Source organism: Sagittula stellata E-37 (assembly GCF_039724765.1).
Classification (GTDB): Bacteria; Pseudomonadota; Alphaproteobacteria; order Rhodobacterales; family Rhodobacteraceae; genus Sagittula; species Sagittula stellata.
This window is the reverse complement of the sequence record NZ_CP155729.1, coordinates 3,222,931-3,670,279: the sequence shown is the minus strand read 5'-3', so window position 1 is coordinate 3,670,279 and position 447,349 is coordinate 3,222,931. Positions and strand designations below refer to the sequence as shown.

Below are 447,349 nucleotides of genomic sequence, written 5' to 3'. Positions count from 1 at the left end.
CTTTCAGCACCTCGGTCTTGGCGGCTTCGATCTCGTCGACGGAAAAGGGAATTTCGAAGTCGAGGCAGGAGGCCGAAAAATGCAGGCGTTCCGAATGCTTGCGCGACAGGAAGATCTTGCCACCATAGGCCCTTTCTCCTTCGAACACGGAGGAGGCATAGTGCAGTCCATGGGTCAGGACGTGCACCTGCGCCGAACGCCAGTCAACAAGCTTGCCGTCCAGCCAGATCTTGCCATCGCGGTCATCATAGGCACTCTCGGCCATCGCGTCTCTCCTCTTTGTTGCGGCGCTTTTCCGATTATTGCGTGGAATCGGTTCGCGCCGGATATAAAGTTGCGCCAAACTGGCAACTCGCTACCAATTCGATCTTGGAATGTCAACAAGGCTGACTTAAAATGGCGGTCTCAACAGGAGGCATCCGATGTCAGACGGGCGGACAGCGCAGGGCGAGACGCTGCTGTTTCTTACAGACGAGCAGTTGCGGCAGGGCGCGGAAGCGATGTTCTTCGCGTACCGCGGGTTCACGGCGGACCCGGACCGTATCCTGGCTGGGCTGAGCTACGGGCGCGCGCATCATCGGGCGCTCCACTTCATACACGGCGCACCGGGCACCACGGTGAACAACCTTCTGAACATCCTCGGCGTGACCAAGCAATCGCTGAACCGCGTGCTTCGTACGCTGGTCGAAGACGGTCTCGTGGAAAGCCGGGTCGGACGGACGGACAAGCGCGAGCGGCACCTCTACCTTACCGAAGAAGGCAGTCGGCTGGAGCGTGAACTGTCCGACGTGCAGCGTGCCCGGATGCGCTCAGCCTTTCGCGATGCTGGACCTGAGGCGGTCGCCGGGTTTCGCCGGGTGCTCGAAGCGATGATGGACCCGGAGATGCGGCTCCAGTATCAAAAGCTCAGGGAGGGTCGCGGATGAGTGAGAACGACGCCCATCTGCTGATCGTGGACGACGATGAGCGGATACGGGGGCTGCTGCAGAAGTTCCTTGTTCGGAACGGTTTTCTGGTAAGTGCCGCGCGCGATGCGGCCCATGCGCGGCGGTTGTTGCTGGGTCTGGATTTCGACATGATCGTGCTGGACGTGATGATGCCGGGCGAGGATGGCGTCAGCCTGACGCGCGGCATTCGCGAGACCTCGACGGTGCCGATCCTGCTGTTGACGGCCCGTTCAGAGACGGAGGATCGGATTGCCGGGCTAGAAGCCGGGGCGGACGACTACCTTGCCAAGCCGTTCGAGCCGAAGGAGCTGCTGCTCAGGATCAACGCGATCCTGCGGCGCATGCCGGAACCCGCCGCTCAGGAAACCGCTCCGAAGCTCATGACGCTTGGCGCGGTCCGCTACGACATCGAGCGCGGTGAAATGTGGCGTGGCGAAGAGATCGTGCGCCTGACCGCGACCGAAGCGCAGCTCATGCGTATCTTTTCCGCCAAGCCGGGTGAGGCGCTGAGCCGCACAAGGCTTGTCGAGGAACTGGGCCGTGACAAGGGGCAGGCACAAGAGCGCGCGGTGGACGTGCAGATCACCCGTTTGCGGCGCAAGCTGGAAAGCGATCCGAAGCAGCCGCGCTATCTGCAGACGGTGCGCGGCGCCGGATACATGCTTGCACCTGACTAACGCACGGCTACGCTTCTCAGGTGAATTCGAGGGAGAGCGTCATGACGACCGCACTGATAACCCATGCCGATTGCCTTGAGCATGTGACACCGGATGGCCATCCGGAACGCGTGGCCCGGCTGGAACATGTCCTGCACGCGTTGCAGGCGCTCGACCTGCACCGCGTTACGGCGCGCGAAGCTACGGACGAGGAACTCCGCCGGGTGCATCCACAACGCTACATAGACCGGATCGTCGCGGCCGAACCCGGGCAGGGTATTGCCCAGCTGGATGCCGACACGTGGATGTCGAGGGGGTCCGTCCGGGCCGCACGGCTTGCGGCGGGGGCCGGGATCCAGGCTGTCGACATGGTCATGGGAGGCGAGGCGCAGAACGTCTTCTGCGCAACCCGCCCGCCGGGCCACCACGCGGAGACGGAAACGCCCATGGGCTTCTGTCTGTTCGGCACGGCGGCGCTTGCGGCGAAACATGCTCTGGATGTGCACGGGCTGGAACGGGTTGCGGTGGTCGATTTCGACGTGCACCACGGCAACGGCACGCAGGACCTGTTGTGGAACGAGGCGCGCAGCCTGTTCATCACCTCGCAGCAGATGCCGCTCTGGCCCGGTACGGGACGCCCCGAAGAACGCGGCGCGCACGACAACGTCATGAACCTGCCGTTGCCGCCCGAAAGCGGCGGCGCGGAAATGCGCGCCCGGTACGAGAACGATGCCTTTCCACGCCTTCGGGACTTTGCGCCGGAGTTGCTGATCATCTCGGCCGGGTTCGACGCGCACCAGGACGACCCGCTCGCCAACCTCAACTGGACCGTGGACGACTTCCGCTGGGTGACGCGTGCGCTGTGCGACATCGCGGCAGAGACGGCCGGCGGGCGCGTGGTCTCGACTTTGGAAGGCGGGTATGATCTTGCGGGCCTGAGTGCGTCGGCGAAGGCGCATGTCGAAGTCCTGATGGAGGCGGGTTCATGAGCGACCAACCTGTGAACGAGATGAGCTTTGAGCAGGCCATGGCAGAGCTGGAGCGTGTCGTGGGCGCACTGGAGCGTGGCGACGTGGCTTTGGAAGACTCGATCAAGCTGTATGAACGCGGCGCGGAATTGCGCAAGCGCTGCGACCAGAAGCTGAAGGAAGCCGAGGAAAAGGTCGCGGCGATCACGCTCGACGGCGACGGCAATCCCGTGGGGACGAAGCCGGTCGAGGGTCTCTGATGACGGACGCCGCCGGACAGGAGCGGACAGGGGACATTGCGCCGCTCGGGTTCGAGGCGGCGCTTGCCCGCGCCGCAGAGCTGGCGAACGGCCAGATTTCCTACGCCTTGTCGGGTGTGCCCGGGCCGGTGGCCGCGGCGATGCGCTATGCGGTCGAGGGCGGCAAGGCTCTGCGGGCCTTCATGGTGATCGAGGGCGCGCGACTGTTCGACATCGACCGGCAGCACGCGGCGCCTGCGGCGGGGGCCATCGAGGCATTGCACGCCTACAGTCTGGTTCACGACGATCTGCCGTGCATGGACGATGACGATATGCGGCGCGGAAAGCCGACCGTGCACCGCAAGTGGGACGAAACCACGGCGGTACTGGCCGGCGATGCGCTGCAGGCCCTGGCCTTCCAGTTGGTGACGCACACGGCCTGTCCTGCGGACCGCCGCCTGGAACTTGTCGCGGGGCTTGCTACGGCGGCGGGGTTGCGGGGCATGGTCGGCGGTCAAGCGCGCGATATCGCCGCCGAGAGCGCACAGACCCCGCTGACGCTGGAAGAGATCACCGCCCTTCAGGCCGGCAAGACCGGCGCGCTGATCTCATGGTCCTGCGGGGCGGGCGCCGTGATGGCGGGGCAAAGCACCGGCCCCCTGCGACGCTACGGTGACTGCCTTGGCCTCGCGTTCCAGATCTGGGACGACGTGCTGGACGTGGAAGGCGATGCCGCCACGGTCGGCAAGGCAGTGGGCAAGGACGCCGATCGCGGAAAGGCGACCTTCGTCAGCCTGCTCGGGATGGAGGGCGCGAAGGCGCGGGCTCAGGAACTCGTGCACGAAGCCTGCACTTCCCTCGACCTATACGGAGACGCGGCAGACGCCTTGCGGGACGCCGCCCGCTTCGTTATCTCGCGGCGGAACTGACGCACGCCGTCCTTTGCCCGGGCCTTGACGCCCAAGTGCCCTACATGGACGTTGAGCCAAGAGAGGACCCAGTCCGCACCATGCCCGATACCACGTCCGACACCCGTCCGAACCGCCCCGAGACGCCCTTGCTCGACCGGGTTCATAACCCTGCCGACCTCAAGCAGTTCTCCGACGCGGAGTTGAAGCGCGTGGCGCAGGAGTTGCGGGAAGAGACGATCTCTACCGTGTCGGAAACCGGCGGTCACCTCGGCGCCGGTCTGGGTGTGATCGAGCTGACCGTGGCGCTGCATTCGGTCTTTGACGCACCGCGCGACAAGATCATCTGGGATGTGTCGCACCAGTGTTACCCGCACAAGATCCTGACCGGGCGGCGCGACCGCATCCGGACCCTTCGGCAGAAGGACGGTCTGTCGGGGTTCACCAAGCGTTCGGAGTCGCCCTACGATCCGTTCGGGGCGGCGCATTCGTCCACTTCGATTTCCGCCGCGCTGGGATTTGCCGTCGCGCGTGATCTGGGGGGGGCGTGCGACACCGGTCACGGTGACGCCATTGCGGTGATTGGGGACGGTGCAATGAGCGCCGGTATGGCCTTTGAGGCGCTGAACAACGCCGGCCACCTGAAGAAACGCTTGATCGTCATCCTGAACGACAACGAGATGAGCATAGCGCCGCCGACCGGCGCGTTGTCCTCCTACCTGACCCGGCTGTATGCCGAGGCGCCGTTTCACGACCTGAAGGCCGCCGCGAAAGGCGCGGTATCGCTGCTGCCGGAACCGTTCCGCGAAGGCGCCAAACGCGCCAAGGAAATGCTGAAAGGGATGGCGGTCGGGGGCACACTGTTCGAGGAACTGGGGTTTTCCTACCTCGGCCCGATTGACGGGCACGATCTTGACCAGTTGCTGCCCGTGCTGCGCACGGTGAAGGCGCGGGCGACGGGGCCGATCCTGATCCACGCGCTGACCCGCAAGGGCAAGGGCTACAGCCACGCGGAGCATGCCGCCGACAAAGGCCATGCCCGGGCGAAGTTCGACGTTGTCACGGGGGAGCAGAAGAAGTCGCCGTCGAACGCGCCGTCCTACACCAAGGTATTCGCCGAGGCGCTCATGCAGGAGGCGGCGGAAGACAGTCGTATCTGCGCGGTGACAGCCGCGATGCCGGATGGCACCGGGTTGGATCTGTTTGCGGAGCGTTATCCGTCGCGGTGCTTCGACGTGGGTATCGCCGAGCAGCACGGCGTGACGTTTAGCGCGGGTCTTGCCGCAGGGGGCATGCGCCCGTTCTGCGCGATGTACTCCACCTTCCTGCAACGCGGCTACGACCAGGTCGTGCACGACGTGGCCATCCAGCGGCTGCCTGTGCGCTTTGCCATCGACCGGGCGGGCCTCGTCGGTGCGGACGGTGCGACGCATGCCGGGTCCTACGACGTCGCCTACCTGTCGAACCTGCCCGGGTTCGTGGTCATGGCCGCCGCCGACGAAGCCGAACTGAAGCACATGGTCGCCACCGCAGCCGCGCATGACGAAGGCCCCATCGCCTTCCGTTATCCGCGTGGCGAGGGCGAAGGCGTCGAGATGCCGGTGCGTGGCGTGCCGTTACAGATCGGTGTGGGCCGGGTGATGCGCGAAGGCACGCGGGTCGCCATCCTGTCCTTCGGGACGCGCCTTGGCGAGAGCATCAAAGCGGCAGAGGCGCTGGAGGCCCGAGGCGTGTCGGTTACCGTGGCGGATGCACGTTTCGCCAAGCCGCTCGACCGTGATCTGGTGCTGCGGCTCGCGCGCGAACACGAGGCTCTGATCACCGTCGAAGAAGGGGCGGTGGGTGGCTTCGGGTCACATGTGGCGCAGCTTCTGGCCGAGGAAGGTGTCTTTGATCGCGGCCTGAAGTACCGCAGCATGGTTCTGCCCGACATCTTCATCGACCAGGCAAGCCCGCGCGACATGTACGCTGTGGCGCAACTGAACGCAGAGGACATCGAGGCGAAGGTGCTGTCCGCGCTGGGGGTCGAACGGCTGGACAAGCGGGCCTGAAGGCTGGGCGGCGCACAGCCCCGCCCTACATCGCATCACGCCAAATTGGGCCGGACACGCGCAGGTCGGGCTGTCGCGCTTAGACGATCCCCGCCCAGACCGACAGCAGGATCATGTAAAGCAGGCCGGTCTGGATGTATCCTGCGAGGGTATAGGCACCGTCGCGGACCATCAGCCCATACATGATCATGGCCACCGCGCCGGCGCTGAAGCTGGTGAAAAAGGGCAACAGTTCAAGCGGCGGCCAGCTGAGTGCCATGATCGAGCATGTCAGGTAGGCCACAAAGCGGGCGGGGCCGCTGACGAGAATTCGCAGCCTGTTGTGGCTGTGGCGGTCCATCCAACCTGCCGGTTTGCGCAGCCAGTCAATCCCCTTTTGCAGACGCGCAGCGGATACGGCACGTCTGCGCAGCACGCCCGGGAGCCACAGGTGTTTGCGTCCGAACATGGCCTGAAGCGTGATCAGCAGCACGGTCAGCCCGCCGATTGTGGGCGTCCCCGGAATGCCGGAAATCGGCGATACGAGAATGACGGCAGGCACAAGGATCACGGCCGAGAAAGACCGCCCGCCGATCTTGTCCAGCACATTCTCGACGGACACGCGCTCCTGCCCTTCGTCGGGGCTGATGGCGTCGAGCAGGGCGTTGAGGTTTTCCGGTGCCGGACGTTCCTGAGGCGTCATTGGCCGGAGCCGTTCTGCAGCTCTTCAGCGGCGAGCACGGCACGCAGACCCGACTTGTAGTCGGGGTAGCGCAGGGTGACACCCAGTTCTTCACGGATGCGGCGGTTCGAAACGCGCTTGTTGTCGGCGTAGAAGCTGCGGGCCATAGGCGACATGTCGGCGTCCTCGAATGCCACTTCGGGAGGCGGCGGCACGTCAAGCAGTTCGGCGGCGAAGGCGATGACGTCCTGCGGCGGCGCCGGCTCGTCGTCGCAAACGTTGTAAGCCGCGCCCGGGTTGGGGCGCGCGATGGAGGCACGCAGCACCTGCGAGATGTCCTCGCCATGAATGCGCGAGAATATCTGGTCGTCCTTGATGATGCGGCGGGCTGTGCCGTTTCGCAGCTTCTCGAACGGGCCTCGACCGGGGCCGTAGATGCCCGCGAGGCGGAAACTGTGGACCGGCAGGCCGGGAATGGCGCGCCATGCGGCCTCGGCCTCGATCCGGGCGCGAGCGCGGCGCGAATGCCCGTCGAGCGGCGAAGTCTCGTCGACCCAGGCGCCGTCGGCGTTGCCGTACACGCCGGTCGTGGAGAGGTAACCGACCCACGCCAGTCCACCGGCCCGATCCGCCAGTTCCGGGCCGATCAGCCGCAATGCCGGATCGCCTTCCGCGTCCGGGGCGGCGCTCATCAGCACGTGCGTGGCCTCTGACAAGGCCCGCGCCACGGAGTCGTGCGTCCACAGGATCGCCTCCACGCCGGTCGCTTCCAGTGGACCGAGCTTGTTTGCGGATCGGGTGGTTCCGATGACGCGCCATCCTTCGGCCAGAAGGTCCGCTGCCAGAAAGCGCGCCGAGAAGCCATGGCCGAGGGATAGAAGGGTCTTTGTCATGAGGCATAGGTGGCGTCGGCAATGGAATTTGGCAAGTATTTCAATAATCCCTTTTCCCAACGTGTCTTGTCGTGTGCATTCGGGTCGAGGACATTAAAGGAGGCTTGTCCCGCATCCTCAGAAATCGAACGGTGCGGAGGGACGCTTGTCGAAGGTCCAGAAGGCCATTGCTGTACGCGCACCTGCCAGATCGGGCGAGGCGGCTTATGAAAGCGACGGCCACATATCGGAGGAGAACTTGATCACCCGGCCAGCCGCTTCGGAGCGAGGGCGCCGTGCTGGCGAGGGTCCAGGCTTGGGGGGCCGATGTGCCTCTTTGTTTTGCTGTTGGAACATCCGGTCCGCCCGCCATTGGCAAGGCTTCGCCGATGCTTTCAGGAGGGACTCGCTTGGCGCGTGCCTCTCGCCGTAAGAGATCTCCGTTCACGGAGAGACTCATGCTGCCACGCCTTACGTTGATCCTCATGCTGGCCCTTACTGCGGCCTGTTCCGCGCCGAAGCCGGAGCCCGTCGAAAAGCCCGTCGATGCGCTGCCGCTTTTCCCAAACGAAACGCCCGAATTGCGCGACGCCATTAACAAGTGGTCCGATCACTACGGGCTGCCTCGCCCGTTGGTGCATCGCCTCGCCGTCCGGGAAAGCACGCACAACCCGAAAGCCCGGAACGGCCCATACTGGGGACTCTTCCAGATCCTGCCTGCCACCGCACGCACCATGGGATTCCGCGGGTCTGCCCCCGATCTTCTCGATGCGGAGACCAACCTTCAGTATGCGCTGAAGTACCTCAAGGGCGCGTATATGGTGGCCGATGGCGACTGGGACGACTCGATTATGTGGTATGCCAAGGGCTACTACTACGAAGCCAAGCGCAAAGGCATATTGGTCGAAACCGGGTTGCGGTCGAACTGAAACGGCAAAGCGTCCGTCGCGTCGGTAGGTGATTTTGGCCGGAAGAGCTGCGCAATTGCGGGGTGCGTGCGTTCCGCGTTAGACTCTTGCCATGGCACAGGATCTGGAAGCGGCCTACGGGCTGGATACACCCGACGACAACATCGCGCTCTACCGAGACTGGGCGCAAACCTACGATGCCGCGTTTGCCGAAGACATGGACTACGTCCTGCCGATGCACGTCGCCCAAGCCTATCGCGACGGCGGCGGGACCGGACCCGTGATCGACCTCGGCGCGGGCACGGGGCTGTGTGGCGCGGCGCTGCGGACGCTGGGGATCGCTCCGGTCACGGCGACGGACCTGTCCCAGGAGATGCTGAGCGTTGCCGAAGGCAAGGGCATTTACGACCGGATCTTTACAGGTAACTTGCTGGAGCGCCTGCCGGTCGACGACGGCGCCTTCGCCGGTGCGGTGAGTTCCGGCACCTTTACCCATGGGCATGTCGGGCCAGAGGCGCTTCCCGAGGTCTTGCGCGTGATCCGGCCCGGCAGCATCGCCGTCCTATCCGTCAATGCCGCGCATTGGGTCGACAAGGGCTACGACGCGGCCATTTCGGCACTGGCCGGCACAGCCGAGGCGTCGTGGACAGAAGTGCCGATCTATGGCGCTTCGGCCAAAGGGGAACATGCGAAGGACCTCAGCCGCATCCTGACCCTCAAGCGCATACCGGTGTAGGGCGGGGCTATGCGCCGCCGCCCCGTCGGTCGGGCGCGGACCCACGGTCAAGCCGCGTAGTCTGACCCTTCGATATCCAGAATCGCCTTCAGTTCGGCGAGATGGCGGATGTCCTGTTCCGGGTACGTCTCGATCTCGTGGGCCGTCTTCTCGGCGACCTCGTCCGAAAGGAAGTCCAGTTCCACGCCGGTCTGAAGCGCCGTGATGTAGGTTTGTGCGGCGCGCTCGAAGTAGTAGAGACGGTTCCATGTCTCGGCCACCGTGTCGCCGATTACCATGACGCCGTGATTGCCCATCACCAGCGTCTTCACCTTCGGATCCTGCAAGAGTTGCGCGCAACGTTCGCCTTCCTCCTCGAAGGCCAGCCCGCCATAGGAATCGTCGATGGCGACGCGGTTGAAGAACATCGCACAGGTCTGATCCAGCGGGGGAAGGCGCTTGTCCTTCAGGCAGGCGAGGACGGTCGCATGGACCGAGTGCACATGCATAGCGCAGCGGGCATGCGGGCAATGGCGGTGCAGCGCTCCGTGCAGGCCCCAGGCCGTCGGATCGGGGGCGCCGGGGCGGTCCAGCGTGGCAGGGTCGTTCGCGTCCACCAACAGCAGGTCCGAGGCGCGTACGCGCGAGAAATGCATCTGGTTCGGGTTCATCAGGAACTTCGATCCGTCGTCGTTCACGGCAAGCGAGAAGTGGTTGGCCACGGCCTCATGCATGTTGAGGCGGACCGTCCATCGAAAGGCCGCGGCCAGATCGACGCGCTCCTGCCAGTGGTCAAGGTTCGGTCGGGTTTGTGGTGCGTTCATCTGAGCCTCCTTTGGTCCGCGTATTGCACGTGGTGCGGCCTCCGAAGTCAATCCGACAGCAGGTGCATCAGCAGGCATTCGCTGCGGCGCAGACCGCGCACATCCGGTGAGCCCGAAAGGTCGCGCGGCGCCTCGGCCAAGGCGATGACCCTGGGGTGAATGTAGGCAGAACGCGCGATGGCGGGCGTGTTATGAAGGCGGTCGGACGCCGCCTCCGCCATCGCCTTGATCGTGGGCTTGTCTGCCTGCTCGGCGGCTTCAAGCGCGGCGACCGTGCCGTTCCAGGTGCGGAACGTCTTGGCGGTCAGGCCCTCGGTGCCGGTGATGTCCTCCAGCCAGGCGTTGACCTCGCCCGAGCTGACGGCGTGCCGCGCACCATCGTCGTCGATCCATTTGACGAGTTCGGGGCCGGGCAGGTCGCCCATGCGGGTCAGGATGCGGTTTAGCGTCCGGTCCTGCAACGACTTGTCGACGCGCTTGCCGCCTTTCGCGGCGAAGCGGAAGCGCAACCCGTCGCCGTCGAGTGCGACGTGGCGCCGTTTCAGTGTGGTGGCACCATAGGTCTTGTTCTCGCGCGCATAATCGGCTGTGCCGATCCGCAAAGAGGCGCGGTCCAGCAACGCCAGTATCGCGGCGAGGGCAAAGGCGTGATCGCCGACCTCGCTCTGCCGCAGCGTCCGTCTTATGCGCCGTCTGAGACCGGGCAGCATCTCTCCGAAACTGTGCAGATGGTCGTACTTCCGGGCATCGCGCCAGGTTCGCCAGTCCGGGTGGTAGCGATACTGCTTGCGGCTGCGGGCATCGCGCCCGGTCGCCTGAAGGTGCCCGTCGGGCAACGGGCAGATCCAGACGTCTTCGTAGGCGGGCGGCACCGCCAGGGCCTTGATCCGCGCGCGCTCCGTCCGGTCATCGATCCGGGTGCCGTCCGGTGCAATGTAAGAAAAGCCACGTCCGCATCTCAGTCGGCTGATGCCGGGGCGCGAGTCGGGATAATACGTGAGGGACACCGTGGCGAGCATGTTCCGAGAACCCGCGAAGGACCCCGCCGGTTCCCGTCAGTCCAGCGGACGTGATGGCACCCAGGCGTAACCGTCCGGGCAAAGCAGATAGGCTTCGCGCAGGCCATGCGGCTTGTCGGTCGGCGGTTGCAGCACGTGGAAGCCGTGCGCACCGGCGCGGGCCGTGGCCTGGTCCGGGTCGGTTTCGAACAGGCGCAGTTCCAGACCGGCCCCGCGCGGCGGCTGCTCGGGGACGAGCGACAGCAGGGGGTTGGCGTGGTAGGTGCCGTCGGAATGAAGCTGGAACACCTGCGGTCCGTAGAGGAGGATGGCGAAATCGTCGCTGACCCGATGCGCTGTCATGCCGAAGACCGCAGACAGACGCTCCGCCTCGTCCCGAACGTCGCGCACGAGCAGGTTGACGCCAAAACCGCGCAAGGTTCGACCGAAATCTTCCGGCTTGACGGTCTCCAGGTCCATTCCGTCGATCATGTCAGTCCTCCTGACCTTTTCGGCAGGTTGCACCCGCTGCGACAAGCTGTCAACGTTCCGGGCAAGAGAGTAAGGAACACGCGATGCAAGACACCATGGAGCCGTTGAATGAACTGACCCCGGACCTGCCGGAGCCGGAACTATTCGACGACGCGCGCGCCGCAGTGGACAGGCTTTGCGAACTTTACGACGCGTCCGCGGGCTTTCTTCGGGATGGCTTCCTGCAGGCGATGGTCGAAGGGCATCCCGGGCGGCGGCTTCGCGCCTTCTATCCCGAGGTCCGTTTCACCACGGCCAGCTTCGCCAAGGTCGACAGCCGCCTGTCGTTCGGTCACGTGGCGACGCCGGGGACCTTTGCCACGACGGTGACGCGGCCCTACATGTTCCGCCACTACCTGCGGCAGCAGATCGGTCTGCTGCTGGCGAACCACGGGGTGAAAGTGCAGATCGGTGCCTCCGACGTGCCGATGCCGGTGCATTTCGCCGTTGCCAACTACCCGGACGTGACCGTCCCGCAGGAAGGTGCCGCGGATTTTGTCCTGCGGGACGTGTTCGACGTGCCGGATCTCACGACGACGAACGACGACATCGTCAACGGCGTGGCCGTGACCCAGCCGGGAGAGGCCGCGCCGCTGGCGCCCTTCACGGCACAGCGCGTCGACTACTCGCTGGCTCGGCTTGCGCATTACACGGCGACAGACCCCGCTCACTTCCAGAACCACGTCCTCTTCACCAACTACCAGTTCTACGTGTCGGAATTCGAAGCGTACGCCCGCGCGATGCTGGCCGACGAGGCATCGGGCTACACCAGCTTCGTGAGCACCGACAACACCGAGATATCTGACCCCTCGGAACAGATTGCTGTGCCCCTGCGGATGCCGCAGATGCCGACGTATCACCTCAAGCGTCCCGACGGGTCCGGTATCACGCTGGTCAACATCGGCATCGGACCGTCGAACGCCAAGACGGCGACGGACCACATCGCGGTGCTGCGGCCCCATGCCTGGCTGATGGTCGGGCATTGCGCAGGGCTCCGGAATTCGCAGTCTCTGGGGGATTTCGTTCTGGCACACGGCTACCTGCGCGAGGACAAGGTCCTGGACGACGACCTGCCGATATGGGTGCCGATCCCTGCGCTGGCCGAGATCCAGGTGGCCCTGGAAGACGCGGTCGCGGCCGAAACGCAGCTTTCTGGGTATGACCTGAAGCGGATCATGCGCACAGGGACGGTGGCGACCGTCGATAATCGCAACTGGGAACTGCGCGAACACACAGGCCCGGTCCAGCGCCTTTCGCAGTCGCGGGCAGTGGCCTTGGATATGGAATCCGCGACGATCGCGGCCAACGGATTTCGCTTTCGCGTGCCTTACGGGACGCTGCTGTGCGTGTCCGACAAGCCGCTACACGGCGAGCTGAAATTGCCGGGCATGGCCTCCGATTTCTACAAGACGCAGGTGGCACGCCACCTGAGAATCGGAATAAGAGCCATGGAATCACTGCGCGACATGCCGCTGGAACGCATACACAGCCGCAAACTGCGCAGCTTTGAAGAGACTGCATTCCTCTGAAGCGTCAGTTGACCTGAGGGAAACAGGCACAAAATGCACAATATTGGTTGGGTGTAAGCCACGAATTATTGTGTTTCCCGCCCATATCCGGTTTTAATGCCGCGCAGAGGCCCAAGGGAGTTTGGGCAGTGATAAAGCGCTCATGCAGGTAGGCGGTGGCGCATCAGAAGGAGACCATGAAATGGCGAAGCCGATGACAAAGACCCAGCTTGTGGCTGCACTGGCAGAGAAGATGGACGCGGACAAGAAGACCGCGAACGCTGCTCTGGACAGCCTTGTGGAAATCATTACTTCCGAAGTGGCTGACGGCGGTGCCGTGACCCTTCCCGGCGTTGGCAAGATCTACTGCCGTGAGCGTCCGGAACGCATGGTGCGGAACCCCGCCACCGGCGAGCAGTTCAAGAAGGAAGCCGACAAGCAGGTCAAGATGACCATTGCGAAGGCTCTGAAGGACAGCGTAAACGCCTGATCGCTGCAGAGGCTGATCCGGCCGCAGGGCGGAAGCTTTTGGTCGTGCAGCGCTCGATCGGGGCCAACGCCCCCACAGATATAAAGAGGGTCGTCCATGCTGGCGGCCCTTTGTCGTTTGAGGGGCTCAATAGCCGCCGATGGCCGGACGCTCCTTCCATTCGTACTTGTCACCGGCACTCTCCGGAGGGGCGAGGTCCAGCATCGACGCGCGTTCATAGACAACCTGCGTCGGCACGTTCAGCACGTCTGCCACAGCCTGCGCGCGCCCTTCGTACCATAGATTGCGGAACGCTTCGTCCGGCATCAGCAGGATGTAGGCGAAGCGGCGCGCCTCCATCTGCGCCGCGAGTTCCTTGGGCCGGTGAAGCGCCTGCACCCCGCACCCGGGGTGCTTTTCGCGGGTGATCGGAACGTGCAGGATCCAGTGGCCGATCCCGATGGCGGCTGCGACGCGGTCATTCTTCGGGCGCCCGTTCTTCGGAAGCCAGATCACCGCACGCTTGTGCAGCGGCACGTCCAGCATCATTTCGTGCGGCGGGCTGGAGTACTCGATGTCGACGTTCAACGCCCGGCACAGCCCGTCAAGCGGCCCCTCTTTCAGGCAGACCCCCGGGTGATTGGCCAGAAGGTCGCTTATTGTCGCCTCGATCTCTTCCTGGGAGACGTTCGAGGCGATGGGTTCCACATAGGGATAGTCTGGGTAACGGGCCGGCATGCGAACGCTCCATATTGGTGGATTTGTCCAGTCATGCCACGAAACAGGTTGACCGTTTCTCAACCCTCGCTACGCATCAAGCCGGAATATGTCTGCAATACACAGCAAAACCCGGCTGTCCGGCGGATTAGACCTCGGACAGGCGGGCTTTCTGGCGGCCATCGCCGTCGAAGTTCCCGTGCGAGAGCCAGCGGTCGAAGCGTGCCTTCAGCGCTGGCCACTCGGCGTCGATGATCGAGAACCACGCCGTGTCGCGGTTGCGGGCCTTGTAGATCGTCGCCTGTCGAAACGTGCCTTCGTATGTAAAGCCCAGCCGCTCTGCCGCACGCATCGACGGCGCGTTCAGCGCATCGCATTTCCACTCGTAGCGCCGGTATCCAAGAGTGTCGAAGGCGTGACGCATGAGCAGGACCATCGCTTCGGTCGCCAGGGCCGTGCGTTGCAAGCGGGGTGCAAAGTGGATGAAGCCGACCTCTGCGGACCCCACGGAAGGGTCGATCCTGAGAAGCGAGCAAAAGCCCGACGCCACGCCATCCGCATCCTCTACGGTGTAGAATTGTGGATCGGCCGAACCCTGCGCTGTGCGGCACCAGCGGGCGGCGGCCTCTTCTGTGTCCCATGCGTCGATGGGCAGATAGGTCCAGCCGGTGCCAGCCGTGTCCGCCGCAAAGGCGGCGTACAGCCCAGACGCGTGTTCCTCGCGCAGCGGTACAAGACGCCCGAACCGCCCGTCCAGCGCAACGTGCGGCGGACGGGGGCGCGGGAAATGTGGGGCCACGGACACGCCTATGGGCTGCCCGTGGTCATTGGTCGGGGTCACGCGAAGATACGCCCGAGCGCACCGTCGACGGCAGAGACGATCTCGTCGATGTCGTCCTTCGTCGCGATGAGTGCGGGCGAGAAGCACAGCGTGTTGTTGCGCCCCGGGACGGACCGGTTGGTCGCGCCGATGATGACGCCCTGCGCCATGCAGTCCGCAACCACAGCTTGCACCTGCGCCTCGGGCACGACGTCCTTCGACTGGCGGTCGGTCACCAGTTCGGCGCCAAGGAACAACCCCTTGCCGCGCACGTCGCCGATGACCTTGTGCCGGTCGGCCAGCGCGTTGAGCTGGTCGAGCATGTAGGCGCCCATGTCCGTTGTGTTCTCCAGCAGCCCCTCTTCCTCGATGATCGCCATGTTCTCGATGGCGGCCGCCGGACCTGCCGTGCAGCCCCCGAAGGTGGAGATATCGCGGAAGTAGTTCATCGGGTCGGTGGCATCGTCCTTGAACATCTCGAAGACGCGCTCGGACGTGACCATGCAGGCGATGGCCGCATACCCGGAAGCGACGCCCTTGGCCATGGTCACGAAGTCGGGCTCGATGCCGTAGTGCTGGTAGCCGAACCAGGTGCCGGTCCGGCCCACGCCGCAGACCACTTCGTCGATGTGCAGCAACACATCGTACTTGCGGCAGATCTCCTGCACCTTCTGCCAGTAGCCCTCCGGCGGTGCGATCACGCCGCCGCCTGCGGTCACCGGCTCAAGGCAGAGCCCACCCACAGTGTCCGGCCCCTCGGCGAGGATGACCTTTTCGATCTGCTCCGCGGCCCACTCGCCGTAGTTCTCGACCGGCGCGCCGTCCTGCTCGTGCTTGCGGTATTCGAGACAATGCGGGACGCGGACGAACCCGGGAGTGAAGGGGCCGTATTGCGCGTTGCGCTCGTCCTGACCGCCCGCCGACAGGCAACCGATGGTCGTGCCGTGATAATCGCGGTCGCGGTACAGGATCTTGTGCTTCTTGCCGCCATGACGCTTGTGCGCGATCTGGCGGATCATCTTGAAGGCCTTCTCGTTCGCCTCCGAGCCCGAGTTCGTGTAGTAGACGCGGGTCATCCCCGGCATCTTCTCGATCAGCTTTTCGGCAAAGAGCGCGCCGGGCACCGATCCGGCAGAGCCCGCAAAGTAGTTCAGCCGCATGAGCTGGTCGTAGACCGCCTTTGCAATCCGCTCGCGGCCGTAGCCCACGTTGACCGTCCAGACACCGCCGGACACGGCGTCGAGGTGTTCCTTGCCCGCCTGGTTCCAGACGCGCATGCCCTTGCCCTCGATGATGATATTCGGGTCCTTCGTCTCGAAGGGCTTGTGCTGCACAAGGTGGTGCCAGACGTGGGCCTTGTCTGCATCCACCACGTGGGAAAGATCGTTCTGGGAGTAGGTGCCGTCCATCATCGTGAGAGACTCCTTAAGAGGCGGGATTTGATCCAGTTGGCCGTAATTTTGAGCGGCTTATAGGGCCAGTTGAGGCGCTCATATGGTGCCAGTTTGTCGCTTGCCGGTTGCGCACGGAATCGATTTCTCATGAATCTCAGGTGGTTGCCAGAATAATTCGAGGCCGGTCAGGGTGCGCAGAACCTATGGGGTACAAGGTCTGTCCGAAAAATCGTTGATCGGCTGCCTGTTTGCTGGTCGGATCGGACGCGGCGTCCGAAGCGAGGCGTCCGCGGGCCGGACCCGCGTAAAGCCCCCGCAAGGACGGGGACAACACGGGAGATGTATCGATGAAAAAGACCCTTCTGGGCGCCGTGGCCGGTATGGCCGTCATGGCAGGGATGGCGCAGGCCGAAGAAATCACCGTTGGCTACTTCCTCGAATGGCCAATGCCCTTCCAGTACGCGAAGGCCGAAGGCATGTACGAAGAGGCGATGGGCGTGGACGTCAACTGGGTCAGCTTCGACACAGGGACCGCGATGAGCGCCGCGATGGCTTCCGGTGACGTGAACCTGTCCGTCAGCCAGGGCGTGCCGCCCTTCGTGGTTGCGGTTTCCGCAGGTCAGGATCTGCAGATCCTAGACGTCGCGGTGTCCTATGCCGACAACGACAACTGCGTCGTGGCCGAGGCGCTGGAGATCGACAAGGACTCTGCCGGGGAGCTTGCTGGCAAGAAGGTCGCCGTCCCGCTGGGCACCGCTGCGCATTACGGTTTCTTGAAGCAGATGAACCACTTCGGCGTGGATATCTCTTCCATGGAAGTGGTCGACATGGCACCGCCGGACGGTGCCGCCGCCATCGCGCAGGGCTCGGTCGATATGGCCTGCGGCTGGGGCGGTTCGCTGCGCCGCATGAAAGAGCACGGCAATGTCCTGCTGACCGGCGCCGAGAAGGAAGATCTGGGCATCCTGGTGTTCGACGTGACCTCCGGCCCGGCTGGCTGGGTGGCCGAAAACTCCGACATCGTATCGCAATTCCTTGCCGTGACCGCAGAGGCGAACGCCATGTGGGCGGACGAAGCCAATCATGAGAAGATGCTGCCGGTCATCGCCAAGGACGCGGGGATGGACGAAGAAGCCACCATGGCGACCATCTCGACCTTCGTCTTCCCGACGGTCGAGGACCAGCTGACCGAAAAGTGGCTGGGCGGCGGCGCGCAGGAGTTCATGAAGGGGGTGGCCGACGTCTTCGTCGAGGCGGGATCCATCGATTCCGCACTCGACAGCTACGCTGGCAACGTAAACACCGGTCCGCTCGAAGCGGCGAACGGCATGTAAGACCTGCGCCGCGGCAGTGGCCCTGCCGCGGCGCCATCGGGCCGGGTTCGGTGGTTCGCCGTATGACTGTGCCCGCGACCCGATCCGTCGGGCCAGAACTCCGCACTCAGAAAAGGAGGTGGCATGAGCGGTCTCGCCATCGAAAACCTTTCCATGCGCTTCGATCTGCCGAACGGAAGTTCGGTGCAGGCGCTGAAAGACGTGTCGCTTACCCTTGCCCCTGGCGAACTCATGAGCGTCCTTGGCCCCTCGGGCTGCGGAAAGACCACGCTTCTGAACATCGTCGCGGGTTTCCTTGCGCCGACCGAAGGGCAGATCGTGATGAACGGGCACCGGGTGCGTGGCCCGGACCGCGAACGCGGAATGGTGTTTCAGCAGGGTGCGCTTTTCGAGTGGATGAACGTGCGGGAAAACGTGTCCTTCGGCCCCCGCATGGCAGGCAAACGTGAACGCGACTGGGCCCAGACCGTCGATCACCTTTTGGAGGTCGTGGGCCTTAAGGACTTCAAGGAAAAGGCAGTTTACGAATTGTCGGGCGGGATGCAGCAGCGTGTGGCCCTGGCCCGCTGCCTCGCGAACGAACCGGACGTGATCCTGATGGACGAACCCTTGGGCGCTCTGGACGCGCTGACGCGCGAGAAGATGCAAGGTCTGGTTCTGAAACTCTGGAAGGAGACGGGCAAGACCATCATCCTCATCACCCACTCGGTCGAGGAGGCGCTGCTGCTGGGGGAGCGGCTGCTGGTCATGGCGCCGCGCCCGGGTCGCATCCACACGGAATACCGTCTGCCCTTCGCCGACATGGGCGTCAACGCGGACCTGCGAGAGGTGAAGAAGCACCCCGACTTCGGCCAGAAACGCGAGGAGATCCTCGGGATGATCTGGGACATGGAAGAGGAAATCATGGGACGATCGGAGACGGCGGAATGAGCGTTCTCAGAGCAGGGGTGCACGTGATGCAGCAAGACAGGGGAGAAGCGTCATGATCGTCTTCCTCATCTACGCCATCGTCTTTGTCGTGTCTTTCGTGCTGGTGAAGTTCATCGTGCGCAAGACGACGACCGACTACACCTCTCTCAAGACGGTGACGTTCGGCGACGAAAGCGCCGTGGTGCCGAACCGCATCGCCAGCGTGATCTCGATCCTTGTGATCTTCCTGTTGTGGGCGGCTTTCACCGGTTCAAAGCTTGTGCCGGGCTTCCTGCACGCTCCGGGTCCCTTCATCGGCGACGCGACCTTTACCTACACCGCAACGGCCGACGGTGTCGAACCGGACGACGCCACGGTGACGGTCCGGGTGTTCGAGGTCGGTACGGATGCAGACGCGCCGGAGGTCGATCCCGGTGAGGGCTGGGCGAAGAACGACAGCGACAGCGTGGGCGCCTGGCGCTCCGGCCTGATCCGGGTCGACCGCAACGACGAGATGGACCGCGACGCAGGCCACACCGTGATCGCGGTGAACGGCGAACCCATCGAGCCGGGCGGCTCCGTCATGACCGAGTTCGGGCGGGTGGGTATGTCGCCCAAGGGCACGCTGAACTTCGAACCGGCGAAGGGCTGGCAGATGGAGCCGATCTGGCTGCCGCCGCCCGAAGCCGTCCTGGCCCGCCTCGGCGAAATCGCCTCTGACGGCTATCGCGACTCGACCCTGTGGGAACACCTCGGTTATTCGTTGTTCCGCGTGATCCTCGGCTTCTTCTTCGGAGCGCTGGTGGGCATTCCGCTGGGCTACGCAATGGGTCTCTCGGACTGGTTTCGCGGCTGGTTCGATCCGATCGTGGAATTCATGCGCCCCGTGCCGCCGCTGGCTCTGATCCCGCTGGTCATCATCTGGGCAGGCATCGGCGAGCTGGGAAAGATCATCCTTTTGTTCCTGGCCGCGCTCTGGATCATGGCCATCGCCGCACGGGCCGGGGTGTCCGGCGTGGCGATTTCCAAGGTCCACGCCGCCTATTCGCTTGGCGCGTCCAAGTGGCAGATCATGCGGCACGTCATCGTACCGAACTCCCTGCCGGAGATATTCACCGGCGCGCGGGTGGCGATGGGGGTCTGCTGGGGCACCGTCGTCGCGGCCGAGCTTGTCGCGGCAGAGAAGGGGGCCGGGATGATGATCATGGTCGCCTCGAAGTTCCAGCTGACCGACATCGTCATCATGGGGATCATCCTGATCGGCATCATCGGCTTCGGGATCGACATCCTGATGCGATGGGCCGAACGGGTGCTGGTGCCTTGGAAGGGCCGGGTCTGAACCTGCACCTGTAGGACCCGGAACGCACGAGTGGACTGCCGGTGTGACCGGCGGTCCTTTTTGTTGGGGGAGCACACCAATCCGGTGCATTCGAACGGCCCAACCGTGTGGGCCATTTCAGGGGCACCGACAGTCGGCGTTCCGAAATCGCGCCGGCCCCGCAGGACCCGCGCGTTCGGCGGTTCCGCGGATCAGTTACTCTCTGACGTGTCCGTTTCGGCGTCCTGCTCCGCAGGCGTCTCCGTCGTCGAGGGGGCTGCCTCCGAGCTCATCCCGTCGAGCATCGTCATGAGCTGCAGCACCTGCTGGTCCAGCCACACGCGCCCCTTGTTGACCGTGGCCACGTAGGCGTCCAGCGCAGGCGCGACCTGCGGCACGGACATGGAGATCTTGGTGGCGTTGGCGTAGGTGCCGATGGCCAGCGCGGCAAGAACGATCACCAGCAGGAAGCCCTTGCCGAAACCGCCCGACTTCGGATCGGTCGCGGTCGCGTTGCGCTCGGCGGAGTCGATGACGCGCGGCTCGGAAGTGGAGCGCAGCGTCTGGTTGATTTCGTCCACGTCCGGGAGGAGGTCGCGCCGCGAACTCGCTGCCGCAGCCGCGACCGCTTCTGCCGTTGCCCGGCCTTCGTCCTGGTCGGGGGGGGCGGTTTCGGGGACAACGGGCGGGGCCGGGCGCCTGGTGGACTGCGGTGCCGTGGCCTCGTCCCCGCGGATGCGGGACATGCGTTCGCGCGCCTGCCTCGACCGGCGCGCTCGTTCGTCCTCATCCGGCTCTCCCAGACCGAGGTCCGGTTGCGTCTCCAGCGATTCCGCCGTGCGCCTGCGGGCTTCGTAGTCGCGTTCCTCGCGGAAGATCTCGGCCACTTCCGGATCGAGTCCGCGCGGCTTTGCCTCATCCGTGGACGGTAAAGGTTCGGGCTCCGTCTCGACCCCGTCTTCCTCGTCGTCCACTTGCGCGACCGGCGCGGCGGCGCGGCGAGAGAGGTGGGGCCGTTCGGCGGGGGGGATGGAAGATATCGCCTCTGCCGGCTCGTCCTCCGGCGTCCATTCTTCGTCCGGCACGGGCTGGTTCAGATCCTCGGCCAGATCCGCATCCATATCCGGGTGACGCTGGAACCACGTGTGGCCGCAGTTGGAACACTGAACGTCGCGACCGCCCTCGGGGATGACCTCCGCAGGGACGTCGTATTGCGCTCCGCAATTCGGGCAAATCAGCCGCATGCTGCTCCGATCCTGTCTCTCATCGCCCCTTCGCGGGCGTTGCATTAACCATAGGTGCGATGACACAAGGGGAAAAGTCCATTTCTGGCCTATGAGCCGCGTTGCACAACCGGGCTTGCACTGGCACAACAGGGTCAACAAAAGGGTGAGGGCACACGACCCGTGATCGAGCTGGAAAACGCGGCCTATTCCTATAGCGGGGAGGCGCTGCTTACCGACATTTCGCTGAAGCTGGCGCCGGGAACCTTCCACTTCCTCACCGGCCCTTCCGGCGCGGGCAAGACGACGTTTCTGAAGCTGTGCTACGGCGCGCTGAAGCCAACGGCGGGGACAGTCCACATTTTCAGCGAAGACGTGACGCAGATGGATCGCAACGCCGTTGCCTACATGCGTCGGCGCATCGGTGTGGTCCACCAGGATTGCCAGTTCCTCGACCATCTTCCGGTGGCGGAAAACGTGGCCCTTCCTCTGACCGTCTCCGGCCAAGCGGACCCGAGCCAGGCCGACAACCTTCATGAACTCATGAGCTGGGTCGGACTGACCGGCAAATTCGACGCCCTGCCGCCAGAGCTGTCCGGCGGGGAGCGTCAGCGTGCGGCGCTTGCCCGCGCGCTGATCCTCAGCCCGGACGTGATCCTTGCCGATGAACCCACAGGCAACGTCGACTGGGAAATGTCGCAAAGGCTTCTGCGGCTGCTGATCGAGCTGAACAAGATGGGCAAGACAGTGATGATCGCCACCCACGACCTCGCCCTGATCCGCGCCGCGAAGGCGCACGTGCAGGCCCGGGTCCTGCGCATTCAGAACCGGTCTCTGCAGACCGCGGGGGCGGACCTGTGATCGCGCGGCTCGCCAGCATCCGCGGCCTCGTGAAAGGCGATCGAGGTGCGGACCGGGTCGTGCCGCCCTCCGGATTCACCGTGCGCCTGACGCTGCTGACGTCTATCGCGATGGCCTTCCTGACCATCTTTGCGCTGGCGTTGTCACTGGCCGCCGGACGGCTCGCCACGAGCTGGGGGGACGAACTGGCGCGCGCCTCGACCGTGCGCATCTCTGCCCCCGAAGGGCAGATGGCCGAACAGGTGGCGGCGGTGCTGACGGTGCTGGAGCAAACGCCGGGCGTTGCCTCTGCCCGCGCCCTGAGTGCCGACGAACAGCGCGCGCTGCTTGAGCCATGGTTTGGTCCGGGGCTGCCGGTCGAACAGCTTCCGGTGCCCCAGCTCGTCGAGGTTCTTGAGACCGGCGACGGCTACGATTCAGACGGGCTGCGCCTGCGGCTGCAGGCCGAGGCACCCGGCGCGGTGCTGGACGAACACAGCCGCTGGCGCAAACCGCTGGTGGCGGCGGCCTCGCGGCTGCGTCTGCTGGGCTGGACCTCGATCCTGCTGATCGGCGCGGCCACCGGGGCAATGGTCACGCTGGCCGCCCACGCTGCACTGGCCGCCAATGCGCAGGTCATCGCCGTCCTTCGGCTGGTCGGCGCCACAGACCGATACATCGCGCAGGCATTCGTCCGGCGCTTTACCCTGCGGACGTTGACCGGTGCCGCCGCCGGCACCGTTCTTGGGATGCTGGCGCTTGTTTTGATGCCCGCAGCCGGTGATGTGGAGGGGCTCTTGACGGGGCTGCGCTTCGAGGGCTTCCAATGGCTCTGGCCGCTGTTCGTGCCGCCGCTGGCCGCACTGGTGGCCTATATCGCGACCGACCTTGCGGCACGGCGTGTACTGGGGGAACTGGCGTGATCCAGTGGGTACGTTCGGCGATATTCGTCTTCCAGCTTTACTTTGCCATGCTCGTCCTCGGGATCGTCTTCCTGCCTTGGGCGCTGTTCTCCAGCCGCGGTGCCCGGATGGCGTGCAAGTCCTTCTGTGCCTGGACCCGCTTTACCGCACGCTGGATGGTTGGCCTGCGGACCGAGGTTCGGGGACCGGTTCCGCAGGGCGAAGTCCTGATCGCCGCCAAGCACCAATCCTTCCTCGACATCATTCTGATCTTCGGCGCCGTACCTGCCGGCAAGTTCATCATGAAGCAGGAACTGCTCTACACGCCCATTATCGGGCAGTATGCCTACCGCATCGGCTGTGTGCCCGTCTCGCGCGGAAAACGCGGGGCTGCCATCGCCCGGATGCTGTCGGACGTGGAGAAGGGGGCGGCCGATCCCGGACAGCTCATCATCTATCCGCAGGGCACTCGCGTCGCTCCGGGCGTAAAGCAGGGCTACAAGGTTGGTGCGGCGCTGCTCTATGAACAGACCGGCCAGCCCTGTGTTCCGGCGGCGACCAACGTCGGTTTGTTCTGGCCGCGCAAGGGCATCCTGCGCAAGCCGGGACTGGCCGTCGTCGAGTTCCTTCCGACCATAGATCCGGGCCTTGGCCGAGAGACTTTTCTGATCCGGCTGGAGACGGAGGTCGAGGCGGCTTCGAACGCTCTGATGCGCGAGGCCGGTTTCGACCCCAAGGAGTAAGCCAATGAAGCCCATAGCGACCGTCCCGGACCTTGAGGCGCTTTATCCCGAAGCGGTCCCGGCCGCGCTGGTCAAGGTTTCGCCAAGCCTGACGCCGCTCTATCGCCGCTGGGTAGAGGCAGCACGGTTCTGTATCCTTTCCACGGTCGGGCCGGACGGTGTGCATGGTTCGCCGCGCGGCGACGATGGCCCGGTGATCCGGGTGGATGGCGCCGAGCGTCTGCTGATGCCCGACTGGCGCGGCAACAACCGGCTCGATTGCCTGCGGGATATCGTGTCCGACGGGCGCTGTGCCCTTCTGTTCATGATCCCCGGCACCCACACTACGGTCCGCGTAAATGGCCGCGCATTCCTGACCGACGACCAGGATCTGCGGCAGAGCTTTGCCAAGGGCGACCGGCTGCCCGCCACGGTCATCGTGGTCGACGTGACAGAGGTCTACACGCAATGCGCCAAGGCACTGATGCGCTCGGGGCTCTGGCCGCGTGACCCGCAACTCGACCTGCCGACGGTGGGCGAGATCCTCGCCGACATGTCGCAGGGCGCGCAGGGCGGTGCGGACTACGACCGCGCCTATCCGGACTACGCAAAGACCCGTCTTTGGTGAAACGGGGTGGGCCAAGCGGGCCTGACCCGGACACTGACCACGTAATGCGGCCCTGATCGGCAGGCGTGCCTTCGATGGTGCCGCCGCCGATCCGTTGCTGGATGCCTCGGCAACCCGGCATCGAGCGGTATCGCATGAACCCATGCCAGGTGAAACAACAAGGGGCGCGGTCCGGACCGCGCCCCTTTCCATCCGTTTTCGACTCCGGCTACGCAGGGCAGATGGCGTCGGTCAACACCCTCAGGAGTGGATAGCGCCGTCGCCGCAGGCCAGCGCCGCCTCGCGCACCGCTTCGGAGAAGGTCGGGTGCGCGTGGCATGTCAGGGCGATGTCCTCAGCGCTGGCGCCGAATTCCATACCGACGCAGATCTCGTGGATCAGGTCGCCCGCGGCGGGGCCGATGATGTGGCAGCCGAGGATGCGGTCCGTTTCCTTGTCGGCCAGCAGCTTCACGAAGCCGTCGCCCTGGAACACGGCCTTCGCCCGGCCGTTGCCCATGAAAGAAAACTTGCCGACCTTGTAGTCCTTGCCAGCCTCTTTCAGTTGCGCCTCGGTGGCGCCGACCATGGCGACCTCGGGGGCGGTGTAGATCACCGAGGGGATCACGCCGTAGTTCACGTGCCCATGTTTCCCGGCGATCACCTCCGCGCAGGCCATACCCTCGTCCTCGGCCTTGTGGGCCAGCATGGGGCCCTCGATCACGTCGCCGATGGCGTAGATTCCGTCGACAGACGTCTTCCAGTGGTCGTTGACCGCAATCTGACCGCGCTTGGTCATCTCGATTCCCAGCGCGTCCAGTCCCAGGCCCCCGGTGAAGGGTTTGCGGCCGGTCGCGACCAGTACCACATCCGCGTCAACGGAATGTTCGCTATCGTCCTTGCGCAGCTTGTAGGTGACCTTGGCCTTGGTCTTTGTGGCTTCCACCTTGGACACGGCGGCGCCCATCGTGAACTCAAGGCCCTGCTTCGACAGCAGTTTCTGGAACTGCTTCTGGACCTCGGCATCCATGCCCGGGGTGATGTGATCGAGGAACTCGATGACCTGCACCTCGGAGCCGAGACGCTTGTAGACAGAGCCCATTTCCAGCCCGATCACGCCCGCACCGATCACGACCATCTTTTTTGGCACCTTGGGCAGGGCCAGGGCGCCGGTCGAGTCCACGACCACACCGCCCTCGTTGTCCACGGTCACGTCCGCGCCCGGCACGCTGGCCACTTCGGAGCCCGACGCGATGATGATGTTCTTGGCGTCATAGGTCTCGTCGCCGACCTTGACCTTGCCTTTTTCCGGGATCGAGGCCCAGCCCTTCAGCCAGTCGATCTTGTTCTTCTTGAACAGGAATTCGATGCCCTTGGTGTTCTGTCCGATAACGTCGTCCTTGTAGGCCAGCATCTGCTTCCAGTCGACGGAGGGGCTTTTACCCTTCAGGCCCATCTTGGCGAAGTTGTGCTCGGCCTCGTGCAACTGGTGCGAGGCATGCAGCAATGCCTTCGACGGGATGCAGCCCACGTTCAGGCAGGTGCCGCCCAGCGTCTCGCGGCCTTCCACGCAGGCGGTTTTGAGGCCGAGCTGCGCGCAACGGATGGCGGCAACGTAGCCGCCGGGACCGGCACCGATGACGATGACGTCGTATTGGGACATGTCGTTTTCCTTCTGTCTGAGGGGGAGGAGGCAGTGCCCCCGCTCCGGCGGAGCCCCCCGGGAGTCGTTCAGCCCGAAACTGGGCCGGGTGTGCGGGGCCGATCGGTCACAGGAGGCACCAGATCAGCATGAAGACGGTGGCGAGAAACCCCGCGAACCAGATCAGCGAGCGCCAGGGCGCCCAACCGAAGAGATACGCGGGCACGTAAAGAACCCGCGCTACGAGATAGACCAGAGCCGCGGCTGCTGTGAACTCGTCTCCGATATCAGAGTACGTAACCACCATGACAGCGATGGAGAAGAGGATCAGCCCTTCGAAATGGTTGTTGAGCGCACGCTGCGCGCGGCCCGCCAGACCGGTCAACTGGCGCGGCTCGTCCCGTGGCGAAGCGGCATAGCGCGTACCGACCTGCATCTGCGCTGCCACGGAGTAGATCGCGAACTGCACGGCCTGCAACAGAGCCGCGAGCGTCAGGATTGTAAGCTCCGGGGTCATACGAAAGCCGCGACGATCATGATCAGCGTGGACAGCAATCCCGCCATGAAGAGGTAGGACCGCCAGGGCACCCATCCGAGGGCGTAGGCCGGAAGATAGAGCGCACGTGCCGCCACGAAGACCCATGCGAAAAGCGCCGTAACCCAGCTGTTCGAATCGGTGAACTGCACGAGCACGACGGCGATTACGAACGGGGCGATGTTCTCTGTATGGTTGCCCAACGCGCGTTTCAGTCGCTCGGTCTCGACAGACAGATCCATGGACCCGTCCCGTGGGGAAAGATTGCCTTCCCGGCCAACGTCCTTCTCGAAGGATTTCTGCGACCAGACGACGGCCGCCAGATGTACCAGCACGGTCGCGGCAAGGGCTGCCAGTTCGGGGGTCATTTAGTGTCTCCTTTCGCTGTGCCAGCAGGTCTTGCGTGGTTTGCAGCGACGTCGTGGAATGTGGGCGCCGCAATAGACAATGGTATGTCGGAACGGATCATGCCGGGCGCATCTCTTTGGTCCAGGCCGCGCGGTTCTCTGCCGTCAGGACCTTTGCCCGCTGTGCGGCGAAGGCATCGGCGCAGGCCAGTTCCAGCTGGGCGAAATCTGGATCCCGGCGCCACTCCGCCAGACGTGACCGTACACCGGGAAGATATTGCAGCATCTCCGGTGCGTCGACGTCGTTGCGGTTGGCCTGCCGGTGCCAGCGAGAGTTCAGGTGGTATTTCGCATCGCCTCTCTTGCCTTGCCCGTCGCCACGGTCGTTCTTCAGCAGGAACACATCTTCGGACCGCACCGCGTAGTGATAGACTTGGGCAGAGGTCGCGCGGGCTGCAACCTCGTGCGGCCGGAAGCGCGCCGACTTCTTCTGATAAAGGGAGGCATTGGACAGCAGCGCGCCGTCCGGCGTCATCACTTTCGGGTCGGGGATTTGCGGCTCCAGCGGGTTGTGGTCGGTGGCGCGGGCAAAACTCGCGACGCGGAAGAGGCACTTGAATTTGGTGATACCCGGTACTGGCTCAGCTTCCGCACGGGTGTTCCTCTCCAGCACGAGGTCGCCAGGCGTCCACTTCGTCACGCCGCTGTCGCCGAAGGTGCGCCACGGCAGGGGCACCACGTCCGCGCCATGCGTCCGTTCAATAAGATCAGCCAAATCCCCTTCGGCCAGGCAAAGGAATTCGTCGGCGTCGATGTGCAGTATGTGGGTGACGCCCGCCTCCCGCGCCCAGGCCAGGACCAGATCCATCGCGGCATCCTGCGGCGGACGGCCAGCCGGATCGTGATCGATGTGGTCGACCATGCCCCGACTGGCGAGATGGGCCAACAGCGCATCGGTGCCGTCGCTGCAGCCGTTGGTCGCCACCACGATCCGGTCGAAGCCCAGGCCCGCATGGTACGCCAGCCATTCCGGCACGAAGATGCCTTCGTTTCTCATGCAGGACACAAGCGCGATGCGGGCCGGGGGCGTCACGTCAAACGGTCTCCAGCATGTGCGAGGCAGAGGGCGGATGGCCAAGCCCGGCTTCCTTCGAAAGCCACGCCTTTGCCTTGTCGGCGTCGTTGACCGAGAACAGCGCCCAGTGCCTGCCCGTGCCTTCGCGCCACATTTGCAGCAGTGTCAGGCCCACCTGACCGCGCGCCTCCGCGTCCGCGTCGAAAGCGGACGGATCGAAGCTGTCGAACCTGAGAAGAAGTTGGTGTGTCATGCGGCCTCCAGTGCCTTGGCGATCCGCCGGGCGCGGTCGTCGAAGGTGAGGCCGCGCGCCGAGGGATGTATGGTTTCGATATGGTCGATACCGAACCAACGTAGGACGGAGGCCGCGTCCGTCCCGAGCGCGATGGGCTTTCGGTCCATCAGTTCGTGCTGGCCGACCGCCTCGAACGACGCGCGCCTGTCCTTGGCCGGGATAACGGACGACCGCTTCGCCGTCAGCAGGCCGAAGACGGGGGTGATGTAGATGTCTGCGCGCACAAGGCCAGCGAGGACCAGAACCTTGTCGATGACACGGTTGTAGTGGTTGCCGGGCAGGTAGCCCTGTTTCGTCAGGATGGCCCGGTTGGCATTGGCCGAAGGCGCGTCGAGCCAGTCCTTGGAGATCAGCATCGGCCCTGTGAGATTTCCGGAAGTCATCTGAATGGGCGAGACGTATTCGCCGTCGAAACCTTCCTCTGCGAATGTCTTGTACCCGGGCAGGGCGAAAGCGCGGCGGCGGCGGATGGCGTCAGGTACCGTAGAAAGCATTTTCTATTGGGCTTTCCAAAAAGTCCCATCATCAAATGCGATCGCCGTAACTTCGGTCTCGATTGATCCTGTTCCATTAGCCTCGAAGATCTTCAACTTATCGTAGGGTTGGTCGCCGATAAACTGATTGTCCTCCCAATAATAGAAGGCCGACGCCTTCGATGTAGCACCCGGTGAGATACGCTCGCTGCTTTCACCGGAAAAATTGAAAAGAGCATCGCCAAATGCAGACCGGAAAGTCGTAGAAAAGCGGTAGCCCACTACGGTTTTGTCGGTAGTGTTCGTTACGATAGGCATAAAGCGCACCGTGTTTTGATTGTAGTTTCCAGCATTATGCGTGAACAAAGGCTCGCCGATCTCGAGCGGCGCTCTGCTAGCAGCCTCCAAAACAATTTCGGAGAACGTTCCATCTTCGTTTAATTCAAACTGCCGTCCATCAGTCGCCGTGATGACCTCAGCATTTGCTGAAGTACACAGAAGAAATAGCGCAGCTAGCCAGCGGAACGGCATTTCATTCTCCTCTTCGAAAGAAAAGAGTCTGACGAGAAGACTCGCCAGACCCTTTAACTGTTACAGGTCCATCAGCAGGCGGCGGGGGTCTTCCAGTGCCTCTTTCACGCGGACGAGGAATGTCACTGCGCCCTTGCCGTCGACGATGCGGTGGTCGTAGCTCAGCGCCAGATACATCATCGGGCGGATCTTGATCTCGCCGTTGATGACCATCGGGCGGTCCTGGATCTTGTGCATGCCGAGGATGCCGGACTGCGGGGGGTTCAGGATCGGCGAGGACATGAGCGAGCCATAGACGCCACCGTTGGAGATGGTGAAGGTGCCGCCCTGCATCTCTGCCATGGACAGCTTGCCGTCACGGGCGCGCTTGCCCTTCTCGTTGATCGCCTTCTCGATTTCCGCGAAAGACATGCTGTCGGCGTCGCGGATCACCGGAACCACCAGACCCTGCGGCGTGCCCGCCGCGATGCCCATGTGCACGAAGTTCTTGTAGACGATGTCGGTGCCGTCGATCTCTGCGTTGACTTCGGGCACTTCTTTCAGCGCGTGGCAGCAGGCCTTCGTGAAGAAGGACATGAAGCCCAGACGAACGCCGTGCTTCTTCTCGAAAAGGTCCTTGTACTCGGACCGCAGCGCCATGACCTCGGTCATGTCCACTTCGTTGTAGGTGGTCAGGATCGCGGCGGTGTTCTGCGCGTCCTTCAGGCGGCGTGCGATGGTCTGGCGCAGGCGGGTCATCTTCACCCGCTCTTCGCGTGCCTCATCTTGGGCCGCGACGGGCGCACGCGGTGCAGAGGCCGGAGCGGATGTCGCAGGGGAAGCGTTCGCGGCAGCCACGGCTGCGGCCACATCTGCCTTCGTCGCGCGACCGTCCTTGCCGGTGCCCTTGACCTGATCGCGGGAAACACCTGCTTCGGCCATGGCCTTTTCGGCTGCCGGGCCGTCCTTGATGTCCTTGCCCGGCCCGCCATCGCCCGCGGGCGGTGTGGAGTACTGCGTGTCCTTCGGTGCGGTCTCTGCTTTCGGCGCGGCGGAAACACCCTCGCCGGAGGCGATCACCGCAAGCTTGGCGTTGGCTTCGACGGTTTCGCCTTCCTGGGCGACGATCTCCGTCAGTGTGCCGGAGGCCGGAGCGGGCACCTCGACCGAGACCTTGTCGGTTTCCAGTTCGCAGAGCATCTCGTCTTGTGTGACGCTGTCGCCGACCTTCTTGAACCAGGTGGATACGGTCGCTTCGGTCACGGATTCGCCCAGAGTGGGCACCACGACGTCGACGCTGTCGCCGCCACCGGAGGCGCTGCCCCGGCTTGTCTCGGCATCATTTTCGCGGGGTTTCGTCTCTTCGGGGCCGGCGCTGCCAGATTCGGCGATGTTGGCCAGAAGGGCATCGACGCCCACTGTATCGCCTTCCTTTGCCACGATGTCCGACAGGGTGCCGGCAACGGGCGAGGGCACTTCGACCGTTACCTTGTCGGTTTCCAGTTCACACAGCATTTCGTCCACGGCAACGCTGTCGCCTGGCTTCTTGAACCAGGTGGCCACGGTGGCCTCGGTCACCGATTCCCCAAGGGTGGGGACGCGTACTTCGGTCATGTTTTAACTTCCTTTTTCAATACCCCTGAGCCTTGCGGCCGTAGGTTCATTCGATCGTCAGCGCTTCGTCGACAAGCGCGGCTTGCTGTGCCTTGTGGGTGGAGGCCAGGCCCGTCGCGGGCGAGGCCGAAGTGGCGCGGCCCACGTAGCGCGGGCGCGGATGCTCGGCCTTGATGCGGCCAAGGACCCATTCGATGTTCGGCTCGATGAAGGACCAGGCGCCCTGGTTCTTCGGCTCTTCCTGACACCAGATCATCTCGGCCTGCTTGAAACGTTCCAGCTCCTTGACGAGGCTGATCGCCGGGAACGGGTAGAACTGTTCGACCCGCAGCAGGTAGACGTCATCCAGACCGCGGGCGTCGCGTTCTTCGAGGAGGTCGAAGTAGACCTTGCCCGAGCACATGACGACGCGCTTGATCTTGTCGTCCGCCACCAGCTTGGTTTCCGAATGCCCGGTTTCCGAGTCGTCCCAGAGGACGCGGTGGAAGGACGAGCCTGTGGTGAACATCTCCATCTCCGAGACGCACAGCTTGTGGCGCAGAAGCGACTTCGGCGTCATCAGCATCAGAGGCTTCCGGTAGGACCGGTGCAGCTGGCGACGCAGGATGTGGAAATAGTTCGCGGGCGTGGAGCAGTTCGCGACGATCCAGTTGTCCTGTCCGCAGAGCTGCAGGAAACGCTCAAGGCGGGCGGATGAGTGTTCCGGCCCCTGGCCTTCGAAGCCGTGCGGCATCAAGCAGACGAGGCCGGACATCCGAAGCCACTTCGATTCACCGCTTGAGATGAACTGGTCGAACATGATCTGCGCGCCGTTGGCGAAGTCGCCGAACTGCGCTTCCCACAGGGTCAGGGCGTTCGGTTCAGCCATGGAGTAGCCGTACTCGAAGCCCAGCACCGCGTATTCGGACAGCGCGGAGTCGATCACTTCGTACCGGGCCTGGCCTTCGCGGATGTTGTTCAGCGGGTAATAGCGCTCTTCCGTCTCCTGGTTGACGAACGCGGAGTGGCGCTGGCTGAACGTGCCACGTGTGGAGTCCTGGCCGGCCAGACGGACGGGATACCCTTCGAGCTGGAGCGAACCGAAGGCCAAGGCCTCTGCCGTCGCCCAGTCGAAACCCTGTCCCGTCTTGAACATCTGTGCCCGTGCGTCGACCAGTCGGCCCACGGTCTTGTGCAGCGGGAAACCGTCCGGAACGGTCGTCAGGGCAGAGCCGATCTTCTGGAAGGTCTCTTCCTTGATCGCCGTCTTGCCGCGCTGGTACTTGCCCTCTTTCTGCTTGTCGAGGTGCGACCAGCGACCGTCCAGCCAGTCGGCCTTGTTGGGCTTGTAGACTTTGCCTGCCTCGAACTCCTCGTTCAGCTTGGCCTGGAACGCGGCTTTCATGTCCTCGATCTCGCCCTCGGGGATCAGACCGTCCTTGACCAGCCGTTCCGTGTACAGCGTCAGCGTCGTCTTCTGCTTCTTGATCTTGTTGTACATCACCGGGTTGGTGAACATGGGCTCGTCGCCCTCGTTGTGACCGAAGCGGCGATAGCAGAAGATGTCGATGACCACGTCCTTGCCGAACTTCTGGCGGAACTCGGTCGCGACCTTCGCGGCGTGCACGACGGCCTCCGGGTCGTCGCCGTTGACGTGGAAGATTGGTGCCTCGACCACCAGCGCGTTGTCGGTCGGGTAGGGGGACGAGCGCGAGAAATGCGGCGCGGTGGTGAAGCCGATCTGGTTGTTGACGATGATGTGCATCGTGCCGCCGGTGCGGTGACCGCGCAGGCCCGACAGGGCGAAACATTCCGCCACGACGCCCTGACCGGCAAAGGCCGCGTCGCCGTGCAACAGGATCGGCATGACCTGCGTCCGGTTCACGTCGCCGAACTGGTCCTGCTTGGCGCGGACCTTGCCCAGAACGACCGGGTTCACGGCTTCCAGGTGCGATGGGTTCGCCGTCAGGGACAGGTGCACGGTGTTGCCGTCGAACTCGCGGTCGGAGGACGCGCCGAGGTGGTACTTCACGTCGCCCGAACCGTCCACGTCTTCCGGCTTGAAGCTGCCGCCCTGGAACTCGTTGAAGATCGCCTTGTAGGGCTTGTTCATCACGTTCGCGAGCACCGACAGGCGGCCACGGTGCGGCATCCCGATGACGATTTCCTTCAGTCCGAGGTTGCCGCCGCGCTTGATGATCTGTTCCATCGCCGGGATCAGGGATTCGCCGCCGTCGAGACCGAACCGCTTCGTGCCCATGTACTTGACGTGTAGGAACTTTTCGAAGCCCTCGGCCTCCACCATCTTGTTGAGGATCGCCTTGCGCCCCTCACGCGTGAAGTGGATCTCCTTGCCGTAGCCCTCGATCCGTTCCTTCAGCCACGAGGATTGCTCCGGGTCCGAGATGTGCATGTACTGCAGTGCGAAGGTGCCGCAATAGGTGCGTTTCACGATAGACACGATTTCGCGCAGGGAGGCGATCTGCAGCCCCAGAACGTTGTCGATGAAGATCGGGCGGTCCATGTCGCTTTCGGTAAAGCCGTAGGACTTCGGGTCGAGCTCCGGGTGATTGGACGTGTCGCGCAGACCCAGCGGGTCGAGGTCGGCGGCGAGGTGGCCGCGGATGCGGTAGGCCCGGATCAGCATCAGCGCGCGGATCGAATCCAGAACGGCGCGCTGGATCGCCTCGTTCGAGACGGAAACGCCCTGCTCATTCGCCTTCGCGGCAATCTTTTTGGCGGCGCCCTTCGCCTCTGCCGGGACGGCGGGCATCGGCCATTCGCCGGTCAGGGCCGCTGTAAGGTCGTCTTCCGGCGCGGGCGGCCAGTCGGAGCGCGCCCAGGAAGGGCCTTCCGCCTCGCGCCGGACAGAGGTTTCATCGTCGCCCAACTGTTTGAAAAACGCCGCCCAGGCATCGTCAACCGCGCTCGGATTGGCGGCATAGCGGGCGTACATCTGTTCCAGGTACTCCGCGTTGTGCCCCTGCATGAAGCTGGAGGCGCGGAAAAGGTCGTTCGGGCTTTGGTCGGTCATTGGGGCACCTCTTGTGGGTTGGGACCGTATTCGTTGGGACCGGGTTTCACCGAGGGAGGCAAGGCCCTCGACAGGATTGTGACCGGGAGAGAGGAGGGGCGCATCCTCATTCCTCCCCACGGGCAAGCGTTGTTCGATAGGTCAGCACCGCATGCGTGACCGACTGGTCGGCGGGCGACAGACGCAGGGTCAGGCTGCGCAAGGCATCGCGGGTTTCACCGTCCGGAGAGGTCACGGCGTCCCTTGCCTGCCAGTGGCGCGTCAGGGCGTTCTCGTAAACCGGCATGACCTCGAAGCGACGCGCAAGGCCGTCGACTAGGTCTTCGCTGGGACCCTGCAGGACAAGCGTGCAGGACAGCATCGACTCGCCCTCTGCCTGCTCGGCGTAGAGGGCGGAGGTCAACGCACCGACGGTGGTGTGCCGCATGATCCGGGCCTGCGGTGCCGCGGGATCCGTGGCGAGGATGGCACGCTGCCAGCGCAGCCGGTGACCTGCCAGAACCGCCTTCGGATCGGCATCGCCCTGCTGGTTGGTGAGGAAATCGATCCGGGTTGCGAAATCGGCCAGAAGCTCCACCAACGCTTCGCGGTCTTCGTCCTGCGCCTCTCGCCAGTCGCTGCCGAAATCGACCTGCGACAGCGGCGTGGCAACGGGCGAGGCGCAGGTCGCGTTCTGGAACTGGACCAGCATGGCGGCGGTGTCGTCCTCCTGCGCGGAGGCCGGCAGCGATACGCACCACAGGGCCGCTGTCAGGGCCGCCGTGCAACGAGACATGGAAAGTGACCTGTTGATCATGCCACGCCCTCCTGCATCTGGCGGCCAGCGGACTGTTGCAGGAACAACGCGTCGTAGCAGGCCTGCAGTTCCGCCCATGCGCGGGTGAGGTATCCCTGCGGATCTTCTGCCATTGCCGCGTCCTTGGCGTCCTCCTCCTGGATCATGATCGGGCGGAAAGCGAGTCTTCCGGGATCGTCGCGTCGGACAAGGCCTCTCTGGAAACGTTGCAACCCATTGAATACCGTATCGAATTCTTCGCGGAAGTCGCGTTCCAACGCAATGCCCTCTTCCTCTGCGGAGAACAGGGCCTGATGCAGAGCGACCGATTTCGCGACACAGCGAAGCCGCGCCTGCATGCCTTCGGAGACGGGGCCGCGCGGCACGAGTTCGTCCCACAGAATGAAAGCCCCGACCACGCCGACGAACGCGATGATGATGCGCAGTCCGACCCTTCTCTTCGGTTGTTCGGGCGACATCATCGCACGGCTCCCCGAGGGAAATGGTCGGGCGACCGGTTGGATTGCGAAGCGACGGTCGGGCGAAGGCGCGCCAGGACACGCGCATCCATCTGCCCGGTCAGTGGGGCGGGTTGCGATGTCGTGAATGCGTACAGGCCGCACACTGGCGGTGCGGTCCGTACGGAACAGGCTCCTTGATGTGCCATGCTATCCATCGCTCCCGCCTTTCCCCGGGGCTCGTTCTTGGGGTGTGGCCCGGGCGATCCGTGGTGTCGCACGCGGCCTGTCTTAAGGTCGGGAAGTGAAGAGCGCGGAAACGGTCGCATTCGTCCTCCACCGTCCGGGTGGGCCGGGTGTCCCTTGCGGGCCACCCGATCCGGTCAGCCATTCTTGATGGCTTCGAGCACGGCCTCGCCGAGCGTGGCGGGGCTGTCCGCCACGACGATGCCGGCGGCCTTCATCGCTTCGATCTTGTCATCGGCACCACCTTTGCCGCCGGCGACAATGGCGCCCGCGTGGCCCATGCGGCGCCCCGGAGGTGCGGTGCGGCCCGCGATGAAACCGGCGGTCGGCTTCCAGCGGCCCTTTTTCTTTTCGGAGGCGAGGAACGCAGCCGCGTCCTCTTCCGCCGATCCGCCGATTTCACCGATCATGATGATCGCCTCGGTTTCGTCGTCCGCCAGGAACCATTCCAGCACGTCGATGTGCTCAGTGCCTTTGATGGGATCGCCGCCGATGCCGACGCAGGTCGACTGGCCGAGGCCGACGTCGGTGGTCTGCTTCACGGCCTCGTAGGTCAGCGTGCCGGAGCGGGACACGACGCCCACTTTGCCGCGCTTGTGGATGTGACCGGGCATGATGCCGATCTTGCAGGCGTCGGGCGTGATGACGCCGGGGCAGTTCGGGCCGATCAGCGTCGATTTGGAGTTCTCCAGCGCGCGCTTGACCTTCATCATATCGAGCACCGGGATGCCCTCGGTGATGCAGACGATCAGTTCCATCTCAGCGTCGATCGCTTCGAGGATTGAGTCGGCAGCGAACGGCGGCGGCACGTAGATCACCGATGCGTTTGCCTCGGTCTTGGCTTTGGCTTCGTGCACGCTGTCGAAGACGGGAAGGTCGAGGTGGGTCTGACCGCCTTTGCCGGGCGTCACGCCGCCGACCATCTTGGTGCCGTAGGCAATGGCCTGTTCCGAGTGGAAAGTGCCCTGCGAGCCGGTGAAGCCCTGGCAAATGACTTTGGTGTTTTCGTCGATGAGAACGGCCATGATGTACGCTTTCTTCGTGGAGTGAATTACGGGGTTTCGGGGGCCCGGGCGCCAGTGCCTCGGGCCGGACATGCAAACGGGACCGCGCGGGCGTGTGCCTGCGGGTCCCATCTCGGGGTGATGTTTGCCGTGTCAGTGGCGCCGGACGCTCGGACGTTTACCGCCGCGCGCGACCGGATGCTTCGTCCAGCAGGCGTGTCAGCAGCAAAGCCGTGCCGCCCAGAACGAGCGAACGACCGATCTGGTCGGTGACATTGGTGGGTGCGAAGGCCTTCACCGTGTCGCGGGCCTTGCGCGCGTTGATATGCCGGCGCTTGGATGTGGTTTGGTCCGTAAACGGCGTCGGGTTCGGCACATGGCCGATGCGCGGCTTGACCTTCAGCAGAACGGCACCGATCCCGATCAGCGCGCCGCCAAACACCAACGGCGTCCAGCGGTCCGTGTTCTTCGCCGCTGGCGTGGTGATCCGCTTCAGGGCCGCGCGACCCGGCAGGTCGCCATGACGTAAGATCTTGTTCATCCGAGTTCCCTCCATTGAAGAGACAACCCTGAAAACCCGTTCCAGGTTCCGCGGCGGAAGCAATGCCGTCACGACCGCCAGAGCGGTCGCGGCGTCTTGCTGCGGACATGTGGAAGGGGAGGGTCATGTATCGTCCCTGTGCAAGGAAGGGAGACGGCCGGCATTCCCTGAGGTCCGCCGGCGGTCAGGTCAGCCCTTGACGGCTTTCACGATCTTCTCGGCGCCGTCTTTGAGGTCGTCGGCGGCGATCACGTTCAGGCCGGAGTTCGCAATGATCTCTTTGCCTTTCTCGACGTTCGTGCCTTCGAGACGGACGACAAGCGGGACTTGCAGGCCAACCTCCTTCACTGCGGCGATGACGCCTTCGGCAATGATGTCACAGCGCATGATACCGCCGAAGATGTTGACGAGGATGCCTTTGACGTTCTTGTCCGAGGTGATGATCTTGAACGCCTCGGTCACCTTCTCCTTGGTCGCGCCGCCGCCCACATCGAGGAAGTTGGCAGGCTCGGCCCCATAAAGCTTGATGATGTCCATGGTCGCCATGGCAAGGCCCGCGCCGTTCACCATGCAGCCGATCTCGCCGTCGAGGGCGATGTAGTTCAGGTCGTACTTCGACGCCTGCAGTTCCTTGGAATCTTCCTCGGTCTCGTCACGCAGCTCGGCCACTTCGGCCTGGCGGTACAAAGCGTTGCCGTCGAAGCCCAGCTTGGCGTCCAGCACCTTGAGCGTGCCGTCTTTCAGGACGATCAGCGGGTTGATTTCGAGCATCTCCATGTCCTTCTCGACGAAGGCCTTGTAGAGGATGCCCATCAGCTTCACGCAATGCTTCTGGCCGGCCTTGTCGAGACCGAGCGCAAAGGCGATGCGGCGGCCGTGGAACGGCTGGTAGCCGGTGGCCGGATCGACGGAGAAGGACAGGATCTTTTCCGGGGTGCTCGCGGCCACTTCCTCGATGTCCATGCCACCCTCGGTGGAGCACACGAAGGAGATGCGGGAAGTCTGGCGGTCCACCAGCAGCGCAAGATACAGCTCGCGCTCGATGTCGGAGCCGTCCTCGATGTAGATGCGGTTCACCTGCTTGCCGGCCGGGCCGGTCTGGTGGGTGACGAGCGTCTTGCCCAGCATCTTCTTGGCTTCTTCCGCCGCTTCTTCCACGCTCTTGGCGAGGCGCACGCCGCCCTTCTCGCCCGCGTCGGCCTCCTTGAAGGAGCCCTTGCCGCGGCCGCCCGCGTGGATCTGCGCCTTGACCACCCAGAGCGGGCCATCGAGTGCACCTGCCGCGGTCTTTGCTTCTTCGGCTCTCAGGACGACGCGTCCGTCCGACACCGGAGCCCCGTAGCTGCGCAGAAGTGCCTTGGCCTGATATTCGTGGATATTCATGGGTACGTGATCCCCGTGCTTGCTGCGATTTGCATCGGGTATAGGCACGCATTGCGGGTGGGGTTAAACAAAAAATGCCAATGAACGTGAAAAAGGGGTTACTTTCCGACATCTGTGATCACAGCCCGGAAAAGTGTGATCACAAGCATTGGCGGTGTTAGCGTTTGTCAAGGAATCAAGCGCTATCTTGTCCCAAAGGCGTCGGCGGCCTAGGCTGAGAGCGATTTATGGGGAGCGTGCAGGAGAATGGCTTCGGCATTTTGTCGATCAGCGGTGATTGCAATGGCACTGGGCATTTTGCCTGTGCAGGAGGCGCTGGCAGATTGGGGCGCGCTTGGTGAAGGCGACGGTATCGGGCAAGGCGCGCGGGGTTGCACGACCATCGGCGGAGCCCAAGCCTGCCTCATCCTCAGGTGCGACGCGGGCGATCTGGGATGGGCGATGACCCTGCCAGACATGCCGGACGACGGGCAGCTGGGCGTCTCTCTTGCGATCGGCGGGACGACCTACACCCTCGACATGGATATCTCCGGTATGATTGCCGCGTCTGACTTCAATGCCGACCGTGACGATGCTCTGGTCGAGGCGCTCGGGCGTGGCGTTCTGGCGACCGTCGGATTGGACAGGGGCCGTATCGCGTCTTTCCCTCTGCCTCTGAAAGGGTCGTCGAGGGCGCTGGTGCGGGTGCAAGACGCGTGCCGGAAAAGCGGGGAAGACAAGGCTGGGACCGAGCGTCCCGTTCCGGGGCAGACTTCCGACCGCTTCGTGCCGATGTTCGGAGGGAAGGGGTCTGCCGACGACGTGTCGCGGGCGGCCGTCCTACTTGCCGACCAGCTGGAGGTCATCGGACCCGATGGCATCTTGTCCATAACGCGTCTGCCGGTGAGCGAGGGTGTCGCTCTCCTGGCTATCGAGACCGGCCCGTCAGAGATGTATGGCGCGTCCGGAACATCCGTGAGCCTGGCCATCGTCGAGGATGGAGCGGCGTGGCAGATCGCGCAGCATGTCGGGACAGTGATCTGGGCGGATAGCGCAAATCGGACCGAGGGGTGGCCGGATCTGTGGATGCAACCGGTCGGCGGGGTGGACATGCCATTTGGCGTTTGGCGGTGGACCGGAGAGGGCTATGCGAAAGTGACGAGCGTCGACCCCTGACACGAAAATGCCGGCCCCTTGCAGGGACCGGCATCAAATGACGTGTTGCGTCTGGCCCGTCAGGCCAGCGTGCTGTCGATGCCCTTGCACGCTTCGACGAGGCCCTGAACGGCCTTGACGGAGGTGTCGAACATCTCCTGCTCTTCCTTGTTGAGCTTGATGTTCACCACCTTCTCGATGCCGCCGGCGCCGATCACGGTGGGCACACCCACGTACATGTCCTTGACGCCCAGGTCGCCGTCGCAGTGGGCCGCGCAGGGCAGGACGCGCTTCTGGTCCTTGAGGTAGGCTTCTGCCATCTCGATGGCGGAGGTCGCCGGTGCATAGTAGGCCGAGCCGGTCTTCAGCAGGCCGACAATCTCGGCGCCGCCGTCACGGGTCCGCTGGACGATCGCGTCCATCTTTTCCTTCGTGGTCCAGCCCATCTCGATCAGGTCAGGCAGCGGGATACCTGCGACGGTCGAGTAACGTAGGGAGGGCACCATCGTGTCGCCGTGGCCGCCCAGGACGAACGCGGTCACGTCCTTCATGGACACACCGAATTCCAGCGACAGGAAATGGCGGAAGCGGGCGGAGTCGAGCACGCCTGCCATGCCGCAGACCTTGTTCGCGGGCAGGCCGGAAAACTTCTGCAGAGCCCAGACCATCGCGTCGAGCGGGTTGGTGATGCAGATCACGAAAGCGTCCGGCGCGTTGTCGCGGATGCCTTCGCCGACGGATTTCATGACCTTCAGGTTGATACCCAGCAGGTCGTCGCGCGACATGCCCGGCTTGCGCGGCACACCGGCGGTCACGATGCAGACGTCTGCGCCGGCGATGTCGGCGTAGTCCTGCGTGCCCTTCAGCTTGGCGTCGAAACCCTCGGACGGCCCGGATTCGGCGATGTCGAGGGACTTGCCCTCGGGGATGCCTTCGGCGATGTCGAAGAGGACGACGTCGCCGAGTTCCTTCATTGCAGCAAGGTGGGCAAGTGTGCCACCGATCTGTCCCGCGCCGATCAGGGCGATCTTGGGTCTGGCCATGGATTTGATCTCCGGTCCTGCTAGAATTTGCCAGTTGCCTACGCCGCTTACTGACGCAACGCAAGAGCGCGGCACCGCAGCGAAGCGCCGTTAGGGCTATCATACCCGGGACGGCTGCGTTAAAGCCCGGTTTGCGCGGCGTTTTAGAGGAGAGTGGCGTGGAACTGGTCAATTGGACCGTCATCGCTTTCTGCCTTCCCGCGGTCGTCTTCGCAGGCATTTCCAAGGGCGGCTTCGGGTCCGGGGTCGCTTTCGCGAGCAGTTCGATTCTGGCGCTAGTGCTGCCACCGGAGGTGGCGGTAGGGCTGATGTTGCCGCTGTTGATGATGATGGATGTCACCAGCCTCTGGGCCTACTGGAAGAAGTGGGACTGGGAGGTGGCGAAGATTCTGCTGGTCGGGTCGATCCCGGGCACGATCCTCGGGGCGCTGTTCTGGGCCTGGGCCGACCCTGACGCGATCAGATTCCTGATCGGGAGCGTGGCCCTGTTGTTCGTGGGCTGGCAGGCGGCCCGGTCCACAGGTCTCATCAGGCTGGGAATGCGCTTTGGACCCAAGACCGGCGTGACGTCGGGAGTGGTTCTCGGTTTCACGAGCTTTGTCAGCCACGCCGGCGGACCGGCGGCTGCCGTCTACATGTTGGGGCAAGGGATTTCGAAGACGTCCTACCAGGCCACAACCGTGCTGGTTTTCTGGGCCGTGAACCTCTTCAAGTCTTTCTTCTACGCCTTCATGGGCATTTTCACGCACGAAACTCTGATGCTGGATCTGATCCTCGTGCCCTTTGCGATACTCGGGACGTGGATAGGCATTCGGGCGCATCACATGTTGCCAGAGCGGGTTTTCTTCGGGATCACGTATGTCGCGCTGACGCTGACCGGGGCAAAGCTTATCTGGGACGCGCTGACCTGAGATCCACGATACGGGCACGACTGTTCAGGATCGTGCCCGGTTCACTTCATGCATCGTCTCCTTTGGGCGGGAGAACTTCGGCCAGTTCCTCGAACGCCTGGCCGGACGCCACCAGGCAGGTGATGCCGTTGGACATGGTGACAGTGATCGTCCAGGATCCGCTTTCGACCGAGGCGAAAACCTCCATCACGGCGTTGTTGGAGCCAAGACCCATGCTTTGGCGCGTTTCACCGTATTTGTCTGCGAGCCGCTCCACCACTTTCTCGCGCGGGGCGCAGTGCTGAAGCTGTTGCGCCTCTACGAGAGATGCTGCGCCCAGAATGAAACCTGCGGAGAGCAGACCCAATTTCATCGTTATCATCGTCTTGACCTTTCGGCTCTTGCGCTCCGTCAGACGGAGAACGCTGTGTGAGTCCTCTCGGTTCCCGGGCGCCGACCCTGTCTGGAAGCGCCCCTCGATCATTCGTCGTCGTATTGGAACGACCTGCGAACATCCTCTGCCTTGACCGGCTTAAATCCGGTTAATGCGGCGCGCGCTGGATCAAATGCGAACCAATTGCCTGAAAACCGCGCCTCACAACGCACCGCATTCTGCAATGCAGCGAGTTTTCTCTTGAACTTTCCGGCAAAAAATGTGCATCCCAACGCAATAAAGTTGCGCAAGGAGACTCAGATGGACATGGCGACCCGACCTTTCCGGTCCGTTCTATACATTCCCGCCTCCAAGGAGCGCGCGCTCGAGAAGGCGCGTTCGATGCCGGTCGATGCCATCATCTTCGACCTCGAGGACGCCGTCGCACCGGAGGAAAAGCCCGCCGCCCGTGCCACTCTCGCCGATGCGCTGAAGACGTCCTACGGCCAGCGCACCCGGATTGTGCGGATCAACGCGCTCGACACGGAATGGGGGCTGGATGACGCGAAGGCGGCGACCGCGATGAACTGTGACGCAATCCTCCTGCCCAAGGTGGAGACCCCCGCGCAGCTCGACCGGTTGGCGGAGATCACCGACAAGCCGCTCTGGGCAATGATGGAGACGCCCATGGGCATGCTTAATGCCAGGGACATCGGCGCGCATCCCCGTCTGCAGGGCATGGTCATGGGCACCAACGACCTTGCAAAGGAACTTAACGCGCGCTTCCGCGCGGACCGCCTGCCGATGATCACCGGTCTGGGGCTCTGTGTGCTGGCGGCGAAGGCGTTCGGGAAGGTCGTAGTCGATGGCGTCTACAATGCCTTCAAGGACGACGACGGACTGAAGGCCGAATGCGCACAGGGCCGTGACATGGGTATGGACGGCAAGACGCTGATCCACCCCGCACAGGTCGACATCACCAATGCCGCCTTCGCGCCAGACGAGAAGGAGATCGACCTCGCCCGCCGCCAGATCGAGGCCTTCGAAGACGCGAAAGCCCAGGGGCAAGGCGTCGCGGTGGTGGATGGCAAGATCGTAGAGAACCTGCACGTCGAGACCGCGAAGAAGACCCTCGCCAAGGCGCAGGCCATTGCTGCGCTCGCTGGATAAGGGCAGGGTGCGCACCGACCAGGACGAGGAACTTAACCATGCTTCTGCTGATTCTGGGTGTTGCGCTCTGGTGGGCCGCGCACCTCTTCAAACGCATCGCACCGGGCGTACGAGAGCCCATGGGCAACAAGGGCAAGGGGGTTGTCGCGCTCGCGCTCGTCGCCTCCATTCTTCTCATGATCTTCGGCTACCGTATGGCCGACGGTGCATTCTTTTGGGGGCGTCACCCGGCGACGGTCGGGATCAACAACCTCATCATGCTCTTTGCTCTGTACCTGACGTCGCCGGGACCGAAAAAGGGTGCACTGTTCTACAAATTGCGCCACCCGATGCTCCTGGGGTTCCTTCTCTGGACTCTGGCGCACCTGCTGGTGAACGGTGACGTTCCGTCCTTCGTCCTGTTCGGCGGTCTGGGCCTCTGGGCCGTCGTGGAGATGATCGTCATCAACCGTGCCGAACCCGGTTGGGTCGCTCCGTCCAAAGGCAGCATCGCGAAGGACGCCATGTTTATGGCGATCTCTCTCGTGCTGCTCGTTGTGATCGGCTATGTCCATGGGCTGATCGGCCCACCTGCATTCGGGTAACCTCATGAAACTTTACCGCTTCTTGTCCGAGGACGATACCTCGGCCTTCTGCCACAAGGTCACGGCCGCGCTGAATGCCGGCTGGGAGCTTTACGGCACGCCGACCTATGCCTTCGACGCGGCCAACGGGGTCATGCGCTGTGGCCAGGCGGTCGTGAAGGAGGTGGACGGCACCTATGCCCCCGACATCAAGTTGGGAGCGTACTGATGCAGAAGACCAATCCCGGACGCTTCTTCGAGGACTACAAAGTCGGGCAGGTCATAGACCACGCAGTGCCACGCACCGTGTCGGGAGGTGAGCGTGCACTGTATCACGCGCTCTACCCGATGCGCCACGCGCTTTATTCCTCGGACGAGTTCTCAAGGTCTTGCGGTCTGCCGGGTGGGCCGCTGGACGATCTTGCTGCGTTTCATATCGTCTTCGGCAAGACGGTGCCGGACGTGTCGCTGAATGCCGTCGCAAACCTCGGCTATGCCGAAGGGCGTTGGCTTAAGCCGGTTTGGCCGGGCGACACGCTCCGCGCGTCGTCGGAAGTGATCGGTCTGAAGCAGAACTCGAATGGCCGTACGGGTGTGGTCTACGTCCACTCCAAAGGCTTCAATCAACGCGACGAATGCGTGATGGAGTACAAGCGTTGGGTCATGCTGCGAAAGCGCGACCTTGACGCGCCCGCACCGGATGCCGTCTTGCCGGACCTGAAATCGGTGCTGGATCCGGCGGACCTTGTGATCCCCGAAGGGTTGGACTTCACGAATTACGACGACACGCTGGCAGGCGAACCGCATCGCCTTGGCGATTACGAAATCGGCGAGAAGATCGACCATGTCGACGGTGTGACGATCGAGGAAGCCGAGCACATGATGGCGACGCGCCTGTGGCAGAACACGTCGAAGGTGCATTTCGACGTCACCGCCCGGCCGGACCAGCGCCTGATCTACGGCGGCCATGTCATCTCCATGGCGCGGGCGTTGTCGTTCAACGGTCTTGCCAACGCGCAGATGATTGTCGGGCTGAACGGCGGCGCGCATGCCAATCCCTGCCTGGCCGGGAACACCGTCAAGGCATGGTCGGAGGTGCTGGACAAGGCAGAGACCTCCGCGCCCGGTGTCGGCGCGATCCGTCTCAGGCTGGTGGCGACAAAAGGGGGCCGTCCGTTCGAGCTGAAGGGGCCGGATGGGAAATACCTTCCGGATGTGCTGCTTGATCTCGACTATTGGGCATTGATGCCGGTCTGACGACACCGGGCCCATGGCCGGTTCCGTTTGGTCGAGGTTGTTGGCGCATGGCCACTACCTCGCCGTGAGATGGCCGAAGTAAGTCGCCGTACCTAATGGCGTTGCGCGACTGCACTGGGGTGATCCGACGCCCTTTCCCGACCGAATCTCTCATGATCGCGACATGTGTAACGGCGCCGCCGCACTGCGGCGCCGTTACCGCCAAAGTGTGATCACGGCCCTGCAAGCCGTGATCACAAATCGGAAAAATCCGCCTATTTGTGCCAAAAAACCGCAGCTAGCAGCGCGCAGCCCACGTGACAGCGCAGCAAAAGCCACTAAAACGGGGGCAACGGAATTCAACGCAAGGACATGACCATGGCCGACGTGAACCGGGGCAACCGCCCGCTTTCGCCCTTCATGATCGGGCAATACTACCGCCCGCAGATGACATCCATCTCGTCGATCATGGTGCGCATTACCGGCATCGCCTCACTCGGCACCGCAGCTCTGCTGGTTCTATGGCTGCTCTGCGCCGCCACATCGCCCGACGCTTACGCCGTGGTGAACGGCATCCTGACCAGTTTCATCGGAGACGTCCTGATGCTGCTGGCAAGCTGGGCTATCTGGTATCACATGCTGGGCCGTCTACGCCACGTGATCTGGGACCTTGGATACATGGTCGAGATCGAGCCGTCCGAAATGATGGGCTGGATCATGTTCATCGGTGCCAGCGTCATGGCGATCTTTACCGCAATCGTGGTCTGAGGAGGAACGGTCATGCAATATCTCACGGATCGCAAGCGCGCTCAGGGCCTCGGGTCGGGACGCACCGGGACCCAGTTCCACAAGCGAATGCTGGTGACCTCCATGGCTCTGGTCGTGCTGGTGCCGCTGTTCGTCTTCAGCTTCGGCTCGGGCTTCGGTGGAAGCTACGAGGACGTACAGGCGTTTTTTGCCCGTCCGTTCCCGGCAATCATTACGGCCCTGATGCTGGTGGTTGGCGTGATCCACTTCAACGGCGAAGCGCAGGAAGCGATCGAGGATTACGTACACGGCACCACCGGCAAACTGCTCGCGGTCGCGGTGACGGCGTTCTCCTACGTGCTGATCGCGGCGGGGCTGTTCGCGCTGGTCAGACTGGCGCTCTAACGACTTTTCGGGCGGAGCGACGGCCCCACGCCGGTCTGGACGCGCGCCAAAGACACGAGGCTGACACATGGCTGCATACGAATACGAGACGCACGATTACGACGTCGTTGTTGTGGGTGCCGGCGGCGCCGGACTGCGCGCCACGCTGGGCATGGCAGAGCAGGGACTCAAGACCGCCTGCGTGACCAAGGTCTTCCCGACCCGGTCGCACACCGTCGCCGCGCAGGGTGGCATCGCCGCGTCGTTGTCCAACATGGGACCCGACAACTGGCAGTGGCACATGTACGACACGGTAAAGGGGTCCGACTGGCTGGGCGACACCGACGCCATGGAATACCTCGCCCGCGAGGCACCGAAGGCCGTTTACGAGCTTGAGCACTACGGCGTCCCGTTCTCGCGGACCGAAGAAGGCAAGATCTACCAGCGCCCCTTCGGCGGTCATACCACCGAGTTCGGTGAAGGCCCGCCGGTGCAGCGCACCTGTGCCGCCGCCGACCGGACCGGCCACGCGATCCTGCACACGCTGTACGGCCAGTCTTTGAAAGAAAGCGCCGAGTTCTACGTCGAGTACTTTGCCATCGATCTCCTGATGGAAGACGGCGTTTGCAAGGGTGTGCTGACCTGGAAACTGGACGATGGCACCTTCCATGTCTTCAACGCCAAGATGGTTGTGCTCGCCACCGGCGGCTATGGCCGTGCTTATTTTTCGGCGACTTCGGCGCACACATGCACCGGCGACGGCGGGGGCATGGTGGCGCGTGCGGGCCTTGCCTTGCAGGACATGGAATTCGTTCAGTTTCACCCCACCGGCATCTACGGTTCCGGCTGCCTCATCACCGAAGGCGCGCGCGGCGAGGGCGGCTATCTGACCAACTCCGAAGGCGAACGCTTCATGGAGCGGTACGCACCGACCTACAAGGACCTCGCGCCGCGTGATTACGTGTCCCGCTCGATGACGATGGAGATCCGCGAGGGCAGGGGCGTTGGCAAGGACGGCGACCACATCCACCTGAACCTCAGCCACTTGCCGGCAGAAGCGCTGGCCGAACGTCTTCCGGGCATCTCCGAGTCCGCGAAGATCTTTGCCGGTGTCGATGTCACGAAAGAGCCGATCCCGGTTCTGCCGACAGTGCACTATAACATGGGCGGCATTCCGACCAACTACTGGGGCGAAGTGCTGAACCCGACCGAAGACAACCCGACCGCCGTGGTCCCAGGCCTGATGGCCGTGGGCGAGGCAGGGTGTGCCTCGGTGCACGGCGCCAACCGTCTCGGCTCCAACTCGCTGATCGACCTCGTGGTGTTCGGGCGTGCGGCGGCGATCCGTGCCGGCAAGGTGGTCGACCGTGACTCTGCCATCCCTACCGCGCCCAAAGCCCAGATCGACAAGGCGTTCGACCGGTTCGACGGCCTGCGGTACGCGCAGGGCGGCACGCCGACCGCCGAACTGCGCCTGGAGATGCAGAAGACCATGCAGGCCGACGCCGCTGTGTTCCGCACATCGAAGACGCTTGAGGACGGCGTCGAGAAGATGACGGCCATTGCCGGCAAGATCGACGACCTGCGTGTGACCGACACGTCGCTGATCTGGAACTCCGACCTGATGGAAACGCTGGAACTGACGAACCTCATGCCCAACGCTCTGGCGACGATCGTCGGGGCCGAGGCCCGCAAGGAATCGCGTGGTGCCCATGCGCATGAGGACTTTACCGAGCGTGACGACGACAAGTGGCGCGTGCACACCGTGGCGCGTGTCTCTGGAAACGCCGTCGATCTGTCCTATCGTCCTGTGATTGTTGATCCGCTGACCACCGAAGACGAGGGTGGGATCAGCCTCAAGACTATCGCACCAAAGGCGAGGACATTCTGATGCGACACCTGGCAATCTTCACCGCAGCTTTCACCGCCCTCGCGGCACCCGCATTGGCCAACGGCTACGGGCAAGGAAGCGCTGTTCAGGATTGCCAGGCCTACGCGAACGGCGTGGGGTTCTCCGGGGCAAAAAGCGGATATGCAGCCGAATATCAGGCCGCTTACGATGCCTGCCTTTCGCGTTACAGTGGTGGCTACGCCGGTTATATCCCGTCGCCGCACCGCAACCGCGCACGGATCGCCGGCACCTGCCCGCCGGGCGCTCCAAAAATGTATCGGGGAACGCTCTATTGCCTGAATTGATGCTCAAGGCCGTCGCAGGGCTTTCGCTGGGCCTGGTGCTTGGCGCGTGCACGCCGCAGGCGCAGGACGCCGTGGCGCGTGAAGCCGCACGGTCGACCGTTTCCCGCGTGGTCGTGAACCGTTTTCCCGGGGTGCCGGTGCAACCGGCCATCGACTGCGTGATCGACAACGCCGATGCACCCCAGATCTACGCGCTGGCGGCGGACACCGTCGGCGGCCCGACCGAAAGCTCGGTCCAGATCGTTACCCAGATCGTCTCGAAACCCGAGACCGTTACCTGCCTGGCGACCGAAGGCCTGCCAGCCCTGCTTCGATAAGGAGAGAGAGATGGTTCAATTCACGCTCCCCAAGAACTCCAGAATCCGCACCGGCAAGACCTGGCCGAAGCCGGAAGGGGCGACCAACGTCCGGGCGTTCAAGATCTACCGCTGGAACCCCGACGACGGAGAGAACCCGCGCGTCGACACCTATTTCCTGAACATGGATGAATGCGGTCCGATGGTTCTGGACGCGCTCATCAAGATCAAGAACGAGGTCGACCCGACGCTGACCTTCCGCCGCTCGTGCCGCGAGGGGATCTGCGGGTCCTGCGCCATGAACATCGACGGCATCAACACGCTGGCCTGCATCTACGGTCTCGACGAGATCGACGGCGATGAGGTCAAGATCTACCCGCTGCCGCACATGCCGGTGGTCAAGGACCTGATCCCTGACCTGACGCACTTCTATGCCCAGCATGCTTCCATCATGCCTTGGCTGGAGACCAAGACCAACCGCCCGGCCAAAGAGTGGAGGCAGTCCATCGAGGATCGCAAGAAGCTCGACGGCCTCTATGAATGCGTGATGTGTGCGTCCTGCTCCACGTCCTGCCCGTCTTATTGGTGGAACGGCGACAAGTACCTTGGCCCCGCAGCGCTTCTGCATGCCTATCGCTGGATCATCGATTCCCGGGATGAAGCCACGGGCGAACGCCTTGATCAGCTGGAAGACCCTTTCAAGCTGTACCGCTGCCACACAATCATGAACTGCACGAAAACCTGCCCGAAGGGTCTGAACCCTGCGAAGGCCATTGCAGAGATCAAGAAGATGATGCTGGAACGCGCCGTCTGATGACCGAGGATCCGCGCGCCTACAACAGTCCGGAGGAGCTGGCAGAGCTGCTTCGGGCGATGGCCGCGCGGATGCATTACCTGAACAGGGTGGCCTTGGGTGAGAGCAGGTTCGCATGGTGGTATGCCGAACTTCTTCGCTCTGCGGCCCAAATGGCGGTTCTCCTGAAAGACAAGGAAACACAGCAAAGATTTGGGGATGGCTGGCAGGAGGGCTCTGGTGAGGATCCTCGGGCGGCTTTTTTGGCGCTTCTCGACAAGGAGCTGTCGAAACGGTGACGCACGTTGACTTGAGTCATGACCTGTGCCGCCGAAGATGTTATACTGGTCCAACAATCTGGAAGGGAGAGTTTCGATGGACGTGATCCGCGACGGCCTCTCCGGGGGCCATCAAGACAACACGCAAGACAAGCAGACCGACGCCCGCCAAAGCATGGTGCGCGACGGCAACGTCGTGCGCCTTAGACCCGAGTCGAGAAGGGTCCCTCACCCGGGGCCGGCGCGCTTCGACGACTGTCCGAAATCGGCGATGCGGTTTGCGTTGGGTCGTGACTAGAAATCCGGCCTGACGTCACAAGACCATGAGGGTGCCCTTGCGGCACCCTTTTTCGTTCCCGATCAAGGCCATGCCCTCTGTGCATGGCGTGTTTGACCAAAAGGGGGATGTCGCTGCAGTGCAGCAGGCGTATCTGGGGCCACGGGAGGAACCACGACAAGAAAGGTCATTCCCATGGCGAACGTCCGCCCCCTGAAAGAGCAGCAACCCACAAAGGCCCAGGCCGCGCTGGCCGCCCTCGATGAGGCATGGTCCTACTACATGCCCGAAAAGCGCCTTGTCGCGTTGACCCCGGAATACGAAGACCTGCCGCTGGCAAGCTGACATGACATATTCGGCCAGGCGTCACGCGCGGACCTAATCTCGGCGCGTGGCGTAAAGGGCCGATACACCTCTGCGTTGAATTTTTCAGCGTTTCGTGGCATGATTGCCTCACCTATTTTCAGGGAGGCATTTTCAATGACGATGACACGCAGACGGGCCTTGTCGCTCGGATCCGCAGGGCTGTTCGCAACAACCGTACCCTTCGCCACATGGATAAACGGCGCGCGCGCCCAGTACATGCGGACGCGCTACGACGCCGCGTCTCCCGAGGGCAAGGAGATGCTTGGCATTTACGCGAATGCCGTGGGCCAGATGAAGACGCGGGATCCCTCCGACCCGACGTCCTGGCAATTTCAGTTCTTCACGCATTGGATGGACGAGCAGAAGGCTGCGGCGATCGACCGGATCTATGGACCGGATGCCTCGCCCGAGAAGATGGCGGCAGAGGCGATGTGGAACACCTGCCGGGGTCACATCACTTGGGCAAGCCAGTCCGATTTCTTCGTGCCGTGGCACAGGATGTACGTGCTCTACCTCGAAAAGATCGTGCGGCAGGTGTCCGGCGAGGATGATTTCACGCTGCCCTACTGGAACTACTCCGACCCTGCGAGCCTTGCCATTCCTGAGGAGTTTCGCGATCCGGCATCCCCGTTGTTCGTCGCCGACCGCAACCCGGGGATCAACGATGGCACCGCGGTGATGAATGGCTTGTCGACAGCCTTCATGTCGCGCACTGCGTACCTTGGCCAGATCGGGTTCAACCGGACACTGGACAATAATCCACATGGCGCCGTGCACGTCATGGTGGGCACGACCACGAACATGGGCAACGTGCCGACCGCTGCAAACGACCCGGTGTTCTGGGTGCATCACGCGCAGATTGACCGTTGCTGGGCCAGTTGGAACGCGGCAGGCGGAGCGAACCCGACCGATGCTACGTGGACCGATCAGGCGTTCCAGTTCTACGATCCCGTCGAGAACCAGCTTGTTTCGGTGGCGTCCGGCAGCGTCACGACGACAGAGGAATTGGGCTATACCTACCAGGACCTTGTCCCCGAGCCTGCGCCTTTGACCGCCATGGTGGAGCGCGACAAGCTGACCGAAACTGCGCCCATTGTGCTGGCCGCAGCAGAGGACGTGCCGTTGACCGCAAGCGTCGACACCGGACCAGTCAAGTTGGGGGCGGACCCTGTCACTGCACGTGTCGCCGCGCCAGAGCAGAGCCTTGCGCTCGGAGGTCCGTCCGACAAGCGTCTCTATCTGGTCATCGGGGCACTCGCGACAGAGGTGCAGCCGGGTGTCGTCTACGACGTATACCTTGGCGGACCGGACGTGGCTCGGGAGCAGCGGGACGAGTGGCTGGTGGGCCAGATCCATTTCTTCAACGCCACTGCCTCGATAGAGGAGGCGGAGAAGACCGACGCCGTCTTTGCCTTCGATGTGACCGACCATATGGCGGTCCTGACGTCGGAGGCCAACGATGGGCTGCCCACACCGCAGGTCACCTTCGCCCCGGCGGGCGCGCCTGCCGAAAATGCGGAGCCACTGGTCGGAGACATTCGGTTCGTAGAGGAATAGACTCGGCGCACACATGGGGCGGGCCAATGTGTTGACCTGCCCCCCCCCGGGCTTCCACACGTGGGCGTTCCGGGATAGGGCAAGGCATGCTCATCCCGATCCTGCTTGTCGTCGCGTTTGTCCTGCTGCTGATCTTCAACCGACCCGAGACACGTCTTTGTCGTTGGCGTGAGTTCCGCAGCAACGACGACGTGCGGTGGACATGCGTGCATTGTGGCGCCACGGTAAGCCTGCCGCGGGGAGAACGCCCACGCGAATGCTATCGCCGGGAACACAGCCAATGACCAGTCCAGAGACCGAAAACGACGAGCCGACAGAGCTTTCCTTCGTCTGTCCGCCGGACCTCGCGGGCCATATCCCGTTCCCGACGCCTGCCGCGCAACATGTCCCCGACTGGTTCCGCAAGCTGCCGATGGAGCTGGACATGCCGGGTGCCGAGGGGCAGCCGTGGAAAACCATGAGCGCCTGCTTGCCCGTGCATGACGCCTTCGCCTTGGGGTGGGTGCTTCCCACGCCGTTCGACCTGGGGGTGGGGCGCGACGAGGAAGGACAATTGATCTTCCAGTGGCCCGAAAACGTGCCGTTCGCCCCGGTCGAATTGATGAACCCTGCGCAAATTGGCGCGGACAGTCCCCCGTTTCAGGATGCTCTGCCGCTGAAGTTCGTCAATCCGTGGCGGGTCAAGTTGCCGCCGGGGTGGTCAGCTGCCTTTCTGCATCCGCTGAACCATTTCGAACTGCCCTTCCGTATCTTCGATGCGGTGGTCGACTGCGACGTGTTGCAAAAACCCGTGGACATCCCGTTCCGATGGATCGCTGCTGAAGAGCAGGTTCTTCTGCCAGCCGGAACGCCGATGGTTCAGGTGGTCCCATTCGAGCGCCGGCTTACGCCACCACATGCAGACATCCGCGCCGAGACGCCGGAAGAGACGGCAGAACGCGAAGCAGCCGCCCGCACAAAACCTGGCGAGCCGTCCGACTACGCACGAAAGTGGCGCAGGCGCCACGAAACCGAAGGGACATGATGAACACGCCCATTGATGCAGAGGATCGCCGCGCCGTCCCGCCAGTCATCTGTTATCCGACAGAGACGCTGCCACACCCCGACCTTGCGCTCTATCGAAAGGCTTTGGGATCCGCCCAGGTGACGCATCGTGTCACCGCTCCCCCGCGTGACGCTTGCACCTTCGAGGTGCCCGCCGGCCATTTCTTCCGCATCACCTGCACCGAAGCCCCGCAGGTCGGCGACCTGAACCTGTGGAACGCCAACGATCTGTCGGAACGCTTCTTCTCTGGCAAGACGCGGGCGCTGCATGGAACGCACGTCTCGACGGGTGACCGGCTCTGGTCTGCGCTGCCTCACCTGCGGCCGATGGCGACCATCGTCGAGGACACATTGGACTGGTACGGCATCGACAGCTTTGGCGGATCGGTCCATGACGTGATCGGCACGCGGTGCGATCCCTACACCCATGCGCTGCTGTCCGGCGGCGCATATCACCATTGCTGCCATTCCAATCTGACTCGCGCTTTGGCCAACGCCCGTAATTTGGACCTGATTGAAGCTGAACGGCATGTGCATGACGTCCTGAACGTCTTCATGTGTACGGGGTTCACCCACGATACCGGACAGTATTTCATGAAGGCCTCCCCTGTGCGCCCCGGGGATTTTCTGACCTTCTTCGCAGAAATCGACTTGCTTGGCGCGCTCAGCGCTTGTCCTGGAGGGGATTGCGGATCGGAGCACAGTTCGGACACGGCACGCTGTGCGCCTCTGGGGGTCGAGATCCTGTCGCCTGACGAAACCAGTCTTAACGGATGGGCTGCGCCTGCGCCAAACGGATATGATCGCAGCCACGGGCGGTGACACCCACCCGGTTCTAAAAATGTCCCGGGTGGGTTCTCTGTTCAGGAAAACGCGGCTTCCAGCGCGATTTCGACCATGTCGCCAAAACTGCGCTCTCGATCCTCGGAGGGCAACGCTTCATGGGTCAGAAGGTGATCGGACACAGTCAGAACCGCCAAAGCCCGCACACCGTGTCGGGCCGCAAGCGTGTAGAGCTCTGCCGCTTCCATTTCGACACCGAGTATGCCGTGACGGACCATCTGCTCATTCAGATCCGGCCGTTCGTCGTAGAAAACATCCGAAGAATAGATCCCGCCGACATGCACGCCACAATCTTTGCCGCGTGCAGCGGTAACGGCTTTTTCCAGTAGGCCGAAATCCGCGCAAGGTGCGAAATTCAATTCTCGAAAGATGCCGCGCGACGGCGTCGAAAGAGTGGACGCCGTCATCGCGACGATCACATCTCGGATTTTGACGCTATTCTGCATCGCCCCGCAGGAACCGATGCGGATCAGAGTCTTCGCCCCATAGTCTCGAATCAATTCGTTCGCGTAGATCGAAAGGCTGGGCATTCCCATGCCCGAGCCTTGTATCGTAACGCGCTGACCCTTCCACGTGCCAGTGTACCCTAGCATGCCGCGTACGCGATTCACGCACTTGGCATTTTCAAGAAAGGTCTGCGCGGCCCATTCGGCGCGAAGCGGATCGCCGGGCATCAAGACCGTTTCCGCGATCTCGCCCGGCGCTGCTCCGATGTGGATTGTCATCGTAAAATGCCTGGTTGCGTGAACGTCAAAGCGCCATGTCTTCCAAAGACTTGCCTTCATCCAGCGCTTCGATCAGCCAGTTCGGCTTGCGCCCGCGGCCCGTCCAGGTCTGCGAAGGATCTGCGGGGTTCGCGTATTTCGGAGCGCTTTTGGAGCCTTTCGGCCCGGCAGTCATCACATCTTCAAGCGAGAAGCCGTATTCCTTTGCAGCCTGTTCGGCGGCGCGCTTGGCCTCCGCCATGCGGCGTGCATCAACGGTCCTCAGCGCCTTTTGCGCGTCGGCAACCAATTTTTGTAACTCGTCACGGGAAAGAGACTCAAGATCAACATTCATAGCCAAGTCCTTTATCCGTTGGCAGTAGGTAACTCGCAGCTCTTAATTCTAGTGCGAAGGAACTGCAAGGCGAGCATAGGTTATGCAGGGTAAATCAGGCGTCAACAAGTAAGGAGTTTCGCATTTAGGTTGATCGGTAGAAATTCGCTGGTAGACACAATTTCGGCATTCGTTTTTTTGATTTGCCGCCATTTAGCGTCATTTCCCAGTGAGCATGTTGTGTGAATTCAAATCCGTTCCTGGCTGCATCTGAAATGAAGAACGGCCAAGCACGAGGCTTGGCCGTCCGCGATTTCGGTGTGGTTCACTCCGCCGCGACCGACTGCGGGTCCACCAGGGTCACGATGTCTTTCATGATCGTGTTGAGTGCGAAATCCTTCGGCGTATAGACGCGGGCAACCCCCATCGCCTTGAGACGGACGGCATCCTCTTCGGGAATGATGCCGCCGATGATCACGGGCAATTCGCCAAGACCGGCGGCTCTCAGGCGGTGCATTACGTCCTCCACGAGCGGGATATGCGACCCCGAAAGGATCGACAGGCCGACGACGTGGGCGCCCTGTTGTGCTGCTGTAACGATCTGTTCAGGGGTCAGGCGAATGCCTTCGTAGTCGATCTCCATTCCGCAGTCGCGCGCCCGAAAAGCGATCTGCTCGGCGCCGTTAGAATGACCATCGAGGCCGGGCTTGCCGACAAGGAAGCGCATCCGGCGGCCCAGGCGATCCGAGACCGCGTCCACCATCGCGCGCAAGTCGTCCAGGCCTTCGGTCTTGTTGGACACGGCACGCGAGACGCCGGTCGGGCCGCGGAACTCTCCGTGGACAGCCCGCATTTCGCCCGCCCATTCACCGGTGGTCACGCCGGCCTTCGCACATTCGATCGAGGCCGGGACGACGTTCTCACCCTTCTGCGCCGCAGTCCTGAGCTCGGACAGTGCGGCCTTCACGGCCTCCGCATCCCGTCCGTCGCGCCATTCCGCAAGGCGCGCCTTCTGGTCTTCCTCCACCGCGGGATCGACGGTCATGATGCCACCGTCCTCACCCATCAATGGCGACGGCTCTGTCTGCTGCCAGCGGTTCACGCCGACGACAATCGTTTCTTCGCGCTCGATCCGGTTTAGGCGCTCGGCGTTTGAATCGACAAGGCGCCCCTTCATGTACTCGATCGCACTGATCGCACCGCCCATCGAATCGATGTTTGCAAGTTCCGCCCGGGCACCTTCCTTCAATGCCTCGACCTTCGCATCCACCGCCGGGTTGCCGTCGAACAGGTCGCCGTACTCCAGCAGATCGGTTTCATACGCGAGGATCTGCTGCATTCGCATGGACCACTGTTGGTCCCAGGGGCGCGGCAGCCCGAGCGCCTCGTTCCATGCGGGCAATTGGACGGCGCGCGCGCGGGCGCGTTTAGACAGCGTTACCGCCAGCATCTCGATCAGGATGCGATAAACGTTGTTCTCTGGCTGCTGCTCCGTCAGCCCGAGGGAGTTCACCTGCACGCCGTAGCGGAAGCGGCGCATCTTGGGATCCTCGACGCCGTACCGCTCCTGCAGAATCTCGTCCCACAGGTCGACAAAGGCGCGCATCTTGCACATCTCGGTGACAAAGCGGATGCCGGCGTTCACGAAGAACGAGATCCGCCCGCAGACGCCCGGAAAATCCTCGGGTGCGATCCTGCCTTTCAGTTCGTCCAGGACCGCGATGGCCGTCGCCAGGGCGAAGGACAGTTCCTGCTCTGGCGTCGCGCCCGCTTCCTGCAGGTGGTAGGAGCAGACGTTCATCGGGTTCCACTTCGGGACATGCTTGTAGCAGTATTCAGCCACGTCGCCGATCATCTTGAGCGACGGCTTTGGCGGACAGATGTAGGTGCCGCGCGAGAGATACTCCTTGATGAGATCGTTCTGGACGGTCCCCTGAAGCTTTGAGACATCGGCCCCCTGTTCCTCTGCCACCGCGATATACAGTGCAAGAAGCCAAGGCGCCGTCGCATTGATCGTCATGGAAGTGTTCATTTGTTCCAGCGGGATGTCCCGGAACAGCATGCGCATGTCGCCGAGGTGGCAGACCGGAACGCCGACCTTGCCCACTTCGCCTCGGGACAGGATGTGATCGCTGTCGTAGCCGGTCTGGGTAGGCAGGTCGAAAGCCACCGAAAGACCGGTCTGCCCCTTCGCGAGGTTGGAGCGATAAAGCGCATTCGACGCCTCGGCGGTGGAGTGTCCGGCATATGTGCGGATCAGCCAGGGACGGTCGGCTTGGGGAGCGGGCGCGCTCATAGGGGTGTCGCTTTTGGCGGTCTCGGTCATCGGGGCCTCCTTCGTGGGCGCTGCCGCGGCGCGGGTCCTGCGCAAGCCGTGGCGTGAGACTGGTGGGCAATCTTGTTACGTTTGCATTCTGTATTGCGAAATAATATGTCGCTGTCAATTCGCCGCGTTGCGGCACTGCTGGCGCGGAAAGTGTGCGCTCAAGCGCGATCCGCGTCCACTGTTCGACGTCTCTCTGAGAATTTGGAGGAGCGCACTGCTCAGGCTTTCGCCTGTTGGGTACGGGACAGCACGCTCCCAGTGTTTTCTGCGGTGGCAATAGAAGTTTCTGCGTCCGCTGGGTTATAAAATTTCAAAACTATGTCGAATGAAGTTGCAATGTTGCGCATCGGCTCGTATCCAGTGGTCCAACGCCGCGATTCTGCGCTGCAGAGCCGGTATCCGTTAACGACCGAGGACCTAGAACAGGAGGCCCCCATGGCACTGGATCAGCAGACTGGCATCGCTCAGTACGACGCGCCGGAAAAAGACCTCTACGAGATCGGCGAAATGCCCCCGATGGGCTACGTCCCTAAGAAGATGTACGCGTGGAACATCCGTCGCGAGCGTCATGGGGATCCCGACAAGTCATTCCAGGTCGAAGTCGTGGACACCTGGGACATCGACAGCCACGAGGTTCTGGTGCTCGTCATGGCGGCGGGCGTGAACTACAACGGCGTCTGGGCCGGGAAGGGCGTTCCGATCAGCCCGTTCGATGTTCACAAGCAGGACTACCACATCGCGGGATCCGACGCCTCGGGCATCGTTTGGAAAGTCGGCGACAAGGTGAAGAACTGGAAGGTGGGCGACGAGGTCGTGATCCACTGCAACCAGGACGATGGCGACGACGAGGAATGCAACGGCGGCGACCCGATGTTCTCTCCGTCCCAGCGGATCTGGGGCTACGAGACCGGCGACGGCTCCTTTGCGCAGTTCACTCGGGTGCAGGCCCAGCAGCTCATGCCGCGGCCCAAGCACCTGACATGGGAAGAGGCCGCCTGCTACACGCTGACTCTGGCAACCGCCTATCGGATGCTGTTCGGCCACCATCCTCATGAGCTAAAGCCCGGCCAGAACGTTCTGGTTTGGGGCGCGTCGGGCGGCCTGGGCTCTTACGCGATCCAGCTTGCCAACACGGCGGGCGCCAATGCGATCGGCGTGATCTCGGACGAAAGCAAGCGTCAGTTCGTGATGGACCAGGGCGCGAAGGGCGTGATCAACCGCAAGGATTTCAACTGCTGGGGCCAGCTTCCGACGGTCAATTCGCCGGAATACAACGAATGGCTTAAGGAAGCCCGCAAGTTCGGTAAGGCGATCTGGGAAATCACCGGCAAGGGCGTCAGCGTGGATATGGTCTTCGAGCATCCGGGCGAAGCGACTTTCCCGGTGTCGACGCTGGTGGTGAAGAAGGGTGGCATCGTGGTGATCTGCGCCGGCACCTCCGGTTTCAACTGCACCTTCGACGTGCGCTACATGTGGATGCACCAGAAGCGCTTGCAGGGATCGCATTTCGCAAACCTGAAGCAGGCGGCCTCTGCCAACCGCCTGATGATCGAGCGCCGCCTCGACCCCTGCATGTCCGAAGTCTTTCCGTGGGACGAGATCCCGGCCGCGCACATGAAAATGATGCGCAACGAGCACAAGCCCGGCAACATGGCCGTTCTCGTGCAGGCGCCGAAGACCGGTCTGCGGACGATCGAGGATTGCCTCGACGCGCGAAAGTAGGCGCGACCATCCAAAACCTAGGGGTCCAGGAGACTCCGGGGGCAAGCTGAAACGCCCGCGAATCGGTCACGGTTCGCGGGCGTTCTTCTGTCTGTCGGTCAGACAAAGCAATTACAGCGCCTTGCCGAACCGTGCCCTCGCTATTTCTGGGGAGGAAATTTCCGTGAATACCCGGAGGCTTGGGTACATGGTAGAGTTGTCTTAATTGATCGTTAACCATCACAGGGTGAGGCTTGCCATGGGACATGACTGGATTTTGGACGTACTGACCGACCTGAAAACCTTTGCGCGCGCCAACGGCATGCCGTCGCTGGCGGCGCAACTGGACGACGCGTCCTTCGTCGCGCAGGCGGAAATGACGTCACTTGCCGAGGGTAAGGGACTTGGGCTTTCTGCGAAACGCGCCGCGTCTGGACGGGTTGATCGAACGTTTGGAGTCCGCTGACGGACTGGAAGATCTCCAGCTTCTGATCGAAGAACTGAGGGACGAATATGGTGTCGATCATATCGTCTATCACTGGGTCAACAGCGCCGGAGAACAATATGGCTGCGGCACCTACGATCTCGAATGGGTCAATCACTACATAGAGAAAGGCTATCTGAGGATCGATCCGGTCATTCAGGGATGTTACCAGCGTTTTCACCCGGTGAACTGGAAACGCCTCGACTGGTCTTCTAAATCCGCACGGGCTTTTCTCGAAGACGCGATTGGCCACGGCATCGGCAACCAGGGATATTCCATCCCGATCCGTGGCCCCAACGGCCAGTTCGCGCTGTTCACCATGTCCCACAGCTGCAACGACGATGAATGGGAGGCGTTCACCATCAGCAACCGCCGCGACCTGATCCTCGTCGCGCATTCCTTCAATTCCAAAGCTCTGGAGTTCGAGCCGGGCCGCACACCCGAACCCGCGCAGCCCCTAAGCCCAAGAGAGATCGAGGCGATGACCTTGCTGGCCATCGGCTACAGTCGGGCGCAGGCCGCCGACACGCTCTCTATCTCGGAACACACGCTGAGGGTCTATGTCGAAAGCGCCCGCCACAAACTCGGGGCGATGAACACAACTCACGCGGTCGCCCAGGCCCTCAGCCGGGGCGTGATCGTGATCTGAAGAATGGGGCATTGCGTCTCCTTCGCGCCCGTGCACCTGCGCAAGGATATCGTCCGGGTGGCTGAATCATCGGTTAATTCCGCGCGCGCCGGCGCCTAAACCCATTAACCACGCGAGCGGCAGGCTCGGTCCATCAACGCTTTCTGCGAAGGATGGACGCATGATCCGCTACATTTACGGCAACGACCTGCACAAGTTTCCCAAACTCGCCCGCACAATGTTCCTCGACCGCGCCGACCAGTTCAAGACGCGCCTTGGCTGGGCCGTCGACGTCGACGAACGCGGTTTCGAGCGCGACGCATACGACGACGAGAATCCGCTTTACGTGATCTGGGAGAACAAGGACGGGTCGCACGGCGGTTCGATGCGGCTTCTGCCGACCGTGGGCGGGACAATGGTCAACGACCACTTCATTCACCTGACGGATGGCGTCCGCATCGAAAGCCCGCTGATCTGGGAATGCACCCGTTTCTGTCTTTCGAAGGCCGCCGGACCGGGCGTTGCGGCGGCCCTGATGCTGGCCGGTGGAGAGGTCATGCAGGAATTCGGCATCCAGCATTACGTGGGCGTGTTCGATGCGCGCATGGTACGCATCTACAATCGGATCGGATCGTCGCCGGACATCCTCGGCCAGGAAGGGGAAGGGCGCGCCATGATTGCCGTGGGCCTGTGGGAATTCACCCCGGAGGCACAGGCGAATGTCTCGCGCAGCGCAGGCATTTCGCCCGATCTTTCAAAGCGTTGGTTCGAGCTGTCCTTTGGCGAGATCATCGACGAGGCGGGCCTCGTCGCCGCCTGATCCTGCCGTGTTCGACGGTGGCGCGCGTACCCTTCCGGGTGCGCGCGTTTTCGCATCTGGCGGCTGGCGGACACGCCAAGTAGGGTGCGCGCCATGAATGATGCCAGCCCAATCGTATATTCCCCCGATCAGGCAGAGGCGCACGACCGCGTCAGCGACCTGTTGCGTGCGGCGGGCGTCGACCTCGACAACGGTCTGTGCCTGCCTGCCAAGGAAAGCGACGCCCGGGTCATGGCTTTGATGGGCAAGGCGGGGTCCGGCAAGACGCTGCTTTTGTCGGAACTGGTGAAGGCACTGGACGCCGTTGGGGTCGAGACGGTTTCCGGCGACTACGAAAGCCGCCGGTCGCGCGAATCGCGCACGCTGGCCGTGCTGGCACCGACGAACAAGGCGGCCTCCGTCCTCAGGATGCGGGGCGTGCCCGCCACGACCATCCACCGCATCATCTACACGCCGGTCTACGATCCGGAGTACGAGAAGGTCGCGGAATGGTTGATGGGCAACGGCGATCCCCCGGAAATCGAAGAGCTCCCGGAAGAAGCGCTGGCCCGCGCGCAGGCCTCGTACGAGGTGCACAAGTCGATTCCGGCGGCCTTGGCGGCGGCGGGCCTGCGCGGGTCCGACTTCATCACCGGGTGGAAACGCCGGGAAGAGCCGCTGGACATCGGATTCGTCGACGAAGCTTCGATGCTCGACGAAAAGCAGTTCGAGGACCTGCAGGAGATCTTTCCCAACCTCGTGTTGTTCGGCGATCCCGCGCAGCTCGCCCCGGTGGGGCAGTCCGGAAAGATGGTCTTCGACGGGTTGAAGGACAGCCAGAAGCTGGAGCTGCACCGCATCCACCGGCAGGAGGCCGACAACCCGATCCTCGACCTGGCGCATGCGCTGGCGGATCCGGCCATCGGTTTCGAGGATTTCGAACGGATGGTCGAAGACGCGGCCCGGCGCGACGAACGTGTGGTCTTTGCCCAGCGGGTCGAGGTCGACCTTATGGCGCGCTCCCCGGTGCTGGTCTGGCGCAACGCCACGCGCATCCGACTGATCAACGCTTTCCGGCATGTGCATGGTGCCCCGGAGACCGCCCTTCTGCCCGGAGAGCCGCTGGTCTGCGACGGGATCGAACTGCCCCTGAAGCACCGCAAGAAGCGGCTCGATCTCGAAGCGCGCGGGCTCATCAAGGGTGCGCAGGTGATTTACCTGGGCCCCGGCCGGAAGCCCGGTTTCTCCAAGCTGCATGTCGTGGGCGCGTTGGAGCCGCAGGTCTCGGCGGCCTCGATCGTCAAGATCGAGAAGCCGGACGAGGAAGAACCCTTCATCCCGTACGCCGCCAGCATGGGCGCGACGTTCCTGCACGGTGCCGCCGTGACGATCCACAAGGCGCAGGGCAGCCAGTGGGAGAACGTGCAGGTCTTTGCGCCCGACCTTTATGCCGCGGCCCGGATGGGGCGGGTGGAGGCGGGGCAGCCGCTGTGGAAACGGCTGGCCTACGTTGCGATTACGCGCGCGCAGTCACGGCTGTTCTGGGTCGTGCGCAACCGGCTGGCAAAGCCGTCCGACGGCCTCAGGATCGACGATCTCGGAGGTACGCCCGCGCCCCTGACGCTCGAAGCGCAGGATCCGGCTGCCGGTGCCTGACCGGAAGGCGCCCAGCACCCACTCGGTGATTGGTATTTGCGCGGTGTGGCAGTGGATAGTTTACCTAGCGTAAATGCGACTTGGTAACGAGTTATTAACTACTGTGAATGAAGAGTTGTCCTGTGGCGATAGCAGGAGATTCTCTGGAAAATGTCGTCTTTCGCGGCGTACAGGACAAGAGCGACTGGAAAACGAAGGCGCTGGTACTCGGTGCCGACGCGCATCGTGTTGACCGTCCGGATCGCCGGGATGGCGTTGGCGACGTCAATGCTGGCGTTCGGGCTGCTCGACCGGATGTTCCACTTTCTCGACGGTCTGTATCCTGCTGGGTCGGTGCAACACACGAGCGCTCTGACCTACGTCGCCATTGCCCTGGCCATCGTCGCCTCCTCGTTGCAGCGGCCGTTGCGGCACACCGGCCGCTCCGAAGCGCTGATATGGGCGGTTATCATTCTGATCTGCCTGACCGGTCTGGTTCTGCTCGGCCCGACCGATGCGGAGTTGTGGAACGGGTCGACCTGGAACAACGCCGCCAGTCTGCTTCTGCTGAGCACGGGGCAATTGTTGCGCCGAACACGGCCGACGGCTGGGCTGGTCTGCACTTTGCTGGCGTTGTTTACCCCGGCGGTGGCGCTGAACGGCTTCACGCACGGCGATCCGGCCTTTTTCGGAAGCATGGCGCTGCCCACGGCCATCGCTTTGCTGGCTCTTGCCGTGGTCAACGCGACCCGTTTTGCGCGACACAGATCAATACGCCTGATGCTGGTCGACAACCCTGCGGGCCAACTTGTCCGGCAGCAAATCGTAATCTGGACGTTGCTGGCGGTGTTCTTGCCGCTCGTTGCGCGGCTTCTGCCGCTGGTGAACCTGTCACACGACACAATTTTTCCGACCCTTTACACCGCGCAGATGGGCCTGATCCTGCTGGGCATCATGCATTTCGGAATCCGGTTCGTCAGTCTTCTAGACAATGCCAGGCGGCTGGAACGGGCTCTCGTCCGGGATGTGGAGACGGATTCCCTGACCGGTGCCGCCACGAGACGCGCGGCCCGGGCGTGGTTCGAGGACCGTATCTGGCGCTCGCATGTCGCTGTCATCCTGGTCGACCTCGACCACTTCAAGAACGTTAACGACACCTATGGCCACGCGGTGGGCGATGCGGTGCTCCAGACGGCGGCGCGCGCCATGCAGGAAGAGATGCGCATGACCGATATGGTCACGCGCTGGGGCGGCGAGGAATTCGCCGTCATGTTCCCGCTCAACAATCCGGTGGCCCTGCGCGCCCGTGCAGAGGTCCTGCGTGTCCGGATCGCCGAAGCCACCCGAAGCACCGATGGCCTGCCCGTGGTGACCGCTTCGCTGGGCTGCACCATCGTAGAAAAGGGCGTCGGACGGTCCCTCATCGAGGCGGTGTCCGTTGCCGACCACGCGATGTACCGTGCCAAGGAGCAGGGTCGCAACCGCGTGGTGCTTTGTGATGGGCTGGAGCCGCAGCCAGGACCGACAGGGCATGAACCACAGCTATCGGACGTGACGTTGGCCCGGCTCAGGACAGCTTGACGATCTGCTTGCCGGTGTTGCCGCCCTTCAGCATCGCCATGAAGGCCGCCGGCGCATTCTCCAGCCCCTCGGCAACGTCTTCCAGCCAGGTGATCTGGTCCGCTGCAACCTTCGGCGTGACCTCGCGCAGGAAGTCCGGGAAGCCGTCCCAGTGGTCGAAGATGATCAGGCCGTTCACCGAAAGCCGCTTTGTCAGGATGCTGCGCCAGACCGTCGGCAGCCCGTCGGCGATGTCATCCGAGCCGCTGTACCAGGCAATCGTGCCGCAAAGCGGGATACGGCCGTGCACGTTCATCAGAGGCAGAACCGCCTCAAGCACCTTGCCGCCGACGTTTTCCCAGTAGATGTCGATGCCGTCCGGTGCGGCCTCTTCCAGCGCCTTGCGCAGCGATGCGGCGTCATGGGCGCGGTGGTCGATAGCCGCGTCGAAGCCGAACGTCTCCGTCGCGATCCGGCACTTCTCGGGGCCTCCTGCGATGGCCACGGTTCTCAGACCCTGCGATTTTGCCAGCTGTCCTACCATGGCACCCACCGGTCCCGTCGCGGCGGCCACGACCAGCGTCTCACCCGCTTTGGGGCGGCCGTATTTCTTCAGTCCGGTCCAAGCTGTGAACCCCGGCATGCCCAGCACGCCAAGCGCCGTGGAGGGCGGCAGGTCGCTGTCCAGCTTGCGCGCCTCATTGCCCTTGAGCACCGCGTGGCTGGCCCAGCCGGTCATGCCGGTCACGAGATCGCCTTCAGCAAAACCGTCCGCCTTCGAGGATATGACACGGCCAACGCCTTGTCCGGTCATGGTGTCGCCAACGCTCAGCGAGGGGGCGTAACTTTTTACCGGCGCCATGCGGCCCCGCATGTAGGGATCAAGCGACAGCAGCGTGACCTCCACGAGGATCTCGCCCTCTGCCGGTTCCGGCATCGCGCCCCGCTCCAAAGAGAAATCTTCTGCCACCGGGTCGCCCTCCGGATGGCGGGCCATCGCGATACGGGTCATCTGTGAAGGCATGTCTGGCTCCTGTTCCAATTTGTCTTCCGGACGCTTGTGGAAAGCTGTTGCGCCCGGGCCGTCATGTTGCGCAGTCTAGGCCCAAGGAAGCGGACGGCAAGGGAGGGCCAGATGCAAGGCATGATGATGCAGATGCCGTTGAGGGTCATCGAGATCCTGGATTATGCGGCGGCGGCGCACCCGGGAGGAGAAATCGTTTCAGTCCGGACCGAGGGGGATCTGCATCGCCAGAGCTACCGCGACACCTATGCCCGCGTGGCGCAGCTGGCGCATGGGCTGAAAGACCTCGGCGTCGGCGAAGGGGATCGGGTGGCCACGCTCGCGTGGAACGGCTACCGGCATTTCGAGCTGTATTACGCCGTCTCCGGCATGGGCGCGGTCTGCCACACGATCAACCCGCGCCTGTCCGCCGAGCAGATGCTCTACATCATCAAGCACGCCGGCGACCGCGTTCTGTGCCTGGACCTGACCTTCGTGCCGCTGGTTGAGGCGTTGGCCGATCACCTGCCGGAGGGGCTGGTGCTGGTGGTCATGACGGACCGATCGCACATGCCCGACTCTGATATGGGGTTCCTGTGTTACGAGGATCTGCTGGACGAACAGGCGACCACATTCGACTGGCCGCTGATGGACGAAAATGCAGCTGCGGCGCTGTGCTACACCTCCGGCACCACGGGCAACCCGAAGGGCGCGCTCTATTCCCATCGCTCGACCGTGCTTCATGCGATGTTCATCGCGATCACCCTGCCGAAATCGTTGCGGGAAGGTGGTCGCATCCTCCCCGTCGTGCCGATGTTCCACGTCAATTCCTGGGGGTTGCCTTATGCCGCGCCGATGGTGGGCGCCTCGCTGATCATGCCGGGGCCGAAGCTGGACGGCCCGTCGCTGTTCGAACTTATGGAAAGCGAAGGGGTCACCGCCTCGTGGGGTGTGCCGACGGTCTGGCTGGGGCTGCGGGCGGAAGTCGAAAAACGCGGCACCGTGCCGTCGAAACTGGATCAGCTTGTGATCGGCGGCTCTGCCGCGCCGCGGGCGATGATCGAGTTCTTCGAGGATCGTGGCCTGGACGTCTGCCACGCATGGGGCATGACGGAGATGAGCCCGGTCGGAACCCATGGCCAATTGTCCGAGCCGATGAAGGACCTGCCGCACGATACACGCATGAGGCTGAAGTCGAAGCAGGGCCGCCGGGTGTTCGGGGTCGAGCTGAAGCTGAACGACGAAGACGGCAATCGGCTCCCGCACGACGGCAAGGCCGTGGGTGAGCTCTATGTGCGCGGGAACGCGATCATTTCCGGATATTTCGACAACGCCGAGGCGACCTCACAGGCGTTCGATCGCGAAGGCTGGTTCGGCACCGGCGACGTGGCCAGCATAGACGGCGCGGGGTTCCTGCATATCCAGGACCGGTCGAAGGATCTCATCAAGTCCGGCGGCGAGTGGATTTCCTCGATCGATCTCGAAAACATCGCGATGGCCCATCCCAAGGTTGCGAACTGCGCGGTGATCGCCATCAAGCATCCGAAATGGGAGGAGCGCCCGCTTCTGGTCGTCGTGCCGAAGGACGACGGCCCACGCCTTGAAGAGATTCACGCCATGATGCAGGAACACGTCGCGAAATGGCAGTTGCCGGACGCAATGGAATTCGTCGAGGACCTGCCGCTGACCGCCACCGGGAAAGTGTCGAAGATGACGCTACGTAAATGCTTCGAAGGATACGAGTTGCCGGATGCTGGCTGACGACCTGAGGACGATGGCACCGCGCGAAAGCGATTGGTTCACGCTGGACGCGCGACGTGTGAAAGCGTTCGCCGATGCGACCGATGACTGGCAGGACATTCACCTAGATGCGGAGTTCGCCTCGAAGACCCCGTTCGGGGGCACCATCGCCCATGGCTTCCTGACGCTGTCGATGCTGTCGGCCATGTCCTACCAGGTGACGAAGGGGCTGACCGGATTTTCCTCCAGCGTGAACTACGGTTTCGACCGGGTCAGGTTCGTCTCTCCGGTCAGGGTCGGGCGGCGGGTCCGGGGGCGGTTCTCCGTGGCGGGTGTCGACGAGGGCGAAAGCTGGCTGGACGTACATTGGGACGTCGAGGTCGAGAAGGAAGGCGAGACACGCCCGGCGCTTGTGGCCAACTGGATAACGCGGTTTTACTTGGCCGAGGGTTAACGGCGCGCGCGCCCCTTCGCCGGGCGCCCGCCGCGCCGCCGTTCAGAGACAGGGAGAGAGACATGGATCTTGGCATGACGGAGCGGGTGAAACCGCTTGTCGAAAAGGTGCGCCGAATGATCGAGGACGAGATCGCGCCGCTCGACCGGGAGTTTCACGCCGAGGTCGGTAAACACCCGGAGGGCCGGTTCCACCACACCGCCCGCCAGCTTGAAATCCTGGACGGTTTGAAGGCCAAGGCGCGGGAGCGCGGCTTGTGGAACTTCTGGCTGACGGACTCGGATCGCGGCTACGGCCTGACGACGGTTGAATACGCCTATCTCGCCGAGGAGATGGGCAAGGTGGGCATCGCCGCAGAGGTCTTCAACTGCAACGCGCCCGACACCGGCAACATGGAGGTCCTCGAACGCTACGGCGAAGACTGGATGAAGGATCGCTGGCTTGCGCCTTTGCTCGCAGGAGAAATCCGCTCCGCCTACGTGATGACGGAACCGGACGTCGCCTCGTCCGACGCGGCGCAATTGGCGTTTTCGGCCCGCAGGGACGGGGCCGATTACGTTCTGAACGGCGAAAAGTGGTGGATCAGCGGTGCGGGCGACCCGCGCTGCGGGCTGTATATCCTCATGGCGTGTACTGATCCGGACGCGGCCAAGCACCAGCGCCACACGATGTTCGTGATGGACCCGGACATGCCGGGGATCGAAGTGCTGCGGCCCATGCAGGTCTTCGGGGCGGACGACGCGCCGCACGGCCACATGCACCTCCGTTTCACAGACGTGCGCGTCCCGGCGAAGAACATCGTGCTGGGGGAAGCGCGCGGCTTCGAGGTGGCGCAGGGCCGGCTTGGCCCCGGGCGTATCCACCATTGCATGCGCGCCATCGGGCAGGCGGAAAAGGCGCTGGAAATGATGTGCCGGCGCGGTCTGGCGCGCGAGGCCTTCGGCAAGAAGGTCGCGGAACTTGGGGCAAATTTCGACATCATCGCCAACGCCCGGATGGAGATCGAGATGGCGCGCCTCCTGTGCCTGAAGGCCGCTTGGATGATGGACACCGCAGGGGTGCGGGCGGCGCAGCCTTGGATTTCCCAGATCAAGGTCGTGGCGCCGCTCATGGCGGGCAAGGTGATCGACGAGGCGATGCAGATGCACGGCGCGGCAGGGATCAGCCAGGATTTCGACCTTGCGCACATGTGGACCCATGTCCGGACCCTGCGGTTCGCCGACGGCCCGGACGCGGTGCACAGGCGGCAGGTGGCGCGGGCCGAGCTGAAGAAGTACCGCAATGACTGATCTTCCTATGGTTGTGACTGGGCAGTGCGGGTTGGCCGGATGACGGAAGAGGAACTTGCCCGCGTGGCGCGGTGGATGGCCGACCATGTGCCCGACTTTGCGCCGCCGCTTCGGGCCGAGAAATTCGCGGTGGGGCAATCCAACCCGACCTATCGGCTGACCTCGCCCACCGGGGACTACGTCCTGCGCCGAAAGCCGCCGGGCCAGTTGCTGAAATCGGCCCATGCGGTGGACCGGGAACACCGTGTGCAACGGGCGTTGCGGGACACGCCGGTCCCGGTCCCGAGAATGTATGCGCTGTGCGAAGACGAAGCGGTTCTGGGCGTTGCCTTCTACGTCATGGACCACGTGGACGGGCGCAACATCGTCGACCCCTCCATGCCGAATGAGACGCCGGAAATGCGCGGTGCCATCGTGAGGGAGATGGGCCGCGTGCTCGCGGCCATTCACGCGGTGAAGCCGGAGGCGGTGGGCCTTGGGGATTTTGGCCCGCAGGGCAACTACTTCGCCCGTCAACTGGGGCGCTGGGCGAAGCAGTACGAAGCGACGAAGACAGAGGCGCAGCCGGACATGGACCGGCTCGTGACCTGGCTGGAGAGCGCCTTGCCGGAGGACGACGGCCAGCGGACGCTGGTCCACGGGGATTACCGCATCGACAACCTGCTTTTCGCGCGGGACCGGGCGGACTGCGTGGCGGTCCTCGACTGGGAGCTGTCGACGCTGGGCCATCCCTTTGCCGATCTCGCCGGGGTGATCCTGCAATGGCAATTGCCACCGGGCGCGGAGGGACGGGGCCTCAGGGGCATCGACCGGGCGGCGGCGGGACTGCCGACGGACGAGGGCTTCATCGCCGGCTATTGCGCCGGGCGCGGCATCGCGGTGCCGGGCGACTTCGGCTTCTACGTGGCCTTCTGCGCGTTCCGCATGGCGGCGATCCTCCAGGGCGTGAAGAAACGGGCGCTTGACGGCAACGCCGCGAACCCGGAAAAGGGTTTGAAACTGGGTGCTTACGTTCCCGAATTCGCAAGACTTGGATGGGACGCACGGCATGCCTATGGATGACGACCTTCGAGAGGGCCCCTATGCCTTCGCAACGCTGCTGGGGATGGAGATGGCGGACTGGCGGCAGGACTATGCCCGGTTCGAACTTCCCCTGACGGACAAGCTGATGAACCGGCACGGCAACCCGCATGGCGGGGTCTATGCCTCTCTGCTGGACACGATCATGGGGTATGCCGGGTGCTGGACCGGCGACAGGGACCATCGTCAGATGTGCCTGACGCTCAACCTGAACGTGCAGTTCATCTCGCGTCCGAACGGGAAAATGCTGATCGGAGAAGGGTTCAGGACCGGCGGTGGAAAGAGCACGTTCTTTGCCGAAGGGGCGCTGACAGACGAGACCGGAGAGATCGTCGCGAAAGGCACAGGGGTCTTCCGCTATCGCCGGTCGGGCTGAGTCGGACGGCCTGTGTTGACGCGGCGCGCGGTGTGGTGAACGGCGCGCGCGCAGGGCAGATCTTGTGGTTGCCGTGCCTTGCGAAGCTAGTGGTTAACGGCGGATCGGGGGCGTTTACGAAATTTTATGGGGTGAACCGGCCGGTTGAGGGGGGCGAACCGGCCGGTTGTTAACCTTTTGGCCCATGCCGATCAGTACAGCCGTTGCACCGCGGATTTTCCCGTTAACCGGTAAGCTGGGGCAGGGGTGGCCAACCCGGCCCGCCGGGCCGGAACGCCCACCCTACGGCATGGCCCTTTTACCAGAGCGTCGCGAAGATATCCGGGGCCAAGGTCCAGTCGGAGAAGAGGGCCACGTGCGGCAGCGTTTCGGGCGGGGCATTGCGGTAGCCTTCGGTGAAGAGCACGAAGGGCACGCCTGCCGCCTGCGCCGTCTCGCAATCGGTTTCGCTGTCGCCGACGTAGAGCGTCTGCGCCGCACCGTCGAGCGCCGCGATCAGCATGGCCGGATCGGGCTTGCGCGTGGGCAGGCTGTCGCCGCCGATGACAAGGTCGAAGAACGGCGCAAGGCCGGTGTCGCGGATCGCGGTCTCGGTCGCCGCGAAAGGCTTGTTGGTGCAGAGGGTCAGCCGGTGCCCCGCCGACCGGAGCGTTTCCAGCGCCTCCGGCACGCCGGGGTAGAGGCTGGCGGGATCGCTGGGGGTGGTCACGTAGTGGTGCATCGTCCGGTCGTAAAGCGCCTTGTGGCGGTCCGGCGAGGCGCCGACATGGGCCAGCACCCGCTCCAGCAGCACCGGCAGGCCGCGCCCGACGAAGCCGGGCGTCTCTTCGACCGTAATCGTCGGCAGGCCCAGTTCGGACAACGCCTCGGCCACGGCAGCGTGGATGTGGGGCACGCTGTCCATGAGCGTGCCGTCGAGGTCGAAGGCGATGGTCTTCACGCGGCGGCCGCCCCGGCGACAGAGGCGCGGATGGCGCGGATGTTCTCGCCGTAGGGCGCGGGATTGTCGACCGAGCCGCCCTTGAACACCGCCGACCCGGCGACCAGCACGTCGGCGCCCGCCTCGACCACCAGAGGTGCGGTTTCCGGCGTCACGCCGCCGTCGATCTCGATGTGGACCGGACGGTCGCCGATCATCGCGCGCAGGGCGCGGACCTTGCCGGTCATGTCGATGAACTTCTGCCCGCCGAAGCCGGGGTTCACCGTCATCACGCAGACCAGGTCGGCGAGGTCGAGCAGGTGTTCGACCGCCTGTGCCGGGGTGCCCGGGTTGAGCGCGACGCCTGCCTTCATGCCCGCCGCGCGGATCGCCTGAAGGGTGCGGTGGGTGTGGGGGCCGGCCTCGACGTGGGCGGTCAGGATGTCTGCACCCGCCTCGGCGTAGGCGTCGATATAGGGATCGACCGGGGCGATCATCAGGTGCACGTCCATGACGGTCTTGACGTGCTTGCGGAACGCCTTGACCGCCGGGGGACCGAAGGTGAGGTTCGGGACGAAATGGCCGTCCATCACGTCGACGTGGATCCAGTCGGCGCCCTGCGCCTCAATCGCCTGGATCTCGCGCCCGAAGTCGGCGAAATCGGCGGAAAGGATGGAGGGGGCGATCTTCACGCTGCGGTCGAAGGGCATCTGGCGTTCCTGTGCAGGGGGGATGTGCGCGGTTCCGGAGGGTTTTGGACGGGGGGCGGGGCCGGGTCAATAGCCGGCGCTGCGGTCGACCACGTGCAGGAGCGGAGCCCCGGATTCCGCGCGGGCGATGTTGCGCGCGATGACGCGGGCGGCGCTGTCGGGCCGGGTGGTGGAGGCGATGTGCGGCGTCACGGTGACGTGCGGATGCGCCCAGAAGGGATGGTCGCGGGGCAGCGGCTCGGTCCGGAAGACGTCGAGTGTGGCATGGGCGATCCGGCCCGCGTCCAGCGCGGCAAGGAGCGCGTCGTCGTCGATCAGCGGCCCGCGCCCCGGGTTGAGGATCACCGCGCCCTGCGGCAGGCGCGCCAGCCGGTCGGCGTTCAGCAGGTCGGTGGTGGCGGGTGTGTCGGGCAGCAGCAGGACGAGGATCTGCGCGCTGGAGAGCGCCGCATCCAGGCCGTCGTCGCCGTGGCTGGTCAGGACGCCGTCGAGATCCTTGGGCGTGCGGCTCCAGCCGGTGACGGGGAAGCCCAGCGCGGCGAGCTGTGCCGCGCAGGCCTGCCCGAGGGCGCCGAAGCCCAGGATGGTGACGGGCCGGTCCTTCGAGAGCGGCGGCGGCGTGGTGTCCCAGGTGCGGTCGGGGTTCACGATGTGCGCGTCCATCCCGAGGTGGTGCCGCAGCACGTGGCCGGTGACCCATTCGACCATGCCCTGCGTCAGGCCCTCTTCGTCGACCATGCGCGCCAGCGGCACCTTGAGCGTGGGGTTGCCCACGACCTGTTCGACCCCGGCCCACAGGTTCAGCACGGCTTTCAGGCGGGTGAAGGGCGTGAAGTCCTGCACCGAGGCGTTGGGCGCGTAGACGATATAGTCGACGGTGTCCGGGGCGAGATCGGTGGCGAGCGTACAGTCGAGGCCCTCGGCTTCGAGGGCGGCGCGCAGGAGATGTTCGTAGTCCTCCCACTTCTCGGAGCGGGCGGCGAAGAGGATGTTCGGCATGGATGACCTTTCGGAGGCGGGCGCGAACCCGGTTCGGTCAAGGTGAAGCAGGAAGCGGCGCCGGGGGCAACCCTAGGCACCTCAGCGCGGACGGTGGACGTGCGCGCTCTGGACCAGGCCGAAGGCGATCATCAGCACCAGCATCGCCGATCCGCCGTAAGAGACGAGCGGCAGGGGAACGCCCACGACCGGCGCGAGGCCCATGACCATCGACATGTTGACGGCGAAGAACAGGAAGAAGGTCATGCCGATCCCGAGGATCATCAGCGAGGAAAAGCGGTCGCGGTTCTGCAGGGCGGCGACGATGCAGAAGAACAGGATCAGTGCATAAAGAACGAGCAGGGAGATGCCGCCGACAAAGCCGAATTCCTCGGCCAGCGTGTTGAAGATGAAGTCGGTGTGCTTCTCCGGCAGGAAGTTCAGGCGGCTCTGCGTGCCCTGCATGAAGCCGCGCCCGGTCCAGCCGCCGGAGCCCATGGCGATCTTGGCCTGGGTGATGTGGTAGCCGGCCCCCAGCGGGTCGGAGGACGGGTCGAGGAAGGTGTCGATCCGCCGGAACTGGTAGTCCTTGAGCAACTGCCAGTCGGTGCCGCGGCTTTGAAACACCGCCCAGACGGCGCCGACACCGGCGGACAGCACGGTGGCGAAGTAGAGCCAGTGCACACCGGCGAGGAACATCATCAACGCCCCCGCGATCATCAGGAGCAGTGCCGTGCCGAGGTCGGGCTGGGTCAGCACCAGCGCTGTGGGCGCAAGGATGATGAAGATCGGGATCAGCACCCAGAGCGGCCGCGAGGTCTTCGACAGTGGCAGCCAGTCGTAGTAGGCGGCCAGCAGGACGACCATCGCGACCTTCATCAGCTCGGACGGCTGGAGGCGCATGAAGCCCAGGTCGATCCAGCGTTGCGCACCCATGCCGATGGCGCCGAAGAACTCGACCAGCAGCAGGAGGAAGAAGGCCAGCGCGTAGACGACCAGCGCCATGTTGCGCCAGAACCAGATGGGCACCATCGCCACGACGAACATGGCAGTAAGACCAAGAAGATAGCGCTTTGCCTGCGGTTCTGCCCAGGGACTCCAGGAACCGCCGGCGACGGAATAGAGCATCAGGAAACCGACACCTGCCACGGTCGACAGCAGGATCACGAGCGGCCAGTTCAGGTGCAGGATCTTGCGCCAGCCGCTGGGGACCGTTTTGACGTTGTATTCGAGATAGGTCACGCGCCGCGCCCTCCGGCAGCGAAGGCGGCGCAAAGCCCCGCCCTACGGGGTGTCGCGCCTGCGGCAGACCTGGCGACGACTTCAGGGGCCTGCGCCGTGTGCGAGGAGCTTGGCGTGGGGTGGGACCCGGTGGCGGTGCACCGGGCGGCATCGGTCAGGGTTCCGCAACGTGGCAGGTCCTGCGCGGCGGTGCTCCCGGTGGACAGGCCCCAATTGGACAGGCGCCGTGTAGATGGGCGCCGTGTAGATGGGCGCCGTGCGGATGGGCGCCCCGTTGCGAGCGGGCCTTGCGCGCCCGAAGGGCGCGCCGGTCGCCGCGCGTCAGCGCGGCGAAACACCTCGCCCGGAGCGGCGGTCGGCCATGTCCTGCAAACGGCGGTCATGCGCGGCTCGGCTCCTCGCTCTTGCGCGCGCGGCGTTGGGAGGAGAGCTTTTCCTGCTGGGTCTTGATGCGGCCGCGGTCCTTTGCCGGGTAGGCGTCTAGCGGCGGGTCCTCTCCGTAGAGCGCCTGGAGCGTCACGTCGCGGGCGATGGGCGCGGCGGTGCGCGAGCCGCCGACGCCGTGTTCCACCACCACCGAGACCGCGATCCGTGGATTGTCGAACGGAGCGAAGTTCACGAAGAGCGCGTGGTCGCGGTCCTCCCACGGGTCGGCCTCGGAGGTGATGCGCGACACGACCTGTGCGGTCCCGGTCTTGCCAGCCAGCCGCATGTTGTCGGCGATGATACGCGACGAATAGGCCGAACCGCGCCGGTTGTTGGATACGGCGAACATGCCGCGCTGCACCTGAAGCAGGTGGTTCGGGTTCAGCCCGAGGTCCGTCCCGCCGCGCCACGGCGTCTCGACCCCGTCGATGCTGCGCACGAGCCGGGGGGTGACCGACCGGCCGGTCGCCACGCGCGCGGCCATGACCGCCAGTTGCAGCGGCGACGTCAGCACGAAGCCCTGGCCGATCGCGGCGTTCACCGAATCGCCGATGACCCACTCCGCGCCGCGTTCGCGCACCTTCCACGCCTTGTCCGGCACGAGCCCGGAGGTCACGGCGGACATGGGAATGTCATGCGCCACGCCCAGCCCCAGACGGCGCGCCATGGCGGCGATGCGTTCGATCCCGACCTTCAGCGAGAGGTCGTAGTAGAACACGTCGCAGCTTTCGCGGAGCGATTGTTCGAGGTTCATGTGGCCGTGACCGCGGCGTTTCCAGCAGCGGAACGAGCGGGCGCCGACCTCGTAGTGGCCCGGGCAGTAGACCGTGTCGTCGGGCGCCAGCAGGCCCGCGTCCAGCGCGGCGAGCGCCGTGACCATCTTGAAGGTCGAACCGGGCGGATAGGCGTCCTGCACCGTCTTCGACGCCAGCGGCCTGTGGTCGTTGGTGTTCAGCGCGTCGAAATCGGTGTGCGAGATGCCGCGCACGAAGAGGTTCGGGTTGTAGGACGGGGCAGAGGCTATGGCCAGCACGTCGCCCTTTTCCAGATCGAGCACGACGACGGAGGCGCTTTCCTCGCCCAGGCGGGCCTGGATGTAGTCCTGCAGGTCGGTGTCCACGGTCAACTGGATGTCGGAGCCGCTTTCGCCTTCGCGCCGGTCGAGTTCGCGCATGACGCGGCCGACGGCGTTGACCTCCACCCGCTTGGCGCCAGCGGTGCCGCGCAGGTCCTGTTCGTGCCGGGTCTCGACACCGACCTTGCCGACCTGGAACCGCGGGATGCGCAGCAGCGGCGGCGGGTCCTCGTAGCGGGCCAGGTCGCGTTCGGAGACCGGGCCGACGTAGCCCGCGACATGGGCGAACAGCTCTTTCTGGGGATAGACGCGGGACAGGCCGACCTCTGTCGTGACGCCGGGCAGGGCGGGGGCGTTGACCGCCACGCGCGAGATGTCTTCCCAACTGACCCGCTCGGCGATGGTGACGGGGATGAAGGGCGGCGTGCGCTCCATCTCGGCCAGCGCGCGGTTGAGGTCGTTCTCGTCGAGTTCGACAAGCTGGCCCAGATGGGAGATCACGGTGGCGACGTCGCCCGCGTCCTCCCGCGTGAGGGTGATGCGGTAGGTCGGTTCGTTGTCGGCGATGACCACGCCGTTGCGGTCGAAGATCCGGCCGCGCGACGGCGGAATCAGCCGGATATTGATCCGGTTCTCTTCGGCCAGAAGGCGGAATTCGTCGGCCTGGTCGACCTGCATGTGGTGCATCCGCAGGCCGAGCGTGCTGACGAATCCAAGCTGCAGGCCGCCCAGAACGAGCCCGCGACGCGTGATGCGGCGGGCGGATTCGGCAGTTTCTTTCGGGCTTCGTCTCATAGGGTGCGTCCGGTGTGATCGAATTCGCCGGGGGCGGTGCGTCGGACGCCGAAGGCGAGGTAGGACACCGCGGCGACCAGCGGGTAGGCGAGGACTGTCATACCATATTGCATCAGGGTGAGCGAAAGCATACCCGGCGAAATGATCAAGATCGCGAGAGTAAGCCTGTAAAGGACGGTGATGGCCAGCAGCGTGGCGGCGGCAGCGGCCCATTCGGTGGCAAAGGTGTTCTCGCGCAGTTGCCGGGCGCGGTTCTTGAGGAATTCCGAAGCCAGCAGCATCAGCAGCGCCCAGAGGCCGGGGGGCCGCTGGAACACGAGATCGGCCAGCAGCATCACCCCCGCGATCGAAAGCGCGGGCACGTAGTCCGGGCGGCGCAGGCACCATGCGAAGGTCAGCGCGGTCAGGAAGTCCGGACCGGCGATTCGCTGCGGCAGCATCTGCAGCGGCAGGAGGTGCACGAAGATCAGGAGCAGCGCCAGCGCGGGGTAGAGCGCGCGCATGGTCCAGAGGCGGGTCGGGCTGTGTTTCTCGGCCATGTCAGCCGCCTTGCCGTGCGTCTTCGTCCGCCGCCGGTGCGCCGTCCTCAGCCGGGCTTTCTGCCGGGTCGGGTCCTGCGTCGGGCAGGTCCTCGGGCAGGATCAGGCCAGAGGGGGCGGACACCCGGCGCGCGCCGTGGTCGCGCAGCACGCGCAGGAACTCGAGGCGTTCGTAGTCCGCCGACAGACGCACGCGGAGGCGGCCGCCCGGGTCCTGCGCCACCTGTCCGATGAGCAGGCCGGGGGGGAAGACTTCGCCATCGCCGGAGGTCACGATCCGGTCGCCGGGGCGCACCAGGTCGGGGTTTTCGAGAAAGTCGATGGGCGGGGCAGCGGTGTTGTCGCCGGTGATCAGCGCGCGCTGGCCCGAGGGCTGGATCTCGGCCGGGATGCGGCTGGTGGCGTCCGTCAGCAGGATCACGCGCGAGGTGTTGCGCCCGACGCCGGAGATGCGCCCGACCACGCCGATGCCGTCCATGGTCGCCCAGCCGTCTACGATGCCATCGCGGGAGCCGACGTTGATCAGCACCGACTGCCGGAAGGGCGAGCCGCTGTCGGCCAGCACCACGGCGGTGATGTAGGTCAGGCGCGGGTCGAGGCGGACGTTGTTGAGGTCGCGCAGGCGGGCGTTCTCCTGTTCGAGCTGGAGCGCGGCCTCTTTCCACGCGGTCATCTGGCGAAGTTCGCGGCGCAGTTCCTCGTTCTGGTCGGAAAGGCGCTGGTAGCTCTGGAAGTCGCGCACCAGGCGGATGGTGCCGGTGACGGGGGCCATGGCCCAGTCCATGTTCGGCACCACGCGGTCGATGACCTGCGCGCGAAAGCGTTCGACGCGCGGGCTGTCGATCCGCCAGACAAGGAAGATGCCCGACAAAAGGAGGACGAGGATGATCAGCAGCAGCCGTTTGAGCGGTGCCGTGAAGTCGTCCGAGGATGTACGGTCACTGGCCATGTCTCAGAGTACCGAAGGCCGGAGGCGTGTCGCAAGGCATGAGCAGCGCACGATTTTTCCCGGGAAAAATCGCGGCCCCCACGGATCAGCTGTCGTAGTCGATGGCGTGGCGGAGCTGTTTTTCGTACTCCAGCGCCTTGCCGGTGCCGAGCGCCACGCAGTTCAGGGATTCGTCGGCGATCGACACGGCGAGGCCGGTCTGTTCGCGCAGCGCGAGGTCGAGGTCGCCCAGAAGCGCACCGCCCCCCGTCAGCATCACGCCACGGTCGACGATGTCGGCGGCAAGGTCCGGCGGCGTCGCTTCGAGCGCGGTCATCACCGCCTCGCAGATCGCCTGCACGGGTTCCGAAAGCGCCTCGGCCACCTGGGCCTGGGAAATCTCGGTTTCCTTCGGCACGCCGTTCAGCAGGTCGCGGCCACGGATCTGCATGCTGCTGCCGCGCCCGTCGTCGGGCATGCGCGCCGTGCCGATGGAGGTCTTGATCCGCTCGGCGGTGGATTCGCCGACGAGCAGGTTCTGCTGGCGGCGCAGGTAGTTGATGATCGCCTCGTCCATGCGGTCGCCGCCGACGCGCACCGAACGGGCGTAGACGATGTCGCCCAGGCTGAGGACGGCCACTTCGGTTGTGCCGCCGCCGATGTCGACGACCATGTTGCCGGTGGGATCGGTGATCGGCATGCCCGCGCCGATGGCCGCCGCGATGGGTTCGGCGATCAGGCCCGCCTTGCGCGCGCCCGCGCTCAGAACCGACTGGCGGATGGCGCGCTTTTCAACGGGCGTGGCACCGTGCGGCACGCAGACGATGATCTTCGGCTTCGAGAAGGTCGAGCGGCGGTGCACCTTGCGGATGAACTCCTTGATCATCGCCTCGGCCGTGTCGAAGTCGGCGATGACGCCTTCGCGCATCGGGCGGATCGCCTCGATGGAGCCGGGCGTGCGGCCCAGCATCAGCTTGGCGTCCTCGCCCACGGCGAGAACCTTCTTCACGCCGTCCTTGATATGATAGGCGACGACGGAGGGTTCCGACAGGACGACACCCTTCCCCTTGACGTAAACCAGCGTATTCGCGGTTCCGAGGTCGATGGCCATGTCCGAAGAAAACATGCCAAGGAGCCGATCCATGCCAAACATTCCTACTGCCTCGCTGCCCTCAGGCTTTGCATAACTGCGTGTCATTGCTCGATGGGTCCGCGACTCCGACTGGTGACGCGAACGTCGCCCTTATAGGCGCGGTGCAGCATGGGCGAAAGGGGGCCTCCGGCGTGAATCAGCGGGGAATCGCCGCAAGAGGGGCGCGGCGGTGGATAAGCCCGGCGCGATGCCGGCGTTGACACAAGCCGGTCCGCGCCGTTTCATTCGCGTTGTATTTCAGCAGCGAGGGATTTGGGATGATGCACATTTTTTGGGCGGTTTTGGCCGCGCTTTTCATGGCGCAGGGGGCGGCGGCGGACAGTTGTTGGGATCACAACGGATCGGTCATGCGCCTGACAGCGGCGGGGGCGCAGCGCACGTTCCTTTACGAGCGTCCGCGCACGGGCGTCGCGCGGGCCGGGGTCGGGACGGGAACATGGCTGTTTTCAGGGACAAAGACCGGCGATTGGTACAGTGGAACGGCGCGGGTCTTTTCCAGCCAGTGCGCGCCGCTTGAGTACCGCGTGGAAGGGCCGGTGCTGCAGAACCCGCTGCGGGTCGAGATGCGGGGCAGCCGCCAGATCCACGACAACTGCGTGCCGACCGGGCGCTGGACGGAGGACGTGCTGGTCTTTTCCTACCTCTACGGCTGCTAGTCCGGACCGCAGGCGGCGCGAAACGCGGGCGGCGTGTCGCTGTCTGCGCAGCCTGTCGGTTTTGCGCATCGACATGTCGGGTGGGCCGCGCGCCGGTTGCATGATCCGATAAAAAGGCGGGAAAGAATCCTTGCCCCGGACAGTGGAGTGCGCCCCCGATGAAGACCAATGTCAAAGCCCTAGTCGTCGGCGGTGGTGCCGTCGGCACCTCCATCGCCTACCACCTCGCCAAGGCGGGCTGGGACGATGTGATGCTGCTGGAGCGCGACGAGCTGACCTCCGGCTCTACCTGGCACGCCGCCGGTCTGCTGCCGTATTTCAACATGTCGTACGCCACGACCCACATCCACGACTACTCGATCAAGTTCTACAAGACGCTGGAAGAAGAGACCGGCCTCGACGCGGGGTTCTTCGTGGTCGGCAACCTGCGCATGGCGCAGACCGATGCCCGCATGGACGAATACATGGTCTATGCGACCACCGCCGAAACCTGCGGTGTGCCGTTCGAGTGGATGACCCCGGACGAGATCAAGGCACGCTGGCCGCTGATCAACACCGAGGATCTGAAAGGCGCGATCTACCACCCGACAGACGGCTACATCAACCCGGCGGACGTGACGATGGCGATGGCCAAGGGAGCCCGCCAGCGTGGTGTCACGATCGAGCGCAAGTGGCAGGTCGACGGCTACGAGTGGACCGGGTCCGAGTGGAAGGTGACCGTCACCAAGATGGTGGAGAAAGGCGGCAACCTCGTGCCTTCCGAGGAACAGCAGGTGATCACCGCCGAGCACGTTGTGACCGCGACCGGCAACCACGCGCAAAAGACCGCGCGTCTGCTGGGCATCAAGACACCGGCGATCCCGGTCGAACACCAGTTCATCGTGACGGAGCCCGACCCGGCGCTGGTGGAATGGCGCAAGACCAACGAGCAGCACCCGGTCATCCGTGACGCCGACGCCAAGTGGTACGTCCGCGAGGAGCGCGGCGGCTGGATCCTCGGCCCCTACGAGCTGAACGCGCCGGCGCGCTTCGAATACGGCGTGCCGGATTCGTTCCGCGCCGATCTCTTCCCGCTCGACCTCGAACGGATCGAGGAAGAGTACATGTCGATGATCCACCGCATCCCGTCGTCCGAGACGGTCGGTCTGAAAGACGATTTCAACGGCCCGATCTGCTACACGCCGGACGGCAACCCGCTGATCGGCCCGGCGCCGGGCCTGCGCAACATGTGGCTGGCCGAGGGCTTCTCGTTCGGGATCACCGCCGCCGGTGGCGCGGGCTACTACCTTGCCCAGATGATGGTCGAGGGAGAGGCCGAAATCGACATGGCCTCGCTCGACCCCAAGCGGTTCGGGTCCTGGCAGACCACCGAATGGTCGGTGAAGAAGAACGAGGAAGCCTACGAGCACGTCTACATCCTGCACCACCCGGACGAGGAGCGCCCGGCGGCGCGTCCGCTGCGCACCGGCCCGGCCTATGACCGGCAGAAGGCGCTCGGCGCGCAGTTCGGCTGCGTGAACGGCTTCGAGCGTCCGAACTACTACGGCCCACTGGATGCCGCTGACAACTTCGACCACGACGCGCGCAGCTTCCGGCGCGGCGGCTGGTGGCAATATGCGGTCGAGGAGGCCAGGGCGATCCGCGAGGGTGTCGGCCTGATTGACGCGACCGCCTTTGCCAAGCACACCGTGACCGGCGCGGGCGCGACCGAGTTCCTCGACCGCTTCACCTGCAACAAGCTGCCGAAGATCGGGCGCATCAACCTGACCTACGCGCTGACTTCGAAGGGCACGACCCGGACGGAGTACACCATCGTTCGCAACGGCGAGAACAATTACTATCTCGTGTCGGCGGGCGCGTGGCAGGCCTATGACCACGACTACCTCGTGAAGGCGGCAGAAGACTTCATGGCGGAAACCGGCAAGCTGGTGATCGTGCAGGACGTGACGACGCAATGGGGCGTCTTTGCTATCGCCGGACCGAAGACCCGCGATGTGCTGGGCCAGCTCATCCGCGACGCGGAGCCGGGTACCGCGCTGTCGAACAAGCGCTTCCCGTGGCTCTCCGCGCGGCAGATCGAGCTGGGCATGTGCCCGGTCAACGCGATCCGCGTGGCCTACACCGGCGAACTCGGCTGGGAGCTGCATCACCCGATCGAGATGCAGAACTACCTCTGGGACCTGCTGATGAAGGCGGGCGAGGCGCATGGCATCAAGCCGGTCGGCGCGCGCGCGCAGAATTGGCTGCGGCAGGAGAAGTCCTACCGCGCCTTCGGCAACGAACTGGGCCGCGACGCGACCCCTGCCGAGGCCGACCTGCCGCGCTTCATAGACCTGTCGAAGGACTTCTTCGGCAAGGCCGAGATGGAGGCGAAGGGCATCCGTTCGAAGTGCGTGACGCTGCTGGTCGACGGCCCGGCGGACGCCGATCCCTGGGGCCGCGAGGCGCTTTACACGCCGGACGGCGACCGGGTGGGGCGCCTGACCTCGGGCGGCTATTCCGTGGCCTTCGGCAAGTCCATCGGCATGGGCTACGTGAAGCCGGCGTTGGCTGTGGAGGGCACGAAGCTTAAGGTCAGGATGTTCGACCAGCTCTGGGATGCGGAGATCACGTGCGACAGCCCCTACGATCCGAAGAACGAGACGATCCGCAAGGACGTCTGACCTTTACTCCACGTGCCGGGCGGGTCCTTCGCCCGGCGCTGATCCTGTTGCTGGCCGTCGCCCTCCTGGCGGCGGCCTTTTCCACGCGGAACCCGGCGACACGCGCCGCCGAGGACTACGCCCGCCAGATCGCCACCGCCAGCGCGGGCACCTACCTGACGCTCAGGACGCTGAACGCCTTCCTGTCGACGGCACAGGAACTGGAGGTCGGCGGAAGCTTTGTCGTGCAGGGCAGCGCGCAGCCGCTGAAGTGGCTGGAGCCGGTGGACGACACGGTCGAGCGCATCGCGCAGGTGGTGTTCTTCGTCATGGTGGCGACCGGTGCGCTGGCGGTCGCGCTGGCGCCGGCCTCGGGCGTGGGCTGGGCGGTGCTGGCGGGCGCGGCGCTTCTGGCGCTGGTCACGGCAGGACGCGGCAGGGGCGGCCACGTGGCGCGGCGCATGGGGCTATACGGTGCCTTCCTCGCCGTGGCGCTGCCGGGGGCGTTCCTGCTGTCGGCGCTTCTGGCGGACCGGATGACCGCCCAGGTCTGGGCGCGGCACAGCGCCATCGTCGACGAGATCACCGCGCAGGTCGACCCGGCGGTGGCGGTGCCTGTCGAGGGAAGCGGTGTCATGGGGGCGCTGCAGGGCGCGCGGATGGAGTTCGAGCGCTATTCGACCATGGCGGGCGCGCTTTACGAGCGGTCGGATGCGCTGGTGCAAAGCCTGATCGCGCTGCTGGCGGTGTTCCTGTTCAAGATGCTGGTTCTGCCGCTCATGATCCTCGCAGGTGCCTGGATCGGTCTGAGGGCGCTCGACGGGCGGTGACTTGCCATTCCGGGCGGGTCGGTTAGGTGTCTGGGATCATCAAGGCGAAGGGAGGCCGCAGCATGGCATTCAGGGTTTACCTGTCGGGCGAGATCCACACCGACTGGCGCGACCGCATCCGCGACGGCGCGGCGGGACTGGGCATCGACTTCGACGGCCCGGTGACGGATCACGGCAACAGCGACGACTGCGGGGTGGCGATCCTCGGGGCGGAGGACGACAAGTTCTGGCACGACCACAAGGGCGCCAAGCTGAACGCGATCCGCACACGCAAGGGCATCGCGGAGGCCGACGTGGTCGTCGTGCGCTTCGGCGACAAGTACAAGCAGTGGAACGCGGCCTTCGATGCGGGCTATGCCGCCGCGCTGGGCAAGTCTCTGATCATCCTGCAACCGGAAGAGCATGACCACGCCCTGAAGGAGGTCGACGCCGCAGCGCTGGCCGTGGCGCGGACGCCGGAACAGGTGGTGCAGCTTCTCGCCTACGTCATCACCGGCACACTGCCGGGCTGAGGAAGGAGGGCGGCGCGAAGCCCCGCCCTACCTGAGGACGCGACGGATGCGGTGTGAGTGCACGGACCGGTGTGACCGGTTGCGTGGGCTCCCGCGTGCGTTGGCCGTGCCCGGGCCCCGGGCCACGCATCGGCCAGATCGGGTCGGTGCACGTCCCTGTCCACGCGGCGCGGCGCCCCGCGGCGCGGGGCTGTGCGCCGCGCGCCTGCGAGCGTTAGTCGCGCGCCGGGATATTCACGCCGTGTTGCACCGCCGGGCGCTCGTAGAACCGCTTGACGTAGGCCACGCAGTTGGGATGGTCGTCCCAGCCCACCACGTCGCGCGCGCCGTAAAATTCGAGCGCGTTGAGCCACGGGCAGAGCGCGATGTCCGCCACGGAATACGGCCCGGCGATCCAGTCTCGACCGTCCAGCGCGCCTTCGACAACGCTCAGCAGCCGCCGCGCCTCGTTCACATACCGGGTGCGGGGAAGCGGGTCCTTCACGTCCTTGCCCGCGAACTTCCAGAAGAAACCGAGCTGCCCCAACATCGGTCCGACGCCGCCCATCTGGAACATCAGCCATTGCGTGATCTTGTGCCGCTCGGTCGCGGTCTCGCCCAGCAGCATTCCGGCCTTCTCGCCGAGATAGAGCAGGATGGCCCCGGATTCGAACAGCTCCAGCGGCGCGCCGTCCGGGCCGTTCGGGTCGATTATCGCGGGGATCTTGTTGTTGGGGTTGAGCGACAGGAACTCAGGGCTTTTGACGTCCTTGTCCGACAGGGTGATCTTGTGGGCCTCGTAGGGCAGCCCGGTCTCCTCGAGCATGATCGACGCCTTGACCCCGTTGGGCGTCGGGAAGGCATAGAGCTGGATGCGGTCGGGGTGCGCGGCGGGCCAGCGGCGCGAGATCGGATGGTCGGCAAGAGCGGTCATGATGCGTGTCCTCGTTAAGGAAGATGTCCTGGCCGACCCTAGTCCGGCATTTCCCGCTTTCCCAGCCGATCCGGCATGACATAATCCTGTTTGTGCAAAAACACCCCGCAGGACATGTGGCCAAGCATGCCGGCGCTCTTACGGAATGGGAAAATGATTAAGGAATTCAAGGATTTCATCGCCAAGGGCAATGTCATGGACATGGCCGTGGGCATCATCATCGGCGCGGCGTTCACCGCGATCGTGCAGTCGCTGGTGGGCGACATCATCAATCCGATCATCGCCTTGTTCACCGGCGGCATCGACTTTTCGGGCTGGTTCTATGCGCTCGACGGCAACGAATACGCGTCGCTCTCGGCGGCGACAGAGGCGGGCGCGCCGGTCTTTGCCATCGGCAAGTTCATCATGGCGGTGATCAACTTCTTCATCATCGCCTTCGTGGTCTTCATGCTGGTGAAGATGGTCAACCGCGCGAAGGCCGCCGCGATCCGTGAGCGTGAGGAAGGCCAGCCAGCCGAAGCCACGCCGTCCGGCCCAACGGAACTGGACGTGCTGCTCGAGATCCGCGACACGCTGAAGACACGCTGACCACGTGACGGCAGACCGGTCCCGTCCGGGGGCGGTGCACTTGCGCCAAGGGGCGGGATTTGCGATCCCGTCCGTGTCAGGTGCCTCCGTCCTCGGGGGAGAATCGGGAAGCCGGGGCAGAACCGGCGCGGGCCCGCCGCTGTGACGGGGACGGGGCGGACACATGGCCACTGGGCGTCAGTCAGGCGCTCGGGAAGGCGTCCGTTCCGGATGATCCGAAGCCAGAAGACCGGCCTGACGGCATGGCGGCCCCGCCTGGACAGCGGGGGCGCGCAGGCCTTTGGGAGGTGACCCCATGACAGGACCGGTGAACCGCCGATCCCCGGCGCCCGTTGCGGCGCGCGCGTTTTCGGACGAGGAGCGGCGGGCGCTCTACGACGTGATTGCCCACAGACGGGACGTGCGGAACGAATTCCTGCCCGATCCGGTGGACGAAGACGTGCTGCGGCGCATCCTGGAGGCGGCGCATGCCGCGCCATCGGTCGGGCTCTCGCAACCCTGGGATTTCATTCTGCTGCGCGATCCCCTGCGCCGGGCGCAAGTGCGGGCCGCATTCGCCCGCGCCAACGACGAGGCGCAGGCGATGTTCCCGCCGGACAAGCGGTCGGCCTATGCCGCGCTGAAGCTGGAAGGGATCGAGAAGGCCCCCCTGAACATCTGCGTCACCTGTGACCGGTCGCGCGGCGGACCGGTCGTGCTGGGGCGCACGCATCAGCCGGAGACGGATCTCTATTCGACGGTCTGCGCCGTCCAGAACCTCTGGCTGGCGGCGCGGGCCGAAGGCGTCGGCGTCGGTTGGGTCAGCATCCTCGACGAGGCCGACCTGCGCCCGATCCTCCGCCTGCCCGAGCACGTCCGCGTGGTCGCCTACCTCTGCGTCGGCCACGTCAGGGAGCTGTTCGACGGCCCCGAACTCGCAGCGCGCGGCTGGGCGCGGGCGCGCACGCTCGATGCGCATGTCCGCGAGGAGGGCTGGTAAGGCCAGCGCCCGGGCCGCCGTCAGCACGACGCATCCGACCGCCGATATTCAGGTCGCAACCTTCAAAGAACCCGCTGCCGGCTTCTTTGCTTCCAAAATACTCCGGAGGGGTTCGGGGAGGCAGAGCCTCCCCGACCGGTCGCCGTGCGCAGCACGGCGAAACCGCTCAGGCCGCCAGCGCGGCCGCCGGCGTGATCGCGGCAAGCCCAAGCGCCTCGCCCACCGCGGCGTAGGTCAGCTTGCCCGCATGCACGTTCAGCCCGGCCAGAAGGTGCGGATCGTCGGCGCAGGCTTTCTTCCAGCCCTTGTCGGCCAACGCCAGCATGAACGGCATGGTCGCGTTGCCCAGGGCGATGGTCGATGTGCGCGCCACGGCGCCCGGCATGTTCGCCACGCAGTAGTGCACGATGCCGTCGACTTCGTAGATCGGGTCCTGATGGGTTGTGGCCTTCGAGGTCTCGAAGCAGCCGCCCTGGTCGATGGCCACGTCGACGATCACGGCGCCGGGCTTCATCGTCGACAGTTGCGCGCGGCTGACCAGCTTCGGCGCGGCGGCGCCGGGGATCAGCACGGCGCCGATGACCATGTCGGCCTCGGCCACCATCTCGGCGGTGTTCCCGGCAGAGGCGTAGCGGGTCTTGAAGACCGAACCGAAGACGTCGTCGAGGTAACGCATCCGCGACAGGGAGCGGTCGAGCACGGTGACCTCGGCGCCCATGCCCGCGGCGACGCGGGCCGCGTGGGTGCCGACGACGCCGCCGCCGATCACCGCGACCTTCGCGGGGCCGACCCCCGGCACGCCGCCCATCAGCACGCCGCGGCCGCCGTTGGCCTTCTGCAGCGACCAGGCGCCGACCTGCGGGGCGAGACGGCCCGCGACCTCGGACATCGGCGCCAGAAGGGGCAGGCCGCCACGGTCGTCGGTCACGGTTTCATAGGCGATGCAGGTCGCGCCGGAGGCGATCAGGTCGTGGGTCTGCTCCGGATCGGGCGCGAGGTGGAGATAGGTGAACAGCACCTGGCCCTCGCGCAACATGGCGCGTTCGGGGGCCTGGGGTTCCTTCACCTTGACGATCATGTCGGCGGAGGCAAAGACCTCGGCGGCGGTGTCGGCCAGCGCGGCGCCCGCGGCGGTATAGTCTTCGTCGGTGAAACCGGCGCCGAGGCCTGCGCCTTTCTGGACGATGACCGAATGGCCATGCGCCACCGCTTCGTGTGCGGCGTTGGGCGTCAGGCCCACGCGGAATTCCTGGGGTTTGACTTCTGTCGGGCAGCCGATCTTCATGACGCGATCCTTTGAGCCTGGGTCCTGTTGGGGTGCGGCAATCTACCATGAACGGCTTGCAAAAGGGTCCGAGACTGGGGCACCTTTGCGCACCGCCGCGCACGATTGTTCGACGGTTTGCAGGCACCGCGGGAGGAATCTTCGAATATGGCGCTAGACGAGACGGATCGGCGACTGCTCAGGGTGCTTCAGCGCAAGGGCCGCATGTCGAACGCGGACCTCAGCGAACAGGTCAACCTGTCCCCCTCGGCCTGTCACCGGCGGGTGCAGCGGCTTGAGGCGGACGGCTACATCCGCGACTACGTGGCGCTTCTGGATGCGCGCAAGCTGTCGCTGCCGACCACCGTCTTCGTGGAGATCACCCTGCAGGCGCAGGCCGACGAGGTGCTGGAGGCTTTCGAGACCGCCGTGTCCCGCGTTCCGGCGGTGCTGGAGTGTCACCTGATGGCGGGCACGGCGGATTACATCCTGAAGGTCGTGGCCGAGGACACGGAGGATTACGCCCGCATCCACCGGCAGTATCTGACCCGCCTGCCGGGCGTCGCGCAGATGCAGTCGTCCTTTGCGCTGAAGACGGTATTCAAGACCACGGCGCTGCCGGTCTGAGCCGGGGCTGTCGATCGGCCCGACCGGGCCGGTTGGCCGCGTATGCCATGCGGATGACCTCTCTGCGGGCGCCTGGCGTGGATGTGGGGAGGGGGCGCTGCCCCCGTCTCCCTGCGGGAGACCCCCCGAGGTATTTTGACCAAGATGAAGGGCAGCAGAGGGCTGACGGGTGCCGGTCGCGGTGCGCAAGGCGGTCCCGTGTGGCGGGAAGCCGGGCGCTTTCTCGGGTCAGTCCTGCTTGGGGCGGTCGTCGTAGTCGCCCGAGAGGATGCGTTGCGCGTCGCCCTCGGGGTCCTCGTACTGGTTCGAACGGATCGTGAAGACGAAGAATAGGAGCCCCATGCCGCCCAGCACGAGGGAGATCGGGATCAGGTAGGTGAGAACGTTCATCGGTCGTGTGCCTTTCGTGCGGGTCGGGGCGTGTCAGCGCAGGCGCAGGGCGTTCAGCGAGACGGTGACGGAACTAGCGGACATGGCCAGCGCGGCGATCAGCGGCGAGCAGAGGCCCGCCACCGCGAGGGGCACCGCGATGAGGTTGTACCACGTGGCGATCGTGAAGTTTTCGCGGATGCGCTTCACAGCTTTGCGGGCGGTGGTCGCGGCCTCCGGCAGGGGCGCGAGGCTTTGTCCCAGAAGCACGATATCGGAGGCCACGCGCGCCGCGTCGAGCGCGGAGGCCGGCGAGATCGAGACATGCGCGGCGGTGAGCGCCGCGGTGTCGTTCAGCCCGTCGCCGACCATCAGGACCTTTGCACCGTTCTTCGAGAGCGTCTCGATCCGGGCAGCCTTGTCCTGCGGCAGGGCCTCGGCCATCCACTGGGCGATGTCCAGCCGCCGGGCCAGGGATTCGACCGCCGCCGCGGTGTCGCCGGACAACAGCACGACCGTCATGCCGGCCTGCCGGAAGGCGGCCACGGCCTCGGCGGCGCCGTCGCGCATGCGGTCGGTGAAGAGCAGGGCTTGCGGGGGGGCGTCGCCGATCCGGAGCCAGGCGGCGGTCTGGTCGGTGGCGGTGCCGCCGATCCAGGCGGCGCGACCGAGGCGCACCTCGCGCCCCTGCCATGTGGCGCTTGTGCCGTAGCCCGGGCTCTCGGTCAAGCCGGTCACTTGCGCGGGGGCGATGCCCGCGGCCCGTGCCGCCGAGGTGAGCGCACGGGAGAGCGGATGGGCGGAGCCCTCGGCCAGCGCGTGGGCGATGGCGAGGTCGGCGGTGGTGAAGGCGTCGAGGTTCACCGGCTCGGGCGTGCCCGCGGTCAACGTGCCGGTCTTGTCGAAGACGACGGTGTCGACCTGCGCCAGCCGTTCCAGCGCTGTGGCGTCCTTGATGAGCAGGCCCTTGCGGAACAGCCGTCCGGAGGCGGCTGTGGTCACGGCGGGCACGGCCAGACCCAGCGCACAGGGGCAGGTGATGATCAGCACGGCGGCGGCAATGTTGAGCGCGGTGCGCAGGTCACCGCTGTAGAGCAGCCAGCCGAGGAAGCTGAGCGCGGAGAGGATGTGCACGCCCGGAGCGTAGAGTCTGGCCGCGCGGTCGGCCAGCGAGGTATAGCGCGAACGGCCTGACTCCGCGATGGCGACGAGGTCGGCCATGCGCGCGAGCGAGGTGTCGCGGCCCACCGCGCTGGCGCGGATGGTCAGCGGGCCGGTCAGGTTGACCTCGCCCGCGCTGACGGCGGTGCCCGGCGTGCCCAGCACCGGCAGGGTTTCCCCGGTCAGCAGCGAGCGGTCGCGTTCCGACGTGCCCTCCACGATCTCGCCGTCGACGGGCATGCGGCCGCCGGGGCGCACGCGGATCAGATCGCCGATACGGAGGTCCGCGACGCTCACCTGTTCCTCGCCCGTATCGGTCACGCGCCAGGCGCGGGGCACTTCGAGGGCGGCGAGTTCCTCGGCCGCGGAGCGCGCGACAGAGCGGGTGCGGTGGTCGAGGTAGCGACCGGTCAGCAGGAAGAAGGTCAGCGCGATGGCCGCGTCGAAATAGGCGTGTTCGCCGGAAAGCGACGTTTCCCAGAGCGAGGTCACGACCGCCAGCAGGATGGCGAGGCTGATCGGCACGTCCATGTTGAGCGTTCGCGCGGCCAGCGCCCGCCAGGCATTGACGAAGAACGGCTGGGCGGAGAAAGCCACCGCCGGCAGCACGATCAGCGCGGAGATCCAGTGGAAGAGATCGCGGGTTTCGCCCGCCGCGCCGGACCAGACGGCCACCGACAGCAGCATGACGTTCATCGCGGCGAAGCCCGCCACGGCAAGGCGCATCAGCAGGTCGCGGCCCGCGCGGTCGGTCGCGGTGGCCGACAAGGCGGCGGTGTCGAGTTCATGCGCCTCGTAGCCTGCCGCCTCGACCAGCGGGATCACGTCTTCGGCGGTGAGCGCCGTGTCGCCCGACAGGCTCACGCGCTTCATGGTCAGGTTGACGCGGGCGCTGTGCACACGCGGGTCGGCGTTCAGCGCGCGTTCCACCTTAGACATGCAGGCGGCGCAGTGGATCGTCGGCAGCGAAAGGACGATATGCGCGTCTTTCGGGACCTCCATGTCCGCCAGCGACTGGGCCGCCGGTGCGGCGACGCAGGCGGGACAGGCAGAGGCGGGCGGGCGCATGGTGGCGGTCATGACGGAAGGCTTTCGCGGCTCAGGGCTGATACATTTCGAGGCGTTGTTCAAAGGCCGTGCCGTCCATCGCGGTGGCCTTGATCCAGAGATCCCAGTTGCCCTTCTCCAGTTCCTCGTGCGCGACATATGCGGTGCCGTCCCAGCGGAACTGCGGCACGCGGTCGGCCTTCTGGTGGGTCGGGCGGCCGAGGATCACGTCCATCTTGGCAGCCTGCACCGGGAGGCCCTTGTCGTCGACGATCTTCAGCACCAGCAGCCCGTCGGCGTGGCTGGCGGAGATATCCCAGCCGAGCGCCTGCTGCGCGGCGCGGCGGACGTCGAAGGTTTGCGAGGCGATGTAGGAGTGCTCCGTCTCAAGCCCGGGGAAGGTGCGCACCGCGTTGACGGCCAACGCTATGTTCACGGCGATGATGATCCCGAAGGCTGCGGCGAAGCCTGCCAGCACGTGCCAGCCGGTGAGGCGGAATTCCTTGCGGACGTCGGCCATCAGTTGGCCCTCCCGTTGAAGATGGTGTCTTTGTGGGCGCGGTCGCCGTTGGTCAGGTCCTCGACCCAGAAACGGAACTCCGTGCGTTCGGAGTCGGCCGGAGCGGACCCCTTGGGCGCCACGACGAAGACCTTTAGCAGGTAGGTTTCGTTCGCCGGGACGGTCACCGTCTCGTAGGGGCTGCCCTCAAGCTGGATGCGCAGGAAATCGCTGCCGTTCAGGGTGATCCGGAAGGGCCGATCCTCGCCATGCTTGTTCAACAGCCGGATGTCGTAGGTGTTGCGCACCGAGCCGTCCGAGAGCACCACGAAGGTCGGGTTGCGGACCGGGGCGACGGTCATCTCGATATCGGGCCGGACGAACAGGGCGAAGACCAAGCCGATGCCGACGAGGCTCCAGAGCGCGGTGTACATCATCGTGCGGACCCGGAAGACGTGCTGCCAGATCGGGCGCGGGGTGTTGCCCGCACGCTCGCGCGGCTCGTCCGACAGGGCGAGGTAGTCGATCAGGCCGCGCGGCTTGCCGATCTTGGCCATCACGTCGTCGCAGGCGTCGATGCAGAGCGCGCAGGTGATGCACTCCATCTGCTGGCCGTCGCGGATGTCGATGCCCATGGGGCAGACGTTCACGCAGGCGTTGCAGTCGATGCAGTCGCCGAGGGTGTCGCGGGCCTTGCCCTTGCCCCGTGGTTCGCCGCGCCAGTCGCGGTAAGCGACGGTCAGCGTGTCCTCGTCCATCATGGCGGCCTGGATGCGCGGCCACGGGCAGGCATAGATGCAGATCTGTTCGCGGGCGAAGCCGCCGAAGAAGAAGGTGGTCAGCGTCAGGATCAGCATCGTCGTGTAGGCGACGGGGTGGGCGTTCAGCGTCACGAGGTCGCGCAGCAATGTCGGCGCATCGGCAAAGTAGAAGACCCACGCGCCGCCGGTGGCCAGCCCGATCAGCAGCCACAGCGTCCACTTCGTGACCCTGAGACGCGCCTTGTGGAAGTCGAGCTTCTTCTGGCGGTGCAGGCGGAGGCGGTTGTTGCGGTCCCCTTCCACCCAGCGTTCGACGAGGATGAAGAGGTCCGTCCAGACGGTCTGCGGGCAGGCGTAGCCGCACCAGACCCGCCCCAGCGCGGACGTGAAGAGGAAAAGCCCGAGGCCCGCCATGATGAGCAGGCCCGCGACGAAGTAGAATTCATGCGGCCAGATCTCGATCCAGAAGAAGAAGAAGCGGCGGCCCGAGAGGTCGATCAACACGGCCTGGTCGGGCAATTGCGGCCCGCGGTCCCAGCGAATCCATGGCGTCACGTAGTAGATCCCAAGCGTGACGATCATGATGATCCACTTGAGATTGCGGAAATTGCCGCTGACGCGGCGCGGGAAGATCGGTTCGCGGCCTGCGTACAGGGAAGTCGGTTGGGTGTCGGACACGGGGGAATCGCTCCGTTAAAGGCCTGTTTGAGTGGTCTTTTCACAGACCGCCCCGCTGGCCTCCTTGACCTGCATCAATTTCTGAATCTGTGATCTAGCTTTTCTCGGCATTGCGCTGCAGCCAGCGCAGGAATGCCTTGAGCGGCGGCCTTGGAACGCCGGGCCGGGTGACGATCCAGTAGCCCTTGGACCGCGTGTCCTCGAACAGCAGGCGCAGGCGTCCGGCGGCGATGTCGGGTTCGGCGAAGACCCGGGCGAGGATCGCCACGCCCTGACCCTGCCGTGCCGCTTCCAGCATCATGTTGCCGGGCAGGGAGGTGAAGCCCAGGCCGCTGTCGCGCTCGATCCCGAACTGGGCGAACCAGCTTGTGGCTTCGTTGGTGCCGTATTCCTGCAGCCAGTGCAGGTGCGAGAGGTCGGCGGGGCTTTCGATGGGCCGGTCGCCCACCAGCCCCGGCGCGGCCACGACCACGATGGGAGAGCGTACGAAAAGCTCTGACTGGAGGCCGGGCCATGATCCGTTGCCGTAGCGCAGCGCCATGTCGATGCCGCCCGGTTCCAGCCCGCGCACGTCCGCGGAGGGGTCGATCATCAGGTTGATCTCCGGATGTTCGGCGCGGAAGCTGGCCAGCCGCGGCAAGAGCCAGCCGGAGGCGAAGGTCGGCGTGGTCGAGATCAGCAGCGGGCGGTCGGCGTCGGCGCCGGTCAGCGCCTCAAGCGTGGTGGCGATCTGGCCAAAGCTTTCGCGCAGGGTGCGCGCCAGCGTGTCGCCGTCTGCGGTGAGGGCCATCTTGCGGCCCGTGCGGTCAAGCAGGGCCAGGCCCAGATGCGCCTCAAGCGCGCGAAGCTGCTGGCTGATGGCCGCGTGGCTGACGTTGAGCGTGTCCCCTGCGGCGCTGACAGAGCCGGTCTCGGCATAGGCGGCGAAGGCACGTAGCGCGGCGAGGGAGGGCAGGCGGGACCAATGCATATTTAAGATAGGCTTACATGAGGAATATATTCGTGGCTCGCATGGATCGATGGAGAGCGTCAAGTATTGTGTATCGAAACGGCGCACACAGGAGACGCGACATGTTCAATATTCTTGCACGCACAGCAATGCTGGCCACCCTTCAGGGCGCGCGGCCGGCAGCCCGGTCCCGGGACCGGCACGAACCCTTGCCGAAACTGCGGTGGACCGAGGAGGATCTGCCCTTCCGCCACCACGCAGGCACACGGAGGGGATACGATGATTGATCCCGTCGCCTACCTCGCCCGCTGGGCGGCGCCCCGAGACGGGCGCATCCGCTCGGCCCGCACGCTGCCCAAAGGGCATGCGCCGGGGCTGCTGTTCTGGTGAATGCGCGCCAACCGCAGGGGCTGCCCGGTGTTGGCATGATCGGGAAAGAAAAGGGCGCCGGTGTCCCAGGAAACGCGCGAACAGGACAGGACACCAGCGCCATACATCCGGCCTTGCCGCCGGGTGTTTCGCGTTCGGGGGGAGGGCCCCGAAGCTTATGTATCCATCATACCTGCGCCGCAGTGCAGAGCCTTGACCTGAGTCAAATCGTGATGCTCTGCTTGCGCGTTTTCGCATGTTTTTTCTGCACCTCGCGCCAGAGTTCGTCCGGCAGGGCGACCCCGGCGATGCTGCCGTTGCTGGTCACCTGATTCCGGCCGTTGTTCTTCGACGCATAAAGCGCGATGTCCGCGCATTTCACCCAGGCGTCCTGGCTGGTGATGTCGGGGTCGAGCTCGGCCACGCCGAAGCTGGCGGTTACGCTGGGCATGTCCGATGCGAGATCGGGCGCCTCTGCCAGCCGCTGCCGCATCTGTTCCGCCATGATCGCCGCGCTGTCGGCGCAGCTTCCCGGAAGGATCACGGCGAATTCCTCTCCTCCCACGCGGTAGAGACGCCGGTTGGCGCCGATCACCGTTTCGAGGCTGCGGGCGACGTTCGTCAGCACGCGGTCGCCCATGTCGTGGCCGTAGGCATCGTTGATCGACTTGAAGTGGTCGACGTCGATCAGGATCAGGCTGGCCTGCGCGTCGTTGCGCCGCACGGTCCGGAAGACGTTTTCGATGTCGTGGCGGAACTGGCGGCTGCTGCCCGCGCCGGTCAGCCAGTCCTGGGTGGCCGCGCGTTCCAGCGCGGCGATCTGGCGTTCCTGGGCCAGTTGCTGCGCGGCAAAGCGCGCGAAGTCCGAGATCAACTGCCGCTCGGCGCTGGTGAAGCCGGCGCGGGACAGGGGGTTCAGGAAGCTGAGCGTGCCGATCCGTTCGCCGCCCACCACCAGCGGCACGCCGATATAGGTCCTGAGCCCGATGTCCGGCAGGAGGGGGTGCTTCTGCGCCATTTCGGTGCTGTGCGTTTCGAACGGAACGTCGCCCGCCAGGGCGATCCGGCAATCGCTTTCCTCCAGCGGGAAGAGCGTTCCAATCGGGATCGGCGCAAGCGTCGATTTCGCCTTGTGAACCAGCAGGTTGGAATCGCGGACCAGCCCCACCAGCCCCACCGGCATGTGCAGGAATTCGCACGCCAGCGAGATCATGGCGTCGACCTTTTCGCCCGGACTGGTGGCCTGGTCGGTGGCGGCGTCGAACAGCTTGTCCTTGACCCGGACGAGCCTGTTGGTGGCGGTGTAGTCCTCGAAGATGCGGATATGGCCGAGGATCGCGCCCTCGGTGGAGAGGAAGGACCAGCCGGATGTCTCCGCCTCGATCAGGGAACCGTCCCTGCGTAGGTAGTTGGTGATGATGCGGTGATCCGCGCTGATCATGCGCGGGCCGGACAGCGGGTGCGTCACGCCGAAGTCTTCCTGTTCGGCATAGATGCGGTCCAGCGTGCCGCCGATCAGTTCGGCGCGGCGGTAGCCTGTGAGGCGTTCGAAGGGGCGGTTGCACCACTGCACCCGGCCGGCTGAATCGGTGAAAACTACGGCGTCGTGGCAGACCTGAAACACCGCCTGCACAAGGTCCGTTCCGGGCGGCCGTTCCATCGGCACGGGCATGTTCATGGGTTTCATCGACACGACTCTATGTGACTGCAAGAACAGATATCCGTCAGGTCGATTGACATTTGGTAAATCAAACCGGGCAAATTTTTTCTAAACCGGGAATGGAAACACCCTCCGCCACGGGGACGGAGGGTGCGGTTTTTTCGCTTGCGCGGCAGTCGCTTACTCGGAGGCTTCGCCGCCCCCGAGGCCGTGCACGTAGGTTGCGACGGCGCGGATCTCTGCCTCCGACAGGCGCGGTCCCCAAGCCGGCATCTGGCCGTAGCGGGCGTTCGTGACCGTCTCGTGCAACGAGTCGTAATCGCCGCCGTACAGCCAGATCGCGTCGCTCAGGTTAGGCGCGCCTTGGGTGCGGTCGCCGGTGGCATCCTCGCCGTGGCAGGAGGAGCAGTTGTCCATGAACACCGTCTCGCCCTCGGTGACGAGGCTGGGGTCGCGCGGATCGCCGGACAGCGACATGACGTAGTTGACCACGGCGTCGATGCTGTCGTTTTCCAGCAGCTCGTCACGGCCGAAGGCGGGCATCTGCGACTGACGCAGCCAGTCCTCGTCCGTGGGCTGGCGGATGCCGGTGGCGATCGTGGTGTGGATGTCCTCGATCGAACCGCCCCAGAGCCAGTCGTCGTCGATCAGGCTGGGGTAGCCGTTGGGCTCGGACCCGCCATCGGCGCCCGACCCGTGGCACTGCGAGCACCACGACCGGAAGACCGCCGCGCCGGCGTTGCGGGCATAGGTCTGAAGCTCCGGATCGGTGGAGATGGAGGCCAAATCCACGCTGGCCAGCTTGTCGTTGATCGGGCCGTTCATCTCCTCGACGCGGGCGATCTCCTCGGCGACCTGGCCGCGTGTGGTGAAGCCCAGCAAACCTGCCGTCGACCCGGTGATCCCGGGCCAGGCGGGATAGGCGATGGTGTAGCCCACGCCCCAGATGATGCAGGCGTAGAAGGTGTACAGCCACCACTTCGGCAGCGGCTTGTTATACTCCTCGATCCCGTCCCAGGAATGGCCGGTCGTCTCGTAGTCGTGTCCCGGCTTGATGTTCTTTTTCTCGTCGCTCATCGCGTGAGCCTCCTTATGTCTCGGACCGGTCCGCCGGGGCGGGCCTGTCGTCATGCCGGAAGGGGATGCTGGCGGCGTCGTCCTGCTCGCGCCGGGCGCCCGGGCGCAGGACCCAGATCACCACGCCCACGAAGAAGGCGGTCATGGCCAGCAGTCCCCAGCTGTCTGCGAAGCTGCGGAGGAGGGAATAGGTTTCCATGTCCATGTCTCCTTAACGGTGTGCGTCGGGGGTGAAGGTCGAGAAATCGACCAGCGTGCCCAGCATCTGCAGGTAGGCGATCAGCGCGTCGGCCTCGGAAATGCCCGGCTGGCCGTCGAAGTTGCGGATGTTGATGGACTCGCCGTAGCGTTCGAGCAGGCCGTCGTAGTCGCCGTCCGGGTCGATCTGCGCCATGAAGTCGCTTTCCGCGTTCTCGATCATCTCGTCCGTGTAGGGCACGCCGATCAGCTTGTTCGTCTTCATGATGTCGCCGATGTCGGCAGCGGCCAGCATGCCCGACGCGAGGCCGGCGTTCTCGTCCAGCATGCGCTTTTCGAGGTAGCCGTACTTGGGCATGACCGACACGGGCACCACCGACTGCGGGTTGCGCAGGTGGTCGACGTGCCACTCGTCAGAGTAGCGGTCGCCGACGCGCGCGAGGTCCGGGCCGGTGCGCTTGGAGCCCCACTGGAAGGGGTGGTCGTACCGGCTTTCGGCGGCAAGGCTGTAGTGGCCGTAGCGTTCCACCTCGTCGCGCATCGGGCGGATCATCTGGCTGTGGCAGACGTAGCAACCTTCGCGCAGGTAGACCTCCCGGCCCGCCAGTTCCAGCGGGGTGTAGGGACGCATGCCTTCCACGTCCTCGATGGTGTTTTCGAGGTAGAAGAGCGGCACGATCTGCACCAGCCCCCCGATGGTCACCACGAGGAAGGCGAAGACTGCCAGCAGGGTGACGTTTTTCTCGAGGATGGCGTGTTTCTTGAGAATGCTCATGTCCGGTCCTCCTTATTCGGCCGGAGTCGCATGAGCGGCGGCGGCACTTGCCTCGACGGCAGGCGCGCGACGCGCGGTCATGTACAGGTTGTAACACATGATGAGAGCCCCCGCGAGGTAGAGCAGACCGCCGGTTGCACGGACCACGTACATCGGGAATTTGGCGGCCACGGTGTCGGCGAAGGAGTTCACGAGGAAGCCGTTGGCATCCACTTCGCGCCACATCAGGCCTTCCATGATGCCGGTGACCCACATGGAGGCGGCGTAGAAGACGATGCCGATGGTGGCGAGCCAGAAGTGCCAGGACACCATGGAGAGCGAATACAGACGCTCGCGGTTCCAGAGTTTCGGCACCAGGTAGTAGAGCGCGCCGAAGGTGATCATGCCGTTCCAGCCAAGCGCGCCGGAGTGGACGTGACCGATGGTCCAGTCGGTGTAGTGGCTCAGCGAGTTGACAGCGCGGATCGACATCATCGGGCCTTCGAAGGTCGACATGCCGTAGAAGCCCACGGAGATCACCATCATCCGGATGACCGGGTCGGTGCGCAGCTTGTCCCATGCGCCGGACAGCGTCATCAGGCCGTTGATCATGCCACCCCAGGAGGGCATCCACAGGATGATCGAGAACACCATGCCAAGGGTCGAGGCCCAGTCAGGCAGCGCGGTGTAGTGCAGGTGGTGCGGACCGGCCCAGATGTAGATGAAGATCAGCGCCCAGAAGTGGATGATCGACAGCTTGTAGGAGAACACCGGGCGCTCGGCCTGTTTCGGGATGAAGTAGTACATCATGCCCAGGAAGCCCGCGGTCAGGAAGAAGCCCACGGCGTTGTGGCCGTACCACCACTGCACCATGGCGTCCTGCACGCCGGAGAAGACCTGCACCGACTTCGACCCGAAGATCGAGACCGGGATCGCGAGGTTGTTGAACACGTGCAGCATGGCGACGGTGATGATGAACGACAGGAAGAACCAGTTGGCCACGTAGATGTGGGGTTCCTTCCGCTTCACGATGGTGCCGACGAAGACGGCGAGATAGGCAAGCCAGACAACGGTCAGCAGCCAGTCGATGTACCACTCGGGTTCGGCGTATTCCTTGCCGTGGGTGGAGCCGAGGACGTAACCGGTCGCGGCCAGCACGATGAAGAGCTGGTAGCCCCAGAAGACGAACCACGCGAGGTTGCCGCCCCAGAGCCGTGCGGCCGAGGTGCGCTGTACCACGTAGAACGATGTTGCCAGCAGCGCGTTGCCGCCAAAGGCAAAGATCACGGCCGAGGTGTGCAGCGGACGCAGGCGTCCGAAGTTCATGTATCCCTGCGCCCAGTCGAAGTTGAGCACGGGGAAGGCGAGCTGGGTGGCGATGAACGTCCCGGCGAGAAAGCCGACAACGCCCCAGAGGGCGGTCGCTACCACACCGTAACGGATCACGCTGTCGAAGTATTGGGTTGTATCGATGGGCTTGGCCGGCTCGTCCGTGTTCCGCAGAACCCAGACAAACATACCCGCTGCAATCGCCATCACGAGGAGCGCGTGCACCAGGTAAGCCACATCACGTGCAAAGTTGGCCCCGATCGCGGCGAAGACCGCGATCAGCCCAAGCACGATGAGCTTGAGGTAGTTCGTCATGTTTCGTCCCTTCGTCTGACCCATACGATTCGAGTGACCGCTTGGGCGGTTATTAGACTGGGTCCCTCATGGCGTTTGGCGGAAAAGCGGACCTTGATCTGCATCAATGGATCGGCTGCCCGAGGTTGACCCGGGTCAAAGTGTGGCAATTCTCCGGCGTTTAGAGTGGGGCCATACTCGGACAGGAGACCTATCATGGCTTACAAGACTTTGCTGACCGTCATCACCGACGCGGATCTGGTGGACAGCACCATTGCCGCTGCGGCTGACCTTGCGTCCGCAGTGGACGCGCATCTGGATGTGCTTTGCCTCGGCGTGGACCGCACGCAGACCGGATATTACTACGCTGGCGCCAACGCGATGGTGCTGCAGGAAACCCTGACCCGCGCCACCGCAGAGGGCGAAAGCCTTGCCGCTGCCGCACGTGCTGCGCTTGGCAAGACCGACGTCCGCTGGGCGGTCGATCATGGCGTGGCGCAACTGGCCGACCTTGGCCGGATCGTCGCGGCACGGGCGCGGTTCTCGGACCTTGCCGTGATGCCCAAGCCTTATGGCGAAGGCTGCGGGATCGAGCTGGAGCCCATGGTGGAAGGCGCGCTTTTCGACGGGCAGGTGCCGGTCCTCGTCGCCCCGGGTGGCGCCGTCGCGATGCAGGCAAAGCCCAAGCGGATCGCGATTGCATGGAATGAAAGCAGCGAGGCCCTGCGCGCCGTACGCTACGCCATGCCGATGCTGCAACAGGCCGAGACGGTGCATGTCGTCGTGATCGATCCGCCGAAGCACGGGCCCAACCGCTCCGACCCGGGCGGTATGCTGTCGCAGTACCTTGCGCGCCACGGTGTGAAGCTGGAAATCGACGTGCTGTCCAAGACCATGCCGCGCGTGTCCGACGTGCTGCTGCGCCATTGCGCCGACGTGGATGCCGATCTTGTGGTGATGGGGGCCTACGGCCACTCCCGCTTCCGCGAGGCGATTCTGGGCGGGGCGACCCGCAGCATGCTGGAACAGGCGGCGCTGCCGGTGTTCATGGCGCATTGAGCGGGGACGACCGCTTCAGGTCATCCCTTCCATCATGGCGCGCAGGGCGGCCGGGTCCATATCCAGTTCCCGGTCGAGTGCGTCATGCTCTGCCCGCCAGATCGACACCGCTTCCTTCAGGAGCGCATGGCCGTCCGGCGTCAGAGACACGCGGCGATTGCGCCGGTCCTTGTGGTCCGGCGCGGTCTGCACCAGCCCGCGGCGTTGCAGCACCTTGAGCGCGGCCGTCAGTGTCGTGCGGTCCATGGCAAGGAAATCCGCCACGTCGGTCATGCGCGGCGGCTCGGGCCGGTTCAGCGACATCAGCAGGGAATACTGACCATTCGACAGCCCCACGGGCTTCAGCGCCGCATCGAAGCGGCGCGCCAGCGTACGGGCGGCACGCTGCGTCCTGAAACAGAGGCAGCGGTCGCGCACCTCCAGTGTCGTTGCGTAGGGAAGCTGGTAATCCGGCTGTTTCATGTTGATATCAACTTAATGCCCTCTAGGCTGGCCCGTGTCAACAGGAGGGAATCGCATGTCTTACGTCTGGGGATTTCTTGTCGCCGTTCCGGAGGAGAACAAGGCGGCCTACATCGAAAGCGCCGGGAAAAGCTGGCCTTTGTTCCGCGACTACGGTGCCACGGCGCATTGGGAGTGCTGGGAAGAGGACGTCCCGGAAGGGGAGGTGACCTCTTTCCCGATGGCCGTGAAGCGGGAACCGGGCGAGAAGGTCGTGTTCTCCTGGGTCGTCTTCCCGGACAAAGCGACAGCGACACGCTGCCATGAAAGCTTTGGCAACGACCGGCGCTGGGATGACCTGTCCATGCCCTTCGACGGCAAGCGCATGGTCTACGGGTACTTCGATCAGGTGTTTGCCCAAACGGCCTGAAGTCGGTCCCGTCATGCGTCGGGCGGCACGATCCGCCCTGAGCTGACGGGAACGGCACTGCCGCGCACGAGGATGCGGCTGGGCGCCCCGTTCTCGGTGTGAACAGTCAGGACGATTTCCGACGGGCGCCCCATTTCGACACCCTGGTGCAGGATAAACCGGGCGGTGTCCGCCTCGATCGCACCGCTGGCGGCCAGTTGCGCGGCCAAAAGCGCAGAAGCCGATCCGGTCGCCGGGTCCTCCGGGATGCCCGCTGCCGGCGAAAACACCCGCGCGCGGAAATCGCAGACGGTTCCGGGGGTGTAGACATAGGCGGAATCGACGCCGGCCAGGTCCATGACCGTCGACCATGCCGGTTCCAGCGGACGGGCAGAGGCCAGCGCGTCCATGTCGCTGACCGGCACGTAAAGAAACGTCGGACCACCCTGCCAGATTCCGGGACGATGCGCGCCGAAACCGATTTGCTGCGGCGCGAGCCCAAGCGCCTCGCCAAGAAGCGCGTTGTCCGGAACGGTGCCCGCGTCCGGCGCGAAGGGCAGGACGGGCGCCTGGAATTCGGCCCAGGCCGTGCTTTCGTCGCGCCAGACGTCGACGGGAACCAGACCTGCGACCTCCTCCAGCATGATCCGCGTCTGGAACGGGCCTGCGGGCGCGTCCTTCAGGGCCAGGTGCAGCGCGCAGCCTACGGTCGGGTGTCCTGCAAAGGGGATCTCTGCGGTTGGGAAGAAGATGCGCACCTTCGCGGTGTGGGCCGGGTCCTCGGGCGCCATGACGAAGATCGTCTCGGACAGGTTGAACTCACGCGTGATGGTCTGCATCTGCGCCGTGCTCAGACCGCCGGCGCCCTCGACGATGGCCAGCGGGTTGCCCGCGAAACGTTCGGTCGTGAAGACGTCGCAGGTGGAAAACGTCAGCGTGTCAGGCAAGCATGCCTCCGTCCGCATCGTCGCCGGCTTCCTGCATCAGCCGGTCCATGTCCGGAATGGTCACGTGCCGCTTGCCTTCCAGCGTGATGACGCCGTCCTTCTTCAGGGCCGACATCTGGCGGCTGACGGTTTCAAGGGTCAGGCCGAGATAGTCGGCCATGGCCTCGCGAGTCAGCGGCAGGTCGAAGACAATGGGGGCGTCGCTGCCACGCATGTTCAGCGTCGCATCGCGCCGGGCGATGATCGACAGCAGCGAGGCGATCTTTTCCCGCGCGGTCTTGCGGCCCAGCACGAGCATCCACTCGCGCGCCGCGTCGAGTTCGTCCAGCGTCATTTCGAGCAACCGCTGCGCGATGTGCGGCGTGCGCATCATCATGTTTTCGAACGGCGTCTTGCGGAAGCAGCACATCACGAGATCGGTGGTCGCGACAATGTCGTAGGCAGCATTGTCCCGGCCCGGGCGGCCGACGAAATCGGAGGGCAGCAACAGGCCGACCATCTGCGTGCGGCCGTCTTCCATGGTCTGCGTCAGCGACGCGATGCCGGACACCACGGAGCCCACGAAATCCATCTTGTCGCCCGACCAGATCACCATCTGGCCAGCCTCGAACTTGCGGTAATACTTGATTTCTTCCAGCCGTTCGAGCTCGTCCGACTCGCAGCGGGCGCAGACTGCGCGATGTCGGATCGGACAGTCGTCACACTGCTGATGAACCGTCAGACTTCTCTCGTTCAGCATGGCGTGATCGCCCCTCTTGATCTGCGTCAATGTAGCACTCTCTAACAGGGTCTAACCCTACGCGTATGGCGATGCGAACACAACTCACGCGGCTGGGTCTCTTTGACGCCAAAGTACCGCGATACACCTCATATCCGACCGCCCCGCACTTTGCCGGGGACGTCGGGCCGGACCGATTTGCCGAGTGGATCGGCGCTCTGCCAGAAGGCGGGAACATATCGTTGTATCTGCATGTTCCCTTCTGTCGCAGGCTTTGCTGGTTCTGTGCCTGCCGCACGCAAGGCACGGCGACGGCCAAACCGGTCGACGCGTATGTAGAGACGCTGAAGGCCGAGTTGAAGCTTCTTCGGCGGGCTCTACCTGCGGGCGTCAAACTGTCGCGTCTGCACTGGGGCGGGGGGACGCCGACGCTGCTGGCGCCCGACATGATGTCCCGGCTGATCGACGCGATTCGCGAGACGGCGGATTTTGCCGACCACGCCGAGTTCTCGGTCGAGATCGACCCGAACGAGATCGACGCGGCACGGCTCGACGTTCTGGCAGCAGGCGGGATGAACCGCGCTTCGATCGGGGTGCAGGACTTCGATCCGCAGATTCAGGAAGCGATCGGACGGCCGCAGGGCTACGATGTGACCCGTCACGCGGTCGAGATGATCCGCGAGCGCGGCGTGGCCAGCCTGAACACCGACATCCTGTTCGGTCTGCCGCACCAGACCCGTGCGCGGATCACGGAGACGGTCCAGAAGCTTCTGAGCTTCGCGCCGGATCGCGTGGCGCTGTACGGCTATGCCCATGTGCCGTGGATGGCGAAGCGCCAGCAGATGATCCCGTCGGACATGTTGCCGACCCCGCAAGAACGGCTCGACCTGTTCGAGACGGCGCGGCGGCTGTTCGTCTGGGACGGCTACGCCGAGATCGGCATCGACCATTTCGCGGCACCGGGGGATGGTCTGGCCATCGCGCAGAAGACCGGCAAGCTGCGGCGCAACTTCCAGGGCTACACCGACGACACCTCCGAGGTGCTGATCGGGCTGGGGGCGTCGTCGATTTCGCGCTTTCCGCAGGGCTACGCCCAGAACGCGCCGTCGACCTCGGCCTATACCGCGGCGATCCGCGACGGGCGTTTCTCGACGTCGCGCGGCCATACGTTCAAGGGCGAGGACAAGTTGCGGGGCCGGCTGATCGAAGCGCTGATGTGCGACTTCCGCATCGATGCGAACGAGATCGTCGCGGATTACGGCGTTTCGCGTGAGTGGCTGTTCCGCATCTTCCGCGATACGAACGCCGCCTTCGACAACCTTTTGGAGGTCACGGAGGACGGGCTTTACCTGCCGGAGAAGACGCGCCCGCTGACCCGGATGATCGCCCGTGCCTTCGATGCGTACGACCTGAGCAAGGCCGGACACAGCTCGGCGATCTGATCCGTCCTGAACAGGCGTTCAGGTCGCGCGGCCTTCGGGGTCTTCCGCTTCGAGGGCGGCCAGCCAGCGGGTGAAGATCCGGTCGAGCGCCGCGCGGTCGTCGGCGCCCAGATGCGCCAGCAGCCGGTGCTGGTTGGCCACGTGGTCGCCGACCGCTGCGTCGATTACGGTGTGGCCCTTCTCTGTCAGCCGGATCACCGTGCCGCGTCCGTCCGCGGGATCGGGTGTGCGTTCCACGAGCCCCTGCGCCGCCAGCCGGTCGAGCCGGTTGGTCATCGTCCCCGACGTGACCATCGTCGAGGCCAGAAGCGCCTTGGGCGTCAGCGCATGCGGGGGTCCGGACCGGCGCAGCGTGGCCAGTACATCGAAACCCGCCGCGTTCAGACCGTGCCTGGCGAAAACCTCTTCATGAGACTGCCTGAGCTGCCGGGCCAGGCGCGACATCCGTCCGATCGTCACCATCGGCCCGACGTCCAGGTCGGGACGCTCGGTGTTCCATTGCTGTCTGATGCGGTCGACGTGATCCATGGCCGGAGGGGTGGCGGAATTTTATCTTGACGTCAAGTGATCGCCGTGTACCTTGACGTCAAGATACATACCTCGACATCAAGATAAAAGGTGATGCATGTCTTCCCGCCTCAACGACCTTGCGCTGACCGCGCTGGCCCCGATCATCTGGGGGTCGTCCTACATCGTCTCGACAGAGTTCCTGCCCGGATGGCCGCCGCTTGTGGTGGGCCTGCTCCGCGCTTTGCCGGCGGGGCTTGTCCTGTTGGCCATCACCCGGCGCTTGCCGTCGCGCGACTGGCTGGGTCGCGTCGCACTTCTGGGGGCGCTGAACTTCACTGTGTTCTGGGGCGCGCTCTTCATCGCGGCCTACCGGCTGCCCGGGGGCGTGGCCGCCACGCTCGGGGCCTTGCAACCGCTTTTCGTGACGGTCCTCGCCAGCCTGCTGCTGGGCGCGCCGCTCCGGCTGGCGGCGGTGCTGGCGGCGCTCGCAGGGGCAGGGGGCGTCGGCCTGCTGATCCTCGGGCCGGGGGCCGAGCTCGATCCCGTGGGCGTTGTCGCGGCGCTGGTCGGCGCGCTCAGCATGGCGACGGGCATGGTCCTGACGCTCAAGTGGACCCCGCCGGTGGACCGGCTGACCTTTGTCGCGTGGCAACTGACAGCGGGGGGCGTATTGCTGATCCCGGTGGCGCTGATCGTCGGCGGCGACGTGCCTGCGGTCGACCTCAAGGCGGTGGCGGGGCTTGTCTGGCTGGGGCTGATCGGTGGCGCGCTGACCTACGTGATCTTTTTCCGCGGCATGTCGATCCTCGGGGCACCGGTGGCCTCGGGGCTGGGCTTCCTCAGCCCGCTCAGCGCGGTGACGCTGGGGTGGGTCATTCTCGGCCAGGCGCTGAACGCGCGCCAGTTGATCGGCGCGGGCGTCGTGCTTCTTTCGGTCTGGGCGGTGCAGAAGGTGAACCGCCGGCCTGCACCGACGCCGCAGGCAGAGCCTCAGCCTCAGGCGGTGTCGAGCGCGGCGGCAAGAAGCGTCCGGGTGTAATCGGTCTGCGGGTTGGCAAAGACATCTTCCGCCGATCCGCTTTCCACCACGTCGCCCTGCTTCATCACGATGACCTTGTGGCTCATGGCGCGTACGACCTTCAGGTCGTGGCTGATGAACAGGTAGGCGAGGTTGTACTTCTGCTGCAGGTCGCGCAGCAGGTTCACGATCTGCACCTGCACGGTCATGTCCAGCGCCGAGGTCGGCTCGTCCAGCACGACCAGCCTGGGCCGCAGGACCATGGCCCGCGCAATGGCGATGCGCTGCCGCTGCCCGCCCGAGAACTCGTGCGGGTAGCGGTGCATCATCATCGGGTCCAGCCCGACTTCCGACATGACCTTTGCCACCTCGGAGCGGAAGGTGCGGCGGTCTCCCTTGGCATGGACCTCCAGCCCTTCCGAGATGATCTGTTCGCAGGTCATCCGGGGACTGAGCGAGCCGTAGGGGTCCTGGAAGACGATCTGCATTTCGGAGCGCAGCCGCCTGAGTTCCTTCGTCGACCAGGCGCGCACGTCCTCGCCGCGGTAGGTGATCTCGCCCTGAGACTTGATCAGCCGCATGATGGCCAGGGCGAGCGTCGTCTTGCCGGAGCCGCTTTCGCCGACGATCCCGACGGTTTCCCCGGCACGCACGGCCACGGTCGCTTCGTTCACGGCCTTCACGTAGCCCACGGTCCGTTTCATCAGCCCGCGCTGGATGGGGAACCAGATGCGCAGGGCGTCGGTGCTGGCGATCTCCTCGGCATCCGGCTTGACCGGGTTGGGGACGCCGGTGCTTTCGGCGGAGAGGAGTTTCTGTGTGTAGGGGTGCTGCGGGTTGCCGAAGATCTCGGAAGTGACGCCCTGTTCGACGATCTCCCCGTCCTTCATCACGCAGACCCGGTCGGCGATGCGGCGCACGATTCCGAGGTCATGGGTGATGAACAGGAGGCTCATGTCCTCCTCCGACTTCAGGTCGGCCAGCAGGTCGAGGATCTGGGCCTGGATCGTGACGTCGAGTGCCGTGGTCGGTTCGTCGGCGATCAGAAGGTCGGGCCCGTTGGCAAGAGCCATGGCGATCATGACCCGCTGCCGCTGCCCGCCGGAAAGCTGGTGCGGGTAAGCCTGAAGCCGTGTTTCGGGGTCGCGGATACCGACCTTAGTAAGCAGTTCGAGGATACGCTTGCGCGCCGCGTCGCCGGTCAGCCCCTGGTGCAGTTCGAGGCTTTCGCGGATCTGCTTTTCCAGCGTGTGCAGCGGGTTGAGCGAGGTCATCGGCTCCTGGAAGATGAAGCTGATGTCGTTGCCGCGCACCTGCCTCAGCCTCTCGTCGGACGCGCCGACCATCTCCTTGCCGTCGTAGAGGACCGAGCCTTCGACCACCGCGGATTCGCCGTGCAGCGACACGGTGGAGAGGGCGGTGACAGATTTGCCGGACCCGGATTCACCGACGAGCGCCACGGTCTCGCCTTTGGCGATCTGGAAAGAGACGCCCTTGACCGCTTCGACGATCTTGCCGTCCTGGCGAAAGGACACCTTCAGGTCGCGGACCTTCAGCAGTTCACTCATTGAAACGTCTTCCTCGGGTCAAAGGCATCGCGCACGCCTTCGAAGATGAAGACGAGGAGCGAGAGCATCACGGCGAAGACCGCGAATGCGGTGAACCCCAACCAGGGGGCCTGCAGGTTCTGCTTGGCCTGCAGCGTCAGCTCGCCCAGCGAGGGCGCGGCGGCGGGCAGGCCGAAGCCGAGGAAATCGAGCCCGGCCAGCGACGAGATCGTGCCGGTCACGAGGAACGGCAGGAAGGTCACCGTCGCCACCATGGCGTTGGGCAGCATGTGCCGGAACATGATCGTCTTGTTCGACACCCCCAGCGCCTTGGCCGCGCGGACGTATTCGAGGTTGCGGGCGCGCAGGAATTCCGCCCGGACAACGCCCACGAGCGCGGTCCAGCTGAAGGCGATCATCAGGAAGATCAACAGGCTGTAGCTTCTCCCGAAGATCGCGAACATGATGATGATGACGTACAGCATCGGGATCGCGCCCCAGATCTCGATCACCCGCTGGAACACGAGGTCGAGCCAGCCGCCGAAATACCCCTGCAACGCGCCCGCGAAGATGCCGATGACGGAGGAGATGGCGGTCACGATCAGGGTGAAGAAGATTGATAGACGGAAGCCGTAGATCACCCGGGCGAAGACGTCGCGCTTCGCATCGTCTGTCCCCAGAAGGTTGTTGCCGCGCTTGTCCGGGGGCAGGAGGCCGAAGTGCCGTTCCTCGTCGTCGCCTTCCCAAAACCCGATCACGTCGGGCGGCAGGGGCGCCGCGCCGGAGCGTTCCACCGGCGTGTCATAGGTGTAGGGAATGAGCGGCCAGAGCGTCCATCCCTTGTGGAAATCCGGATCGTCTATGGTGCCCGCCTCGGCTTCGGCGATCAGCCCCTCGGGGTCGTCGAAACAGGCGTCTAGCCCGCCGGTGGCGATCAGGCACTGCACCTCGGGGTCGCGGTAGGCTGCTTCGGTCCTGAAGTCGCCGCCGAAGTCCGTCTCGGCGTAGAAGTTGAAGATCGGCATGTAGTAGCTGCCGCGGTAGTTCACGAGGATCGGTTTTTCGTTCGCGATGAACTCCGCAAACAGCGACAGGCCGAACAGCACCGCGAAGATCCACAGCGACCAGTAAGCGCGGCGGTTGCGGGTGAAGTTGCGCCAGCGGCGGCGGTTGAGGTTCGACAGCGCGAAGCGGCCGCGCTTTTCTTCCGGGATCTCGTAGCCGAGATCCGTCATCTGTTCCGCCGTGGCCGAAGCCTGCGCCTGTGCGTCGAGCTGATGAGTCATCTCAGCCCTCCCGGCTCTCGAAGTCGATGCGGGGGTCGATCACGACGTACATGAGGTCGGAAAGAATGTTCACCAGAAGACCCATCAGGCCGAAGAAGTAGAGCGTTCCGAAGATGACCGGGTAATCGCGGGCCACCGCCGCCTCGAACCCGAGCCGCCCGAGCCCGTCAAGCGAGAAGATCGTCTCGATGATGAGCGAAGAGCCGAAGAACACGCCTATGAAGACCGCCGGAAGGCCCGCGATCACGATCAGCATGGCGTTGCGGAAGACGTGCCCGTAGAGGACCTTTCTCTCGGAAACGCCCTTGGCTCTGGCGGTCATCACGTACTGCTTCTTGATCTCGTCGAGGAAGCTGTTCTTGGTCAAAAGCGTCAGCGTGGCGAAGCCGGAAATGGTGGAGGCGAGGACCGGCAGCGTGATGTGCCAGAAGTAGTCGACGATCTTGCCGAAGAGGCTGAAGTTCTCGAACCCGTCGGAGGTCAGCCCCCTGAGCGGGAAGATCTGCCAGTAGGAGCCGCCGGCGAAGAGCACCAGCAAAAGGATCGCGAACAGGAAGCCCGGAATGGCGTAGGCCACGATGATGAGCGCGGAGGTGTAGGTGTCGAAGCTGGTGCCGTCCTTGATCGCCTTGCGGATGCCGAGAGGGATCGACACGAGGTAGGCGATCAGCGTCGACCATAGACCCAGCGATATCGACACTGGCATCTTTTCCAGCACCAGATCCCAGACGGAGATGGAGCGGAAGTAACTCTCGCCGAAGTCGAAGCGCATGTAGTTCCACATCATGTCCAGGAAGCGTTCGAGCGGCGGCTTGTCGAAGCCGAATTCCCGCTCAAGCTCTTCGATGAACTCCTTGGGCAACCCGCGGGCGCCGACGTAGTCGCTGTCGGAGCCGAAGGTTTCCTCGGCCATGTCCTGACTGCCGCCGGAGAACCCGGCTGTCACGTCGCCCTGGCCCTGCATCTTGGCAAGGACCTGTTCGACCGGGCCGCCGGGCACGAATTGCACCAGCACGAAGTTGAAGATCATGATCCCCAGAAGGGTGGGGATGATGAGCAGGAAGCGTCGAAGGATGTATGCGGCCATTGCGGATTACTTCAGAACCCCGCTGGACTGCAGAGCCTGGTGCTTTTCCTTGTCCATCCACCAGAAGTCCAGCACGCCAAGCGCATAGGGCGGCAGGTCCTCGGGGTGCTCGAACATGTCGTAGTAGGCAACCCAGTATTCCGGAACGAAGCCGCCGGCCACCTGGATGCGCTCGTACCTGAGCGCGCGGTCCAATGCCATAAGCGCCGCGATCTCGTCCTCGCGGGTCTTGGTGTCGAGCGCCGCCTCGATGATCGCGTCCACCAGCGGGCTGCGCAGCGCCGCGGGGTTGTACGAGGACACGACCGCGGTTTCCGACCCGAAAAGCTGTTTCAGACCGGTGCCTGCCGCAGCGAACGTCAGGATCCGGGTGTGGATCATGTCGTAATCCTTGTCGAGGAACCGCTGCTGGCCCTGCGCGCTGTCCACGGTATCGGCGGTCGCGGCAATGCCCCAGTCGTTCAGGGTGCGCACGTAGGTCTGGATTCCCGATTTGCGGGTGTCATCCCAGCTCGACAGGACGAGGAAGTTCAGCGCCATCTGCTGGCCGGCTTCGTTGACCATCTTGCCGTCGGCGTTGACCGTCCAGCCTTCCTGTTCCAGCAGGCGCAGGCCGGTACGCTTGTTGCGCCGGTCGATCGGGTCGCGGGCCTCGGACGTGTGCGGCATCACCGCTTCTTCGGTCATCATCTCCGGCGGAACGAGCTCGCCCAGACTTTCCAGCAGCTCCTTCTCCTTGCCTTCCGGCAGACCCCTGGCTTCCCATTCCTGACCTTCGACAAAGGACTTGCGCTGGGTTGTCAGGCTGTACTGGAGCGACTCGCGCTCCCACTCGAAGTTGTAGGCGAGCGACAGGGCGTGCCGGATGTTGCGGTTGTCCAGCGGCTCGCGCGTGGTGTTGAAGATGATGCCGGAGTTGTTCGGCGCCGACTGGTCGGGGATCTCGTCCTTGACGACGTCGCCGCGCTGGATCGCGGGAAAGTCGTAGCCCGTGGCCCAGAGCTTGGTGGAACCTTCGGTGCGGAAGTTGGTGATCCCGGCCTTGAAGGCCTCGAACTCGGCCGTGTCGTCGGCGAAGTATTCGAACCTGACGCGGTCGAAGTTGTGGCGCCCGACGTTGGCCGGGTGGTCCCAGCCCCAGTAGTTCGGGTTGCGCTCGTAGACGACGTAGCGGTTGAATTCGTAATCGGCGACCTGGTAGGGGCCGGACGCCATCGGCGACAGCACGGAAGGTTCATCCAGCTTCTCGCCGGTTTCCTTGTACCATTCCTCGGAGAAGATTGGCGTGCCGCCGACCTGGCTGATGAGCGACCGGCGGGAGATGCCGTCGACGAAGGTGTATTTCAGCGTCAGGTCGTCGATGACCTCGACACCTGAAATCCGTTCCTTGACGCTGCGGGCGTAGGACCGGATGCCCTGTTCGATGAACAGGTTGTGGGTAAAGGCCGCATCCTGTGCGCGGACTGGGGCGCCGTTGCGGAAGGTCACGTCGTCCCGCATGTGGAAGATGACCCAGGTCTGGTCCTCGGGGTATTCCACCTCACGCGCGACGAGGCAGTAGGAGTCGGTGATGGTATCCGCCGGCAGGCCGCCGCCCCAGGGCATCTCACCGAACATGGATTCCGCCACGACGCCGGCGTTGGTCTCCGGATTGCCGCGCCAGGCCCAGCGGTTGAAGCCGTCGAAGGTGCCGCGCGCGCCGATGACGATCTCGCCGCCCTTCGGAGCGTCCGGATTGACATAAGCGAAGTGCGGGTAGTCCGCCGGGTATTTCAGATCGCCGTAGAACGAATAGCCGTGCGCCTTGATGGTTTCGGCCATCGCGTGGGATTCGGCCCACCCGGTGCGGGGCAAAAGCGGGGCGGCCGCGGTGGCACCGATGAGCCCGAGGGCGCTGCGGCGATCGACGTGGAACGGCGGTCTTCTGGTCATCCGTGGTCTCCCTTGGCGGTCCGGCGGGGCGTTCGGACACCGACGCCTCCATGTCTCGTCAATTATGGTTAAATTTAAGCTAAGGGTTCCGCCTGACCACATTCAAGTCGAGATTGGGCGGGCGGTGGGCCGCTTTGACGCCCTTGTGATCGGGACGTGTGCGCTGCATGGGGTCGCCGGACGCAAAAGGAAAAGGGCCGTCCCCGCGCGGGGGACGGCCCTAGCCAATTCCGGTGTATCGGTTCGAAGCGGATCAGCCGCTCACGGATTGCAGGAAGGCGATCACTGCTGCGCGGTCTTCCGGTTTCGACAGGCCGTTGAAGGACATCGTGGTGCCCGGCGCCGCGGCCTTGGGGCTTTCAAGGAACGTGTTCAGGTGCTCCGGCGTCCATGCGTCGCCGACCTGATTCAGGTTGCCGGAGTAGTTGAACCCGCCAACCGAGCCGATGGGACGCCCAACGACACCGTCGAGGTGCGGGCCGGTCGCGTTCGAACCGTCGATCTTGTGGCAGGCGCGGCACTTGCCAAAGACCTTCTCGCCGTCGCCCACGTCGGCAGACGCCAGAAGCTCCTCGAACGGCACTTCGGGTTCCGCTTCGGCAGGTTCGCTGCTGCCCGCTTCAATCAAGTAGGCCGACGCGTGTTCCTCACCGTGACCGCCGCCGCCGACGTGGTAGAGGGTTTCCGCGCCCCACTTGCTCATCAAATAGACCAGCAGAGCGCCACAGACGCCGCCCACGACCTTGGTAACTGTCATCGTATCCATGAGGTGCCCTGTTCGAATTGTGTATCCGTCGGGCGGGTGTCTACGGCTTCCAATTGGCTTAGGCAAGCGATAGAAGCCGCGACCAATCGCCCGCCCACCGGGCAAGCGCAGGTTTTTGACCGGGGAGGGAGCCTCATGCCGCAACGTATCGCATTCCAGGGGGAAATGGGGGCCTATTCGCATCAGGCCTGCGTCGAAGCCCGTCCCGGGGCCGATGTCCTGCCGTGCAACACCTTCGAGGACGTGATTTCCGCCGTGCGCGACGGCAGCGCGGACCTTGCGATGCTGCCGGTCGAGAACACAACCTACGGCCGCGTCGCGGATATCCATCGCCTGCTGCCGGAATCGGGGCTGAGAATCGTGGACGAGGCGTTTGTCCGCGTTCACATCTCGCTGATGGCGCAGCCCGGCGTCGAGATCGATGAACTGGAAGTGGTGCGGGCGCACCTCGTGCTGCTGCCGCAGGCCGAGAGTTTCCTGAAGAAATACGGCATCCGGGGCGAGGCATGGCCCGACAGCGCCGGTGCCGCGGCCGAGATCGCGCGCACCGGCTCGCGGACTGTGGGTGCGCTGGCTTCGGATCTCGCGGCAGAGATCAACGGGCTGCACATCCTGGCCCGCCATATCGAGGACCACGCCCACAACACCACGCGTTTCCTGCTGATGTCGCCGGAGCCCGACACCACCGTGCGGGGCGATCACGGCATGATCACCACCTTCGTCTTTCAGGTGCGCAACATTCCCGCCGCGCTTTACAAAGCGATGGGCGGCTTTGCGACCAACGGCGTGAACATGACCAAGCTGGAAAGCTATATGGTTGGCGGGTCGTTTACGGCGACGCAGTTCTACGCCGACATCGAAGGCCACCCCGAAGATCCGCCGGTGGCGCGCGCACTGGAAGAGCTGGCCTACTTCACGTCGATGCTGGAGATTCTCGGCGTCTACCCGCGCGATCCGCGACGCGATTGAGGGCTCCGGCGGGCCCTTTCAGGCGACCTGAGACACCACGCGGTGGATCAGCTCGCGCAGCCAGACGTGGTGGGCGGAGCGGTGGTTGCGTTCCGTCCAGACGACCTCGATTGTGATCCCGGTCCGGACGGGGCAGTCGGCGACATGCACCGCCTCGCCCAGAACCTTGGCCAGCCTGCGGGGGACGGTTGCGACGAGGTCCGAGGCGACGACCAGTTCCGCGATCCCAGCCGGGCTTGGCACCCGCAGCCCGACGCGCAGGGTGTGGCCCATGTCCTTCAGATCGTGCAGGTAGCGCGAGGTCCAGCGCCCCCCGTAGGTCACAAGCACGTGGTTCAGCCCGAGGTAGGTCTGCAGGTCCAGCGGAGCACCGGCGGCGGGGTGGCCCGCATCCATCAGGCAGATGTAGTCCTCGCGGTAGAGACGCCGGCTATAGAACGCCGGGGTTTCGCGCTGGAAGGGACCGATCAGCATCTCGGCTTCGTTGCGCAGCAGCCTTTCGTGCCCGATGTCGGAGGCGTCGACGATTTCCAGTTCGAGGCCCGGAGCCTCGGCGCGGACGGCGCGCACGATGTGCGGCACCCACAGAACGCGTTCGTAGTAGTTGCAGGCGATGGTGATCTTGCGTTTGACCGTGCCGGGATCGAATTGCGACGGGACGGTCAGCCGGCGGAAGTCGCCGATCAGCCGGTTGGCCTCCTGCACGATCTCGTCGCATCGCGGGGTCGGCAGGATTGTCCGTCCCTGACGCACGAACAGCGGATCCTGGAAAATGCCCCGCAGCTTCTCGACCGTGTAGCTGACCGCCGACTGGTTCACGCCCAGCTCTTCTGCCGCCTTGGTGAAGGAGCGCAGATCGTGCACCCGCGCCAGCAGGGTCAGCGTCCGGAAGTCCACGCCCATCGGATCGGTCACGGCTTTCTCCATCAAATCCACTGATGCCATGAATAGAATTGATCTTATTGCCAGATCAATCCACCTTTGAGACTGTGGCCGCTAATGTCTGGCTTGGAGGAGGTAAGACATGACCACTGCCCCCGTGGAGGAGCGGGTGACGCTGGACGATCTGACCCGCGATCCCTATCCCATCTATCGCCGCATGCGTGCGGAGACGCCGATCGTCGATGTGCCCGCCGCGCGGCGCATCTTCCTGACCAAGGCCGCCCACACCCGCATGGTGAAGGATAACGCGGAGCTCTACAGTTCCAACGATCCGAAAACGCCGATGGAGCGTGCCTTCCAGGCGCACACGCTGATGCGCAAGGACGGGGACGAGCACCGCCGCGAACGCATGGCCATGCAGAAGGCGTTTTCGCCCAAGGTCATCAAGACCGACTGGGCGGCGCTTTATGCGAAGATCGTCTCCGACTACCTCGACCGGCTGCCGCGTGGCGAGACGGTGGACCTGTTCAAGGACCTCTGTGGCCCGGTCGCGGCGCGCATCCTCGCCCATATTCTCGGGCTGGACGAGGCGAGCGATGCCGACATGCAGCGCTGGTCGCAGACGCTGATCGACGGCGCGGGCAACTTCGGTTTCCGGGACGAGCCCTTTGCTAAGTCCGACACGGCCAATGCCGAGATGAACGCCTACTTCGATTCGATCACGGCACGTCACGTGGCGGAGCCGAACAACTCTGCACTGTCGATCATGCTGAACGCCAAGGACCCAATCCCGCAAAGCCAGATCTACGCCAACGTCAAGATCGCCATCGGCGGCGGCATCAACGAGCCGCGCGATGCGCTGGCGACGATCCTCTACGGCCTGCTGACCAACCCCGACCAGCTTGAGGAGGTGCGGCGCACCGAGGCATGGACCGACGCCTTCGAGGAAGGCGTGCGCTGGGTCGCGCCGATCCAGGCGTCGTCACGCAGGGTGATGCAGGCGCACCAGATCGATGGCATCGACATTCCCGAGGGCGTCACTCTGATGACGATCCAGGCTTCGGCCAACCACGACGAGGACGTCTTCGAGGACGGGCACCTGTACAACGTGTTCCGGGCCAAGGCGCAGCATCAGGCCTTTGGCAACGGGCCGCACCATTGCTCGGGCGCGCAGGTCGCCCGCAAGACTGTCGGAGAAATCATGCTGCCGATGATCTTCGAGCGCTTCCCGAACATGACGCTGAACAGCGCCGAGGATGTTGTCTGGAGCGGCTTCGGCTTCCGGGGGCCGCTCAACCTTCCGGTCACACTGAACTGAGGACTGATATGGTCAGCATCATTTTCGTCCACGCGGACGGCACGAAAAAGCAGGTCGAAGCCGCGCCCGGCACCTCCGTCATGCAGGCGGCGCGCGACAACGGCATAGACGAGATTATCGCCGAATGCGGCGGCTCCATGTCCTGCGCCACCTGCCACTGCTATGTCGACGAGGCCTGGACCGACCGCACCGGCGAACGCAGCGACACCGAGGAAGACATGTTGGACTTTGGCGAAGCCGAGGTGCGGCCGACATCGCGTTTGTCGTGCCAGATCGAGGTATCGGAGGCGCTTGACGGACTCATCATCCATCTGCCGGAAGAGCAGGGATAAATCACGGACCGGGGAACAGGACGGCCACTCAGGGAGGACCCAATGAAGACGTTGAAGACACTGTTTGCAGGCACGGCGTGCGCGCTGGCCATGACACAGGGCGCCTCGGCGCAGGAGGTGCAACTGAACCTGCACCAGATGCTGCCGCCGCAGGCCTCCGTGCCGCAGGAAATCCTGCTGCCGTGGATCGAAAAGGTGGAGGCCGATTCCGATGGCCGCATCAAGATCGACCATTACCCGTCCATGCAACTCGGCGGCGTGCCGCCGGAGCTTTACGATCAGGCCGTCGACGGTCTGGCGGACATCATCTGGACGGTGGTCGGCTACACGCCCGGCCGTTTCCCGTCGACCGAGGTGTTCGAACTGCCCTTCATGGTCGAGGACGCCCGCGCCGCGTCCTGCGCGTACTGGAAGATGTACGAAAACGACATGGCCGACGGAGAGTTCGCGGATGTGAAGATGCTTGGCACCTGGGTTCACGGGCCGGGGATGTTCCACACCAATGACCCTGTGCAGACGCCCGAGGACCTCGTCGGGATGAAGATTCGCGGCGGGTCCCGTCTGGTGAACCAGCTGCTTGAGGCCGCGGGAGCCGAACCTGTCGGGATGCCGGTGCCGGCTGTGTCCGAGGGCCTGTCCAAGGGCGTGATCGACGGTACGACCATTCCATGGGAAGTGACGTCGGCCCTGAAGGTTCCGGAACTGGTGAGCAATCACACGGAATTCGAGGGCCCGGCGCTCTACACGCTGACGTTCGTTCTGGCGATGAACAAGGACGTCTACGACTCCATGCCCGAAGACCTGCAGAAGGTCATCGACGACAACTCCGGCTTGAACTTTTCGGTCTTCGCCGGCGGGACGCAGTCGGATGCCGATGCCCCGGCGCGGCAGGTCGCGGTTGATCTTGGCAACAACATCATCACCGTGGCGGAAGACCAGACCGGTCCGTGGCGCGATCTCGTGCAGCCGATATACGACTCCTGGATCGCCGATCTGGACAGCAAAGGCATGGACGGTCAGGCGCTGATCGACGAAGCGAAGTCGCTGATGGAAGGTGAGTGCAAGGGCGCGACCGGCGCGCTCTGATGTCCTGACCGGAAGGAACTTGGGGCGGGGACGATGTCCTCGCCCTTCTTCGTTGGTCGCGCCATGTGTCAGATCAGCAAGCCTGCGGCCCCTTCGTGACGCAGGAGCCAGACTTTCGTTTCGACCCCTCCGCTGGCGGAGAAGCCGCCAAGACCGTTCGTCGCCAGCACTCGGTGGCATGGCACGATGACGGGCAGGGGATTGCCACCGCACCCCCGGCCAGCGGCCTGTGCGGAGACGCCAAGCGCTTTGGCCATTTCCCCGTAGGTGATCGTTTCGCCAAACGGGATCGCGGCCATGAGGGCGCAGGCCTCGGACTGGAAGGGGCTTCGGTCTACGAACCATGGCAAGTCAAACCGCGTAAGCCGCCCTGCGAAATACGCTTCGAGCTGCGAAGCGGCTTCGCGCAGGAGAGGCGTGGCCTCTGCCGCGTCTGATGGTCCGTCGCACCAGCCGCAGGACACCATCACCCCCTCCGCTTCGACCAGCCTGAACGGGCCTGTGGGTGTCGCGACTGTCAGTTGCGCCATGTCGGCTCCCTCTGTTCCATTGCCTCCGCCGACAGTGTCGTCGTCGCGCGGCACCACCGCAAGCCATCGGCTTTCCCCCGGCATCACTTGACGCTATGAAACTGGGAACACGCGGGGGACGATCATGAGCAAACCTGAACTGGCACGGATAGAATCCTCGGCGCCCCGGCGCATGATCGGGGTGGGGGCGATGCTGCTGCTTGGGGGGCTTCTGCTCTATATCGCCTTTGCCCAGCCGCCCGAAGCCATGCTGTGGCGGGTGTTCCTTCTGGTGCTCGGCGGCCTGACGCTCTGGTTTTCCTCGCGGATGTGGGTGTCGACCGGCCATGCACTGATCCTGACCGACGACGCGCTGACCGACAGCGATGGCACGATCGTCGCTCGGCTCGACCAGATCGCGCGCGTCGATCGTTCGATGTTCGCGGCAAAACCGTCGAACGGCTTCCTGCTGATCCTCAAGGAGCCTGCGCCGCGCGCTTGGCGTCCCGGTCTGTGGTGGCGGCTGGGCCGTCGCGTCGCGGTGGGGGGTGTCACTGCCGGGTCCGCCACGAAGCCGGTTGCCGACATGATCTCGGTCAAGCTTGCATCCAAGGACTGAGGAAAAGCGAAAGGGCCACGCCCGATGGCGCGGCCTTGTTTTCTTTTCATGCCTGGGGGTTATGCCCCTGAGAGCCAATCCCAGAAGCTCCACCCGCCGCCGCCGCCGCCGCCACCAGAGCCCGAAGACCCGCCGGACGATCCGCCGCCAGAGTTGCCGCCGCCAGAGTTGTTGTTGCTGTTGCCCGAGTTGTTGTTGCCGCCGCCAGCGCTGGCCGATCCTTCCCACACGACCTGCGAGGTGTAGCGCGGGCTCGTGAAGCTGTAGGTCGCGATCTCGAACGGATCCAGGCCCACCTTGAACACCGGTGCGTAGTTGTCCCAAGTCTCAACCAGGATAAGCTGTTCGTTGTCGATCGCGGGCGGCAGGCGGTCGAAGTAGTCGGTCAGATCGGCCTGCTTCAGCCGGCTGCGTGTACCGTAGGCGTCCGACCAGACCAGATCCCAGTCGTTGTGTCTGGCGTCGTATTGCACCACCGATGCGCGGAAGTCCGTGTCCTCCGAGGTCGAGTGGATCAGAGCGCTCAACAGGTTGCGGGTGTTCCGGATGTAGGTCTCGTCCAGCGGATCGGTCTCGCGCGAGATCATGTCGCCGATGACGTAGTTGGCCTTCTGGTTGATGCTCTGCTGGTGGAAGGCATCGAAGTAGACCCAGCCGACCCCAAACAGCCACAACAGGGCGGGCAGGAGAATGATCGACTCGACGTTGGCATACCCGGTGTCGTCGCGGGTGAAACGTCTCAGCGGGGCGGGGAGTATGGAACGGAACATGTGCATCACTCCTCAGCTGGGTTCGTTCACGAATGCGTTCATGGCGACAAGACCAACGTAGCCGGCGTCATCTTTCGGCAGGGCCGCGTTCAAGGAACTGATGAGGGTCAGGGGCTTGAACTTGTAGCAGGCGCGCAGGAACATCATCTCTCCGCCCTTGCCGTTCTGGAAGTTGCGCTGCGGCGTGACGGGCAGAGAGTTGTCGTAGCAATCGACGCCTTCCGGCGGATCGGTCCAGTCGCGGATGTCCAGCACCACCATTTCCAGATGCAGCGTCTCCAGACAGCTGGGCAGGATCTGGGCCCGGTTGCAGATCGCCTCTTTCATCTGGGCGTGCGTGTTGGGGCCGGTCCCCAGCTTCACGTCGCGCACGGTCTGGTCGAGCGCACGTTCGAGCACCGTGCTGCGGACAGTGATCGTGCCGAGTTCGACAGACGAAATGATGAGAAGCAGAAAGATCGGCATCCACAATGCGATGGGCACGACCATCGAACCGTCGTCTTCGGCGCGAAACCGGCGCAGGAAAGAGAGCTGGGGGCGAAACATGGGCTTGGCCTCGGTTGTAGTACGGGTGCGGGTCGCCTTTGGGGCATCCTGCGGCGGGGGGCTTTCAGTCTTCGGCCGGCGGGGGCACCGGCCCTGGGGTCATTCGGTCAGGCGCAGTTCGACAACCACGTCGGAGATCGAGCGGAATGTATCGACAAGCTGGTTGCTGGACACGTTGTAGTAATGCGACGCCGACGACGCGCAGTTGCGCATGGCGTTCAGTCCGGCCTGCGGTGCCTCCACGCCGATGGTGAAAATGGTCACATCCTGCTGCTTCGCCTTGGCGCAGATCGTCGCGAGGTTGGTGTTGGCCTGTGACGCGTCCACGGTGGTTTCCCACGAGTAATACGCGTTGTAGTAGTCGTTGTAGCTGGCGCGGCCGTCCATATAGGCCTGCCAGTACCAGGCGTTCGCGTAATAGGTGGTCTTCACGTTTCCGAAGAGCTCCTGCCATGTGAGGCGGACCGGCGGATAGTTGGAGCAGTCGTCATTGGCGCCGGCAATGCCGTCACCGTCCAGGTCGAGCGTGCCGTAATCCATCCCGAGGACGTTTTCGATCAGCGTTTCCTGTCCGGCGTTGTGGCCGGCGCCCTTGTAGCTGGAGCATTTGGCCTTCGTCGTTTCGGAGTCGCCGTCCACCACCGCCACACCGTTCACCATCTGCGCGGCCGTCCTGGTCACCCAGCTGTAGGGGCCATTGCGATAATTGTTGCGGCTGGCGTGCGGCCAATAGAACACGTCGTTCGAGTCGCCGTAGTTGTCCTTGACCCGGATCGAGTAGCGGTCGTCGCCCTTGCCGGGCGTGCCGTGATCGTCGACCCAGACGTCCGACAGGGCGTTCGGGTTCAGCATCCAGGGCTTCAGGTTGTACTCTTGCGTGTTCTCGCCGTCGGTCATGACGACGACGAACTTCATCGTCTGCGTCCCGTAGTCGGAGGGGCGATAGCGGGCGGAAGACGGCACCAGACCGTCGGCCTGCATGTCGCCGATCACCGGGCGCGCGGCAGGGTCCAGCAGTGCAAGACCCCACTTCATGCCGAGATCGATGGCGGTATTGCCCTGCGCCTCGAAGCTGTCGATCACGTCCGAAAGGTAATCGGCATCGGAGCTATGCGGCACGATCGCGAGGTTGTTGCCCTCGGCGCACCAGGGGGCTGTCAGGTCGGGAGAGTTGCCGCTGTAGTCGTAGGGGTCGAAGTGGGCGAGCTGTTCCAGACCAGCGTTCGGGTCGATGGACAGAGAGTTGTAGTCAGACGATTCGAAGATCGCGCAGGAGGAATAGTTCTGCCACCGGTCGAGGTTGAACCGTTCCGACAGGTCGTCGCCCAGGTTTACAGTCGCGTTGTAGGGTATCAGCGAGACGGTCACGCGACTGTTGTCGCCGCCTTCGCCCAGCACGGCATCCACGAAAGCCTTTGCGGCCTCCTTCAGGTCCCTGATCTTCTGGCCCTGCATGGACCCGGACACGTCCAGAACAAGCGAGATTTCCAGCGGGGCCGTAGCGTTCTCGGCAGTTGCGGCACCATAAACGTCGAGTTGGTCGACGCCGATCAGGCCAAGGAAGTGGGAGTTGATGGAGCCGTTGCCCTCGGCCCGGACACGTTTTGCCCCGAGGGAGTCGCCGGTCTGAACGTCGCCCAGCGTGTCCTCCAGCTTCATCGCGCGGAAGTAGTCTTCGACCACGGTCTGTGGATCGCGGGTGTTGCTGAGGTTGGCGGCAGCGAGAACCGCGCGGTCCAGCGTGTTCTGGACCTGGCTGCGTTTCAGTTCGGCGTGCATCATGTCGATGCCGATGCCGCCGAAAACCATCATCACGAGGGAGCCAGCCAAAGCGACATAAGACATGCTTCCGGACGTGTCTGCCCAGAAACGGCCCAGCCAGCCTCCTGTCACGGAATGCGACATGACGGGCTTGGGCGTGTTCCTGTATCTCTTCGTCTGCATCGCGGGCACCTTGGCAAGACGGCCCTGGGGCCGTTGGGAATAGAACCTGTCTGTCCTCTCGGATGCCGCGTTTATGCCGTTCCAAGATGGCTAAATTTGGGCCAATTAAAACGCTATTATCTATACTTTTAAGGGGTTTCTCGGACAAAGCCGTCCCGTCGATGCCGTTGTTTCGGAATGCGCGACGATCAGATGTATTGTATCGTAAAGGTTGTCTATTGATCGCGTAAAAAGTGTGCAAGCGTGGGTCTTGCGGATGCAGTCCGGAAAGTTGTCGGCATTGCGATCCCGCTCTGTCTGCCCAATATGAGCGCAAAGGACCAATCCGGGGGAGGCGGCATGGCACCTGAACCGACATTCCGTGAGTCAGTCGATCTCATGTATAACCGCGCCGTGGCGCTGATGGACCTGCCGCCGGGACTCGAGGAGAAGATCCGCGTCTGCAACGCCACGTACACCGTGCGCTTCGGTGTCAGGTTGCGCGGCAAGATCGAGACGTTCACCGGTTACCGCTCGGTCCATTCGGAACACATGGAGCCGGTCAAGGGCGGCATCCGTTTCGCGCCCGCCGTCCACCAGGACGAAGTGGAGGCGCTCGCCGCCCTGATGACCTTCAAATGCGCGCTGGTGGAGGCGCCGTTCGGCGGCTCGAAAGGCGGGTTGCGGATCGACCCGCGCCGGTACGACGCCGAAGAACTGGAAAAGATCACCCGCCGTTTCGCCTACGAGCTGATCAAGCGCGACCTCATCAATCCCTCGCAGAACGTGCCGGCGCCGGACATGGGCACTTCCGAGCGAGAGATGGCCTGGATTGCGGATCAATACGCACGGATGCACACAACGGACATCGATGCACAGGCCTGTGTGACGGGCAAGCCGCTCTCGGCGGGTGGGATCGAGGGCCGGGTGGAAGCGACCGGACGCGGGGTCCAGTACGCCCTGCGCGAGTTTTTCCGCCATCCCGAAGACCTGGCTGCAGCCGGGCTGTCGGGCCGTCTGGCAGGCAAGCGCGTCATCGTGCAGGGCCTCGGCAACGTCGGTTACCACGCCGCCAAGTTCCTCAGGGAGGAGGACGACGCTCTCATCATCGGCATCGTGGAGCACGACGGCGCGCTCTATGATCCCGAAGGTCTGAACGTCGACGCGGTCCACGAATGGATCTGCCGTCACGGCGGTGTCAGCGGTTACCCCGAGGCGAACGCCATCGCCGACGGCGACAAGGTGCTGGAAGAGGACTGCGACATCCTCATACCCGCTGCTGTCGAGGGTGTCATCAACACGGGCAATGCGGACCGTATCCGGGCGCGGCTTGTCATCGAGGCGGCCAACGGGCCTGTCACCGCCGGTGCCGACGACATCCTGCGCCGGCGCGGCGTGATCATCATTCCCGACCTCTATGCCAACGCGGGCGGTGTCACCGTGTCCTATTTCGAATGGGTCAAGAACCTCTCGCACATCCGCTTCGGCCGCATGCAGAGACGGCAGGAAGAAGCGCGCCACGCCCTGATCCTGGACGAACTCGATCGCCTGGACTCGGCCATGGGCTCCACATGGTCCCTGTCGCCGCTGTTTCGCGAAAAGTACCTTCGGGGGGCCGACGAACTGGAACTGGTGCGCTCCGGTCTGGATGACACGATGCGCGTGGCCTACCAGTCCATGCAGGAGGTCTGGCACACGCGCGATGACGTGACCGATCTGCGTACCGCGGCCTATATCACCGCTATCGACCGGGTCGCGCGGAGCTACGCGGCGAAGGGGATCTGATCGGGGCCGGAGAGGTGCGCGGGTTCTGCGCCGTCATCTCTTGCAGGGGCTGGGCAGGTGGGCCACGCCGGTCGTCCCTTGCTTTGTCGGAGCGGCTAGACGGCTTTCTGCTCTGCTGACCTGCTGCCCTGCGTGATTGGGAGGGCCGTTCGGATCGTGGCTGGTGGACGGGTCCCCGCGATCATTATTCTTCTGCGTTGATCGGGGCGTGATGACGTTTCTTTCCGCGTGCCGACGCTTGCGCCGCAGCCCGTCGGCACTGTGCCATTGCGCGCGTCCGAAGGGACAGTGATCGCGGGCCTTCTTCTAAAATGCGCGGTGAAGTCCGCTTCGGTGCCCCAATCGTGACCGGAGCATTGACCGAATCTTACCCGAGAAAGGGGGCACAACCCGCCACGGCGCAGGCCCTGGCAGACGGACAGGAGACCCCGGGCATGAAAAGGCTCACCCACTTCATCGCCGACCTCGCTGGGGACGAGGAAGGCACCATGACCATCTTCTCGACTTTCATGCTGGTCCTCATACTGGTCATCACCGGGGCGTCGGTCGACATCATGTACCAGGAGGCGATACGGGCGCGGCTGCAGGCGACGCTCGACCGTGCGGTGCTGGCCGCCGCCGATCTCGACCAGCAGCAGGACCCGGTCGCTGTGGTGAACGACTACGTGACCAAGGCCGGGCTGGTCGAGCACCTGACCGATGTCATCGCCACGCCCGGTCTGTACGACCGGACGGTGGCCGCGGACGCAGGCCTGACCCTCGACACCTATTTCCTGCGGATGTCCGGGTGGCAGACGCTGCCGGTCATTGCGGCCTCGACAGCGGAGGAACGTATTGCCAACGTCGAGATTTCGCTGGTCATGGATATTTCCGGCTCGATGCGCTGGAACAACCGGATCACCAATGCGCGCAACGCCGCCAAGGACTTCGTGACCAAGGTCCTGACCGAGGACAGCGCAGGCGTCACCACCCTCAACCTGATCCCGTTTGCTGGGCAGGTAAATCCGGGCGACGTCATGTTCGACTACTTCCGCGGTGTGCGTCCAAAGATCCAGCAGGGCAACAACGGCTGGGGCAACGGCGATCAGGATGCACCGGGGGGGTCGCTTTGCACGAACAACGCCGAGAACGCCGATGAGGGGGCAATCGACCCGTCTTGCACCGATGGCACCGACACCGCGGCCACCGACACCGGCGGCTTCTTTTCGCCCTGGCCCCAGCCCATCGCCAACATCGTGGTCTATTTCGACACCAACGGTGACGACATCTACAACCGCGCCCACAAGATCATCAACTTTCCGGACGGTTCCACGCGGGACATCGACGATATCTATCAGGGCGCCGTGGCCTTCCTGATCGACCGCGACCCGCTGCTGTTCCACCCGGACCAGTTCCTTGGCATCTCGGTCAAGGGCGGTCAGGAGAAGAACCGTTACTTTCAGGTGAAGGGCGACGGCAACGGTCCGTTCAGCGACATCGGCCCGACCAAGAACAACGGAAAGATCCCGGGCGACGTTATCGACTTTGCTTTCATCGACTACGACGCATGGGCGGCCTACTACGTCGCGCCCGTGGCCCCGGTCGAGGCGGTCAACGTCAACATGCCGTCGTCCTGCGTGGAAATCTACGACACGGAGTTCACCAACACCGATCTTCCGCAGTCCGACGATTACGTACCGCACTTCATGTTCTGGCCCTACGTCCGCGAGGTGATGGACTGGGGCTGGTGCCCGGGAGAAGACACGGCGATCCAGTATTATTCCGACGACGCCGCCACGCTGTCTGCCTTCATCGACAACATGAGGATGCATGACGGCACGGGTATCCAGTACGGACTGAAATACGCCCTTGCGCTGCTTGACCCCGCGACCGGAAGCGCGGTGACGGAACTCATTTCCGCCGGACTTGTCGACAGCCGCTTCCTCGGGCGTCCCATCGCCTGGGAGGACGAGGAGACCGAGAAGTTCATCGTCGTGATGAGCGACGGCGCTGTGACCGACCAGTATCGCCCTGTCGATCCCTTTGCTCCACTCAACGGCGAAACGGAGCTTCAGACCCAGGGCAGTGGCAGCTATACGACCTTTTCGACGCGGGGCAACAACCTCGACAATCTGCACACCCAGTGCCAGCTTGCCCGCGACCTAGGTGTCACCGTCTTTGCCGTCGCGTTCGAGACGACAGACGCGGATGCGGATGAGCTTCGCCTGTGCGCCTCGTCCGACAGTCACTTCTTCCACGTCCAGGGCACGGAGATCATCGACGCCTTCGACACCATTGCGCGCCAGATCAACAATCTGAGGCTGATCCAATGAACTCGGAAACCCGGATATCCCGCCTTGGCCGGTTTGCTGGCCGCTTCTGCCGCGAAGAGAACGGCAACTCCACTCTGGAATTCGCCTTCTACTTCTCGATCTTCTTCCTCGTCCTCGCCGCCGGGGTAGAGATCGCCTACATGAACCTTCGTCATGCGATGCTTGAGCGCAGCGTGGACCGGGTGGTCCGCGAAATCCGCCTCTCGACAGGGGAGATACCGACCTACGAACAAGTGCGTCTGAGCATCTGTGATCAAGCGGTCATAGTGGACGATTGCCAGAACAACCTGATGCTCGAAATGGTCGAGGTCGACCCGCGCAACGTCACGATGATGGAGCCGAATCCGGACTGCCGCAATGCCCAGGAGGAGCCGCGCCCGGTGCGCAACTTCGTGCATGGCAAGGACAACGATCTGATGCTCATGCGGGCCTGCCTGAAATACAAACCCATGATGCCGAGCACCGGCTTCGGCAAGGAACTCAATCTGGATACCGAAGGCTACGCGCAGATGATCGTCACCGCCGCCTTCGTGCAGGAACCGAGGTGACCGCCATGAGAACGCCGATGCTCCACAAACTGCGTCGTTTTGCAGGCGACGAGACTGGCAATGTCACCATCGAGACACTGATCTGGCTGCCTCTTCTTCTGACGGTTCTTGCCAGCATGTTCTCTCTGCACGACGCCTTCCGTCAGAAGAGCCTCAACACAAAGGCGGCCTACACGATCTCCGACGCGATTTCACGCGAGACGTCGGCCATCGACGCGGCCTACCTCGACGGCATGCTCGACCTGCTGGAGTTCCTGACGTCGTCCGAAGGACCGTATTCGCTGCGCGTGACGCAGGTGCGCTACGACGCGAACCAGGGCGCTTACATCCGTGACTGGTCGCAGACCCGTGGCTTGTTCAGCGACCTGCGCACCGAAGATCTCGTCAGCCTCACCGACCGTCTGCCGACGTTGCTGCACAACGAACGGGTCATCATGGTCGAGACCGAAACGCAATATGTCCCGCCGTTCGAGTTGCCGGCCCTGAACGAAGCCGACCTGTTCTACACCTATGGTTTCACCCGGCCGCGTTTCGCGCCCCAGATCATCTGGTCGGACAGCTGATCGCGAGCAACGGGGCGCAGGATTTGCCGCCCGCCCGGCCCATCCCAAGCGCTCGTGCCATCATCATCGGCGGTTGAGGTGACGGACACGGCGCCACGATGCGCAAGACGCGCGGGGACGCCGAACTGCTGACCCGCATGAAGGTGCGCCGGAAATGTCGGTTGCGAGACATCGAAAACGCGTGGTTTCCGTTCGACTTTGAGTCGGCGTTCGACCGTGATCTCTCATATTCCGCCTCCTTCGCGGCGCAGGGGAACCTGCCGAAAGTCGAACCCGTGATGGAACCCGGGATGGCCTTCATGCCAATGAGCGGCACCGCGCGGGTGTTTAGGTTCAGGACCCATTGATTTGGTTGAGCGAGCGTGATTCACCGTTCGAAAACGAGCGGTGAACATGTCTGATCTCTACTGGTTGAGCGATGCGCAGATGGCGCGTCTGGAGCCTTACTTCCCCAAGTCGCACGGCAAGCCCCGGGTTGATGACCGGCGCGTTCTGAGCGGTATTATCTTTATCAATCGCAATGGATTGCGGTGGCGAGATGCGCCAAGGGAATACGGCCCGCACAAGACACTCTACAACCGCTGGAAGCGGTGGAGCGATAGAGGCGTCTTCGCCCGGATCATGGCCGGGCTGGCGGGCGAGCATGGTGAGGAGACGACCGTGATGATCGACGCAACTCATCTGAAGGCCCATCGCACGGCGTCCAGCCTGGGCGTGAAAAAGGGGGGCGTGGACGGCTGATTGGCCGGACGAAGGGAGGCATGAACACGAAGTTGCACGCCGTCTGCGACAGCCATGGCCGGCCCATCGACCTGTTCCTGACTGCCGGCCCCGTCAGCGACTACATCGGGGCGCGTGCGCTGGTCGGCGGGCTGCCAGACGTGAAATGGCTGCTCGGAGATCGCGGCTACGATGCCGACTGGTTCAGAGAAGCCTTGCAAGACAAGAAGATACGCCCTTGCATCCCGGGCCGGACGAAACGGAAGACGCCCGTCCCGTACGACAAGCGCAGGTACAAGCGTCGCAACCGGATCGAGATCATGTTCGGCAGGCTCAAGGATTGGAGACGGGTGGCGACCCGTTATGACCGATGCCCAAAGACCTTCTTCTCAGCGATCGCACTCGCTGCGACCGTGATCTTCTGGCTTTGAGAGAGAACGAGTCCTGACCCTAGGTCCTGAGGCGGCGTCACGGACAGGGCGCCTGACGGTTCCACCTTCGATGCTCGGGACTTCAGCGGATTCGCGTGCGCCAGCAGGCCCACGGTTTTCAAGTCGATGGCACGGATCCTTTGGCACGAAATCGCCGACGTCATGGCAGACGTTGCCGCCCGCGGGGAGGCGGGCTAGAACCACTCCAAACTGCCTGCGGAGACGCCTGACATGCGCCAAGCGCTTTTTGCCCTCATCATCGCCATCGGTGCCACGCCCGTCGTGGCGCAGGGCGATCTCGAAAAATGTGCGCAGACCGAAGCCTGGTTCAAACTGGCCGTGGACAGCCGCGTCAGTGGCCGTTCCAAGGCCGACGTGCGCACCGCCCTGCGCGCCGAGATGGAGCGCAAGGCTGCCGATCAGCTTGCCGACTTCGTGTTCACGCTGCCCCCGAACATGCTGACCCCGGCGGTCGGTCAGGCGGCACGCGAACAGTGCGAGCGGATGGACCGTTAAGGCCCGACACCGCGTCTGGTCGCATCTGCCCTGACCGCTCTTGGCACCTTGATAATCGCCCCGCCGCCGGAGGATACTGCCTCCCATGAGTCTGCCGACCGGTTTCCTCGATGAAATCCGCAACCGTCTGAGCCTTGCCGATGTGGTGGGGCGCAAGGTGTTGTGGGATAAGCGCAAGTCGCAACCCGGCAAGGGCGACCTCTGGGCGCCTTGTCCCTTTCACCATGAAAAGACGGCTTCTTTCCACGTCGACGACCGGAAGGGGTATTATTATTGCTTCGGCTGCCACGAGAAGGGAGACGCCATCTCGTTCGTGCAGAAGACGGAGAATGTCGGCTTCATGGAGGCGATCGAAATTCTCGCCACCGAAGCCGGGATGGAGATGCCGGCCCGTGACCCGCAGGCCAAGCAGAAGGCCGACCGCCGGACGATCCTTGGCGAGGTCATGGAGCAGGCGGTCCAGTTTTTCCGTTTCCAGTTGAAGACGCAGGCGGCGACGGATGCCCGGGCATACCTCGCGAAGCGCGGGCTCGACGCCGGTACGCAGGAGCGGTTCGAGATCGGTTTCGCGCCCGCGGGCTGGGATAACCTGCGTCTGGCGCTGACCGGCAAGGGCGTCTCTGTCGAGCACCTCGTGGCCTGCGGCCTGTCGAAGACCTCGGACAAGGGACGCGAGCCCTACGATGTCTTCCGCAACCGCATCATGTTCCCGATCCGTGATGCCCGGGGGCGGTGTATCGCCTTCGGTGGCCGGGCGATGGACCCGGACGACAACGCCAAATACCTGAACTCGCCCGAGACGGAGCTCTTCGACAAGTCCCGCAACCTTTACAATCTGCGCGCCGCACGCGAGGCCACCGGCAGGGGGCAGCCGCTGGTCGTGGCGGAAGGCTATATGGACGTGATCGCGCTTAGCGAGGCCGGGTTCAAGGGCGCGGTTGCACCTCTGGGCACGGCGGTTACCGAGAACCAGCTTCATGCTATGTGGCGGCTGTCGCCTGAACCGATCATCGCCCTCGACGGGGACAAGGCCGGGCTGCGTGCCGCGTATCGGGTGATCGACCTTGCGCTGCCCTTGCTGGAAGCGGGGAAAGGTCTGCGGTTCGCGCTTATGCCCGATGGCAAGGACCCGGACGACCTTATCCGCTCGGACGGGCCGGACGCGGTGCAGACCTGTCTGGATGCGGCGTTGCCGATGGTCGATCTGCTTTGGCAGCAAGAGACGGAAGGGCGCAGTTTTGACAGTCCGGAGCGCCGGGCCGCGCTGGACAAGGTGCTGCGCGAGCGGGTTCAGCGGGTCAAGGACCCCTCCCTGCGACGCCACTACGGGGAAGCGGTGCGGGAGCTGCTGGACAAGCTGTACAACCGAGCCGGCGTGCAACCGGCGGAGCCGTGGAACGGTGGCAACGGCGGAGGATTTTCTGGCGGTTTCTCTGGTGGTTTCGCCGGCGGGTTTTCCGGCAAGGGGAAAGGCGCCAGAGGCCGCCGCAAGTGGAATGCGCCCGAGCCGCCGAGCCCGACCGCCAAGGCCTCCATGCTGGTCGCCCGGGGCGAGGATGCCGAAGTCGTCATGCGGCAGGAGATCGTTCTGGCCATTCTCTATCATCATCCTACCCTTATCGAGGCGTTCGACGGACAGTTGGAAAAGCTGACCCCGCGCGACCCCGACCTGGCCGCACTTCGGGACGTGCTGCTCGATATGGCCGACCGTCCGGAACGCCTTGCCGACGCGGCCATGGAAAGGATCGGGGCGGGGTGGCTTGAAACCCTGCTCGCCGCGCGCCATATCGCGGTGGTTCCATGTATCCGTTCCCAAGGTGCAAAGGACCTCGCGCGGATGACTGTCGCCGAGGAGCTGGCGAAGCTTGAGGCGTACCATGGCTGGCAGGCCGAACTGAGAGAGGCGGAGGAGGACCTCGACGATCTGGCCGACGAAGCCCTGACATGGCGTCTGGCCGAGGCAGCACGGGCGCGTTCGGCGATCGGGCGGCTGAAAGACGATAACGAAGTGGACTTCGAAATCGGGCCGAACGGCGCCCATATCGACCGGGAAGAAAAGAGCGCCCTTGATTCGCTTCTCGCAACGATTCGATTCGATAAAGGGCGTGGATGACGTCACTTCGGTGAGAAAAAGGTAAAGAAATAAGGGTAGACGGGTTCCCGAATCACTCAAAGACGCTATTGAGTCGGTCAATCAGTGATTCGTCCTCCCCTTCGATCAGGAGAGCCGCATGGCAGCCAAGGACAACGAAGACGCCAAGTCCGAAGACCAGGAAGAAGAGATCAGCCTCGACATGTCGCAGGCTGCGGTCAAGAAGATGATCGCCGAAGCGCGCGAGCGTGGCTACATCACCTACGACCAGCTCAACCAGGTTCTTCCGCCGGATCAGGTGTCCTCGGACCAGATCGAGGACGTCATGTCGATGCTCTCGGAAATGGGCATCCAGGTGACCGAGGATGACGAGGAGTCCGAGGAAGAGGATGCCAACAAGGGCTCGACCGATCTGGTCGAGACCAAACGCGGCGGCGAGGTCGCGCTTGGCTCTGGCACCACCGAGAAGCTGGACCGCACGGACGACCCGGTGCGCATGTACTTGCGCGAGATGGGCAGCGTCGAACTTCTGTCCCGCGAAGGCGAGATCGCCATCGCGAAGCGGATCGAAGCTGGCCGGAACACGATGATCCTCGGGCTGTGCGAAAGCCCACTGACGTTCCAAGCGATCACAATCTGGCACGAGGAACTTCTGTCGGAAGACATCCTTCTGCGCGACGTCATCGACCTTGAGACCACGTTCTCCGGCCAGATGGGCGAGGACGGTGAGCTTGATGAGCCGGTCGTCGATGCGTCGGTGGAGACGTCCAATGGCGAGGCCGGCACACAGAAAAAGTCTGACGAGCCGGAATACGACGCCGACGGTAACCCGATCAGCCGCGATGACGATGAGGACGACGACGAGCAGGCCAACATGTCGCTGGCCGCGATGGAAACCGCGCTCAAGCCGCGTGTCCTTGAAACACTCGACCGTATCGCACGTGACTACGAGCAACTGGCCGAGATGCAGGACAGCCGGATTTCGGCGACCCTGAACGAGGACGGCTCCTTCGACTCCGACGACGAGGCGACCTACCAGAAGCTGCGCGGCGAAATTGTCGAACTGGTGAACGGCCTTCACCTGCACAACAACCGTATTGAAGCGCTGATCGACCAGCTCTACGGCATCAACAAGCGGATCATGTCCATCGACTCCGCCATGGTGAAGCTGGCCGATCAGGCCCGTATCAACCGTCGTGAGTTCGTGGACGAGTATCGCGGCCACGAGCTCGATCCGAATTGGCTGGAGCGCATGGCCGAAAAGTCCGGTCGCGGCTGGCAGATGTTCATCGAGCGCTCTGCGGACAAAGTTGAGGAGCTGCGCTCCGACATGGCGCAGGTCGGCCAATACGTCGGTCTGGATATCTCCGAATTCCGTCGCATCGTGAACCAGGTGCAGAAGGGCGAAAAGGAAGCGCGTCAGGCCAAGAAGGAAATGGTCGAGGCAAACCTGCGTCTCGTCATCTCGATTGCCAAGAAATACACGAACCGTGGCCTGCAATTCCTTGATCTCATTCAGGAAGGCAACATCGGCCTGATGAAGGCCGTGGACAAGTTCGAGTACCGGCGCGGCTACAAGTTCTCGACCTACGCCACGTGGTGGATCCGTCAGGCGATCACCCGGTCCATCGCGGATCAGGCGCGCACGATCCGTATCCCGGTGCACATGATCGAGACGATCAACAAGCTGGTCCGGACCGGTCGCCAGATGCTCCACGAGATCGGCCGCGAGCCGACACCGGAGGAACTGGCCGAGAAGCTCCAGATGCCTCTGGAGAAAGTCCGCAAGGTGATGAAGATCGCCAAGGAGCCGATCTCTCTCGAAACGCCCATCGGCGACGAGGAAGACAGCCAGCTTGGCGATTTCATCGAGGACAAGAACGCGATCCTGCCGTTGGATTCCGCCATTCAGGAGAACCTGAAGGAAACCACGACGCGGGTGCTGTCTTCGCTCACTCCGCGTGAGGAACGGGTTCTGCGGATGCGCTTCGGCATCGGCATGAACACCGACCACACGCTCGAAGAAGTGGGCCAGCAGTTCAGCGTGACCCGCGAACGTATCCGCCAGATCGAGGCGAAGGCACTGCGCAAGCTCAAGCACCCGTCGCGGTCGCGCAAGCTGCGTTCCTTCCTCGATCAGTAAGGCGCGGACATGTCCATCTGGAAGAAACTCTTCGGCGGCGGCGCGGCTCCTCAGCCCGCTGCCGAAGCCATTGAATACGAAGGCTTTCGGATCATTCCGCAACCGATGTCGGAAGACGGCGGTTTCCGCATCTGCGCGATCATCGAGGCGGAGGTCGATGGCGACACGCGTACCCATCGCCTGATCCGTGCGGACGTGATCCGCGACGCTGACGAGGCCCGCGAAGCCTCTGTCGCCAAGGCGAAGCAGATGATCGACCAGCAGGGCGCCGGGATCTTTTCCTGACTCTTCGTCCCGCGCTGGCAACCGCAGTGTCTTGCCGAATTCCCGCGTCTGAGGCGAGCCACCTGGCAACGAAAAACGCGTCCGCTGTGGGGCGCGCCGTTTCTTTTGGGCAAGTCGAACCGGATCAACCGGTCGGCATGACAAAGACCTCCTGGACACAGGCGCGCGGATCGGCCTCCAGCGCGAACATAGCGGCGTCTGCAATATCTTCAGGCTTCAGCTTGTCGGGCTTCGCTTCGTCGAAGAAAGGCGTGTCCACCATGCCCGGCGCGATTACGGTGCAGCGACCGCCCCATTCGCGCATCTCCTCGGCAAGATTACCGCCGTAGCCGTGCACGAACCACTTCGACGCGCCGTAGACGGAGCCCTTGATGTGACGACGCCCGGCAGCCGATCCGGTCAGAAGGAGGTGACCCTTGCTGGACTTCAACGCCGGCATCGCCGCCTTGGCCGTCCACAGGAACCCCAGCACGTTCAGGTGTACCAGTGCTTCCCACTCGTCTGGATCGCCCTTCTCTGTCCCCGCCGCGGAGAGCCCTGTGCCCGCGTTGGCAAAGGCCGCGTTCAACCCCCCGAACCGGTCGACTGTTTTCCCGACGGCTGCGCGCTGTTCTTCGAGCGAAGTCGCATCGCCGACGAGGGGCAGGGCGGCATCGCCAAGCTCTTCTGCCAGCGCAGTGAGCTTGTCCTCTGACCGGGCGAAAAGGCCGACGGACCAGCCGCGCGATACCGCAGTCCGGGCGGTCGCAGCCCCGATCCCGGAAGAGGCGCCGGTAATGAAGAGTGTCTTGGTCATGTCATGTGTCCTTTCGTCGTTCGACAGGTCAACGCCTGCGGCACCGCAGGTTTCCATAGGATGCGTCGTAAAAAGCGTGCCATTCTTCGCTTCGAATACAAACCTTTAGCGCTGCGGGAACCATTTTCGACGTCTCCTCGTTACCAACACGAAGGAGAGCAAAGAGATGAACAAGCTGCCAGTTTACCTGTTCGCCCTGTCCGCAACTGCCACGGCCGCCTTTGCCGCGACCGAGTTTCTTGCGCCCGTCGAACCGGAAGTGATCGAGATCGAAGTGTCCCCCAACGAACTCGCCCGCTGCCAAGAGACGCTCGCGCAAGTCGCACAGATGCCCATCGTGTCGGACAGCGGTCGCCCGCTTCCGGCGTCCTCAGCCGATGGTCTTCCAAGCGTGGCCTGCGTGGTCCGTGACATCTGATATCCCCTTCACGGGCGCGCCACCTTCCGGCGCGCCCGTTTTGCGTTCTTTGGGAAGATTGAATTCCGATGCGGCACTCGCCGGAATTCCGGGTGTATTGAGGTTTAGCTGACCATCAAGCCCCTCCGCCGGACGAGGACACGTCCCGTGGTGGCTTTCGCAACCGAAGTCGCATCTGCTGGCCATTTGGACCGAGCGAACGGCAAGGCGTTCTGGCATCCTGGCCGTTGCAGAAGCTACACGGGAATGCGACGAAGGTCATTCCGATCCCTCGTGACCGCAGAGATTTTCCGTGCAGACGACCTTTACGATTTCCACAACCGGCTCCGGCCTTTACGAATTCACGCGCGACGTGACACGTTGGGTCGGGCACGGTGGCGATGGGCTGCTGACGCTGTTTGTGCGGCACACCTCAGCGTCCCTGCTGATCCAGGAAAACGCCGACCCTGAGGTTCAGACCGACCTGCGTGCCTTCTTTGACCGCCTCGTCCCGCCCAGCACGCACCCTTCAATGGCTTACTTGACCCACACATACGAAGGCCCCGACGACATGCCGGCGCATATCAAGGCGGCCCTGATGCCCGTATCCCTCACGATCCCCGTCACGCGGGGGCGGCTGGCGCTCGGAACATGGCAGGGCATTTACCTTTTCGAGCACAGGTCGGCACCACACCGGCGTGAAGTGGCGGCACACTTGTCCTGACGAAACGGCGCGCACCGGTCCTGTCACGAATTCGCGGTGGTTCGACGACTTGATGAAGAAAGCCGCATCGCATCTCTGAAAGGGCTTTGCTAGGTTAACGCCCTGATCCGCTTCGAAACCTGTCACGCCATGCCACGCTCAAGACGCCTCTTTCTTGCCCTCGCGGCCGTCGCCGCCATAGGTCTTGCCGGTGCGGTCATCGGTTTGCCGGAAATCATCGCGCGCCGGGCCGAACAGGTTGCGCAGACCTGTCTCGGTCTTGCGAACCGCGAGACACGCTGTCGTTTCATCGGAGGGCCGCTGGAGATGCAAGGCCAACCGGTGTTCCTGGAAGGATTCAATCAGGCGTTCCTGCCGACGGGAGTGGAAATCGACTTCATCGACGCAAGCGGTGAAACCTGGACGGCGCCCCGTCGGACGCTGACCGATGGCGCCACCATTCCGCCGATCTTCGCCCCGTTCATTGGCGACAGGCAAAGCCGTGAATACCTCATGGCCGCCGCCCTGCACGATGCCTATTGCGGCGTCGGCAACGATGACCTCCCCACGTGGCGCACACGCCGGTGGGAGGATGTACACCGCATGTTCTACGAAGCGCTACTGGTCAACGGTACGCCGCCACACAAGGCAAAATTGATGTTTGCTGCTGTCTATCTCGGCGGGCCGCGCTGGGACGATCCCGTGCGGGATCTGTCCGGTGTCACCGACGAAGCGCTGCGGCAGGAACTGGACTGGTGTTTGCAATGGATCGAGCTGAAGGATCCGCCTGTAGAGCGTATCGCCGCGTGGATGACCGAGCGTGAGGCCGCGTTGAAGGCGGGCACCAATGTCAGGCCAGCGGTTCTGGATGCGCAGATCGACGAGTGACACACGCGCGTTGCGTAAACACAGCACCATCTGGGGGGGCGATTATTTCTCTACCCAAAACTTGGGCGCCGTCCTATAGTGGCTGTGGATAATTGGGGACCAACCCCATGACCGAGGCAGGAACATTGAGAAACGAGGGGACAGGCCGATGCGCTGCCCGTTTTGCGGAAATATCGACACCCAAGTGAAGGACTCCCGGCCGGCCGAAGACCACGTGTCGATCCGCCGCCGTCGCTTCTGTCCCGCCTGTGGCGGGCGTTTCACCACCTACGAGCGCGTGCAGCTGCGTGACCTCGTGGTCATCAAGACAAACGGACGGCGCGAGGATTTCGACCGCGACAAGCTGGAACGTTCGATCCGGATTGCCCTTCAGAAACGCCCGATCGAGCCGGAGCGGATCGATCAGATGATCTCCGGCATCGTTCGGCGGCTTGAAAGCATGGGCGAAACGGACATCCCCTCGAAGATGATCGGGGAGATCGTGATGGAGACCCTGGCGCGTATCGACACCGTCGCCTATGTCCGGTTTGCCAGCGTTTACAAGAATTTCCAGGCGGCAGGTGACTTCGACAAATTCGTCTCGGAGCTGCGGCCGGATCCGAACACGCAGCCACCGTCCAAGTGACCGCCTCCGACGCGCGCTTCATGGCCCAAGCGCTTGCCTTGGGTCGTCGCGGCATGGGGCAGACTTGGCCCAACCCGGCCGTGGGCTGCCTGATCGTGCGCAAGGGCCGTGTCGTCGGGCGGGGCTGGACCCAGCCCTCGGGCCGTCCGCATGCCGAGACGCAGGCGCTGGCCATGGCCGGGGACGCCGCTCGCGGGGCCACCGTCTACGTCACGCTCGAACCCTGCGCGCATCACGGGAAGACTCCGCCCTGCACGGACGCGCTGATTGCGGCAGGTGTCGCGCGGGTTGTCGCGCCCATTGCTGACAGCGACCCAAGGGTCGCGGGACAAGGTTTTGAAAAGCTGCGCCAAAATGGCATCGACGTGCGCACCGGAGTCCTGGCCCAGGATGCGATGCAAGACCATGCCGGGTTCTTTCTGCGGGTGGAGCAGGGGCGCCCCTGGCTGACCCTGAAACTGGCAATGAGTGTCGATGGGCGTATCGCAACGGCGACCGGCGAAAGCCAGTGGATCACCGGACCGGAAGCCCGCCACGCGGTGCATGCCTTGCGCGCCACCCATGACGCCGTTTTGGTCGGCGGCGGGACGGCCCGCGCCGACAATCCGCGGCTCACGGTTCGCGGGTATGACCGCAGCCGCCCGCCGGTGCGCATCGTGGCGTCCCGCCATCTCGACCTGCCGTTGCTCAGCGATCTGGCGCGGACGGCCAAGGATGTCCCCGTCTGGCTTTGTCATGGCGCCGACGCGCGCGGCGATCTGGTGACGGCCTGGGAGGGGATCGGGGCCCGTCTTATGACTGTTCCGCTGGCGGGCGGACGCTTGGACGCCGCGGCGCTATTGAAGGTTTTGGGGCAGGAGGGGCTGACCCGGGTCTTCTGCGAGGGCGGCGGCCAGTTGGCCGCATCGCTTCTGGCGCAGGACCTCGTGGACGAACTTCATGTATTGACAGCGGGCCTTGCGCTGGGGGCCGAAGGGCACCCCGGTATAGGCGCCTTGGGTGTCGACAGGCTGGGCGAAGCGCCCCGTTTCACACTTGTGGATGTTTGCCGGAGAGGCATGGACATCCAGCACGTGTGGAGACGGGGTTCCGCGACGTAAAATCGCTTTCGCCCAGATGCTTATCTGACCAAAAGACATGTCCGACCGGCCGATCTTTTCTGTGGATAAGTCTGAAAGTAACTATTTCTCAGGGGGATGGATCAATTCCCTGCCAATGAAGCTTAACGTCGCCAGAGCCATGTGTGGCTTGCGAGCGCCCCCTGCAGTTTCGAAAGGCCGCGATTGAAAGCGCCGGGGTTCGGGATCGGGCCGTATTTCAACCGGTGAATGACCGTTTCGACGCTGCAAGCTTCACGCATGTGCGGGTCGTGGTAGCGGGGGTAGTCGATCAACACGGCGTGGACAAGCGCCTCCAGCGACGGGCGCGGCCCCTGCAGACGCCGGGGCGGTATCGGTCCCATGTCCCGGGTCAGGCCCCAGCCGGCGTAGAAAGGCACCCCCAGTGTCACCACTTTGAGACCGCGGAGCAGCGCCTCGAAACCGGTCTGAGATGTCATCGTCCAGACCTCGTCCACGGCATCGAGGACCTGGGCGATGTCGGCGCCGTCCAGACGGGCATCTGCCCATTGCATGGGGGCCTCGACAGCCCCCTTGCGCAGTCCCGCTTCCACGTCGGGATGCGGCTTCCAGAGAATGATGGCCGTCGGGTTCGCCTCTCGCGCGCGACGCAACAGTTCGGTGTTCGACTGGACCATCGGGCTGCCACGCAGGATAGACGCGTCGTCCTCCACCTGTCCGGGAACCAGTATGCGGTGTCCTTTCGGAAGATCGGGCAATCCGCCCGAAAGGTTGTATTTGGACAACCCACCCGAAATCATGGACTGCATAAGTCTGTGGACACGTTCGCCTTGATCGGTGCGCAGACCTTCCGCACGTCTTTGTATCATCTTTTCAAGAGCGGACGGCGTTTCGGGGTCGAAGTGGATTCCGTCCGGATCGAGTACGAGGGACAAAGGGGGCACCAAGGTCGCGCCCAGCCCGCGCGATCTGAGGAACCCGTCCTCAAGATGAACACCGCGCCCGCCACCGGCATTGGCCCAGATCATCAGGCGGCGTCCGGTCTGCTGCGAAAGCTCCACAGCCTTGTCCACATCATCTTCGAACTGCAGGCGTTTCTCCTTGCCGAAGAATTTCTGCAACAGCCCTCTTTTCCACAGCCGTGCACGCGACACGATCCAGCCGTGACGATCTTCCTGCCATGCCCGCGTACGCGCCTCAAGACAGCCGATCACGTCCTCCAGTTGGCAGAGGCGGTCGCGGTGTGGGTCGTACCAGGTGGGGTAAAGGATCATCGCGCCTGCGAACAACTGAGTGCACGTCAGGCTGCGTCCGCGGCGAGGAAAAACAGACTCGTCTTCGGTAAGCCCCCATCCGGCGTAGAAGGGTTGCCCGAAGACGCGCGGCTTGTGGCCCGCGACAATCGCTTCGAAGCCCATCTGGGACGACAGCGTGTAGACGCGGATCGCCCCTTCAAGCAGGACCCAGGGGCTGGCGTTGCCGTCGTACAGCGTGATGGGGCCGCCTGCGTCCTCGGACCGGAAATGGCCGTCGCGCAGACCCTCCGCCGTTTCCGGGTGGGTCTTTACGACGATCCGTGCGCCGGGATTTTCTTCCCGTGCGACGAACAGCATTTCCAGAAACCGTGACCTGTCGCCGCCGGAGGCCTGCACGGAAGCGTCGCCAACCGTTTGATCCACAACCAGAACATATCCGGGGGCAGGGGCCGCGGCCTCCGGGTCCGATGCGCTGTATTTCGTCAGACGCCGCTCTTGCAGCCGGGCCATGGCGCCCCGCGCGCGTTCCAGAAGCGCATGGTCGTCAAACGGGTCCGTCGCCAGCAGCTTTTCCAGATCGGACGGCGCACGACCATCGAAATGCACGCCGCTTCGGTCGATCAACAGGCCGAAGGGCGGTTCGCCGCGTCGGCCGGGGTGAAGGGAGCGGAGGAAGGCGTCCTCGATCCGGATCAGTCCAGCACCCGACCGGTCGGCCATGCGTTCGCCGCGCCATGCGTAGGGCGATTGACCCCAGACCCCGACAAGATCGTCCGGCCCGGGAAAGCCCAGCGACACCCGGTATCCCGCAAGATCGAGGATGCGGCGCACCTGTCTTTGCCGCAGGAATCCTGCAGCATAAACAAAAAGCCGCCGGGAAGTTTCCTCCCCGGCGCAACCCTGTCCCTCGGGTAAGTTCAAGTCAGCCCCCGCTTCCACTCAGCGTATCCGAAATAGAAGTGATCGTTGCAACCGAGCTGAGCGATCCCGTCAGTGATGCGATGGTCTTGTCCCATTGCACGTACGGCGCTTCGGTCACGTAGAGCGTATCCTGGTCGCGGATGACGAAGTCGCGCGCCATGAACATGCCATTCGGCTCGGTCAGGTCCAGCACGTACACCATGCGTTGCGCACCGATCAGATCGGTCCGGCCCAGTACCTGGTTGGCGATTTCCGCCGGTTCGTTGCGGAAGACGAAGACGCCTGTCGGGTCGGCGGTTGCGGAGATCAGGCCGCCGACGGTGGCGATTGCCTCGACGGCCGATATGCTCTGCGCCTCGAAAGGGACGCGGGCCTGCGTGCCGGTCGCGCCAAGCGCGGTGAAGGCACGGGTGTCCTCTTCGACGAGGATGCGGTCTCCGCCGCGCAGGGCGATGTCGAAGTCGGGGTTCTTGTAGAGGTCCTGGAACCAGATCGTTTCGGTCCGGTCGCCTCGAATGATCTTGATCTGCGCGATCTCGGGTTCGATCGTGACACCACCGGCGCGCGCGATCATCGAGGACAGAGTGCGCGTCGGACGCTCGATCGCATACACGCCCTGACCGCTGATGGCCCCAAGAAGGCTGACGGTGGACCCGTCACCCGCCAACCGGCGGACTTGCACCTGCGGGTCGGGGGTCTGGTCTTCGAGTTTTGACGTGATGATCTGCCGGATGCGTTCGGGCGTGTTGCCGGCAGCGCGGATGCGCCCGGCATAGGGAATGAAGATGAAACCGGAGCCGTCGACCTGCACCTCTTCCAGGGTTGCCGGACCGCCGCCGCCACCAGCGCCACCACCCGCCCCAAGCAGGGGATCGTCAACGTTTTCCCAGATCGTCAGGCCAAGAGTGTCCCCGGGCTGGATCGTGTCCGAACCGACAACGGCGGCATTGCGGAAACCGTCCGAGAAGCCGAGTGCCGGAACCACGGCCGTTGCCCGCGTCACCCGGTCGTTCACGGCGACAATGAAAGCGTCACCCTCTCGCTGAACCGAGCCTGCAAAGATTTCGCGTTTGTTCGGGCCAACGCGCGGAAGGCCGCAAGATGCCAGAATCGACACCGCGGCCAGCATGGCGACGCTCCTCGCCCACCGGGAGGGGGTAGTTTTCACTGCTCGGTCTCCTCGACCTGATGTCTGCCTCGGTTTTTTCAGGATGTCCTTGATGGCACCCCATTAATCCACAGGCTAACGGGTCATGGTCGATAAATCCAGCATTCCGGACGGGTCGGGTCAGTGCACGACACGCAACTGTTGCCTTGGGGCCGCGGTTCCGCGTTCGAATGAGTCGTAGGGGTCGTCCCCGGCCAGCATCATGTCGACCACCTGTCGCAGCAGTTGTCGCCGACCCCGGGCAGAGTAGAAGCCGCCGGGAAGCTGCGAGGTTTCAAGCAGATATCGCCGGTAGTCCTTGTAGGCCTTGTTGTCGGGCCGGGGCGGCAACGCGAAAAATTCGGTGAGTGGCTGGGTGGAGACGAACTCCGGCTTGGCATAGACGGCATCGCCGAAAACCTTGAGCGGAATACCGCGCCAAAGCACCTGCTGCGCAGCGGTGGAGTTCACCGTGACAGCGGTGCGCGCGTCGTTCAGAAGCTGTGCCAGCTTGCCGCCACGGACATAGTGGACACGGTCGCTGACTCCGTGACGCTTCGCCGCCTCTCGGATCGCTTTCCGGACGCCCGCCCGATCGTCTTCCAGCGGATGCGCCTTGAACACGAGGTGATGGTGACCTGGCGACCCGGTCGCGAACCCCTCGATCACCATCCCCAGGAAATCGGGCATCGTGGTGAAGGGGGAGTGTTTCTGGAAGCTGGAGTCGTGTTCCAGCTGCATCAGGCAAAGGTGGTAGGGGAACCCGCCCAGTCGGATGCGCTGAGTTGCGATGACGCGGTCCGCCCAGCTGAGTGGCATGAGCGTCAGGCGCCGCAGATACAGCAGGAATTCCTGAAAGACGGACAGCGACCGGTGCGGCTGGAAATTGCGGAAATCACCGTTCCTGAACATCACGAACCAGTGGTAGAGCGCTCCGTAGAAGATGTGCTGGCGCATGTCGCCCCAATGGGCCGGGGGCAGGGGGGCCTCCATGTCGGACTTGGCCAGTGCGCGCCGCATGTCGGCCACCGTCATGTCCATCAACCTCGAATGCCCGTTGGAGCCGCCACGCTCATAGGTCACCCAGTAAGGGCGCATGTAGCCCTCCTCGAAGACGTGCACGGCGATGCCGCGGCGCCGCGCTTCTTCCACCGCTTCGGCATGGACGCGGCGCACATCGCCATAGAGCACAAGATCGGTGACCCGCTTTTCGTGCAGAAGGTCGATCAGCCAGGCACGCCACTGGTCCTGCGTGCCGCGAAAGGGCAAGAAGGTCCTGGGATGAAACCAGAAGGCGCGGTCCCCGGCGTTGAAACCCACACGCCAGACCTTGGCGCCGGTCTTGCGCAGCATCTGGCCCAGGCGATGGAAGAAAGGCCCGTGCGGTCCCTGAAGGAACAGAAAAACCCTCTGGTCGCCGCTGCCTTTGCTGATCTTAGCCCTATCGCCCATGCGTGCCCTTCGGTCGCCCCGGTCGCATGTCAACCGACCTTGTGGAGACCTTCCGTATATGTGATGCCTTTGTTGCCAAACTATTCAAAGAGTTCGGCGAAAATAAGGCTTTGTAAACTCACTTATCCGGCGGAGGCAGCATGTTCACGGGGATCATCACGGATGTTGGGGAAGTGCGCGCGCTCGAGCGCCGCGGCGATCTGCGCGCACGCATTGGCACCAGCTACGAAACCGCCTCCATCGACATGGGCGCCTCGATTGCGTGCAACGGCGTCTGCCTGACCGTGATCGGATTGGGAGCGGACTGGTTCGAGGTCGACATCAGCGCCGAGACGCTGTCGAAGACGAACATCGGCGGCAACGACGGCTGGACCGAGGGCAGCAAGATCAACCTCGAACGGGCGCTGAAGGTTGGAGACGAACTGGGCGGTCACATCGTCTCGGGACACGTGGACGGTGTGGCGACCGTGATCGGGATGGCGGATGAGGGCGACAGCACCCGCGTTACCTTTGACGCGCCCACGGAACTGGCCCGCTTCATTGCGCCGAAGGGCTCCGTGGCGCTGAACGGCACGTCGCTGACGGTGAACGAAGTCGACGACACGACCTTCGGGATCAATTTCATTCCGCACACCAAGGAGGTCACGACCTGGGGGCTGACCGCCGTCGGCGACCGCATCAACCTGGAGATTGACACGCTTGCCCGCTACGTGGCGCGGCTCAGGGACTTTGACTGATGCCCGAAGGCCGTGGTCCCGCCGAAGCGTTCACTCGGCGGGATGGAACCCCACGATAAGCTGGCGCAAGCCGAATGCCGCCCCGGCAAAGATCGATGCAAAGGTGACCGGCGCCGAGAAGGCAAGCACGGAGAAGGCCGAAAGGCCCTGTCCGATGGAGCACCCCAGCGCAATCACCGCACCGCCACCCATCAGCGCGGCTCCAAAGATCTGGCGGCGCAGTTCCCGCGGATCCTCGCAGGCTTCCCAGCGAAAGTGGCCCTTGATCAGCGATCCGATGAAGGCACCGGCCCATACCCCCGCGACAGATCCCACGGCAAATGACAGCGGCCTTGCGGAGCCGATCATCCACCACAGGATCGAGTCGCCCAAGGGGGCCGCAAAGCTGTGCGAGACGACGGGAAGTCCTTCGAACCCGCGATGCGCCACCCAAGACGTTCCGGCCCAGGCCAGGACGATGGCCAGCCCGACTGCCGCTGCCCAGAGCACACGGGACGCCTTTTCCCAGACCGCGCCCGCCGCGCCGGAGCCGATCATGATCAGTGCACCGATTGTCATGCCGATCACGGGAACCGAAAAGCCGGACATGGCGGCAAGCTGGTGTGCTATGCCCGGCGGCACCTCTGTGGTGACGGGCTCCTGCGGGAAGAGTATGTCGCGCAGCGGTGCCAGCGGTCCGGACAGCACGACGAAGGTGCTGACCCCCATGACCAGCACGATGACGAAACTGCGGAGGTCGCCGCCACCCAGCCGGGCGATGGCCCCGTAGCCACAATTGCCCGACAGGGCCATGCCGTAACCGAACACAAGGCCGCCCACGACGGAGGCAAGCGGCATCCAGCGGATCGACAGGTAATATGTTTCTGCATCGACCAGTAGGCCCGACCCCATCAGCGCAAAGCTGCCCATGATCGCAAGGCCGATGGCGATACCCCACATGCGCAACCGGACGGTGGATCCGCCGTATAGTGCGTCTTCGATGGCTCCGAGCGTGCAGAACCGGCCAAGCCGGGATGCGAGACCCAGCAGAATGCCGCTGCCAAGGCCGATCAGAGCGACCAACTGGTGCTCGCCCACAAGTTCCAACATGCCAAGGCCCTCCTCCTGACCTGACGTGATCTTTAGACTATGCGTACACGCCTGCGCCTTCGCAAGAAAATGCCACGCGGCGGTGCGGCATCGGTCAGGGCGTCATTCGGCGTCGTCGCCGCAGAACAGCTCGTAGACCGTTTCCAGCATCTTGCGCGGCTTGTCGTCCGCCAGCCGGTAGTAGATTGCCTTGCCGTCGCGGCGTGGCACCACGAGCCCCTCAAGGCGGAGCCGCGACAGTTGCTGGCTGACGGCCGCCTGCCGCGCAGACAGCAGCTCTTCCAGTTCCGTCACCGATTTTTCGCCAGAGACGAGGTGACACAGGATCATCAGCCGGCCTTCGTGACTGATGGCTTTCAGAAAAGCGGACGCGGCATTTGCCTTCTCGACGATCGCGTCGAGTTCGCTGTCACTCAGATCGTCTCGTAATACAGGTAGTCCCATGCCTGTTCCTGACTCTTTCTGGTCAATTGGAAGGTTGTTTGAACTCTGTGTGCGACTCAAGGAGCCGCGCAAGCACTGGCCAGAAGAAATCCTGCCCCACGTAGCCTTCGAGCCGCGCAATCTCGGCCCCGTCCTCGGTAAGGATGAAGGTCGGCGTGAAGTTGACGCGTCTCTCGTAGGTGATGCCGTCCGGAGGTCCCTCGCGAAGGTCGGCCCGCACCAATGGCGCGAATTGTCCTTCCGCCGTATTGGGATAGGCCGGAGCGATCTCATCGTTCCAGGCAGCGCAGTATGCGCAGCCCGCCTGTTCGACCATCACGAGCGTGTAGTCGGCTGCAAACGCGGCGCCGCCCGAAAGCGGCACGGCGACGCAGGCTGCCATGAAAAGGTGACGAAAGGACATGATGCACCGATTGACGAATTCGTTACGAACAACGTAATCTGAATATGTGAATTTTTCAAGGAAAGGTGTGGGTCTTGTTCGATATCAGCTTTGCCGGTGCTGCGCTTGCCGGTCTTTTGAGCTTTTTTACCCCCTGCATCCTTCCGATGGTCCCCTTCTACCTCTGTTACATGGCGGGGATCAGCATGGCGGAGCTGCGAGACGATGCAGGCATTCCGCCGGGCGCGCAGAAGCGTCTGATCGTGTCAGCCGTTTTCTTTGCGGCAGGTGTCACCACCATCTTCGTACTGCTGGGCATGGGGGCGACCGCGGTCGGCCAGGCCTTTGCAGACTGGAAGCAGCCGTTGTCCTACGTCGCGGCCGCGATCCTGTTCGTTTTCGGCCTGCATTTCCTGGGTGTGATCCGCATTGGGCTGCTCTACCGTGAGGCGAGAGTGGACAGCAAGGCAGAGCCCACGACGCTGATGGGGGCCTACGTCATGGGGCTGGCCTTCGGGTTTGGCTGGACTCCCTGCGTCGGGCCGGCGCTGGCCTCGATCCTGATGATCGCTTCGGGGATGGGCGACATCTGGCGCGGCGGTCTCCTGCTGCTGGTCTACGGCATCGGCATGACCGCGCCTTTCGTGATCGCGGCGCTGTTCTCAGGTCCGTTCCTGAAGTGGACCGCGCGCCACCGCAGCAAACTTCAATATGTCGAGAAGGTGATGGGTGTCATGCTGATCCTGTTTGCCATTCTCATCGCGACCGATACGGTGAACCTGATCGCTCAGTGGATGATTGAGACATTCCCGAGCTGGACGTCGCTGAGCTGAACCTTGTGTCGAATGCGCCTGATGCGGGCCTCGACCCGCGGGCGCGCTGTCTGGGAGGACGTGAAATGAAAGCTTGGATCGGTGCGGTGCTGGGTATCGCGCTGGCTCTGCCGGCGCTGGCGCAGGAGATGGGCGACGACGGGCTGCACAAGCAGCCGTGGATGCGCGACACCTTCAAGGACCTGCGAGAAGACCTGGCCGAGGCCAACGACGAGGGCAAGCGTCTTGTGATCTTCTTCGAGCAGCGCGGCTGCATCTATTGCAAGAAGATGCACGAGGAGGTGTTCTCGGACCCTGAGGTTTCCGAGTTCATCGACGAGAACTACTTCGTCGTTCAGATGAATCTGCATGGCGATACGGAGGTGACCGACCTGGACGGGGACGCACTCCCCGAGAAGCAGATGGCGCGGAAGTGGCGCGTGCTGTTCACGCCGAACATCATTTTCCTGCCGGAAGAGGTGTCCGAAGGTCAGTCCGCCATCGACGCCGCCGTGGCGGTCATGCCAGGGGCCTTCAGCAAGGGTACGTCTCTCGATATGTTCACCTGGGTGGCAGAGAAGCGCTACGAGATGGAGGACGAGACCGGCGAGGATTTCCAGCGCTACCATGCACGGCGGATACAGGAGCGCTCGGACGGCAGGACCGACTGAAGTCGGGGTTTGCCGCCGCGCATCGACCGGGCGAATCGTTGGCGTCTTTCGGCAACTTTCTTTCGTCGTGTCGATGCGCGGCGCCGCACCAACCGACATCCGGGTGGCGCTTCGGTTGAGGAATGCGCGTCAGTTGGTGCCCGGGGCCGTTTGGACTTTGACCGACCGGAATGCGTGAAGGCCCGGACCTTGCGGCCTGACAGGCCCAGAAAGCCGAGATTTGTCAGTGAATTGTGCCCTTGCCAATTGGCGCGTCGTGACTGTCAAGGACTTCATTAATTCATAAGTGTGAATTTGTTGTTGCGTGGTGAGGTGCCGGTGGCCTACGGTATACATCAGCCAATACGAGGTAGAGCCCTTGTACGGGCTCGAAAGCCTAGGGAGGGAACATGAGGCTTACAGCAATCACGGCAGCCGCGGTGCTGGTGGCGGGGACCGCTTTCGCGGATTCCGTGGCCCCCGACAGCGTGACCTACGACGAATACGGTGCCGTGGAGGCATCCCTGACCGGAGCGCCGGGTGACGCGGCGAAGGGCCGGGACCTGATGATCAACCGTGGCAAGGGCAACTGTATCGCCTGCCACGAGGTGACGGCCCTCGAAGATGCGCCGTTCCATGGCGAAGTCGGACCGGCGCTGAACGGCGTTGGCGGCTACCGCACCGAAGCGGAGCTGCGCGGCATCGTCGCAAACCCGAAAATGACCTTTGAAGGCACGGTCATGCCGGCCTTCTACAAGACCAGTGGCTTCACCCGTCCGGGTGACGGTTACACCGGTAAGGCCGCGCAGGGCGAGATCGAACCGATCCTCTCGGCGCAGGAAATCGAGGACGTGGTCGCCTTCCTGATGACGCTTCAGGACAGCTGACTTCGAGTATAGGAGAAATCACATGGACTTCACGCGACGTGAAACCCTGGCGCTGAGCGCCGGTGCCGCCGCGGCAGCCCTGCTGCCGGTCAGCGCCTTTGCTCAGGCCGCCGCCGACGCCGAGATGGTCGGCTCCGCGGAAGAATTCCTTGCCGGCGCCACCGCCGCCGAGGGCGATCTGAGCCTGACCGCACCCGAGATTGCCGAGAACGGCAACACCGTTCCGGTCTCCATCGACGCGCCTGGCGCTGTCGAGGTGCGCGTCTTTGCCATGGGCAACCCGACCCCGGGTGTCGCCGCCTTCCGCTTCGGCCCGCTGGCCGGGTCGCGCGCCGCGTCGACCCGCATCCGCCTGGCCGGCACGCAGGACGTGACGGCAATCGCCAAGATGGAAGACGGTTCCTTCCAGACGGCCTCGAAGACCGTGAAGGTCACCATCGGCGGCTGCGGCGGCTAACCCTTTTTTCAGGAGACAGACAAATGGCTGACGGTGTTAAACCCCGCGTCAAAGTCCCGAGCAGCGCCTCCGAAGGTGAAGTCATCACCATCAAGACGCTGATTTCGCACCCGATGGAATCGGGCCAGCGCAAGGACGGCGACGGCAATCCGATCCCGCGCTCGATCATCTGGCGCTTCACCTGTGACTTCGGAGACCAGAACGTGATCGACGTTGTCCTGGCACCGGCGATCTCGACCAACCCCTACTTCGAATTCGAAGCGACCGTTCCGGCGGCGGGCGAGTTCAAGTTCACCTGGTACGATGACGACGGCTCCGTCTACGAAGAGTCCAAGAAGATCGCCATCGGCTGATCCACGTCCCTGCCCGGTGACACGTCACGGGGCAGGGGTGTCAACAGGGAGGGAACATGATGAAATTCAAGGCAATGACGGCCGTGGCCGCACTGCTGATCGCTCCGGCGGCCTTCGCGGGCGGTGCGGATGACGATACCCTCACCATCAACGGTGAGCTCGAGATGACGACCAAGGCGCCAGCCCCGGAGCATCTCGACGGGATCTTCGACGAGGTGATCTCGGGCTGGCACTTCCGGTCGGACGAAACCCAGCAACTTGAAACCGACGATTTCGACAACCCGGGCATGATCTTTGTCGATCAGGCCATGGACGAGTGGAACACCGCAGAAGGCTCCGAAGGCAAGTCCTGCGCGGATTGCCATGGCGATCCGGCGGAGAGCATGGCGATGGTCGCGGCAACCTATCCGAAGTTCAACGAGGAAGCGGGCGAACTGCGCACCATCCAGATGCAGGTGAACGACTGCCGGGTGAACCGCATGGGCGCCGATGCCTGGAAGTACGATTCAGGCAATGCCGTCTCCATGGAGGCGCTGATCACCTCCGTCGGTCGGGGGACACCGGTGCAGGTCGCCATCGACGGTCCGGCCGCCGAGTACTGGGAGAAGGGCAAGGAGCTCTACTATACCCGGACCGGCATCCTGGACCTGTCCTGCGCGTCCTGCCACGAGCAGAACTACGGCAACTACATCCGTGCCGACCATCTGAGCCAGGGCCAGGTCAACGGCTTTCCGACGTACCGTCTGAAGAACGCCAAGCTGAACGGCATTCACAGCCGCTTCAAGGGGTGCGTCCGCGACACGCGCGCCGAAACCTACAGCACCGGCTCGCCGGAGTTCGTGGCACTGGAGCTTTACGTCAAATCGCGCGGCAACGGTCTTTCCGTCGAAGGACCCGCCGTCCGCAACTGATGATCAGGACCCCGCGCGTCTTTCGGCGCGCGGGGTTTCCCGTAAACAATCCATTCACACATGCGCATGTGTGTCATGAGAGAAAGACCCTTCCCCATGATCTCAAGACGCGATTTCCTGCAAGTGTCCATGGCGGCCTCGGCGCTGGTCGGGGCTTCGGGCTTTGGCAACTGGTCACGGCTCGCCGCACAGCAGAGCCTCACCCAGGATCAACTTCTGCAATTCGACACTTTCGGCAACGTCAGCCTGATTCACGTCACCGACATCCATGCGCAGCTAAAGCCGATCTACTTCCGCGAACCCTCCATCAACATCGGTGTTGGTCCGAACCGGGGCGAGGTGCCCCATGTCACCGGCGCCGACTTCCGCAAGCTCTACGGCATCGACGACGGCTCTCCCTCCCATTACGCGCTGTCGTCCGGTGACTTCTCTGCCCTGGCGCAGGCTTACGGCAAGGTCGGCGGTCTCGACCGCGTGGCCACGGTAGTGAATGCGATCCGCGCGGCGCGTCCGGATGCGCTGCTGCTGGACGGCGGCGACACCTGGCACGGCTCCTACACCTGCTACCAGACCGAGGGGCAGGACATGGTCAACGTCATGAACGGGCTGAAACCCGATGCCATGACGTTCCACTGGGAATTCACGCTGGGATCGGGGCGAGTGCAGGAGCTGGTGGAAAGCCTGCCCTTCGCGGCGCTCGGCCAGAACATCTTCGACGCGGAATGGGACGAACCGCTGCCGGACCTCTTCCCGCCGTACAAGTTCTTTGAACGGGGTGGGGTGAAGATCGCCGTGATCGGCCAGGCCTTTCCCTACATGCCCATCGCGAACCCGCGCTGGATGTTCCCGGAGTTCTCCTTCGGCATCCGCGACGAAAACATGCAGGCAATGGTCGACGAGGTCCGCGCGCAGGGCGCGGAACTTGTGGTCTGCCTGTCGCACAACGGCTTTGACGTCGACAAGAAAATGGCATCTGTCGTGACCGGCATCGACGTGATCCTGTCCGGCCACACCCACGACGCGCTGCCGGAACCGGTGCTCGTGGGCGAGACTATCATCATTGCCTCCGGCTCAAACGGCAAGTTCGTCTCCCGCGTCGATCTCGACGTGCGCGACGGTCGGATGATGGGTTTCCGTCACAAGCTGATCCCGATCTTCTCGGACGTGATCGAACCCGATGCCGATATGACCGCCCTGATCGACGAACAGCGCGCCCCCTTCAAGGCAGAGCTGGAAGAGGTTATCGGCACCACCGACGAACTTCTCTACCGCCGCGGCAACTTCAACGGCACCTGGGACGATCTGATCTGCAACGCCCTGATTTCCGAGCGCGAGGCCGATATCGCCATGTCGCCGGGTGTCCGCTGGGGGCCGTCGCTGATCCCCGGCGACAATATCACGCGCGAGGATATCTGGAACGTCACGTCGATGACCTACGGAGAAGCGTACCGTTCCGAGATGACCGGTGAATTCATCAAGGTCATCCTTGAAGACGTGGCCGACAACATCTTCAATCCGGACCCGTATTACCAGCAAGGTGGCGACATGGTGCGGATCGGTGGCATGGCTTACCGGATCGACATCACGAAACCGCAGGGCGAGCGCATCTCCGAGATGATGCTTCTGAAGACCGGCGAAGCCATCGATCCGGCGAAGACCTACATCGTCGCAGGCTGGGCCTCCGTGAACGAGGGCACCGAGGGGCCGCAGATCTGGGACGTGGTGGAAAGCCACATTAAGAAGCAGGGCACCATCAAGCTCGATCCGAACAACAGCGTCGAGGTCATCGGCGCCTGAAACCCCATCGGCGGGCTTGCGTGCCCGCCGATTTTCCTAACAATTCATTCACATAGATGAATGACATGATCCGTAAGGAGTATGCCATGAGCAAGGAAAAAACCGCGCCGTCGCGCCGGCAGTTCCTGACCAGCGCTGCAGCGCTGGGGGCAGGGGCCGTGGTCGCAACGGCTGCAAAGGCGGCGGACCCCGATCCGTTGATCACCGAAGTGCAGGACTGGGCGACCGGCCTGGGTGACGGCGTCGATGCCACGCCTTACGGCCTGCCGATCAAGTTCGAGGACGATGTCATCCGCCGCAACGTGGAGTGGCTGACCGCCGACACCATCTCTTCGATCAATTTCACGCCGATCCACGCGCTGGACGGCACGATCACACCGGCGGGCTGCGCTTTCGAGCGTCACCACTCCGGCGCGATCGAACTGGCGAAAGACGACTATCGCCTGATGATCAACGGCCTCGTCGACAAGCCGCTGGTCTTCACCTACGACGATCTCGAACGCTTCCCGCGCGAAAACCACGTCTATTTCTGCGAATGCGCGGCCAACACCGGCATGGAATGGGCCGGCGCGCAGTTGAACGGCGCGCAGTTCACCCATGGCATGATCCACAACATGGAATATTCCGGCGTGCCGCTGCGCACCCTGCTGGCCGAGGCCGGCCTGGATGCGGCGGGCGATTTCAAGGACAAGTGGGTCTACGTCGAGGGCGCGGATGCCTCGTCCAACGGCCGCTCCATCCCGATGGAAAAGGCAATGGACGACGTGCTGGTGGCCTTCAAGGCCAATGGCGAAGCGCTGCGCAAGGAGCACGGCTACCCGGCCCGTCTGGTCGTTCCCGGCTGGGAAGGCAACATGTGGGTCAAGTGGCTCCGCCGGATCGAGGTCATGGACGCCCCCGTCCAAAGCCGCGAGGAAACCTCCAAGTACACCGACACGCTGGCGGACGGCACGTCGCGCAAGTGGACGTGGGTGATGGACGCCAAATCCGTGGTGACCTCGCCGAGCCCGCAGGCGCCGATCAAGCACGGGCACGGTCCGGTGGTCATCACAGGCATGGCATGGTCCGGCCACGGCAAGATCGCCCGCGTCGACGTTTCGAAGGATGGCGGCATGACGTGGGAAACCGCGCGACTGGCCAATCCCGGCGACGACAAGGCGTTGGTGCGGTTCTACCTCGACACGGCTTGGGAGGGGGAGGAGTGGCTGCTCCAGTCCCGCGCCATCGACGAGACGGGCTATGTGCAGCCGACCAAGGCACAACTGCGCGCTGTGCGCGGGCTGAACTCGATCTATCACAACAACTGTATCCAGACCTGGCACGTGAAAGCCAATGGGGAGGCGGAAAATGTCGAAGTCTCTTAAACTCTATGGCGGAACCGCTTTCGGTCTCGTGGTTATGCTGACCGCGGCCTACAATTTTGCCGACCGCAACGTTGCGCCGCAACCGAAGAATCCCCCGATGCTGGCGGCGCTGCCCGCCCCGATCCCCGAGCCGGAGGCACCGGTCCAGCAGGCCGAGGCTGCCCCGGCCGAAACTGGCTCGGCCAAAGAGGCGCCGGCCGAGGGTTTGCTTGTCGCCAGCGCACAGGCGGACGAGGCGAGCATGGGCACCCGTTTCGGTTTGGGCCGCGAGGCTTTGCCGGAGGAGGTCGCGGCATGGAACGTGGACGTGCATCCGGACGGCTCCGATCTGCCTGACGGCTCGGGCACGGCTGCCGAAGGCGAGCCTCTCTTCGAGGACAACTGCGCGGTCTGCCACGGCTCCTTCGCGGAAGGTGTCGGCAACTGGCCCAAGCTGGCCGGCGGTGACGGCACTTTGGCCGATGACGACCCGCTGAAGACGGTCGGCTCCTACTGGCCGTACCTGTCGACCGTTTGGGATTACGTCCACCGGTCCATGCCCTTCGGCAACGCTCAGTCTCTGTCGGAGGACGAGGTCTATGCCATCGTGGCGTACATCCTCTATTCAAACGACATTATCGACGACGAGTTCGAACTGTCGCGCGAGACCTGGGGTGAGGTCGAGATGCCCAACGCCGACGGTTTCATCGTCGATGACCGGGCAGAGACGGAGTACAGCCAGTGGCGGACCGAACCCTGCATGGAAAACTGCAAGGACGTTCCGGTGAAGATCACCATGCGCGCCACGGTTCTGGACGTGACCCCCGATCAGGGCGACGACGACACGCCGGAGGAGATGAATAATTCCAACGCCGCCGCGACCGCCCAGCCGGAGGCTGACGCCGCCGTGACGGAGGAGGTCGTGACCGAAGAAGCCGAGGCACCCGCCAGCGAAGAGGCGGTGGTCGAGGAAGTCGCAGCAGAAGGGGACGCTTCGGCGGAGGACGCCGCGCTCGATCCTGAATTGGTCGCCACTGGAGAACGCGTCTTCAAGAAATGTCAGGCCTGCCATCAGGTTGGCGACGGTGCCAAGAACAAGACCGGCCCGATCCTGAACGGCGTTGTCGGCCGTGATATCGCGTCGGTCGACGGATTCAATTACTCCGGCGCTATGGAGGGCATGGACGGGGTCTGGGACAGCGAAGCGCTTCACGCCTTCCTCGCCAAGCCCCGTGATTACGTGAAGGGCACCAAGATGGCCTTCGCGGGGCTCCGTAAGCCAGAGGAAATCGACGCGGTGATCGAGTACCTCAAGGCGCATCCCTGAGGCGTAGCAGGCCAGAGCGGGCCGACGCGCATAATGATTTTGGCGGCTGGCCCCGAATGCAGGGGCCAGCCGTTGTTCTAACTGGTCCTTGGGACATCTCGGGTTCGGAAACGCCGGCACCCCCATTGTTTTCTGTATATCCACATGATGCGCACCGGTTCGACAGGCGCCCGACCTGACCGGGGTCATGCGCGCGATGTGTCTTGCCCGCTTGTCCAAACTCACTGAAGGGCCGGTCCGTACCATCGGCTGCCCAGGCCAGCCAACAGCCAGCTGGCAGGATGTGCCGTGTCATGGTGTCCTGAGCCGCGCTACGCCGGATGCAGCCCCTTGACCTTCGGATCGCAGGGGCGCCATCGGCGGCCATGCCACACGATCACGCGCACCACGACCATGACCACGGGCACGGCCACCATCATCACATCTCACCGGAGCAACTGACCGGGGATCGCCGCATGGCGGCGGCCGTCGGGGTCAACGTGCTTCTGACCTTCGCGCAGATCGTCGGGGGCCTCGTCTCGGGATCGTTGGCGATGATAGCCGATGCGCTGCACAACTTCTCTGACGCGGCCAGTCTGTTGATCGCGGTCTGGGCGCGCAAGGTTGCCCGCCGCCCCGCCGACGACGATATGACCTTCGGCTATGGCCGGGCAGAGGTCGTGGCCGCGCTTGTCAACCTGACGACGCTGATCGTCATCGGCCTTTACCTCGTGTACGAGGCCGTCCTGCGGTTCTTCAGCCCGGAGCCGGTGACCGGTTGGCTGGTTGTCGTCATCGCCAGTGTGGCGCTTGTGGTGGATCTTGTGACAGCTTGGCTGACCTACAAAATGGCGCAGGACAGCGTGAACATCCGGGCCGCCTTCCTTCACAACCTCGCCGACGCGCTGGGGTCGGTGGCGGTGATCCTTGCCGGTACGCTGATCCTGCTGTTCGGCTGGACCTGGGTGGACCCGCTGGTGACGCTGGGCATCGCCGCATACATCCTGTGGCTGGCTGCCAGCGAAATCGGCAGCGTCATCCGAATCCTGATGATGGGCACGCCGCCCCGCATGGCGCCCGAGGACGTGCTGAAAAGCGCCGAGGGAATTGTCGGCGTGACAGAGGTCCACGGTGCGCACCTCTGGCAGATCGACGAGAAGCAGACGGCGCTGATGGCGCATGTGGTCATCGAAAGCGGCGCCTGGTCCCGGGCGGACGCCATCAAGGCGCAGGTCAAGGACGTGCTGCGCCGGGACCACGGGCTTGTCCATGTCACGCTGGAAATGGAATGTGCGGCGCATGTCTGTGTGGAGCCGCGCAGGATCGGCACGTAAAACCGGCGGCTTAGAAGGGATCCCGGTTCCCGTCCCGGGAGTCGCCCGGTGGCTGTCAGACTCGCGGAAATGTGTGCGAAGTTAATGACCGTGTGGCGGTATCGGACGGGTCATGCGTCTTTGCGCCCGATGCAGGAGTTTCGGGCACGGCACCCGGCGCATCTGGCTCGAACCATGAAGTTGCAAATGGCCTGTGCTGTTTCGGCAAGGCGCGCGAAACATTCTCGCGGGTGAATTGTCCGTACCGATTGATGGGGCCGGTTGCGACACGGCGTCTCGTACTTGGGGCCGCGGTCGATGTTTCCATCCCCGGCCAGGCCCAGGAACCGCCCGCGACACGAAGTCCGTCGGCGCGGCAAGTGCCGCCTCACGCGAGGCATGGAACGGGCAATCTGTTCCCTGCCGGAGGAGCGGGGGATGGGCAGCCCGCCTCAAGCGTGAAGGCACATATGCCCGCCGCCACTTGCAGCCCCTCTACCCCGATACTAAGACTCAGGTAACACCTCGACGATACGACACTCAAATGACGCAGCAGCAGGCAGGCCCGAGATGAGAGATCCAGTTGAAACCTACATGAACCTCGTTCCCATGGTTGTCGAACAGACCAGCCGCGGCGAACGTGCCTATGACATCTTTTCGCGCCTGCTGAAGGAACGCATCGTTTTCCTGAACGGCCCGGTGCACGACGGCATGTCGTCGCTGGTGGTGGCGCAGCTTCTTCACCTTGAGGCAGAGAACCCTTCGAAAGAGATTTCGATGTACATCAACTCGCCGGGCGGTGTGGTGACCTCCGGCCTGTCGATCTACGACACGATGCAGTACATCAAGCCGAAGGTTTCCACGCTGGTGGTCGGCCAGGCCGCGTCCATGGGATCGCTCCTGCTCACCGCCGGTGCCGCGGGCATGCGCTTCTCGCTGCCGAACTCGCGCATCATGGTGCACCAGCCCTCCGGCGGATATCAGGGGCAGGCGACGGACATCATGATCCATGCCGAGGAAACGATAAAGCTGAAGCGCCGCCTCAATGAAATCTACGTGAGGCACACCGGCCAGACCTACGAAGCGGTCGAGGCCGCGCTGGAGCGCGACAACTTCATGGACGCCGAAAAGGCCAAGGAATGGGGCCTCATTGACGAGATCGTGACGTCCCGCGTGCCAGAAGGCGAAGAAACAGACAGTTGAACTGCATGGCCCCACCGCCGTTAGGCATGGGGCGAATTTTCGGATTGTCGCGCCGGGAGGGGTGGCCTAAGCTGTCCGGACATTGACGCAAGACGCATGTCCGGGCCGCATTCGGCGACCCTCCGCGGACGATGAAGACCGGGAAACCCGGGAAAGGTTCAGAGCATGGCGACGAATACAGGTGGTGACAGCAAGAACACGCTCTACTGCAGCTTTTGCGGGAAGAGCCAGCACGAGGTGCGCAAACTGATCGCAGGTCCCACCGTCTTCATCTGCGATGAATGTGTCGAACTTTGCATGGATATCATCCGGGAAGAGACAAAGGGCGCCGGCCTCAAGTCGGCAGATGGCGTTCCGACCCCCCGCGAGATCTGTGAAGTGCTGGACGACTACGTGATCGGCCAGATGAAGGCGAAGCGCGTTCTGTCGGTTGCGGTGCACAACCACTACAAGCGCCTCAACCACTCGCAAAAGTCCTCCGACATCGAACTGGCGAAGTCGAACATCCTGCTGATCGGGCCCACGGGCTGCGGCAAGACATTGCTGGCGCAGACGCTGGCGCGCATTCTCGATGTGCCGTTCACCATGGCCGATGCGACCACGCTGACCGAAGCCGGTTATGTGGGCGAGGATGTGGAAAATATCATTCTCAAGCTGCTCCAGGCGTCTGAGTACAACGTGGAGCGGGCGCAGCGCGGCATCGTCTACATCGACGAGGTCGACAAGATCACCCGCAAGTCGGAGAACCCCTCGATCACCCGCGACGTGTCGGGGGAGGGCGTTCAGCAGGCGCTGCTCAAGCTGATGGAGGGCACAGTCGCTTCCGTGCCGCCGCAGGGCGGGCGCAAGCATCCGCAGCAGGAATTCCTCCAGGTGGACACCACCAACATCCTGTTTATCTGCGGCGGTGCCTTCGCCGGACTGGACCGGATCATCGCGCAGCGCGGCAAAGGCTCTGCCATGGGCTTCGGTGCCGATGTGCGGGACAACGACGATCGCGGTGTCGGCGAAATCTTCCGGGATCTCGAACCGGAGGATTTGCTGAAGTTTGGCCTGATCCCGGAATTCGTCGGCCGTCTGCCCGTCGTTGCGACGCTGGAAGACCTGGACGAAGACGCACTGGTGACCATTCTGACGCAGCCGAAGAACGCGCTCGTCAAACAATACCAGCGCCTGTTCGAGATGGAGGACACCGACCTGACCTTCACCGACGATGCGCTGTCTGCCATCGCCAAGAAGGCGATCCAGCGCAAGACCGGCGCAAGGGGGCTGAGGTCCATCCTCGAAGGCATCCTGCTGGACACGATGTTCGAACTGCCGGGCATGGATGAAGTGACCGAGGTCGTCGTGAACGAGGAAGCGGTCAACTCTGACGCCAAGCCGCTGATGATCTACGCCGACCAGAAGAAGGAAGGCACCTCCGCGGGCTGAGGTCCCCGAAGGTATTCGTATTAGAAAAGGGCGGGGGTTTTCCCCGCCCTCTTTCGCGGAAACAACACTTTTCTTGGAGAACAAAGTGACCATCAGACGCATTCATTCCGGCGGGCCGTTCGAAGCGAAGATCGGCTACTGTCGGGCCGTTGTTGCCGGGGGCTTCGTTCATGTCGCCGGGACTGTGGGGCAGGGCGACACCGTCGCCGACCAATGCCGCGCGGCACTGGACGTGATCGGCAAGGCGCTTCAGGAAGCAGGGTCGGGCTTCGACAAGGCTGTGCGCGTCAACTACTACCTGCCCGACGCGGCGGAGTTCGAACCCTGCTGGCCGATCCTGGCGGAAGTGTTCGGTGACAACCCGCCCGCGGCGACAATGATCGAATGCAAGCTGATCGACCCGAAGTACCGGATCGAGATCGAGCTCACCGCGCTTGCCTGACAGGCTTCAGCCTGCGATCTGCAGGGCCTCGTTTGCCAGTTGGTAGTCGGGGCCAAGCAACGCCTGCAGCTCGTCCTCTGGCGGTTGGGCCCAGGCGCTGCCGGTGCCGATGAATCCGCCGGTGACAAGGTCTTTCTGGATCGCCGCAAAGTCGGGTTCTCCGATATGCAGACGTTTGCGCGGCGTGTCCGCGCGGGCCCAGGTGCGGCGCAGACGCTCGATCCAGAGCGGCTTGACCCCCGTGAAACCCTCGATATGGGTCGAAATATGCTGCGTCGCCTTTGATTTTCGCCGCAGTATCATCGCCACCTGCGCATCCGCGCGCCCCGCAAAGGCATAAAGGTGCAGCGAAGATCCTTCCGCCGCGATGACCTGCCTTGCGGCCCGATAGTGCGCGATCTGGACCTCAAGGCTATGCTCTTGCGGGTGGAAGATCGTGTAGCCTTCTGCCTCCAGAAGGGTCTCCAGCGCGGTTTCTCCCAGAAGGGCGCCGCGCTGCGGCCCCAGCCGCGACCGGCTGATGTAGAGCTTTTCCGGACCCTCGGGCTTCACGTCAGAGGCGAAACGTGCCGCCATGGCCGCGCGAAACTCCGGCGTGCCCTTGCTGATCTCCCCAAGGCCAAACCCTTGACCGGGGACCACCAGTTCGTCCGGCCTGGCGGGACTGCGCGCTTCGCGGATGGCAAGCGACGTGCCCATAAGGTCGAAGAACGCCCGATGGAAGCCGGGCGCCGGATCGTCGTTGCCGGGATTTTTCGGCACGAACAGGATGCCGTCGAAGTCCGACTGGTCCATCCCCTCAAGCGCCCAGAGGCGGGTGACGCTCTCGGTGATGAAATGCGGGAAGTAGCGCCACAAAACGCCGCCCCACAACCATTTTCCGGGCAGGCGCTCGATCTCGGCATCGGGCATTGCAGGCGGCACGGTCAGCAGCCGTTGGCCCCGCCATAGACCGGCATGTTGCACCGGCAGCCCTTCGCGCGTCAGCACACCGGTTTCCTGCACGTGGCTGCGGGTGGCGGGCGGTACGACCACCGGCCTCTCCAGCGTCACGGTTTCCCGTGACCAGCCTTCGTTCGGTTTTGGCGGCGACAGGCGTACCTTGCGGATGCAGGTCCAGACGAAGCGGGTCGATTTCTCCTCGACTTTCGCGAAACCGGCGGCGCGCAGCGCGTCCTTGCACTCTTTCGTGCCCTTGGTGCCGTAAAGGCCGGGATGAAACTCGATCACCACGGCGCGGATCCCGTCGAGATTGGCGTGGTTCAGGAAATCCAGCTCCCCGCCCTCGATATCCATGATCAGCACGGAGGGCCTGAACTCCTCCCGGATCTTGTCGAACGCAACTGTCGCCACCTCCACGGGGCGCGTCTGGCGCCCCTCGCGGTCGATCAGCGATGACCCGAGAAAGGAGCTGCGGACATGGAACGTCATGCTCTCCGGCCGGTCGGGCGCGGCGATCACAAGCTGATTGCGGACCTCGATCCGGTCCTCCAGCCCGTTCAGGGCATAGAGCTTCTCGATATGTGGCAGCAGGCTCGGGTTCGCCTCGAACGAGAGCACAGCATCGGGCTTGGCGTTCAGTGCGGTGACGGCCCCCACAACGCCAAGGCCGGCCCCCATTTCCAGCACACGGTCGCCCGCGCGCACTACGGCCAGAGCGCCGGCGATCTCCTCGCCTTCGTAGCGCGCCTCTTCCATCCGCTTGATGCGCGTTTCGGTCAGGAAAGGCGACGGGGGCACTTTGACGCCCTTGCAGACGGCCGCGTGGGTCATTTCGGTCATGGCTGCTCGTTTTACATGCAACGTATGCGGTTTTCTTTCGCCGAAGTGTGCCACGGCGACGCCGCGACACCAGCGATTTTTGGCAAAAGGATGAAGACTGGGGCCATCTGCGTCACCCGGGGCACTGGACCTCGGCCCCGTGTTTGGCCATACAAGCGGTTGAAACGTCGAAGGAGTCGTCCATGGGCATTCTCAACACCCTTCTGCGCGCGGTCACCTGGTGGAACGGCGCAACCCTGAACACCCTGATGTACACGGCGCGCAAGGGCACGAAGGTCGGCGAGGACGAGCAAGGCAATGCCTTCTACACCAATGCCGACGGCAAGCGCTGGGTGATCTTCAACGGTGAGGCGGAGGCAACCCGCGTGTCGCCCGACTGGCACGGCTGGCTGCACTACACTTTCGACGATCTGCCGAGTGAAAAACCGCTGCCGCACAAGGCGTGGGAGAAGTCCCACATCGAGAACCTGACCGGCACAGCGCTGGCCTATGCGCCTCCGGGGTCCATCCGCCAGGCGCATCCTGCCGAACGCAAGGACTACGAGGCCTGGAGCCCGGAATGAGCCATTCGGCCGGCGAAGTCACGCTGGGCGCGGCGGTACTGGCCGGCGCGCTGGCCTTCGGCGTCTACACGATCCAGAGCACGGGCTTTTCGCTTGGCGGTACGGGCTACGACCTCACCGCTTCCTTCCGCTCCATCGAAGGCGTGACTGTCGGCACCGACGTCCGGCTGGCCGGGGTGAAAGTCGGCAGCGTCACTGACATCGTGCTCAATCCGCAGACCTACCGTGCCGATACGGTGGTGACCGTCGAGGAGGGTATCCAGATCCCCGACGACAGCGCGATCATCATCGCGTCCGAGGGGCTTCTCGGCGGCAACTACGTTGAAATTTCGCCGGGCGGGTCGCCGTTCTTCTTCGCTGCGGGGGACGAGATCCTCGACACTCAGGGGTCGGTCAGCCTGCTGTCGCTGCTCCTGAAATACGTCGGTGGAGGAAGCGACGAATGACGATCCGGAAGGCATTTCAGGTGGCTGTGCTGGCGGCCCTGTGCCTTGGCGGCGCGGCGCAGGCACAGGAAGAGGTCAACAGCGGCACTGGTGCCGTGCTGCGTGGCCTCGACAAGCTCAACGCCAAGGTGGCCGACTTTACGCTGAGCAATGGCGAGAACCACGTCATGGGTCTTCTTGAGGTCGTTCTGCGCGAATGCCGTTACCCGGTTGGCGACCCCACAGGTAACGCCTACGCCTTCCTTACCATCCGCGAGGCCGGCGTCGCCCAGCCGGTGTTCGAAGGGTGGATGGTGGCATCGTCGCCGGCGCTCTATCCGCTCGATCACCCGCGCTACGATGTGTGGGTGTTGCGCTGCACGACGGAGTGAAGGGGGAGGGGCGATTGCCCCTTTGCCCAGACATCACGAAACCGAACTCTCTTCCCGGTTGGCCGCATTGCGCGCCACCACCTCCGCGCCGCTGGAAGCCAACGGTGCGCGCCGAAGGTCGGCGTCCACTGTCAGCGCGCGGGCCAGCAGGTGACGGTAATCGGAGCGTGTGATCTCCGACGCGCCGAGCGTCGCAAGGTGGGGTGTCAGGAACTGCGTGTCGAACAGGGTGTAGCCCGTCCGTCCCAGGAGGTCGGTCAGCCATGCCAGAGCGATCTTTGACGCATCGGTGATCCGCGAGAACATGCTTTCCCCGCAAAAGGCACCGCCGACCGAAACGCCGTAGACGCCGCCAACCAGCGCTTCATCCGCCCAGACCTCCAGCGAATGGGCGTGGCCCATGTCGAACAGCGCTTCGTACAGCAGTCGGATTTCGTCGTTGATCCAGGTTTCCGCACGGTCTGCGCAGCCGTCGATCACGCCGCCGAAATCTGTGTTGAGAGTCACCGAATAGTCGTCGCGCTTCAACCGCTTGGCCAGGCTGCGCGAGATGTGGAACTGCTTGATCGGCAAGACACCCCGACGACGCGGGTCGACCCAGAAGATCTCCGGATCGTCGTGGCGTTCGGCCATCGGGAAGATGCCGGAACGGTAGGCGTGCAACAGAAGGTCCGGAGTGACGGTCATGATCCGCGGAAAAGCGACGAGTGCTGTCAGGCAACGGTAGCGGATCGGCGAAGGCGCAGCAAACGGGTGCTGCCGTCGTCGCGCGCAGAGTGCCCGCCAAGGAAAAGGCCGCCCTCGGGGCGGCCCTTCGCGTCAGGCGGTCACTTGAGGCCGCCAGCCTCCAGCCATTTTTCCAGCCAGTGGATGTTGTAGTCGCCGGTGTGGATGTCCTTTTCCCGCAGCAGCGCGTGGAACAGCGGCACCGTGGTATCGACACCGTCGACGATCAATTCGCCCAACGCGCGGTTCAGCCGGGCCAGCGCCTCGGGCCGGTCGCGCCCGTGGACGATCAACTTGCCGATCAGGCTGTCGTAGTAAGGCGGTATGCGATAGCCGTCGTAAAGCGCGGAATCCATACGGACGCCAAGCCCGCCGGGCGCGTGGAAGTGCGAGATCGTGCCGGGCGACGGCCGGAATTCCGGCAACTTCTCGGCGTTGATCCGGACCTCGATCGCGTGGCCGTTGATCTTCAGGTCATCCTGCGTGAACGACAGCTTCTCACCGGCGGCGACGCGGATCTGCTCGCGCACGAGGTCGACGCCAAAGATCGCCTCCGTCACCGGGTGCTCCACCTGCAGACGCGTGTTCATCTCGATGAAGTAGAATTCGCCGTCCTCGTAGAGGAACTCGATGGTGCCCGCGCCGCGATACCCCATTTCCGAAATCGCGTCGGCGCAGATCTTGCCGATCCTGGCGCGTTCTTCGGCGGTGATGCAGGGGCCGGGCGCCTCTTCGAAGACCTTCTGGTGACGGCGCTGCAGCGAACAGTCGCGCTCGCCCAGATGCACACCGCCACCCTGGCCGTCGCCGAACACCTGGATCTCGATGTGGCGCGGCCTCTGGAGGTACTTCTCGATGTAGACCTCGTCGTTGCCGAAGGCGGCTTTCGCCTCCGCCCGCGCGGTCTGGTAGGCGCGCTCCATCTGCGTCTCGTCAGCCGCGACCTTCATGCCGCGACCGCCGCCGCCGGCGGTGGCCTTGATGATGACGGGATACCCGAACTCCGCCCCGATCTTCCTGGCGTCGTCGACCGTGGGCACGCCGCCCGCCGAACCGGGCACACAGGGAATCCCCAGTGCCTTGGCGGTATCCTTGGCGGTGATCTTGTCGCCCATCATCGAGATGTGCTGTGCGGAGGGGCCGATGAAGGTCAGGTCGTGGTCTTCGACGATCTGAACGAAGCGGGCGTTTTCTGACAGGAAGCCGTAGCCCGGGTGGATCGCCGTTGCACCCGTCACTTCGCAGGCCGAAATGATGGCCGGGATCGAAAGGTAGCTGTCGGGCGAGGGCGCGGGACCGATGCAGATGGTTTCATCCGCCATCCGGACGTGCATCGCGTCGGCGTCGGCGGTGGAATGCACCGCGACCGACGGAATGCCCATCTCGCGGCAGGCCCGGATGACGCGGAGCGCAATCTCGCCGCGGTTGGCGATGAGGATCTTGTCGAACATGCTGTTCCTCTTGGGTTTATTCGAGGATGACCAGCGGGGCGCCGTATTCCACGGGTGCGCCGTCCTCGACGAGGATGCGCTTGACGGTGCCGGCGCGGGGGGCCGGGATGTGGTTCATGGTCTTCATCGCTTCGACGATCAGAAGCGTGTCGCCTTCCTTGACTTGCGCGCCCACCGAAATGAAAGACGGCGCGCCCGGTTCGGGCTGCATGTAAACGGTGCCGACCATGGGAGAGGTCACCGCGCCGGGATGGGCCGCCGGGTCCTCCGGCAGTTCCGCTGCCGCGGCGGGGGCCGCGGGTGCTGCTGCGGCGGCTGGTGCAGGGGCTGCGACAGGCGCCGGGGCCGCGTAGGTCGCTGCCGGGGCCGCGCGCGATACTCGCACATTCAGGCTGTCGTCTTCGCCGTACTCCCGTTTGACTTCCAGCTCGGTGAGGTCGTTTTCCTGAAGGACCTCCGCCAGGGCCTTGATGAAGGCCACGTCTGTCTCGTGGGTGTTCTTGCTCATGCCGTCCTCGTGCCGTGCTCTTGCCGCTGCCAATGCCGATGGCGCCCGCGCGCGTGTTCCGCGCAGCCTGAGTGCGCTTATAGGTGAGGTTTGCGGCAGTGAAAAGCGACGCTGGCGCAGATTGCGCGGCTCGGCGCTTAATGCTTGGATCGGCGGCAGGGAGGATCGGGCATGAACATAGCGGAATGGCTGACGCGCGCCGCCGCCGGGGACCCCAGACGCGGGGCGCTTTATGACGGCACGACCTGCGTTTCGGACTATGGCAGCTTCGAGCGGGCCGTGGCTCTGCTGGCCGGCGGTCTGTCGGCGCGTGGTGTTGGGCCAGGCGACCGCGTGGCGATATTCATGAAGAACATGCCGCAATACCTTGTTGCGCTCTTCGCCATATGGCGCGCCGGTGCCGTGGCGGTGCCGATCAACGCCAAGCTTCACGCGCGTGAGGCCGCCTGGATCGTCGGGAACTCCGGTACGTGCCTTGCGCTGGCCTCGCCGCCATTGGCCGGGCCGCTCTCCGAAGTGACCGAAATCCCGGTTGTGGCGACCGGATCGCAGGAGTGGGACGCGCTGTCTGCCGTGCCTTTGCCGACGGTCAGCCGCGCGCCGGACGACCTCGCGTGGCTGTTCTATACCTCCGGCACGACCGGTCGTCCCAAGGGCGTGATGATCACCCACCGGATGCTGGCGACCATGTCGCTGACCTATCAGGCCGACCTCGAACGGGTGGAGCCTGAAGACGCGACGATTTATGCCGCGCCGCTCAGCCACGGGGCCGGTCTTTACAGCGTGATGCACGTCCGCGCTGGTGCGCGTCACGTCTTCCCAGTGTCGGGCAGCTTCGATCCCGGCGAAACTCTTGATCTGGCGGCGCATTTCGGACGTGCGCACATGTTCATGGCGCCGACGATGGTGCAGCGCCTGACCCGCCACGCCCGCGACGCGAACCGCGGTGGAGAGGGCCTCAGGACGATCGTTTACGCCGGCGGGCCGATGTATCTTTCCGATATCCTTGAGGCGACCGATACCTTCGGGCCCGTCTTCGCTCAGATCTACGGTCAGGGCGAATGCCCCATGGGCATCACCGCCCTGACCAAGGCAGAGGTCGGCGACCGGAGGCACCCGAACTGGCGCGCGCGGCTGGGGTCGGTCGGGCGGGCGCAATCCGCGGTCGAGGTTCGAATCGACGGCGCCGGCTCTCCCGGCGAGATCAGCGAGATTCTCGTGCGCGGCGACGTGGTGATGCCGGGCTACTGGCGGAACCCGGAGGCCACCGTAAAGACACTGAGGGACGGGTGGCTGTGCACCGGCGATCTGGGCAGCATGGACGCGGACGGCTACGTCACGCTGAAGGATCGCTCGAAGGACCTGATCATTTCGGGAGGCACCAACATCTATCCGCGAGAGGTCGAGGAAACCTTGTTGGAACACGAAGACGTTCTGGAAGTCGCCGTTCTGGGCCGGCCACATCCGGAATGGGGAGAGGATGTGGTGGCCTTTGTGGTCAGCCGAAGTGTGCTGGACGTGGCCGCGCTGGACGCACATTGCCTTGATCGCATCGCGCGGTTCAAACGTCCCAAGGCCTATTTCCCGGTCGAGGAACTGCCGAAGAACAATTACGGAAAGGTGCTGAAGACCTCCTTGCGCGACATGCTGGCGACATTGCCATAACCGGCCTCTGCCTGGCTGGGCCTTACTTCTTTGACCTCGACATCGCGCGGCGCGGGTCTGGCTGGCGGCTCGGGCATTTCGGGCAACATGAGTTCCGTTTCCTCCCCCGCGTCGGGTTCGCGGTTCGGGAATGGTAGGATCGCGTGCTCGGACGCAGTGGCCTTCGCTGCTTCGGGCGCGGGGGCAGGGGCGCCGATGGCGGATACAGCCTCCTCCGAAGAGTCTTCCGTCGTCTCGTCCGGCTGACCCGCCGCGTGTTCGGTGGCCTGATCGTTCAGCATCTGGCTGATCTTGATCTGCATGATCGACGGCGGTGCGTTATGGTTGCGCGGATCGGGCTTGCCCTGCGCGGTGCTCCAGAACGATGAAGGCGGTTGCGGTGACCCAAGCTGGGTCTCCGGTCGGCGTGCGTCGAGGATTGGATTGATCTTCTGAACATCCACCGTCTTGTCTTCTACGGCGGGCAGGCCTTTTGTCTGGCCCATCACCTGCGGCGCACTCATGTGAGAGAGGCCTGAAAGTTGCATTTCCACTGCTCCGTCCAGCGCGCCCCCACCGGACATGTTTAGCATATGTTCTGCAGTATCGCAGCCTTGCCGCTAGAATTGGAAGGAAATTCTGAGGTACTGCTTAACGCAGGCTAAGAAGAGGTTCAGGATGGCAAGGCCATGCTTGGCCCATCCGTGCGCTTGGGTTGTTTGCAAACGATAGACCGTCAAGATGTGGGCGGCTGGCCATTGGCGCCCCCTGACCAACCTGAAGGTGGAAAACGAAACGCGACCGTCCCTTCGGACGGTCGCGTTCTCTTTTCCTGTCGCCCGTAGCTGTGCGCGAGGCCTCAGTCCCTGTTCATTCTGTTTTCGATGAGGTCGTCGACGACGGCTGGTTCTGCGAGGGTTGAAGTGTCGCCGAGGGCGCCGTAGTCGTTTTCGGCGATCTTGCGCAGGATGCGGCGCATGATCTTGCCGGAGCGGGTTTTCGGCAGTCCTGGGGCCCACTGGATGAGGTCGGGCGAGGCGATGGGGCCGATCTCCTGGCGGACCCAGGTGCGCAGCTCCTTGCGCAGCTCTTCGGTGGGCTCGACGCCGTTCATCAGGGTCACGTAGCAGTAGATGCCCTGGCCCTTGATCTCGTGCGGGTAGCCGACGACCGCGGCCTCGGCGACCTTCTCATGCGCGACGAGGGCCGATTCGACCTCTGCCGTGCCCATGCGGTGGCCCGAGACGTTGATCACGTCGTCGACCCGGCCGGTGATCCAGTAGTCGCCGTCGGCGTCCCGGCGGCAGCCGTCGCCGGAGAAGTAGTAGCCCTTGTAGTCCGAGAAGTAGGTCTTCTCGAACCGTTCGTGGTCGCCCCAGACGGTGCGCATCTGGCCGGGCCAGCTGTCCTTGATGGCCAGCACGCCCTCTGTCGGGACGGCGTCGATCTCTGCCCCGGACTGCGGGTCGAGCACGACCGGCTGGACGCCGAAGAACGGCCGCATCGCGGCGCCGGGTTTCGTGGCATGCGCGCCCGGCAGCGGGGTCATCATGTGCCCGCCGGTTTCGGTCTGCCACCATGTATCGACGATCGGGCAGCGCCCCTGACCGATGACGTCGTTGTACCAGTTCCAGGCCTCCGGGTTGATCGGTTCGCCCACCGTCCCCAGGAGTCGCAGCGAAGATAGATCGCATTTCGTTACGAATTCGTTGCCCTGGCCCATCAGCGCGCGGATCGCGGTCGGCGCGGTGTAGAACTGGTTAACCCGGTGCTTCTCGCAGACCTGCCAGAAGCGGCTGGCGTCGGGCCAGGTGGGCACGCCCTCGAACATCAGCGTGGTCGCGCCGTTCGCCAAGGGCCCGTAGACAATGTAGGAATGCCCGGTGACCCAGCCCACGTCGGCGGTGCACCAGTAGACGTCGCCGTCGTGGTAATCGAAGGTGACCTCGTGGGTGAGGGCGGCGTAAACCAAATATCCACCTGTGGTGTGTACGACTCCCTTCGGCTGCCCCGTGGACCCGGAGGTGTAGAGGATGAAGAGCGGGTCTTCGGCATTCATTTCAACGGGTTGGGAGTAGTCGGAGACTTCCAGCGCCATCTCGTTGTAGTCGAAATCGCGCCCGTCGACCCAGGTGGTCTGGCCGCCGGTGCGCTTCACCACGAGGCACTTCACGCTGTCCTTGCAGTGCAGAAGCGCCTTGTCGGCATTGGTCTTCAGCGGGGTCTTGCGGCCGCCGCGCGGGGCCTCGTCGGCGGTGATCACCAGCTTGGCGTCGCAGCCGTTGACGCGGGCGGCCAGCGCGTCCGGAGAGAAGCCGGCGAAGACGATGGAGTGGATCGCGCCGATGCGGGCGCAGGCGAGCATGGCGTAGGCGGCCTCGGGGATCATCGGCAGGTAGATGACCACGCGGTCGCCCTTGCGGACGCCCAGGCTCTCCAGGACGTTGGCCATGCGGCAGACGCGGCGGTGCAGGTCGTTGTAGGAGATCGACTGCGCCTGCTCGTTGGGGTCGTCGGGCTCGAAGATGATCGCGGTCTGGTTGCCGCGGGTCTCGAGGTGGCGGTCGACGCAGTTGGCCGCGACGTTCAGCGTGCCGTCCCGGAACCACTCGATCGACACCTGGCCGAGGGTGAAATCGACGTTGCGGATCTCCGACGGCTGCTTCATCCAGTCGAGCCGCCCCGCCTGCTCCGACCAGAACGCATCCGGATCGGACACAGAGGCCGCATACATCGCCTCGTACTTCGACGCATCAACATGCGCTCGGGACACCGTATCGGACGACGGCGGATAGGTCTTGGACATTGTCTCTCCTCCCAAATCGGTCAGGGGCAGGGAAAACCTCCCCGCCCCTGAAATCAAGTGGTTCGTTGGTCGTGTGCCCGGGGCGGGACCGCGGCGCCGGATCAGATCGCCAGATACTCCGCCCGCAGGGATTCGTTCTCCAGCACCTCGGCGGCAGAGCCGTCGTAGACGATGCTGCCGGTGTCGAGGATCACCGCGCGGTCGGCCAGTTGCAGGGCCCGAACGGCGTTCTGTTCGACGATGATCGTGGTCATGCCCTGTTCCTTGATGTGGCGCAGGGTCTTTTCGATCTCGTCGACGATGACCGGGGCAAGGCCCTCGTAGGGTTCGTCCAGCAGCAACACCTTGATGTCGCGCGCCAACGCCCGGGCGATGGCCAGCATCTGCTGTTCGCCGCCGGAGAGGGTCACGCCCTCCTGTCTGCGGCGCTCGCCCAGACGCGGGAACAGTTCGTAAAGGCGGTCGAGCGACCAGCCGATCGGCGGTGCGATCTGCGCCAGTTGCAGGTTCTCCTCGACCGTCAGGCCGGGGATGATGCGCCGGTCTTCGGGCACGAGGCCAAGACCCGCCACCGCCGCCTGATGCGATCGCATGGTGTGCAGCGGCTGGTGATCCAGCCAGATCTCGCCCTTCATCACCTGCGGATTGTCGAGCCGGGCGATGGAGCGCAACGTGGTTGTCTTGCCGGCGCCGTTGCGGCCCAGCAGGGCGAGGATCTCACCTTCGTGCACGTTGAACGAGATACCCTGCACGATGTAGCTCTCGCCGTAGTAGGAGTGCATGTCCCATACGGACAGGAACGCGGGCGCGGTTTCGGCGTGGTTGGCGTGTTTGGAAAAGTCGGGACGGACGTTCATCTGTAGGTCCTTTCGGAGAGGGGAGGCGGCGCATAGCCCCGCCCTACGATATGGCGCGACATGGGGTAGGGCGGGGCTGTGCGCCGCCCCGCCCGGGGGGTCAGGCGGCTTCGCCCAGGTAGGCTTCCTTCACCTTGGGATGGCCCTTGATGTTCTCGGGCGTGTCCTCGACCAGCGGCGTGCCCTGCGCCAGCACCGTGATCCGGTCGGCAAGGGAGAACACCACGTGCATGTCGTGTTCGATGATGGCGATGGTGATGTCGCGCTCTTCCTTGATCTGCTTCAGCAGGTCGATGGTGTTGTTGGTGTCGGCGCGTGCCATCCCGGCGGTCGGTTCGTCCAGCAGCAGGAGTTTCGGCCGCTGGATGAGGCACATCGCCATCTCCAGCCGGCGTTTGTCGCCGCGTGACATCGAGGCTGAGTGCATGTGGCGCTTGTCCAGCATGTTCACCTCGTCCAGCATCTGTTCGGCCTGCTGGGTCAGGTCCTTCTCGCTGGCCACCGACTCGATGGCGTGCAGCCGGTAGGAGCCGTCGCGGCGGGCGAACAGCGGGATCATCATGTTCTCCATCACCGTCAGGTCGCCGAAGATCTCCGGAGTCTGGAAGACACGGCTGATGCCCATCTGGTTGATCTCGTGCGGGGAGCGTCCCAGCACCGACTGCCCGTCGAACATCACCGATCCGGTGTCGGGGATCAGCTTGCCGACGAGACAGTTCAGCAGCGTCGACTTGCCCGCGCCGTTCGGCCCGATGATCGCGTGGCAGGTGTTCTCCGCCACGCTCAGGTTGACATCGCTCAGCGCCTTCAGACCGCCGAAGCGCTTGCCCACGTCCTTGACTTCAAGAATGCCCATGGTCCGCTCTCCTTATTCGGCAGGCTTGGTTTCGGCAGCCTTGGTGGCCGCCTTCTTGCGTCCGAACAGGCGTCCGATGCGCTGTCCGCCCTCCACCAGCCCGCCGGGCAGGAAGATCACGACAAGCATGAAGATCACGCCGAGTGTCAGGTGCCAGCCCGCGCCCACGAAGTGCTCAAGCACCCAGACGGTGGCGTTTTCCAGCGGCTCCGGCAGGAAGTCGAACCAGCCGTGCAGCGTGGCCTCGTTGATCTTCGAAAAGATGTTTTCGAAGTACTTGATCATGCCAGCGCCCAGCACCGGGCCGATCAGCGTGCCCGCGCCGCCGAGGATGGTCATCAGCACCACCTCGCCCGACGCCGTCCACTGCATCCGCTCGGCGCCTGCCAGCGGGTCCATTGCTGCCAGAAGCCCACCCGCGAGACCGGCGTACATGCCGGAGATCACGAAGGCCGCCAGCGTGTAGGGCTTCGGGTTCAGGCCCGTGTAGTTCATGCGGGTCTGGTTGGACTTGATCGCCCGCAGCATCATGCCGAAGGGCGAGCGGAAGATGCGGATCGACAGGTAGAAGGCGATCAACAGGATCACCGCGCAGACGTAGTAGCCGGCCGAGAAGGTGAAGGACCACGGGCCGACGGCCATGTCGTAGGCCGCGCGCATCTCCAGTCCGAAGAGGTTGGTCACGGGGATGGAGCCGTCCGCCGTGGCGGACATGCCCAGGATCCGCGGGTCGTCCAGCGTCACCTGCAGGCCCGTCTCGCCGTTGGTGATCGGCGTCAGCACGGAATAGGCCAGCGCAAAGGACATCTGCGCGAAGGCCAGCGTCAGGATGGAGAAGTAGATCCCCGACCGCCGCAGCGACACGAAGCCGATGACCAGCGCGAACAGCCCCGCGATGATGACCGACAGGATGATCGCCGGAAGGATGTTCATCGACAGCAGCTTGAACATCCAGACCGCCGAATAGGAGCCCACGCCGAGGAAGGCGGCGTGCCCGAAGGACAGATAGCCGGTCAGGCCGAACAGGATGTTGAAGCCGATGGCGAAGATCCCGAAGATCACGAACCGCTGCATCAGGTCAGGGTAGCCCGCGTTGAACTGCGCCATGGCGCTGTCGGCGGGGAAGGGGTTCAGGATGAAGGGTGCGCACATCGTCAGGATGGCGACGATGATCAGCAGGGTGCCGTCTTTTTTGTCTAGTCCGAACATAGGTTTACTCCATCACGCCTTTGCGTCCCATCAGACCGCGCGGACGGGTCAGCAGGATGATGATGGCGACGAGGTATATGATGATCTGGTTGATGCCGGGGATCGTGGTGGTCGCCCAGGTCGTCGAGGCGAAGCTTTCCAGGATGCCCAGTAGGAACCCGGCTGCGACGGCGCCCGGCAGAGAGCCCATGCCGCCGACCACGACCACGACGAACGACAGCACGAGGAAGTCCATCCCCATGTGGTAGTTCGGGGCGTTGATCGGCCCGTACATCACGCCGGCCAGGCCCGCCACCGCGGCGGCCATTCCGAACATCAGGGTGAACCGCTTGTCGATGTCGATGCCCAGAAGGCCCACGGTCTCGCGGTCGGCCATGCCCGCGCGGACGACCATCCCGAAGGTGGTGAACTGCAAGAAGGCGAAGACCGCGCCGATGATCAGCACCGCGAAGCAGAAGTAGACGATCCGCCAGATCGGATAGACCACGCCGGGCAGAAGCTGTGCGACCCCGGCCAGCGCCTCGGGGGCGGGCGTCTGGATCGGGTTGGCGCCGTAGTAGTGCTTGATGAGTTCCTGAAGCACGATGGCAAGACCGAAGGTCACGAGGATCTGGTCGGCATGCGGACGCTTGTAGAAGTGCTTGATGAGGCCGCGCTCCATCACGTAGCCGATGATCAGCATGACCGGGATGGCCAGCAGGATCGCCAGCGGCACGGACCAGTCGATCAGCGCACCGCCCACTTCGGGACCGAACCAGGACTCCAGGTAGGGCGTCTTGACCTTCAGCGGGTTGCCGAGGAAGTCGGTCTTGTCCGGGTCGACCGTCTCGAACGACAGGCCGAACAGCCGTTGCATGGTGACGGCGCAGAAGGCACCGATCATGAACAGCGCACCGTGCGCGAAGTTCACCACGCCAAGCGTGCCGAAGATCAGCGTCAGGCCGAGCGCGATCAGCGCATAGGCCGAGCCCTTGTCGAGCCCGTTGAGAATTTGAAGCAGGATTGCGTCCATGGACCCCACCTTTGCATTGAGTGTGGAGAAGCCCTCCGACGCGCGGTCAGAGGACGAAGGGGAGAGGTGACAAAGTCAGAGTGCAGGTGCAGCCCGATGGGCCGCGATGCTGTCGGGGGCGTGGGGACACGCCCCCTTCGCACTCGTCAGGCGCCCGGGTTGCAGGACCCCAGCTGGCCGCCGGCGAACATCGGGTGATCCGGCGGATAGGTGACCTGTGCGGCCGGGGTGACTTCGACCACTTCCAGAAGGTCGAACTCGGAGGTCGGGTTCTCCTTCCCCTTCACGACCAGCACGTCCTTGAAGCACTGGTGGTCCGCGGCACGGTAGAGGGTCGGGCCATTGCCCATGCCGTCGAACTCGAAGCCTTCCAGCGCGGCCGCGACGTCACAGGGGTTGAACGAACCGGCGCGCTGAACGGCGTCCGCATACAGCAGCGTCTGCACGTAGCAGGTGTGCGCGGCCTGGGACGGCGGGAAGCCGTACTTGGTGCCGAAGGACTTCACGAACGCCTTCGATCCCTCGTCCTGCAGCGACCAGTGCCAGTTGGTCGAACCGACGATGCCCTTGATGTTCTCGCCCGCGCCGCGTGCCATCAGGCGCGAGAACAGCGGCACGACGATCTCGAAGTTCTTGCCGTTCACTTCCTTGTTGCGCAGGCCGAACTGCACGGCGTTGGTCAGCGAGTTGACCATGTTTCCGCCGTAGTGGTTCAGCACCAGCACGTCCGCGCCCGAGTTCAGGACCGGCGCGATGTAAGAGGAGAAGTCAGTCGCCGCCAGCGGCGTCAGCACGTTCTCGACGGTTTCCCAGCCCATCGCCTCGGTCGCCGCGGCGATCGATTCCTGCTGTGTCCAGCCCCAGGTGTAGTCTGCGGTCAGGTGGTAGGCCTTGCGGTCCTCGCCGTAGAGGTTCTTCAGCACCGGCGCCAGCGCGGCGGCGGACATGTACGCGTTGAAGAAGTGACGGAAACCGTTGGCCTTCTTGTCCTTGCCGGTGGTGTCGTTGGAGTGGGTCAGGCCCGCCATGAAGATGACGCCCGCCTCTTGGCAGAGACCCTGCACCGCGACCGCCACGCCCGACGACGACCCGCCGGTGATCATGATCGCGCCGTCCTTTTCGATCATCGACTTGGCCGATGCGCGTGCGGCGTCCGACTTTGTCTGGGTGTCGCCGGTCACGTATTCGACCTTCTTGCCCAGGATGCCGGAGCCTTCCAGCGCCTTCGACGAGAAGGTGTTCAGCATGCCGCCGTCGCCGCCGCCGTTCAGATGCTCGACCGCCAGTTCGTAGGCGCGCAGCTCGTCCGCGCCCTCGTCGGCGTAGGGGCCGGTCTGCGGGACGTTGAAACCAAGGGTGACGGTGTCGCCGGTCGGCTCGTTGGTGAACGCGGAGGCCGAGGACGCGGTGAAGATCGTCGGCAGCGCAAGACCGGCGCCGCCGATGGCTCCGGACCGGAGCACGCCACGGCGAGTCAGATCGGTTTTGGACATTAAATCCTCCCAATTTTCATGAAATGCGTTGCCTGCGCTCCTCAACGCGGCGACGCGCACCTTAGTGCAAAGGTACTATGGGGTCACAGCGGAAAATCGCGCAACAACTCCCTTTACGTTAAGGGTTTTTTTGTCAATTCTTGAAAAGTGGTCCGTAATTTACTGTAAACTCGTTTATGTCGCGCCGCAGAAAGTGATTGATTACGCAAAGGAACGGCTATGCCGAGGGACACTCTGACGGGCTCGCGGATTCGCGAAAAGCGGATCGCTCAGGGCATGAGACAATCAGAGCTTGCAAAGATTGCCGGGATTTCCGCCTCCTATCTGAACCTTATCGAGCACAACCGCCGCAGAATCGGCGGCAAGTTGCTGCTCGAAATCGCCGATGCTCTTTCGGTGGAGCCGACCCACCTGACCGAAGGGGCAGGGGCCGCCCTCATCGCCGGCCTGCGGGAAGCCGCGTCCGACCTTCCCGACGCCGGTGCCGAACTCGACCGCACCGACGAATTCGCCGGGCGCTTTCCCGGGTGGGCCGACCTTCTGGTGGCAACCCGCGCGCGGGTGCAGCAGCTCGAACGCTCCGTCGAGGTGCTGAACGACCGCATGACCCACGACCCGCAACTGGCCGCTTCGCTGCACGAGATGCTCTCGACCGTGACGGCTATCCGCTCCGCCGCGTCGATCCTGGCCGAACCGGGCGACATCGACCAGGAGTGGCAGACCCGGTTCCACCGCAACATCTACGAGGATTCGGGGCGGCTTGCCGAAACCTCTCGCGGGCTTGTCACCTACCTGGAGGCCGACAACGCACAGGCGACCGAGACCGGCACCCCGCAGGAGGAACTGGACACCGCGCTGGAGGCCGCCGGGCACCACGTGCCGGAACTGGAAACCGACCCCGACACCGCAGCCGCCCTCGCGCGGCTGGGCAAGGGCATGTCCGGGACGGCGCGGGCATTGCTCCGCCCCTGGCTCGAACGTTACGCCGACGACGCGCGCGCCCTGCCCATCGACGTGCTGCGCCCGGCGATCAAGCGTCATGGCCCCGATCCGGTAGCGCTGGCGCGCGACCTTCGGGCTGAACCCGCCCGCATCATGCGCCGCCTTGCCGCGATGCCGGATGACATCCTGCCGAATCCGGTGGGGCTGGCGATATGCGACGGGTCCGGCGTGCTCTCCTACCGCAAGCCGCTGCCGGACTTCCCGATGCCGCGCTTTGGGGCGGCCTGTCCGCTCTGGCCGCTCTACAAGGCGCTGAACCGGCCGCATGTCGTCCTGACTGCGCCGCTGGTGCAGGCGGGACGTGCCAATGCGGTGATCTGGGCCGATGCGCAGGCGACGCTGACCGGCGGTCTCGCCGTCAATGCCGATCCGCTCTACGAGTCGCACATGATGGTGCGTCTCGCCCCGCCGGATCGCGGCGACAGCACACCCCCGGCCGAGGTCGGGGCCTCCTGCCGGATCTGTTCCCGCAGCGCCTGTCCGGGCCGCAGGGAGCCGTCGATCCTCTCTTCCCGTTGAATTTGGCGCATGGCCGCCCTGCCGCCTGCGCAATTTTGTTTCCAACGCGCCAAAGGCGTTTTGACACCCGGTTTGCAAAAGTCATACAATCTTCTCACTTGCGGGGGGAGGACCCAGTCCCTGGGGCCGGCAGGGTTAAGGGGTGAGGTATGAACGGACAGGTTCTTCTGATCGAAGACGAACCGAACATCATCGAGGCGATCAAGTTCATTCTTGCGCGTGAGGGGTGGCAGGTGTTTTCCCACTCGAACGGAGAAACCGCGGTCCAGACGGTGCGCGACCGTGCGCCGGACGTCGTCATTCTCGATGCGATGCTGCCGGGGCGGTCAGGATTCGAGATCCTGCGGGAACTGCGTGAGGACGCGACCTTTGCGTCGCTGCCGATCCTGATGCTCACCGCGCGGGGCCAGAACAAGGACCGCGAAATGGCCGAACGCGCAGGCGCCAGCCGTTTCATGACCAAGCCGTTCTCGAACGCCGAAGTGCTCGATGCGGTGCGGTCGCTTTCGGGGACATGACCTCCGGGCCCGGGCCCGAAGACGGACCGTCCGAGGGGCGGCAGCGCCGCGCGTCCGAGACATGGCCGCCAACCTCCCTGGACGGGACGGAATACCGCTACACCGCACCGATGCCCCGGCGGATGCCGCAGTTCGTCGAACGCCAGACGTTTCGCCGCCGCCGCATGGTCGATGCCGCTTGCGGGCTGCCCTTCCTGGGTCTCGCTTTGTGGTGGTTGCCGCTGCTGTGGCGCGGCGCGGATGAGCCGGTCAGCACATCGCAGGCACTGATCTACATCTTCTCGGTCTGGGTGGCGCTGCCGGTCGCCACCGGTCTGCTGATCTTCGCCATCAGGCGCAACAGCGCCCCGGACCGCCCGGAGGCGCGGCGGTGAATACGCTCAACGCGCTCGCGGCCATTTCGCTGGCCTATGTGGCGCTGCTGTTCAGCGTGGCCTTCTTCGCGGAACGCTCGGCGGCGCGCGGGCGGGGAGCGTGGCTGCGCTCCCCGGTGGTCTACACGCTGTCGCTGTCGATCTACTGCACCGGATGGACCTTCTATGGTGCGGTCGGATCGGCGGCGCGCACCGGGCTCGAATACCTGACGATCTACCTCGGCCCCAGCCTTGTGATGATCGGCTGGTGGTGGATCCTGCGCAAGCTTGTGCGCATCGCCCGGTCGCAGCGGATCACGTCCGTCGCCGACCTGATCTCGTCGCGCTATGGCAAGTCGAACCTGTTGGGCGTGGGCGTCACCATCCTCGCCGTCGTCGGGACAACCCCCTACATCGCGCTTCAGCTCCAGTCCGTCACCCTTTCGGTGGAGGTCTTCACCCGCCTCGACGCCGGCAGCGAGGGGCGGGCCGACACCACCGCCTTCTGGGTGGCCGTGGGGCTTGCGGTGTTCACCGTCATCTTCGGCACCCGCAACCTCGATTCCAACGAACGCCACCACGGCGTGGTCATGGCCATCGCGGTCGAGGCGGTGGTCAAGCTGACAGCGCTTCTCGCCGTTGGCAGCTTCGTGGTCTGGGGCATGGCGGGGGGCGTCTCCGAAACGCTTGCCCGCATCGACGCCTCCGATCTCGGGCAATGGCAGGTGGACGGCGGACGCTGGGCGGGGCTCATGCTGCTGTCGGCGGCAGCCTTCCTGTGCCTGCCGCGCATGTTCCAGGTGTTGGTGGTCGAAAACGACAACGACGCGCAGTTGCGCACCGCGGCCTGGGCCTTCCCGCTCTACATGATGCTGATGAGCTTCTTCGTCATGCCCATCGCGGTGATCGGCATGACTCACCTGCCTGCGGGCGCAAACCCCGACCTCTTCGTGCTGACCCTGCCGCTCAGCCAGGGCCAGAACGGGTTGGCGCTGCTGACCTTTCTCGGCGGCTTCTCTTCCGCGACCTCCATGGTCATCGTCGCCGCCATCGCGCTGTCGACCATGGTGTCGAACCACATCGTCATGCCGATCTGGCTGGAGCTCCGGCGCGGCACGGCCTCGGTCTCCGGCGACGTGCGCAACGTCGTCCTGTTGTCCCGTCGCCTCTCCATCGGCGGCGTGCTGCTGCTGGGCTACCTCTACTATGCGCTGTCGGGCGGGGGGGCGGCGCTGGCGACCATCGGCCTTGTCAGCTTCACCGGCGTGGCACAGGTGCTGCCCGCCATGTTGGGCGGCATCTTCTGGCGGGGGGCGACCCGCAGCGGGGCGCTGGCGGGGCTGACCATCGGCTTCGCGACCTGGCTCTACACCCTTTACCTGCCGTCGCTGGGGGCCGGGAACCTCGTTCCGGCGACTTGGTTCACCGAGGGTCCGCTTGGCATCGGCTGGCTGCGCCCCGAGGCGCTGTTCGGCATCTCCGGCATGGATACGCTGCTGCACGCGGTTTTCTGGTCGCTGATGCTCAACACCGTGGCGTTCTTCGCGGTGTCGGTCTTTTCCTTCCCTTCGCCGCTCGAACGGTTGCAGGGGGCGCAATTCGTCAACATCCAGCAGGCGCAGGGCGGCGCCCGAAGCTGGCTTCACGGCACCGCGCAGACCGAGGACCTGATGATCATGGCGCAGCGCATCCTCGGGGCGCAGGATGCCCGCGATCTCTTCCGGCGCGAGGCCGAGCGGCAGGGCACCGAAGGGCATCTCCCGGCACCGACTCCGGAATTCCTGCAACGGCTGGAACGGACGCTGGCCGGGTCGGTGGGGGCGGCGACGGCCCACGCCATGGTCGGGCAGATCGTCGGCGGCATGGCCGTCTCGGTCGAGGACCTGATGGCCGTGGCCGACGAGACCGCGCAGATGATGGAGTACTCCGCCCGGCTCGAAACCCAGTCGCGCGAACTGGCACGGACCGCCGCCGAACTGCGCGCCGCCAACGACAAGCTAACGCGGCTCTCGGTGCAGAAGGACGCCTTCCTCAGCCAGATCAGCCATGAGCTGCGCACGCCGATGACCTCCATCCGCGCGTTTTCCGAGATCCTGCGCGATACCGAGGGCCTGAGCCGCACCGACCAGAACCGCTATGCCTCGATCATCTACGAAGAGGCGATCCGCCTGACGCGACTGTTGGACGACCTCCTCGACCTCTCGGTGCTGGAGAACGGTCAGGTCAGCCTGAACGTGACCGGAGGGCGGCTCTCGGATGTCATCGACCGCGCCGTGGCGGCCGCGCTGGCCGACGATGGCGCCCGGCTGAAGGTCCTGCGGCAAAAGGCGGACGAACAGGTCTGGCTGCACACCGACCTCGAACGGCTGAGCCAGGTTTTCATCAACCTTGTGGCAAACGCACGCAAGTATTGTGATGCCGACAGCCCCGAACTGGACATCCGGGTACACGGCGCAGGCGACCGGCTGCACGTCGATTTCATTGATAACGGGTCCGGCGTGGCCCCCGAGGCCCGCGATGTGATCTTCGAGAAATTTGCCCGTGTCAGCGACCAGAAAGCCGGCGGCGCCGGGCTGGGGCTGGCCATCTGCCGCCAGATCGTGGCGCGTCTCGGGGGCGAGATCACTTACCTCCAGGACCACAACGGCGCGGCCTTTCGCGTCGATTTGCCTTTGCCCCGGCAGATGGCGGCGCAATGACCCGTCGCGCTGCGGCGATTTCTTTCTGCACCTGCCAAAAAACACTTCGTTAAAGCGGTTGGTAACCAAATCCGCAGATAAGGAGGGTTGGAGGCAGTTGATGACGGACTCAACCTTAAATGGCTGACGGGGCACGAGACGACGTATTGGGCCAGAAGGCGCAAGCGGCACAGCGTGCGTACGAAGCGCGCGGTATGTCGCCCGCAAAGGCGCTGCGGCGCGCGCTGTCGCGCACCGCCGACGTCATGTGGGATCTCGCGCTCGTCACCCAGTCCGTCACCGTCGAATCGCTGGATCAGGACGGCGTGGTCGAGGGGTTGTCGGCCAAGGACCTCTTGGTCCTGCTCGACGGGCCTGACGGGACCATCGGCCTTGCCTCCGTCGACCGGCAGGTGATGACCGGCGTGGTCGAGGTGCAGACCATCCAGCAGGTCACGCAGATGCCCGTGGACGAGGATCGCGTGCTGACGCAGACCGATGCCGCGATGATCGCTCCGCTGATCGACGGCACGCTGCACAGCATGGCGGGCGCGCTTGCCGACAGCCCCATCGGCGAGATGCTTCAGGGCTTCCGCTTCGGGGCCATGCTGGAAGATGCCCGCTCTGCCAGCCTGTTGCTGGATGCGGCGGGCTATCGCGCGTTTCGGGCGCAGGTCGATCTGGCGCTCGGACGTCGCAAGGGCTGCCTCAGTTTCATCCTGCCGGAACGAAAGCCTGTGCCACGGTCGGCGGAGCAGGGCGGGGCCGACGCGGCCGGTCCCCATGCGGCGATCCTCGACCGCGTTCCCGCCCGGCTGGACGCGGTCCTGTCGCGTATCACGCTGCCGCTCTCCCGGGCGCAGACGCTGAAACCGGGCGACGTGCTGAAACTGTCGAAAGACGCGCTCGACCGGGTGGAAATCATTGCCGGGCGCGGTCACATGGTGGCCAAGGGACGGATGGGCCAGTTGAACGGCGCCCGCGCGGTCCGGTTGACATGGCCGGTGCTCGGACCCGCGACGCTGGCCGTCCCCGCGGGCGGCTCTTCCGATACCGGTGCGGACTTCGGCGGCGATTTCGGCAATGGACAGCTTTCGCTGCCGGGGGCGGGGGACGGCGAGACGGGCCTCCCGGACCTGCCCGGGATGACCGACGATGGCCCCACCATGTCGGAGGATCTGCCCGACCTGCCGCCGATGGATTTCGGCGATAACAACGATTTCGACTTTGAAAGCGTGATGTCCGAAGGCGAGGAGGGGGAAGAGGCAGAGGATTTCGGCGGTTTCGCCACCGCCCCGATGGAGATCGACTTCAACGAGTAATCCGGGGGCCGGGACATGCCGCCCGGGAACGTGCCGTTGGCAGGCTTGGCCTACTTTTCGGCCAGCGCATCCAGCGTCGGACGCAGACCGGAAATGTCGTAGCCTGCCTGCGCGGCTGTCGCCAGAACGGCGTCGGTGCCCATGCTCTCGACATTGGCCAGCGCCCAGATCACGGTGCAACGGGTGCCTGACGCACAGTAGGCCAGGACCGGACCGTCGGCGCTGGCGACAAGGTCGGCCTGCGTCACGATGTTTTCCGCGTTCATGGTCTGGTGCGTCAGGGGCAGGGCCTCGAACCGAAGGCCCGCCGCTTCCATCGCTTCGCGCATGGCGTCGGTCTGAAATTCCGGCGGCACCTCGGCGTCGGGCCGGTTGTCCAGAACCATGACGTAGCCGGCGTCACGGATGGCCGCCGCGTCCTCGGGCGAGATCTGCGGCGACACATGGTAGGTGTCGGTGAGAATGCGCGGTGTCATGTCGCAGACTTATTCCGCCGGAACGGGCTTGTCCAGCCGCGCCCGCAGCGCCGGCGCAAGGATCATGCCGGTCAGCATCGCCGCGACAAAGACGTAAAGTCCGGCTCCGCCGTAGCTCAGCGATGCGATGGACGGTCCCGGGCAAAGCCCCGCAAGGCCCCAGCCGACACCGAACAGCAAAGAGCCGAGGATCAGCTTGCTGTCGATCTGTTTCGACGCCGGGGGCGGCAGCGGCGCGCCGGTCAGCGCGGTGGTGCGTCGGTTGCGCACGATCCAGGCCAACGCCATGGGGATCATCGCGCCGCCCATCACGAAGGCCAGCGTCGGGTCCCATGCGCCGAAAACGTCCAGCCAGCCCTGCACTTTCGCGGTGTCGGTCATGCCGGAGATGAACAGGCCCGCCCCGAACAGGCTGCCTGCGATGAGCGCGATCAGATGGCGAAGCATGTCAGATCACTCCAAGAACGTGTCGGAAGAGGATCACGCCGACGCCGCCGGCGAGAATGTAGCAGGCCGTCGCGACAAAGCCGCGGATGGACAGGCGGGACATGCCGCAGACCCCGTGGCCCGAGGTGCAGCCGTTGGCAAACCGCGTGCCGACACCGACCAGCAGGCCGGCAATCGCCAGCACAAGCATGTTGTCGGTGATGTGCGTGTCGACCTTGCCGTAGAACGGCATCAGCAGAATGGGAGTCAGCGCGACACCGGCCAGGAACACGATCCGTTCCCAGGCGGTCGACCGGCCCGAGCCGTCGACGAGCCCGCCGATGATCCCGCTGGCCCCCATGATCTTGCCGTTTCCAAGGAGGTAGACGGCGCCTCCCGTGCCGATCAGCAAACCGCCGATCAGGCCCCAGATCCAGTCGATGGGCATTGGTGCGTTTCCTTGAGAATGCGTCCGGATGCCCCGGTTCGCAGCGGGGCAAGACATCGTTTCAACGAACGCCCGTCCGTGAAGGGCGGGCGCAGGCGATAAACGCGGCCGGTTCGCCGGTCAAAGCTTGTTGACCGGCACCTTGAGAAAGACATCGCCCTTATCGTCCGCCGGGGGCATCTGGCCCGCGCGCATGTTCACCTGCAGCGACGGGATGATGAGCTTCGGCATGGCCAGCGTGGCATCGCGGCTGTCGCGCATGGACACGAAGTCCTCCTTCGACTTGCCGCCGCCGACGTGGACGTTCAGCGCCTTCTGCTCGCCCACCGTGGTTTCCCACGCGTAGTCGTCGCGGCCGGGCGCCTTGTAGTCATGGCCCACGAAGATACGGGTTTCGTCCGGCAGGGCGAGGATCTTCTGCACGGAATCGTAAAGCGTCTCGGACGAACCGCCCGGGAAGTCGCAGCGCGCCGTGCCGAAGTCCGGCATGAACAGCGTGTCGCCGACAAACGCCGCGTCCCCGATGACATAGGTCAGGCAGGCAGGCGTGTGACCGGGCGTGTGAAGCACGTCGCCACGCAACTGGCCGATGTGGAAACTGTCGCCTTCGACGAAAAGCTTGTCGAACTGCGATCCGTCGCGCTGGAACTCCGTCCCTTCGTTGAACACCTTGCCGAAGGTGTCCTGCACGACGGTGATCCGGTCGCCGATGCCGATTTTGCCGCCCAGCTGCTCCTGGATGTAGGGCGCGGCACTCAGGTGGTCGGCGTGCACGTGGCTTTCCAGCAACCACTGGCAGTCAAAGCCCTTTTCCTTCACGAAGGCGATGATCGCGTCAGCCGAGCGGGTGTCGGTGCGGCCGGAGGAATAGTCGAAGTCCAGCACGCTGTCGATCACGGCGCAGGCGGTGCCGTTCGGATCGCGAACGACATAGGAAATGGTGTTGGTGGCCTCGTCGAAAAAGGCGGTCACTTCGGGTTTCATCGGTGGTCCTCCTGAGGATTCCCTTGCGTCTCGGAAAACATATAAGCAAAACCGAATGTGTTGCAAGTCCCATATGCCCGTTGATTTGCATCAAGGCAGAACGTCCCCGGGCCGGGCAGACTTTACCTGCGGGCGGGGAGGCCCCGGATCATGTCTCATCACGACAAGAGAACACGTCTTCTGAAGCGTTTGCGGGAACTGGGCGTACGCCTCGACGGGATCGAGGATGCGCTGGGGACGGAGCATTCGAAGGACTGGGAAGACCAGGCGATCGAGCGTGAGGGCGAAGAGGTCCTTGAGCGACTCGGCGCAAACGGCCAATCTGAGGTTGCACGAATCCAGGCCGCGCTGGGGCGCATGTCCCGCGGTGAATACGGCCTGTGCGTGAAATGCGGCGAAGAGATCAACCCGGCCCGCCTCGACGCGGTCCCGGAGACGCCTCTCTGTGCTGCGTGCGCTGCGGGGTGAGGTGGCGTTTCCCGGAGATCCGGGTGGGAGAGGAGAGGAGGACGACCATGACCGAGGCACTCAAGGCCAGGATCAAAGCTCTGCGCGACGAGATCGACAACACCGAAGGTCCCGCCCGGGCAGAGGCGCTCGACCATCTGGAACAGGCGGTCCGCCAATTGGAAGGCAGGGGCGTCCCGGCGCCGGCCTGGGCACGCAAACGTGTCGAGGCGGATCGCGACGAAGACCTCGAAGACCAGTTCGACAACATGCCGATCTGACCCGGGCGGTCGGAGGCGAGCCTGCGCTCTGCGCTCCGGCCGTGTCCGAAAAGACTCGCATGCCGTGTATCCGCACGCTCTGAGGGTATGTCGTGGGCACAAAGAAATTGCCTTGATTCGCCTGATCGCGTCTAATCCCTGCAAAAGCGTGCGGAGTGCGCGATAAACGGGCAGATCCGGGCGTGCGGCCCCGGACGGGAATACGGGCAGATGGCAGACGGTATCCACTATTCGGTCGAGGACGGCATTGCCTTGCTCAGTGTCGACAATCCGCCGGTGAACGCGCTGTCGCGGGCGGTACGGGCTGGCATGGCGGCCGGGCTGGACCGCGCAGAGGCCGACCCCGCGATCCGGGGCATCGTTCTGGCTGGTGCCGGCAACACCTTTCCCGCGGGCGCCGATCTCGCGGAATACGAAACCGGGATGGCCAGACCCTTCCTGCGCGACCTCTGTAACCAGGTGGAGGCCTGCACCAAGCCCGTTGTCGCGGCGCTGCACGGCACGGTCTACGGCGGCGGCTTCGAACTGGCGCTGGCGACGCACCACCGCGTGGCGCGCACAGGGACCCGCGTGAGCCTGCCGGAGGTGCGCATGGGGCTGACGCCATCCGCCGGTGCGACGCAACGCCTGCCGCGCCTTGTCGGCGCCGAGCTGGCGCTGGAGCTTGCGCTTGCCGGGGGCATCATGACGCTGGACCGGGGCCCGGGGCGGCAGCTTGTCGACGACGTCGTGGACGCCGATCTGCTGGGCACGGCTGCCGCACTCGCCAGGTCGCTGGCCGATGCCGGGACCGCGCCGCGCCAGACCCGCGACCGGCGCGACGGCATGACGGATCACGCGGCCTTTTCGGCGGCGATAAATGCCCGCCGCGCCGCGCTGTCGGCCGCGCCGGACAGCGCGACATCCCGGGTAATCGACCTGATCGAGGCCTCCGCGCTTCTGCCCTTCGATGCGGGGCTTGCCATGGAAGAGGACGCCTTCCAGGCCTGCCTCGCATCCGACGCCGCCCGCGCCCTGCGCCATGCCTTCACCGCCGAACACCTCGCGCGCCGCTTCAATCTGCCCAAGGGTACGCCTGCGGGCGTGATCAACCGCATCTCTGTGCTGGGGGCGGGGCCGCTTGCCATGCAGATCGCGGTTTCGGCGCTGAACGCGGGCATCGGCGTCAACTGGGGCGCACGCGAGCCCGAGAAGCTGACCGAAGGCGTCAACCAGTTGCGCGAGGTCTTTTCCACCGGCGTGAAGGGCGGGGGCCTCAGCCCCGCGCAGTCCGCCGCGCGCCTCGATCTGCTGAGCTGGGGCGAAAGCGCCGAGATGATCCCCGGCACGGACCTGGTCCTGCATGCCGCGCGCGGGCAGGGCGACGTGGCCGCGCCACCCGGAACGGTGCGCGCCGTGGCGATGTCGGGTCGGGTGGACCGCCTTGGCCTGCGCTTTGCCCCGCCGGTCTTTGCGACCCGGCTGGTGGAGGTCGTGCAGGGACCGGAGGGCACGCCCGCCGAGGTGGCTCTGGGATTGGCGCTGGCCGAACGGATGAACAAGGTGGCGGTGCACGTGCGCTCTCAGGGGGCCAGCATCGCGGGCCGGCTCGCGGCGGCGCTGCACCGCGCGGCGGACGCGCTGGTGGACCTCGGCGCGGACCCCTACGCGGTCGACGCCGCGGTGGAAGCCTGGGGTTGGGGCCGCCCGCCGTTCCGCACCCGTGACATGAGCGGCCTTGAGGACCTTGCCCGCGCGCCGCGCGCCGAAGGGGCTGAAAACTGGTCGGCCCTGATGATCGAGGTCGGTCGGCGCGGCTGGATCTCCGGCAAGGGGTTCTACGACTGGGCCGACGGCGGTGCCGAACGCGCGACCTCGGTCCGGCGGCTTCTGAACGGGCAGCGCGTGGCGCAGGACTGGTCGGCGGACGATATCGTCGAACTGCTGGTCGGCGCCATGGCGAACGAAGGCGCGCGCATGCTGGCCGAGGGCATGGTGCGCCGGCCGTCCGACATCGACGCGGTCGCGATCCTCGCGCTGGATTTCCCGCGCCTGCGTGGCGGGCCGATGATGGCCGTGGGTCTCTGGGGGATGCTGCGCATCATGAAGCGGCTGGAGCGGTTGACCCATCCCGACCGCGACTTCTGGACGCCGGTCGCGTCCTGGGGAGAGCACGTTAAATACGGGCGCACGTTCCTGAGCCGCTAAGCCTCAGCGGTCGGCGCGCCAGAGAACGACGCCACAGAACGGCGTCAGGATTACGCCGCGTCTTCAGGTCAGGAAGATACCGGTGATGACCATCATCAGCCCGATGGTCGACAGCATCAGCGCGCCCATGTTCAGCGGCACCACCTTGCGGACGAGTGCGCGCAACTCCTCGTCGGGCAGGCCCCTGCGGCGGGCGGACCAGACCTTGACGATGCACCACACGAGACCGGCAAGCCCTGCGAGGGATACCAGCGCGCCGCTCCAGATCAGCCAGGCCATGTCGTCCTCCTCGGGTGTTGCGGTTGGGATCGCGGGTATTGCGTGACCGCCCGCCGCCTAAAGGACCAAAGCCCGTTAGGCAAGACGTTTCGGCCGGTCGGCGCAACGGGCGCGGCATGGGTCTTGATGGCCGGACGGCACGCCTGTATCGGAAGGGCACATCCCATGGAGGCAAGACATGCAGGACACCCCGACCGACAGCTACGGCTTGGCCGCCGGAGAGCTCAAGGCGTTCATCGAGCGCGTGGAGCGGCTGGAAGAAGAGAAGAAAGAAGTCGCCGAGCAGATCAAGGAAGTCATGGCAGAGGCCAAGGGCCGCGGCTACGACACCAAAATCCTGCGCAAGGTGATCTCGCTCCGCAAGCGCGACGCAGACGACATCGCCGAGGAAGAAGCGGTGCTGGAGATGTACAAGGCCGCGCTGGGCATGGCCTGAGCCCACCGGGGCAATGCCCGCGTGCGGCGTCGCGCGGGTCCGGTCCGGCTGATGAAGGGCGTGTTCCGACGGAACTTTCGGGCGCGCCCAAATTTTCAGCATAGTGCCGGTAATTCCTCAAAACGTCCTCCAAGCCGTTGATTGCGCATCCGCCGCGCTCTAGCCTTATCCCAAAGCTGTACTCATACGGCACACCGGATAACGGGGCACAGGGGGTTGAATGGGCGACAAGCCGGTCTTTGACGAGATGACGGGAGCGGGCGACGAGGTTCGCGGTCCCTACCAGGCGTTCAACAACTGGTTCGAGGGGGAGGATCCGAAAGACCTCCGCGCGAAGCAGCGAGAGGCGGAAGAGCTGTTCCGCCTGACGGGCATCACCTTCAACGTCTACGGCCGCGCCGAGGCCGAGGAACGGCTGATCCCCTTCGACATCATTCCCCGCATCATCTCGGGCCACGAATGGCAGCGGCTGAGCAAGGGGATCGAGCAGCGCGTACGTGCGCTGAACGCCTTCCTGCACGACATCTACCACGGGCAGGAGATCGTGAAGGCGGGCCGCATCCCGGAAAGCATGATCTCGCGCAACGAGGCGTTCGAACCGCAGATGATCGGCGTCACGCCGCCGGGCAAGGTCTATACCCACATCGTCGGCATCGACCTCGTGCGGACCGGCCCCGACCAGTTCTACGTGCTGGAGGACAACGGCCGCACGCCCTCGGGTGTCAGCTATATGCTGGAAAACCGCGAGACCATGCTCCAGATGTTCCCGGAGCTGTTTGCCCACAACCGCGTGCAGCCGGTGCAGACCTATCCGATGGACCTGCTCCAGTCGCTGTCGGAATGCGCGCCGGCCAGCGCGGGCGAAAAGCCCACGGTCGCGGTGATGACGCCGGGCATCTTCAATTCCGCCTTTTTCGAACACGCCTTCCTCGCCGACCAGATGTCGGTCGAGCTGGTGGAGGGCAACGACCTGCGGGTCGTGGACGGACGGCTCGCCATGCGCACCACGCGCGGCTACAAGCCGATCGACGTGGTCTATCGTCGGATCGACGACGCCTTCCTCGATCCGCTGAACTTCAACCCGGAAAGCGCGCTGGGTGTGCCGGGGATCATGGATGTCTACCGCTCGGGAAAGCTGACCATCGCCAACGCGCCGGGCACCGGCATCTGCGACGACAAGGCGATCTACAGCTACATGCCCGAGATCGTCGAGTTCTACACCGGCGAGAAGGCGCTGCTGGAAAACGTGCCGACCTGGCGCTGCGCCGATCCCGACAGCCTGGCCTACGTGCTCGACAACCTGAAGGACCTTGTCGTCAAGGAGGTCCACGGTTCCGGCGGCTACGGCATGCTGATCGGGCCGACCGCGACCAAGAAGGACCTCGCGGAATTCCGCAGGAAACTTCAGGCCAAGCCTGCCAACTACATCGCGCAGCCCACGCTGTCGCTGTCGACGGTGCCGATCTTTACCCGTGCCGGGCTTGCCCCGCGCCACGTCGACCTGCGGCCCTTCGTGCTGGTCAGCCCGAAAGGCATCAAGATCACGCCCGGCGGCCTGACCCGCGTGGCGCTCAAGAAAGGCTCCCTCGTGGTGAACTCCTCGCAGGGCGGCGGAACGAAGGACACCTGGGTGCTGCAAGACTGATGCTGGGAAAAACCGCAAACGGCCTGTTCTGGATGTACCGCTCGCTTGAGCGGGCGGAAAACATCGGACGCCTGATCGAGACGGGCCAGCGCATCGCGCTCACCCGGCTCGGCTCCACCGAGGAAGAATGGAAGTCGGTCCTGCAGACCTCCGGTTCTTTCGAACTCTTCATGCAAAGCCACGACGAGGTGACCAAGGAAGCGACCATCGACTGGCTCCTGCGGTCCAAGGACAACCCGTCGTCTGTCATGTCCTCCATCGCCTCGGCGCGGCAGAACGCCCGTATGGTGCGCACCGCGCTGACGACCGAGGTCTGGGAAGCCACCAACGCCGCCTATATGGCCGCGAAGGAAGGGCTGGCCCGCCGCGTCAACGAACGCGACCTTCCGGCCGTGCTGCGGCTGATCCGGCAGCGGACCTCCATGGTGCGCGGCGCCACCCACGGCACCATGCTGCGCAACGACATTTACGATTTCTCGCGACTGGGCACCTTCATCGAACGGGCCGACAACACCGCGCGCATCGTCGACGTGAAGTACTACGTGCTTCTGCCTGCGGTGGTGTCCGTGGGCTCCTCCATGGACAACGTGCAGTGGGAAATCCTCCTCCGCTCCGTCTCGGCCCGGGGCGGGTTCCGCATGGCCTACGGCGCCTCCCGCGATTCCCGCGATATCGCGCAGTTCCTGATCCTCGACCGGCGGATGCCCCGGAGCCTCGCGTTCTGCATCTCGACGATGCGGTCGAACATGGAATTCCTCACCTCGGAATACGGGCAGGTGACGACCTCCTGCGACATGCTCCGCTCCATGGAGGAAAAGTACCTCAGGCTCGACATCGACGCGGTCTTCGAGTTCGGCCTGCACGAGTACCTTCAGGAAATCCAGTCGGTGATCGCACGCGTCGGGCGCCAGATCGAAATCGACTACCGGTTCTACGAGTGAGATCATGCGGCTGAAAATTTCCCACACCACCCGCTACGCCTTCGACGCTCCCGTGGTTTCCGGGCTGCAGCAGCTTCGCCTGACACCGCGCAGCGGCCGCAACCAGACGGTCGGCGACTGGAAGATGACCATCACCGGCGGCAAGCAGGAACTGTCCTACGACGATCACCACCACAACAAGGTCGACCTCATCAGCTTCGACCGCGACATGACAGAGGTCATCGTCAACTGCGAAGGCGAAGTCGAGGTAACGGAGAACCACGGCGTCGTCGGCAAGCATGTCGGCCCCGTGCCGCTGTGGCTCTACAAACGCGCCACGCCGCGCACCAAGGCAGGCCCCGGGGTCAAGGCGCTCTTGCGCTCGGTCGAGGGCGAGACCGTGCTCGCCCGCTGCCACAATTTGATGGACGCTCTCGCCGAGGCGGTGAAATACGAAACCGGCAGCTCCGAAAGCACGTGGACCGCGGAAGAGGCGGTGACCGAGGGCCGCGGCGTCTGTCAGGACCACACCCATGTCTTCATCGCCTGCGCGCACGAAGCGGGCTGGCCCGCGCGCTACGTGTCGGGCTACCTGATGCTGGACGACACCGTGGCGCAGGACGCGATGCACGCCTGGGCCGAGGTCTTCGTGCCCGATCTGGGCTGGGTCGGCTTCGACGCCTCCAACCGGATGTGCCCGGACGAACGCTATGTCCGCGTGGCCGTCGGTCTCGACTACAGCGATGCAGCCCCGGTCAACGGCCTTCGCGTCGGCGGCGAGACCGAGGCGCTCGACGTCGCCATAGAGGTCGCGCAGCAGTAGGCAGGCGGCAGGCGCGGCGCCCCCGGGTCTGGAGCGAGGGGCCGGGCAAGGGCAGGGCGCCGGCGCGCACCGGGCGGCGGCCGCCATTGCGGCACCGGACGGAACGCATCGCATGGGAGCGTCGAGGGCGCTCCGTTACACCGGTGCCACCGTGTCCAGCCCCGATCAGCCCGACCGAACCGCACGCCGCCCCGACGCAAACCGTGTCTTTCCTGCCCCGGCGCCGGGCCGCGACCGCAGGACATATGCGTTTGTCACGATATCGCTCTTGATCGCCCCGCCGTCCTGCCCCTACACCTTTGACCTTGTCGTGAGTCGGAAGTGCCAAGATGACCTATTGTGTGGGAATGATGCTCGAGGGGGGCATGGTGTTCATGTCGGACACCCGGACAAATGCCGGGCTCGACAATATCTCCACCTTCAAGAAGATGACGATCTGGGAAAACCCCGGCGAGCGGGTCATCACCCTGCTGTCGGCGGGCAACCTTGCCACGACTCAGGCGGTTGTCTCCGAACTCGATGAACGGCTGAAGGCGCCGTCCGAACGCTCGCCCTCGCTGCTGGCCGTGCCGTCGATGTTCCAGGCCGCGCGCCTTGTCGCCGACACCCTGCGCGAGGTCATCGACCGCCACGCCAATGTCGGCCAGCGCGCCGACAGCGCCTTCAACGCGACGCTCCTTTTGGGCGGGCAGATCGCGGGCGGGCCGATGCGCCTGTTCCTGATCTACCCCGAAGGCAACTTCATCGAGGCGGGCGGCGACACGCCGTTCTTCCAGACCGGCGAGATCAAGTACGGCCGCCCGATCCTCGTGCGCGCTTACGATCCGAAGATGACCTTCGCCGAGGCGATGACGCTCCTGCTGGTCAGCTTCGATTCCACCGTGAAGGCCAACCTGACCGTGGGCCTGCCCTTCGACTACCACTGCTACGAGAAGGACGGCCTGAAGATCGGCCATACCGGGCGTGTCCAGCAGGACGATCCCTACTTCCAGTCGGTCAGCCAGGGATGGGGCAACGCGCTGAAGGACGCGCTGGAACAGCAGCCGAAGTGGACCTTCGACGACGCGCAGAGAAACCCGGAAGACAAGGGCTAGGCCAGACGCCTCAGCCCTCGTCCACCGGGATCACGCCGCTGTCCTTCGACTTGTGGTCCGGCTCCACGTGGATGGTGGTGTGCACGTCCGGCACCGCGCGCGCCATCTCCCGCTCCACCCGGTCGCAGATCTCGTGGGCGTCGAAGACGCTCATTTCGCCCGGCACGACAAGGTGGAACTCCACGAAGGTGGCGCTGCCCGCGTGGCGGGTCTTCAGGTCGTGCGCCTCCACCGCGCCGGTGGCCTGCGCCGAGATCACCGTGCGGATCTTCTCCTGCACGTCCTCCGGCACCGCCTCGTCCATCAGGCCCGACAGCGAGGCCATGACCACGGAGTAGCCCGACCACAGGATGTTGACCGCCACCAACGCTGCCATGACCGGGTCGAGCACCCACCACCCGGTGACAAGCGCCAGCAGCACGCCCAACGCCACCCCGCCCGATGTCACCACGTCCGCCCACAGGTGCTTGCCGTCCGCCACCAGCGCCGGAGAGCGCAAACGCCGCCCCTGCCGTACCAGCACAAAGGCCCAGGCCGCGTTCAGCGCCGTGGCCCCGGCGTTGATCGCAAGACCCAAGAGCGGCGCGTCCAGCGGGCGCGGTGCCCAGAACCCGGCCCAGGCCTCACGCAGGATCAGCAGCGCCGCCACGATGATCAGGACGCCCTCCAGCACGGCACTGAAGTACTCCGCCTTGTGATGGCCGAAGGGATGGTTGGTGTCTGCAGGCATCGCCGCGACGCGGATGGCGATCAGCGCCGCCAGCGCCGTCGCCAGGTTCACCGTGCTTTCCAGCGCGTCCGACAGCAGCGCAACCGATCCGGTCAGCGCCCAGGCCAGCAGCTTCAGCGCCAGCACCACGAGGCCGAGAAGCAGGCTGCCGATGGCCAGTTTCAGCTTGTCCGACATGCGTCCGCCGCCCCGTTTATCCGTCCGGCGCCCCACCGGGGCGCGCTTGCGTTTCGCTTACAGGCGGGGGCGGGGGGCCTCAACCCGTCATCGGTCCCAAAGCCAGCGAACCTCCGCCACGCCCGCGAACCGCGCCATGCGCGCCAGTTCCGCCTCCAGCCGTGCCATCCGCGCGGCGCTGTCCCGCACGCCCGGCTCCTGCCACAGGCGCGTCACCTCCAGCACGTCGCGCGCCCGGTCGGCCTTGGCCTCCAGCCGGCCGACGAACCGGTCGCCCTCCAGCAGCGGGAAGACGTAGTAACCCCATTGGCGCTTGGCGGCGGGCACGAACATCTCGACCGTGTAGTCGAATCCGAACAGCCGTTTCAGCCGCACCCGGTCGCGGATCGCCGGATCGAACGGGTTGAGGATGCGCAGCCCGCCGCCCGGCGGCGGGACCGTCTCAAGCCGCGCCTCGATGTCCGGGGCGGCCAGCGCCTTCGTCCATGTGCCGTCCGCCGACTCGACCTCCACCGGGACCCACCACCCGGCGTCCCGTTCGGCCCAGTCCGCGACCTCGGCAACCTCAGCCGCTTCCCAGAACTTGCGCACCTCGCCGGTCGTGGCAAAGCCCAGCCGGTCCAGTGCCGCGCGGCACAACCAGTCGAGCTGATCTCGGTCCGGCACGTCCGCCCGGCGCAGATCCTCGGGAAAGACCCGCTCTGCCAGGTCGTAGACCTTGGTGAACCCGTCGCGGTGGCAGGTCGCCAGCTCGCCCGCGTACCACAGGCAATCGAGCGCCTTCTTGTGCGGCGGACGGACCCACATCTCGCGCTTGCCTTCCACCTTCGTGTCGAAAGCCCGTGTAGAGAGCGGCCCCTCGTCCGCGATGCGCCGCTTCACCTCGTCCAGCAAAGCCGGATCGAACCCGCCGTACCAGGCAGACCGGTTGACCATCTCCCGTTTGCGGCGGAACTGACGCTGCCACATCGGCAGGAAGTCCATCGGCAGGACCGAGGCATCGTGGGTGAAATGCTCGAACACCTCGCGCCGCGCCATCATCCGGTTCAGCATCGGTTCGCGATAGTTGCGGTTGCGGCTCCACAGTATGTGGTGATGGGCGCGGCTGACCACCTGTATGCTGTCGAGCTGGACGAAACCCAGCTCGCGCACCATGGCGGCGGTGTCCGGTTTGCCCGGTGTCGGGGCATGCAGCCCGTGGGCGGCAAGCCACAGGTGCCGCGCGGCGCGGTTGGGGATCTTCAGGGCGGTCACGGGGTCTCCGAAGGTGTCTGGCCACAAGGTGCAATGAGAACGAAAGGGGATCAACCCGCTTCGTGCGGGTCTGGATGCAGGACCTCGAAACCCGCCGGGCGGTCGACGCGCCCGAAGACGCCCGCGCGGCGGCAGAGCATTGGCCGGACCCAGCCGAATTGGAAGGGCCGGTCCCGCGCAACCGGGGGCTGCGCGGGCCGGGCAGGGGCCGGGCAGGGGTTGGGGCACGGGCGGCGGGACAGGTCGAGGGGCTGGTTAACGAAAAAGATTTCCGCGCAACGGTTTGTGCGGTCCCGACTCGGGGCAAAGGTTAACAACCGGCCGGGAATCGGGGTCAAACCGGCCGGTTCGGCCTTTAACGTGGGGGGATGAAAGGTTGAAATCCGTTAACCCGTTGTGGAACCGGGGCAGGGGACCCACCACATCCTGTGGCCAAAAGACCGTGCGCCCCGTTAGACCCCCGCGCGCTGCGTTCACCCGAAGGCCATGCGCGTTAGGTTTAATGGTCGAACGCCCCGTTTTCAGGGCGTGATCAGCGTCACACCGGGCATCCGTGCGATGGTCTCCAGGTCGTCCTCGTAGATCTCCGTCAGCATGTCGACATACGCCGCATCCCAGCCGGGCAGATCCACATCCTGCTCGATCTCTTCGTCCATGGCATATTTGTCGAGAAACGCCGCCATCACCCGCCGTTTCTGCCGCTCGTTGATGCCGGGGTTCTCCGCCAGGAAAGCGCGGAACCGCTTCATGCCTTCCTTGTCGATGATCTGCGAGAACAGATCGAAGGCGCCGCTGATCTTGCGGGTCATCTCGATCCCCGCCATCTCGCGGATGATCTGACCCCAGATCAGCGGAGTATCCTCGTTGCACCAAAGGGTTATGGGCATATGCGGCAGCGCGTCCCGGATCCGCCGGATCAAGTCGGACCAGCGCAGATGCATCGGATCGACGCCCGCCATGAACGCCCCGAAACTGTCGTGCGGGGTGGCGGCAAAGGCCGCCGGAAGGAAGGTCGCCGGATCGCGCAGCCCCATGTACAGCTCGATCTCGTCCCCTTCGAAGATGTTTGCCAGCGTCTGAAGCCGCGCCTCCGCCTTGAGATACAAAAGCCCGTTCTGGAACATCAGCTTCGGCACGGAAAAGAAGTTGTCGTTCGACAGTACCAGCCGGTCGATCTTGCCCGGATCGTCCTGGATGATCGCGTCCAGCAGGATTTCGCGCGTCTCCTCCGACGGTGTGGTGCTCTTCAGCATGTTTATGGAATCGCCCAGCAATTTCCGGTACTTGGACGGGCCGGGAATGGCCACACCCTCGTGTCGCCAAGCTTCGGCATTGCGCAGCAGACATTTCAGCAGACGGTCTTCGTCCGTGCAATGCACGCCGGTATGGAGGATCACCTGCATGGGCCGTTGGTCTTTCGGTTGCTCGACGATGGCACTATAGGTGCTTACCACGCGAGGAACACCACGCAAATGGGGCCCAGATGGCACTGACAGAGACACCGATCCGCCGCATGCGCCTTCCCAGCCGCTGGTCCGTGGGCGCGGTCATCATCGCCGTGATCGTCGTTGCGCCGATCGTCGCAGTTCTTGGCATCGCGCTATTTCCTCGGGAAAATATCTGGCCCCACCTGCTGTCGACGACGCTGCCGCGCTATCTTTGGACAACCGCCCGGCTGATGTTCGGCGTGGGTCTGATCGCTGCGATGGTGGGCACCGGGGCCGCCTGGATGGTGGCGCGCTACGACTTTCCCGGACGGCGCTGGCTGGAATGGCTTCTTCTGCTGCCGCTGGCCATCCCGGCCTACGTGGGCGCCTACGCGCTGGTCGACTTCCTCGAATATGCGGGGCCGGTGCAGACCGGGCTGCGCGACCTCTTCGGCTGGCAGACTTCCCGCGATTACTGGTTCCCCGAGATCCGGTCTCTCGGGGCGGCGATTTTGGTATTGTCCGCAGCGCTTTATCCCTATGTCTACCTGCTGGCCCGCGCGGCCTTCCGCGAACAGTCCGCCTCCTCCGAAGAGGTCGCCCGCTCGCTTGGCGCCGGGGCTTTCGGGCGGTTCTGGCGCATCGGCCTGCCGCTGGCCCGGCCCGCCATTGCCGCCGGCGTGGCCATCGTCATGATGGAAAGCATCAACGATTTCGGCACGGTGGACTATTTCGCCGTGCAGACCCTGACCACCGGGATTTTCTCCGTCTGGCTGGAATCCAACAACGCGGGCGGCGCGGCGCAGATCGCGTCCGTCGTGCTGTTCCTCGTCGTGCTGCTGGTCGTGCTCGAAAAGGTCTCGCGCCGCCGGATGCGTTTCTTCAACCTGTCCACCCGCCATCGCCCCGCCATGCGCAAACCCCTGACCGGCGCACCCGCATGGATCGCCACCACCGCCTGCACCATCCCGCTGGCCGTGGGCTTTGTCCTGCCTGCTGGGGTCATCCTTAGCCATGCGCTTGATAACGCAGAGTTCTGGACCGATCCGGCGCTTTGGCGGGCGGGGCTGAACACGGCGGTCGTCGGCGGGTCTGCCGCCATCATCACCGTGCTCGCCGCGATCTTCCTGGTCTACGGCGTCCGCCTGTCGGGGCAGAAACTGCCGCGCCTCCTGATGCCCGTCACCACCATCGGCTACGCGGCGCCCGGTGCCGTTCTCGGGGTCGGCATCCTCATACCGCTCGCCGCCATCGATAACGCCGTGGCCGATGCGATCTGGGGCGCGACGGGGTGGGATCCCGGGCTGCTTCTGACGGGCACCGCATTTGCGTTGATCCTGGCCTACTGCGTGCGTTTCTTCGCCATCGCACAGGGGGCCGCCGACGCAGCCATGGGCCGCGTGTCGCCGAACCTGCCGCTGGCCGCCCGGTCGCTTGGCCGGAACGAGGGGCAGGTGCTGACCGCGATCTACTATCCGTTGATGCGCGCCTCTGTCGCCTCGGCCCTGCTGCTGGTCTTCGTCGATTGTGTGAAGGAACTGCCCGCGACGTTGCTGCTGCGCCCCTTCAACTACGAAACGCTGGCCACGCGCGTGCACGAAAAGGCCTCGCTCGAAGCACTGGGCGAGGCCGCTCCGGCTGCAATCCTCGTCATCCTCTTCGGTCTGGCGGCGGTGGGTCTTCTGGCGCGCGCGAACCGGTAGGGATTTCTTCAGAGTTGATCGACAGGATGGTCATCGAACGCAGCACGGCCATCCGCGATCCTGTACCGGAAAAGTATTCATTGTATCGGTCTTCCGCGCCTTCGCTGCCACAATCGCAGGGCAGGAGCGCCAGTTTTGTCACGGCGGCACACTCCTACGATCTTGTTGATGGGCCGGCTGGCGGTACGGCGAACGATCCCGACCACGCTGTTCCAGAGGCCAGGCGGCAACGGCCGCGCACTACGCTGAAGCCGTTGCCGAACAGAGCGCCCAAGTCCATCACGGACGCCCGTAAACGCGATGACGTTTGCCTATCGACAGGCAATTCCGATGGTGATAATCCGCACACCAACCAGCAAGTGCCCCTATAGCTCAGCTGGTAGAGCAACTGATTTGTAATCAGTAGGTCCGCGGTTCGAGTCCGTGTGGGGGCACCACTTAAATCCATAGAGATCAACCAGTTGATGGTGGCATAGCTTGCCGGCCATCGTCGTTATCGGTGCGCGCTGCAACAACTCTGCAAATACTGGCTTCTTTGACCGGCGTCACCCGCCACTGTGCTGCTATGTGACATCGATATGCATCGATCGGGCGCTGCACCGCCGCTTGCGCAGATCAGCCTTTCAGAAAAGTGGGGAACCTGTCTTGATCGGTTCGGAGGCCGATTTGAGCGGTTCACCGGGGTCGCGGTGCACTTGTTGGACCTGTCCCAAGGCGTTCTGGCATCCCCTAAACGAGGGGACCTTGCCCCGTGGGTCGTTAGACACGCCCGAGGATACTGACGATTTCATCCCGTAGCCAAACGAGACTGGGGTCGTCCTGATTGCGTAGATGCCATGTCATCTGGAAATCCTGCGTCGACAGCGGGACCGGGGGTTCCAGCGCCTGTATCCTTTCGCGCCACGGCGAGGCGGCCAGCTGTCGGCGGTTCGCGTAGCCCACAAGATCCGTTTGGGCGACGATCTCGATGATCGCCGAGGGACGTGTCACGCGCACCACATCGCGTCGTGCGGGCCGGTTCTTGAGCGAAAAAAGGTGCGCATTGGCCAACGCGCCGGGTGCCATGTCCATCGCCACATGGCCCAGCTCGGCGAGGTCCTGCAGCGTCACCTGGTCGTCGATGCGCGGATGGCCTTTCCGCGCGATCACCACGAGGTCGAGAGACAGGACGTCCTGCCAGCGCAGGTCGGGTTGGTTGCGCGGCAGCATGCCAATGGCGATGTCGGCCTCGCCACTGTCCAGCGCTTCGACGATGGGGACCTTGGGGGCGAGCAGTAGCTTGAAGGTGATGCCGGGATTGCCCTCCACGCGGTTGACAAGGCTGGGGATCAGCAAACTTTCGAAGATATCCAGCGCGTGGATCTTGAATTCGCGCGTGTCATTTTCGGGGTCGAAGGACGCGCGCGGCTTGGTGATGCGCTCGATCTCGCGCAGGGCGCTGCGGACCGGGGTGATCAGCTCATCGGCGCGGCTGGTAGGCTGCACACCGCGCGGCTGGCGCAGGAACAGCCGGTCATCGAGCACCGCGCGCAGCGTCGCCAGAAGGTTCGACATGGTCGGCTGAGAAAACCCAAGAGCCTGCCCGGCGCGGGATATGTTGCGCGTGGAGTAGATCGCCTCGAACGCCAGAAGGTGCTTGATTTCAAGGTGGCGCAGCGCCTGACCAAAGGCGGCATCCGGGGGCGGCTGATCGTTCATTGCGATTTCCGATATCAGGATATTGAGGTTTAGGCGCTTCTGGATACTTGGAAAAATGCATATCCCTCGTAGCTACATCGGGCAAGCAGCCGTTTTCGGGACGCAGCCGGCCCGCACCTATTTCAAAGCGTCATGATCCGTGGATGAGCCCATGCAAAATGTGCCGGCAGAGCAGCGGCAACGGAGTTACAGACCCCCTGCGACCGGCTTTCAATGGGCGGGTGCGCGGCTGGAGCGCGCGTTGAACCGCGCCACGATCCGTTCGCCGCTGCTGCGCCGCATTTTGGCCATGGCCTTCCTGCCAATGGTCTGGCGGCTCGGCTTGCGGATCAACTATTCCGACACGGATTTCTACGTCGAGACCCCGCACAGCCGGATGAACCGAAATGCCTATGGCACGGTGGGCGGCGCGGCCTTGCTGGCGACGCTGGAACTGGCGGCGGGGACCTATCTGTTCATGCGCAGCGATGGCGGGCACCGGATCGTCTGCCGCAATGTCAGTTACCGCTTCATGTTGCCCTCGACCAACGGGCTGCATCTGAAGGTCGAGCCGATGGACCCCGATCTTGAGGCGCAGATCGCCAGCGGCCAGCCTTTCAACGCGACGCTCAAGGTCAATGTCTATTCGCGCGGCAAGCACCGTGGAGAAACGGACCGCCGCATCGGCCGTGGCGAACTGCGCTTTCACCTGTGGCCCGTGGGGGTGTGATGCGCGACTTGACGGTGGCGGCCTTTCTCGCCTGTGCGTGGTTCTGGTGCATCGGCGGGTTTTTCCCGGTGCTGCTGTATCTGGAATTCGGGTCGGTGAGTTTTCTCGCCTTCGCGGTTTTCAACGTGCTGGGCGCAACCTTGTTCGGCTTTTGGCGAGAGGCGGAGCGCCTGGCCTTTCTGAACCGGTTCGGCGCTTGGACACGCGGATTTTCGGCACTGGTGGCGGGGTATCAAGCGGTCTTTGCCGTATGGCTGTCGCTGATGGTGCAGGACGCGCGCCCGGTGTTTTGCTTTGCCATCGTGACGGCCCTGTGCCTTTTCTTTCGCGCGAGGCTGGTCGCGATGTCGGTGGCTGTGCTGGCGCTCAGCGCAGGGTTGCTGACTTACATCGTCCTCACGCCGGTGCCGGTGCCAGTGACCGAGGGGGCGGCGCCCTTTCTGCACCAGATCGCGCCGTTGGCGCTTGGGTTCCTGCTTGCGCCATGGTTCGACCTGACCTTTCACCGAGCCTTCGCCCAGGCGGACCATCCACGGCGCGCATTCGTCATCGGCTTTGGCGTCCTCTTCGCGGGGCTTTTGTTGGGGGTGTATCTGGGGCTGGACGCCTTTGTCGGCCTGACTCTGTCAGGTGGGCTGGCGCAGCCTGCGGTGATGGCCGCGGCGGTGCTGGTGATGGTGCAGACCGGTTTTACCACCGCCGCTCATCTGGTCGAGCTTGATATCGACTGGCGGCAGGCGCGGTTGCCTGCGCTCGCGGTGGGCGTCGTCATGGCGCTGCATGTGGCATCGCTGATGCTGTCTCCCGAGGCGCTGCGGCTGGTTGGCGAGTTGATTTACCGAAGCTTCGTCTTTGTCATCGGCGCATTGTTCCCGGTCCTGCTGATCTTTGGCCCGACGCGCAGGGCGGCGCTGGTCGCTGCCGTGCTAACGCCTTGCTATACGCTGGGTTTCCTCATCGGCGGGTCGTTCGCGCCGTTCCTTAGCGTGGCGATGCTGACGCTGGCGGCGTTCTATGTGCGCGCCAGCGCGAACCGCTTGGCAGGAGAGACCTCATGACCCATCCCGATCCGCGCCGCTCTGGCTGGCTGGTGGGGTTCCTTGCGCCGATGGTCGCGCCGGTGCTGCTGATCCTTTACGCGCTTGGCCTGCCGGTCTGGGCCGTGGCGGCGGCGCCTCTGGGGCTTTTGTTCGGAGTTGCGCCTTTGGCCGATCATCTGATCGGGCGGGACACCCGCAACGTCCCGTCCCAGGCCGCCGCCACGATAGAGGCCGACCCGTTCTATCGCCGCCTGATGCATGCCATCGTGCCGAGCTACGCAGTGGGCGTGATCGCCGCCACGGCACCGGCCACTTCGGTCGGCTTCAGCGCTCTGGAATGGGTTGCCTTTACCGTCGGCATGGGCTTCGTGCATTCGCTTCTGGTGCTGGTCGCGCATGAACTGGGCCATGCCCGCGACCCGCTCGACCGGCGAATGGCGGATCTGGCGCTGGTCCTGCTGGCCTACGGGCATTTCGGGGTGGAACACAATCTCGGCCATCACAAGAAGGTTGCCACCCCCGAGGATCCGGCCAGTGCGCGCTACAACGAGTCGATCTATCGCTTTGCCCTGCGCGAGATGCCGGGGGTCTTTCTGGGCGCGCTGGAGAAAGAGGGCAACCGCCTGCGCAGGCGAGATTTGCCTTGGCTCAGCCTGCGGAACGAGTTGCTGCGCAGCTGGGCCTTGTCGCTGGTGTTTCTGGCGGGGCTTGTCATGGTGTTTGGGGCCAAGGCGGTGCCGTTCTTTTTCCTGCACAGTCTGGTGGCATGGTTCTCGATCACCATGGCGAACTATACCGCACATTATGGATTGCTGCGCGAGATGGTCGACGGGCGGCGGGAGCCTTGCCAGCCGAAACACTCTTGGAGTTCGAGTTTCCTGTTTTCCAACCTGTTGTTCTTCAACCTGCAGCGCCACGCGGACCATCACGCCAACGCGCAGCGCCCGTTTCAGACCCTGTCGCATATCGAGGGCACGCCGCAATTGCCTGCCGGAATTCCGGGCCTGTTCTGCATGATGCTGGTGCCGCCTGTCTGGTTCCGGGTCATGAATCCGCGCCTGTTGGAGGCGGTCGATCATCAGGCGTCACGCATCAACTTTCGCGATGGTTTTTATGAGGTGCCGCATAGCCCCGCGCCCGAATGATGCGGATCACCTGCCAATAGTGCCAGGCGCCCCAAAGCCCGGTCAGATGCATCCCGACCAGGGCCCATGCAAGGGGCCGCTCGACCTCTTGCGCCGCCAGCAGGTCCGAGCCCAACCCGACGAGTGTCGGGCCAAGCCCCAGCCCGATCAGGTTGAACAGGAACAGAAAGACCGCCGTCACCAGTGGACGGAGATGCGGCGCGACCTGGGCATGGGCATAGGCCATGGTCGGCCCCCAGAACACCGCTGCCAGGCTGACGCTGCCGACCATGGCTCCAAGCGCGACGGTCCTGTCAGAGGACAGCAGGAAGACCAGAGCCAGGGGCTTGGCCAGCAGGATCGCGCCGAGCACGACTCCGATCCGCCGCCAGGGCGCGCGCCGCCCGAGGTGATCCGCCAACCGTCCGCTGAAGACCGTGCCAAGGCCCCCGATAATCCCTGCGGTGACGGCCAGAAACACGCCCACCTGCGCCTGCGTCAGGTCATGCGTGCGCAGGATGAAGGTCGGCGTCCAACTCAAGGACCCAAAGGTGACGATGCCGGTCGCTGCCATGCCCCACAGCACGTGCCAGAGCCCTTCATGGGCGCGCAGCGTTTCCCAGGTCTGTGCCATCAGGTCCGGTGTCGTGGCGGTGTACCGCCCGTCGACCTCGGCTGGGCCATAGCGCCAGAAGACCAGTGCCAGCACCAACCCCGGCAAACCAGCCAGGATGAAGGCCGCTCGCCAGCCGTAGAGCTGACCCACCACCCCACCGATCAGGAAGGCCAGCAGCACGCCAATGTTCGCCCCCGCAACAAAGACTGCCATGGCCGAACTGCGCCGACCCTCTTCGAAACTGTCGGAAATGACCGAATGCGCTGGCACGACAGATCCGCTTTCCCCCGCGGCCACGCCAAGCCGCGCCAGCAGCAAGTGGCCAAAGCCTTGTGCTGCAGCGGTAGCCAGAGTGAACAGGCTCCAGACCGTAGCGGCTATGGCGATCAACTTGCGGCGCGATCCGGTCGCTGCCAGCCGCGCCACGGGGAACCCGCAGATCACGAAGACCACCGCAAAGGCAAAGCCGGACAGCAGCCCCAGTTGCGTATCCGACAGGAGGAATTCGCGTCCGATCTGATCAAGTTGCAAGGACAGGATTTGCCGATCCAGCTGCGCCACCATCATCAGGCAAGACAAAAGGGTAAGCGTCCGGGTCTCTGGCTTCATGTCTCGCTCTGGGTCGGGAAAGGGCATTCACCACAGAAGGTCATGACCAATCAGTGACTGAAGGTTACGATTTCGCGACCATCAGATCGTTTGTGCAGCGTCCTGGACCACCGTGGCCGGAACCTACATTGCATGTCAGATACGACGCAATCCTTGATCACGCATGTTCGGGACCGTGCAACCGCCTGAGCAACACGCCGGATTGTCTAGTTTCCGGTTTTTTCTGAACGCGTACAAGTGCGTTTATCGCCAAGGCGATCAGCCTCTTAGGCTCAGGACACATAAGCAGTAGATGACCGTCGCTGCGAGGGCGATGGCCGAGAGAAAGACCTTCGGGCAACGGTCATAGCGCGTGGCAACGCGCCTCCAGTCCTTGAGCCTGCCGAACATGAACTCGCATCGCAGCCCGGCAGGGCATCACGGTCATTTTCGCGCCATGCTCCGCAGCCAGCCCCGCCATCATCTGCGCGAAGACGCCTCGTTCGTGGCTGCACTCGGACCAGTGGCGTTCAGCCACTCATCTCCACCGCTTCCAACGATTGTGTAGTGTCTTGTGTGGGCCATAGGCGGCAGGCGCATCGGACCACCGCAAGCTGTTACGATTTATGAAAATAATCTCGCTCAACACGCGGCTTGCCATGGGACTTCGTGAAGCAGGGCTCCGGACGCGCCATCTGCGCATCGCTCAGCCAGAAGAAATCAGACATATTACCGCTCTGTTTTCGTGCGGTGAATCATTCCTTCGGCTCAATTCAAAAGGTCCCGAGCCTAGGTCCAGGTCAGAAAGTCGGCGGACAGAACGATGTTCGGGTGGTGAAAGTCGTTCCCTGCCAGGGACGATGGCCATCAAAGATGCGCGCAGAACCAATTCGGGTAACGTCCTCTCAATGAGCCTGCGTGAAAACGTCTGAGGCGAAGAAGAACTCGACATGGAGGGTTAATGGAAACAATCCAAGTTGATTGTTTAGCAGGAAATTCCCGCCAGGGTTGGAACCAATTGGCAGTGGATTCACTTTTTACGATACCCCATTGCGGCAACATCACCTTAAGGGGGCGCGGCCGCGGAACAGTCCAGGGAGTAGTAAAGATGGAATACCATGTGAAATCTCTTATTGTTGGCAGCCTCGTATCGGTTTGGCCACTGGCGTCATCCGCCCAGGTCGGTGTCGATGTCGGGATCGCGGATGCCGAGGTGTCGGTCGGTGGTGGAAGCATAGCCGATGCCGACGTCAATGTTGGTGGCGGGAAGGTCGCAGACGCCGATGTGACCGTCGGCGGCGGGAGTGTTGCCGATGCCAATGCGACTGTTGGGGGCGGGAGCGTCGCCGACGCAGACGTGAGCGTTGGCGGAGGGAGCGTCGCCGATGCCGACGTGAGCGTTGGCGGTGGAAGCGTTGCCGATGCGAACGTGAGTGTTGGCGGAGGCAACGGTGTCAGTGCCAACGTCGGCGTTGGCGGCACCGGAGGCGGTACTGGCGGTGGTACTGGCAGCAACAGCGGCGGCAGCGCTGGCGCCGGTGGCGGCAGCACGGGTGGCAGCTCTTCCGGTCAGGGTGCAGGATCGTCCGGTGGAGAGGTATCCGTCGTTGGTGTTCCCCTGATCGGCTCTGACGACGAGGTGCTGGGAACCGTCGTGTCTACGACGACCGACATGGTCTGTTCCGAGCCGGCCTTCGATACATCCAGAACCGTCTGCGTGCGCGTCTCATCGGCACCGGTTTTGACCGCTGGCGGTTTGAAAGTCAGGATCGATCAGGCGAGCTATCGCGCCGCTCTGAAATAACAGGGTCAATCGAGACCAGGGGCCCCTTTCGCTTGCGGGGCCCCGATATGTCGCTGTCCAGAACAATTTACCTCGACGAGGATCGTAGCGGAGCCGACAATCCGGCCAAGCTGGAAAATGCGGCAAGCCGGATGATCGAGACACAACGGTTTACTCCCCCTCAGGAAGAACAAGTCTCAGGGGCATCCGATGCCAGCGCCGTGTGTCCTTTTGCTGTTCGCGCAGTGCCACTGACTGCTTGTTTGATGCATGCGACGGGCAAAGAACTTCGCCTCGCGGGAAACGTGCGTCGTTGAAGCGCCACAGACGGGTGTCAGACAAGCCCTCCTAGGGCAATGACCGGTTAGGACATGCCCGCCACCACATCAAACCAAAGCGACTCCAACCTGTGATCACCGAACGGAACCGGGGACGTGGCTGCGGGACACTGCCAGATGCTCGGGCCCGACGTCGGCAAAGCGTGGTACGCCGAGTTGCCCCAAGGCGCGCACCAGTTCCAGTTCGAGGATCTCCACCGCGCGTGCGGCGCCGGGCGCACCGCCGGCGCCCACTCCGAAGGCAAGTGCCCGTCCGGTCAATGTGAAGTCAGCGCCCAGTGCCTTCGCGCGCATCATGTCCGCACCGCGCCGGATGCCGCTGTCAACGATGACCTTCATCCGGCCGGCGACCGCTTCAGCGATGGCGGGCAGCACATCCGCCGTGGCGGGACCGAAAGCGACCTGTCGGCCGCCGTGGTTGGATACGACGATTCCGTCACACCCGGCCTCGGTGCAGCGCGCCGCGTCGTCGGGATGCAAAATGCCCTTCACGAGCAGCTTGCCGCCCCAACGATCGCGCAGACGTTTCAGTGCCTCCCAGTTGAACGCCGGGGTGATGAGGGTCTTCTGCACGTCGGCGTAGGAGGTCGCCGACTGTAGCAGGTCCGCGTAGTTGGCGATGTTCGGCTTGCCATGAAAGAGCGTCTCCAGCGACCAGCGGGGATGAGCCATGAGACCCAGCGCGACCTCGGGCGTGATGCGGAACGGCACTGCCAGCCGGTTGCGGATGTCGCGGTCGCGCTTACCCGCGGCGGGCACGTCGGCGGTGACAATCATCACGTCATAGCCAGCGGCCTCTGCGCGGGCGACCAGCCCCTCCGTCACCGTGTCGTCGCCCGATACATAGAGTTGGAACCAGCCGTTGCCGTCAGCCGCCTCGGCCAATGCCTCCAGAGTAGTGGACGCGGCAGAGCTGGCCACGTACGGCAGGTTCTGCCGCTTGCAGAGCCGCGCCAGTGAGAGATCGGCCCCCGGCCAGAAGGCGTTGAGCATGCCGATGGGGGCCATGCCGAAGGGGGCGTCGTAGGTCTGCCCGAACAGCTCGGTGCGTGTGTCGATGGACGAAACATCGACCATGTAGCGCGGCACCAGCTCGACCTCCTCGAAGGCGGTGCAGTTGCGGCGCATGTTGCGCTCGGACTCCGCGCCGCCATCCACGAGGTCGAAGGCGAACCGGGGAATGCGGCGACGCGCCATGGCGCGCAGATCGTCGATAGAGGCGGCGCGGTCCAGTCGCATCAGATCGACCACCCGCCGTCGACGGCAAAGGCCTGGCCCGTTGTAAATCCCGCCATGTCACCGGCCAGGTAGCAGACCATTTCGGCGATCTCCTCCGGCTTGCCGAGGCGGCCCATGGGCTGGCGCGCGGTGAAGTCGGCCAATGCCTTGTCGAAATCGCCGGTCGCCCGCAGCCGGTCTTCCAGCGAAGGGCTTTGCACCGTGCCCGGACAGATCGCGTTGCAGCGGATGCCGTCCTTCACGAAGTCGGCGGCGATGGACTTCGTCATGCCGATGATCGCGGCCTTGGACGCGCCATAGGCGAAGCGGCGCGGTGCGCCCTTTTCGCTGGAGACGATGGAGGCGATGTTCACGATGGACCCGGCGCCCTTGTCCAGCATCCCGGGCAGGACCGCTTTTGTCAGCCGAAACAGCGCCTTTGCGTTCAGATCGAACGACCGCTCCCAGACCGTATCGTCGCAGTCGAGGATGCTGCCATCGTGTACCCATCCCGCACAGTTCACGAGAATGTCGAGCGGCGGCAGATCGTCTATCAACGCGGCCACGGCGTCCGCATCCAGCACGTCAAGGCGGCGCGCTTCGATGAGTTCGGTCCCCTCGGCCATCGCGGTCACGCCATCGCCGTCGATGTCTGTGGCGATGACGCTGGCGCCACGCGCGGCCAGCGCCTCGGCAGAGGCGCGTCCGATGCCGTTCGCGGCGGCTGTGACAAGGGCGGTCTTGCCTGCAAGTGTCTGTTCCATGGTCTTCTCCTTCATCGCGCCAGCCAGCCGCCGTCGACCGTCACGCAACTGCCGTGGCAGTAGGCGGCGGCGTCGGAGGCCAGGAATACCGCGGCGCCCGCGATCTCTGCCGGCTCGGCGAAACGGCCTGCGGGGATGCGGTCCAGAAGCGCCTTCGACCGGTCGGGATCGTCGCGCAGCGCCTGCGTGTTGTCGGTGGCGGTGTAGCCGGGCGCGATGGCGTTGACGTTCACGCCCCGGGACGCCCACTCGTTGCAAAGCGCCTTCGTCAGCCCCAGAACTGCGTGTTTGGACGAGGCATAGGCTGGTACGCGCAAACCGCCTTGCGTGCCGAGCACGGAGGAGACGATGACGATCTTGCCGCTGCCCTGGGCGACCATGCGCTGACCGGCGGCCTGCGACAGCAGCCAGACGGAGTCCAGATTGACGGACATCACCCGGCGCCAATCGGCGAGCGCCATGTCGGTCGAGTCCTCGCGGTGAATGATGCCGGCGTTGTTGACGAGAATGTCGAGCCCACCAAGCGCGTCGGCGGCGAAGGTCACGACCTCCTTCGCCCCGGACTCGCTCATCCCGGCGAAATCGGCGCGCACGGCCTTGGCCTTGCGTCCCATGTCCTCGATCCGGCGCAGCGTGTCCTCGGGCTGGTGGCTTCGGTAGGTCAGGGCGATATCGGCACCGGCGGCGGCAAGGGCGAGGGCGATGCCCTCACCGATGCCGGTCGCCCCACCGGTGACCAACGCGCAGCGCCCACTCAGGTCGAACGGATTGCGCATCGCTCAGTACCGGTTCGCGATGGGAAGTTCCTCGGCGGGGAAGAGGCTGATGACCTCGCAACCCGTCTCTGTCACGACCACCTCTTCCTCGATCCGCGCGGCGGAATAGCCGTCGGCGGCGGGGCAATAGGTTTCCAGCGCAAACACCATGCCGGTCTGGATCTCCATCGGGTGATCGAGGCTGATCGCGCGGGATATGATCGGGCGCTCGTGCAGCGCCAACCCCAGACCGTGGCCGAATTGCAGGCCAAAGGCGGCGTCTTCGTTCGGGAAGCCGAGGCTTTCGGCGGTTGGCCAGACCTCGGCCACCTTGTCGGTGGTCACGCCCGGCTTGATCATTGCGATGGACGCGTCGATCCATTCGCGCGCCTTCACGTAGGCGTCGTTCTGCGCGGGCGTTGCACGTCCGACGTTGAACGTCCGGTAATAGCAGGTCCGATAGCCTTGGTAGGATTGCAGGATGTCAAAGAATGCCTGATCGCCGGGCCGGATCAACCTGTCGGTGAAGTTGTGTGGGTGCGGGTTGCAGCGCTCGCCCGAGATCGCGTTGATCGCCTCGACGTCGTCAGAGCCCATCTCGTAGAGCATCTTGTTCGACAGCGCGACGATGTCGTTCTCGCGCACGCCCGGCTTCAGCTCTTCGTAGATCATGTGGTAGACGCCATCGACCATGCTGGCCGCCTGCGTCAGGAGCTGGATCTCGTCCCAGTTCTTGATTTCGCGCGCCGCCAGCATGATCTGCTGGCCGTCCACGACCTTGATCCCCTCGGCCTGCAGCGCGTGGAACATCGCCGTCTCGGCGTAATCGACGCCGACCGGCATGTCGGCCATGCCCGCGTCCTTGATGAGCTGGGCGATCATCTTGGCGTATTTCTGCATCAACCCGAAATCGGGCGGGATCGTCCCGCGCATTCCCACGACACCGGCAAGGCAGTGGTCGGGCTCCAACCAGTCGGAATGGCGTTTATGGTGCACCGCGGCAGAGCCGAAGTCCCAGACGTAAGGACTGTCGTCGCCGGTCAGCAGGCAGAAGCGGCACATCTTGTCCCGTTCCCACTCGCCGATCTTGGTGGCGGTCACGTAGCGGATGTTGTTCACGTCGAACAGCAGCAGCGACCCGGCGGGCGAGTTCTGCAGCGACTGCCGCGTGCGGGCCAGCCGGTAGCGGCGCAGGCGGTCATGGTCGATCCGGCGTTCGAAATCGACCGAGGTGTGGCCCCAGGCAGGCAGGCGCTCGCGCCACTCCCAATTGGGTTCCAGATCTTGCGGTGTAAGCATGTTCGGCATCAGTGCGCGTGACATGAAAGCTCCTCCGGGTCGCGCGGGCGGCCCGTTGCGTGGGTTGAAATTTCAAGAAATATCAGTGGGTTATTTCGTGACCCAGCCGCCGTCGATCGAGATCATCTGGCCGGTCATGTAGTCGCTGTCGTCAGAAGCCAGGAAAGACGCGGTCCCGGTAATGTCCTCGGGGTAAGAGACGCGTTTGATGACGAGGTTGTTGGCGACGATGTCGTCATAGGCCTGTCCCTTGCGTTCCTTGAAGCCGATCTCGACCAGGTCCTTGTCAAGCTGCTCCCACAAAGGTGTCACGACCACGCCCGGAGCGTAACCGTTGACGGTGATGTTGTGCTCGGCCAGTCCCAGCGCGCCGCATTCGGTCAGGGCCAGACAGCCATATTTCGACGTGCAGTAGACGGTCACGTCCACCAGCGGCTTGCGCGAGGCGATGCTGCCCACATTGATCAGCTTGTAAGGGTGATCCTCCATCGGCCCCTGCGCGATCATCTGTTTCGCCGTCTCCTGCATACCAAGCCACATGGCCTTGGTGTTGACGTTCATGATCATGTCCCAGTTGCCTTCGTCGATATCCATGAAGAACCGGGGCTTGTTCAGGCCGGCATTGAACAGCGCGACGTTGATGGAACCGAAGGCCTCCACCACGGCGGCCACGGCACTGGCGTTGTCCTCTCGTTTGGTCACGTCCATCTTCACCGCGACGGCGCGACCGTTGCCGGCGGCGTTGATCCGGTCGGCGACCTTCTGGGCCTCCGCTTCGTCGAGATCGCCGAGGCAGACGTTCGCCCCCTGCGCGGCATAGCTTTCGGCGCATGCCGCACCCATGCCGCGCGCGGCACCGGTGATCAGGATGTTCTTTCCCTTCAAGCGATTGGGGTCCATGGTGATTTCCTCCTCCTATCACGGTGTCCTGTCTTGTCCGATCAATGCGTCGGCGCGGTCCTGTGCCCGGCGCAAAGCCTCACGCGGGGGGACGATACCGCGGAGCATGTCGTGGAATTCCTCGCCGCAGATCTTGAATATGTCGCCGATCTCCGGCACCGGCGGGCGCGGCCAGAACTGCAGTTCGTCGCGCCAGGACATGCCGTCGACCGCCTCGAAGATGGTCGAGAGGCGGCGCACGTCCGGATCGGCCCCGACCGAGTAACGCGGGTTGGTGCGGCTGCCGTTCTGCACGTAGAGCTTCTGCGCCTCCGGCGAGGTGAAGACGCGCAGCGCCTCGACCGCTGCGGGCACCCGTTCGGGGGCGAGGTTGGCCGGAATGCCCATGACGTAGCCACCTACCGGCGCGACGGGACGTTTGCCCGGTGCAGGCGGATGCGGCAGGTAACTCGTCTGACCGTAGGCAGGCGAGGTTTCGTCCAGTTCGAAGTAGGGGGCCAGCAGGGTATAGCCGTAGGCCATGGCCACCTTCCCGGCGGCGTAAGGGCGGACCCGCTCGTACCAGGACATCGAAAGGATGTCGGGGGGTGAGTACTTCAGCAGCTCCAGCAGGAACTCCGCCGCGGCAAGACCCGCGTCGGTGTCGATGGTCGCACGGTACTGACCTCTGGAGAGGTGCTCCGTGTCGAACCCGCCGGCCTGCTCCGGCAGATCGACGATCGGCTGGCCGAAGTCGGCAAAGGTCATCAGCACCGTATGGCCGAGCGGCGTGCCGCGGGCGGCGTTCCATGCGATGCCGTATCTGCCGCGCTGCGGGTCGTGCAGAGCGCGGGCGGCGTCCAGCAGGGACTCGGTGGTGGAGGGCGGCTCCAGCCCGGCCTTGGCGAAAAGGTCGTGGCGGTAGAACAGTAGTTCGGGCGTGGTCTGCGCCGGTACGCCGTAGGGCCGTCCGCCCCAATGCGCCCCCTGCCAGCCAGCCGTATGAAAATCCGCGGGGTCGAGCCGGGCCAGGTCCATCGCATCGTCCAGCGGCATCAGGACGTCCTTGCTCGCGAACTCGCCGATCCACGGGAGGTCCACCGCGATGATGTCGTAACGGCTGGCGTCGCGGGTGGCGTTGCGCAAGGCTTCCTCGCGCAGCCGGTCGATGGAAAAGGCGCGCTGGCTGATCTCGGTGCCGATGACCTGTTCGAACTGTCGCTTGAGCGTGTCCATGACCATGAAGGTCGGGTCGCCGTGCACCAGCACGCGAAGGCCGCCCGACACCTTGAGCGGTTCGTGCAGGACGCGCAGGGGCGGGATGGACTGCGCGGCGATGTAGCTGCCGCCAAAGTAGTAGTCCCGGGTGTCCTGAACGCGGACCGGTCCGCCGAAGGTGGTTTCGCCCAATCTGCGCAGACGGCCCGAAAGCTGCATCCACGTCTCGATCATCGCCTCGCTTGGGTGCATCGAAAAGCTCTTGCCGGTGACGGTGCGCGGGCGTTGCTCGATCAGGCCGGCGTCGACCATCTCCTTCAGGCGCCGGTTTGCTGTGGCGTAGGGCACACGGCTGGCCCCGATAAGCGATGTGGGCGTGACCGTTTTGCCGTCGAGATGCCCCTGCAGCAGGTGCATCATCATTCTCAGGTGCGCATTGGGCGCCACGAGGTCGAGCGCGCCTTCCACCTCGTCGCTGAAGGCTTCGAGGAAAGACAGGATTTGCACGGCCTCCGGCTGCGCCAGCGGCGCGGCGGGGCTGTGTCGGTCATGTCCTCCCATGTCGTTCATGGCCTGCGTCTTCTTGTTGATGTTCGGGTGGTCGTGCGGCCCATTCGCCGCATCCATCTTGGATGAATCGCGTTGTGTCACCGCTGATCTCCTTGCAGGATGTCCAATGTGATCCCCGACGCGTATCGAGAATCTGTCCGATATGAATAAATGATATCTCATTTCGGATATTTTTGATGGATGCCTCTGCGGGGAAACCGGGCACGTTGGGCCACGTTCATTCGGTCAGTCAGCTTTGGTCAGGCCGGATGGTGCGGGGGCCCGGGAGGAGCCCCGGGGACGGCCGCGAAAGGTGCGGCCCCCGCTCAGTCAGTTCCACGGGAGGAATACCATGAAGACCAAGACGATTATTGCGGTGACCACCGCAGCGGTCACGCTCGGCGGGGCCGCCTTCGCCGAAAGCCACGGCGGTGCGATGAAGATCGGCATCACGCAGAACAACGTGGGTGTCGACAGCTACCAGACCACTTACGAGAAGGCCTTCATCGAGGCGGCAGAAGGCAACGACATGGTCGAAACCATCGTGCTCGACGCCGGTGGCGACGTGGCCCGCCAGATCGCGCAGATGGAAGACCTCATCCAGCAGGATGTGGATGCCATTATCATCTGGCCGACCAACGGCGAAGCAGTGATCCCGGCCGTGCGCAAGGCGCATCAGGCCGGCATCCCGGTCATTGTGACCAACTCCAACATCGCCGAGCAGGGTTTCGACTTCGTGAAGTCCTTCTCGGGTCCCGACAACATCACCCAGGGCGCCCGTTCCGCCGAGATCATGTGTGACAAGTTCAAGGAAATGGGTATCGAGGACGAGGCTCAGGTGGTCCACATCACCGGCCAGCCGGGCTACACCACCGCCATCGAGCGCGCCAAGGGCTTCGAGGATCGTCTGCCCGAGGTCTGCCCGAACGTGACGGTTGTCGACACCCAGCCGGGCGACTGGAACCGCGAGAAGTCGCAGCAGGTGATGGAAGCCTTCCTTGTCAAGTACGACGACATCGACGGGGTCTATGCCGGGGACGACAACATGGGCGTGGGCGCGTTGAACGCTGCCAAGGCCGCAGGTCGCGATGGCATCATCTTCGTGGGCGCGACGAACTTTGCCGTCGGTTACGAGGCAATGGCAGCGGGCGACTACTGGGGCTCGATCTACCAGTCGCCGGTCGATGATGCGAAGGCCGCCCTGCAGACTGCGGTCGACGTGCTGAGCGGCGAAGAGGTGCCGTTCCTGAACTACTTCGACACACCGAAGATCACCCAGGACAACATGGGCGATTTCACCAAGCCGGTGTTCTGATCTATCCTCCCGTCGTGCGGGGCGCGCAGCGGACTGCGTGCCCCGCATCGTGGGCAGGACCAAACTCAAAAGACATGTGAGGAAACACGCCATGGGACGTGTGACGGGGCGCGCCTGTATCGTGACGGGCGCGGCGCGCGGCATCGGCCGCGCAATCGGCGAAGCCCTGCTCGAAGAGGGGGCGAAGGTCTGTTTCGCGGATATCGACGGTGACGGTGTCGCCACGGTCGCCAGGGAGAACGCAGCGCGCTTCGACCCGCAACACGTGACTTCTGCCCGGGTCGACGTGACGGACCGCGCCGCAGTCCGCGCGATGATCGACCACACGGTCGAGACGTTCGGGCGGCTCGACGTGAAGTTCAACAACGCCGGTGTGAACAAGCCGATGAACTTCATGGACGTCGACGAGGACAACTGGAATTTCGTCATGGGTGTCAACGGTCTGGGCTGCATGATCGGAATGCAGGAAGCCGCGCGCCAGATGATGGCGCAGGGCAGGGGGCCGGATGGCATGGCGGGCAAGATCGTCAACACGGCATCCATCGCCAGCCGCCAGGGCTTTGACAATGTCGCACCCTACTGCGCGTCGAAGTTCGCAGTCGTGTCGTTGACACAATCCGGTGCCCGCGACCTTGCCAAGCACGGCATAACGGTGACCGGCTTCGCGCCGGGCGTCGTCAAGACGGAGATGTGGGAACAGGTGGACCGCGACCTGATGGAGATCGGCGCCTCCGCCCGACCTGGGCAGGCGATGGAGGAGTTCTCTGCTTCGATCCTGAAGGGCCGCGTCGCCACACCGCCCGACATCACCGGGACCACCACGTTCCTCGCGTCGCGCGAAAGCGACTACATGACCGGGCAGATCGTGATGATCGACGGGGGCATGACGCTCGTGTGACATCGCCCACCGATCGGACGTTCGATACCATAGGCAAGCCTGCGATTTCAGGGAGGGGATCATGGCAGTTTTCGACAAAAGGGAGATCGGCAGCGTTCTGGCGAAACAGGGGATCCTGATCGCCTTTGCGCTTTTCATGATCGCCTTCACCATCGCCAATCCAAAGTTCATCTCCGTCGACAACGTGTTCAGCGTTGTACGGTCCTCCGCGATCCTCGGCGTGATGGCGCTTGGCGTGACGTTTGTTGTCATCAGCGGCAACCTCGACCTGTCGGTCGGCTCGATGATGTCCTTCTCGACCATCGTGGTGCTCGACCTGCACGACAAGGTCGGGCCGGCGCTCGCGATTCCCCTGATGTTCGCCATGACGCTTTGCCTCGGGGCCTTCATCGGTTTTCTGGTCGGCTATCTCAGGCTCAATTCACTGATCGTGACGCTGGGAATGCTGTCGGCGATCCACGGGCTGACGCTGACCTATTCCGGCGGTCAGAACATGGATATCGCCGACAAGGAGGGCACCTGGTTCTCCGTCTTCGGGCAGGGCACGGCGCTTGGGATTCCGGTTCCGATCCTGATCTTCGTGGCTCTTGCCGCACTGTTGGGTCTGACGCTTGCGCGGACTCCATACGGACGAAAGGTCTACGCGGTGGGTGGCAACGGCACGGCGGCGACCTTCTCGGGCATCCGCCGGGCCCGCACCGTCTTTACCTGCTACCTGATCTCGGCGGGCTGTGTCGCCACGGCGGGTCTGATCCAGGCCAGCCGCTCGCTCGGGTCGCAGAACACCGTAGGGCAGGGGCTCGAACTGGAGGTGCTGGCCGCGGTCATCCTTGGCGGGGCTTCTCTCCTCGGCGGGTCTGGCACGATCTTCAAGACAGTGATCGGGGTGCTGATCCTCGGGTTCATTCAGAACGGTCTGCTGCTCGTGGGGCTTCAGTTCTACGTCCAGTTCGTCGTCACCTGGATCATCATCATCCTAGCGGTCTGGCTGGATATTGCGGCCAAGCGCGGCAAGCTCTGGTCGATGATCGCGTAAGGGAGGCACGGCAATGCAAAAGGTCAATCTTTCCGTGGCGCTCAAAGGCGGCGCAATCTGGGGCTTCATCGTGCTGGAACTGCTGTTCTTCAGCATCGCTGGCGAATACCTCTCGGTCTCCGACAAGGCGTTCATGGACCTGGAGAACATGCTACTGCTGTTCAAGCAGTCCGCGCCGATCGGCATCATCGCCATGGGCATGACCATCGTCATGGTGAACGGCAACATCGACCTGAGCGTCGGCGCCACCTTCGCCATCGCCGCGATCATCCTGCTCGACTCCATGACCTGGCCGATCTTCGCGGGCCTCGGCGATTGGGTCATTCCGGTGGCTTGGCTGCTGGCACTGACGGTCGGCACGCTTCTGGGCGCGCTCAATGGCCTGATCGTCTGGAAGACCGGCGTCGACGCCTTCATCGTCACGCTGGGGTCCATGCTGGGCTACCGTGGCATCGTCTTCATGTTCAACGGCGAGAACCCGACCAGCCACCTCAACTGGACGCTGGTGGATTTCGCCGAGGCCGAGTTCCTGGGGCTGGCGACCGCGACATGGTTCCTGTTGGGTGTCACGCTGGTGATGTGGTTCGTCATGGCGCGCACGGTCCATGGCCGAAACGCCTACGCCATCGGTGACAACCGCGAGGCGGCGGTCAATGCGGGCATCCGCGTCGGCCCGCACATGATGATCAACTTCGCCATCATCGGCTTCCTCGCGGCGTTGTCGGCTGTGGTCTTCTATTCGGAAAGCGGATCGGTGAACCCCAATGACGGACAGTTGTACGAGTTGTGGGTCATCACGGCGGTCGTGCTGGGCGGCACGAAGATCACCGGCGGGGCTGGCAACGTCATAGGCACCTTCGGCGGCGTCATCGCGATCCAGCTTCTGCGCAAGGGGCTGGGCCACATCGGGGCGGATACTTCAACGGTAAACCTTGTGATCGGCCTGATCCTGATCGCGGTTCTGTTCCTCGACAAGCAACTGAACATCAAGGGCAAGGAGGAGTTGAGGGTATGACCCAACCGGTTCTGCGTCTCGAAGACATCGTCAAGACCTTCCCGGGCGTACGGGCCCTGGACGGGGTGTCGCTCTCGGTCATGCCCGGCGAGGTCCACGCCCTCATGGGTGAAAACGGGGCCGGCAAGTCGACCCTGATGAAGGTGCTCGGCGGTATTCACCAACCCACCGAGGGCGCGATCTACATGGGCGACGAAAAGGTCGTGATGGCCGGCCCGCTGGAAGCGAAGGCCAAGGGCATCGTCTTCATCCACCAGGAACTCAGCCTGGCCGAGGAACTGAGCGTGGCCGAGAACATCTACTTGGGGGAGTTGCCGCGAAAGAGCTTCGGCCGGGTCGACTGGGCGACGCTCACGAAAAAGACTGACGCGATCCTCGGGAAGCTGAACGTGGGGTTCGATGCGCGCACCCGGGTCGGAGACCTGTCGATCGCCAACCAGCAGATGGTGGAGATCGCCCGTGCCCTGACCGTGGACGCCAAGGCGGTGATCTTCGATGAACCCACCGCCTCGCTGACCGACGCGGAAAAGGTGGTTCTGTTCGACGTGATCGCCGACCTGAAGCGCGACGGGGTCGGGGTCATCTACATCTCGCACCGCATGGAGGAGATATTCAAGATCACCGACCGCATCTCGATCCTACGCGACGGTCAGTACCAAGGTACCGTCAACACCGCCGAGACCACCGAAGAGGCGGTGACGCAGATGATGATCGGACGGAAACTCGACCTGAGCCGCAACGCCGCGCACCACGAACTGGGCGAGGTCGCGCTGGAGGTGAAGGGCCTGTCCTGCGGAAAGCTCTACAAGGACATATCCTTTGAAATCCGGCGCGGTGAGGTTGTCGGTTTCTATGGTCTGGTGGGCGCGGGGCGGACGGAGATCGCGGAGACGCTCTTTGGGCTGCGCACACCTTCCGCCGGCCAGATCCGGCTTGCGGGCAAGGACGTGAAAATCGACAGCCCGACCGACGCCATAGCGAAGGGCATTTCCCTCGTTCCCGAAGACCGCAAGGGACAGGGGCTGGTGCTTGGCATGAACTGCCGGGACAACATGACCTTGCCGCAGGTGGACGACCTGAAGAGCGGACCCTTCATGGCCGAGGGGGCGGAGGTGGCCATCTTCGACCAGTACCGCGACCGGCTCGACATCCGCACGCCGGGCTGGAAGCAGAAGGTGGGCAACCTCTCGGGCGGCAACCAGCAGAAGATCGTGATTGGCAAGTGGCTGTCGATGCACCCGGAAGTGCTGATCGTCGACGAACCCACGCGCGGCATCGACGTCGGCTCCAAGTCGGAGATCCACAAACTGCTGCGCGAACTTGCGGCACAGGGGTATGCGGTCATGGTCATCAGCTCGGAAATGCCTGAGGTCATGCATGTTTCCGACCGGATCGTCGCGATGTATTCGGGCCGCATCATGCGGACCTTCACGTCCGAGGAAGTGACAGAGGACAGCCTGATCCAGGCGATTTCCGGCATCGGCCAGGAAGTGGCGTGATCCGACACCACCATTTCTGCGGGAGATCCATCGCCGGGGGCAGCCGTCCGGGCCGCACCCGTGCCAGATATCAAGGAAAGGACCAGACATGAAACTTCTGCGCTATGGCCCGTCCGGGGCCGAGAAACCCGGCCTGCTGGACAGCGACGGCCAAGTGCGCGACCTCTCAGGCGTTGTGGCGGACATTTCGGGCGACGTGCTGCACCCCGACGGCATCGCCGCGCTGCGCAATCTCGATCCGGCCAGCCTGCCGCGGGTCGAGGGCACGCCGCAGGACGACCTGCGGCTCGGCCCATGCGTGGGGAACATCGGCAAGTTCATCTGCATCGGACTCAACTATGCCGATCATGCCGCCGAATCCGGCATGCCCATTCCGGAAGAGCCGATCATCTTCAACAAGTGGACCTCTGCCATATGCGGTCCGAACGATCCGATCCAGATCCCGCGTGATTCCCAGAAGACCGACTGGGAGGTCGAGCTTGGCGTCGTGATTGGCAAACCTGGCGTCTACATCGACGAGGCGGACGCGATGAACCATGTCGCCGGGTTCTGCGTCGTCAACGATGTGTCAGAGCGCGACTTCCAGCTTCACCGCGCCGGGACGTGGGACAAGGGCAAGGGCTGCGACACTTTCGGACCGACCGGCCCGTGGCTCGTGACGCCGGACGAAGTGGCCGATGTGGATGCGCTCGACATGTGGCTCGACGTGGACAGCGAGCGGATGCAGGCGGGCAGCACGGCGACACTCATCTTCAAGGTTCCGCATCTTGTGGCCTATTGCAGTCGCTTCATGAGCCTGCAACCCGGCGACGTGATCTCGACCGGCACGCCGCCGGGCGTCGGCATGGGAAAGACACCGCCGCGCTACCTGAAGGGGGGAGAGACCGTCTCGCTCGGCATCGCGGGACTGGGAGAGCAGAAAAGCAAGGTCCTGCCCGCAAGCTGAATCTTGCGGCAGTCTTGGCGCAAATGATCCAGTGCTGACATCGGCGGGGCGCGCCTGCCAAAGCCGCGCCCCGAAAGCATGTCTTTTTAGGCCGTCGCGCGTGCGGCCAACGCCTGCAGCGCCTCGAAGACGGCGAAACGTTCGTCGTGTCTTTGTATAGCCGCTGCGTCGGGATGGGTGATGACACCCGCGCGGGACATGCCGCGCATCGCGTCACCCGCATCTTTCCGAAGTCCGCAGGCCAGCGCCCCAAGCATCGCCGACCCCAGCAGCACGGGTTCGTCGGTTTCGGGCGCCACCACCGGTTTGCCAGTGGTATCGGCGAGGATCTGGCGCACAAGCGGATGTCGCCCCGCGCCGCCGCTGATTGCGATCCGGTCGACCTTTGCCCCCGCAGCCGCCTGTGCCGCGATGATCTGGCGCAATCCGTATCCCAGTCCACACAGCGTGGCGAGGTAGAGCGCCAGAAGACTGTCCGGCCCGCGATCCATTCCAAGCCCCATGACGGTGGCGCGCCTGTGCGGATCGGCATGGGGTGCACGGTTGCCCAGCACTTCGGGCACCACGTGAACGCCATCGACAAGGGTGGTCACGTCGCGACCGCCGACGCGGTCTGCCAGCCAACCGGGCAGCGATTGCCCCGCTGCCTTTGCCAGCCTGTGCGCGTCCGGAGCATAGGGGTGGTGGTCGATCAACTGGTCCACCGCAGCACCCGCCGCGGATTGTCCACCTTCGTTCAGCCACATGCCGGGCACCATCGCCGAGTGGTAGGGTCCCCAGACCCCCGGCACGAAGGAGGGCGCGGCGGTGGTTGTCATGGTGCAGGACGAGGTGCCGAAGACATAGGCAAGGTCGCGCGTCGGATCGCCCGCCGTGCCGACCGTGCCCAGCCCACCTGCGTGCGCGTCGATCAGGCCGGCGCCAACCGGGGTGCCCTCGGGCAGACCAAGGCGGTCAGCGGCTTCGGCAGTCAACCCGTGGCCAAGCGCGGTCCCGGCGGGCACCACCCGGCTGCCGATACGGAAGAAGTCGTCGCGGCTCAGATCGCTCAGCCCGATCTTCTCGAAATAGCCCGCGTCCCAACGACCCTCATGTGCGAGATAGGTCCACTTGCAGGTCACAGTGCAGACGGACCGGGCCAGATCGCCCGACGCCTTCCATGTGAGGAAATCGGTGAGATCCATGAACTGCCACGCGGCGTCATAGATGTCGGGAGCGTTCTCTTTCAGCCAAAGCAGTTTGGGGGTTTCCATCTCGGGCGAGATTACGCCGCCCACGTAGTCCAGAACCGGATGGCCAAGCGCGTTGATCCGCGCCGCTTGTTCGGTGGCGCGATGGTCCATCCAGACGATGATGTTGCGGTTCTCGCGGATCGGCAGCGGGGCGCCCCCTTCCGCCAGAAGGACCAGCGAACAGGTGGCGTCAAAGCCGATGCCCGCCACGCTGGACGGGTCCACGCCAGATGCCTCGACCGCGCCGCGCACGGCCTGGCAGACCGCAGACCAGATGTCGTCCGAGGACTGCTCGACACGGTTGCCATCGCCCTTCCAGATCGCAATGGCCTGAACGGCGGAGCCTTGCAGGATGCCCGCCTCGTCAAAAACTCCGGCCCGAGCCGAACCGGTGCCCACGTCGATGCCGACCAGATGTTTCACGTCACTGAACCTCTCTTTCGGGGAGGGCGCCTTGCCCCCCGATCACCAGCATCCCCGCCTGATCCTTGTCCATTTTGGGGGACGTCTGGCCGGTTACGCAAGTTGGCGGTTCTTCTGTTTGGCACACTCCATCGGGACGCTCAATCGATTGAGCAGCTGTTGTCGCAAGGTTGCGCAATGTGACTGCGGCAACGCCGAAACCCTCGATCAGCGCATCACCTGGACAGGTTGCCCAGGCGGCTTTACGTGCCGGTCAGGTCGGACGGAACAGCCGGCAGGCACACCTTGCGGCCCGAGGATGTCGTTTCGACCGAGACGTCGATGCCGTAGACCGCGCTCAGGGCTTCCGTGGTCAGCACCTCGTCACAGGGGCCGCAGGCCATCCGTTGCCCGGATTTCATCAAAAGGACGCGGGCGCCCAACTGAAACGCATGGTCCGGGTTGTGGGTGGACAGCACCACGCCGTGGCCGCCATGCGCGGCCGCTCGGGCCAGCCCCGAAATCCGGGCCAGCACATGCGCCTCATTGCCGAAGTCGAGGCTGGCGGTCGGTTCGTCCATGACCATCAGCGGCGCTTCCTGCGCCAGGGCGCGGGCGATCAGCACCAACTGCCGTTGCCCACCGGACAAGCGGGAGTAATCCGCTTCGGCAAGGTGTCCGATGCCCAGTTGCTCCATGGCGAGGAAGGCGCGGTCGCGGTCTGCGCGCGAAGGCTGCCCGAAGGCCCCCAGCCGCGCGGTCCGGCCCATCAGGACCACCTCAAGCGCCTCGAACGGGAAGGGCGGGGCGTGTGCTTGCGGCACGTAGGAAATCTGACGCGCGACCTCGGCCCGGCGCTGCGCGGTGATCGGATTGCCCGACAGGAGCACCTCGCCCGACAGCGGCGGCAACAGACCCAACAGGGTTCGGAACAGGGTCGTCTTCCCGCAACCGTTGGGACCGAGCAGGCACAACACGTCGCCCGGTGCTACGGTAAGGTTCAGGCCGGTGCCGATTGTCCGGCGCCCATAGCCGATGGACAGATCGCGTGCCTCCAGCATCAGCTCCAGCCCCTGCGTCCGCGCGCGAGGAGCCAGACGAAGAACGGGGCGCCGATGACAGCCGTGAGGATACCCAGCGGGATCTCTGCGGCGGCTAGCGTGCGGGCGGCGGTGTCGACGACCAGCAGGTAAAGTGCGCCGATCAGCACAGAGGTTGGCAGCAGCCTGCCGAAGGCCGGCCCGGCCAGCATCCGGGCGATATGCGGGATCACCAGTCCGACCCAGCCGACGACCCCCGCCAGCGCCGTGACACTTGCGGTCACGAGTGTGGCGGCGGCGATGACGAGAAATCGGGTGCGCCCGGCATCGATGCCGAGGGAGCGGGCCTCTTCGTCGCCCAGGGACAGGACGTTGATCCGCCAGCGCAACACCCAAAGCGGCACCAGACCAAGAAGGACGAGGGGCAGGGCAGGCAGGATGTCGTCGGAGGTCGTCGCCGCCAGAGATCCCAGAAGCCAGAAGGTGATCGCCGGAAGCTGGTCGTAGGGGTCCGCCATGATCTTCAGCAAAGAGGTTGCCGCCCCCGCCAGCGCGCCGATCACCACGCCGATCAACACCAGAGACAGAGTCCTGTCCGTGCCCTGGACCGCCGAGGCCACCAGCATGACCACCCCGACCGCGACCATTCCTCCGACAAAGGCGGAGCCCTGGATCGCGGCGACGGGCAGAGACAGGAAGATGCCCGCGACCGCGCCCAATCCGGCCCCGGCAGAGACACCGAGGATATCCGGCGACACCAGCGGGTTGCGGAACAGGGCCTGGTAGCTGGCCCCCGCGGCGGCCAATGCCGCCCCAACCAGCAGCGCGGCGGCGACGCGGGGCAGGCGGATCTTCCAGACGACGATGGTGGATTGCGCGTCCCCCCGGCCGACAAGCGTGGCCAGCACCTCGCCCGGGGAAAGGGCGAAGGGGCCGATCATGATCGCAGCGAAGGCCGTCACGCAGACCAGCGCCACCAGCACACCGATCAGGGTCGTCCCCGGAAAGCGCGCGACACGGTCCCTCGGTGTGGTGCCTACCTCGGGCGCCCGTCCGTCCATTCCAGAAGCCTGTCCAGTTCGTCCTCGTCGAGGTCCACGTGATAATAGAGGCTGTAAAACGCGCGCGTGTCGTCACGCAGGTCCGACGTCCACTCTTCCGGGTACAGCAGCCCGGCCATCCAGATCAGGCCGATCATCCGGTTGAGCGACGGCGGGCGGTCGATCCAGCCGAAGGGCTCGACCGGCGACAGGTAGACCCGCCCGCGCTGCACCGCGTCGATCCCGGCCCACATCGGATCGTCGAACACCTTCGCGTAGTAGTTGTCGTCCCAAGTCACGATGGTGTCGGGGTTGGCCACGATCACCTGTTCCATGGAGGCATTCACAAGCCCGCGTGTCGCTCCGCCATCGTCGGCGACGTTGCGGCCCCCGGCGCGCTCGATGATCTCCGTGTTGATTGAGCCCTTCATCCCGGTTTCCAGCCCGTCCGGACCGCGTGCGAGGTAGACGCGCGGACGGTCCTCTTCCGGGATTTCCGACAGGAGAGCGTCGATCCGGGCAAAGGTCTCCTCGACATCGGCGGCCAGCGTCTCGCCACGGACGGGCACGCCCAGGATGTCCCCGACCAGTCGAAGCGCCTCCGGCGTCGCCTCGAACCGGCCGTCGACTAGGATGTAGGGAATTCCTGTCTGTTCCTGCACCCGGTCGGCGAGGTCGACGTAGGTATCCCGGACGGACCCGAAGTCGATGATGAGATCGGGCTCGATGGACAGGACCCGTTCAAGGTTGGCCTCTCCGCCGCGCCCGGTCAGCCGCCCGGTTTCCGGCAGGTCCCGGTAGGGGGCGGCGATGTAAGGCCGTTCCGACGGGCGCAGCGCGCGCGGCCAGCCGGGAAGGGTGTCGGGCTTCAGGATGTAGGTGAGTACAGCCGCCGTCGGACCGGCGGCAAAGACCGTGTGCACCTCATCGGGGATCTCGACCACGCGCCCGGCACTATCGGTCACGCTGCGCGCGGCGACAGGACCTGCAAGCAGCAGGACGAAAAAAAGACAGAACGCGCGCATCTGGGGGCAAGACCTTCTTCGCTGCGTGGCTGGCGACCGTCGCCACACCGTTTGGACAAACTGCAATGACACGCGCCGCATTGGAAGGCGGATGGGCGGGTGTTGACGTTAGGTTAATTTGCATGGACCGCGGTTGGCCTTTCCAACCCGTCGTTTGCAAATCGCGTTGAATGGTATACCAGAATCCCATGCCACGCAGGTGGTGTCCAGGCAGGGAAGAGAACGACATGATCGAAAGCTGGCGGTGGTATGGGGATCTCGACACGATCTCGCTGAACCAGATCCTCCAGACCGGCGCATCCGGCATCGTGACCGCGCTGCACGAAATCCCCTATGGCGAGGTGTGGCCGCGAGATGCGGTCGCCAAGCGTACCGCCCGCATACGCGCCGCCGGGATGGAATGGGTCGTCTGCGAAAGCCTGCCACTGCACGAAGACATCAAGCTGGGGAGCGGCGACCTCGGGACGTTGTTCGCGCACTATCGGCAATCGATGGCCAACCTCGCGGCCGAGGGTGTCACCGCGATCTGTTACAACTTCATGCCGCTGATCGATTGGACACGGACGGACCTTGCCGCACCGGTGGTCTCGGGCGGAACCTGCCTGCGCTTCGACGCGGTCAAGATGGCGGCGTTCGAGCTGCACATGCTGGGCCGCGCGGCAGCGGAAGATGACTATTCCGCAGCGGTCGTCACGAAGGCGGCGGCGTGGCACGAGGCCTCTTCCGATGACGATCGCGCCGCGCTGCTGAATGCCATCATGTGCGGTTTGCCGGGTGCCTACGACCGCTACGACATCGAACAGCTCCGCGCGGCGCTGGCCCGTTACGACGGCATGACCCGCGACGACATCCGCGCCAACTTCAAGCGGTTCCTCGAAGAAGTGGTGCCGACCGCGGAAGAGCTTGGCGTGCGGCTTTGCGTGCATCCGGACGATCCCCCGCGCGACATCCTGGGCCTGCCAAGGGTCGTCTCGGGCGCCGAGGACGTGGCCTGGGTGATGGGCGCGGTCGACAGCGTCGCAAACGGACTGACGCTTTGTTCCGGTTCTCTGGGGGCAGGGCCTGCGAACGATCCCGTCGCCATCGCCCGCACCCACGCCGACCGCATCCACTTCGCCCACCTCCGCAATGTGCGCAAGGAACCCGACGGGTCGTTCGAAGAGGCGGCGCACCTGGAAGGCGACACGGACATGGTGGCGCTGGCGCGCGTCTTGCTGGACGAAGAGGCAAAGCGTCAGGCCGATGGCCGCGCGGATGCGAACATCCCTTGGCGCCCCGATCATGGTCACGACCTGCTTGACGACCTGACCCGCGACAATTTCCCCGGTTACCCGCTGATCGGGCGGATGCGGGGCCTGGCCGAGATGCGGGGTGTCATCGCCGCGTTGAAGGCGGGCTGATCTGCGCCGTTGCGCGCCCCGGTTACGGGGCGCGCAACAGGGTCACGCGACCGAAGCGAACCCGGCATCGAGCGCCGACAGGATCGTGTCCACATGCGCCGCCGTCAGGACCAGCGGTGGCGACAGGATGATGTTCGGGCCAGAGACCCGCACCATCGCGCCCGCCTCGTAGGTTGCGCGGTGGATCCGGCCGACGGTCTTCTTGTCGATTGCGGTCTTGGAGGCACGGTCGGACACAAGCTCCAGCGCGCACATCAGACCGTGCCCGCCGCGCACGTCGCCGATCAACTCGAACTTCGCCTGCAACGCTTTCAAGCCGTCGAAAAGCTGCGCCCCCCGCGCCGCCGCATTGTCCTTGACCGACAGCCGCTCCGTTTCCTTCAGGCAGGCGATGGCGGCCGCGGCCCCCACCGGATGACCGGAATACGTGTAGCCCGATCCGATGGACGCCTTGCCGGAAGTGTCAGATTCGAAGACCTCCACGATTTTGTCCGACAGCATGACCGCACCGAAGGGGAAGTACCCGTTGGTGATCGCCTTCGCGGTGCAGGCCATGTCGGGTTGCACGCCCCAGTGACGCGAACCGGTCCAGTCGCCGGTGCGCCCGAAGGCCGTGATGACTTCGTCTGCGATCAGCAAGATGCCGTTGCGGTCGCAGATCTCGCGCACGCCGGGCATGAAGCTTTCGTGCGGTGGAATGACCCCGCCAGCGCCAAGTACCGGTTCCATGATGAAGGCGGCGATGGTGCCCGCGCCCTGGAAAGCGATCTCGTCCTCCAGCGCTGCAAGGCACATCTGCGCCAGCCGCTCCGGGTCCGTTTCGTTGAAGGGGTTGCGATAGGTGTAGGGGGCGGGGATGTGGAAGCAGCCCGCCATCAGCGGCTCGTACTGGGTGCGGAAGTTCGCGTTGCCGTTTACCGAGGCGCCCAGCGTGTGTGTGCCGTGGTAGCCCTTCTTAAGGCTCAGGAACTTGGTCCGCCCGGCCTCGCCCCGCACCTTGTGGTATTGGCGGGCAAGGCGCAGAGACACCTCGACCGAATCCGATCCGCCAGAGGTGAAGAAGGCACGGCTCAGCCCGTCGGGGGCGAAGAACTCCTTCAGCATCCACGACAGCTCGATCACCGCGTCGTTCGAGGTGCCCCGGAAGATCGAGTAGTAGGGCAGCTTGTCGAGCTGTGCCGTGATGGCGTCCTTCACGGGCTGGCAGGAATAGCCGAGGTTCACGTTCCACAGGCCGCCCACCGCATCCACGGAGCGAAAACCATCGACATCGGTGATCTCCACCCCTTCGCCACCGACGATGATGTCGGGCGGATTGGCCAGGCTGTCAGCCGGATGCGCCATCGGGTGCCACAGGTGCCGGGCGTTGTTTTCCTTGAGGAAGTTGCTGTCTTTCATCGGGGCCTCTTATCGTTCCGCCGGACTGGGCCGGCGTGTTTCATGTGTTTCGGGCCATGACCCGCCCATCGAACGCGAGGCGTCGTGGGCGGCATGGCGCAGTTTCTCCGCAATGTCGGCGAGGCGTTCAGGGCGGGCGCGGACTGCCGGAACCGCAACCGACAGTGCGCCGATCACCCGTCCGTCCTCGCCATAGATCGGCACCCCCTGCGAGGCGACTTCGGCGTCGAAAGTTCCATCGGACTGGGCGAGGCCGCTTTGCCTGACCTCCTCGATCATCGCCTTGAGCCGGGCCGGATCGGTGACCGTCTTGCCGGTGTGATGGGTCAGCGGCCGCGACAGTACCCGTGCGCGCAGGTCCTCGGGTCCAAAGGCCAGCACCGCCAGACCGGAGGACGTTGCGTGCAGCGGCAGCACTTCGGCTTCGTCGAAGTGGACCTGGATGCCGTGCAGGTGGGGATCGGCATGGACCACCGTCGACAGGGCATCGCCCTGCAGGATCGAGGCATGCGCCAACTCTCCCGTCGCTTCGGCCAGCGCCGTCACGATGGGCCGGAGCAGCTTGCGCACGGGGAAGGCGGCCTCGCGCACACCGGCCAGCCGCAACAGCGCGGGGCCAAGCCGGTAGGCGCGCGTCACGGGATGCTGTTCGAGGAAGCCGTTTTCCGTCAGCTCGGTCAGGTGGCGGTGCACGGTCGCCTTGTCGCGCCCGGCGAGGCGGGCGAACTCACCCAGCCCGATTTCCGCCCGCGCGGCAGAGAAATGGTTCAAGAGGTCCAGCGCCTTGGTGATCGTGCCCATCAGCGCCCCCACTCGAAGAAACGGACGATCTCTTCGCCGATGGCGTCACGGTCTGCGTGTTGGTGAAGGCTTTCGTGCGCGCGCGCGGTGACTTCCGGCCCGACGACGTCTGCGTATTCTTCGATCAGGTCGCAAATGAACCCGTGTGACATCTCTGGGTGATGTTGAACGGTAAACAGGTGGTCGCCCATCGTCAGCCCGCCCACTGGCAACCCGTCCCCCTCATAGACGATTTGGGTGCCTTGGGGCGCCTCCGCCACCTGCTCGATATGCGAGCCGTAGAAAAGCATCTGGTCCGAACCTGTGGCCCAGGGCATCGGCGCGACCCGGCGCAACGCCAGCAATCCATGCCCCCATCCCAGAGGATTGCGGACGATCGGGGCGCCAAGCGCGCGGGCGATTAGCTGGTGGCCGAAACAGGCGCCGAACACCTTCTGCTGGCGGTCGATAGCGGCCAGCAGCATGTCGCGCAGGCGTAGCATCCATGGGGCGTCCTCCGTCACGCTTGCGGGGCTGCCGGTGACCACGATCCCGTCGAACGCCGATGCATCGTCGGGGAAGTCGCCCTTGCAGACCCAGAAGGTCGAAAACCGCCAATCCGGGCGGGAGGTGCCCAGTAGCGTGGCGAACTTCTCTCCGTCGTCCGCTCGGGCTGCCGCGAAGTCGCTGAAGTCGGTGTTGGTTATGAGGATGGCAATGTGCATCACACGAACCACACATAGAAATCCAGGAGCGCGTTCGGCTCCAGGTCGCGGGTTTTGCGGAACTCGCGTTCCTTCATGAAGACCTGATGCGCGCAAAGCTCCGGCCCCACGGCGTCCGTCAGCGCGGTGTCGGTGGACAGGTCGCGCACCGCCTGCCGCAGGTTCTGCGCGCTGCTGTCCTTGGCGTCGATGCGGTCAAAACCGTCGCCCGTCTCCATCGGCGGCAGGTCGTACTTGCCCTCGACCCCCAGGCGTGCGGCCTGAAGCACGGCGGCGGCGGCGGTGTAGGGGTTGGCGGAGGCGTCGGCCATCCGGTGTTCCAGCCGGGCCTTGGCGCCGCCCTCGGTCGAGATGCGCGTGGTCACGCCGCGATGGTCGCCGCCCCAGTTCCGCCAGTAACCCGACATGGCGCCGGGTTGCAGGCGCAGGTAGCTGCCCGTCGTCGGCGCGACCAGCCCGGCCAGCCCCTTGTGGTGGCGCACCAGCCCGGCAAGACAGCCGCGCGACAGGTCGTTCAGGTGATCGGGGCCACCCTTCGGCCCGTTCGACAGCGCGTTCTGCCCGCTGTCGTCGGTGAAGGAGAAGTTGATATGCATGCCGGAGCCGCCCAGTTCCGGGATTGGTTTCGGCAGGAAAGTCAGCACGACGCCGTGGTTCAGCGCGACCTCTCGGGCCATCTGGCGGAACAGAACGATATCGTCCACCGCCTTGAGCGCGTCGTCGAAGGTCAGCGTGTATTCGTACTGCGGGCTGTCGTATTCGGCGGTGATCATGTCCAGCCGGAAGCCCAGGGCCTCGGCCTTTGCCCAGATCATGTCGTTGATGTGCATCGGGTCGGCAAATGGGCCGGTGCCGTAGACCACGCCGCCCGGCGCATCGTATGGCCGCAGGCGGCCGGTCTCGTCGCCCTGCAAAGCGAAGGCCTCAAGTTCGATCCCCAGCTTCGGTTTCAACCCCATCTTTCCCCAGTCCGCGATGGCCCGTTTCAACGCGCCGCGAGGACAGAGGGGCAGGGGGCCGTCCTCGTCGTAGAGGTCGCCCAGCACCACGCGGGTCGACGGCTCCCATCCCTCGCGGATGTCGGAGGCCTGCCAGCGCAGTTCCATGTCGGGCATCCCTTCACGCACCTTGGCGTGCGGCGCGTCCAGCAAAAGGTCGCGGTCGTAGTGCACACCAAAGGTCGCACGGGCGAAGCGGCTGTTTTCGTCGCCGATCTTGGATCCCGGCAGGTACTTCCCCCGGCAGATCGAGAGGTGGTCGCAGAACATGGCGCGCAGGCGGTCTTGCATAGGGTCCTCAAGTAGCGAAGCGGTAGGACATGAACTGTCCTCAAGTAGCGAAACGGCGGGCCGGTGCCCTATGCCGGGGTGACGGTCACGGGCAGACGCTTGATCCCGTTGACGAAGTTCGAGCGGACGAAGGCCTCCTGACCGGCGGGCGCGATAGCCTTGATCCGGGCGCAGAGTTCCTGAAACAGCACGCGGACCTCCAGCCGGGCAAGGTGCATCCCGAGGCAGACATGCGGACCGCCTTGGCCCCAGGCCAGTTGGCGGTTGGGTTTGCGCGTCAGGTCCAGCCTGTAGGGATCTTCGAATATCGTGTCGTCTCGGTTGGCGGAAGCGAACCAATACAGCACCTTGTCGCCCGCGCGGATGGTCTGGCCGTGCACCTCGACATCTTTCGTGGCCGTGCGGCGGAAGTAGGTGGCGGGCGACGCCCAACGAACGATCTCGTCCGTGCCGGTGGCCCAGACCTCGCCGGATTGGAACTGTTCCAGAAGGCCGGGCTGCCGGGCCAGCGCCTGTATGCCCGCGGCAATGGAGTAACGCGTCGTGTCGTTGCCCGCCGCGACCAGCAGACAGAAGAAGTTGCGGAACTCCGTCTCCGAGATCGCCTCGCCGTTTTCGTCGGGCTGAAGGACCATATGCAGCACGCCGTCAGTGTCCCCGGCGGCGTTCTTCCGGTCCATCAGGTCACGGGCGTATTCATAAAGTTCGGCGCCGGCCGGAGAGTTGAACGGCATCATGCGGTAGGCGTCGGTGTCCATACGGTCGACAACATGCTCGGTGAAGTCGGGATCGGAATTGGCCATCAGCGCGTCGCCCTTCTCGACCAGCCACGGCAGGTCCTCTTCCGGAGTCCCCAAGATCTGGCCGAGCATCCGCATCGGCAGTTCGCGGGCGATCTCGCGCGTGGCGTCGAAGCTGCCCATGTCCAGCGCGCGGTCGAGGATCGGCCCGCAAAGGTCGCGGATCTGCCCTTCGAAGCCTGCCACCACAGGGGCGGAGAATGCCTTGGCCACCTTCATGCGGACCTTGCGATGCTCGCGTCCGTCGGTCTCCTGGAAGGTGCGGCGGGCCATGTATTCCTCGTGGGTCTGGTCCTCCATCCGGATGCCGCGGGCGGAGGTGAAGGTCTCCGTATCGCGGATCATCTGCACGATGTCCTCATGGCGGGTGATCGACCAGTAACCCTCGCCGTGTTCGAAGTCCGACCACGCGCAGGGCGTGTCCGAGCGCATGCGCGCAAAGGTGTTGTACGGCGCGCCGTTCGCAAAGGAATCGTGGGAGCCGAGGTCGGCGTGCCCGTCGTCGTCAGGAACCCAGATGGTCATAGGTGCGCTTTCTGCGTTGGATTTTCAGACGGTCGTCGAAGTGGCGGGTCTGGCGCCCCGAGATGCGTTTCGCAAAGCGGGCCGAGGACTTGCGCGCCAGGCTGCGGCGGTCGGCAGGTGTCCAGTCCCGCCACGTCTTCCAGGCGGTGCTCCCCACGATCAGGAGGATCAGCACGAACAGCACGAAGGCAATGGGCCGGTCGATGAAGTCCCACGGGGTGTTGACCCGGTTCATCGCGGCGCGCAGCTTCACCTCCATGATGTTGCCCAGCACCATGCCAAGCACGATAGGCACGATGGGCAGGTTCAGCCGCTTCAGCACGTAGCCGAACAGACCGAAGACGGCGGCAATGGCGCAATCGACTGCCGAATTGCGGATCGAGTACACGCCGACGAAGGACAGCAGCAGAATGCACATGCCAAGGAAGCGGTTGGGGATCTGCGTCAGTTTCACCAGCGCCCCGGTCGACACCAGCAGGAAGCCAACCACCAGCACGTTGAGGATCAGCAGCGCGAGGTAGAGCGCCACGACAAAGTCCATCTGGTAAAGGAACAGCCCCGGTCCCGGCACGACGTTGTGCACGTAGAAGACCGACAGCATCATTGCGGTCAGCGCCTCGCCCGGGATCCCCAGCGCCAGGAGCGGGATCATCGCGGCCGCGGGCACGGCGTTGTTGGCGGTCTCCGACGCGATCAGCCCTTCGGACGATCCGTGACCGAAGGCTTCGGGCGACTTCGACAGCTTCCGGGCCGAGGTGTAGGACATGAACTGCGCGGTGAATTCTCCCACGCCGGGGATCATGCCCATCAGAACTCCGAAGGAGGCCGAGATCCCGGCGACGCGCGGATGCCGCATCAGCTCCCGGAAGCCCTGGAACAGAGAGCCGCGCGATTTCGGCGTGCGGATCTTTTCGTCGTCCATGGTCAGCAGAAGGAAAGCCTGGCTCAGCGCGAACAGCCCCAGCACCACCACGATCAGGTCGACGCCGGAGGCCAGCCACGTCTGTTCGAAGGTGAAGCGGCGGGTGTACTTGACCGGTTCAAGCCCCACCGTCGACAACAGGATGCCGAAAGCCGACAGCGCGGCGGCGACCAGCATCTGGCCCTTGTGCGCGGTCACCACGAGGACGATCCCAAGGAGTGCGGCCAGGAAAATCTCGCGTGAGCCGAACATCGGCGCAACCTTCGCCAGCACCGGTGACAGCAGGATGAGGCAGAGGACAGAGAAGATGCCGCCGAAGAAGCTGGCGGAATACGCCAGCGACAGGGCGCGCCGGCCCTCTCCGCGCAGCGTCATCGGGAACCCGTCGTAGGTGGTCAGGGCGTTGACCGCCGTACCGGGTGTGTTGATCAGGATTGCAGGGATCGCGCCGCCGTACATCGACGAACCGTAGATGCCCAACAGCATGGTCAGGCCGACGATCGGGTCCATGCTGAAGGTCGCGGGCAAGAGGATGGCGATGGCGACGGCGGGGCCCACGCCGGGGATGGCGCCGATGGCCACCCCGCCGATGGAGCCGACCACCAGGGCCAGCATCACGTCCCAGCGGGCCAGAACGTCGAGGGCTGCGAAAAACACGTCCATCAGAGGTACTGCAACGCAAAGCTGCGGACCGCATCCGGCAGCAGTTCATAAAGCGCGGCGCCCGGGATCTTCACGCCCAGGATGCCCTTGAACAGAATGACCGTGCCCACGGCAAAGGCCACGGCGAGCCAAATGTACAGGGCCGAGCGATACCCCAGCCTCCACGTCAGCGCGGCGGCGAAGGCGATGCTCATAGGCAGGAAGCCGATCCACGGCACGGCAAACACGTAGACCATGAACCAGACCGCGTATTCCAACGGTTCCAGCCAGCGTCTGGCCTCGGCCCAGTCGGCGCGGGCAGGGCGGCGGCGCTTCATCAGCCAGAAATTCAGCCCGAAGGTCACGACCATGGTCACGATGGCGACAGCGGGCCAGAAGCGCGGCTGCGCGGCAAAGCTCTTGGCGTCCTCGATCCAGACGGTCTGCGACGGGATCTGCGACAGCAACACCAACGACACCAGCAGCGCCGCGCCGACGAATACGATCTGGCCGGAGACGCGGGTGCGCGCCTGAAGTTCGGATTCCGTGCTCACGATGGGTGGCCCTTGTCAGCGGGGTGGAAAAGGGAAGGGCCATCACGCAGCCCTTCCCGACGAGGTGTTACTGGCCGAGCGCCTCGGAAATCGCGCCAAGCGTTTCCTTGTCCTTGGCGATGATCTCGGCGCTTTCGTCAGCGTTCTTCCAATAGACCAGAGCACCGGTTTCCTCGGCCACCTTCTGCGCGCGTTCGGACATCACGGTCTTTTCGGCGACAGCGGCAATCTTGTCCCGGACGTCCTGCGGAGTGTCCTTGCTGACGAACAGACCGTTCCAGAGCGAAATGTTCAGCGAGGGGTCCACTTCGCCGATGGTCGGCGTGTCCGGCACCTTCGAGATGCGCTCGCCGGTGATCGCCACCAGCACCTTCACCTGGTCGAGGCAGGGCAGAACCAGTTGCAGCGTGGTGTTGATGACGTCCGCATCGCCGGATGCCAGGGTATTGCAGTCCAGCGCGTCGAAGGCCGCGTCGGAGGCCCACTCGAAGTCCATGTTCGCAGCCAGCGCCTTGGTCACCTGCGTCGGTGTCAGCACGTCGCCGAAGTGGCCCAGCACCACGTCGTTCTCCTTAGCGTAATCGGCCAGTTCCTCCATGCTGGAATAGGGCGCGTTGCCGCCCGTGGCGATCACGAAGGGGTAGGTCAGGAAGATGCCGATGGGGTCGAACTTTTCGGGCGTCAGTTCGGGAATGTCGATCTCGTGCCCGATCAGCGGAACGGCGGGAACGAACGATCCGATGGTGTAGCCGTCGGCGGGCGCGTTCGCCACTTCGATGGCGCCGGGGAAGGGGCCGCCGCCGCCGCCGGGCTTGTTCACGACCGCCGCCGCGACGCCGTATTCCTCCTGGAAGTCCTCGGCGATCATGCGCGTCAGCACGTCCTCAAGGTCGCCCGGGGGCCACGGCACGATGAAGCTGACGGGCTTTTCGGGATACTCGGCCAGCGCCGCACCGGCGGTCAGAGCCAGCGCCGCGACAGAGGCGGTGAAGATGGATTTCATGGTCGTCTCCCTGGTGTTGTGGATCATTATTTGAACCATCGGTATTAAAAGATCATCATTCGCGATCTGCGACCTGTCAATCTTCTTCTTTGAGAAATGGCTCGGATTGACAGGCGCCTCACCGGATGCCCAATATATCGTCACTGCAGGTTTGAATAATGAACCAATATGGGGCGCACGCATGGACATGTCACGACTATCCGATCTCAGGACCGCAGAGGTCGCGCCGGTGCGCCACCTCATCGACGGCGCCTCCTGCGGCGCCTCTGACGGGGCCGAGATGGACGTGATCTCTCCGCTCGACGGGCGCGTCCTGACAACCATGGCCAAGGGCACGCGGGACGATGCCACCCGCGCCGTGGCCGCTGCGCGCGCCGCCTTCGAGGATCGTCGCTGGGCGGGTCGGGCCCCTGCCGAGCGCAAGAAGGTCCTGCTCAAATGGGCCGACCTGATCGAGGCGAACGCGCTCGACCTCGCCGTTCTGGGGGTGCGCGACAACGGCACCGAAATCGGCATGGCGCTGAAGGCGGAACCGCTCTCTGCCGCCGCCACGATCCGCTACTACGCCGAAGCCATCGACAAGATTGCCGGGGAGGTCGCGCCGACCGCCGACGGGATCCTGGGCCTCGTCCACCGCGAGCCGGCGGGCGTGGTCGCCGCCATCGTGCCGTGGAACTTCCCCCTGATGATCGGCGCGTGGAAGCTCGGGCCGGCGCTGGCGGCGGGCTGTTCGGTCGTGCTGAAACCGGCCGAGACCGCCTCACTCACCCTCGTCCGTATCGCCGAACTGGCGCTGGACGCCGGGCTACCTCCGGGCGTGTTGAACGTGGTCTGCGGCGAGGGCGCCGTCGTAGGCGATGCGCTGGCGCATTCCATGGATGTGGATGTGCTGGTCTTCACCGGCTCGGGACCCACCGGGCGCCGCCTGCTCGAAGCGTCTGCCCGGTCGAACATGAAGCGTGTATACCTTGAACTCGGAGGCAAGTCGCCCAACGTGGTCTTCGCCGACGCCCCGGACCTGCGCGAGGCCGCCAAGGTCTCCGCCGCCGGGATCTTCCGCAATGCCGGTCAGGTCTGCGTCGCGGGCTCCCGCGTGCTGGTCGAACGGTCCATCGACGAGGAATTCACGACGCTCCTGGCCGAGGTGGCGCAGGGCATGAAGGTCGGCGATCCGCTCGACCCCGCGACCAATGCGGGCGCCGTCAATTCGCTCAGGCAGTTGCAGCAGAACCTCGCCTTCGTCGAGGAGGCGCGCGGGCAGGGACGCACCGTTCTGGGCGGGCGCCGCATCCACGAAGACACGGGCGGCTACTACATGGAGCCGACAATCGTCACCGGTGTCGATCCCTCTGACCGGATCGCGCAGGAAGAGGTCTTCGGCCCCGTCCTCGCCGTCATGCCCTTCGACACGGAGGAGGAGGCAGTCGCCCTCGCCAATGGCACCGACTTCGGGCTGGCGGCGGCGGTCTGGACCTCCGACCTGTCCCGCGCGCATCGCATGGTGCGCCGCATCCGTGCCGGTGTCGTTCATGTAAACACATATGGCGGCACGGACCTGACCGTGCCCCTCGGCGGCGTGAAGCAGTCCGGCAACGGACACGACAAGTCGCTGCACGCCTTCGACAAGTACCTCGACCTGAAAACCGCCTGGATCAAGCTGGAGCCCTGAGATGACCGACGCCGCGCCTGACCGCACCATCCTCGTCGTTGGCACCTACGACACCAAGAACGACGAGCTCGACTATATCGCCGGGGTGCTCCGGGGGCAGGGCGGCGGTGTGCTGACCATGGACGTGAGCGTGCTGGGCGATCCGGCCAGACCCTGTGACGTCTCCAAGCACGATGTGGCGGAAGCGGGTGGCTCGTCCATCGGGGCGGCCATTGCAACAGGGGACGAAAACGCCGCGATGCAGATCATGGCGGCGGGGGCCTCGGCGCTGGCCACGCGGCTGCACACTGAGGGCCGGATCGACGGGGTGATCGTGCTGGGCGGTACGATGGGCACCGATCTTGCGCTGGACGTCTGCGCCGCCCTGCCGCTCGGTGTGCCGAAATACGTGGTTTCGACGGTCTCCTTCTCGCCGCTGATTCCGGCGGAGCGTCTTGCGGCGGACATCCAGATGATCCTCTGGGCAGGCGGTCTCTATGGTCTGAACTCCGTCTGCAAGGCGTCGCTGTCCCAAGCCGCGGGTGCGGTGCTGGGTGCGGCGCGTGCCGTCGAACGACCGGACCGCGACCGTCCGCTGATCGGCATGACGTCCTTCGGCAAGACCGTGCTGCGCTACATGGTGGCCCTGAAACCGGCGCTGGAGGCGCGCGGCTTCGAAGTCGCCGTGTTCCACGCCACCGGCATGGGCGGGCGCGCGTTCGAGTCGCTGGCAGCCGAGGGCGCCTTCGCCTGTGTGATGGACTTCGCGCCGCAGGAAGTGGGCAACCACCTGATGGGCTCGACGATCAGCGCCGGGGCCGACCGCATGACCAACGCCGGACGGGTCGGCGTGCCACAGATGGTCGCGCCGGGGTGCTATGACCTCGTGGATTTCGTCGGCTGGCAGGACGCACCGGCCCGGCTGGCCGCGCAGGAGGTTCACGCCCACAACCGTCTTCTGTCCTCCGTTCTGCTCGACGCCGGGCAGCGCAGGGAACTGGCGCGGACGCTGTGCGACAAGCTGTCCGGGGCGCGTGGCGAAACAGTGTTCTTCCTTCCCCTGCGGGGCGGCAACGAATGGGATCGCGAAGGTGGTCCGCTGCACGACGCGGACGGGCTTGCCGCCTTCATCGCGGAACTGCGCGACGCCTGCCCTTCGAACGTGACGCTGCGCGAGTTGGACGCCCACATCAACGATGCGGCCTTCACGGACGCCGTGCTGGAAAAGTTTGACGATTGGGTCGCCAGCGGGATCGTGCGTTCCGAGGTCTGAACGGCCCCCTTGTGCGGCGGGCCGTGTCGTGGTGCTCTGTCGGCAGTCCGCATCGCGGGCAAGGGAGGGACATATGCAGCTTGCGCTCAACCACATGACCATGCCGCGCCTCGACTGGAGGGCGCTCCTGATGCTGGCGAAGCGGAGCGGCTGTACGGGCGTCGAGTTTCGCAACGACCTTGGCCGCCCGCTGTTCGAGGGGTTCACCGCCGAAACCGTCTGTGAAGAGGCTCAGGCGTTGGGGCTGAGTGTCTTCGGTCTCAGCCAGGTCGGCATGTTCAACGACTGGTCCGATGCCAAGGCTCAAGAGGTCGCCTCTCTCATAACCGTCGCACAGGACCTCGAGGCCGAAACCATCAGTCTGATCCCGCGCAACGACGGCACCGGGCTCGACGATCTGAACGCGGTGAAGGTCGCCCTGAGGGAAATCCTGCCCCTTCTTGAAGAGGCTGACATGACAGCGCTGGTAGAGCCTTTGGGCTTCGTCCAGTCCTCGCTCCGGACCAAGGCCGAAGCGATCGAGGCCATCGAAGCGGTCGGCGGCGCGAGTCGTTTCAAGCTGGTGCACGACACCTTCCACCACTTCCTGTCCGGCGAGACGGAGTTTTTCGCCGACTGGACCGGGATGGTGCATGTCTCGGGTGTGACCGATCCCGACATCTCGCTGGTAACCATCGCGGACCGCGACCGGGGCGTGGTGACGGAGGACGACAGGTTAGACAACCTTGGCCAGCTTTCGGCTCTGCGCGCCGCGGGATACGCTGGTCCCGTGTCGATGGAGGCGTTCGCGCCGGAGTTCCACAAGCTTCCGGCAGACAAGGCCGAGGGATTGCTCATGGCTTCTTTCGATCTGCTTCGGACCGTCACGGGTTGATCCTTGTGCCAATCGCTGCGCCAGACGGAGCGAAACATGCCGCCGATTTGGGCATATCGGTCGGCGCGAGGGCAAGCATGCGTAAGCGTGGCATGTTTCTGTTGCTTCGAATCGAGGTGAAGCGGTAGCGATTCCCCAGCGACAACGGCGTCGCGGTTCCCGAAAACCGGGTGAAATGAGCAAGGCTGCTCGATGCGTCACGACGTGGGTCGTGACCGTATCGGCGGCCTTTTTTGTGTTCTGGAGACAGGTCTGGAGACTGGTCATGAAGAGTTTCCCGATGTTCCTGCGCATGAACGGACGCCGTGTGGTCATCTGCGGCGGTGGTGAAGAGGCGGCCCGCAAGTGTCGGCTGGTGCTGAAGACAGAGGCGGAGATCATCGTCGTCGGCCCCGCCGAGGACCCTGAACTGGAAAGCCTGATCGCATCCGGCCGTGTGCTCCATGAGGCGGCGGCGGATGCGCACACGTTCGACGGGGCGGCCCTCACCTTCATCGCCACCGGCTGTCCCGCGTATGACGCGGCGCTGGCGTGTCTGGCGCGCGGGGCGGGAGCGGTGGTTAACGTCGTCGACCGGCCCGAGATGTGCGATGCCTTCACGCCCTCCATCGTCGACCGCGATCCGGTCGTCGTGGCTATCGGCACCGAAGGTGCCGCGCCCGTGCTGGGTCGCCGCATCAAGACGGACATCGAAACCATGCTGCCACCACGCCTCGGCCCTTTCGTGGGGCTTGTGGGCCGCCTGCGCGGCGCGGTGGCGCAACGCGTCGCCCCGGCCCGCCGCCGCGCCTTCTGGGAATGGGTTTTCGATGGCGCCCCCTTTCAAGCCCATCTCGACGGGCGGGAGCGTGACGCCGCGCGACTGATCAAGGACGCTGTGAACGCTGGCACATCCCCCGAAGCGAAAGGACATATCGCTCTGGTCGGCGCGGGGCCGGGCGCGCGCGACCTGCTGACCCTGCGCGCCGTGCAACGGCTGCAACAGGCCGACATCATCTTCTACGACCGCCTGGTCGATCCGGAGGTGCTGGAACTTGCCCGCCGCGACGCCGACCGGGTCTATGTCGGCAAGGAGGTCGGCGCCTGCGCCTGGCCGCAGGACCATATCGACCGCCTGATTGTCGCCGAAGCCGCGAAGGGCCGCCGGGTGGTCCGCCTGAAATCGGGTGACCCGTCCGTCTTCGGTCGCGCCGCCGAGGAACTGGCCGCCGCCGAGGCCGCCGGAATCGACGTCGAAATCGTGCCCGGCATCACGGCTGCCTCCGCCGCCGCCGCCCGCCTGAAAACCCCGCTGACAGAACGCGGAGAGATCGACACCTTCGCATTGACCACAGGGACCAGCCGTCCCGGCGATGCCGACCCGTGCCGCGCGCGCCTCGCCCATCCGGGCACGGCAGTGGCCTTCTACATGGCGGTGGACAAGGCCGAAGTCGTGCGCCGCGACATGATGGCCGCAGGTGCGCCCGGCGCATGCCCGGTGGACATCGTGGCCTGCGTCAGTTCACCGGAGGAACGGCACGTGTCGTGCACACTCGACACGCTGCCAGACAAGATCCATGCCGAAGGCGTGCGCAGCCCCGCCATCCTTTTCGTCCGCTACCCGAAGTCCATGGCGGCGGCGTCGCGCCCGGCGGCACTTCTCGCGGCAGAATGAACCCTTTCCGGGGCTGGCCTTTCCGGGCGCGGCGCGCCAGCATGATCCCGCGCATCGTGCAGTGACGAGGAGGGGCCATGACAGGAACAGATATCCGTGCGGGGGAAATGACCGTCGCAGCCGCCCCGGCCGACGGCGACCGCCTGGCTTTCATCGGTCGGATACGCACGCCTTGGACCGACCGCCGCGACTGTCCGCGACAGGGGAGCACCGACGGTCCGGAATGTCGGCTGATCGTCGACGACGTCTGGATCCCTGCGCTTGCGGGGCTCGATGATTACGCCACGATAGAGGTGCTTTACTGGCTCGACCGGGCAAGGCGCGATCTCGTGACCCAGTCGCCGCGCGGCGATGGCACCGTCTACGGCACCTTCGCGCTCCGCTCGCCTGTCCGGCCCAATCCCATCGGCACGTCCATCGTTCGCCTCGACAGGATCGAGCGCGGCATCCTCACGGTGCGCGGCCTCGATTGTCTGGACGGCACGCCCCTGCTGGACATCAAACCCGACCGTGCCCTTTTTATCCCGAAAGCTCCGCCGAAGTCGGGCGTCTGACGGAAGGGCCTCTGGTACGGTCCTGTTCAACCGTCTTGGATTGTCGCGAGAGTATCGCAACCGGCATAGTGAAGCGGAATGCGCGACCGTCCCGATACCGTCTTGGGCGCCGCCATCGAGGCCACCTGCGAGGCACCGGCATCGTCTGGACGGCACTGTTCGCGCGTGCAGGCGTGTTCGCTGGACTGTCCATTTTGGCCAGGCAGGACTGGCCTGTGCCGGGCGAGCGTCCCCTGTACTGCCGCCAGTCTCAGGCCGCGTTCTCACTCAAAGCCAGAAGATCTCGGTCGCGGCGAGTGCGATTGATGAGAAGTAGGTTTGTGGGCCGCGGTCATAACGGGTCGCAACCCTCCTCCAGTCCTTGAGCTTGCCGAACATGATCTCGCATCGTTGCCCGGCAGGGCATCACAAAGCGATGTCCCGAGAGGGGATCATCAAAGTCGTCTCCTCACCGTGCTCGTTGACCAGACCCGCCATGATCTGGGCGAAGACGCCCTTATCGCTCAAACGGTTGTGGAGTGTCTTAAATACTCCACCATGACGCGAAACTTCTCGGGCACGCTGAAACTTGTTTTCCGACCCGCCGAGGAATCTCCGCAGATAAGCGGGGCCGTTGCCATAATCGAAGACGGCTTGTTTGATCGCTTTCCCTGCGACGCGATTTTTGGTCTGTACAATCACCCCGAAGCGCCTGCCGGGGCAGGCCTGTTGCGCTCTGGCCCCTTGATGGCGGCGGCGGATGGCAGCACCAAAACGGTCAAGGGCAAGGGGTGGGCATGCCGCAGGCCCGCATCTTTGCGTCGATCCGATTGTCGTCATCTCGTCCATCGCGACGACATTACAAACCTTCGTGTCGCGCAGTGTCGATGCCACGCAGACGGCTGGAGCGAGCCACGATCGCACAGACCGCCGTGATCGTCAGCAGAACGTGGTGGCGGGTGTCTTCGTGGTTCATTCTTCTTCTCCGATTGCTCAGCTGGAGAAGAAATGATGTCGATCAGGGTTCGCCTGAAACGCGGATATGCCAGTAATCGTGTCTGAATCAATCGATCAAAGGAGGAAAGTCTCTCGTCCCGCTGTCGTCCCGGAGCTGTGTCCGCAAAATTTCGACCAGATCTTGGGCGGTAAAATTCATTGAAAATCAATGGGTTTTGAATGGTGCCCGGGGGCGGAATCTTATGACCCCCTCTCTCGCTCCAAAACGCCTTAATTTATTGACTTTCAAGGGATTGGTGTCGAATCCTGTGTGGAGCAAAATGTGGAGCGTGAAGTGGAGACGCTGCAGCCCGCATTCAGGCATAGGATCGGCTGGAATAGAGAGGGGCATCAGCATGGCGGGACTGGTCAAGCGCGGAGACACGTATCATCTCAGGATGCGGGTGCCACGCCGGTATGCCTCGGTGATGCCAGGCAAGCACGAGATTCAGCGCAGCCTCCGGACAAGCGACGAGAAGCTCGCCCGTGCCCAGCTTCTTGTAACAGAGCAGCACATACTTGCAGAACTGGATTTGCTTCTCGCTGGCCGTTCCTCTCCAGGCTCGCGGGAGCATTTCGAGGCTGCAAGCGGCCTCGCCGCGTCCCGGGGGTTCGTCTACCGAACGGCAGACGAGTTGGCGACTGGTCCGTTGGAAGACGTGCTTACACGTTTCGCATCGTTGAAGTCTTCCAAGGATGATCCGGCCTCCGAGGCCACCTCGGCGCTGCTGGGCACTGTAGAGCGCCCCCGGCTCACGATCACGGAAGTTGCTGAATCGATGGAAAAGAGGTTCCCTGAGGACGTGAAATACAAGAATGATCGTCAGAAGAGTGTCTGGCGATCCAGGTGGACACGGCCCGCAGCCAAGATTGTTGAGCTGCTCGGCCTTGACCCGGTGTTCACCGAGATTCACCGCGTCAATCAAGCTCTTCCTTTCCGGGATGCGCTGCGCGACCGGATCATTGAAGGCGATATGCTGGGGCGGAGCGCGCAGAAGGAAATCCAGCTTCTGAATCTCATGTGGGGAAAGTTCCATGAGTCGCTGGGCATCGATGAACGGGATATGCCCTTCTCGCCCTTCGCAGGCCTCGGCAAGGGCTTCAGCAAGCTCGATGAAGAAGAGGGCCGGAAACTCCAGGTGCCCTTGGAAATCATAGCGGAGAAGATTGTTCCCGAGGGCGCTCTGGATTTCATGAATCCGCAGGCCCGGGACATCACCCTGGTTCTGACAGAGACCGGCGCCCGGCAATCCGAGATTACCGACCTGCCTCCGGGCTCCATCTTTCTTGATGCGCAGGTGCCTCATATCTGGATTCGTCGGGAAACCGGCATCTGGGCTCGCGAGATCAAGAACAAGCAGAGCAAGCGCAAGATTCCTCTGGTCGGAGTGGCGCTCGAAGCGATGCGCCGGAACCCGGAAGGCTTCTCCCAGTATCGCCACAAGGGCACCTATTCCGCCACAGCGAACAAGGCCCTGCACGCTCATGGCTTGTTGCCGGAGGAAGTGACCATCGGCGGCCTCCGGCACAGTTTCGAGGCGCGGCTGAAAGCGGCCCTTATCGAGAACGACGACCGGGCAGAGCTGATGGGCCACTCGGTGAAGAAGGCGCGCGGCCGCGAAGTCTACGGTGACGAAATGGAGCTTCGGAACAAGCTCGAATTGCATCGCCGGATCATGTTTACGCCGCGGCGAGCATAGCACGGCGTTCCCGCCGCTCCCGGATTCTGTCCCTGGTGTCGTTCTTCGCCTTCAACAGCGCAAGCTCGCGCTCAAGGCGCTCGTAGATGCATTCCAGCGCATCGCCGTCAGCGCCTTCCTCTATGGCGTCTGCGAGAAAGTCCATCGCGTCTTCGATTTGCTTGATTTGCGCGGCGCGCGACTGGCCTATTTTCACGTAAGGCATTGATTTTCATGACCTCATTAAGTTTGAGGTCAGGAAATGGTATTGAAAAAAACTCTCCGGAAATCGCCTCGATCAAGGTTCGATATCTCGTCCGGGCACTCCGTCTGGCTCCGCATCAAAGCCGCCCGAGACCGGCATTTTGGGCGGCCCTGCCGCGTTTCTAATTCCTCAAAAGAAAGGCCGCCTCGAGCGGAGGCGGCCTCAAGAAATCCGGTTCGCGGGATGCCAGTCCCCAACCGGCGTGAGGACAAACAGGACCATGCCCTACACCGATACCCTGAACATAGATCGCCGGGATTCCACCGGCAATATTTCCCTGCCATCTCCAGAACTGGTCGCGAAGCGTCTCCGGGAAGCCAACGCGGCCGCCTCGTCGTTCCTCGCAGGCGAGGTAGCCAGAGGCAAAATCACGCCGCGCCAGGCCCAGACGATCGCAGAAAATACCCGGTTCGACATCCCCGGCGCCGACGTTTCGGGGGGGAGCGGCGCGCAGCGCCGCGATGGGGGCAAAGCCCCCCTTGGCAATATACGGAAATTCGTTGAGGGCGGCGACGACAAAAATCAAGAATTTCATATATACAACAAAGACTTGCCACACGCGGCGATGCGCAGAAAGCTGTACAAGAATCAAGCCGAGGCTGCGCGCCTGCTCGCGACATCGGAAATCTCGAAACAGGTTCGGAAATGCCTCTGCAAACTGATCTACGGGGAGGATGCCGTGAACGTCCTCAAGCGCGAGAACCGCGCCCGGTATGACAAGCTTGTGCTGTGCAAAGATGTCTGGGCTTGCCCAGTCTGCTCGCGCAACAAGAGCCGAGCCAATGCCATGCGGATCAACTATGCCCTGGAATGGGCGCGGAAGCAGCCGCGCGACGAGCAGGGCCTGACGGTGCAGGTTGCAATGATGACCCTGACCGCTCGGCATAGCAGGCGGACGAAGCTCAACAAGTTCCTTACCGCGCTTCTCGCCGCCAAGCGGGCGATGTTCGGCCGTGCGGCTTGGCGGCGCCTGAAGGCCGAAAGGGTTGTCGGGTTCATCACCGCGCTGGAGTCCACTTGGTCGGCCCACAAGGGCTGGCACCCGCATTTCCATATCCTGGTGTTCATACGAGCCACGGATCAGGCGGGCGCGATTGCGCTCCTCGAAGAACTGCGAGTGGACTGGAAGGGCTGCGCCCGGAAACAGGGCCTGACGATGAACGCGCATGGGTTCGACCTGCGCGGCGCCAGCGCAGCCGGCCACTACGTCGCCAAGTTCGGCGCCGGCACGGAAGTTGTCATCGAGGACCGGAGCGGCGTGAAGCGCGAATCTGCTGCGGCCGAGATGGCCCTGAATGACACTAAGCGCGGCAAAGGGGACGGCTCCATGAACCCTTGGCAACTCCTGGAAGCCAGCCGCAAGGCTCGTGAGAAGGCCCGGATGCTGCGCAGGGTCGCCAAGCGCCACTACGAGGCAGGCGAGGCGGCGCAGGCTGCACGGGGCGAGAAGCTGGCTGCCGAAGCCGAGAAGGCAGGACGACAACCCGCCGCGCTCTTTGTCGAGTTCGCCGAGACATTCAAGGGCCGGACCCAGCTCGACTGGTCAAATGGGTTCCGCGATCTCGTCGGGGTCGAGGCACGCGAGCAGGAGGCCAAGGAGAAGGCCGATGTCGAACGGGCCGAAGGCCCGGACGAAGTGATGTTCGCTGCTATCGCCCGACCGGACTGGATCGAGCTGATGAAGGTCCGGTTCCCGAAGTCCCGGCTCTTGGAGATTGCCGAGCAGGATACTGATGCGGAGGAAGATTTCTGGGAAGCAATCGAGGAGGCAATCGGAAAGCCCCCGCAGCGGTCGCATGAGGCTCTTGCCGGGCTGAAGGTCAAGCATGAACAGCGCCGCTGGAAGAGGGCGAAAGGCCCGGTTCCAGAACAGGCGTAGCGCAGCGAAGACGGGCGGAATTCGACCTGCGCTGGATGAGAGCAGGCCCCTATGGCCACAGGATGCAAATGGGGGTTGCCGATACGGTCAACTGCTCCGTCGAGCTTTCCTGCAACCAGCAAGACATCGAGCAAAGGAGCATGTCCACGGAATACGCCGTCCTACAGCTCGATGGCGCATCCACCTCTGGCCTGCCTGTCCTGCTTGCCAGTACTCTCTCTGACAGCATCGGGCGCCAGCTCGGCCTCCGGGCTCGCGGCGTCCGTCGCGCCTCCGTCCCCGGTTCCTTCAGCCAGCCGTGCAAGGATCGCGTCGGCTGCGCGTGTGGCGCGCGCCAGATCGCCGCGGAGTGCCCAGAGGAGCTTCCCGGCACGGCCGGGATTGGCGCGGGCCTCGGCCAGCAGGGCCGCGCCGAGGATCATGCGCGCCTGGTCGTCGTGATGCTGGCTCATTGCTTTTCCTCCCGGAGGCGCGCCATCTTGCGCGCGTGCTCGGTCATGGGGCCAGCGAAAGGCCCGGCGCCGCTCCTTTCGCGGATAGCGCGGCGGCTGGCGGCCTGCGCCACGGCGGCGTAGCGCGCGGCCTTCTTGCGCGCGTAGCCCGGCCCGTCTGGCCCGCCGGGGATGAGCCGCTCGGAATTCTCGGTCAGGTCCGCGACCCCGGCCTGGTCGTCTTCCGGTATCCGTTGCGCCAGCGCGCGGAAAACCGCCCGGGCCTTCTTTTCGTCTCGGTTGAAAAGCCTCATCAGCAGCTCGCCTGCGATGGCCGCGCCCCGGCCGGGTTTGCGCTCCTCAGCGTTCAGGACCGCCCGCGCGGCATTCCCGTATCTGTCCATGTTCTCTCCTTACTTCACGATCTGGCGCCGCCTTGCGCGCTCTCTCTTTTGTCTGTCTTTCGCGCCCATGACGGCGGCCAGGCCTTTTTCGCGTGTGCCGCCTTTCGGGGCCTCCCGGCGCTCGTTCACACGCCGCGTGATCGCGGCCTGCCTATTGCGCTCCTTCTCCGCCTCGGCCGGGTCCGCCGACGGCGCGGTCGTGGCCTTGCGGGCCTTCTCCACCTCCTTCCGCTTCCGCGCGGCTGCCCTGGCGCGGTTCTTCCCCAGCCTTGCCCAGATGGCCCGGAAGAAGTCTTCGGCCATGTCGGCGGGCTCCTCCCGCGCTGCGGCGTAGTCCTCGACCGTCATCACGTCATCGAGCACGGCTGCGACGGCGCGCGCGATTGTCGTGTTACGCTTACGGCGGCGCAGGTTCGCAGCGAATTTCCGCGGCGCGGGACTCGCCCTGTCGGCCTTTCGGTCCCGGCGGCCCTTGTGCAGGACCGGGCCAAGATGTTCCGTCGGCTCCTGGGGCGCCCGGCGGCCCTCGGCAACCTGCTCGGCGTAAGCCGAGAAATCGACACGGTAGACGATCCCGTTCCGTGCCAGCGCGGCGTTGGTCATATCCTCCCATGCGTCCCGGCGCTTGCGCAGCTCGGCTTTCGACCGGGACGGGCCGCCCTTTTCGGCGGAGTTGGTGTCGGTCATCTCGCGGGTCTTCTCTCCCAGCATCGTGCGGCCGTCGGCGCCGGTCTCCACGCGCCGCGTCGTCTCCAGGACATGGATGTGCCAGTTGCCGTTGCTGCGGGTCTCGCCGGTCTTCGGGTCAATCTTTTCTTCAGGCCGGTGCAGGGCGACCATTGAGGCCGTGCCGTATTCGGCGTGCAGCCAATCCGAATATTCCCGGCCAAGCCGTTTCATCTCTGATAAGGGAATGTCCGCTGGGAGCGGCAGGATGATGTTGCGCGCGACTTGGGCATTGCCCTTCCGCTCCGCCTTCTCGGCAGCATCCCAGAGGCTTCCGGCGTCCCCGTTCCATCCGATGACCTCCACCGCCTCGCAGTCCGTCCGCCAGGCGTAGCTGAATCGCTCGCCCGTACGCGCATCGGTCAGCGCGGCGCGCGCGTTGTAGGCCGCCGTCCGGACCGCGTTCCCGCCGGAAGCTCGCCGGACGATGAGGAGCTGCGGGCGTCCGATTTTGTCGTTGAGGGGGCGGCCGCATCGGCTCACCGGGGCGAATGGGGCGGCCATCTCGGGGCGTTCCTTTCCTGTTCATCGCGTGTCCTGAACAGGATATAGGCCCGGGATCGCTGGTTCCGGAGTGACGCCGCAGGCGACGAGCAACGCGAGTTCACCGCCCTCCGCCAGGAGCGCCGGGACCGCCGGAGGCGGTCTGCAAACTTGTTTGCTTATCTGCGCCTTGGTCGTTTCTCTTCCTCGGGTTTTCCGCTTCGCGGATGCTCTGCCTATGTCCGTAGAAACAGCGGTAACTGAGCCCGGAAATGCTCGAAACCTACACTTGCAGAATGATCCTGCTCCTTGCCCTCGGGCTCTTAGCCTGGGGCGGGCTGCACGCGTGGGATGCGGCGCAGGGCGCCAGAGGCGGCGCGCAGGAACTTCAGTGGACCGGAAAGGCGGGGAGCGGGATGATCCAGGCCGCAGGGGCCATGAACCCGTTTTCCAAGGCCGCGAAGGCGGCCGCAGAACAGAGACGATGACAAAAGGAGGCAGACATGCCGCGAAAGACACCGGAACAACAGGTAGAGCACTACCAGCAGCTCCTTGACGCTGCGAAGGCGCGCAAGCGCGAGGAAGAACGCCGCGCGGAAACGCGCCGCAAAATCATCCTCGGCGCGGGGCTCAGCGCGCTTGCGCGCAAGGAGCCCGGCAAGGCCCGCGAGGCGGTAAAGATGCTCTTCCCGCATCTCGCCGAAAACGATCGGGACACACTTCGCCCGTTCTTCGAGTCGCTCGTTGAAGCAGCTTCCCGGGGGGCGTAGAAGCCCGCACGGGCATGAGGGAGTTCCTTTTCGCCGCGGTGGCAATGGCTGCCCTCTCCTGCGCCACGCTGACAAGCCGGGCCGCGTCCTATGCCGTCAGCATCCCCGTGCCTCCCGCATGACTTCGTAATGCTCCAAGATGCGCCGCAGGGCCTCGGCCGCGAGGTCGGCGGATCGGAGGTCCAAGGCGCATACCAGCGTGCTGCCCTCCGTGTCCGGATCACCGGACAGGGCCTCCGCCTCGGGTATGAGCTGCGGCGCGGTCATCCCGCGGTATCCGCCCTCCGGCCCCATCTCAATCCTGACGCGCGCATACACGCAGGGCCAGCAATAGTCTCCGTCCTGTCGGGTGGCCGCGAGGTGCCGCCATTTCCGGCTGGTGGGGTGGTCGATCTTGCCTTCGATGGACCGGGCGGCCTCGGCCGCCCGGCACGGCATCTTCGCGGCGATGGCGGCGGCGCCGGTCAAGCTCATGGTTTTCAGCCGTTCCTGTTGGTTCTGTCGGTCTTGTTCGACCAGCCGATGGCTTCGGCCAGCATGCGGAGCGCATTGCGGTGGGCCGCGCGCCAGTCGCGCCCGGCCGGGTCTTTCTGTTCGGCCTGCATCCAGCCGAGTGCCGCGCAAACGGCTGCCCGGGTGTTCTCTGGACCCCGCCGCCAGTCCTCCGCCGCAGCGGCGTCCTGCGGCGCGTCAGCAGCCGCGGCAGGTCCGACCGGGGGCCGGGGCGCCACCCTCTTCTCTGCCGTCTCCAGATCGCGCCGGAGCGCCGTGTATGCTTCCGGAGCCCTCCCCTCAATCCCTTCCATGAATGCCTCAAAATCGTCGGTCAAGCCGCGATCTCCCGGCGTTTCTCATCTCGCCGTTTCCGCAGCTCTGCGATGGCGGCCTCGCATTCGCCGATCCGGAGCGCGCAAGATGCGACCCCCTTCCAGTTTCCGACCTTCTCGGCGCGGCGCATGTCTCGCCGCTCATATGTGATCCATTTCTTGATGTCGGTGATGCCCCACTCATCTGAGAAGCCATCCAAGGGCGATCTCGCCCGAGCGAATGCAGCGCAGCCTGCAAGGGCAATATCGGTTTCGTCGCCGGTCTCGATGGCCTTCCTCAGATCGCTGATCTGGCCCGAGATGTAGATGTATGCGGCCTCTATCAACCAGTAGGGCGCAATGTCCTCGTAGTCGTAGACCTGGTTGAGGCAGCGCTCGCCGTTCTGCGCGCGCTTCTCTGCCTTAATCTTCTCGTGGTTACTGAGCATCTGCCTGCCTTTTCTCTACCCGGGGGACGGTGCCCGGTTCCTCATCCCGTCCTACGTAGAAAGTAGGTTCGGAAGAATCCGGCCAAAAACCTCCGGGGACAGATAGGTAGGACTTCCGGAAAAGAGCGCTCCGAGATGGGGCTGGAGCGGAGAGGGCAGTTGCAGCGTTGCAAGAGGAGCGGACAAACGGCTCACCATCAGGATATTGGACCGTCCATCCGTCAGGCGGACGAAACGATCTGCGGCGCAAATCGTGTCGGGTCTGTGCGCCCTCCGCGAGAAACGCCCGGGGACGACCGGCCAGTTCCTCTCGCCGTCTTGGCCTGATCGCTGATCACGCGCAGCGTGTCCGGGGAGAGATTTCTTTTCTCGGCATGCCCGATCTGCTTGCCAGCCACCGAGAACGGTGGACAAGACAGGCCGCCGGACAGCAGGTCAATCCCTTCGTAGGGTTTCCCGTTGAACCACGTCAGGTCGGCCTAATGCTCCTGAACGACATTCCGCTGCGGCCGGTTGAGCGGCAGCGTCTCGCGGCAGGGCTCGTAGATCTCGACAAGGGCCTCGTGGCTGAACCCAAGCCCATTGCAGTAAGTGGTGCCGGGAGGACCGAAGAGGGCTCGAAGCGAAATGACCGTTTCCAGCCCAGCCTTGCACTTACAAAGTCGCGGGTTGCCGCATGTGCATACGGCTGATGCCAGCCCAAACGCGACCGTATTCTCGAGTCGCCCAACCCTGTGAGCCCGACCTTCATTTTAAGGTCATTGGACCACCGCTATGCGGGACCTTTCTTCCGTTCGCCGCACCTGCTGAGTTTGCGCTGCAACTGCGAAGCCGAGCGGGAGGAAGGGCGTAAGCCGTCGTTCGCTGCGGCTTGGACGAATCACCGAGACACGCAGCTAAGCAGACCTTCTGTGAGAAGAGCAAAATTCCATTGCAGTGTCAGAGCGATGCATCTTGAGAGAAATGGATATACAGTGGGGGAAGGTTGCTCTTGCATCCGCGTGATCGAGAGTGAAGTGTGCCAGGGAGCACCAATTCACCCCCTGCGTAAGAACGGGGGCGGCCCCAAAATGCAGGTTCAATGATATGAGTGATATTCACAACGCTTTCGTTTCGAAATCGTTTTTGCGTTCGGTGTGGGCTCATGAATACGATACCTTTAAGGACAGCGTCGAAGAGGCTGAGTTGATCGAACGGCTCCGGCGTTGGGCCGCGCGGGGCAACCAAAAAGAAACCACGGCACAAGCCGCGCTGCTGGAAGAATTCTTCCGAGCTACATGGGGTTACGTGCAAGCCGGCCAGGCAGGTGGAGAATCGAATTACACACTTTACCCAGCGTTTCCTGTCGCAGGAGCTGGACAGCGGGGCGGTATGGGCGAGGCCGATGCTGCGCTCGGCTTCTTTTCCCCGAACGAAACCACGCCCGTTCCGCAGGTGCTTGTTGAATTCAAAGACATCAAGAGCGCCCTCGACGCTCCTCAGAAGCGAAAAGGCAATTCCAGGTCTCCGGTAAAACAGGGTCTTGATTATCTGTATGCGAGCCGGAAAGGCATGTTCGGTTATGAGTCAATTATTCCGACCTGGGCAATTGTCACCGATATGAATGAATTCCGCCTCTATTGGGCGGATCGCGGTGAGCGGCAATACATCAGCTTCGCTATCGAGAAGAAAGACCTTCTTCAGCACGCCACCTTGTTGAACGACACAGAAGAGGGGCGTTTTGACCGGTTCTTGTTTTCGCGCCTGTTCCACCGCGACACCCTGATTGTGAGCGGCACCAGTGGCCGCGCTCAATTGCTTTCGCTCATTCAGCAACAGCGGTTTCGCCAAAGCGAGCTGGAGAACCGCTTCTACGCCGAGTATCGCGGTTTCCGGGAGCACCTTTACCGCATCCTTCTGGAATATAACGGCCCGGACACCGACCGCTTTCCCGGGACCAAGGGACGGCTGGTTCGGATGGCCCAGAAAATCCTCGACCGGGCGATATTCGTGTTCTTCTGCGAAGATATGGGTCGCGCCTTGGGCTTCCCGCCCCAACTTCTTCGCGACTACTTGATACGGCAGGCCGACGATCAGTATTTCGACCCTAAAGGTGGGGAAATCTGGCAATGGCTGCGCCGCCTCTTCAAGGCGATGAACGATGGCCGGGCCTTTGGCGATCACCAAATCAACCAGTTCAACGGTGGCCTGTTCGCTCCCGACCCTGACCTTGAAAAACTGCATATGCCCAACAGTATCTTCTGCGAGCGCGGGCAGGGCCAGAACGAAGCCAGCCTCGCGGCGAACAAGCTGACGTTGCTCTACCTGTCCGCGAACTACAACTATGCCTCCAGCTGGAGCGAGGGCGTGGTCAACGACCAACACGTGCCCTCTGCCAAGCGAGACCCGGAGCGCAGTATCGGCCTTTACACCCTCGGGCGCATCTTTGAGCAGTCGATCACCGAACTCGAAATCCTCGAAGCCGAGGAAGAAGGCCGCAAGTCGGTCAACAAAGAAAGCAAGCGCAAGCGCGATGGCGTCTACTACACGCCCGAATGGGTCGTTGAACGCATCGTGGATGAAACGGTGGGCCGCCGCCTGACCGATCTGAAGGCCGCCTGCGGCTGGCCGTCCGAGAAAAAGAACAAGCTGCCCACGATCAAGGCCATTGACGCCTACGAGGCAGAGCTGCGCGACATCCGCATTGTCGACCCTGCCTGCGGTTCTGGCGCGTTCCTGATCACTACGCTGGCGTACCTGCTGGATGAGTGGAAGGCACTCCGCGATCTGCGGCGCCAACTGGGCCAGAAGATGGCTGAAGAGGATTGGACTGACGCAGCCGTGCGGGAAATCCTGCGCCGCAATCTCTATGGCGTGGACATCAACCCGGCGTCCGTCGAGATCACCAAGCTCGCGCTCTGGCTCCACACCGCGCGATCCGACAAACCGCTGTCGTCGCTCGACAACCATATCCGTGATGGAAACAGCCTGATCGGGCCGGAGTTCTACGATGGTCTTGCGCCCTACAGTGCGGACGAGAATGAACGGATCAACGCCTTTGACTGGCGGGCCGCGTTTCCCGGAGTATTCGAACGTGGGGGGTTCGATGCGGTCGTCGGCAACCCGCCCTATGTGAAGCTCCAGAATTTCCGCAAGGCCCATGCCGACATGGCCGCGTTCCTGAAACGTGATCCAGAGGATGGCGGGGTCTATCACAGCACCCAGACCGGCAATTTCGACCTGTATCTGCCTTTCATCGAAAAGGGCATCCAGCTTCTGAACGACGATGGCCGCCTGGGCTACATCGCCCCGTCTGTCTGGCAGATGAACGAATATGGAGCGGGGCTGCGCGGGATGGTCGAGACTGGCCGACATCTCTGGGGCTGGATCGACTTCGGCTCGCACCAGATTTTCGAAGAAGCGACGGTTTACACTGCGCTCATGTTCTTCTCGAAGCATCCGAACGACGAGGTGGCGGTAGTGAAGGCCCCGAACGGTGTAGTGGCCGAAAGCCCGTGGGAGGCCGACCACATCCGCTTGTCCTATGATCGGTTGACCTTCGGGGATCGCTGGCTGCTGGTGACAGGGAGCGAGCGTGACCTAATCGACAAGCTGACGGGCAACGGGGTGCGGTTGGATGATCCCGGCGTGACACGCAACATCTTCGTCGGCATCCAGACCAGCGCAGATCATATCTACCACTTGAAACGGTTGGGAGCGAACCGCTACGAGGAAAAGCCGCCGAAAGGGGCCAAGCGTGGGCGTGTGGTCCAGATCGAAGACGAGATCATGAAGCCGCTTGTGTCTGGCGCGGAGGCCTGCCGCTACCTGACACCCCAGACCGATACCTATCTGCTGTTCCCTTACAGCCTTGGCGGCAATCGCCCGAGCCTGATCCCGGCCAGCACCATGCAGACCCAATATCCGAATGCCTGGGCCTATCTTTTGGGACATGAAGAAGAGCTTCGCGCCCGTGAGGACAGTAAGTTCGACAACGATGAATGGTATCAGTTCGGGCGCAGCCAAAACCTTGGTAAGCAAGAAACCCCGAAGCTAATGGTGGCACAGACCGTCAACAGTATGCAGGTTTCGGCGGATTGTAAGGGAGCCTTCTATATCAACAACGTCCGGGTGAACGGCATCATGCCGGCTCGGAACGTGTCTCTATGGGGCACCTTGGCTGCGCTTAATGCCAAGCCCTGCGATTTCTACTTCCGGAAGACGGCAAAGCCCAAAGACAACGGGTATTACGAGGCGAACAAACAGTTCATCAAATACTTGCCAGTCCCGCTCGCAGAGGGCGATGACAGCGCGGCGCTGGCTCGGGACGCTGAGCGTCTTCAAGCGCTATATGACCAGCTGCGGCAGGCTCTGGCTGACATTGCCCTTCGAATGGGAGCTGTCAGCATCCGGCCTCGCCCGGACGACTGGCTGTTCCCTGATTTGCCTGATCTGGACGACTTAAAAGATGCTGCGCCCAAACGCCTGATCGGCACAGAGCGCCGCAAATGGGCCAAGGACCGTCTCGCCCGCGAGGTAGAGGCCCGCCAAGCCGCGCTGGAAGAGCACCTCAAACCCGGTGTCGCCCTTTCGGCAGAACTCAAACGCGGCGAGCTGCGCTTCATGGTCGACGGCATTCCCGCCGTCACAATGATCTTCCCGCCCCCAAAACAGGCCCCGTTCATCCTCGCCCAATGGAAGGTGCTCGCCAGCCGAACCGAGGTCAGCGCCCGCCTGACCGGCAAGAAGCTGGCGACCTTGTTGAAGAAGGTTGCCGTGAGCGCGGACGATCACATCATGGCCGACGTGATCCGCCTGCAAGAAGAGATCGCCACAGTCGAGGCCGAGATCGCCACACTGGAGAACCGGATCAACCAGACGATCTATCGCCTGCATGAACTCACTCCCGAGGAGATAAATATGATAGAGGCGACTGTATAAGGTTTTGCGTGGGCGGCCCAAAACACGCTTACTCCAAAAGGGCAAAGTGGCAATGTGTCATGGAAGTCTGCTTCGGGAGAGCTGCGCCGCAACGACGGACGATTTAGCAAAGGGCAGGTCAGGGCCGGGCGCGACGAGCGTTTTCATTCTGCAGCTGCAAACTCACTCAAGAGAGCCGTGGTCATTGTAGCCTCGTAGGAGCCGTTCGCTGCGCTCAACGCGAACGGCAGGAAGCCCGCTATAGCCGTCATTCATCTGACATCTCCCGTAGAAACTTTTGGGAGGTCTCAGTCGGCATGGTGTCGTGCTAACAGGGCCATGAGCCACACGCTGCACCATTTACTGCAAGGGGCTGGGACTGAACCCCGCCTTTTCGACCCCGAGGGTCTGTCCGCCCGCGCCCGCGCAAAGCTCGATGGGTGCAAGTGCCGCCAAGTCTTGCTGCTGCCTTCGTTCTTGTTATGTTCTTTATGTTTAGCCGTGCAGGCTCAGCGGTGCAATAATGCCGCTCCGGCAGCGTACATCATGGCAAGTCCTGCGATTTCCGGAACATCTTGAAGGATTTCCATCGGTCGATACGACAGATAGTGCCTATCGGCTCACGCATGAAAGCGCAGCAAGGTCCAGGCGTGTGGAGCAAAATGTGGAGCAGAATGTGGAGCAAACCTCGCCCGCACTCTCACTCAACCACTTAAAACGCCTTCTTTTACTGGTCTGCGAACAGTATTGGTTGAGTGATAATGGTGCCCGGGGGCGGAATCGAACCACCGACACGAGGATTTTCAATCCACTGCTCTACCCCTGAGCTACCCGGGCACGGGTCAAGGCCTGTCCTCGTTCAGAGGGCACCGCCTTCGGGTGGAGGCGGTTTAGTCGAGGCCGAAACCGGTGTCCAGAGGAAAATCGCCCCTTTTTCCAAGAGGCCGCACCCTCTTCCCTCGCGGTGCGCGCGGGGATAAATCGCTGGGATGAAACTCTCTCCGAAAACGCTTCCCGAACTTCTGAATCACGGCTTTGACACGGTCATCGACGTGCGCAGCCCAGCGGAATTTGCCGAGGACCACGTGCCCGGCGCCATCAACCTGCCGGTTCTCGACAATGAGGAGCGGGCGCGAGTCGGGACGATGTACAAGCAGGAGAGCCCCTTCAAGGCGCGCAAGATCGGCGCGGCGCTGGTGTTCGAGAACGCCGCCCGGCATCTGCGCACGTCGCTTTCGCACCACGAAGGAAGCTGGCGGCCGTTGGTCTATTGTTGGCGCGGCGGACAGCGCTCGGGCAGTTTCGCGTGGATGCTGGGCGAGATCGGCTGGCGGCCAGGGCTGATCGACGGCGGCTACCGCACCTTTCGGCGGCTGGTCAGCGGATATCTGTACGAGCACGCTCTGCCACACCGGTTCATCCAGCTTGGCGGGTATACCGGCAGCGCCAAGACCGAACTTCTGCACCGGCTGGCGCAGCGCGGGCTTCAAGTGCTCGACCTCGAGGGGCTGGCCAATCACCGCGGCTCGCTCCTGGGGGGGATGGACGGCGGCCAGCCAAGCCAGAAAGGTTTCGAGACTGAGCTGGCACAACGGCTTCTGGCGCTGTCGCCCGACCGCCCGGTGATCGTCGAGGCGGAAAGCAGCAAGATCGGCGACATCAACCTGCCACCGTCGCTATGGGAGGGCATGAAGGCCGCCCCGTGGCTGGAAGTGGACATCCCCGTCGAGGTGCGCGCCCGCTACCTCGCCGACGCATATGCAGACGTTTTGGCTGATGGCGCGGCGCTGATGGAGAAACTCGCGCCGCTGCGCTACCACCGCGGGCACGCATTGGTAGACCACTGGGCAGACCTCGTGGCGGAAGGGCGGCTGGAAGCTCTGTGCCATTCGCTGGCCGCCGACCACTACGATCCGGCCTACCGCAAGTCCATGTCGGCGCTGACACCGCGCGTGCGGGACGTCTTTCATGCCGACGCGCTGAACGACGCCGCGCAGGACGATCTTGCGGATCGGATCGCCGCGCGGCTTCAGACGATCGAGATCTGACCAACGCGGTCGGTGATGCGCCCGATCTCTGCCGCAGGATAGCCTGCGTCACGCAGGCGGTCGAGGACGTCAAGCTCGGCTTCGGGCACGGCGGCCAGCAACCCCCCGGCGGTCTGTGGATCGAACAGCAGATCGGCACGCGGACCGGCGGGCGCGTCCGGCACAAGCGCCCGGTTTTCGGCAAAGAGCGAAGCGCGCAGGTCGGTTCCCGCCAGCTCCAGCGCGCCGTCCAGCAGGGGCACGTCGTCGAGCCAAAGCTCGGCCCCGACGGCGGAGTTCAGGCAGATGTTGCGCAGGTGCCCGGCCAGGCCAAATCCCGTCACGTCGGTCATCGCGTGCGCCACACGCAACAGGCGCGACGCCGCGCCCTGCGACCGGGTCATGTGACGCAGCGCGCCTGCGACCCAATCGCCTTCGGCCAGCCCTTGCATCTCGGCCGCCATGATGAGCCCGGAACCGACAGGCTTTGTCAGCACGAGGATGTCGCCGGGGCGGGCGCCGTCCAGCGTGATCGGCGTGTCATGTGCGCGGCCGAGGATCGTGAAGCCGATTGTCATTTCAGCCCCCTGCGAGGTGTGGCCGCCGACGATGGTGGTCCCGGCCTCGGCCATGACTTCATGCGCCGCCGACATCACCTCCCGAAGGGTCCGGCCGGCGAGGCGCGACGCCATCTGCGGCAGGACGATGTTGGCCGTCGCGCTGAGCGGCTCCGCCCCCATGGCCCAGATGTCACCCAATGCGTGATGCGCGGCGAGGCGCGTCATGACCTCCGGATCGCGCACAATCTCGCGCAGGTGATCCGTGCTCAGCACCATCCGTTCCGCGCCCACCGTCAGCACCGCGGCATCGTCGCCGGGCAGGGCGGTGCCACCGGTCTCCGCCAGCGCGGCCATCAGGGCCTCTTGTCCGACCTTGGCGCCGCAACCGCCACACAACGGCTTGCCCGCCAGCAAGTCCGCCAGCCCATCGGCATGGGCTTGCGGCAGGGCAGGCTGCGTCATCGTCGGCAAGTCGCGGAACCGGTTCATGAAGCTGCGGTCGATGTGGTCTTTCCAGCGCCAGGCCCACTTGCCCTGAAATGTCATCCCGAAGCGGTCGCCAAGGGCCGCCTTTTCCCCCAGTGAGATCAGCTTCAGGTAGTCGCGCTGAGGGCGGTAGGTCTTCAGGCCGTCTTTGCCAGACAGCCGTTGGCGCAGGTTGTGCAGGAGCACCGGCGCCTGTCGCACGGCATAAACGCCCGCCTTGGGCCGGGGCGACGCGGTCATGTGCGCGCAATCACCGGTTGCAAAAATGCCCGTGACAGAGGACTCCAGCGTAGGCCCCACAGCGACAAATCCGTTTTGGAGGTTCAGCCCCGTGTCGCCAAACCATTCCTGGGGACGGGCGCCGGCGGCACCACAGACAAAGTCCGCCTCCAGCACCTGATCCCCGATCCTGACGGCATTTTCCGTTATCTTTTGAACATCTGTGTCTTCATGCACCGTTACGCCCATTCGGGCCAAGGCTGCGCGCAGATGTGTTGCGCTGCGCGGCGGAAGGCCGGATAGTGCCCTGTCGCGCTCTACAAGATGTACCTCTGCAGGCCGCCCCTGAAGCGCGAGCGCATGCGCCATGGCCAGCGAGATCTCTGCGCCCGCGACGCCTCCGCCGATCACCGCCACCTTCGCCGGACCACTGTCCTCCAGGAACCTGGCCCAGGCCGAGGCGAAGGGGCCGAGCGGTTTGGCTGGCACCGCATGTTCGGCAAACCCGGGCAGGGTCGGCATGTCGCTGGTGACGCCCACGTCGATCGAGGCCACATCGAAAGCGATCCGTCGCCCATCCTCCAGCCTGGCGACCCGGGCTTCCGTATCGAGACCGATTACGCGGCCGACGACCACACGTGCCCCTGCGAACCGTCCCAGCTGCACGAGGTCGATGTCCAGCGCGCGGCGGTCGTAATGGCCGGCAAGGTGGCCCGGCAACATGCCGGAGTAGGGGGCGGTCGGTTCCGGGTTGACCACCGTCACGCGTGCGCCGGGCAGGTCGGACATGCCCCACATGCGCAGCACCAGCGCATGGCTATGTCCGCCGCCAATCAACAACAGGTCGCGCGTGTACGGCAGGGACATTTCCTGCATTGCATGGCCTTCCAGATCTGCACGCCGCCCGCCGCGATCCAGGAAGACCTTTCCGGCAGTCGGCGCGCCCCTTGCCGCGGTCTGGCAAGGGTTCGTCGTTCGGGCCTGCCTAGCACGTCGCGCGCGCGCCGAAAATGCGGCCTTTGCAGTCCGGCAACCCGCTCAGAAAAGCGTGATGTCGTCCTTGACCGGACGCGGCACGGGTGCGGGCTTCTCCACCGGCAGCCGCTCCACTTCGGCGCTGACAAGCAATTGGCGCACGCGCCCGTCCGTCGGCCAGAAACGGATGCGCCGGGCCGACGTACCACCTGTGCTTTCCCCCGTGATTTGTATGTCCTCGTCCTTAAGGAACTTGCGGGCAAAGGCCGCGTTGGATGCGCCGATGTCGCGCAGGTTGCCCATCATGCTTGCTCCACCGAACATCTTGGCCTGCAGCCGTGACCGGTCCGCGCCTCGTTTGAGAAGCCCGTTGATCAGAAGTTCCATTGCATAGGCGCCGTAGCGCACGTTTGCCCCCTCCAACCCTTCACGGCTGGGCAAGAGGAAATGGTTCATCCCCCCGATCTTCCGGATGGGGTCGGCGAAACAGACCGCGATACAAGACCCAAGCACCGTCGTCAGTACCGCATCGGGATCCTCGGATATCACGTAGTCGCCCTGGATTACGTTGATCAGCTTTTCCGGTTTTGCCATCATCGTATGACCTCCCTGCGTTCTTGTCTGCTGCCCGCCGCGTGCTGCAGCAAAGCCGGTCCGATCCTGTTGAGCGGCATGATCCGAACTGCGGCGTCGAGCTCTGCCGCGGCGCGCGGCATTCCGTAGACGACTGCCGTTGCCTGGTCTTGCGCGATGGTCATTGCGCCCGCATCGCGCAGAGCCTTCAACCCTTCGGCGCCATCCCGGCCCATGCCGGTAAGCAAGGCTGCGGCTATGCTTGGCGCGAGAGGCACGGCCGATTGAAACAGCGCATCGACAGAGGGCACATGACCCGAGATCGGAGTTTCGCCAGACAAACCGAGGGTGCCGTTGGCACAGTCCTCGATGACGAGGTGCCTGCGGACGCCAGCCCCAACCGTGACGACTCCGGGCCTCAGAGGACGGCTTCCCGTCGCCAGTTCGACACGGGCGCGGCACTGTCGGTCCAGAAGGCTTGCAAGGCTTTCACCAAACCCTGAACCGGTGTGCTGCACGATCAGGGTTGGCGGGCAATCGGCCGGAAAGCTGTCCAGAACGCTCAGCAAGGCATCTACTCCGCCCGTGCTGGCGCCGATCAGGATCAACGGACTGCCCTGGCCTCTCGTCGATGCAGTCGGCGATCGCCTAGGCAGATCCGGCGCTTGTGTGCCCGTCGTGCGACGCGGCGCGGGCGGCGGGCAGTAGGTCGGCTTCTTGGCGGCCGGTCGTCTGGACGCTGCTGTTCGTGTGAGGCTCTTCAACTGTTCGATGACCGTGTCAGCGGAAGAGTCGACTGGGATCGAAAAAAGGTCAGCGCTGCTGCGCAACGGTTTGTGGGGGCGTGCGAGGCGCGCGCTGGCCGCACCGCGCGCCGTGATCACCAGCCAACGTATGTCAAGCGTCGAGAAAAGTGCATGCATCACCTCGAATTCCGGAAGGTTCGCAAGCACTTCCGAGATCAGCACAGCATTGGGCAGATGCTCTTCCACCTCGTTGTATGTGTTCATGAGATCGCTGGTGGACGCGATCACCTCGAAATCCGGCGCATTGTCGACGATCCGGGCCAGGCGGCTGCGCTGAAGCCCGTCGGGTGTCGCAACGATGACACTGTGGGTAGCCATTCCTCGACCTCTGCAAGCCGGCCAAAGTGCCGGCAATGACGTTACATATTGGCAGCGTTCAAAACAGTTCCGCGTGGCCACTGACGGGCTCGGCCTTTGTCTGGCCGCCAAGCCGCACTGCCATGTCCCTGAGCGGTACGGCTCGCAGAGCCTCTTCCGGATTGACGAGGCCGCCTTCGTTGGTGTCCTTCGCAAGATGCACGAGGAAATCGGCTAGAGCGCCCAAGGACTGCCTAAGCATGTCCAACTCCTGAAGCATGCTGATCGTCTGGCCATCCAGGGACTCCGAAGTGTGCATGAACACCATGTCGAGCCCGTACTCCAGCCGTTCGAGCCTGTCATACAGCGCTTCAAGTTCGGCCGACACGCGTTCAGCCGCCAGTCTGAGAGGCAAAGGTGTCGGCTCCAAACGCATCACAGACGTCCCACGACACTTTCGATGCACTGTTTCATGGTGTCCGACGTAAAAGGCTTCTTGATCATGTTGTTCAGACCAAGCTGTTTCGCTTGGGCGACAATTTCGGGGGTGGGGCGTCCGGTCACGAGGATAAACCCGATCTTCTGCGTGGCGGCGGAACTCCTCACCGCCTTGAGCAGCCCGAGACCGTCAAGACCAGGCATGTTATAGTCCGAAAGGACAAGGTGCACTGGATTGGAACCGAGGCGTTCCAGCGCCCTGCGCCCGTCGTTTTCGGTGATGTAGTTCTTGACGCCGATGTCGTCCAAAGCCTGGGTAATGAGCCCACGGCTGGTGGCCATGTCATCGACCACCATGATTCTCAGCGAGTCCTTCAAGCTCATCTCAGTCTCCTGTTATTGTGCGTGCCGACCGGCGGACCCGGTCTTGCGATAGCTGGTGATCCCGGTTGCCGCCAACTGCTGGGTCGCAGGTCCGGTTACTCGTTCCGAGTGGCCGATGAAGAAAAGCGCGTCCGGTGCGAGCTTTTCCGCGAAACGGGACCAGAGCCGCTGCTGCGTCTCCTGGTTGAAATAGATGGCCACGTTCCGGCAGAAGATCGCGTCGAACGGCCCCTGAAACGGCCATTCGCTCATGAGATTGAGTTCCGCGAAGGTGATCAGCGAACGTATCTCATCCGACACGCGGATCTCGTTCGGCGGTACCTTTTTCGTCCACTTCTGCAGGAAGGCAGGCGGTATGCCTGTTCCTTCCGTTTCCGGATACTGTCCTGTTCGGGCACGTTCCACGATCTTCGGATCGATGTCGGTGGCGAGTATCTTCACGTTCTGTCGCGCTGCGTCCGGGATCTTGTCCAGGATGGTCATGGCAATCGAGTATGGCTCTTGGCCGGACGAACACCCGGCAGACCAGATGCGAATGCGTTGGCCGGCTTTGATCTTTTCCAATATCGCCGGCACGCGTTCGTCGCGCAGCATGTCGAAATGGTGCTTCTCGCGGAAGAAACTGGTGACATTGGTCGTCAGGGCGGAGATAAGTTCCAGTCGCTCCTCGTTCTCCTCCTTGCGTTCGAGCAGCTCCAGGTAGAGCGGAAAGCTCGGAACATGTCGCGCCTTCAGCCGCTTGGAAAGACGGGAGTACACGAGCGGCTTCTTGCTCTCAGCCAGGTTGAGACCGAATTCCGCCAGAGCCAGGTCCGCGATCGCCCGGAAGTCGGCATCGCTGAACGGGATCTCCCTGTGAGTGCTGCCAACTTCCGAATGGGTCATGAGGTAACGCCCTTGCCCGTTTCCAGAACGGCATCGAGGTTGACGACACGAACCATGGTATCGTCGACCGAGATCATCCCAAGGATGCTGTGGCGCGTGGCTTCGGACTTGATGTCCGGCGTTTCCTGGATGGCGCTCTTTTCCACCGACAGGATTTCCGAAACGGATTCGACAAGAAGGCCGATTGTGGTTCCTTCCATCGCTGCGACGATCACCACGTTGCGCTCGTTGGCCGGAGTCGAGCCGAGGCCGAAGCGTGACGCCAGGTCGAAGATGGGAATGACCGCCCCCCGCAGGTTCATCACGCCCAGCACGTCCTTGGGGGTGTGGGGGAGGGCGGTCACCGGCGTCCAGCGCCGGATTTCCCGAATCTGGGTGATTTCCAGACAGTAGTTCTGACCGCCGGCCGAAAAGGTAATGAACTCGAACTGCGTATCCGCGCGCATTTCTGCTGGTTCAGACATGACGAAGCTCCATTCTGGTGTGCTGAGCAAAAAGGTCTGGCCCGGAAGAATGGCCAAGCCTGATGATTTCTTCCGGGTCGAGGATCAGGGCAATCTTGCCGTCGCCGAGAATGGTGGCTGCCGAAACACCCGGGATGGCCGCGTAGTTGCTTTCGAGGCTCTTGATGACAACCTGTCGCTGGTCGTGGATAGCCGTGACACGAAGCGCTGTCAGACCCTGCATCTCCGTCGTGACCAGCAGCAAAATGCCTGTGTTGCTGCGCGCGCCGGCGTGTTCGAGGCCGAGACTCTCCGCGACATCCACGATCGGCACGTAGGATCCGCGCACGCTGACGACTTCACTGTCTGTTCCGACGGTGTGTATGTCGCGCGGATTAGGACGGATCGTTTCCAGTATGGAGGAGATCGGGATGACCATCGTCTGGTCTGAGACGGAGATGACGAATCCGTCCATGACGGCCAGCGTCAGGGGCAGGACAATGGTGAACGTCGTGCCTTTGCCCTGCGTCGAAGCGATTGAGACACGGCCGCCGAGCGCCTGGACGGCGTTTTTGACCACGTCCATGCCGACACCGCGCCCCGAAAGGCTCGACACCTGGCCTGCGGTCGAGAATCCGGGCAGGAACAGCAGGTTGTCGATTTCGGGGTCGGACAGTTCCGCTTCCGGGGCCACAAGTTCCTTCTCGATCGCCTTGGCAAGGATGCGCTCTCGGTTCAGGCCCGCACCATCGTCTGAAATCTCGATGAAGACGCTCCCGGAGCGATGCGCGGCCGAAAGGCGAATTGTTCCGATAGCATCCTTGCCCGCCTCCTCCCGAACGTCTGGCTTTTCAAGCCCGTGGTCCACGGCGTTGCGGATCATGTGCGTCAGTGGATCGGCGAGCCGTTCGATCACGGTCTTGTCGACCTCGGTGGAGTCGCCCACCGTGACCAGCTTCGACTTCTTGCCGGTGGCATCGGATGCCTCGCGGACAATTCTCGACATACGCTGGAACAGGGGTTTGACCGGCTGCGCGCGGATCGCCATGACGCCTTCTTGGATGTCTCGCGCCAGCAGCTTGTAGGCCTCCAGCTCGTTTGTCAGGTGAGCCACGGTCGGCAGGTCCAGCTCCTCGATCCTTTGAGAGATCATTGCCTGGTTGATGATCAGCTCGCCCACCGTGTTGATCAGACGGTCCACCCGGTCGAGATCGACGCGCAGCGTGGGCTTCGGACCGCGCGCTTCCTTGGAAGCCGCAGACGCGGAGGGCGTCCGCGCGCTGGCGGCGGCGATTTGCGGCCCGTCGTGATCATTGTCGTGCACATCGTCATGGTCTGGCTCGACAGATGTCGTGGGCGAGGGGGCGGAGATGACCGGTGGCGCGGCGCCTTCCTCTACGCTGACGTCCAGATCGCAGAGGCCTTCCACGAATTCGAAGACTTCGTGCAGGGTCGTTTCACTTTCACCGGTGGTCAGCTTCAGAGTCCATGAAATCACCGCGTCGTTTGGATCGAAGGCGTCGAATTCCGGCAGTCCGGCCAGATCGGCGGTCACGTTCAGCGCCCCGAGTTCCGCCAGGGCATCGAAGATCAGCAGCGGTTCGTGACCGTTTTCATAGAGCGTCTTCATCGGCTTGAACCGGATGGAGAACACCCGTGGACCGGTTGCATCGACCTCTTCCGCGGCGACGTTCGTGTCGCCCCCGCCAAAGTCCAGGGTCAACGCGTCGAAGGAGAATTCTTCGGCTTCGGCGCTACCGCCGAGGTAGCTTTCCAGCTCCTTCTTGAGCTCGCCCTCCGCCGCCTCGTCCAGCGGTATTTCGTCCCTGGCCGAGGCGACGAGATCTGACAGCTGGTCACCGGAACGGTGCGCCACCGACATCAGCTTCTCGTCTATGCTGAGCTCCTTGTCGCGGACCTTGTCGAGCACGGTTTCGAAGGCATGTGCGAAACCGACCAGCCGGTCGAGACCGAAGGCACCCGCACCGCCCTTGATCGAATGCACCGCGCGGAAGACCGCGTTGATGATTTCCATGTCGTCCGGGCTCTCCTCCATGGAGGCCAGACCTTCCACCAGCGCTTCGAGGAGCTCCTCGCATTCCTCGAAGAACGTGTCCCTGATCGAATTTCCGCTCATCAGCCCATGTGTCCCGTCAGTCGGCGCAACACCGAGACCAGCGATGCGTCATCGAAAGGTTTCACGATCCATCCGGTGGCGCCTGCACTGCGGGCGCGCGACTTCAGATCGTCCGAACTCTCCGTGGTGAGGACGAGAATCGGAACGTTTGTCCGGTTCGGTCCGCCCCTCAGCGTGTCGATCACGCCAAAGCCGTCCATCTTCGGCATGTTGATGTCGGTTATCACGACGTCCGGGTCGACTTCCGGAAAGATATCCACCCCTTCCTGGCCGTCGCAGGCAGAATGGAATTCGAAGCCCGCGCCCTCCAGGGAGACGCGAAGCAGGTTTCGGATGGTACGCGAATCGTCGATCGCCAGGACCTTGGTCGTCATTGGGGCAACTCCCTGTCGAAATGGTCGGATGTGAGCCCAAGCCGTTCGAGCCCCTCACGGAAGGAGGGCGACATTTCGGTGACTTCGAAATGCACTGCGTCGGCCTCCCACTGTTTCTGCGCCACCAGAAGCAATTGCAGCCGGTGGGAATCGAGTCGCGCCACGTCGCGCGCCGACACCGTCACCGGGGCTTTCCGCGCGTTCAGCAGAAACGAAACGAGCGGGTCTTCACCGGATCGGGCGCGTTGCGGCCCGAGCGCATGGAAATTTATGTCTGGCATCGCGAACAGCATCCCTCGTGGCACTTCATGCGCCTGTTGTGCGGCGCGTTTGACGCTCAGCAGGAATACGCACGCTGTCTTAACAAAGAGTTCCGAGTCTCATGGAAAGGGCGCCGCGTTCAGAAAACAGGGTTCGCAAAGTGCGCCGAAACATGCCCGCGCCGGTGTGGCGTCATGCGAATACCCAAAGAAACAATGGGTTTTATCACCCTGACGTCTGTTAGGGAGAATGCGAGAAGTTTCAATTTGAGCCAGTGGGCGATGGGTGCGGAAACCCGTGTCGGTCAGGCGGGCCGGGGATGCCCCATTGGCGCGCGCAGGCCGCGCTTCTGGCGCTGGATCTCGTCCGCGACACGGCGTGCGACGGCGCGCGTTTCGGCGTCGCTGGGCAGATGCATCAGCGCGTCGCGCACACCGTCCCACAACCCCAGGCGCAGCCGGACGCACATCACCATCCGCCAGCTTTCCAGATCCTGTGGCATGTGTTCGACCGCGCGCGAGAAGGCGGCCTCGGCCTCATCGAGATTGCCGGCCCCGAGCTGCAGCCGCCCCAGTTCGAACCACGCCTTGCCATGCGCCGGGTCGCGTTCCAGCGCCCGTCGGATCCACACTTCGCGACTGGCGTGCTTGTCCTGCTTTTCCAATACTTTGGCCAGATTGTAGCAGACTGGCGCGGTGGCTTCCTCCCCGGCAGCGGCGGATCGCAGAAGACGCTCCGCCTCGGGCCAGTTCTCGGTGGCCAGAAGCGCGGGCAAGGGGGTGAGATCGACCATCTTACGGCTCTCTTCGGGAAAACACGTGCACGCACAGGGTGTACACAGGGCAGGTTAGCAGCAGCGTCGCAGCGATCCCAGCCTCCTCATGGAAGGGGTCCGGCCGCCGTATGAAACGCATTTGATGTCGTTGCTTCACCGCACCCTGACACAAGAAACGCGCCGAAAAAACAGGCTATTGCGGGAAAATGGCAGCGCATTTGGACGGGGTCGCGGATGCTTCCATAATTTTTTGCCGCATTGCAGCATGGGCGCGGGAAACGATGCTAGGGTCGTCAAGGCGCCAGTGGGAGGACGCCGCGAACCGAACCTGCAACGGAGTTGCCTCCCATGTGCCTCACAACCGAAGCCCTCGTCCTTTTCCTGAACCTTTTGCCTTTCGACAAGGTAACCACCGCACCCGACCGAGTCGTGATCGAAGCCGAAACCCGTTCGGCGCATTGGGTGGATGTCGGCGGGCGCTGGTGCACGCTGGCTCCACAGATCGATCGTGCGGAGCGTTTTGCCGCCCTTCGCGCCGACTGAAGCGCGGCGCCGGACAAATCGCCCGCGCCCCGGAAGAAGGGCGCGGGCGGCAGGACGTGTCAGGCGGCGTCTGCCTGCGTTCCGAAACGGCCGTAGAAGCCCTGGCTCTTCGACGCCATGTCGCGCAGCAGGTCCGGGCAGTGGAACCGGGGACCGTAGGCCTCTTCGAGCGCATCGCAGCGCTCGGCGGCGTAGGCCGCCCCCAGCATGTCCAGCCAGCTCAGCGGGCCGCCCGACCATGGCGCGAAGCCCCAGCCGAGGATCGCGCCCACGTCGCCCTCGCGGATGTCCATCAGCACGCCGTCCTCCAGCGCGCGCACCGCTTCGAGCGACTGCACGAACAGCAGACGGTGCTGCACGTCGGTCAGCGAGGGCTGCGCGTCGGCCTCGGGGTACTTCGCCTTGACCGCCTCGGACAGGCCCTGCCGCTTCCCGGCGTCGTCGTAATCGTAAAACCCGGCCTTGGCTTTGCGGCCCAAGCGGCCCTCGTCTTCCATCCAGAAGATCACCTCGTCCACTTCACCGTCGGGATAGGCATCGCCCATTGCCGCACGCGTTGCCCGCGCGATCTTGGCGCCCAGGTCGATGGAGGTTTCGTCCACCAGTTGCAACGGGCCCAGAGGCATGCCCACCAGTTTCGCGGCGTTCTCGATCAGGGCAGGGGCCACGCCCTCCTTCACCATCCGGATGCCCTCGTTGATGTAGGGGATGATGCAGCGGTTGGCGTAGAAGAAACGCGCGTCGTTCACGACGATGGGCGTCTTGCGGATCTGGCGCACGTAGTCGAGCGCCTTGGCCACGGCGCGGTCGCCGGTTTCCTTGCCGCGGATGATCTCCACCAGCATCATCTTCTCGACGGGCGAGAAGAAGTGGATGCCGATGAACTGCTCCGGGTTCTTCGACGCCTTCGCCAGCTCCGAGATCGGCAGGGTCGAGGTGTTGGTGGCAAAGATGCAGTCGTCGGAGGTCACCGCGTCGACCGCCTTCGTCACCTCTGCCTTCACCTTCGGGTCCTCGAAGACCGCCTCGATGATCAGATCGGCATCGGCAAGGGCTGCGTAATCCGTGGTCGCGGTTATCCGGCCCAGCACCTCTGCCTTCTTCTCCGGCGTCGCCTTCTTCTTGGCGATACCCTTGTCCATGAAGCTCTCGGTGTAGGCCTTGCCGCGGTCCGCGGCCTCCTGCTTCTGGTCGATCAGCACCACTTCGATGCCCGCCTGAGCCGACACCAGCGCGATGCCCGCGCCCATCATGCCAGCGCCCAGCACACCGACCTTCCTCACCCGCTGGTCCGGCACGCCCTCGGGACGCACGGCGCCCTTCTCCAGCGCTTCCTTGTTGATGAAGAGCGACCGGATCATCGCGCCCGAAGACGGGTTCATCAGGATGTTGGTGAACCAGCGCGCCTCGATCTTCAGCGCCGTTTCGAAGGGGACCAGCGCGCCTTCGTAGACCGCCGAAAGAAGCGCCTTGGCCGCCGGGTAGACGCCCTTGGTCTTGCCGTTCACCATCGCCGAAGCGCCCACGAAGGTCATGAAGCCTGCCGGGTGGTAGGGCGCGCCGCCGGGCATCTTGTAGCCCTTCGCGTCCCAGGGCTTCAGGATGTCGGCGTCCTTTGCGGTCAGCACCCATGCCTTCGCCGCGGCCAGCGGATCTTCGACCACCTCGTCGATGATCCCGGCGGACTTGGCCTTGGCCGGCGCTGACAGCTTGCCCTCCAACAGGAAGGGAGAGGCCGCCATCGCCCCCATCTTGCGCACCAGCCGGGTTGTGCCGCCTGCGCCGGGGAAGATGCCGACCATGATCTCCGGCAGGCCGATCTTGGCTTTCGGATTGTCTGCGGCAAAGATCCGGTGCGTGGACAGCGGCAGTTCCAGCCCGATCCCCAGCGCCGTGCCGGGCAGGGCGGCAGCGACGGGCTTGCCACCCTTGTTGGTCTTGGGGTCCATGCCCGCACGTTCGATCTTGCGCAGAACGCCATGCATCCGCATCACACCCTCGAACAGGCCCTTGGCCGGATCGTCGCCCGCCATGTCCTTCATCTTCGCAATGATGTTCAGGTCCATGCCACCCGCGAAGGTGTCCTTGCCGGAGGTGATGACGATGCCCTTCACCGCCTCGTCCGCGAGGGCGGCATCCACCAGCCCGTCCAGTTCCTCCAGCCCCTCAAGGCTCAGCACGTTCATCGACTTGCCGGGCACGTCCCATGTGATGACCGCGACGCCGTCGGCGTCCGTTGCACTGGTGAAATCGGTCATGTTTTCTCCGCCTCTCGTCTTGTCAGGGTGGGGACCGGGCCGGGCAGGGCGCCCGCGCCTTCAGTCCAGTTCGAATTTCATGTTGTCGCGGATCCGGGACAGGCCCCGGGTCCAGTTGATATGTCCGAGCGAGCTGATGATCCGGGCGATGCGCCAGCCCGGCCCGTGGTTTTCCAGCCGGAAGGTGGTCACGAACGGCTCCACGATCGTTTCCGCGCCGCGCAGGAAGTGCATCTCCGCCTCGACCACCTTGCTTTCGGGATCGGGGCGCAGGACGCGGATCACTTCGCGCCGGATGTCGTCGATGCCCTGCGCCTTCAGCGCGGCGTGGTAGAGGTCGAAGTCCTCGCGCAGCTCCGCCTCCGAACTCAGCATGTAGGGCTCGCCGCTTTGCGGGTGCACGCTCATCGGAAGGTGGAAATTCGTCTTGTAGAGCTCGAAGTCGCCCGACAGCAGCGCCTTGGTCAGCTGCTTGCCCAGGGCGGCGAAAACCTCTCCCTTCACGGGCTGCGCGGCGCCCGCATCCTGCCCGAGCGATGATCCGTCACGGCGCGTGAACCGCATCTGGCCGTCCATGATCTCGACCTTCAGGTCTGTTTCGGAAAACCAGCCGGTCTCGCGATCCGTCCGGGTGCCGATCACGAGAAAGGCCGCCTCCGCCTCCGAACGGTTCACGAGGTGGTGGCCGTTCTCGCTCCCGGCGGGGAAGGCGCAGAAGTCGCCCGGATGCAGCACCGTCTCGCCGCTGTCCTCGACCAGGACCAGCTCACCCTGCGTCATCATCACGAATTCGTCCTGACGGACGTGCCAATGACGCAGCGAGGACATTGCCCCCGGCGCCAGCCGCACGAGGTTCGCGCCGAATTGCGACAGGCCACCGGCGTCGCCCAGCCGTTGTACGCTGCGGCCGGCCACTTGCGCATCGTAAGGCGCGGGGTAGCCCGAACCGGTCCGCGCGGGGACACTGTCCAAATCGATCTTTGGCATGCTGCCTTCCTTTTTCCTGTCTTGCCGTCCCGCCTGTGCCGGCGGGACATCCTGCAGCCGTCATACACGGCCAGGTGGCGCAACGGAAACCCGGTTCGCGTCTGGTAAGGGGTCACACCCGTTCGATGATCGTCGCCGCGCCCATGCCGGATGCGATGCACAGCGTGGCCAGCCCCGTGCCCTTGCCGGTGCGCTCCAGCTCGTCCAGCAGGGTGCCGAGGATGATCGCCCCGGTCGCGCCCAGCGGGTGACCCATGGCGATGGAGCCGCCGTTCACGTTCACCTTGTCGTCAGAGACGTCGAACGCCTGCATGAAGCGCAAGACCACGCTGGCGAAGGCTTCGTTCACCTCGAAGAGGTCGATGTCGCCGATCGACATGCCCGCATCCTTCAGGATCTTCTCTGTCGCCGGAACCGGGCCGGTCAGCATGATGGTCGGATCGGTGCCGATCTTGCAGGTCGCGCGGATCTTCGCGCGCGGCTTCAGCCCGTACTGCTCGCCGAAGGCCTTGTTGCCGATCAGCACGGCGGCCGAGCCGTCGACGATCCCCGACGAATTGCCCGCGTGGTGGATATGGTTGATCCGTTCCAGATGCGGGTACTTCATCAGCGCCACGGCGTCGAAACCGGGCATGACTTCTCCCATGTCCTTGAACGACGGCTTCAGCGCGCCGAGGCTCTGCATATCGGTGCCGGGACGCATGTACTCGTCCCGGTCGAGGATCGGCAGGCCGTTCACGTCGCGCACCGTCACCACGGATTTCTCGAAGCGGTTGTCCTCCCAGGCCGCCGCCGCGCGCCGCTGACTCTCCACCGCCAGCGCATCGGCGTCGTCGCGGGAAAAGCCGTACTCCGTCGCGATGATGTCGGCGCTGATTCCCTGCGGGACGAAGTAGCGGTCCATGGCAAGGCTGGGGTCCACGGCGATCGCCGCCCCGTCCGAGCCCATGGCCACGCGGCCCATCATCTCCACGCCGCCGGCAATATAGGCAGACCCCGCGCCGCCCTTCACCTGGTTGGCGGCCAGGTTCACGGCCTCCAGCCCGCTGGCGCAGAACCGGTTAATGGCGAGGCCGGGGATCGACTCGTCGAGATCCGAAGCCAGCACGGCAGACCGCGCAAGGCAGCCGCCCTGTTCGCCCACCTGCGTGACGTTGCCCCAGATCACGTCCTCCACGGCATGGCCGTCGAGCCCGTTGCGTTCCCTCACCGCGTTCAGAACCTGCGCCGAAAGACGCAGCGAGGTCACCTCGTGCAGCGCGCCATCCTTGCGGCCCTTGCCGCGCGGCGTGCGCACGGCGTCATAGATATAGGCTTCGGTCATGAGACCCGTCCTTTCATCGTCGTCTTGTTCGAATTCTTCACCACCGCGGCGAGCGGAAAGGTGCCGGCCAGATCACCCGGAAAACCCCGGGAACCGCCGCCGTGCCGACCCGCCGCCCCGAGCATCCCTCAGGCCCGGTCCGCCGGGGATCCCGGCATCAGGTCGTAAGGTGCCTTCCAGCCGTCCAGGGCTGCGATATTGCCAAGCCAGCGGTCGATCTCCGGCCACTCGGCACGGTCGAAGCCGAAAGGCTCGGGGTAATAGAGATACCCGCAACAGGTCAGATCGGCATTGGTCGGTCCGCCCCCCACGATCCAGTCGCGCCCCTTCAGATGCGCGTCGAGGATGCCGTAAGCCGACTTGAGCCGCCCCTGATTGAAGGCGATCACCTCCGCCGGGCGCTTGTTCTCCGGCAGGAAGTTCATCAGGAACCGCGTCATGCCGGCCATCGAGGACAGCTTGTGATTGTCCCAAAGCACCCACCTCAGCACCTCGAGCTTCTCTTCAGGCGTCGTGCCGCCGAAATGGCCGTAGGTGTCCGAAAGGTACTGCTGGATCACGCCGGACTGGCTCAGCTTCACGTCGCCGTCGACCAACACCGGACATTCGCCCATCTCGTTGACCTCGGCGCGGTACGCCGCACCGCGCGTCTCGCCCGCGAAGAAGTCGACCTTCTGCGCCGTCCAGTCCAGTCCCGCAAGCTGCAGCGCCAGCGCGGCCTTGTAGGAATGGCCCGACTCGCCAAAGCAGTAGAGTGTCATCGTCATATCGCAGCACCTCCCAAAGCGCCTGTGTCCCGTGCAGGACCGGGGGTTTCACACCCCCCGGACCCCCGTGGAGTATTTTCGAAGCAAAGAAGCACGAGAGCGCTTCCCTGGTAAGCGGGCGTTAACTCCGATGCCCGATCCTCTTGTGGCGGTACAGGCTGGAGAGCCGATGACCGCAAGCGGAGAAGCCCTGCATCTCGCCAAAGGCGCAGGCAAGGCAGGAAGGTCGACCGCCGCCCCGGAGCGGGGTTCAGATGTGCGACCTTCCTGTTTCTCTGCTTTCCAAATACTCGAATTCCTCCCTCGCCACGCGCGCCGTCGTCAGAGGGCGCGCGCAATCAGTTCCTTCATGATTTCGTTCGTGCCGCCGTAGATGCGTTGCACCCGGGCATCGGTCCACATCTCCGCCACAGCGTATTCCTGCATGTAACCGTAGCCGCCGTGCAGTTGCAGGCACTCGTCCAGCACCTCGCCTTGTGTGTCGCTCAGCCAGTACTTCGCCATTGCGGCTTTCTCGACCGTCAGCGTGCCGTTGAGGTGATCTGCCATGCATGCGTCGAGAAACGCACGTGCCACCGACGTCTTTGTTGCGCATTCGGCCAGCTTGAAGCGGGTGTTCTGGAACTGGGTCAGTGGGCCGCCGAAGGCCTCGCGTTCCTTGCAGTAGCGGACCGTGCGCTCCATCGCGCCTTTCATCGCGCCCACTGCGCCGCAGCCGATGATCAGGCGCTCCTGGGGGAGCTGCTTCATCATCTGGTAGAAGCCCTGGCCTTCCTCGCCCCCCAGCAGGTTCTCCGGCGGCAACGCCACGTCGTCGAAGAACAGCTCCGAGGTGTCCGCCGCGTGGCAGCCGATCTTTTCGAGGTTGCGGCCGCGGGTGAAGCCCGCTGCGCCGTCGGTTTCCACCACCATCAGCGAGGTGCCCTTCGAGCCCTGCGACGGGTCGGTCTTTGCGGCCACCACGATCAGGTTGGCGTGCTGGCCGTTGGTGATGAACGTCTTCTGACCCGAGAGCCGGTAGACGTTTCCATCGCGCACCGCACGTGTCTTCAGGTTCTGCACGTCCGAGCCGCCCGAGGGTTCGGTCATCGCCAGCGCGCCCACCAGTTCGCCCGTCACCATTTTCGGCAGCCAGCGCGCCTTCTGCTCCTCTGTGCCGTAGGCCAGGATGTAATGGGCCACGATGCCGGAGTGTATGCCGTGTCCCCACGACGCGAGGTTGGCGCGTGCCGCCTCGATCAGGATCACCGCTTCGTGGCCGAAGTCGCCGCCGGCGCCGCCGTATTCCTCGGGCACCGAGGGACAGAGCAGACCGAGCTCCCCGGCCTGCGTCCATGTCTCCCGGTCCATCTGGCCCTGCTTGCGCCACTTTTCGAAAAGCGGCTGCCACTCGGTCTCGATGAACTTTCGCGTCATCTCCGCCAGCATGGCGTGTTCGTCGGTCATCCAGGTCATCAGAAGTCTTTCATCCGGTTCTGGCGGTCATCCGCCCCGGGCGCTGTCGGCGCATGGGGCTTATCGTTTTCGAGACTCCAACTCGGCATTGAACAGGCGCAGGCGGTGGGCCAGCGCATCTTCGTCCGTGACGCTCTCGAAGTGTTCGAAGAGGAAGGACAGCGCCTCTCCCTCGTCCAGCCCGGCTTCCTGCGCAAAGGCCCTCAGCTTGCGGTAGCCGTCTTCCGTCATGGCCACCGGGAAGCGTCGGGTCAGGCGAAAACGTTTGGGCACGGGCAGCTCCGGGGTAGGGTGGGGTTGTACCCCACCTTCCCTTCAAAAGGCCTCCGCCTCAAGCGCCATCACGGGCTCCGCGCCGCTCTCGATCCGCTTCAGGTGCGTCGCCGTCATCGGCAGTTGCCGCGCCATGTAGTAGCGCCCCGTGTCGATCTTCGCCTTGAGGAACTCGGCATCCCCGGCGCCCGACGCCAGCACCTCGTTCGCGGCTTCGGCCATCTTCGCCCACATCAGGCCGAGGCAGACGTGCCCGAAGAGGTGCATGAAGTCATAGGACCCCGCCAGCGCCGCGTTCGGAGTCTTCATGCCGTTCTGCATGAAGTACATGCCAGCGCCCTGTAGGTCCTTCGATGCGGCCTTCAGCGGATCGAGGAACGCCTTGTCGAAGGCCTCGTCCTTGCCCTTGGCTTCGGCGAGGTAGGATTTCACCATGTCGAAGAAGGCCATGACGTGCTTGCCGCCGTCCTGCGCCAGCTTGCGCCCCACGAGGTCCAGCGCCTGAACGCCGTTCGCGCCTTCGTAGATCATCGCGATCCGGGCATCGCGGGCGAACTGCGACATACCCCATTCCTCGATGTAGCCGTGGCCGCCGTAGACCTGCTGCGCCTGCGTGCACATGTCGAAGCCCCGGTCGGTCAGGAAGCCCTTGATGACCGGCGTCATCAGCGAGATCAGCCCGTCCGCGTCCTTGTCCGAATTGCGGTGCGCCCGGTCGATCATCGCGGCACCCCAGTAGACGAAGGCCCGCGCGCCCTCGACGAACGACTTCTGGTCCATCAGGGACCGGCGGATGTCGGGGTGCACGATCAGCGGATCGGCCGGGCCGTCCGGGTTCTTTGCCCCCGTCACGTCGCGGCCCTGAAGCCGGTCCTTGGCATAGGCCAGCGCGTTCTGGTAGGCCACCTCGGCCTGCGCATAGCCCTGCAGTCCCACGCCCAGCCGGGCCTCGTTCATCATGGTGAACATGGCGCGCATCCCCTTGTGCGCCTCGCCCAGCAGATAGCCCGTCGCCCCGTCGTAGTTCATGACGCAGGTGGAGTTGCCGTGGATGCCCATCTTCTCTTCGATCTTGCCGACCGAGACGGCGTTGCGGTCGCCAAGGCTGCCGTCCTCGTTCACGAGGAATTTCGGCACGATGAACAGCGATACGCCCTTGATGCCGTCGGGGCCCCCGGGGATCTTCGCCAGCACGAGATGGACGACGTTGTCGGACATGTCGTGGTCGCCGGCCGAGATGAAGATCTTCTGCCCGGTGATCTTGTGGCTGCCGTCGTCCTGAGGTTCGGCCTTCGTGCGCATCAGGCCGAGGTCGGTGCCGCAATGCGGCTCCGTCAAGTTCATGGTGCCTGTCCATTCACAGGTCACCATGCGCGGCAGGAACGTGGCTTTCTGGTCTTCGGTCCCGTGAGTGTGGATGGCCGAGTAGGCGCCGTGAGTGAGCCCCTGGTACATGTTGAAAGCCATGTTCGCGGCCGAGAACTGCTCGCCCACTGCCGTAGCGACCACATAGGGCAAACCCTGGCCGCCAAATTCCGGATCGCAGTCGAGCGCCGTCCAGCCGCCCTCCCGCACCTGGTCGAACGCGTCCTTGAACCCCTTCGGCGTGCGAACCACGCCGTTTTCGAGAACGCATCCTTCCGTGTCGCCGACCACGTTCAGCGGTGCCAGCACGTCGCGTGCGACCTTTCCCGCCTCGTCCAGGATCGCTTGGACAGTATCCCTGTCCAGGTCCTCGTATCCTGGTATGTCCGCCGTGCCGATCTTCAGGACGTCGTTGAGAACGAACATCTGGTCCTTCACGGGGGCATTGTAAGTCGGCATGTCTCTCTCCCTTCATCCTGCGCGCAGGTCGGCGCGCCGGTCGTTCAGCGGGACATCTACTCTGCCGCCGCCTTCTTCTCTTCCATGGAGGCAAGCATCTTCTCGCCCCATTGCATCTGTTCCCTCAGCTCGACGATCGCGCTGTCGAGGTCGTTGCGTTGGCGGATCATCTCCTCCAGACGCGCTTCGGCAATTTCGTAGGCTTTTTCCAGTTGCGTGCGCTGCTGGTCGCCCAGTTCGTATAGGTCCAGGAGCTGGCGAATGTCCTCAAGGCTGAACCCGAAGCGCTTGCCGCGGAGAATCAGCACAAGGCGTGCCCGTTCGCGTTTCGTGTAAAGCCGCTTCTGTCCGTCCCGGATGGGGGCCAAAAGCTCTTTCTGCTCATAAAAACGCAGGGTTCGGGGGGTCACCTCGTAGGCGTCGCACATCTCCCTAATTGTCATTGTCTTGTCTTCGGTCATGTCCGCTTTCCTCGGTTTCTCATGAAGGAGACGCCCGAGGTGCGTATTTCGATCCATTCTTACAATGGGAATTTTACATGACGTAACTCGTACGCTGCGTCACATCGTAACTGACGTAACTTCCTGCAAGGCCGCAACGCACACATGGCAACAATGTTACAGGGGTCACGCAGGGCGTCGGTAAGGTAAACCTTACCCGCATAAGATGAGCGCTCAAACCGCTTCGGCAGCGGGAACCGTCACGAATCGAGCGAGTGCGCGGTTTCGTCCCGAAGCGCTTTGAGTTCGGTGAGCGCTTCTTCGATCTGCTGTTTCTGTTCTTCGAGTTCTTTGAGCTGCTTGTCCGCGAGCACAACCCATGCGCGCATCTGCGCCTGGTTGCCGTCTTTTTCATAGATGGTCAGCCACTGCCGGATGTCCTCCAGCGGGAAGCCGAACTTGCGGCCGCGCAGGATCAGCGTCATCCGGGCGACTTCCCGCGCGCCGTAGAACCGGGCGCGGCCTTCCCGCTCCGGCGAGAGCAGTTCGATATATTCGTAATACCGCAGTGTGCGCGGCGTGACATCGAACTTCGCGCACATTTCCTTGAAGCTCAACCGCACATTGCCCATCCCACATACTCCAGCTCATACACGCCGAACGCTATGCCGCTGCGTCGCCTCTGGCAAGATTGGCTGGTCGATTGACCCTTTTTGAGCGGCATGCCACCGTCCCCCCGATACGCCGCAAGAGGTATGCCCATGACCGCCGACAAGGCCCGCATCGCGCGGCAATTCATCGAAACGATCCCCCATGCCAAGGCGCTCGGCATGCACATCGTCGATATCGGCGAAGGCATCGCGGTGATCGAGATGCCCTACGACAGCCGCTTCATCGGCGATCCGGAAAGCGGGGTGATCCACGGCGGCGCTGTCTCGGCGCTGATGGACACCTGCTCGGGCGCCGCGGTCATGAGCCATCCGCGCGCCCCCGCAGGGACCGCCACGATCAGTTTGCGCATCGACTACATGCGTCCGGCGTCACCCGGCCAGACCGTAACCGCGCGGGCCGAATGTTACCACATCACGCGCTCGGTGGCCTTCATCCGCGCCACGGCCTGTGACGACGACACCGAACGGCCGGTGGCCACCGCGACGGGGACGTTCACCGTCGAACAGGCGCCCAACCAGAAAGATCGCGGAGACATGACATGACGCGCGCCGCCCCCGAACCCGTCCAGGTCGTCAAGCAGCGCCGCGATGCGGCCCTGTCCGCGCTGGTCTCCGGCGTGCCCTACATCGCCTACCTCGGTGTGACCTTCGACCGCCGCGGGGACGAACTGACCGCCGTGCTGCCGTTCCGCGAGGACCTGATCGGCAACCCCTTCCTGCCCGCGATCCACGGCGGCGTGACAGCGGCCTTTCTGGAAGTCACCGCCATGGTCACGCTCAACTGGACGTGGCTCTGGGGCGACCTCGAAGCCGGCGCGCTGGATCTCGATGCCATGGCCTCCGGCCAGTTGCCCCGCCTGCCCAAGACCATCGACTTTACAGTGGATTACCTGCGGTCGGGCCTGCCGCGCGATGCCTACGGGCGCGCCCGGGTCACCCGCTCCGGACGCCGCTACGCCTCTGTCCAGGCAGAGGCATGGCAGGACAACCGCGACCGCCCCTTCGCACAGGCCACCGCCCATTTCCTGATGCCGCGCGGCCAGCAGGGCTAGGCCCTCCGGCACCGCGCAACAGTGCGCGGCCCATCGCCTTGACCTCCCGGCGGCATCGTTTCAAGAAACGGTGCAGGACCCGAAGGGAAACGGCATGACATCACCCGCATTTGCACCGATCACCAATGCGCGGGTGCTGAAGATTGCCCTGCCGATTCTTCTGGCCAACATCACCGTGCCGCTTCTGGGGGCGGTGGACACCGGCGTAGTCGGGCAGATCCCGTCGCCCGAACCGATCGCCGCCGTGGGCGTGGGCAGCGTCGTGCTGACCGCCATCTACTGGATCTTCGGCTTCCTCCGGATGGGCACCGCCGGGCTGACCGCGCAGGCCGCCGGAGAGGGCAACCGGCCCGAGGTCGCGGCCCTCCTGACCCGGGCTCTGATGATCGGCTTTGCCGGGGGATTCACGCTGATCGTCCTGCAGGCGCTGGTCTACCGTGGGGCCTTTGCCGTCTCTCCCGCCAGCGCCGAGGTCGAGGCGCTGGCCCGCGACTACATGCGCATCCGCATCTGGTCCGCACCCGCCGCCATCGCCATCTACGGAATCAACGGCTGGTTGATTGCGCAGGAGCGCACGCGTGACGTTTTCCTGCTGCAGCTCTGGATGAACGGCATCAACGTGGCCCTCGATCTGTGGTTCGTCGTGTCGTTGGGCTGGGGCGTCTCCGGCGTGGCCACCGCGACCTTCATCGCCGAATGGTCAGGTCTTGCAATGGGACTTTTCCTCTGCCGCGCGGCCTTCCGCGTGCCCGCATGGCGCGACTGGGACCGGGTCTTCGACCGCCTGAAGCTCAAGCGCATGGCGGTGGTCAACACCGACATCCTGATCCGTTCGCTGCTGCTGGAATCGGTCATGGTCTCCTTCCTGCTTCTGGGCGGGCGCTTTGGCGACGTGACCCTCGCCGCGAACCAGGTGCTGCTGCAATTCCTGCACATCATGATCTACGCGCTCGACGGCTTCGCCTTCGCGGCGGAGGCACTGGTGGGGCAGGCGGTGGGCGCCCGCGCGGTCGACCGCATCCGCCGCGCCGCGCTTATGACAAGCCTTTGGGGGCTGATCTGCAACGTCATCTTCGCGCTTGGATTCGCGCTCCTCGGCGGGTTCATCATCGACATCATGGCCGTCGACCCGGCGGTGCGCGAAGTCGCGCGAACCTACCTGCCGTGGATGGTCGCGGCCCCGCTGGTCGGGCTGGCGTCGTGGATGCTCGACGGGATCTTCATCGGCGCGACCCGCACCGGCGACATGCGCAACATGATGGTGATCTCGGCGGCCTGCTACTTTGCCAGCGTGTTCCTCCTGATCGGACCGCTGGAGAATCACGGGCTGTGGCTGTCCCTTCTGGTGGCCCTCACCGCACGGGGGGTGACGCTCGGACTGCGCTATCCGGCGTTGGAAAGGGCCGCGGCGCGGGCCTGACCGCTCTCGCCAAGGGCGCTCAAATGCCCTATTCAGCGCAGGTACACACATGAGGAGAGGCGTTATGGACGATCTCGTTAACAGTTTCATGACCGGCCCCGACGAGAAGGGCCGCTTCGGCATCTTCGGAGGGCGTTTCGTGTCGGAAACGCTTATGCCGCTCATCCTCTCGCTTGAGGAGGAGTACGAGAAGGCCAAGACCGACGACAGCTTCTGGGCCGAGATGGACTTTCTCTGGAAGCACTACGTCGGCCGTCCGTCGCCCCTCTACTACGCCGAACGGCTGACCGAGCGTCTCGGCGGTGCCAAGGTCTACATGAAGCGCGACGAGCTGAACCACACCGGCGCGCACAAGATCAACAACGTGCTGGGCCAGATCATTCTCGCCCGCCGCATGGGCAAGACCCGCATCATCGCGGAAACCGGGGCAGGGCAGCACGGCGTGGCCACCGCCACCGTCTGTGCCAAGTTCGGCCTGAAGTGCGTGGTCTACATGGGCGCGCATGACGTCGAGCGCCAGCAACCGAACGTCTTCCGCATGAAGCTGCTCGGTGCCGAAGTGGTGCCCGTGACGTCCGGTCGCGGCACGCTGAAGGACGCCATGAACGACGCGCTGCGCGACTGGGTCACCAACGTGCGCGACACCTTCTACTGCATCGGCACCGTGGCGGGCCCGCACCCGTATCCGGCAATGGTTCGTGATTTCCAGGCGATCATCGGCAAGGAAGCCCGGGAACAGATGATGGAGGCCGAGGGCCGTCTGCCCGACACCATCATCGCCGCCATTGGCGGCGGCTCCAATGCCATGGGGCTGTTCTACCCGTTCCTCGACGACAAGGAGGTCTCGATCATCGGCGTCGAAGCCGGCGGCAAGGGCGTGAACGACAAGATGGAGCACTGCGCTTCGCTGACAGGCGGCCGCCCCGGGGTTCTGCATGGCAACCGCACCTACCTGCTTCAGGACGACGACGGGCAGATCCTCGAAGGCTTCTCGATCTCCGCGGGGCTCGATTATCCGGGCATCGGGCCAGAGCACGCCTGGCTGCACGAGATCGGTCGCGCGCAATACGTCGCGATCACCGACAAGGAGGCGCTGGAGGCGTTCCAGCTCTGCTGCGAGACCGAGGGTATCATCCCGGCGCTCGAACCGTCGCATGCATTGGCCCACGTGATGAAGATCGCGCCGGAGCTGCCCAAGGATCACATCATCTGCATGAACCTCTGTGGCCGGGGCGACAAGGACATCTTCACCGTCGCCAAGCACCTTGGCGTCGATATGGGCTAAGGCCCTGCAAAAGGACGTGGAAAAGCGGCGCTAAACTCAGGTTTATGTCGCTTTTCCATGAGTTTATTGCCTTTCCGACAGGTCTGGACCATTTGAAATTCAGATACGGCGGGGCGCATGCTGTCTTACTGTGACGCGGTGTGAATGTCCCCAACACCTGCTCCGCGTGCGGCAAGCTCGGTAGGATGGCAGTGTTTGCGGCGCCCCGTCGTGTCGGTTTCCGGATCACCCGCGACACCGACGCAGACCGGCCCGTCTGTGCCGCCAATGACCGAGATTGCAGGAGACCGTTCGTGAAACGCATCGTCCTCCCACCCATCACCGCCGCCATGCTGCTGACCGGCACGGCGGGTCTGGCACAATCGGCGCTCGATCAGATCGTGGACCGGCTGCGATCCGAGAAATACGAAGAGATCCGCGTCCAGCGCACGCTGCTTGGCCGGATACGGATCACCGCGACAGGCCAGCCGGGCGACCGTGAAATCGTTCTGAACCCCTCGACCGGGGCGATCCTGCGCGATTATCACACCGAACGGACCGACAACGGCGCTCCGCGACCCAGCACCACAACGCCCGGTGCGACCGCGCCGGCCTCCGGTGACAAAGGGCCATCCGCTGCTTCACCCGGGCCTTCGGGCAATGGTGGATCGTCCAACGCCTCCGGTGGCTCTTCTGGCAAGTCCTCAGGCAAGGGCGGCTCCGCCGGCAACAACGGCTCCGGCGGGAAGTCGTCAGGCGGAAATGCGTCAGGCAACTCCGGAAAAAGCAAGGACAAGTCGGACCGGGGCAACGGGTCTGGCAAACCGTAGAGCCGTGCCCGACACCCCCAAGTCTCCTCTCGACCTAACCGCGCACACGCGCCAAACTGCCCGGATGCCAATGCTCCCTACCTGCGCCTCGTGAAGGTCTGGCCCGTTTTCGCGCTCCTCTTGCTGCTGCAACTCGTTTGCGGCAGTTTTCTGCTGTGGGACGTGCTCGCTTCGCTTTTGGGGGTGCAGTACAACCCTGTTTCCTGGGCGCTGATGGAGCTGATCGAGATCGGCGCCATCTTGGGCCTGCTGTTTGGCGTGATCGCCAGCGGGCTGCTTCTGCGCAGTGCGATGCTCAGGCAGGCCGACGCGGAATCCCGGCTCAGACTGGCGTCGGGGGCGCTCATGGAGGTGATCGAGGAACGGTTTGCCGAGTGGTCGCTGTCCCCGGCTGAGCGTGACGTGGCCATGTTCCTGATCAAGGGTCTGTCGACCGGTGAAATCGCTGCGTTGCGCAACACCTCCGAAGGCACGGTAAAGGCGCAGACAAATGCGATCTACCGAAAGGCCTCGGTGTCGGGCAGGGCGCAGCTCCTCAGCCTGTTCATCGAGGAATTGTTCGTCGAACAGACCAGCGCCGCCGCCTGAATGCGCTATGGACAACTCTGGGGATTGATCGGGTATAGGATAGGCGTGCCCGCAAAAACGCCCCTAATGAACCGCAATGCATCACAAATGGGCAAAAAACCCGATCTGCCCCGCTTTAGATGTCAATCCGGCGTCGGATCGTCGGTGCGATGGGTTTCCAGCACGTCCAGCGGAACGATGTCCAGGGCGCGGGCATGTGTGGCGGCAAGGTTGACCTTCGGCGCGCAACCCTCGTCGTGGGCTTGCAAAAAGCGGCCCGCGCACAGGCACCAAGCGTCGCCGGGCTTCAACCCCGGAAAGCGGAACTCCGGGCGGGGCGTGGACAGGTCGTTGCCCACGTACTTCGAATAAGCGAGGAATTCCGCCGTCATCACCGCGCAGACCGTGTGGCTGCCGCGATCCTCGGCGCAGGTGTTGCAATGGCCGTCGCGAAAGAAGCCGGTCAGAGGATCGCCGGAGCATGCCGCAAGAGGCTCTCCCAATACGTTGATTTCCTTGTCTTTCTGGATCATTGCGTGCCTCCCGATATTTTTCGGAACATGGCCAGGGCATCGTCGAAAGCGCCGGTGTCGCGAAAACTCCGGTCGGCGGCATTGATCGCCACGACGGTTTGGCTTTGACGGTCGACATAGACGTATTGCCCGTAAACGCCACGGGCCATGAATTCACCTTTCCGTGCGTCTGCCGGCATCCACCACTGATACCCGTACCGCAGTTTGCCCGGCTCGCTCGGGGCAGAGGGCGTCGTGCTTTCTTCGACCCAGGCCCGGGGAACGATCTGGCGGCCCTGCAACGCGCCGCCAAGGCGGAACATCTCTCCCATGCGGGCATAGTCGCGTGTGGTGACGTTCAGGCCGCCCAACGCGAAGGCAACGCCGTAACCGTCCGTCACGTAATAAGGTGTGCCATAAGTCCCCATGGGCACCAGCAGCTTTTCCGCCAGAAGGTCGGGCAGAGACCGCCCTGTGGCGCCGCGCACAACCATCCCCAGCACATGCGTGTCGATCGAGACATAGTGCCAGCGCGCGCCTGCGGGGCCGTCACGGTCGGACAGCCCGGCGGCGAAATCGTCCATCGAGCCGCCAAGCGCAAGGACGCGGCCCATCTTGTTGATGTCGCTCCAGAAATCCAGGTAGTCCTCATCGAAAGCGACGCCCGAGGTCATTTGCAAGACGTTTCGGATAGTCACGCCATCGTATGCGCTGCCCGCCAGATCCGGCACGTAGCGCGTCACCGGGTCATCCAGGCTGTCCACATGACACTCGGCCAACAAGATGCCGAAAAGCCCGGACAAATAGGATTTGGCCACAGACCACGAAATGCGTTGGTCGGACTGTTGCGTGCCCAGCCGGTACGTCTCGTGCACGCGTTTGCCGTGTTTCAGCACCACGACGCCGGTCACGGCGCGGCGCGCCAGCCAGTCTTCCCAGTCTGCGGGCATCGTCATGGCAGGCCCGGGCGGCAGAGGCTCCGGCGGGGCAGGGATCGGCATGGGCGCGCTTTCGAAAAGCTCATCCATGTGACTGAAATTATGGACGATCCGGCCTTCATTGAAGAGGGTCGTGACCGCGCGCAGGCGCTTGATCTCTTCGAATTTCCACGCCACGAGACATGCGGTGGCCAGAAGCAGCACCGTCAGGACCTGACCGGTGCGCCTGAGAAGGCGGCCCATCACCGGAACTTGTCGGCCAGCCTTTGCATGGGGCTGCGCGCATCCGGTTTTTCAGTTTCGGGCAGGGGCTTTGCGGCGGGCTTTTCATCCTTCTTGGTCCCGCCGCCGGACGAGCGCGGGGGGGCTGTCCTGAGCGCCACGGCGTTCTGGAACTTGCCCGCATCGCCGTCGGCCAGGTGCGGCGCCCCGTCCGAAATGCCGCGCAGCAGGTCGTCCAGCCAGTCCTGATCGGCCTTGTGGAAATCGTGCAGCACGTAGGCCGCGACCAGCTCCTTGCGGCCGGGATGCCCGATGCCCAGTCTGACGCGGCGGTACGCCTCGCCGATGTGTCCGTGGATCGAGCGCAGGCCGTTGTGACCGGCATGACCGCCCGCCATCTTAACCCGGCATTTACCCGGAGCGAGGTCAAGTTCGTCGTGGAAGACCGTCACGTCGCCCGGCTCCAGCTTGTAGAACCGCATCGCCTCGCCCACCGACTGGCCGGAAAGGTTCATGAAGGTCTCGGGCTTGAGCAGAATCACCTTGTCGCCGCCCAACCGGCCCTCGGCGACCTGTCCCTGGAACTTCGCTTTCCAAGGGCCAAAACCGTGGTCCCCGGCGATCCGGTCCATGGCCATGAAGCCGATGTTGTGCCGGTTGGCCGCGTATTTCGCCCCGGGATTGCCGAGGCCAACGAAAATCTGCACGTATTCCTCCGCAGGCTGGTTCCCTGACCTATCTAGACCAGTGAGCGTAAAATGACCAAGGGGTTGAGCGATGTATCTGACGATGAACCGGTTCAAGGTCGTACCCGCACAGGCGGCGGCGTTCGAAGACATGTGGACCAGCCGGGACAGCCACCTGAAGGAGGTGCCGGGGTTCCGGAGCTTCGCCTTGATGAAGGGGCCGGAGCGGGAAGACCACGTGCTCTACGCCTCGCACACGGTTTGGGAGGACGAGGCGAGCTTTGTGGCGTGGACGAAGTCGGAGGCTTTCCGCAAGGCGCACGGCGGGGCGAAGACCTCGGCGGGGATGTACCTCGGGCCGCCGGAGCTGGAGATTTTCGAGGCCGTGCAGGTGCTGGAGTAGGCACGAAAAAGCCCCCGCCTGCGGGCGGGGGCTCTGGTGTTCGGGTTCGCGGCGAAACGGGTCGCCGCAGGGCCGGTGTCAGGCTTCGGCTTCTTCGGTCTCTTCCGCATCGCCATCCGCGTCGTCGGAGGCCTTGAGGCCCGACGGAGCAGAGATGTTGGCGATGACGAAGTTCCGGTCGATGGTGGCCTTCGAGCCTTCCGGAAGGGTGACGTCGTTGATGTGAACGATGTCGCCGATCTGCATGTTGCCGAGGTCGACCACGACCTTCTCGGGGATGTCACCGGCGGTCACGACCAGCTCGACTTCGGGACGCACGACGGTCAGGACGCCGCCCTTGCGGATGCCGGGGGCGGTCTCTTCGTTGATGAACTCCACGGGAATGAAGAGGTTCACCTTCGAGGTGCGGCGCAGGCGCATGAAGTCGACGTGGGTCGGAAGGTCCTTCACGATATCGCGCTGCACGTCGCGGCAGATGACGCGGACGTCCTCGTGGCCTTCGACCTGCAGGTTGAAGAGGGTCGACTTGAAGCGGCCCTGCTTGAGGCGCTTCAGCAGGACGTTGAAGGGGATGTTGATCGCCAGGGGCTCTTTGTCGCCACCAAAAACGATGCCAGGAACCATGCCGTCACGGCGTGCGGCGCGAGCGGCGCCCTTGCCCGTCCCCGTGCGTTCCTGGGCCTGAAGATCGGGAATCTCACCAGCCATTTTGTTTCTCCATAGGTTATGGCGGGGTGCCTCCAAGGCTGTCACCCCGCGTGAGGTCGTGCGGGTAGCGCGGATCGGGGGATTTGGCAAGGCTTAACTGGAGACCACGGGGCCCCGGATGAAGGCTGGACGCCCGGAAGAGAGGTTTCGCGGCGAAACCTTGTTTATTAATAATGGGTTAATTTTAGGTGTATTGGCTGTTGCTTGGTTGCGTATTTGGGCGGAGAGCCGACTTTCTCTGCAGGCGCAAAGTCACCGCTGCAGTCAGCGAAAGCAGGCATTCGCCCCTCGGTCTCTTGGGTTTGCGGCCCAGCGGCTATCCCGGGGGGAAGCGGTAGTTCGCTACAGGCAGCAACGACCCAGTCGGATAGCAGGAAGCGGATATTCAGCCACGTGCAATCCATTTTTTGGGCCGTGCATTGAAAAGAGGCTCAAGCTTTTGCGTCCCATTGAGAGCGTCCAGTCGGCGTGAGCAGAAACGCAGTAATTCGCCTTTATGCTACCCTCTTGTAGCATTTGAGCGATGCCGCGTTTTCGATGTCTGTTTTGTAGAGCCGCATGAGACTGAGTACGTCATCAACCAAACTGGAAAAGTCGCTTCCCTTGATGTCAAGGTACTCGCCATGTGCGACCTTATTTCTTCTATCGACCAAGCTCGAGTCGATCAGATTGAATTTTGTCTCATAGGCAGATGTATCAATGTCTAAAGAACCAGCGATGTTGCTAAACACCTTAGAGGTCAGGTTGGAATCAGTGTTGACAGCGGAGTTTATTTGCAACTTTGCCGTTTCATCCATCTTAGAGAAAATGAAGTCCATCGCTTCGATATTGGGCAGCGACTTCCTGCTTTCGACAAGAGTATTGATCTTGCCCTTCAGGCCGAAAACTACGAAGCAAGACTTTAAGTCGCGATATGGCAAGGCTCTGCTCTCAACATAGCTGAGGTAGATCTCAGAGGAGTTCTTTATAAAGCCTTCCCAATGTGCATAAAGCAAAGCGACCCCAGCTCTTATAAACGGCTTGCGCTGAGGTCCATTGCTGCCTGCACCGACTTTGAAAACGCCAATTTCCTTGATGCGCCATGCCATTTCGCGGTCCAAAGCGGTTTGCATTTCGCTTAATGTTCTGACCTTTTCCAAATCATGCCCTCACGGCTTCATAAGGCCTTCAGCAACAGGCAAAAGATTTGAAAGGCGTGTCGTGCCACGAACTCCGGCACCTGAGTTCTTTGAAAATATTTTATCGCTCGGAAGGCTCTGCGCCTTTTCCATTATTAGTTGCCTTCTTTCTTGTGGCGACACCGCTTCTAAGGCCGGCAAGTTTTTGGATACACCGGTGGCGATAACCTCAAAAAGCGACATCAAGAATTTTCCTGTGAAAGCACTTCCATTCCACCTTTGAAAGGCAGAACTACCAAGTGCATCTTCCAGATAGTCGAAAGTCTTAGTAAATACTTCAGCCTCGTCGGCCATGTTGATGCCGTCAGGCGATGCAAGTTGAAATAAGGCATCGTCAAGATACTCGTGCACGTCCAATCCGTTCTGATAAGGGATTAGACGAAAGGCAAAGAACCGTAGAGCCAACTCTGTGCCCGCTTCTTTTTCTAGAGCGGTATCTGTTTGCCGAGTCGTGCTGACGAAGCTCGGGTGTTTTGCCAAGGCGATCAACCAATCATAGAAATCTTTGTTGATCGATACAGCGATACTGTTTCGGACTTCCTGCTCGGACAGACTTGCTCCACCCGTATTCAGTCGTTGAAAAAGCTCATACTTGGCCGAGTCCGCACTTTCTGATTTGAGTATCTCAACTCTGATACGGGCACGCTTTATTTCGATTTGGAGTTTGCTTCCCAACCCATCTGGAGCATCCCCTACGGTCGGATTCCATCGCTTGCCATCCAAGCTTGGCAGATAGCGGGTTCCATTGAGGACTAGAGGCCCTAGTTCATCAGCGCGTTCGCCGTCAAGGTCGCCAGTGAGTTGTAAAACAGTGGAAATACGCTGAAGGCCGTCGATAAGCTCCCAAATCCCATCGTCATCTTGGAAAACAAATATAGGGGGAACGGGTATTCCGAGCAGCAGAGACTCCACGAAACGCGTTTTTCGCTGGTCATCCCATCGAAACAGGCGTTGGAAGACAGGGTCAATGACGAGTTCTTTGTCCTTATAGAGGTTGATGACCTCTCCTAGTGACATTTCGTAGCCGTCGGTGACGACGTCCTGCCTGGCCTTCTGAACCTCCTCGATCAATGCCATTAGCATTTAGCTCCTTTCGTTCGGTGTCGCCCAGCAAGCGTAGCGCCCGGTAGGAACAACTGCTACGAGAAAAGGTGAAGCGATCCCAGACTTTTCGACGTAAATGACAGCAATTGGGGCTGCACCGCAGCATCTCGAATGACTGGCGAACGTCCAGTTTGGGCCGATCTCACCCCCACTCCCCCGAAAATCCCTTCGGCACCATCAGGATATCCCGGTCAACCGTGTTCACGTTCCGATGTCCGCAGAGGGCCATGCTCGTGTCCAGTTCCTTGTGGATGACCTCCAGCGCCTTGGTGACGCCGGCCTGGCCCATGGCGCCCAGACCGTAGACGTAGGCGCGGCCGATCCAGCACCCCTTGGCGCCCATGGCCACGGCCTTCAACACGTCCTGGCCGGAGCGGATGCCTGAATCGAGATGGACTTCGATCCGGTCGCCGACCGCGTCCACGATCGGTTCCAGCGCGCGGATGGAGGAGAGGGCGCCGTCGAGCTGGCGGCCTCCGTGGTTCGAGACGACGATGGCGTCGGCGCCGACGTTGCAGGCCTCCAGCGCGTCGCGGGGGTCGATGATGCCCTTGATGATCAGCGGGCCGTCCCACATGCGGCGGAACTCCCGGATGCGGTCCCAGTTCAGCGACTGGTCGAAGCTTTCGGCGGTCCAGGTGGTCAGCGAGGAGGGATCGGTGACGCCCTTGGCATGCCCCACGATGTTGCCGAAGAAGCGGCGCTTGGTCTGGAGCATCTCAAGCCCCCATTGCACCTTGGTCATCATGTTGGCGACGGACTTGGGGGTGAGCTTCGGCGGGGCGGAGAGGCCGTTCTTCAGGTCCTTGTGCCGCTGGCCCAGCAGTTGCAGGTCGACGGTGATGACGGCGGCGGAGCATTTCGCCTCTTTTGCGCGGTCGAAGAGCCCCTGCATGAAATCGTTGTCCTTCAGGGTGTAGACCTGCAGCCAGAAGGGTTTGGAGGTGTGGCTGGCCACGTCCTCGATGGAGCAGATCGACATGGTGGAGAGGCAATAGGGCACGCCGAAGGCCTCGGCGGCGCGGGCGGCCTTGATCTCGCCATCGGCGTTCTGCATGCCGGTCAGCCCGACGGGGGCGAGCGCCACGGGCATCGCCACGTCTTGACCGATCATCTGCGTCTTTGTGGAGCGGTTGGCCATGTCGATGGCGACGCGCTGGCGCAGGTAGATGTCGTCGAAATCCGACACGTTCTCTCGGAAGGTCTGTTCCGACCACGACCCGGATTCGCAGTAGTCGTAGAACATCTTGGGAACGCGGCGGCGGTAGATGCGCTTGAGGTCCTCGATGTTGGTGATGACGGGCATTGGGACCTCTTTTCCGCAGATTTTGGTAAGAGTTGGTTACCAATCTGGGGAAAGGCTGGCAAGGGGGTTAAGGCCCTCTTCACCGGCAGCGGGTAGGCTTCGCCCGCGAGTGGCCTGGAGGACCGGATGAAGGGGATCGTTTTCACGGAACTGCTGGCGATGGCTGAGGGTGTCGTCGGCGAAGCGGGCGTCGACGAGGTGCTGGACGGCCTGGCGCTCGCGTCGGGCGGGGCCTACAGCCGTGTCGGGAACTACCCCTGCTCGGAACTGCTGGCGATTGTCTCGGCGCTGGCGGCACGGACGGGCGTTCCGGCGGAGGATCTGCAGCGGCGGTTCGGGGCATGGATGCACGCCCGTTTCACCCAGCTTTATCCCGGGTTCTTCGCGGCGAAGGACGGCCCGCTGCACATGCTCGAGTCGATCGAGACGGAGGTGCATGTGGAGGTCCGAAAGCTCTATCCGGATGCGGAGCTGCCCCGGTTCGAAACCTCCTGGCAGGGGGAGGCGCTGCGCATGTGTTACGTCTCGCCACGTCCGCTGGTGTCGTTCTGCGAGGGGCTGATCCACGCCTGCGGGGCACATTACGGCACACCGCTCAGGGTCGATGTGACGCGCGTGTCCGATGGCGAGGCGGTGTTCGACGTGTCGCTGGAGCGGTAACCTTGGGAGAGCACTCATCCGTGCCGGGTGAAACGGTGTCCCGCGCCCGCTATGAGCGGGCGGTGAAGGCCCGGGCCGAGGCCGAAGCCCTGCTGGAACAGAAAAGCCGTGCCCTGTGGGAGGCCAACAAGGCGCTGCGCGAACAGGCGGAGGCACTGGAAGAGGCGGTCCGCAGCCGCACGGAGGAACTGGAGCGTGCCCGGGCGGAGGCAGAGGCCGCCAACGATGCCAAGAGCGGCTTTCTCGCGGTCATCAGCCACGAGATCCGCACGCCGATGAACGCGATCCTCGGCATGGCCGCCGGCCTTGAAGAAAGTGGACTGCCGCCGGACCAGCAGGAGATGGCGCAGGTGATCCTGTCGTCCGGCCGGGTGCTTCTGGACCTGCTGAACGACGTCCTCGACCTTTCGAAGATCGAGGCCGGCCGCATGGAGATGGAGATGCGCCCGTTCGACCTGCGCGCATTCGCGGCGGAGGAGCGGGCGCTTTTCTCGGAAATGGCGGCGTCGCGGGGGCTTGCGTTCAGCGTGGAGGTCATGGCGGACAAGGCGTTGGTGGTCAGCGATCCGACGCGGCTTCGGCAGGTGCTGTCCAACTTGTTGTCGAATGCCTTCAAGTTCACCCGGGAAGGGGCGGTCGCCGTTCTGTTGACGGTGCGGGACGGGCAACTGCAGATGCGCGTGACCGACAGCGGCCCCGGCGTGCCGGAGGCGCATCGCCCACGGCTGTTCCAGGCCTTCAGCCAGGGCGACGCCAGCGTGACACGCACCCACGGCGGCACGGGTCTGGGGCTTGCGATCTCGCGCCGCTTCTGCCGTCTCCTCGGTGGCGATCTCGTGTACGAACACGTGCCGGGCGGGGGGGCGTGCTTTGTGGCGACGGTGGCGCTTGGCGCGGCGCCGGTGGCCGACAGGCGGATCGACCGGGCCGAGGGTTTCAAGGCCGAGCAGGTGCTGCGCGCCCGCCGCTGGCGGGTGCTGGTGGCCGAGGACAGCGAGACCAACCAGAAGGTGCTGCGGCTGGTGCTGAAACCCTTCGATCTCGACCTGAGGATGGTGACAGACGGCGCGCAGGCGGTGGCGCTCCGCAAGACCCGGGCCTTCGACCTCGTGCTGATGGATGTGAACATGCCGGTGATGGACGGTCTCGTCGCGGCCGCTGCGATCCGCGCATGGGAGGCAGGGACAGGCGCGCCGCGCGTGCCGATCATGGCGCTCACCGCCAACGTGATGACCCACCAAGTGTCGGACTATGCCACGCAGGGCATCGACGCGCATGTCGGCAAACCATTCCGGCGCGAGGAACTGGTACAGGGAATGGCCCGCCTCCTGAAATGTCCGGGGTGACCCCGCCACACCTGCAAAGCCGCCAAAGATTGTGCCGTGCGGGGGCTGCCAACGCGCTGGCGGGAAGTTGGCAAGGGTTTTGAGCGCCGAGATATCCCATGTCGGAACACTGGATGCCGTTGCCGATTGCAAAGGGCCGCCTTTCTCGCATGGCGCGGCGAAGGGTGGCACCACGTCCGACTTGCCGGGTGCTGCGCCGCGCGCGAAAGGCCGCGCGCGCCCCTACGCGCCTGTCGCCTTTTTCGCCACGAGGCAATAACTCATCGGGATCTGAGCAGCGCGCCCGGCGTATATGTCATATTCCGGCTCGCGGATGGTGTGCCCGAATTCCTTGAGCTCTTCGATGCCAAGCCCCGACTGCGCGCAGGCCGTGACGATCTCGCCGATGGGGTGAATGAACCAGTAACCCGTTTCGCCTTTGCCGTGGTTCTTGCCATCATAGGAGATCGCATCGGTGACCGCTTGGGGTGTCCTGTCGAAATAGCTGAAGGCGGGCTCGAACGGTGTGGGGCTGGCGGGATCGAAGACCTCAAGAAACGGGTGTGTCTCGTAGATGACCAGCCGTCCGCCCGGCGCGAGAAGCCGGGAGGTGATGCGGAAGAACTCGGGCAAATCGGGCATCCAGTTGAGAACGCCGATCGTGATGAGAGCGAGGTCGAACTGTCCGACGCCGGAAGGCAAGTCGTAGACATCTGCTTCAAGCAGTTGGAGATCGAGACCGGCTGCATCCGCGAGTTGCCTTGCCTGGGCCAGAAACCCGCTTGCCTGGTCGATGCCCATTTTTGGGCGGATGCCCAGCGACGCAAGGGAAATCAGCTCTCGGGCATTGTTGCAGCCGATCTGCACGGCGGATTTGCCGCTGAGGCCAAGCTCTTCCAGTTTGGCGGTCAGAAAGGGGTCGAGCACCGAAAAGCCGGGAGTGGCCGCATGTTCGAGAAGCTGCTCCCAACGATCTCCTTCCCCGTGCAATTGCGCGGAAGCGTTCCATGCGGCCCGGTTCGCCGCAGTGATTTCCTTTTGAGTGAATTCAGACATAGATAGCACCATTGACCAAGGCGTGTATCTTTCCATGGCCGATAGTCGACCTTCAAGAGGTTGCGTCGAAGGGCAGTTTCGTCCCGCGTCTCTTTCGTGCGCGCCCAAAAGGGGAGCGTGGATCGGCCCGGCTGAGAGCCGGGACGAAACCTGCATTGGACCAAGGGGTAAAGCCCCCTTCATGCACTCTCAGGCGCTGTGCGCGCCGTCGGAGAGGGACTTCACGAAGGACAGGACGTCTGCCACGGGTTTGCCCTCCGCAATCTGGCCGACGATGGCGGTGCCCACGACGCAGCCGTCGGCGACACCGGCGATGGCTTTCGCACTTTCCGGGGTCCGGATGCCGAAGCCAACGATCACCGGCAGGTCGCTCACCGCCTTGATGCGCGCGACTTCCGGGCCCACGTCGGCCGCCTCGGCCGCGGCGGCGCCGGTGATGCCGGTGATCGACACGTAGTACACGAAGCCGGAGGTGTTCTGCATGACCTTCGGCAGGCGCTTGTCGTCGGTGGTGGGCGTCGCGAGGCGGATGAAGTTCAGCCCGGCGGCCTGCGCGGGCAGGCAAAGTTCCTCGTCTTCCTCGGGCGGCAGGTCGACGATGATGAGACCGTCGATCCCGGCCTCCTTCGCCTCGGCAAGGAAGCGGTCGACGCCGCGGGAGTAGATCGGGTTGTAGTAGCCCATCAGCACGATCGGCGTCGTGTCGTCGCCTTCGCGGAAGGCGCGCACCATGTCGAGCGTCCTGGCCAGCGTCATCCCGCCTTCGAGCGCGCGCTGCCCGGCAAGCTGGATCGTCGGGCCGTCGGCCATGGGGTCGGTGAAGGGCAGGCCCAGTTCGATCACGTCGACCCCGGCCTCCGGCAGGCCCTTCATCACCGCCAGCGAGCTGTCCACATCCGGATCGCCCGCCATGATGTAGGCGACAAAGGCTTTCTTTCCTTCCTCGCGAAGTTGGGCGAACTTGGATTCGATGCGGGTCATGGTTCTCTCCGGTCAGCGTTCTAGGTCTGTTGCCGGAACGTGCGGGGAAAATCAATGGCCCCGCCATCGCGACAGGACTGCAAGGGAGGCAACATGCGTATTCTGTTCACAGGCGGAGCGGGCAAGGCGGGGCGGCACGTGGTGCCCTACCTCGTCGGGCAGGGGCACCGGGTGCTGAACCTCGATCTCGTACCGCTGGAGGCGGAGGGCGTGGACAACATGATCTGCGACCTGACCGATCCGGGGCAGGTGTTCTCGGCCATGCAAAGCTATGCCGGGCTCGATGAACTGGAGCCCGGCACCGGGCTGCCCGCCTTTGACGCGGTGGTGCATTTCGCGGCGATCCCGCGCATCCTCATCAAGCCCGACTGCGAGACCTTCCGGGTCAACACCGTCTCGACCTACAACGTGCTGGAGGCGGCGATGAAAGCGGGGGTGCCCAAGGTGGTCTTCGCCTCGTCGGAAACGACCTATGGCATCTGTTTCGCCGATGGCGAGGTGACGCCGGAATATGTGCCGGTGGACGAGGAGCACCCGACCGTGCCGCAGGACGCCTATGCCTGTTCGAAGGTCTGCAACGAGGCGACCGGGCGCAGCTTCCACGCGCGCTGGGGCCGCGACATCTACGGCCTGAGGATCAACAACGTGATCGAACCGCACGAATACGCCGAAAAGTTCCCGGCCTTCGTGGCGGATGCATCGCTCCGCCGGCGCAACATCTTTGCCTATATCGACGTGCGCGATCTGGGGCGGATGGTCGAGTGCTGCCTGAAAACCGACGGTCTGGGATACGAGGTGTTCAACGTCTCGAACGACGACCTGTCGGTGGCGCTGTCCAACGAGGAGGTGCGCGCGCGGTTCTACGACGGTGTGCCGGTCAAGCGTGAAATGGGCGAACAGGAGACTTTCTATTCCAACCGGAAGGCGAAGGAGATGCTGGGCTACCGGCCCGCGCACTCCTGGCGCGACGTGCTGACGGAGGTCTGAGCGGGGGCGGTTCAGGCGTTGGCGCCGAGCCAGTCCATCAGTGGTTGTGCGCGGACCATGACGTCGCGCACGGCGGCCCCGGCATCGCGCGAGAGCGCGTCGTCCATGTCGTCGGCCCAAGCCACCAGCCCCTTGTGCCGCAAGAGGTCGGCGCGCGGGTGGTCGGCGGTGTAGGGGGCGGGCACGCGTTTCAGTGCCGGGGGATCGACGCGCCACCCCTGGTCCAGCAGCTTGGCCAGCGTCTCGCCTTCGGGACCGGCGACGGCGGCGCGGAACCGGTCGGCCTGCGCCGATCCGAAGGCCATGATGCCCGCGCCGACCGTGGCATAGTCCGGCGCGATGCCCAGCATCCACGCCCGCCCGTCGCCTAGCGACCACATCATGTGGAGGTGCGTGTGATAGGGGGTCTTGTCCGGCGAAAACCGTACGTCGCGGTAGGGCCGGAAGAGTTTCGTGCGCGGCTGCTCGCCGGTCTCGGCTTCGAGCCAAGCGGCGGTTTCCGCCAGAAGCTTTTCCGAAGGGCGTTTCAGCAGGGTGTCGTAGCGGGTCTTCTGGGTCTGGAACCATGCGCGCGAGTTGGAGGCCGCCAGCTCTGCGAGAAAGGCGCGCGTGTCCTGAAAGAGGTGATCGAGGTCAATCGGCTCGGCCATGCGGGTGTCAATGCGTGGAGTAATTTCCGTTACGTTAACACAGAATTTCCATGTTCGCACCCGATGCGTGCGGAAACGCGCGCTTGCGGCGGGACGATTGCCCACGTAATCGCCCGTGCATGACCCGCCCGGTGATGACATATCCGCAGCACGCGAGAGCGCTGCTGAGCCTTGGCCTGCCGCTTGTCGGCGGGCATCTTGCGCAATTCGCCATCGGGCTGACCGATACGGTGGTGCTGGGCTGGTATGGCGTGCCGGAACTGGCGGCGCTGACGCTGGCGACGTCGCTGTTCTTCACGCTGTTCCTGTTCGGTTCAGGCTTCGCCTGGGCGATCCTGCCGATGGTGGCGACCTTCGACGCCAAGGGCGACCAGGTGATGATCCGCCGGTCCACCCGCATGGCGCTGTGGATCTCGACCATCTACTTCGTGCTGGTGATGCCGCTTTTGTGGTACGCGGACCCGTTGCTGCGGGCGATGGGGCAGGCGGAGGACATCGCGCGGCTGGCGCAGGACTATCTCCGGATCGCGGGCTGGGGCATGCTGCCGGCGCTTGGCGTGATGGTGCTGAAGAACTACCTCGCCGGGCTGGAGCGGACACGCGTCGTGCTCTGGGTCACGGTGGCGGCGGCCGCGGCCAACGGCGTGGGCAACTACGCGCTGGTGTTCGGCAAGATGGGTCTGCCGGAACTGGGCATTGCCGGGGCGGCCATCGCGTCGCTGGGCGTGCAGATCCTGTCGCTGGTGCTGATCGTGGCTTACGCGGTGCGCGTCTTGCCGGAGCACGCGCTTTTCGTGCGGCTGTGGCGCCCCGACCGCGAGATGTTCGTCCGCGTGTTTGCGCTGGGATGGCCGATCGGTCTGACCACGCTGGCCGAAGTGGCACTGTTCGCCGGGTCGTCGGTGCTGATGGGGTGGCTGGGCGCGGTGGCGCTGGCGGCGCACGGCATCGCGCTGCAGGTCTCGAGCGCGACGTTCATGGTGCAACTTGGGCTGTCGAACGCGGCGACGGTGCGCGCGGGCAACGCGCTTGGCCGGGCAGACGGCGACCACCTGATGCGCGGTGCAAAGGTTGCGATCTGGATGGGGCTGATCACCGTTGCGGCGTCGGTGCTGATTTTCGTGACCATTCCCGACCTGCTGCTGAGCGCCTTCATCGACCCGCACTCCCCGCTGCGCGACGAGATCCTTCGCGTCGGCCGCCTGCTACTGCTGATGGCGGCGCTGTTCCAGCTTATGGACGCGCTGCAGGTGATCCACGTGGGGCTCTTGCGCGGTCTGCACGACACGCGGGTGCCGATGATCATGGCGACGCTCGCCTACTGGGGCGTAGGCATGCCCGCCGCGCTGGTCTTCGGCTTTTCGCTGGGCCTCGGCGCCGTGGGCGTCTGGCTGGGTCTGGTCTGCGGGCTGGCCGTCGCGGCGGTGCTGCTCATGACGCGCTTCTGGACCCGGGGCCGCGGGCTGATCGCCGCGCCGGTCTGAAGCCGGCCGGTCGGCGTGTCCGTCCCGGGCCGGCTGGGGGTATTTCACCATTGATCCGCAGCCCCTGCCGGTGATTTACTGCGTCAAGGTCTCTGCCAAACGGGGCCGGAAACGCAAACCACTTACAAGAATATTCATTTGCAGGAGAGAGATTGATGGACACCACCATGGAGCACGCCCCGGCTGGGGGCGGCAACTACCGCGAAGACGTGGCCTTTGGCGAGGCGCTGAGCCGGTTCTTCAAGAATTACATCAACTTCGAGGGCCGCTCCAACCGCGGCGAGTTCTGGAAGGCGTGGCTCGCCTGCTTCGTCGTGTCCATCGTGGCGAACATCATCGACGCGATCATCGGAATGCCGATCCTCGGCAGCCTCTGGTCGCTGGCCATCATCGTGCCGCAGATCGCCATCGGCGCGCGCCGCCTGCACGACATCGACCGCTCCGGCTGGTGGCAGCTTATCGCGCTGATCCCGATCATCGGCATCATCGTCCTGATCGTCTGGTTCGCCAAGGCACCGGAGAACGCGCCGAACCGGTTCGGCTAAGCCCGATATTTGGCCATCCCCTTCGGGATGACGCAAGGCGCGGGGCAGATGTCCCGCGCCTTTTCGTTTGCCGCGCGTCAGCCGGTGTGGCAGCGCGCCTTCCCGGAGGCCGTTCAGCCCTGCGGGCCCTCGGCCATGACCATCCAGCGGATGCCGAAGGCGTCCGTCAACGTGCCGAAAGCGGGGGTCCAGAAGGTCTCGGCCAGCGGCATCCGGATCTCGCCACCTTCTGCGAGCGCGTCGAACACGCGATTGGCCTCCTGCGCGGTGGCGACCATCAGGTTGACGGAGCACCCGGCCATCGGCTGGAACTCCGGGCCGATGTCGTCGGAGCCCATGAGCGCGCCCGACGGCAGCATGAGCATGGCGTGCATCACGGCGTCCTCGGCGGCGCCCGGCATGTTCTCCCTTTCGGCCTCCGGCAGTTGGGAGAAGTCCATGATCTGCGGCGCGGGCAAATCGAGGATCTCCGCATACCGGTTAAAGGCCGCGCGGCAATTCCCCCGGAAGAACAGGTATGGCGTCATCTGCATGGTCGTCTCCTCGACTGGTTTGATATCAACGTAATGGTGTCGGGGCGTTCCGGTCAATGCCTCGCCTTGCGTTTGCGCGACGCTCTGCCTAGAAGGCCCCGGACCCTTGGCTTGGAGCGATGTGATGGGATTTCGGATGGGTATCGTTGGACTGCCGAACGTCGGCAAGTCCACGCTGTTCAACGCACTGACGAAGACCGCCGCGGCGCAGGCGGCGAACTTTCCCTTCTGCACGATCGAACCGAACGTGGGCGATGTGGCGGTGCCCGATACGCGGCTGGACAAGCTGGCCGGGATCGCCGGATCGAAGCAGATCATTCCCACGCGCATGACCTTCGTGGACATCGCTGGCCTGGTGAAAGGCGCATCGAAGGGCGAGGGGCTGGGCAACCAGTTCCTGGCCAACATCCGCGAGGTGGACGCCATCGCGCATGTGCTGCGCTGTTTCGAGGACGATGACGTGACCCACGTCGACGGCCGGGTCGATCCGGTGTCGGATGCGGACACCATCGAGACGGAGCTGATCATCGCCGACATGGAGTCGCTGGAAAAGCGGCTGCAGAACATCGTCCGCAAGGTGCGTGGCGGCGACAAGGAGGCGGTTCAGCAGGAACGTCTGATGAAGATGGCGCTGGAGGTGCTGGAGCAGGGCAAGCCGGCCCGCGTCGTCGAGGTGGACGCCGAGGATGCGAAGGCCTGGCGGATGCTCCAGCTTCTGACCGCGAAGCCGGTGCTCTACGTCTGCAACGTCGACGAGGGCGACGCGTCGGAGGGCAACGCGCTGTCCGCGAAGGTCTTCGAGATGGCAGCGGAACAAGGCAATTCGGCAGTGGTGATCTCGGCCAAGATCGAGGAAGAGATCAGCCAGCTCGACGCCGATGAAGCGCAGGAATTCCTGGGTGAGCTGGGGCTGGAAGAAGCCGGGCTCGACCGTCTGATCAAGGCGGGTTACGCGCTTCTGGGCCTGCAGACCTATTTTACCGTGGGGCCGAAGGAGGCGCGCGCCTGGACGATCCGCGAGGGCACCGGCGCGCCGCAGGCGGCGGGCGTGATCCACGGCGATTTCGAGAAGGGCTTCATCCGGGCCGAGACCATCGCCTACGACGATTATGTCACGCTTGGCGGCGAAGGCCCGGCGAAGGATGCCGGCAAGATGCGGGCCGAAGGTAAGGGCTACGTCGTGCAGGACGGCGACGTGCTGCACTTCCTCTTCAACACCTGAGATCGCGCGGAGGGCCGGGCCTGTGTCCGGCCCTGGCGCTTTCAGTCGGACCCAAAGGGCGCGGTCTTGGGCCGAGAAGACGCCGCCCGCGACGGCGAAGCCGTTGACGGTGTCTTCGTCCTCGACGCCGATTTTGCGGGGCGGGCCGCCTGGTCTGGCCGCTGCCGCCGTCGGTGAGTCCCCAGCCGGCACGCCGTCGCCGGCCATCGGCAGGGATCCTCGACCAATGCCGCGCGACGGGCCGTCAGGCCGTCGGCGCAGGGGCCCGGCTATCGCGCGCCAGGCTGTCTTCGGGCCGCATCCAGCTTTCCATCCGGTAGGCGCTGTCCCAGAACCGCCATTCGTGCCAGCAGGCCCGTTCGAAGGCCGCCGACATGCGTAGCCTTGCGAGGCCGTCCGCTTCTGCGCCCAGGCGGTCGGTCAGATCCAGCATCCGTGCCACGCTTTCGTCGAAGGCCTCGCCCGAGTAGGTGTCGATCCACGCGGCATACGGATTGTCCGGCGCGCTTCGCGCAGCGATGTCGTGGCCGACGTCGCGATAGATCCAGAAGCAGGGCAGGAGGGCGGCCACCGCCTCGTCGAACGGACCGAGGGCAGAGGTGCGCAGCAGGAAGGACACGTAGTGGTCGCAGGCGGCGGAGGGCGCCATTGCCGCCAGCATCGTCTCCGACACGCCGAAACGGTCCATGTAATGCGTGTGGAGTTCCCGTTCGACCGCGATGGCCCCGGCGGCCGCGTTTGCCAGTTGCGCCACCGTGGCGGGATCGGGTGCGCGTGCGGCGGCAAGCGACAGCGCCCTCGCGAACCCTTCGAGGTAGAGCGCGTCCTGCACGATGTAGCCCTGGAAGACGTCGCGGCGCAGCTGGCCGGTCGCCATGTCCGTGTTGAAGGGCATCTCGTGAATCCGGGTCCGGAGCGTTTGAGTCTGGGCGGCAAGGTCGTCTGTGAAGGTCATGTCGGTGTGTCCATCTGGTGAAAGTGATTGACCGGGCCGTGGCCGGCGCCGACACGGAGCTTGTCCGCCGACGCGATGGCCGCCCCGATGTAGCGTTTGGCCCGTGCCGCCGCCCGGTCGAGCGGCAGCCCCGCGCCAAGCCCGGTTGCAATGGCAGAGGCATAGGTGCAGCCGGTGCCATGGGTGTTGCGGGTCGGACTGCGCGGTGCGTCGAACCAGGTTTCGCCCTCGCGGGTGGCCAGCAGGTCCGGGCTGCGGTCGCCGGTCATGTGGCCGCCTTTCAGAAGGACGGCGCGCGGCCCGAAGTCCAGAAGGGCGCGGGCATGCGCGACCATTTCGGACCGGGTCGTGGCTTCGGGCCAGTCCAGCAGATCGGCGGCTTCGGGCAGGTTGGGCGTGATGACCGTGGCCCAGGGCAGCATGGCGCGCAGGGCGTCGACCGCCAGTTCCCCAAGAAGGCGGTCCCCGCCTTTGGCGACCATCACCGGGTCCAGCACGACGGGGCACTGCAGCCCGTCGATGCCACGGGTCACGGTCTCGATGATGGCGGCGTCGCCAAGCATCCCGATCTTGACCGCGTGAATGTCGATGTCCGCCCGGATCGCGGCGATCTGGTCGGCGATCAGCCCGGTGTCGCACAGGCTGACACCGCTGACGCCCCGCGTGTTCTGCACGGTCAATGCGGTGATGGCGGTCATGGCATAGCCGCCCATGGCAGAGATCGCCTTGATATCGGCCTGGATGCCGGCGCCGCCGGACGGGTCCGACCCGGCGATGGAGAGGATGTTGGGGATCATGCGGTCCTCCATGAGTCGCACAGCGCGCGGGCCGCCCCAGTCATGTCGGCTGCGCGGGATATGGCCGAGACGACGGCCATGCCGGCGCCGCCCGACGCCTTCAGGGCGGCAGCATCGCGGGTGGTCAGGCCGCCGATGGCGAGGCAAGGCAGCGCGGTCCGGGCGGCGATCTGGGCAAAGCCGTCGAGGCCGATGGGGGCTGCGTGATCGGGTTTCGATCCGGTGGCGTAGACTGGCCCCACGCCCAGGTAATCGACGCCCTTCGGTACGGCCGCCAGTTGGTCCGCGTGCTCAATCGACAGGCCGAGGAACATGTCCGGCCCGATGCGGGCCCGGATCGCGGCGGGGTCGCCGTCGCCCTGACCGATGTGCAGCCCGTAGGCACCTGCGGCGATGGCCACATCCACCCTGTCGTTGACAATCAGGCGGGCACCGAGCGGGGCAAGGCTGGCGATCACCCTTTGGGCGAGGGGGATGAGATCGGCGTCAGAGGAGGTCTTGTCGCGCAACTGGACCCAGCCCGCGCCGCCGCGCGCGGCGGCGGTTGCCTGGTCGGGAACCGGCGCGGGGGCCGAGGCCTCGGTGACGAAACACAGTGGCGGGATCATGACAGGACAATCCGTGCGCCCCGCGCCAGGTCATGCCCGTCGAGCGTGTAGAGCGCGTCGAGGAAGGCCACCTGGAACGAGCCCGGCCCCTTTGCCCCGTTTGCCGCCCGCTCTCCGGCGAGACCGTAGAAGGCGAGCGCCGCCACGGTCGCCTCGAACGGGTCCTGACCGGCGACGAAGGCACCGACGATGCCGGTCAGGGAACACCCCAGCGCCGTGACGCGCGGCATGAGCGGGTGGCCGTTCTGCACTTCGGCGAAGCGGGTGCCGTCGGTCACGAGGTCCGTCTGCCCCGTCACGGCCACCACACCGCCGGTCCGGCGCGCGAGAACGGCGGCCGCGTCGGTGGCCACCGACACCGCGTCGCCCGCATCGACGCCTTTGCCGGATGCGTCTTTTCCGGCCAGGGCGATGATCTCGGACGCGTTGCCCCGGATGACCGTGGGATTGAGTGCCAGCAGCTGTGCCGCGACTGTCTGCCGGTAGGTCGTCGCCCCCACTGCGACCGGGTCGAGCACCCAGGGTTTGCCGTGGTCGTTGGCCGCCGCTGCGGCGTCCGTCATGGCCCCGGCCCAGTCCGGCGACAGGGTGCCGATGTTGACGGTCAGGGCAATGGCGAGGCCCGCGAACTCTGCCGCTTCCTCTCGGGCATGCACCATCGCGGGCGATGCCCCGGCGGCGAGCATGGCGTTTGCCATGACGTTCATCGCGACAAAGTTGGTGATGTTCTGCACCAGCGGTGCGGTGTCACGCATCTGGTCGAGGGATCTGTCCGGCGTCTGCATCGTGTCCTCCTTTGCCGGACGGCAGGAAAGACAACGACGAAGGACAGGGCAAAGCCCGGACGTTCCGCTGCGCCTCCCTCCGCCGGCATTATCCGGTTCAGGTTCGAAGGGTACGTCTCAGCCCGGTTTCCCGAGCGCCCCCGTCGCTTGTGCGTGGACACTTGCATCCGCCACGGCCCGCGTCAATCGCCGGGATCGGTTTTCTGTCGCGGGAGCCACGCGCGCCTTGCAGCGTCGTGGTTTGGAGCGGAAGGGGCGTTTGGCTTGCCCCTGGCATACCGAAACGTGCGGGAGGTGGAGGCGCGTCAGCGGTTGCCAGATGGCGCGGGATACGCGGGAAGAACGCGATTTCCGCCATGCCGTGTAGCATATTCACCCGGTCGCGTTGCCAGCCGTCGTCGATGGAGGATGTAGGACTCTCACCCCGCGCCGTTACATCCGGCGCGGCGACGACAAAGGCGGCAGCGGCGCTGGCCAGCAACTGCCAGGGTCACGCCGCACGGGGGTGTTGTTGGCGCTCTTGCGGCGCCCCGCCCACGAGAATCCGGTTCAGGGCGTCACGTGAAGCGCCCCGAGCGTTCGAGCACCTCGATCTGGTATCCGTCGGGATCGGCGACGAAGAAGAAGCGGCCAACCAGTTCACCGGCCGGCGCGAATTCGACCAGTTTTCGGGGGGATAGGCCCTCGGCCTCGAAGCGGGCATGTTCGGCGTCGAGGTCGGAGACCGACACCGCGAGGTGGCCGTAGCCATCGCCCAGATAGTAAGGTTCGGTCCGGCCCTTGTTGACGGTCAGTTCGACTTCGAAGCCGGTTTCGTCGTTGCTCAGGTAGACGAGCGTGAACTCCGGGAAATCCAGCCTGTCGGCGACGTCCAGGCCAAAGGCCTTGCGGTAGAACGTGACAGAGCGTTCCTCGTCGAGGACTCGGATCATGCTGTGGATGGCTTTGGCCAAGGGGGTCTCCTGAACGGGTTCGATTTATTGACGAATTCAGGATAGAGGATATTCGGCACGCGGGGAAAGTGGCGACGTGCGACATGTCCGTTTGTGCTCGGAAAGCCCGGTCGGCGGCCATTGGTCCCGATGTTCTGTCTTTACGGACTGGCCCACGAGAATCCGGCAGGCAGAGCGCAGGAGCGACGCGACATGAAAGCCGTGTCGGGCATGCCGCAGGCCTTGGCCTTCCGGTCGTTCAGGACTTGGCGTCCTCGGGCTGTCTGCGGATGTCCAGATCCCTGTAGCCGTTGGGGTCGAATTCGTCCGGGTCGAACGATTCTTCGTGGTCGGCGATGCCGGTGATGTGGGTGGTCCCCGTCTCTTCGTCGTAGACGAGACCGTAGTTCTGGCGCCCATCCGACTTGAAGCGCATGTATTCGTGGACACCCGCGTAGACGAAAGCGAGTGCGAACGGCAAGACGATGACAATGGCGATCACTTGTGCGTCCATGAGGCTCCTTCTGGGTCTGGTCGGACACGGCCGGTCAGGGCAGATGCATCGGACGCACCCATGATCCGGCGTGGACCGCTCTCTGTTCGACATGCTCAGCAGGTGGTTCAAAACGCTGTTTTGTCAAACGGGAACTGCGTCGCGGCGTGTCAGCCGATGGCGGGCTGCGCACGATCGGGGCAACAATGGGCTTACCCCATCTGCGCAAACCCGGGGCCGTCGCGGCGCGCGCATTCGGCCCGACCGGCGCAGGCGGTGGCGTGCGCCACGGCCCATAGGACACAGCGGCGCGCGCTTCCCGGGCACATTCAGTCGGATGCCGTGGGCGCCGCCGTGTCGCTGAAATGGCTGTTGCGGGTTGTTTCTGCGCGGGTGCGTTCGCGGATGTCCGCGCCCTCGCAGATCGGGCCGTAGTCGCCCGGCTCGCGGTGGAGGGCGAAGTTGAACACGTTCTCCCGCAGTTCGCGGCACCGGTCGAGGTCGATCTCGGCCACCGCCACCTCGTCGCCCCGGCCCTGCGTGCGGGCGACGATCTCGCCGGTGGGCGCGATGATGCAGGAACCGCCGATCAGCTCGCAGCCTTCCTCCAGCCCGGCCTTGGCCGTGCCGATCACCCATGCGCCGTTGGCATAGGCGCCGTGCTGCATCGACAGGTGGTTGTGGAAGTCCTGAAGGTGGTCGTGTTCGGGGGCCTGCGGGTAGTGCTGCGGGGTGTTGTAGCCCAGCATGACGAGTTCGGCCCCGCGCAGGCCGAGAACGCGAAACGTCTCGGGCCAGCGCCGGTCGTTGCACAGGCACATGCCCATTGTGCCGCCCATCGCCTCGAACACCGGGAACCCGAGGTCGCCGTGTTCGAAGTACCGCTTTTCGAGGTGCTGGAAGGCGCGCCAGTCTTCGTGGTTGTAGTGGCCTGGCAGGTGGACCTTGCGGTACTTGCCCGCGATCCGCCCCTCCGGCGTCACGAAGATCGAGGTGTTGAAGCGGCGCTCCCTTTCGCCGTCCAACAGGAGTTCCGCAAAGCCGAGGTAGAAGCCTATGCCCATCTCGCGCGCGGCGTCGAACAGGGGCAGGGTTTCGGGGCTGGGCATCTCGGTCTCGTAGAACCTGTCCAGATCGTGCCCTTCGAGGAGCCAGCGCGGGAAGAAGGTTGTCAGCGCCAGTTCCGGGAACACCACCAGCCGCGCGCCGCGGTCATGTGCGGTCCGCATCAGGGCGATCATGCGCGCGACGGCGGAGGTGCGCGATTCGTCCCGGGCGATGGGGCCAAGCTGGGCGGTGGCGGCGACGATCTTGCGGCTCATGCGCGGGGTCCTTTCCTGCATCCGGCCCGGGCAAGCGCGACGTCGGCCAGAAGCCGTGCGCCGCGCTCCAGGTCTTCGGGCGCGGTGTATTCCTCGATGTTGTGACTGATGCCGTCCCGCGAGGGGACGAAGATCATGGCGGAGGGGCAGAACGGCGCGAACATCTGCGCGTCGTGCCCGGCGCCGGAGGGCATCCGGCGGTGGCTGTAGCCCAGTCGGTCGGCGGCGGTGGCGATGTCGTCCACCAGCTTTGCGTCGAAGGCGACGGGTTCGAACCGGGCCAGCGAACGGCGGGTCAGTGTGCATCCCTCGTCGCGGGCGGCGGCCTCGGCGAATGCGAAGAGCCGCGCCTCAGCCCCTGCCAGCCGGGTTTCGTCGGTGTTGCGAAGGTCGACGGTCAGCGTGGCGCGTTCGGGCACGACGTTGACGAGGTCCGGAGACAGCGACATGCGGCCCACGGTGGCCACCTGCGGCGGGCCGAAGTCGGTGGCGATGGCGCGGGCCTCCATCGCGATGGCGGCGGCCACGTGGCCTGCGTCGCGGCGCATCAGCATGGGGGTCGTGCCCGCATGCGCCGAGCGGCCCTTGACCGTGAACTCGGTCCACGAGATGCCCTGCACGCCCGTCACGACCCCAATCTGCACCCCTTCGCTCTCCAGCACGGGGCCCTGTTCGATGTGCAGTTCGAGGTAGGCCGCCGGGGACAGCGCGCCGACCGGCGCGTCTCCGCGCGCCCCGATGGCGGTGAGCGCCTCGTCAACGGTGGCGTCGTCGATGCCGCGACTGGCCAGCATCGCGTCGAGCGGCAGCGCACCCGCCGCCACGCCGGAGCCCATCATGTCGGGGGCAAAGCGGGCGCCTTCCTCGTTGGTGAAGAAGGCGACGGCCAGCGGATGATCCGTTTCGACGCCCGCCTCGATGGCGCTTTCGATCACCTCCAGCCCCGCGAGCACACCCAGGGTGCCATCGTAAAGCCCGCCGGTCGCCACGGTGTCGATGTGCGAACCCATGACCACGGGCGGCAGGTCGCCAGGGCCGGGGCGGATGGCCCATGTGTTGCCGATCACGTCGGTGGTCACGTCCAGTCCCAGATCGCGGAACCACCCGGTGACCAGCGCGCGGCCGGCGGCGTCCTCCGGCGTAAGGGCGAGGCGCTTGCACCCGCCGCCGGGCAGGGCGCCGACCTGGCCGAGTTGTTCGATACGCGCGATGAGGCGGTCCAGGTCGATCATGCGGCGCCCCGGACGGCATCGGCGGGGCGGCCCACCAGTTCGGTATAAAGCGCGGGGTCGGTGTCGCCTTCGGTGCCGAAGATCAATACGCGGGCGTTGTCGTCCAGCCCGAGGGCGGTGCGGGCCGGGCCGTGGGCGGCGGCGGCCATGAGCGCGGACAGACCGGCGACGGCGCTTTCGCCTGCCACGATGGCCGGGTCTCCGGGGGCGGGATCGGCGAGCCGGCGCATCAGCGCGACGGCATCCTCGTCGGCCACCGATACGGTGGCGAAGGCCAGCGGCTTCAGCACGTCCCACGCCAGCAGGGAAATCTCGCCGCAGGCCAGCCCGGCCATGAGCGTGTCCAGATCTCCTTCCACCGGCGTCGGTTCGCCATGGCGCATCGTTTCCAGCCAGCAGGCGGACTTCTCCGGATCGGCAAGGATCACCCGGGGCGCCTGCGTGCCGTAGCGGCGTCGAAGCTGTCCCGCCACAGCCGCTGCCACGCCGCCGACGCCGGTCTGGATGAAGACGTGGGTGGGTGGTTCGGGCAGCGCCCCTGCGGCTTCGGCGGCCATGAGCTCGTAACCCTGCATCACATCCTTTGGGGTCTCGGTGTAGCCGGGGTAGGAGGTGTCCGAGACGACGGTCCATCCTTCTGCACGCGCGGTGGTGTCGGCCTCGCGGACGCTGTCATCGTAGTTCCCGGCAGAGCGGCGAACCTCGGCGCCGTAGGCCTCGATCGCCCGCTTGCGCCCTTCGGAGACGGTGGCATGGACGAAGATCACGCAGCGGCACCCGAAGGTCTGCGCGCCCCAGGCGACGGACCGGCCATGGTTGCCGTCGGTCGCGCAACAGACGGTGATGCCGCTGACAACATCGTCATGGGCGCCGTCCAGGATCTCGGCGACGGTGGCCTCCACGCCTTTCTTTTCGGCGATGGTCCGGACGAGCAGGCGCAGCACGGCGTAGGCGCCGCCAAGTGCCTTGAAGCTGCCAAGCCCGAAGCGCGTGCTTTCATCCTTGTAGTGGATCGCTTTGACGCCGGCCTCTGCCGCCAGTCCCGGCAATGCGTGCAGCGGCGTCGGCGCGTACCCCGGCCAGGCAGAGATCGTGGCGCGGGCGGTGGCGAAAGCCGCGTCGTTCAGCACCGCCTGTTGGGTGGAGTCATAGGGCGCGTCTGCGTCGAAGTGCGGGTTCAGGATCAGTTCGGCGGAGGTGCCGAAGGGCGTTGCGTATTTCATGAATGTCCTCGGTTCGCGCGCCCGGAGCGGCGGCGGATCGTCTCTGCCAGCACCACGAGCGCGATGTTGCCCAGCACGATCAGCACCGCGAGGGCGTTGAGACTGGGGGAAAGGTTGAAGCGGAAGTCGGAGGCCACCAGCACCGACAGCGGTTGTTCGCGACCGCCCAGGAAGGCGGTCAGCACGTATTCGGCGGAGGACAGGACGAAAGCGATCACCCAGGAGGCCATCAGCCCGTTGCGCATCAAGGGCAGGATCACGCGGCGAAAGCTCTCGAAGCGCGATGCGCCCAGGTCCTCGGCGGCGTCGATGAGGCGGAGGTCGATACGGATCAGGACGGAGGCGATGATGATCGTGCAGAACGGCAGCACGACGACCGATTGCCCTGCGATCACCGTCCAGAGGCCCCGGTCCAGCCTGATCTCCTTCAGCAGGATGAGCTGGCTGACTGCGAGGATCAGCTTGGGCACGAGGAACGGCAGGAGGAGGATGACCACCATCAGGCCGCGCAAGCGCATCGGGTAGACCGTCAGCGCCAGCGCCGCGAGCGCCCCGAAGAGGGTGGCGAGGATGGCGACGGGAAAGGCGGTCTTCAGCGTCGTCAGGAAGCCTTGCCCGAGGCGCCCGTCATGCAGGATGGCGTCGTACCATTCGAACGTGAAGCCGCGCAGCGGCAGGGCCATGATGTCCGACGCATTGAGCGAAAACATCAGTATGACCGCGATGGGCAGGTACATGAAGGCAAAGACCAGCAGGGTCCAGCTTTTGGCGGCGCGCGTCATGTCCGGCCCTCCACAAGGCTGGAGCGGCGGATCGCAAGCGCTCCGGCGGCGAAGGCCATCATCAGGATCGCAAGCATTGTCCAGGCGATGGCCGACCCAAGCGGCCAGTCGAAGGCGGTCCCGAAGAGGTCGTTGATCGCCGAAATGATGGTGATGCCCGACGCGCCACCCAGCAGCTGCGGGGTCAGGTAGTCGCCCGCCACCATCAGGAACACCATCAGCCCGCCTGCGATCAGGCCGGGCAGGGTGAGCGGCAGCACCACGCGGCGGAAACGCGCGTGTGCGGGCGCGCCCAGGTCGGCGGCGGCTTCGAGCCACGCGTCGTCCAGCGCCTCGAACGCCAGCCAGAGGCCGATGACCATGAAGGGCAGATAGTTGTATACAAGGGCGATATGGGTGGAGAGTGGGCTGAACAGCAGGCTTTGCAGCGGTGTCTCGATGGCGCCGAGCCACATCAGGCTGCGGTTGATGACGCCTTCCGCGCCCAGCAGGACGCGCCAGGCGAAGATCCGCACGAGGTCACCCGAGTAGAGCGGCACAAGCAGGAGTGTGAGCAGCGTCGACTTGGCGGCTCCGACCCGCTTGGCGAGGAACCAAGACACGGGATAGGCGATCACGGCAGTGATGGCGACGACCAGCGCGGCAGAGCCGAACGCCCGGACGATGAGCCCCCGGTAGGTCGGCGACCCGGCGATCTTGGCGTAGTTGGCAAGGGTCGGTTCGCGCGAGATGGTGACGAAATCCACCTGATAGAAGCTGTAGACGAAGAGGATCGCCAGCGGCGCAATGCACAGTGCCAGAAGCGCCGCGATCACCGGGCTGGCCAATATGGTGCCCAGACGGGTCATGCTGCGATCCATGCGCGGAACGGATCGAAGGCCAGCGCGACGGTTGCGCCGGGCTCGGGCGGGGTGCCGGCATGGGTTGCCTGCAGGTGCAGGTCTTTCGCCCGGCACTCGATCAGCCAGTCCGCGCCGCGAAAGACGCAGTGGGTCACGGTCGCGGGGATGCCGTCGTCCGCCAACCCCACCTGTTCGGGGCGCAGGCACAACACGGCGTCGGCCTTGGCCTCTGCCGCCGCCGGACAGGTGAAGGTGCCAAGCGGGGTGTCCAGCGTGGCGGTCTCGCCGGTCCGGGTGCGGACCTGGCCGGGCACGCAGGTGGCGCCACCGATGAAATCGGCAACCCAGGCGGTGCGCGGGCGGGCGTAGATGTCCTGCGGGCGGCCCTGTTGTTCGATGCGTCCATCGCGCATGACGACGATACTGTCGGACAGGGCGAAGGCCTCTTCCTGATCGTGGGTCACATGCAGAAACGTCATGCCGAGCCGCCTTTGCAGGTCTTTCAGTTCGATCTGCATGTCCTTGCGCATGCGCCGGTCGAGCGCCGAGAGCGGCTCGTCCAGCAGCAGAAGGCGCGGCCGGTTCACGATGGCACGGGCCAGGGCCACGCGCTGCTGTTGCCCGCCGGAAAGCTGGGCGGGACGGCGTTCGGCGAACCCCTCCATCTGCACGGTTTTCAGGACGTCATGGGCGCGGGTGGCGATCTCGGCCCGCGAGAGGCCCGCATAGGCCAGTCCGAAGCCTGCGTTCTCCAGCACCGTGAGGTGCGGGAAAAGCGCGTAGCTCTGGAAGACGGTGTTGATCGGGCGCCGTGCCGCGGGCACCTGGTCCAGACGCGCGCCGTCCAGCCGCAGGGCGCCGGAACTCACGTCCTCGAACCCGCCGATCATCCGCAGGATCGACGTCTTGCCGCAGCCCGACGGGCCAAGAAGCGTCACGTAGCTGTTTTCGGCCAGGGTGAAATCCACCCCGGCCACGGCCGTGACGCGACCGTAGGTCTTTGTCAGCGCGGACGCTTCCAGAAGGGCTGGCATCAGCTTGCCTTGACCTCGTTCCAGAGCGCGACCCACTCATTGTAGCGCGGCGGGTTCTTCTTCCAGACGAAGCTGTCCATCACCGACAGGTCGTCGATGAAGATCTTGGACTGCTCTTCCGGGCTCAGCATGTCGCGCGCGGCGCTGGTCGACTGCGCGTAGGGACCGCCTACGGCAAGCATCTTGCCGTATTCGGGGCCAAGCAGGTAGTTCACCAGCTCGAAGGTGGCGTCCAGCCGTTCGCCCTCCACGCCCTTGGGCACGGCGATGGTGTCGCACCAGCCGATCACCCCGGCTTTGGGCTTTGCCATGCCCATGTCGATGCCCTGCGCGCGCAGGTCGTAGTAGGGCGGTACCCACGAGAAGGCGCAGACCACTTCGCCGGTCGCAAACAGGTTGGTGAGATCGCCGATGGAGTTCCAGTAAGTCCTGAGCTTGGACTTCTGGATCATCAGGACGCGCTTGATCTCGGCCAGTTGGGCATCGTCCATGTCGAACATCTCGGACTCCGGGATGCCGAGGTACATGGCCGCGATCATGATCCCTTCGAGTGCGTAGTCGCGCATGGCCAGCTTGCCGTCGTACTTGTCGCCCTCGAAGAAAACCGACCAGTCGGGTTCTTCGTCCATCAGGTCGGCGCGGTATACGATGGGGTTGATGCCCCAGTAGAAGGGGATGCCATAGGTTTCGCCGTCCATCTTGCCGAGCGGCGTCTGCTTGAACGTGTCATAGAGCAGCGCGGCGTTCGGCACCTTCTCGAAGTCGATCGGCTGGAGCAGGTCGGACGCGGTGTAGAATTCAACCTTGTCGAGCCCCGGAGTGATCAGGTCGACGGACGAGGCGCCACCGGCGCGCAACTTGGCGAACTGTTCGTCGTCGGTCCCGATGAACGTCTTGGTGAGCGATACGTCATGGGTGGACAGGAAGGGCGCGAGGTAATCGTCCTTGGCGAGGTTTTCCCATGTCATCCAGAGGATATCGGTGGCGGCAAGCGCGCGCGTGGCGGGGGCCAGCGCGCCAAGGGCGGTGCCTGCCAGTGCGGATTGAAGGAGGGTACGGCGGTGCATGGTCTTCCTCTCTGTTGGGTCTGTCGGGCGTGTCTTTGTCGTTCTTCTTGTTCTTCAGAGGCCCACGTCGGCGGATCGGTTCCTGCCGTGAGGGCCGCGACTCGACGCTGGCATGAAAAAATGTTTTCACTAAATTATAATTGAAGAAAATATGGTTTCAGACATGCATTGCCTAGAAATTTGGCAGATCCCGTGGGGCGGCGCGGCGGAAACGGTCGTTTCGATAAACCGGGTGCGACCCGGGTGGACCGAGCTGACGCATATGAAAATGCGTTTGCATGTGCGTGAAAACGGGTAAACTCATGAGGCATGACTGCTGATGCACCATCCGACGTGCGTGGCTCCCTGCTGCGGCGAATCCACGAAACCTACGCCAGCCTGCCCGACCGCGAGGCGCGCGTGGCGGACACGATCCTGAACGCCCCGTCCGAAATGCCGGTCTGGACCGCTTCGGAACTGGCCGCACTGGCAGGGGTGTCCAACGCGACGGTCAGCCGGTTCGTCCAGAGGCTTGGATACCGCAGTTTCGAGGATGCGCGACAGGATGCCCGGACCCTGCGCGAGACAGGCTCTCCGCTGTTCATGAAGGGCGACATGCAGATGGCGTCGAGCCATGCCGATCTGCTGCGCGCCGAGGCAGGGGTGATCGAGACCACGCTGGCCCAGGTTGACCCGCGCGTGCTGGCCGAGATCGCGTCAGCGCTGGCCGGAGCGGGGCAGGTGCGCCTTATCGGGTTCCGCAACAGCCGTTTCCTCGCGGACTACCTGACCGCGCAACTGGCGCAGTTGCGGGCAGGGGTCGCGCCGCTTGCACTGGAAGGGCAGACCTTGGCGGAAGGCATCGCCGGTGTCGGACCGGGCGACGTGGTGGTCGTGATCGGCCTGCGCCGCCGTCCCGCGCACTTCGGGCATCTCGTGCGGTTGCTGTCGGAACGGGGCGCGCGGCTCTTGCTGGTGGCGGACAAGGGGCTGCGCGAGGCACCGGCGTATGCCACCTGGACGTTGACCTGCGCAGTAGAGACCGCCCTGCCGCTGGACAGCTATGTGGGTGTGATGACCGTCCTGCGGCTGCTGGCCGCCGACACCGCCGAGGCCCTTGGCGACGCGGCGCTGCACCACCTGAACGAGGTCGAGACCCTGCGCGATTCCCTGTCCGAACTGGAACGCTGAGGACACCCTTCCTGCCCATGCATTCGCGTCTGGCTTTGCCGTGCGTGCACCGGATTTGGGTTCGCGACGCGCCGCCGTGCGGCCTAGGCCGTCCCCCGGGCGCGCGCGCGCAGGATGTCGCAGAACTCCAGCGCGGCGGGTTCCAGCGGTTCCTTGCGACGGGTGACAAGCCCGAACCCGGAAAGCCGTATCTCCGGCCGGATATCGAGCACGGTGAACAAGCCAGCCATCTGGTGTGCCTGAACGACTGCCATGGGCAGCAGGGCGACCGCGTCCGATTCCTGCACGAGGTTCAGGATCAGCAGGATCGATGAGCATTCGATGGTGTCGCGTGGCCGCCGCAGGGCCGCCCGGTCGAAGGCCGCGTCGAGCACCTGCCGCGACGGGTTGCTTTTCGGTTGCAGCGCCCAGGCGCAGTCCTGAAGGTCGTCGAGCCGCCGTGTGCCGCTGGCGAGCCGGTGACCCGCGCGCGCCACCACGACCAGCCGTTCCTCGGCCAGCGGCTCGAAGGTGAAGACGGTCCTGTGCCGTTCGGCACTGAAGCGTCCGACAGCCAGGTCGAGCCGTCCCGCTTCCAGTTCCGACAGGATGCCGTCGCTGGTTTCGCCGTGCAGTGCGACGGCAAGCTGCGGTCGGCGCGCCTTGATCTCGGCGACCGCGCGGGCCACCAGGTCGGGCGCCGCGCCGGTGATCGCCCCGATGGCCAGCGTTCCGTATCCGCCCGCGCGCCGGGCGGAGAATTCTTCGGAAAACCTTTGCAGGCGCGAGAGCTGCGCCCGCGCGTTGTCCACCGCGAACTGGCCCAGCGGGGTCAGGACCATGCCGCGCGGGCTGCGTTCGAACAGCGAGGCCGCAAAGATCTCCTCCACGTCCCGCAGCATCTTGGAGGCGGTCGATTGCGTCATGTTCAGCGCGTCCGCCGCGCTGTGGGTGGTGCCGTGATCCGCCAGCGCCACGATCAGCGAAAGGTGCCGAACCTTGAGGTTCGCGGTGATGTCCCTGTCCAGCCTGTCTCTCCCATCCGGGCAATCGCGTTTCGCGATTGCAGAAGCGGATTGTTTCATTGGAACGTTATCACTGCGCTGGATAGCGTCAACGGTGGAGGAGACCGCGGGGGGAACGCGGACAGCATCGGCGCCATGCGGACTTTTGCCGTACGCGTGTGCCGATCCGCATCCGTTTCCCCGTGGAATAGCGGCGCGGGGACCTTGTGATCCGCAGCCGAAAGAACGGATTTAGAGGAGGACAATCATGCACTTCATCAAGACCGCCGCCGTTGCGGCCGTGACACTTGCCGCCGTGACCGGCGCCGCCTGGGCCGAGTACCCGGAGCGCCCGATCCAGCTGATCGTGCCGTGGGGCGCGGGCGGCGGCACCGATGCCGTAGGCCGCCTGCTGGGCGCCGAGATCCAGAAGGAACTGGGCGTGCCGGTCAACGTGGTGAACCGCACCGGCGGCTCGGGCGTGGTGGGCCACAGCGCCATCGCGAACGCCGAGCCGGATGGCTACACCATCGGCATCATGACCATCGAAATCGACATGATGCACTGGCAGGGCCTGACCGACCTGACCTACGAGGACTTCGACATCCTCGCCATCGTCAACGCCGATCCGGGCGGCGTCATGGTGTCCGCTGACGCGGGCTACGACAGCGTCGAGGCGCTGCTGGAGAAGATCAAGTCCGAGCCGGCCGGCACCTTCAAGGCGTCGGGCACCGGTCAGGGCGGCATCTGGCACGTCGGCCTCGCCGGTTGGCTGCTGTCCGAGGGGCTGGCCCCCGACCACGTGACCTTCGTGCCCAGCCAGGGCGCCGCGCCCGGCCTGACAGACATGGTCGCGGGCGGTGTGGACATCGTGCCGTCGTCGCTGGCCGAGGGCCGCTCGATGATCGACGCGGGCCGGGTCGTGCCGCTGGCCAGCATGTCGGCGGAACGGCAGGGCGCTTTCCCGGATGTGCCGACGCTGGCGGAATCCACCGGGTCGGACTGGACGGTCGCCGTGTGGCGCTCTGTCGCCGCGCCGGACGGGCTGCCCGACGACGTGAAGACCAAGCTGATGGACGCCATCGAGACCGCCTACAACTCGGACGAATACCAAACGTTCATGAAGGACCGCGGATTTGGCCTGCGGTGGGCGCGCGGTGACGACGCCACGCAGATCGTCGCGGACGACGACGCCGCCTTCGGCGAAGTCATGAAGAAGGCGGGTCTGGCCGCCGAGTAAGGCGCGACAGAGCGCAGGGGCCGGGGGATGATGTCATCGCCTCCGGCCCTTTTCCCGTGTGACGGGACCAACTACGAGGACAGCAGAATGCGAGTCACCGATCTGACCCTGGGGGTGCTGACCCTGCTTGGGGGCATCGCGATCTTCATCTCGGCCATGGGGTTCAAGGCGATCCCGGGGCAGGACTACGGCGCGGGCACCATGCCACGCGCCATCGCGCTGGTGACGGTGCTGACCGGTGTCTTCCTGATCGTCAAGGCGGTCATGGCGGGCGAGCGTCTGCCGGGTCTGCGTCTGGCGGAGTGGACCGGCAACACCGCCGCTCTGGCCCGCATGGCCGCGGTTCTGCTGCTGATCCTGGCCTACATCCTGCTGTCCCCCGTGCTCGGTTTCCTTACGACGGCCGTTGCGGTGATGTTGCTTGCGATGCTTGTCCTGCGCGTCCGGCTGGTGATCGCCGTGCCCGTGGCGCTGGTCGCCGCGCTGGCGATCCAGCAGAGCTTCGGCAAGCTGCTGCTGGTGCCGCTGCCGCGCAGTCCCTTCCTGCCGTTCCTGTGGTGAGGCCGCCATGTCCGTAGTCGCCGACGCCGCCGGTCTCGTCTTTCAACCCTATGTCCTTCTGGTGATCCTCGCCTCTGCCGCCTTCGGCATGTTCGTCGGCGCGATCCCGGGGCTGACCGCAACCATGGCCACCGCGCTTCTGGTGCCCGTCACCTTCTTCATGGAGCCGGTGCCCGCCATCGCCGCCATCGTCACGGCCACTGCCATGGCGATCTTCGCGGGCGACATTCCGGGCACGTTGCTTCGGATGCCCGGCACGCCCGCCAGCGCCGCCTACGTGCAGGACGCCTATGCCCTGACCAAGAAGGGTAGGCCGGAATCCGCCCTTGGCGCCTCGCTGGTGTTTTCCTCGATCGGCGGCATCTTCGGTACGTTGGTGCTGATCACCGCTTCGCCCGTTCTGGCCGAGGTGGCGCTCAAGTTCTCGTCGTTCGAGTACTTCTGGCTGGTGGTGCTCGGGCTGTCCTGCGCGGTTTTCATCTCTCCCGGCTCGCCGGCACGTGGGTTGATCTCTCTCTTCATCGGACTTTTCGCCGCCACGGTCGGGCTTGAAAACCCGGCGGGCGCGCCACGCTATACCTTTGGCAATGTCGAACTGATGGGAGGGGTGCAGTTCATCCCCGCGATGATCGGCCTGTTTGCCGTGTCCGAAGTCATCCGCGCCTTCATCCATCGCGGCAGCGACGAGAAGCCGCCGGCCACCGGCAACCGCGGGATCTTCCGCGAGCAACTGACCAACATGCGCAAGTATCCGGTGCAGGCCCTGCGCGGCAGCGCGCTCGGCACGGCCATCGGCGCGTTGCCGGGGGCAGGGGCCGACATCGCCGCCTGGATCAGCTACGCCGTGTCCAAGAAGTTCTCCAAGACGCCTGAGAAATTCGGCACTGGCCATGTTGAAGGGCTGGTCGAGGCCGGGTCCTCCAACAACGGCGCCATGTCCGGGGCGTGGATCCCGGCGCTGGTGTTCGGCATTCCCGGCGACTCGATCACTGCAATCGTCATCGGCGTGCTCTACATCAAGGGCATCAACCCCGGGCCGATGGTCTTCATCACGCAACCGCAGATGATCTACGCGGTGTTCATCGTTTTCCTCGTCGCCAACCTCATGATGCTGCCGTTGGGCTGGCTGGCGATCAAGGGGGCGCGGCAGGTTCTGTCCATACCGCAGCGGGTTCTCATGCCGATCATCCTGATGTTCTGCATGGTGGGATCTTTTGCGATCAACAACTCCGTCTTCGGGATCTGGCTGATGCTCGTGTTCGGCATCATCGGTTTCCTGATGGAGGAGAACGACATCCCCATCGCGCCCGCGATCCTCGGGCTGGTGCTGGGGCCGATGCTGGAACAGAACTTCGTCACTTCGATGATCAAGTCCGACGGCAGCTTCATCGCCTTCTTCGAACGGCCCATATCCGCCGGATTGGGGATCTTCACCATTGCCGTGTGGATGCTCCCTCTGGCGATGCTGCTGTTGCGCCGCAAGGGCCGCGGGACGGCGTCCAGCGAACCCTCCAACTGACCCATTCCACTGAACAAAGACCATCAAGACCATGACCAAACCCGATCTTCTCCTCGTAGCGAACCTTGCCCCGCGCGTGGTCGACCAGCTCGACCGGGATTTCACCCTCCACCGCTATTGCGATGCGGAGGACAGGGCGGCCTTCCTCGCCGCGCTGCCCGAAGGCGTCCGTTTCATTGCCACCGGCGGCGGCACAGGGTGTTCGCGCGGGATCATCGAGGCGCTTCCGGATCTTGAGATCATCTCGTCCTTCGGGGTGGGCTACGATGCCGTCGACGTCGAGGCGGCGAAGGAACACGGGGTGCGCGTGACCAACACACCTGACGTGCTGAACGATTGCGTGGCAGAGGTGACGCTCGCCCTGATGTTGGCGCTCGCCCACCGCGTGCCTGAGTCCCATGCATACGTCCGCGATGGCCGTTGGGAGACGGAAGGCGCCATGCCTTTGACTGCCGAGCTGACGGGCGCGACGGTGGGCATCATCGGACTGGGCAGGATCGGCAAGGCCATCGCACGTCTGGCGCAGGCGTTCTCGATGCGCGTCGTCTACCACGGCCGGTCGGAGCAGGCGCATCAACCTTACCAGTATTACGCCGACCCGGTCGCCATGGCGCGGGATGTCGACTGGCTGGTGGTGATCGCCCCCAGCACGCCGCAGACGCGCGGCATCGTCAGTGCCGAGGTGCTTCACGCACTGGGGTCCGAAGGCCGGCTGGTGAATGTCGCGCGTGGCGATCTGGTGGACGAACAGGCGTTGATCGACGCGCTGTCGGGCGGCACCATCGCGGGCGCGGCGCTGGATGTCTTCGCGCAGGAACCGCACGTGCCGGAGGCGCTCAGGACGCAACAGAACGTCGTGCTCTTGCCGCACATCGGCAGTGCCACCCACAAGACGCGCGCCGCCATGGGCGACCTTGTGGTCAAGAACCTGCGCGCGCATCTTCGTGGCGACCCCGTCCTGACACCGGTGGTCTGAAGACGGGCGAGCGCAGGCGCCGCAACGCCGTCATTTCGACAAGGAAAACAGCCGCCCGAGGTCCGGCGGCTGTTTCATCTGTTTGTGACCGCGCGACGATGGCGCGGGGCGGTGCGTTCGAACGTCTACAGAACGGCCCGCGCGATGCGGATCATCTGGAGGATCTCGTATTCCGAGTCGTTAAGTTGCACGAGCTGGCCGTTCACCACGGCGTAATTCTGCCCGGCGCCAAGTTGTGGCAGGCGGTACAGGTCGATCAGTTCATTCTGCGTCAGCGCAGCGGTCGGCGCGATCGGGACGCCGTTCAGCAGATCCGCCGCCTGAGCCATCTGGTTGACCAGCAGCAGCGAGGTGTAGTCCGCGTCGTCGAGAAGCACGGGCAGGCCGTCGATCAGCGCATACCGCTGCCCGTCCGGTGCGGGGGAGAGGTCATAGAGCTGGGCAATCTGATCCGACCGGAGCAGCAGGAGGTCGGGGTCAGGATCGACATCGACACCGCGTCCAAGCCATTCGTCTCGGCGCTCGCGCCAGATCTCATCGTAGGCGTCGCGGTCGTAGGACACCCATTCGTCATAGGTCACACCCTTCTTGGCCAGCCCCGGCGGGACGCATGGCGGATCTTTCTTGGCCAGACCCGGGGGGCAGTTGGTGTAGGCGATGCGCTGTTCGTCGGAGACGTCGGACATAAGCAGTTGCGGGGTCGCCAGAGCAAGCGCGGTCGCGCCGATCACGCGCGTCATGTCGCGGCCGGCCGGCGCGGGCGTAGAGACTATGCGGTCGACGACGTCCGCGCGCTCCGCGGCCGTGAAGCCCTTGCCATTGCCGTTCGAAGCGCGTGCTACTCCGTTGCCGTTGCCGTTGCCGTTGCCGTTGCCGTTGCCGTTGCCGTTGCCGTTGCCGTTGCCGTTGCCGTTGCCGTTGCCGTTGCCGTTGCCGTTGCCGTTGCCGCCGGGGCCGTCGGCGCTCCCGGGCGTGCCTTTCCCTTTGTTGGCCTTCGCGTTGCCCTTGCCCGGCTTGTCCTTGCCATTGCCTGCCTGGGTATTGCCGTTGCCGGGCGCGCCCTTTCCGGCATGGCCTTTGCCTTTCTTGATCTTTTTGCCGCCACCTTTGTCGTTGCCCTGCGGACCCTTGGCGAGCCATACCTGCTCGCCTTGCGTCATGGCCACACCGGAAGCGTTGCCCTGCGCATGGATCGGTGCCGCGGACAGCGATGTTGTCGTCATAGCAAGCGCCACGGCGCTGCCGATCAGGAATGTGTTCATGTCAGATGCCTCTCATTTCGGGACAAACGCAGCATTCCTGCCGGGCGTTCCCGACGTCCCGGAATCGGGCATCGACGCGCGAGCGTTTCCTGGCCGATCATGGTGCGCGGAGACAAGCCCAGCGTCGATCCCGCTCGGTGCAGCGATCCGGGATCCGCCCACGGCACGGCGGACATAGACCCGAAGCGTACCTGCGCGTGACACGCCAAATCGCCTGCTCAACCAGTAGAGCGGGCGGTCTTTACCCACTGGCGGTGGACGCTGGAAATCATGTCAGACCGCTTGCAGAAGCCCGGTTTCCAGCGCGAACCAGACAAGCTGGGCGTCAGTCTCCAGCCCCAGTATGCTCTTGATCTGGTAGTGGTTGTTGCGGACGGTTTTCTGGCTGATCGACAGCTCTCCGGCGATGCGTTCGGCGGACCAGCCCCGGGCAAGCAGGCACAGGATTTCGGTCTGGCGCGGGCTCAGATCGCTGAGGCCGGTGCCGATGCCAGAGATACTATCGCGGGCGATGGCCTCGATCACGTCGGGCGAGATCACGGTCTGTCCGCGCAGCGCGCCGAAGATCGCTTCGACCAGCACCTTCGGATCGCTGCTCTTCGTGATGTAGCTGGTGGCGCCGGCCTTGATGGCTTTCAGCGCGAAGGCGGCGCTCAGGTGCATGGTAAAGACCACGATGCGCGCGCCGTCGTCGTACTGGCGGATATGCCTGATCGCCTCGATCCCGCTGGCGCCTGGCAGGGTCACGTCCATCACCACCACATCGGGGCGGAGGTCGCGGAAGGCCGCATAGGCAGAGCGCGCATCCTCTGCCTCGCCCACGATCTTCAGACCGGGCTGCAGGTCGATCAGGCGGCGATAGCCTTCGCGCACGACGGGGTGGTCGTCGATGATGATAACGCTGTAGTCCCTCATGCCGCGCAGCGCCCCCGCACGTCCGGCAGGGTCACGCGGATGCGCACGCCGCTGCCCGTCTCCTCAAGGTGGAGCGAGCCACCCATCGCCTCGGTACGCTCCGACATGCCGATCAGCCCGTGGCCGGGTGCGCGCCCGTCGATCCCGCCGCCGCCATCGTCGGCGACCGTCAGGAGGATCGCATCGTCGCGGGAATGCAGGGCGACGTCCACGCGGGATGGCGACCCGTGGCGCATGGCGTTGGTCACGCATTCCTGCACGATCCGGTAAAGGTCCAGCGCCACGGCACCGCTGAGACCGTCCTCGATCAGCGTGCTGTCCAGCGTCAGCCGCGCCCCGCTTTGCGCCTGCCAGCCCGCCAGCATCCCGCGCAGGCTGGCTGCCAGTCCCACTTCGTCGAGGTCCGGAGGCCGGAGCCGGGCGAAGGCACCGCGCAGGCAGGTCATCATCGCGCGGATGTTGGCGCCGATGGCATCGGCATCGCGGGCGAGGGCCGGGTGTGACGACGGCGCTGCGAGACGGATCGAGGCGGCAAGCGCCGCCGTCGCCGTCAGCATCTGGCCGAACTCGTCATGCAGGTCGCGCGCCAGCTGCCGCCGCTCGACATCCTCGACCTCGATCAGGCGGCGGGTCAGTAGACGTCGGGCCTCCGTTCCGGTCTTGAGTTGCCGGGCGAGGCGGTTGACCGCGTCGGCGATCTTGCGGAACTCCGGAGCGCCGGAAGGGGGCACGCGGGTGTCGAGGTCCCCGGCGCTCAGGCGGTCCAGCCCCCGGACGATGGTGCCGACGGGTTCCAGCCGGGCGTAGATCGCCAGCGTGCCGAGCAGGAGTACCCCCGCCGCCATGCCCAGCGTCTGCCAGAGGGCCAGCCGCACCCGTTGCCACGCCAGCGTTGCGGCGGCCACCGGATCGAAGGTCACTTCGACCCCGAAGACGCTGTCCTGCGAAGCCCTGCCGTCGCCCTTGGCCGGCTCGATCGCGCCGAAGATGCGTGTGACGGTCTTGCGAAACGGGTCCGGCGCGATCGGTCCGAACATCTGCCAGCTCGAACAGAGCCGCCGCTCCGAAATCAGCCGCTGCTCGAACCGGATGCAGGTGCCCGGCGCCATCAGGCCAAGCAGCTTGATCGACGTCATCTCGGCGTAGAGCGGATCGCCCGCGCGCGGTTCCATGTGGTAGTTGCGTTCGAGGACATAACCCGCGCGCGTCAGCGTGTTGCGGGTCGCGCGGTCGGCGGCGTCGTAGGCGCCCGCCGCGGCGAACCCGATGGTGATGGCCCCGGCCAGCAGCGTCACCAGCCAGAGCGTCAGAACCAGCCGCAGCCTCAGACTCATGGTGTGTCCTCCCCGACATCCCCTGTCGGAAGGATCGGGCAATCCCGCCGTGTTGTCGCGGGCAAATTGCCCGACCTTGCCGGATTTCGCGGGAAAAGCTTTGTCGTTCCATGGGTTCGTGCCTTCCTGCACCGGCACCGACGGGAGGAGCGCATGGAAGATCAGGCACCTGGAGGGTCGCTGACGGAGGCGGCGCAGCGGCTGACGCAGCGCATGGAAGCCGGGTTGATCGGACAATCGGCCCTTGTCGAACGGCTGGTGATCTGCCTCCTGACCGGCGGTCACGTCCTGATCGAAGGGCCGCCGGGGCTGGCCAAGACACGCTCTGTCCGGCGGCTGTCGGACGCGGTCGAGGGCAGCTTTGCGCGTATCCAGTGTACCCCTGACCTCATGCCTTCCGACGTGACGGGAACGCAGGCGTGGCGGCAGGAGAGCGGGCAGATGGTCTTTCTTCCCGGGCCGGTCTTCCATTCTCTGGTGCTGGTGGACGAGATCAACCGTGCCCCGCCAAAGGTGCAGTCCGCCCTGCTCGAAGCCATGGCGGAAGGGCAGGTGACGAGCGGCGGCTTATCCCGCGCGCTGCCGGAGCCCTTCATGGTCGTCGCGACGCAGAACCCGCTAGAGCAGGAGGGCACCTTTCCATTGCCGGAAGCGCAGCTCGACCGGTTCCTGTTCCACGTGCTTCTCGACCTGCCGGACGAGGCCACCGAACTGGCGATCCTCGACCTCGTGGAAGGGGAGTTGCGGGCGCCCGCCGGCCAGGCGGTGTCCTGCCTCGACACGGCGAAGCTTGCTGCGATGAAGGCGGAGGTCGTGCAGGTGCATCTTTCCCCGGCGCTTCGGCGCTATATCGTGGGTCTGGTGATGGCGACGCGGACGGGCGTGGACGGCCTGTCGGTGACCGACCGAATCCAGCACGCGGTCAGCCCGCGCGGCACTCTTTCACTGGCGGCAGCGGCGCGGGCGCGGGCCTGGCTGAACGGGCGCGACTACGCGGTGCCAGAAGACGTGGAGGCGCTGGCGCCCGATGTGCTGTGCCACCGCATGGCGCCGACATGGCGTGCCCGCGCCGCCGGAGAGACGTCGCGCGGCATCATGACGGAAATCCTGTCCACGGTGGAGCCGTTGTGAGGCGGGCCGTGACACAGCGGGAAGGGTCTGGGGCGGTATTGTCGCTGGACCGGCTGGTCGCGCTGGCCGGGCAGGCGGGTCCGGTCACAGTTGCGGGTCTGTCGCACGGTCGGGTTGCGGGTCTTTCGGGACCGCGCCGGGGCGAGGGGGGCGATCTCTACGATCTGCGGCCCTTCATCGACGGGGACGACCCGCGTCTGGTCGATCCCGCCGCCAGCGCGCGGAGCGGGCGGCCGCAACTGCGCCGCCGCCACGAAGAGGTGGAGCGCAGCGTGCTGCTGATCGTCGATTTCCGCGCCCCGATGTTCTGGGGCACAAGGGGTCGGTTCCGCTCTGTCGCCGCGGCAGAGGCGGCGGCGCTGGAGGGGTGGGTTTGCGTGCGTGCAGGCGGGCGCGTCGGGTTGGCGATCATACGCGACGACGGCATCGACCGCTTGCCCGCCCGCCCGAGAGAAGCGGCCATGCTGGAGATCGCCGGGACCCTGGCGCGCACCCATGAGGAGGCGATGGACGCAGCCCCGGCAGCGGTATCGCTGTCGGAAAGGCTTGGCCAGATCGCGGGGCGTCTGCCCTCCGGCATGGCCGTGCTGCTGGCCACGGGCTTGGACGACCCCGGCGACGGGTTTTTCGACATGGCGACGGACCTGATGCGCCGCAACCCGTTCGAGATCCTTCTGGTGCAGGATGCGGTGGAGACGGCCCCGCCGCCCGGGCGCTTTGCCGCCCGCATCGGCGATGTCCTGTCCCGTGGGCGCTTCGGCGTATCGCCGACGGCGGCGGTCCTGTCGGAGCGCGGCATAGCGGCCCGGATCGTCCGGGCCGAGGCGGACGAGGTTTTGCCGGTATGACACCCGAAGAGCTTGTCTCCCGTCTGGCTCCGGTGCGTGTCCCGGCGGACTTCGCCCGTTTCGGCGTCCAGGATGTCCTCGTTGCCGTTTCGCTGGGTCTCTTGGCGGGCGTGCTGGTGGCCATGCTGGTGCGCGTCCTGACCGCGCCGCGCCCGCGCAAGCTGGAAACGGCCCGCGCCGGAATAGCCGCCATGGCGGACCTGCCGCCGCAGGAACGCATGGCAGGGCTTGCTTCGCTGTTGCGGGCCTTGGGCGGGACCGTGCCAGCCGTGGCGAGAGACGCGCTTTACGATCCGCACGCCAAGATCGATCCCGTCCCGCTGGAAGATGCCGTTCTGGCCGCTGCGCGGAGGGGCCGGAAATGACCCTTGCCGCGCCGTGGTTCCTGCTCCTGTTGCCCTTGCCGCTCGTCCTTTTGCGCCTGATGCCGCCGCGCCAGACCGGAGCCGGAGCGCTTTTCCTGCCGCCGGCTCTGGCCTTGGCGTTCCACAGGACCGAGACGACGCCGGTGCACCGCCACGCGCGGCTGATCGCGCTCGGTGCGGCTTGGATCGCGGTGGTTGCGGCCCTTGCCGGTCCACGGCAGGAGCGCGTTCTGGATATCGTGCCCGCGTCCGGGCGCGATATCGTGCTGGCACTGGACCTTTCAGGCTCGATGGAGCGCGAGGACTTTTCTCTGAACGGACAGACGGTGTCCCGGTTGGCGGCCGTTCAGGGAGTCGCGGCGGATTTTGTCCGGGGGCGGACAGGGGACCGCGTCGGCCTCGTGGTCTTTGGCGACCGCGCCTATGTCGCCGCCCCGCAGACGCATGACGTCGCCTCCGTGGCGCGGCTGATCGACGGCCTGCAGATCGGTGTGTCGGGCAAGGCCACGGCGATTGCCGACGGGCTGGGCCTTGCCATCCGGCGCCTGAGGGAGCGTGACGCCAAGAGCCGGGTCATCCTCCTGCTGTCGGACGGGCAGGACACGACCGGGATGGTCGACCCGGTGGCAGCAGCACAGACGGCGCGCGATCTCGGGATGCGGGTCTACACGATTGCGCTGGGGCCGGCGGACCTGTCGGATGACCCCGGCGCGCGCGATGCCGTGGATGCCGACACCCTGCGCCGCATCGCGCAAGCGGCGGGCGGAGAGACCTTCCGAGTCCGGACGACCGACGACCTGCAGGCCGTGACCGCCGCGATGGACCGGCTCGAACCCAGCCTCGCGGCCATGCCACCGGTGCGCACGTGGCGCCTGTACTGGCCATGGTGTGCCGCCGTCGCCGCGCTCTGCCTCGGGGTGTCCATGCTCTTCCATGTGCGGGAAACGGCGTGACAGGGCCGGAGTTCATCCTGCTCCGCCCGCTGTGGCTGATCGGGCTGCCTCTGGCGTTGGTCGCCGGGCTGCTGATCGCGCGCAGGGCCGACGGCATGGCCGCTTGGCGGGCTGTCACGGACGCGGACCTGCTGGAGGCCATGCGCGGGCGCGGCTGGGTGTCGGCGCCCCGGGCAGGCGCCGACCCATGGCTGATGGCGCTTGCCCTGGTGCTTCTGTTCTCCGGTCTGGCGGGGCCGGCCAGCCGAGACCGCAATGCGCCCATTCTGCGCAACACCAACACGTTGATGATCCTGCTCGACCTGTCGCCCTCTGTAACCGAAGGCGGCGGTTTCGACGATGCGCAGGCGGCCCTCGCGCGTCTGGTCGACCTGAAGGGCGACCGCCCCACCGGACTGATCGTCTACGCCGGGGAAAGCTTCGTGGCCAGCATTCCTGCCGAGGATTCCGGTGTCGTGCGAGGGCTGATCGCGGTGGCTGACGGCGGCACGATGCCGGTGGGCGGCAGCCGTCCCGACCGGGCCCTGACCATGGCGCAGCGCGCCCTGCAGGACGCCGGGGCCGTGGCACCAGACGTGGTGTTCGTCTCGGACGGCGGTGGCATGGGGCCGGAGGCTGCAGACATCGCCCGCCAGATGAAGGCAGAGGGAAGCCGGATCTCCGCCATCTTCGTCGCGCAGCACACGCCGCCATACGGCATGCCCGCCGCCGACCCCGAGGCCCTGAGCGCCGTGGCAGAGGCAGGCGGTGGGCGGATGGTGGAGGCGACGGCGCTGACCGCGATCGGCACCCTGCTGCCCGACCGGCGCGATACCGGCCGCGATGCCCCCGACCTGCGCGCCCTTCAGTACCGCGACCTTGGCCCATGGCTCGCCACGCTGGCGCTGTTTCCGATGGCACTCCTGTTCCGGTGGCGGCGGACATGAGGCTGCGTTACGTGACCGCCGCGGCCATCGCCTGCGCTCTTGCTGCCGATCCAGGGGCCTGGGGCAAGCTTGTCTGGCGCGCTGGGTTTCCCGGACTGGCGGTTCTCGCCGTCACGGATCCGAAGGCCCGGGCCGCCGCGCTCTACGATGCTGGACGATACCGTGAGGCGGACGAAGTCTTCGCCGGGGTCGGGCGTGGCGCCACCTACGACCGGGGCCTGACGCTGGCGGCGACCGGGGATTATGCGCTGTCGGTGGCCTATTTCGACGCTGTCCTGTTCGCGGACCGCTACGACGCCGAAGCCCGCCACAACCGCGATACGGTCAAGGCGCTTGTGCCGCCGGTCATAGGTGAGGCCATGGGGCACGGGCGCATCGAGGCGATCCTGACGGAGGCCGGCGTCGCGACCGCCGCCTTCGATCCGGAGGCGCCCGACCAGCCGATCCTGAAGCGGGCGGTGGACCCGCAACGCGAGTCGAACAGGCGTCCGGTCGAAGGCGAGCGCAGGGCTGCTGCCGATGGTGCCTGGCTCGATGCGCTCGAAGATGCCCCGGGGGCGTATCTCAAGGCCCGGCTGGCCGCAGAGATGGCCCGCCGCATCGCCGGGGGCGAGGCGCATGCGGAGGAGCGCGAGAGATGGTGAGATGGCTGTTTCTGATGTTGCTGGTCGCCATGCCCGCCTTTGCGCAGGACCGCGACACGGCCCGGCTCGAACTGATCCTCGATCCGCGCGCTGCGCCCCCATATGAGGGCGAGATGGTCCTCGCCACGTTGCGCGGCACCTACCGGGAGCGCATTGCACGCGAAGACCTGAAGCTGCGCCCGATGAGCGATTTCGACTGGGTGCGGCTCGGGATGGACCGCTGGACCGACACGCGCGTCGATGGGCTGAGGGCGCGGGTTTTCGAGCGGCGCATCGCCTTCTACCCGCGCCGGGCGGGCACGCTGGAAATCCTGCCCGTGACCCACGCGCTGGAGGTGCTGGGGGAAGGCGGGCAGCGCGAGACTGTGCTGGTCCGCTCCACGTCTGTGTCCCTGACAGTCGAGCCGAAACCGCGGGGCGTCGGGGATCGCTGGCTGCCCCTGCGTACGCTCGAGGTGTCGGACACATGGAACGTCGATCCGTCGCAACTGGCGGACGGGCAGGGGGCGACGCGTCGCGTCGTTCTGCGCGCTTTCGGCGGCACGCCCGAGATGATGCCCCGGCAGCCAAGCCTCAGGCAGCCTTGGCTCATCAGTTTCACCCCGCCGGAGGAGCGCAACTTTCAGGTGACGCCGGAGGGGCCGGTATCGACGGTCGTGTGGACGTGGAAACTGCGCCCGGTCACCGGCGAACCGGGCGTCATTCCAGCGATCGCACTGCCGTGGTTCGATACCGCCGACCGAAGCGCCCGAACAGCCTCCATCTCAGCCTCGCCCATAGGCTACGCCAGTTTTGCCGCCAATGCCGCATCCAACTGGCAAGTCCTCGGGGGGATTGGATGGGTCTTCTGGGGACTGGCCGGCGTGGCGACCTTGCTGCCCGTCGCGATGGTTTCAAGGGACCGCACCTCCGTGGGCAACCTGATCCGGAGGATGCGACGCCGTTGGCGCAGGCGCATCCTTTTGTCGACGTTGCGCCGCCTCGTGCGCGCGGGAGAGACCGCAGCCGCCCGGAAACTGGCGTCACACTTGCTGGAGAACTTTTCGTCGCTTGACGAAACCGGTCGGGTGGCACGTCTCCTGCCAGCCGACGCGTTTCTGTTCGCGGACGCCGCCAAGCCTTCTCCGAACCCGCTGGCGCTGCATTCCCTCATCGACAACGTACGGTCCGAGGTGATGGCGCCGGGCCGGGGCAGGGGGACCGAACAAGGCCGCAACACTTGGGCGGGAAGTGGCGAAAGCTATGCGGGTGTTTTCACAGGCTGATCGGGCTGGTGTTAGGTGACACACATTCTTGCAGTGAAGCCGGAAGTGTCCCGAAGAGAGCGAAAGTGCCCGGATGAGCCATATAATTAAGGGCATTTGACCCACGTTGCGGCTCTGGCCGGGCTTGTGATGGGTGTCATGCAGTAAACTCGAAAACCGCCCTTGTAAGAGCCCACCCAGCGCTGCCAGGCTTCGGGAGCGTCAATGAACCCTCAGCAAGACGAGCCAAGAAAACATGGGTTCTGCGGGCGATCCGCAGAAAAATGAGGCGCCTGTAGGTTCATCGGAACATGCAAATCGCGTTGCATGTTCCGGTTGCCATTTGCATGTTCGGGAAAATCTTTTTTCCTCAGGGATTTGAGAGGGTTGAGACGGCCACATTCCGTTTTCCGAACGTGCAAACGATTTTTTGGTCAAGGCGCGCGGTGGAGCAGACAGACGCAGGACGGGACGGTTGCCAAGCGTCGAGGGTGTATCTGAACTGCGAAGACGGACATGCTTCCATTGGGGTCATGCGGTTTATGTCCCACAAAAACACCAATATCGTGGCGAAGCTGGAAAACCAGCCATACCATATCGTGGAAGTGTCGGGACCGGTTGGTGTGCCCGTGAGGGATGAGACGGTAACCTTCTCGGGCGGCGCGACGGCAACTGTCGGTCATACGTCACCGGCGCCGAGCCATAACATCAAGGGACAGCTGGTTCTCTAGGACGTCTCGGGCACGATTACTGCGACGGAGACCTTCACCGCGTCCGGCGGCGGCACCGGCACCGTATCAGCGGTGACAGCGCCGACGGGACTAATGTTCGAATCTCAGGGAGGTGATGGGCGCCTGGAAAACAGGGCAAACCAAAACGCGCTGAGGACAACCGGGCAGAGGTCATACTGGCGAAGGCCAACGCACAAACGGGCGGCGTCATAAAACTGCGGGGCACGCATTTTGCGACCGGCGTGAGTATCCCGGGCAGCGGTTACGATCTGGAAGAAGTTGCGGTCGAAGGCAGTCTGACCGATGTAGCGGATCAGGCGTCCTATAGTCACGCGGTGGACGTCACCGGCAGGCGCGTCACGATCAGGACCCTACGCACCGAGAACACAAAAGGGATCCACATTGGATCGTCTGGCGTTTACTGCGTCATCGATACGTTGATCATGGAGGGGGTCTACGGGCAGGCAATTTGGGCGGAGGCTCAGTACCCGGCTATCGGATGGCTCGATATCTCTCATGCGTCGTACACAGACCCCGGCGGGTCATGGTTCGATCACGTGATCCGCTGCACGGGGTCTTATGCCCGTATTGGCACAGTTGGCGGGGCTTGTTGAACATATCAGTGATGAGGATTCACTATAGGAATCCAGTGCGTTGGATCGGTGTCATGCCGAGGCCCTCTCCCACCCGCTATCGTACGACGGACTGGTCCGAATAAAACACTGCGCTGCGCCGGCGGGGTTCGCTCTCGGTCTGGTTTGATCCCGACACGGTCCGGCACGCCGGAAAGACCGGTAAACGGGGGCGGCCCGAGACGTTCTCGGACGCCGCGATCCAAACCTGCCTGACGCTGGAGGGTGAGGGGCGTCTCGGCAACGATCCGGGGGATCGTTTCAGCCCTGAACGGGCGGAGCCCCGGCCTGTTCGGCCTTCCGCTTCTGCAGACGGTCGGGCCGGTCGAGAGCCCGATCCGGATGGCTGGGCGCGACCGGCGGGCTCCGGACTGTTCGGCGCTGTGCCGACGGCAAGCGCGGATCGGGGTCAGATCCCCTGTCGCCGCTCGGGCAAGCCCTTGAACCTGCTTATCCCCTCTCGTGACATCACCGCGCGATGCACGGCCGGGCAGCGGACAGCACGGGGGTGACGTTCGGTGGCGATGGCGCATGGCCGGCCCGGAAGCATCGCTCCTCCCGCCGGAGGCAATGGCGCAAGGTTCACATCGCCATGGACACGGAAACCGGCGGCATACGCGCGGTCGAGTTCACCTCGAGCCTCCCCCCTGATGCCAGACCAGGGCGACAGCCCCCTGCTGCCAGACCTGCTGCTGCGGATCGATGAGAATGATCTGGAAGGCAGTTTTCGGCCCATCTTCGAAAGCGCCAAGGAGCGCGCAGAGCAGGTCAAGCGCATCGAGGAGGCCTACGCTTCAGGGAAAGCCCCCATAGCGTTGTTGGCCGCCGCCGGTGGAGGCACGGTCTTCGATTTCTGGGATTTCCTTCGGCACCATGGCAACATCAAGATCAAGATGGCCCTCGGTACCGCCGCCGAGAGAAATGCGGCGACACAATCGGTTCTGGCTACGCCTGGCCTGATCGTCGATCCCGTCACCCTATACGGCGCCCAGACCCTCGGATTTGTAGACAGCCTCCTTTAAGCCTGTCCGGATCTGCACATCACCCAGACCAGCATCGATCTGCTGCACGAGGCCTACCAAGCTAGAGTGGATGCAATAGGAGGGGCGGGACACCGAGGCAGCCTTGTCGCGGACGAGCACGGGACGCGCATAGTCGAAATGTCCCAGGAAGCCTCCGATCTCCTCATCTCGAACCTCAGACAAACCCTCGAGATTGCAAGAGGCCTGCCAATCGCCATGCCAGAAGAAGGCACCACTCTTCATCCGGATTTCGAAGCCGTATTCGAAGATGTTGGCCCATGGGTCGTAGATACGTTGGTCGTCGCCAAGGAGAGAAGTTGGACCTTGCTGGCCGATGATACTGCTCTCCGGCTTATCGCCGGCATTGATGGTGTCTCAACGGCCTGGAGTCAGGTTGCGCTGTAGATCGCGCGCAATGCGGGCATGCTTTCGCAGGATGCGTATTCTGCCGCCCTCGGCGCAATGCTGGAGGGGAATTACCGATACGTCAGCATCGACGGAGAAACGACGCAGTTCGAGTGGGAGCGCAAGGAAACGTCACTCTGGCTGAAGCCATTCCTCGATCAAATCGCCCTGCCGACGAACGACCCACGGAGCATTGCCCAAGTGATCGGGTCCAGACTTCTGGAACTCTGGGACGATGCGGACGATGGAGTGCGTTGCGTCGCCTATTGTTAGGTGACACACATTCTTGCAGTGAAGCCGGAAGAGCACCGAAGAGATCGGAAGTGACCGGATAGGCCTTAGAAATAAGGCGCTCCAGCCCAGATCGCGGCTCTGGTCGGGCTTGTGATGGGTGTCATGCAGTAAGCCCGAAAACCGCCCTTGGAAGAGCCATCCCAGCGCTGCCAGGCTTCGGAGGCGTCAATGAACCCTCAGCAAGAAACGCCAAGAAAACATAGGGACTGCGGGGGATCTGCAGAAAAATGAAGCGCCTGTAGGTTCATCGGAACATGCAAATCGAGTTGCATGTTGCGGTTGCCATTTGCATGTTCGGGAAAATCTTTTTTCCTCAGGGCCTTGAGAGGGCTGAGACGGTCACATTCCGTTTTCCGAACGTGCAAACGATTTTTGGGTCAGCCACCCTGCACGCCAGGGGTCTCACTGAAGCCTGGTCAGGTGGGGCGGAGCTTCCAGACGCGCGCCCCCCTTACTCGTTCTCGGCCGCGCCAGCGAGGAGAGTTGCCAAGGTGGACGGAAAACGAAAGCACGGTGCGCCGTGCGCGCATGTCAGCGAAGCGCAGAAAGTAGACACACCTCTCAGGGTCATCCCGACGGCAGCGCCTGACGCGCCTGGCCCAGAGCCGACCTTCACGCCAGGCGCAGCAGCTGACCGGTCCCGGCGCAGAGCCGACCTCCATGCAGGACGCAGCGAAGGTCCGAAGCCGGTTCAACGGACCTTCTTGCCTCCCCCCCCCGACGCCGGAAAGAGCTGCAGCTGGCATAGAAATATTATGATTGCGCCGTACGGAATGCGCTCAGCACTTCGTACACGCGCGCGCGCCCTCCAATCGTACGGTGGGCACAAACCGTCGACACTCCATCAAAAGTGAAAAGCTTCGAACGGCCACTTTCCGCCTTGGAAGTTCATGCTTGCATCTAATCTAACTGGCGACAGGATGCCGGAAATTTGGAAGTACTGTTTGCATGCCCCTGTTCAATCCGAAGACAATTGCGCGCCATGCGAAGGACGTGGAGATCCCGGAAACGCACCTGAAGCACCTTCAGGAATGGCGCGACATGATCGAGGACGGGCGCATCGGCGGTCTCAAAGAGACTGCTCTGCACGGCCAGTTTTCAACCAAGATCGTCGAAGGCGTCCTTGGATATACCGGTCCTGCATCCGGATCGAACTACACGGTTGCGAGTGAGAAAAGCATACTGCGGGGGAGCGTCGATCTCCCCCTTGGCCATTTCTCCGAAAAATCAAACGAGATCATCGCGCCGTTCGAATTGAAAGGCGCAAAGACACATGACCTCGACGCAATCATGCCGGGGCGCAACAAGAGCCCGGTCCAGAGGGTCAATCAGCCAGCGTCATCCCTTTGCGCCGGCCCACCCGGCCGGTCATCTGTATGCGGCTGCGCGCGTCCAGCCGATATAAAATCCGCCGTAAGGACCGCGCATCACGACTTGGCACCAAACGACATCGGGAGAGCCTGATTCACAGTGCATTTCTTCGAGGGCATGTCGGCCAGCGGGCAGGTCGGCTAGGACATCTGCATTGTCGTAGGGACTGACATTCAGACGAAATGGCTGACCATTCGACTGGTACGCGCCAAGCTGCAAACCTGAGTTGCGCCAATCCAGCCTTGCTTGGTCCAAAGCATATTCGGTCATCCAGACCGCACCAAGGAAATCGGTTCCGTCCAGCCATTCCAGATCTTGGGGTGGTTGGGGGGTGAAGTCCTTGTAGCCCTCTTGGACATTCGTCTGCATTTCGGGCGGCAGGGAGCCAGCCGAGTAGGCATAGCGCCCCCTAGTACGCCGCACGACGCCGCCAAACGGTTGCCAACCAATCGCTTTCATCCAAGTCACTATTTCGGAAGCAAGGGCATTGGGGTCCGTCCCTTCTCCCATTCCCCAGAATTTCGAACCCGGATCAAGGGTCGCGGCCCAGATCGGATCGGGAATGTCCCAGACGGACCGCGTGTCGATACGGGTGGACGCCTGACCTGGGATTGAGAAGATACCGTTGAGATAGCTTGTGAAGGCGTCTTCGAGGATTCGTCCCGCCGGGTCAAACACGTTGTCTCGGTTCGCACTTCCCGATTGGCAGTCTCCCGAGGCCAGACAGGCCTCGTAGTACTGGCGTGCGTTCTCCATGCGGACCTCTGGGCTGGACTGTGCCCAGACCGACGTACCGATCCCGCAAGAAAGCCCAACAATCACCGCGCCATGTAGAAGAGAGTTCATTTAGCCTCTTCCTTGTCATCGAAGCACTCCATCGCACCGCATAAAAGCAAGGCGGCGATGCCTACAACGATTAAAGTCCCCAGCCCGCTTCCACCACTGCTTGTACCATCTCCCGAATACCCGTTGTCGTAGGAGCAGGTGCCTCCGGAGTATGTGCCGCCGTTTTGTACACATTGCGAATACATGTGATCAACGGGCCGATTTTCGTCAGCCAGAACCGAATGGCCCAAGGCTAAGCTGCAATAGGAAAGCAAAAATACCGTTCGTTTCATTTCCATATCCGGGGTTGATTTATGCGTTTTCTTCTGTCGTGCCGTCGCTACTTATATATGCACACCGTCCCAAACTTACATTTGCGCTAAGGCCGAAACACTTACTGTCTCTGGCCATAAAAAATGCGAACGTCGCTGAAACGGCTTTTCGGATGGCCGCCCGATCAGGAGTGATTCGATCAATTGCCTGCCTAGAACACTAACACGAAATTCCGTAAGAGTTGCATGGACCGTAAGCACTTCGCTGATTTTTTTATTTCCGCCTAGAACTAACCCGAGAAGTAGCCCGATTTTCATTGAGAAATGACGTAGTTGATACCCCTTCCCGACGGCATCGCAGTTTGCCAAGGTGATGTGGGTCACATTCTAGGCTCACGAATTCGGTAACGGGGGCGTCTCGGTTAAGCGTTTTTGAGCAGTTCGACAGTATTACTGGCGAGTAGCGCCTCGTCCGCTTCCTGCGGATCGCGGACGTTCATGCAATTCGCGGCGAACAGCAGCTCTCCGCCCTTGTTTCCAGCACCTGATCTCGTCTGCGCGAGACGCGAATGTCGTGTAAGGGCTGACCTCGGCTGTCAGACGCGCTTGGCTCAGAAGACCGGCTATGGCGAGGTTTTCCAAGTATATCTTGCTGCAGCCCCGAATTGACTTCTGCCCAGGTCCGGCATGCTTGCGCGTTTGTGATTTATGAACCTTTCACCATCCTCAGGATGAGCTGGTCGGTGTTGGCGGTCGGAGCCTGGTACATCTGGTAGGCGGCGGCGATCAACTCGGCCTTTTCAGAACTCGTGGGGCGAACTTCCAAGTCCTCGATCCCGCGTTCAATCGTCAGAATGGCGCGTTCCAGGCGATCGATGTCGATTTCGGCACGAGATTGACTTGCCTGGTAGCGTTTGGCCTGGACCTCGACCGCGCCCTCCGGTCCGTTGATCACCCAATCTACTCCCCGGTCGGGACCGTTCGTCTGACTTTGAGCTTGGACCATGTTGCCCTCGCCAGTCACCAGCCAACCGACCGGAACGCATGTTTCCCTCGCGATTTTCTCAATCAAAGAGACCTTGGGATCAGTTTTTCCATTCACATAGTCGGACAAAGATCGACGCGACATCCCCTCAATTCGGCTGGCAAGAATATCCAGCCCTCCCACCTTGTCGGCGGCATTTTTTATTCTGCTTCCAATAGTTTCCATGCCGGCCACGCAGAAAATCGCCACCGATAGCAGGAAACTGCTATCCCTATCTCATGCCCGGGCCTAGGTTCAGGACCCATTGATTTGGTTGAGCGAGCGTGATTCACCGTTCGAAAACGAGCGGTGAACATGTCTGATCTCTACTGGTTGAGCGATGCGCAGATGGCGCGTCTGGAGCCTTACTTCCCCAAGTCGCACGGCAAGCCCCGGGTTGATGACCGGCGCGTTCTGAGCGGTATTATCTTTATCAATCGCAATGGATTGCGGTGGCGAGATGCGCCAAGGGAATACGGCCCGCACAAGACACTCTACAACCGCTGGAAGCGGTGGAGCGATAGAGGCGTCTTCGCCCGGATCATGGCTGGGCTGGCGGGCGAGCATGGTGAGGAGACGACCGTGATGATCGACGCAACTCATCTGAAGGCCCATCGCACGGCGTCCAGCCTGGGCGTGAAAAAGGGGGGCGTGGACGGCTGATTGGCCGGACGAAGGGAGGCATGAACACGAAGTTGCACGCCGTCTGCGACAGCCATGGCCGGCCCATCGACCTGTTCCTGACTGCCGGCCCCGTCAGCGACTACATCGGGGCGCGTGCGCTGGTCGGCGGGCTGCCAGACGTGAAATGGCTGCTCGGAGATCGCGGCTACGATGCCGACTGGTTCAGAGAAGCCTTGCAAGACAAGAAGATACGCCCTTGCATCCCGGGCCGGACGAAACGGAAGACGCCCGTCCCGTACGACAAGCGCAGGTACAAGCGTCGCAACCGGATCGAGATCATGTTCGGCAGGCTCAAGGATTGGAGACGGGTGGCGACCCGTTATGACCGATGCCCAAAGACCTTCTTCTCAGCGATCGCACTCGCTGCGACCGTGATCTTCTGGCTTTGAGAGAGAACGAGTCCTGACCCTAAGGCCTATCCGGTCACTACCGATCTCTTCGGGGCTCTTCCGGCTTCACTGCAAGAATGTGTGTCACCTAACACAGATCTTGCCCAAACTTGGTGCCGCTCGGTGCCACTTGATGCGGTTTTCGATGTAAGGAAGTTTTCTCGCTCAGAAGGCAGTTTCACCTTGTAATTCCTATGTTTGCTTGGCTATACGCGTCGACGGAGACGTGGCCGAGTGGTCGAAGGCGCTCCCCTGCTAAGGGAGTAGGCGGGAAACCGTCTCGAGGGTTCGAATCCCTTCGTCTCCGCCATTTCATGGCTAACCTTCCGATACAGAAAAGATACTGGTTTTCGGGGAGGCCGAAATCCGCGCCTGGTCAGTCAACTGGTACAGTGAGGGCAAGGATGGCCACGATACCAAAGCTGGTTACATGCGGGCGAACCTTCAGTTTTCTCGCCTCGGTTTCGCGGGATGTGGCGGCCGAAAAGAGGTTTAGATTTCCTTAAGGACTGCTGAGCGATCATTGGCTCTCATGCGATGCCGCGAGATCAGCAACCATGTTGATCTCGTGGTGACGGAGGCGCGTGTTAGGTGACACACTTTCTTGCAGTGAAGCCGGAAGAGATCGGAAGTGCTCGGATGAGCCATATAATCAAGGGCGTTTGAGGCGTGTTGCGTCGCATGATCCCGAGAGGGCCGTCGACGAGGAAACATTGGAGATCCGGGCTATCGAGACCACCTCCAGCACTGTCGGCCCCTCTCGGCAGCATGCTGCGCATGCGCCTGCCGGGCAGTGGACGCGCCGATGCTGCCCGACCCGCTCTGCCAGATCCCGGCGAACGAGGAGATCGCCAAGGTGACGGCCGACGGCGCATATGACACGCGTGCCTGCCATGACGCCATCGCGGCCCGCGGAGCAGCCGCGTTCGGGCATTCTCTCGGACCAATGGCGTTCATGCCCTCACTCCGCCCCGCCGGAATGCCCGGCCCTTGAAGCCGGACACGGCAGGGGCCCGCGCACGCAACGAAATCCTACGAACATCGAAGCTCTTGGGCCGTGCGCTCCGGCGGAACTGGAGCGGGGACCACCGGCGGAGCGGGGGCGAGACGAACCCTCTCGGGATGTTCCCTGAGAAAACACCCTGCCGGGCAATGAATGAACTGCGTGAAGCCGCTCGGCCAGCGGCCGATGTCGCGGGACTTCGACCGCCAGGTTGCCGAAGTCCGGATTCGCGCGGCGGTCCTGAACCGCTTCACCGCAATCGCCATCCCGGTCACCGTGGCTGCGGGATAAGCGTTTCCGGAGAAGGGGAACTGCGGCCATCAGCCGTTTTGTGCAACAGCGCCGTGCCTGTGTCAGATGTTGCCCGCGGCGAGGTCGGCCTGCGCCTTTGCGAGCGCATCCGAAAGCGTCGCGACGATGCGGTCGATGTCGGTGCGGTCGATGATGAGCGGCGGCGACATGATGCACAGATTCTCGTAGGGGCGCACCAGAAGACCGGCGTCCTGACAATAGGCATCGACCTTCTGGGCAAGGGCCATGTTCGCGGCGTTGGGCCCTGCGTCTTGCCCGGTCCAGCATTCGACGCAGGCCATCAGGTGATCGCCACGCACCGTGTAGACGATGGGGTTGTCACGCAGTTCGCGCAGGCGCTCGATGAAGTACGGCCCCACGTCCCGGACATGCCCGCAGATGTCTTCCTGTTCCATGATTTCGATATTGGCGAGTGCCACGGCGCAGGCGACGGGGTGGCCGGAATAGGTGAACCCGTTGGAAAAGACCGGCTTGTCCTTCGGTGCGGCTTTGGCCAGCGCGTCGGTGATCCGGTCCGAAATCATGACGGCGCCAAGCGGCTGGTAGCCCGAGGTCAGGCCCTTCGCGGTGATGATCATGTCGGGCTGGATGCCGAAGCGGGCCTCCGACGCGAAGAAGTGACCCAGTCGCCCGAAGCCGGTCACCACCTCGTCCGAGATATAGAGGATGTCGTGTTTCCGACACATCTCGAAGGTGGCTTTCTGGTAGCCCTCCGGCGGCGTCAGAACGCCACCCGAAGCGAGGATCGGTTCGGCGATGAAACAGGCGATGTTGTCAGCACCGATCCTGAGGATCTCTGTCTCCATCTCTTCGAGGAGCGTCTGAAGTTTCTCGGCCGCCGACACGTTGGAGCGGTCGGGATCGTGGCCGGGGCTCGACAGGTGATGCACGAAGTCGGCCTCGTACTGGAAGAGCGTGCGGTCGGCGTCCTTGCCCGACAGCGATTGCGTCAGGTAGGTGCCGCCGTGATAGGCATTTATGCGGGACAGCACGTGCCGCTTTGCGGGCTTGCCCTGCGCCGCGAAATGGTAATGGGCGATGCGAATTGCCGACTCCACCGCGGTGGAACCGCAGGTGGTGAAGTGCACGCGGTTCAGGTCGCCGGGCGCAAGCTGCGAGAGACGCTCTGCCAGACGCGCGGCGGGTTCGCTAGAAAGATCGCCGAAGGGGGTGTAGTAGGCCATGCGGCGGGCCTGGTCGGCCATCGCCTCGGCCAGTTCCTCGCGCCCGTAGCCCAGTGTCATGCACCACATACCGCCGATCGCGTCGAGGTAGGTCTTGCCTGCACTGTCGCGGACGCGCACGCCCTTCGCCTGGCTGATAATCAGCGAGGTCTGTTCGCCCAGCCCGCTCAGATCGGCCCAGGGGTGCAGGACGTGACGGGCGTCAGCCTGCGACGCCGTCTGTGCCGGTGCCGCCGCTGAGGTGTTCGTTTCGCGATGGGATTCGGCCAGTGTTTCCATGGTGCGGTTTCGCCTCTCTTAAGGGTGCTGTGCGGGCACCCTGTCGCCGGCCCTGCCGGGACCGGCTCGTTTCATCGTCGGCCTTGATCGGCCTCTTCGCTGTGATGCGGTGCCGAAAGCGCGTTCACGCCTTCGCTGCGTGGCGCAAGGCCGGAGCCGAAAGGGCGAGCCGCGCACGTGTCACCGCTGCAAGATGGCCTGTTGCCCGTGGGACCCGCGTCCCGCCGTTGGCTTCCTGCCGTGCGCCCCCCAGATTACCCGACCGAGGCGATAACTGAACCCACAGCGCGAAGGTTTTTTTTGGCGCGGGCCGATTGGAGGGAACACCCACGTGCGTGCCCGTTCAATAGGCAGGAAATCCTCCGTTCCCGGGCATCGGGCTCTGGGTGGGGCCGGTTGGCGGGTTTCTTGCCCGCGTATCTTCCAGAAGGTTGGAACCGCGGCCCGGTTTGTTGACGCGGCGGCGAACCTGACTTCCGCGCTCTGCGATATCGTAATTGACGAAGTGACCAATTTTGGGAATAATCCCAAATATGGGAATCTCTGTGCAGTCCGACGCGTTGAGCCTTGCCTCGCATCTCAGGTCCTTTCGGGTCGACCGAGGGATGACGCTGAACGACCTCGAAGCGCGGTCGGGCGTCAGCCGGGCCACTCTGTCGCGGATCGAGAAAGCCGAGGCCAGTCCGACCGCCGAGACGCTTGGCAAGCTGGCCACCGCTTTCGCGGTCCCGATCTCCAGACTGATCGCGCCGCTTGACGATGTCTTCGTGCCGCTCATCAGCGGAGACATGCAGACGGTCTGGACGGACGAGGAGGCCGGGTTCACCCGCCGGGTCGTGTCTCCGCGCACCGGCACGCTCAGCTTCGAGGTGATCGAAGGCACGCTGCGCCCGTCCGCGCGGATCTCTTACGACAGTCCGTCGGTGGCGGGACAGGAACATCATCTTGTGCTGCTCGACGGGCGCCTGAGATTGACGGTCGGCGAGGACGTGCACGATCTGCGCCCGAAGGACTGTCTGCGGTACGCGCTGTACGGCGCGACGCTATTCGAAGCCGGGGGCGACGGCGCCCGGTACTTCCTTTGCATAAGGTAGGACGCGCGTGACACTGGAGATCGTCAAGATATCGGAAAAGGACAGGTATGCCCGGGCGCTGGGGCGCGTGCTGGCGGACAGCGTCACCGACGGAGCGGCCATCAGCTTCATGCAGCCTTTCACGGTGGAGGAGGGCGCGCGCTGGTTCGAGACCGCTGTCTTCCCTGACGTCACCGCCGGAGGGCGCGTCCTGTTCGGTGCGCTGGTTGGCGGCCATGTCGTGGGCACCGTCCAGCTCTTGATCGCCATGCCTCCCAACCAGGCCCACAGGGCGGAGATCGCCAAGATGATCGTGCATCCCGACAGCAGACGCCAGGGCATCGGGCGTGCGCTCATGCAGGCGGCGCTGGACGAAGCCCGGGCGAGGCAAAAGACACTTGTGACGCTGGACACACGGACCGGCGACAGGGCAGAGCCGCTTTATGCTTCGGTCGGGTTCGAGGTGGCCGGCGTCATCCCCGACTTCGCCTCCGATCCCGATGGCGCGGCGCTTCACCCGACGACCTACATGTACATGAGTCTGTAACGCCCGGCGACGGCCCGGTCAGCTCCGGTCGTTGGGGACGGTGCGCAGCATTGCCTTACAGGCGCCATCCCGGACAACGAAACTGCAAACTACCGGAGCGACCCGTGCGTCTGTTCTCCGAGGCCAAAGCGGTCAAGGCGCACCCGGCAGGAATGGAGAGGGGAAGCGTTCCAGCCCGCCTCCCTTGATTTCCGCGGCCAAGGCCTGTCTTCTGGCGGCAATGACGGGAAAGGCCACGGCCGACCCGCCCCAACGAACAGCGAGGTTCCATGACCCTCATCCTGGCCATCGACCAAGGCACCACGTCCACGCGCTCGATCCTTTTCGACACCGATCTGAAGATCGTGGCGACGTCGCAGGAGGAATTCGAACAGCACTACCCCGCGTCCGGCTGGGTGGAGCATGACTGCTCCGACCTCTGGACGACGACAGCCGCTACCTGTCGCGGCGTGATGGAGAAGGCCGGGGTGCGCGCCGGGGACATCGCGGCCATAGGCATCACCAACCAGCGCGAAACCACGCTGGTCTGGGACCGAAAGACCGGCAAGCCCATCCACAACGCCATCGTCTGGCAGGACCGCCGCACGTCCGAGTTCTGCAAGGGATTGAAGGCCGAGGGCTTCGAGGAGGTGGTGACCGACCGGACCGGGCTGCTGCTCGATCCGTATTTCTCCGGAACGAAACTGGCCTGGCTGCTGGACAACGTGGACGGCGCGCGCGAACGGGCAGAGGCGGGCGAACTGGTCTTCGGTACGGTCGATAGCTGGCTGGTCTGGCACCTGACCGGCGGGGCAGAGCACCTGACCGACGCGACCAATGCGGCGCGGACCATGCTTTACGACATTCGCAAGGGCCGCTGGTCGAAGACGATCTGCGACAAGCTGGGCATTCCGATGTCCATGCTTCCGGAAGTGCGCGACTGTGCCGCCGACTTCGGCGAGACCCGCGCCGACCTGTTTGGCCAGCCGATCCCGATCCGTGGCATCGCCGGCGATCAGCAGGCCGCGACCATCGGACAGGCGTGTTTCAAGCCGGGGATGCTGAAGTCGACCTACGGCACCGGCTGCTTTGCGCTGCTGAACACCGGGAACGAGCCCGTCCGCTCGAACAACCGCCTTCTGACGACCATTGCCTACCAGCTGGACGGAAAGCCCACCTACGCGCTGGAAGGGTCGATCTTCATAGCCGGGGCGGTGGTGCAGTGGCTGCGCGACGGGTTGAAGATCGTGCGCAACGCCGCCGAGACGCAGCCGCTGGCCGAGCGCGCGGACGATGCGCAGGAGGTCATCCTCGTGCCCGCCTTCACCGGTCTGGGCGCGCCCTACTGGAACGCCGAGTGCCGGGGTGCCGTGTTCGGGCTGACGCGCAATTCGGGGCCGGAGGAGTTTGCCCGCGCCGCCCTGCAATCGGTGGGTTTCCAGACGCGCGACCTGCTTGAGGCGATGCAGGCCGACTGGTCCGGCGGCGGCGACACCGCGCTTCGGATCGACGGCGGCATGAGCGCTTCGGATTATGCCATGCAGTTTCTGTCCGACATCATAGACGCGCCAGTGGAGCGGCCTCCGGTGCTGGAAACGACGGCCACCGGAGCTGCGTGGCTGGCCGGGACCGCGGTGGGCATCCTGCCCGACATGGAAAGCTTCGCAAAGGGCTGGAGCGCGGAAAAACGATTTGAACCCGACATGCCCGAAGACCGCCGCAGCGCCAGCTACGCGGCCTGGAAGAGGGCGGTGGAGGCCACCATCGGCTTCGCGTCTTGAGCCTGACCGTCCCGGCGAGAACCGTCTCGGGCCGTGGCAGCCGCAGCGCGGTTCTCGAAGCCGTCACACCGCTGAGGGGCGCCGTCATCGTCGTGCGCGGCCGCTCCGTCCCTTGGGTCGATACTTTGGTTTCCGAATTGATGGCGGCGGGCCGGCCCGTCGTGCCGGTGATCGCCGCTGGCGAACCGTCGTTGCCACATGTCGAGACGCTGATCGCCGAACTGCGCGACAGCGGGGCGGGCATCGTCTTGGCCATCGGCGGCGGGTCGGTGATCGACCTGGGCAAGGCGCTGGCGGCGCTGGTGCCCGCGCCGGGTGGGGTTCTCGACCACCTCGAAGTCGTGGGGGCCGGGCAGCCGCTGGCCGCACCTCCCTTGCCGTTGATCGCCGTGCCGACCACGGCGGGCACCGGCGCCGAGGCTACGAAGAACGCGGTGATCGACGTGCCCGATCACCGCCGCAAGGTCAGCCTCCGCGATCCGCGCATGGTGCCGGGTCTGGCGGTGCTCGACGCGGAGCTGACGGACGGGGCACCCTGGCCGGTCACGCTGAGCACAGGCATGGACGCGCTGACCCAGCTGATCGAGGCATACCTTTCCGTCAAGGCAAATCCCGAGACCGACGCCCTGTGCCGCGCAGCCATCCCCCTGGCGGCAAAGGCATTGTTCCGCCTGTCGAAGGGAGAGGATCTTGAGGCGCGGCAGACGATGCTGGTCGCCGCTCACCTCAGCGGCATTGCGCTCGCCAACGCGGGGCTGGGCGCGGTGCATGGCCTTGCGGGGGTGCTGGGCGGACATACCAAGGCGCCGCACGGGGCGATCTGCGCACGTCTTCTACCCGAGGTTCTAAAGGTCAACCGACAGGCCTGCGCGGCAGCCGGACGTGACACCAAGCGGTTCGGCGAGGTCGACGAGATGGTATCTGAAGGCATGGCACACCCGGGCGAAACGGCTGCGGACCTCCTGAGCGCCCTGACAAACGGGGCGGCGTTTCCCGGCCTCGGCTCTTTCGACGCGGAGACGGTGGCCAAAGAATCCATGGAGTCCTCTTCGATGAAAGGAAACCCGGTGCAACTGACTGTGGCACAACTGGTTTCCGTGCTTGGATCCGCGGTTTGAAAACGCGCCGTTGACGTCGGTATTCTGGCGCTCGAATCCGTTCGTCTCATTGCGGTTTCGATTTCTGCATTTGCAACGGCAATGGGGTTTAATAGTTCACTGTTAAATTCTGCGAATATGGCTCCGTGCTGAAAAAATGATCATATACTTCCGCCAAAAAACATGCCGGAATGACAAGCTCTTTGCCGTGAATTTGGGTTTCTCATTTTAACTCAGTGGGTTGCAGCCGATTTCTTTGTTCCCCGGATGCGTTCGGCTGTTAGCGTGGGATGCGCTGAAACAAGTTGCAATTTACACCCGGCGGTCAAATGGTTTACCGATCTTATTGATGCAGATCGAAACTCCGCTTCCAAACCGCCATGCGCGGGCCGTGTCGCAAGTCGCCTTGTGCCTTGCGGCATGTCGGCGTGCGGCAGCCGGAAACGGGGACAAAGGACAACCTTCAAGAACCGATCCCCGGTTAACGGGGCATGCATCGAAAATCCAACAAGCGAGGACCACATGAAAACCAAACTGATGACCGTCGCTGTCGCAGCAGCCATGGCCGCCGGTGCAGCCGGCGCTGCCACGCTCGACGATGTGAAGGCAGCAGGCTCACTGAAATGCGGTGTGAGCCAGGGCCTCCCGGGCTTTTCCGCCACCAACGACGCGGGCGAATGGACGGGTATCGACGTCGATTACTGCAGGGCCCTGGCCGCTGCCGTTCTTGGCGATGCGGATGCCGTCGAGTACGTCTCCCTCTCCGCGAAGGACCGCTTTACCGCGCTGTCGTCAGGCGAGATCGACGTGCTCTCGCGCAACACCACCTGGACCATCACCCGTGACACAGACCTCGGGATCACCTTCGTCGGTGTGAACTACTACGACGGCCAGGGCATGATGGTTCCGGCCGGTCTGGGCATCACGTCGGCGCTCGAGCTGGATGGCGCGACCATCTGCACCAACACCGGCACCACCACCGAGCTGAACATCACCGACTACTTCACCCAGCACGACATGTCCTTCGAACTCGTCGCGCTGGAGAACTCGGACGAGGTGATCGCGGCGTATGGCGCAGGCCGTTGCGACGTCTTCACCACCGACCGTTCGGGTGTGGCCGCAGAGCGTCTGAAGCTGGCGGATCCGGATGCGCACGTCGTTCTGCCGGAAACCATCTCCAAAGAGCCGCTCGGGCCGTCCGTCCGCGCCGGCGACGAACAGTGGATGAAGGTCGCCAAGTGGGTGCTCAACGGCGTGATCGAAGCTGAAGAGTACGGCATCACGTCCGAGAACGTCGATGAGATGCTCGAGTCCGAAAACCCCTCCGTGCAGCGTATCCTCGGCGCTGGCGACAACGACTACGGCGCGCCGCTGGGTCTGGGTGCGGACTTCGTCTACCAGGCGGTCAAGCAGGTCGGCAACTATGGCGAGATGTACGATCGCAACGTCGGCCCCGATACTCCGCTGAAGCTGGAGCGCGGCGTAAACAACCTGTGGAACAAAGGCGGCTTCATGTACGCCCCGCCGATCCGCTGATCGGACGACGTGAACGGCCGGTCCACCGACCGGCCTGAACCGAACCGCGACCCATCAAGAACGGAAAGGGGCGGAGGCATGCCTCTGCCCCTTTTCCAATAAAACAAGCGGGGAACATCCATGACATCTGTGACCGACAGCGACGGCCAGCAAGGGACAGAAGAACGCACAGGTCTTGCGGCACTGGTTTTCGACAGCCGCGCGCGATCGCTTTTCTTCCAGGGCGTACTTGCCCTCATCATTATCGGGCTGATCTGGCTTGCGCTTCAGAACGCCGCGCAGAACTTGGCCGATCAGAACAAGGAATTCGGCTTCGACTTTTTCGACAGGCCGTCTGACATCCAGATCTTGACGACCTTCGGGACGTGGCTTCTGGATTACCAACCGGGGCAGAGCACGATTTTCGACGTGTTTCTCCTGTCCATCGCCAACACGCTTATCGTGGCGATCGCCGGCATTTTCTTTGCCACGATCTGGGGCTTCCTGCTGGGGATCTTCCGTCTGTCCAGCAACTTCGTGCTGCGTGGATTTGCGACCATCTACGTCGAGCTTCTGCGCAACGTGCCCCTGCTGCTCCAGATCTTCTTCTGGACTGCGGTGATGCGGATCGTGGCGCCGTCGGAACGCGGGGTCTATACCACGCTCATTCCCGGCCTGCTACAGTTCGACGCCAAGGGCATGTACGGGCCGTTCCCCATCGTCGAGGATGGCTTTGGCTTCACTCTGGCGGCTTTCATCATCGCCTGTATCGGGGCCTGGGCCTATGCCCGGTGGGCGAAGAAGAGGCAGGACAAGACGGGCCAGCCGTCGCCGGTCTTCCTCGTGTCGCTGGGCATGATCGTCGTTCTTCCGACGCTGGTCTACCTGATCACCGGACGTCCGATCACCATAGAGTGGCCGAACTACGTGACCGAAGGGCCGATCTTCCGGCAGGGGTTCGAGAAGGGCGTCGGCAGCTACATCGCGCCTGAATTCGTGGCGCTCTTCCTTGCGCTCTTCACCTATACTGCCGCCTTCATCGCCGAGATCGTGCGCGCCGGTATCCAGGCCGTGCCCAAAGGCCAGTCCGAGGCCGCGGGCGCGCTGGGTCTGCCGGACGGTCTGACCATGCGCAAGGTGGTCCTGCCGCAGGCGTTCCGGGTGATCGTGCCGCCGTTGACCTCGCAATACCTGAACCTGACCAAGAACAGCTCTCTGGCGGCCGCCATCGGCTACCCGGAACTGGTCGCGGCCTTCGCGGGCACGATCCTGAACCAGGTGGGCCGCGCGATCGAAATCATCGCGGTGGTGATCCTCGTGTACCTCACGATCTCGCTGCTGACGTCGGCCTTCATGAACTGGTTCAACAACCGCGTCGCGCTGGTCGAGCGGTAAGGGGGACGATCTGATGCAAGAACACGAAACAGATCACTGGGTCCGCACCCACGAAGCGCCCCGTCTGCCCGCTCCGCCGACCGAAGTCGGTCTGCGCGGCTGGTTGTGGCGGAACATCTTCGCTTCGATGTCGGACTTCACGAGCCCCGGCAAGGCCGTTGGCTCGATCCTGATGATCCTGATCACCGTCTTCGCCGCGTATTCGTTGGTGTGGATGATTTGGACGCTGCTGGACTTCGCCGTCTTCAACGCGACTTTTGCCGACCCCGAGGGGCTGAAACGAGAAACCTGCTTCCTCAACCCGACAGGAGCCTGCTGGCCGTTCATCCAGGCCAAATGGTATCAGTTCATGTTCGGCTTTTACCCTGAGGAGGATGTCTGGCGGGTGAAGCTGTCGATGCTGATCCTTGCGGTCGGCATCGCATGGCTGATCTTTCCGCTGCCGCATCGCGGCAAGGTGGCGGCCTTCATGCTGACGGGTTTTCCGGTCATCGCCTATGTCCTGCTGAACGGGATGCCGGTCGAAGACGACGGCGACCTCGGCCACATATTCGCCGGTGCATGGTTCCCGCTGGTGCTGGCTGCGGTGTTTTTCGCTGCGTGGTGGTTGTCCGACGCCGGGAAGCTCGGGGACGTCGGCTCGGCCTTCGCGCCCGCGCTGCTGATCGCGGCGGGCGGACTGGCGCTTTGGGGCGGACTGCCGCTGGTGACCATGGTCATCGATCTGGCGCTTGGCACCGAAGTCGTCGAAACCAACAAGTGGGGCGGTCTGACGATCACGCTGGTGGTGGCGATCTTCGGCATCGTGATCTCGCTTCCGGTGGGGATGCTGCTGGCACTGGGCCGGCGGTCGAACGCGCCGATCATCAAGTACAGCTCGGTGATCTTCATCGAAGTGGTGCGGGGCATCCCGCTCATTTCGGTGCTGTTCTTCGCATCCGCGATGCTGCCCTACTTCCTCGAACCGGGTGTCGACTTCAACAAGCTGCTGCGCGCCATGATCGGCGTGGTGCTGTTTGCTTCCGCCTACATGGCAGAGGTCATCCGGGGCGGTCTTCAGGCCATTCCGAAGGGCCAGTACGAGGGCGGCATGTCGCTGGGCCTGAGCTTCTGGCAGCAGATGCGGCTTATCATCATGCCGCAGGCGCTGACCACGGTGATCCCGGGGATCGTGAACACCTTCATCGGCCTGTTCAAGGACACCACGCTGGTGCTGATCATCTCGATCTTCGACCTTCTGGGCATCCTGAACAACACCCTGAAGGACCCCGAATGGTCCACGCCCACGACCGCCTACACAGGTTATCTCACCATCGCACTGATCTACTGGATCTTCTGCTTCGGCATGTCCCGGTACTCGGTCCACATGGAACGCAAGCTCGACCGCTCGCACCGCTGAGGAACACATCATGACAGAACAAATGACAATGGAGGCCCCAGCGGCCAAGAAGATGACTGTCTCGGACGAGGTGGCCATCGAGATCCGCGGCATGAACAAGTGGTACGGTCAGTTCCATGTTCTGCGCGACATCGACCTGACGGTCTTCCGCGGCGAGCGGATCGTGGTCTGCGGTCCCTCCGGGTCCGGCAAATCCACGCTGATCCGCTGTATCAACGCGCTGGAGGAACACCAGAAAGGCTCCATCGTGGTGGACGGCACGCGGCTGACGTCCGACCTCAAGAACATCGACAAGATCCGGTCCGAGGTCGGCATGTGCTTCCAGCACTTCAACCTCTTCCCGCACCTGACCATTCTGGAAAACTGCACGCTGGCGCCCATTCATGTGCGCAAGACGCCCAAGCGCGAGGCCATCGAGACGGCGATGCACTTCCTGGAAAAGGTCAAGATCCCCGATCAGGCGGGCAAGTACCCCGGGCAGCTTTCGGGCGGTCAGCAGCAGCGTGTGGCGATCGCCCGCTCGCTTTGCATGAAGCCGCGGATCATGCTGTTCGACGAACCGACGTCCGCGCTCGACCCGGAGATGATCAAGGAGGTGCTCGACACCATGATCGAACTGGCAGAGGAGGGGATGACCATGATTTGCGTGACCCACGAAATGGGTTTTGCGCAAGCGGTGGCGAACCGGGTGATCTTCATGGCTGACGGCCAGATCGTCGAACAGAACGAACCGACACGTTTCTTCAACAACCCGCAGAGCGAACGCACCAAGCAGTTCCTGAGCCAGATCATCGGCCACTGACGGGCAATAAATACAAGGGGGAAGGGCGGTCCATGGGCCGTCCTTTTTTCATGCAAAGTCACCAGGGCCGAACACACCCTGCAAGAATGTCATCAGCGTCTTGCGCGACCAGCGCCCGCAGCGGATCGGGCCGGGTCGCATGTTGTCCCGGCGATGGCCTGTGTTTCCGGCGCACCTGTGGCAAGTGAACCAAGCGGCGACCACATGTGCGCGCTTCGAGCCGTAGGGCAAGTGTATGTCGGGAAACGCCAGTTCCAAGCGCGGGGGCCCCGATGCCGCCGGCGGTTTGGCCCATGACCCCGGACAGGTTCGGGCGCCCGATGACCTTTTCCGGATGACCGTGGGCGCCATTGGCAATCAGTGGCTGAATGCTGGGGACATTCCCATTTCGTCGGAATTTTGCCCATTTGCCGGGCAATGACAGTTTCACGACAGCTTCCTTCGCTACGTCCTTTGCTCAACCCGTAAAGAGGGAGGCTGCACATGCAGCCGTGAGTACGGGGAGTTTCGGGCGGCCGCCTATTGCGGCTGCCAAAGTGGAGGAAAACAGAATGATCAAAGCAACCCGGCTCGTCGTGGCCGCGGCACTCGTCGGCGTATCCGCCCTTGCCGCAAGCGCGCAGGAAAACCCGGAATGTATCGCACCTGCCAACCCGGGCGGTGGCTGGGATTTCACCTGCCGCCAGGTGGGCAAGTCGCTGCAGGACCTCGGTCTGATCGACAAGACAATGCAGGTCGTGAACCTCGCCGGCGGTGGCGGTGGTGTGGCCTACGCCGAAGTCGTGAACAAGCGCGGTGACGACAACGACCTGATCGTCGCGGCATCCTCGGCGACCGCGACCCGGCTCGCGCAGGGCGCCTACCCGGGCAACACCATGGATCAGGTCCGCTGGCTGGCTTCTGTCGGCGCGGATTACGGTGTGATCGCCGTCGCGGCGGACTCAGACATCGACACGCTGCCGGCGCTGCTGGACGAGATCAAGGCGGACCCGACCTCGATCTCCATCGCGGGCGGTTCGGCCGTGGGCGGCTGGGACCACCTGAAGGTCCTGATCGCGGCCAACGCCTATGGCATCGATGACGTGCGTGCGGTGAAGTACATCGCCTTCGACGGCGGCGGCGAAGCTGTGACCCAGCTTCTGGCGGGTTCGGTTCAGGCGTTCACCGGCGACATCTCCGAAGCGAAGGGCTTTGTCGACTCCGGCGATATCAAGGTCATCGCGGTCCTCGCGCCCGAGCGTCTGGGGGGCGAGTTCTCCGAGATGCCGACCGCGAAAGAGCAGGGCGTCGACGCCATCGGCGCGAACTGGCGCGGCTTCTATGCGCCGGGCGGTATGTCCGACGAAGCGTATGACGCATGGGTTTCCAAGATCGGCGAGCTCTATGCCTCCGACGAGTGGAAGGCCGTGATGGAGACGAACGGCCTTGCGCCGCTCGACCTGCAGGGGGCGGATTTCCAGGCCTTCGTCGAGGAATCCGTGGCCAAGATCCAGTCGATCTCCAAGGAAATCGGCATCATCAAGTAAGCGTCCCCTACACGCTTCATAGAGGGCGCCGCCGCACGAGGCGGCGCCCGATCCTTACCCGATACTCCCCCCTCTGACATCCCGAATTGGAGATCCCCATGAGTGATCGCATCTTCGGGGTCTTCGGCATTCTCCTCGCCATCGGTTTCGCCATTTCGGCGCTGTATATCGAGGAAAGCTTTCTCTCCGATGCCGTGGGTCCCAAGGCCTTCCCCCTGATCATTGCCGCCGTGCTCGGCATTTCGAGCGCCGTGATCGCCTTCCGCCCGGATCCCGAACCGGAATGGCCCGCCATAGGTCGGCTGGTCGAGATCGGCGCCGCCGTGGTCGTGATGATCCTGTATACCGAACTGTTGCCCATCGCGGGCTTTGTGATCGCCACGGCCTTTGCCGCGGCCTACCTCGCGTGGCGGCTCGGCTCTGGTCCGGTCGAGGCGGTGCTGACCGGCGTCGGCACCTCGGTTGGCATTTACGTCATCTTCCACCTTGTGCTGGGCCTCAGCCTCGCCCGCGGTCCCTGGGGATTCTGATCCATGGAAACCTTTGCAAATCTCGCTGACGGCTTTGCCATCGCGTTGACGTGGCAGAACATCCTGCTGGCCCTTTTGGGCTGCTTCCTAGGCACGATCATGGGCGCATTGCCCGGCCTTGGCCCATCGAACGGCGTGGCGATCCTGATCCCGCTGGCCTTCACCCTTGGTCTGGGCGCCACGCCCTCGCTGATTCTGCTGACTTCTGTCTACTACGGCGCGATGTACGGCGGGCGGATTTCGTCGATCCTGCTGAACATCCCCGGAGACGAACCGGCAATGATGACCTGTCTCGACGGGCATCCGATGGCGAAGAAAGGGCTTGCCGGTGAGGCCCTCTCGCTTTCGGGAATTGCTTCCTTTGTCGGGGCGTTCTTCGCAACCTGGGGTCTGATCTTCCTCGCACCCCAGCTGGTGAAAATCGCACTGCTGTTCGGTCCGGCAGAGTACTTTGCGCTGTTCGCCCTGGCTTTCATGACGCTTGGCGGCGTGTCATCGACCAACCAGGCGAAGTCGGCCTTTGCCGCGGCACTGGGGCTTGGTCTTGCCATGATCGGTGTCGACACCCAGACCGGCGTGCCGCGTTTCACCTTCGGGGAGGTGCACCTTTACGACGGGCTCGACTTCCTCGTGGCCATCGTGGGCCTGTTCGCGCTGTCCGAGGTTTTCATCTTCCTTGAGCACAGGCATAGCGGGTCCGACGCGGATGAGACCAAACTGAAGATCGGCAAGCTCTACCCGCCGATGTCGATGATCAAGCAGTGCACGCCCACGATGCTGCGCACGTCATTCCTTGGCTTCCTTGCGGGTGTCTTGCCGGGGGCGGGGGCCTCGCTGGGCTCGTTCATCTCCTACTCGTTCGAGAAACGGCTGGTCGACAAGGAAGGCACCTTCGGCAAGGGCGACCCTCGCGGTGTCGCCGCACCTGAGGCCGGCAACAACGCCGCCGCTGGCGGGGCGCTGGTGCCAATGCTGGCGCTGGGTGTGCCGGGCTCCGGTACGACGGCCGTGCTGCTTGCCGTCCTGCTGGCGCTGAACATCACCCCGGGGCCGCTGCTGTTCACCCAGAACCCGGACGTGGTGTGGGGCCTGATCGCTGCGCTTTTCATCGCCAACTTCATGCTTCTGGCGATGAACATCCCGATGGTCGGCATCTTCACCCGCGTTCTGATGGTTCCGTCGCGCATCCTGATGCCCATCGTGGCCATGGTCAGTTTCGTCGGTATCTACGGCATCTCCGGATCGACCTTCGACCTGCTTGTGATGATCGGCTTCGGCATCATGGGTTGGGTGCTGCGCAAGTTCGACGTACCGCTGGTTCCGATCATCCTCGGGACGCTGCTGGGCAACGCGATGGAGAACAACCTGCGCCGCGCGATCACCATCGACAACGGCAACTGGTGGACACTTGTCGACAGTCCGCTGGCCATCGGCCTCTGGGCCGTCGCGATCGTCGGATTCATCCTGCCCCTGATCGTGGGGGCGCGGGTCAAGGCCGGGATGCGCCGGCAGGGCGACGAAGAAGGCTCGATCCGCGACTGAGGCATTGCATCAGGTTGAGAGAACTGGAACCCGGCGCCCCCTGCGCCGGGTTCATGTCTGGCTTCGAACCGTCTCGCCGCAGCGCCCTCATTCGATCCGGTCGAGGAGACCGGCGTTCATCAAGTGCCTCTTATTTCATCTTGGCTTGTCGCACGGGTTAACTCACTCTTTCAGAGGGGGGGAATCGTTGTCGATTTTCAAAGTCATAAATGTGGCAGTGCAGCAAGATGCGCACCAAGCCACGGCTGCCGGACACCGCGAGGTGCGAGGGCGGCAAACCGGGCAAACGGTCCGGAGGGGCGCCTTGCCCCGCACGATGCCTCCCGTGTTCAACAGGAGGATACCATGGCGACGAACAAAGCCAGACTGCTGGCCGGTACGGCGCTTGCGCTGGCGATCGCGGGTGCGGCGCAGGCCGACACGATACGGTTCTGGACAACCGAAACCCAACCCGAACGGCTGGCCCGTCAGGAACAGATGGCCGCAGACTTTGCCGCGGAGACCGGCAACGATGTCGAGGTCATTCCGGTAGAGGAAGGCGACCTCGGCACACGGGCGACGGCGGCCTTCGCGGCGGGCGACCTGCCGGACGTGATCTATCACACGTTGCAATGGTCCCTGCCATGGGCGGAGGAAGGTATCCTCGATCCCGAGGCGGCGACGGACGTGATCGAGGATTTGGGCGAGGACACCTTTGCGGAAGGTGCCCTGAAGATGGCCGCCTTCGGGGAGGGCTACGCGGCGGTCCCCGTGGACGGCTGGACGCAGATGATCCTTTACCGCAAGGACCTGTTCGACGAGGCCGGGCTTGAGGCGCCGACCACCTATGCCGCGGTCGAGACCGCGCTTGAGAAGCTGCACAATCCGCCGGAGATGTACGGTTTCGTAGCCGCCACCAAGGTCGACGAACCCTTCATGAGCCAGGTGTTGGAGCATGTCTTTCTCGCCAACGGCGTGACGCCGGTGGGGGAGGACGGCTTCGCACCGCTCGACGAGGCGAAGACCACCGAGGTGCTGGAGTTCTACAAGAAGCTTGCCGACGCTTCGCCTCCGGGGGACCTGTACTGGGATCAGTCGCGATCGCTCTACTTCTCGGGCAACGCGGCGATGATCATCTGGTCGCCCTTCATCCTCGATGAACTTGCGGGTCTGCGCGACAGTGCGCCGCCGACGATCAACGACGATCCGACCTCGCCCGAGCTGGCCTCGAAAACCGGGATCGTGACGACCTTTGCCGGGCCCTCGAACCCCGATGGCGCGGCCTGGGGCGACATGCGCTACTTCGGGATCACCTCGGATGCCGACACTGACATCGCGGAAGAGTTCGTCGCCTACTCGATGGACAAGGGCTATACCCAGACGCTGGCCATCGCGCCGGAGGGCAAGTTCCCGACGCGCCGTGGCACCGCCGACGACCCGACCGCCTTTCAGAAGGCATGGGCGGAGCTGCCGGTGGGCGTCGACCGAAAGGCACCGCTGGGTGATCTCTACGACCAGTCGAAGATCGACGAGATCGTCAGCGGCCTCGACGTGGCGCAGCGCTGGGGCGTGACCGAGGGACAACTGGCGCTGGCCTCCAAGATGATCAACAGCCAGGCGATCAACCGGATCGTGCGGCAGTACATCGACGGCCAGATCGAGGTGGCCGACGCCGTCGCGGCGATGAACGACGAGCTTTCGAAGATCGAATGACGTCACGGGCGGGCGGACCACAGTGGTCCGCCCGCCCGCGCCACGGAGGTTCACGGCCATGTCACAGGCTCTTCCGCCGACCGGAACCGGCCCGCTTGCCCGTCGAGAGGCGCGGCTGGCGTGGTCGCTGCTGTTCCCGACGCTCTTCGCGGTCGCGGCGGTGGTCGTCCTGCCGCTTCTGGCGGTCTTCTGGATCAGCTTCAAACCCGTGGAGCTGGGCGACCTGCGCCCGCCCGAAGTGGTCATCCGCGAGGACCTGCGCGGCAAGCCCCAGGCGGCGGGCGACGAGGCGACGGTGCGCTACAGACTGCGGAACTCGTCGCGCGACCAGCCGATCGCCAGGGTCACGCTGACCGACACTTGGCCCGACGGCTTGACCGTTGTCGGCGACCTCGACCCGCGCTGTACGCTGGAAGGGGCCGACTTCTTCTGCGACCTGGGCGACTGGGAGGGCGGTTTCAGCGAGCGGCTGGAAATCCCGGTAACCGTCTCTGCCGATTTCCTCGCGCAGAAAACCGATATCGAAGAGACCGACCCGGTGATGACCGGCCGGGCGCAATCGGTGCTGACATCGGGCGACTTCACGCTGGAGAACTTTGCCCGCGTTTTCGATGGCGAAGAGTTCCTGTCGGTCTTCGGCGTCACGCTGTTCTACACCGTCTTCGGCACCGTCGGCGCGCTGGTGATGGGGCTTTTCGCGGCACAGCTTCTCAACCATTCGTTCAAGGGGCAGGGGCTGCTGAGGGGGCTCTACCTCTTTCCCTACGTGGCGCCAGTGATCGCGGTCGCCTTCGCATGGATCCTGCTGTTCGATCCGTTCTCGGGATCGGCCAACGCGCTTTTGGTGCAGATGGGCGTGACCGAACAGTCGATCAACTTTTTCGGACAGAAACCGCTGGCGCTGATCATGGTCACCGCCTTCGAAATCTGGCGGTATTTCCCGTTGTCCTTCCTGTTCATCCTGGCGCGCATGCAGTCGATCGACAGCGACATGTACGAAGCGGCGGAGATGGACGGGGCCTCGCCTTTCCAGCAGTTCTGGTATCTTTCGCTGCCGATGCTCCTGGGCATCCTGAGCGTGCTGTTCCTGCTGCGCTTCATCTGGACCTTCAACAAGTTCGACGACATCTTCCTGCTGACGGGCGGCAACGCGGGCACGCGGACCCTGACGGTGAACGTGTACGAACAGGCCTTTGCCCTGTCCAACATCGGGGCGGGCGCGGCCGTGGCGGTGGTGGTCTTCGGCTGCCTGCTGATATTTTCCGTCTTCTTCTTCAAGTTCATCAGTCGGGAGGAAGGCCTGTGAGCTGCGCATCGGGCGGGGCTGCGCCCCGGGCGCCTGCGGCGCCGTTCAGGTATTTCTGCCAAGATGAAGGAGCGGGGTCATGAAGGCGTTGAGGGTCGGATACGTGACCGGCGCGCTTCTGGGCGCGCTCTGGGCGGTGGTGGCCTTCGTCACCGTGGCGGTGGTGATGAGCTTCGCCACGGGCGAAAGCGTGCGGCCCTCGGGTTCGGGTGCCGTGCTGGTGGGGGCGATTGCCGGGCTGGTGGCCGTGCGGTGGCAGAACCGCTGGTTGACGGACGGGGCGGCGCTGGTGACGGCGCTGGCGCTGGCGTCCGCCGGGTTCGGCGCGCTGCGGTTCGGCGACGGCACAGGGATGGGGCTGCGGGTGGCGGCGCTGATCTTCGGCGCGGGGGCCACGGGCATTCCTCTGGTGCGCTACCTCGACGGACTGCCGGCGGGCGCGCTGACCCGGCACCAGTTCGAGGGCGCGGTGATCCGGGCGCTGATGGGCTTCGGCTATGTCTTCTTCACCGCCATCGTGGTCATTCCCTTCTACGTGATGGTCATGACCTCGCTGAAGAACCAGGCGGAGCTGATCGCCAACCCGCTCGATTTCTCCATCGACCTGTCGCAGGGCTGGGGGTTGTTCCGGTCCTACGTGGAGCTGATTCGGGACTTCAACTTCGGCCGTTACCTGGGGACGTCGTTCTACATCTCGGTGCTGACGGTTCTGATCACGCTGGCGTTTGCCATTCCCGGCGCCTACGCCGTGGCGCGGCTGCGCTTCACCGGGCGCGCGGTGTTTTCGCGGTCGATCCTGCTGATCTACATGGTCCCGATGATCGTCCTCGCCCTGCCGATCTACATCGCCTTCTCGATGACCGGGCTGAGGAACTCCATCGCCGGGATCGTGATGATCTATCCGGTCACGACCATCCCCGTGGCGCTTTACATGTTGCAGGGCTATTTCCGGGGCCTCCCGGCGGAGATCGAGGAGGCCGGTCTGATGGATGGGCTGTCGCGCCTGATGGTCATCTGGAAAATCACCCTGCCGTTGTCGCTGCCGGCGCTGGCCTCCGTGTCGCTTTACGTGTTCATGATCGCGTGGAACGAGTTCCTGCTGGCCTTCATGCTGCTTGACGACCCGTCGAAGTTCACCCTGACGCGCGGCATCGCCTCGCTCAATTCGTCGGAGATCCCGCGCCAGCACCTGATGGCCGGGTCGGTGATCGCCACGGTGCCGATCATGGCGCTTTTCCTGGGGCTGGAGCGGTTCATGACCAAGGGCCTGACGGCGGGGAGCGTGAAGGGATGAGCGGTTCGCCACTGGGGACACGGGGCGCATGCCGACCATGCCGGGCAGCCCGCGGGAGGGGCGGGGCATGACCGATCCGGACGACGCCGCCCGCCGCATCCTGCGGGGCAACGACCGGGGCGGGTACACCGTGCCCACGGCGGGGCTTTACCCTTACCAGTGGAACTGGGACAGCGTCTTTGCCGCCATGGGGTTCGCCACCTTCGACACCGACCGCGCGTGGCAGGAGGTGGAGACGCTGCTGTCGGGCCAGTGGCCGAACGGCATGGTCCCGCATATCCTGTTCCACAAGGTGGAGCCGACGTATTTCCCTGGCCCCGACGTCTGGGGCGGCGTCGGACCGGTGCCGTCTTCGGGCATTTCGCAGCCGCCGATCGCGGCCACCTTCATCCGTTGGCTGGCCGAGCTCGACCCGGCGGGCGCGGACCGGGCGAAGGCCATGGTCGGGCCGTTGACGGACTGGCACCGCTGGTTCTTCGACTGGCGGGGCGAGGGCGGCGCGATCTGTGTCAGCCATCCCTGGGAGACGGGGCGCGACAATTCTCCGGACTGGGACGCGCCCTTTGCCGCCATCGAGCCCGCCAACCTCGACGCGTATTACCGGCGCGACACCAGCCATGTGGCGGAAGACGAGCGCCCGCGCCGCTGGGACTACGACCGATACCTGACGTTGGTGAAGCTGGGGCACGACTGCGGCTGGGACGAGGCGCACCTGCGGGAGGTTTCGCCCTTCCGGGTGGCCGATCCGACGATGACCTTCACCCTGCTGCGCGCCAACCGGGACCTTCTGGCACTGGCGCAGCGGTTCGGAGCGGAGACCGCAGAAATCGAAGACTGGATCGCTGCCATCGAGGCCGGGTCGGAGCGGCTTTGGAACGCCGATATCGGTGCCTATGACACCTTCGACATGCGGGCGGGCACCCATTCCGGGGTGATCTCCAATGCGTCCTTCCTGAACTGGTACGCCGGTGTCAGGCCGGAACGGATGCTGGACCACTTCGACCGGATCGCCGGGTTTTTGCCGTACGGTGTGCCCTCGGCGGACCCGCAGCAACCGGGGTTCGAGCCGAAGCGCTACTGGCGGGGGCCGGTCTGGGCGATGATGAACTGGCTGATCGCGCTGGGGCTGCGCGACGCGGGGCACGACGCCCGCGCCACTGCGCTGTGCGACACGACGCGCAGCATGATCCTGGCTGGCGGGTTCGCCGAGTACTTCGACCCGCGCGACGCATCGCCTGCCGGCGGGCGCGATTTCACCTGGACTGCGGCCACCTGGCTGGCCTGGGCCTCACCCTCTGCGAAAGGATTCCCATGGCAAGCATAGAGCTGAAGGCCGTCGAGAAATGGTTCGGCAACGTGCAGGTCATCAAGGGCGTGGACCTCGCCATCGAGGAGGGCGAGTTCATCATCTTCGTCGGCCCGTCGGGTTGCGGGAAGTCGACCCTGCTCAGGATGATCGCGGGGCTGGAGGAAACCTCGCGCGGTCAGATCCTGATCGACGGGCGCGATGCCACCGCCGAGGCGCCGTCGCAGCGCGGGCTGACGATGGTCTTCCAGAGCTACGCGCTTTATCCGCACATGTCGGTGCGGGACAACATGGGGTTCTCGCTCAAGGCGGCAGGCGAGCCGAAGGACAAGATCGCGGCGAAAGTCGACCACGCGGCGGAGGTGCTGAAACTTGGCGCCTACCTTGACCGGCGGCCCAAGGACCTCTCCGGCGGGCAGCGGCAGCGGGTGGCCATCGGTCGGTCCATCGTGCGCGACCCCACGGCCTTCCTGTTCGACGAACCGCTCTCGAACCTCGATGCCGCGCTGCGGGTCGAGATGCGGTATGAAATCGCCAAGCTGCACCAGTCGCTGAGCGCCACGATGATCTACGTCACCCACGACCAGGTGGAGGCGATGACGCTGGCCGACCGGATCGTGGTGCTTGAGGGCGGCAAGATCGCGCAGATCGGTGCTCCGCGCGAATTGTACGAACACCCCGCCAACCTGTTCGTTGCGCAGTTCATCGGCAGTCCGAAGATGAATGTCTTTTCCGCCGGTCTCGTGCGGGGCGCTGTGGGAGGTGAGCAGGCTGCGCAGATCGGCATCAGGCCCGAGCACATTTCGGTGGTGGAGCCGGGGGCGGGCGAGATGGATGGGCAGGTTGACGTGATCGAGTATCTCGGCGCCGACACGTTCCTGATCGTCGATTGCGGCGCGGCGGGGCGGATCACGGTGCGCACGGATGGCGAGTCGGCGCGCAGTCCCGGCGACCCGGTGGGCTTGCTCTTCGCGCCCGGCAAGATCCACGCCTTCGACGCCGCCGGACAGGCGATCTGAAGGCGAACCTATTGGCAGAACACGCTTCCTGAGGCTTTTGCGCCTTTGGAAACGCGGCGGAGTGGCGCCGCCGATCTTGGCTGATTTCGTTCATTCGTAAACATTTTATTTGATTTTCGCCCTTCGTTTGATACGCATTCCTTCATGAGGTCGGACGGGAAATCCGGCCCAAGGGAGGAACATCATGAAAAGAACGTCCGTCGCGCTTGCCGCGATTCTCGCCGTCGTGGGTCCGCTTTCGGCGCAGGCCCAGGAAGTCACCCTGCGTCTGTCCCACTGGATCCCGCCGACCATCGCGCCCGCCACGAAGGGCATCGACCCGTGGGTGGCCTCGTTGGAGGAAGCCTCCGAGGGCCGCATCGCGGTGCAGGTGTTTCCGGCACAGCAGCTGGGCAAGGCGCCCGATCACTACGACATGGCCGCGCAGGGGATCGTCGATCTCGCATGGGTGAACCCCGGCTATACCGCCGGCCGCTTCCCGATCTATTCGGCCACCGAACTGCCGTTCATGTCGGACGACAACATCAACGGCACCAAGGCGATCCACGAGTGGTATCTGGCAAACGGCGCCGAAACGGAGATGTCCGACGTGAAGCTGTGCTTCGTGCATTCCCATGCGCCGGGCGCCTTCCACTCCAAGGTGCCGGTCACCCGCCCCGAGCAGGTGAAGGGCATGAACGTGCGTCCGGCACATGCCACCATCGCGCGCTTCATCTCGCTTTTGGGCGGCGGCCCCGTTCAGGTGCCCGCGCCGGAAGTGCGTGAAGCCCTGTCCAAGGGCACCGCGGAGGCCGTGACCTTCCCGTGGGGCGCCATGTACGACTTCAAGCTGACGGAAGAAGTGCCGGTTCACCTCGACATGCCTTTCTACCTGTCGGCGCAGGTCCTCGTGATGAACAAGAACAGCTACGAGGGTCTCTCGGACGAGAACAAGGCCGTGATCGATTCCCACTGCACGCCGGAATGGTCGGGCAAGGTGTCGGCGGGCTGGGCCGAGGACGACATGGCCGCCAAGGACAAGCTGAAGGCCGACGATACCCAGTCCTTCAACACGCCGACCGAGGAAGACGTCGTCGCATGGCGCGAGGCCGCTCAGCCGCTGATCGAGGAGTGGAAGGAAGCCGTTTCCGCCAAGGGCGGCGATGCCGATGCCATCCTCGAAGCTTACAAGGCCGCGCTGAAGAAGTACGACGCGGACTACTGACCTGACTGACGGGGCAGGGCGCGCCTTCCGTGCGCCCGCCCCAACCACGGCACTTTTTCCGGAGACCCCATGTACGAACGTCATCCATCCGGGCGGCCCGTCCGCCGGGTCATCTCGGTCATCGAACGCATCGCGGGCGTCGTGCTGGGGCTGGTCACCATCCTGATCGTGGCCTCCGCCATCGGGCGCTACGGCTTTGCCCGCCCCGTCCCTGATGCCTTCGACCTGTCGCGGCTGGTGCTTGGCGTCGCCGTGGCCTGGGGGCTGGCGTCGGTCGCCTGGCACGGCACGCACATCAAGGTGGATCTTCTGGCACAGGCGCTGTCGCCGCGCGCCCGCACGGTTGTCAACGCCTTGGCGTGGCTGATCCTGCTGGTCTTCACCGGGCTTCTGGTGTGGAAGATCGGCGAGCGTACTCTGGCCGCGATGTCGGGCGGAGACGCCACCATGGACCTTCGCCTGCCGCACTGGCCGTTCTTCGGCGCCATCTGGCTGGGCATTGTCGCCGCCTTCTTCGCGACGGGGGGCCGGCTCTGGCGGATCGTGCGTTTCGGGAGCGACCTTGGCGAATTCGACGGCATCGACGAACAACTTCTGAAAGACCAGACGGTCGGGGAACGCGACAAATGAGCGGGGAACTGATCGCCACCTTGGGCTTCGTCGCCCTGTTCGCGCTGATGGCCGTGCGTGTGCCCATCGGCATCGCCATGGGTCTGGTCGGCATCGGCGGTTTCGCCGGGGTCGTCGGCTGGCGTCCGGCGCTGAACCTGCTGTCGCAGTCGCCGATTTCCACGATCACCGACTTCAACCTGACGCTTATCCCCTTCTTCGTGCTGATGGGGGTGCTGGCCACCAACTCCGGCATGTCGTCGGAACTGTTCCGTGCGGGCAGGGCGTGGCTGGGCGGGTTCAAGGGCGGGCTGGGCCTGGCCTCTGTCGGGGCGTGCGGTGGCTTCGCGGCGATCTGCGGATCGTCGGTCGCGACAGCCGCCACGATGACCAAGATCGCCTACCCGGAGATGAAGCGGGCCGGCTATGCCGACGACGCCGCCACCGGTATCATAGCCGCGGGTGGCACGGTGGGTATCCTGATCCCGCCCTCCGTGGTTCTGGCGATCTACGGCTTCATGACCGAAACCGATATCGGCGAACTCTTTATCGCGGGGGTCGTCCCGGGCATCCTCGCGGTCGTGATGTACATGGCCACCGTGCGCCTGTGGTACGGGCGCGACCTGCCCGCAGCCGACAAGTTCACCCTGTCCGAAGGGCTTTCCGCGTTGAAAGGCGTCTGGGCCGTGGGCCTGCTGTTCGTGGCCGTGATCCTGTCGATCTACTTCGGCATCGTCACCGCGACGGAGGCCGCCGCCGTCGGTGCGCTGCTGACCGCGCTCATCGGGCTGGCGCGGCGCAAGCTGACGATGACCACCTTGCTCGACAGCCTTGTCGAGGCATTGCGCACCTCCGTTTCCATCTACGTCGTGCTGATCGGCGCAACGCTCTTCGGCTATTTCCTGGCGATCACGCAGGTCCCGCAGGAACTGACCTCGTTCCTCACAACGCTGGGGGCTGGCAAGTACGGCACGCTGCTGCTGATCCTGCTGCTGTTCCTCGTCATGGGCTGTTTCCTGGACGCGATGGCCATGATCATCCTGATGATCCCCATCGTTTTCCCGGTGATCCAGCAGCTCGGCTTCGACCCGATCTGGTTCGGGATCGTCATCGTGATGACCGTCGAGCTGGGCCTCATCACGCCGCCCGTGGGTATGAACGTCTACGTCATCAATTCCATTGCGCGGAATGTCCCCCTGACCACGATCTTCAAGGGCGTGTTGCCGTTCGTCGTGGCGGACGTGCTGCGACTGGCCCTGTTGATTGCCTTTCCGTTCATCGTGCTTGCGCTGCCCGCCAGCATGAACTGAAGACGGGACTGCACTACGATTGGCCGGCGTGAAGGCCGGACTGCGGTCGCTTTCGTGATCGAGAAGGGCAGGCCCTCAGCCAAGCTCCAGCGTGGCGACGGCGTAGTAGGCGGGCGGCGCGCCCTGCGGGGCGGGACCGCGGTGCATCCTGGCGGTCTGGAAGACCGGTTCGAAGCCGATGGAGCCAACCGATGCCTCAAGCGCCGTGCCCTCCGGCACGTCGATGAAGACCGGCGCGCGCGGCGCCTTGGCCAGCAGGCCGCGCGCCTCGGCTTCCGTACGGGCCAGCAGCGGGCCGATCTTCACGCCGGACCGGCACAGGCGGTGCGTGGCGAAAGCGGTGGGTGCACCTTCGGGACCGAGCACCCAGGTCGTGCGTGTGTCGGTGCCCGCGAACCACGCACGGGCAAACCCGTCGCGCGCATGCCCGGATGCCGTGCGATCCATCTTCATCAGTGCAGGCAGGTCGGCGTCTTGTGCCGGGCGGGCTTCGCTGTCCGCCAAAGGCACGGAGCCGAGTGCATGGCGCAGCGTGCGCCCGGCGAAGACAAAGCCGGAGCGCGCATAATTCGCCTGCTGTTCGGCCACACCGTCGAGAGTGACCGTCCGGTCGCCCGCATGCTCCAGAGCCGCCTGCCACAGCGCAAACCCGTGGCCCTTCCCGCGATACGCAGGGCGGCAGATGTAGAGCCCGAGAAAGGCATGGGCCCTGTCGTGATTGACGACCGAGATCGCCGCCACCGGGTCGCCGTCGATCTCGGCCAGGAAGAAGCCGTCGGGATCGGCGGCGCGGAAGGACGCGGCGTCTTCGATACCGGGGTTCCAGCCCTCGGCCCCGGCCCAGTCCAGCACCATCGCCAGGTCCTGTTCGGTCATTGTCCTGATCTTCACGGCGCCAAGGCCTCTTTCAGGGACCGCGACGACGCCTGACGGTCGCGCAGGTCGAGTTGCGAATGCAGGTCGACGAGATGGCTTTTCATCAGTTCCTCGGCCCGCGGACCGTCCCCTTCTGCGAGCGCGTCGAGAAGCGCGTGATGCGCGTGTTTTTCGCACAGGGCGCTTTGACGGCGCCAGTACAGCGCGATGATCAGCGACGAGCGGGCGACGAGCGCGGTGATGACATCCGCGATGGTGGTGTGTTCGGCAATGCGGGCGATCTCGATGTGGAACTGTCCCGACAGGTGCAGCGCCTTGCCGTGGTCGCCATCGGCCAGCGCCGCGTGCTCTTCGTGGATATGGTTTTCCAGCGTCGCGCGGTTTTCGTCCGTGATGCGCTGCGCCGCGCGCCGGGCCATGAAGGGTTCCAGAAGAGCGCGGGCCTCGAACACTTCATGCGCCTCACGCGTGGACGGCTGCGCGACGAAGGCCCCCCGGTTGCGCCTGATTTCGACCAGCTGGTGATGGGCGAGCGATTGCAGGGCGGCACGGATGATCGTGCGCGAGACGCCATAGATATCCGCCAGTTCGTCTTCGCCAAGCTTGGTGCCCGGCTCGAGCCGGCGTTGGTGGATGGCCAGTGTCAGCGCACCGGCGATGCGGTCCGACTGGTGCAGGCGCGGCTGCGCGGCAGAAGCGCCCGATGGTGTTTTCTCGAATTCAGCGTTCATTGCGACTCGGTTGTGGCAGGTCGCGGGAGCGTGCTCAAGATTCGCCGGCGTTGTACGTAGGTCAATCAGCTATTGTATACAACTTTGTGCCCAATATCCGATCCGCGCCCCGTTCCTTCAGCCTCATTTCGCGGCAGAAAAAGAAAATGGCCATCCCGAACCGGGTGAATGCTTCCCCGATCAGGGGTCTCACCGCACTGATGACCTCAACAACGGACGAGGGACGGACATGGGCGCGACCGGCAAGGACCTGGAACTGGTGAACGTCACCAAGCGCTACGGCGAGACCGTGGCGGTGGATGCCATCAACCACCATTTCGCGCCCGGTACATATGCCTGCCTGCTGGGGCCGTCGGGCTGCGGCAAGAGTTCGACCCTGCGGATGATCGCGGGGCACGAAACCGTGTCGGACGGCTCCATCGTGCTGGGCGGAACGGATGTGTCGCATCTGCCGCCGGCCAAGCGCGGCACCGCCATGATGTTCCAGAGCTACGCGCTGTTCCCGCACCTGTCGGTGGCCGAAAACGTTGCGTTCAGCCTGAAGATGAAGGGCGTGGACAGGCCGGATCGTCTGAAGCGCGCGGGCGAGATGCTGGAGCTTGTCGACCTCTCGCGGCTGGCGGATCGCTTTCCCGACCAGCTTTCAGGCGGGCAGCAGCAGCGCGTGGCGCTGGCCCGGGCGCTTATCACCCGCCCGCAGGTCCTGCTTCTGGACGAGCCCCTTTCGGCGCTGGACCCGTTCCTGCGCATCCGCATGCGCTCGGAGTTGAAGAAGTTGCAGCGCGAACTGGGGATCTCGTTCATCCACGTCACACACGGGCAGGACGAGGCGCTGGCGCTGGCCGACGAGATCGTCGTGATGAACAACGCCGTCATCGAGCAGGCCGGATCGGCGCGCGATGTCTTCAACGCGCCGCGCACCGCCTTCGTCGCGCGCTTCCTTGGTGGGCACAACGTCATCGCGCTGCCCGAGGGCAAGGTTGCGGTGCGTTCGGACGCAGTGCGCATGACCGACGAGGGCGCCGGACGGATGCCCGCGCAGATCACCGCGGTCGAGTACCAGGGCACGCATGTGAACGTCACCGCCGCCGTGGCGGGGGAGCAGGAGGTGACCGCGCTTCTGCCTGACGCATTGTATTTCGCGCAACCGAGACACCCGGGAGAGCCCGTCGGCCTGACCTGGGAAAACGACCAGCAGCACCCGCTGCAGGCCTGACAACAGGGAGACCAGGACAATGACCATTTCCAGACGACAGCTTCTGAAGACCGGCACGGCGGCTGCCGCCGCCAGCACGCTCGGCGCACCGATGATCTGGGCGCAGAACATCAAGGACGTGACGCTGCGCCAGTTCGGCACCGGCGTGTCGAACCTCAACGAGGTGGCGCAGAAGGTGAAGGAAGACCTTGGCTTCACGCTGGAGATGACGGCGCTCGATTCCGACAGCGTGACGCAGCGCGCGGCCACCCAGCCCGACAGCTTCGACATCGCCGACATCGAGTACTGGATCTGCAAGAAGGTCTGGCCTACCGGCAACCTGCAGGCGATGGACGTGTCGAAGATCGCCAACTACGACAAGATCGTCGGCATCTTCAAGGACGGCAAGCTGACGCCCGAGAGCGAGATCGCGCAGGGCACCGCGCCGCACACCGTGGGCTTCACCACCGGGCCGGACGGCACCGATTTCGCCGACGAGCAGACCAACTGGATGACGCTGATCCCGACGATCTACAACGCCGACACGCTTGGCATTCGCCCCGACCTGATCGGTCGCCCGATCGAGAGCTGGGCCGAACTGCTGAACCCCGAGTTCAAGGGCAAGGCTTCGATCCTCGACATTTCGTCGATCGGCATCATGGACATGGCGATGGTCTGCGAGGCCATGGGCGAGATCCAGTACGGCGACAAGGGCAACATGACCCGCGAGGAGATCGACAAGACCATGGCGATCTTCACCGAGGCGAAACAGAACGGCCAGTTCCGCGCCTTCTGGAAGTCCTTCGACGAAAGCGTGAACCTGATGGCCTCGGGCGAGGTGGTGATCCAGTCCATGTGGTCGCCGGCGATCACGGCGGTGAAATCGAAGGGCATCCCCTGCGTCTACCAGCCGCTGAAGGAGGGCTACCGGTCCTGGGGCGGCGGCATCGGCTTGTCGAAGTCGCTGTCGGGGCTCGAACTGGATGCGGCCTACGAATACATCAACTGGTATCTCTCCGGCTGGGTCGGCGGCTTCCTGATGCGCCAGGGCTATTACTCGGCGGTTCCGGAGACCTCCAAGGACTACATGTCGGAGAACGAGTGGGGGTACTGGTTCGAAGGCGAGGAGGCGGCCGAGCCGATCACCAACCCCTTCGGCGACGTCATGGCACAGGCCGGCGAGACACGCGACGGCGGATCGTTCTACGACCGCATGGGCGCTGTCGCCTGCTGGAACGCCGTCATGGACGAGAACCAGTACATGGTTCGCAAGTGGAACGAGTTCATCGCATCGTAAGAGGTTTCGCCGCCCCTGCGGGCGGCGACCGGCGGGGGCGCCTGCCTTTGGCAGGCGCCCCCGGACCAGTGCATCGTCCGGTCACGGATCATGCGCGGATGATGCGGAGGGGGCGCTGCCCCCGCCCCTGCGGGGCCCCCCGAGGGTATTTTTCGCCAAGATGAAGACCCGGGACCACTGGGGCCGGGAAGACAGGGGAAGAACCGGAATGCCGAAGTCGCTCAAGAGCCTGCTGATGGTGTCGCCGCTGGCAGCGGTGATGCTGGTGTTCCTCGTGCTGCCGATCGTGATGATCGCGATCGTCAGTTTCTGGCGGGCGACGGAGTTTTCGATCATTCCGGCGTTTTCCTTCGAGAACTACGAGTTCCTTTTCGGTTCGCCCGTGACCTACAAGGTATTTCTGAACACGTTCAAATATGCGCTGATCACCTGGGCCTTCACGCTGGCGATCGGGTTCACCGTGGCCTATTTCCTGGCCTTCCACGTGCGCAGCCAGAACATGCAGATCGTGCTGTTTCTGCTGTGCACCATCCCGTTCTGGACCTCGAACATCATCCGCATGATCTCGTGGATCCCCTTTCTGGGGCGCAACGGGATCGCCAATTCGGCGCTTCTGTCGATGGGGGTGATCGACCAGCCGGTGGAGTGGCTGCTGTTTTCCGACTTCGCGGTGATCCTTGCCTTCGTGCACCTTTACACGCTGTTCATGGTGGTGCCGATCTTCAACACGATGATGCGCATCGACCGGTCGCTGATCGAGGCGGCCCGAGATGCGGGCGCCTCGGGGCCGCAGATCCTGTGGAACGTGATCGTGCCGCTGACCAAGCCCGGCATCATGATCGGCACGATTTTTGTGGTGACGCTGGTGATGGGCGATTTCATCACCGTGCGGATCATGTCCGGGTCGCAGTCGGCCAACGTGGGGCGGCTGATTTCCAACGATATCGCGCTGTTGCAATACCCGAGTGCCGCCGCGACCGCCGTGATCCTGTTGATCACCGTGCTGATGGTGATCGGCATCCTGTTGCGCTTCGTCGACATCCGGAAGGAGCTTTGAGCGATGTGCATACTGAACCGGACACGGCGGACCGCCGCTGCGGCACATCACAACCCGGGCCGTCCGGCCCAGTCCCGGAGGATTTGACCCATGGAACCGCGTCCGCGCTCTTTCTACCTGCTTGCCGCCTTCTTCGGGCTGTTCCTGCTGTTCCTTTACGGGCCCACGATCACCATCGCCATCCTGTCCTTCCAGGGGCCGCAGGGCGGGCTGACCTTTCCGATGAACGGTACGTCGGTCTACTGGTTCAAGGACCTGTTCGAGCAACAGGCGGTGGGCGATATATGGGGCAGTTTCCGGCGGTCCTTTGCGTTGGGGTTCATGGTCATGGTGACGACCGTGGTGGTCTCTGTCATGGGCGGGCTGGCCTTCCGGTCGCGGTTCCCGGGCTCGGGGCTGCTGTTCTACCTGATCATCACGTCGCTGGTGATCCCGTCGATCCTGATCTCGCTCGGCGTCGGGCTGATGTTCTCGCAGTCGGGGATGAAGGTGCACTGGGCGACCTCCGGCTACGGGTCGCAACTGACCTGGACGCTGCCCTTCGGACTGCTCATCATGTTCGCCGTCTTCAACAGGTTCGACAAATCCTACGAGGAGGCGGCGCGCGACCTCGGGGCGACTCCCTGGCAGACCATCCGTCACGTGGTGCTGCCGATCATCGGGCCATCGCTGATCGGGGTGGCGCTGTTCGGTTTCACGCTGAGCTATGACGAGTTTGCCCGGACCCTGCTCACGGCGGGCAGCTACAACACGCTGCCGCTGGAGATCTACGGCATGACGACGAACGTCACGACGCCGGTGCTCTATGCGCTGGGGACGCTGACGACCGTGTTCTCCTTCCTGATGATCGGGGTCTTCCTGTTGCTCGTGACGCTGACCGCGCGGCGCAAGGCGAAGGCCGGGTCGGATGCGGGCAAGGGGATGGTATGATCGTCCTCATCAATCCCAACTCCACAGTCCTCATGACCGAGGCGATGACCGCCGTGGCGCAGGATGTCGCCGGGCGGATGACGGTGGAGGGCTGGACCTCGCACGGCGGGCCGCCCTCGATCCAGGGGCGCGAGGATGGCGATCTTGCCGTGCCGCCGATGCTGGAGCTGGTGGAGAAAGCCTGCCGCGACGGGGCAGAGGCGATCCTGATCGGCTGCTTCGACGACACCGGCATCGCGGAGGCGCAGAAACTGGCGCGTTGCCCGGTGATCGGGATCGGGCAGGCGGCCTACCATCTTGCCGCGGCGGTGGGGGGGCGGTTCTCCGTCGTGACGACGCTGGACGTCTCGGTCCCGGTGCTGGAGGAGAACGTGGCCAACTACGGGCTTGCGCCGTCGCTGGTTCGCATCCGGGCGAGCGGCGTGCCGGTGCTTGAGGTCGAGAAGGCCGAGCCCCGGATCATCGACGAGATCCTCGCCGCAGAGGCCGAGGACGGTGTGGGCGCCGTGGCCTTGGGGTGCGGCGGAATGGTCGGGCTGATGGCGCGCGCGCAGAAGGAGACCCGACTGATCCTTGTCGACGGCGTTCGTGCCGCGACCGGCATGGCCCGTGCGCTGATCGCCTGACAGCATTTAAGTCCTTGGGATTGCACTCCGGTTCCCGTCGGGCGAAGGTGGCGCCGTAACAGATCGGGAAGGGCGGTTTCATGCGGCATGGTGGCAGGCTTCTGGTGGAGTGCCTGGTGGCACTGGGCGCGCGCAAGGCCTTCGGTGTGCCGGGCGAAAGCTATCTTGCGGTGCTCGACGCGCTGCACGACACCGAAGGGGCGCTGGACTACGTGCTGTGCCGCAACGAGGGCGGTGCGGGCTTCATGGCGGCGGCCTGGGGCAAGCTGACCGGCACCCCGGGCATCTGCATGGTGACACGTGGACCGGGGGTCACCAACGCCTCTATCGGCGTGCACACCGCCCGTCAGGACAGCGCGCCGATGCTGCTGTTCGTGGGGCAGGTGGCGACCGACATGAAGGGGCGCGAGGCCTTCCAGGAGATCGACTATCGCGCCGTCTATGGCACCATGGCGAAATGGGCGGTGGAGATCGACCGGGTGGAACGTATCCCCGAAATCGTGTCGCGCGCGTGGACCGTGGCGACGACCGGACGCCCCGGTCCGGTGGTCATCGCGCTGCCGGAGGACATGCTGTCCTCGGTCACCGAAACGCCCGCGATTTCCGCCCCCGCCGAGATCCTGCCGCCCGTACCGTCCGGCTCGGCCGTGGCGAAGACGCGCGAGATCCTGAAGGGCGCGAAACGGCCGCTGATCTTCTTCGGAGGCGCCAACTGGACAGAGGCCGGTAAGACCGCGCTGCGCCGCTTTGCCGAGGAAAACGATATCCCCGCCGTGGCTGTCTTCCGCTATCTCGACATGTTCGACAACCACTCTCCGGCGTTCTGCGGGCATGCCGGTGTGGGCATGTGGCCCTCCACCCGGAAGCTGATCGAGGAGGCCGATGTCATCCTCGCTATCAACTTGAGATTCGGAGAAAATTCGACGCTGGGCTATACGCTTCTGAAGGTGCCGGAGCCGGACCAGACAGTGCTCCACGTGCATGGCAGCGACGGCGAGTTGGGCAAGGTCTACCGCCCCGCGCTGGGCGTCCACGCCGACCCGTCCGCCTTTGCGGAGGCGTTGCTGGCGGAGGGTCCTCTCGGGCCGCGCGACGGCGCATGGCGGGCCGAGGCGCGGGCGGCCTACGAGGCGGGGTTCGACCTGCCGGAGCAGCCCTCTCCGGTGGACATGGGCAAGGTCATGACGCATCTCGCGAAGGTCCTGCCGGACGACGCGATCCTGACCAACGGGGCGGGGAACTTTGCGGTCTGGCCGGGGTACTTCTTTCGCTACGGCGGGGCGCAACGCCTGCTTGCACCGCAGTCCGGGGCCATGGGTTACGGGCTTCCGGCGGCCATCGCGGCGAAGGTCGCGCACCCCGAACGCACCGTCGTCTGCTTTGCCGGGGACGGCGATTTCCAGATGACCTGCCAGGAACTGGCCACCGCCGCACAGGCCGGGGCGCAGCCGGTGGTGCTGATCCTGAACAACGGCATCTACGGCACGATCCGCGCCCACCAGGAGCGGCACTACCCCGCGCGGGTCTCGGGCACGACGATGGTCTCGCCCGACTTCGCGGCATTGGCCCGGTCCTACGGCTACCACGGAGAGCGGGTCTCCCGGACGGAGGATTTCGCCGCGGCCTTCGACAGGGCGCTGGCCTCGGGGACGGGGGCGGTGCTCGACCTAGACATTTCCGAAGAGGCGCTGACCCCGCGCGTGACCCTCTCGCAGATGCGTGCCGCAGCGCAGAAAGCGGGGCAGTAGCGGGGGCTTGGCTGCCGTCTTCGGTCGCCCGCAAAGGTGACCAAAGGTGCGGAGCGTTCAGCTTTCCTTTATCGTTTTTCTACAAAGTCTTACGGTGCGCACCTCGCGTTCTGCCTGAGGCGCTGTGGGCGGTCCCGGCCCGCAGCGATGCGACTGCGGCAAGCTGGGTTGAGATTTCCTTCGACGGGATTTTCTGAACGAAACGTTCGGGTTGCGGCCGATACTTAACGCGGCGCGCGCCACAAGGTCTGGCAGGGGCGCAACGGCCCCGCCACAACGGGTTAACGCCGTCTGCCGCCGATTAACCGGATGTTATGGTGTGAACCGGCCGGTTCGGCCTGCGTCTCCGGCCGGTTGGTAACCTTTGTGCAGAGGCACGGCATTCACATTCTGTTAGCGATTAACCTTTGCGTCCGCCGCACACCCACCGCCGCGCACCCCCCGCCGCGCACCTCCGTCGCTCAGTCCTCCGCCCAGAGTTCTTCCGCCAGCGCCTTCAACCGCAAGGCCTCGTCCCAGCGGTTCGACATCTCGCGCCCCGTGGCGTCGGTCATCGCGTATTCCGGCGGACCAAGCTCGCACAGGAAGGTCAGCGGCGTGCCGGGTTGCGTTTTCTTGTAATGGGCGAACCCTTCGCGCCAGATCCCGGTGAACAGCTTCAGCCATTTGGCGTTCTGCGGAAAGTCCAGTTGAAGCTGGATCTGCTGCCGGCTGGCGACCCGGCCCTGAAAGCTGTCGCAGCGCTGCAGGATGCGGGTCAGCAGCCCGCGTTCGAAAGCGCCCAGCGGCAGCTTCCATTCCCGATCCACCAGGTAATGCGACAGGTCGCCGGACAGCCGCATCTCGGGCACGGCGTCGATCAGTTCGAGCGTGGTGAAAAGGTCGTTGGTGATGCAGTTGCGGTGGGTCTCGAACTGGATGGGGACGCCTTCCTGTTCGGACATCTCGATCCAGGCGCGCACCACCGGGATCGCGCCCGCGGTGCTCAGCGGAAAGACCTGCCCGATGAGGTTCACGAAGGGCGAGCCGAAGTCCTTCGCCATCTTCAGCGTGTCGCGCAGGGCGGAAACCGACCGGGGGAAGGCCACGATCAGCGGCACCAGCCCGTGGTGGCGGATGTGCGGCAGCACGTCGTAGGCGGTCTGCACGTCGGCGGCGCCCAGGTCGATGGCCAGCCCGTGAAAGCCCGCATCCTTCACCATGCCGCAGATCGCGTCGTAGGGCAGGGTTTCGCCGCTCTGGTCGTGCGGCGACATCGCCCAGAGCGATTGGAAGACCTGCAGCGTCACGCCGCTTCGATCCGCGCGCTGGTGCCGTTGCCCCGGGGCACGATCCAGACCTCGTCATAGGGGTAGTCCGCTTCCGATTTGGCGGACAGCTTGCGGATCACCTCCACCTGGAACTCGAACCAGCCCATGGCGTGCGGCGCGGCGCCGTTCTTCTTCATCTCGCCGTCGAGATCCTTCAACTGCCAGAAGGGCACGGCGGGAAAGCTGTGATGCGCGGTGTGATAGGGCATCTGCCAGCAGAGCCACCGCATGAGCGCGTTGGTCCGGGTGGACCGGGTGTTCTCCAGGATGTTGTCCTCGTGGCTGAGGCCCAGGTGCTCGATGGTGTTCTGCAACTGGTGGACCGGCTTCATCACGACCATCGGGGCAAGCCACAGCAGCACGGCGGCCCAGCTCTGCGTGACGACCGACAGCACGGCCACGGCGGCGTAAAGCGCCGCGTGGATGCGCGCCTCGCGGATCACCAGGGCGTGCTGCTCGGGGCGGATATAGGGCTCCAGCACGATGCCGCGCGAAAACCGGACGATCCGGGTGACGCGGCTGTGCCAGTAGGTGACGCCCCAGAACCACAACAGGTAGGTCTTCAGCGTGTAGGGCTCGCGCGTCAGCTCGCCGTCCTTTTCCCAGTTCTGGGTGTGCTGGTGATGCGCCCAGTGCTGGATCTTGTCGAAATCGCGCGGGTAGATCATCAGGAAGCCGATCAGCCGCCCGAAGATCTCGTTCAGCCGCCGGGTCCTGAAGACCGTGTCGTGCGACAGCTCGTGCTGCCCGGCATAAAGGAAGTTCAGGAGGACCCCGTGCGCCATGAACAGCGGGATCGACCAGAGGCTCGCCCAGGTGGTCCAGAGCAGCGCGCCGGTCAGGGCGATGGCGGCGAAATGGCTGCCAAGCTGCAGCGCGCCGCGCAGGTCGGAACGTTGCATGAGGGCGCGCAGGCGGTGCGGGGCGATCAGGTCGCGGCGGGAAAACGTGGCTTGCATGACGCGGACACTAGGACACTCCGCGCGGCTTGGGCAAGCGCCCCGCCGCGGTCTCCTTCACCGCCCGCCCGGAACTGCACAGCAGGCAGGCAGACGCACGACGCGCCCCGGCGCCACCGCCGCCCGCCCCTTCATCTTGGCACAAATACCTCCGGGGGTCCGGGGGGCGGCGCCCCCCGGCGGATCGGCGCGCGTCAGCGCGCCGAAACCGCTCAGGCCCAGCGCCCGCCCGAGAGTTCGGTGATTTCGCGTGCCGCCTCGCGCACCGCCCGGCCCAGGCCCGGCACCCGGTCCGGCGAAAACCGCGCCGTCGGGCCGGAGACGGAGATGCCCGCGCAGGGGTCGCCCTGTTCGTCGCGGATCGCGGCGCCGATGCAGGACATGCCGGGATGGCGCTCCTCCAGGTCGAGCGACCAGCCCCGCCGCGCGGTCTCCGACAGGTCGGCGCGCAACGCGGCTTCAGACGCCAGCGTGCCGGGGGTGTAGGCGTCGAAGACGATCCGCCCCATGACCCGCGCCAGCCGGTCGGGGCGCAGCGCGGCGAGGATCGCCTTGCCGGTGCCGGAGGCATGCATCGATGTGCGCGTGCCCGGCGGAAAGAAGGCGCGGATCGGGTTCGGCGTCTCGACCTGCCCGATAAAGACCACCTCCGCCCCGTCCGGCACGGCAAGGTTGGCGGTTTCGCCGGTGTCCGCCATCAGGCGCCGCATGACCGGGCGACCGACCTCGGCCACCGACGTCCGGGCAAGAAAGCTCAGCCCGGTGCGGTAGGCCTCGATGCCCACACGCCATTCCTGCCGCTCCTCGTCGAAGGCGACATAGCGCTGGGCCTGCAGCGTCGACAGGATGCGGTGGGTGGTGGCGGTGGGGATGTCGGTTTCGCGCGCGAGGTCCGACAGCGTGGCCGACTGCCGCCGCGCCACCGCAGACAGCAGCATCAGCGCCCGGTCGAGCGATTGCAGCCCGCCGGCGGAGCTTTCCTTGAAGGCGGACTTCGGGCGGCCCCTCGGGCGTTTTTCGGGCGACATGTGCGGGTCCTTTCGAGGGTTCGGGTCGGGAGGCCGCGCGGCGGTCGTACGGCCTGTGGTGCAGGCATGCGCTGCGGGTGGGCGGGACCGGTCCCGGCGGATCGCCGGACCCGGGCACGGGACTTTTTACGGTGTCTCTTCGGGGGCTCCGCGCAGGAGAAAAATCTCTGCACTGCGGCGTCGCCGGAAAATGAGAAATGGATTCCTGAGCGATGACAGGGGTTTGCCCTTATTTTCCGCTCAGTGAAAATGTTTTTCAAGAAAATTGCAAGCGTGGAGCGGATCGCGGATGCTGAGTCCGACCGGAGGAGATCGCATGAGCAACCAGAACCCCGTATTCATTCCCGGCCCGACCAACATGCCGGACCGTCTGCGCTTGAAGATGCTGGCGCAGACCATGGACCATCGTGCCCCCGATTTCGCCGGGGTCTTCCGCCCGATGCTGGAGGACACGAAAAAGGTCTTCGGCACCGCCGAGGGCGAGGTCATCGCCTTCCCGGGCTCCGGCACCGGCGGGTGGGAGGCCGCCGTGGCCAACACGCTGTCGCCCGGCGACAAGGTGCTGGTGGCGCGCTACGGGCTGTTCAGCCACAAGTGGATCGACCTCTGCCAGCGCTTCGGGCTGGACATGCAGGTGATCGACGTGCCCTGGGGCGAGGGCGCGCCCGCCGCGCGCTTCGAGGAAATCCTGAGCGCCGACACGGGCCACGAGATCAAGGTGGTGCTGGTGACCCATAACGAGACCGCGACGGGCGTCCTGTCGGACGTGGGCGCGGTGCGCCGGGCGATGGACGCCGCGCGCCACCCGGCGATGATGTTCGTCGACTGCGTGTCGTCGCTGGCCTCCGTCCCGTTCCATTTCGACGCCTGGGGCGTGGACGTCGCGGTGAGCGGCTCTCAGAAGGGCTTCATGCTGCCGGCGGGCATGGCGATCACCTGCGTCTCGAAGAAGGCGATGGCGGCCACGGAGCACGCCCGCCTGCCGCGCTGCTACTTCGATTTCCGCGACATGCTGGCCAGCAACGCGAAGGGCGGCTTTCCCTACACGCCGCCGCTGCAACTGATCTACGGCATGCGCGAGGCGCTGGACATGCTGTTCGAGGAAGGGCTGGAGGCTGTCTATGCCCGCCATGTCCGGCTGGCCGAAGGGGTGCGGCGTGCCGTGTCGGCCTGGGGGATGGAACTGGTCGCGGCTTCGCCAGACCTCTACTCGCCGACGGTGAGCGCGGTGCGCGTGCCCGAGGGTTTCGACAGCAATGCCCTGACCGAGCACGCCTACATCGCTTACGGCGTCTCTTTCGGGGTCGGGCTGGGGCAGCTCGACGGCAAGGCGTTCCGCATCGGGCACCTGGGCATGCTGACCGACGTGATGGTGCTGTCGGGTCTGGCGACGGTGGAGATGGCGATGGCCGACCTGGGCTACCCGGTGCGGCTGGGCAGCGGTGTCGCGGCGGCGCAGGAGCATTACCGGTCGAGCCGGGGCGCGGGCGCCCTGCGCGACGCGGCCTGAGAGGGGGACGGTGCCATGCTGGACGCGATGACGGACGCCTCGGCCCTGACGATCGGCGACGTGCGCGATGCACACGACAGGATCAGACCGCATGTGCGCCGCACGCCGGTGCTGCGGTCGGATTACCTGGACGCGCTGACCGGCGCGGCGTTGCACTTCAAATGCGAGAACCTGCAGGAGGCCGGGGCCTTCAAGGTGCGGGGCGCGACCAACGCGGTCTTCGGGCTGGACGACGCGCTGGCCGAAAAGGGCGTCTGCACGCATTCCTCGGGCAACCACGCGCTGTCGCTGGCCTGGGCGGCGGGGCGGCGGGGCATCCCCTGCAACGTGGTCATGCCGCGCACGGCGCCGGAGGCCAAGAAGGACGCGGTGCGGCGCTACGGCGGCACGATCACCGAATGCGACCCCTCGACCTCGTCGCGGGAGGCGGTCTTTGCCGAGGTGCAGGCGGCCACGGGCGGTGCGTTCGTCCACCCCTACAACGACCCGCGGGTGATCTGCGGTCAGGCGACCTGTGCGCTGGAGATGTTGGAGCAGGTTGAGGGGCTGGAGGCCGTGGTGGCGCCCATCGGCGGCGGCGGCATGATCTCGGGCACCTGCCTGACGCTGTCGAACCTGGCGCCGGAGATTGCGGTCTTCGCTGCCGAGCCGCTGAATGCCGACGATGCGGCGCGGTCGCTGCAGGCGGGACGGATCATCGCGGACGACGCGCCGGAGACGGTGGCGGACGGGCTGAAGGTGCCGCTCAAGGAAAACACATGGCATTTCGTGTCGCGCTTCGTGACCGACATTCCGACCGCGACGGAAGAGGAAATCGTGGACGCGATGAAGCTGGCGTGGAAGCATCTGCGGGTGGTGATGGAGCCGTCCTCGGCGGTGGCGCTGGCGGTGGTGCTGAAGCACCGCGCACGGTTCGCGGGCAAGCGTGTGGGCGTGATCGTGACCGGCGGCAACGTCGACCTCGACCGCCTGCCGTGGATGGCGGGATGAGCGGGACGCGGGGGCGGGGGTGGCCTGAAAGCTCACCCTACGGACCGCTCCGCCCGTCGGCGGCTGTCGGTGCGCGGTCCGGGCCGGCCATGCGGATGGATCGCGAAAGAGCCGCGCGCGGCGGCGGATGGCGCAACATAGGGGAACAGGTGCGATGAAGGACATGAAGACGTTCGACGACTACGAAGTGGGGTACGACATCCCGGCGCTTCCGGGAATGGACGAGGCGCAGGTGCAGACGCCGTGCCTTGTGCTCGACCTCGACGCGCTGGAGCGCAACGTGCGGAAGATGGGCGACTACGCGGCGGCGCACGGGATGCGGCACCGTGTGCATGGCAAAATGCACAAGTCGGTGGACGTGGCGCTCTTGCAGATCGAGATGGGCGGCGCCTGCGGGGTCTGTTGCCAGAAGGTCAGCGAGGCGGAGGTCTTTGCCCGCGGCGGCATCCGGGACGTGATGGTGTCGAACCAGGTGCGCGACCCGCTGAAGATCGACCGCATGGCGCAGATCCCGAAACTGGGTGCGCGGGTGCTGTGCTGCGTCGACGACCTTGCGAACGTCGAGGACCTCTCGGCGGCGGCGCGGCGGCACGGGACGGAGATCGAATGCCTGGTGGAGATCGACTGCGGCGCCGGGCGCTGCGGCGTGACGACCACGCCCGAGGTTGTGGAGATCGCGCAGGCGATTGCCGGGTCGAAGGGGCTGACGTTCGCGGGGCTGCAGGCCTACCAGGGCGCGATGCAGCATCTCGACGCCTATGACGACCGGAAGGCGAAGATCGACGTGGCGGTGGCCATGGTGAAGGACGCGGTGGCGGGCCTCGCCGCCGTGGGGCTGGAGTGCGACATCGTCGGCGGCGGCGGCACCGGGTCCTATTACTTCGAGACGACCTCGGGCGTGTACAACGAGCTGCAGTGCGGGTCGTATGCCTTCATGGATGCGGACTACGGGCGCATCCTCGACGCCGAGGGCCGGCGGATCGACGCGGGCGAGTGGGAGAACGCGCTGTTCATCCTGACCTCCGTCATGAGCCATGCGAAGGCGGACAAGGCCATCGTCGACGCCGGTCTGAAGGCGCAATCGGTGGACAGCGGTCTGCCGGTGGTCTTCGGGCGCGACGACGTGACGTATGTGAAGTGTTCGGACGAGCATGGCGTGGTGATGGACCCGGGCGGCGCGCTGAAGGTGAACGACCGGCTGCGGCTGGTGCCCGGGCACTGCGATCCGACCTGCAACGTGCACGACTGGTACGTCGGCCTGCGCAAGGGCAAGGTCGAGACCCTCTGGCCGGTGTCGGCGCGCGGCAAGGCGTTCTGAGCCTTTGCCTGCGGTTTCGGGGCGCTTTGCGCGCCCCGATCCGCCGGGGGGCGCCGCCCCCCGGACCCCCGGGAGGTATTTTTGCCAAGATGAAGGGGAGGATGTCGTCCTGCGGGGACGGGGTGAAACCCTTCGTCGGGGGCGGTCGCGGTGAGGGCGTGCCCTTGAAGCTTGCTCTTGAGAGCGTGCCTGTGAGGGCGTTGGTCGCGGGCGTGCGGGCGTGCGGGCGTGCGGGCGGCGCCGGGTTCGTGGGCGCTTTCCTGCGGTCTCGTGCGCTACGGCGCACCCGGGCCGGGCTTTGGGCGGGACCCATGTGCCGGGATTGGGGGGGGGCGCGGTTGCCGGTGCCGGAGGCATGCGGTTTGCGGGTGAGCCGCGGCGGGTGGGTCGGGGACCGCGGATGCGGTTCGGTGTGGGAAACGAAGCGCCGGGGGAGTCCGGCAGGGGATACAGGAGTGTGATGCCATGAAGGATACGCCGCAGCAGGGCGACGGGGTGCTTATCGTCGGAGAGGAGGCCTGCAGGGCGCTTGTGGGCCGGGCGGAGGCGTTCGCGGCGGTCGAGGCGGTGTTTGCCGCCATGGCCTCGGGCGAGGCGCGGAACTTTCCTGTGGTGCGGGAGGCCATCGGCCATGCCGACGCGCTCTACGGTTTCAAGTCGGGCTTCGACCGGGCGGGCATGGCGCTGGGCGTCAAGGCCGGGGGGTACTGGCCGGGCAACGCGGGCCGGGGGCTGACCAACCACCAGTCGACGGTCTGCCTGTTCGATCCCGACACCGGGCGGCTGTCCGCGCTGGTCGGCGGCAACTACCTGACGGCGGTGCGCACGGCGGCCTCTTCGGCGGTGTCCATCGCGCATCTGGCGCGGCGGGACGCGAAGGTGCTGGGCATGGTGGGCGCCGGGCACCAGTCGGCCTTTCAGCTGCGCGCGGCGGCGGAACAGCGCGCCTTCGAGAAGGTCGTGGCCTGGAACCCGCATCCCGAGATGCTGCCGCAACTGGCGGAGGTGGCCGCAAGCCTCGGGCTGCCGTTCGAGGCGGTGACGCCGGAGGAACTGGGGGCGCAGGCGGATGTCGTCATCACCATCACCTCGGCCTTCGAGCCGCTGCTGATGCGGGACTGGATCCGGCCCGGCACGCATGTCGCCTGCATGGGCACCGATACGAAGGGCAAGATGGAGGTGGATGCGGCGCTTCTGGCGGCGGCGACGGTCTTTACCGACGAGGTGGCGCAGTCGGTCAGCCTTGGCGAGGCGCAGCATGCGGTGGCCGGGGGGCTGTTGTCGGAGGGGGACATCACGCCGATCGGCGCGGTCATCAACGGCACGCATCCGGGGCGGACCTCGGACGACGAGATCACGCTGTTCGACGGGACGGGCGTGGGCCTGCAGGATCTTGCGGTGGCCTCCGTCGCGGCGCGGCTGGCGGAGGCGCAGGGCGTGGCGGCGCGGGTCGTGCTGTGAGCCGGGGGCGGGGGTTCTTGGGGCGCGGCGCGTCGGTCTGGCCGGATGAGGCGGCGTGCCCCGGATGTGCCCGGGCCCGCAACCGACCGGCGCCTGTCTGCGCGGCGGATGCGCGTGGCCGATCATTCGGGCCTGTTCATGCCGGGGCGATCCGCTAGAACGGTGGTCGAGGGCCGGAACGGGCCGGAGACAGACGGAAGGGGAGGATGGCATGACGACCATCGACGCGCTGTTGGCGATACATCCGGGCGAGGCGCCCGCGATCGGCGGGCCGGGCCGGGACTGGCTGGATTACGACGGCCTCAGGGCACTGACCGGGCGGGTGCGCGCGGATCTGCGCGCCGCCGGTGTCGGGCCGTCCGACCGGGTGGCCATCGTGCTGCCGAACGGGGCGGCCATGGCCACGACCTTTGTCACCGTGGCGCAGGCGGCCTGTACCGCGCCGCTGAACCCGGCCTACCGCGAGGACGAGTTCGCCTTCTATCTCGATGACCTGAAGGCGAAGGCGATCATCCTCGAGGCGGGCTATGACGGCCCGGCGCTGGCGGCGGCGCGGCGCTTTGGCCTGACGGTGCTGCGGCTGGCGGAGGACGCTTCGGTCGCCGGGGTCTTCTCGCTGACGGCGGAGGGGGCGGTGACGCCCGTGGAGGGCGATCTGCCCGGCGCGGAGGACGTGGCGCTGATCCTGCACACGTCGGGCACCACCTCGCGCCCGAAGATCGTGCCGCTCCTGCAGTCGAACGTGGCGGCCTCGGCGCAGCATATCGCGGCGTCCCTGTCGCTGGAGCCGGGCGACCGCTGCCTGAACGTGATGCCGCTGTTCCACATCCACGGGCTGGTGGCGGCGGTGTCTGCCTCGCTTGCGGCGGGGGCGTCGATCTTCTGCACCGGCGGTTTCAACGCGCTGAACTTCTTCGCGATGATGCAGGAGGCGCGGCCGACGTGGTACACGGCGGTGCCGACCATGCACCAGGCGATCCTGTCGCGCGCCGGGCGCAACGCGGATGTCATCGCGGAGGTGCCGCTGCGCTTCCTGCGGTCGTCCTCGGCCTCGCTTCCGGCGCAGGTCATGGCGGCGCTGGGAGAGACCTTCGGCGCGCCGGTGGTGGAGGCCTACGGCATGACGGAGGCGGCGCACCAGATGTGCTGCAACCCGCTGTCGCGGCAGAAACCGGGCGCTGTCGGCGTGGCGGCGGGTCCTCGGGTGGCCATCGCCGACGAGGCGGAGGACCGGCTGACCGAAGGCACGGGCGAGGTCGTGATCTCCGGCCCGAACGTGACCCCGGGCTACGAAGGCAACCCGGAGGCCAATGCGAAGGCGTTCTTCGAGGCGGACGGCAAGCGCTGGTTCCGCACCGGCGACCAGGGGGCGTTCGACGCCGACGGCTACCTGTTCCTGACCGGACGCCTGAAGGAGATCATCAACCGTGGCGGCGAGAAGGTGTCGCCGCTGGAGGTCGACGGCGTGCTGATGGATCATCCGGCCGTGGCGCAATGCGTGGCCTTCGCCTGCCCGCACCCCAAGCTGGGCGAGGAGGTGGCGGCGGCGGTGGTCCTGCGCGAGGGCATGTCGGCGGACGAGGCGGAGATCCGCGCCTTTGCCAGGGAACGGATGGCGGCCTTCAAGGTGCCGGCGCGGGTGGTGATCCTCGACGAGATCCCCAAGGGCGCGACGGGCAAGATGCAGCGCATCGGCATGGCGGAGAAGCTGGGGCTGGTGTCCTGAGCGATGCGCCCGCGGCGGTCGTTGCGGGTGAGTATTTGGAAAGCAGAGAAACAGGGGTGTCGGGCAGGGGCCTGACGGGGTGCGATGCGGATATGTATCTTTGGCGCGGGCGCCATCGGCGGCTACATGGGGGCGAAACTGGCGCAGGCCGGGGCGGAGGTGTCGCTGGTGGCGCGCGGCCCGCATCTGTCCGCGATGCAGGCGGATGGGCTGCGGCTGATCGAGGAGGGGGCGGAGACGGCGGTGCCGGTGCGTGCCGCCTCGGATCCGGCGGAGCTGGGCGAACAGGATTACGTCATCGTCACGCTGAAGGCGCATTCGGTGCCGGGCGTGGTGGACGCGATGGCGCCGCTGATCGGCAAGGAGACCTGCGTGGTATCGGGCGTGAACGGCGTGCCTTGGTGGTATTTCCACAAGCACGGCGGGGAACTGGAAGGCACGCGGCTGGAAACGGTCGATCCCGGTGGTCGGCAGTGGGACGGCTTTGGCCCCGACCGGGTGCTGGGCTGCGTGGTCTACCCGGCGGCGGAGGTGATCCGGCCGGGCGTGGTGCGGCACGTGGAGGGCAACCGGTTCTCGCTGGGGGAACCGGACGGCAGCAAATCGGAGCGGGCGGTTGCCTTGTCGAAGACGCTGAGCGCGGCGGGGCTGAAGGCGCCGGTGCGGCCGCGGCTCAGGGACGAGATCTGGGTGAAGCTCTGGGGCAACCTGTCGTTCAACCCGATCTCGGCCTTGACCCACGCGACGCTCGACGTGCTTTGTACCGATCCGGGCACGCGCGCGGTGGCGAAGGCGATGATGCTGGAAGCGCAGGAGATCGCCGAGCGGCTGGGGGTGAAGTTCCCCATCGATGTGGAGCGGCGGATCGACGGCGGCGCCGCGGTGGGCGCGCACCGGACCTCCATGCTGCAGGACCTCGATGCCGGGCGGCCGATGGAGATCGACGCGCTGGTGGCCTCGGTCCAGGAGCTGGGGCGGCTGACGGGGGTGGCGACGCCCGCCATCGACACGGTGCTGGCGCTGGTGGCGCTGCGCGGACGGGTGGCGGGCCTGTACTGAGGCCGCGCCGAAAGGCAGGGTTCACGCGCCGCGCCGGTGCGGGTCTTCTGTAGCCGAGGCAAGAGGGAGGATGCGATGTCGCGACCGAAGGTTCTGTTAAGCCGCCGCTGGCCGGAGGCGGTGGAGACCGCACTGGCGGCGCGTTACGACGTGACGTTCAACACGGACGACAGGCCGCTCGACACGGCCGCCTTCCGCGAAGCGATGATGACCCATGACGCGATCCTGCCCACGGTGACCGACGCCTTGGGCCCTGCGGTCTTTGACGGGATCGAGGCGCCGCGCTGCAGGGTGCTGGCGAATTACGGCGTGGGCTTCTCCCATATCGACACGGAGGCGGCGGGGCGGCTCGGGATCGTGGTGACGAACACGCCTGACGTCCTGAGCGACTGCACGGCAGACATTGCCATGACGCTTCTGCTGATGGCTGCGCGCCGGGCGGGCGAGGGCGAACGCGAGGTCCGGGCCGGCCATTGGTCTGGCTGGCGGCCCACCCACCTTCTGGGCACGAAGGTGACCGGCAAGACGCTGGGCATCGTGGGATTCGGGCGGATTGGGCAGGAGATGGCGCGCCGGGCGCACCACGGCTTTGGCATGCGGATCCTGGTCCAGAACCGCTCCGCCGTGGCGCCCGGGACGCTGGCCGCCTGCGGGGCGCGGCAGGTCGACAGCCTCGAAGCACTGATGCCCGAATGCGACTTTGTCTCGCTCCACTGCCCGGGTGGCGCCGCGAACCGGCACCTGTTGAACGCCGCGCGGCTCGCCCTGGCGAAACCCCGGGCCATCCTCATCAACACCGCGCGCGGCGAGGTGGTCGACGAGGCGGCCCTTGTCGGCGCCATCCACGCCGGACAACTCGGCGGCGCCGGGCTCGACGTGTTCGACGGCGAACCGGAGGTCAGTCCTGAACTCCTCGACTGCCCGGACATCGTCGTCCTGCCCCACCTCGGCAGTGCCACGCGGGAAACGCGGGAAGCCATGGGCTTTCGCGCCCTGGAAAACCTTGCCGCAGCCCTGGACGGCCACACCCCGCCCGACCGGGTCGCCTGACACCGGCCTTCGCGCCGTCATGGGACTGTCTGCCGGGCCGCCGGTCTTGCCGCACGGCAGAAACAGGTATTTGGACCAAGATGAAGGGCAAGCGCGGCGCAAGTCCTTCATCTTGGTCCAAATACCTCGGGGGAGTCGCGCCGCAGGCGCGGCGGGGGCGGCGCCCCCTCTTGCGCGCAGCGCAGACACGGCCACCAAGAAGCGGAGCATTGTCGGAAGAGGTGGACGTCGCCATTTTTGGCACGCGGGCGCAGCCCGCGCGGGTCGGCTCGCGTCAGCGAGACGAAATTCCGGTATCGGCGCCTGTTGCAATGCGGCAGGGTCTGCGCGTTTCGATGGCAGGGTGTCGCGGGAATGCCCGGAATTGCGGCGCGGGAAAGCCGGCTTGCTTTACATCCGGGCGACTGAGGGGTCATCTGTCGGGCAGGACATCATCCTGGAAGGCACCTCATGGCGATCACTGCAAGCATCCGGCACCTGACCCACTACAAGTACGACCGGCCGGTGACGTTGTCGCCGCAGATCGTGCGTCTGAGGCCGGCGCCGCACAGCCGGACCCGTGTGATCTCGCACACTTTGAAGGTCGGGCCGGAGGGGCATTTCGTCAATCACCAGCAGGACATCTACGGCAACTGGATGGCCCGCTTCGTCTTTCCGGAGCCGGTGACAGAGTTCTCAATCGAGGTGGATCTCGTCGCCGACATGACGGTCTACAACCCCTTCGACTTCTTCCTGGAGGAGGGCGCGCGGGAGTGGCCGTTCGACTACCCGGCAGAGATCGCCGGGGATCTTGCGCAGTACCGCAAGGCGGAAGAACTGACGCCGAAGGTCAGGGCTTGGGTCGACAGCGTCCCGCGCGAGAAGACCGGGACTGTGGATTTCCTCGTGGCGCTGAACGCGCGCCTCGAGCAGGAGATCGATTACCTGATCCGCATGGAGCCGGGCGTCCAGACGCCGGAGGAGACGCTGGAGAAGGGATCGGGCTCGTGTCGCGACACATCGTGGCTGCTGATCAACATCCTGCGGCAACTGGGCTTTGCCACGCGGTTCGTCTCGGGCTACCTGATCCAGCTGAAGCCGGACCTGGAGGCGCTCGACGGCCCCTCGGGCACGGATCACGACTTTACCGACCTGCATGCCTGGTGCGAGGTCTACCTGCCCGGCGCGGGCTGGATCGGGCTTGACCCGACGAGCGGCCTGATGACCGGCGAGAGCCACATCCCGCTGGCCGCGACGCCGCATTATTCCAACGCGGCCCCCATCGTCGGCGGCTTCACCGGCGATCCGGACACGCAGACCACCTTCAACTTCGAGATGGAGGTGCATCGCATCGCGGAGCATCCGCGCATCACCAAGCCGTTCAGCGAGGAAAGCTGGCAGGCGCTCGACAAGCTCGGGCGCGAGGTGGACGCGGTGATGGCAGAGCAGGACATGCGCCTGACCATGGGCGGCGAGCCGACCTTCGTCAGCATCGACGATTTTGAGAGCGCGGAGTGGAACACCGCCGCCGTGGGCCCGACAAAACGTATGCGCGCCGATCTGCTGATCCGCCGCCTGCGGCAGCGTTTCGCGCCGGGCGGCTTCCTGCACTATGGACAAGGCAAGTGGTATCCGGGCGAGACCCTGCCGCGCTGGACCTTCAGCCTGTTCTGGCGCCGCGACGGGCAGCCGATCTGGAAGAACCCCGACCTTGTCGCGCCCGAGACGCAGACCGGTGCCACCAACGCCGATTCCGGGCGGTTCATGGAGACCTTCGCGGAGACGCTTGGGATCGAGCCCGAGTTCGTCCGTCCCGCCTACGAGGACCCCGCCGAGTGGGTGCTGAAGGAGGCAGGGCTGCCGATCAACGTCACGCCGGAGGATCCGAAGCTGAAGGACCCCGAGGCGCGCGCCCGCATCGCGCGGGTCTTCAACCGGGGCCTGACGGAGCCTGCCGGTCACGTGCTGCCGATCCAGCGCTGGCAGGGGAAGGCGTCGAAGTCGAGTTGGGTCAGCGAGCACTGGAAGACGCGGCGCGGGCATCTCTACCTGATCCCCGGCGACAGCCCCGTGGGGTTCCGCCTGCCGCTGGGCACGCTGCCCCACATCCCGGCCTCGGACTATCCCTACACCTACAGCGCCGATCCGAGCGTGCCGGTCGCCGCGCTGCCCAACTTCCACGCGGAGCTGGAGCGTCGCCGCAAGGCGATCCTGGAAGAGCTGGAGCGTATCGCCGCCGAGGAGGCGGAGGTGCTGCCCGACGTCACGCAGGAGCGCAGCCAGCCGGTATCGGGAATCAAGCCCGAGGAGGGCGGGCGGCAGGCGCGGCAGAACCCGATGAGCATGGACGGCGTCGACCCGTCGCTGGGATACGTCCGCACCGCCATCGCCATCGAGCCGCGCGACGGGCGTTTGTGCCTGTTCATGCCGCCGGTGGGCACGCTGGAGGATTACCTCGAACTGCTGGCCGCCGCCGAGACGACCGCCGCCGAGCTGGGGATGCCGATCCACATCGAGGGCTACGCCCCGCCGTCCGACAGCCGGTTGAACGTGATCCGGGTGGCGCCCGATCCGGGCGTGATCGAGGTGAACATCCACCCCGCGCAGACCTGGCAGGACTGCGTCGACATCACCACAGGCGTCTACGAGGAGGCGCGGCAGTCGCGGCTGGGCGCCGACAAGTTCATGATCGACGGCAAGCACGTGGGCACCGGCGGCGGCAACCACGTGGTTGTCGGCGGCGCCACGACCGAGGATTCCCCCTTCCTGCGGCGTCCGGACCTGCTGCGGTCGCTGATCCTCTATTGGCAGCGGCACCCGGCGCTGTCCTATCTGTTCTCGGGGCTGTTCATCGGTCCGACCAGCCAGGCGCCGCGGATCGACGAGGCGCGGCACGATACGCTCTATGAGCTTGAGATCGCGCTGGCGCAGATCCCCGATCCGGGGGAGGATTACCCGCAGCCGCAACCGTGGCTGGTCGACCGGCTGTTGCGCAACATACTGATCGACGTGACCGGCAACACCCACCGGGCGGAGCTGTGCATCGACAAGATGTTCTCGCCCGATGGCCCGACGGGGCGGCTGGGTCTGTTGGAATTCCGCGGCTTCGAGATGCCGCCCGACCCGCGCATGAGTCTGGCGCAGCAGGTGCTGATCCGGGCGATCCTCGCGCGGTTGTGGAAGAGCCCGATCAAGGGAAAGCCGGTGCGCTGGGGCACGCAGCTTCACGACCGGTTCATGCTGCCGCATTTCGTCTGGGCCGATTTCCTCGACGTGCTGGGCGACCTGCGCGACAACGGCTTCGACCTGCGACCGGAGTGGTTCGAGGCGCAGAAGGAGTTCCGTTTCCCCTATGCGGGCGACGTGACCTACGAGGGCGTGAACCTGGAGGTCCGGCAAGCGCTGGAGCCCTGGCACGTGCTGGGCGAGCGCGGCGCCATCGGCGGGACGGTGCGCTATACCGACAGTTCGGTGGAGCGGATGCAGGTGCAGCTCACGACCCTGAACCCTGACCGCTACACGGTGACCTGCAACCGCCGCGCGGTGCCTCTGACCGCGACGGGGACGAGCGGCGTGAAGGTCGGTGGCGTGCGCTTCAAGGCGTGGCAGCCGGCGGAGGCGCTGCACCCGGTGCTGCCGGTGGACGCGCCGCTGGTCTTCGACGTCTTCGACACCTGGTCGGGGCGGTCCATCGGTGGCTGCACCTATCACGTGGCGCATCCGGGCGGGCGCAACTACGACACCTTCCCGGTCAACACCAACGAGGCCGATGCCCGCCGGCTGGCACGGTTCGAGAAGTTTGGCCACACGGCCGGCACCTTCTGGCCGGCAAGCGAGGTCCCGCACCCGGAATTCCCGATGACGCTGGACCTGCGCCGCTCGCCGGGCGTGTGACCTATGGCGGAAGGGAGGGCCGCCATGTCACGCCCCGAGGCGATTGAAGGTTATCGGCCGCTCGAAGGAGTGGCCGACGAGCTTCTGCGCGCCAATGGCACGGTGCGCCCGGTCTGGAAGCCGATGATCGAGTTCCTCGCGAAGACCTCGCCCGAGGATCTCGCGGCGGATTTCGCGCGGGGCGACCAGTATCTGAAGGACGCGGGCGTCTACTACCGGCAGTACACCGACAGCGACTCGACGATGCGCGACTGGCCGCTGTCGCACATCCCCGTGATGATCGCGGAGTCCGAATGGGCCGATCTGGCCGAGGGGCTGATCCAGCGCGCCGACCTGCTGGAGGCGCTGATGGCCGACCTCTACGGTCCGGGCGATCTGGTGAAGAAGGGGCTGCTGCCGCCACAACTGGTGGCCGACAACCCCGAATGGCTGCGCCCGATGGTGGGGGTGCAGCCCCGATCGGGCCACTACCTGCACATGATCGCCTTCGAGATCGGCCGGTCGCCGGATGGCAGCTGGCTGGTGCTGGGCGACCGGACGCAGGCGCCCTCCGGGTCGGGCTTCGCGCTTGAAAACCGTATGGCGACGGCGCGGACCTTCACCGACTTCTTCCCGGAGGCCAACGTGCACCGGCTGGCGGGGTTCTTCCGCTCGTTCCGCGACAGCCTGATCGGGCTCAGGGGGCCGGGTGGCGGACAGGTGGCGATCCTGACGCCGGGCCAGCACACCGACACGTATTTCGAACACGCCTATATCGCGCGTTACCTGGGCCTGCTGTTGCTGGAATGCGCCGACCTGACGGTGACGCCGGACGGGCTGATGGTCCGTACGATCAACGGGTTGGAACCGGTGTCGGTGCTGTGGCGCAGACTGGACGCGCGCTTTGCCGATCCGCTGGAACTGGACGAACACTCGGCCATCGGCACGCCGGGGATGGTCTCGGCGCTGCGGGCGGGCTCGGTGTCGATGCTGAACGCGCTGGGGTCGGGTGTGCTGGAGGCCCGTGCGCTGATGGCTTTCCTGCCGCGTATCTGCCAGCAACTGACCGGCGCGCCGCTGAAGCTGTCCAATATCGCGACATGGTGGTGCGGCCAGCCGCGCGAACTGGCGCATGTGCGCGACCACCTGGAACGGATGATGATCGCCCCCGCGATGTCCACCGGTCTGCCGTTCGAGATGGACGGATCGACGGCGCTGGGGGGGCGGTTCCGGTCCTCGGCCCAGATGGCGGTCCGCGACTGGGTGGAGGCGAATGGCGCCGATCTGGTGGGGCAGGAGGCGGTGACGCTCTCGACCACGCCCGCGATGATCGACGGCAAGCTGCTGCCCCGGCCGATGGTGATCCGCGCCTTCGCGGTGCGCACCCCTCAAGGCTGGGAGGTGATGCCCGGCGGCTACGCCCGGATCGGCCGGACAGAGGACCCGACGGCGCTGGCGATGCAGTCCGGAGGATCGGTCGCGGACGTCTGGGTGGTGGCCGACCAGCCGGTCAAACCCGACAGCCTGACCCATACCGCCGGCAAGCCCTTCGTGCGCTACCGCTCGGCCCGGCTTCCGGCGCGTGCGGCGGACAACCTGTTCTGGCTGGGCCGCTACGTGGAACGGGCAGAGTTCGCCATGCGCACGCTGCGCGCCGTGCGCCTCAGGCGCGACGACACCGGGCTGGACCACAGCCCGCTCTTCGACATCTTCGACGACATGCTGGGCGGCCTTGGCACGGATGACGACCAGGTGATCCCGCAGGGCCTGCTGAACCTCTTCGAAAGCGCGCTGACCTGCGCCGGCAAGGTGCGCGACCGTTTTTCGGACGACGGCTGGTATGCCCTGAACGAGGTCACGGCGCTGGCCCGCACCCTCTCGGGCGAGGGGGGCGAGGACGTGGACATGGCCCGCCCCATGAGCCAGCTCCTGCGCAAGCACGCGGGCTTTGCCGGCCTCGTGAACGACAACATGTTCCGTGCGTCGGGCTGGCGGTTCATGACCATGGGGCGCTGCATCGAACGCGGCATCCAGACGGGGCGTCTTCTGGCGGCCTTCGCTGACGACGCGGCGCCGCCCGGCGGGCTCGACGCCGCGATCGAGATCGGCGACAGCGTGATGACCCACCGCCGCCGCTATGCCGTCGTCACCCAACGCGATACGGTGGTGGACTTGCTGGCGCTCGACCCGGACAACCCGCGCTCCATCGCCTTTCAGGTCGAGATCCTGAGGGCCGAGCAGGCGCGCCTGCCGCAACCCTACGAAGGCACGCAGATGGGCGACACGGCGCGCGCGCTGCTGCGGCTGGAAACCGACCTGGCCGTCGCCACGCCGGACACGCTGACGGGCGCCTGCCTGCTCGAAGTGGCGGACCGGCTGATGGCGGTGTCCGACGCGCTTGGCGCGCGCTACATGAACTGAGGGACAGATGCCGGTGCAATACGACATCACGCTGGCGATCCGCTACCAGTACGAAAGCCCGGCCACCGCGGCGCGGACGCTGCTGCGGATGCTGCCGCTGACCGGCGACAGGCAGCAGCTCCTGGCGGGGCATGTCTCGGCCGAGCCCGGACCGCAGCTGCGCAGCGACGAGCGCGACTTCTTCGGCAACGCGCTGACGGCGATGACCTTCCAGGAGCCGCTCCTAGACGTCTCCTTCCGCTTCCACGGGCGGGTGATCTGCCACGGACCGGAGGCGCTGATGGACCTCTCGCCGCCGCTCGGTCTGTTGAAGGAGGACGTGGCGGCGGACCACGCGCTGGCGCCCGACAGTCCGCACCACTTCACCGGCGCGTCGGAACGCGTGCGCCCGGTCAACGACATCACCGCCTTCGTGCGCGACGTGACGAACCCGGCACAGACCACGCTCGAAGCGGTCTCGGCGCTCAGCGAGGCGCTGCACCGCGAGTTCGCCTTCGACCCGGGGGCGACCGATGTCGCCACCGACCCCGCCGAGGCCTTCCGCCAGAGGCGCGGCGTCTGCCAGGACATCAGCCACGTGATGATCGCGGGGCTGAGATCGGTGGGCGTGCCCGCGGGCTACGTCTCGGGGTTCCTGCGGACCACCCCGCCCGAAGGTCGGCCGCGGCTCGAAGGCGCCGATGCGATGCACGCCTGGGTGCGCGCCTGGTGCGGGCGCGAAACCGGCTGGGTGGAAATCGACCCGACGAACGACCTGCGCGTGGCGCAGGATCACGTGGCCGTGGCGGTCGGGCGCGACTACGCCGATGTGGCGCCGGTCAAGGGTTCGCTGCGGAGCGCCGGCCCGCACACGACGGAACACAGCGTCGACATGATCCCCACCGACGAGTGACCCCGGCAACGCGCCGCCGCAGGCCGTGTCCTCGGGCCCGGTCCTCGGTTCTCGATCTCGACCGCGTCCGCCCGGCCATTCTCCCCCCCCCGATCCCCTTCATCTTGGTCAAAATACCTCGGGGGAGTCGCGGCACGCGACGGGGGCGGCGCCCCCTTTGCGCGCGGGCATGGCCCGCGCGCGGATCGGCGCACGTCAGCGCGGCGAAACCGGCCCTGCGTTCCCGGCGGTTATTGACGGGCCGGGTGGTGGATCGTCGCTCCCGCGCGTTGAGCAGGGCAGATTCCGCACGAAATGGGTCGTTTGTTGTCGGGTCGGCGGATCATCGGTCATAGGCCCACTTCGGGCAGTGTGGCGACGCGCCCCCGAACGCGCAAATCGGGCTTTTGGCGGGGCGTTTGCTGCACGGAAAACGGTGTTACTTGCCGGATCGGGGGGCGGGTGCGCCAATGCGGCTCTGGTGCATCGAAGACGGCGCAGCCCGGCGTCACGACAAGCGCGCCGTTCCGTCGGCGCAACCGGTGGTGCCGTCATGACGGGTGCGTCAGCCGGAAGGACGCCCGGCCCGGTGTCGAAATGGGGCCGTGCCCTCCGCTGTCAGGCAGCGTCGCGCAGGACCGCGCGGGTCGTGCGGGCGAGGCGGCGGATGCCTTCCTCCAGCTCGTCCGGCGGGTTCAGCGTGAAGTTCAGCCGCATTCCCCCGTGGTCGCGGTGTTCCGGGTCGAAGACGCTGGAGGGCGAGATGCACACGCCCTCGGTCAGACCGGCGCGCATCAGGGCATCGGTGTTCAGACGTCCGTCGCGGGCGCGGGCCCAGACGAACATGCCGCCCTCGGGCTTTTCCCAGGTGAACCAGTCGGAGAGGTGGGTCTCCAGCGCTTCACACAGTGCGTCCCGGCGCGCGCGATACATCGACAGGATGTGGGGGCGGATCGCCTCCGGCAGGCCGCGCTCGAAGGCCAGCGCGGTGACCATCTGGCACAGCCCGGACGAAAACATGTCGGTGCCCTGCTTGGCGGCAGAAAGCGCCGCGATCATCTCAGGTGCGGCGATGGCCCAGCCGATGCGCAGCCCGGGGGCCAGTTCCTTCGACACCGTGCCGAGGTAGATCACCGGACTGTCGGTGCCGGCCATCTCCAGCATGGAGGGCAGGGGCGCGCCGTCGTAATAGAGCGCGCCGTAGGGATCGTCCTCCACCAGCCATGTGCCGGTCCTGCGGGCGGCGTCGATCAGGGCGCGGCGCTGGTCCGTGCCGACGAGCCGTCCGGACGGGTTGGAGAAATTCGGCACGGTATAGGCGAACTGGGCGCCGGTCATTGCGGCGACCGGGTCGAAGTCCGCGTCCTCCAGCACCATGGGCCGGTAGTCCGGCCCCCGCGCACGCCATGTGTCGAGCGCGCCGAGATAGGCGGGCGTCTGCACCGCGATGGTCTGGCCGGTCATCACCAGCGCCAGCCCCAGCGCCGCCAGCGCCTGCGTGCCGCCGGTGGTCACCAGAACGTTGTCGCGCGTCAGTGGCAGCGCGTCGGTCGAGAAGCGCGCGGCGATGGCATCGCGCAGCCGCGGCTGGCCCGGCACCGGGCCGTAGGCCAGCGACTCCGCAGGGAAGTCGCGCACCGCTTCCTGCGCCAGCTCTGCCAGCTCTGTCACCGGCCAGGCGGAAGGATCGGGCAGGCCGCCCGCCAGGTTGATCAACCCGGGGATCTGACCCGCTGCGAGGAAGGTGGAAGTGACATCGTTCGTCTGGCTCAACCAGTCGGCGAAAGGGGGGCGGGACATGGCGCGTCTCCGGTCGAATGAAGGGGCGCGGGGCAGGGACCGGGTCCGCCGACGCGCCGGGACTGGCCGTCCTTAACATGGAAAACTTGCCGGAGCGTAGCCCCCGATTGCAGGTTTCCGTTGGGGCAACTTTCGGGATGAAGACAAGAATGGCCGCCCGCCCGGCCCATGGCCACAAAATCTGTGCCTTTTTTCGCCGATTATCGGATTAGGCCCTGTCTCCGGAACAAAGATGAATTAGTGTTTCTCCCAACGAGACACGGGAAAGGAACGTGCATGAGGCTCCGGGGGTGGCGGCGTGCAGGCAAGGCCTGTGGTGTGATGGTTCTGGCCATGTGCCCGGGTATCGCGCCCGCGCTCGACAGCATCAATTTCCAGTACGTCGGTGACGTGTCGGAGGAGCTGCGGGACATCCTGCGGTCGGTCTCGACATTGTCGGAGATCGAAAAACGGGACGATCAGCCGCCGCAGGACGTGATGGCTGCGGCGCAGGGCGACTACACCCGGCTGGTTGAGGCGTTGTATGCGCAGGGCTATTACGGGCCGGACGTGCGCATCCGCATCGACGGGCGCGAGGCGGCGACGATACCGCCGTTCGAGACGCCGGACAGGATTTCCCATGTCGACGTGATCGTGGAGCCGGGCAAGCGCTTCATGTTCGGCACCGCCGTGGTGGCGCCCGTGGCGCCGGGCACGCCTGCGACCGAGCAGTTCGACAGCGGCGAGCCGGCCCGCGCCAGCGCCGTGCGCAACCGCACGCGCGACGTGGTCACCGGCTGGCGGAAGGTGGGCAACGCCACCGCCCGGGTGGCAGACCAGTCGATCACCGCGCGCCACACGGTCGGCATCCTCGACGTGACGGTCCGCATCGACCCCGGCCGGGAATACCGTTTCGGCGACGTGATCGTGACTTCGGACAGCGCGGTCAAGGACGGGCGCATCCGGCAGATTGCAGGCATCCCGCGCGGCGAGATCTTCGATCCCGACGAGGTGGAGAAGGGCGCGGAGCGTCTGCGCTCGGTCGGCACCTTCCGGTCGGTCACGCTGGAAGAGCGTCCCGGCCCCGGCAACGAGCTCGATATCCTGATCGACGTCACCGACCGCAAGCCGCGGCGTTTCGGCTTCGGGGCCGAGGTGTCGTCGAACGAGGGGTTGAAGCTGACCTCCTTCTGGCTGCACCGCAACATCTTTGGCGGCGCGGAACGCTTCCGCATCGACGGCGAGGTGCGGCAACTGGCCGGGCAGGACGTGAAGCCGGATTACGAGATTTCCGCCCGGTTCGAGAAGCCGGCGGTCTACGGGCCGGATACGCTGTTCTTTGCCACCGCGTCCGTCAGCTACGAGGAAGAGCCGGACTATATCTCGCGGCAGGCGGGGTTCGGCCTTGGCGTCAGCCAGGAGTTCAGCGACACCCTGACCGGCGAACTGGGGCTGACCCTGTCGCGGTCGGACATCACCGACCTGTACCTGCCGGGCGAACCGGAGCGGACTCTGGACGTGCTGGCGATGCCTGTCTCGCTGACCTGGGACAAGCGCGACGATCCGCTGGACGCGCGCAACGGCTTTTTCCTGCGCTCGGCGGTGGAGCCTTTCACCATCCTGACGGGCGACGACGCGGGCGCGAAGTACGATATCGACGCGCGCTACTACAAGGGCTTCATGGAGGACGACGCGGTGGTCGCCGCCATGCGCCTGCAACTGGGCGGGCTTTTCGGGCCGGACGCGGCGGATGCGCCGCCCGACTATCTCTACTACTCGGGCGGCGGCGGCACGGTGCGTGGCCAGCCCTACGAGTCCCTCGATGCGCTCTATCCCAACGGCACGCGCCTTGGCGGGCGCAGCTTTGTCGGCCTGTCGGGCGAGCTGCGGGTCGATGTGACCGGCAAGCTGGGCATCGTGGCCTTTGCCGACGCGGGCTACATCGGCCCCGAAAGCTTCTATGACGGCAGCGGCGACTGGCAATCGGGTGCCGGGATCGGCGCGCGCTACAAGACGCCGGTCGGCCCGGTCCGCTTCGACATCGCAGGGCCGGTGTCGGGCGATACGGGCAACGGCGTACAACTCTATATCGGGATCGGGCAGGCCTTCTGATGCGGCTTCTCCTACTTTGCCTCTGCCTGCTGTGGCCTTTCGCGGTCGTGGCGCAGGACGAGAACAGCGACCGTGGCTATATCCAGGGACTGCTGGAAGACGCGCTGTCGAACGACAACATGACGGTGCGGCTTGAGGGCTTCCGCGGGGCGCTGTCGTCGCGCGCGACGGTCGAGAGGATCACCATCGCCGATCCGCAGGGCGTCTGGCTGGAGGCGGCGAACGTCGCGCTTCAGTGGAACCGCAGCGATCTGTTGCTCGGACGGGTCGAGATCCAGGAGATCTCGATGGAGACGCTGTCGCTGCCGCGTCTGCCCAATGCCCCGGCCGATGCGCCGACGCCGGAGGCGCGCAGCGCCTTCGCCTTGCCCGACCTTCCCGTGGCGCTGATCCTCGAACAGTTGCAGGTCGACACGGTCGACCTTGGCGCGGCGGTGATCGGCGAGGCGGCGCAGCTTCGGGTGACCGGCTCGGCCTCCCTGCAGGGGGGCGAGGGGCAGGCGCAACTGAACATCGACCGGCTGGATCAGGGCGGCGAGATCGCGCTGACCGGCAGCTATTCGAACAGCACGCGGGAGCTGGGCCTCGACCTGTCGGTGACGGAACCGGAGGGTGGCCTGGCGGTGTCCCTTCTGGGTGTGCCGGGTGAGCCGTCCGTGGCGCTGACCCTGAAGGGCAATGCGCCGATCGACGATTTCGAGGCAGAGCTGACGCTTGCCACCGACGGCACCGAGCGGCTGGCGGGGACGGTGATCCTGCGGGCCGACGGCAACGACGACACGCGCCGCTTCCGGGTGGATGTGGCGGGCGACGTGGCCTCTCTGGTGGCGCCGCAATACCGTGAGTTCCTGGGCGATCAGGTGTCGCTGGCGGCGGAGGTGCTGCAACAGGCGGACGGTGCCACGGAACTGAGCGAACTGGACCTGAGCGCTGACGCGCTGCGGCTGACCGGGTATGCCCGGATCGGCGCGGACGGCTGGCCGGAACGGCTGGACCTGCAGGGCGGGATCACCCCGCCGCAGGGCGAGCGCGTGGTCCTGCCGATCCCGGGGCCAGATACCAGCGTGGCGGGTGTCACGCTGGAGGCCACCTTCAACGCCGAGGAAGGCAACGGCTGGAGCCTGCAGACCGTGGTCGAGGGCTTCGACCGCGAGGGGCTGGGCACAATCGACCGGCTGGCCCTTTCGGGCAACGGCGAAATCGCGCGGGATGAAACGCGGGTGACGGGGACCCTGCGGCTCGGTGCGTCGGACCTGGCGCTGGACGATCCGGCGCTGGCCCAGGCGGTCGGCCCGGCGCTGAACGGGACGCTCGATTTTGGCTGGCAGCCCAGCTCTCCGCTGCTGATCAGCGATCTCGATCTGTCGGGGGCCGACTACGGGCTGGACGGCGAGGTTTCGGTGAGCGCGCTGGATGCGCTGAACCCGGTGATCTCGCCCGATGTGCGGCTCAGGGCCGACGACCTGTCGCGGTTTGCGCGGCTGGCGGGACTGGACCTTGACGGTGCGGCGGAGCTGCGGATCAGCGGGTCCGTCCTGCCGTCCTCCGGCGGGTTCGACATCACGCTGAACGGCACGACGCGCAACCTGTCCACCGGCATCGCGCAGGCCGACCCGCTGCTTGCAGGCAGCGGATCGCTGCGGATCGAGGCGCGGCGCGACGAAGACGGTCTTTTCGCCGACGTGCTGCGCATCGCCACGGCGGCGGCGCAGATCAACGGCACCGCGCAACTGGCCAGCGGCACCGGTCAGGCCGACCTCGACATCGCGCTGAACGACACGGCGCTGCTGCTGCCGGGGGTCGAGGGCCAGTCGGACATTGCCGTCAAGGCGGTGCAGGGGCCGCAGGGCTGGGACATCGACCTGGACGGCACGATCCCCGACGTGGCGCGGGTGCAGTTCGACGGGACCGTCGATCCGGCGGCGCAGAACGGCCCGTCGGTGACGGGCGCGCTTGAGGCGCAGGTGTCGCGGCTCTCGCCCTTCTCCAAGCTTGCGGGGCGCGACCTGTCGGGCGCAGCGAACCTGTCGGTTGCGGGGCAGGGCGTGGTCGGCGCGCAGACCTTCGAGGCGACGGTCGAGGCGCGGACGACCAACGTGTCGGTATCCGTCGACGCGGTGGATGCGTTGCTGGACGGCGTGTCGGACCTGGCCTTCACCGCACGGCGCGGCACGGACAAACGGTTTGAGATACAGGACCTGAAGTACGACGGGCTGGGCACGATCCGGCTGGACGGGACGGTGACCGGGTCGTCGCTGGAGGATGCGGAGGTCGACGGCAAGCTGCTGGTCGATGTGCCGAACCTCGCTCCGCTGAGCGGTGTTGCGGGGCGGCGGATGTCGGGCAGTGTGCTGGCCAACGTCGACGCGACGGGTCAGGTGATGCAGGGCCCCTTGAACCTGCGCGGCAGCGCCCGGACAGAGGATGTGGTGACCGGCCTCGACCGGTTCGATCCGCTGCTGATCGGCCGGTCGGACCTGCAGTTCGACGCGCGCCGAAATGCCGAGGGGGTCTATACGCTCAGCAGCTTCAGCTATCGCGGCGTTGGGACGATCACGCTGGACGGCACGATTTCCGGCTCTTCGCTTGACGATGCGGCCATCAACGGGCGCGTGCAGGCGGACCTGCCGCGGCTCGCGCCGCTGTCGGGACTGGCGGGGCGGCAGCTTTCGGGCGCCGTGGTCGCCGATGTGCGGGCCACGGGCACCGTCATGTCGGGGCCGCTGGACCTGTCGGCGGATGTGCAGGCGCGCGACGTGGGGCTGTCCGTCCCGGCGGTCGATCCGCTGCTGCGCGGCACGACGACGCTGAACCTGACCGCAACGCGGGACGCGTCGGACGTCATCACCGTGTCGTCGCTTTCGCTGGACGGCGCGGCCACCCTGCGCTTCTCCGGTACTGTCGCTGGGTTGATGGACGAGGGGCAACTTCGGGTCGACGGCAAGGCACAGGGCGACATGCCCAACCTCTCCGCGCTGGCCGGGCTGACCGGGCAGGCGCTGCGCGGCTCTGTCACCTTCGACACCGACATCGCCGTGGTGCAGCCGGATGGGCCGGTGGATGTGACCGGCACGGTGACGGCGCGCGGACTTGGCATCGGCAACCCGACGCTCGATCCCTTCCTTGCGGGCACCACGCGGGCCGACATCGACCTGCAGCGCACCGCCGGTGGCGCGTTGCGGATCGAGCGGCTGGTGGTCGACGGGTCGTCCATCGACGGATCGGTCAGCGGGTCGCTGTCGGGGCAGGCGGCGGACCTGAGGCTCGACGTCACTGTCGCCGGGGTGGAACGCCTCGTGCCGGAACTTCCCGGCTCGGTGCGTGTGTCGGGCACGGCGCGGCATTCCGGCGGACCGTGGCGGGTGGACCTGAACGGCACAGGACCCGGCGGGATCGGCGCGCGTGTCAGCGGCACAGCGGCGCAGAATTTCTCGACCGTGAACCTGAACCTGAACGGCACCGCGCCGCTGGGTCTGGCCAACGCACGGCTGGCGCCGCAGTCGATCACCGGCGTCCTGAACTTTGACGTGGCGATCAACGGGCGGCCGTCGCTGGCGGCGGTCAGCGGACGCGTGTCGACCGATGGCGCGCGGCTGGCCGTGCCCTCGCTCGACATCTCGCTCGACGGGATCGCGGGCGGCGTTGGGCTGACCGGAGGACGGGCGCAGCTGGACCTGACGGGCAACATCTCGACCGGCGGGCAGGTGCAGATCACCGGACCGATCACGCTGGCGCCGCCGTTCAACGCTCAGCTTGTCGCCACGCTGCGCAATGCCGGGCTGCGGCAGGCCGATGTGTTCGAGACGACGGCGAACGGGCGGATCACCGTCGAAGGGCCGCTGACCGGCGGTGCGCTGATCGCGGGCCGCATCGATCTGGGACAGGTCGAGGTGCGCGTGCCCAACATCGGGCCGAGCTACCAGGCGCTCGACGGTCTGAAACACGTGAACATGCCGGCCGACGTGGCCCGCACCCTGCAGTTCGCCGGGCTGGGCCCGAAGGCGCGCGCCGCCTCGGGCGGTGGCGGCGGGGGCGGGGCGGCGTATCCCATCGACCTGACGGTGAACGCGCCGAACCGCATTTTCGTGCGCGGGCGCGGTCTGGACGCGGAACTGGGCGGCACGCTGCGGTTGACCGGCACCACGGCGGACATCGTGCCGGTGGGGCAGTTCGACCTCGTGCGCGGTCGGCTCGACCTGCTGGGCCGCAGGCTGGACCTGACAGTCGGTGAGGTTGCGCTGCGCGGCAGCTTCGATCCCTACATCCGCTTCGCCGCGGTCAGCCGGGTCGAGGACACGGAGATCACCATCTCGATCGAGGGGCCGGCCAATTCGCCGGAGCTGACGGTGACGAGTTCGCCCAGCCTGCCGCAGGACGAGGCACTGGCCTTCTTCCTGTTCGGCCAGTCGGTGACCAACCTGTCTCCGTTGCAGGCGGTGCAGCTGGCCGCCGCGATCCGGACGCTGTCGGGGCAGGGCGGTCTTGGCCTGACCGACGAACTGCGGACCGGGCTTGGCGTCGACAACCTCGACATCGGCACGTCGGAGGACGGCACCGCCGAGGCGCGGGTCGGCAAGTACATCTCGGAAAACATCTATACCGACGTGGTGGTCGGCAGCGACGGCAAGAGCGAGATCAACCTGAACCTCAACGTCACGGATTCGGTGACGGTGCGGGGGCGGGTCGGATCGGACGGCACGAGCGGCCTGGGCGTTTACTTCGAAAAGGACTACTGACGCGGCCCCATTGGTGGGGGCGCGTTGCGAAAGGGCCGGAGGCGAAAGCTTCCGGCCCTTTTCGTCGTGACAGCCATGCGCGCGGCTGCGGCCCCTGTCTGCAGGCCCCTGTCCAGCGCTCCCGGTTTAGGTCGCGAAGATGGGGGCCTGGCGCCTTCAAGAGTGGCGCGGCCAGATGGCGGCGCGGTCGGCGTCGTGTCCGGATGTGCCTGACCGTGCTGTCAGATCCTCGGTCCGATGCCGAAGGTCAGGTCGGGCAACCCCATGATCGACACGGTGCAGGTGTCGCCCGACGTCAGCGCGCCGACGCCCGCAGGTGTGCCCGTCATGATCAGGTCGCCGGGCTGAAGGGTCATGGAACGCGAGAGGATGGAGATCACCTCCGGCACGGACCAGATCATCTCGGACAGGTCGCCCTCTTGCCGGATGGTGCCGTTGACGGTGAAGCGGATGCTGCCTTCGGACAGGTGGCCGGTGCGGCTGACGGGGTGGATCGGACCGACCACGGCGGAGTTGTCGAACGCCTTGCCGAAGTCCCACGGGCGGCCAAGTTCCTTCGCCGCCGCCTGCAGGTCGCGCCGGGTGAGGTCGTTGCCCGCGGCATAGCCCCAGACATGCGACAGCGCGTCCTCCTCGGCGATGTTGGCGCCGCCGGTGCCGAGCGCCACGACCAGCTCTGCCTCGTGGTGGAGGCCTTCGGTCTGTGGCGGATAGGGGATGGTCGCGCCGTGCCCGACAACCGCATCGGCGGGCTTGGTGAAGAAGAAGGGCGGTTCGCGGTCCGGGTCCTTGCCCATCTCGCGGGCGTGGGCGGCGTAATTGCGCCCGACGCAGAAGATGCGCCGCACCGGGAAGCGGTCGGTGGTGCCGGCCACTTCGACAGAGGCCTGGGGATGAGGGTCTATGACAAAAGACATGGTGCGATTCCCGTTCTGACAGCCGGGCGGAGCCGGGCCTTTCGGGATCAATAGCGCAATACGCGGGGCAGGTCAGTCCTGCGATTTCGGTGCGGCGGCAGGTTGGCCGGAAAGGCGCGCACCGCTTCTTTGGGTCGGGCGGCTGAACGGCGGTGGTGCTGTCGATGCTCCTGGCGATCTGGTCCGGTGCATCCGGCATGGCCCTCTGTCTTGTGTCTGACGGGGGTGTTTCGCGAGGCGGATTTCATGCGAAGGGCCATCGGATCGCGGGTAGAGGTGGATGACAAACACGAAGGGCGGGACCATGGCCCCGCCCTTGCGCATGTCGTCGACTTGGATATCAGATCGCGGCCAGTTCGCCCGCGAGGTCCTTCATCTCTGTCCCGCCGGCCATGAGGCGGCGGATTTCGTCGTGGGTCAGTTCGCCCTTCTTCCCGGCGCCGATCACCTCGCCCAGGGCGAGGAAGGTGAAACGGTCGCCCACGAGTTGCGAGTGGATCTCGTTGTGGGTGATGAAGATGATGGCGATGTCGCCGCGCTTCTTCACCCGCATGATCGTCTTCAGGACTTCCATCTGCTGCTTCTGGCCGAGCGCGGAGGTCGGCTCGTCCAGGATCAGCACACGGGCGCCGAAGTAGATGGCCCGCGCGATGGCCAGCGTCTGGCGCTGACCGCCGGACATGGTGCCCACGGCCTGCGTCGGATCGGAGAAGTTGATGCCGATCTTGGCCATTTCGTCGTGGGCGATCTGGTCCATCTCGGACATGCGCAGCGTGCCGAGCGCCCCCTTCAGTTCGCGGCCCATGAAGAAGTTGCGCGTGACCGACATGAGCTGGTTCAGCGCGAGGTCCTGATAGACGGTGCCGATGCCCGCCGCCGTCGCATCGCGCGGCGAGCGGAAGTCGACCGGCTTGCCCTCGATGTAGAGCTGGCCGGAGGTCGGTTCGTGCACCCCCGCCAGCGTCTTGATGAGGGTCGACTTGCCGGCACCGTTGTCGCCCAGAAGCGCGTGCACTTCGCCCGGATAGACCTCCAGGTTGACGCCGTTCAGCGCGGTGAAGGGGCCGAACTTCTTGATGACGTTCTCGACGCGAAGATAGGGTTCGGTCATGCCGCGCACTCCCTTGTCGGGGTCTTTGGTGTCCGGGTGTCGGGTGTCGGGATGGTGACGGTCATCATATGCCCCCCGTGATGCGCTTGCGGATGCGTTCGTTGGCAAAGACCGCGGCCAGCAGGATGGTGCCCACGAAGACGCGGAACCACGATCCGTCGATCCACGGGATGAAGAACACGGCGTTTGCCACCAGTCCCACGGTGATCGCCCCGAAGGCCACGCCGAGGATCGAACCGAAGCCGCCGGTCATCAGCGTGCCGCCGACGACGGCGATGGCGATGGCAAACAGCTCCAGAAGGTTGCCCTTGGCGGCGTCCGCGGTGTTGGTGTCGAACACCTGGCAGGCGGCGAACATGGTGGCGCAGAAGGCGGTGAACATGAACAGGCCGATCTTGACCTTGTTGGTCGGCACGCCGTTGGCGCGGGCCGCGTTCTTGTCGTCGCCGGTGGCGTAGATCCAGTTGCCAAGCTGCGTGCGCGACAGGATGAACCACGCCACACCCGCGATCACCAGCCACCACAGGAAACGGGCGTCGAAGCCGGTCACCCATTGTTCGCCCCGCCGGTTCAGGTTGCCGCCCAGCATGAACCACGCGTCGTAGAACCAGCCGAAGACCTCGCCGCCGAGGATGTTGGCGAACCACGAGGTTTCCTTGAAGTCCTGCAGGCCGGAGATCTGCGTGGACTGGTTGATGAGCCGGTAGGATGCCTCGGTCGCGCCGCGCAGGAAGAACAGGAAGGCAAGCGTCACGATGAAGGACGACAGCCCCGAGCGGACCACGATGGTTCCGATCACCCAGCCGATGAATAGCGCCGTCACCAGCGCGATGAGGAAGGCGGCGACGGGACTGCCGGGCGCGATGCCCAGTGGCAGGAAGCCGTATTTCAGCACCATCGCCATGATCATCCCGGTGAAGCCGATCATCGACCCGATGGAAAGGTCGAATTCGCCCGCGATCATCAAGGCGGCGGCGCCGGTGGCGATGATGCCGTACTGTGCGATGATGGCGATGTTGTTCTTGAGGCCGAGCGGATTGAAGGCTTTGAAATCCGAAGCGATGGCGAGCGCCACAACGATCACCAGCATCACGCTGAATGCGCCGACTTCGGGCCGCCGGAGCAGCCTTTGAAGCCCGGATTCCTTTACAAGCCTGTCCGCTTCGCTGCGATCAGACATCCTGTCCCCCCTTTATGTGTTTGGGTCCCGTCCTCGCGCGACGGGGAAGGTCTTCTTGCAAGAAGGGGGACAGGCGGTTGTCCGTCTGTCCCCCTGTTGTCATCTCACAAACAGTGCTGGATCCTCAGCGGTTCACACCGGCCTGGTCCGCCACGTCGGCTGCGTTCGACGCATCGACGAAGCCCGGGCCGGAGGGCACGTCAGAGCCCGGCAGCATGCCCGCGTTGGTGTTGTAGAGGTGCAGGAAGATCACCGGCAGGTAGCCCTGCAGGCGCTGCTGCTGGTCGATGGTGTAGGCGACGTCGCCCGCCTCGATCAGGTCCATCACGCCCGGCGACAGGTCGAAGCAGGACAGGTGCACGTCGGCGCCCACTTCCGCGACCGCCGCGGCGGCGGCTTCGCAGACGTGCGGGCCGGTGGCCAGCAGGCCGTCGATCGACTCGTCCGCCTGCAGGGCTGCGGCGGTGCGGGTCTTGATCTGCGCCACGTCGTTCGACACGTCGATCATGTTCAGGTCCATGCCCATCGCGTCGAAGTAGCCCTGGCAACGGTCCGCCAGCGCGGTGTTGTAGGCTTCCTGGTTGAGGCAGAGCGGCTTGGTCACGCCTTCTTCCTTGGCGCGCTTGCCTGCGGCCTCGCCTGCCAGTTTCTCGGGCTGGCCGATGTGCATCAGCGCGCCGACCTCCTTCGAGGCCTCAAGACCGGAGTTGATGGTGATGACGGGGATGCCGGAATCGACCGCACCCTTGATCGCGCCGCCAAGCGCATCGGCGTCCGGCAGCGAGACGATGATGCCGTCCGGCTGGGTCGCGGCGGCGGCCTCGATCAGCTTGGCCATCGCGGACATGTCACCGGAGGCGTCGTAGTTGTATTCCAGTTCGGCGCCCACGGCGGCGGCGGCGTCCTTGCCACCCTTCTCGACGACCGGCCAGAACGGGTCGGTGCCCTGGGTGTGGGTGATCATCACGTAACGCTCGGCAAATGCCGGCGCAGCAAGCGCCACAACGGCGGTGGCCGCGAGCAGGATATTCTTCATGGATAGTCTCCTCCAACTGTTGTCCGGCCCTTTGGCGGGCCGTGTATACCGTCCTCGCCCTCCCTTGGCGGAACGGAACATCGGGACGTTAGCAGCGCCGCGACACCCTGTCACCCGCGCATTGCTATCGCTAACGACGGGTGGACGCAACGGCAAGGCGTTCCACTTCTCGCCATGATAGATTCTTTCATGGCTGAAGGAATTCCTGCTGCCGAATGCAAGAAATTATCAAGGCTGCAGGCCGTCCCCGTCCGGGCCGAGAGGCTTTCAAACCCGGGCAAAGCGGTATACCAGATTTCCGAACGGCCGCGAGGCGATGGCCGGGGGAGGACACATGGCGCAACTGACGCTTGCCGCGGGGATGTCGCGGCTGGGAACTGAATCGGCTTTCGTGGTGCTGGCCCGCGCGGGTGCGCTGGCGGCGCAGGGCCGGGACATCATCAACCTCGGGATCGGCCAGCCCGACTTCCGCACGCCCGACCACATCGTCGAGGCGGCGGTGAAGGCGTTGCATGACGGCGCCCACGGCTACACGCCGGCGAACGGCCTGCCGCAGCTCCGCTCGGCCGTGGCCGCCGACCTGAACGTCCGCCATGGCGTCGAGGTGAACCCGGACCACGTGGTCGTGGTGCCGGGCGGCAAGCCCACCATGTTCTTTGCCGTCCTGATGTTCGGCGAACCGGGGGCGGAGATCATCTATCCAAACCCCGGCTTCCCGATCTACGAGTCGGTGATCCGCTACAGCGGCGCCAAGGCCGTCCCCATGGCCCTGAAGGAGGAGAACGGCTTCGCCTTCTCCGCCGAGGAGGTGCTGGCCCAGATCACCCCCGCGACCCGGCTGATCATCATCAACTCGCCCGCGAACCCCACCGGCGGGGTCACGCCGAAGGAAGAGGTCGACAAGCTGGTCGCAGGTCTGGCAGAACACCCCCACGTCGCGATCCTGTCGGACGAGATCTATTCGACGATGCTCTATGGCGGGCGCGAACACGTCTCGCTGCTGCAATACCCGGAGATCCGCGACCGGCTGATCGTGCTGGACGGCTGGTCCAAACGCTACGCAATGACCGGCTGGCGGCTGGGCTACGCGGTCTGGCCGGAACAACTGGTGGAGCATGTCACGCGGCTCTGCGTCAACGACCACTCGTGCGTGAACGCCGCGACGCAGTTCGCCGGCATCGCCGCGCTGGAAGGCCCGCAGGACGGGGTCGCCGCGATGAACGACGCCTTCGATGCCCGCCGCAAGGTGATCGTCGACGGGCTGAACGCGCTGCCGGGGGTGCGCTGCGCCGATGCGGCGGGCGCGTTCTACGCCTTCCCCAACATCGAGGGGACAGGGCTGTCCGCCATGGAGGCGCAGACGCTGTTCCTTGAGGAAGGAGGCGTGGCCACGGTCGCCGGCACTTCCTTCGGCGCGTACGGAGAGGGCTACCTGCGCTTCTCCTACGCCAATTCGACCGAGAATATACAAGAGGCCCTGCGGCGCATTCGCGGACTGCTGGAAGCCAGAAAGGAAACGACCATATGACCAATCTGCTGATCGTCGGAAACGCATTCACCGAGGAAGAGCGCGGGCGTCTCGCCGGCGCCCATGCGGCAGCCTTCGTGGGGTCCCCCGAGGACATCGCCGGCATGGACACCACGCTGCGGACCGAGGTGCGGGCGGTGGCCTTCAAGGGTCATGCCCCCTTCGGCGCCGAAGCGATGGAAGCGCTGCCCAACCTCGGGTTGATCGCCAACTTCGGCGTGGGCTACGACGCCATCGACGTGGACGCGGCCGCGGCCCGCAGTGTCGCGGTGACGAACACGCCCGACGTGCTGAACGACGATGTGGCAGACCTGGCCGTGGGCATGATGCTGGCCTTCTCGCGCGACATGGTGCGCGGTCATGCGCTCACCATCTCCGGCGGATGGGCGCAGCAATCGCTGCCGCTGAACCGCAAGATGTCGGGCGGCACCGTCGGCATCGTGGGCCTGGGCCGCATCGGGCGCGAGATCGCGGACCGTCTGGCGGCCTTCAAGATGGACATCCACTACTTCGCCCGCTCCGAAAAGGAGACGCCGGGCTGGACCTACCACGCCGACGTCGTCTCGCTGGCGGGCGCGGTGGACTGGCTGGTGATCGCGCTGGTGGGCGGCGAGGAGACCCGCAATTTCGTCGGTCCCGAGGCGCTGGACGCGCTGGGGTCCGAAGGCGTTGTGGTCAATATCTCGCGCGGAACGACGGTGGACGAGGGCGCGCTGCTCGATGCGCTGGAAAAGCGCCGGCTTCGCGGCGCGGCGGTCGATGTCTTCCTGAACGAACCCGACATCGACCCGCGCTGGCGCAAGCTGAAAAACGTGCACCTGCAGCCGCACCAGGGGTCCGGCACGGTGGAAACCCGCCGCGCCATGGCCGAGCTGCAACTGGCCAACGTCACCGCCTTCCTCGAAGGCAAGGATCTCGTCACCCCGGTCAACTGACACCGCGCGGCGGCGGCGCTCCGAAGTGGCGCTGCCCCCCGTCGGGCGCGGCAAGCGGCAAGGCCCGGTTGCGGGCCCGGCCAATGAACCGGACACGCGCCCACACAAGGAATCCGGGTGGCGCCCCCTGCGCGAAGGCTGAAACGGGCCCACCACGCGCCAAAAAACGTCCCCGGCAGGCGCGCCCTCTTCTGGCATCAAACTGCCCCCTGCCTTCATCTTGGCGGAAAATACCTCGGGGGGTGAATTGGCCGTCAGGCCAAGAGGGGGGCGGCGCCCCCCTCCGCCTCGCCTCAGACCGATCCGGCCTCGACGAAGAAATTGCTGGCCGAGCACATGGCGGAATCGTCCGAGGCGAGAAACAGCACCATGCGGGCGAGGTAGACCGGCTCGATCAGGTCTGGCAGGCACTGGCCCTTCAGATGCTCCTCCAGCTTCTCCGGCGTGGTCCAGAGCTCTTTCTGGCGCTCCGTCATGACCCAGCCCGGCACCACCGCGTTCACCCGGATGCGGTGCTTGCCGAACTCCTTGGCCGAGGAGCGCGTCAGCCCGTGCACCGCGGACTTGGCGGCGGTGTAGGCGGGCATGCCGGTGGATTTCTCCCACCAGGAATTCGACCCCATGTTGACGATCGACCCGCCACCGGCCTCGATCATGCCGGGCACAACCGCCTGGATGGCGAAGAACATGTGCCGGAAGTTGGTGGCAAAGCGTTCGTCCCAGTATTCGGGCGTGACGTCCTCCCAGCCGTGGCGGTCGTCGCGGGCGGCGTTGTTGACCAGCACTGTCGGCGCGCCGATGCGGTCGGCGATCCGGGCGAATGCCGCGCGGAGCTGGTCGATGTCGCGCAGGTCGCAGGGTTCGAAGGCCAGTTCGCCCTCGGTCTCCGCGACAAGCGCCTCGGCGGTCTTTTCGTCGAAATCGACGAAGCCCACGCGCGCGCCCTGCGCGGCAAAAGCCTTCACGATCTCGGCGCCGATGCCGGAGGCGCCTCCTGTGACGAGGACGGACTTGCCTTTCAGGCTCGGGTAGATGGCAAAATCGGGCATGCAGCACTCCTTTCGGGGTGTATCGGATCTCTGGACCGGTCGGGGGCGCGCGCCGGGTCAGCGCGCGATGTCCTCTTCCAGGAAGTAACGGATGTTGTCCTCGAAACTGTCGTCTGCCTTCAGGCCCAGGCGCTCGGCTTTCTGCGGGCGGACGTCCAGTCGCCAGCCCTTCAGGATATGCGCGATCTCGGGCTGTTCCTCCCAGCGGATCAGCTTGGCCGGCTCGGGCCCGGCGACGGCGGTCATCGCGTCGATCATCTGGCGGATCGTCCAGACCCGGCCCGGCATTGTCATGGTCGGGCAGAGCCCGAGGTCTTCCGCCGGGATCTCGGCGCCCGTCACGAGGTTCAGCGCGCACTGCCGCGGCGACAGGTAGAAATGCGGGAACGCCTCGTCGACCGGACAGACCGCTTCCTGGCCCTGCAGCGGCTCGCGGAAGATGGAGGACATGAAGGACGAGGCCGCCCGGTTGGCCTTTCCGGGCCGGACGGAGATCGTCGGCAGCCGGAACCCGCGCCCGTCGACAAAGCCGCGCCGGGTGTAGTCGTTGACCAGCAGCTCGCCGATGGCCTTCTGCGCGCCGTAGCTGATCTGCGGGTTGAGCGCGGAATGGTCGTGGAACGGCTGCGGCACCTCGCCGCCGAAAACGGCGATGGAGGAGGTGAAGACCAGCACGGGCTTCGTCCCCAGCGCACGGCAGCGCTCCAGCACGTTCAGCGTGCCGAACATGTTGACCTTGTAGCCGAAGTCGAAGTCTTCCTCGGCATGGGCGGAAACCACGGCAGCCAGCAGGTAGATCACGTCGGTGTCCCCGGTGATCACGTTGGCGACGGAGGCCGGATCGGTGATGTCGCAGCGCGCGGTCTCGACCGGGAAGGGGGCGTCGATCGTCTCGGCGTCGCCGATGTCGGCCAGCGTCAGTTTGGTGATCTCCTTGCCGCGCAGCGTTTCTTTTGCCGCAAGCGCGCGTGCGAGTTTCTTGCCGACGACGCCTGCGCCGCCGATGATGAGGATGTTCATGTCTCGTCTCCCGTGAAGATGGCGGGCGCAAGGGCGCCGCGATGTTGGATAACGCGCGAGGCGAGGTCCGCCGCGCGGTGGGCCGCTTCGGCCGCAGACGCCCCTTCGGCCCGGGCGCAGAGGAACCCGGCGGCAAAGCTGTCGCCCGCCGCCGTACTGTCCACGACCTGCGCGACGCGGGGCGGGGCGATCTCGGCACTGCCTTCGGAGGCGGCCCAGGCGGTCACCGCCGCGCCGCCGTTCTTGACCGCGACGCAGGTGGCGCCGCCGTTGGCATAGCGCGCGATGGTGTCCTCGGGCGTCGTGTCGTCGAAGACGGTCTGTTCCTCGTCGAAGGAGGGCAGCACGGTGTCGGCGACGGAGGCGCCGAGCGTCAGGCCGTCACGCATGGCGTCCGGGCTTTCCCAAAGGCGGGGCCTGAGATTGGTGTCGAAGCTGACGTGTGCGCCGTCTGACCGTGCGGTGGCGAGCGCGTCGCAGAAGGCGCGGCGTGCGTCGGACGGCAGGATCGCCAGCGTGATACCGGAGAAATGGATGGTGTCGCGGCCCTTCAGCATGTCCGCCAGCCGTACCGGATCGTCCGCCAGCGTTTTTGCCGCCGACTGCCCGCGCCAGTAGGAAAAGCTGCGCTCGCCGTCCTTCAGCGAGATCATGTAAAGACCGACGGTGCGGTCGGGGTGGCGGGCCAGGGCATCGGTCGACAGGCCTTCGCCCGCGATGAAGCGGGCCATGTCGTCGGAGACCGCGTCCTCGCCGATCACCGTGCCATAGCTCACCGTCCAGCCCGGCGGCAGCAGGCGGCGGGCGTACCACGCCGTGTTGAAGGTGTCCCCGGCAAAGCCCTGCCGCAGCAGCCCTTCGCCCGCCGGGGCCAGTTCGACCATGATTTCTCCGATGGAGAGGAAGTTCACAGAAGCCCCCTTTGTGCGAGGTTGCGCATCAGGGCGGCCACGCCGAAGGTCCACGGCGGGCAGTCGGTTGACAGCCGCACGGTGTTGGTCAGCGCCCCCAGCTTCGGTTCGGCAATGGTCACCACGTCGCCGACCTTGTGGGTGAAGCCCTGGCCCTGCGTGTCGCGGTCCTCGGTCGGCGCGAAGAGCGTGCCGAGGTAGAGGAAGAAACCGTCCGGGTACTGATGATGCCCGCCGATGGTCTGCCCGACGATGGAGGCGGGCGGGCGCGAGATCTTCGACATAGAGGATCGGCCGTTGAGCGTGTAGCCGTCCTCGCCCTTGACGGTCAGGGTCAGTTCGGCGGATTCGACGTCCGCCATGCCGTAGGTCTCGTCGAAGAGCCGCAGGAAGGGCCCGACCGACGCGGAGGCGTTGTTGTCCTTGGCCTTGCCCAGAAGCAGGGCGGAGCGGCCCTCCACGTCGCGCAGGTTGACGTCGTTGCCGAGCGTCGCGCCGACGATGTCGCCTTTCGAGGTGACGGCCAGCACCACCTCCGGTTCGGGGTTGTTCCAGCGCGACATGGGGTGGAGCCCCACATCGGCGCCATGGCCCACGGCGGCGAGGGTGGGGCATTTGGTGAAGACCTCGGCGTCCGGCCCGATGCCGACCTCGAGGTACTGGGACCAGAGGCCCTCGGCCTGCAGGACCTTCTTGACCTCCGCCGCTTTCTCGGACCCGGGCACGAGGCCCGCGAGGCTGTCGCCGATGATCCGCCCGACCCTTGTGCGGATTGCCTCCGCGCGGTCGGGGTCGCCGGCGGCCTGTTCCTCGATCACGCGCTCGACCATGGACTGCGCGAAGGTGACGCCGGAGGCCTTGACCACCTGCAGGTCGCAGGGCGCGAGCAGCGCCGGGCCGTCGGGGCCGAGGTCGGCGAGGGTGGCGAAGCGTTCGCCGTCCGCCGCGCGGACATGGGCCAGCGGGTCGTCGAGTTCGAGCAGGTCGCGCATCGTCGGCGCAGTCTTCGAGGTGATGTCCACCAGCGTGTCGCCGTCGAGGCGCGCGATGCAGGGGCCCATGCCAGGGCGCAGGACGCGGGCGAGGAAGGTGCCTTTGGGATCGGGGTTTGTCAGTGTCATCTGTCGTCTTTCCGTGGCAGAGGACTTTTCGTCGAAAAGTCCTGAAGGGGCAGAGTTTTCGTCCGAAAACTCTGGGTGTCGCATGTCAGGCAGGCGGGAGCAACTTGCCGGGGTTCAGGATGCCCGCGGGGTCGAGCGCCTGTTTGATCGCGCGCATGACGGCCACGGCAGAGCCGTGTTCACGGACCATGAAGTCCTGTTTGCCGATGCCGATGCCGTGTTCGCCGCTGACCGTGCCGCGCAGCTTCAGGGCCATCTCTCCCAGCGCGTGGGTGTAATCGTGGGCGCGCGCCATTTCTGCGGCGTCTTCGGGGTCGACGGAGAGTCCCACGTGGAAGTTGCCGTCGCCGACGTGGCCGACGATGGTCGCCGTCAGCCCGTATTCCACGGCGCGGGTCTGTGCCCAGGTCACCGCCTCGGCCAGTTTCGAGATCGGCACGCAGGTGTCGGTGGGCCAGATGTGGCGGCCCTCTCCAAGCGCGGCAGAGGCGTAATGCGCGCTGTGGCGCATGGCCCAGAGCGCATTGCGGTCCTCCGCCTTCACCGCCTCTTTCCAGCCCGAGGCGCCGAAGTCGGCGGCGATCTCGCGGAAGGCTGCGGACTGCTCGGCGACGCCGGCCGCGGAGCCGTGGAATTCGAGGAAGAGGTGCGGCTCTTCCGGCAGGTCGGCCTGGGCGTATCGGTTGAAACCGCGCACCATCATGTGGTCCAGCAGTTCGATCCGCGCCATGGGCAGGCCCGACTGGATCGTCAGGATCACGCAGTTCACCGCATCTTCTATGGAAGGGAAGCGGCAGGTCGCGGCGGCGGTGGCTTCTGGCAGGCCGTGCAGCCGCAGCGTCAGTTCGGTGATGATGCCCAGCGTGCCTTCTGATCCGATCAGCAGGTGCGTCAGGTCGTAGCCGGTGGCGGACTTGCGCGCCTCCGACCCGGTGCGGACGATCGTGCCGTCGGCCATCACCGCCTCCAGAGCGAGGATGTTCTCGCGGATCGTGCCGTAGCGCACGGCAGTGGTGCCGGAGGCGCGGGTGGCGGCCATGCCGCCGAGCGAGGCATCGGCGCCGGGATCGACCGAGAAGAATAGGCCGGTGTCGCGCAGGTCTTCGTTCAGGCGCTTGCGGGTCAGGCCCGGTTGCGCGGTGCAGAGCAGGTCTTCGGGCGAGACCGAGAGCAGCCGGTTCATGCGCGCGAAGTCCAGGCTGATGCCGCCCTGGACGGCAAGATGCTGGCCTTCGAGCGAGCTGGCGGCGCCGTAGGGCGTGACGGGCGTGCCCGTGTCGGCGCAGATCTTCACGATTTCCGAGACCTCGGCGGTCGTCTCCGGGTAGGCCACGGCGTCGGGCGGGGTGTTGGGGTAGTAGGTCTCGTTCTGGCCATGCAGGCGGCGGTCGGCGTCAGACGTGACGAGCCGGTCGCCGAGCAGCGCGGTGAGACGGGAGAGGGCGTTTGTGTGCAAGGTGTCAGGCATTCTTCAGGCCGGAATAGAGGGCAAGGGCCACGACGAGCAGCATGGAGGCTGCCATCGCGACGTTGATGGACCGCTGGTTGCGGTCGGACAGGTTGAGTCGGTGCAGGGACGCGCCGGCGAAGAGCCAGCCGAGGTGGATCGGAATCCAGATCGCATTGGCGATCAGCAGCTTGGCCACAGTTTCGTATACGAGGTTGTCGGGGGCGAAGGGGAAGCCCGCGAAGAGCGTGGTGTTGACGGCATAGGCCTTCGGATTGATCGCCTGCAGCAGGATGCCGGAGCCCAAGGCGGGCGGGGCCTTGGCCTCGATGAAGGCGAGGCGGGACCCCGCGAAGGCGATGCGGGAGGCGAGGTACAGCAGGTAGCCGATGGAGGCCGCCATAAGCACCCAGCGGACCACCGGCACCGACAACACGATGGCCGCCACGCCGGAGATCACCGCCAGCGCCACGAGGTTCGTCCCGATGAACAGCCCGCCGACATAGCGCAGCCCGGCCGCGAATCCGTAGGCCGCGCCCAGCCCGGCGGTCGAGAGAACGCCAGGGCCGGGCGTCACGATCAGAAAGAAGACGGCGGCGGCGAATGTCAGCATCGCGCGCCTGTCGGTTGTGGCATCTGGTCCTCCGATGACCATCGCGGGCGAGGCGTCTTCGCGCGCCTCGGGTTGCATCGCCTCGCGGATGGTATACCATTTGGAACAAAGCGGCTGGGCGCAGGGATGTCAACGCGCGAACTCGGACCGCCGGGAGGAACATGGGACTTTTCGACTTGTCGGGGCGGAGGGCGCTGATCACGGGCGCCTCCATGGGGATCGGTTTTGCGCTGGCACGCGGGCTGGCACAGGCAGGAGCCGCGCTGGTGCTGAACGCGCGCGGCGTGGAGAAACTGGACGCGGCGGCCGAGGTGCTGCGCGGCGAGGGGGCGGAGGTCGACGTGCTGCCCTTCGACGTGACGGACGCGGCGGCGGCGCGGGAGGCCATCGACGGATTCGAGGCCGGAACGGGCGCCATCGACATCCTGGTCAACAACGCGGGCATGCAGCATCGCGCGCCGCTGGAGGAGTTTCCGCCGGAGATCTTCGACCGCCTGATGCGGACCAACGTGGCCTCGGCTTTCTACGTGGGGCAGGCCTGCGCGCGGCACATGATCGGCCGCGGCGCCGGGCGGATCGTCAACATCGCCTCGGTCCAGACCTTGCAGGCGCGGCCGGGAATCGCGCCCTACACCGCCTCGAAGGGGGCGGTGGCGAACCTGACGAAGGGCATGTCGACGGACTGGGCGCCGAAGGGGCTGAACGTCAACGCCATCGCACCGGGCTATTTCGACACGCCGCTGAACAAGGCGCTGGTGGAGAACCCGGAATTCTGCCGCTGGCTTGAGGAACGTACGCCGCAGGGCCGCTGGGGCAAGGTGGAGGAGCTGGCAGGCGCCTGTGTCTTCCTTTGCTCGGACGCAGCGAGTTTCGTCAACGGGCACGTCCTGTTCGTGGACGGGGGCATCACCGCGCGACTGTGACGCACGGGCGGACCGGCGAGGCGGCACTGTTTGCTGACGCAAAAGCGCCCGCCCGCCGGCCCGAAAACGTAGGACATCAACGACATGGGAGGAATGGAAATGTCGGACAAGGCAAAGGTCGGCTTCATCGGGCTGGGGTACATGGGGCACGGGATGGCCAAGAACATCCTGCAGAACGGCCACCCGATGATGGTCAAGGGAAACCGCAACCGTACGCCGGTCGAAAGCCTCGTGGGGATGGGCGCGACCGAGGCGACGAGCCCGCGCGAGATGGCTGAGCAGTGCGACATCGTGCACATCTGCCTGTCGAACTCTCCGCAGGTCGAATCGGTCTTCCGGGGCGCGGACGGGCTTTTGGCTGGGGCGCGCGAAGGGCTGATCGTGGTGGATTGCACCACCGCCGATCCGACCTCGACCATGGCGCTGGCCGAGGAACTGGCGGCGAAGGGCGGGCATTTCGTCGACGCACCGCTGGGACGCACCCCGAAGGAAGCCGAGGAAGGCACGCTGGATGCGATGATCGGCGCGGACGAGGAGGTCTTTGACCGTGTGCTGCCGGTGATCGAATGCTGGGCGGGCAACATCAACCGGGTCGGCGGTGTCGGTGCGGGCCACAAGATGAAGCTGCTGATGAACACGATCTCGATGGGCTACGCCGCGCTTTATGCCGAGGTCACGGTGCTGGGCGCCAAGGCGGGGATTCCGCCGAAGATGGTGCAGAAGGTCATCGGATCGTCGCGTTTGGGCAACGGCTTCTTCGACACCTTCATGCGCTGCGTCGTGGACGGGGAGCGCGAGGTGCACAAGTTCTCCATCGCCAATGCGTCGAAGGACCTGAAGTACGCCGGGTCCATGGCCGCGGAGGCGGATGTGATGACGCTGATGCTGGGCGCCGCGCGGCAGTATTTCGTCCATGCCGAGGCCATCGGCCACGCGCAGGACTACGTGCCGTGGCTGGCCGATCACGTTGCGCGGATGAACGGCGTCGAGATGGCGGAGGAATCGGCGAAGGGGCGCTAGGCGGGGCCGCGCGGGATCGGCGGTGCGGCGGGGGTCTTCCCGCCGCGTAACGCCCGATCCGGACTGGCGGTATGCGGTGCACCGCCACAGGTGCGAGGCAAGGGCGCCGCGCCTTCGTCCCGGACGCAGCCCCGGTGTCGGATTGCCGTCAGAGCGCGTCAGAACCGTTCTGCGCAACGCCGCCTGGCCGATGGGGAGCGAACCGGCCGCCGGCGGGCCATGCCGCCGCCGCCGTTCCGGATGCCCCGCTTGGGCCGAAGCCATGCAACGATGCTATTTCGACGATCGAGTTTGACGCAGGGAGGAGTGCGGATGCTTACCGAGGAACAAAAGGCGTTCTACGCCGAGAATGGCTACCTGAAGGTCGACAGTGTGCTGACGGCGGACCAACTGTCCCGGGCGCAGTCCATCGTCACGGATTGGATCGAAGGATCGCGGAGCGTAACCGAAAGCGACGATCTCTACGATCTCGACCAGGGACATTCGGCGGAAACGCCGTGCCTGACACGGGTGAAGCTGCCGCACAGGAACGATCCGTTCTTCTGGGACCTGCTGACGGCATCGCGGGTGACGGAAGTGCTGAACGACCTGCTTGGACCGTCGACGATCATCAACACGTCCAAGCTGAACTGCAAGGCGCCGGGCGGCGGCGCGGCAGTGGAATGGCACCAGGACTGGGCTTTCTACCCGGCGACCAACGACGATCTCCTGGCGTTCGGCGTGCTGCTGGAGGACATGGACGAGGAAAACGGGCCGCTGATGGTGATCCCCGGTTCGCACCGGGGTCCGGTGCTGTCCCACCATCACGAGGGGCACTTTTGCGGGGCGGTGTCGCCGGACGATCCGGACTTCGACCTGTCGAAGGCGGTGACGCTGACGGGCAGGGCGGGCGACATGACGGTGCACCATGTGCGGGCGCTGCATGGCTCGGCGCCCAACCGGTCGACCCGGGCGCGCAAGATCCTGTTCTACGAGTGCGCCAGTGCGGATGCGTGGCCGTTGCTGGGCGCGTCGAGCTACATCCACGGCCTCGGCCAGCAGGGTTTCTGGGCCGACCTGCAGGACCGGATCATCACCGGGGAGCCGTGTTTCACGCCCCGGCTGGAACAGGTGCCGGTGCGGATGCCGCTGCCGCCCGCGAAGGACAACACCTCGATCTTCCGGACCCAGATGTCGGGGGGCATGAAGAGCGCCTTCGGTTGACGTGTGCCGCCTGAAGCGGGGCTTGCGCCGTGGTGCCGGTGTGCCCTTGCACGCAGATGCGGAAGCCGTGGACCCGGCCTGCATCGAACGCGCTGTGGATGGCGGAGGATCTGACCGCGGGCCTGGACCAGTAAGACCAGACCGTCGGGCAGGTGGCGACGGTGCGGGAGCGCGTGACCGCCGGCGCTGCGCGTTACTCTGACTGTCCCACCCTCTTGCGCTGAAACGGCGTCGGGAGGACCCGGCGCCGCTTTCATGACATCAGAACTGGAAGAACGGACGTTCAGGAGCCGTCGGTCGGCTGGTCCGCCATTGCTGCCGTGGCTTCGGATTGGGCGTGTTCCTCGCTCACGGGCGAGGTGTTCTTGGCGCCTGCGTCGGCAGAGGCTTTCACGGACTGCTGCTGCGGGATGCCGTCGATGGAGAAGCTGCGGACCACGATCGCGTCGCCCACCTTGGCCAGCGCCTGGTCGGCGGCGGTCATGTCGCCATTGGCCAGAGCGTTGGATGCGTCCTGAAGCGCCTGATGGGTTGCTGCGATGGGCAGCATGGCGGCACTGACATTCACGTCGATCTCGGCCACGCGCAGGGTGTTCAGCGCTGCGTCATGCTGGCCGCTCTGCAACTGCGCCGTTGCGGTCTTGAGCGCGTCGCCGGTGGCTTCGCCGGGGACAAATGTCTCACCGAGGGACATGGAGACGTCGATGGGCAGCAGGCGGTCGGCATTCGACGGATCCTCCGTGTCGCCGATGGTCAGGTCGTTCCAGTCCTTCTCGGACTTGTCGAACAGGGCCAGCGCGGCGTCGACGCGCATCTTGGCGGTCTCCTGATCGTCCTTCGAGATGGCCATGCGGGCCAGATGCACGTCACGCAGCGCCTTGAACGCCTCGTCGGCGGTGCGGATCATGCCGGTCTGAGTGGCATAGCCGGGGTCCTTTGCGGCGGCCTGTTCCGTCTTCGCGGTGGCCTTGGCTGCAGGATCGGTGGCGTTGGTGGCGGCATAGGCCGACATTGCGGAGCCGCCGAGCATCACGGCGATCAGGGCGCCGGACAAGAGTTTGGAACGGGTTTTCATGGTGGTTCTCCTCTGGTTTGGGCCGGTTGCGGCCCTTGTTTTCGCGGTGCAGCACAAGCATCTGCCGCCCGGTGAGGATGATGTGGGGACCGGATCTGTCCGCTGCTTTTCCGCCAGTTTACAAAATTGAAAACCGCGAAAAGCGGCGCTTTACGGATTTGTAAGATCCAGAGAAGGGCGACGTCAGTTCGGCGACCTAAGTGTCGATGCAACAGGCGGCACACGATGCGCCGCCGCAATCCGGAGCACTTGCCATGTATGCAAATCCCATCCTCGCCCAGTCCTTGCTGGCCCTCGTCGCCGGCGTCGTCATCCTCGTCGCACCGCGTGTCCTGAACTATGTCATCGCGGCGTATCTGATCGCCGTCGGCCTGTCCGGCCTCTTCCTCGGGATGGCCTGAGCCATGGCCTGCACGATCCTTCTGCTGCAGGGCGGCGGCGCACTCGGGGCTTACCAGTGCGGTGCCGCCGAGGCGCTGGCAGAAGCTGGCGAAGCCCCCGACTGGGTGGCCGGCATCTCCATCGGCGCGATCAACGCCGCGATCCTGGCGGGCAACGCCCCCGACCGGCGCATGACGGCGCTCCGAACCTTCTGGGAGCGGATCACGGCCCGGCAGCTCTGGGCCGAAAACGTCTCGGGCTGGCTGGCGCCGCGTTGGCTGAACCTGTGTTCGGCGGCGACCATCGTGCAGACCGGCGCGCCGGGGTTCTTCGTGCCGCGCTGGCCGTCGGCGGCGATGCGCCTGCCGGGAACGCCGGGTGCGCGCAGTTTCTACGACACCGCGCCGCTGCGCGAGACGTTGCTGGAACTGGTGGATTTCGACCTGCTGAACGACGGGCCGATGCGGATCAGCGTGGGTGCGGTGAACGTGGAGAGCGGTAACATGACCTGGTTCGACAGCGCGGACATGCGGCTGACGGTGGATCATATCATGGCGTCCGGCGCACTGCCCCCGGGTTTCCCGGCGGTCGAGATCGACGGTGCGCACTATTGGGACGGCGGCATGGTATCGAATACGCCGCTGCAATACGTGCTGGACGTGCAGGACGGGTCGGACGACCTGACGATCTGGCAGGTGGATCTGTGGTCTGCGCGGGGGCAGTTGCCCGACAGTGTCTGGGCGTCGGAAAGCCGCGAGAAGGACATTCGCTTCTCGTCGCGCACGCGCATGGTGACCGACATGATGCGGGAACGGCACGCGATGCATCAGGCCGCGCGGCGTCTGGCGCGGCGTCTGCCGGAGGCGATGCGCGACGATCCGGACTTGCGGAACCTGATGAACGGCGAACGCGACCCGCATATCGCCATTGCGCACCTGATCTATCGCCAGCTTCCGACTGAGAACGGCACGAAGGACTTCGAGTTCTCACGCCGTTCGATGGAAGGGCACTGGCAGGCGGGCGCGCGGGACACGCAGCGCACGCTCGGCCACGCGGACTGGCAGCGGCGGGGGCAGGGCCAGGAGATGATCGAGGTTTTCGACCTGTCCGACCCGGACAGCCACAGCGGCCATGGCGCGGCCTCGCAGGGCTTGGCCGTGCCGGAGGGCAGTTCCCACGTCGCGACGCAACCTCTGCACTGACCGGACGCGCCGGTCCCGCAGACGTGAAGAGTCGGGCGGAACGGTGCCGGGCCGCTCTGCGTCGGTCCGGTCGAGGGGCTGGGGCACTTCGCTGTCCCGGCCCGGATCGGGCGCACCCTGCGGCGGCCGGAACATCCCGCGCATGACCCTGAGTGGTCGTGCCTGAAAAACCGACACGCGCATGACCCGAAGGGGCCATGCCGACCAAATGAACGAAGCATGACCCGGCGCGGTTGTGCCGACGAACTGAAAAGGAGACTACCCATGACCGACGTACTTCAGGACATGAAAGGCAAGATCTGCATCGTCACCGGCGCCGCCTCCGGCATCGGCAAGGCCATCGCCGCGCGCTACGTCGCCTCCGGCGCGAAGGTCGCGATCGCCGACATCGCGCTCGACAAGGCAGAGGCAGCTGCAAAGGAACTGACAGACCAGGGGCCCGGCGAGGCGATGGGCATCGACATGGATGTCACCTCCGAAGAAGCCGTCAATTCCGGTGTCGCCAAGGTTGTCGACACATGGGGCACGGTGGATGTGCTGGTGTCCAACGCCGGCGTGCAGATTGTGCACAAGCTTGAGGACTTTCCGTTCGACGAATGGAAAAAGCTGCTGTCGATCCACCTCGACGGAGCTTTCCTGACCTCGAAGGCGGTGATCCCGCACATGAAGAAGCAGGGCTCCGGCTCCATCATCTTCATGGGGTCGGTACACTCGAAAGAGGCCTCGCCGCTGAAGTCCGCCTATGTCACGGCAAAACACGGGCTACTGGGGCTGGCACGGGTGATCTCGAAGGAAGGCGGCAAGGATGGCGTGCGGGCCAACGTGATCTGCCCCGGTTTCGTGAAGACACCGCTGGTGGAAAAACAGATCCCCGAACAGGCCAAGGATCTGGGCATTTCCGAAGAGGAAGTGGTCAGCGACGTGATGCTGGGCGAGACGGTGGACACCGAGTTCACCACGGTTGAGGACGTGGCGGAGATCGCGCATCTGTTTGCGTCCTTCAAGACCAACGCGCTGACCGGGCAGTCGGTCGTTGTCAGCCACGGCTGGTACATGAACTGAGCGGGGGCGTCACTTGGCAGGCGGTGCCTGCCATGCGTAGATCGTGTCGAGGTCGTCGGACGACACGAGCGTAAACCCGCACCCTTTGTAGAAGTCGTTTGCAGGGCTGCCGTTCAGCGCCATCAGGCGGATCGGCAGCCCTTCCCGTTCCGCGCTGGCCTGAAGGCCGGCAACCACCACCCGCCCCAGTCCCCGACCCTGGTGAGCGGGTTCGACGTAGAGGTGGTCGAGGTAGAGGTGGTCTTTCCGGCGCCGCACGACGAAGAACCCGGCCATCTCTGCGCCGATCTCGATCACTGTCGTGTCCGCTGGATCGAAGCCTTTCAGGAACCTCTCACGGGCGCGCTCGGGCGAAAATCGCCCGACGGCCTCCAGGCTCGGGCGCATGGCCGCGACACGGATGTCGGCGAGAGCATCGGCTTCTGCGCAGGTCGCTGGACGGAAACGGCAGGCTCCGTCGTCGATCGATAGGGGGCTGTGGGACAATGGCGACGCACTCCGGTTCGGTGGCGGCCCCGTGGCTCACACCTTCTTCGCGCGACCGTCGGCCAGCATGGCGTCGATGTCCAGAGGCGCGCGGAAACCGTCCTTTACCTTTGCCTCCAGCTCTTTCTCCATCTTCGCGACCTCCTGCGCCTTGGCGATCACCGAGTCGATCCGGGCGTAGGGAATGACCACAACGCCGTTGCGGTCGGCCACGATGAGGTCGCCCGTCGCCACCTGGCGGCCGCCGACCACCGCCGAGCCGCCAAGGGTGCCGGGGCCGTTGGCATAGGGAGAGTTCGGGTTCAGGCCGGTGCACCAGCAGGGCAGGCCGGTGGCGCGGATGCCGTCGAAGTCGCGCATCGGCCCGTCGGTGACGAATCCTGCCGCGCCCGCGTTCTTCAACATGCCGGACAGCTGGTCGCCAATGGTGGCGCAACCGTCATGGCCGTGTGCCGCATGGACAACCACGTCACCTGGCGTCAGCAGGTTGACGGCGGCCAGCGTCGCCATGATGTCCATCGGCCCGCTGTCGGCGACCAGCGCGCGGCCCACCACGTGGCGGTCGAGTTCGTCTCCCAGGCCCAGCGGCGCGATGGCCGTGGACATGGCGGCGATGCCGCCCATCGCGTCGCAGATAAAGGCGGTCTCCACCCCCTTCAGCGCGGCGATCTGGTCCGGCGTCGGGGTGGGGGCGCCTTCGACGATGGTCAGGACGGGTGGTTCTTCGATCATGGGTCAGTCTCCTTGGGCCGGGCTGTCCGGCAGTGTCTGTTGCTGGTCGCCCGGCGTCACGCGCCACAGCAGGCGGATGTAGGCCAGCCCGGAGGCGGTGGCTTCGCAGCGGGTCTTTTGCAGGGCCAGCGCCTCAGCCGGGGTATCGGCAAGCCGCCCCAGCTCTTCCAGCCGGTCGCATTGCAGGAGGCCCGAGAGCAAGTCGTACTTGGTCTCGATGCGGGCGCGCAGGGCGACGGGTTCCGGCGCCGTTCCGTCGAGCCGTGTCAGCCGTTCTGCCGCGGCCTCCGACAGTCGCAGGCGCGCCGCGTCGTAGCACAGCGTGGCAAGCGCGGGTGCGTCGGCGGGCAGACTGCCACAGCCTGCCAGAGTCGGACCGATGCAGATGTCGGGAGAGGCATCGCGCGCCCGCGCTTCGGCCACGCATCCGGCGACGGCCTCGGTGTCGATGGCCGGTGTCAGCGGCTCCTCCGCACAGGCGGGCAGGGCAAGCCACGCCACGGCGAGCATGGGCAACGCACGGTTCATGATGTCCTCCCTCAAGGCGCGCGCGTGGCGGCCCTTTCCGGGGGCATAGCAGGGGGGCGAGGCGATCTTGTCAAGGGCGGTGCTTGCATTTGGTATACCAAATGGTGAGGATGCCGCGAAGCCCGCGCCGGGAATCGCCCGAGACGGGGAAGGGAGAAAATACGATGTCAGACACACGCGCGAAAAAACGTTTCCGCAGCCAGGAGTGGTTCGACAATCCGAACAATCCGGGCATGACCGCACTTTACGTGGAGCGTTACCAGAACAGCACCTACACGCGCGAAGAACTGATGTCCGACCGCCCGGTGATCGGGATCGCCAACACCGGCTCCGATATCGCGCCCTGCAACAAGATCCATGTCTTCCTGATGGACCGCATCAAGGCAGGCATCCGCGAGGCGGGCGGCATTCCGATGGAATTCCCGATCCACCCGATCCAGGAAACCGGCAAGCGCCCGACCGCGGCGCTGGACCGCAACCTCGCGTACCTGAGCCTCGTGGAGGTGCTGCACGGCTATCCCATCGACGGCGTGGTGCTGACCACCGGTTGCGACAAGACCACGCCCGCGCAGCTCATGGGCGCGGCGACCGTGGATATCCCGGCCATTGCGCTCAACGGCGGCCCGATGCTGGACGGCTGGTGGAAGGGCAAGCGCGCCGGGTCGGGCGCCATCGTCTGGGAATCGCGCCGTTTGCTGGCCGAGGGAAAGATCGACTACGAGGAATTCATGGGCCGCGTCTGTTCGTCGGCACCGTCGCTGGGGCACTGCAACACCATGGGCACCGCCTCGACCATGAACGCCATGGCGGAGGCGCTCGGCATGACGCTGACCGGGTCCTCGGCGATCCCCGCGCCGTTCCGCGAGCGGATGGCCATGGCCTACGAGACCGGCAAGCGCATCGTGCAGATGGTGCTCGACGATCTGAAACCCTCCGACATCCTGACGCGTGAGGCCTTCGAGAACGCGATCGTCGTCAACGCGGCCATCGGCGGGTCGACCAACGCGCCGCCGCACCTGCAGGCGGTGGCCCGCCACGCCGGGGTGGAACTGAACGTGAAGGACTGGGAGACGGTGGGCTTCGACGTGCCTCTTCTGGTCAACATGCAGCCCGCGGGCGAATACCTGGGCGAGAGTTTCTTCCGCGCCGGTGGCGTACCCGCCGTCATGGGCGAACTGATGAAGGCCGGGCGCCTGCACGAGGGCGCGATGACCGCCACGGGCAACACCATGGGCGCAAACCTTGCCGGGGTGGAAAGCGTCGACCTGGACGTGATCCGCACCTATGCGGAGCCGCTGCGTGAAAACGCGGGCTTCAAGGTGCTGACGGGGAACCTGTTCGACAGCGCGCTGATGAAGACCTCGGTGATCTCGCCGGACTTCCGCAAGCGGTTCCTGTCGACGCCGGGCGAGGAAGGGATCTACGAGGCGCGGGCCGTGGTCTTCGAAGGGCCGGAGGACTACCACGACCGGATCAACGACGCCTCGCTGGAGATCGACGAGCATTCGATCCTGTTCATCCGCGGCGTCGGATGCGTGGGTTATCCCGGCTCTGCCGAGGTGGTGAACATGCAGCCGCCGGACGCGCTCATCAAGGCGGGGATCAACCACCTGCCGACAGTGGGCGACGGGCGGCAGTCGGGCACTTCGGAAAGCCCGTCGATCCTGAACGCCTCGCCCGAGGCGGTGGTCGGGGGCGGGTTGGCGCATCTCAGGACCGGCGACCGGGTGCGGCTGGACCTCAACGCCTCGCGCATGGATGCGCTGGTGGACGAGGCGGAGTGGCAGGCCCGTATCGACGCCTGGGAAGCCCCCGAGATCCATAACCAGACACCGTGGCAGGAGATCTACCGCACCCACGTCGGCCAACTGGCCGAAGGCGGCTGCCTCGAACTCGCGACGGCCTACCAGAAGATCCGCAGGGACTTGCCGCGCGACAACCACTGACATCCGAAGGGCGCGATCCGAGAAGGACCGGGGGCAGGGCCCCCGGCGCGCCTTTCGGCATTTCCAAGGCTCGAAGAAACATGGGGGAGAGCTTCACATGAGCAAGACAATCATCATCACCGGGGGCGCGCGCGGTATCGGCAAGGCCTGCGCGCAGACCTTTCTGGAGGCTGGCTGGCGCGTGGGCATCGTGGGTCGCACGCCCGAGACGGTGGCCGAGATGGCCGACAGCCACGAGAACGCGCTCGCCTTGCCCTGCGACGTGGTGGACGAGGCACAGGTGGACGCCGCCTTCGACAAGGCGATGGCCGAATGGGGGCGCATCGACGCGCTGTTCAACAACGCCGGTGTCTCCGTCTCGGGAAGCCCGGTGGACGAGATCAGCGTCGACGACTGGCGCAAGTGCATCGACATCAACGTGACCGGGTCGTTCATCTGCGCCCGCGCGGCATTCGGCCGGATGCGCAAGCAGGACCCGATGGGCGGGCGGATCATCAACAACGGCTCGGTTTCGGCCTATGTGCCGCGCTGGGGATCGGCCCCCTACACCGCGTCGAAGCACGCGATCACCGGGCTGACGCGCTCCCTCTCGCTGGACGGGCGGCCCTACAACATCGCCTGCGGACAGATCGACATCGGCAACGCGCTGACCGACATGGCAGAGAAGATGACCAAGGGTGTGCCGCAGGCAGACGGGTCCATCGCGGTCGAGCCGGTGATGGACGTGGCGAATGTGGCATCGTCGGTGCTGCACATGGCGTCGCTGCCGCTTGAAGCGAACGTCCAGTTCATGACCGTCATGGCCTCGGCGATGCCCTACATCGGACGCGGCTGAACTGTCCGGGGCCGGCGGGGACCGTCCCCGCCGTGTCTGGCAGGCCAGGACACGCAAGACTTCGGATGGAAGGGCCGTTTGGGCGTATCGCCTGAACGGCCTTTCCATATCGTGCATGGTCAGAGCGTTCGCACGACGTTCTGGCTGTCATTGCTCCCGTACCCGACGGACGGATGTACCGCTAACGCTGGGCAGGCACCGGCCTCCGCACGCGGCCGCGCACGACCCGCTCTCGTTGCCATATGTACAGCCCGGAGGCGATGATGATGAGCCCGCCGCCCAGCGTCCACACGGTGGGGAGCGTGTCGAACAGCGACCAACCCGCGAAGGCGGCCATGAAGATCTGCACGTAGACGACCGGCGCCAGGATCGAGGCATCGGCCAGCCGGTGTGCCACGGTCGCCGCGATGTGCCCCGACGCGCCAAAGCAGCCGATCAGCACGAAGGGCAGCCAGGACCAGCCCGTCGGCCAGGTCCAGTCCTGCAGCACGAAGGGCAGCAGGCACAGCGCGGCGATCCCCGAGGACCAGAGCTGCTGGGTGGCGTTGGCTTCCACGTCCGACAGCATGCGCGTCAGGATGAAGTAGAAGGAGGCGCAGACCAGCGCACCGAGCGACAGGAACATGGCAGGGTGGAACTCCGCCCCCCATGGCTGCATCACCACCAGCACGCCGGCAAAACCGCAGCAGACCGCCACGATCCGCCTCAGGCCCACCTTCTCGCCCAGAAGCGGGATCGCCAGAAGCGTGATGGCGATGGGCCCGGCGAACATGATCGTCGTGGTAACGGTGATCGGCAGGAACTGCAGCGCCGAGAAGTTCAGCACCGTCGACCCCAGCAGGAAAAGCGACCGCAACATCTGCTTGACCGGCGCATGGCTCCGGAAGGCGGAAGGATCCCGCAGGCCGAACAGCAGAACGGCCACAAGGAAATGCCCGGTGTAGCGGGCAAAGACCACCTGCAACGTCGGCAGCCCCGCAATGATCAGCAGTTTCGCCGAACTGTCGATGCAGGTGAAGAAGGCCACCGCGAGCACCATCAGCAGCACACCCGTGCGTGTGCGGTCCTCGCGTGGCTTCGCCTCCGTCATCCTCTGTCCCCTCGCATTGAAGGTGCAGAATCTGCACCCTACATCAGGCCGCCGCCCAGCCGCCGTCGATCACATGCGCCTGTCCGGTGGTAAAGGCGCTCTCGTCCGAGCCGAGGTAGATCGCCAGATGCGCGATCTCCTCTGCGGTGCCGATCCGGCCCATGGGCTGGCGCGCTTCGAAAGCTTTGCGGGCCTCCTCGTAGTCACCCATCGCCCGCAGGCGGTCGTGCAGCGAGGGGCTGTCTACCGTGCCCGGACAGATGCAGTTCACCCGGATGCCTTGCTTGACGTAATCGACCGCCACCGATTTGGTCAGCCCGATCACCGCCGCCTTCGACATGCCGTAGATGCAGCGGTTCGGTGCCGCGACGATGGACGAGGCGACGGACGCGATGTTGACGATGGCCCCGCCGCCGCGCGCGATCATCCCCGGCAGCGCGGCCTGCATGGCGTGGAACTGGCTGCGGACGTTCAGCGCGATGGCGAAGTCGAACTCGTCGTCCGTGGCATCCAGCAGCGGCCCCGCGTGCACGAAGCCCGCGCAGTTCACCAGCACGTCCGGCGCCGCTGCCTCGACCGCGGCGGTCACCGCCGCCTTGTCGGTCACGTCGAGCGCCGCCGTCTCGCAGCCCAGCCCGTCCATCAGCCCGGCGTTGAGGTCCGTGGCGATCACCGTGGCGCCTTCGCGCAAGTAGCCCTCGGCGATGGCGCGGCCGATGCCCTGTCCGGCGGCGGTGATGAAGGCGCGTTTGCCCTGCAGTCTCATGGGTGTCCTCCCGTTTGGTCCCCTGGGGCTCACACCCCGGTGTAATCGCCCGGCACCTCGCGTGGTGTCACGGGCCGCCCATCGCGCGCCGACAGCGCGCAGGCCAGCGTCATCTCCATCGCCGCGATGCCGTCCGCGGCGGTGCAGAGCACGTCGTCCTCGCCGCCCGCCACAACCGCCGCAAAGCGTTCGATCTGCGCCAGCAGCGGGTCGATCGGATCGAACCGGGGGCCATCGGTGCGGGCCAGCGGTTTCGACCATTCGATCTCGCCCGGCCCGGACCGCCCCCAGCGGGTCAGCGACGGAAAGGCCAGCGCGCCCTCGGTGCCGGTCACGCGCAGGTAATCCTCGCCCGATCCGGCAATCGCCGGGTTCTCGAACGATCCGCTCTCGAACGACCAGGGCGACGCGCCGGCGTCAGAGATCAGGAAGGATCCCAGTGCGCCGTCGCCGAACCGGAAGGCCAGTGCGGCAGTGTCCTCGATCTCGAAGCCACGCCGGGCAGAGGACAGCAGCGCCGTGACCTCCGTCATCTCGCCGATCAGGAAGCGCAGCAGGTCGATCTCGTGGGTCATGTTGGTCAGCAGCGGCCCGGCGCCCGGCATCCGCCGCCACGGTGCGTCGTAATAGCTGTCGTGCTTGCGCAACGACCACAACCCCTGCACACCCACGAGATCGCCGATCCCGGACAGCGCCGCGCGCCCCGCGATGGAAAACGGATGGCAGCGCCGGTGATGGCCGGTAAACAGCGGCAGGCCCGCCGCCGCCGATGCGTCGCCCAGGGCGCGCGCCGCGTCGAGCGTTCCGGCCAGCGGCTTCTCGGCGATCACAGCCCAGCCGCGCGACAGGCAGGCCAGCGTCGATGCATGGTGATCCTGCGTCGGTGTCGCCACAATGGCCGCGCGCACCTTTTCCGGCACCTCGTCCAGCGTGGCCACCATGGGCAGACCCTGGGCCGCCAGCGCCTCGCGCAGGGGCGCATGCGGCTCCACGACAGCGACCAGTTCCGTCATCTCCGACAGACCTGCCACCTCGATATGACGCTGCCCGATGGAACCGGCGCCTACCACGCACAACGGCAGTCCTGTCATCGCATCTTCCTCTCGTCCCATCTGCCAGGGAGGCCGAACAAGGCACGGCCCTTGGTTTCATCTTGGAAAAAATACCTCGGGGGTGCGGGGGCGGAGCCCCCGCGGATCGCCCCGGCGCAGCCGGGGCGAAATCCCTCACATCACCGCGCCGATCTGCCAGGGCACGAACTCGAAGTCGCCAAGCCCCTGCAGTTCCGACTTGGTCTTCTCGCCGGACGCCATGCGCAGCCACATCTCGTAGATTTCGCGACCGACCTCCTCCACCGACTTGCCGTCGCTCAGGATGGAGCCCGCATTGATGTCCATGTCTTCGGTCAGCCGGTCGAACATCTCCGTGTTGGTCGCGACCTTCATGGACGGGCTGGGCTTCGCGCCGAAGGCCGACCCGCGGCCGGTGGTGAAACACACCAGGTTGCAGCCGGACGCGATCTGCCCCGTCACCGAAGCCGGGTCGTAGCCGGGGCTGTCCATGAAGGTGAAACCCTTCGCCGTCACCGGCTCCGCGTATTTGTAGACGCCGGTCAGCGGCGTGGTGCCGCCCTTGGCGGCCGCGCCCAGCGACTTTTCGAGGATCGTGGTCAGCCCGCCCTTCTTGTTGCCGGGGGAGGGGTTGTTGTCCATCGAGCCCTTGTTGCGGGCGGTGTAATCCTCCCACCAGCGGATCAGCCCGACCAGCTTTTCGCCCACCTCGCGGTCGACGGCGCGGGCGGTCAGCAGGTGCTCGGCGCCGTAGATCTCCGGCGTCTCGGCCAGCACGCCAGTGCCGCCCTGTGCAACGAGAAGGTCGCAGGCGTGGCCCACGGCGGGATTGGCGGTGATGCCCGACCACGCGTCCGAGCCGCCGCACTGGAGCGCGACCATCAGCTCCGAGGCCGGGCACTCCTCGCGTCGGGCCTCGTTCACGATCGGCAGCATCGCCTCGATCTTCCGGATGCCCAGTTCGACTGTCTTGCGCAGGCCGCCCACGTCCTGGATGTTCATCGACTGGAACAGCGGGCCGGGCGTCAGGCCGTAAGCCTCCACCAGCCAGTCGATCTGGTTCATCTCGCAGCCCAGCCCGGCCATCAGCACGCCGCCGACGTTGGGGTTCTTGGCATAGCCCCACATCACGCGCTGCAGCGCCTCGAAGCCTTCCGAACCCTGTCCGGCCATGCCGCAGCCGGTGCCATGGACAAAGGCCGCCACACCATCGACGTTGGGATAGTCCGTCAACCGCTCCGGAGTGAAATGCGCCGCGATCTGGCGGGCCGCCGTGGCGGAGCAGTTGACCGAGGTCAGCACCGCGATGAAGTTGCGCGTCCCGACCCGGCCCGACGCCCGCCGGTAACCCATGAACGTGTCCTGTGTGGTGGCCTCGGGGGCGGGACGGATGTTCGTGGCGTATTCGTATTCGGTGTCGACGTTGCGGAAGTCGAGGTTGTGGGTGTGCACATGCGCGCCTTCGGCGATGTCCTCGGCGGCGTAGCCGATCACCTGGGCGTACTTGATCACCGGCGCGCCCTTCGCGATGGCGCGGGTGGCCAGCTTGTGACCGCGCGGGATCAGCTGCGTGGCGCCGTGCTGGCCCGCCTCAAGGGCGGTCACGGCGGTGACGACATTGTCGGCCTCGGACAAACGAACGGTGGTCATTGCGATCTCTCTTGCTTGATGCAGACGCCGGGTCCGGCCCGGCGGTGATCTTCTAATATTCCAGTTGAGGGTGCTGGGGTGGTTCTTGCGCCTTTCGGTCGCGGGATTCAAGTCATGCGCGGATCGGGATGGCGGATTCCGGGCGGTGGAGGCCGGACCGCGGGGGGGGGGCGAAGACCGGGATTGTCCTGCACCCGGAACCGGCGCGGGGCGAAGCCGGTGCCCGGGCGGAGGGGACCGCCCGGGCACAGAGCACCTTACAGGAAGACCGTCACGATGGGCGGCCACGCCAGCAGAACCGCCAGCGCCAGCAATTGCAGGGCGATGAAAGGCAGGAAGCCTCTGAAGATGTCCGTCAGCGAGATATGCGCCGGGGCCACCGATTTGAGATAGAAGGCGGCCGGGCCGAAGGGCGGCGACAGGAAGCTGACCTGCATGTTCATGCAGAAGACCACGCCGAACCAGATCGGGATCACCCGCGCGTCGACATGACCGAACCAGCCGATCTCCTCGGCGGGAAGGCGGACGACAATGGGCAGGAAGACCGGCATGATCAGCAACACGATGCCGACCCAGTCCATGAACATGCCCATGATGAGGAAGATGAACATCATGATGAGGATCACACCCATCGTCGGCATGTCGGCGCCCACGATCATGTTCGCCACATAGGTTGGCCCGCCCGCCAGGGTGTAGGCGGCGGCCAGAGCGGCGGCGCCGATGGTCACCCAGATGATCGTGCCGGTGGACTTCACAGTGCGCAGCAGCGCGTCCCACACGATCTCGAACGTCATCTCGCGGCGGATCAGGCCGATCACGAAGACGGCGACGACACCCATGCCCGCGGCCTCGGTGATGCCGGTGATGCCGCCGTAGATCGACCCCAGGACCACGCCTATGACCACGGTGGGCGCGATCAGGCCGCGGCCCATCTCCCAGCCCGCGGCGGTGCGCTCGCGTCCGACCAGTGCGAAGGCGATCACCCCGAAGAGGATGAAGGCCCCGACAAGCCATGGAATGTCCGACGCCATGCCCAGCAGGATCGGATCGACGCCCTCGGTGGGGGCATTCATCCCGAAGATGGTGAAGAACAGTGCGCGCACCAGCAGGGCCGCAGTGATGTACATGCCGAGCTTCGAGATGAAGCCAAGGAACATCAGGCGTTTCTCGTTGCCTTTCGGCGCGTCCGGGTCCTCGGGCGGGAGGGGCGCCATATCGGGGTTCATCCGTGTGCGGACCACGATGTAGATGATGAAGAACGACGCCAGCATGAAGCCCGGCAGGAAGGACGCGGTGAACAGCGCCTTGATCGACGTTTCCGTGACCAGCCCGTAGAAGATGAGGACGATCGACGGCGGGATCATGGTGCCGAGCGACCCGGAGGCGCAGATCGTGCCGATGGCGAGGTTCTGGTTGTAGCCCAGCCGTAGCATCTGGGGCAGGGCGATCAGGCCCAGCAGCACGACTTCGCCGCCGATGATGCCCGACATGGCGGCCATGATGACGGCCATGACCGATGTCACGATGGCGATGCCGCCCCGCGTCCGGCTGAGCCAGACGTTCAGCGACGAATACATGTCCCGCGCGATGCCGGATCGCTCCAGCAGCGCGGCCATGAAGATGAAGAGCGGCACCGAGATCAGGACGTAGTTGACCATCTGCCGGTAGATCGCCTGTCCCAGCACCGAAAACGGCCCCATGCCGAAGCTGCGGAACAGGATGTCCGTGTCGAACTTCAGAAGCAGTGTCACGACGGCCAGAAACGCCGAAGCGAAACCCAGCGGCATCCCGATCGCCAGCAACGCGAACATGCCGAACAGAAGGATCAGGGAGAGCGTGCCGATGTCGACCATTTACTTGTCCCCTTCGAGCGTTTTGCGGATGTTCTCGATTTCGTGTTCGTCGATGTCGTCGGCGGAATGGTGTTCGGGGGCCTTGTTCCAGTCCGCGATCAGGTTGGACAATGCCTGCAGCGCAACCGCCAGCCCGATTACCAGGACCGCGGTCTTGACCGTGCCGGGGATCGGCGGATCCCAGGCGGAGCCGTAGCCTTCGAGGTTCATCAACCGCCGGGTCGCATCGTTGTAACCGCCCCAGATCAGGCAGCCCACGAAGACCCAGATCAGGAAGACGGACACGCAGTCCGACGCCTTCTGCATCCAGCGGGGCATCATGTCGTAGATCACGTAGATGCGGATGTGGCTGCGCTGTTGCATGGCGTAGAGGCCAGCCATCAGGAACACGAACGCCGCGATCCAGAGCGACAGCTCGTTGGCCCAGAGCGTGCCGCCATTGAAGATGTAACGCGCAACGACTTCGAAGCCCATTGTGACGACGATGAAGGCCGTGGCTATCATCGAAAGCCGCCCGAGCACGAGGCTGAAGATGTCGAACGGCCCGGTGCGCTCCACCTCGATCACACCCTTGAAATCCGACAGATAAAGCGAGCTGAACAGCAGCGCGAGTGCAATGCTGATGAGAAGGGCCTGCACCAGAGGCCGGCCTCCGGGGCGGATCATCTCGTGCATGCCGATCGGATCGGCCGTGGTGTATTGTGCGATCAGGAACCAGGCGTAAATTGCCAGTGACAGACCGATGAATATGAACATGGCCAAGCGGATCGGTCCCCGCATTGACCCGAGCCAGACGCTCTCGCCGTTCATGATGTGCCTCCCCGTGGCCCCGTTTTTTGGTGTTCTTGGAGTGAAAAACGGCGGGCCCCGGGAAAGAGCCCGCCGTCGCTGTCCATCGGACGGATGTGTGTCTTAGTTCGCGAGCAGACCGAGATCCTTGAGGTAGCTGCGATGGCTTTCCACCAGCGCGGCGGCCTCGGGCGAACGACCGGCCCAGTCATCCCACGCGACCTGCGCGGCCTTGCGGAAACTGGCGCGGTCTTCGGCCGACCAGTCGTGCAGGGTCACGCCCTTCTCGGTCAGCATGGCCGCCGCTTCGGCGTTCTTCTTCTCGTTCGACAGGGCGGTGTGCAGCGTCAGCTTCTGCATCGCGGTGTCGATGATCCGGCGTTGCGCCTCGGTCAGGCTGTCCCACACGCCCTTGTTGCAGGCTAGGTGGTCGGACGGCATGGAGTGGAAGCCCGGGTAGGTCGCGTGGTCCACGAGGTCATAGAGACCGAGGCCCACGTTGTTTGCCAGGCCGGATGCGTCAGCACCGTCGATGATGCCGGTTTCCAGCGCGGTGAAGACCTCGGTGAAATCCATCACGATCGGTTGAGCACCCATCTGTTCGAAGATCTCGGTTTCGAGCCCAGGGGGCGAACGGAACTTCCAGCCCTTCAGGTCGTCGGGACCGGCCAGCGGCTGGGACGAAGAGAGCGATTCCTGACCGTATAGCCACCAGCCGACCAGCTGCATGCCCTGCGAATTGTACAGTTCCTGCGCGGCATCGTAGCCGCCACCGTAATACAGCCACGAGATCTGCTGCCACGGCGTGTCGTAGCCGCCCATGATGTCACCGACGAACTGGAAGGCCGGGTTCTTGCCGGTCTGGTACGCGCCGCCGGTCATGTCGCAGTCGAGGATGCCGTTGATCGCGGCATCGAAGGTCTCGGTCGTGGCGACGACGGACGAACTGTAGAACATCTCGATGTCGATGGAGCCTTCGGACATGGTTTCCACGTCGTCGGCGAACTGGGCTGCCAGAAGGCCCGAAGGATGCTCGGTTGCGTAGTGCGTCTGGATGCGCAGTGTCACGTCCTGGGCCGATGCGCCGGTCGCAACAATGGCAACGGCCGCAGCCGTCGTCAGAAGTTTCTTCATTGTCTCCTCCCATGGCGACCGTCTTTTCGGGCCGCCCTATGTTTATGCGGGGTACGTCCACCCCGGTGTCGAAAAGGGGGTCCTCGGCCCCGGTGCGCATCCGGGGTCCACGTCCCCGAAGGCAGATGGTATACCACCTGTGAGGGTACGCTAACCAAACCCATGTCGACAGGCAAGGATTTTTGGTATACCAAATTTTGTCAGCGGGAGGTGTCGGTCGAATGGCTTTGCGGGCAACAAAAAACATAACAGAAAGAAAAGGCTAAGGCGCAGAATGGCCGAGGAGACCTTGCCGGAACAGATTGCGAATCGACTGCGGAGGGACATCCTGCGGGGCGACCTGCCGCCAGGTACGGCGGTCAAGGAACGTGATCATGCGGGCGAACTCGGTGTCAGCCGCACGCCCATGCGTGAAGCGATTCGAATCCTTGCCAAGGAAGGGCTCGTGATCCTGCGTCCCGCGCGCTCGCCCATCGTGGCGCAGCCATCGTTCGAAGACGTGGCGCAGAACATCGAGGTCATGACCGCGCTGGAATTGCTGTCTGCCCGTCTGGCTTGCGAACGCGCGTCGGACGCTCAGATCGACCACATCACCGACGTCGCGGCCCGGATGGAGCGCGAATACGACAAGCTCGACAAGCTCGAAGTCTTTGAAATCGACATGAGCTTCCACCGCGCCATCGCGGAGGCGGCGGGCAACCCGGTTCTGGCAGAGATGCACCGCGCGCTGCTGGCGCGGCTCTGGCGGGCGCGGTACTTGTCGGCCAGCCGAAAGGATTCCCGGGAGAGGGTGCTGGAACAGCACTCGGCCATCGTCCGCGGCCTGCGCAGCCGCGATGCCACGGAGGTTGAGCAAAACCTGCGGGCGCACCTCGACCACCTGCTGATCAACGTGGTGGACTTTTTCGAGTCCGAACGGACCGGTTCCGCCGACCCGACGGCTGCGGCCACCCCGGCCTGACGCGCCGCCCACCGGCGCCAACGAAACACCCTGACAAGACACTCCAGGAAAGGACAGAAATGAAACTCTTGCGCTATGGCCCGGCGGGCCAGGAAAAGCCCGGTATGCTTGATGGCGAAGGCCGCGTGCGCGACCTCTCGGCCCATGTCAGCGATTTCGCGGGTGAAAGCGTGTCCATCGAGGCGCTGGACAAGCTGCGGTCGGTGGACGTGTCGAGCCTGCCGGTGGTCGAGAACCCGGGCCGCATCGGCGCCTGCCTCGCCACTGTTCCGAACTTCTTCTGCATCGGTCTGAACTATGCCAAGCACGCGGCCGAGACAGGCGCCGAACCGCCGAAGGAGCCGATCATCTTCAACAAGGCGACCTCGGCGCTGTCCGGTCCTTTCGATCCGGTGGTCATCCCGCGCGGATCGGTCAAGTCGGACTGGGAAGTCGAACTGGGCGTGGTGATCGGCAAGACCGCCTCATACATCTCGGAGGAGGAGGCGCTGTCCCACGTGGCCGGCTACTGCGTCGTCAACGACATGTCCGAGCGCGCGTTCCAGATCGAGCGCGGCGGCACGTGGATGAAGGGCAAGTCGGCCCCGACCTTCGGTCCGACCGGCCCGTGGCTGGTGACCGCCGACGAGATCCCGGACCCTCAGAAGCTGGCAGTGTCGCTGAAGCTTAACGGCGAGACGGTGCAGGATTCGAACACCGACGACATGATCTTCGGCGTGGCCGAGATCGTGGCCTACATGTCGAATTTCATGCAGCTGCAACCGGGTGACATCATCGCCACCGGCACGCCTTCGGGCGTGGGCATGGGCATGAAACCCCAGCGCTTCCTGAAGCCGGGTGACGTGATGGAGGTCTTTATCGAGGGCCTCGGCACCCAGAAACAGGAAACCGTCGCGGCAGAGTGACGGGTTTCGGATCGCTGGCGCGATCCTATCCACGCGGGCTGCGCCCGCGCCAAACGGGAGAGGCGCTGCCTCCCCCGTACCCCCCTCCGAGCTCGTACCCCCTCCGGGACAGCGTACGCAGACGATCTGGGCGCCATATCCGGATGGGGTCACAATTCGGAGGCGCTCAGTGGATGAGCGAACCGCCGTTCACGTCGACCTCCGAGCCGGTGACATAGGCCGACAGGTCGGAAGCCAGAAACAGACAGCAGCCCGCCACGTCCGAAGCCGCGCCCGCGCGGCCCATGGGGATGCCGGCGAGGATCTGTTCCATCATCTCCGGCGTCAGCTTGCCGGCGGTGATGTCGGTGGCGATGAAGCCGGGGCAGACCGCGTTGGCACGGATACCGTCGGTGGCCAGTTCGCGGGCCATGGCCTTGGTCAGGCCGAGGATGCCCGCCTTCGCCGCCGAATAATGCGGGCCGCCGAAGATGCCGCCGCCCCGTTGCGCCGAGACCGAAGAGATGTTCACGATAGCGCCCTTGCCGCCTTTGCGCATGTGCGGGATCACGGTCTGGCTCATGTAGAGCGTGCCGCGCAAATTGACGTCGGTCACGGCATCGTAGTTGGCGGGCTCGATCTGCATCAGTTTCAGCGGCTGGGTGATGCCCGCGTTGTTTACCAGCACGTCGATCCGGCCGAAAGCTGCGAGGGCGGACCCTGCGGCGGTGTCGCAGGCGTCCTTGTCGGTGACGTCGCAAGCAAGACCGATGTGCCCCAAACCGGGCAGATTGGCGGCAGCGCTCTCTGCCGCTCCGGCGTCCAGGTCGAGGATCGCGACACGGGCGCCGTGCTCAGCAAAGAGCTTGGCAGTGGCCTTGCCAAGCCCGCGCGGGCTGGCGGCACCTGTGATGAGGGCGGTCTTGTCTTTCAGGAGCATCGTGGAATTCCCATGTCTGGAGGAGCGCGGCGGCCCGGTGCGGCGCGCCAGTTCGCCGGAAGAGGTTGTGGAAGGGCATCACAGACGCGCCCGGACCCGTTGCGTGATGGCCCGGACGGACAGGCCGTACTGGTCGTGCAGGGTAGGCAGGGCACCCGCGTCGAGGAACTCGTCCGGCAGGGCGATACTGTCGAAGGCCGGATGGATGCCAGCCCTCATCAGCGTCGCGGCCACGGCTTCCCCGAGCCCGCCGACGATGGTGTGGTTCTCCAGCGTCACCACGAGCCGCCCGGTCTTTGCCGCCTCCGTCTTGATTGTCTCGACGTCGAGCGGCTTGATGGTGGGGACGTGCAGGACTGCGCAGTCGGTGTCGTCCGCCTTCAGTGCCTTCGCGGCATCGAGGGCACGCATGGTCATGAACCCGGTCGAGATGAACAGCACGTCGCGACCGCTGTGGATCAGCTTGGCCTTGCCCAGTTCGAAACGGTAGCCGTATTCGCCCAGTACATCCGGCACCTCGCCGCGCAGCAGGCGCATGTAGACCGGACCCGGATGATCGGCGATGGCATGTGTGGCTTGGGTGATCTCTGTCGCGTCGCACGGATCGACGATGGTCAGATTGGGCATGCCGCGGAAAATCGCCAGATCCTCCGTCGCCTGGTGGCTGGGGCCGTAGCCGGTGGTCAGGCCGGGCAGGGCGCAGACGATCTTGACCGGCAGGTTCTCCTCGGCGATGGCCATGACGATGAAGTCGTAGGCCCTGCGGGAGGCGAAGACCGCGTAGGTGGTGGCGAAGGGGGTGAACCCTTCGCGCGCCAACCCGGCGGCGGCCGAGATCATCACCTGCTCGGCCATGCCCATCTGGTAGAACCGGTCGGGGTAGGCTTTGGCAAAGACGTGCAAGTCGGTGTACTTCGACAGGTCGGCGGTGAGGCCGACGATGTCGTCCCGGGTCTTCGCCATGTCGCAGAGTGCCTTGCCGAAAGGGGCGGTGACAGTCTCGCGGCCCTCTGCATCGAGGGAGGCAATCATCGCGGAGGTCGTCAGCCGTTCGCCGGTCTCCGAGACGGGTGCCGTACGTGGCTGATGCTTGGACTTGCGTCGGCTGAATGGGCCGGTCGGGGCTTCGGTCATTGAGTCTCTCCGGGGCACGGGGGCCGGGATGAAACCGGCCCGCAGTCATGGGTCAGGCAGGCATCTGCTCGTCGAGATGGGCGATGGCGCGGGACCATTCGGACGGCTCGATGCGAACGAAATGGGTGATCTCGCGCTCTTCGAGGAAGGGCACGCCCTTGCACATCTGGGTCTTGCAGACGATCACGCGGGGCCGGGGATCGGGAAGGTCGCGGGCCGTGTCGAAGGCTTGTACGAGCGCGTCCAGATCGTTGCCGTCCACCTCCTGCGCGTGCCAGCCGAAGGCCGCCCATTTCGGTGCCTCGTCTCCTTTGGCCAATGCGGCGGTGGTCGGTCCATCGGCCTGCTGGTCGTTGAAGTCGACGATGCAGATCAGGTTGTCGAGCTGGTGGCTGCTGGCGGCCATCACCGCCTCCCAGGTCGACCCTTCGCCCAGTTCCCCGTCCGACATCATGTTGTAGACGAAGGCTGCGCTTTTCTTGCGCTTCAGTCCGAACGCGGCGCCCACCGCGATGCCCAGACCGTGGCCGAGGCTGCCGCCCGTGATCTCCATTCCCGGCGTGTAGGCAGCCATGCCCGACATCGGCATGCGCGAACCGTCCATGCCGTAGGTGCCGATCTCGTTCTCCGGAAGGATGCCCGCTTCGATCAGGGCCGCGTAGAGCGCGATGGCATAGTGGCCGATGGACAGGTAGAAACGGTCGCGCCCTTCCCAATGGGGGTCTTTTGGATCGTAGGTCAGAGCGTGGAAATAGCTGGTGGCCAACACGTCCGCCACGCCGAGCGCCTGCCCGATGTAACCCTGTCCCTGCACTTCGGCCATGCGCAGCGCGTGGCGACGGATCGCCCATGCGCGGCGCGCCAGGCTCACGTTGGAGCCTGCGTGAGTGTCGCTGGACATGTCTCCTCCCTTGTCCGTCTTTTGGTATACCATTTCACTCCCAGACGGTCGCCTGCGCAAGAGCGGGCGTGACGAATGTCGTTTCTGGCAGGAAATCCGGCGTTTTGTGTTCCAGTGCCGAGGGAGGCACGGCTTTCATGGACAGGAAAGGGGACTTCATTGATTTCGGACCGAGTGACGAGCAGGATATGATCGTCTCCACGGTGCGGGCTTTCGTGGAGAAAGAGATCTATCCCCATGAGGCAGAGGTCGAACGGACTGGCGAGGTGCCGCCGGGTCTCGGTGAAAAGCTGAGGCGCAAGGTGATTGATCTGGGCTTTTACGCCTGCAATTTTCCAGAGGCCGGGTCGGACGTGCGGGGCATGCGCTGCACCGCGGTACGTGACGGGGCGACTGGGTTGTCAATGGCACGAAGTACGTCATCTCTGGCGCGGATCACGCCGATTTCTTTATCGTTTTTGTAGCGACCGGCGTGGATGAGACGCCCAAGGGGCCGAAGAAGCGGATCACCTGTTTCCTTGTCGACCGCAGGCATCCCGGGTTCACTGTGCGCGATGGTTCCCGTTCGGTGTCGCACCCTGGCTACAAGAACTGCGTGCTGGAATTCTCCGACTGCCGCCTGCCGGCCGGCCAGGTGCTGGGCGAGGTCGACGGCGGGTTCGCGGTGATGAACGATTGGCTTTATGCAACGCGCCTAACAGTCGCGGCCTTCTGCGTCGGTCGGGCGCGGCGATGTTTCGAAATGGCTGTGGCATACGCCGCGCAGCGCAAACAGTTCGGCCAGCCCATCGCCGGGTTCCAGGGCGTGTCCTTCCAGGTGGCGGACATGGCAACGGAAATCGACGCATCGGACCTGCTGACGCTGATGGGGGCGTGGCGGCTGGACACGGGACTGCCCTTGAACCGCGAGATTGCCTCGGCAAAGGTGCACGCGTCGGAGATGCTGGCGAGGGTAAAAGACACGACCCTGCAGATCTTTGGCGGCAAGGGTTTGATGGACGATTTCCCGATCAAGCGGTTCTGGCGCGACGCGCGGGTAGAGCGGATCTGGGATGGAACTTCGGAAATTCAGCGGCACATAATCAGCCGGGAGATTTTCCGGCCATTGGGCGCGTGATGACCGTCGACAACGCGGCGCAAAGCCCCGCCCTACGAACCGTTGCGCCGGTGGGGATGGCATGAGCGGACTCGACCGGTTGCTCAGACCCCGCAGCATCGCGGTGATCGGCGGCGGCGTCTGGTGCACGAATGTCGTCCGAGAATGCACAAAGATCGGCTTTGGTGGGCCTGTCTGGCCAGTTCATCCATCACGGGCGGACATCGGCGGCGTCGCGACCTATCCATCAGTTGAAACCTTGCTGGAGCCGCCCGACGCCTGCTTCATCGGGATCAATCGGACGGCGACGGTGGAGGTGCTTCGGGTCCTGCGTGCCACCGGGGCGGGCCGAGCAGTCTGCTTTGCCGCCGGTTTCAGCGAGGCACGGGCGGAACTGGCGGACGGCGGTGATTTGCAGGAGGCGCTGCGCGCAGCGGCCGACGGGATGCCGTTCCTCGGGCCCAACTGCTACGGGTTCGTCAACGCGCTGGATGGCGCGGCTGCCCGCCCGTGCACGCGCGCTCGGCATGCGGATCGTGGCCGTGAAGTTGGGCGCGTCGGAACAGTCGGCGCGGGCTGCGGTGTCGCATACGGCTTCGCTCACCGGATCGGATGTGGGCGCGCGGGCGCTCTTGCGGCGGCTCGAAATCGCCCAGGTGGAGACGCTGAGTGCCTTCCTGGAAACGCTGAAGACCCTCGACGGCGTGGGGCGGTTGGCCTCGGCCCGGATTGCGTCGATGTCCTGCTCCGGGGGTGAGGCGAGCCTGATGGCCGACAGCGCGTTGCGCCGGGACGTGTCCTTACCGCCGCTCGACGCCGCTCGACGCCGCACAGACAGCCGCGTTGCGCGCCGCGCTGGGGCCGAAGGTCTCCCTGGCTAACCCATTGGATTGCAAAACCTATATCTGGGGAGATGTTCTCGCCATGGCCGCGACTTTCGCGGCGATGATGGTGGGCGACGTGGCGCTCGGGCTGGTGGTGCTGGATTTTCCCCGTGCGGACCGCTGTTCGATGGACGACTGGATGCCGGTTCTCGACGCGGTGGCTGAGGCCCAGGAACGATCGGGAAAACCGGTGGCCGTGCTGGCGACTCTGGTGGAGACGCTGCCCGAAGCGGTGGCGGACGCCTGCCGTGCACGCGGCATCCCGATGCTTTGCGACCTGCCGGCGGCGCTTGATGCCGTGGCGGCGGCGGCCTTTTTCGGTCAGGGAGCGGAGGCCGCGCCGGTCCTGTTGCCTGGCGATGCTGCAAGGGGGGCCGTGATTGGGGCCCGTTTGCTGAAGCGGGGCGGGCGGTCCTTGACGAAGACACGGCCAAGGCGGCTTTGGCGCGCGGGCGTGCGCGTTCCCGCCCGGCGGCAGGTGCCGGTTGCCGAAGCGCCGCAGACTGTGGCCCGGATTGGCCTGCCTGTGGTGGTGGAGGCGGTCGGGCCGGCGCACACGACGGAGGCCGGGGGTGTTGCCCTGAACCTTTGCACGGCAGAGGCAGCGGAAGCTGCGGCCAAGGCCATGGGCACGCCCGACGTGCTGGTCGAGGAGATGATCGAAGGCGCGGTGGCCGAGCTTCTGCTGGGCGTGGTGCGCGACCCGGCGCATGGATTCGTGCTTTCGCTGGGGGCAGGGGGCGTTCTGACCGAGGTCTGGCAGGATACCGTTTCCATGCTGCTGCCGGTGATCGAGACCGAGGTGCGGGACGCATTGACACGCTTGCGTCTGGCGCCTGTGCTGGCAGGGTGGCGCGGTGCGCCGGGGGCAGATGCGGGCGCGATCTGGCAGACGGTGGACGCGGTGCAGACCTTCGTCGCCCTACATGCCTCAGAGATCGCGGACGTCGAGATCAACCCGCTGATGTGCAGGGAAAAGACGCCGTGGCGGTGGATGCGCTGATCCGGCTGAACGACAGGGAAGGACTTTGACGATGCCATTGGAGATGAACAAAGAGGTCTTCGTGACCTGCGCCGTGACCGGGTCGGGTGGCACGCAGGAGCGCAGCCCGCATGTGCCGCGCGCTCCGAAGGACATTGCCGAAAGCGCAATTGCCGCGGCCAAGGCGGGTGCGGCGGTGGTGCATTGCCACGTGCGCGACCCCGACAGCGGCGCGCCGTCGCGCAGGCTGGACCTGTACCGCGAGGTGACCGACCGCATTCGCGACGCCGAGGTCGATGTGGTGCTCAACCTGACGGCGGGCATGGGAGGAGACATGGTCTTCGGTCCGACCTCGTCGCCCTTGCCGCTCATGGACAAGGGCACCGACATGATCGGCGCCGAAGAGCGTGTCGCCCACGTGGCGGCTTGCCTGCCGGAGATCTGCACGCTGGATTGCGGCACGATGAACTTCGCCGAAGCCGATTATGTCATGACCAACACGCCGGGGATGTTGCGCGCGATGGGCGGCATGATGACCGAACTGGGCGTGAAGCCGGAGATCGAAGCCTTCGACACCGGACATTTGTGGTTCGCGAAGCAACTGGTCAAGGAAGGCGTTCTCGATAGCCCGGCGCTGGTGCAGCTGTGCATGGGCGTGCCATGGGGGGCGCCTGATGACCTGAACACCTTCATGGCGATGGTGAACAACGTGCCGGAAGACTGGACCTTCAGTGCCTTCGGTCTGGGGCGGAACCAGATGGCTTATGTCGCGGCGTCCGTGCTGGCGGGGGGCAACGTCCGCGTCGGACTGGAAGACAACCTCTGGCTGGAGAAGGGCGTGCTGGCCACCAACGCTCAACTGGTGGCGAAGGCCGTCGGCATCATCGAGGGTATGGGCGCACGGGTGATCGGCCCGACCGAGGTGCGCGAAAAGCTGGGCCTCGTGAAGCGCGCGCCCAGATAAAAGGGGCGTGGCGCGGGAAGGGGCCATCTGTGCGGCGCGACCGATGGATCAAAACCGCCCCCGGACCTTTCCGTGCCACCCGCGGGCAAACGCGCGCGGTTCCCGGCCCTCCCGCACCGATACTGTTCGCAATTGCCGTAGCGACATTCTCGGCCAGATTCGTACCTTTGCCATGGAACCATCCGATTGGGGTGGCAAAGCAAGGAGACAGACATGTCAGAGACCTACGAGATTGCCATCATCGTCGGCAGCCTGCGCAACGAGTCATGGAACCGCAAGCTGATCGAAGCCATGGCGGCGCTTGCCCCCAAGACGCTGTCGTTCAGGTTCATCGAGATCGGCGACCTGCCGTTCTACAATCAGGACCTCGAAACAGACACACCGCCGACCGCGTGGACGCGTTTTCGCGACGAAATGAAGGGTGTCGACGGCGTGCTGTTCGCGACACCGGAATACAACCGGACGGTTCCAGCCGTGCTGAAGAACGCGATCGACGTGGGCTCGCGCCCCTACGGTGCAAGCGTGTGGAGTGGCAAGCCGGCGGGGATCGTGACCGCCTCCATGGGAGCCACCGGCGGCTTCGGTGCCAACCATCACCTGCGCCAAAGCCTCGTTTTCCTCGACATGCCGACGCTGCAGCAGCCCGAGGCCTACATCGGCAAGGTGCAGGACGTCGTGACCGAAGATGGCGTTGTGGACAGCAGCCGGGATTTCCTGGCGGGTTTCATGTCGGCCTTTGCCAAGCTGGTGGAGATCCACAAGAGCTGACCCTGCGGGCAGCAAAAAGCCCGGCTGGCGCGTGGCCGACCGGGCTGTTTCGATCTTGGCAATGTGCGTTTGGGATCAGGCGACTTCTTCGAGCTTGATCTCAGGCGTCACGCCGAGGGCGAAGCAGACGTCGCGGGTCAGTTCCGGGCGGTTCAGCGTGTAGAAGTGCAGCTTGTCCACGCCGCCACGGATCAGGTCGTCGCACAGTTCGGTGCAAATGGCGGTGGCCAGAAGATCGGTGCGGTTGTCACGCTCGGCCTTCTCGAAGGCGTCGATGACCCAGGCGGGGATCTTGGTGCCACAGGCTTCGGCGAAGCGGCGGGCTCCCTTCCAGTTCTCGATCGGCAGGATGCCCGGGGTGACGTACTTGTCGATGCCAGCCTTGGCGCAGGCGTCGCGGAAGCGGAAGAAGGTGTCCGCCTCGAAGAAGAACTGCGTCAGGGCCTCGGACGCACCGGCATCCAGCTTGCGCTTCAACCAGTCGATGTCTGCCTGGCCGCTCGCGGCCTCGGGGTGGATGTCGGGATAGGCACCGACACGGATGGTGAAGTCGCCCTCGTCGGCCAGCGCCTCGATCAGTTCGACGGAGTTGGCGAAGCCTTCGGGGTGCGGTTCGAACCCGGCGGAGCCCTTCGGCGGATCGCCCCGCAGCGCCACGATGTCGCTGACGCCGACCTTGGCAAAGTCGCGGGCCACCTGCAGCGTCTCTTCCCTGGTGGCGTCCACGCAGGTCAGGTGCGCCGCGGTGCGCAGGCCGGAATGCTTGTGGATGGTGGCCACGACGTCGCGGGTCAGATCGCGGGTGGTGCCACCGGCACCATAGGTCACCGACACGAAGCGCGGCTTGAGCGGGGCCAGCACCTGAACGGAGTCCCAAAGGCGGAAGGTGCCTTCGATATTCTTGGGCGGGAAGAATTCGAGGCTGATGTCGGGGCGGGTCATGGTAACTGTCTCTCTCGATTTCGGGCGCGGGTCGTTTGCGACGCATCGCGTTGTGTTTCCGTCTTGCCCTTTACATGGCATGCGAACCATGGTGAGGCAAACTCATAAATCTCATCTACAACATGAGGCGCACATGCATATCGAGTTTCGCCACCTCCGGACGATCCGGGCCATCCACGAGGCGGGCGGCGTCGCGAAGGCGGCGGATCAGCTCAACATCACCCAGTCGGCGCTCAGCCATCAGATCAAGGGTCTGGAGGACCAGGCAGGGGTGGAGCTGTTCGTGCGCCGGTCGAAACCCATGCGCTTGTCGGCGGCGGGGCTGCGGCTGCTCAGGCTGGCCGAACAGGTCCTGCCCCAGGTCGAGGCGCTGCAAGAGGAGTTCGCCGGACTGCGCGCGGGCAAGACCGGCCGGATGCACATCGCCATCGAATGTCACGCCTGTTTCGAATGGCTGTTCCCGGTGCTCGAAGGCTTTCGCAAGAAGTTCGGCGACGTCGACGTGGACATTCGCCCCGGGCTGGCCTTCGACGCCTTGCCCGCGCTGATGAAGCAGGACGTGGACGTGGTGATTTCATCCGATCCGGAGGATCTGCCTGGTGTCGAATTCGTGCCGCTGTTCGATTATGCGCCGGTCTTCGTTGCATCGGCCTCGCATCCCTTGGCGGTGAAGCCCTACGTGGAGGCGGAGGACTTCCGGGGCCAGACGCTGATCACCTATCCTGTCGACCGGGCGCGGCTGGACATCTTCAGCCAACTCCTGACACCGGCCAAAGTCGAACCGGCGGCGATTCGGCAGGTGGAACTGACGGCGGTGATCCTGCTGCTGGTCGCATCGAACCGCGGTGTTTCGGTGCTGCCGGATTGGGTGGTGCGCGAGGTGAAGTACTCCTCCGACTACGTGACGCGCCCGCTGACGGAGAAGGGGCTGACGCGCCGGCTGTTTGCGGCGGTGCGCAGCGAGGATCTGGAAAAGCCGTTCATGAAGGAACTGATATCGCTCGCGGGCCGGGAAGCGCGACGCCTCCAGGAAGCATAGCGTTCAAGGCCCCGGAAAGTCAGGTACAGGCGTCCCTGGCCTGGCCGACCGCGAGTTCCCAGTCGTCGGCATAATGCCAGCCCGAGACACGCGGGTTGCGGTTGGCCAGGACCTGGTGCGCCTTTCCCGCGAAGCAGGCGCAGTCCACACCGCTCAACGTTTCGCGGCAGTAGGCACCGGGATCGACGAGCCGCCTTTTGCCCTTGGCATCCCTTGCCTCGATGAAGGGGGTGTCGTGATCGAGCGGTCTGTACTGCTGGAATTCGGGAAAGGTGGCCGCGTCGGGTTGGGTCAGGGGCGGTATGAACTGCGCACCCACGACAAGCGCGCCGGTGGCAACGACCGTGATAGCGATGGCGATGGCGTTGGTTCCAATGACGGACATGGTGTACGCTCCTCAGCCGGACAAGCGTAGCTCTCATGCCCGGACAGGACAAAACCTATCGGTCATCGTGGTTTGCGTAGTGTAAATCCCGTCAGGCCAACCGATAGGCCCGTCGGCGGCTGTGCGGCGTTCAGATGACCTTGAGATCGGACGCCATCGTGCGTCCGTCGCGGCCTTCCCGAAGCTCGTAGCTGACTTTCTGGTTGTCGGCGAGGCCGGTCAGACCCGACCGCTCGACGGCTGAAATATGTACGAAAACGTCCTTGCCGCCTTCTTCGGGTGCAATAAACCCGTAACCTTTGGTCGTATTGAACCATTTCACGGTGCCATTCGGCATTGTTCCCGTGCTCCTTATCATCGTCCATAGTATGGCCCGCGCACTGGCGAAGCCGCCCCTTGCGCAGCTGCCGCCTTTGTCCGTTTCTGGGCACGAACGGTGATCTGTCCCGGCAAAGGTACATGCTGCGACACCATTTTAGGATAGCGCCGTTTGCAAAAATGCAAGGGAAACGGGCTCGTGTTTCATGGGCGCGGCGGTTATTTGAACTTTGCTAACGAAATGTGGGCAACTGCGACAAAAGGAGGCGACATGCGCATCTACGGTCTGAAGAACTGCGACACGTGCCGGGCGGCACGGAAGGCGCTTCCCGATGCGGAGTTCGTGGATGTCCGGGAAACCGGTGTGCTGCCCGACGTGATGGAGGCGGCGCTTGCGCAGTTCGGGGACAAGCTCGTGAACACCCGCTCGACCACGTGGCGCGGCCTGTCGGAGGAGGAACGCGCGGAAGCTCCACTGGATCTTCTGGCCGCGCATCCCGCGTTGATGAAGCGTCCGTTGATCGTAAACGAGGACAGTATGTGGCTCGGCTGGGATGCGAAGACGCGCAGCGCCTTGGGGCTTTGAAGGCGATCAGGCCGGGTAGCCTGTTGGATGGGCGGCCTGGGGCGCTTCCAGCCCGGAGAGGCGGTCTAGCGACAGGTCCCCGGCGCCGCGCAACACCAGCAGGGCAAACAGCATGATCCACAACGTGCGCTCGTCGATCAGGTCGTAGCGCGCGTCGAACAGGCGCCCCGGATCGGCGCCGTGACCCAGCACGTCGGTCGCGGTCTGGACGATCACGAAGCCGATCATGCCGAGGGCAGAGAGCCGGGTCAGCAGCCCCACGACGATCAGCAGAGGCAGGATGAACTCGGCCAATGTGCCCGCGTAGGCGATGAGGTCGTGCAGCACCGAGAGTTTCGACGGATCGTAACCCGCCGCTTCGAACTGCTTTGGGAACATCTGGGCATAAACGCCCGATTCCAACGTCAGTACATCGAAGATCCCTTCTGCGCCTTGTCGGTCGAACACCTTCGTTCCGGCGGATTTCCAGAAATAGCCCAGCAACGTGGCCGCGAAGACCGCGCGCAGCAACAGCGGTATCAAAGGACCGGACAGGCGGTCGAGGCGGCGGGAAAGACCTGCATGAGCGGTGGTAAAACGGTTTAGAAGGGGCATGGGACGGCGTCCTCGCAGCTAAGATCGGTGACCGCGCCTTCGGTCAGAAGCAGTGTCAACGTGGCTGGAAGGTCGAAGGCGTCACCCGCTGCCTCCATCGCCGCGCCGAAAGGCTGTCCTTGCATCAGCGCGCTGACAAAGGCGCCGCCTCCGGGTGGCAAGGCGTGGATCCGGGGGGTGAAGCCTGGGCGGACGATAAGCGCGTCCTGGGCGATTGGACTGGGCTTTGGTTGACCACGTGACATGGTGAAATCGTAGACCTGAACCACCGGCCAGCGTGACCGGATCAGACGTACGGAGGGGGCAAGCGTCAGATGGGAGCCGAAAAGCGTCGTTTCCTGCATGTTCTGCAGGTCGGACGGGTCGATTGGTGTATGATCGGCGGCGTGGTAGCTTTGCCGCAGCGCCAGTTCCAGCCGCGCCACATCCGGCAAGTAACCTAGGTGGGACAGTGGCTTGAAGGCCGCCAGAAACCCGGCGAACGCCCCTCCATAAGTCATCATCATGGGCGATGCGGGCGGATGGGCACGCAGATACACCCCGGCGACATGCGCGAAGTTCTCTTCGCCGATCAGGCGGGCGCATGCGGGAAAACCCGTCGCCAGGGCCTCGCGCAGCGAGACGGCGATGTTATTCCGGTAGACGTCGTAGCGCCGTCCGGCCGGGCGACCAAGCCCGTCGGTCAGTCCTTCCGGTCTGGGGAGGCCAGGGTCGAGCAAAGGGGCTTGAAAGGCGGTTTGGGTCATACCGCCACCTGCTCGATGGCTTGGTTGACGCGTGCTGCCTCCGCCGCCAGCACGGGCCAGTCGGGGATGTCGGTGTCCCATTCGACCAGCACGGGCCTCGGGCCGGATCGCTGCAACGTCACGTCCAACAGAGCCCAGACCGGATCGGCGACCGGTGTGCCGTGGCTGTCGATCAGCAGAACCGCGCCGTGGTCGTCCGTGTCGCTGTCGTGTCCCGCGACATGGATCTCGCCCACCGCCTCAAGGGGGAAGCGCGCGATGTAGTCCTGCGGCGCATAGCCGAGATTGGTTGCCGACACGAAGACGTTGTTCACGTCCAGCAGCAGCTGGCACCCGGTGCGACGGGCGATTTCACCGAGAAAGGCGGGTTCTTCCCATGTGCTTTCGCGGAAAGCGAGATAGGAGGACGGATTTTCCAGCAGCATCTGCCGCCCGAGCGTCTCCTGCACCTCGTCGATGTGACGGCACACGCGGGCCAGCGTTGCATCGGTGTAGGGCAGGGGCAGCAGATCGTTCAGGAAAGCGCCGTCGTGGGTCGACCAGGCAAGATGTTCGGAGAAACTGGCGGGGTCGAGCCAGCTTAGCAGATGCTTCAGGCGCGCAAGGTGGTCTCGGTTCAGCGGGCCCTCGCTGCCGATGGACAGTCCGACGCCATGTACCGAAATAGGGAAACGTTCGGCCAGGACGCGCAGCTGCGCCAACGGCCGTCCGCCGTCCCCCATGTAATTTTCGGCGTGGATTTCCAGCCAGCCAACGGGCGCGGGATCGGCGAGAAGGTCGGCGTAGTGCTGCGGCTTGTAGCCGACACCGGGCCGGGCGGGCAGGGAGCGGGGCGTATCGAACATGGCGGCTTTCCGGGATTGGGGCGGGCCGGGATTGGGGCGGGCCGGGGGGCAAGTCCCGGCCCGCGGGACAGGATCAGGCCTCGGGGAGGTCCCGCTCCAGCGGTTCGAGCGAGCCCATGCGCGCCATCCCGTCCATGCCTGCCGGCAGGTCGATGTCCATGCAGGTGCCCGCCTCGACCAGCGTCCAAGCGTTGCCCTGGTAATCGACCTTGGAGGTGCCGGCGCAGGTCGTGCCGGGGCCTGCCGCGCAGTCGTTTTCGCCGGCGAGGGACACGCCGTAGCATTTTTCCTGCTCCTGTGCGGCCACGCCGGTGGCGGCGAGTGAAGCAGCGATGGCACCCACAATGGCTGCGGTCTTCAGGGTGGTGGACATGTCGTTTCCTTTCGTCAGACAGTGATCGGTTGTTTGCTTGACCGTGTTCCGGCTGTCCTGCCGGTCGGTGTCTCAAACCTGACGCGACGGCTCGACCGGGACCATTCACGCAGCCGTGCTTCACGCCCGTGTCAGCTTGCGTCATGGCCGTGTGACCCTTTGCGACCGCAGAAACCGAATGAAATCAGGGAAACTAAAAAGGGCCCCGAAACAATCGGAGCCCTTTACGTTTTCAGTTCGTTGGTAATGTTACAGCTGATCGGGCGGCGTTGCGCTGCGCGAGAGTTCGCTCACGATATCCGTCAGCGATGTTACAGAGGTTTGCTTCTCGCCAAGGCGGCGAACAGTGACCGTCCGCTCCTCGACCTCGCGGTGGCCGATGGCGAGGATGACCGGAACCTTGCCCACAGAATGTTCGCGGACCTTGTAGTTGATCTTTTCGTTCCGGATGTCGGCCTCGGCGCGCACGCCCGCCTTGCGCAGCAGTTCCGTCACTTCCTGCACGTAGTCGTCCGCCTCAGAGGTGATGGAGGCTACGACAACCTGGCGTGGGGCCAGCCAGAACGGCAGCTTGCCCGCGTGTTCCTCGATCAGGATGCCGACGAAGCGTTCGAAAGAGCCAAGCGTCGCCCGGTGCAGCATGAAGGGCCGCGTCTTGTCGCCGTTGGGCGCGATGTAGGAGGCCCCCAGCCGCTCTGGCAGGTTGGGATCGACCTGGAAGGTGCCGCATTGCCAGACCCGGCCGATCGCGTCGGTCAGGTAGAAGTCCAGCTTCGGTCCATAAAAGGCGCCGTCGCCGGGTTCCAGCGTGTAGGTGCGCCCCGTTTTCCGGATCGCCTCTTCCAGAGCGTTTTCGACGTAGTCCCAGGATTCCTCGGTGCCGACGCGCTTTTCGGGGCGGGTGGCGAACTTGATCTCGAAGGTCGGGAAACCCAGCTCGCGGTAGATGTCGGCCAGGAACTCGATGAAGCGCGCGCACTCCGCCTCGATCTGGTCCTCGGTGCAGAAGATATGCGCATCGTCCTGGGTGAAGCCGCGCACCCGCATGATCCCGTGAAGCGCACCCGACGGTTCGTACCGCGCGCAGGACCCGAACTCCGCCAGACGCAGCGGCAGGTCGCGGTAGGACTTGAGGCCCTGGTTGAACACCTGCACGTGACACGGGCAGTTCATCGGCTTCAGCGCGTTGATGCGCGTCTGTTCCTTGTTCTTCGCCGTGGCGTCGTCATGCTCGCCGTCGCGGCTCTCGTCGACCTCGACGATGAACATGTGGTGCTGGTATTTTTCCCAGTGGCCGGAGGCTTCCCACAGTTTGCGGTCGACCACCTGCGGGGTGTTGATCTCTTGATACCCACCGGCGCGCTGCTTGCGTCGCATGTATTCCTGCAGCGTGGTGTAGATCGTCCAGCCGTTCGGATGCCAGAAGACCTGGCCCGGCGCCTCTTCCTGCATGTGGAACAGGTCCATCTCGCGGCCCAGCTTGCGGTGGTCGCGCTTGGCGGCCTCCTCCAGCATGTTGAGGTGCTTCTTCAGGTCGTCGCGGTTCTTGAAGGCCACACCGTAGATCCGCTGGAGCATCTGCCGCTTGCTGTCGCCGCGCCAGTAGGCGCCGGCCACGCTCATCAACTTGAACGCGTCGCCGGGAACCTGCCCGGTGTTCTGGAGGTGCGGCCCGCGGCAGAGATCCTGCCAGTCGCCGTGCCAGTACATGCGGATCGGCTGGCCGTCGTCGGGGATCGCGTTGACCAGCTCGACCTTGTAGTTCTCGCCGGTCTTCTCGTAATGGGCGATGGCATCGGCGCGCGACCAGACCTCCGTCCGGACGGGATCGCGGGCGTTGATGATCTCCTTCATCTTCTTCTCGATGAGGCCGAGATCTTCGGGCGTGAAGGGTTCTGCGCGGTCGAAGTCGTAGTACCAGCCATGTTCGATGACGGGGCCGATGGTGACCTTAACGTCGGGCCAGATCTCCTGCACGGCGCGCGCCATGATATGCGCGAGGTCGTGGCGGATCAGTTCGAGCGCGGGACCGTCGTCGGCCAGCGTGTTGATCGCGATGGCGGCGTCGGTCTCGATTGGCCACTGCAGATCGTAGTGCGCGCCGTCCACCTGAGCGGAGATCGCTTTCTTGCCAAGGGATTTGGAAATGGAGGCTGCCACTTCGGCTGGCGTCACGCCCTTGTCGAAGCTACGTTGCGTGCCATCTGGGAAAGTCAGGGAAATCTGGGCCATCGGCCATGTCTCCTCGTCGGTTTGGCGCCCACGGAACGCCCGGTTGCGGGTTATGTCGTGCGCACTCCTTGCCGCTGGCGGAGAGGGCTGTCAACCGCAGACGCGTACCCAAGAAGGACGGAAGGCACATGAGCCACAGCACAACCGGGGTGTACAAGAGGTTGACAGGCGCCAAGGACGCGCCCGACAGCGAAAGCCGCAACGGGCTGAGGCACATGTTCAGCCTCAGCATGACGAAGATCGCGGACGGCCTGATCGACCCGAAACTGGTGCTGAGCTGGCTGGCGGGAAGTCTCGGGGTTCCGGCGGCGATCACTGGAGCCTTCGTCCCGATCCGCGAGGCCGGTGCGCTTTTGCCGCAGATCGTCATGGCGGGCCGGGTGGAGGCGATGCACCACCGAAAATGGGCCTGGGTCGCCGGATCGGTCGGGCAGGGCGCCATGGCGGCAGCGATTGCGCTGGCGGCGCTGTTTTTGGACGGCATGGCGGCCGGCCTGGCAATCGCGGGGGCGCTGGTGGTGTTGGCGGTCAGCCGGGCCCTTTGTTCGGTCAGCTACAAGGACATCCTCGGCAAGACCGTCCCCAAGACCCGCCGCGGTGCCGTGACGGGCGTTGCGGGTTCTGCGGCCTCGCTGGCGGTATTGACCTTCGCGGCACTCCTGATCTTCGGCGTGGGACAGCAGGCGACGCCGGTGATTATCGCCATCGCGCTGGCCGCCGTGCTTTGGCTCGGGGCGGCGGCGTTGTTTTCGTCGCTGGAGGAAAAGCCGTCGGAGGAAACCGGGCCGGGCCGGGCCATCAACCTTGCGCCGCTGAAGGAAGATCCGCAGTTCCGCCGCTTCATCGCGACGCGGGGCGCCTTGACGGTGACGGCCTTGGCACCGCCGTATTTCGTACTGCTGGGCGGCGGGCAGGAGGCCTTGCACGGCTTGGGCGCGCTGCTTCTGGCGTCTTCCGCCGCATCGTTTGTGTCCAGCTACGTCTGGGGGCGGCTTGCGGACCGGTCATCGCGATGGGTGCTGGCGCTGTCGGGCTTCGTCGCGGCGGTCTTCATGGCGCTGGCTGTTGGCGCGGAATTTGCGGGCCTGACGAAGACCGTCTGGGTCGTGCCACTGGTGTTGTTCGGGCTGATGGTCGCCTATCATGGCGTGCGGCAGGGGCGATCAACTTACCTTGTCGACATGGCGCCCGAGGACGCACGGTCGTCCTATTCGGCGCTGGCCAACACGCTGATCGGGACGCTCTTGCTGATCGTCGGCGCGCTTGGCGGGGCGCTGGCCGCGCTCGGGCCGCAGGTGGCGCTGGCGGGCTTTGCACTGCTGTCGTTTTGTGGCGGTATGCTGGCGCTGGGACTTGACGAGGTAGAGCGCACCTGAGTTTCCTGTTCCGGTCGTTCGGCGGGGGTTCCATGCGCACATTCGAGGACATTCTGGATATCGCGGCAGAGCGGAAGGGCGGGCGCGAAGCCGTCCTCGCCGATATGCCGGAGGTGAAATCGGCCGATGCGCTGGCGGCGACCCCGGATGACCGCTGGCTTGCGCGCATGGCGCAGGGCATCTTCAGCGCCGGGCTGAACTGGAAGGTGGTCGAGAACAAATGGCCCGGCATCGAGGACGCGTTTCACGGCTTCGACACCGCCCGCGTGGCCCACATGTCCGAGGACTGGTTCGACGAACTGATTGCAGACACCCGCATCGTGCGCAGCCCGCCCAAGGTCCGCGCCATCCAGCAGAACGCGGTGATGATCCGCGAGATCGCCGAACGTCACGGCTCTTTCGGGCGGTTCGTGGGCGACTGGCCAACGGAGGATTTCGCCGGCCTCCTGCAGTGGTTGAAGAAGGACGGATCGCGGCTGGGCGGTTCGGGCGGCGCCTATATGCTGCGGATGATGGGGCGCGACAGCTACATCCTGTCCAGCTCGGTCGTGGCACGGCTGCGTGCCGAGGGCGTTGTCGACAAGGCGCCGTCCTCGAAAAAGGCGTGGGCCGCGGTGCAGGAGGCCTTCAACACATGGCGGCAGGACAGCGGTGAAAGTCTGACCGTCATCTCGCGCGTGCTGGCGCAGAGCATCGACGGCTGACCGCCGCTTCGTGGAGCGGGCCGGGAAGAGAGACGGGCTTGGCTCCGGCCGTGGGATTGCTAGAGTCCGCGGCAACGCAGAGGAGGCAGTATTGGCAGAGATTTCCCACGTCACGGGGCCGCGCGGCGACGCGCTGGCCTATGCGAAGACCGAAGGCACGGGGCCGTGCATCGTGTTCCTGTCGGGCTACCGGTCGGACATGGAAGGCACGAAGGCCATACATCTCGAAACCTGGGCGAAGGCGCGGGGAAGGGCCTTCCTGCGGTTGGACTACGCGGGCCATGGTGCGTCGGGCGGAGTGTTCGAGGACGGCTGTATCGGCGATTGGGCGGCGGACGCCGAAGCGGTGATCCGGCACGCAGCACCGGGGCCGGTTCTGCTGGTGGGCTCGTCGATGGGCGGCTGGATCGGTTGTCTGCTCACCCAGCGACTGCCTGAGGTCGCCGGGTTTGTCGGTATCGCCGCCGCGCCGGATTTCACCGAGGACGGCTTTTGGGCCGGCTTTTCGGAGGACGAGCGGCGGCAGGTGATGGAGGAGGGGCAACTCCTGATGCCGTCCGCCTACGAGGACCCGTACATCGTGACGAAAAAGCTGATCGAGGACGGGCGGCGCAACCTCGTTCTGCGCGCGCCGCTGCCGATGCCCTGGCCTGTGCGGCTGCTGCAGGGAACGGAAGACGAGGCGGTCCCGCGCCAATCGGCTTTGTCCCTGCTCGACCACATCGAGAGCGACGACCTGCGGCTGACCTTCGTGAAAGGCGCCGACCATCGCTTTTCCTCTCCCGCCTGCATTGCGCTGATCGAGGCGGCCATCACCGAGGTCGGACATTGAGGCGGCTCTATTGCATCACCCATGCCGACGTGGTGATCGACCCGGATGTGCCGGTGCCCGACTGGCGATTGTCCGCGCGCGGCAAGGCGCGGCACGAGGACTTTGCCCGTCGCTGCCCGCCCGTGTCATCCGTTTTCAGTTCGATGGAGCGCAAGGCCCGCGAAGGGGCCGCGATCCTTGCTGAAGATCGTGGGCTGGTGCACCGCGAGGTGCTGAGCCTGGCCGAGAATGACCGGTCCGCCACCGGCTACCTGCCGGGACCGGAGTTCGAGACGATGGCCGATGCCTTTTTTGCCAATCCGAGAGACAGCGTTCGCGGTTGGGAACGGGCGATCGACGCGCAGTACCGTATTGTGGCGACCCTGAAGCGGGTGGTGTCCGAGGCACCCGATGGGGACATCGCCGTGGTCGCCCACGGCGGGATTGGCGCGCTACTCCGGGCACATCTTACGGGGAGCGAAATCGACCGCTCCCACGATCAGCCGCGCGGCGCCGGCGGGCATGTGCTGGTCGTCGGGCTGCCTGCCTCTGGTGACGCGGACGGCGGCGCGTGGCGGCTTTTGGATGGCTGGATCTCCATCGACAGTTTCGCCGTGGGGGCCGACGCATGATCTGGGCTTTGCTGGCAGTGGCGGCGGGGATGGGGCTTTGGCTCGCATTGCGGCCACCGCGTGTGCCGGAGGCTGCTTTCGATCCGGCCCGTCTGGAGGGCGGCGTCGACGCCTACCTTGCGGCCCGGGAGGCGCAGTTTCCGGACATCCGTCCGGGCTTGCAGAAACAGGTGATCTGGGCGGGTGAACCCGGTGTGCAAACCGACTGGGCGGTGGTCTACGTGCACGGTTTCTCGGCTTCGCTGGGGGAGATCCGCCCGGTGCCGGAGCGTGTGGCCGCCGACCTGGGCGCGAACCTCGTCCTGACCCGTCTCGAAGGCCACGGAAGGAGCGGCGCCGCCATGGGCGAGGCGACGTTGGCGGGATGGACGGAGGACGTGGCTGAGGCGCTGGTCATCGCGCGGGCGGTGGGGCGGCGGACGCTGGTGATCTCCACCTCGACCGGCTGCACGCTGACCGCGCTGGCACTGTACGGGCGCGCGGCAAACGGCGTCGCCGGCACGATCTTCGTCGCGCCGAATTTCCGGCTGCGCGGTCGGAAGACGGGCGTGGTGACGTGGCCCGGCGCGCGGGTATGGCTGCCGCTTCTGATTGGGCGGGAGCGTGGGTTCACCCCGGCAAACGCGGACCACGCACATTTCTGGACCAGCAGGTATCCGTCCGTGGCGCTTCTGCCGATGGGCAAGGCCGTCCGTGCCCTGGCGGCCCGCGACCCCGGCCTTCTGAAGACGCCCGCGCTTTTTGTCTTCGACGACCGCGATGCGCTGGTCGATCATGCCCGCACGCGGGAGGTGGCGGACCGGTGGGGCGGTCCGAGCGAGATCTTCGCGGTCGAGACCGGCCCCAACGACGATCCCGGGCACCACGTCATCGCAGGCGACACGATGTCGCCGGGTATGACGGAAACCGTGGCCGCCAAGATGATCGCCTGGGCGCGCGGGCTGGATGTGACCTCCTGACGCAAACTGTCAGCACCTTCGGGTTACGTCTGTGCGATGACCAGAAGGAGGCGGCGCATAGCCCCGCCCTACGAACCGTCTATGAAGGAGGATATGAATGGAGCAGCGCATCAGTCTGGTGACCCTTGGGTGCCGGGACGTGGAGCGGCTGACGGCGTTTTACGAGACGCTCGGCTGGCAAAGGGCGGACAGCCCGGACGCGATCGTGGTGTTCGACCTGATCGGCCAGTCCATCGGACTGTATCCGTTGGCCGACCTGGCAAGGGACATGGGCGTGCCGGAGGAGCGGCTCGGGTCCGGCGCGGCGACCTACGCCTATAATGTAAGGGAGAAAAGCGAGGTGGCAGAGGTCATCGACGCGGCCCGCGCCGCCGGGGCGGAGATCCTGAAAGAGGCGCACGACGTGTTTTGGGGCGGTCACATCGGCTACTTCGCCGATCCGGAAGGGCACGTCTGGGAAGTGGCCTGGAACCCGGGCGCACCTCTGGGACCGGACGGGGCTTTCCGCTGGGCGGGCTATTGAAGGTGCCGGTG

The 447,349-nt window shown here is 64.8% G+C and carries 432 protein-coding genes, 3 tRNA genes, 7 pseudogenes and 2 riboswitches (1 of these 444 cut by a window edge); of the genes and pseudogenes, 230 read left to right on the top strand and 212 right to left on the bottom strand.

Annotation, left to right across the window (positions count from 1 at the left end; translation table 11 throughout):
• Nucleotides 1–265 carry the start of a branched-chain amino acid aminotransferase gene (locus ABFK29_RS17510; protein WP_005859028.1) on the bottom strand. 608 nt of this gene lie to the left of the window's left edge, so the window shows 265 of its 873 coding nt (coding positions 1–265); the start codon lies at nt 263–265; its stop codon lies off the left edge, out of view.
• A gap of 157 nt (nt 266–422) precedes the next feature.
• Between ABFK29_RS17510 and ABFK29_RS17505 the strand changes: the two genes are divergently transcribed.
• From ABFK29_RS17505 to dxs, 6 genes are all read left to right on the top strand, one after another.
• The gene (locus ABFK29_RS17505; protein WP_005859026.1) at nt 423–926 is read left to right on the top strand and encodes a MarR family winged helix-turn-helix transcriptional regulator; all 504 of its coding nucleotides are present in this window, start codon (nt 423–425) and stop codon (nt 924–926) included.
• Nucleotides 923–1,624 (top strand): response regulator, encoded by a 702-nt coding sequence (locus ABFK29_RS17500; protein ID WP_005859025.1) that lies wholly within the window; start codon nt 923–925, stop codon nt 1,622–1,624. Before ABFK29_RS17505 ends, ABFK29_RS17500 begins: the two co-directional genes overlap by 4 nt.
• Nucleotides 1,625–1,665: 41 nt before the next feature.
• Nucleotides 1,666–2,592, top strand: a complete 927-nt coding sequence (locus ABFK29_RS17495; RefSeq protein WP_005859024.1) for a histone deacetylase family protein — start codon at nt 1,666–1,668, stop codon at nt 2,590–2,592.
• Nucleotides 2,589–2,831 (top strand): exodeoxyribonuclease VII small subunit, encoded by a 243-nt coding sequence (locus ABFK29_RS17490; protein WP_005859023.1) that lies wholly within the window; start codon nt 2,589–2,591, stop codon nt 2,829–2,831. The genes ABFK29_RS17495 and ABFK29_RS17490 overlap by 4 nt, the downstream gene beginning before the upstream one ends.
• The gene (locus ABFK29_RS17485) at nt 2,831–3,739 is read left to right on the top strand and encodes a polyprenyl synthetase family protein (RefSeq protein WP_005859022.1); all 909 of its coding nucleotides are present in this window, start codon (nt 2,831–2,833) and stop codon (nt 3,737–3,739) included. The genes ABFK29_RS17490 and ABFK29_RS17485 overlap by 1 nt, the downstream gene beginning before the upstream one ends.
• Before the next feature lie 80 nt (nt 3,740–3,819).
• Complete coding sequence (dxs, locus tag ABFK29_RS17480; protein WP_005859020.1) at nt 3,820–5,769, top strand: 1-deoxy-D-xylulose-5-phosphate synthase; 1,950 nt, start codon at nt 3,820–3,822, stop codon at nt 5,767–5,769.
• Nucleotides 5,770–5,848: 79 nt separating this feature from the next.
• Here dxs and ABFK29_RS17475 read toward each other — a convergent pair whose 3' ends face one another.
• Both ABFK29_RS17475 and ABFK29_RS17470 read right to left on the bottom strand, forming a co-directional pair.
• Nucleotides 5,849–6,451, bottom strand: a complete 603-nt coding sequence (locus tag ABFK29_RS17475; RefSeq protein ID WP_005859018.1) for an exopolysaccharide biosynthesis protein — start codon at nt 6,449–6,451, stop codon at nt 5,849–5,851.
• Nucleotides 6,448–7,323 carry an SDR family oxidoreductase gene (locus ABFK29_RS17470; RefSeq protein ID WP_005859016.1) on the bottom strand — a complete coding sequence of 292 codons (876 nt, stop codon included), beginning with the start codon at nt 7,321–7,323 and terminating at the stop codon, nt 6,448–6,450. The genes ABFK29_RS17475 and ABFK29_RS17470 overlap by 4 nt, the downstream gene beginning before the upstream one ends.
• A gap of 437 nt (nt 7,324–7,760) precedes the next feature.
• Here ABFK29_RS17470 and ABFK29_RS17465 point away from each other — a divergent pair, with 437 nt between their 5' ends.
• Both ABFK29_RS17465 and ABFK29_RS17460 read left to right on the top strand, forming a co-directional pair.
• The gene (locus tag ABFK29_RS17465; RefSeq protein ID WP_005859015.1) at nt 7,761–8,231 is read left to right on the top strand and encodes a transglycosylase SLT domain-containing protein; all 471 of its coding nucleotides are present in this window, start codon (nt 7,761–7,763) and stop codon (nt 8,229–8,231) included.
• A 91-nt stretch (nt 8,232–8,322) separates the two neighbouring features.
• Nucleotides 8,323–8,946: a class I SAM-dependent DNA methyltransferase gene (locus tag ABFK29_RS17460; protein ID WP_005859013.1), complete on the top strand. Its 624-nt coding sequence runs from the start codon at nt 8,323–8,325 to the stop codon at nt 8,944–8,946.
• 47 nt (nt 8,947–8,993) lie between these two features.
• On the opposite strand, the gene ABFK29_RS17455 is transcribed toward ABFK29_RS17460, so the two are convergent.
• The 3 genes from ABFK29_RS17455 to ABFK29_RS17445 are packed head-to-tail and all read right to left on the bottom strand — an operon-like array spanning nt 8,994 to nt 11,227.
• Nucleotides 8,994–9,749, bottom strand: coding sequence for a class II aldolase and adducin N-terminal domain-containing protein (locus ABFK29_RS17455; RefSeq protein WP_005859010.1), 756 nt, complete (start codon nt 9,747–9,749; stop codon nt 8,994–8,996).
• Between the two features lie 47 nt (nt 9,750–9,796).
• The gene (locus tag ABFK29_RS17450) at nt 9,797–10,768 is read right to left on the bottom strand and encodes a DNA topoisomerase IB (protein WP_005859008.1); all 972 of its coding nucleotides are present in this window, start codon (nt 10,766–10,768) and stop codon (nt 9,797–9,799) included.
• Between the two features lie 36 nt (nt 10,769–10,804).
• Complete coding sequence (locus tag ABFK29_RS17445; protein ID WP_040604593.1) at nt 10,805–11,227, bottom strand: VOC family protein; 423 nt, start codon at nt 11,225–11,227, stop codon at nt 10,805–10,807.
• A 95-nt stretch (nt 11,228–11,322) separates the two neighbouring features.
• On the opposite strand from ABFK29_RS17445, the gene ABFK29_RS17440 reads away from it, so the two are divergent.
• Together ABFK29_RS17440 and ABFK29_RS17435 are read left to right on the top strand one after the other, a co-directional pair.
• Nucleotides 11,323–12,807 (top strand): AMP nucleosidase, encoded by a 1,485-nt coding sequence (locus tag ABFK29_RS17440; protein ID WP_005859004.1) that lies wholly within the window; start codon nt 11,323–11,325, stop codon nt 12,805–12,807.
• 181 nt (nt 12,808–12,988) lie between these two features.
• Complete coding sequence (locus tag ABFK29_RS17435; RefSeq protein WP_040604563.1) at nt 12,989–13,276, top strand: HU family DNA-binding protein; 288 nt, start codon at nt 12,989–12,991, stop codon at nt 13,274–13,276.
• Between the two features lie 126 nt (nt 13,277–13,402).
• On the opposite strand, the gene ABFK29_RS17430 is transcribed toward ABFK29_RS17435, so the two are convergent.
• The 3 genes from ABFK29_RS17430 to ABFK29_RS17420 form a co-directional block, all read right to left on the bottom strand.
• Nucleotides 13,403–13,993: an ImmA/IrrE family metallo-endopeptidase gene (locus ABFK29_RS17430; RefSeq protein WP_005858999.1), complete on the bottom strand. Its 591-nt coding sequence runs from the start codon at nt 13,991–13,993 to the stop codon at nt 13,403–13,405.
• A gap of 127 nt (nt 13,994–14,120) precedes the next feature.
• The gene (locus ABFK29_RS17425) at nt 14,121–14,813 is read right to left on the bottom strand and encodes a GNAT family N-acetyltransferase (protein ID WP_040604562.1); all 693 of its coding nucleotides are present in this window, start codon (nt 14,811–14,813) and stop codon (nt 14,121–14,123) included.
• Complete coding sequence (locus ABFK29_RS17420; RefSeq protein ID WP_040604592.1) at nt 14,810–16,201, bottom strand: aspartate aminotransferase family protein; 1,392 nt, start codon at nt 16,199–16,201, stop codon at nt 14,810–14,812. Before ABFK29_RS17420 ends, ABFK29_RS17425 begins: the two co-directional genes overlap by 4 nt.
• 332 nt (nt 16,202–16,533) lie before the next feature.
• On the opposite strand from ABFK29_RS17420, the gene ABFK29_RS17415 reads away from it, so the two are divergent.
• The 3 genes from ABFK29_RS17415 to ABFK29_RS17405 all read left to right on the top strand — a co-directional run bounded on the left by ABFK29_RS17415 (nt 16,534) and on the right by ABFK29_RS17405 (nt 19,768).
• The gene (locus ABFK29_RS17415) at nt 16,534–17,520 is read left to right on the top strand and encodes an ABC transporter substrate-binding protein (RefSeq protein WP_005858995.1); all 987 of its coding nucleotides are present in this window, start codon (nt 16,534–16,536) and stop codon (nt 17,518–17,520) included.
• Between the two features lie 123 nt (nt 17,521–17,643).
• The gene (locus tag ABFK29_RS17410) at nt 17,644–18,450 is read left to right on the top strand and encodes an ABC transporter ATP-binding protein (RefSeq protein WP_005858993.1); all 807 of its coding nucleotides are present in this window, start codon (nt 17,644–17,646) and stop codon (nt 18,448–18,450) included.
• Nucleotides 18,451–18,502: 52 nt separating this feature from the next.
• Complete coding sequence (locus ABFK29_RS17405; RefSeq protein ID WP_005858991.1) at nt 18,503–19,768, top strand: ABC transporter permease subunit; 1,266 nt, start codon at nt 18,503–18,505, stop codon at nt 19,766–19,768.
• 191 nt (nt 19,769–19,959) lie between these two features.
• Here ABFK29_RS17405 and ABFK29_RS17400 read toward each other — a convergent pair whose 3' ends face one another.
• Nucleotides 19,960–20,991, bottom strand: a complete 1,032-nt coding sequence (locus tag ABFK29_RS17400; RefSeq protein WP_050772418.1) for a zinc-ribbon domain-containing protein — start codon at nt 20,989–20,991, stop codon at nt 19,960–19,962.
• Between the two features lie 162 nt (nt 20,992–21,153).
• On the opposite strand from ABFK29_RS17400, the gene ABFK29_RS17395 reads away from it, so the two are divergent.
• Genes ABFK29_RS17395 through ABFK29_RS17380 form a run of 4 tightly spaced genes read left to right on the top strand, consistent with a single transcriptional unit; the run spans nt 21,154 to nt 24,062 of the window.
• Complete coding sequence (locus tag ABFK29_RS17395) at nt 21,154–21,831, top strand: cell division ATP-binding protein FtsE (protein ID WP_005858987.1); 678 nt, start codon at nt 21,154–21,156, stop codon at nt 21,829–21,831.
• A complete protein-coding gene (locus tag ABFK29_RS17390; RefSeq protein ID WP_005858985.1) occupies nt 21,828–22,733 on the top strand; it encodes a cell division protein FtsX in 906 nt (301 codons plus the stop codon). Before ABFK29_RS17395 ends, ABFK29_RS17390 begins: the two co-directional genes overlap by 4 nt.
• A gap of 47 nt (nt 22,734–22,780) precedes the next feature.
• Nucleotides 22,781–23,455: a lysophospholipid acyltransferase family protein gene (locus ABFK29_RS17385; RefSeq protein ID WP_005858983.1), complete on the top strand. Its 675-nt coding sequence runs from the start codon at nt 22,781–22,783 to the stop codon at nt 23,453–23,455.
• Between the two features lie 4 nt (nt 23,456–23,459).
• A complete protein-coding gene (locus ABFK29_RS17380) occupies nt 23,460–24,062 on the top strand; it encodes a pyridoxamine 5'-phosphate oxidase family protein (RefSeq protein ID WP_005858981.1) in 603 nt (200 codons plus the stop codon).
• Between the two features lie 240 nt (nt 24,063–24,302).
• On the opposite strand, the gene lpdA is transcribed toward ABFK29_RS17380, so the two are convergent.
• The 14 genes from lpdA to sucC all read right to left on the bottom strand — a co-directional run bounded on the left by lpdA (nt 24,303) and on the right by sucC (nt 37,951).
• Nucleotides 24,303–25,703: a dihydrolipoyl dehydrogenase gene (lpdA, locus tag ABFK29_RS17375; RefSeq protein ID WP_005858979.1), complete on the bottom strand. Its 1,401-nt coding sequence runs from the start codon at nt 25,701–25,703 to the stop codon at nt 24,303–24,305.
• A gap of 106 nt (nt 25,704–25,809) precedes the next feature.
• The gene (locus ABFK29_RS17370; protein ID WP_005858977.1) at nt 25,810–26,199 is read right to left on the bottom strand and encodes an MAPEG family protein; all 390 of its coding nucleotides are present in this window, start codon (nt 26,197–26,199) and stop codon (nt 25,810–25,812) included.
• Complete coding sequence (locus ABFK29_RS17365; protein WP_005858975.1) at nt 26,196–26,585, bottom strand: MAPEG family protein; 390 nt, start codon at nt 26,583–26,585, stop codon at nt 26,196–26,198. Before ABFK29_RS17365 ends, ABFK29_RS17370 begins: the two co-directional genes overlap by 4 nt.
• 97 nt (nt 26,586–26,682) lie before the next feature.
• Nucleotides 26,683–27,657, bottom strand: a complete 975-nt coding sequence (locus ABFK29_RS17360) for a glycosyltransferase family 2 protein (protein WP_005858973.1) — start codon at nt 27,655–27,657, stop codon at nt 26,683–26,685.
• A gap of 1 nt (nt 27,658) precedes the next feature.
• Complete coding sequence (locus tag ABFK29_RS17355; RefSeq protein WP_005858971.1) at nt 27,659–27,892, bottom strand: hypothetical protein; 234 nt, start codon at nt 27,890–27,892, stop codon at nt 27,659–27,661.
• Nucleotides 27,889–28,428 carry a hypothetical protein gene (locus ABFK29_RS17350; RefSeq protein ID WP_005858969.1) on the bottom strand — a complete coding sequence of 180 codons (540 nt, stop codon included), beginning with the start codon at nt 28,426–28,428 and terminating at the stop codon, nt 27,889–27,891. The genes ABFK29_RS17355 and ABFK29_RS17350 overlap by 4 nt, the downstream gene beginning before the upstream one ends.
• Nucleotides 28,429–28,431: 3 nt before the next feature.
• On the bottom strand, nt 28,432–28,938 hold the full coding sequence (locus ABFK29_RS17345; RefSeq protein ID WP_005858968.1) for a hypothetical protein: 507 nt from the start codon (nt 28,936–28,938) through the stop codon (nt 28,432–28,434).
• A 60-nt stretch (nt 28,939–28,998) separates the two neighbouring features.
• Nucleotides 28,999–30,531, bottom strand: coding sequence for a 2-oxoglutarate dehydrogenase complex dihydrolipoyllysine-residue succinyltransferase (gene odhB, locus ABFK29_RS17340; RefSeq protein WP_005858966.1), 1,533 nt, complete (start codon nt 30,529–30,531; stop codon nt 28,999–29,001).
• Between the two features lie 46 nt (nt 30,532–30,577).
• Nucleotides 30,578–33,544, bottom strand: coding sequence for a 2-oxoglutarate dehydrogenase E1 component (locus ABFK29_RS17335; RefSeq protein ID WP_005858964.1), 2,967 nt, complete (start codon nt 33,542–33,544; stop codon nt 30,578–30,580).
• Between the two features lie 106 nt (nt 33,545–33,650).
• Nucleotides 33,651–34,319: a hypothetical protein gene (locus ABFK29_RS17330; protein WP_157136481.1), complete on the bottom strand. Its 669-nt coding sequence runs from the start codon at nt 34,317–34,319 to the stop codon at nt 33,651–33,653.
• Nucleotides 34,320–34,336: 17 nt separating this feature from the next.
• Entirely contained in the window at nt 34,337–34,801 is a 465-nt protein-coding gene (locus ABFK29_RS17325; protein WP_005858960.1) for a hypothetical protein, read from the bottom strand.
• A gap of 359 nt (nt 34,802–35,160) precedes the next feature.
• Nucleotides 35,161–36,048, bottom strand: a complete 888-nt coding sequence (gene sucD / locus ABFK29_RS17320; protein WP_005858958.1) for a succinate--CoA ligase subunit alpha — start codon at nt 36,046–36,048, stop codon at nt 35,161–35,163.
• 157 nt (nt 36,049–36,205) lie between these two features.
• The gene (locus ABFK29_RS17315; RefSeq protein WP_005858956.1) at nt 36,206–36,568 is read right to left on the bottom strand and encodes a hypothetical protein; all 363 of its coding nucleotides are present in this window, start codon (nt 36,566–36,568) and stop codon (nt 36,206–36,208) included.
• 189 nt (nt 36,569–36,757) lie between these two features.
• On the bottom strand, nt 36,758–37,951 hold the full coding sequence (gene sucC, locus ABFK29_RS17310; RefSeq protein ID WP_005858954.1) for an ADP-forming succinate--CoA ligase subunit beta: 1,194 nt from the start codon (nt 37,949–37,951) through the stop codon (nt 36,758–36,760).
• Nucleotides 37,952–38,233: 282 nt separating this feature from the next.
• Here sucC and ABFK29_RS17305 point away from each other — a divergent pair, with 282 nt between their 5' ends.
• Nucleotides 38,234–39,106, top strand: coding sequence for a hypothetical protein (locus ABFK29_RS17305; protein ID WP_005858952.1), 873 nt, complete (start codon nt 38,234–38,236; stop codon nt 39,104–39,106).
• A gap of 59 nt (nt 39,107–39,165) precedes the next feature.
• Here ABFK29_RS17305 and mdh read toward each other — a convergent pair whose 3' ends face one another.
• Nucleotides 39,166–40,128 carry a malate dehydrogenase gene (gene mdh / locus ABFK29_RS17300; RefSeq protein ID WP_005858950.1) on the bottom strand — a complete coding sequence of 321 codons (963 nt, stop codon included), beginning with the start codon at nt 40,126–40,128 and terminating at the stop codon, nt 39,166–39,168.
• A 158-nt stretch (nt 40,129–40,286) separates the two neighbouring features.
• On the opposite strand from mdh, the gene ABFK29_RS17295 reads away from it, so the two are divergent.
• Nucleotides 40,287–41,039: a sulfite exporter TauE/SafE family protein gene (locus ABFK29_RS17295; protein WP_005858948.1), complete on the top strand. Its 753-nt coding sequence runs from the start codon at nt 40,287–40,289 to the stop codon at nt 41,037–41,039.
• A gap of 46 nt (nt 41,040–41,085) precedes the next feature.
• On the opposite strand, the gene ABFK29_RS17290 is transcribed toward ABFK29_RS17295, so the two are convergent.
• Both ABFK29_RS17290 and ABFK29_RS17285 read right to left on the bottom strand, forming a co-directional pair.
• Nucleotides 41,086–41,391, bottom strand: a complete 306-nt coding sequence (locus ABFK29_RS17290; protein WP_157136488.1) for a hypothetical protein — start codon at nt 41,389–41,391, stop codon at nt 41,086–41,088.
• A gap of 107 nt (nt 41,392–41,498) precedes the next feature.
• The gene (locus tag ABFK29_RS17285) at nt 41,499–41,702 is read right to left on the bottom strand and encodes a hypothetical protein (RefSeq protein WP_157136480.1); all 204 of its coding nucleotides are present in this window, start codon (nt 41,700–41,702) and stop codon (nt 41,499–41,501) included.
• A gap of 10 nt (nt 41,703–41,712) precedes the next feature.
• Between ABFK29_RS17285 and ABFK29_RS17280 the strand changes: the two genes are divergently transcribed.
• The 16 genes from ABFK29_RS17280 to ABFK29_RS17205 all read left to right on the top strand — a co-directional run bounded on the left by ABFK29_RS17280 (nt 41,713) and on the right by ABFK29_RS17205 (nt 53,120).
• Nucleotides 41,713–42,561, top strand: a complete 849-nt coding sequence (locus ABFK29_RS17280) for an HpcH/HpaI aldolase/citrate lyase family protein (RefSeq protein WP_040604559.1) — start codon at nt 41,713–41,715, stop codon at nt 42,559–42,561.
• 38 nt (nt 42,562–42,599) lie between these two features.
• Nucleotides 42,600–43,145: an NnrU family protein gene (locus tag ABFK29_RS17275; protein ID WP_005858941.1), complete on the top strand. Its 546-nt coding sequence runs from the start codon at nt 42,600–42,602 to the stop codon at nt 43,143–43,145.
• 4 nt (nt 43,146–43,149) lie between these two features.
• Nucleotides 43,150–43,353 carry a DUF1737 domain-containing protein gene (locus tag ABFK29_RS17270; RefSeq protein WP_005858939.1) on the top strand — a complete coding sequence of 68 codons (204 nt, stop codon included), beginning with the start codon at nt 43,150–43,152 and terminating at the stop codon, nt 43,351–43,353.
• Nucleotides 43,353–44,381, top strand: a complete 1,029-nt coding sequence (locus ABFK29_RS17265; RefSeq protein WP_005858937.1) for a MaoC family dehydratase — start codon at nt 43,353–43,355, stop codon at nt 44,379–44,381. The genes ABFK29_RS17270 and ABFK29_RS17265 overlap by 1 nt, the downstream gene beginning before the upstream one ends.
• Nucleotides 44,382–44,738: 357 nt before the next feature.
• A complete protein-coding gene (gene sdhC / locus ABFK29_RS17260) occupies nt 44,739–45,128 on the top strand; it encodes a succinate dehydrogenase, cytochrome b556 subunit (protein ID WP_040604558.1) in 390 nt (129 codons plus the stop codon).
• A 12-nt stretch (nt 45,129–45,140) separates the two neighbouring features.
• The gene (gene sdhD, locus ABFK29_RS17255) at nt 45,141–45,512 is read left to right on the top strand and encodes a succinate dehydrogenase, hydrophobic membrane anchor protein (RefSeq protein ID WP_005858933.1); all 372 of its coding nucleotides are present in this window, start codon (nt 45,141–45,143) and stop codon (nt 45,510–45,512) included.
• Between the two features lie 67 nt (nt 45,513–45,579).
• Nucleotides 45,580–47,382 (top strand): succinate dehydrogenase flavoprotein subunit, encoded by a 1,803-nt coding sequence (sdhA, locus tag ABFK29_RS17250; protein ID WP_005858931.1) that lies wholly within the window; start codon nt 45,580–45,582, stop codon nt 47,380–47,382.
• Complete coding sequence (locus ABFK29_RS17245) at nt 47,382–47,687, top strand: hypothetical protein (protein WP_005858929.1); 306 nt, start codon at nt 47,382–47,384, stop codon at nt 47,685–47,687. The genes sdhA and ABFK29_RS17245 overlap by 1 nt, the downstream gene beginning before the upstream one ends.
• Nucleotides 47,675–48,004: a hypothetical protein gene (locus ABFK29_RS17240; RefSeq protein WP_347099706.1), complete on the top strand. Its 330-nt coding sequence runs from the start codon at nt 47,675–47,677 to the stop codon at nt 48,002–48,004. Before ABFK29_RS17245 ends, ABFK29_RS17240 begins: the two co-directional genes overlap by 13 nt.
• Nucleotides 48,005–48,014: 10 nt before the next feature.
• Entirely contained in the window at nt 48,015–48,797 is a 783-nt protein-coding gene (locus ABFK29_RS17235) for a succinate dehydrogenase iron-sulfur subunit (RefSeq protein ID WP_005858925.1), read from the top strand.
• Complete coding sequence (locus ABFK29_RS17230) at nt 48,797–49,075, top strand: hypothetical protein (RefSeq protein WP_005858923.1); 279 nt, start codon at nt 48,797–48,799, stop codon at nt 49,073–49,075. Before ABFK29_RS17235 ends, ABFK29_RS17230 begins: the two co-directional genes overlap by 1 nt.
• A 76-nt stretch (nt 49,076–49,151) precedes the next feature.
• Nucleotides 49,152–49,352, top strand: coding sequence for a hypothetical protein (locus ABFK29_RS17225; protein ID WP_005858921.1), 201 nt, complete (start codon nt 49,152–49,154; stop codon nt 49,350–49,352).
• 174 nt (nt 49,353–49,526) lie between these two features.
• A complete protein-coding gene (locus ABFK29_RS17220; protein WP_005858919.1) occupies nt 49,527–49,676 on the top strand; it encodes a hypothetical protein in 150 nt (49 codons plus the stop codon).
• A gap of 135 nt (nt 49,677–49,811) precedes the next feature.
• A complete protein-coding gene (locus ABFK29_RS17215; RefSeq protein WP_005858917.1) occupies nt 49,812–51,254 on the top strand; it encodes a tyrosinase family protein in 1,443 nt (480 codons plus the stop codon).
• A 256-nt stretch (nt 51,255–51,510) separates the two neighbouring features.
• A complete protein-coding gene (locus ABFK29_RS17210) occupies nt 51,511–52,278 on the top strand; it encodes a hypothetical protein (protein WP_157136478.1) in 768 nt (255 codons plus the stop codon).
• Nucleotides 52,275–53,120, top strand: coding sequence for an urea carboxylase-associated family protein (locus ABFK29_RS17205; RefSeq protein WP_005858913.1), 846 nt, complete (start codon nt 52,275–52,277; stop codon nt 53,118–53,120). The genes ABFK29_RS17210 and ABFK29_RS17205 overlap by 4 nt, the downstream gene beginning before the upstream one ends.
• Nucleotides 53,121–53,161: 41 nt before the next feature.
• Here the strand turns inward: ABFK29_RS17205 and deoD are convergent, their stop codons facing one another.
• The 3 genes from deoD to ABFK29_RS17190 form a co-directional block, all read right to left on the bottom strand.
• On the bottom strand, nt 53,162–53,866 hold the full coding sequence (gene deoD / locus ABFK29_RS17200; protein WP_005858912.1) for a purine-nucleoside phosphorylase: 705 nt from the start codon (nt 53,864–53,866) through the stop codon (nt 53,162–53,164).
• A gap of 25 nt (nt 53,867–53,891) precedes the next feature.
• The gene (locus ABFK29_RS17195; RefSeq protein ID WP_040604557.1) at nt 53,892–54,200 is read right to left on the bottom strand and encodes an H-NS family nucleoid-associated regulatory protein; all 309 of its coding nucleotides are present in this window, start codon (nt 54,198–54,200) and stop codon (nt 53,892–53,894) included.
• Between the two features lie 304 nt (nt 54,201–54,504).
• Nucleotides 54,505–56,505, bottom strand: coding sequence for a protein meaA (locus tag ABFK29_RS17190; protein WP_005858909.1), 2,001 nt, complete (start codon nt 56,503–56,505; stop codon nt 54,505–54,507).
• 435 nt (nt 56,506–56,940) lie between these two features.
• Between ABFK29_RS17190 and ccrA the strand changes: the two genes are divergently transcribed.
• From ccrA to ABFK29_RS17160, 6 genes are all read left to right on the top strand, one after another.
• On the top strand, nt 56,941–58,227 hold the full coding sequence (gene ccrA / locus ABFK29_RS17185; protein WP_040604556.1) for a crotonyl-CoA carboxylase/reductase: 1,287 nt from the start codon (nt 56,941–56,943) through the stop codon (nt 58,225–58,227).
• Nucleotides 58,228–58,465: 238 nt separating this feature from the next.
• Nucleotides 58,466–58,672, top strand: a complete 207-nt coding sequence (locus tag ABFK29_RS17180) for a hypothetical protein (protein WP_005858905.1) — start codon at nt 58,466–58,468, stop codon at nt 58,670–58,672.
• Nucleotides 58,611–59,339 (top strand): autoinducer binding domain-containing protein, encoded by a 729-nt coding sequence (locus tag ABFK29_RS17175; RefSeq protein WP_157136477.1) that lies wholly within the window; start codon nt 58,611–58,613, stop codon nt 59,337–59,339. Before ABFK29_RS17180 ends, ABFK29_RS17175 begins: the two co-directional genes overlap by 62 nt.
• A 160-nt stretch (nt 59,340–59,499) precedes the next feature.
• Nucleotides 59,500–60,138, top strand: a complete 639-nt coding sequence (locus tag ABFK29_RS17170; RefSeq protein ID WP_005858901.1) for an acyl-homoserine-lactone synthase — start codon at nt 59,500–59,502, stop codon at nt 60,136–60,138.
• A 93-nt stretch (nt 60,139–60,231) separates the two neighbouring features.
• Nucleotides 60,232–61,773 carry an ATP-dependent DNA helicase gene (locus ABFK29_RS17165; RefSeq protein WP_005858899.1) on the top strand — a complete coding sequence of 514 codons (1,542 nt, stop codon included), beginning with the start codon at nt 60,232–60,234 and terminating at the stop codon, nt 61,771–61,773.
• Between the two features lie 210 nt (nt 61,774–61,983).
• Nucleotides 61,984–63,333 (top strand): GGDEF domain-containing protein, encoded by a 1,350-nt coding sequence (locus ABFK29_RS17160; protein WP_005858897.1) that lies wholly within the window; start codon nt 61,984–61,986, stop codon nt 63,331–63,333.
• Here ABFK29_RS17160 and ABFK29_RS17155 read toward each other — a convergent pair.
• Nucleotides 63,320–64,336 (bottom strand): NADP-dependent oxidoreductase, encoded by a 1,017-nt coding sequence (locus ABFK29_RS17155; RefSeq protein WP_005858895.1) that lies wholly within the window; start codon nt 64,334–64,336, stop codon nt 63,320–63,322. The genes ABFK29_RS17160 and ABFK29_RS17155 overlap by 14 nt on opposite strands.
• Before the next feature lie 111 nt (nt 64,337–64,447).
• On the opposite strand from ABFK29_RS17155, the gene ABFK29_RS17150 reads away from it, so the two are divergent.
• The 5 genes from ABFK29_RS17150 to ABFK29_RS17130 all read left to right on the top strand — a co-directional run bounded on the left by ABFK29_RS17150 (nt 64,448) and on the right by ABFK29_RS17130 (nt 69,254).
• Nucleotides 64,448–66,076, top strand: a complete 1,629-nt coding sequence (locus ABFK29_RS17150; protein ID WP_005858894.1) for a long-chain fatty acid--CoA ligase — start codon at nt 64,448–64,450, stop codon at nt 66,074–66,076.
• Nucleotides 66,066–66,509: a MaoC family dehydratase gene (locus ABFK29_RS17145; protein ID WP_005858892.1), complete on the top strand. Its 444-nt coding sequence runs from the start codon at nt 66,066–66,068 to the stop codon at nt 66,507–66,509. Before ABFK29_RS17150 ends, ABFK29_RS17145 begins: the two co-directional genes overlap by 11 nt.
• Before the next feature lie 62 nt (nt 66,510–66,571).
• Nucleotides 66,572–67,798: an acyl-CoA dehydrogenase family protein gene (locus ABFK29_RS17140; protein ID WP_005858890.1), complete on the top strand. Its 1,227-nt coding sequence runs from the start codon at nt 66,572–66,574 to the stop codon at nt 67,796–67,798.
• A 39-nt stretch (nt 67,799–67,837) separates the two neighbouring features.
• Complete coding sequence (locus ABFK29_RS17135) at nt 67,838–68,860, top strand: phosphotransferase family protein (RefSeq protein WP_005858888.1); 1,023 nt, start codon at nt 67,838–67,840, stop codon at nt 68,858–68,860.
• Nucleotides 68,853–69,254: a PaaI family thioesterase gene (locus ABFK29_RS17130; protein WP_005858886.1), complete on the top strand. Its 402-nt coding sequence runs from the start codon at nt 68,853–68,855 to the stop codon at nt 69,252–69,254. Before ABFK29_RS17135 ends, ABFK29_RS17130 begins: the two co-directional genes overlap by 8 nt.
• A 298-nt stretch (nt 69,255–69,552) precedes the next feature.
• On the opposite strand, the gene gph is transcribed toward ABFK29_RS17130, so the two are convergent.
• The 8 genes from gph to ABFK29_RS17090 all read right to left on the bottom strand — a co-directional run bounded on the left by gph (nt 69,553) and on the right by ABFK29_RS17090 (nt 78,019).
• Entirely contained in the window at nt 69,553–70,194 is a 642-nt protein-coding gene (gene gph, locus ABFK29_RS17125) for a phosphoglycolate phosphatase (protein WP_005858884.1), read from the bottom strand.
• The gene (gene rpe / locus ABFK29_RS17120) at nt 70,191–70,883 is read right to left on the bottom strand and encodes a ribulose-phosphate 3-epimerase (RefSeq protein WP_005858881.1); all 693 of its coding nucleotides are present in this window, start codon (nt 70,881–70,883) and stop codon (nt 70,191–70,193) included. The genes gph and rpe overlap by 4 nt, the downstream gene beginning before the upstream one ends.
• Nucleotides 70,884–70,949: 66 nt before the next feature.
• Complete coding sequence (locus ABFK29_RS17115; protein ID WP_005858879.1) at nt 70,950–71,882, bottom strand: 2-hydroxyacid dehydrogenase; 933 nt, start codon at nt 71,880–71,882, stop codon at nt 70,950–70,952.
• Nucleotides 71,883–71,963: 81 nt separating this feature from the next.
• Nucleotides 71,964–73,103, bottom strand: a complete 1,140-nt coding sequence (gene rodA, locus ABFK29_RS17110) for a rod shape-determining protein RodA (protein ID WP_005858877.1) — start codon at nt 73,101–73,103, stop codon at nt 71,964–71,966.
• A gap of 379 nt (nt 73,104–73,482) precedes the next feature.
• The gene (gene mrdA, locus ABFK29_RS17105; RefSeq protein ID WP_005858875.1) at nt 73,483–75,399 is read right to left on the bottom strand and encodes a penicillin-binding protein 2; all 1,917 of its coding nucleotides are present in this window, start codon (nt 75,397–75,399) and stop codon (nt 73,483–73,485) included.
• Entirely contained in the window at nt 75,396–75,938 is a 543-nt protein-coding gene (locus tag ABFK29_RS17100) for a hypothetical protein (RefSeq protein WP_005858873.1), read from the bottom strand. Before ABFK29_RS17100 ends, mrdA begins: the two co-directional genes overlap by 4 nt.
• A gap of 1 nt (nt 75,939) precedes the next feature.
• On the bottom strand, nt 75,940–76,887 hold the full coding sequence (gene mreC, locus ABFK29_RS17095; protein ID WP_005858871.1) for a rod shape-determining protein MreC: 948 nt from the start codon (nt 76,885–76,887) through the stop codon (nt 75,940–75,942).
• An 85-nt stretch (nt 76,888–76,972) separates the two neighbouring features.
• Nucleotides 76,973–78,019: a rod shape-determining protein gene (locus tag ABFK29_RS17090; RefSeq protein WP_005858869.1), complete on the bottom strand. Its 1,047-nt coding sequence runs from the start codon at nt 78,017–78,019 to the stop codon at nt 76,973–76,975.
• Nucleotides 78,020–78,276: 257 nt separating this feature from the next.
• Here ABFK29_RS17090 and ABFK29_RS17085 point away from each other — a divergent pair, with 257 nt between their 5' ends.
• The 4 genes from ABFK29_RS17085 to ABFK29_RS17070 all read left to right on the top strand — a co-directional run bounded on the left by ABFK29_RS17085 (nt 78,277) and on the right by ABFK29_RS17070 (nt 82,659).
• Entirely contained in the window at nt 78,277–78,675 is a 399-nt protein-coding gene (locus ABFK29_RS17085; RefSeq protein ID WP_005858867.1) for a hypothetical protein, read from the top strand.
• A gap of 158 nt (nt 78,676–78,833) precedes the next feature.
• Nucleotides 78,834–81,338, top strand: coding sequence for a GcvT family protein (locus tag ABFK29_RS17080; protein WP_005858865.1), 2,505 nt, complete (start codon nt 78,834–78,836; stop codon nt 81,336–81,338).
• Complete coding sequence (locus ABFK29_RS17075) at nt 81,287–82,147, top strand: hypothetical protein (RefSeq protein WP_157136476.1); 861 nt, start codon at nt 81,287–81,289, stop codon at nt 82,145–82,147. The genes ABFK29_RS17080 and ABFK29_RS17075 overlap by 52 nt, the downstream gene beginning before the upstream one ends.
• A 62-nt stretch (nt 82,148–82,209) precedes the next feature.
• Nucleotides 82,210–82,659: a YtoQ family protein gene (locus ABFK29_RS17070; RefSeq protein ID WP_040604555.1), complete on the top strand. Its 450-nt coding sequence runs from the start codon at nt 82,210–82,212 to the stop codon at nt 82,657–82,659.
• A gap of 214 nt (nt 82,660–82,873) precedes the next feature.
• On the opposite strand, the gene ABFK29_RS17065 is transcribed toward ABFK29_RS17070, so the two are convergent.
• Nucleotides 82,874–83,572: a glutathione S-transferase family protein gene (locus tag ABFK29_RS17065; protein WP_005858859.1), complete on the bottom strand. Its 699-nt coding sequence runs from the start codon at nt 83,570–83,572 to the stop codon at nt 82,874–82,876.
• Nucleotides 83,573–83,725: 153 nt separating this feature from the next.
• Between ABFK29_RS17065 and mscL the strand changes: the two genes are divergently transcribed.
• On the top strand, nt 83,726–84,160 hold the full coding sequence (mscL, locus tag ABFK29_RS17060) for a large conductance mechanosensitive channel protein MscL (protein ID WP_005858855.1): 435 nt from the start codon (nt 83,726–83,728) through the stop codon (nt 84,158–84,160).
• A 61-nt stretch (nt 84,161–84,221) separates the two neighbouring features.
• Nucleotides 84,222–84,412: riboswitch (cobalamin riboswitch) on the top strand.
• Between the two features lie 43 nt (nt 84,413–84,455).
• Entirely contained in the window at nt 84,456–85,139 is a 684-nt protein-coding gene (bluB, locus tag ABFK29_RS17055) for a 5,6-dimethylbenzimidazole synthase (RefSeq protein ID WP_005858853.1), read from the top strand.
• A 166-nt stretch (nt 85,140–85,305) separates the two neighbouring features.
• On the opposite strand, the gene ald is transcribed toward bluB, so the two are convergent.
• A complete protein-coding gene (gene ald, locus ABFK29_RS17050) occupies nt 85,306–86,424 on the bottom strand; it encodes an alanine dehydrogenase (RefSeq protein WP_005858851.1) in 1,119 nt (372 codons plus the stop codon).
• A 147-nt stretch (nt 86,425–86,571) separates the two neighbouring features.
• Between ald and ABFK29_RS17045 the strand changes: the two genes are divergently transcribed.
• Entirely contained in the window at nt 86,572–87,030 is a 459-nt protein-coding gene (locus ABFK29_RS17045) for an Lrp/AsnC family transcriptional regulator (RefSeq protein WP_040604553.1), read from the top strand.
• 228 nt (nt 87,031–87,258) lie between these two features.
• Here the strand turns inward: ABFK29_RS17045 and ccoS are convergent, their stop codons facing one another.
• From ccoS to ABFK29_RS17020, 5 genes are all read right to left on the bottom strand, one after another.
• Complete coding sequence (gene ccoS, locus ABFK29_RS17040; RefSeq protein WP_005858847.1) at nt 87,259–87,420, bottom strand: cbb3-type cytochrome oxidase assembly protein CcoS; 162 nt, start codon at nt 87,418–87,420, stop codon at nt 87,259–87,261.
• Between the two features lie 33 nt (nt 87,421–87,453).
• Nucleotides 87,454–89,640: a heavy metal translocating P-type ATPase gene (locus ABFK29_RS17035; RefSeq protein ID WP_005858845.1), complete on the bottom strand. Its 2,187-nt coding sequence runs from the start codon at nt 89,638–89,640 to the stop codon at nt 87,454–87,456.
• Between the two features lie 19 nt (nt 89,641–89,659).
• Nucleotides 89,660–90,127, bottom strand: coding sequence for a FixH family protein (locus tag ABFK29_RS17030; protein ID WP_005858843.1), 468 nt, complete (start codon nt 90,125–90,127; stop codon nt 89,660–89,662).
• Complete coding sequence (gene ccoG, locus ABFK29_RS17025; RefSeq protein ID WP_005858841.1) at nt 90,127–91,545, bottom strand: cytochrome c oxidase accessory protein CcoG; 1,419 nt, start codon at nt 91,543–91,545, stop codon at nt 90,127–90,129. The genes ABFK29_RS17030 and ccoG overlap by 1 nt, the downstream gene beginning before the upstream one ends.
• 94 nt (nt 91,546–91,639) lie before the next feature.
• Entirely contained in the window at nt 91,640–92,515 is an 876-nt protein-coding gene (locus ABFK29_RS17020; RefSeq protein ID WP_005858839.1) for a LysR substrate-binding domain-containing protein, read from the bottom strand.
• Nucleotides 92,516–92,616: 101 nt separating this feature from the next.
• On the opposite strand from ABFK29_RS17020, the gene ABFK29_RS17015 reads away from it, so the two are divergent.
• Complete coding sequence (locus ABFK29_RS17015; RefSeq protein ID WP_157136475.1) at nt 92,617–92,781, top strand: hypothetical protein; 165 nt, start codon at nt 92,617–92,619, stop codon at nt 92,779–92,781.
• A 305-nt stretch (nt 92,782–93,086) separates the two neighbouring features.
• Here the strand turns inward: ABFK29_RS17015 and ABFK29_RS17010 are convergent, their stop codons facing one another.
• From ABFK29_RS17010 to ccoN, 5 genes are all read right to left on the bottom strand, one after another.
• Nucleotides 93,087–94,550 carry a sensor domain-containing diguanylate cyclase gene (locus ABFK29_RS17010; RefSeq protein WP_005858836.1) on the bottom strand — a complete coding sequence of 488 codons (1,464 nt, stop codon included), beginning with the start codon at nt 94,548–94,550 and terminating at the stop codon, nt 93,087–93,089.
• A gap of 153 nt (nt 94,551–94,703) precedes the next feature.
• Nucleotides 94,704–95,600, bottom strand: coding sequence for a cytochrome-c oxidase, cbb3-type subunit III (gene ccoP, locus ABFK29_RS17005; protein WP_005858834.1), 897 nt, complete (start codon nt 95,598–95,600; stop codon nt 94,704–94,706).
• A 13-nt stretch (nt 95,601–95,613) separates the two neighbouring features.
• Nucleotides 95,614–95,799, bottom strand: coding sequence for a CcoQ/FixQ family Cbb3-type cytochrome c oxidase assembly chaperone (locus ABFK29_RS17000; protein ID WP_040604584.1), 186 nt, complete (start codon nt 95,797–95,799; stop codon nt 95,614–95,616).
• Between the two features lie 12 nt (nt 95,800–95,811).
• On the bottom strand, nt 95,812–96,573 hold the full coding sequence (gene ccoO / locus ABFK29_RS16995) for a cytochrome-c oxidase, cbb3-type subunit II (RefSeq protein WP_005858830.1): 762 nt from the start codon (nt 96,571–96,573) through the stop codon (nt 95,812–95,814).
• Between the two features lie 12 nt (nt 96,574–96,585).
• Entirely contained in the window at nt 96,586–98,196 is a 1,611-nt protein-coding gene (gene ccoN / locus ABFK29_RS16990) for a cytochrome-c oxidase, cbb3-type subunit I (RefSeq protein ID WP_040604552.1), read from the bottom strand.
• 195 nt (nt 98,197–98,391) lie between these two features.
• On the opposite strand from ccoN, the gene ABFK29_RS16985 reads away from it, so the two are divergent.
• A complete protein-coding gene (locus tag ABFK29_RS16985; RefSeq protein ID WP_005858826.1) occupies nt 98,392–99,234 on the top strand; it encodes a universal stress protein in 843 nt (280 codons plus the stop codon).
• 15 nt (nt 99,235–99,249) lie between these two features.
• On the opposite strand, the gene ABFK29_RS16980 is transcribed toward ABFK29_RS16985, so the two are convergent.
• Complete coding sequence (locus ABFK29_RS16980; protein ID WP_005858824.1) at nt 99,250–99,696, bottom strand: MarR family winged helix-turn-helix transcriptional regulator; 447 nt, start codon at nt 99,694–99,696, stop codon at nt 99,250–99,252.
• Nucleotides 99,697–99,751: 55 nt separating this feature from the next.
• Here ABFK29_RS16980 and ABFK29_RS16975 point away from each other — a divergent pair, with 55 nt between their 5' ends.
• On the top strand, nt 99,752–100,105 hold the full coding sequence (locus tag ABFK29_RS16975; RefSeq protein ID WP_005858822.1) for a DUF1428 domain-containing protein: 354 nt from the start codon (nt 99,752–99,754) through the stop codon (nt 100,103–100,105).
• Between the two features lie 11 nt (nt 100,106–100,116).
• On the opposite strand, the gene ABFK29_RS16970 is transcribed toward ABFK29_RS16975, so the two are convergent.
• Both ABFK29_RS16970 and fnrL read right to left on the bottom strand, forming a co-directional pair.
• Nucleotides 100,117–101,031: a PhzF family phenazine biosynthesis protein gene (locus ABFK29_RS16970; RefSeq protein WP_232281555.1), complete on the bottom strand. Its 915-nt coding sequence runs from the start codon at nt 101,029–101,031 to the stop codon at nt 100,117–100,119.
• Nucleotides 101,024–101,770 (bottom strand): transcriptional regulator FnrL, encoded by a 747-nt coding sequence (fnrL, locus tag ABFK29_RS16965; protein WP_040604551.1) that lies wholly within the window; start codon nt 101,768–101,770, stop codon nt 101,024–101,026. The genes ABFK29_RS16970 and fnrL overlap by 8 nt, the downstream gene beginning before the upstream one ends.
• A 65-nt stretch (nt 101,771–101,835) precedes the next feature.
• On the opposite strand from fnrL, the gene hemN reads away from it, so the two are divergent.
• Entirely contained in the window at nt 101,836–103,191 is a 1,356-nt protein-coding gene (hemN, locus tag ABFK29_RS16960; protein ID WP_040604550.1) for an oxygen-independent coproporphyrinogen III oxidase, read from the top strand.
• An 18-nt stretch (nt 103,192–103,209) separates the two neighbouring features.
• Here the strand turns inward: hemN and ABFK29_RS16955 are convergent, their stop codons facing one another.
• Nucleotides 103,210–103,719 carry a MarR family winged helix-turn-helix transcriptional regulator gene (locus ABFK29_RS16955; RefSeq protein WP_005858814.1) on the bottom strand — a complete coding sequence of 170 codons (510 nt, stop codon included), beginning with the start codon at nt 103,717–103,719 and terminating at the stop codon, nt 103,210–103,212.
• 97 nt (nt 103,720–103,816) lie between these two features.
• On the opposite strand from ABFK29_RS16955, the gene ABFK29_RS16950 reads away from it, so the two are divergent.
• Complete coding sequence (locus ABFK29_RS16950) at nt 103,817–104,740, top strand: EamA family transporter (protein WP_005858812.1); 924 nt, start codon at nt 103,817–103,819, stop codon at nt 104,738–104,740.
• On the opposite strand, the gene ABFK29_RS16945 is transcribed toward ABFK29_RS16950, so the two are convergent.
• From ABFK29_RS16945 to ABFK29_RS16925, 5 genes are all read right to left on the bottom strand, one after another.
• Nucleotides 104,698–106,287 carry an ABC transporter ATP-binding protein gene (locus ABFK29_RS16945; protein WP_005858810.1) on the bottom strand — a complete coding sequence of 530 codons (1,590 nt, stop codon included), beginning with the start codon at nt 106,285–106,287 and terminating at the stop codon, nt 104,698–104,700. The two genes, ABFK29_RS16950 and ABFK29_RS16945, sit on opposite strands and share 43 nt — an antisense overlap.
• Nucleotides 106,284–107,501: an ABC transporter permease gene (locus ABFK29_RS16940; protein ID WP_050772421.1), complete on the bottom strand. Its 1,218-nt coding sequence runs from the start codon at nt 107,499–107,501 to the stop codon at nt 106,284–106,286. The genes ABFK29_RS16945 and ABFK29_RS16940 overlap by 4 nt, the downstream gene beginning before the upstream one ends.
• Nucleotides 107,502–107,553: 52 nt before the next feature.
• On the bottom strand, nt 107,554–108,639 hold the full coding sequence (locus ABFK29_RS16935) for a microcin C ABC transporter permease YejB (protein ID WP_005858807.1): 1,086 nt from the start codon (nt 108,637–108,639) through the stop codon (nt 107,554–107,556).
• A gap of 6 nt (nt 108,640–108,645) precedes the next feature.
• Nucleotides 108,646–110,571 (bottom strand): extracellular solute-binding protein, encoded by a 1,926-nt coding sequence (locus tag ABFK29_RS16930; RefSeq protein ID WP_040604549.1) that lies wholly within the window; start codon nt 110,569–110,571, stop codon nt 108,646–108,648.
• 253 nt (nt 110,572–110,824) lie between these two features.
• A complete protein-coding gene (locus ABFK29_RS16925) occupies nt 110,825–111,337 on the bottom strand; it encodes a c-type cytochrome (RefSeq protein ID WP_005858804.1) in 513 nt (170 codons plus the stop codon).
• A 135-nt stretch (nt 111,338–111,472) separates the two neighbouring features.
• Between ABFK29_RS16925 and ABFK29_RS16920 the strand changes: the two genes are divergently transcribed.
• Nucleotides 111,473–112,306 carry a prephenate dehydratase gene (locus tag ABFK29_RS16920; protein WP_005858802.1) on the top strand — a complete coding sequence of 278 codons (834 nt, stop codon included), beginning with the start codon at nt 111,473–111,475 and terminating at the stop codon, nt 112,304–112,306.
• A gap of 18 nt (nt 112,307–112,324) precedes the next feature.
• Here the strand turns inward: ABFK29_RS16920 and ABFK29_RS16915 are convergent, their stop codons facing one another.
• Complete coding sequence (locus tag ABFK29_RS16915; protein ID WP_232281554.1) at nt 112,325–113,251, bottom strand: LysR family transcriptional regulator; 927 nt, start codon at nt 113,249–113,251, stop codon at nt 112,325–112,327.
• A 79-nt stretch (nt 113,252–113,330) separates the two neighbouring features.
• Between ABFK29_RS16915 and ABFK29_RS16910 the strand changes: the two genes are divergently transcribed.
• The 3 genes from ABFK29_RS16910 to ABFK29_RS16900 are packed head-to-tail and all read left to right on the top strand — an operon-like array spanning nt 113,331 to nt 115,924.
• Entirely contained in the window at nt 113,331–114,506 is a 1,176-nt protein-coding gene (locus tag ABFK29_RS16910; protein ID WP_005858798.1) for a cytochrome P450, read from the top strand.
• A gap of 8 nt (nt 114,507–114,514) precedes the next feature.
• Nucleotides 114,515–114,838, top strand: a complete 324-nt coding sequence (locus ABFK29_RS16905; RefSeq protein ID WP_005858795.1) for a 2Fe-2S iron-sulfur cluster-binding protein — start codon at nt 114,515–114,517, stop codon at nt 114,836–114,838.
• A 42-nt stretch (nt 114,839–114,880) separates the two neighbouring features.
• A complete protein-coding gene (locus ABFK29_RS16900; protein WP_005858793.1) occupies nt 114,881–115,924 on the top strand; it encodes a TRAP transporter substrate-binding protein in 1,044 nt (347 codons plus the stop codon).
• A gap of 68 nt (nt 115,925–115,992) precedes the next feature.
• Here the strand turns inward: ABFK29_RS16900 and ABFK29_RS16895 are convergent, their stop codons facing one another.
• Nucleotides 115,993–116,454 carry a methylated-DNA--[protein]-cysteine S-methyltransferase gene (locus tag ABFK29_RS16895; protein WP_040604548.1) on the bottom strand — a complete coding sequence of 154 codons (462 nt, stop codon included), beginning with the start codon at nt 116,452–116,454 and terminating at the stop codon, nt 115,993–115,995.
• 124 nt (nt 116,455–116,578) lie between these two features.
• Here ABFK29_RS16895 and ABFK29_RS16890 point away from each other — a divergent pair, with 124 nt between their 5' ends.
• Nucleotides 116,579–117,052: a hypothetical protein gene (locus ABFK29_RS16890; RefSeq protein ID WP_005858789.1), complete on the top strand. Its 474-nt coding sequence runs from the start codon at nt 116,579–116,581 to the stop codon at nt 117,050–117,052.
• Between the two features lie 59 nt (nt 117,053–117,111).
• On the opposite strand, the gene ABFK29_RS16885 is transcribed toward ABFK29_RS16890, so the two are convergent.
• The 3 genes from ABFK29_RS16885 to ABFK29_RS16875 all read right to left on the bottom strand — a co-directional run bounded on the left by ABFK29_RS16885 (nt 117,112) and on the right by ABFK29_RS16875 (nt 120,312).
• Nucleotides 117,112–117,822 (bottom strand): TadE/TadG family type IV pilus assembly protein, encoded by a 711-nt coding sequence (locus ABFK29_RS16885; protein ID WP_198135707.1) that lies wholly within the window; start codon nt 117,820–117,822, stop codon nt 117,112–117,114.
• A gap of 12 nt (nt 117,823–117,834) precedes the next feature.
• On the bottom strand, nt 117,835–118,368 hold the full coding sequence (locus ABFK29_RS16880; protein WP_005858785.1) for a TadE/TadG family type IV pilus assembly protein: 534 nt from the start codon (nt 118,366–118,368) through the stop codon (nt 117,835–117,837).
• Nucleotides 118,369–118,467: 99 nt separating this feature from the next.
• Entirely contained in the window at nt 118,468–120,312 is a 1,845-nt protein-coding gene (locus ABFK29_RS16875; RefSeq protein WP_005858782.1) for a pilus assembly protein TadG-related protein, read from the bottom strand.
• Nucleotides 120,313–120,651: 339 nt separating this feature from the next.
• Here ABFK29_RS16875 and ABFK29_RS16870 point away from each other — a divergent pair, with 339 nt between their 5' ends.
• The 10 genes from ABFK29_RS16870 (at nt 120,652) to ABFK29_RS16825 (ending at nt 131,686) form a co-directional block, all read left to right on the top strand.
• The gene (locus ABFK29_RS16870; protein ID WP_040604547.1) at nt 120,652–122,076 is read left to right on the top strand and encodes a Glu/Leu/Phe/Val family dehydrogenase; all 1,425 of its coding nucleotides are present in this window, start codon (nt 120,652–120,654) and stop codon (nt 122,074–122,076) included.
• Nucleotides 122,077–122,510: 434 nt separating this feature from the next.
• Nucleotides 122,511–124,388 carry a Tad domain-containing protein gene (locus ABFK29_RS16865; RefSeq protein WP_050772414.1) on the top strand — a complete coding sequence of 626 codons (1,878 nt, stop codon included), beginning with the start codon at nt 122,511–122,513 and terminating at the stop codon, nt 124,386–124,388.
• Entirely contained in the window at nt 124,385–124,936 is a 552-nt protein-coding gene (locus ABFK29_RS16860; RefSeq protein ID WP_005858776.1) for a TadE/TadG family type IV pilus assembly protein, read from the top strand. The genes ABFK29_RS16865 and ABFK29_RS16860 overlap by 4 nt, the downstream gene beginning before the upstream one ends.
• A 17-nt stretch (nt 124,937–124,953) precedes the next feature.
• A complete protein-coding gene (locus ABFK29_RS16855) occupies nt 124,954–125,499 on the top strand; it encodes a TadE/TadG family type IV pilus assembly protein (protein ID WP_005858774.1) in 546 nt (181 codons plus the stop codon).
• A 98-nt stretch (nt 125,500–125,597) separates the two neighbouring features.
• Nucleotides 125,598–125,846 (top strand): hypothetical protein, encoded by a 249-nt coding sequence (locus ABFK29_RS16850; RefSeq protein WP_005858772.1) that lies wholly within the window; start codon nt 125,598–125,600, stop codon nt 125,844–125,846.
• A 46-nt stretch (nt 125,847–125,892) separates the two neighbouring features.
• A protein-coding gene (locus tag ABFK29_RS16845) for an IS5 family transposase (RefSeq protein ID WP_085983406.1) occupies nt 125,893–126,650 on the top strand; the annotation gives its coding sequence in 2 pieces (ribosomal slippage) (nt 125,893–126,214 and nt 126,214–126,650; 759 coding nt in all).
• A 231-nt stretch (nt 126,651–126,881) separates the two neighbouring features.
• A complete protein-coding gene (locus tag ABFK29_RS16840; RefSeq protein ID WP_005858767.1) occupies nt 126,882–127,166 on the top strand; it encodes a hypothetical protein in 285 nt (94 codons plus the stop codon).
• An 85-nt stretch (nt 127,167–127,251) separates the two neighbouring features.
• Nucleotides 127,252–129,279: a DNA primase gene (gene dnaG / locus ABFK29_RS16835; RefSeq protein ID WP_005858765.1), complete on the top strand. Its 2,028-nt coding sequence runs from the start codon at nt 127,252–127,254 to the stop codon at nt 129,277–129,279.
• Nucleotides 129,280–129,397: 118 nt separating this feature from the next.
• A complete protein-coding gene (rpoD, locus tag ABFK29_RS16830; protein ID WP_005858763.1) occupies nt 129,398–131,401 on the top strand; it encodes an RNA polymerase sigma factor RpoD in 2,004 nt (667 codons plus the stop codon).
• Nucleotides 131,402–131,410: 9 nt separating this feature from the next.
• A complete protein-coding gene (locus ABFK29_RS16825; protein ID WP_005858761.1) occupies nt 131,411–131,686 on the top strand; it encodes an HlyU family transcriptional regulator in 276 nt (91 codons plus the stop codon).
• A gap of 124 nt (nt 131,687–131,810) precedes the next feature.
• Here the strand turns inward: ABFK29_RS16825 and ABFK29_RS16820 are convergent, their stop codons facing one another.
• Nucleotides 131,811–132,482, bottom strand: a complete 672-nt coding sequence (locus tag ABFK29_RS16820; RefSeq protein WP_040604578.1) for an SDR family oxidoreductase — start codon at nt 132,480–132,482, stop codon at nt 131,811–131,813.
• A 166-nt stretch (nt 132,483–132,648) separates the two neighbouring features.
• Here ABFK29_RS16820 and ABFK29_RS16815 point away from each other — a divergent pair, with 166 nt between their 5' ends.
• The 5 genes from ABFK29_RS16815 to ribD all read left to right on the top strand — a co-directional run bounded on the left by ABFK29_RS16815 (nt 132,649) and on the right by ribD (nt 136,195).
• Entirely contained in the window at nt 132,649–132,900 is a 252-nt protein-coding gene (locus ABFK29_RS16815; RefSeq protein WP_005858757.1) for a hypothetical protein, read from the top strand.
• Nucleotides 132,901–133,192: 292 nt separating this feature from the next.
• Nucleotides 133,193–133,603 (top strand): secondary thiamine-phosphate synthase enzyme YjbQ, encoded by a 411-nt coding sequence (locus tag ABFK29_RS16810; protein WP_005858755.1) that lies wholly within the window; start codon nt 133,193–133,195, stop codon nt 133,601–133,603.
• A gap of 204 nt (nt 133,604–133,807) precedes the next feature.
• A complete protein-coding gene (locus ABFK29_RS16805) occupies nt 133,808–134,470 on the top strand; it encodes a DUF1353 domain-containing protein (protein WP_157136473.1) in 663 nt (220 codons plus the stop codon).
• A gap of 148 nt (nt 134,471–134,618) precedes the next feature.
• The gene (nrdR, locus tag ABFK29_RS16800; RefSeq protein WP_040604545.1) at nt 134,619–135,095 is read left to right on the top strand and encodes a transcriptional regulator NrdR; all 477 of its coding nucleotides are present in this window, start codon (nt 134,619–134,621) and stop codon (nt 135,093–135,095) included.
• Entirely contained in the window at nt 135,092–136,195 is a 1,104-nt protein-coding gene (gene ribD / locus ABFK29_RS16795; protein ID WP_347099700.1) for a bifunctional diaminohydroxyphosphoribosylaminopyrimidine deaminase/5-amino-6-(5-phosphoribosylamino)uracil reductase RibD, read from the top strand. Before nrdR ends, ribD begins: the two co-directional genes overlap by 4 nt.
• 122 nt (nt 136,196–136,317) lie before the next feature.
• Here ribD and ABFK29_RS16790 read toward each other — a convergent pair whose 3' ends face one another.
• The 3 genes from ABFK29_RS16790 to ABFK29_RS16780 all read right to left on the bottom strand — a co-directional run bounded on the left by ABFK29_RS16790 (nt 136,318) and on the right by ABFK29_RS16780 (nt 140,950).
• Nucleotides 136,318–138,261: a capsular polysaccharide biosynthesis protein gene (locus tag ABFK29_RS16790; protein ID WP_005863301.1), complete on the bottom strand. Its 1,944-nt coding sequence runs from the start codon at nt 138,259–138,261 to the stop codon at nt 136,318–136,320.
• A 91-nt stretch (nt 138,262–138,352) separates the two neighbouring features.
• Nucleotides 138,353–139,480, bottom strand: coding sequence for a polysaccharide biosynthesis/export family protein (locus tag ABFK29_RS16785; RefSeq protein ID WP_005863299.1), 1,128 nt, complete (start codon nt 139,478–139,480; stop codon nt 138,353–138,355).
• 159 nt (nt 139,481–139,639) lie between these two features.
• Nucleotides 139,640–140,950: a capsule biosynthesis protein gene (locus ABFK29_RS16780; RefSeq protein ID WP_050772488.1), complete on the bottom strand. Its 1,311-nt coding sequence runs from the start codon at nt 140,948–140,950 to the stop codon at nt 139,640–139,642.
• A 140-nt stretch (nt 140,951–141,090) separates the two neighbouring features.
• On the opposite strand from ABFK29_RS16780, the gene ABFK29_RS16775 reads away from it, so the two are divergent.
• Complete coding sequence (locus ABFK29_RS16775; RefSeq protein ID WP_005863296.1) at nt 141,091–141,687, top strand: riboflavin synthase; 597 nt, start codon at nt 141,091–141,093, stop codon at nt 141,685–141,687.
• Nucleotides 141,688–141,717: 30 nt separating this feature from the next.
• Here the strand turns inward: ABFK29_RS16775 and ABFK29_RS16770 are convergent, their stop codons facing one another.
• The 3 genes from ABFK29_RS16770 to ABFK29_RS16760 all read right to left on the bottom strand — a co-directional run bounded on the left by ABFK29_RS16770 (nt 141,718) and on the right by ABFK29_RS16760 (nt 143,623).
• Nucleotides 141,718–142,776, bottom strand: coding sequence for a YeeE/YedE family protein (locus ABFK29_RS16770; RefSeq protein ID WP_005863294.1), 1,059 nt, complete (start codon nt 142,774–142,776; stop codon nt 141,718–141,720).
• Between the two features lie 102 nt (nt 142,777–142,878).
• Nucleotides 142,879–143,220 carry an ArsR/SmtB family transcription factor gene (locus tag ABFK29_RS16765; protein ID WP_005863292.1) on the bottom strand — a complete coding sequence of 114 codons (342 nt, stop codon included), beginning with the start codon at nt 143,218–143,220 and terminating at the stop codon, nt 142,879–142,881.
• A gap of 22 nt (nt 143,221–143,242) precedes the next feature.
• Nucleotides 143,243–143,623, bottom strand: coding sequence for a thioredoxin family protein (locus tag ABFK29_RS16760; protein WP_005863290.1), 381 nt, complete (start codon nt 143,621–143,623; stop codon nt 143,243–143,245).
• 74 nt (nt 143,624–143,697) lie between these two features.
• On the opposite strand from ABFK29_RS16760, the gene ABFK29_RS16755 reads away from it, so the two are divergent.
• The 13 genes from ABFK29_RS16755 to ABFK29_RS16695 all read left to right on the top strand — a co-directional run bounded on the left by ABFK29_RS16755 (nt 143,698) and on the right by ABFK29_RS16695 (nt 156,507).
• Nucleotides 143,698–144,435 (top strand): cytochrome c biogenesis CcdA family protein, encoded by a 738-nt coding sequence (locus ABFK29_RS16755; RefSeq protein WP_005863287.1) that lies wholly within the window; start codon nt 143,698–143,700, stop codon nt 144,433–144,435.
• Between the two features lie 65 nt (nt 144,436–144,500).
• A complete protein-coding gene (locus tag ABFK29_RS16750) occupies nt 144,501–145,085 on the top strand; it encodes a thioredoxin family protein (protein WP_005863285.1) in 585 nt (194 codons plus the stop codon).
• Nucleotides 145,086–145,474: 389 nt separating this feature from the next.
• Nucleotides 145,475–145,951 (top strand): sulfur oxidation c-type cytochrome SoxX, encoded by a 477-nt coding sequence (soxX, locus tag ABFK29_RS16745; RefSeq protein WP_005863284.1) that lies wholly within the window; start codon nt 145,475–145,477, stop codon nt 145,949–145,951.
• 22 nt (nt 145,952–145,973) lie between these two features.
• Nucleotides 145,974–146,408, top strand: coding sequence for a thiosulfate oxidation carrier protein SoxY (gene soxY, locus ABFK29_RS16740; protein WP_005863280.1), 435 nt, complete (start codon nt 145,974–145,976; stop codon nt 146,406–146,408).
• A gap of 23 nt (nt 146,409–146,431) precedes the next feature.
• On the top strand, nt 146,432–146,761 hold the full coding sequence (gene soxZ / locus ABFK29_RS16735; protein WP_005863278.1) for a thiosulfate oxidation carrier complex protein SoxZ: 330 nt from the start codon (nt 146,432–146,434) through the stop codon (nt 146,759–146,761).
• Between the two features lie 59 nt (nt 146,762–146,820).
• Entirely contained in the window at nt 146,821–147,672 is an 852-nt protein-coding gene (gene soxA, locus ABFK29_RS16730; protein WP_040605133.1) for a sulfur oxidation c-type cytochrome SoxA, read from the top strand.
• 96 nt (nt 147,673–147,768) lie between these two features.
• Nucleotides 147,769–149,469, top strand: a complete 1,701-nt coding sequence (soxB, locus tag ABFK29_RS16725) for a thiosulfohydrolase SoxB (protein ID WP_005863274.1) — start codon at nt 147,769–147,771, stop codon at nt 149,467–149,469.
• An 86-nt stretch (nt 149,470–149,555) separates the two neighbouring features.
• A complete protein-coding gene (soxC, locus tag ABFK29_RS16720) occupies nt 149,556–150,833 on the top strand; it encodes a sulfite dehydrogenase (RefSeq protein ID WP_040605126.1) in 1,278 nt (425 codons plus the stop codon).
• Nucleotides 150,817–152,139, top strand: a complete 1,323-nt coding sequence (locus tag ABFK29_RS16715; RefSeq protein ID WP_040605125.1) for a c-type cytochrome — start codon at nt 150,817–150,819, stop codon at nt 152,137–152,139. Before soxC ends, ABFK29_RS16715 begins: the two co-directional genes overlap by 17 nt.
• A 365-nt stretch (nt 152,140–152,504) precedes the next feature.
• Nucleotides 152,505–153,452: a cation diffusion facilitator family transporter gene (locus ABFK29_RS16710; protein ID WP_040605124.1), complete on the top strand. Its 948-nt coding sequence runs from the start codon at nt 152,505–152,507 to the stop codon at nt 153,450–153,452.
• A gap of 549 nt (nt 153,453–154,001) precedes the next feature.
• Nucleotides 154,002–154,634: an ATP-dependent Clp protease proteolytic subunit gene (locus ABFK29_RS16705; protein ID WP_040605123.1), complete on the top strand. Its 633-nt coding sequence runs from the start codon at nt 154,002–154,004 to the stop codon at nt 154,632–154,634.
• Between the two features lie 165 nt (nt 154,635–154,799).
• The gene (gene clpX, locus ABFK29_RS16700; protein ID WP_005863263.1) at nt 154,800–156,065 is read left to right on the top strand and encodes an ATP-dependent Clp protease ATP-binding subunit ClpX; all 1,266 of its coding nucleotides are present in this window, start codon (nt 154,800–154,802) and stop codon (nt 156,063–156,065) included.
• Nucleotides 156,066–156,150: 85 nt separating this feature from the next.
• Nucleotides 156,151–156,507 (top strand): RidA family protein, encoded by a 357-nt coding sequence (locus ABFK29_RS16695; RefSeq protein ID WP_040605132.1) that lies wholly within the window; start codon nt 156,151–156,153, stop codon nt 156,505–156,507.
• 6 nt (nt 156,508–156,513) lie between these two features.
• Here the strand turns inward: ABFK29_RS16695 and ABFK29_RS16690 are convergent, their stop codons facing one another.
• On the bottom strand, nt 156,514–158,289 hold the full coding sequence (locus tag ABFK29_RS16690; protein WP_005863259.1) for an FkbM family methyltransferase: 1,776 nt from the start codon (nt 158,287–158,289) through the stop codon (nt 156,514–156,516).
• A 182-nt stretch (nt 158,290–158,471) separates the two neighbouring features.
• Between ABFK29_RS16690 and ABFK29_RS16685 the strand changes: the two genes are divergently transcribed.
• The 3 genes from ABFK29_RS16685 to ABFK29_RS16675 are packed head-to-tail and all read left to right on the top strand — an operon-like array spanning nt 158,472 to nt 159,669.
• Complete coding sequence (locus tag ABFK29_RS16685; protein ID WP_005863257.1) at nt 158,472–158,852, top strand: NADH:ubiquinone oxidoreductase subunit NDUFA12; 381 nt, start codon at nt 158,472–158,474, stop codon at nt 158,850–158,852.
• Entirely contained in the window at nt 158,849–159,298 is a 450-nt protein-coding gene (mlaD, locus tag ABFK29_RS16680; protein WP_005863255.1) for an outer membrane lipid asymmetry maintenance protein MlaD, read from the top strand. Before ABFK29_RS16685 ends, mlaD begins: the two co-directional genes overlap by 4 nt.
• Nucleotides 159,295–159,669, top strand: a complete 375-nt coding sequence (locus ABFK29_RS16675) for a DUF2155 domain-containing protein (RefSeq protein ID WP_005863253.1) — start codon at nt 159,295–159,297, stop codon at nt 159,667–159,669. Before mlaD ends, ABFK29_RS16675 begins: the two co-directional genes overlap by 4 nt.
• A 33-nt stretch (nt 159,670–159,702) precedes the next feature.
• Here ABFK29_RS16675 and aat read toward each other — a convergent pair whose 3' ends face one another.
• The 3 genes from aat to accB form a co-directional block, all read right to left on the bottom strand.
• Entirely contained in the window at nt 159,703–160,356 is a 654-nt protein-coding gene (aat, locus tag ABFK29_RS16670) for a leucyl/phenylalanyl-tRNA--protein transferase (RefSeq protein ID WP_005863251.1), read from the bottom strand.
• Between the two features lie 140 nt (nt 160,357–160,496).
• Entirely contained in the window at nt 160,497–161,846 is a 1,350-nt protein-coding gene (gene accC / locus ABFK29_RS16665; protein WP_005863250.1) for an acetyl-CoA carboxylase biotin carboxylase subunit, read from the bottom strand.
• A 16-nt stretch (nt 161,847–161,862) separates the two neighbouring features.
• A complete protein-coding gene (accB, locus tag ABFK29_RS16660) occupies nt 161,863–162,354 on the bottom strand; it encodes an acetyl-CoA carboxylase biotin carboxyl carrier protein (protein ID WP_005863248.1) in 492 nt (163 codons plus the stop codon).
• 171 nt (nt 162,355–162,525) lie between these two features.
• On the opposite strand from accB, the gene ABFK29_RS16655 reads away from it, so the two are divergent.
• Nucleotides 162,526–164,019, top strand: coding sequence for an AMP-binding protein (locus ABFK29_RS16655; protein WP_005863246.1), 1,494 nt, complete (start codon nt 162,526–162,528; stop codon nt 164,017–164,019).
• Here ABFK29_RS16655 and ABFK29_RS16650 read toward each other — a convergent pair.
• The 7 genes from ABFK29_RS16650 to ABFK29_RS16620 form a co-directional block, all read right to left on the bottom strand.
• The gene (locus tag ABFK29_RS16650; protein ID WP_157136615.1) at nt 163,965–164,546 is read right to left on the bottom strand and encodes a hypothetical protein; all 582 of its coding nucleotides are present in this window, start codon (nt 164,544–164,546) and stop codon (nt 163,965–163,967) included. The genes ABFK29_RS16655 and ABFK29_RS16650 overlap by 55 nt on opposite strands.
• Nucleotides 164,547–164,857: 311 nt before the next feature.
• Entirely contained in the window at nt 164,858–166,804 is a 1,947-nt protein-coding gene (gene acs, locus ABFK29_RS16645) for an acetate--CoA ligase (protein WP_005863244.1), read from the bottom strand.
• A gap of 101 nt (nt 166,805–166,905) precedes the next feature.
• A complete protein-coding gene (locus ABFK29_RS16640) occupies nt 166,906–167,661 on the bottom strand; it encodes an ABC transporter ATP-binding protein (protein WP_005863242.1) in 756 nt (251 codons plus the stop codon).
• A gap of 100 nt (nt 167,662–167,761) precedes the next feature.
• Complete coding sequence (locus ABFK29_RS16635) at nt 167,762–168,517, bottom strand: ABC transporter ATP-binding protein (protein ID WP_005863240.1); 756 nt, start codon at nt 168,515–168,517, stop codon at nt 167,762–167,764.
• Between the two features lie 12 nt (nt 168,518–168,529).
• A complete protein-coding gene (locus ABFK29_RS16630; protein WP_005863238.1) occupies nt 168,530–169,726 on the bottom strand; it encodes a branched-chain amino acid ABC transporter permease in 1,197 nt (398 codons plus the stop codon).
• A 4-nt stretch (nt 169,727–169,730) separates the two neighbouring features.
• Nucleotides 169,731–170,738: a branched-chain amino acid ABC transporter permease gene (locus ABFK29_RS16625; RefSeq protein ID WP_005863236.1), complete on the bottom strand. Its 1,008-nt coding sequence runs from the start codon at nt 170,736–170,738 to the stop codon at nt 169,731–169,733.
• 146 nt (nt 170,739–170,884) lie between these two features.
• Nucleotides 170,885–172,231 (bottom strand): substrate-binding protein, encoded by a 1,347-nt coding sequence (locus tag ABFK29_RS16620; RefSeq protein ID WP_005863234.1) that lies wholly within the window; start codon nt 172,229–172,231, stop codon nt 170,885–170,887.
• 219 nt (nt 172,232–172,450) lie between these two features.
• Between ABFK29_RS16620 and ABFK29_RS16615 the strand changes: the two genes are divergently transcribed.
• The 5 genes from ABFK29_RS16615 to ABFK29_RS16595 all read left to right on the top strand — a co-directional run bounded on the left by ABFK29_RS16615 (nt 172,451) and on the right by ABFK29_RS16595 (nt 178,623).
• Nucleotides 172,451–173,752 (top strand): helix-turn-helix domain-containing protein, encoded by a 1,302-nt coding sequence (locus ABFK29_RS16615; protein WP_005863232.1) that lies wholly within the window; start codon nt 172,451–172,453, stop codon nt 173,750–173,752.
• A gap of 149 nt (nt 173,753–173,901) precedes the next feature.
• Nucleotides 173,902–174,270: a response regulator transcription factor gene (locus ABFK29_RS16610; RefSeq protein ID WP_005863230.1), complete on the top strand. Its 369-nt coding sequence runs from the start codon at nt 173,902–173,904 to the stop codon at nt 174,268–174,270.
• Nucleotides 174,267–174,644, top strand: coding sequence for a hypothetical protein (locus ABFK29_RS16605; protein ID WP_005863228.1), 378 nt, complete (start codon nt 174,267–174,269; stop codon nt 174,642–174,644). The genes ABFK29_RS16610 and ABFK29_RS16605 overlap by 4 nt, the downstream gene beginning before the upstream one ends.
• Nucleotides 174,641–177,322, top strand: coding sequence for a sensor histidine kinase (locus ABFK29_RS16600; protein WP_005863226.1), 2,682 nt, complete (start codon nt 174,641–174,643; stop codon nt 177,320–177,322). Before ABFK29_RS16605 ends, ABFK29_RS16600 begins: the two co-directional genes overlap by 4 nt.
• A gap of 119 nt (nt 177,323–177,441) precedes the next feature.
• Entirely contained in the window at nt 177,442–178,623 is a 1,182-nt protein-coding gene (locus ABFK29_RS16595; RefSeq protein WP_040605121.1) for a FliM/FliN family flagellar motor switch protein, read from the top strand.
• Between the two features lie 50 nt (nt 178,624–178,673).
• Here ABFK29_RS16595 and ABFK29_RS16590 read toward each other — a convergent pair whose 3' ends face one another.
• The 4 genes from ABFK29_RS16590 to ABFK29_RS16575 form a co-directional block, all read right to left on the bottom strand.
• Nucleotides 178,674–179,099: a TIGR01244 family sulfur transferase gene (locus tag ABFK29_RS16590; RefSeq protein WP_005863222.1), complete on the bottom strand. Its 426-nt coding sequence runs from the start codon at nt 179,097–179,099 to the stop codon at nt 178,674–178,676.
• A gap of 9 nt (nt 179,100–179,108) precedes the next feature.
• Nucleotides 179,109–179,546: a DUF6691 family protein gene (locus ABFK29_RS16585; protein WP_005863220.1), complete on the bottom strand. Its 438-nt coding sequence runs from the start codon at nt 179,544–179,546 to the stop codon at nt 179,109–179,111.
• Nucleotide 179,547: 1 nt separating this feature from the next.
• The gene (locus tag ABFK29_RS16580; RefSeq protein ID WP_005863218.1) at nt 179,548–179,973 is read right to left on the bottom strand and encodes a YeeE/YedE family protein; all 426 of its coding nucleotides are present in this window, start codon (nt 179,971–179,973) and stop codon (nt 179,548–179,550) included.
• A 120-nt stretch (nt 179,974–180,093) separates the two neighbouring features.
• Complete coding sequence (locus ABFK29_RS16575) at nt 180,094–180,957, bottom strand: MBL fold metallo-hydrolase (protein WP_005863216.1); 864 nt, start codon at nt 180,955–180,957, stop codon at nt 180,094–180,096.
• A gap of 150 nt (nt 180,958–181,107) precedes the next feature.
• Between ABFK29_RS16575 and ABFK29_RS16570 the strand changes: the two genes are divergently transcribed.
• From ABFK29_RS16570 to ABFK29_RS16560, 3 genes are all read left to right on the top strand, one after another.
• The gene (locus ABFK29_RS16570; protein ID WP_005863214.1) at nt 181,108–181,425 is read left to right on the top strand and encodes a TraR/DksA family transcriptional regulator; all 318 of its coding nucleotides are present in this window, start codon (nt 181,108–181,110) and stop codon (nt 181,423–181,425) included.
• Nucleotides 181,426–181,472: 47 nt separating this feature from the next.
• Nucleotides 181,473–181,685 (top strand): hypothetical protein, encoded by a 213-nt coding sequence (locus ABFK29_RS16565; RefSeq protein WP_005863212.1) that lies wholly within the window; start codon nt 181,473–181,475, stop codon nt 181,683–181,685.
• Between the two features lie 210 nt (nt 181,686–181,895).
• Complete coding sequence (locus ABFK29_RS16560) at nt 181,896–183,872, top strand: enoyl-CoA hydratase-related protein (protein ID WP_005863210.1); 1,977 nt, start codon at nt 181,896–181,898, stop codon at nt 183,870–183,872.
• 63 nt (nt 183,873–183,935) lie between these two features.
• On the opposite strand, the gene ABFK29_RS16555 is transcribed toward ABFK29_RS16560, so the two are convergent.
• The gene (locus ABFK29_RS16555; RefSeq protein WP_005863208.1) at nt 183,936–184,151 is read right to left on the bottom strand and encodes a hypothetical protein; all 216 of its coding nucleotides are present in this window, start codon (nt 184,149–184,151) and stop codon (nt 183,936–183,938) included.
• Between the two features lie 178 nt (nt 184,152–184,329).
• Here ABFK29_RS16555 and ABFK29_RS16550 point away from each other — a divergent pair, with 178 nt between their 5' ends.
• The 5 genes from ABFK29_RS16550 to ABFK29_RS16530 all read left to right on the top strand — a co-directional run bounded on the left by ABFK29_RS16550 (nt 184,330) and on the right by ABFK29_RS16530 (nt 189,069).
• On the top strand, nt 184,330–184,587 hold the full coding sequence (locus ABFK29_RS16550; RefSeq protein WP_005863206.1) for a DUF2312 domain-containing protein: 258 nt from the start codon (nt 184,330–184,332) through the stop codon (nt 184,585–184,587).
• 220 nt (nt 184,588–184,807) lie between these two features.
• Entirely contained in the window at nt 184,808–186,232 is a 1,425-nt protein-coding gene (locus tag ABFK29_RS16545) for a circularly permuted type 2 ATP-grasp protein (protein ID WP_005863204.1), read from the top strand.
• Nucleotides 186,232–187,173, top strand: a complete 942-nt coding sequence (locus ABFK29_RS16540) for an alpha-E domain-containing protein (protein WP_005863202.1) — start codon at nt 186,232–186,234, stop codon at nt 187,171–187,173. The genes ABFK29_RS16545 and ABFK29_RS16540 overlap by 1 nt, the downstream gene beginning before the upstream one ends.
• A gap of 4 nt (nt 187,174–187,177) precedes the next feature.
• Complete coding sequence (locus tag ABFK29_RS16535) at nt 187,178–187,975, top strand: transglutaminase family protein (protein ID WP_005863201.1); 798 nt, start codon at nt 187,178–187,180, stop codon at nt 187,973–187,975.
• 329 nt (nt 187,976–188,304) lie between these two features.
• Entirely contained in the window at nt 188,305–189,069 is a 765-nt protein-coding gene (locus ABFK29_RS16530; protein WP_198135763.1) for a proteasome-type protease, read from the top strand.
• A gap of 10 nt (nt 189,070–189,079) precedes the next feature.
• Here the strand turns inward: ABFK29_RS16530 and ABFK29_RS16525 are convergent, their stop codons facing one another.
• The 3 genes from ABFK29_RS16525 to ABFK29_RS16515 form a co-directional block, all read right to left on the bottom strand.
• A complete protein-coding gene (locus ABFK29_RS16525) occupies nt 189,080–189,976 on the bottom strand; it encodes a cation diffusion facilitator family transporter (protein WP_005863199.1) in 897 nt (298 codons plus the stop codon).
• Between the two features lie 87 nt (nt 189,977–190,063).
• The gene (locus tag ABFK29_RS16520; RefSeq protein WP_005863198.1) at nt 190,064–191,230 is read right to left on the bottom strand and encodes a winged helix-turn-helix domain-containing protein; all 1,167 of its coding nucleotides are present in this window, start codon (nt 191,228–191,230) and stop codon (nt 190,064–190,066) included.
• A 521-nt stretch (nt 191,231–191,751) separates the two neighbouring features.
• Nucleotides 191,752–192,633: a hypothetical protein gene (locus ABFK29_RS16515; RefSeq protein ID WP_005863196.1), complete on the bottom strand. Its 882-nt coding sequence runs from the start codon at nt 192,631–192,633 to the stop codon at nt 191,752–191,754.
• 80 nt (nt 192,634–192,713) lie between these two features.
• On the opposite strand from ABFK29_RS16515, the gene ABFK29_RS16510 reads away from it, so the two are divergent.
• On the top strand, nt 192,714–194,360 hold the full coding sequence (locus ABFK29_RS16510) for an ABC transporter permease (protein ID WP_005863195.1): 1,647 nt from the start codon (nt 192,714–192,716) through the stop codon (nt 194,358–194,360).
• 361 nt (nt 194,361–194,721) lie between these two features.
• Nucleotides 194,722–194,797 (top strand) — tRNA-Thr (locus ABFK29_RS16505).
• 322 nt (nt 194,798–195,119) lie between these two features.
• Here ABFK29_RS16505 and ABFK29_RS16500 read toward each other — a convergent pair.
• The gene (locus ABFK29_RS16500) at nt 195,120–196,058 is read right to left on the bottom strand and encodes a LysR family transcriptional regulator (RefSeq protein WP_005863194.1); all 939 of its coding nucleotides are present in this window, start codon (nt 196,056–196,058) and stop codon (nt 195,120–195,122) included.
• A 151-nt stretch (nt 196,059–196,209) separates the two neighbouring features.
• Here ABFK29_RS16500 and ABFK29_RS16495 point away from each other — a divergent pair, with 151 nt between their 5' ends.
• From ABFK29_RS16495 to ABFK29_RS16485, 3 genes are read left to right on the top strand one after another with little or no spacing between them, the layout of a single operon-like run.
• Complete coding sequence (locus ABFK29_RS16495; RefSeq protein ID WP_085983440.1) at nt 196,210–196,767, top strand: hypothetical protein; 558 nt, start codon at nt 196,210–196,212, stop codon at nt 196,765–196,767.
• A complete protein-coding gene (locus ABFK29_RS16490) occupies nt 196,767–197,825 on the top strand; it encodes a hypothetical protein (RefSeq protein WP_005863192.1) in 1,059 nt (352 codons plus the stop codon). Before ABFK29_RS16495 ends, ABFK29_RS16490 begins: the two co-directional genes overlap by 1 nt.
• Complete coding sequence (locus tag ABFK29_RS16485) at nt 197,822–198,952, top strand: alkane 1-monooxygenase (RefSeq protein ID WP_005863191.1); 1,131 nt, start codon at nt 197,822–197,824, stop codon at nt 198,950–198,952. Before ABFK29_RS16490 ends, ABFK29_RS16485 begins: the two co-directional genes overlap by 4 nt.
• Here ABFK29_RS16485 and ABFK29_RS16480 read toward each other — a convergent pair.
• Nucleotides 198,900–200,156: a spinster family MFS transporter gene (locus tag ABFK29_RS16480; protein WP_005863190.1), complete on the bottom strand. Its 1,257-nt coding sequence runs from the start codon at nt 200,154–200,156 to the stop codon at nt 198,900–198,902. The two genes, ABFK29_RS16485 and ABFK29_RS16480, sit on opposite strands and share 53 nt — an antisense overlap.
• Before the next feature lie 523 nt (nt 200,157–200,679).
• Nucleotides 200,680–200,863, bottom strand: a pseudogene (locus ABFK29_RS25170) (transposase); the annotation flags it as partial.
• A 380-nt stretch (nt 200,864–201,243) separates the two neighbouring features.
• Here ABFK29_RS25170 and ABFK29_RS16470 point away from each other — a divergent pair.
• Nucleotides 201,244–201,939: a hypothetical protein gene (locus ABFK29_RS16470; protein WP_005863189.1), complete on the top strand. Its 696-nt coding sequence runs from the start codon at nt 201,244–201,246 to the stop codon at nt 201,937–201,939.
• 47 nt (nt 201,940–201,986) lie between these two features.
• Nucleotides 201,987–202,235, top strand: coding sequence for a hypothetical protein (locus ABFK29_RS16465; protein WP_157136614.1), 249 nt, complete (start codon nt 201,987–201,989; stop codon nt 202,233–202,235).
• Nucleotides 202,236–202,331: 96 nt separating this feature from the next.
• Here the strand turns inward: ABFK29_RS16465 and ABFK29_RS16460 are convergent, their stop codons facing one another.
• The 6 genes from ABFK29_RS16460 to ABFK29_RS16435 all read right to left on the bottom strand — a co-directional run bounded on the left by ABFK29_RS16460 (nt 202,332) and on the right by ABFK29_RS16435 (nt 209,016).
• Nucleotides 202,332–203,495, bottom strand: coding sequence for an alpha-hydroxy-acid oxidizing protein (locus ABFK29_RS16460; protein WP_040605128.1), 1,164 nt, complete (start codon nt 203,493–203,495; stop codon nt 202,332–202,334).
• Nucleotides 203,495–204,238, bottom strand: coding sequence for an SDR family oxidoreductase (locus ABFK29_RS16455; RefSeq protein WP_040605120.1), 744 nt, complete (start codon nt 204,236–204,238; stop codon nt 203,495–203,497). Before ABFK29_RS16455 ends, ABFK29_RS16460 begins: the two co-directional genes overlap by 1 nt.
• Nucleotides 204,239–204,249: 11 nt before the next feature.
• Entirely contained in the window at nt 204,250–205,014 is a 765-nt protein-coding gene (locus tag ABFK29_RS16450; RefSeq protein WP_005863186.1) for a glucose 1-dehydrogenase, read from the bottom strand.
• A 3-nt stretch (nt 205,015–205,017) separates the two neighbouring features.
• Nucleotides 205,018–206,316, bottom strand: coding sequence for a M24 family metallopeptidase (locus ABFK29_RS16445; RefSeq protein WP_005863185.1), 1,299 nt, complete (start codon nt 206,314–206,316; stop codon nt 205,018–205,020).
• Nucleotides 206,317–206,382: 66 nt separating this feature from the next.
• A complete protein-coding gene (locus ABFK29_RS16440; RefSeq protein ID WP_005863184.1) occupies nt 206,383–207,192 on the bottom strand; it encodes an SDR family NAD(P)-dependent oxidoreductase in 810 nt (269 codons plus the stop codon).
• Nucleotides 207,193–207,210: 18 nt separating this feature from the next.
• Nucleotides 207,211–209,016 carry an ABC transporter substrate-binding protein gene (locus tag ABFK29_RS16435; RefSeq protein ID WP_005863183.1) on the bottom strand — a complete coding sequence of 602 codons (1,806 nt, stop codon included), beginning with the start codon at nt 209,014–209,016 and terminating at the stop codon, nt 207,211–207,213.
• A gap of 274 nt (nt 209,017–209,290) precedes the next feature.
• Between ABFK29_RS16435 and ABFK29_RS16430 the strand changes: the two genes are divergently transcribed.
• From ABFK29_RS16430 to ABFK29_RS16405, 6 genes are all read left to right on the top strand, one after another.
• The gene (locus ABFK29_RS16430; protein ID WP_005863182.1) at nt 209,291–210,253 is read left to right on the top strand and encodes a sugar ABC transporter substrate-binding protein; all 963 of its coding nucleotides are present in this window, start codon (nt 209,291–209,293) and stop codon (nt 210,251–210,253) included.
• A 91-nt stretch (nt 210,254–210,344) separates the two neighbouring features.
• Nucleotides 210,345–211,151: an SDR family NAD(P)-dependent oxidoreductase gene (locus ABFK29_RS16425; RefSeq protein ID WP_005863181.1), complete on the top strand. Its 807-nt coding sequence runs from the start codon at nt 210,345–210,347 to the stop codon at nt 211,149–211,151.
• Between the two features lie 61 nt (nt 211,152–211,212).
• Complete coding sequence (locus ABFK29_RS16420) at nt 211,213–212,187, top strand: ABC transporter permease (RefSeq protein ID WP_005863180.1); 975 nt, start codon at nt 211,213–211,215, stop codon at nt 212,185–212,187.
• 13 nt (nt 212,188–212,200) lie between these two features.
• Nucleotides 212,201–213,202, top strand: a complete 1,002-nt coding sequence (locus ABFK29_RS16415; protein ID WP_005863179.1) for an ABC transporter permease — start codon at nt 212,201–212,203, stop codon at nt 213,200–213,202.
• A complete protein-coding gene (locus ABFK29_RS16410; RefSeq protein WP_005863178.1) occupies nt 213,199–214,701 on the top strand; it encodes a sugar ABC transporter ATP-binding protein in 1,503 nt (500 codons plus the stop codon). Before ABFK29_RS16415 ends, ABFK29_RS16410 begins: the two co-directional genes overlap by 4 nt.
• 88 nt (nt 214,702–214,789) lie before the next feature.
• Nucleotides 214,790–215,647, top strand: a complete 858-nt coding sequence (locus ABFK29_RS16405) for a fumarylacetoacetate hydrolase family protein (protein ID WP_005863177.1) — start codon at nt 214,790–214,792, stop codon at nt 215,645–215,647.
• 86 nt (nt 215,648–215,733) lie between these two features.
• On the opposite strand, the gene ABFK29_RS16400 is transcribed toward ABFK29_RS16405, so the two are convergent.
• The 4 genes from ABFK29_RS16400 to ABFK29_RS16385 all read right to left on the bottom strand — a co-directional run bounded on the left by ABFK29_RS16400 (nt 215,734) and on the right by ABFK29_RS16385 (nt 220,386).
• Nucleotides 215,734–217,302, bottom strand: a complete 1,569-nt coding sequence (locus ABFK29_RS16400; protein WP_347099695.1) for an FGGY-family carbohydrate kinase — start codon at nt 217,300–217,302, stop codon at nt 215,734–215,736.
• Between the two features lie 242 nt (nt 217,303–217,544).
• Nucleotides 217,545–218,342: an ABC transporter ATP-binding protein gene (locus ABFK29_RS16395; RefSeq protein ID WP_005862315.1), complete on the bottom strand. Its 798-nt coding sequence runs from the start codon at nt 218,340–218,342 to the stop codon at nt 217,545–217,547.
• Nucleotides 218,342–219,382: a FecCD family ABC transporter permease gene (locus ABFK29_RS16390; protein WP_005862313.1), complete on the bottom strand. Its 1,041-nt coding sequence runs from the start codon at nt 219,380–219,382 to the stop codon at nt 218,342–218,344. The genes ABFK29_RS16395 and ABFK29_RS16390 overlap by 1 nt, the downstream gene beginning before the upstream one ends.
• Entirely contained in the window at nt 219,358–220,386 is a 1,029-nt protein-coding gene (locus tag ABFK29_RS16385; protein WP_005862311.1) for an iron ABC transporter substrate-binding protein, read from the bottom strand. The genes ABFK29_RS16390 and ABFK29_RS16385 overlap by 25 nt, the downstream gene beginning before the upstream one ends.
• 227 nt (nt 220,387–220,613) lie before the next feature.
• On the opposite strand from ABFK29_RS16385, the gene uxuA reads away from it, so the two are divergent.
• Complete coding sequence (gene uxuA, locus ABFK29_RS16380; RefSeq protein WP_005862309.1) at nt 220,614–221,786, top strand: mannonate dehydratase; 1,173 nt, start codon at nt 220,614–220,616, stop codon at nt 221,784–221,786.
• A gap of 42 nt (nt 221,787–221,828) precedes the next feature.
• On the opposite strand, the gene ABFK29_RS16375 is transcribed toward uxuA, so the two are convergent.
• The 8 genes from ABFK29_RS16375 to ABFK29_RS16340 all read right to left on the bottom strand — a co-directional run bounded on the left by ABFK29_RS16375 (nt 221,829) and on the right by ABFK29_RS16340 (nt 230,424).
• On the bottom strand, nt 221,829–223,184 hold the full coding sequence (locus ABFK29_RS16375) for an aspartate aminotransferase family protein (protein ID WP_005862307.1): 1,356 nt from the start codon (nt 223,182–223,184) through the stop codon (nt 221,829–221,831).
• A gap of 9 nt (nt 223,185–223,193) precedes the next feature.
• Nucleotides 223,194–223,985, bottom strand: coding sequence for an IclR family transcriptional regulator (locus ABFK29_RS16370; protein ID WP_040605001.1), 792 nt, complete (start codon nt 223,983–223,985; stop codon nt 223,194–223,196).
• Entirely contained in the window at nt 223,985–224,689 is a 705-nt protein-coding gene (locus ABFK29_RS16365) for a type 1 glutamine amidotransferase (RefSeq protein WP_005862296.1), read from the bottom strand. The genes ABFK29_RS16370 and ABFK29_RS16365 overlap by 1 nt, the downstream gene beginning before the upstream one ends.
• The gene (locus ABFK29_RS16360) at nt 224,689–225,978 is read right to left on the bottom strand and encodes a glutamine synthetase family protein (RefSeq protein WP_005862294.1); all 1,290 of its coding nucleotides are present in this window, start codon (nt 225,976–225,978) and stop codon (nt 224,689–224,691) included. Before ABFK29_RS16360 ends, ABFK29_RS16365 begins: the two co-directional genes overlap by 1 nt.
• A 68-nt stretch (nt 225,979–226,046) precedes the next feature.
• On the bottom strand, nt 226,047–227,303 hold the full coding sequence (locus tag ABFK29_RS16355; protein ID WP_005862292.1) for a cytochrome P450: 1,257 nt from the start codon (nt 227,301–227,303) through the stop codon (nt 226,047–226,049).
• Entirely contained in the window at nt 227,284–228,888 is a 1,605-nt protein-coding gene (locus ABFK29_RS16350; RefSeq protein WP_005862290.1) for a tripartite tricarboxylate transporter permease, read from the bottom strand. The genes ABFK29_RS16355 and ABFK29_RS16350 overlap by 20 nt, the downstream gene beginning before the upstream one ends.
• Nucleotides 228,888–229,421: a tripartite tricarboxylate transporter TctB family protein gene (locus ABFK29_RS16345; protein WP_005862288.1), complete on the bottom strand. Its 534-nt coding sequence runs from the start codon at nt 229,419–229,421 to the stop codon at nt 228,888–228,890. The genes ABFK29_RS16350 and ABFK29_RS16345 overlap by 1 nt, the downstream gene beginning before the upstream one ends.
• 67 nt (nt 229,422–229,488) lie before the next feature.
• Complete coding sequence (locus tag ABFK29_RS16340; RefSeq protein ID WP_040604999.1) at nt 229,489–230,424, bottom strand: tripartite tricarboxylate transporter substrate-binding protein; 936 nt, start codon at nt 230,422–230,424, stop codon at nt 229,489–229,491.
• Between the two features lie 181 nt (nt 230,425–230,605).
• Here ABFK29_RS16340 and ABFK29_RS16335 point away from each other — a divergent pair, with 181 nt between their 5' ends.
• The 5 genes from ABFK29_RS16335 to tsaA all read left to right on the top strand — a co-directional run bounded on the left by ABFK29_RS16335 (nt 230,606) and on the right by tsaA (nt 236,427).
• Nucleotides 230,606–232,093: an aldehyde dehydrogenase gene (locus ABFK29_RS16335; RefSeq protein WP_005862284.1), complete on the top strand. Its 1,488-nt coding sequence runs from the start codon at nt 230,606–230,608 to the stop codon at nt 232,091–232,093.
• Nucleotide 232,094: 1 nt separating this feature from the next.
• A complete protein-coding gene (locus ABFK29_RS16330) occupies nt 232,095–233,345 on the top strand; it encodes a Tm-1-like ATP-binding domain-containing protein (protein WP_005862282.1) in 1,251 nt (416 codons plus the stop codon).
• Between the two features lie 73 nt (nt 233,346–233,418).
• Complete coding sequence (locus tag ABFK29_RS16325) at nt 233,419–234,219, top strand: TIM barrel protein (RefSeq protein ID WP_005862280.1); 801 nt, start codon at nt 233,419–233,421, stop codon at nt 234,217–234,219.
• A 265-nt stretch (nt 234,220–234,484) separates the two neighbouring features.
• Nucleotides 234,485–235,873 (top strand): siroheme synthase CysG, encoded by a 1,389-nt coding sequence (gene cysG / locus ABFK29_RS16320; protein ID WP_005862278.1) that lies wholly within the window; start codon nt 234,485–234,487, stop codon nt 235,871–235,873.
• Between the two features lie 77 nt (nt 235,874–235,950).
• Nucleotides 235,951–236,427, top strand: a complete 477-nt coding sequence (tsaA, locus tag ABFK29_RS16315; protein ID WP_040604981.1) for a tRNA (N6-threonylcarbamoyladenosine(37)-N6)-methyltransferase TrmO — start codon at nt 235,951–235,953, stop codon at nt 236,425–236,427.
• Between the two features lie 267 nt (nt 236,428–236,694).
• On the opposite strand, the pseudogene ABFK29_RS16310 reads toward tsaA, so the two are convergent.
• Nucleotides 236,695–236,817 (bottom strand): annotated as a pseudogene (locus tag ABFK29_RS16310) (IS5/IS1182 family transposase); the annotation flags it as partial.
• A gap of 147 nt (nt 236,818–236,964) precedes the next feature.
• On the opposite strand from ABFK29_RS16310, the pseudogene ABFK29_RS25165 reads away from it, so the two are divergent.
• Together ABFK29_RS25165 and ABFK29_RS16300 are read left to right on the top strand one after the other, a co-directional pair.
• Nucleotides 236,965–237,063, top strand: a pseudogene (locus ABFK29_RS25165) (hypothetical protein); the annotation flags it as partial.
• Between the two features lie 695 nt (nt 237,064–237,758).
• Nucleotides 237,759–239,102 carry a DUF6538 domain-containing protein gene (locus ABFK29_RS16300; RefSeq protein ID WP_005862270.1) on the top strand — a complete coding sequence of 448 codons (1,344 nt, stop codon included), beginning with the start codon at nt 237,759–237,761 and terminating at the stop codon, nt 239,100–239,102.
• Here the strand turns inward: ABFK29_RS16300 and ABFK29_RS16295 are convergent.
• Nucleotides 239,083–239,307 (bottom strand): hypothetical protein, encoded by a 225-nt coding sequence (locus ABFK29_RS16295; protein ID WP_005862268.1) that lies wholly within the window; start codon nt 239,305–239,307, stop codon nt 239,083–239,085. The two genes, ABFK29_RS16300 and ABFK29_RS16295, sit on opposite strands and share 20 nt — an antisense overlap.
• Before the next feature lie 259 nt (nt 239,308–239,566).
• Here ABFK29_RS16295 and ABFK29_RS16290 point away from each other — a divergent pair, with 259 nt between their 5' ends.
• On the top strand, nt 239,567–241,225 hold the full coding sequence (locus tag ABFK29_RS16290) for a protein rep (protein ID WP_005862266.1): 1,659 nt from the start codon (nt 239,567–239,569) through the stop codon (nt 241,223–241,225).
• A 161-nt stretch (nt 241,226–241,386) separates the two neighbouring features.
• On the opposite strand, the gene ABFK29_RS16285 is transcribed toward ABFK29_RS16290, so the two are convergent.
• From ABFK29_RS16285 to ABFK29_RS16275, 3 genes are read right to left on the bottom strand one after another with little or no spacing between them, the layout of a single operon-like run.
• Nucleotides 241,387–241,677 (bottom strand): hypothetical protein, encoded by a 291-nt coding sequence (locus ABFK29_RS16285; protein ID WP_005862264.1) that lies wholly within the window; start codon nt 241,675–241,677, stop codon nt 241,387–241,389.
• Entirely contained in the window at nt 241,674–242,060 is a 387-nt protein-coding gene (locus tag ABFK29_RS16280; protein ID WP_005862262.1) for a hypothetical protein, read from the bottom strand. Before ABFK29_RS16280 ends, ABFK29_RS16285 begins: the two co-directional genes overlap by 4 nt.
• 9 nt (nt 242,061–242,069) lie before the next feature.
• Nucleotides 242,070–243,290 (bottom strand): MobA/MobL family protein, encoded by a 1,221-nt coding sequence (locus ABFK29_RS16275; RefSeq protein ID WP_005862261.1) that lies wholly within the window; start codon nt 243,288–243,290, stop codon nt 242,070–242,072.
• A gap of 251 nt (nt 243,291–243,541) precedes the next feature.
• Here ABFK29_RS16275 and ABFK29_RS16270 point away from each other — a divergent pair, with 251 nt between their 5' ends.
• Nucleotides 243,542–243,757: a hypothetical protein gene (locus ABFK29_RS16270; RefSeq protein WP_005862259.1), complete on the top strand. Its 216-nt coding sequence runs from the start codon at nt 243,542–243,544 to the stop codon at nt 243,755–243,757.
• A 15-nt stretch (nt 243,758–243,772) separates the two neighbouring features.
• Nucleotides 243,773–244,039: a hypothetical protein gene (locus tag ABFK29_RS16265; RefSeq protein ID WP_005862257.1), complete on the top strand. Its 267-nt coding sequence runs from the start codon at nt 243,773–243,775 to the stop codon at nt 244,037–244,039.
• A gap of 96 nt (nt 244,040–244,135) precedes the next feature.
• Here the strand turns inward: ABFK29_RS16265 and ABFK29_RS16260 are convergent, their stop codons facing one another.
• From ABFK29_RS16260 to ABFK29_RS16245, 4 genes are all read right to left on the bottom strand, one after another.
• Nucleotides 244,136–244,513 (bottom strand): hypothetical protein, encoded by a 378-nt coding sequence (locus ABFK29_RS16260; protein WP_005862256.1) that lies wholly within the window; start codon nt 244,511–244,513, stop codon nt 244,136–244,138.
• Nucleotides 244,514–244,518: 5 nt separating this feature from the next.
• Nucleotides 244,519–244,869 (bottom strand): hypothetical protein, encoded by a 351-nt coding sequence (locus tag ABFK29_RS16255; protein WP_005862253.1) that lies wholly within the window; start codon nt 244,867–244,869, stop codon nt 244,519–244,521.
• Entirely contained in the window at nt 244,866–245,294 is a 429-nt protein-coding gene (locus tag ABFK29_RS16250; protein WP_005862251.1) for a hypothetical protein, read from the bottom strand. The genes ABFK29_RS16255 and ABFK29_RS16250 overlap by 4 nt, the downstream gene beginning before the upstream one ends.
• Before the next feature lie 221 nt (nt 245,295–245,515).
• Entirely contained in the window at nt 245,516–245,713 is a 198-nt protein-coding gene (locus ABFK29_RS16245) for a hypothetical protein (protein ID WP_347100469.1), read from the bottom strand.
• A gap of 667 nt (nt 245,714–246,380) precedes the next feature.
• On the opposite strand from ABFK29_RS16245, the gene ABFK29_RS16240 reads away from it, so the two are divergent.
• Nucleotides 246,381–250,214, top strand: a complete 3,834-nt coding sequence (locus ABFK29_RS16240; protein ID WP_040604980.1) for an Eco57I restriction-modification methylase domain-containing protein — start codon at nt 246,381–246,383, stop codon at nt 250,212–250,214.
• Nucleotides 250,215–250,955: 741 nt separating this feature from the next.
• Here the strand turns inward: ABFK29_RS16240 and ABFK29_RS16235 are convergent.
• Nucleotides 250,956–251,030, bottom strand: a tRNA-Phe gene (locus tag ABFK29_RS16235).
• 152 nt (nt 251,031–251,182) lie between these two features.
• Between ABFK29_RS16235 and mnmH the strand changes: the two genes are divergently transcribed.
• On the top strand, nt 251,183–252,241 hold the full coding sequence (gene mnmH, locus ABFK29_RS16230) for a tRNA 2-selenouridine(34) synthase MnmH (protein ID WP_005862247.1): 1,059 nt from the start codon (nt 251,183–251,185) through the stop codon (nt 252,239–252,241).
• On the opposite strand, the gene selD is transcribed toward mnmH, so the two are convergent.
• The 11 genes from selD to ABFK29_RS16175 all read right to left on the bottom strand — a co-directional run bounded on the left by selD (nt 252,223) and on the right by ABFK29_RS16175 (nt 261,851).
• A complete protein-coding gene (selD, locus tag ABFK29_RS16225; protein WP_005862245.1) occupies nt 252,223–254,361 on the bottom strand; it encodes a selenide, water dikinase SelD in 2,139 nt (712 codons plus the stop codon). The genes mnmH and selD overlap by 19 nt on opposite strands.
• Nucleotides 254,362–254,523: 162 nt before the next feature.
• Nucleotides 254,524–255,057, bottom strand: a complete 534-nt coding sequence (locus ABFK29_RS16220) for a chemotaxis protein CheD (RefSeq protein ID WP_005862243.1) — start codon at nt 255,055–255,057, stop codon at nt 254,524–254,526.
• On the bottom strand, nt 255,054–256,238 hold the full coding sequence (locus ABFK29_RS16215) for a chemotaxis protein CheB (RefSeq protein ID WP_347099692.1): 1,185 nt from the start codon (nt 256,236–256,238) through the stop codon (nt 255,054–255,056). Before ABFK29_RS16215 ends, ABFK29_RS16220 begins: the two co-directional genes overlap by 4 nt.
• Nucleotides 256,216–256,572, bottom strand: a complete 357-nt coding sequence (locus tag ABFK29_RS16210; RefSeq protein ID WP_050772476.1) for a hypothetical protein — start codon at nt 256,570–256,572, stop codon at nt 256,216–256,218. Before ABFK29_RS16210 ends, ABFK29_RS16215 begins: the two co-directional genes overlap by 23 nt.
• On the bottom strand, nt 256,572–256,958 hold the full coding sequence (locus ABFK29_RS16205; RefSeq protein ID WP_005862238.1) for a response regulator: 387 nt from the start codon (nt 256,956–256,958) through the stop codon (nt 256,572–256,574). Before ABFK29_RS16205 ends, ABFK29_RS16210 begins: the two co-directional genes overlap by 1 nt.
• 12 nt (nt 256,959–256,970) lie before the next feature.
• Entirely contained in the window at nt 256,971–257,843 is an 873-nt protein-coding gene (locus ABFK29_RS16200) for a CheR family methyltransferase (protein WP_005862236.1), read from the bottom strand.
• Entirely contained in the window at nt 257,840–258,307 is a 468-nt protein-coding gene (locus ABFK29_RS16195; protein ID WP_050772475.1) for a chemotaxis protein CheW, read from the bottom strand. The genes ABFK29_RS16200 and ABFK29_RS16195 overlap by 4 nt, the downstream gene beginning before the upstream one ends.
• Nucleotides 258,300–260,423 carry a chemotaxis protein CheA gene (locus tag ABFK29_RS16190; RefSeq protein ID WP_005862232.1) on the bottom strand — a complete coding sequence of 708 codons (2,124 nt, stop codon included), beginning with the start codon at nt 260,421–260,423 and terminating at the stop codon, nt 258,300–258,302. Before ABFK29_RS16190 ends, ABFK29_RS16195 begins: the two co-directional genes overlap by 8 nt.
• A complete protein-coding gene (locus tag ABFK29_RS16185; protein WP_005862231.1) occupies nt 260,423–260,797 on the bottom strand; it encodes a response regulator in 375 nt (124 codons plus the stop codon). The genes ABFK29_RS16190 and ABFK29_RS16185 overlap by 1 nt, the downstream gene beginning before the upstream one ends.
• Nucleotides 260,794–261,078, bottom strand: coding sequence for an STAS domain-containing protein (locus tag ABFK29_RS16180; protein ID WP_040604995.1), 285 nt, complete (start codon nt 261,076–261,078; stop codon nt 260,794–260,796). Before ABFK29_RS16180 ends, ABFK29_RS16185 begins: the two co-directional genes overlap by 4 nt.
• 284 nt (nt 261,079–261,362) lie before the next feature.
• Nucleotides 261,363–261,851 carry a tetratricopeptide repeat protein gene (locus ABFK29_RS16175; RefSeq protein ID WP_005862228.1) on the bottom strand — a complete coding sequence of 163 codons (489 nt, stop codon included), beginning with the start codon at nt 261,849–261,851 and terminating at the stop codon, nt 261,363–261,365.
• Between the two features lie 330 nt (nt 261,852–262,181).
• Here ABFK29_RS16175 and ABFK29_RS16170 point away from each other — a divergent pair, with 330 nt between their 5' ends.
• A complete protein-coding gene (locus ABFK29_RS16170) occupies nt 262,182–262,376 on the top strand; it encodes a hypothetical protein (RefSeq protein ID WP_005862227.1) in 195 nt (64 codons plus the stop codon).
• A gap of 59 nt (nt 262,377–262,435) precedes the next feature.
• Here ABFK29_RS16170 and ABFK29_RS16165 read toward each other — a convergent pair whose 3' ends face one another.
• From ABFK29_RS16165 to ABFK29_RS16125, 9 genes are all read right to left on the bottom strand, one after another.
• The gene (locus ABFK29_RS16165) at nt 262,436–264,634 is read right to left on the bottom strand and encodes a 3-hydroxyacyl-CoA dehydrogenase NAD-binding domain-containing protein (RefSeq protein WP_005862225.1); all 2,199 of its coding nucleotides are present in this window, start codon (nt 264,632–264,634) and stop codon (nt 262,436–262,438) included.
• Nucleotides 264,635–264,694: 60 nt separating this feature from the next.
• A complete protein-coding gene (locus tag ABFK29_RS16160) occupies nt 264,695–265,621 on the bottom strand; it encodes a cupin domain-containing protein (RefSeq protein ID WP_005862224.1) in 927 nt (308 codons plus the stop codon).
• A gap of 112 nt (nt 265,622–265,733) precedes the next feature.
• A complete protein-coding gene (locus ABFK29_RS16155) occupies nt 265,734–266,945 on the bottom strand; it encodes an acetyl-CoA C-acetyltransferase (RefSeq protein ID WP_005862222.1) in 1,212 nt (403 codons plus the stop codon).
• A 128-nt stretch (nt 266,946–267,073) separates the two neighbouring features.
• The gene (locus tag ABFK29_RS16150) at nt 267,074–267,712 is read right to left on the bottom strand and encodes a glutathione S-transferase family protein (RefSeq protein ID WP_005862218.1); all 639 of its coding nucleotides are present in this window, start codon (nt 267,710–267,712) and stop codon (nt 267,074–267,076) included.
• Nucleotides 267,713–268,033: 321 nt separating this feature from the next.
• Nucleotides 268,034–269,167 carry an acyl-CoA dehydrogenase family protein gene (locus tag ABFK29_RS16145; protein WP_005862216.1) on the bottom strand — a complete coding sequence of 378 codons (1,134 nt, stop codon included), beginning with the start codon at nt 269,165–269,167 and terminating at the stop codon, nt 268,034–268,036.
• Nucleotides 269,168–269,227: 60 nt separating this feature from the next.
• Nucleotides 269,228–269,440, bottom strand: a complete 213-nt coding sequence (locus ABFK29_RS16140; RefSeq protein WP_040604979.1) for a hypothetical protein — start codon at nt 269,438–269,440, stop codon at nt 269,228–269,230.
• 42 nt (nt 269,441–269,482) lie between these two features.
• Nucleotides 269,483–271,264, bottom strand: coding sequence for an acyl-CoA dehydrogenase C-terminal domain-containing protein (locus ABFK29_RS16135; RefSeq protein WP_005862214.1), 1,782 nt, complete (start codon nt 271,262–271,264; stop codon nt 269,483–269,485).
• Nucleotides 271,265–271,320: 56 nt separating this feature from the next.
• A complete protein-coding gene (locus ABFK29_RS16130) occupies nt 271,321–271,725 on the bottom strand; it encodes a MerR family transcriptional regulator (protein ID WP_005862212.1) in 405 nt (134 codons plus the stop codon).
• Nucleotides 271,726–271,964: 239 nt separating this feature from the next.
• Complete coding sequence (locus tag ABFK29_RS16125) at nt 271,965–272,336, bottom strand: MerR family transcriptional regulator (protein ID WP_005862210.1); 372 nt, start codon at nt 272,334–272,336, stop codon at nt 271,965–271,967.
• Between the two features lie 129 nt (nt 272,337–272,465).
• Between ABFK29_RS16125 and ABFK29_RS16120 the strand changes: the two genes are divergently transcribed.
• The 6 genes from ABFK29_RS16120 to ABFK29_RS16095 all read left to right on the top strand — a co-directional run bounded on the left by ABFK29_RS16120 (nt 272,466) and on the right by ABFK29_RS16095 (nt 277,529).
• Nucleotides 272,466–272,918, top strand: coding sequence for a PaaI family thioesterase (locus ABFK29_RS16120; RefSeq protein ID WP_040604978.1), 453 nt, complete (start codon nt 272,466–272,468; stop codon nt 272,916–272,918).
• A complete protein-coding gene (locus ABFK29_RS16115; RefSeq protein ID WP_005862207.1) occupies nt 272,915–273,427 on the top strand; it encodes a PaaI family thioesterase in 513 nt (170 codons plus the stop codon). The genes ABFK29_RS16120 and ABFK29_RS16115 overlap by 4 nt, the downstream gene beginning before the upstream one ends.
• Nucleotides 273,428–273,521: 94 nt before the next feature.
• Nucleotides 273,522–274,847 carry an MATE family efflux transporter gene (locus ABFK29_RS16110; protein ID WP_005862205.1) on the top strand — a complete coding sequence of 442 codons (1,326 nt, stop codon included), beginning with the start codon at nt 273,522–273,524 and terminating at the stop codon, nt 274,845–274,847.
• Between the two features lie 64 nt (nt 274,848–274,911).
• The gene (gene trpB, locus ABFK29_RS16105) at nt 274,912–276,132 is read left to right on the top strand and encodes a tryptophan synthase subunit beta (protein ID WP_005862203.1); all 1,221 of its coding nucleotides are present in this window, start codon (nt 274,912–274,914) and stop codon (nt 276,130–276,132) included.
• A gap of 293 nt (nt 276,133–276,425) precedes the next feature.
• Nucleotides 276,426–276,941, top strand: coding sequence for a hypothetical protein (locus ABFK29_RS16100; protein WP_040604977.1), 516 nt, complete (start codon nt 276,426–276,428; stop codon nt 276,939–276,941).
• A gap of 90 nt (nt 276,942–277,031) precedes the next feature.
• The gene (locus tag ABFK29_RS16095; RefSeq protein WP_005862196.1) at nt 277,032–277,529 is read left to right on the top strand and encodes a helix-turn-helix transcriptional regulator; all 498 of its coding nucleotides are present in this window, start codon (nt 277,032–277,034) and stop codon (nt 277,527–277,529) included.
• A 122-nt stretch (nt 277,530–277,651) separates the two neighbouring features.
• Here the strand turns inward: ABFK29_RS16095 and ABFK29_RS16090 are convergent, their stop codons facing one another.
• Genes ABFK29_RS16090 through pth form a run of 3 tightly spaced genes read right to left on the bottom strand, consistent with a single transcriptional unit; the run spans nt 277,652 to nt 279,887 of the window.
• Nucleotides 277,652–278,041, bottom strand: a complete 390-nt coding sequence (locus ABFK29_RS16090; RefSeq protein ID WP_005862194.1) for a DUF2237 family protein — start codon at nt 278,039–278,041, stop codon at nt 277,652–277,654.
• Nucleotides 278,038–279,201, bottom strand: a complete 1,164-nt coding sequence (locus ABFK29_RS16085) for a serine hydrolase domain-containing protein (RefSeq protein ID WP_005862192.1) — start codon at nt 279,199–279,201, stop codon at nt 278,038–278,040. The genes ABFK29_RS16090 and ABFK29_RS16085 overlap by 4 nt, the downstream gene beginning before the upstream one ends.
• Complete coding sequence (pth, locus tag ABFK29_RS16080; protein WP_005862190.1) at nt 279,201–279,887, bottom strand: aminoacyl-tRNA hydrolase; 687 nt, start codon at nt 279,885–279,887, stop codon at nt 279,201–279,203. The genes ABFK29_RS16085 and pth overlap by 1 nt, the downstream gene beginning before the upstream one ends.
• A 70-nt stretch (nt 279,888–279,957) precedes the next feature.
• Here pth and ABFK29_RS16075 point away from each other — a divergent pair, with 70 nt between their 5' ends.
• Complete coding sequence (locus ABFK29_RS16075; RefSeq protein WP_005862188.1) at nt 279,958–280,269, top strand: antibiotic biosynthesis monooxygenase family protein; 312 nt, start codon at nt 279,958–279,960, stop codon at nt 280,267–280,269.
• Nucleotides 280,270–280,347: 78 nt separating this feature from the next.
• Here ABFK29_RS16075 and ABFK29_RS16070 read toward each other — a convergent pair whose 3' ends face one another.
• From ABFK29_RS16070 to ABFK29_RS16055, 4 genes are all read right to left on the bottom strand, one after another.
• Nucleotides 280,348–280,977 (bottom strand): 50S ribosomal protein L25/general stress protein Ctc, encoded by a 630-nt coding sequence (locus ABFK29_RS16070; protein WP_005862186.1) that lies wholly within the window; start codon nt 280,975–280,977, stop codon nt 280,348–280,350.
• A 494-nt stretch (nt 280,978–281,471) separates the two neighbouring features.
• Nucleotides 281,472–282,116: an MAE_28990/MAE_18760 family HEPN-like nuclease gene (locus ABFK29_RS16065; RefSeq protein ID WP_157136581.1), complete on the bottom strand. Its 645-nt coding sequence runs from the start codon at nt 282,114–282,116 to the stop codon at nt 281,472–281,474.
• 9 nt (nt 282,117–282,125) lie between these two features.
• On the bottom strand, nt 282,126–283,232 hold the full coding sequence (locus ABFK29_RS16060; protein ID WP_040604993.1) for a DUF262 domain-containing protein: 1,107 nt from the start codon (nt 283,230–283,232) through the stop codon (nt 282,126–282,128).
• A 169-nt stretch (nt 283,233–283,401) separates the two neighbouring features.
• Nucleotides 283,402–284,565, bottom strand: a complete 1,164-nt coding sequence (locus tag ABFK29_RS16055) for an alpha-hydroxy acid oxidase (RefSeq protein WP_005862181.1) — start codon at nt 284,563–284,565, stop codon at nt 283,402–283,404.
• Nucleotides 284,566–284,691: 126 nt separating this feature from the next.
• Here ABFK29_RS16055 and ABFK29_RS16050 point away from each other — a divergent pair, with 126 nt between their 5' ends.
• The gene (locus ABFK29_RS16050) at nt 284,692–285,225 is read left to right on the top strand and encodes a heme NO-binding domain-containing protein (RefSeq protein WP_005862179.1); all 534 of its coding nucleotides are present in this window, start codon (nt 284,692–284,694) and stop codon (nt 285,223–285,225) included.
• 20 nt (nt 285,226–285,245) lie between these two features.
• Nucleotides 285,246–286,571, top strand: a complete 1,326-nt coding sequence (locus ABFK29_RS16045; RefSeq protein ID WP_005862177.1) for an ATP-binding protein — start codon at nt 285,246–285,248, stop codon at nt 286,569–286,571.
• Nucleotides 286,572–286,793: 222 nt separating this feature from the next.
• Here the strand turns inward: ABFK29_RS16045 and ABFK29_RS16040 are convergent, their stop codons facing one another.
• Complete coding sequence (locus ABFK29_RS16040) at nt 286,794–287,642, bottom strand: class I SAM-dependent methyltransferase (protein WP_232281605.1); 849 nt, start codon at nt 287,640–287,642, stop codon at nt 286,794–286,796.
• Nucleotides 287,643–287,795: 153 nt separating this feature from the next.
• A complete protein-coding gene (gene trpA / locus ABFK29_RS16035; RefSeq protein WP_005862173.1) occupies nt 287,796–288,587 on the bottom strand; it encodes a tryptophan synthase subunit alpha in 792 nt (263 codons plus the stop codon).
• A 93-nt stretch (nt 288,588–288,680) separates the two neighbouring features.
• Between trpA and ABFK29_RS16030 the strand changes: the two genes are divergently transcribed.
• Nucleotides 288,681–289,574, top strand: a complete 894-nt coding sequence (locus tag ABFK29_RS16030) for an NAD-dependent epimerase/dehydratase family protein (RefSeq protein WP_040604976.1) — start codon at nt 288,681–288,683, stop codon at nt 289,572–289,574.
• An 11-nt stretch (nt 289,575–289,585) separates the two neighbouring features.
• Here ABFK29_RS16030 and ABFK29_RS16025 read toward each other — a convergent pair whose 3' ends face one another.
• Nucleotides 289,586–290,224: a TIGR02453 family protein gene (locus ABFK29_RS16025; RefSeq protein WP_005862169.1), complete on the bottom strand. Its 639-nt coding sequence runs from the start codon at nt 290,222–290,224 to the stop codon at nt 289,586–289,588.
• A 134-nt stretch (nt 290,225–290,358) separates the two neighbouring features.
• On the opposite strand from ABFK29_RS16025, the gene ABFK29_RS16020 reads away from it, so the two are divergent.
• Together ABFK29_RS16020 and ABFK29_RS16015 are read left to right on the top strand one after the other, a co-directional pair.
• Entirely contained in the window at nt 290,359–291,708 is a 1,350-nt protein-coding gene (locus ABFK29_RS16020; protein ID WP_040604990.1) for an MATE family efflux transporter, read from the top strand.
• A gap of 155 nt (nt 291,709–291,863) precedes the next feature.
• Nucleotides 291,864–292,253 (top strand): DUF805 domain-containing protein, encoded by a 390-nt coding sequence (locus ABFK29_RS16015; RefSeq protein WP_005862166.1) that lies wholly within the window; start codon nt 291,864–291,866, stop codon nt 292,251–292,253.
• 113 nt (nt 292,254–292,366) lie between these two features.
• On the opposite strand, the gene ABFK29_RS16010 is transcribed toward ABFK29_RS16015, so the two are convergent.
• Nucleotides 292,367–292,786 (bottom strand): VOC family protein, encoded by a 420-nt coding sequence (locus tag ABFK29_RS16010; RefSeq protein ID WP_005862164.1) that lies wholly within the window; start codon nt 292,784–292,786, stop codon nt 292,367–292,369.
• Between the two features lie 124 nt (nt 292,787–292,910).
• Between ABFK29_RS16010 and ychF the strand changes: the two genes are divergently transcribed.
• Nucleotides 292,911–294,008, top strand: coding sequence for a redox-regulated ATPase YchF (gene ychF / locus ABFK29_RS16005; RefSeq protein WP_040604975.1), 1,098 nt, complete (start codon nt 292,911–292,913; stop codon nt 294,006–294,008).
• A 244-nt stretch (nt 294,009–294,252) separates the two neighbouring features.
• On the opposite strand, the gene tenA is transcribed toward ychF, so the two are convergent.
• From tenA to ABFK29_RS15940, 13 genes are all read right to left on the bottom strand, one after another.
• Nucleotides 294,253–294,963: a thiaminase II gene (tenA, locus tag ABFK29_RS16000; protein ID WP_005862160.1), complete on the bottom strand. Its 711-nt coding sequence runs from the start codon at nt 294,961–294,963 to the stop codon at nt 294,253–294,255.
• Nucleotides 294,960–295,760 carry a bifunctional hydroxymethylpyrimidine kinase/phosphomethylpyrimidine kinase gene (gene thiD, locus ABFK29_RS15995; protein WP_040604987.1) on the bottom strand — a complete coding sequence of 267 codons (801 nt, stop codon included), beginning with the start codon at nt 295,758–295,760 and terminating at the stop codon, nt 294,960–294,962. The genes tenA and thiD overlap by 4 nt, the downstream gene beginning before the upstream one ends.
• The gene (gene thiE / locus ABFK29_RS15990) at nt 295,757–296,368 is read right to left on the bottom strand and encodes a thiamine phosphate synthase (protein WP_005862156.1); all 612 of its coding nucleotides are present in this window, start codon (nt 296,366–296,368) and stop codon (nt 295,757–295,759) included. The genes thiD and thiE overlap by 4 nt, the downstream gene beginning before the upstream one ends.
• Nucleotides 296,365–297,153 (bottom strand): hydroxyethylthiazole kinase, encoded by a 789-nt coding sequence (gene thiM / locus ABFK29_RS15985; RefSeq protein ID WP_005862154.1) that lies wholly within the window; start codon nt 297,151–297,153, stop codon nt 296,365–296,367. Before thiM ends, thiE begins: the two co-directional genes overlap by 4 nt.
• 57 nt (nt 297,154–297,210) lie before the next feature.
• Nucleotides 297,211–297,305, bottom strand: a riboswitch (TPP riboswitch).
• A gap of 405 nt (nt 297,306–297,710) precedes the next feature.
• Entirely contained in the window at nt 297,711–298,106 is a 396-nt protein-coding gene (locus ABFK29_RS15980; protein ID WP_005862152.1) for a VOC family protein, read from the bottom strand.
• A 238-nt stretch (nt 298,107–298,344) separates the two neighbouring features.
• Nucleotides 298,345–298,599 carry a hypothetical protein gene (locus ABFK29_RS15975; protein WP_005862151.1) on the bottom strand — a complete coding sequence of 85 codons (255 nt, stop codon included), beginning with the start codon at nt 298,597–298,599 and terminating at the stop codon, nt 298,345–298,347.
• A gap of 308 nt (nt 298,600–298,907) precedes the next feature.
• Nucleotides 298,908–299,900: an N-carbamoyl-D-amino-acid hydrolase gene (locus tag ABFK29_RS15970; RefSeq protein WP_005862149.1), complete on the bottom strand. Its 993-nt coding sequence runs from the start codon at nt 299,898–299,900 to the stop codon at nt 298,908–298,910.
• Nucleotides 299,897–301,132 carry a Zn-dependent hydrolase gene (locus ABFK29_RS15965; protein WP_005862148.1) on the bottom strand — a complete coding sequence of 412 codons (1,236 nt, stop codon included), beginning with the start codon at nt 301,130–301,132 and terminating at the stop codon, nt 299,897–299,899. The genes ABFK29_RS15970 and ABFK29_RS15965 overlap by 4 nt, the downstream gene beginning before the upstream one ends.
• Complete coding sequence (locus tag ABFK29_RS15960; protein WP_005862147.1) at nt 301,129–302,355, bottom strand: diaminopropionate ammonia-lyase; 1,227 nt, start codon at nt 302,353–302,355, stop codon at nt 301,129–301,131. Before ABFK29_RS15960 ends, ABFK29_RS15965 begins: the two co-directional genes overlap by 4 nt.
• Nucleotides 302,352–303,137 carry an ABC transporter permease gene (locus tag ABFK29_RS15955; protein ID WP_005862145.1) on the bottom strand — a complete coding sequence of 262 codons (786 nt, stop codon included), beginning with the start codon at nt 303,135–303,137 and terminating at the stop codon, nt 302,352–302,354. Before ABFK29_RS15955 ends, ABFK29_RS15960 begins: the two co-directional genes overlap by 4 nt.
• Nucleotides 303,134–303,985 (bottom strand): ABC transporter permease, encoded by an 852-nt coding sequence (locus ABFK29_RS15950; RefSeq protein ID WP_157136579.1) that lies wholly within the window; start codon nt 303,983–303,985, stop codon nt 303,134–303,136. The genes ABFK29_RS15955 and ABFK29_RS15950 overlap by 4 nt, the downstream gene beginning before the upstream one ends.
• A complete protein-coding gene (locus ABFK29_RS15945; RefSeq protein ID WP_005862142.1) occupies nt 303,982–305,013 on the bottom strand; it encodes an ABC transporter ATP-binding protein in 1,032 nt (343 codons plus the stop codon). The genes ABFK29_RS15950 and ABFK29_RS15945 overlap by 4 nt, the downstream gene beginning before the upstream one ends.
• On the bottom strand, nt 305,013–306,080 hold the full coding sequence (locus ABFK29_RS15940; protein WP_005862140.1) for an extracellular solute-binding protein: 1,068 nt from the start codon (nt 306,078–306,080) through the stop codon (nt 305,013–305,015). The genes ABFK29_RS15945 and ABFK29_RS15940 overlap by 1 nt, the downstream gene beginning before the upstream one ends.
• A gap of 309 nt (nt 306,081–306,389) precedes the next feature.
• Here ABFK29_RS15940 and ABFK29_RS15935 point away from each other — a divergent pair, with 309 nt between their 5' ends.
• Nucleotides 306,390–307,250 carry a MurR/RpiR family transcriptional regulator gene (locus tag ABFK29_RS15935; protein ID WP_005862139.1) on the top strand — a complete coding sequence of 287 codons (861 nt, stop codon included), beginning with the start codon at nt 306,390–306,392 and terminating at the stop codon, nt 307,248–307,250.
• Between the two features lie 83 nt (nt 307,251–307,333).
• Here ABFK29_RS15935 and ABFK29_RS15930 read toward each other — a convergent pair whose 3' ends face one another.
• Nucleotides 307,334–308,314, bottom strand: a complete 981-nt coding sequence (locus tag ABFK29_RS15930) for a LysR family transcriptional regulator (RefSeq protein WP_005862138.1) — start codon at nt 308,312–308,314, stop codon at nt 307,334–307,336.
• A 187-nt stretch (nt 308,315–308,501) separates the two neighbouring features.
• Here ABFK29_RS15930 and ABFK29_RS15925 point away from each other — a divergent pair, with 187 nt between their 5' ends.
• The 4 genes from ABFK29_RS15925 (at nt 308,502) to ABFK29_RS15910 (ending at nt 312,529) form a co-directional block, all read left to right on the top strand.
• A complete protein-coding gene (locus tag ABFK29_RS15925; RefSeq protein ID WP_005862136.1) occupies nt 308,502–309,473 on the top strand; it encodes a tripartite tricarboxylate transporter substrate binding protein in 972 nt (323 codons plus the stop codon).
• A gap of 87 nt (nt 309,474–309,560) precedes the next feature.
• Complete coding sequence (locus tag ABFK29_RS15920) at nt 309,561–310,034, top strand: tripartite tricarboxylate transporter TctB family protein (RefSeq protein ID WP_005862135.1); 474 nt, start codon at nt 309,561–309,563, stop codon at nt 310,032–310,034.
• A gap of 7 nt (nt 310,035–310,041) precedes the next feature.
• Nucleotides 310,042–311,553, top strand: a complete 1,512-nt coding sequence (locus ABFK29_RS15915; RefSeq protein ID WP_005862133.1) for a tripartite tricarboxylate transporter permease — start codon at nt 310,042–310,044, stop codon at nt 311,551–311,553.
• Between the two features lie 31 nt (nt 311,554–311,584).
• Complete coding sequence (locus ABFK29_RS15910; protein ID WP_005862131.1) at nt 311,585–312,529, top strand: 2-hydroxyacid dehydrogenase; 945 nt, start codon at nt 311,585–311,587, stop codon at nt 312,527–312,529.
• 125 nt (nt 312,530–312,654) lie between these two features.
• On the opposite strand, the gene ABFK29_RS15905 is transcribed toward ABFK29_RS15910, so the two are convergent.
• From ABFK29_RS15905 to ABFK29_RS15895, 3 genes are all read right to left on the bottom strand, one after another.
• Entirely contained in the window at nt 312,655–313,791 is a 1,137-nt protein-coding gene (locus ABFK29_RS15905; protein ID WP_005862129.1) for a hypothetical protein, read from the bottom strand.
• Between the two features lie 273 nt (nt 313,792–314,064).
• Nucleotides 314,065–314,706, bottom strand: coding sequence for a response regulator transcription factor (locus ABFK29_RS15900; protein ID WP_005862128.1), 642 nt, complete (start codon nt 314,704–314,706; stop codon nt 314,065–314,067).
• Nucleotides 314,703–316,040, bottom strand: a complete 1,338-nt coding sequence (locus tag ABFK29_RS15895; protein WP_005862126.1) for a sensor histidine kinase — start codon at nt 316,038–316,040, stop codon at nt 314,703–314,705. The genes ABFK29_RS15900 and ABFK29_RS15895 overlap by 4 nt, the downstream gene beginning before the upstream one ends.
• Nucleotides 316,041–316,193: 153 nt before the next feature.
• Here ABFK29_RS15895 and ABFK29_RS15890 point away from each other — a divergent pair, with 153 nt between their 5' ends.
• The 10 genes and pseudogenes from ABFK29_RS15890 to ABFK29_RS15845 all read left to right on the top strand — a co-directional run bounded on the left by ABFK29_RS15890 (nt 316,194) and on the right by ABFK29_RS15845 (nt 325,214).
• Nucleotides 316,194–317,171 (top strand): AAA family ATPase, encoded by a 978-nt coding sequence (locus ABFK29_RS15890; protein ID WP_005862124.1) that lies wholly within the window; start codon nt 316,194–316,196, stop codon nt 317,169–317,171.
• A gap of 8 nt (nt 317,172–317,179) precedes the next feature.
• A complete protein-coding gene (locus tag ABFK29_RS15885) occupies nt 317,180–318,019 on the top strand; it encodes a DUF58 domain-containing protein (protein ID WP_232281604.1) in 840 nt (279 codons plus the stop codon).
• On the top strand, nt 318,016–318,384 hold the full coding sequence (locus ABFK29_RS15880) for a hypothetical protein (protein ID WP_005862120.1): 369 nt from the start codon (nt 318,016–318,018) through the stop codon (nt 318,382–318,384). The genes ABFK29_RS15885 and ABFK29_RS15880 overlap by 4 nt, the downstream gene beginning before the upstream one ends.
• The gene (locus tag ABFK29_RS15875; RefSeq protein WP_005862118.1) at nt 318,381–319,337 is read left to right on the top strand and encodes a VWA domain-containing protein; all 957 of its coding nucleotides are present in this window, start codon (nt 318,381–318,383) and stop codon (nt 319,335–319,337) included. The genes ABFK29_RS15880 and ABFK29_RS15875 overlap by 4 nt, the downstream gene beginning before the upstream one ends.
• Entirely contained in the window at nt 319,334–320,263 is a 930-nt protein-coding gene (locus ABFK29_RS15870; RefSeq protein WP_005862116.1) for a vWA domain-containing protein, read from the top strand. Before ABFK29_RS15875 ends, ABFK29_RS15870 begins: the two co-directional genes overlap by 4 nt.
• Nucleotides 320,260–320,907: a hypothetical protein gene (locus ABFK29_RS15865; protein ID WP_040604973.1), complete on the top strand. Its 648-nt coding sequence runs from the start codon at nt 320,260–320,262 to the stop codon at nt 320,905–320,907. Before ABFK29_RS15870 ends, ABFK29_RS15865 begins: the two co-directional genes overlap by 4 nt.
• A complete protein-coding gene (locus ABFK29_RS15860; RefSeq protein ID WP_005862112.1) occupies nt 320,901–322,172 on the top strand; it encodes a BatD family protein in 1,272 nt (423 codons plus the stop codon). The genes ABFK29_RS15865 and ABFK29_RS15860 overlap by 7 nt, the downstream gene beginning before the upstream one ends.
• 1,437 nt (nt 322,173–323,609) lie before the next feature.
• Nucleotides 323,610–324,239 (top strand): annotated as a pseudogene (locus ABFK29_RS15855) (transposase); the annotation flags it as partial.
• Between the two features lie 309 nt (nt 324,240–324,548).
• Entirely contained in the window at nt 324,549–324,941 is a 393-nt protein-coding gene (locus ABFK29_RS15850) for a PIN domain-containing protein (RefSeq protein ID WP_332306612.1), read from the top strand.
• 18 nt (nt 324,942–324,959) lie between these two features.
• Nucleotides 324,960–325,214, top strand: a complete 255-nt coding sequence (locus tag ABFK29_RS15845) for a hypothetical protein (RefSeq protein WP_005862102.1) — start codon at nt 324,960–324,962, stop codon at nt 325,212–325,214.
• Between the two features lie 1,389 nt (nt 325,215–326,603).
• On the opposite strand, the gene ABFK29_RS15840 is transcribed toward ABFK29_RS15845, so the two are convergent.
• The 3 genes from ABFK29_RS15840 to ABFK29_RS15830 form a co-directional block, all read right to left on the bottom strand.
• Nucleotides 326,604–327,452: a hypothetical protein gene (locus tag ABFK29_RS15840; RefSeq protein ID WP_157136578.1), complete on the bottom strand. Its 849-nt coding sequence runs from the start codon at nt 327,450–327,452 to the stop codon at nt 326,604–326,606.
• Complete coding sequence (locus ABFK29_RS15835) at nt 327,449–327,724, bottom strand: hypothetical protein (protein WP_157136577.1); 276 nt, start codon at nt 327,722–327,724, stop codon at nt 327,449–327,451. The genes ABFK29_RS15840 and ABFK29_RS15835 overlap by 4 nt, the downstream gene beginning before the upstream one ends.
• A 685-nt stretch (nt 327,725–328,409) precedes the next feature.
• Nucleotides 328,410–328,913 carry a helix-turn-helix domain-containing protein gene (locus tag ABFK29_RS15830; protein WP_005862098.1) on the bottom strand — a complete coding sequence of 168 codons (504 nt, stop codon included), beginning with the start codon at nt 328,911–328,913 and terminating at the stop codon, nt 328,410–328,412.
• A 129-nt stretch (nt 328,914–329,042) separates the two neighbouring features.
• On the opposite strand from ABFK29_RS15830, the gene ABFK29_RS15825 reads away from it, so the two are divergent.
• The 3 genes and pseudogenes from ABFK29_RS15825 to ABFK29_RS15815 form a co-directional block, all read left to right on the top strand.
• A protein-coding gene (locus ABFK29_RS15825) for an IS5 family transposase (RefSeq protein ID WP_085983406.1) occupies nt 329,043–329,800 on the top strand; the annotation gives its coding sequence in 2 pieces (ribosomal slippage) (nt 329,043–329,364 and nt 329,364–329,800; 759 coding nt in all).
• A gap of 220 nt (nt 329,801–330,020) precedes the next feature.
• Nucleotides 330,021–330,110 (top strand) — tRNA-Ser (locus ABFK29_RS15820).
• Nucleotides 330,111–330,498: 388 nt separating this feature from the next.
• Nucleotides 330,499–331,094, top strand: a pseudogene (locus tag ABFK29_RS15815) (hypothetical protein); the annotation flags it as partial.
• Nucleotides 331,095–331,156: 62 nt separating this feature from the next.
• On the opposite strand, the gene ABFK29_RS15810 reads toward ABFK29_RS15815, so the two are convergent.
• Entirely contained in the window at nt 331,157–332,578 is a 1,422-nt protein-coding gene (locus tag ABFK29_RS15810; protein ID WP_005862094.1) for an aminotransferase, read from the bottom strand.
• Between the two features lie 605 nt (nt 332,579–333,183).
• On the opposite strand from ABFK29_RS15810, the gene ABFK29_RS15805 reads away from it, so the two are divergent.
• The 19 genes from ABFK29_RS15805 (at nt 333,184) to ABFK29_RS15715 (ending at nt 355,504) form a co-directional block, all read left to right on the top strand.
• Nucleotides 333,184–333,672, top strand: a complete 489-nt coding sequence (locus ABFK29_RS15805) for a helix-turn-helix domain-containing protein (RefSeq protein WP_005862092.1) — start codon at nt 333,184–333,186, stop codon at nt 333,670–333,672.
• Between the two features lie 7 nt (nt 333,673–333,679).
• Nucleotides 333,680–334,198, top strand: coding sequence for a GNAT family N-acetyltransferase (locus ABFK29_RS15800; RefSeq protein WP_005862090.1), 519 nt, complete (start codon nt 333,680–333,682; stop codon nt 334,196–334,198).
• A 269-nt stretch (nt 334,199–334,467) separates the two neighbouring features.
• A complete protein-coding gene (glpK, locus tag ABFK29_RS15795) occupies nt 334,468–335,958 on the top strand; it encodes a glycerol kinase GlpK (RefSeq protein ID WP_005862088.1) in 1,491 nt (496 codons plus the stop codon).
• Nucleotides 335,955–337,076, top strand: coding sequence for an iron-containing alcohol dehydrogenase (locus ABFK29_RS15790; protein WP_040604968.1), 1,122 nt, complete (start codon nt 335,955–335,957; stop codon nt 337,074–337,076). The genes glpK and ABFK29_RS15790 overlap by 4 nt, the downstream gene beginning before the upstream one ends.
• Nucleotides 337,077–337,577: 501 nt before the next feature.
• Complete coding sequence (locus ABFK29_RS15785; protein ID WP_005862084.1) at nt 337,578–338,591, top strand: amino acid ABC transporter substrate-binding protein; 1,014 nt, start codon at nt 337,578–337,580, stop codon at nt 338,589–338,591.
• Between the two features lie 120 nt (nt 338,592–338,711).
• Nucleotides 338,712–339,965, top strand: coding sequence for an amino acid ABC transporter permease (locus ABFK29_RS15780; protein ID WP_005862082.1), 1,254 nt, complete (start codon nt 338,712–338,714; stop codon nt 339,963–339,965).
• A gap of 13 nt (nt 339,966–339,978) precedes the next feature.
• Nucleotides 339,979–341,364: an amino acid ABC transporter permease gene (locus ABFK29_RS15775; RefSeq protein ID WP_005862080.1), complete on the top strand. Its 1,386-nt coding sequence runs from the start codon at nt 339,979–339,981 to the stop codon at nt 341,362–341,364.
• A gap of 52 nt (nt 341,365–341,416) precedes the next feature.
• A complete protein-coding gene (locus ABFK29_RS15770) occupies nt 341,417–342,166 on the top strand; it encodes an amino acid ABC transporter ATP-binding protein (protein ID WP_040604982.1) in 750 nt (249 codons plus the stop codon).
• Nucleotides 342,167–342,717: 551 nt separating this feature from the next.
• Entirely contained in the window at nt 342,718–343,692 is a 975-nt protein-coding gene (locus tag ABFK29_RS15765; protein ID WP_005862076.1) for a Bug family tripartite tricarboxylate transporter substrate binding protein, read from the top strand.
• A gap of 98 nt (nt 343,693–343,790) precedes the next feature.
• Complete coding sequence (locus ABFK29_RS15760) at nt 343,791–344,222, top strand: tripartite tricarboxylate transporter TctB family protein (protein WP_005862074.1); 432 nt, start codon at nt 343,791–343,793, stop codon at nt 344,220–344,222.
• A gap of 3 nt (nt 344,223–344,225) precedes the next feature.
• Nucleotides 344,226–345,764, top strand: coding sequence for a tripartite tricarboxylate transporter permease (locus ABFK29_RS15755; RefSeq protein ID WP_005862073.1), 1,539 nt, complete (start codon nt 344,226–344,228; stop codon nt 345,762–345,764).
• A 345-nt stretch (nt 345,765–346,109) separates the two neighbouring features.
• Entirely contained in the window at nt 346,110–347,456 is a 1,347-nt protein-coding gene (locus tag ABFK29_RS15750) for an ABC transporter substrate-binding protein (protein WP_005862071.1), read from the top strand.
• Between the two features lie 58 nt (nt 347,457–347,514).
• Complete coding sequence (locus tag ABFK29_RS15745; RefSeq protein WP_347099688.1) at nt 347,515–348,762, top strand: sugar ABC transporter permease; 1,248 nt, start codon at nt 347,515–347,517, stop codon at nt 348,760–348,762.
• Between the two features lie 79 nt (nt 348,763–348,841).
• The gene (locus ABFK29_RS15740; RefSeq protein ID WP_005864379.1) at nt 348,842–350,056 is read left to right on the top strand and encodes a carbohydrate ABC transporter permease; all 1,215 of its coding nucleotides are present in this window, start codon (nt 348,842–348,844) and stop codon (nt 350,054–350,056) included.
• A gap of 67 nt (nt 350,057–350,123) precedes the next feature.
• Nucleotides 350,124–351,380 (top strand): MGH1-like glycoside hydrolase domain-containing protein, encoded by a 1,257-nt coding sequence (locus tag ABFK29_RS15735; protein ID WP_040605279.1) that lies wholly within the window; start codon nt 350,124–350,126, stop codon nt 351,378–351,380.
• Nucleotides 351,368–352,381, top strand: a complete 1,014-nt coding sequence (locus ABFK29_RS15730) for an ABC transporter ATP-binding protein (protein ID WP_005864377.1) — start codon at nt 351,368–351,370, stop codon at nt 352,379–352,381. Before ABFK29_RS15735 ends, ABFK29_RS15730 begins: the two co-directional genes overlap by 13 nt.
• 184 nt (nt 352,382–352,565) lie before the next feature.
• The gene (locus ABFK29_RS15725; protein ID WP_005864375.1) at nt 352,566–353,585 is read left to right on the top strand and encodes a TRAP transporter substrate-binding protein; all 1,020 of its coding nucleotides are present in this window, start codon (nt 352,566–352,568) and stop codon (nt 353,583–353,585) included.
• 69 nt (nt 353,586–353,654) lie between these two features.
• On the top strand, nt 353,655–354,215 hold the full coding sequence (locus ABFK29_RS15720) for a TRAP transporter small permease (protein ID WP_005864372.1): 561 nt from the start codon (nt 353,655–353,657) through the stop codon (nt 354,213–354,215).
• The gene (locus ABFK29_RS15715; RefSeq protein ID WP_005864371.1) at nt 354,212–355,504 is read left to right on the top strand and encodes a TRAP transporter large permease; all 1,293 of its coding nucleotides are present in this window, start codon (nt 354,212–354,214) and stop codon (nt 355,502–355,504) included. The genes ABFK29_RS15720 and ABFK29_RS15715 overlap by 4 nt, the downstream gene beginning before the upstream one ends.
• Nucleotides 355,505–355,579: 75 nt before the next feature.
• Here the strand turns inward: ABFK29_RS15715 and ABFK29_RS15710 are convergent, their stop codons facing one another.
• Both ABFK29_RS15710 and ABFK29_RS15705 read right to left on the bottom strand, forming a co-directional pair.
• Entirely contained in the window at nt 355,580–356,380 is an 801-nt protein-coding gene (locus ABFK29_RS15710; protein ID WP_005864369.1) for a GNAT family N-acetyltransferase, read from the bottom strand.
• 11 nt (nt 356,381–356,391) lie between these two features.
• A complete protein-coding gene (locus ABFK29_RS15705) occupies nt 356,392–357,111 on the bottom strand; it encodes a GntR family transcriptional regulator (protein WP_005864367.1) in 720 nt (239 codons plus the stop codon).
• Between the two features lie 229 nt (nt 357,112–357,340).
• Between ABFK29_RS15705 and ABFK29_RS15700 the strand changes: the two genes are divergently transcribed.
• The 6 genes from ABFK29_RS15700 (at nt 357,341) to ABFK29_RS15675 (ending at nt 363,964) form a co-directional block, all read left to right on the top strand.
• On the top strand, nt 357,341–358,327 hold the full coding sequence (locus ABFK29_RS15700) for an ABC transporter ATP-binding protein (protein WP_005864365.1): 987 nt from the start codon (nt 357,341–357,343) through the stop codon (nt 358,325–358,327).
• 19 nt (nt 358,328–358,346) lie between these two features.
• Complete coding sequence (locus tag ABFK29_RS15695) at nt 358,347–359,603, top strand: ABC transporter substrate-binding protein (protein WP_005864363.1); 1,257 nt, start codon at nt 358,347–358,349, stop codon at nt 359,601–359,603.
• 208 nt (nt 359,604–359,811) lie between these two features.
• Nucleotides 359,812–360,660, top strand: a complete 849-nt coding sequence (locus ABFK29_RS15690) for an ABC transporter permease (protein WP_040605266.1) — start codon at nt 359,812–359,814, stop codon at nt 360,658–360,660.
• 90 nt (nt 360,661–360,750) lie between these two features.
• The gene (locus tag ABFK29_RS15685; RefSeq protein ID WP_005864236.1) at nt 360,751–361,590 is read left to right on the top strand and encodes an ABC transporter permease; all 840 of its coding nucleotides are present in this window, start codon (nt 360,751–360,753) and stop codon (nt 361,588–361,590) included.
• Nucleotides 361,587–362,216, top strand: a complete 630-nt coding sequence (locus tag ABFK29_RS15680) for an aspartate/glutamate racemase family protein (protein WP_005864234.1) — start codon at nt 361,587–361,589, stop codon at nt 362,214–362,216. The genes ABFK29_RS15685 and ABFK29_RS15680 overlap by 4 nt, the downstream gene beginning before the upstream one ends.
• An 80-nt stretch (nt 362,217–362,296) precedes the next feature.
• Nucleotides 362,297–363,964 carry a thiamine pyrophosphate-dependent enzyme gene (locus tag ABFK29_RS15675; RefSeq protein WP_005864232.1) on the top strand — a complete coding sequence of 556 codons (1,668 nt, stop codon included), beginning with the start codon at nt 362,297–362,299 and terminating at the stop codon, nt 363,962–363,964.
• Between the two features lie 461 nt (nt 363,965–364,425).
• On the opposite strand, the gene ABFK29_RS15670 is transcribed toward ABFK29_RS15675, so the two are convergent.
• The 3 genes from ABFK29_RS15670 to ABFK29_RS15660 form a co-directional block, all read right to left on the bottom strand.
• On the bottom strand, nt 364,426–365,253 hold the full coding sequence (locus tag ABFK29_RS15670; RefSeq protein ID WP_005864230.1) for a sugar phosphate isomerase/epimerase family protein: 828 nt from the start codon (nt 365,251–365,253) through the stop codon (nt 364,426–364,428).
• Entirely contained in the window at nt 365,250–366,233 is a 984-nt protein-coding gene (locus tag ABFK29_RS15665) for a fatty acid desaturase (protein ID WP_005864228.1), read from the bottom strand. Before ABFK29_RS15665 ends, ABFK29_RS15670 begins: the two co-directional genes overlap by 4 nt.
• 212 nt (nt 366,234–366,445) lie before the next feature.
• Nucleotides 366,446–367,261: an IclR family transcriptional regulator gene (locus ABFK29_RS15660; protein WP_005864226.1), complete on the bottom strand. Its 816-nt coding sequence runs from the start codon at nt 367,259–367,261 to the stop codon at nt 366,446–366,448.
• 316 nt (nt 367,262–367,577) lie between these two features.
• Here ABFK29_RS15660 and bhcA point away from each other — a divergent pair, with 316 nt between their 5' ends.
• From bhcA to ABFK29_RS15610, 10 genes are all read left to right on the top strand, one after another.
• On the top strand, nt 367,578–368,771 hold the full coding sequence (gene bhcA, locus ABFK29_RS15655) for an L-aspartate--glyoxylate aminotransferase BhcA (protein ID WP_040605265.1): 1,194 nt from the start codon (nt 367,578–367,580) through the stop codon (nt 368,769–368,771).
• Between the two features lie 15 nt (nt 368,772–368,786).
• The gene (gene bhcB / locus ABFK29_RS15650) at nt 368,787–369,761 is read left to right on the top strand and encodes a beta-hydroxyaspartate dehydratase BhcB (protein ID WP_005864223.1); all 975 of its coding nucleotides are present in this window, start codon (nt 368,787–368,789) and stop codon (nt 369,759–369,761) included.
• A 154-nt stretch (nt 369,762–369,915) separates the two neighbouring features.
• The gene (bhcC, locus tag ABFK29_RS15645) at nt 369,916–371,079 is read left to right on the top strand and encodes a 3-hydroxy-D-aspartate aldolase BhcC (protein ID WP_005864222.1); all 1,164 of its coding nucleotides are present in this window, start codon (nt 369,916–369,918) and stop codon (nt 371,077–371,079) included.
• Nucleotides 371,080–371,544: 465 nt separating this feature from the next.
• Nucleotides 371,545–372,540, top strand: a complete 996-nt coding sequence (bhcD, locus tag ABFK29_RS15640; RefSeq protein WP_005864221.1) for an iminosuccinate reductase BhcD — start codon at nt 371,545–371,547, stop codon at nt 372,538–372,540.
• 211 nt (nt 372,541–372,751) lie between these two features.
• Nucleotides 372,752–374,266 carry an acyl--CoA ligase gene (locus ABFK29_RS15635; RefSeq protein WP_005864219.1) on the top strand — a complete coding sequence of 505 codons (1,515 nt, stop codon included), beginning with the start codon at nt 372,752–372,754 and terminating at the stop codon, nt 374,264–374,266.
• Between the two features lie 84 nt (nt 374,267–374,350).
• Nucleotides 374,351–375,325 (top strand): 2-dehydropantoate 2-reductase, encoded by a 975-nt coding sequence (locus tag ABFK29_RS15630; protein WP_005864218.1) that lies wholly within the window; start codon nt 374,351–374,353, stop codon nt 375,323–375,325.
• 75 nt (nt 375,326–375,400) lie between these two features.
• Nucleotides 375,401–376,375: a 2-hydroxyacid dehydrogenase gene (locus ABFK29_RS15625; protein WP_005864217.1), complete on the top strand. Its 975-nt coding sequence runs from the start codon at nt 375,401–375,403 to the stop codon at nt 376,373–376,375.
• A gap of 450 nt (nt 376,376–376,825) precedes the next feature.
• The gene (locus ABFK29_RS15620) at nt 376,826–380,248 is read left to right on the top strand and encodes a DUF2126 domain-containing protein (RefSeq protein WP_005863832.1); all 3,423 of its coding nucleotides are present in this window, start codon (nt 376,826–376,828) and stop codon (nt 380,246–380,248) included.
• A 24-nt stretch (nt 380,249–380,272) separates the two neighbouring features.
• The gene (locus ABFK29_RS15615; protein ID WP_040605206.1) at nt 380,273–382,648 is read left to right on the top strand and encodes a circularly permuted type 2 ATP-grasp protein; all 2,376 of its coding nucleotides are present in this window, start codon (nt 380,273–380,275) and stop codon (nt 382,646–382,648) included.
• A gap of 7 nt (nt 382,649–382,655) precedes the next feature.
• Complete coding sequence (locus ABFK29_RS15610) at nt 382,656–383,540, top strand: transglutaminase family protein (RefSeq protein WP_005863829.1); 885 nt, start codon at nt 382,656–382,658, stop codon at nt 383,538–383,540.
• Nucleotides 383,541–384,137: 597 nt separating this feature from the next.
• Here ABFK29_RS15610 and ABFK29_RS15605 read toward each other — a convergent pair.
• The gene (locus tag ABFK29_RS15605) at nt 384,138–385,319 is read right to left on the bottom strand and encodes a PLP-dependent aminotransferase family protein (protein ID WP_005863827.1); all 1,182 of its coding nucleotides are present in this window, start codon (nt 385,317–385,319) and stop codon (nt 384,138–384,140) included.
• A gap of 276 nt (nt 385,320–385,595) precedes the next feature.
• Between ABFK29_RS15605 and ABFK29_RS15600 the strand changes: the two genes are divergently transcribed.
• Nucleotides 385,596–387,410, top strand: coding sequence for an autotransporter assembly complex protein TamA (locus ABFK29_RS15600; RefSeq protein WP_005863825.1), 1,815 nt, complete (start codon nt 385,596–385,598; stop codon nt 387,408–387,410).
• Complete coding sequence (locus ABFK29_RS15595; protein ID WP_005863823.1) at nt 387,410–392,146, top strand: translocation/assembly module TamB domain-containing protein; 4,737 nt, start codon at nt 387,410–387,412, stop codon at nt 392,144–392,146. Before ABFK29_RS15600 ends, ABFK29_RS15595 begins: the two co-directional genes overlap by 1 nt.
• A 221-nt stretch (nt 392,147–392,367) precedes the next feature.
• On the opposite strand, the gene ABFK29_RS15590 is transcribed toward ABFK29_RS15595, so the two are convergent.
• From ABFK29_RS15590 to ABFK29_RS15575, 4 genes are all read right to left on the bottom strand, one after another.
• Complete coding sequence (locus ABFK29_RS15590) at nt 392,368–393,063, bottom strand: fumarylacetoacetate hydrolase family protein (protein ID WP_040605205.1); 696 nt, start codon at nt 393,061–393,063, stop codon at nt 392,368–392,370.
• A 340-nt stretch (nt 393,064–393,403) separates the two neighbouring features.
• Entirely contained in the window at nt 393,404–394,174 is a 771-nt protein-coding gene (locus ABFK29_RS15585; RefSeq protein WP_040605204.1) for an ATP-binding cassette domain-containing protein, read from the bottom strand.
• 64 nt (nt 394,175–394,238) lie between these two features.
• A complete protein-coding gene (locus ABFK29_RS15580; protein ID WP_005863818.1) occupies nt 394,239–395,354 on the bottom strand; it encodes an ABC transporter permease in 1,116 nt (371 codons plus the stop codon).
• 124 nt (nt 395,355–395,478) lie between these two features.
• On the bottom strand, nt 395,479–396,390 hold the full coding sequence (locus ABFK29_RS15575) for a substrate-binding domain-containing protein (protein ID WP_005863816.1): 912 nt from the start codon (nt 396,388–396,390) through the stop codon (nt 395,479–395,481).
• A 334-nt stretch (nt 396,391–396,724) separates the two neighbouring features.
• On the opposite strand from ABFK29_RS15575, the gene ABFK29_RS15570 reads away from it, so the two are divergent.
• Together ABFK29_RS15570 and ABFK29_RS15565 are read left to right on the top strand one after the other, a co-directional pair.
• Nucleotides 396,725–397,918 (top strand): pyridoxal phosphate-dependent aminotransferase, encoded by a 1,194-nt coding sequence (locus ABFK29_RS15570; RefSeq protein WP_005863814.1) that lies wholly within the window; start codon nt 396,725–396,727, stop codon nt 397,916–397,918.
• Nucleotides 397,915–398,853: a 2-hydroxyacid dehydrogenase gene (locus tag ABFK29_RS15565; RefSeq protein ID WP_005863812.1), complete on the top strand. Its 939-nt coding sequence runs from the start codon at nt 397,915–397,917 to the stop codon at nt 398,851–398,853. Before ABFK29_RS15570 ends, ABFK29_RS15565 begins: the two co-directional genes overlap by 4 nt.
• Nucleotides 398,854–399,146: 293 nt before the next feature.
• Here ABFK29_RS15565 and ABFK29_RS15560 read toward each other — a convergent pair whose 3' ends face one another.
• The 6 genes from ABFK29_RS15560 to ABFK29_RS15535 form a co-directional block, all read right to left on the bottom strand.
• Nucleotides 399,147–399,902, bottom strand: coding sequence for an SDR family NAD(P)-dependent oxidoreductase (locus tag ABFK29_RS15560; RefSeq protein ID WP_005863810.1), 756 nt, complete (start codon nt 399,900–399,902; stop codon nt 399,147–399,149).
• Nucleotides 399,903–399,959: 57 nt separating this feature from the next.
• Nucleotides 399,960–400,922, bottom strand: a complete 963-nt coding sequence (denD, locus tag ABFK29_RS15555) for a D-erythronate dehydrogenase (protein ID WP_005863808.1) — start codon at nt 400,920–400,922, stop codon at nt 399,960–399,962.
• Nucleotides 400,919–401,833, bottom strand: a complete 915-nt coding sequence (locus tag ABFK29_RS15550) for a sugar kinase (RefSeq protein WP_005863806.1) — start codon at nt 401,831–401,833, stop codon at nt 400,919–400,921. The genes denD and ABFK29_RS15550 overlap by 4 nt, the downstream gene beginning before the upstream one ends.
• The gene (locus ABFK29_RS15545; protein ID WP_005863804.1) at nt 401,830–402,954 is read right to left on the bottom strand and encodes a fumarylacetoacetate hydrolase family protein; all 1,125 of its coding nucleotides are present in this window, start codon (nt 402,952–402,954) and stop codon (nt 401,830–401,832) included. The genes ABFK29_RS15550 and ABFK29_RS15545 overlap by 4 nt, the downstream gene beginning before the upstream one ends.
• An 85-nt stretch (nt 402,955–403,039) precedes the next feature.
• Nucleotides 403,040–404,422, bottom strand: a complete 1,383-nt coding sequence (locus ABFK29_RS15540; protein WP_005863802.1) for an FAD-binding oxidoreductase — start codon at nt 404,420–404,422, stop codon at nt 403,040–403,042.
• Complete coding sequence (locus tag ABFK29_RS15535; RefSeq protein ID WP_040605210.1) at nt 404,415–405,014, bottom strand: LysE family translocator; 600 nt, start codon at nt 405,012–405,014, stop codon at nt 404,415–404,417. The genes ABFK29_RS15540 and ABFK29_RS15535 overlap by 8 nt, the downstream gene beginning before the upstream one ends.
• A 161-nt stretch (nt 405,015–405,175) precedes the next feature.
• Between ABFK29_RS15535 and ABFK29_RS15530 the strand changes: the two genes are divergently transcribed.
• The 3 genes from ABFK29_RS15530 to ABFK29_RS15520 all read left to right on the top strand — a co-directional run bounded on the left by ABFK29_RS15530 (nt 405,176) and on the right by ABFK29_RS15520 (nt 408,160).
• The gene (locus ABFK29_RS15530; protein WP_040605203.1) at nt 405,176–405,937 is read left to right on the top strand and encodes an SDR family oxidoreductase; all 762 of its coding nucleotides are present in this window, start codon (nt 405,176–405,178) and stop codon (nt 405,935–405,937) included.
• A 99-nt stretch (nt 405,938–406,036) separates the two neighbouring features.
• On the top strand, nt 406,037–406,957 hold the full coding sequence (locus ABFK29_RS15525; protein ID WP_040605202.1) for an NAD(P)-dependent oxidoreductase: 921 nt from the start codon (nt 406,037–406,039) through the stop codon (nt 406,955–406,957).
• A 312-nt stretch (nt 406,958–407,269) separates the two neighbouring features.
• On the top strand, nt 407,270–408,160 hold the full coding sequence (locus ABFK29_RS15520) for a phytanoyl-CoA dioxygenase family protein (protein WP_005863795.1): 891 nt from the start codon (nt 407,270–407,272) through the stop codon (nt 408,158–408,160).
• 283 nt (nt 408,161–408,443) lie between these two features.
• Here ABFK29_RS15520 and ABFK29_RS15515 read toward each other — a convergent pair whose 3' ends face one another.
• Nucleotides 408,444–409,235, bottom strand: a complete 792-nt coding sequence (locus ABFK29_RS15515; RefSeq protein ID WP_040605201.1) for a YfdX family protein — start codon at nt 409,233–409,235, stop codon at nt 408,444–408,446.
• A 254-nt stretch (nt 409,236–409,489) separates the two neighbouring features.
• On the opposite strand from ABFK29_RS15515, the gene ABFK29_RS15510 reads away from it, so the two are divergent.
• The 3 genes from ABFK29_RS15510 (at nt 409,490) to ABFK29_RS15500 (ending at nt 411,880) form a co-directional block, all read left to right on the top strand.
• On the top strand, nt 409,490–409,636 hold the full coding sequence (locus tag ABFK29_RS15510) for a DUF3096 domain-containing protein (RefSeq protein ID WP_083803547.1): 147 nt from the start codon (nt 409,490–409,492) through the stop codon (nt 409,634–409,636).
• Between the two features lie 3 nt (nt 409,637–409,639).
• Nucleotides 409,640–410,818, top strand: coding sequence for a patatin-like phospholipase family protein (locus ABFK29_RS15505; protein ID WP_005863789.1), 1,179 nt, complete (start codon nt 409,640–409,642; stop codon nt 410,816–410,818).
• Nucleotides 410,819–411,082: 264 nt separating this feature from the next.
• Nucleotides 411,083–411,880 (top strand): 3-hydroxybutyrate dehydrogenase, encoded by a 798-nt coding sequence (locus ABFK29_RS15500; RefSeq protein WP_005863787.1) that lies wholly within the window; start codon nt 411,083–411,085, stop codon nt 411,878–411,880.
• Between the two features lie 9 nt (nt 411,881–411,889).
• Here the strand turns inward: ABFK29_RS15500 and ABFK29_RS15495 are convergent, their stop codons facing one another.
• Genes ABFK29_RS15495 through ABFK29_RS15485 form a run of 3 tightly spaced genes read right to left on the bottom strand, consistent with a single transcriptional unit; the run spans nt 411,890 to nt 413,626 of the window.
• Nucleotides 411,890–412,366, bottom strand: coding sequence for a GNAT family N-acetyltransferase (locus ABFK29_RS15495; RefSeq protein ID WP_347099686.1), 477 nt, complete (start codon nt 412,364–412,366; stop codon nt 411,890–411,892).
• A 36-nt stretch (nt 412,367–412,402) separates the two neighbouring features.
• Nucleotides 412,403–413,098 carry an RraA family protein gene (locus ABFK29_RS15490; protein ID WP_005863783.1) on the bottom strand — a complete coding sequence of 232 codons (696 nt, stop codon included), beginning with the start codon at nt 413,096–413,098 and terminating at the stop codon, nt 412,403–412,405.
• Between the two features lie 3 nt (nt 413,099–413,101).
• Entirely contained in the window at nt 413,102–413,626 is a 525-nt protein-coding gene (locus tag ABFK29_RS15485) for a hypothetical protein (RefSeq protein WP_005863781.1), read from the bottom strand.
• Between the two features lie 164 nt (nt 413,627–413,790).
• On the opposite strand from ABFK29_RS15485, the gene ABFK29_RS15480 reads away from it, so the two are divergent.
• Together ABFK29_RS15480 and ABFK29_RS15475 are read left to right on the top strand one after the other, a co-directional pair.
• Nucleotides 413,791–415,572 (top strand): IlvD/Edd family dehydratase, encoded by a 1,782-nt coding sequence (locus tag ABFK29_RS15480; protein WP_040605200.1) that lies wholly within the window; start codon nt 413,791–413,793, stop codon nt 415,570–415,572.
• Nucleotides 415,573–415,669: 97 nt separating this feature from the next.
• Nucleotides 415,670–416,407 (top strand): SDR family oxidoreductase, encoded by a 738-nt coding sequence (locus ABFK29_RS15475; RefSeq protein ID WP_005863777.1) that lies wholly within the window; start codon nt 415,670–415,672, stop codon nt 416,405–416,407.
• Between the two features lie 181 nt (nt 416,408–416,588).
• Here ABFK29_RS15475 and ABFK29_RS15470 read toward each other — a convergent pair whose 3' ends face one another.
• From ABFK29_RS15470 to ABFK29_RS15440, 7 genes are all read right to left on the bottom strand, one after another.
• Nucleotides 416,589–417,497: a DMT family transporter gene (locus ABFK29_RS15470; protein WP_005863775.1), complete on the bottom strand. Its 909-nt coding sequence runs from the start codon at nt 417,495–417,497 to the stop codon at nt 416,589–416,591.
• Nucleotides 417,498–417,540: 43 nt separating this feature from the next.
• Nucleotides 417,541–418,263: an SDR family oxidoreductase gene (locus ABFK29_RS15465; protein WP_005863773.1), complete on the bottom strand. Its 723-nt coding sequence runs from the start codon at nt 418,261–418,263 to the stop codon at nt 417,541–417,543.
• Nucleotides 418,264–418,292: 29 nt separating this feature from the next.
• The gene (locus tag ABFK29_RS15460; protein WP_040605199.1) at nt 418,293–419,354 is read right to left on the bottom strand and encodes a Gfo/Idh/MocA family protein; all 1,062 of its coding nucleotides are present in this window, start codon (nt 419,352–419,354) and stop codon (nt 418,293–418,295) included.
• Nucleotides 419,355–419,489: 135 nt separating this feature from the next.
• A complete protein-coding gene (locus tag ABFK29_RS15455; RefSeq protein WP_347099685.1) occupies nt 419,490–420,983 on the bottom strand; it encodes a UxaA family hydrolase in 1,494 nt (497 codons plus the stop codon).
• 257 nt (nt 420,984–421,240) lie between these two features.
• Nucleotides 421,241–422,836, bottom strand: coding sequence for a TRAP transporter large permease (locus ABFK29_RS15450; RefSeq protein WP_005856407.1), 1,596 nt, complete (start codon nt 422,834–422,836; stop codon nt 421,241–421,243).
• Complete coding sequence (locus ABFK29_RS15445) at nt 422,837–423,646, bottom strand: TRAP transporter small permease subunit (RefSeq protein WP_005856406.1); 810 nt, start codon at nt 423,644–423,646, stop codon at nt 422,837–422,839.
• A gap of 102 nt (nt 423,647–423,748) precedes the next feature.
• A complete protein-coding gene (locus tag ABFK29_RS15440) occupies nt 423,749–424,759 on the bottom strand; it encodes a TRAP transporter substrate-binding protein (protein WP_005856405.1) in 1,011 nt (336 codons plus the stop codon).
• Between the two features lie 274 nt (nt 424,760–425,033).
• On the opposite strand from ABFK29_RS15440, the gene ABFK29_RS15435 reads away from it, so the two are divergent.
• Entirely contained in the window at nt 425,034–425,720 is a 687-nt protein-coding gene (locus ABFK29_RS15435) for a GntR family transcriptional regulator (RefSeq protein WP_005856404.1), read from the top strand.
• Between the two features lie 59 nt (nt 425,721–425,779).
• Entirely contained in the window at nt 425,780–426,625 is an 846-nt protein-coding gene (locus ABFK29_RS15430) for a fumarylacetoacetate hydrolase family protein (protein ID WP_005856402.1), read from the top strand.
• Nucleotides 426,626–426,791: 166 nt separating this feature from the next.
• Here ABFK29_RS15430 and ABFK29_RS15425 read toward each other — a convergent pair whose 3' ends face one another.
• The 3 genes from ABFK29_RS15425 to ABFK29_RS15415 all read right to left on the bottom strand — a co-directional run bounded on the left by ABFK29_RS15425 (nt 426,792) and on the right by ABFK29_RS15415 (nt 429,579).
• Entirely contained in the window at nt 426,792–427,544 is a 753-nt protein-coding gene (locus tag ABFK29_RS15425; protein ID WP_005856400.1) for an SDR family NAD(P)-dependent oxidoreductase, read from the bottom strand.
• Nucleotides 427,545–427,622: 78 nt separating this feature from the next.
• A complete protein-coding gene (locus tag ABFK29_RS15420; RefSeq protein WP_005856398.1) occupies nt 427,623–428,678 on the bottom strand; it encodes a transketolase family protein in 1,056 nt (351 codons plus the stop codon).
• A 52-nt stretch (nt 428,679–428,730) separates the two neighbouring features.
• On the bottom strand, nt 428,731–429,579 hold the full coding sequence (locus ABFK29_RS15415) for a transketolase (RefSeq protein ID WP_040604192.1): 849 nt from the start codon (nt 429,577–429,579) through the stop codon (nt 428,731–428,733).
• A 158-nt stretch (nt 429,580–429,737) separates the two neighbouring features.
• Here ABFK29_RS15415 and ABFK29_RS15410 point away from each other — a divergent pair.
• The 6 genes and pseudogenes from ABFK29_RS15410 (at nt 429,738) to ABFK29_RS15385 (ending at nt 434,273) form a co-directional block, all read left to right on the top strand.
• Nucleotides 429,738–430,696: pseudogene (locus ABFK29_RS15410) on the top strand (acyl-CoA dehydrogenase family protein).
• 61 nt (nt 430,697–430,757) lie between these two features.
• Nucleotides 430,758–431,099: pseudogene (locus tag ABFK29_RS15405) on the top strand (CoA-binding protein); the annotation flags it as partial.
• Nucleotides 431,100–431,166: 67 nt separating this feature from the next.
• The gene (locus ABFK29_RS15400) at nt 431,167–431,556 is read left to right on the top strand and encodes an acyl-CoA synthetase, putative (protein ID WP_005856390.1); all 390 of its coding nucleotides are present in this window, start codon (nt 431,167–431,169) and stop codon (nt 431,554–431,556) included.
• Between the two features lie 43 nt (nt 431,557–431,599).
• Nucleotides 431,600–432,562, top strand: coding sequence for an acetate--CoA ligase family protein (locus tag ABFK29_RS15395; RefSeq protein WP_005856388.1), 963 nt, complete (start codon nt 431,600–431,602; stop codon nt 432,560–432,562).
• A gap of 31 nt (nt 432,563–432,593) precedes the next feature.
• Complete coding sequence (locus ABFK29_RS15390) at nt 432,594–433,505, top strand: 3-keto-5-aminohexanoate cleavage protein (protein ID WP_040604191.1); 912 nt, start codon at nt 432,594–432,596, stop codon at nt 433,503–433,505.
• 213 nt (nt 433,506–433,718) lie between these two features.
• Nucleotides 433,719–434,273: an NADPH-dependent FMN reductase gene (locus tag ABFK29_RS15385; RefSeq protein WP_005856385.1), complete on the top strand. Its 555-nt coding sequence runs from the start codon at nt 433,719–433,721 to the stop codon at nt 434,271–434,273.
• 75 nt (nt 434,274–434,348) lie between these two features.
• On the opposite strand, the gene metF is transcribed toward ABFK29_RS15385, so the two are convergent.
• Nucleotides 434,349–435,215 (bottom strand): methylenetetrahydrofolate reductase [NAD(P)H], encoded by an 867-nt coding sequence (metF, locus tag ABFK29_RS15380; protein ID WP_005856383.1) that lies wholly within the window; start codon nt 435,213–435,215, stop codon nt 434,349–434,351.
• 133 nt (nt 435,216–435,348) lie between these two features.
• Here metF and ABFK29_RS15375 point away from each other — a divergent pair, with 133 nt between their 5' ends.
• Nucleotides 435,349–436,254, top strand: coding sequence for a LysR family transcriptional regulator (locus ABFK29_RS15375; protein WP_005856381.1), 906 nt, complete (start codon nt 435,349–435,351; stop codon nt 436,252–436,254).
• Nucleotides 436,255–436,273: 19 nt separating this feature from the next.
• On the opposite strand, the gene ABFK29_RS15370 is transcribed toward ABFK29_RS15375, so the two are convergent.
• Together ABFK29_RS15370 and ABFK29_RS15365 are read right to left on the bottom strand one after the other, a co-directional pair.
• Entirely contained in the window at nt 436,274–436,639 is a 366-nt protein-coding gene (locus ABFK29_RS15370) for a hypothetical protein (protein WP_005856379.1), read from the bottom strand.
• A 130-nt stretch (nt 436,640–436,769) separates the two neighbouring features.
• Nucleotides 436,770–436,976 (bottom strand): cold-shock protein, encoded by a 207-nt coding sequence (locus ABFK29_RS15365; protein ID WP_005856377.1) that lies wholly within the window; start codon nt 436,974–436,976, stop codon nt 436,770–436,772.
• A gap of 252 nt (nt 436,977–437,228) precedes the next feature.
• Here ABFK29_RS15365 and ABFK29_RS15360 point away from each other — a divergent pair, with 252 nt between their 5' ends.
• Nucleotides 437,229–437,543 (top strand): arsenate reductase family protein, encoded by a 315-nt coding sequence (locus ABFK29_RS15360; RefSeq protein ID WP_005856376.1) that lies wholly within the window; start codon nt 437,229–437,231, stop codon nt 437,541–437,543.
• Between the two features lie 6 nt (nt 437,544–437,549).
• Here ABFK29_RS15360 and ABFK29_RS15355 read toward each other — a convergent pair whose 3' ends face one another.
• From ABFK29_RS15355 to thrS, 5 genes are all read right to left on the bottom strand, one after another.
• A complete protein-coding gene (locus ABFK29_RS15355) occupies nt 437,550–438,137 on the bottom strand; it encodes a DoxX family protein (protein ID WP_040604190.1) in 588 nt (195 codons plus the stop codon).
• Nucleotides 438,125–438,883 (bottom strand): DNA-binding domain-containing protein, encoded by a 759-nt coding sequence (locus ABFK29_RS15350; RefSeq protein ID WP_040604189.1) that lies wholly within the window; start codon nt 438,881–438,883, stop codon nt 438,125–438,127. The genes ABFK29_RS15355 and ABFK29_RS15350 overlap by 13 nt, the downstream gene beginning before the upstream one ends.
• Complete coding sequence (bufB, locus tag ABFK29_RS15345) at nt 438,880–439,728, bottom strand: MNIO family bufferin maturase (protein WP_005856370.1); 849 nt, start codon at nt 439,726–439,728, stop codon at nt 438,880–438,882. Before bufB ends, ABFK29_RS15350 begins: the two co-directional genes overlap by 4 nt.
• Before the next feature lie 73 nt (nt 439,729–439,801).
• The gene (locus ABFK29_RS15340; RefSeq protein WP_005856369.1) at nt 439,802–440,101 is read right to left on the bottom strand and encodes a BufA1 family periplasmic bufferin-type metallophore; all 300 of its coding nucleotides are present in this window, start codon (nt 440,099–440,101) and stop codon (nt 439,802–439,804) included.
• Nucleotides 440,102–440,350: 249 nt separating this feature from the next.
• Nucleotides 440,351–442,333, bottom strand: a complete 1,983-nt coding sequence (gene thrS, locus ABFK29_RS15335) for a threonine--tRNA ligase (RefSeq protein ID WP_005856368.1) — start codon at nt 442,331–442,333, stop codon at nt 440,351–440,353.
• 128 nt (nt 442,334–442,461) lie between these two features.
• Between thrS and ABFK29_RS15330 the strand changes: the two genes are divergently transcribed.
• From ABFK29_RS15330 to ABFK29_RS15305, 6 genes are all read left to right on the top strand, one after another.
• Entirely contained in the window at nt 442,462–443,709 is a 1,248-nt protein-coding gene (locus ABFK29_RS15330) for an MFS transporter (RefSeq protein ID WP_005856367.1), read from the top strand.
• Between the two features lie 32 nt (nt 443,710–443,741).
• On the top strand, nt 443,742–444,413 hold the full coding sequence (locus ABFK29_RS15325; protein ID WP_005856366.1) for a DNA-3-methyladenine glycosylase I: 672 nt from the start codon (nt 443,742–443,744) through the stop codon (nt 444,411–444,413).
• Between the two features lie 91 nt (nt 444,414–444,504).
• Nucleotides 444,505–445,245, top strand: a complete 741-nt coding sequence (locus ABFK29_RS15320; protein ID WP_005856365.1) for an alpha/beta hydrolase — start codon at nt 444,505–444,507, stop codon at nt 445,243–445,245.
• Nucleotides 445,242–445,856: a histidine phosphatase family protein gene (locus ABFK29_RS15315; RefSeq protein WP_005856363.1), complete on the top strand. Its 615-nt coding sequence runs from the start codon at nt 445,242–445,244 to the stop codon at nt 445,854–445,856. Before ABFK29_RS15320 ends, ABFK29_RS15315 begins: the two co-directional genes overlap by 4 nt.
• The gene (locus tag ABFK29_RS15310; protein WP_005856361.1) at nt 445,853–446,815 is read left to right on the top strand and encodes an alpha/beta hydrolase; all 963 of its coding nucleotides are present in this window, start codon (nt 445,853–445,855) and stop codon (nt 446,813–446,815) included. Before ABFK29_RS15315 ends, ABFK29_RS15310 begins: the two co-directional genes overlap by 4 nt.
• A gap of 97 nt (nt 446,816–446,912) precedes the next feature.
• On the top strand, nt 446,913–447,338 hold the full coding sequence (locus tag ABFK29_RS15305) for a VOC family protein (protein WP_005856359.1): 426 nt from the start codon (nt 446,913–446,915) through the stop codon (nt 447,336–447,338).
• Nucleotides 447,339–447,349: the final 11 nt, after the last annotated feature.

What these genes read in the sequence shown, in the direction of transcription:
- ABFK29_RS15680 (WP_005864234.1), top strand. Translation starts at nt 361,587, where the DNA reads ATGATCGTCCTCATCAATCCCAACTCCACAGTCCTCATGACCGAGGCG.
- ABFK29_RS16690 (WP_005863259.1), bottom strand. Translation starts at nt 158,289, where the DNA reads ATGACCGAAATGACCCACGCGGCCGTCTGCAAGGGCGTCAAAGTGCCC.
- ABFK29_RS17440 (WP_005859004.1), top strand. Translation starts at nt 11,323, where the DNA reads ATGCAAGACACCATGGAGCCGTTGAATGAACTGACCCCGGACCTGCCG.
- ABFK29_RS16455 (WP_040605120.1), bottom strand. Translation starts at nt 204,238, where the DNA reads ATGGAACAGACACTTGCAGGCAAGACCGCCCTTGTCACAGCCGCCGCG.
- ABFK29_RS16445 (WP_005863185.1), bottom strand. Translation starts at nt 206,316, where the DNA reads ATGTCACGCGCACTGATGCCGAACATGCTTACACCGCAAGATCTGGAA.
- ABFK29_RS16050 (WP_005862179.1), top strand. Translation starts at nt 284,692, where the DNA reads ATGAAGGGGATCGTTTTCACGGAACTGCTGGCGATGGCTGAGGGTGTC.
- ABFK29_RS16210 (WP_050772476.1), bottom strand. Translation starts at nt 256,572, where the DNA reads ATGCGTTTGGAGCCGACACCTTTGCCTCTCAGACTGGCGGCTGAACGC.
- ABFK29_RS17145 (WP_005858892.1), top strand. Translation starts at nt 66,066, where the DNA reads ATGCTGGCTGACGACCTGAGGACGATGGCACCGCGCGAAAGCGATTGG.
- ABFK29_RS15695 (WP_005864363.1), top strand. Translation starts at nt 358,347, where the DNA reads ATGACCATTTCCAGACGACAGCTTCTGAAGACCGGCACGGCGGCTGCC.
- ABFK29_RS15625 (WP_005864217.1), top strand. Translation starts at nt 375,401, where the DNA reads ATGTCGCGACCGAAGGTTCTGTTAAGCCGCCGCTGGCCGGAGGCGGTG.
- ABFK29_RS17150 (WP_005858894.1), top strand. Translation starts at nt 64,448, where the DNA reads ATGCAAGGCATGATGATGCAGATGCCGTTGAGGGTCATCGAGATCCTG.
- ABFK29_RS15705 (WP_005864367.1), bottom strand. Translation starts at nt 357,111, where the DNA reads ATGAACGCTGAATTCGAGAAAACACCATCGGGCGCTTCTGCCGCGCAG.
- ABFK29_RS15525 (WP_040605202.1), top strand. Translation starts at nt 406,037, where the DNA reads ATGTCGGACAAGGCAAAGGTCGGCTTCATCGGGCTGGGGTACATGGGG.
- ABFK29_RS17220 (WP_005858919.1), top strand. Translation starts at nt 49,527, where the DNA reads ATGGCGAACGTCCGCCCCCTGAAAGAGCAGCAACCCACAAAGGCCCAG.
- selD (WP_005862245.1), bottom strand. Translation starts at nt 254,361, where the DNA reads ATGCAGGAAATGTCCCTGCCGTACACGCGCGACCTGTTGTTGATTGGC.
- ABFK29_RS16250 (WP_005862251.1), bottom strand. Translation starts at nt 245,294, where the DNA reads ATGCTCAGTAACCACGAGAAGATTAAGGCAGAGAAGCGCGCGCAGAAC.
- ABFK29_RS16850 (WP_005858772.1), top strand. Translation starts at nt 125,598, where the DNA reads ATGCGCAAGACGCGCGGGGACGCCGAACTGCTGACCCGCATGAAGGTG.
- ABFK29_RS15805 (WP_005862092.1), top strand. Translation starts at nt 333,184, where the DNA reads ATGACGCTGAACGACCTCGAAGCGCGGTCGGGCGTCAGCCGGGCCACT.
- odhB (WP_005858966.1), bottom strand. Translation starts at nt 30,531, where the DNA reads ATGACCGAAGTACGCGTCCCCACCCTTGGGGAATCGGTGACCGAGGCC.
- ychF (WP_040604975.1), top strand. Translation starts at nt 292,911, where the DNA reads ATGGGATTTCGGATGGGTATCGTTGGACTGCCGAACGTCGGCAAGTCC.
- ABFK29_RS15455 (WP_347099685.1), bottom strand. Translation starts at nt 420,983, where the DNA reads ATGACCACCGTTCGTTTGTCCGAGGCCGACAATGTCGTCACCGCCGTG.
- ABFK29_RS17080 (WP_005858865.1), top strand. Translation starts at nt 78,834, where the DNA reads ATGAAGACCAATGTCAAAGCCCTAGTCGTCGGCGGTGGTGCCGTCGGC.
- ABFK29_RS17225 (WP_005858921.1), top strand. Translation starts at nt 49,152, where the DNA reads ATGGACGTGATCCGCGACGGCCTCTCCGGGGGCCATCAAGACAACACG.
- ABFK29_RS15740 (WP_005864379.1), top strand. Translation starts at nt 348,842, where the DNA reads ATGAAGGCGTTGAGGGTCGGATACGTGACCGGCGCGCTTCTGGGCGCG.
- ABFK29_RS16175 (WP_005862228.1), bottom strand. Translation starts at nt 261,851, where the DNA reads ATGGTCGATCTCACCCCCTTGCCCGCGCTTCTGGCCACCGAGAACTGG.
- ABFK29_RS15490 (WP_005863783.1), bottom strand. Translation starts at nt 413,098, where the DNA reads ATGATCGAAGAACCACCCGTCCTGACCATCGTCGAAGGCGCCCCCACC.
- ABFK29_RS17140 (WP_005858890.1), top strand. Translation starts at nt 66,572, where the DNA reads ATGGATCTTGGCATGACGGAGCGGGTGAAACCGCTTGTCGAAAAGGTG.
- ABFK29_RS16275 (WP_005862261.1), bottom strand. Translation starts at nt 243,290, where the DNA reads ATGGCCGCCCCATTCGCCCCGGTGAGCCGATGCGGCCGCCCCCTCAAC.
- ABFK29_RS16595 (WP_040605121.1), top strand. Translation starts at nt 177,442, where the DNA reads ATGGCTGACGGGGCACGAGACGACGTATTGGGCCAGAAGGCGCAAGCG.
- ABFK29_RS15615 (WP_040605206.1), top strand. Translation starts at nt 380,273, where the DNA reads ATGTCACGCCCCGAGGCGATTGAAGGTTATCGGCCGCTCGAAGGAGTG.
- ABFK29_RS15865 (WP_040604973.1), top strand. Translation starts at nt 320,260, where the DNA reads ATGAGGCTGCGTTACGTGACCGCCGCGGCCATCGCCTGCGCTCTTGCT.
- ABFK29_RS16785 (WP_005863299.1), bottom strand. Translation starts at nt 139,480, where the DNA reads ATGCTGGCCGCGGTGTCGATTCTGGCATCTTGCGGCCTTCCGCGCGTT.
- ABFK29_RS15590 (WP_040605205.1), bottom strand. Translation starts at nt 393,063, where the DNA reads ATGTCTTTTGTCATAGACCCTCATCCCCAGGCCTCTGTCGAAGTGGCC.
- ABFK29_RS16260 (WP_005862256.1), bottom strand. Translation starts at nt 244,513, where the DNA reads ATGAGCTTGACCGGCGCCGCCGCCATCGCCGCGAAGATGCCGTGCCGG.
- ABFK29_RS15875 (WP_005862118.1), top strand. Translation starts at nt 318,381, where the DNA reads ATGACCCTTGCCGCGCCGTGGTTCCTGCTCCTGTTGCCCTTGCCGCTC.
- ABFK29_RS17315 (WP_005858956.1), bottom strand. Translation starts at nt 36,568, where the DNA reads ATGAACAAGATCTTACGTCATGGCGACCTGCCGGGTCGCGCGGCCCTG.
- ABFK29_RS17495 (WP_005859024.1), top strand. Translation starts at nt 1,666, where the DNA reads ATGACGACCGCACTGATAACCCATGCCGATTGCCTTGAGCATGTGACA.
- ABFK29_RS15340 (WP_005856369.1), bottom strand. Translation starts at nt 440,101, where the DNA reads ATGTCCACCACCCTGAAGACCGCAGCCATTGTGGGTGCCATCGCTGCT.
- ABFK29_RS16765 (WP_005863292.1), bottom strand. Translation starts at nt 143,220, where the DNA reads ATGGGACTACCTGTATTACGAGACGATCTGAGTGACAGCGAACTCGAC.
- ABFK29_RS17335 (WP_005858964.1), bottom strand. Translation starts at nt 33,544, where the DNA reads ATGACCGACCAAAGCCCGAACGACCTTTTCCGCGCCTCCAGCTTCATG.
- ABFK29_RS15770 (WP_040604982.1), top strand. Translation starts at nt 341,417, where the DNA reads ATGACTGTCTCGGACGAGGTGGCCATCGAGATCCGCGGCATGAACAAG.
- ABFK29_RS17415 (WP_005858995.1), top strand. Translation starts at nt 16,534, where the DNA reads ATGAAAAAGACCCTTCTGGGCGCCGTGGCCGGTATGGCCGTCATGGCA.
- ABFK29_RS15575 (WP_005863816.1), bottom strand. Translation starts at nt 396,390, where the DNA reads ATGAAGAATATCCTGCTCGCGGCCACCGCCGTTGTGGCGCTTGCTGCG.
- ABFK29_RS15330 (WP_005856367.1), top strand. Translation starts at nt 442,462, where the DNA reads ATGAGCCACAGCACAACCGGGGTGTACAAGAGGTTGACAGGCGCCAAG.
- ABFK29_RS15900 (WP_005862128.1), bottom strand. Translation starts at nt 314,706, where the DNA reads ATGAGGGACTACAGCGTTATCATCATCGACGACCACCCCGTCGTGCGC.
- ABFK29_RS15385 (WP_005856385.1), top strand. Translation starts at nt 433,719, where the DNA reads ATGTCAGAGACCTACGAGATTGCCATCATCGTCGGCAGCCTGCGCAAC.
- ABFK29_RS16860 (WP_005858776.1), top strand. Translation starts at nt 124,385, where the DNA reads ATGAACTCGGAAACCCGGATATCCCGCCTTGGCCGGTTTGCTGGCCGC.
- ABFK29_RS16355 (WP_005862292.1), bottom strand. Translation starts at nt 227,303, where the DNA reads ATGACCATCTGGGTTCCTGACGACGACGGGCACGCCGACCTCGGCTCC.
- ABFK29_RS17130 (WP_005858886.1), top strand. Translation starts at nt 68,853, where the DNA reads ATGGATGACGACCTTCGAGAGGGCCCCTATGCCTTCGCAACGCTGCTG.
- ABFK29_RS17445 (WP_040604593.1), bottom strand. Translation starts at nt 11,227, where the DNA reads ATGGACCTGGAGACCGTCAAGCCGGAAGATTTCGGTCGAACCTTGCGC.
- ABFK29_RS15895 (WP_005862126.1), bottom strand. Translation starts at nt 316,040, where the DNA reads ATGAGTCTGAGGCTGCGGCTGGTTCTGACGCTCTGGCTGGTGACGCTG.
- ABFK29_RS16025 (WP_005862169.1), bottom strand. Translation starts at nt 290,224, where the DNA reads ATGGCCGAGCCGATTGACCTCGATCACCTCTTTCAGGACACGCGCGCC.
- ABFK29_RS15905 (WP_005862129.1), bottom strand. Translation starts at nt 313,791, where the DNA reads ATGAACACATTCCTGATCGGCAGCGCCGTGGCGCTTGCTATGACGACA.
- bufB (WP_005856370.1), bottom strand. Translation starts at nt 439,728, where the DNA reads ATGTTCGATACGCCCCGCTCCCTGCCCGCCCGGCCCGGTGTCGGCTAC.
- ABFK29_RS16040 (WP_232281605.1), bottom strand. Translation starts at nt 287,642, where the DNA reads ATGGAAAGATACACGCCTTGGTCAATGGTGCTATCTATGTCTGAATTC.
- rpoD (WP_005858763.1), top strand. Translation starts at nt 129,398, where the DNA reads ATGGCAGCCAAGGACAACGAAGACGCCAAGTCCGAAGACCAGGAAGAA.
- ABFK29_RS16885 (WP_198135707.1), bottom strand. Translation starts at nt 117,822, where the DNA reads ATGTTCCGTTCCATACTCCCCGCCCCGCTGAGACGTTTCACCCGCGAC.
- ABFK29_RS16010 (WP_005862164.1), bottom strand. Translation starts at nt 292,786, where the DNA reads ATGCAGATGACGCCATACCTGTTCTTCCGGGGGAATTGCCGCGCGGCC.
- ABFK29_RS16135 (WP_005862214.1), bottom strand. Translation starts at nt 271,264, where the DNA reads ATGCCGACTTACAATGCCCCCGTGAAGGACCAGATGTTCGTTCTCAAC.
- ABFK29_RS17265 (WP_005858937.1), top strand. Translation starts at nt 43,353, where the DNA reads ATGCAGAAGACCAATCCCGGACGCTTCTTCGAGGACTACAAAGTCGGG.
- ABFK29_RS16750 (WP_005863285.1), top strand. Translation starts at nt 144,501, where the DNA reads ATGAAAGCTTGGATCGGTGCGGTGCTGGGTATCGCGCTGGCTCTGCCG.
- ABFK29_RS15635 (WP_005864219.1), top strand. Translation starts at nt 372,752, where the DNA reads ATGACGACCATCGACGCGCTGTTGGCGATACATCCGGGCGAGGCGCCC.
- ABFK29_RS15965 (WP_005862148.1), bottom strand. Translation starts at nt 301,132, where the DNA reads ATGATCGACCTGGACCGCCTCATCGCGCGTATCGAACAACTCGGCCAG.
- ABFK29_RS16160 (WP_005862224.1), bottom strand. Translation starts at nt 265,621, where the DNA reads ATGCCAAAGATCGATTTGGACAGTGTCCCCGCGCGGACCGGTTCGGGC.
- ABFK29_RS16085 (WP_005862192.1), bottom strand. Translation starts at nt 279,201, where the DNA reads ATGGGCCGCCTTCTCAGGCGCACCGGTCAGGTCCTGACGGTGCTGCTT.
- ABFK29_RS15400 (WP_005856390.1), top strand. Translation starts at nt 431,167, where the DNA reads ATGGCGCGGCTGCCCGCCCGTGCACGCGCGCTCGGCATGCGGATCGTG.
- ABFK29_RS17385 (WP_005858983.1), top strand. Translation starts at nt 22,781, where the DNA reads ATGCTCGTCCTCGGGATCGTCTTCCTGCCTTGGGCGCTGTTCTCCAGC.
- ABFK29_RS15540 (WP_005863802.1), bottom strand. Translation starts at nt 404,422, where the DNA reads ATGCCTGACACCTTGCACACAAACGCCCTCTCCCGTCTCACCGCGCTG.
- lpdA (WP_005858979.1), bottom strand. Translation starts at nt 25,703, where the DNA reads ATGTCCCAATACGACGTCATCGTCATCGGTGCCGGTCCCGGCGGCTAC.
- ABFK29_RS16465 (WP_157136614.1), top strand. Translation starts at nt 201,987, where the DNA reads ATGTCGCTGTCCAGAACAATTTACCTCGACGAGGATCGTAGCGGAGCC.
- ABFK29_RS17190 (WP_005858909.1), bottom strand. Translation starts at nt 56,505, where the DNA reads ATGACCGAGACCGCCAAAAGCGACACCCCTATGAGCGCGCCCGCTCCC.
- ABFK29_RS16950 (WP_005858812.1), top strand. Translation starts at nt 103,817, where the DNA reads ATGTCTTCCCGCCTCAACGACCTTGCGCTGACCGCGCTGGCCCCGATC.
- ABFK29_RS15445 (WP_005856406.1), bottom strand. Translation starts at nt 423,646, where the DNA reads ATGAACGGCGAGAGCGTCTGGCTCGGGTCAATGCGGGGACCGATCCGC.
- ABFK29_RS17460 (WP_005859013.1), top strand. Translation starts at nt 8,323, where the DNA reads ATGGCACAGGATCTGGAAGCGGCCTACGGGCTGGATACACCCGACGAC.
- bhcA (WP_040605265.1), top strand. Translation starts at nt 367,578, where the DNA reads ATGAGCAACCAGAACCCCGTATTCATTCCCGGCCCGACCAACATGCCG.
- ABFK29_RS16585 (WP_005863220.1), bottom strand. Translation starts at nt 179,546, where the DNA reads ATGCTTCGCCATCTGATCGCGCTCATCGCAGGCAGCCTGTTCGGGGCG.
- ABFK29_RS15430 (WP_005856402.1), top strand. Translation starts at nt 425,780, where the DNA reads ATGAAACTCTTGCGCTATGGCCCGGCGGGCCAGGAAAAGCCCGGTATG.
- ABFK29_RS16890 (WP_005858789.1), top strand. Translation starts at nt 116,579, where the DNA reads ATGAGCAAACCTGAACTGGCACGGATAGAATCCTCGGCGCCCCGGCGC.
- ABFK29_RS15510 (WP_083803547.1), top strand. Translation starts at nt 409,490, where the DNA reads ATGTATGCAAATCCCATCCTCGCCCAGTCCTTGCTGGCCCTCGTCGCC.
- ABFK29_RS15460 (WP_040605199.1), bottom strand. Translation starts at nt 419,354, where the DNA reads ATGACAGGACTGCCGTTGTGCGTGGTAGGCGCCGGTTCCATCGGGCAG.
- ABFK29_RS17305 (WP_005858952.1), top strand. Translation starts at nt 38,234, where the DNA reads ATGGCACTGGGCATTTTGCCTGTGCAGGAGGCGCTGGCAGATTGGGGC.
- ABFK29_RS16620 (WP_005863234.1), bottom strand. Translation starts at nt 172,231, where the DNA reads ATGTCCAAAACCGATCTGACTCGCCGTGGCGTGCTCCGGTCCGGAGCC.
- ABFK29_RS17275 (WP_005858941.1), top strand. Translation starts at nt 42,600, where the DNA reads ATGCTTCTGCTGATTCTGGGTGTTGCGCTCTGGTGGGCCGCGCACCTC.
- ABFK29_RS15935 (WP_005862139.1), top strand. Translation starts at nt 306,390, where the DNA reads ATGACTGCTGATGCACCATCCGACGTGCGTGGCTCCCTGCTGCGGCGA.
- ABFK29_RS16295 (WP_005862268.1), bottom strand. Translation starts at nt 239,307, where the DNA reads ATGCCTTACGTGAAAATAGGCCAGTCGCGCGCCGCGCAAATCAAGCAA.
- mlaD (WP_005863255.1), top strand. Translation starts at nt 158,849, where the DNA reads ATGAGCCATTCGGCCGGCGAAGTCACGCTGGGCGCGGCGGTACTGGCC.
- mnmH (WP_005862247.1), top strand. Translation starts at nt 251,183, where the DNA reads ATGAAACTCTCTCCGAAAACGCTTCCCGAACTTCTGAATCACGGCTTT.
- bhcD (WP_005864221.1), top strand. Translation starts at nt 371,545, where the DNA reads ATGAAGGATACGCCGCAGCAGGGCGACGGGGTGCTTATCGTCGGAGAG.
- ABFK29_RS15595 (WP_005863823.1), top strand. Translation starts at nt 387,410, where the DNA reads ATGCGGCTTCTCCTACTTTGCCTCTGCCTGCTGTGGCCTTTCGCGGTC.
- ABFK29_RS17015 (WP_157136475.1), top strand. Translation starts at nt 92,617, where the DNA reads ATGTTCAATATTCTTGCACGCACAGCAATGCTGGCCACCCTTCAGGGC.
- ABFK29_RS16110 (WP_005862205.1), top strand. Translation starts at nt 273,522, where the DNA reads ATGACATCACCCGCATTTGCACCGATCACCAATGCGCGGGTGCTGAAG.
- sdhC (WP_040604558.1), top strand. Translation starts at nt 44,739, where the DNA reads ATGGCCGACGTGAACCGGGGCAACCGCCCGCTTTCGCCCTTCATGATC.
- ABFK29_RS16515 (WP_005863196.1), bottom strand. Translation starts at nt 192,633, where the DNA reads ATGCAGGTGATCCTCCATACCGGCGTGCATTGCACGGACGAAGACCGT.
- ABFK29_RS15945 (WP_005862142.1), bottom strand. Translation starts at nt 305,013, where the DNA reads ATGCCAGCCCTTCTGGAAGCGTCCGCGCTGACAAAGACCTACGGTCGC.
- ABFK29_RS17180 (WP_005858905.1), top strand. Translation starts at nt 58,466, where the DNA reads ATGGGACATGACTGGATTTTGGACGTACTGACCGACCTGAAAACCTTT.
- ccoS (WP_005858847.1), bottom strand. Translation starts at nt 87,420, where the DNA reads ATGAACGTTCTCACCTACCTGATCCCGATCTCCCTCGTGCTGGGCGGC.
- bhcC (WP_005864222.1), top strand. Translation starts at nt 369,916, where the DNA reads ATGAAGGACATGAAGACGTTCGACGACTACGAAGTGGGGTACGACATC.
- ABFK29_RS15505 (WP_005863789.1), top strand. Translation starts at nt 409,640, where the DNA reads ATGGCCTGCACGATCCTTCTGCTGCAGGGCGGCGGCGCACTCGGGGCT.
- ABFK29_RS16775 (WP_005863296.1), top strand. Translation starts at nt 141,091, where the DNA reads ATGTTCACGGGGATCATCACGGATGTTGGGGAAGTGCGCGCGCTCGAG.
- ABFK29_RS15975 (WP_005862151.1), bottom strand. Translation starts at nt 298,599, where the DNA reads ATGGACGCACAAGTGATCGCCATTGTCATCGTCTTGCCGTTCGCACTC.
- ABFK29_RS16285 (WP_005862264.1), bottom strand. Translation starts at nt 241,677, where the DNA reads ATGAGCCAGCATCACGACGACCAGGCGCGCATGATCCTCGGCGCGGCC.
- ABFK29_RS16635 (WP_005863240.1), bottom strand. Translation starts at nt 168,517, where the DNA reads ATGGGCATTCTTGAAGTCAAGGACGTGGGCAAGCGCTTCGGCGGTCTG.
- ABFK29_RS15600 (WP_005863825.1), top strand. Translation starts at nt 385,596, where the DNA reads ATGAGGCTCCGGGGGTGGCGGCGTGCAGGCAAGGCCTGTGGTGTGATG.
- rpe (WP_005858881.1), bottom strand. Translation starts at nt 70,883, where the DNA reads ATGCCCTTCGACCGCAGCGTGAAGATCGCCCCCTCCATCCTTTCCGCC.
- ABFK29_RS16900 (WP_005858793.1), top strand. Translation starts at nt 114,881, where the DNA reads ATGAAGACGTTGAAGACACTGTTTGCAGGCACGGCGTGCGCGCTGGCC.
- accC (WP_005863250.1), bottom strand. Translation starts at nt 161,846, where the DNA reads ATGTTCGACAAGATCCTCATCGCCAACCGCGGCGAGATTGCGCTCCGC.
- ABFK29_RS16555 (WP_005863208.1), bottom strand. Translation starts at nt 184,151, where the DNA reads ATGGCCTGGCTGATCTGGAGCGGCGCGCTGGTATCCCTCGCAGGGCTT.
- ABFK29_RS15735 (WP_040605279.1), top strand. Translation starts at nt 350,124, where the DNA reads ATGACCGATCCGGACGACGCCGCCCGCCGCATCCTGCGGGGCAACGAC.
- ABFK29_RS16120 (WP_040604978.1), top strand. Translation starts at nt 272,466, where the DNA reads ATGACCGCCGACAAGGCCCGCATCGCGCGGCAATTCATCGAAACGATC.
- ABFK29_RS16115 (WP_005862207.1), top strand. Translation starts at nt 272,915, where the DNA reads ATGACGCGCGCCGCCCCCGAACCCGTCCAGGTCGTCAAGCAGCGCCGC.
- ABFK29_RS17205 (WP_005858913.1), top strand. Translation starts at nt 52,275, where the DNA reads ATGATGAACACGCCCATTGATGCAGAGGATCGCCGCGCCGTCCCGCCA.
- denD (WP_005863808.1), bottom strand. Translation starts at nt 400,922, where the DNA reads ATGAACATCCTCATCATCGGCGGCGCAGGCGTCGTCGGCAAGAAACTC.
- ABFK29_RS17090 (WP_005858869.1), bottom strand. Translation starts at nt 78,019, where the DNA reads ATGTTTGGCATGGATCGGCTCCTTGGCATGTTTTCTTCGGACATGGCC.
- ABFK29_RS16615 (WP_005863232.1), top strand. Translation starts at nt 172,451, where the DNA reads ATGCCGAGGGACACTCTGACGGGCTCGCGGATTCGCGAAAAGCGGATC.
- ABFK29_RS15570 (WP_005863814.1), top strand. Translation starts at nt 396,725, where the DNA reads ATGGCGCAACTGACGCTTGCCGCGGGGATGTCGCGGCTGGGAACTGAA.
- ABFK29_RS15690 (WP_040605266.1), top strand. Translation starts at nt 359,812, where the DNA reads ATGCCGAAGTCGCTCAAGAGCCTGCTGATGGTGTCGCCGCTGGCAGCG.
- ABFK29_RS17350 (WP_005858969.1), bottom strand. Translation starts at nt 28,428, where the DNA reads ATGCTTTCTACGGTACCTGACGCCATCCGCCGCCGCCGCGCTTTCGCC.
- ABFK29_RS16165 (WP_005862225.1), bottom strand. Translation starts at nt 264,634, where the DNA reads ATGACCGATTTCACCAGTGCAACGGACGCCGACGGCGTCGCGGTCATC.
- ABFK29_RS15365 (WP_005856377.1), bottom strand. Translation starts at nt 436,976, where the DNA reads ATGCCGAATGGCACCGTGAAATGGTTCAATACGACCAAAGGTTACGGG.
- aat (WP_005863251.1), bottom strand. Translation starts at nt 160,356, where the DNA reads ATGACCGTCACTCCGGACCTTCTGTTGCACGCCTACCGTTCCGGCATC.
- ABFK29_RS16365 (WP_005862296.1), bottom strand. Translation starts at nt 224,689, where the DNA reads ATGCACATTGCCATCCTCATAACCAACACCGACTTCAGCGACTTCGCG.
- thrS (WP_005856368.1), bottom strand. Translation starts at nt 442,333, where the DNA reads ATGGCCCAGATTTCCCTGACTTTCCCAGATGGCACGCAACGTAGCTTC.
- ABFK29_RS17380 (WP_005858981.1), top strand. Translation starts at nt 23,460, where the DNA reads ATGAAGCCCATAGCGACCGTCCCGGACCTTGAGGCGCTTTATCCCGAA.
- ABFK29_RS16925 (WP_005858804.1), bottom strand. Translation starts at nt 111,337, where the DNA reads ATGGATACGATGACAGTTACCAAGGTCGTGGGCGGCGTCTGTGGCGCT.
- thiM (WP_005862154.1), bottom strand. Translation starts at nt 297,153, where the DNA reads ATGCAGACGCCGGACAGATCCCTCGACCAGATGCGTGACACCGCACCG.
- ABFK29_RS17000 (WP_040604584.1), bottom strand. Translation starts at nt 95,799, where the DNA reads ATGGAAACCTATTCCCTCCTCCGCAGCTTCGCAGACAGCTGGGGACTG.
- ABFK29_RS15960 (WP_005862147.1), bottom strand. Translation starts at nt 302,355, where the DNA reads ATGAAATACGCAACGCCCTTCGGCACCTCCGCCGAACTGATCCTGAAC.
- ABFK29_RS16560 (WP_005863210.1), top strand. Translation starts at nt 181,896, where the DNA reads ATGGCAGACGGTATCCACTATTCGGTCGAGGACGGCATTGCCTTGCTC.
- ABFK29_RS15860 (WP_005862112.1), top strand. Translation starts at nt 320,901, where the DNA reads ATGGTGAGATGGCTGTTTCTGATGTTGCTGGTCGCCATGCCCGCCTTT.
- ABFK29_RS17345 (WP_005858968.1), bottom strand. Translation starts at nt 28,938, where the DNA reads ATGCCGTTCCGCTGGCTAGCTGCGCTATTTCTTCTGTGTACTTCAGCA.
- ABFK29_RS15675 (WP_005864232.1), top strand. Translation starts at nt 362,297, where the DNA reads ATGCGGCATGGTGGCAGGCTTCTGGTGGAGTGCCTGGTGGCACTGGGC.
- mscL (WP_005858855.1), top strand. Translation starts at nt 83,726, where the DNA reads ATGATTAAGGAATTCAAGGATTTCATCGCCAAGGGCAATGTCATGGAC.
- ABFK29_RS15760 (WP_005862074.1), top strand. Translation starts at nt 343,791, where the DNA reads ATGAGTGATCGCATCTTCGGGGTCTTCGGCATTCTCCTCGCCATCGGT.
- ABFK29_RS17010 (WP_005858836.1), bottom strand. Translation starts at nt 94,550, where the DNA reads ATGAAACCCATGAACATGCCCGTGCCGATGGAACGGCCGCCCGGAACG.
- ABFK29_RS16030 (WP_040604976.1), top strand. Translation starts at nt 288,681, where the DNA reads ATGCGTATTCTGTTCACAGGCGGAGCGGGCAAGGCGGGGCGGCACGTG.
- ABFK29_RS16425 (WP_005863181.1), top strand. Translation starts at nt 210,345, where the DNA reads ATGGGACGTGTGACGGGGCGCGCCTGTATCGTGACGGGCGCGGCGCGC.
- ABFK29_RS16825 (WP_005858761.1), top strand. Translation starts at nt 131,411, where the DNA reads ATGTCCATCTGGAAGAAACTCTTCGGCGGCGGCGCGGCTCCTCAGCCC.
- ABFK29_RS16770 (WP_005863294.1), bottom strand. Translation starts at nt 142,776, where the DNA reads ATGTTGGAACTTGTGGGCGAGCACCAGTTGGTCGCTCTGATCGGCCTT.
- ABFK29_RS17365 (WP_005858975.1), bottom strand. Translation starts at nt 26,585, where the DNA reads ATGACCCCCGAACTGGCAGCCCTTGCCGCGACCGTGCTGGTACATCTG.
- clpX (WP_005863263.1), top strand. Translation starts at nt 154,800, where the DNA reads ATGGCGACGAATACAGGTGGTGACAGCAAGAACACGCTCTACTGCAGC.
- ABFK29_RS16815 (WP_005858757.1), top strand. Translation starts at nt 132,649, where the DNA reads ATGAACAAGCTGCCAGTTTACCTGTTCGCCCTGTCCGCAACTGCCACG.
- acs (WP_005863244.1), bottom strand. Translation starts at nt 166,804, where the DNA reads ATGTCCAAGACCTATCCGCCGTCGTCCGATACGGTGTCCCGAGCGCAT.
- ABFK29_RS15370 (WP_005856379.1), bottom strand. Translation starts at nt 436,639, where the DNA reads ATGTCCGTCATTGGAACCAACGCCATCGCCATCGCTATCACGGTCGTT.
- ABFK29_RS15580 (WP_005863818.1), bottom strand. Translation starts at nt 395,354, where the DNA reads ATGTCTGATCGCAGCGAAGCGGACAGGCTTGTAAAGGAATCCGGGCTT.
- ABFK29_RS16985 (WP_005858826.1), top strand. Translation starts at nt 98,392, where the DNA reads ATGGCTTACAAGACTTTGCTGACCGTCATCACCGACGCGGATCTGGTG.
- ABFK29_RS17165 (WP_005858899.1), top strand. Translation starts at nt 60,232, where the DNA reads ATGAATGATGCCAGCCCAATCGTATATTCCCCCGATCAGGCAGAGGCG.
- ABFK29_RS16450 (WP_005863186.1), bottom strand. Translation starts at nt 205,014, where the DNA reads ATGCGCAATCCGTTCGACCTGAGTGGGCGCTGCGCGTTGGTCACCGGT.
- ABFK29_RS17400 (WP_050772418.1), bottom strand. Translation starts at nt 20,991, where the DNA reads ATGCGGCTGATTTGCCCGAATTGCGGAGCGCAATACGACGTCCCTGCG.
- ABFK29_RS15915 (WP_005862133.1), top strand. Translation starts at nt 310,042, where the DNA reads ATGTCCGTAGTCGCCGACGCCGCCGGTCTCGTCTTTCAACCCTATGTC.
- trpA (WP_005862173.1), bottom strand. Translation starts at nt 288,587, where the DNA reads ATGACCCGCATCGAATCCAAGTTCGCCCAACTTCGCGAGGAAGGAAAG.
- ABFK29_RS15890 (WP_005862124.1), top strand. Translation starts at nt 316,194, where the DNA reads ATGGAAGATCAGGCACCTGGAGGGTCGCTGACGGAGGCGGCGCAGCGG.
- ABFK29_RS16540 (WP_005863202.1), top strand. Translation starts at nt 186,232, where the DNA reads ATGCTGGGAAAAACCGCAAACGGCCTGTTCTGGATGTACCGCTCGCTT.
- ABFK29_RS16300 (WP_005862270.1), top strand. Translation starts at nt 237,759, where the DNA reads ATGGCGGGACTGGTCAAGCGCGGAGACACGTATCATCTCAGGATGCGG.
- ABFK29_RS15560 (WP_005863810.1), bottom strand. Translation starts at nt 399,902, where the DNA reads ATGCCCGATTTTGCCATCTACCCGAGCCTGAAAGGCAAGTCCGTCCTC.
- ABFK29_RS16340 (WP_040604999.1), bottom strand. Translation starts at nt 230,424, where the DNA reads ATGAAATCCATCTTCACCGCCTCTGTCGCGGCGCTGGCTCTGACCGCC.
- ABFK29_RS15565 (WP_005863812.1), top strand. Translation starts at nt 397,915, where the DNA reads ATGACCAATCTGCTGATCGTCGGAAACGCATTCACCGAGGAAGAGCGC.
- deoD (WP_005858912.1), bottom strand. Translation starts at nt 53,866, where the DNA reads ATGACAATCCACATCGGAGCAGCGCCGGGCGAGATCGCGGAAACGGTC.
- ABFK29_RS15425 (WP_005856400.1), bottom strand. Translation starts at nt 427,544, where the DNA reads ATGCTCCTGAAAGACAAGACCGCCCTCATCACAGGTGCCGCCAGCCCG.
- ABFK29_RS17485 (WP_005859022.1), top strand. Translation starts at nt 2,831, where the DNA reads ATGACGGACGCCGCCGGACAGGAGCGGACAGGGGACATTGCGCCGCTC.
- ABFK29_RS17215 (WP_005858917.1), top strand. Translation starts at nt 49,812, where the DNA reads ATGACGATGACACGCAGACGGGCCTTGTCGCTCGGATCCGCAGGGCTG.
- mrdA (WP_005858875.1), bottom strand. Translation starts at nt 75,399, where the DNA reads ATGAGACGAAGCCCGAAAGAAACTGCCGAATCCGCCCGCCGCATCACG.
- ABFK29_RS15360 (WP_005856376.1), top strand. Translation starts at nt 437,229, where the DNA reads ATGCGCATCTACGGTCTGAAGAACTGCGACACGTGCCGGGCGGCACGG.
- ABFK29_RS15710 (WP_005864369.1), bottom strand. Translation starts at nt 356,380, where the DNA reads ATGACCGAACAGGACCTGGCGATGGTGCTGGACTGGGCCGGGGCCGAG.
- ABFK29_RS16220 (WP_005862243.1), bottom strand. Translation starts at nt 255,057, where the DNA reads ATGATGGCAAAACCGGAAAAGCTGATCAACGTAATCCAGGGCGACTAC.
- ABFK29_RS16350 (WP_005862290.1), bottom strand. Translation starts at nt 228,888, where the DNA reads ATGGACGTGTTTTTCGCAGCCCTCGACGTTCTGGCCCGCTGGGACGTG.
- ABFK29_RS15685 (WP_005864236.1), top strand. Translation starts at nt 360,751, where the DNA reads ATGGAACCGCGTCCGCGCTCTTTCTACCTGCTTGCCGCCTTCTTCGGG.
- ABFK29_RS16180 (WP_040604995.1), bottom strand. Translation starts at nt 261,078, where the DNA reads ATGCCAGACATAAATTTCCATGCGCTCGGGCCGCAACGCGCCCGATCC.
- sdhD (WP_005858933.1), top strand. Translation starts at nt 45,141, where the DNA reads ATGCAATATCTCACGGATCGCAAGCGCGCTCAGGGCCTCGGGTCGGGA.
- ABFK29_RS15480 (WP_040605200.1), top strand. Translation starts at nt 413,791, where the DNA reads ATGTCAGACACACGCGCGAAAAAACGTTTCCGCAGCCAGGAGTGGTTC.
- ABFK29_RS16270 (WP_005862259.1), top strand. Translation starts at nt 243,542, where the DNA reads ATGCTCGAAACCTACACTTGCAGAATGATCCTGCTCCTTGCCCTCGGG.
- ABFK29_RS16580 (WP_005863218.1), bottom strand. Translation starts at nt 179,973, where the DNA reads ATGCCCATCGACTGGATCTGGGGCCTGATCGGCGGTTTGCTGATCGGC.
- ABFK29_RS15665 (WP_005864228.1), bottom strand. Translation starts at nt 366,233, where the DNA reads ATGCAAGCCACGTTTTCCCGCCGCGACCTGATCGCCCCGCACCGCCTG.
- ABFK29_RS16875 (WP_005858782.1), bottom strand. Translation starts at nt 120,312, where the DNA reads ATGCAGACGAAGAGATACAGGAACACGCCCAAGCCCGTCATGTCGCAT.
- ABFK29_RS16280 (WP_005862262.1), bottom strand. Translation starts at nt 242,060, where the DNA reads ATGGACAGATACGGGAATGCCGCGCGGGCGGTCCTGAACGCTGAGGAG.
- ABFK29_RS16760 (WP_005863290.1), bottom strand. Translation starts at nt 143,623, where the DNA reads ATGTCCTTTCGTCACCTTTTCATGGCAGCCTGCGTCGCCGTGCCGCTT.
- ABFK29_RS15450 (WP_005856407.1), bottom strand. Translation starts at nt 422,836, where the DNA reads ATGGTCGACATCGGCACGCTCTCCCTGATCCTTCTGTTCGGCATGTTC.
- ABFK29_RS16865 (WP_050772414.1), top strand. Translation starts at nt 122,511, where the DNA reads ATGAAAAGGCTCACCCACTTCATCGCCGACCTCGCTGGGGACGAGGAA.
- ABFK29_RS16590 (WP_005863222.1), bottom strand. Translation starts at nt 179,099, where the DNA reads ATGACACCGCGCATTCTCACCGACACCTACCATGTGTCGCCGCAGATC.
- glpK (WP_005862088.1), top strand. Translation starts at nt 334,468, where the DNA reads ATGACCCTCATCCTGGCCATCGACCAAGGCACCACGTCCACGCGCTCG.
- ABFK29_RS15520 (WP_005863795.1), top strand. Translation starts at nt 407,270, where the DNA reads ATGCTTACCGAGGAACAAAAGGCGTTCTACGCCGAGAATGGCTACCTG.
- ABFK29_RS15585 (WP_040605204.1), bottom strand. Translation starts at nt 394,174, where the DNA reads ATGACCGAACCCTATCTTCGCGTCGAGAACGTCATCAAGAAGTTCGGC.
- ABFK29_RS15485 (WP_005863781.1), bottom strand. Translation starts at nt 413,626, where the DNA reads ATGAACCGTGCGTTGCCCATGCTCGCCGTGGCGTGGCTTGCCCTGCCC.
- ABFK29_RS16185 (WP_005862231.1), bottom strand. Translation starts at nt 260,797, where the DNA reads ATGACGACCAAGGTCCTGGCGATCGACGATTCGCGTACCATCCGAAAC.
- ABFK29_RS15715 (WP_005864371.1), top strand. Translation starts at nt 354,212, where the DNA reads ATGAGCGGGGAACTGATCGCCACCTTGGGCTTCGTCGCCCTGTTCGCG.
- sucC (WP_005858954.1), bottom strand. Translation starts at nt 37,951, where the DNA reads ATGAATATCCACGAATATCAGGCCAAGGCACTTCTGCGCAGCTACGGG.
- metF (WP_005856383.1), bottom strand. Translation starts at nt 435,215, where the DNA reads ATGACCCGCCCCGACATCAGCCTCGAATTCTTCCCGCCCAAGAATATC.
- ABFK29_RS16840 (WP_005858767.1), top strand. Translation starts at nt 126,882, where the DNA reads ATGCGCCAAGCGCTTTTTGCCCTCATCATCGCCATCGGTGCCACGCCC.
- ABFK29_RS17170 (WP_005858901.1), top strand. Translation starts at nt 59,500, where the DNA reads ATGATCCGCTACATTTACGGCAACGACCTGCACAAGTTTCCCAAACTC.
- ABFK29_RS16530 (WP_198135763.1), top strand. Translation starts at nt 188,305, where the DNA reads ATGACCTATTGTGTGGGAATGATGCTCGAGGGGGGCATGGTGTTCATG.
- ABFK29_RS17035 (WP_005858845.1), bottom strand. Translation starts at nt 89,640, where the DNA reads ATGACCGCCACCATGCGCCCGCCCGCCTCTGCCTGTCCCGCCTGCGTC.
- ABFK29_RS16435 (WP_005863183.1), bottom strand. Translation starts at nt 209,016, where the DNA reads ATGGATGCGGCGAATGGGCCGCACGACCACCCGAACATCAACAAGAAG.
- ABFK29_RS17235 (WP_005858925.1), top strand. Translation starts at nt 48,015, where the DNA reads ATGGTTCAATTCACGCTCCCCAAGAACTCCAGAATCCGCACCGGCAAG.
- ABFK29_RS16405 (WP_005863177.1), top strand. Translation starts at nt 214,790, where the DNA reads ATGAAACTTCTGCGCTATGGCCCGTCCGGGGCCGAGAAACCCGGCCTG.
- ABFK29_RS15530 (WP_040605203.1), top strand. Translation starts at nt 405,176, where the DNA reads ATGGGACTTTTCGACTTGTCGGGGCGGAGGGCGCTGATCACGGGCGCC.
- ABFK29_RS16335 (WP_005862284.1), top strand. Translation starts at nt 230,606, where the DNA reads ATGGACATGTCACGACTATCCGATCTCAGGACCGCAGAGGTCGCGCCG.
- ABFK29_RS15970 (WP_005862149.1), bottom strand. Translation starts at nt 299,900, where the DNA reads ATGAGCCGCAAGATCGTCGCCGCCACCGCCCAGCTTGGCCCCATCGCC.
- soxA (WP_040605133.1), top strand. Translation starts at nt 146,821, where the DNA reads ATGAAATTCAAGGCAATGACGGCCGTGGCCGCACTGCTGATCGCTCCG.
- ABFK29_RS15620 (WP_005863832.1), top strand. Translation starts at nt 376,826, where the DNA reads ATGGCGATCACTGCAAGCATCCGGCACCTGACCCACTACAAGTACGAC.
- ABFK29_RS15765 (WP_005862076.1), top strand. Translation starts at nt 342,718, where the DNA reads ATGATCAAAGCAACCCGGCTCGTCGTGGCCGCGGCACTCGTCGGCGTA.
- ABFK29_RS17290 (WP_157136488.1), bottom strand. Translation starts at nt 41,391, where the DNA reads ATGAAATTGGGTCTGCTCTCCGCAGGTTTCATTCTGGGCGCAGCATCT.
- soxB (WP_005863274.1), top strand. Translation starts at nt 147,769, where the DNA reads ATGATCTCAAGACGCGATTTCCTGCAAGTGTCCATGGCGGCCTCGGCG.
- ABFK29_RS17065 (WP_005858859.1), bottom strand. Translation starts at nt 83,572, where the DNA reads ATGACCGCTCTTGCCGACCATCCGATCTCGCGCCGCTGGCCCGCCGCG.
- ABFK29_RS16640 (WP_005863242.1), bottom strand. Translation starts at nt 167,661, where the DNA reads ATGAACGTCCGTCCCGACTTTTCCAAACACGCCAACCACGCCGAAACC.
- ABFK29_RS17085 (WP_005858867.1), top strand. Translation starts at nt 78,277, where the DNA reads ATGATGCACATTTTTTGGGCGGTTTTGGCCGCGCTTTTCATGGCGCAG.
- ABFK29_RS15745 (WP_347099688.1), top strand. Translation starts at nt 347,515, where the DNA reads ATGTCACAGGCTCTTCCGCCGACCGGAACCGGCCCGCTTGCCCGTCGA.
- ABFK29_RS17490 (WP_005859023.1), top strand. Translation starts at nt 2,589, where the DNA reads ATGAGCGACCAACCTGTGAACGAGATGAGCTTTGAGCAGGCCATGGCA.
- ABFK29_RS16570 (WP_005863214.1), top strand. Translation starts at nt 181,108, where the DNA reads ATGTCTCATCACGACAAGAGAACACGTCTTCTGAAGCGTTTGCGGGAA.
- ABFK29_RS16150 (WP_005862218.1), bottom strand. Translation starts at nt 267,712, where the DNA reads ATGACGATGACACTCTACTGCTTTGGCGAGTCGGGCCATTCCTACAAG.
- ABFK29_RS16870 (WP_040604547.1), top strand. Translation starts at nt 120,652, where the DNA reads ATGGCACCTGAACCGACATTCCGTGAGTCAGTCGATCTCATGTATAAC.
- ABFK29_RS16375 (WP_005862307.1), bottom strand. Translation starts at nt 223,184, where the DNA reads ATGAAAGACAGCAACTTCCTCAAGGAAAACAACGCCCGGCACCTGTGG.
- ABFK29_RS16070 (WP_005862186.1), bottom strand. Translation starts at nt 280,977, where the DNA reads ATGGCTGGTGAGATTCCCGATCTTCAGGCCCAGGAACGCACGGGGACG.
- ABFK29_RS16625 (WP_005863236.1), bottom strand. Translation starts at nt 170,738, where the DNA reads ATGGACGCAATCCTGCTTCAAATTCTCAACGGGCTCGACAAGGGCTCG.
- ABFK29_RS15955 (WP_005862145.1), bottom strand. Translation starts at nt 303,137, where the DNA reads ATGACGCGCGCCGCCAAAAGCTGGACCCTGCTGGTCTTTGCCTTCATG.
- ABFK29_RS15535 (WP_040605210.1), bottom strand. Translation starts at nt 405,014, where the DNA reads ATGCTGACATTCGCCGCCGCCGTCTTCTTTCTGATCGTGACGCCCGGC.
- ABFK29_RS15845 (WP_005862102.1), top strand. Translation starts at nt 324,960, where the DNA reads ATGCTTTCGCAGGATGCGTATTCTGCCGCCCTCGGCGCAATGCTGGAG.
- ABFK29_RS15700 (WP_005864365.1), top strand. Translation starts at nt 357,341, where the DNA reads ATGGGCGCGACCGGCAAGGACCTGGAACTGGTGAACGTCACCAAGCGC.
- ABFK29_RS16705 (WP_040605123.1), top strand. Translation starts at nt 154,002, where the DNA reads ATGAGAGATCCAGTTGAAACCTACATGAACCTCGTTCCCATGGTTGTC.
- ABFK29_RS16090 (WP_005862194.1), bottom strand. Translation starts at nt 278,041, where the DNA reads ATGATCCAGAAAGACAAGGAAATCAACGTATTGGGAGAGCCTCTTGCG.
- ABFK29_RS15755 (WP_005862073.1), top strand. Translation starts at nt 344,226, where the DNA reads ATGGAAACCTTTGCAAATCTCGCTGACGGCTTTGCCATCGCGTTGACG.
- ABFK29_RS16330 (WP_005862282.1), top strand. Translation starts at nt 232,095, where the DNA reads ATGACCGACGCCGCGCCTGACCGCACCATCCTCGTCGTTGGCACCTAC.
- ABFK29_RS16325 (WP_005862280.1), top strand. Translation starts at nt 233,419, where the DNA reads ATGCAGCTTGCGCTCAACCACATGACCATGCCGCGCCTCGACTGGAGG.
- ABFK29_RS16190 (WP_005862232.1), bottom strand. Translation starts at nt 260,423, where the DNA reads ATGAGCGGAAATTCGATCAGGGACACGTTCTTCGAGGAATGCGAGGAG.
- ABFK29_RS15390 (WP_040604191.1), top strand. Translation starts at nt 432,594, where the DNA reads ATGCCATTGGAGATGAACAAAGAGGTCTTCGTGACCTGCGCCGTGACC.
- ABFK29_RS16390 (WP_005862313.1), bottom strand. Translation starts at nt 219,382, where the DNA reads ATGGACGGACGGGCGCCCGAGGTAGGCACCACACCGAGGGACCGTGTC.
- ABFK29_RS16915 (WP_232281554.1), bottom strand. Translation starts at nt 113,251, where the DNA reads ATGGCATCAGTGGATTTGATGGAGAAAGCCGTGACCGATCCGATGGGC.
- ABFK29_RS17030 (WP_005858843.1), bottom strand. Translation starts at nt 90,127, where the DNA reads ATGGCCGACGTCCGCAAGGAATTCCGCCTCACCGGCTGGCACGTGCTG.
- ABFK29_RS15435 (WP_005856404.1), top strand. Translation starts at nt 425,034, where the DNA reads ATGGCCGAGGAGACCTTGCCGGAACAGATTGCGAATCGACTGCGGAGG.
- ABFK29_RS15830 (WP_005862098.1), bottom strand. Translation starts at nt 328,913, where the DNA reads ATGGAAACTATTGGAAGCAGAATAAAAAATGCCGCCGACAAGGTGGGA.
- ABFK29_RS15785 (WP_005862084.1), top strand. Translation starts at nt 337,578, where the DNA reads ATGAAAACCAAACTGATGACCGTCGCTGTCGCAGCAGCCATGGCCGCC.
- ABFK29_RS16060 (WP_040604993.1), bottom strand. Translation starts at nt 283,232, where the DNA reads ATGGCATTGATCGAGGAGGTTCAGAAGGCCAGGCAGGACGTCGTCACC.
- ABFK29_RS17100 (WP_005858873.1), bottom strand. Translation starts at nt 75,938, where the DNA reads ATGGCCGAGAAACACAGCCCGACCCGCCTCTGGACCATGCGCGCGCTC.
- ccrA (WP_040604556.1), top strand. Translation starts at nt 56,941, where the DNA reads ATGGCACTGGATCAGCAGACTGGCATCGCTCAGTACGACGCGCCGGAA.
- dxs (WP_005859020.1), top strand. Translation starts at nt 3,820, where the DNA reads ATGCCCGATACCACGTCCGACACCCGTCCGAACCGCCCCGAGACGCCC.
- ABFK29_RS16910 (WP_005858798.1), top strand. Translation starts at nt 113,331, where the DNA reads ATGACCACTGCCCCCGTGGAGGAGCGGGTGACGCTGGACGATCTGACC.
- ABFK29_RS16430 (WP_005863182.1), top strand. Translation starts at nt 209,291, where the DNA reads ATGAAGACCAAGACGATTATTGCGGTGACCACCGCAGCGGTCACGCTC.
- ABFK29_RS15465 (WP_005863773.1), bottom strand. Translation starts at nt 418,263, where the DNA reads ATGAGACTGCAGGGCAAACGCGCCTTCATCACCGCCGCCGGACAGGGC.
- ABFK29_RS15940 (WP_005862140.1), bottom strand. Translation starts at nt 306,080, where the DNA reads ATGCACCGCCGTACCCTCCTTCAATCCGCACTGGCAGGCACCGCCCTT.
- ABFK29_RS17465 (WP_005859015.1), top strand. Translation starts at nt 7,761, where the DNA reads ATGCTGCCACGCCTTACGTTGATCCTCATGCTGGCCCTTACTGCGGCC.
- ABFK29_RS17270 (WP_005858939.1), top strand. Translation starts at nt 43,150, where the DNA reads ATGAAACTTTACCGCTTCTTGTCCGAGGACGATACCTCGGCCTTCTGC.
- ABFK29_RS15350 (WP_040604189.1), bottom strand. Translation starts at nt 438,883, where the DNA reads ATGACCCAAACCGCCTTTCAAGCCCCTTTGCTCGACCCTGGCCTCCCC.
- ABFK29_RS15775 (WP_005862080.1), top strand. Translation starts at nt 339,979, where the DNA reads ATGCAAGAACACGAAACAGATCACTGGGTCCGCACCCACGAAGCGCCC.
- ABFK29_RS15880 (WP_005862120.1), top strand. Translation starts at nt 318,016, where the DNA reads ATGACACCCGAAGAGCTTGTCTCCCGTCTGGCTCCGGTGCGTGTCCCG.
- ABFK29_RS15925 (WP_005862136.1), top strand. Translation starts at nt 308,502, where the DNA reads ATGCACTTCATCAAGACCGCCGCCGTTGCGGCCGTGACACTTGCCGCC.
- ABFK29_RS16200 (WP_005862236.1), bottom strand. Translation starts at nt 257,843, where the DNA reads ATGACCCATTCGGAAGTTGGCAGCACTCACAGGGAGATCCCGTTCAGC.
- ABFK29_RS16500 (WP_005863194.1), bottom strand. Translation starts at nt 196,058, where the DNA reads ATGAACGATCAGCCGCCCCCGGATGCCGCCTTTGGTCAGGCGCTGCGC.
- ABFK29_RS16920 (WP_005858802.1), top strand. Translation starts at nt 111,473, where the DNA reads ATGCCGCAACGTATCGCATTCCAGGGGGAAATGGGGGCCTATTCGCAT.
- ABFK29_RS17045 (WP_040604553.1), top strand. Translation starts at nt 86,572, where the DNA reads ATGGCGCTAGACGAGACGGATCGGCGACTGCTCAGGGTGCTTCAGCGC.
- ABFK29_RS17155 (WP_005858895.1), bottom strand. Translation starts at nt 64,336, where the DNA reads ATGCCTTCACAGATGACCCGTATCGCGATGGCCCGCCATCCGGAGGGC.
- ABFK29_RS16125 (WP_005862210.1), bottom strand. Translation starts at nt 272,336, where the DNA reads ATGGGCAATGTGCGGTTGAGCTTCAAGGAAATGTGCGCGAAGTTCGAT.
- ABFK29_RS16440 (WP_005863184.1), bottom strand. Translation starts at nt 207,192, where the DNA reads ATGGACCCCAATCGCTTGAAGGGAAAGAACATCCTGATCACCGGTGCC.
- ABFK29_RS15720 (WP_005864372.1), top strand. Translation starts at nt 353,655, where the DNA reads ATGTACGAACGTCATCCATCCGGGCGGCCCGTCCGCCGGGTCATCTCG.
- ABFK29_RS16410 (WP_005863178.1), top strand. Translation starts at nt 213,199, where the DNA reads ATGACCCAACCGGTTCTGCGTCTCGAAGACATCGTCAAGACCTTCCCG.
- ABFK29_RS15415 (WP_040604192.1), bottom strand. Translation starts at nt 429,579, where the DNA reads ATGTCCAGCGACACTCACGCAGGCTCCAACGTGAGCCTGGCGCGCCGC.
- soxC (WP_040605126.1), top strand. Translation starts at nt 149,556, where the DNA reads ATGAGCAAGGAAAAAACCGCGCCGTCGCGCCGGCAGTTCCTGACCAGC.
- ABFK29_RS15630 (WP_005864218.1), top strand. Translation starts at nt 374,351, where the DNA reads ATGCGGATATGTATCTTTGGCGCGGGCGCCATCGGCGGCTACATGGGG.
- ABFK29_RS15730 (WP_005864377.1), top strand. Translation starts at nt 351,368, where the DNA reads ATGGCAAGCATAGAGCTGAAGGCCGTCGAGAAATGGTTCGGCAACGTG.
- ABFK29_RS16395 (WP_005862315.1), bottom strand. Translation starts at nt 218,342, where the DNA reads ATGCTGGAGGCACGCGATCTGTCCATCGGCTATGGGCGCCGGACAATC.
- ccoP (WP_005858834.1), bottom strand. Translation starts at nt 95,600, where the DNA reads ATGAGCGACGAGAAAAAGAACATCAAGCCGGGACACGACTACGAGACG.
- mdh (WP_005858950.1), bottom strand. Translation starts at nt 40,128, where the DNA reads ATGGCCAGACCCAAGATCGCCCTGATCGGCGCGGGACAGATCGGTGGC.
- ABFK29_RS15835 (WP_157136577.1), bottom strand. Translation starts at nt 327,724, where the DNA reads ATGAAACGAACGGTATTTTTGCTTTCCTATTGCAGCTTAGCCTTGGGC.
- ABFK29_RS17020 (WP_005858839.1), bottom strand. Translation starts at nt 92,515, where the DNA reads ATGCATTGGTCCCGCCTGCCCTCCCTCGCCGCGCTACGTGCCTTCGCC.
- ABFK29_RS17430 (WP_005858999.1), bottom strand. Translation starts at nt 13,993, where the DNA reads ATGCCGGCCCGTTACCCAGACTATCCCTATGTGGAACCCATCGCCTCG.
- ABFK29_RS17475 (WP_005859018.1), bottom strand. Translation starts at nt 6,451, where the DNA reads ATGACGCCTCAGGAACGTCCGGCACCGGAAAACCTCAACGCCCTGCTC.
- ABFK29_RS17070 (WP_040604555.1), top strand. Translation starts at nt 82,210, where the DNA reads ATGGCATTCAGGGTTTACCTGTCGGGCGAGATCCACACCGACTGGCGC.
- ABFK29_RS15545 (WP_005863804.1), bottom strand. Translation starts at nt 402,954, where the DNA reads ATGACACTGACAAACCCCGATCCCAAAGGCACCTTCCTCGCCCGCGTC.
- ABFK29_RS15780 (WP_005862082.1), top strand. Translation starts at nt 338,712, where the DNA reads ATGACATCTGTGACCGACAGCGACGGCCAGCAAGGGACAGAAGAACGC.
- sdhA (WP_005858931.1), top strand. Translation starts at nt 45,580, where the DNA reads ATGGCTGCATACGAATACGAGACGCACGATTACGACGTCGTTGTTGTG.
- soxY (WP_005863280.1), top strand. Translation starts at nt 145,974, where the DNA reads ATGGACTTCACGCGACGTGAAACCCTGGCGCTGAGCGCCGGTGCCGCC.
- trpB (WP_005862203.1), top strand. Translation starts at nt 274,912, where the DNA reads ATGGACGATCTCGTTAACAGTTTCATGACCGGCCCCGACGAGAAGGGC.
- ABFK29_RS16650 (WP_157136615.1), bottom strand. Translation starts at nt 164,546, where the DNA reads ATGCAACTTTCAGGCCTCTCTCACATGAGTGCGCCGCAGGTGATGGGC.
- ABFK29_RS16575 (WP_005863216.1), bottom strand. Translation starts at nt 180,957, where the DNA reads ATGAAACCCGAAGTGACCGCCTTTTTCGACGAGGCCACCAACACCATT.
- ABFK29_RS16935 (WP_005858807.1), bottom strand. Translation starts at nt 108,639, where the DNA reads ATGGCCGCATACATCCTTCGACGCTTCCTGCTCATCATCCCCACCCTT.
- ABFK29_RS15515 (WP_040605201.1), bottom strand. Translation starts at nt 409,235, where the DNA reads ATGAAAACCCGTTCCAAACTCTTGTCCGGCGCCCTGATCGCCGTGATG.
- ABFK29_RS15660 (WP_005864226.1), bottom strand. Translation starts at nt 367,261, where the DNA reads ATGTCGCCCGAAAAACGCCCGAGGGGCCGCCCGAAGTCCGCCTTCAAG.
- ABFK29_RS16145 (WP_005862216.1), bottom strand. Translation starts at nt 269,167, where the DNA reads ATGACCTGGATGACCGACGAACACGCCATGCTGGCGGAGATGACGCGA.
- hemN (WP_040604550.1), top strand. Translation starts at nt 101,836, where the DNA reads ATGGCGATGCGAACACAACTCACGCGGCTGGGTCTCTTTGACGCCAAA.
- ABFK29_RS15375 (WP_005856381.1), top strand. Translation starts at nt 435,349, where the DNA reads ATGCATATCGAGTTTCGCCACCTCCGGACGATCCGGGCCATCCACGAG.
- ABFK29_RS16630 (WP_005863238.1), bottom strand. Translation starts at nt 169,726, where the DNA reads ATGTTCGGACTAGACAAAAAAGACGGCACCCTGCTGATCATCGTCGCC.
- ABFK29_RS16485 (WP_005863191.1), top strand. Translation starts at nt 197,822, where the DNA reads ATGACCCATCCCGATCCGCGCCGCTCTGGCTGGCTGGTGGGGTTCCTT.
- bluB (WP_005858853.1), top strand. Translation starts at nt 84,456, where the DNA reads ATGACAGGACCGGTGAACCGCCGATCCCCGGCGCCCGTTGCGGCGCGC.
- ABFK29_RS16565 (WP_005863212.1), top strand. Translation starts at nt 181,473, where the DNA reads ATGACCGAGGCACTCAAGGCCAGGATCAAAGCTCTGCGCGACGAGATC.
- ABFK29_RS16155 (WP_005862222.1), bottom strand. Translation starts at nt 266,945, where the DNA reads ATGACCGAAGCCTATATCTATGACGCCGTGCGCACGCCGCGCGGCAAG.
- ABFK29_RS16020 (WP_040604990.1), top strand. Translation starts at nt 290,359, where the DNA reads ATGACATATCCGCAGCACGCGAGAGCGCTGCTGAGCCTTGGCCTGCCG.
- ABFK29_RS16075 (WP_005862188.1), top strand. Translation starts at nt 279,958, where the DNA reads ATGTATCTGACGATGAACCGGTTCAAGGTCGTACCCGCACAGGCGGCG.
- ABFK29_RS17405 (WP_005858991.1), top strand. Translation starts at nt 18,503, where the DNA reads ATGATCGTCTTCCTCATCTACGCCATCGTCTTTGTCGTGTCTTTCGTG.
- ABFK29_RS16470 (WP_005863189.1), top strand. Translation starts at nt 201,244, where the DNA reads ATGGAATACCATGTGAAATCTCTTATTGTTGGCAGCCTCGTATCGGTT.
- ABFK29_RS15470 (WP_005863775.1), bottom strand. Translation starts at nt 417,497, where the DNA reads ATGACGGAGGCGAAGCCACGCGAGGACCGCACACGCACGGGTGTGCTG.
- mreC (WP_005858871.1), bottom strand. Translation starts at nt 76,887, where the DNA reads ATGGCCAGTGACCGTACATCCTCGGACGACTTCACGGCACCGCTCAAA.
- ABFK29_RS15810 (WP_005862094.1), bottom strand. Translation starts at nt 332,578, where the DNA reads ATGGAAACACTGGCCGAATCCCATCGCGAAACGAACACCTCAGCGGCG.
- ABFK29_RS15725 (WP_005864375.1), top strand. Translation starts at nt 352,566, where the DNA reads ATGAAAAGAACGTCCGTCGCGCTTGCCGCGATTCTCGCCGTCGTGGGT.
- ABFK29_RS15950 (WP_157136579.1), bottom strand. Translation starts at nt 303,985, where the DNA reads ATGACCCGTCTGGGCACCATATTGGCCAGCCCGGTGATCGCGGCGCTT.
- cysG (WP_005862278.1), top strand. Translation starts at nt 234,485, where the DNA reads ATGAAGAGTTTCCCGATGTTCCTGCGCATGAACGGACGCCGTGTGGTC.
- accB (WP_005863248.1), bottom strand. Translation starts at nt 162,354, where the DNA reads ATGAGCAAGAACACCCACGAGACAGACGTGGCCTTCATCAAGGCCCTG.
- ccoN (WP_040604552.1), bottom strand. Translation starts at nt 98,196, where the DNA reads ATGACGAACTACCTCAAGCTCATCGTGCTTGGGCTGATCGCGGTCTTC.
- ABFK29_RS17280 (WP_040604559.1), top strand. Translation starts at nt 41,713, where the DNA reads ATGGACATGGCGACCCGACCTTTCCGGTCCGTTCTATACATTCCCGCC.
- soxZ (WP_005863278.1), top strand. Translation starts at nt 146,432, where the DNA reads ATGGCTGACGGTGTTAAACCCCGCGTCAAAGTCCCGAGCAGCGCCTCC.
- ABFK29_RS16195 (WP_050772475.1), bottom strand. Translation starts at nt 258,307, where the DNA reads ATGTCTGAACCAGCAGAAATGCGCGCGGATACGCAGTTCGAGTTCATT.
- ABFK29_RS16780 (WP_050772488.1), bottom strand. Translation starts at nt 140,950, where the DNA reads ATGGGCGATAGGGCTAAGATCAGCAAAGGCAGCGGCGACCAGAGGGTT.
- ABFK29_RS16550 (WP_005863206.1), top strand. Translation starts at nt 184,330, where the DNA reads ATGCAGGACACCCCGACCGACAGCTACGGCTTGGCCGCCGGAGAGCTC.
- ABFK29_RS15475 (WP_005863777.1), top strand. Translation starts at nt 415,670, where the DNA reads ATGAGCAAGACAATCATCATCACCGGGGGCGCGCGCGGTATCGGCAAG.
- dnaG (WP_005858765.1), top strand. Translation starts at nt 127,252, where the DNA reads ATGAGTCTGCCGACCGGTTTCCTCGATGAAATCCGCAACCGTCTGAGC.
- ABFK29_RS17410 (WP_005858993.1), top strand. Translation starts at nt 17,644, where the DNA reads ATGAGCGGTCTCGCCATCGAAAACCTTTCCATGCGCTTCGATCTGCCG.
- ABFK29_RS15305 (WP_005856359.1), top strand. Translation starts at nt 446,913, where the DNA reads ATGGAGCAGCGCATCAGTCTGGTGACCCTTGGGTGCCGGGACGTGGAG.
- ABFK29_RS16930 (WP_040604549.1), bottom strand. Translation starts at nt 110,571, where the DNA reads ATGACCAGAAGACCGCCGTTCCACGTCGATCGCCGCAGCGCCCTCGGG.
- ABFK29_RS15610 (WP_005863829.1), top strand. Translation starts at nt 382,656, where the DNA reads ATGCCGGTGCAATACGACATCACGCTGGCGATCCGCTACCAGTACGAA.
- ABFK29_RS17210 (WP_157136478.1), top strand. Translation starts at nt 51,511, where the DNA reads ATGCTATCGCCGGGAACACAGCCAATGACCAGTCCAGAGACCGAAAAC.
- ABFK29_RS16385 (WP_005862311.1), bottom strand. Translation starts at nt 220,386, where the DNA reads ATGCGCGCGTTCTGTCTTTTTTTCGTCCTGCTGCTTGCAGGTCCTGTC.
- ABFK29_RS16370 (WP_040605001.1), bottom strand. Translation starts at nt 223,985, where the DNA reads ATGGGCACGATCACCAAGGCGCTGGACCTCTTGAACCATTTCTCTGCC.
- ABFK29_RS16290 (WP_005862266.1), top strand. Translation starts at nt 239,567, where the DNA reads ATGCCCTACACCGATACCCTGAACATAGATCGCCGGGATTCCACCGGC.
- nrdR (WP_040604545.1), top strand. Translation starts at nt 134,619, where the DNA reads ATGCGCTGCCCGTTTTGCGGAAATATCGACACCCAAGTGAAGGACTCC.
- ABFK29_RS16535 (WP_005863201.1), top strand. Translation starts at nt 187,178, where the DNA reads ATGCGGCTGAAAATTTCCCACACCACCCGCTACGCCTTCGACGCTCCC.
- ABFK29_RS16655 (WP_005863246.1), top strand. Translation starts at nt 162,526, where the DNA reads ATGAACATAGCGGAATGGCTGACGCGCGCCGCCGCCGGGGACCCCAGA.
- ABFK29_RS17505 (WP_005859026.1), top strand. Translation starts at nt 423, where the DNA reads ATGTCAGACGGGCGGACAGCGCAGGGCGAGACGCTGCTGTTTCTTACA.
- ABFK29_RS17230 (WP_005858923.1), top strand. Translation starts at nt 48,797, where the DNA reads ATGACCGAGGATCCGCGCGCCTACAACAGTCCGGAGGAGCTGGCAGAG.
- thiD (WP_040604987.1), bottom strand. Translation starts at nt 295,760, where the DNA reads ATGATCCCCAACATCCTCTCCATCGCCGGGTCGGACCCGTCCGGCGGC.
- ald (WP_005858851.1), bottom strand. Translation starts at nt 86,424, where the DNA reads ATGAAGATCGGCTGCCCGACAGAAGTCAAACCCCAGGAATTCCGCGTG.
- ABFK29_RS16710 (WP_040605124.1), top strand. Translation starts at nt 152,505, where the DNA reads ATGCCACACGATCACGCGCACCACGACCATGACCACGGGCACGGCCAC.
- ABFK29_RS16205 (WP_005862238.1), bottom strand. Translation starts at nt 256,958, where the DNA reads ATGAGCTTGAAGGACTCGCTGAGAATCATGGTGGTCGATGACATGGCC.
- thiE (WP_005862156.1), bottom strand. Translation starts at nt 296,368, where the DNA reads ATGATCCCGCCACTGTGTTTCGTCACCGAGGCCTCGGCCCCCGCGCCG.
- ccoO (WP_005858830.1), bottom strand. Translation starts at nt 96,573, where the DNA reads ATGAGCATTCTCAAGAAACACGCCATCCTCGAGAAAAACGTCACCCTG.
- ABFK29_RS16265 (WP_005862257.1), top strand. Translation starts at nt 243,773, where the DNA reads ATGCCGCGAAAGACACCGGAACAACAGGTAGAGCACTACCAGCAGCTC.
- ABFK29_RS16605 (WP_005863228.1), top strand. Translation starts at nt 174,267, where the DNA reads ATGACCTCCGGGCCCGGGCCCGAAGACGGACCGTCCGAGGGGCGGCAG.
- sucD (WP_005858958.1), bottom strand. Translation starts at nt 36,048, where the DNA reads ATGGCCGTTCTCATCGACGAAAACACCAAAGTCATTTGCCAGGGCTTC.
- ABFK29_RS15930 (WP_005862138.1), bottom strand. Translation starts at nt 308,314, where the DNA reads ATGAAACAATCCGCTTCTGCAATCGCGAAACGCGATTGCCCGGATGGG.
- ABFK29_RS15420 (WP_005856398.1), bottom strand. Translation starts at nt 428,678, where the DNA reads ATGACCGAAGCCCCGACCGGCCCATTCAGCCGACGCAAGTCCAAGCAT.
- ABFK29_RS16360 (WP_005862294.1), bottom strand. Translation starts at nt 225,978, where the DNA reads ATGCAAGACCGCCTGCGCGCCATGTTCTGCGACCACCTCTCGATCTGC.
- ABFK29_RS15605 (WP_005863827.1), bottom strand. Translation starts at nt 385,319, where the DNA reads ATGTCCCGCCCCCCTTTCGCCGACTGGTTGAGCCAGACGAACGATGTC.
- ABFK29_RS16170 (WP_005862227.1), top strand. Translation starts at nt 262,182, where the DNA reads ATGTGCCTCACAACCGAAGCCCTCGTCCTTTTCCTGAACCTTTTGCCT.
- tenA (WP_005862160.1), bottom strand. Translation starts at nt 294,963, where the DNA reads ATGACCTTCACAGACGACCTTGCCGCCCAGACTCAAACGCTCCGGACC.
- ABFK29_RS16610 (WP_005863230.1), top strand. Translation starts at nt 173,902, where the DNA reads ATGAACGGACAGGTTCTTCTGATCGAAGACGAACCGAACATCATCGAG.
- ABFK29_RS16510 (WP_005863195.1), top strand. Translation starts at nt 192,714, where the DNA reads ATGGCACTGACAGAGACACCGATCCGCCGCATGCGCCTTCCCAGCCGC.
- ABFK29_RS17115 (WP_005858879.1), bottom strand. Translation starts at nt 71,882, where the DNA reads ATGCCGAACATCCTCTTCGCCGCCCGCTCCGAGAAGTGGGAGGACTAC.
- bhcB (WP_005864223.1), top strand. Translation starts at nt 368,787, where the DNA reads ATGCTGGACGCGATGACGGACGCCTCGGCCCTGACGATCGGCGACGTG.
- ABFK29_RS17325 (WP_005858960.1), bottom strand. Translation starts at nt 34,801, where the DNA reads ATGATGTCGCCCGAACAACCGAAGAGAAGGGTCGGACTGCGCATCATC.
- ABFK29_RS16525 (WP_005863199.1), bottom strand. Translation starts at nt 189,976, where the DNA reads ATGTCGGACAAGCTGAAACTGGCCATCGGCAGCCTGCTTCTCGGCCTC.
- ABFK29_RS16015 (WP_005862166.1), top strand. Translation starts at nt 291,864, where the DNA reads ATGGACACCACCATGGAGCACGCCCCGGCTGGGGGCGGCAACTACCGC.
- ABFK29_RS17330 (WP_157136481.1), bottom strand. Translation starts at nt 34,319, where the DNA reads ATGTCTCGTTGCACGGCGGCCCTGACAGCGGCCCTGTGGTGCGTATCG.
- ABFK29_RS15920 (WP_005862135.1), top strand. Translation starts at nt 309,561, where the DNA reads ATGCGAGTCACCGATCTGACCCTGGGGGTGCTGACCCTGCTTGGGGGC.
- soxX (WP_005863284.1), top strand. Translation starts at nt 145,475, where the DNA reads ATGAGGCTTACAGCAATCACGGCAGCCGCGGTGCTGGTGGCGGGGACC.
- ABFK29_RS16895 (WP_040604548.1), bottom strand. Translation starts at nt 116,454, where the DNA reads ATGGCGCAACTGACAGTCGCGACACCCACAGGCCCGTTCAGGCTGGTC.
- ABFK29_RS15840 (WP_157136578.1), bottom strand. Translation starts at nt 327,452, where the DNA reads ATGAACTCTCTTCTACATGGCGCGGTGATTGTTGGGCTTTCTTGCGGG.
- ABFK29_RS16855 (WP_005858774.1), top strand. Translation starts at nt 124,954, where the DNA reads ATGCTCCACAAACTGCGTCGTTTTGCAGGCGACGAGACTGGCAATGTC.
- ABFK29_RS15440 (WP_005856405.1), bottom strand. Translation starts at nt 424,759, where the DNA reads ATGAAGAAACTTCTGACGACGGCTGCGGCCGTTGCCATTGTTGCGACC.
- ABFK29_RS17135 (WP_005858888.1), top strand. Translation starts at nt 67,838, where the DNA reads ATGACGGAAGAGGAACTTGCCCGCGTGGCGCGGTGGATGGCCGACCAT.
- ABFK29_RS16715 (WP_040605125.1), top strand. Translation starts at nt 150,817, where the DNA reads ATGTCGAAGTCTCTTAAACTCTATGGCGGAACCGCTTTCGGTCTCGTG.
- ABFK29_RS15750 (WP_005862071.1), top strand. Translation starts at nt 346,110, where the DNA reads ATGGCGACGAACAAAGCCAGACTGCTGGCCGGTACGGCGCTTGCGCTG.
- ABFK29_RS16420 (WP_005863180.1), top strand. Translation starts at nt 211,213, where the DNA reads ATGGCAGTTTTCGACAAAAGGGAGATCGGCAGCGTTCTGGCGAAACAG.
- ABFK29_RS16240 (WP_040604980.1), top strand. Translation starts at nt 246,381, where the DNA reads ATGAGTGATATTCACAACGCTTTCGTTTCGAAATCGTTTTTGCGTTCG.
- ABFK29_RS16415 (WP_005863179.1), top strand. Translation starts at nt 212,201, where the DNA reads ATGCAAAAGGTCAATCTTTCCGTGGCGCTCAAAGGCGGCGCAATCTGG.
- ABFK29_RS16820 (WP_040604578.1), bottom strand. Translation starts at nt 132,482, where the DNA reads ATGACCAAGACACTCTTCATTACCGGCGCCTCTTCCGGGATCGGGGCT.
- ABFK29_RS17455 (WP_005859010.1), bottom strand. Translation starts at nt 9,749, where the DNA reads ATGAACGCACCACAAACCCGACCGAACCTTGACCACTGGCAGGAGCGC.
- ABFK29_RS16130 (WP_005862212.1), bottom strand. Translation starts at nt 271,725, where the DNA reads ATGACCGAAGACAAGACAATGACAATTAGGGAGATGTGCGACGCCTAC.
- ABFK29_RS15325 (WP_005856366.1), top strand. Translation starts at nt 443,742, where the DNA reads ATGCGCACATTCGAGGACATTCTGGATATCGCGGCAGAGCGGAAGGGC.
- ABFK29_RS16955 (WP_005858814.1), bottom strand. Translation starts at nt 103,719, where the DNA reads ATGGATCACGTCGACCGCATCAGACAGCAATGGAACACCGAGCGTCCC.
- ABFK29_RS15355 (WP_040604190.1), bottom strand. Translation starts at nt 438,137, where the DNA reads ATGCCCCTTCTAAACCGTTTTACCACCGCTCATGCAGGTCTTTCCCGC.
- ABFK29_RS16055 (WP_005862181.1), bottom strand. Translation starts at nt 284,565, where the DNA reads ATGCCCGTCATCACCAACATCGAGGACCTCAAGCGCATCTACCGCCGC.
- ABFK29_RS15910 (WP_005862131.1), top strand. Translation starts at nt 311,585, where the DNA reads ATGACCAAACCCGATCTTCTCCTCGTAGCGAACCTTGCCCCGCGCGTG.
- ABFK29_RS15395 (WP_005856388.1), top strand. Translation starts at nt 431,600, where the DNA reads ATGGCCGCGACTTTCGCGGCGATGATGGTGGGCGACGTGGCGCTCGGG.
- tsaA (WP_040604981.1), top strand. Translation starts at nt 235,951, where the DNA reads ATGACAGGAACAGATATCCGTGCGGGGGAAATGACCGTCGCAGCCGCC.
- ABFK29_RS16945 (WP_005858810.1), bottom strand. Translation starts at nt 106,287, where the DNA reads ATGAGTGAACTGCTGAAGGTCCGCGACCTGAAGGTGTCCTTTCGCCAG.
- ABFK29_RS16685 (WP_005863257.1), top strand. Translation starts at nt 158,472, where the DNA reads ATGGGCATTCTCAACACCCTTCTGCGCGCGGTCACCTGGTGGAACGGC.
- ABFK29_RS17450 (WP_005859008.1), bottom strand. Translation starts at nt 10,768, where the DNA reads ATGCTCGCCACGGTGTCCCTCACGTATTATCCCGACTCGCGCCCCGGC.
- fnrL (WP_040604551.1), bottom strand. Translation starts at nt 101,770, where the DNA reads ATGCTGAACGAGAGAAGTCTGACGGTTCATCAGCAGTGTGACGACTGT.
- ABFK29_RS16675 (WP_005863253.1), top strand. Translation starts at nt 159,295, where the DNA reads ATGACGATCCGGAAGGCATTTCAGGTGGCTGTGCTGGCGGCCCTGTGC.
- ABFK29_RS16980 (WP_005858824.1), bottom strand. Translation starts at nt 99,696, where the DNA reads ATGAAACAGCCGGATTACCAGCTTCCCTACGCAACGACACTGGAGGTG.
- ABFK29_RS16495 (WP_085983440.1), top strand. Translation starts at nt 196,210, where the DNA reads ATGCAAAATGTGCCGGCAGAGCAGCGGCAACGGAGTTACAGACCCCCT.
- ABFK29_RS16975 (WP_005858822.1), top strand. Translation starts at nt 99,752, where the DNA reads ATGTCTTACGTCTGGGGATTTCTTGTCGCCGTTCCGGAGGAGAACAAG.
- ABFK29_RS16880 (WP_005858785.1), bottom strand. Translation starts at nt 118,368, where the DNA reads ATGTTTCGCCCCCAGCTCTCTTTCCTGCGCCGGTTTCGCGCCGAAGAC.
- ABFK29_RS15500 (WP_005863787.1), top strand. Translation starts at nt 411,083, where the DNA reads ATGACCGACGTACTTCAGGACATGAAAGGCAAGATCTGCATCGTCACC.
- ABFK29_RS16490 (WP_005863192.1), top strand. Translation starts at nt 196,767, where the DNA reads ATGCGCGACTTGACGGTGGCGGCCTTTCTCGCCTGTGCGTGGTTCTGG.
- ABFK29_RS17245 (WP_005858929.1), top strand. Translation starts at nt 47,382, where the DNA reads ATGCGACACCTGGCAATCTTCACCGCAGCTTTCACCGCCCTCGCGGCA.
- ABFK29_RS17370 (WP_005858977.1), bottom strand. Translation starts at nt 26,199, where the DNA reads ATGACCCCGGAGCTTACAATCCTGACGCTCGCGGCTCTGTTGCAGGCC.
- ABFK29_RS15310 (WP_005856361.1), top strand. Translation starts at nt 445,853, where the DNA reads ATGATCTGGGCTTTGCTGGCAGTGGCGGCGGGGATGGGGCTTTGGCTC.
- ABFK29_RS17420 (WP_040604592.1), bottom strand. Translation starts at nt 16,201, where the DNA reads ATGGACGGCACCTACTCCCAGAACGATCTTTCCCACGTGGTGGATGCA.
- ABFK29_RS16940 (WP_050772421.1), bottom strand. Translation starts at nt 107,501, where the DNA reads ATGACGGATCTCGGCTACGAGATCCCGGAAGAAAAGCGCGGCCGCTTC.
- ABFK29_RS17435 (WP_040604563.1), top strand. Translation starts at nt 12,989, where the DNA reads ATGGCGAAGCCGATGACAAAGACCCAGCTTGTGGCTGCACTGGCAGAG.
- ABFK29_RS16460 (WP_040605128.1), bottom strand. Translation starts at nt 203,495, where the DNA reads ATGCGACTGGACCGCGCCGCCTCTATCGACGATCTGCGCGCCATGGCG.
- ABFK29_RS16480 (WP_005863190.1), bottom strand. Translation starts at nt 200,156, where the DNA reads ATGAAGCCAGAGACCCGGACGCTTACCCTTTTGTCTTGCCTGATGATG.
- ABFK29_RS16545 (WP_005863204.1), top strand. Translation starts at nt 184,808, where the DNA reads ATGGGCGACAAGCCGGTCTTTGACGAGATGACGGGAGCGGGCGACGAG.
- ABFK29_RS17500 (WP_005859025.1), top strand. Translation starts at nt 923, where the DNA reads ATGAGTGAGAACGACGCCCATCTGCTGATCGTGGACGACGATGAGCGG.
- ABFK29_RS17470 (WP_005859016.1), bottom strand. Translation starts at nt 7,323, where the DNA reads ATGACAAAGACCCTTCTATCCCTCGGCCATGGCTTCTCGGCGCGCTTT.
- ABFK29_RS17195 (WP_040604557.1), bottom strand. Translation starts at nt 54,200, where the DNA reads ATGAATGTTGATCTTGAGTCTCTTTCCCGTGACGAGTTACAAAAATTG.
- ABFK29_RS17355 (WP_005858971.1), bottom strand. Translation starts at nt 27,892, where the DNA reads ATGACACACCAACTTCTTCTCAGGTTCGACAGCTTCGATCCGTCCGCT.
- uxuA (WP_005862309.1), top strand. Translation starts at nt 220,614, where the DNA reads ATGATCGAAAGCTGGCGGTGGTATGGGGATCTCGACACGATCTCGCTG.
- ABFK29_RS16905 (WP_005858795.1), top strand. Translation starts at nt 114,515, where the DNA reads ATGGTCAGCATCATTTTCGTCCACGCGGACGGCACGAAAAAGCAGGTC.